We start from the raw sequence: 444902 nt of genomic DNA on the forward strand, positions 1-444902 counted from the left end.
CCTAGCCGGACGCGACCCGCTCTCCGAGGCGGAACCACCTCGCAGAGCCGACCGCGGCGCGGCAGGCAGGGACTGCCGCGGAGGGAACTACTGCACGTCCTCGTCGATCCAGTCGAAGGTCTTCGTGACGGCCTTCTTCCAGAGGCGGTACTGGCGAGCGGCCTCGTCCTGGTCCATCTGCGGGGTCCAGCGCGAGTCCTCCTGCCAGTTCTGGCGCAGGTCGTCGAGGTTCTCCCAGAAGCCGACCGCGAGACCGGCCGCGTAGGCCGCTCCGAGCGCGGTGGTCTCCGCGACGACCGGTCGGACGACCGGGACGCCGAGGATGTCGGCCTGGAACTGCATGAGCAGGTTGTTGGCGATCATGCCGCCGTCGACCTTGAGCTCCTGCAGGGGCACGCCGGAGTCGGCGTTGACCGCGTCCAGGACCTCGCGGGTCTGGAAGGCGGTCGCCTCGAGCGCGGCGCGGGCGATGTGGCCCTTGTTGACGTAGCGCGTGAGGCCGACGAGGGCTCCGCGCGCGTCCGAGCGCCAGTACGGCGCGAACAGACCCGAGAAGGCGGGGACGAAGTACGCGCCTCCGTTGTCCTCGACCGTGGCGGCCAGCGCCTCGACCTCGGGGGCCGAGCCGATGAGGCCCAGGTTGTCTCGCAGCCACTGGATCAGCGAGCCGGAGACCGCGATCGAGCCCTCGAGCGCGTAGTGCACCTCGCCGTCGCCCAGCTTGTAGCCGATGGTCGTGAGCAGACCGTTCTTCGAGTGGACGATCTCGGTGCCCGTGTTGAAGATCAGGAAGTTTCCGGTGCCGTAGGTGTTCTTCGCCTCGCCCGGATCGAACGCCGCCTGGCCGAAGGTCGCGGCCTGCTGGTCGCCGAGGATGCCGGCGATCGGGACCTCGCGCAGCAGCGACGAGGACTCGACGTGGCCGTAGACCTCGGAGGAGGAGCAGACCTCGGGGAGCATCGACTTCGGGACCCCGAAGGCCTCGAGGATGTCGTCGCGCCACTCGAGGGTCTCGAGGTCGAGGAACAGGGTGCGGGAGGCGTTGGTGACGTCGGTCTTGTGGACGCCGCCGTCGATGCCGCCGGTCAGGTTCCAGAGGACCCAGGTGTCCGTCGTTCCGAAGATCAGGTCGCCCGCCTCGGCCTTCTCGCGCGCACCCTCGACGTTCTCGAGGATCCAGACGATCTTGGTGCCGGAGAAGTAGGTCGCGAGCGGGAGGCCCACGATCGACTTGAAGCGGTCCGCGCCCTCATCGCCCGCGAGGCGGTCGACGATCGACTGGGTGCGGGTGTCCTGCCAGACGATGGCGTTGTAGACGGGCTTGCCGGTGGTCTTGTCCCAGACGACAGCGGTCTCGCGCTGGTTGGTGATGCCGACCGAGGCGATGTCGTGGCGGGTCAGGTCGGCGCGGGAGAGCGCCTGGCCGATCACCTCGCGGACGTTGTTCCAGATCTCGATCGGGTCGTGCTCGACCCAGCCGGCGCGCGGGAAGATCTGCTCGTGCTCCTTCTGGCCGGTGGAGACGATCGATCCCTTCTTGTCGAAGATGATCGCGCGGGACGACGTGGTCCCCTGGTCGATAGCGATGACGTAGTCAGCCATGAATGATTACTCCTTCGTAACGGGGATGAAAGGAAGCGCGGCGGTCTAGAGGACCGGGAGCAGCACGAGCGAGGCGAGGCCCGCGAGCACTCCGCCGACGATCGGGCCGGCGACGGGCACCCAGGCGTAGCCCCAGTCGCTCGAGCCCTTGCCCTTGATCGGCAGCAGCGCGTGCGCGATGCGGGGGCCGAGGTCGCGGGCGGGGTTGATCGCGTAGCCGGTCGGGCCGCCGAGGGAGGCGCCGATCGCGATCACCAGGATGGCGACGGGCAGTGCGCCGAGCGCGGCCAGACCGCCGTCGCCCTGACGTCCGCCGCCGAAGCCGATGACGACGAAGACGAGGACGAAGGTGCCGATGACCTCGGTGACGAAGTTCCAGCCGTACGAGCGGATCGCCGGGCCGGTCGAGAAGACGCCGAGCTTGTTGGCCGCGTCGGGCTCCTCGTCGAAGTGCTGCTTGTAGGCGAGCCAGCAGAAGACGGCGCCGAGGATCGCACCGATCATCTGGGCGAGGATGTAGACGAGGATCGAGACGATGTTGACGGGCACGCCGGAACCGAACTCGGTCGCTCCGCTCGCGACGAGGCCCAGGGTGACCGCGGGGTTGAGGTGCGCCCCCGAGTTGTACGAGACGATCACGCCGGCGAAGACCGCGAAGCCCCAGCCGATGTTGACCATGAGGGTTCCGCCGTTGAGACCCTTGCTCTTCACGAGCGCGACGTTGGCGACGACACCGCAGCCGAGGAGCACGAGCATGGCCGTTCCCACGACTTCGGCGAGGAAGACCACTCCGAGATTGTCCACGTTGACCTTTTCCTTTTCGTAAGACGGACGCGCACAGGCGCCCGCGGCGGGCTTCGATGCCCGACGTGTGTGAAGTTATCGGCGCCCTGTCCTAGCGACAAGGAACGGCGCGTGCACGTTTGTGCGTTGTCACGACGGAAGCCCCGGTCGAGGTGGTCCTCGGTCCGGGGCTTCCGTCGATCCGCGCCTGATCGCCGATCAGGAGGCGGGCACGGCCGTCGGGGTCTGCACCGAGGTGCCGCCGACGTCGACGCCGTTGTACTCCTTGAGGTGCGCGATGGTCCTATCGACCTCGGACGCTCGGGTGGCGTCGTCCCAGCCCAGCACGGCACCGGTGTGCTCGGCGAGCTCCTCGAGGAGCTCGCGGCTCAGACCGCCCGTGAAGGCGTGGTTGGTGCGGCGCATGACCAGGTCGATCAGGTGCACCACGCTCTCGCGCTGGGCGAGGTAGCGGATCTCACCGGTGGTGAAGTCCTTATCGAAGTCGAGCGCCTCGTCGTGTCCGTCGGCCAGGGCCTCGATGACCTCCTGCGCGCGGGTGCCGTAGCGCTCGAGCAGCTGGCCGGTGCGGGCCGAGGAGAGGCCGGAGCGGTGCTGGCTGATCCACTGCGCACGGGACGCGTCGGTGCGCGGGAAGCCCTTGCCGCCTCCGATGGGGGTCTTCACGGTGGAGACGCGACGGGTCACGCCGATCCGCTTGAAGACCTCGTTCGAGAGGTGCTCGGACAGGGCGCGGAACGTCGTCCACTTGCCGCCGACCAGGCTGAGCACCGGCGAGCCGTTGCCGGGGAGGGTCGAGGGCTCGATGCGGTAGTCGCGGGAGACGAAGCCCGGGGCCTCGTCGTCGTGACGGGGCAGCGGGCGGATGCCGGAGAACTTGAACACGATCTGCGAGCGGTCCACGCGGATGGCCGGGAAGACGTGGTTGACGAGCTCGAAGAAGTAGTCGATCTCCTCCTCCGTGCACACCGCGGGCTTGGTGGGGTCGGCGTCGATGTCGGTCGTGCCGACCATCACGCGGCCCTTGAGCGGGTAGATGAGGACGATGCGGCCGTCGCTGTGCTCGAAGAACATCTCGCGGCCCTCGCAGGCCTCGACCAGCTCGGGGTTGTCGAGCACGATGTGGGAGCCCTTGGTGCCGCCCATGAACTTCGTGGTCGTGCCGAGGGCCGTGTTGGTGAAGTCGGTCCAGGGCCCGGAGACGTTGACGACGACGTCCGCGGCGAACGTGAACTCCTCGCCGGACTCGCGGTCGCGGAGGACGACGCCCTTCTCGTCGGCGCCGACGGCCTCGACGTAGTTGGCAGCGCGGGCCTTCTTGCCGCCGATGAGCGCATCGTGCAGCACGTCGAGCGCGAGGCGCTCGGGCTCGTGCACGGAGGCGTCGAAGTAGGTGGCGGTGTACTTGATCTTCGGGTCGAGCTTGGGGAGCTCGTTCAGCGAGCGCTTGCGCCCGTGGAACTGGTGGCGCGGGACCGTGCCGCCGTCGCGGGAGAAGAAGTCGTACATCGTGAGGCCGACCTTGATCAGCAGCGCGCCGCGCTCCTGCGGCTTGCCCGACTTGTGGGTCAGGAAGCGCAGCGGGGCCGCGAGGATGCCCGAGAACGTCGAGTAGATCGGGATCGTCGTCTGCAGCGGCTTCACGTAATGGGGAGCGATCTTCAGCAGGCCGTTGCGCTCGTGCACGCCCTCGTTGACGAGTCGGAACTCGCCGTTCTCGAGGTAGCGGATGCCGCCGTGGATCATGTGGCTCGAGGCGCTCGAGGCACCGGAGACGTAGTCGCCCCGCTCGACGAGCGCGACGTCGACGCCGTTGAGCGCGAGCTCGCGGAACGTGCCGATGCCGTTGATGCCGCCGCCGATCACCAGGACGGTGGCGCGGGGGTTGTCGCGGAGAGCAGCGACGCTCTCACGCAGAGCGGAGTTTCCGGGAGTTCCGTCGGACTGTGCCACTTCGTACTCGCCTTCGTGTCGTAGGTGTTCCGTGGAGCCTGCGTCCATCCTCCGCCGGGCGGATGGACGATTGATTTCGCGGAGGAATACAGCCATCCTTGACCCGACAACACATCCGGTCAAGACGGGTGGAAATCCGTGCAGGGAGCGCTATGACCCCGGTGAGACCGGTCGTCGAACTCGACGAGACGACCCACGCGACCCATCCCGACAAGACGCGGGACGCGCTGCGTGCGGCCCAGCTGTACTACATGCAGGATCTGACGATGGACGCGATCGCGCACGAGCTGCACACGTCGCGCTCCTCGGTCTCGCGCCTGCTCTCCCACGCCCGCGCGACCGGCCTGGTCGACATCCAGATCCGCTCCCCCCTCGACCGGGCCAGCGCCCTGTCGGCCGAGGTGCGGTCCCACTTCGACATCACGGCGCACATCGTGCCGGTGCCGGACCACACCAGCGAGATCGACCGGCTGGAGCGGGTCGCCCTGTCCGCGGCGCGGATCCTCGGGCAGTTCATCGACTCGAACATGATCGTCGGCATCGCCTGGGGCTCCACGATGAGCGCGATCAGCCGCCACCTGATCGCCAAGGAGACGCACAACACGCAGATCGTGCAGCTGAACGGCGCCGGCAACACCGAGACCACGGGCATCAACTACTCGAGCGAGATCCTCCGCCGCTTCGGCGACGCGTACGCCGCGAAGGTCCAGCAGTTCCCGGTGCCGGCGTTCTTCGACGACCCGACCACCAAGCAGGCCGTGTGGCGCGAGCGCTCCACCCGCCGGGTCCTGGAGCTGCAGCAGCGGATGGACGTGGCGCTGTTCGGGCTCGGGTCGCCGTTCGCGGCGGTCCCCTCGAAGGTCTACATCGGCGGCTACCTGGAGCCGAGCGACTTCACCTCGCTCAGTGGCTCCGGGGTCGTCGGCGACGTCGCGACGGTGTTCTACCGGTCCGACGGCAGCTGGGACGACATCCCCATGAACGAACGTGCAAGCGGTCCGGACCTCTCCACCGTGCGCCGCGCGTCGCGCCGGATCTGCGTGGTCTCGGGGGCCTCCAAGCTGCCCGGCCTCCGCGGCGCCCTCGCCGCGGGCCTGATCACCGACCTCATCCTCGACGAGGGCACGGCCCGCGCCCTCATCTCGGACTGACGTCCGCGCTCCCCTCCCTCTCCCCCGCCGCGAGATGCCACTTCGGTACGCGACACGCCGACGCGGGCGTACCGAAGTGGCATCTCGCGGGGCTCAGCCGAGCAGGGCCCGACGCACGCGGGCGACGGTCTCCTCGGGATCGAGGAGCACGCCGGAAGAGCGCACGCGGACGACCCGGTAGCCGAGGGCCTCGATGGCCTCGATGCGCCGGATGTCGCGCTCGTACTGGTCGCGGTCCGTGCGGTGCTGGTCGCCGTCGTACTCGACCACGACCCGGCGGTCCCGGTAGACGAGGTCCACCCGCGCGACGAACCGGCCCTCGTCGTCGTACAGCTCGCTGTTCAGCTCCGGTTCTGGAAGTCCGGCCCGCAGGAGCAGGAGGCGCAGCAGCGTCTCCATCGGGGACTCCGCGCCGGCACGCACCCAGGTCACCGCCTCGCGGGCCCGCCGCCCGCCGCGGCCTCGGAACGAGACCGCACGAGAGGTCAGCGCCTCCGGGTCGATGCGCCATCCGCGCCGTCTCCCCTCCCCGTCGCGCCCGACGATCGCGTCACCGAGGACGACCAGGTCATCGAGGGAGAGCAAGTCGGACAGGTGGCAGAACGTGGACGCCGGGTCGGCGACCGGGTAGCCCGCGTCGATCACCGTCACCGCGGGGTCCCAGAGGTGGTGCGAGCGGACACCGATCCGGCGCGCGGCACGCTGAGGCGGCGCGACGGACACGTGGAGCGGCGTCGTCGCGCCGGGACGCGGACCGGGCAGGCCGAGCAGATGCGCGGCCGTGCCGTGCGAGAAGAACTCGCCGGGGCGCATGATCGCGCCGTACGCACGGATCCGCTCGTCGAACGTGAGCGGCTCCACCGCTGCGCGCGCCCCGCGGAACACGACGACCGGGTGCTCGGCCGCCAGCCCGCGCCTGGTCGTGCCGTCCCTCGACGCCGTCACCCCGGCCTGCCCGCTGTCCATGCCCCGAGGATGTCCGACCCGCCCCTGCCCTCGCAGAAGTTCTCCACAGCCCCCTCCGCGAGATGCCACTTCGGTACGCGACACGCCGGTGCGGGCGTACCGAAGTGGCATCTCGCGGAAGGGGAAGGGTGAGGCGAGAGCGGTTCAGGACTCGCGGGCGTGCGCGTCGAGGAACTCGTAGACCTCGGCGTCGTCGATGCCGGGGAAGGTGCCCGACGGCAGCGGCGCGAGCACGTGCGCGTGCAGGCGCGCGCTCGGCCAGGCGTTGCCGTCCCAGCGCGCGGCGAGCTCCGACGGGGCGCGCCGGCAGCAGGACTCGTCGGGGCAGCGGGAGAGCTCACGGCGGTCGGTGTCGCGGCCGCGGAAGAAGCGGGCCTCGGCGAACGGGACGCCCACCGTGATCGAGAACTCCTCCGTGGCGGTCGTGCCGGTCTGCGACGCCGACCAGAAGGTGCCCGCCGAAGTGTCGACGTACTGGTAGTACTCCGTCGTGCGGTTGGTCCGGGTGAACGCGGAGCGCGCCGACCAGTAGCGGCAGACGACCTGGCCCTCGACGGCCCCGGTGACATCGGTCGGCAGCGGCAGCCCGTCGTTCTCGTAGGCCTTCTGGATGGACCCGTCTCCCAGCACCCGCAGGAAGTGCATCCGGATGTCGAGGTGCGAGGTGAGCAGGTTCGTGAAGCGCAGGGCGGCGGCCTCGTGGGTGACGCCGAAGCCGTCGCGGAAGTCCTCCACCGAGATGTCCCGCTCGCGCTTCGCCTCCTGGAGGAACGCGACGGCCGGCTCCAGCGGCATCAGGCACGCGGCGGCGAAGTAGTTGATCTCGAGGCGCTGCCGGAGGAAGTCGGCGTAGGTCGCCGGCCGCTCGTGCCCGAGGAGGCGGTGCGCCATCGCCTGCAGCGCCAGCGCCCGCAGGCCGTGGCCCCCGGGGATCGACGCGGGCGGGAGGTAGATCCTGCCGTTGGCGAGGTCGATCACCGAGCGCGCGGAGTGCGGCAGGTCGCCGACGTGGATGATCTCGAAGCCGAGGTGCCGGGCCATCTTCGAGACGGAGCTGTGGGTCAGCGCTCCCCCGCGGTGGCCGACGGTGCGGAGCATCTCGCCCGCCACCTCCTCGATCTCGGGCAGGTAGGAGCTGCGCTCGCGCAGCTGGAGCCGCTGGGCCGTGTTCGCCCGGCGCGCCTCCTCCGGCGTTGCGCTCGCCTCGCTCCGGCGGCGGGCGAGCTCGCGGTAGACCCCGAGGAACGCCTCCAGCACGGGCGTGCTCAGCCCCTTGTTGACCTTGAACTCGGGCAGGCCGAGCGAGCGGTACAGCGACCCCTTCTGCACGCGCGCCAGCTCGATCTCGAGCGCGGCCCGCTCGCTCGGCGGCTCGTCCGAGAGCAGCGCCGCGAGCTCGATGCCGAGCGCGGCCGCGAGGCGCTGCAGGAGGGAGAGGCGCGGCTCGCGACGGCCCGTCTCGATCAGCGAGAGCTGGCTCCCCGACACGTCGACGCGCTCGGCGAGCTGCCCGAGGGTCAGTCCGCGACGGGTGCGGAAGTGGCGCAGGCGCTGCCCGAGCAGCACGGCGTCGGAGCCCGGGGCGGGTGTCGAGGGATCGGTCACGGCGAGCTCCAACGATGGGTTGTGACAGTGGCGCAAAAAGGTGGTTTCTTGAACGCCTGAGCGCCGGGAATACCTCCTGATCCTCCTCCATCCTGGCTTCAGGCGCCACCGAGCGCCCTCCCGGCCCGGCCGGACTCTCCCCGGCTGCGGCCGGCGACTCCCCACCCCCGTCGACGACGACCACCGAAAGCGGAGCCAGCATGAGCATCTACAGCAACACCGTCCGACTCGAGCCGAGCACCCTGACCGCGCCGACGTCCGTCCCGGCACCCGTCGTGCCGCCGGCGCCCCTCGCCCTCCGCCGCTGGGTGCGCGAGACCGCCGCGATCCTGAAGCCCGACGCGATCGAGTGGAGCGACGGCTCCCCCGCGGAGTGGTACCGCCTGACCGAGCGGCTCGTCGCCTCCGGCACGCTCCTCCCGCTCAACCCGGAGTGGCGGCCCGGCTCGTTCCTGGCCCGCACCGACCCGGACGACGTCGCCCGGGTCGAGGACCGCACCTTCATCTGCACGACCGACGAGGCCGACGCGGGACCGACCAACAACTGGCGCGAGCCCGGCGCGATGAGGGCCGAGCTCGCTCCCCTCCTCGACGGCGCGATGCGCGGACGGACCATGTACGTCGTCCCGTTCTCGATGGGGCCCGTCGGCGGCCCGCTCTCGCAGCTGGGCGTCCAGGTCACCGACTCGGCCTACGCGGTGCTGAACCTGCGGATCATGGCGCGCGTGGGCTCCGAGCCGCTCGCCGCCTTCACCGAGGAGACCCCGTTCGTCCGCGGCGTGCACACCGTCGGGCTGCCCCTCCGCGACGCCGACGGCGTCACGCGCGAGGACGTCGCCTGGCCGTGCAGCCCGGTGAAGTACATCACCCAGTTCCCCGAGACGCGCGAGATCGTCTCGTACGGCTCCGGCTACGGCGGCAACGCCCTGCTGGCGAAGAAGTGCTTCGCCCTGCGCATCGCCTCGGCGATGGGGCGCGAGGAGGGCTGGCTCGCCGAGCACATGCTGCTCATCCGCATCGTCTCGCCCGAGGGCCGGCGCTACCACGTCGCCGCCGCCTTCCCGAGCGCGTGCGGCAAGACCAACCTCGCGATGATGCAGCCCGCGATCCCCGGCTGGCGGGTCGAGACGCTGGGCGACGACATCACCTGGATGCGCCGCGGGACGGACGGACGCCTGTGGGCGATGAACCCGGAGACGGGATTCTTCGGCGTCGCTCCCGGCACCGGGGGGAGCTCGAACCCGAACGCCGTGCAGACGCTCTGGGGCAACACGATCTTCACCAACGTCGCGCTCCGCGAGGACGGCGACGTGTGGTGGGAGGGCCTGACCGACGAGGTCCCGGAGCGGCTGACCGACTGGCGCGGGCAGCCGTGGACGCCGGCGTCCGGCACGCCCGCCGCGCACCCCAACTCCCGCTTCACCGCTCCGGCCGTGCAGTGCCCGTCGCTCTCCGCCGACTGGGACGCCCACGAGGGCGTGCCCCTGGACGCGATCGTCTTCGGGGGCCGACGGGCGAGCAACGTCCCGCTGGTCACGCAGGCCACCTCCTGGCAGCACGGCGTCTTCCTGGGAGCGACCGTCGCCTCCGAGAAGACCGCCGCCGCGGAGGGCACGGTCGGCGAGCTGCGCCGCGACCCGTTCGCGATGCTCCCCTTCTGCGGCTACAACATGGCCGACTACTTCGCGCACTGGCTCGCGATCGGCGCCGAGCTCGGCGATGCGGCGCCGGCCGTGTTCCAGGTCAACTGGTTCCGGAAGGACGCGGACGGCGAGTTCCTCTGGCCCGGCTTCGGCGAGAACGCGCGGGTGCTGCAGTGGCTCGTCCGTCGGCTGGAGGGGCTCGCGGAGGCTCGGCGCAGCCCCCTGGGCGACCTCCCGCTCGCGATCAACACGCACGGGCTCCTGCTCACCGCGGACCAGAAGGAGGAGCTGTTCTCCGTCCCGGTCGAGGCGTGGCTGGAGGAGTGCGCGCTCACCGAGCAGTTCTTCGCGCGGTTCGGCGACCGGCTCCCGCCCGAGCTGACCGCCGAGCTCCAGGCCCTGCGGCTCCGGCTCCTCGCCGAGAAGCTGCCGCTGGCGGCCTGATCCCCCGAACCGGGCCGGCTCCGGCCGGACACCCCTGTGGCCCGCGGGCGGATCATCCCCCTTTCCTCGCACCCCCCGCGGGTCCACTCCCCCCTCCGCTCCCACGACGACGGGCACCATGACCGACCGCATCACGCTCCGCTTCCTCGCCGCTCCGCAGGACGCCACCGCCGACGGCCGCAGCGCCCAGGCAGGCCGCGTCCTCGAGTGGATCGACAAGGCCGGCTACGCCTGCGCCGTGGGCTGGAGCGGCGGCTACTGCGTGACGGCGTACGTCGGCAACGTCCACTTCACCCGGCCCATCTCGGTCGGCAACCTGATCGAGGCGACCGCCCGCGTCATCCACACCGGCCGCACGAGCATGCACGTGCTGGTGCAGGTCGCGCAGGCGGATCCGCGGACCGGCGTCTACGAGGACGCCACGCACTGCCTCCTCGTGTTCGTCGCCGTCGACGACGAGAAGAGGCCGAGGTCGGTCCCCGAGTGGCGGCCCCGCTCGATCGAGGACCTGTCCCTCGCCGAGGGCGCCGCCGCGCGCATCGAGGGCCGCCGGCGGCTGCACGACGTGATGCGCGCCCAGGAGTACACCGAGGAGGGCACCGGTCCTCGGATCGTTTTCCGCTTCCTCGCGGCACCGGGCGACGTGAACTGGGGCGGCAACGCCCACGGCGGGATCGTGATGCGCTGGATCGACGAGGCGGCCGACGCGGTCGCGCAGCGCTGGACCGGTCGCGACGCGGTGGCCGTCTACTCCGGCGGGATCCACTTCTACCGTCCGGTGCGCATCGGGCACCTGGTCGAGGTGGAGGCGCGCCTCATCCACACGAGCGCCCGGAGCATGCACCTGGCGGTGCACGTGCGCTCCGGCGACCCGCGGACCGGTGAGCTGGAGCTGACCACGCAGTGCCGGAGCGTCTTCGTGGTGCGGGGCGCCGACGGGGCGGCTGAGCCGGTCCCGCCACTCGAACTGCGGACCGAGGAGGACCGGCGTCTGGACGCCCACGCGCGCGAGCTGATCCTCCTGCGCGCGGCGCTGCCGCCGCTCCCGCTCGCGGGGACGGCCGACGCTAGGGTCGGAGCGTGAAGCTGCCGATCCTCGTCCTCAACGGCCCGAACCTGAACCTGCTCGGCACCCGCGAGCCCGAGCTGTACGGCTCGGACACCCTCGCCGACGCCGAGGCACTCGCGGCGGAGGCGGCCGAGCGGCACGGCTTCACCGTCGAGACCTTCCAGAGCAGCTCGGAGGGCGCGATCATCGACCGGCTGCACGCCGCCCGCGGCACCGTCTCGGGAGTGGTCCTCAACGCCGGGGCGTACACGCACACGTCGATCGCGATCCGGGACGCCGTCCTCGCGACCGAGCTGCCGATGGTCGAGGTGCACGTGAGCAACGTGCACCGGCGCGAGCCGTTCCGGCAGCACTCCTACCTCTCGGACATCGCTGTCGCCGTGATCGTCGGCGCGGGCATCGCCGGCTACGGCTACGCGGTGGACGCGCTCGCCCGAGCGGCGGACGCGCGATGAGCGGACTCGGACGCTCCTTCGGCAGCGCGGTCGACGCCTACGACCGCGGGCGCCCCGGGTACCCGGACGACGCCGTCGACTGGATCGTGGGGCGCGCCCCCGCTCGGGTGGCGGGCGCCTTCGTCCCGGAGCGGGCCCGTGAGGCGGGAGCCGACGCCTCCGACCGCCTGCGCGCCGTGGACCTCGGCGCGGGAACGGGGAAGTTCACCGCCTCGCTCGCGTCCCGCGGCCTCGACGTCACCGCGGTCGAGCCGGACGCGGAGATGCTCGCGCGGCTCGCCTCGAACCTGCCGGGGGTCCGCCCCGAGGAGGGGACGGCCGAGGCGATCCCGGTCGCGGACGCCTCCGCGGAGCTCGTCACCGCCGCGCAGTCGTGGCACTGGGTCGACGCCGAGCGCGCGGGAGCCGAGGTCGCCCGGGTCCTGGTGCCGGAGGGCGTGCTCGCGCTGGTGTGGAACATCCGCGACGAGTCCGTCCCCTGGGTGCGCCGGCTGGGCGAGGTCGCCGGAGCCTCCACCGCCGAGCGCTTCGAGACGCTCCGCCCGCCGCTCGGCTCCGCTCTGGAACGGGTGGCGTTCGCGGCCTTCGAGTGGTCCTTCGAGCTGGACCGAGCCGGGGTGCGCGACATGTTCGCCTCCCGCAGCTACGTCATCGCGATGCCCGAGGAGGAGCGCGCCGCGGTCCTCGCGGCGGTCGACGCCGTGCTGGACGAGGAGTTCGGCGAGAGCGGGACCGTCGCGATGCCGTACTCGACGCGCGTGACGATCGCGCGCCGCTCCTCCTCCGCCTGACGCCGCGCCGCGCGCCGCGGACCGCCCCGCGCGCCGACTACCCTCGGAGGGCGCCGCACCGGCGCGAGCACCGAGAGCACGAGGAGAGACGCACGTGAGCATCATCGCCGCCGCAGACGGGTCCGCTTTGGGCAACCCCGGCCCCGCCGGCTGGGCCTGGTACGTCGACGACGAGCGCTGGGCCGCGGGCGGCTGGTCGCACGGCACGAACAACATCGGCGAGCTCACCGCGGTACTCGAGCTGCTGCGCGCGACCGCGCAGGAGGAGGAGCCGCTGCACATCCTCTGCGACAGCCAGTACGCCATCAAGGCCTGCACCGAGTGGCTGCCGGGCTGGAAGCGGAAGGGCTGGCGCAAGGCCGACGGCAAGCCGGTGATGAACGTCGAGATCATCAAGGCGCTCGACGAGGAGCTGCAGGGCCGGGCCGTCACCTTCGAGTGGGTGAAGGGGCACGCCAACCACCGCATGAACGAGGCCGCCGACGTCCGCGCCCGGAGCGCCGCGACCGCCTACCAGCGCCGGCAGGCCGTCGACGCCGGGCCCGGATGGCCGACCGCCGCCGCCGAGCCCGCCGCAGCCGCTGCGCCCGCCGTCGAGGACTCGGCGACCCTCTTCTAGCCGCACGCTCCTCCGCGCCCCTAGGGCAGCCGCAGCAGACCTGTCGCGACCAGCTCGCGCACCCGCGGCAGCACCGAGTCGGACACCGCCTCCTCCTCGACCTGGAGGAGCGAGGCGACCGCCGCCGCGATCGCCGCCACCGAGAGCTCGCCGTCGCAGGCGCCGACCACGGCGGCGAGCGCCGTGTCGACCTCCTCGACCCGGGCGAAGCCCCCGCCCTGGCGCAGCCGCAGCACCGTCGGATCGTCGTTGCCCGGCCAGTAGTGCCGCTCCTCCGTGACGTCTCCCGCGACCACCAGGGCGAGGCCGGCCAGAGCGCGGTCGTCGAGCGAGGCGAGGGCCTCGGCCGCGTCCAGGCAGGCGGCGAGGTGGCCGCCCAGTCCCGCGGTCGCCACCGGCGTCGTGATGCGCTCGAGGCGGCGGATCGGGGGCCGGGGCTGCTCGGGCAGGCGGAGCGTGACGTAGCCGAAGCCGACGCCGGTCACTCCGCGCCGCTCGAAGTCGGTCAGCCAGGCGTCGACCAGCGCGTCGAACGCGGGGCCGCGGGTCGTGCCGCCGTCGCGGATCCAGGTCTCGGCGTAGACCGCCGGGTCCTGACGCTCGCGCTCCACGACCCAGACGTCCAGCGGAGAGGCGGTCCCGCCCATCCAGGCGTCGAGCCCCTCGGGCCCCGCCTCGAGCGCCTGCTCCAGCGGGCTGCGGGCGTCGGCGAGCCAGTCCGCGATCCGGTCGAAGGCGTCCGCGCCCTCCCGGTACTCCCAGTTCCCCAGGAGCTGCGCGACACCGCCGGGGACCAGGTGCTCGGCCGCTCCGAGGATCACGCGGCGCACGATCTCGTCGCCCTCGAGCCCGCCGTCGCGGTACTCGTAGGAGGGGACGCCCTCGGCTCGCGGTGTGATGACGAACGGCGGGTTCGTGACGATGTGGTCGAAGCGCTCCCCCGCGACCGGCTCGTAGAGGCTGCCGAGGCGGAATTCGATGTTCTCGATCCCGTTCAGCGCGGCGGTGAAGGAGGCGAGCGCCAGCGCCCGCTCGGAGATGTCGGTGGCGACCACCTGCTCGGCGTGGCGGGAGGCGTGCAGCGCCTGGATCCCGCAGCCGGTCCCCAGATCGAGCACGCGGCCGACGGGCCGCTGGATCATCAGCCCGGTCAGCGTGAGACTCGCGCCGCCGACGCCGAGCACGTGGTCCTCGTCGAGCGCGCGGCCGAGGGCGAGCTCCCCGAGATCGGAGGCGATCCACCACGAGGCCGCGCCGCGCTGGTCGACCACGTCGTAGGGCCGCAGGTCGAGTGCCGCGGTGACGACGGCTCCGGCCTCGACGCGCACCAGACCGAGCTCCACCGCCCCCTCCAGCGCGAGAGCGCCGAACGCATCCTCCGCGTCGTCGGCCGAGACGGGATCGGCCAGGAGGAACAGGCGGGCGAGGGTGGCCAGCGCGTCGTGGTCGCCGCTGCGCTCGAGGGCCCGGCGGGCGGGGACCCGGTCGCCGCGGTGCAGCGCCTCGGCCGCTTCGTCGCCCCAGAGCCCCCGCACGGCGTCCACGCCGTAGCGGGCGCGGATCAGGTCGTCGCGCAGGAGGGTGATGCGGGCTCGGTCGAACGGGTCTGCGGAGAACACCGCTCCATCCTCCTGCACGCGGGTCGGCCACCGGGGCCGCCGCGGCCGTACGATCGGAGTCATGCCGCTGACCGGAGAGTACGAACCCAGCACGTCCGAGTGGGCCCGCGAGCAGGCGGAGCTCTACGAGCGGACCGGCGGAGCCGAGGGCGACCTCCTCCGCGGCCGCCCCATCATCGTCCTGACCACCGTCGGCTCGAAGAGCGGGAAGCTCCGCAAGACCGCGCTGATGCGCGTCGAGCACGAGGGCGAGTACGTGGTCGTCGCGTCCAAGGGCGGGGCGCCGGAGCACCCCGTCTGGTACGGCAACATGCTGAAGGAGCCGCACGTCGAGCTGCAGGACGGGCCGGTGAAGAAGGACTACACCGCGAGCGTGCTCGAGGGCGACCTGCGTGCCGCCTGGTGGGAGCGCGCTGTCGCCGCGTGGCCGGACTACGCCGAGTACCAGACGAAGACGGATCGGCAGATCCCGCTCGTGCTGCTGACGCCCTGGTCCTGAGCGCGACGGGCGGCTCGGGCCCTCGCTGAACCGGCCGGGGCTCGTTCCAGGTCGCGCCGCACGACAGGCGCCGCACGCGGGCGGCGAGCCCAGCGGATCGGAAGGGGGCTCAGACCCGCGCCTCGATGAGGTCGAGCACCTTCGGGCTCGAGAGCAGCGCGAAGTGGCCGACCACGGAGACCGCGATGTTCTCGCGCGCGCCGGAGAGGCGGCTCCCTCCCGGGATGTACTGGTCGCGCATGCCGTAGATCGACGTGATGCGCGCGTCGGCCTCGCGCTCGGCCAGCAGGGTGCGGATGAGCGGGCGGTGCGGCGCAAACTCCCGGAGCGCCCGCGCCGGCGCGATCCGAGCGAGCGACGAGCCGTTGAACGGGGTCGACACGGCGATCATCCGCTCGATGCGCCCGTCCTCGCGGTCGTCGACGACCATCATGTGCTTGCCGATCAGTCCGCCCTTGCTGTGTGCGACGACGACGACTCCGCGCAGATCGTGCTCGCGCAGGTAGTCCTGGCCGAGCCCGGCCGACGCGACGATCGGCCGCGTGTTGTAGCCGAGCGCGGGCAGCACGTGGATCGGATGGCCCGCCGCGTGCAGCCTCTCGGCGATGGGCCGCAGGAACTGCCACGTCTCGTAGATCCCGGGGATGAGCAGCACCGGAGCGTCGTCGCCGGACGCGTACCGCGACACGTCCCAGCCCTCCCGCAGGTGCACGAATCGCGAGCCGTAGGCGTAGCGGTAGTCGCGGAGGTACGCGCGCCGCAGCGAGGTTGAGCGGCGCGGGCGGGCGGAGTCACGCGCCGGCATAGGCCCTCTCCAGCTCCGCGATCTCGAGGCGGCCCATCGCGAGCATCGCCTGCAGAGCGCGCGCGGCCCCCTCGGGGTCGGCGCCGCCGAGCAGGCGCGGGAGGACCTCCGGCACGATCTGCCAGGACAGCCCCCAGCGGTCGCGGAGCCAGCCGCACCGGCTCTCCTCGCCGCCGTCCGCGATCAGGGCGTCCCAGAGCCGGTCGAGCTCGGACTGGCTGCCGACGGTCACGACGATCGAGACGGCCTCGGTGAACGGGAACCGCGGCCCGGCGTTGATCGCCTGGAACCGCTGCCCGTCGAGCTCGAAGGTCACCGACAGCACGTCGCCGGGCGACGGGGAGCCCTCGGGCAGCACCTGGCTCCCGGTGATCCGCGAGTTCGGCACCAGCTCCGTGTAGAAGCGCGCCGCCTCCCCCGCCCCGTCGTCGAACCAGAGGAAGGTGCTGACCGCGCCCATCGGAGTCTCCGTCCTGCGCGGAGGGGTCTCCGCGGCTCCCTCAGTGTGCCGCGGAGGCGCCCTCACCGCGACGGATCACAGCGGGTTGACGCCGAACGCCGTGGCCAGCTTGTCGATCTTCTTGGCGCGGCCCAGCCGGGGCAGGTCGCTGCCGTCGCGGATGACGCGGCCGCGGGCCTCGAAGTCGTCGAGGAAGTCGCGGGCCCAGGCGACGTCGGACGGCGTCGGGCTGATGACCTCGTTGATCACGGCGAGCTGCTCGGTGTCGAGGCAGAGCTTCCCGGTGAGGCCGAGCGAGACCGTGAGCGCGGACTGCTCGCGCAGCACGGGGTGGCTGTTCGAGACGGTCGGTCCGTCGATCGGGCCGGGCAGGTCGCCGATGCGCGAGGCGACGACCAGGCGCGAGCGCGGGTAGGCCATCGCGAGGTCGTCGGCGCTGGTGCCGGTGTCGCGGCGGTAGTCGCCGCTGCCGAACGCGAGTCGGAAGGTGCCGCGGGCGCGGGCGATCGAGACCGCCTCCTCGATGCCGAGGGCGGACTCGACCAGGGCGAGCACCGGAGTGGAGCCGCCGAGGCGGTCGAAGGTCTCGGTGACGTGCTCGGCGGCCTCGGTCTTGGCGAGCATGACGCCGGCGAGGCCGGGCAGGCCCTTCAGCGCGTCGACGTCGTCGGACCAGAACGGGGTGGAGTGGTCGTTGATGCGGACCCAGGCGCGCTTCTCGCCGGTCAGCCACTCGGCGACGTCGCTCCGCGCGTCGGGCTTCGCCTTGGGGTCGACCGCGTCCTCGATGTCGAGGACGATCTGGTCGGCGCGGGACGCGTGCGCGGCGTCGAACGTCTCGGTGCGGGTGGCGTTCACCAGCAGCCAGGAGCGCGCGATCTCGGGGGCGACGTCGCGCCCCTTCCGCTTCGCGATGGCGGTGGTGGTGGTCTCGGGCAACGTCACGTTCGGGTCCTCTCGGTGGCGCGGTCCTCGCTCCGCGGACGCCACCGCTCTGCGACGGCGCCGGGGACAAGGGTAGCGGCTCCCCGTCGGCGGGGCTCCGGGCACTCCGGGGCTCCGGCACTCGGGTGCGGCGATGCCCCGGTCGTTCCGTATCAGCGGCCCTCCGGGCGCTCCCACAGCGTCAGCACCGTCGTCGGCACCGGGATCCGCTCGCGCGCGACGAAGCCCGCGTCCGCGAGCACCGCGTCCGCCTCGCCCTGGGGCAGCGCCTGCCAGACCCGGTCCTCGCCGGCGAGCGCCGCGCGCAGGGCCTCGCCCTCCAGGAGGACGTCGGAGTACGTGCCCGTCGTCCCGTACGAGGCGGCGAGGGCGAGGTCGTCCACGCCCGTGAACGCCCGCGGGTAGGCGGCGAGTGCCAGGCGCGGCCGGAGCGAGACGGTCCCGGAGGAGCCGAGGAGGACGGCGTCGCCCGGACGGGCCCGCTCCTCGACGGCGGCGGCCAGGCCGCGGAGGTCCTGCCCGGCGGGCTTCCCCGTGACCGTGCGCATCTGCACCAGGACCGGCAGGGCGGCCGCGGCGATCAGGGCGAGGAGGGCGACACCCGTCCGGGCGCTGAACGAGTCGAGCGCGAGGCCGAGGAGGACCGCGAGGGCGGGCGTGCTCGACGCGAGGTAGCGCGGGGTGAACATCGGCTCGACGAGGAGGGTCCCGAGCACGAGCACCGCCGTCGGGAGCACGATCCAGAGCAGGAGGGCCGGCAGGAGCGGCCCGCGCAGGCCGCCCCGGGCCGCGGCGACCGCGAGGAGGACGACGGCGATCCCGGCCAGCCACCACGCGGAGCCGAAGAACGGCTCGACCAGGACGGTGAACGCGGTCACGGGCTGCGAGCGGAGCCAGCCGACCTGGCCGCTCTGCCCGGCGGCGAGGAACAGCACCGGCACGGCGCCCAGCGCCGCGAGGGCGCTCGGCGCGAGAGCCCGCACGGCACCCCGGGGCGCTGCGGCCGCGGCGAGGGCGACGAAGGCCGGCAGCACCAGGACGGAGTAGAGGAACACGGCGTTCGCGAGGCCCGCGACGGCCGCGAACGCGACCCAGCGCAGGGCGCCTCCGGAGCGGGCCGCCCGCACGACGAGCACCGCCGCTCCCACCACGAGCGCGGTGGCCAGAGCGGAGGAGCGGGCCTCGGTGCCCGAGAACGACGACCGCGGCAGCAGCACGAGCACCGCGGCGGCGAGGAGCGCCGCCCGGGGCCGGTCGACGGCGCGCAGCAGGAGGGCGACGCCCGCCGCCGCCGCTCCCGTCGCGAGGGCGGACGGCGCGCGGACCGCGAGCTCCGACTCCCCGGCGAGGGCGATCCAGCCGTGCATCAGCAGGCCGTAGACCAGGTGCACCGCGTCCTTCTCCTGCACGAAGGCGAGGAGCTCCCCCACCGGGAGCCGCGCCAGGCGGAGGGTCGCGGCCTCGTCGTTCCAGTAGGAGGGGATCCAGGAGCCGACGAGGGTCAGCGCGGTCGCGAGGGCGAGGACCGCGCTCGCGGGCAGGGTCCGGATCGCGCGCATCCCGCCAGCGTAGAGGCCGGGCTCAGCGGGCCGAGCGCTCGGCGAGACCCTTCGCGTACGCGGCCTGGCCGACGTGCTGCGTGTCGTCGTCGATCACCGACACCAGCCGTACCCCGAGGGTCACCGGCGGATCCCACTGCTCGTCGACGACGCGCTCGAGGTCCTCGTCGCCGAGCGTGTCGAGCAGGGCGAGCGTCCGCCGGTGCACGGCGTCGGCGTACTCCGCGAGCAGCGCGGCCGGCACCGCGGCGAGCGCCGCCACCTCGGCCGGCTCCTGCCCGTACCCGGTCTCGTCGGGCCCGAAGGGCAGGCCGGACCTGCGGTGGAAGCCGTCGGCCGTCCACACCTGCTCGTGGCCTGCGAGCGGGGCGAGGTGGTCGTCCTGGACCCGCACCAGGTGCCAGACGAGCCAGGCGGGCGAGTTCGAGCGGGCGTCCGCGCGGAACGCGAGCTGATCGGGAGTGCTGTCGTCGAGGACGGCGTGCACGTTCTCGTGCACCCGGCCGAAGGCGTCGCGGAGGAGGTCGATGGCTGCGCTCATGCCGCCAGCCTGCCGCGCCCGCCGCCGGTACGGCACCCCCTCCGCGCGCCTCGGAGGAAGTGCGGAGGCGGGTGCCCGATACTCGGCCCGTGACCTCCGGATCCTCGAACCTGGCGACGAAGCCGTGGCTGACCTCCTACGCGGAGGGCGTGCCCGCCGAGATCGACCCTCCCACCCAGACCCTCGTCGACTTGCTCGAGGACTCGGTCGCGCGGTACCGCCGCGGCATCGCGCTCGAGTTCTTCGGCGCCGAGACCAGCTACGCCGAGCTGGGCGAGCAGGTCGCGCGTGCGGCGGAGGGCCTGCGGCGCCTGGGCGTGCGCGCCGGCGACCGCGTGGCGCTGGTGCTCCCGAACTGCCCGGAGCACGTCGTGGCGTTCTACGCCGCTCTCCGCCTCGGAGCGATCGTGGTCGAGCACAACCCGCTCTACACGCCGCGCGAGCTGCGGCGGCAGTTCGAGGACCACGGCGCCCGGTTCGCGGTCGTCTGGGACAAGATCGCCGACGTCGTCGCGACCATGCCCGCCGACCTGGGCATCGAGCGCGTCGTCTCCGTCGATCTCACCCGCTCCTTCCCGCTCGGCAAGCGCCTGGCGCTGCGACTCCCCCTGCCGTCGGTGCGCCGGTCGCGCGAGAAGCTGACCGCGACTCCCCGAAGCCGATCCCTGATCGCTTTCGCGTCGCTTCTGAAGAACCGCCGCCTCGCTCGCTCGCACCCCCGCCCGGTCCTCGGCGACACGGCCCTGCTGCAGTACACGAGCGGCACCACCGGGACGCCCAAGGGCGCGATCCTCTCCCACGCCAACCTCCGCGCGAACGCCCTGCAGGGCCGCGCCTGGGTGCCGGGCCTGCGCGAGGGCGACGAGACGTTCTACGCGGTGCTCCCCCTGTTCCACGCCTACGGGCTGACGCTGTGCCTGACCTTCGCGATCAGCATCGGCGCGAAGGTCGTGCTGTTCCCGACCTTCGACGTCGGCCTCGTGAAGGCGGCCGCGAAGACGTCGCCGCCCACCTTCCTCCCCGCGGTGCCGCCCGTGTACGACGCGCTCGCCCGCGCCTCCGAGCGCCACGAGCTCGACCTGCGCGGCATCCGCTTCGCGATCTCGGGAGCGATGAGCCTGCCGGTCGCGACCGTGGACCGCTGGGAGCGCGCGAGCCGGGGCCTCCTGGTCGAGGGCTACGGCATGACCGAGAGCTCGCCGGTCGCCCTCGGCAACCCGGTGGGCCCGACCCGCCGGCCCGGCACGGTGGGCGTGCCGTTCCCCAGCACGACGATCCGCCTCGTCGACCCCTCCGATCCGTCGGTCGACCGCGGCCCGGGCGAGTCCGGCGAGCTGCTCATCCGGGGGCCGCAGGTGTTCCAGGGGTACTGGAAGCGGCCGGAGGAGACGGCCGAGGCCCTCCTGCCCGGCGGCTGGCTGCGCACCGGCGACATCGCGACCGTCTCGGCCGACGGCTTCGTGACGATCGTCGACCGCGCCAAGGAGCTCATCATCACCGGCGGCTTCAACGTCTCCCCCTCCGAGGTCGAGGGGGTGCTGGAGTCGCACCCCGACGTGACGCGCGCGGCCGTCGTCGGGCTCCCCCGCGAGGACGGCGGCGAGAGCGTCGCCGCGGCCGTGGTCCTGCGCGCCGGGACGGCCGTGGACCCGGAGGCGCTGCGCGACTTCTGCCGGCTGCACCTCACGCCCTACAAGGTGCCCAAGCGGATCGTCCCGGTGGACGAGCTGCCGACCTCGCTGATCGGCAAGGTGCTGCGCCGCCAGGTGCGCGAGAGTCTGCTGGACTGAGGCGACCGGAGCGGGCGGTGGCCCGCGAGGAGGAGGACGACATGGCGAGGATCGTGCAGTACGAGCGGATCGGCGGGCCCGAGGTGCTCGAGACCGTCGAGGCGCCGGAGCCCGAGGCGCGACCCGACACCGTGGTGGTCGCCGTCCGCGCGGCGGGCGTGAACCCGATCGAGTGGAAGGTGCGCTCCGGCCTCCGTCCGAGTCCGCCGTTCGACGGCCCGCGGAGGCTCGGGTCGGACGGCTCCGGAGTGGTCTCCGCCGTCGGACCGGGCGTGACGGGATGGAGCGTCGGCGACCGGGTGATCGTCAGCGGCGCGACCGGCACCTACGCGACCGCCGTCGCGGTCTCCCCCGACTCCCTCGATCCGCTCCCCGACGGGCTCGGCTTCGAGGAGGCCGCGGCGCTCGGCATCCCGGTCTCCACCGCCTACCAGGCGGTCGTCTCGCTCGGCGTCGCGGAGGGATCGACGTTCGTCGTCCACGCGGGCGCCGGATCGGTCGGTCGGGCGGCGATCCAGTTCGCCGTCGACCGCGGAGCCCGGGTCGTCGCCACGGCGAGCCCGGCGAACCACGAGGCGCTGCGCGCGCTCGGAGCGGTGCCGGTCGCCTACGGGCCCGGACTTCTCGAGCGGCTGCGCGCCGCGGCGCCCGAGGGCGTCGACCGCGTGCTCGACGCGGCCGGGACGGACGAAGCGCTCACCGCCTCGCTCGCGCTGGTCGCGGATCCTCAGCACGTCGGCACGGTGGTGGCCGGCCCGCGAGCGGCCGAGCTGGGCATCCGGGCCTGGAGCGGCGGCAGTCCCGTGCCGCTGACCGAGGAGGAGCAGCACCTCCGCCGCGAGGGCGTGCCCCTGGCGGCCCGGCTGGCGAGCGAGGGGCGCTTCGCGGTCGCGACCGGTCCGCGCCTCCCGCTCGAGCAGGCCGCCGAGGCGCACCGGCTCAGCGAGGACGGCCACGTCCGCGGGAAGATCCTCCTCGTTCCGTGAGCCGGGCCCGCTCCCGGCATCCGTCTCCCCCACCGCTTCCCCCGCTCTCACCGCCGAGAAGGAGTCCCCGTGTCCACTGACGACACCACCCCCGTGATCCTGGGGGGCGCCCGCACCCCGTTCGCCCGCTTCTCCGGAGCCTTCGCGCCGCTCTCGGGCGTCGAGCTCGGCGCCGCCGCGATCCGAGGGGCGCTCGAGCGCTCGGGCGCCTCCGCGGCCGATGTCGACGCGGTCGTGCTCGGCCAGGTGATCCAGGCCGGAGCCGGCCAGGGCCCCGCCCGGCAGGCCGCGGTCCTCGCGGGCCTGGGCTGGGACGTCCCGGCGGTCACGATCAACAAGCTCTGCCTGTCGGGTCTCACCGCGGTGATCGACGCGGCGCGGATGATCCGGCTCGGCGAGGCGCAGGTGGTCGTCGCCGGCGGGCAGGAGTCGATGACCAACGCGCCGCACCTCCTGCTCGGGTCCCGCTCCGGCCTGGGGGTCGGTGCGCGTCCGCTCGAGGACGCACTCCTCCACGACGGCCTGCTCGATCCGTTCGACCGCCGCCTGATGGGGAGGGTGACCGACGACGGCAATGCCGCCCGGGGCATCCGCCGGGAGCGCCAGGACGCCTTCGCCGCGCTCTCGCACCAGCGTGCCGCCGAGGCCCGGTCGACCGGCGTGCTCGCCGAGGAGATCGTGCCGGTCGCGGTGCCGCAGCGGCGCGGGCCGGACCTCGTCGTGTCCGCCGACGACGGGATCCGGGAGGACAGCACGGTCGAGACGCTCGCCCGGCTGGCCCCGGCGTTCTCGCCCGAGGGCACGATCACGGCGGGCAGCTCCTCCCCGATCACCGACGGCGCCGCCGCACTGGTCGTCGTGTCCCGCGGCTGGGCCCGCGACCGGGGACTGCCCTGGCTCGCGACCGTCGCCGAGCACGGGCAGGTCGCCGGTCCGGACAACTCCCTGCACTCGCAGCCGTCGGCAGCGATCCTCCGGGCGCTCGGCCGCCGCGGTGCGGCGGTGTCCGACCTCGGCCTGATCGAGATCAACGAGGCGTTCGCCTCCGTGGTCCTTCAGTCGGCGGACGACCTCGGCGTCCAGCCCGAAGCGGTCAACCTCGACGGCGGGGCGATCGCGCTCGGCCACCCGGTCGGCGCCTCGGGAGCACGGCTGGCCCTGCACCTGGCGCTGGCCCTCCGGCGCCGGGGCGGCGGGCTGGGCGTCGCCGCGCTCTGCGGCGGAGGAGGCCAGGGCGAGGCGCTGATCCTCGAGGCCTGACCGATGGTCCGCCGTCAGGAGCGCGTCGGCGCCTCCGGCTACGCTCGCGGGATGAGCATCCTGAGCGCCGACGGCCTCACCTTCGTCACCGAGCGCCACCTGGCCACCCTCTCCACCTTCGGCCGCCAGGGCCGCCTGCACGTGGTCGCGGTGGGCTTCACCTACGAGGACGGCGTCGTCCGCGTCATCACCTCGCGCGAGAGCCAGAAGGTGCTCAACGTGCGCCGGGGCGGTACCGCGACCGTGAGCCAGGTCGACGGCATCCGGTGGCTGAGCCTCGGCGGCCCGGCGACGATCGAGGAGGAGCCGGACGCGGTGCAGCACGCTGTCGAGCTCTACTCCCGGCGCTACCGCACGCCGCGGCCCAACCCCTTGCGCGTCGCGATCCGCATCGACGTCGACTTCGCCCTCGCCTCCTCCGGCCTGCGCGCGGAGTAGCGGGGTGGCCCGCGGCGACGCGCTGGGCGGGGCCGGCGCCGTCTCCTCCCTCCGCACCTACCGCTACGTCCGCCTCTCCCTCGTGGCGGCCGTGGTGCTCCTCTCGGCCGGCCTCGTCCACGAGCTCGTCGTCGGAGGTCCGCTGCGCTCGATCAGCGCCTCGTACTACACCCCGATCCGCTCCCTCTTCACCGGGGCGCTCTTCGCGGTCGGCGTCGCGCTGGTCGTCCTCGCCGGGAGGAGCGTCCGGCGCTTCCTCCTGCTGCTGGCGGGCATGACGGCGCCGGTCATCGCGATCGTGCCGGTGCCCCTCGCCTCGGAGGAGCTGCAGCGCCTCCTCGGAGCGGCGTGCCCGGCGGGAGAGGCGTCGTGCCTCCCCGTCACGGCCGTGGAGGAGGTCGCCGGATCCCTGCCCGCCTACCTGGTCACGGCTGCTGTCGTCCTCGCCGCCTCCGTGGTCCTGCTCGCCCTCGACCGGGTCCTCGACCGCTGGGCGCTCGTCCGCACCGCGGTCGCGGCCGCCCTCCTGATCGCCCTGGCGGCCTGGAGCACGCTCCCGTCGTTCCTGCGGCTCGGCCACTACGCCGCCGCCGGCGTCTTCTTCCTCCTCATCGCCGTCACCGCAGCCCTGCACGCCGTCGCGGTGCGCGAGGAGGGGGCGAGCGGGCCGGGGACGCCGCGCTTCTACTCCCGCTGCTATGCCGTTCTCGCGGTGCTGATCGCCGCGGTCGATGCGACCCTGGTGGTCCTGGTGCTCACGGGGCGGGGAGCGGAGCTGCTTGGCGAGCAGTGGCTCCTGCTCGGCGAGGCGGTCGCGCTCGCCCTCTTCGGGGTCTTCTGGGTGCTGCAGACCGTCGAGAACTGGGACCGGCCCGACGTGCTGCTCGTCGCGCAGGGCTGAGGGGGCCGCTGCCGACCCCCTCATCCGCTCAGCGCTTCAGGGTGATCGAGGCGCTGCGCCCGAAGTTCCCCGCGGCGTCGTAGGCGTGCGCGACGATCGTGTACCGCCCGGCCGGGTAGGACGAGGCCGAGACGGTCAGGCGCCACGTCCCGTCCGACGCCTTCGTCGCGTCACCCAGCCGCGTCGCTCCGCTCCAGAAGCTCAGCCGCGTCGTGCCGACGTCGTCCTTGGCTGTGGCGACGAGCGTCACCGATCCGCGCACGGTGGATCCGCTCGTCGGCGCCGTGATGACGACCTTCGGAGCCGTGGTGTCGCGCGAGGGTGCGGGCGAGCCCGTGGGTGCCGGAGCCGCTGTCGGCGCCGTCGTGGGAGCGGGAGTCGGCGTCGGGGACGGCTCGTCGCCGAGGCCCCAGGCCGTCCACAGCTCCTCCGCGATCATCGCCTGACCGGCGACGTTCGGGTGGAAGAAGTCGACGTCTGTCGAGAGCTGGTCGAGCGAGATCGGAGCCGCCGTGAGGGCGCCGCCGTCCCACACGCAGTCGTTCGCGGCGGACGCGCAGGCCGATTCGAGAGCGGCGTTGAAGTCGGCCTCCCGGTCCTCCGCCGCCGCGAGCGAGGCGGTGTAGGCCGAGCCGGTCAGCGGGGCTCCGGTCGTGGCGTCGACGCCGCGCTGGGTGCGGCAGACCCCGCCCCAGGCCCAGATCGCGGCGCCCGGCGTCGGCTTCACGACCTCCCACTCCGCCTCGATGTCCGGGACCGAGCCGACGAGCACCGTCGCCTCCGGCCACTCCTCGCCGATCGAGCGCAGGATCCGCGTCGCCGACGCCGCGAAGGAGGCCGCCGGCGTCATCGCGTAGCCGTCACGGGAGTCGGGCGAGAGGCTCAGCGAGCAGAGGTCGTTGCCGCCGATCAGCAGCGTGACCACGTCCGGCTCCTCCCCGGCCGCGACCGCCGCGTCGATCCGCGATTCGACGCCGCTGATGACCGCGCCCGACTTCGCGTAGTTCACCGCGCGGACCGCCGTCCGCGGGTCCGCCGCCGCCATCCGGCTCGCGACCGAGTCGACCGCGGGCGCCGATCCCGTCGCCCAGGAGTTCTCGGCGCAGTCGCGATTCGTTCCGCAGGTCGTCGCCGCGCGCGTGATCGAGTCGCCGAGCGCGAGCAGCGTCTGCGTGCCGGACGCCTGCGCCGGCGGTGCCGCGAGGAGCCCCGCCAGGAGCGCGATCGCCCCCATGCCGACCCCTGCCGCTCTCCGCCGTGTCCTGTGCGCTGTGATCCCCATGTCGTCCCGTCCCCTGGTCGTCCGTCGTTCGGCTGCCTCGCGTGCTGCGAGAGCACGAGTGGCGAGCGTACGTCGCCTCCACTCCCCCGACGGACCGGAGGAGGGCGGCTCCCGTCCGGCGCGGCCCGGATGGGGGACACGGACGTCGCCCTTGCGCGGGGGGGATAGGAGAGAACCGCGGGACACCCGGCGGACACGGACAGCGAGCCCTGGTGAGCGGGTTGCGGGGAGAACGCCGAAGGCTCGCTCTCTCGAGCGGGCCTTCCCTGGCGATGAATCTATTCCGGCCCGACTCGAGAAGCTGACGACCTCTGACGACTGCAGTCACTGCAGCCCGACGAAGAACCCGTTCTCCAGCAGAACGGGCCTTCGATGTGGAAGAAATCGATGAAGTACATCAGCGGCAGCACCCGAGCCTCGTCGCCGGGAACCTTGAGATCGGTACTAGGATTCGACGCGCTCACGATGAGAGGGATCCGATGGCCAAGCAGGAACGAGCGATCGCCACGCGAGAGACGCTCGTGATCGGCGCCAGCAGGGTCTTTGCTCGCTTGCACTACGAGACCGCTCGTGTGGCTGACATCCTCGAGGAGGCTGCGGTCACACAGGGAGCGTTCTACTTTCACTTCCCCGAAGGCAAGAAGCAGATCGCCCAGGAGCTGATCACGCGTCAGGAGAAGCAGTTCGTCAGAGTATGCGAAGAAATCTCGGACTCCGGACTCGACGGCCTGTCCGGCTTACTCGAACTGACTGACGCGCTCGGGCGGTTGCTCCAGTCGGACCACGTTGCACAGGCCGGGGCACGCCTCGTCCTCCAGGCGTCCACGGTGTTTCCAGAAGCGACCCACACCTTCGACTCTGCATGGATACAAGCGATCAGCTCCTTTCTCCATCGGGCGGAGGGTGAAAAGGCTTTGAGAGGGAACGTCGATGTGCCGCTGTCCGCGCGAACGATCGTCTACCTCTTCACCGGTGCGCAGGTGAGTTCCTTCGTGAACGATGCCTGGGAAGACCTGCCCTCTGCGCTTGACACGATCGAACCCTTCGTTGCCCGATCCCTGGCAGTCGACGGATTCGTTCGATCACATCCGAGCATCTAGCCTCTCAGCACTCGAGGCGGAGAGAGGACACGGGTCTTCCGCGTACTGACGAAGTCGTGGGCTCCGATCTCCTGAAGCACTGCGGGCACCCCCACGAGATGCTGATCGACGACCGCTCGCCGGGCCGCCTGTAAAGTCCTCGCGATCACCGGGGGGCCGGAGCGGACTGCAAGCAGGCCTTTCTCGGGACTCGCGCGAGCGCACACCACTTCGGCCATCGGGCGGGGCCGACGAATCAGGGGCGTGGTAGCGACCGGGGATGAAGAAGAGGCCTCGAGGACGCGGTCTGCCGGCTCCTCCTGAGCCCTGTCCGCCGAAGGGGCGAACGACTCCTCGAGACGCACCGCATCCTCGGCGACGGCTGCCACGGGATCGCAGTGCCCATCGGGTGGGGATCAGCGGGGCGCGTGCCGAGGACGACCCTCGTCAAGCGAGTTCGAGAACGCAATACAAAGGTGGGCCGTCATGAGGTTGTCTCCGAACAGTGACGGTGGTATGTTTTTGCCACACGCCAAGCTAGGAGGTTTTTGGTGAACGGCAGGAAGAAGCTAGCGACGGGGCTGAGCACTCTTGCGGTCGCGTCGGGTCTGGTGCTGGGTATCACGATGCCCGCTAGCGCGACCAGCACCCCGCGAGGCACAAGCGCCAGCACAGAGCAGTACACAGACAGGGACGTCGTCGCCCTTCTCATCGACGGAAGCGGCCCGATCGCGGAAGCGAATCCGGACGTCGCCACCGGCATCGGCTTCGTCAACGGTGAGGCAGGAGTGAGTGGAGACGTCATCGACGAAGTGACGCAGGCGCTGGTCGACAACGTCCCATCCTTCAACAGCACGGTGACGCAGCCCGTGACCTCCGGCAATCCCTACCAGGTCGAGAGAGGTCTGTTCGCGCTCGAAGAAGGGCTGAACAGCATCGCTACTGTCGTGAACTCGGGAGAGGCCATCGGGTACTGCGCAGTCAATCCTGTCGTGGCCGTCGACGTCGTGCTCCTCGCAGCCAACGCCGCAGCCTACGAGAACGGAGCGCTCTGGCGGAACAATGCTTTCTGGCTCGCGTCGGCCGGCACCTCCCAGTTCTCCGTTCAGAATCAGTCAGCGCTCATCGCGAGCAACGTCTAGCGCATGCGGCGCGTCACCTCGCAGGAACAGGCTTTGTTCCTGCGAGGTGACACTCCTTGCAGAGGAAAGAACAGGGAAATCGGGACAGAGACTCCCAGAGGTGATGCGATCAGTTACACGGCATTCTGGATCTCCAGCGCGATCCTCCTGCTCTCGTTCCTCCTCTCGATCTACGTGGTCATCCCGACGAACGTTCTGTCGAGTCCGACGATGGAAAAATTGCGCCCTGAATTGAGTTCGATCTGGCCGCAGGGATGGGGCTTCTTCACCAAGAATCCCGACTCGCCGAATCTCGACGCATACCGAGAAGCGGGTCCGGATGAGTATGAGTCTCTCCTTGTCACGCCACAGGGCCTGCCCCGCAACTTGTTCGGCCTCTCTCGCACATCTCGGGCGCAGGGGCCGGAGATCGCTCTGATCCATTCAGGCCTCGAAACCGACCTGTGGATCGAATGCGAGGACACCACCGATTCTTGCCTGCCTGATGCGGCGCGAACCGATCCGGTGAAACTCGTGAACAGCTCACCTCAGCCCACCGTGTGCGGCGAAGCGATACTGACCCAAGAGAAGCCGACTCCGTGGGCATATCGCGACCTAGTGGCAGAGCGGATCACCATCACGCACACCGTCCACGTGGACGTGCAGTGCGGCAGGGAGCCGTAAATGATGACCGCACTGAGGCAATGGGCCGTGAGTTACGACGCGAGGACGCCCTGGATCGGCGCCGGAAGAACTCTCATCGCTCTGGGGCAGCTCAGCATCCTCTTGTTCGCGTCGCCCTCAGCACTGTTGGTCCCCGTCGTCGGACGGCCCGAGCCGCCTTACTGCGACGGCGTCAGGTCGATCAGTCTGTACTGTCGCGGTGACGTCGGTCCGGAGACATGGCACTGGCTCTTCATCGGCGTTCTGCTCGTTGTCGCAAGCGGCTTCGCTCCGCGCTGGACGGCTATACCTCACGCCTGGGTCGCTTTCTCTCTCAATCAGAGCATTGCTCTCCCCGATGGCGGCGAGAGTGTTGCGCAGGTCGTGACGCTCCTTCTGGTGCCGATCTGCCTCCTCGACGACAGAACTTGGCACTGGTTCCGGCCGACACGTGCTCTACGTCCTGTTTCCCGAGGCATCACGCTGAGCGCTTCTCTCATGATCCGCTTGCAGATGGCGGCCATCTATATCAATAGCGGCGTCGCCAAGCTCGGAACTTCCGCATGGGTAGAAGGATCTGCGGAGTACTACATCGTCAGAGACAAGAACTTCGGAGCCTCGGGGCCCGTCGAACCAGTCATCCTCTGGATCACTGCGTCTCCATTGGGGACGGCTGCTCTCACCTGGGGAACTATTGCTCTGGAGTGCCTCCTCGCCATCCTCATACTCGGCACCTCGCGCATGCGCATGCTGGCCCTCGCGCTGGGGTTACTGCTTCACGCCGCCATCATCGTGACCATCGGGCTCTGGAGCTTCAGCTTCACGATGATCGGCTCCCTTGTGCTCGCAGTCGGCATCGGCACCTGGACGGTGTCGTCAGAGACGATGCCTCGGTGGTTGCGAAGCAGACGGACCCTTGCGGCGGTCTCAGAATGAAGAACACGGATCCACGCGAGCGGAAGTCGTTCTGGTCGTGCATGAAGGGCGGTCCACCCTGGTTCACCACGTTCGACGGATTCAATTGGATCCCGACCAGCCTTGGCGCCCTCATCGGGCTCGCGCTCTTCGTCATCATCGTCGTCGCGCTAGTCGACTGGTTGGTGGGGTGAGCAGTGGGCCCGCCACGACAGAGAACTCGAGGTGCTCGAAGTCGAGGACCACCGTGATCGCCGAACCACTGTTCGTCGCGATGCTGAGCGGACGTGTGCCTGTGGCGCAACGAATGTCGCGAAACAGTGCGGTCGGCGTACCCACGCGTTGAGCCTCGACGAATGGAGAGGTATCGCAAGCGGGACATGCAGCCTCTCCCCGGCCGCTCACGGGCGAACTAGCCCGCCTTGCCCTCGTCGTGGTCTTCCCCGCTCTTCGGCCGGCAGACCACGAGCCGTCCAGCCTTCTGCTCGCCGTCACGTGTGGGGCGGGGCTCGTCTGCTACGCCTATCCGCTCGCATCTGCGAGAAACACGACCACTGCCTTGAAGGCGCGGTCTACCGCGTGTGCGGAAAGAACGTTGCGTTCGAGCGGCCCCGCGTCCCTCAGAGCGTGGTCTGCGACTACTTCGCCTAGAGCGGACGCCACCACAAGCAGAACCGCTCTGAGCGCAGCGCGCTGCTCGCGCAAAGTGTCGGAGGTCGATGGCAGGCTCTAGACGACCACAGGAGGGGGTGATGGACATGGCAAAGGGAGACGTCAGCACGTACAACGAAGACGGTACCTGGAAGTCGAAGATTGAGGGCAGCTCGCGTGCAGCGCACACTGGCGGCAACAAGTCGGAGCAGCAGGCAATCGGACGCGAGATGGCGAAGGACCGCGGAGTAGAGCACACGGTGCGCAACCTCGACGGAACTATCGGGTCGAAGAATTCCTACGGGAACGATCCGCACCCGCCGAGGGGCTAGGCGGACACGGTGGACCGCGTCGGCGCCATTCACCCGCGTTGCCCGGCCCGGCGTCAGCCAGGCCGGGCTCCGGCGTTCTACACCAACTCGGATACTTCTGGGCCATGACAGCACTGTTCTCCTCGCACGGCCTATCAGCGCTGTCTGAATCGCGGGCCAACGCCGGAAGTCGGCTGTATCCTCAGGCATGGCCTACGTTCCAATTGTCCCTGACGGTCTGCACCTAGGGACCTCCAGGCTTGTCGACGACGCAGTCGTTGGCCATCTCTTCGATAACGAGACCAATGAGCTCAAGGGGCACGCAGCGTGGCGTTGGGTCGATGACGCCGACGACGGCGGTCGAGACGCACCTCCCTACCGGTCACCCGACGAGCTGACGCCTGAAGAGCGCGAGGCTGCGATCCTGTTCGTGGCGATCATCGTGACCATGGTGGCGCGAGCTGCGTCTCCGCACGTGAAGCGCTGGTGGAACACCACCGCGCTGCCGGCTCTGCGAACGAGCTGGGGGCATCTTCGCGCACTACGCAGTATCCGAAGCGCAACTTCGACCGCGGATCGCGAACACCCTGAGCCTGACATCGCGCAACCCGCGGACCAGGGGATGAAAGATCTGCTCTCGACGCTGAACGTCACGATGAGCCGCGAGAAGTGGAACCGCGGATACCGAAAATTGCTCGAAGCCGGATCATTCACGAACGCACAACTGAGTGTCCTGAGTAGGGCGAACATCGAGGAGGACGGTTCGAACCCCGCAGGCCTCATCACCGAAAGTCAGTTCGCCGATCGGCTACAACTCGTTCTCGAAGCCAATCCGTCCGTACTCACTGATGACACCCGCCTCATACTTGAGAGCGAACTTCCCCTCGAATCGGAGCAATAGAGCCACCGAGGTTCGAGGAGCGCTCTCAAACGTGGCACGAAAAATCGATTTTTAGCCGTTCCTCCCTGGAGGGCCCTTCCGTTCCGGCGCGTTAGACGGACATCTCGACTCGAGAATCCGCATCACTTCAGCTGCCTGCATCATGCGTGGCAGACCGGATACGCAGAAGGCTGGCTGTTCCGAGTGGGCCACGGGTAGAACACTGAGGGCCGGCTCCCCCGAACGGGCCACGGTGGAACGCAGAAGGCCCGCTCTCTCGAGCGGGCCTTCCCTGGTGGTGGATCCGAGGGGATTCGAACCCCTGACCTCTTCATTGCGAACGAAGCGCGCTACCAACTGCGCCACGGACCCGTGCCTTTCGAACCGTCACCGGCCCGAACAACTCGTCCACACTAGCACGGACGAGCGGGCGCCTCGCACCCGCGTCAGGCCCCGCGGCGGCGCTGCAGCGCCTGGTCGAGGTCGATCGCGTCGACGCCGTCCACGACGCCCATCGCGGCGAAGCGGGAGGAGGGACGGGGCGCCTCGGGAGCCGGTGCGGCGGCACGCGGGACGCGCAGAGGCGCCACCTCGGGAGCGGTCGCGGCGGCGCGCTGGGCGAGCTCCGCCTCCGCCGCGGCGGTGCGCAGGCGCTCCACAGCGTCGATCGACGCCATCGCCGAAGCGGCGACGGTGCCCCGGGAGAGGTAGAGCGGCTTGGGGAGCGGCTGCGGCGTCCAGCTCGCGCGGTCCTCGGCGAGCGCCTCGGAGTCGTCGTCCGCCTCCTCCTCGGCGAGCTCGGCCTCGAAGACCTCGGCGCGCCGGCGCTCGGTCGCGGCGGCCGTCGCGGCGGCCGTGGCCGGAGCGGCGGCGCGGCGGCGTCCGGGCGCCAGGTGGATCAGCGTGCCGAGACCCGCGACGACGAGGAGCAGCCCGACGAGCGGCACCGCCCCCGTACCGCCGAAGGGCAGCATCACGAGCCCGACCAGCGCGGCGACCGCGCCGACCAGCACGGCCAGCGCGGCGCCCTGGCGCCAGCGCAGGACCGAGGGCCCCGATCGCGTGCTCCGCCGTGCGCTCGCGGTCGCCCGTCGCAGCGCGTCGTGCGCCGCCTTCTCCGCCTGTGCCAGCTCCATCGCCTGTGCCTTCTCTTCGGCTCGTCGTCGTGTCTCGGTCACCCGGAGCCGGCGCTGCTGCAGCGCCACCTCGCGGGCCGTCGCCTCCGCACGCACGTGCTCGGGCACTTCCGCGGTCTCGGCGAGGATCCGCAGCGTCTGCTGCAGCCTCACCGCATTGCGCTCGGTCGCGTTGTACGACCGCCTGCGCATCCACGTGGGGATCAGGTAGGCAACCCACAGAACGGCGGCGAGCGCCCAGACGACGCCCCCGCCCAGCCAGTCGCTACTCATGCGGACAACGCTAGGAGTACCGGGCACTCCCGTCCGTCATTACGGGTAGGTGTGTCCGTGCGGATCGCGGATCAGCCGGGGCCCCGTCGGAGGGACACCGGCGCCGTCGGAGGGTCCGGAGAGACCCGAGCGGCGCGAGGCGCGGAGGTCCGCGTCGGTCGGCACACCGACGTCCGAGGGGACCTGCCCGTCGAGGTAGCGGCGGAGCACGCCGCGGGGCACCTCCTCCGCCACGAGGGCGAAGCAGAAGTGGTCGCGCCAGTCGCCGTTGATGTGGATGAAGCGCCGCCGCAGGCCCTCGTAGCGGAAGCCGAGCTTCTCGACCACGCGCAGGCTCGGCCGGTTCTCCGGTCGGATGCAGATCTCGATCCGGTGCAGGCCCAGGTCGAGGAAGGCGTGATCGGCGGCGAGGGCCACGGCGATCGGGGTGATGCCCCGCCCGGCGTAGCGCTCGGACACCCAGTAGCCGATCGAGCCGGAGGAGAGCGAGCCGTAGCCGATGTTCGAGATGTTGAGCTGCCCGGCGAGCTCGCCGTCCCAGTCGATGAGGAACGGCACTCCTCCGCCCGCGCGCGCGTTCTGCTGCAGCGAGCGGATGCTGGCGCGCACGTCGAACGCGGCGCCTCCGCGGGGGTCGGACGCCTCCCACTGGCGCAGCCACGACCGGTTCGCGATCAGCTCCCGCTCGAGAGGGCGGGCGTCGCGCACGCGGATCGGGCGGACGGTGACACGACCCTCGGTGAGCGTCGGGATCGGGAGCGGCATGATGCGACCCTACTGCTCCGCCGCACTGCGGGAGGGGGACTGGACTCCGCGGCGCTCCGTGCTCTCCGGGAACGGAGGAACGGACGGGATCCCGCGCCGCAGCAGGGGGTCCCGTCCGTTCCGGACGTGCGCTCGTCGAAGCTCAGAGGCCGGCGACGAAGTCCTTCAGCCAGGGCTTGAGGTCCTTGCCGAGGTCGTCGCGGTCGGAGGCGAGCTGCACGATCGCCTTGATGTAGTCGAGCTTGTCGCCCGTGTCGTAGCGGCGGCCGCGGAACACGACGCCGTAGACGCCGCCGAACTCGGCCGGGTCCTGGGCCATGCGCTCCAGCGCATCGGTCAGCTGGATCTCGCCGCCCTTGCCCGGGGCGGTGTGCTCGAGCACGCCGAACACGTCGGGCTTCAGCACGTAGCGGCCGATGATCGCGAGGTTCGAGGGGGCGTCCTCCTTGGCGGGCTTCTCGACCAGGCCGGTGATCCGCACCACGTCGTCCTCGTCGGTCGCCTCGACCGCGGCGCAGCCGTAGAGGTGGATCTGGTCGGGGTCGACCTCGAGCAGCGCGACGACCGTGGTGTCGCGGTTCTCGGCGACCTCGATCATGCGCGAGAGGAGCGGGTCGCGGGCGTCGATCAGGTCGTCGCCGAGGAGCACGGCGAAGGGCTCGTCGCCGACGTGGCGCTGCGCGCGCGAGACCGCGTGGCCGAGGCCCTTCGGCTCGCCCTGGCGGACGAAGTGCACGTCGGCGAGGTCGCTGGCGTACTTGACGTGCTCGAGCTTCTTGTCGTCCTTCTTCTTGGACAGATTCTGCTCGAGCTCGGGCACCGAGTCGAAGTGGTTGGCGAGCGCGTTCTTGTTGCGCCCGATGATCACGAGCACGTCCTGGAGCCCGGCGTCCGCCGCCTCCTCGACCACGTACTGGATCGCCGGCTTGTCCACGACCGGCAGCATCTCCTTGGGGATCGCCTTGGTCGCCGGCAGGAAGCGGGTGCCGAGACCTGCGGCGGGGATGACTGCTTTGCGGATTCGAGTGCCCATGGGGCGTCATCCTAGCGGCGGGGGAAGTCGCGGGAGTTTCGCGCCAGTACCGGCATCGGAAGGCGCCGGACCCCGTTCCGGGGCGCTGCGGGACGAGCCTCCCTCAGGCTCGCGCCCGGGGAGCCCGGCGCGGGGCCCGGTTCTAGACTGAGCGCATGCCAGCCGACATCACGCACGAGAAGCGGGCGCTGCGCGCCGAGCTGCGCGAGCGCCGCCGCACGCAGACCTCGACCGCCCGCGAGCAGGCCGCGGAGCAGATCACCGCCCACCTGATCGAGCTCGCCACCCGCGTGGGAGCCCGCTCGCTCGCGTGCTACCTCTCCGCTCCGGACGAGCCGAGCACCCGGCCGTTCCTAGGCTGGGCCGAGAGCCACGGCATCCGCGTCCTCTTCCCCATCTCCCGCCACGACGGCCTGCTCGACTGGGCGGTCGGCGACGGCCACACCGAGACCCAGGGCCTGTTCGGCATGCCCGAGCCGGTCGGGCAGCTGCTCGGCCCCATCGCGATCAACGACGTCGACCTCATCGTCGTCCCGGCCGCCACTGTCGACCGGCAGGGGATGCGGATGGGCTGGGGGCGCGGCTACTTCGACAAGACCCTCGGCTCGATGGAGAAGTGCCCGCCGGTCTACGCCGTCGTCTTCGACAGCGAGCTCGTCGACCGGGTGCCCAGCGAGGTCCACGACCAGGCCGTCGACGGAGTCGTCACTCCCTCCGGCATCGTCGACCTGCGCCACTGACCCCGTCCTCCTTCTCCCCCACCCGCCTCCGAGGAGCCCCCTGTGCCCACCTACTCCTACCGCTGCACGCAGTGCGGCAACGCCTTCGACATCCAGCAGAAGTTCACCGACGACACGCTCACCGAGTGCCCGAGCTGCCAGGGGGCGCTGCGCAAGGTGTTCAGCGCGGTCGGCGTGACCTTCAACGGCTCGGGCTTCTACCGCACCGACTCCCGCTCCGGCGGGAAGCCGGGTGACAGCGGCTCCTCCTCCTCCTCCTCCTCCTCGGGATCCGGCTCGTCCGGCTCGGGCTCGTCCGAGTCGTCGGGCTCCTCGGGATCGGGCGGCTCCTCCTCCGGCTCGTCGGCGTCCTCCGGGTCCTCGGGCTCGTCGGGCTCCAGCGGCTCCTCGTCCGGCTCGGGGTCCTCGGGCTCCGGGTCGTCCTCCTCGTCGTCCTCGGGCTCCTCCGGGTCCTCCTCCTCGGGCTCCTCCTCCGGGAGCTGACCCGCCCCCCACCGCTCACGGCAGAAACGGAACGATCATGCTCAACGGCTTCAAGGAGTTCGTCCTCCGCGGCAACGTCATCGACCTGGCAGTCGCGGTGGTCATCGGCGCCGCCTTCACGACCATCGTCAACGCGATCGTGACGGGGATCTTTAACCCGCTCATCGGTGTGATCTTCGACGCCTCCTCCCTCGAGACCCTGAGCTGGACCATCCGACCGGGAGAGAACGGCGAGGACCCGACCGTCATCGCCTACGGCTCGGTGATCTCGGCGCTGATCCAGTTCGTGATCGTCGCCTTCGTCCTCTACTTCGCGTTCGTCCTGCCGATCAACCACCTCAAGAACGCCGCCTTCGCCAAGAAGGCCGCCGACGCCCCCGCCGCGGAGGACAAGGCCCCCACCGAGCTCGAGCTCCTCGCCGACATCCGCGACCTGCTCGCGAACAACGGCACCGCCACCACCGCGAACTCCGGCAAGCACGTCGACTGATCCGTTTCGTCTTCTTCCGCCGGAGGCGGAAGAAGACCGCGGTCGGCTTCCCGACGGGGGCGCGTTCCGTGGAGCGTTGTGCGAACGGTGCAGTCGAAACGCTGGCACGCGTTTCGGCTGACACCTGCACCTTCGGGAGTCGCCGATCGGGACCTTCAGCGTCTCTGACGTGGACTGATCGGCCCTGGATCCACGCGTTCATCGGACGTCGCCCGGCGCCGGACGCGAAGCGGTCGCTCGCCGGGCACCGGACGCGAAGGGGTCGGTCGCCATGGACCGGGCTCAACGTCGATGGTCACCGTCCACCGGACGGGACGCGGTCGATCGCCGGGCACGCCACGGGAAGCGGATGGTCGCCGAGCACCTGGCTCGACGTGGCCGGACGGTGCCGGTCCGCGGCGAGGACGGCGGTGGGGCGTCGGACGCTCACGGAGCCGTCCCGCAGCACGGACAGGTTCGGTGAAGTCCGAGCTCCTCGACGGCACAGTGCGTCGGCACGCGGACCAGCGGCCGGTCCGGCTGGAATCAGTAGTGCGGCGGGACGTCCTGACGCAGCCGCGCGTCGTTCGGGCCGGTGTCCGGGCGCGCGGGCGGCGCCGAGGAGTCGGCGACCGGAGCGTCGTGCGGGGACGGATCGGTGCCGGGCTTCGCGGGGAGCGTCGCCCGGCGGCCGCCGCGGGTGCGCCGCAACGGGCGGTCCACACCCGCGGGGGCGTCGGGATCCGGCGCCACGATCAGTCGCGCGGCAGCGGCTCGACGGGCTGCGTCTCCCCCGACGCCGGAGCGGCGCCATCAGCAGCAGGAGCAGCAGCAGCAGCAGCAGCAGCGGCAGGAGCAGCAGGCTCACCCGCAGCGGGAGCAGCCGCCTGCTCCTCCCCCGCGGTCGCACCGATCAGCCCGGCCACCCGCGCGGCCACGGCCTCGGGGTCGGCGAACAGCTCGAAGTTGTGCACCCGCAGGTAGTGCCAGCCCAGCCGGCGCAGCAGCTCAGGACGCAGGCGCAGCGACACCCGCAGGCTCTGCGTGCTCACGTCGCGGTCGGTCTCGACCACCACGGCGCGGGTCCCGTGCGCGGCGACGAGGGCGAGCTTGCCCTTGTGCCCGATGTTGACCCGGAGTCCACGGCGCTCGAGGCGCGCGGCGAGATCCACCAGCATCGGCTCGGAGTAGTCGTCTCGGTCGCTCGGCTGGACGCGGTCCTCCGCCTCCTGCAGCACCTGCGCGAGCGCGACCATGCCGTAGCGCATGCGCGACTCGTCGATGTCGCCCGGGCGGAAGCACGAGACGATGTCCATCGAGCGGCGCGCACGGGTCATCCCGACAGCCAGCAGGCGCTCTCCGCCCGGCTCCGCCAGCGCGCCGAAGTTCGACAGCAGGCGGCCGTGGGGCGTCCGGCCGTAGCCGATCGAGAAGATGACACGGTCGCGGCTCTGCGCGACCGACTGCTCCAGCGTCACGACGGCGAAGGGCTCGGGCCGGTCGCCGAGGATGAAGTCGCTGAGGTCGGTGCGCTTGGCGAAGGCCGTCAGCACCGCCTGCTGCACCCGCACGGCGTGGCGGGGGCTCGCGGTGATCACCATCAGCGACTCGCGCGGACGGATCACGGCGTGCTCGAGCACCAGCTCGACCACCTTCGCGACCTCGGCGTCGACGGACTCGACCGCTCCGGAGTCGTTCTCGGGCATGCCGTGCCCGCTCGCGATGTAGTGGAAGCGGAGCGAGTCGTGTCCGAGGAACGAGCCCGCCCAGGGCAGCGAATCGATGCGTCCGCCGTAGAAGCGGCGGTTGACCAGCTCGGCCAGGTCCTCGCCGCCGGCGCGGTAGCTGCGGGTGAGCGTGACGGTGTTGAGCAGCTCGCCGAGGCGGGCGAGCGCCGACTGGGCGTGCAGCGCCTCCACGTCGGTCCGCGAGGCGGTGGAGCCGAACTCCGGCGTCTCGTCGACGCGCAGGCCGAAGGGAGTGGGGGTCTGCGTGACCGGGTCGCCGAACGCGACGACCTGCTTGGCCCGGCGGATCGCTCCGACGTTCTCGGCCAGGGTGGTCGCGCCGGCGTCGACGAGGAACACCGCGTCGAAGGTCGTCTCGGTGCCGATGCGGTGCACCTCGTACGGCGAGGCGAGCCACGCCGGAGCGAGCACCCGCGAGAGGTGCGGAGCGGCCTTCTGCAGCTCCTGAGGGGTCGTCGCCGCCTCGGTGCGCAGCAGTGCGCGCAGAGCGTCGCGCTCCTGCGGCCAGTCGACGAGACCGATCTTCCAGGTCTCGGAGAGCTTCCAGGCCAGCAGCTCGGCGCTCGAGGCGGCGTGCGCCTCGTCGACGAGCTTGAAGTCGGCCTCGAGCCGGTCGAGCACGCTCGTGTTGCCGCCGAGCAACGCGCGCTCGTCGGTCAGCATGATCTCGAGCGCCGAGCGCCACCAGGCCAGGTCCAGCTCGCCCGCGACCAGCTCGGCCGGCACGTGACGGCGCGAGAGGTCGGTGAGCAGCGGATCCAGGCCCCAGTCGCGCAGGGTCGCCAGGAGGGTCGTCCGCTCCTGGAGGTTGGCGAGCACCTCGCTGTCCTCGGCGAGGCCCGACACCATCGAGGCCAGCTCCGCGAGCGGGAGCGAGGCGAGCTGCAGGTTGGTCCCGCGGCGGCCGAGCGGCTCGTCGAGACGGCTCAGCTGGTCGGTCACCTGCTGGTATGCCACCTGCACGTCGGCGACGCCGACCGGGACCTCGGGGATCGTGCCGGCGACCGCGTAGCGCTGCCACAGCGTCCGCTGCTGCTGCACTCGGCGGAGCGCCGCGTTGAGGTCGGTGACGTGCGCGCCGGGACGCAGGTACTCGCGAGCGAGCTTCTTCAGGCGCCGGCGGTTGGTGGACGACATCTCGGCGGCCTCGCGGCGCGGCGAGGTCGCGACGATGAGGTCCTGGATCGAGCGGTCGAAGACGGCCGGCTGGAACTTGTCCAGCGTCTCGCGGACGTCCTGCAGCAGGCGCAGATAGATGCCGAGCTCGGCGACCGACTCGAACGGGCGCATCCGCGTCTGGCCGATGACGTCCTGGGCGCGGTCGAGTAGGCGCGGCAGGTCGCGCAGGTGCAGGCGCTTGGCCAGCTCGTGGGCGATCTCGGCGTCGGCGGTGGAGTCGAACTGCGCGCCGTACCAGGGCGAGTCGCCCGGGCCGTAGCGGAACTCCCCCAGGCGCGCCGACTCGATCAGCATCCGCGTCGCCTCGGGGCGGCTGTGCGCGAGGGCGGTGACGGAGCGGCGGTCGAGGCGGGCGGCGGTCGACGGGGGCGTCCGCAGCTGCGAGAGGCGGGCGAGCTCCTCGAGGGCCTGCAGCGCCGAGACGCCGAAGCTCTCATCGCGGCGGGAGAGTGCGCCACGGTAGTCGAGCAGCACCTTCCTCAGGCGGAGCAGGGCGTCGTCGATCTCGCTGACGGAAGGACGCGCGGCCTTCTCGTTGCGGCCGATGGACTGGATGAGGTCGCGGCGGAGCGTGCGGGGCCCGACCGCGATGCCGCCCAGGCCCGCCGAGAGCAGGCGCTGGTGGATGCTGTCGAGGCTCGACCGGCGGGCGCTGACGACCAGGACGCGCTTGTGCTGCGCGGCCAGCGCGCCGATCGCGTTGACGATGGTCTGCGTGCCGCCCGTGCCGGGGAGGGTCTTCACGACGAGCGAGTTGCCGGCCGCGATGTTCGCGATCACCTGCTCCTGCTCGGCGTCGGCGTCGAGGAGGAGGTTGTCGGTCGCCGGCGGACGCTCGTCCTGCGGGATGATCGACGCCACCTTCTGCGACTGCTGCAGCGCCCGCTTGGCGGCCGGGTTCCCGGCGACGGCGTCGAGGACCGGGTGCTCGAGCATCCGGGCGTCGCGGAGCATGTCGCCCGCCACATCGGCGAAGCTCGAGACCACGAGGCGCGGGTGCACGGCGAACCACGGCAGGTGCGAGGTCAGTCCGCGGAGCTGGTCGATGACCGGCTGCGGCTTGAAGACGCCGTTCTGCACCGCCAGCTCGACGAACTGCTCCGGGTCGATCGTGATGCCGAACTGCTGCTTGAGGGCGCGCGCGAGCTGCGGGTTGAAGTAGGGCTGGCCCTTGAGCTTGAGCTCGAAGTCGCGGCCGTAGCGGCGGATGGCGAGCGGGCGCAGGAGCACGGGAGCGGTGAACTCCGTGTCGCCGGCGCGCCACTGGGCGAGGCCGATGGCGAGGTGGACGCCCTCGATGCCGCGGACCGAGCGCAGCTCGATCCCCTTGTCGGTGATCGCACCCGCGGCGTTCTTCGCGGTGCGCAGGGCGAGCTCGTCGCGGATGAGCGAGGAGAGGAGGGTCGTCTTGCCCGAGATGAACGGGGGCAGCCCACCGGGGTGCGTGGTCGAGAGCTCGATGCGCGTCCGGGGCGAGTCCACGAAGTGGAGCAGGGGCGACGGACCGCCGACCTTGGCGAGCTCGTCACGCCACGACTGCCACACCGGATCGGCCACGTTGCCGCCCTGGTAGCCGGCCTCGCCGCTCGTCACCTGCACGGGAGAAGTCGCCGTCGGGGAGAGCCGATGCGCGGACGCCTCCCCCTGGTCACCGGATTCGGGTGAGGTCGCCACCGGTCCGGCTCCTGGGAAATCGTCGACTCGTTGCACACGGACACCCTAAACCGGGCACCTCCGAAAGGCCGTAGCGACGCGGGTCGGCGGCACAGCGCCTCCGATCGGCTCACCGGGCCGAGGCCTCGGACGCACGCGGAGCGCCGGCTCGGACCGCCGAGCGGAGCCGCTCGACCGGGGCGGGCGGGACTCAGGAGGGCCAGACGGCCAGGGGCGGCGCCGTCTCGACCCGGCGCTCGTCGCCGACCACGCGGATCCGGCTGCTCACGCGGTCGTGCCCGGCGGCCGCGGCGACCGCGGTCATCACGAGCTGCGCGTGGTCGCGCGTGAGGTGGCCGAAGGCGCTCCGCAGGTCGACGGGACGGCCGGTGGCGAGCGACACGGCGATGCGGGCGACCGCCTCCTCCGAGAGGTCGAGGAGGCACGCCTGCTCGGCGAGGAGGGCGAAGTCGATCCGCGGTGCGGCGTCCGTGGCGGCACCGGCCGCCCAGGGGTGCTCGGGGCGGAGGCAGCCGGCGCGGACGAGGAGCTGCTCCGCGGCCTCGAGGCCGGGCCCGGCGAGGACGGGGATCATGCCGCGATCCGCTCGGCCCGGCGCCCGGAGGCGCGGACCCCGACGGACACGACGGCCGACAGCAGGCAGGCGACGCCGGCGATCAGCGGTGCGAGCCAGCCGAGGACGCTCACCTCGTCGACGTCCGTGCCGAAGTACTGCCAGTGCGCGATGGCGTAGACGAAAAGGGAGAAGAAGCAGAGCGCGACGCCCGTGAGCGCCGACACCAGGTCGGCCGGACGGACGAGGGGCTCGTGCTCCGCCGCGACGGCCTGCTCGATCGCGGGCTCGGAGAGGGCGGCGGCCGGGACCTGCGGGAGGGTCGCTGTGGCGGGGTGCTGCGTCATGTCTCCGATGGAACCAGTCGCGCGGCGTCACGGTCGTCACTCGCTGGCATGACGTCACGAGCCGAGCGGATGGTGGCGCGGTCGGCCGGTCAGGGAGCGACGGGGACGTCCGCTCCGGCCGGTCGGCGTCCGAGCGACGACTGGAACCGCAGCAGGTACCCGTCGGGATCGGCGACCACCAGCTGACGGACGCCCGCCTCCTCCGCTCCGACGCGGTACCAGCGGGTCTCGAGCGGCGAGAACAGCGGCGTCCCGGCCTCGGCGAGCGCCGCCGCCGTCCGGTCGGCGTCGTCGACGCGCAGCTGCAGGTTCATCCCCCGGCCGAGCGGACGCTCCAGCGGCGCCGCGATCCAGTTGCGGCCCCGCCCCGCCTCTTCGAGCATCACGTGCGCGGAGCCGAGGACCAGGTACGCGAAGCCCTCCTCGGGCCGGGCGTAGTGGATCCGGAACCCGCAGGGACCGCACCAGAACGCCAGGCTCCGGTCGAGATCGGCGACGAGCAGCTCGGGGACGACATCGGGATCGGCCATCGGCGGGGTCTACGCCTCGGCGCCCTCGGGGCGCTTCGTGCGGCCCGGGAGCAGGAGCAGGCCCGAGACGCCCACGACGATCAGCAGAATGGCCGCGACGGTGACGAAGGAGGCCAGCGCGAGCACCGGCATGATGATCGTCAGCACGCCCGCGATGACCGAGGCGATCCCGGCCGCGATCGGCAGCCACGCAGGGCCGGCGACGGTGCGGCCGCTGGTGATGCTCGAGACGCCGTCGAGGATCCAGCCCGCGCCGATCACGAGGCCCAGGACGCTCAGCGATTCGAACGGGTTCGACAGGCACAGGATGCCCGCGACCAGGATCAGGGCGCCGAGCAGGCCCGCGAGCCAGCGCACCCGGGCGTCGAGCCGCGAAGCGGTGAAGGCCAGCAGCAGGCGGAAGACACCCGCGGCGATCAGGTGGACGCCGAAGACGATGGCGACCGTCAGCAGCGTCGGACCGGGGATCAGGACGGCGATGACGCCGAGCACGATCGCGATCAGCGAGACGGCGATGATCCACCAGCGCTCGACGGAGGTGCGGGACATCGTGGGCGCGGCGGTCTCGGACATGGCATTCCTTCGCGTCGGGGAGTGCGGACCCCTCGAACGTTAGGGCACCGGGGCGACGTGGCGCGGGGCCTTGCGCCCGCCCGCCCGACGGCGCAGGTCAGTGGCGCGATCCGGTGCGCGTCGCGGCACGGTGCCGCCGCACGCTGCGCACCACGAGCGCGAGCAGCAGCACGCCGACCGCGCTGTAGATGATCGCGTCGAGCACGCCCGCGTACTGGTCGACGAGCTCGTACTGCGTGCCGAGGGCCGCGCCGAGGCCGATCAGCAGGCCGTTCCAGACGCCGGAGCCGAGGATCGTCAGTCCGGAGAACAGCAGCAGATTCATCCGCTCGGCCCCCGCGGGGAGCGAGATGAGGCTGCGCACGCCCGGGATGAGGCGACCGAAGAGCACCGCCCAGGTGCCGTGCCGGCGGAACCAGCCGACCGCCTTCTCGAAGTCCTCGCGGTCGACCAGCGGGAGCTTGGAGAGCAGGCGGATCGAGCGCTCCGTGCCGATGCGGTGCCCGAGCGCGTAGAGGATCAGGCCGCCGAGGTAGGCGCCGAGGGTCGCCGTGATCACGACCAGCACCAGGTTCATGCGGCCCTGCTGCGCGAGGAAGCCGGCCAGCGGCAGCACGAGCTCGCTCGGGATCGGCGGGAACACCGTCTCGATCAGCGTCAGCAGGCCGACGCCCGCCTCTCCGAGCGCGGCGATCACCCGCGCGGCGACGCCGACGAGCCCGGAGAGCTCGTCGATGCTGTCGGAGGAGGAGGCGGTCGCCACGGAGGCGGGGGCGAGGGCGAGGGTCGCGATCGTCATGACTGAGAAGCTACTCAGTCCGTCGAGCGCGCACCTGGGAATCCGGCGGCCCGCTCAGGGGCGGCCGGTGAGCACGACCGTGTCCGAGCCCTGCAGCCGCACCTCGACCGAGGCGATCTCGGACAGCGGGAGCCCGGTGGCGAGGCTGGGCTCCATCGTCGTCCCCGGCGCGCTCGTCCACGATCCGACGGCCTCGGTGCCGCCCGAGGTGTCCGTGACGTAGAGGACGTATCCGGCCGAGCCCGCGTACTGCTCCGCCGTGTCCGCCCAGCTGCAGTCCATGTCGATCCGGGTGCCCCACTGCTGCGGGACGAACCGCACGGAGGCCTCGACGGGGACGCCCGGAGCGGCGGCGAGCGAGACCGTCGAGCCGACGGTCTCGACGGGGGCGAGGGACGGGCCGATCGCGAGCGGCAGGGCGACGGCGGCGGCGGCCGAGACGCCCGCGGCGGCGAGCACCAGGCCTGCGATGCGCAGCCGGGTGCGGCGCCGGACGGAGTCGGTGGCCGCGGCGAGGCGGGTCAGCAGCGCCGCCGGAGCTGCGTCGCCGGCCGCCTCCGGCTCCTCGACCAGGCGCATCGCCTCGACCTGGGGCAGGTGGGCCAGCAGGCCCGGCAGCGGGACGAACTCGGCGAGTGCCTCGCGGCAGCCGGGGCAGGCGCGCAGGTGCAGCTCGTACTCGCGGCGGTCGGCGGCGGTCAGGGATCCGAGGAGGTAGGCGGCGTCCCAGTCGCGGAAGGGGTCGTCGTGCCAGGTGTCGGAGGAGGGGTCGTGGCTCACAGCTCCGTCACCCCCCGCTCCTGCAGCGCGAGCTTGAGGGCCCGCATCCCGTAGTGCATCCGCGACTTGACGGTGCCCGGGGCGATCCCCAGCAGCGCGGCGATCTCGGTGACCGTGCGGCCGCCGTAGTAGGCGTGCACGATGACGGCGCGGTGGTCGTGGCTCAGCCCGCTGAGCGCGTCCGAGAGCAGCCAGGCGTCGAGCACCTGGTCGGTGCGGTCGGCGGTGGGGCGCTCGGGGACCTCGTCAGTGCCCAGCTCCCGGGCGTAGCGGGCGCTGCGGCGGTCGTCGATGACGAGGTTCCGGGCGACGGTGTAGAGCCAGGAGCGAGCGGCGGCCTCGCCCTGGGCGAGGATCTCGGGGTGCTTCCAGGCGCGCAGCAGCGCCTCCTGCACGACGTCCTCCGCCATCTGGCGGTCGCCGGTCAGGCGCAGCACGAACCGCCAGAGCGCGCTGGCGTGCTCGTCGTGCAGCGCACGCAGCATCTGGGCCTGATCCTCGGACATCTCCACCTCTTCCTGCACCAACGTAACGGGGCCCGGAACGGTTCAGCCGGTTCGCGCGAGCGGCCGCACTCTGGTACTCCGGAGTCGATGACCTTCCCCGATGCCGACGACGCCGCCCGCGTGCGCTCCTTCCTCCGCGACAACCGCTCGCGGATGCTCGACGATGTCCGGCACCTCGTGATGATCGAGAGCCCCAGCGACTCCCTCGAGGCGCTCGGGGAGCTGCACGCCTTCCTGGTCCACTGGGTGGGCGAGAGACTCGGGCACGACGCCGACGTCCAGCACCAGCGTGCGCGGGACGCGCCGACCGCGACCAGCTGGACCGTCCCGGCGAGCGGCGGCGCGAGACCGCACCGGGGCACGCGCCCGTTCGTGGCGCTGCTCGGCCACTACGACACGGTGTGGCCCCTGGGCACGACCCGCTCCTGGCCCTTCGCCGTCGACGGCGACCACCTGAGCGGGCCGGGCAGCTACGACATGAAGGCCGGCCTGGTGCAGATGGTGTGGCTGGTGGCCGCGCTCCGCCACGCCCGCGTCCCGCATCCGGCCGTCCGCCTGGTGATGAGCGGGGACGAGGAGATCGGCAGCGCCGCCTCCCGCCCGTTCCTGGAGCGGCAGTGCACGGGCGCCGACGCGGTCCTGGTGTTCGAGGGCGCGATCGGCGACGCGGTCAAGACGGCGCGCAAGGGCATCGGGCGCTTCGTGATCGACGTGGTCGGGGTCGAGGCGCACGCCGGGGTGGAGCCGGAGAAGGGGGCGAGCGCGATCCACGAGCTCGGCTCGCTGATCCCGAGGGTGCTGGCGATCGCGCGGGAGGAGGAGGGCACCTCGGTCAACATCGGAGTGGTCGCCGGCGGCTCGCGGGTCAACGTGACGACGGCTCGCGTGCGGCTGGAGCTGGAGGCGCGGATCCGCGGATCCGCCGAGGCCGCCCGCGTCGAGGCGGAGCTCGACGCGCTCGCCGCCGCCGACCCGCGCATCCGGCTGGAGGTGCGCGGCTCCTGGGAGCGCCCCGTCTTCGAGCGGACCGCCTCCGTCGCCGCGCTCTACCGCAGAGCCGAGCGGGTCGCGAAGCGGATCGACGTCCCCCTCCGCGAGATCGCGGTCGGCGGAGCGAGCGACGGCAACCTCGTCGCCGCGCTGGGTCTGCCGGTCCTCGACGGGCTCGGCGCCCCGGGCGAGGGAGCGCACGCGCGCAGCGAGGCGATCGGCATCGAGGGCATGCTGGAGCGGACGGCGCTCGCCGCGCTGCTGGTCGCCAGCTTCGGCGACGAGCACTGACCGGCTGCAGAGGAAGGACGAGCGGATGACCCTGTACGAGTCGCGCCCCGTGGGCGTCGTGATCGAGGCTCCGGCCGCGGAGGTGTACGCCTTCGTCTCCGACCCGGCGAACCTCCCGCGGTGGGCCGCGGGCCTCGCCTCCACCGCACTCGAGCAGGTGGACGGACGCTGGTTCGCCGACTCGCCGATGGGCCGGGTCGAGGTGCGGTTCGCCCCGCAGAACCCGTACGGCGTCGCGGACCACGAGGTCGCCCTCCCCGACGGGACGGTGGTGGACAATCCGCTCCGGGTGCTCGTGAACGGGGACGGCGCCGAGGTGGCCTTCACAGTGCGGCGGCGTCCCGGGATGAGCCTCGACGACTGGGACGAGGACTGCGCGCGGGTCGCGGACGACCTCGAATCGCTCCGGCTGCTGTTCGAGCGCGGGGCGCTGTAGGTTCGTCACAGCTCCGGCGCAGGGCCGGCACCCGTGAGAACGAGGACGCGATGACCTCCCCCGATCGTCCGAGCACCCGCCCCGCCGGCGGCATCGAGCTCAACGGCCTCGACACGATCCAGGAGTCGGAGCGGCACGGCCGCCCGCGCGACCTGTTCTGGCCGTGGTTCGCCGCGAACGTGTCCGTGCTGGGGCTGAGCTACGGCTCCTTCCTCCTCGGCTTCGGCCTCTCCTTCGGGCAGGCGACACTCGTCAGCGTGATCGGGATCGTCGTCTCGTTCCTCTTCTGCGGCCTGGTCGCCGTCGCCGGCAAGCGCGGCTCCGCCCCCACGATGGTGCTCAGCCGGGCGGCGTTCGGTGTCGACGGCAACCGCCTGATCTCGGTGATCTCCTGGCTGCTCACGGTGGGCTGGGAGACCGTGCTGGCCTCCCTCGCGGTGCTCGCGACGGCGACGGTGTTCGAGGAGTTCGGCTGGGACGGGGGCGTGCTCACGAAGGTGGTCGCGCTGATCGTGGTCGCCGCGCTCATCGTGATCGCGGGGATCGCCGGCTTCCGCCTGATCATGCGGCTCCAGCTCGCGATCACCGTCGCCACCGCCGTGCTGACCGTGGTCTACGTCGTTCTCGTCCTCGACCGGATCGACCTCGCGGCCGTCGGCGCCCTGCCCGCGGGCTCGGCCGCCGCGGTCATCGGCGGGCTCGTGTTCATGATGACCGGCTTCGGGCTGGGCTGGGTGAACGCGGCAGCTGACTACTCCCGCTACCTCCCCCGCGGCGCCCGTACCAGCGGAGTGATCGCCTGGACGACGATCGGCGGAGCGGTCGCGCCCGTCGTGCTGGTGGTCGTCGGCCTCCTGCTGGCCGGCTCCTCGCAGGAGCTCTCGGACGCGATCGCCGCGGACCCGATCGGAGCGCTCGCCGGGATCCTGCCGACCTGGTTCCTGCTCCCCTTCATCGTCGTCGCGCTGCTCGGCCTGATCGGCGGGGCCGTGATGGACATCTACTCCTCGGGTCTGGCGCTGCTCAGCACGGGGCTTAAGGTCTCGCGGCCGGTCGCCGCCGGGATCGACGGCGTGCTGATGGTCCTGGGCGCGGTCTACGTCGTGTTCATCGCCGGCGACTTCCTGGGCCCGTTCCAGGGCTTCCTGATCACCCTCGGCGTGCCGATCGCGGCCTGGCTCGGCGTGTTCCTCGCCGACCTCCTCCTCCGCCGGCGCGACTACGACCAGGAGGCGCTCTACGACTCCCGCGGCCGCTACGGCAGCGTCTCGGCGGTCCCCGTGGCGCTCGTGCTGGTCGGCGCAGTCGTCGGCTGGGGCCTGGTGGTCAACTACTCGCCCGGGTTCGAGTGGGAGGGCTACCTCCTCGGCCCGCTCGGCGGCCGCGACGGCGACTGGGCCGGCGCGAACCTCGGCGTGCTCGTGGCGCTCGTGATCGGCTTCGCGGGAACGCTCGCGTTCTCGCGTGGGGCCGTCCGCCGCCAGGAGGCCTCGGCGTGAGCCTGCTCGTCGCGATCGACCTGCAGTACGTCTTCGCCGATGCGGAGTCGCCGTGGGGATCCGCCGGGTTCGAGCGCGCCGCCGAGGGGACCCGTCGGCTCCTCCCGGCGTTCGGCGAGCGGGTCGTGACCACCCGCTTCGTCGCCCCGGAGCGGCCCGCCGGCGCATGGATCCCCTACTACCGCGAGTGGCCGTTCGCGCTCGTCCCCGGGAGCGACCGGCTCTACGAGCTCGTGGCCGGGTTCGAGGGCCACCGCACGATCACCGCGACGACCTTCGGCAAGTGGGGGCCCGAGCTCGAGGCCGAGCTCGACGACTCCCGCGAGCTCGTGGTCACGGGCGTCTCGACCGACTGCTGCGTGCTCTCGACGGCGCTGGCCGCCGCGGACGCCGGAATCCGGGTGAGGGTCGCCGCGGACGCCTGCGCCGGCGCCTCCGAGGCCGACCACCGCCGTGCGCTCGACGCGATGGCCCTGTACGCGCCGCTGATCGAGATCACGACCGTGGACGCGGTGCTGGCGGACCTGCGCGACCGGGCCTGAGACGGCGGGCGGGACGCGAGCCGCCGCCGGTCGGTCCCCGGCGTCGCGGGGCGACCCCGTCACCCGGCATGATGTCGGCATGTCCTCCACCGACGAGCGCGTCAGCCCGGCTCCCCGCACCCTGGTCATCGGCGAGGCGCTGATCGACATCGTCGAGCGCGACGGCAGCGCCACGGAGCACGTCGGCGGCTCCCCGGCCAACGTCGCGCTCACACTCGCCCGCCTCGGGCGGCCCGCGACCCTCGTCACCGACATCGCCGACGACGAGCGCGGCCGCCGCATCCGTGCGCACCTCGAGGCGTCCGGAGTGGAGGTCCGGCACGGCGACGCGGAGCGCACCAGCACGGCGCGGGCGGTCCTCGCCTCGGACGGGTCCGCCCGCTACGTCTTCGACCTCTCCTGGAACCCGCCGGCCGCGGACCCGGAGGGCGCGTCCCACGTCCACACGGGCTCCATCGCGATCTTCCTCGAGCCGGGCGGATCCGCCGTGCTCGAGCTCCTCGAGGCGCTGCCCGCCGGAGTGACGGCGAGCGTCGACGCGAACATCCGCCCGGCGCTGGTCGGCGCGCACGCGGAGGCGCTCGCGCGCTTCGAGCGGATCGCCGCCGCGTGCGAGGTCGTGAAGCTCAGCGACGAGGACGCGGAGTGGCTCTACCCGACGATGCAGCTCGACGAGGTCCTCAGCCGACTGCTCTCCCTCGGGTCGCAGCTCGCCGTCGTCACGCGCGGCGCGGAGGGACTGCTGCTGGCCTCGGCCGTCACGCGGGTGACCGTGCCCGCCGCACGGATCGTGGTGGCCGACACGATCGGCGCCGGCGACTCCGCGATGGGGGCGATCCTCGACGAGGCCTTCCGCCAGGGCCTCAGCGCGGCGAACGGGATGCTGCTCGACGGTCCCGCCCTGCACGCGATCGGCCGCCACGCCGCGCACGTCGCCGGCATCACGACCTCCCGCTCCGGCGCGAACCCGCCCACCCGCGACGAGCTCTGAGGCCCGGAGCGGACCTTCTGCAGAACGCCCCTGGTGCTCGCGGCGGGATGCGGAGATACTGGGCGCACCTCGACGGGAAGGCGTGCCGTGCCCACTTCACTGAGCCCCTACATCGGCTTCGACGGCTCCGCGCAGGAGGCGATGGAGTTCTACCGGGACGTGCTCGGCGGCGAGCTCAGCTCCAGCCGCTTCGGCGATTTCGGGATGAGCGGGGATCCGGCCGACCAGGACCGGATCATGCACGCGCAGCTCGTGACGCCGAGCGGGATGATCCTGATGGGCTCCGACTCCCCCTCCTCGAGCCCGGCCGAGAACGGCGCCCGCATCACGATCGCGCTCTTCGGCGACGACGACGCCGAGCTGAGCGGCTACTGGGACGGACTGGCCGAGGGCGGCACGGTCGTCGAGCCGCTGGTCGCCTCGCCCTGGGGCGACCGCTTCGGGATGCTGGTCGACCGCTACGGCGTCGGCTGGATGGTGAACATCGCCGCTCCGCCGGCCTGACGCTCCTCCCCAGCCCCGGATCGGGGCACGCGTCCCCCCGGTGCGTCCACCCGTCCCGCCGGCCGCCGCGGCAGGCGCAGAATGGAGGGGCCGCTCCCGCTCCGGGGGCCGTCCCACCTCTCACGAAGGCTGCAGATGACGATCACGCTCGGGTACAAGGCATCGGCGGAGCAGTTCGGCGCACGGGAGCTCGTCGAGCTCGCGGTCGGCGCCGAGCGGCACGGCTTCGAGACCGCGGTCGTCTCGGACCACTTCCAGCCCTGGCGCCACACCGGCGGGCACGCGCCGTTCTCTCTCGCCTGGCTCGCCGCGGCCGGTGAGCGCACCTCCACCATCACCCTCGGCACCTCCGTGATGACGCCGCACTACCGCTACAACCCCGCCGTGATCGCCCAGGCGTTCGGCACGCTCGGCGTGCTCTACCCCGAGCGGATCATGCTCGGCGTCGGCACCGGCGAGGCGCTGAACGAGGTCGCCACCGGCTACCAGGGCGCGGGCGAGCAGACCTGGCCCGACTTCAAGGAGCGCTTCGCCCGCCTGCGCGAGGCCGTCCGGCTGATGCGCGCGCTCTGGGCGGGCGACCGCGTCACGTTCGACGGCGAGTACTACTCCACGCACGAGGCGTCGATCTACGACAAGCCCGAGAGCGGCGTGCCGGTCTACATCGCGGCGGGCGGCCCCGTCGTCGCCAAGTACGCCGGCCGGGCGGGCGACGGCTTCATCTGCACGTCGGGCAAGGGCATGGAGCTCTACACCGAGAAGCTGCTCCCCGCTGTCGAGGAGGGCGCCGCCGCGGCCGATCGCGACTCCTCGACCATCGACCGCATGATCGAGATCAAGCTCTCCTACGACCCCGATCCGGCGCTCGCGCTCGAGAACACGCGCTTCTGGGCGCCGCTCTCGCTGTCGCCGGAGCAGAAGCACTCGCTGACCGATCCGGTCGACATGGAGCGGGCCGCCGACGAGCTGCCGATCGAGCAGGTCGCGAAGCGCTGGATCGTCGGCTCCGACCCCGAGGAGACGGTCGCGCAGATCAAGCCCTACGTCGACGCGGGCTTCCGCCACCTGGTCTTCCACGCCCCGGGCGACGACCAGCAGCGCTTCTTCGACGCCTTCGAGCGCGACCTCGCGCCGCGGCTGCGCGCGCTCTGACCTCCCGCCTCCGCCACGACCCCCTTCGGAAGGGCCGCTCCCGCATGACCACGGCCACCCTGCTCGCCCGGCTAGATCGCGGCGAGGCGCTGACGCGCGAGACCGCCGAAGCGCTCCTCGGCGCGCGCGGCGACGACCTCGACCTGCTGCTGGAGGCCGCCGGCCGCCTGCGCGACGACGGGCTGGCCCTCCGCGGACGGCCCGGCGTCGTCACCTACTCGCGGAAGGTCTTCGTCCCGCTGACCAAGCTCTGCCGCGACCGGTGCCACTACTGCGTCTTCGTGGAGACGCCGGGCGGGCTCGCGGCCAAGCGCGAGTCGACCTTCATGGAGCCGGAGGAGATCCTCGAGGTCGCTCGCGCCGGTGCCGCGCTCGGCTGCAAGGAGGCCCTGTTCACGCTCGGCGACCGCCCGGAGGACCGGTGGCCGGTCGCCCGCGCCTGGCTCGCCGAGCACGGCTACGCCTCGACGCTCGAGTACGTGCGCGCGATGGCCGTCCTGGTGATGAGCGAGACGGGCATGGTCACGCACCTGAACCCCGGCGTGATGTCGTGGGCCGAGCTGCAGCGGCTCCGCCCGGTCGCGCCCTCGATGGGCATGATGCTGGAGACGACCGCCGAGCGCCTCTGGTCCGAGAAGGGCGGCGTGCACTACGGCTCCCCGGACAAGGACCCGGCGCTGCGCCTGCGCGTGCTCGAGGACGCGGGCCGCAGCCGCATCCCCTTCACCACCGGCGTGCTGCTAGGCATCGGCGAGAACGCCGCGGAGCGGGCGGACGCCCTCTTCGCGATCCGCGAGTCCCACGAGCGCTGGGGCCACGTCCAGGAGTGCATCGTCCAGAACTTCCGCGCGAAGCCGAGGACGGCCATGCAGAACGAGGTCGATCTCGAGCTGCAGGAGTACGTGGCCAACGTCGCGGTCGCGCGCCTCGTGCTCGGCGCCGACGCGACGATCCAGGCGCCGCCGAACCTCACCGACGAGCAGGAGCTCGGGCTGCTGCTGCGCGCCGGGGTCGACGACTGGGGCGGCGTCAGCCCGCTCACGGCCGATCACGTCAATCCGGAGCGCCCCTGGCCGAACATCGACGACCTCGCGCGTCTCACCGCGGCCGCCGGCTACCGGCTGCACGAGCGGCTGACCGCGCATCCGCAGTACCTCCGCGACTCGGCCACCTGGATCGATCCGCGCGTCGCTCCCTACGTCGAGGCGCTCGCCGACCGCGCGACCTGGCTCGCCGACGAGGCGGCACCGGTCCTCCCCCGGCCCTACCGTGAATCGCTCGACGCTCCGCCCCGGCCGATCGCGCCCGCCCTCGGCGCCGTGCTCGCCCGGGCGGAGGCGGACCCCGCCGGCCTCGAGGACGCCGACTACCTCGCCCTGCTCGCGGCCGACGGCGACGACCTCGACGCCCTCTCCGCCCTGGCGGACGACCTGCGGCACGACGCCGCCGGCGACGAGGTCTCGGTCGTCGTCAACCGCAACATCGACACCTCCCTCTGGGGAGCCGGCGGGCTCACCGTCGAGCGGCTGGAGGAGCTCGCCGACGAGGCGGTCGCGCTCGGCGCCACCGAGCTCTGCCTCCAGGGCGCGATCGGACCGGAGCACCCGGGCGACGATCTGCTGCTGATCGTCCGCACCCTGAAGGAGCGGCAGCCCTCTCTGCACCTCCACGCCTACCGGCCCGGCGAGATCCTCGAGGTCGCCCGCCGTACCGGCCGCACCCTGCCCGCGATGCTCGACGCTCTGCGCGAGGCGGGCGTGGACTCCGTCCCGGGGACCGCCGCCCGCATCCTCGACGACGACGTCCGCGCCGTTCTGAGCGAGGGGACGGACCCGACGGTGGCCGAGTGGCGGGAGGCGATCACGGCCGCCCATCGCAGCGGACTCCGCTCCACCTCGACGATGGTCTACGGACACGTCGAGACCCCCGAGCAGCAGCTCGCGCACCTGCGGACGCTCGCGGCGATCCAGGACGAGACGGGCGGCTTCACCGAGTTCATCGCGATGCCCTTCGTCCCGGCGGAGGCGCCTCCCGGCGTCGTGCGCGCGAGCCGTGGCGGGCCGAGCCTCCGCGAGACCCGCGCCGTGCACGCCGTCGCCCGGCTCGTCCTCCACGGCCGGATCGCCCACGTGCAGACCGCCTGGACCAAGCTCGGACTGCACGCGGCGCAGGTCCTCCTCCGCGGCGGCGCGGACGACCTCGGCGGCCTGCTGCTCGACGGCGCCCTCCGCCCCGAGGCGGGAGCGGAGGCCTACCGCTCGCTCGACATCGCGACCGTCGCCCGGCTGAGCGGCGAGATCGGCCGCGGCTGGCGCCAGCGCACCACGACCTACGGCGCGGTCGCACCGGAGCGGGCGCTGCGAGCGGAGGCCGTCGCTGCGGCGGGCCCGCAGCGGCTGCGCCTCCCGGTCCGCAGGACCCGCCGGGCGTCATGACCCGCTCCGAGTACCTGCGGCGCCAGGCCGGGCTGGTCCGGGAGGAGCGGGTCGAGTCGGACGGCGCCACCGTGCGGCTGCTGACCGCGGGTGCCGAGAGCCCGCGCGCCGTGCTGCTGCTGACCGGCGTCGGCCGGGGCGCGCGGAGCGACACCGGGCTGCTGACGCCGTTGCTGGCGCGGCGCCACCGCGTCGCCGCGCTCGAGCTCGCCGACCTCGACGACCCGTGGCTCGACGGCCCCGCCGCGGTCCGCACCTCCCTGGACGCGCTCGGCGCCGAGGAGGCCGTCCTGATCGGCCACTCCCTCGGAGCCGCCGTGGCCCTCGCCGCGGGCGATCGGCGGGTGCGCGCGCTCGCCCTCGTGGCCGGGTGGCTGCGCCCGACGGAGCGCCTCCTCCGCGCTGCGCGCCTCTGGCCGATGCTGCCGCCCGACGCGCAGGAGGAGGCCGCTCGGCTCCTCGCCGTCCGCTCGGCCACCGCCTCCTCCCCGTGGGGCGCCGACGCCGCGAGGATGCTCGCCGCCTCCGCTCGAGCCGACGCCTCCGCGGCCGCCTCGGACTGCAGGGTACCCGCCCTCGTGGTCGGCTGCTCCGCCGATGCCGTCGTCGGCGTCGAGGGTGCCGAGGCCCTGCTCGGCGCGATCGACGACGCCCGCTACGCCGTCCTCGACTCCGGTCACGCCGTGCTCGCCGAGCGTCCCGCCGAGCTCCTCGCCGTCCTCGAGCACTTCCTCGCCGATCCGCACCACGACCCGGCGGGCAGCGTCCTGGCGAGGATGACGGTCTGATGGATGTCGACGTCGTCGTGATCGGCGCCGGGTTCGCCGGCCTCGGAGCCGCGGTCCGCCTGGAGCGCCGCGGCGGGACCTCGTTCGTCGTGCTGGAGCGCGCCGAGCGGATCGGGGGCACCTGGCGGGACAACGTCTACCCCGGCGTCTCCTGCGACATCCCCTCGCACCTCTACTCCTACTCGTTCGCCCCCGAGGCCGACTGGTCGGCGTTCTACGCCCCCGGGGCCGAGATCCAGGCCTACCTCGAGCGCGTCGTCGCGAAGGAGGGCCTGGCTCCGCGGCTCCGACTGGGGACCGAGGTGCTGGAGGCGGCCTTCGATGAGGAGGCCCACCGCTGGCGGGTGCGCACCTCGCGGGGCGACTACTCCGCCGCCGTCCTCCTCGTCTGCGCTGGGCGCCTCTCCGAGCCCCGCCTCCCGGCCGTCCCGGGCCTCGACGCGTTCGCGGGGCCCGCCTTCCACTCCGCCCGCTGGCGGGACGAGGTCGACCTCGACGGGAAGCGCGTCGGCATCGTCGGCTCGGGCGCCTCCGCCGTGCAGATCGTGCCGCACCTCGCCGAGCGCGCCGCCGAGGTGGTCCTCTTCCAGCGCTCGGCCCCGTACGTCGTCCCCCGCCGGAACCGCCCGTACCCGCCGGAGGAGCGCCGAGCCCTCTCCCGCGCGCCCGGGGCCCTCGCGCGGCTGCGCGAGGAGCTGTTCTGGCGCGCGGAGCTCGGCTTCGCCGGCCGCGTCGCCGTTCCCGAGGCCATCGACCGGCTGCGAGCGGAGGCGCTCGATCACCTCGAGGAGCAGATCGTCGATCCAGTGCTCCGCGCCGTGCTGACGCCGGACTACGAGATCGGCTGCAAGCGCGTGCTCCTCTCGGACGACTACTACCCCGCTCTCGCTCAGCCGCACGTCCGCGTCGTCCCCGGTCCGCTCCGGCGCATCGAGGAGGGCGCAGCGCTCGGCGACGACGGCGTCCCGCACGGCGTCGACGTGCTCGTCTTCGCGACCGGCTTCCACTCCACCCGGCCGCCCCTCGCCCGGCGCATCCGCGGCCGCGGCGGCGTCCTCCTCGCCGACCGCTGGGCCGACGGCATGGCGGCGTACGAGTCGACCGCCGTCCACGGGTTCCCGAGCCTCTTCGTCGTCAACGGCCCCAACGCCAGCCTCGGCCACAACTCCGCGGTGCACATGATCGAGACGCAGATCGAGTACGTGCTCGCGGCCCTCGACCACCTCGAGGTCTCCGGCGCCGACCGGCTCGAGGTCACCGCCGAGGCCGAGGCCGCCTCCGTCGCCCGCCTCGACGCCCTGAGCGCCGACACCGTCTGGACCAACGGCGGCTGCGAGAGCTGGTACCTCGACGACAACCGGCGCCTCACCCTGCTCTGGCCCGACTTCGCCTTCGCCTTCCGCGAGGAGCTCGGCCGCTTCGACCCCTCGGCCTACACGACCTGACCGCGGCTCGCTATCGTGACCGCATGACCGACCGCGTGCTCGCTCCCGAACCGCCCGCCGACGGCGCGAAGCCGAAGGGTCCGGCCTCGTACTTCCCGAGCATCGAGAAGACCTACGGCCGCCCCGTCCAGGACTGGCTCGACCTCGCCGACGAGCGCCTGCGCTCCGAACCGCACATGCAGGTCGTCACCTGGCTCAAGACCGAGCACGGCCTGGGCCACGGCCACGCCAACGCGATCGTCGCCTACGTCCGCGCCGCCCGCGCCTGACCGCCTCGCCCCTCGTCCGCACAGGCTAGGCCCGGCCGCCTCCCCGGGCCACCCGTCGTCGGCGCCCACGCCGTCCGGGGATAATCGGGGCATGCGCGAAGACGACGACGTCGATCTGGTGATCGACGCGTGGGCCGGGGCCCTGCCCGACCTCGATTTCGCGCCTCTCGACGTCGTCTCCCGCCTCCGCCGCCTCAGTCCGCGTGTGCAGGAGGTGCGGCGGCAGTCCTTCGCCACCAGCGATCTCGCCCCGTGGGAGTTCGAGCTCCTCTCGCTGCTGCGGCAGCGCGGAGAGGGCGGGATGACCCCCTCGGCCCTCGCCACCCACCTCGCGCTGTCCAGCGGGAACCTGGCCAGCCGCGTCGACCGCCTCGGCGCCCGCGGGCTCGTGGTCCGCGAGCAGAACGCCGCGGACTCGCGCAGCAAGATCGTCTCGCTCACCCCGCGGGGCACGAAGCGGGTCGACGAGGCGATGCGCAATCTCGTCGCCGCCGAGGGCGAGGTGCTCGCCGATCTCGACGCCGCGCAGGTGTCGGTCCTGATCGAGTGCCTGCGCCGGATCAGCGACACCCTCGACCGACTGCAGTGACGTGCTACGCCCGACGAGCCTGGGAGGTCAAGCCCGTTCGGAGAGACGAGCACGGACGTAGCGTGAAGCGTGCACGGTCGAGGCGTCAGCCACCCGTGCGGATGATCGCGAAAGCGGAGAGCACCATGACACAGATTTCTTCTCTACAACCCGCGCGATGGAGCCGGAACGGAGTCAGGATCGTCGTCGTTCCCGGGGCGGAGCTGCCCCGGTTCCGACTCGAGATCGACCCCCGACTGACCACCGCGCCCTCCCTCGTCCCCACGGGACCCTTCTCGACCGTCGAGGAGGCTGAGCGGGCCGCAGAGGTCGCCGCAGGCCTTCTGGGGGCGAAGATCCCGGCCTGAGCGCCCGACCCGTCGAGACGGCCGGATCAGCCCGCGAGCTCCGCGAGCGATCCGGTCGGGACCGCGATCCACCCCTCGGCCTCCGCCGCCTCCTGCAGTTCGGGAGGCACCGGCAGGGTCGCGCCCAGGGCGTGCGCGCGGGCGTTGAGGGCGGCGACGACGGCGTCGAACGCGTCGTCGGAGCGCCTTATCAGGGCGAGCGCGGGCGCCGGCACGTCGAGCCAGGGCGCCGCCCGGCGCAGCGACTCCACGGCGAGCGCCACGGCCTCCGGCCGCGTCTTGTAGCCCGTCGTGTCGACACCCCAGAGCCGGAGCGCCGCCGCCGGGTACGCCTCGACGAGCCGGCCGCGGCCGGAGCGGTCGACGTCCTCCCCGCTCGCGGCGAAGGCGTCGAGCAGCTCCGCGCAACGCATGGCGGTCATCCCGAGCCTGTCGGTCGAGACGCTGAGCGGCCAGCGCCCGGTGACCTCCCGCGCCACCCGGTCCGTCTCGCGGTAGGCGAGCCGGCGGCGCCAGTCGCGTCCGGCGAGCGTGCGCGGCGACACCTCCCGCCGCGTGTGGGCGGACACGAACGCCGCGAACTCCACCGGCCAGCCGAACGCGCAGTCGATCCCGATCACCGCCGCGTCCCGCGACGCCTCGACGATCACGGCGTCCTCGGCGCCGAGGGCGAGCGAGCGGACGACGGCTCGACCGCCGGAGAACTCGAGGGCGGCGAGAGCGGTGCGCACCGGCTCCGCAGCGAGGTCGACACCGATCGTGAGCACGGGGACAGGGTAGGCGGTCCGGCGCTACGCTCGAGCGATGACGCCGCCCGCTCCCTCGTCCCGGGCGGAGTCGGCCCACGTGCCGGTCGCGCTCCTCCGCCTCCTCGTGGCCGCGGCCGTCCTCGTCGCCGTGATCGCGACGGCCGTCGACACCGCCTCCCGCACGCCGCTGAACCCGTTCAACTTCTTCGGCTTCTTCACCATCCAGAGCAACATCGTGCTGGCCGTCGTGCTCGGAGCCACCGCTGCGCTCGCGCTCCGGGGCCGTCCCGCGCCCGGCGGGCTCGTGCTGGCGCGAGGTGCCTTCACCGGGTACATCATCGTCGTCGGCCTCGTCTACAACACCCTCCTCACCGACGTGGCCGGCGGAGTGGCGCTTCCGTGGGCCAACACGGTGATGCACGTGCTGTTCCCCGTCTACGGCCTGCTCGACTGGCTGCTGCTCGCGGATCGACCTCCGCTGCCGTGGCGGAGGCTGTGGCTGGTCGTGGTCTACCCGATCGCGTGGCTCGTCGTGGTGCTGATCCGGGGAGCGACGGACGGCTGGGTGCCCTATCCGTTCCTGGATCCCGCGACCGGATACGGGCAGGTGTCGGTGTTCGTCGTCGCGATCGCGGTCGCGTTCCTCGCCTCGGGGGCCCTGGTCTGGGCGATGAGCCGACTGCGGATCGTGCCGGTGGCGGGCGTCTGAGGCGACGCTCGCCTGTCCTTCGGCTCCGCTCGCCGGACGGCGGGATCTGCTGCCGTCGCGCACATCCGGCCCGTTCTGGGGTCACCCGTCCGGGGTCATCCGGGGCTCCACTCCCCTAGCGTCGGGACCGACGGCTCCCCCCACCGTCCTCCCCCCTCGAGAACGGTCCCGCATGAGCCTCTCCTCCTCCCGCCCGCCGACCGTGGGCCGCCGCGTCCGCGCCCTCGCCGTCGGTGCCGCTCTCGCCCTCGCCGCCGCCCTGCTCCCGGCGCAGACCGCCGCCGCCGCCACTCCCGCCACCCTGTCGGTGCTCAGCCTCGGCGACTCCATCACCCAGGCCTACGGCACCTGCGGCTCCTTCGCGGACTGCCCCCGCAACAACTGGTCAACCGGCACCAGCTCCTCCGTGAACTCCTTCGCCGCACGCCTGCGCGCGAAGCTCCCCGGCACCACCGTCACGACCGCGAACTTCGCCACCACGGGCGACGTCGTGGCGCAGGTCCCCTCGCGGATCGACGCCGCCGTCGCCGCGGGCGTGAAGCCGGACGTCGTCACCCTGCTGATCGGCGGCAACGACCTCTGCTCGCCCGACAACCGCGTCGCCTCCGACGGCTACACGATGACCCCGGCGAGCACGTTCCGCACCGGAGCCTCCGCCGCGATCACGAAGATCCGCACCACGTGGCCCTCCGCCCGCATCGTCCTCTCCTCGATGCCGAACGTGGCCTCCGAGTGGTCGGTCGTGAAGACCGGAGTCGGCGCGCTGGTCTGGGCGGGCGGCGATCTCTGCCGCACCACCCGCGGCGTCAGCTCCACCGGCCGCAGGCTCAGCAGCACCGCCGCGGCTGCCTCCGCCGCTGCAGCGAAGACGCGGACGACGCAGTACAACACCGCCCTGGAGACGGCGTGCAGCGCGGCCGGTCAGCTCTGCGACTGGGACGGCGGAGCGCTCACTGCGACCCCCGTCACGAAGGGCCTGATCGGGACCACGGACTACTTCCACCCGAGCGTCGCGGGTCAGGCGAAGATCGCCTCGATCCAGTGGGCGGCGTCGAACTTCTCGAAGTAGCGCCGTCCGGAGCGGCCGCTCACGCGTCGAGCGGTCGCTCCCCGTCGCGGCGGCGGCGCTGCTCCTCGGCGAGCCGCGCGTAGTGAGCCTCCTCGCGCTCGAGGTCCGCGAGCTGCTCCTCGGTGCTCTTCGACGCGGGCCGGACCACGATGGTCGGCGGCGCCTGCTTGCGTCGGCGGGGCACGCGGCCGCCCGGCACGAACGATCCCCCGTCGCCGCGCTTCCAGTCGTGCCCGAGCAGGAACCACAGCGAGACGCCGATGAGCGGGAGGAAGAAGATCAGCAGGATCCACACGATCTTGGGGAGGTTCTTGATGACATTGTCCGGCTGCCGCACGACGTCGACCAGCGCGAGCACGGTCAGGACGATGATCAGCAGCGAGAACACGAACCCCATGCAGACGAGGGTACGACGCCGAGGGCTCCTCGTCGCCGCGGTGCCGGCCGGCGTCCGTTCCGTCTGCGGTCCGTGACCCGCTCCGGCGCGGCCGGTCGCGGCCTCCAAGCCGTTCGGCTCCGATCCCGCACGCACGCCTGCTCCCCACGAACGCGTGCCACCATCGGACGATGACCGAGACGCCGCCCGCCCCCGCCTCGACACCGGTGAAGAAGCGCCTCACGGCCGCCCGTCTCGCCCTGATCGCCGGCCTCGTCCTCGCCGTCGCCGGCCTGGCCGCGCTCGCACTCGTGCCTCTGCAGTACGCGAACATCGACCGTCAGGGCTTCGACTACGTCTGCAGCGTCAGCCTGGGCGGCGTCCCGCCCGAGGCCGGTGAGCTCATCCGCGGCTTCTGGTCGTGGTGGCCGCTCGGCGCCGCCTGTGAGTGGACGCTCCTCGACGGCACGACGGTGGTCGACCTCCCCGACTGGTCGACGACCGCCGTCGCGATCGTGGGAGCCGTGCTGCTCGTCGTCGGAGCGGCGCTCGCGATCGCGTCGCCGTTCCTCCGCCGCCGGAGTGCTTCGGCCGAGACCGCCTAGCGGTCGAAGAGGTTCCCGAGGTCGCCGAGACCCGGCAGCTGGAAGTCCGAGCCGAACTCCGACACCTGCTCCCCCAGCCCGGACACGTGCTCGCCCGCGCCGGAGACGAACTCGCCCGCGCCGCCCGTGATGTCGCCGAAGTCGCCCAGGTCCCCGAATCCGCCGGCCAGGTTCTCGAAGTCCACGCCGAGCCCGGACGCCTGCGCGAGCAGCGGTCCCGCGACGCTGCTGATCACGGCTCCGCCCGCGACCGCCGCGAGCAGTCCGCCGGCCGCGCCGAGCCCGATGCCCGCCGCCGCTCCGACGCCCGCGCCCGCGAGCGCACCGCGCGTCCCCGGCTTCGAGAACATCTTCTTGAGGAACCCGGGGTTGTTCGCCTCGCCGCGCGTCGCCGTCCGTGCCAGGTCGTCGGGGGCGGAGGACCGCGGCTGCTCGTTCGCGGGCAGCTCGTCGCGGAGCCGCGCCTCGACCTGGGCGCGTTGCGCCGGCGTCAGCTTCGCGAACGCGTCGCGGTGCACCTGCTCGAGCTGCTCGGGGTCGGCGGTGCGGAGGAGGTAGTCGTAGCGGGCGATCGCCGCGCGGTCCTCCTGCGTGACCACAGGCTGCTGCCCGGGCCGGGCGTCCTGGGGTCGCGCGGAGGGGCGCTGCGGCGAGCCGAACTGCTGGGGCGGCTGAGCCTGCCCGCTCCGCGAGTCGCCCGTCACCTTGTCGGCGGCGGTCCGCACCAGGTCGCGCCAGTCGGTCGTCCCGCCCGAGGCGGACCCCGAGCCGGTCTTCGAATCGAGCGCCTTCGACGCCATGCCGAGAACGCGCTTGAACATGCTCACAGAGAACCTTCCGTCGAGTACCAGCCTCGATCATGGCGAGGCAGCCTGGGTGAAGACCCGCGAGACGCCCTCAGAAGGCCGTGAGCGGTCACCGACGCCGATGTCGCTCCGGGATCCCCTCCCCGCACTCCGCCTGTTCGAGCAGATCGCGCACGTACCGCGGGTGGAGGACGGCCCGCCACATCCAGCCGAGGAAGGGGATCCCGAGCTCCGGCAGCCACCGCCTGCAGACGGCCGCCGTGTGACCGGCCGACGCGAGCAGCGCACTGGATCCCGCGAGCCAGCTGTTCGCGAACGCGTCCCGCTGGACGGCGAGGCTCAGGACGAGGACGGCGAGGGCCGCAGCAGCGAGCAGGTGCAGACCGCCGCGGAACCTCGGTGTGCGCGCTCGACCGAAGAGCAGACCCACGAGAAGACCTCCGACGACCGCGGCAGTGGTGATCACGTCGACGACCCCGTTCCCTCTCTGCGTCGACGGCCCCTCCGATCCCAGGGGACGTTCTCGCGGCTCCGTTCAGAGCCGTTCCCGATGGACCCGCGGCGCCTCGCTGCCGAGGACCCATGAGGAGGCTCTGCGGCCGTGCGTCCCTGCCGGACAGGAGTTCCCACCCGGGCAGGACTGTCGAGGACTGGAACCGTCGGCGCCTCAACAAGCAAAGCCCGGATCGCTGAGCAGTACCGGACCGTGGCGTGGAACGGAGCAACGGCGGCGGTATCCCGATCGCGCACTGTGGTGCCCCTGGAGGGACTCGAACCCCCAACCTGCTCCTTAGGACGGAGTCGCTCTTCCATTGAGCTACAGAGGCTGGCCGAGCCAGTGTACCCGCCGGGCCCCGGCGCCCGCGAAGCGCGGTTCGGCCTTCACCGTCTGCCCGGGAAGCGCACCGCGGCCTCGTCGCGCCGAGGGAGCGGCTCGCACCTCTTGACACCGGCACCTGCGGGCTCCATGGTTAATTACAACACCAACCAACCACCCAACCCCGCACCGAAGGAGCCCGCGTGGACGACTCCCGCCCTCTCTTCCTGCAGATCGCCGAGCAGATCGAGAACGACATCATCGACGGCGCACTGCCGGAGGAGTCGCAGGTCCCGTCGACCAACGAGTTCGCCGCGTTCCACCGCATCAACCCGGCCACGGCCGGCAAGGGCGTTAATCTGCTCGTCGACGACGGGGTGCTCTACAAGAAGAGGGGGATCGGCATGTTCGTCGCCGAGGGGGCGCGCGACCGGCTGATCGAGAAGCGCCGCACGCAGTTCCGCGACCAGTTCGTCGCTCCCCTGCTCGCCGAGGCCGCCAAGCTCGGCCTCAGCACCGAGCAGCTCGCCGACATGATCACAGAGGGGGGATCGCGATGAGCGCGGTCGTCGAGGTCGAGGACCTCACCAAGCACTACGGCAGGATGCAGGCCGTCGACGGCGTCAGCTTCTCTCTCGAGGAGAACCGCATCCACGGCCTCCTCGGACGCAATGGGGCGGGCAAGACGACGCTGATGTCGCTGCTCACCGGTCAGGAGTTCGCCAGCTCGGGCGACATCCGCGTCTTCGGGCAGTCGCCGCTCGAGAACGCCTCCGTGCTCTCCCGCACCTGCTTCATCAAGGAGAGCCAGAAGTACCCGGACGACTTCAGGGTGAAGCACGTCCTGCGCAGCGCCCCCTGGTTCTTCGACGGCTGGGACGAGGCGTTCGCCCGCGAGCTGGTCGAGGACTTCCGCCTCCCGGTCGACCGCAAGGTCAGGAAGCTCTCCCGCGGGCAGCTCTCGGCGATCGGAGTGGTCGTCGGCCTCGCCTCCCGCGCCCCGCTCACGTTCTTCGACGAGCCGTACCTGGGCCTGGACGCCGTCGCCCGGCAGCTGTTCTACGACCGCCTCCTCCAGGACTTCGCCGAGCACCCGCGCACGGTCGTCCTCTCCACCCACCTCATCGACGAGGTCAGCAGCCTGCTCGAGCACGTCCTCGTCATCGATCAGGGCCGCCTCGTCGTCGACAGCGACGCGGAGGAGCTGCGCGGTGCCGCAGCGACGGTCATCGGCCCCCGGCAGGCCGTCGAGTCGTTCACCGCCGGCCGCGAGGTCATCGCCCGCTCCGCACTCGGCAGCCGCGCCTCGGCCACGCTTGCCCGCCTCGACGAGGCCGGCCGCGCCTCCGCCGTCCGCCACGGACTCGAGCTCGAGTCCGTCCCCCTCCAGCAGCTCGTCGTCCAGCTCACCACCGGGAAGGCCTCGGAATGACCGCCCTCACCTCCGCTCCTGCGCGCCACGACACCGCCGCCGGCCGCCTCGGCAGCATCGTCCGCCTGCACTTCGCGAACCCCGCCACGATCCTCTACACGCCGCTGATCGTCACCGCCGTCATCCTGGCGGGCAACCTCGTCGTCTGGTGGCTGATCCTCCGCGGACTCGACTCCGGCGAGCGCCTCGAGGCGCAGGAGGGGATGACCTACTCCGGCGCGTCCTTCTTCCTCTTCGTCTACATGATGGTCGTCGCCGTCCAGTCGGTGAACGTCACCTTCGGCCTCGCTCTCGGGTACGGCGCCACCCGCCGCGACTTCTCCCTCGGCACGGCCGTCACCTTCGTCGCGCTCTCGGTCTTCTACACCGCCGTGTTCGTGGTCCTCGGGATCGTGGAGCGGGCGACCGACGGCTGGGGCTTCGGCGGCAGCTTCTTCCGCTCGATCTACTTCGGCGGCGACTCCGTGGGCGAGCAGGCCGTCGCGGTGCTCTGCGCCCTCCTCTTCTTCTTCTTCGTCGGCGCGGCGACGGCGGCGGTCTACGTCCGCTGGCGCCAGCGCGGGATGCTGCTCTTCTTCGGGGTCCTCGGCGCCCTCGTGCTGGCCGTGGTCGCCCTCCTCACGCTGACCGAGACCTGGCCCGCCGTCGGCTCCTTCTTCGGCAGCGTCGGGTACGCGGGCGGCTACGCCCTCTCGCTCATCCCCACCGCTCTCGCCGGGGTCGCGGGCTGGGCGATCCTCCGCCGCGCCACCCCGCGCAGCAGCTGACACCACCCGCGGGGACCGCCGGAGCCGCCGCTCTGCTCCACGTTCCCGCCGCGCTGCTGACGGCGGCGGGCTCGCTGGTCCTCAGCCGTGGGACGCCTCCCGGTCGACCCCCTCCGGAGCCGGGCCTGCAAGGCCCTTCCGCGCCGGGCGTCAGGGTGCCAGCGTGGGCACATGGCCGACTCTCCCGCTCCGTCCCTCCTGCCCGTTCCCGAGCACAGCTGGATCGCCCGACCCGCCGACGCCGAGCTGACCCAGGACACTCTCGACACCGTCGACGCCTGGTGGCGGGCCGCGAACTACCTCGCGGTCGGGCAGATCTACCTGCTCGCGAACCCGCTCCTGAAGACCCCGCTGAGCCGGGAGGACATCAAGCCCCGCCTCCTCGGCCACTGGGGCACCACCCCCGGTCTCAACCTGATCTACGCGCACCTGAACCGCGCGATCCGCGAACGCCGCCAGCCGACCCTCTACATCACCGGGCCCGGCCACGGCGGACCGGGCATGGTCGCCAACGCCTACCTCGACGGCACCTACAGCGAGATCTACTCGCACATCGACGAGTCGGAGGAGGGGCTGCGCCGCCTGTTCCGCCAGTTCAGCTTCCCCGGCGGCATCCCCAGCCACGCCGCTCCCGAGACCCCGGGCAGCATCCACGAGGGCGGAGAGCTCGGCTACGCGCTGAGCCACGCGTACGGAGCGGCCTTCGACAACCCGGACCTCCTGGTCGCGGCGGTCGTCGGCGACGGCGAGGCCGAGACCGGCCCGCTCGCCACCAGCTGGCACTCCAACAAGTTCGTGAATCCGCTCACCGACGGCGTCGTCCTGCCGATCCTCCACCTCAACGGCTGGAAGATCGCGAACCCGACCGTCCTCGCCCGCATCCCGCAGGAGGAGCTCGACAGCCTCCTCCGCGGGTACGGCCACGAGCCGTTCCTCGTCGAGGGAGGCTTCGACGGCGAGGACCCGATGCGCGTGCACGAGCGGTTCGCCGACGTCCTGGACACCGTGCTCGACCGCATCGCGGCGATCAAGGAGCGCGCCGCCGCCGGCGACCTCTCGCGCCCGGCGTGGCCGATGATCGTGCTGAAGACCCCGAAGGGCTGGACCTGCCCGACCGAGATCGACGGCGTTCAGGTCGAGGGCACCTACCGCTCGCACCAGGTCCCGCTGCCCAACGCCCGCGACACGGAGGCGCACACCCGCCTCCTCGAGGACTGGCTCCGCTCCTACCGCCCCGAGGAGCTCTTCACCGAGGACGGCGGCGTGGTCGACCGCGTCCGCTCGCTGGCCCCCGAGGGCGAGCTGCGGATGAGCGCGACCCCGCACGCGAACGGCGGGCTGCTGCGGCAGACCCTCGACCTTCCCGACTTCCGCCGCTACGAGGTGGTAGTGGAGCAGCCGGGCGGCACCGTCGCGGAGGCGACGAAGGTGCTGGGCGAGTGGCTCGCCGACGTCATCCGCGCCAACCCGACCAACTTCCGCCTGTTCGGGCCGGACGAGGTCGCGAGCAACCGGCTGCAGTCCGTCTACGCCGCCACCGACAAGCAGTGGGACGCCGAGCTCAGCCCCCTCGACGACCACCTGGCCCGCGCCGGGCGCGTCATGGAGGTGCTCTCGGAGCACCAGTGCCAGGGCTGGCTGGAGGGCTACCTGCTCACCGGCCGCCACGGGCTCTTCACCTGCTACGAGGCGTTCATCCACATCATCGACTCGATGTTCAACCAGCACGCGAAGTGGCTGGACGGCACCCGTGACATCGAGTGGCGCCGCCCGATCGCGAGCCTCAACTATCTGCTCTCGAGCCACGTCTGGCGCCAGGACCACAACGGCTTCAGCCACCAGGACCCCGGCTTCATCGACCACGTCGTCAACAAGAAGCCCGAGGTCGTCCGCGTCTACCTGCCCTTCGACGCGAACACGCTCCTCTCGACCTACGACCACTGCCTCCGCAGCGTCGACTACGTCAACGTGGTCGTCGCGGGCAAGCAGCCCTCGCCCCAGTGGCTCACGATGGCGGAGGCGGTCGCGCACTGCACGCGCGGCCTCGGCATCCTGGAGTGGGCGAGCAGCGAGCGGCAGGGCGAGTCCCCGGACGTCGTGCTCGCCTGTGCGGGCGACGTGCCGACCCTCGAGACCCTCGCGGCGGTGAGCATCCTCCGCGAGAAGCTGCCGGACCTCGCCATCCGCACGGTCAACGTCGTCGACCTGATGCGCCTGATGTCGGAGTCGGAGCACCCGCACGGCCTCTCCGACCGCGAGTTCGACGCGATCTTCACCCCCGACCGGCCGATCGTGTTCGCGTACCACGGCTACCCGTGGCTCATCCATCGCCTGACCTACAAGCGGACCGGCCACGGCAACCTGCACGTGCGCGGGTACAAGGAGAACGGCACCACCACCACGCCGTTCGACATGGTGATGCTCAACGACCTCGACCGCTACTCGCTGGTGATCGACGTCATCGACCGGACCCCCGGCCTCGGCGCCCGCGCCGCCGGTCTCCGCCAGGAGATGCAGGACGCCCGCATCCGCGCCCGCGCCTACACCCGCGAGCACGGCGAGGACCTCCCCGAGGTCGCGAACTGGACCTGGGCCGGCGAGCGCTCCGGCAACGCCAGCGCCAACACCGGCAACGACAACGAGTAGCGCTGGGCAGCAGACCACGCCCCACTGCTGACGGGTCGCAGTCGTGCCGCTGGCAAGGCGGAGGAGGGAGCGATACCGGCGGTATCGCGACCGACGACAACGCCGCCAGGGACGCGACTGCGGCCCGTCAGGCTGCGGGGGCCAGGTAGTCGTCCCAGTCGGGCTGCGTCCGCTCCGCACCGCGCACGAGCCAGGAGCCGGCGCGCGGCATCCGGGGGACGGTGCGCAGTCGCCAGCCCATCTCGTGCGGGGTGCGGTCGCTCTTGACGTTGTTGCAGCGCTGGCAGCAGGCGACGAGGTTCTCCCACGTGTCCCGGCCGCCGCGGGACTTGGGCTGGATGTGGTCGATCGTCGCCGCGTGCTGACCGCAGTAGCCGCAGCGGTGGTTGTCCCGGCGGAGCACGCCCCGGCGCGAGACCGGCACGCTCCGGCCGCTCGGGATGCGCACGTACCGGGTCAGCACGATCACCGAGGGCCGCACGTGGTCGCCGTGCGCGCTGTGCACCGGATTGCCCTCGTCCGCGGCGATCACGGTCGCCTTCTCCGTCATCAGCAGGACCAGGGCCCGCTTGAACGACACCACCGCGAGCGGCTCGTAGCCGGCGTTGAGAACAAGAGTGCGCATCAGTGACCTCCGTGCTGTCGCACGCCGCCCCGCGGGGCCGTCGCGACCACGAGCAAGGGCGCCGTCGTGATGACGGCGCCCTGCGAGGCCGCGGCGGAGTGCCGCGCGATGACGTGGAGTCGTATCCGCGTGTCGGAGGAGTGCACCGCCGCGGCGAGGACCCGCGCGCGTAACGAATCGGCCGACCGCACGCGCGAGCGCAGCCCCACGCTGTGGCGCCCGCTCCGCTCGGCCATCCCGGCACTCCGTCCCTCGACGAATCGATCCGCTCGCCACGCGAGCGGACTGGGGTTCAGGTTAACCCTTCACGCCCGGAACACCAGGGGTCGGTCCGGATTCGTCACGCGGCGTTCACACGGCGGGACGACGAGAGCCCGCCCCCTCCAGGAGGGGACGGGCTCTCGAGCGGATCGACCGGGTCAGCCGTTGATGCGCACGATCCGGTAGTCGGAGGTCCACAGCGGCTGCACGCGGACGCTCGCGCCCTCGTACGGCGCGTGCAGGATGTTGCCGTTGCCCGCGTAGAAGCCGTCGTGACCGTCCATGATCACGAGGTCGCCGGGCTGCGCGTCGGCGAGCGAGACGGGGGTGCCCATGGCGCCCTGACCCGCAGCCGAGTGCGGCATCGAGATGCCGTACTGCGCGAAGACGTACATCACGAAGCCGGAGCAGTCGAAGCCGCTCGGGTCGGCTCCGCCGAAGACGTAGGGCACACCCTGGTACTGCATCGCCGTGTCGAACACGGCCGAGAGGCTGTAGCTGGTGGTCGGAGCGGCGGCCGCGATCTCGCTGGCCGAGGCACCGGAGTAGGAGTTGAACTCCTCGGCGGTCTCGGCGCGCGCCTCGGCGACGTCGCTCGTGTCGACGACGGGCTCGACCACGACGGGCTCGGGCTCGGGGGCGGGCGGCGGCGGCGCGGCCTCGGCGGAGAAGCCGTCGCGCGCGATCGCGGCCTGCACCACTCCGCCGTCGACGGCGACGGTCTGAGCGGAACCCTGGCGGAGGAGGTCGGCGCGCGACGCTGCGAACAGGCCGTCGTCCTGGCTGCCCGGAGTGAAGGCGTAGGCGGGGAGCGCCATGGTCGCGACCAGCGCGCCGGCGAAGCCGACCATCGCGACCTTGCCGACGACCCGGCCCCGGCGCTTGCGCGGGGTCCCGGCCGGCGACGGCACGAAGTCGGTGATGTCCGCACGGCGGGCGGGAGCCGCGGGAACGGCGCGACGGGAGACGGGTGCGTCCCCGTGGATCCGGGCGCGGATGACCGGGGGCCGGTTCTCGAAGGTCGCGTCGCCGGAGCGGTCGGGGTGGTTGGAGCGGAACCGGTCGGGTGAGCCGGCGTCCTCGTTCGGGGTGAGGGGGTTCTGGGGCAAGGGGGAGATCCTCCGACGTCCCCTCAGCCCAGGCAGCTGTCCCGTCTCATGCACGAAGCATCGGTGTGCACAGGATCCGAGACGGGTGTGGGGGCGTCGGATCCCGCGCCCTGGGACCGAGGCTCGGCCGCAGGGCTCCACAGAGCGTAAGCGACCGTTACCGATTTGTCACCTTCTCGGCGGGAAGAGACCGCTCTCCCATTCGCGCCCGGTCACCGGGTGCGGTAAGGGCGCATGCGGTCCGCTCCCAGGAAGGCGCGGATCAGACGACGAGGAAGATGTGCGCCGCGACCTCGTTGGGCAGCTCGATGCCCGCCTCGGCTCCGTCGATGCGGGCGAGCACGTAGCCGTTGAGGGCCGAGAACTCGCCCTCGGCACCGGGGACGACCCCGGCCTGCTTGAGCTGGAGGAGGAGCTCCGGATCGACCTGCGCCGGCTCGCCCAGGCGCCGCACGACGCCTCGGCGCGGTTCGCTCGACCCGGCGACGAAGCGCGGCAGGCTGATGACGCCGTCGGCGAAGCGGGAGGCCGGGGTGTCGCCGAGCTCGTCCAGGCCCGGGATCGGGTTGCCGTAGGGCGACTCCGTCGGGTGGTCGAGCATCTCGAGGAGACGGCGCTCGACCTGCTCGCTCATCACGTGCTCCCAGCGGCAGGCCTCCTCGTGCACGAACTCCCAGTCGAGCTTGATGACGTCGTGGAGGAGCCGCTCGGCGAGGCGGTGCTTGCGCATGACGTGGATCGCTTTGCGGCGTCCGTCGGAGGTGAGCTCGAGGTGGCGGTCGCCCGAGACGACGACGAGGCCGTCGCGCTCCATGCGCCCCACGGTCTGGGACACCGTCGGCCCGGAGTGGCTGAGCCGCTCCGAGATGCGCGCGCGCAGAGGGATGATGTTCTCCTCCTCGAGCTCGAGGATGGTGCGCAGGTACATCTCGGTGGTGTCGATCAGATCCGTCATCTCAGCCTTCCCGTCTCGGCGCGCTCCACCCTAGTGGTCGTCACGACGCAGCATCGGCGCTGCGGCACGACGCAGGCCTCCGTCGCTCGGAGGAGGGGTGCGGGCCGGGAACCCTAGTATTAACGCATGCCGGACCTCACCATTCCTCGCGAGCTGCTCCCCCACGACGGACGGTTCGGCTGCGGCCCGTCCAAGGTGCGGCACGACCAGCTCGCCCACCTCGCGACGCAGGGCGCGCACCTCCTCGGGACCTCGCACCGCCAGGCACCCGTCAAGGACCTCGTCGGCCGCGTGCGCGAGCACCTCGCCACGCTGTTCCGCATCCCCGAGGGCTACGAGGTCCTGCTGGGCAACGGCGGCTCGACCGCCTTCTGGGACGCCGCCGCATTCTCCCTCATCGAGCGCCGCGCCGAGAACCTCACCTTCGGCGAGTTCGGCCAGAAGTTCGCGGCCGCCGCCTCCGCGCCGTTCCTCGAGCCGGCCCACGTCGTCGCCGCCCCCGCGGGATCGCGGAGCGAGGTCGAGATCGTCGAGGGGATCGACGTCTACGCGTGGCCCCACAACGAGACGAGCACCGGAGTGATGGCCCCGGTCCGCCGGGTCCGCGGTGACGAGGGCGCGCTCACCGTCATCGACGCGACCAGCGCGGCGGGCGGCATCGACGTGGACATCGCCGAGGCCGACGTCTACTACTTCGCCCCGCAGAAGAACTTCGCCTCCGACGGAGGCCTCTGGTTCGGCCTCTTCTCCCCCGCCGCGATCGAGCGGATCGAGCGCATCGCGGCGAGCGGCCGCTACATCCCCGAGTTCCTCAGCCTCAAGAACGCCGTCGACAACTCGCGCCTGAACCAGACCCTGAACACCCCGGCCCTCTCGACCCTCCTGCTGATGGAGTCGCAGCTGGACTGGATGAACGCCTCGGGCGGCCTGGCCTGGGCGTCGGCGCGCACGGCCGAGTCCTCCTCCGCGGTCTACGACTGGGCCGAGGCCTCGAGCCTGGCGACCCCCTTCGTCGAGGTGCCCGAGCACCGCTCCCAGGTCGTCGCGACCGTCGACTTCGACGCCTCCGTCGATGCCGCTCTCGTCGCGAGGATCCTCCGCGCGAACGGGATCGTCGACACCGAGCCGTACCGCAAGCTCGGCCGCAACCAGCTGCGCGTGGCGACGTTCGTCGCGATCGAGCCGGACGACGTCCGCTCGCTGCTCGGCTGCATCGACCACGTCCTCGAGCGCGTGGCGGTCTGAGGCGCTCCATGCGGCTGTGGCTGCGCGAGGAGGAGCGGCGGCCCGCGCCGCCGCCCTCCGCGAGCGACGACGCGACGGCTCTGCTGGTCGGGTGCGTCGCCTGGGCCGTCGCCCTCGTGGCCGTGCTCGTCGCGTCGTTCGTCGGAGCCGTCGTCGAGCCGGCCGTCCTGTCGACAGTCGTGATCGGACTGGTCCTCGGCACGATCGGACTGTTCTACAGCCGCAACCGCCGCTAGAGCGCGTCGGTCTCCATCCGGAGCCCGGTGCCGTCGGCCTCCAGCTCGAGGCGGACGCGCAGTCCGGTGAACTCGGAGAGCCGCCCGATGTGGGTGCCGCCGCAGGCGATCGCGGCGTCCCCGGCGGGGAGGGTGCAGCGCCACGTCCGCCGCGTGCTGAGCAGATCGTCGTCGCGCTCGATGCGCACCTGCGCGTCCGAGGCGATCCAGTCGGCCAGGAGGGCGTCGATCCGCTGTTGCACCTCCCGGATCTCCGCCTGCAGGCGGGCGGTGTCCATCCCGCTGCGTCGGAGGGACTTGCCGAGGCGGTAGACGTCGGTGGAGCCGGACTCGCGGATCCGCGAGGTCTCGATCGCCGCCTGGTCGAAGTCCGGGTTCCCGAGGGCGTCGGTGCGCGCCGGCTTCGACCAGAAGGAGGCCAGCGCGGCGTTCAGGGCGAGGGAGGCGAGGTGGCAGGCGGTGTGCCCGCGGGAGAGCTCGCGCCGGTGCTCCGCGTCGACCTCGACGTCGACCTCGTCGTCCGCGTGGAGTGAGGAGGCGTCGTCGACGACGTGGACGACGACGAAGCTCCACTCCGGAGTGCCGAGCCGCGCCGGGAGCCGCTGGCCGACGTGCAGCTCGCCGCCCTGCCACGCCCCGATCCGGCAGTCGAGCAGGGGCAGCCGCTCCCCCGCCACGACCAGCGCACCGCGGTCGGGCCCCTGGTCGGGCCAGGTCGGGTCGACGGGGTGGGCAGCGGTCGCATCGAGGACGACCGCCCAGCGGCCGTCCTCCAGGGTCCCCACGTGCTGCACGCGCCCGGAGGAGCGCACGGCGCCGTCGGGATAGGCGATGCGGGTGTCGGAGTCGATGCTCATCGGGCGGCGCCGGACCGGATCAGCGGCGACGGCGCCGGCGACGGGTGGTCGGGGCGGGAGCGGGCTCGACGCCGTCCGAGTCGTCCTCGTCGGAGTCGTCCTCGTCCGAATCGTCGTCGTCCGAGTCGTCGTCCGAGTCGTCCTCGTCGTCGGAGTCGTCCTCGTCCGAGTAACCCTCGTCGTCCGAGTCCTCGTCCTCGTCGTCGGAATCGTCGTCCTCGTCCGAGTCGTCGTCCTCGTCGTCCTCGTCGTCGAGATCCTCGTCCTCGGCGTCCTCGAGCTCGTCATCGTCCGCGTCCTCGACCTCCTCGCCGAGCGCGTCCTGCGCGGTCTGGTAGTCGGCGAGACGCACGGACCACGGCACCCAGTCCGGAGCGAGGACCGCGCCCTCGCCCGGCAGCAGCTCGACCTCGAGCACGTTCACGTCCTCGGTCTCGTCGATCCGGGACAGCGTCGCCGTCCACAGCCACCCCGGGTACCCGCGCGCGAGGTTCGCAAACTGCAGCGACACGACGTGCTCGCCCTGCGCCAGAGTCGTCACCAGCTCGCCGATCGTCCCCTCGGGGGCGATCTCGGCGAGCGCCGAACGGGCCACGTCGAGAGACCCGGCAAGCACCTCGTCCGCCTCGTAGACGGGCTCGGGAGCCTCGTCCGCCTCTCCCGTGGAAGCGTCGTCGTCGGCCGGAGCCGTGTCCGCTGCCGATGCGGCATCGGCGTCGGTCGCGTCCTCGGGACGGTCGTCGGCAAGGGAAGCCGAGTCATCAGCAGAAGCCGCATACTCCGAGGACGCGGTCTCACCAGGCGCCCCGATCTCCGAGGAAGCGGTGTCAGCAGGAGCCGGGTCCTCAGCTGAAGCCGTGTCCTCGCCGGAATCCTCCGTCTCAGCGGAGACGTCCTCGGCCGGAATCATCTCCTCCGCAGAGGCGGAGTCCTGCCCGGGAGCCTCGGTCATCGGAAGGGCAGCGTCGCCCTCGGCCGTGCCGGACGGAGCCTCGTCGACGAGAGCCGACGGGTCAGCGGGGACCGCGTCGTCGGCTCCGCTCGCGTCCTCGGCGGCGGACCTCTCGGCAGGAGTCGTGTCCTGCTCGGCGTCGGCCTCGCCCTCTCGCGAAGGCTGCTCCACGGGAGCGTCCTCCGGGGTCGGAGCGGTGACGGTCTCCTCGATCGAGCCGTGCTCGTCGGTCGTGCCGTCGGTGTCAGGCATCCAGCTCGTCCGCAACCCGGCGCAGGAGCGCCGCGATCGTGCGCCCGTGCGCCTTGTCGGGGTAGCGGCCGCGCTTGAGCCCGGCGCCGATACCGTCGAGCAGCTTGACCGTGTCCTCCACGATCACGGACATATCGTCCGCGGACTTCCGGTTGAGCTTCACCAGGCTCGGCGGGGCGTCGAGGACGCGCGCCGAGAGCGCCTGCGCCCCGCGCTTGCCGTCCGCGATGCCGAACTCGAGGCGGGTGCCGGCCTTGACCGCGGTCCCGGAGGGCAGCGCGGAAGCGTGCAGGAAGACCTCCTGGCCGTCATCAGTGCTGATGAAGCCGAAGCCCTTCTCCTCGTCGTAGAACTTGACCTTGCCGGTAGGCATGCAGACCCCTCCTGGAAATGAAGCAGCCATCAGTTTAGTCGACCGGGGCCGCCCTATCCTTGACGGGTGAAGCCACAGGAGCCGGCGGGCATCGGACGCGCGGAGCGCACGCTCGCCTACATGTTCATCGCGATCATCGTCGTGACGGTCCTCGCGTTCCTCGCGATCCTGGTCGCCCCCGCGCTCGGCATCCGCGAGTACACCGGCCCGTTCTGGCAGTTCGTCTTCGCCGTGCCGCTGGTGGGCCTGCCGATAGCGTTCCTCATGATGATCGCGATGCTGATCGTGGGCGTCCGGCGGCGCCGCGCGCAGTCCTGACCGGCCGCGCTCTCCTCCCGCCGCACCGCCTCCCATCCGGCGTTCCGCGCCGCCGAGCCCGCACCGAGCGCCCGGACAACCGACTCCCAGACTCCGTACAGCCGACGGCCAGATACTGTCCTGCATGGACGGACCCCGCATTCTCATCGTCGACGACGAGCCCAACATCAGAGACCTGCTCACCACGAGCCTCCGCTTCGCCGGCTTCGCCGTGCGAGCGGTCGGCAACGGGGCCCAGGCGATCTCGGCGGTCCTCGAGGAGGAGCCGGACCTGATCATCCTCGACGTGATGCTCCCGGACATGAACGGCTTCGGCGTGACCAAGCGCCTCCGCTCGGCCGGGTACACCTCCCCCATCCTCTTCCTCACCGCGAAGGACGACACCGAGGACAAGATCACGGGCCTCACCGTCGGCGGCGACGACTACGTCACCAAGCCGTTCAGCCTCGATGAGATCGTCGCGCGCATCAAGGCGATCCTCCGCCGCACGATGCACGCCGAGGAGGACGCGGTCATCCGGGCCGGCGAGCTGACGATGGATCAGGACACACACGAGGTCCTCGTCGGCGACGAGCCGGTGGAGCTCAGCCCCACCGAGTTCAAGCTGCTCCGCTACCTGATGCTCAACCCGAACCGGGTGCTCAGCAAGGCGCAGATCCTCGACCACGTCTGGGAGTACGACTTCAACGGCGATGCGGGCATCGTCGAGTCCTACATCTCCTACCTGCGACGTAAGCTCGACACGCATTCGGAGGAATCGCTCATCCAGACCAAGCGAGGATTCGGATACATGCTGAAGGTCGCGAAGGCCTAGCCTCCGCCACCTCGGCGCCACCTCCTGTCGGAGGCGCGGCGCCCGCCGATCCCGAGGGAGTTCCACCGCCATGCACCAGGGTCTGGCCGAGCGGTGGAACTCCATCTCGTTGCGCACGAAGATCACCGCCGTCACGGTCCTGCTGCTCACGCTGGGACTCCTCGTCTCCGGGATCGGGACGATGACGATGCTGAAGCCGCAGCTCGTCGCGCAGCTCGACGCGCAGCTGGCCGATCAGGTCCAGCGGACGGCGAGCGACCTCTCGGTCAACGACCTCGCCGCGATCGACGAGTCCAAGGCCGACTTCGGCGCCGTCTACGACCAGTACGGCACTCTCGACAACACGAACGCGTCCGGCGCGGCCGATCCCGCCTTCCCGCAGACCTTCACCCTCGAGCAGGCGCTGCAGGGCGGCGACAAGCCGATGGAGATCTGGAGCTCCAACGGCAAGGTCGAGTACCACGTCATGTCGACGGTGTTCACGAGGGGCACCGAGTACCAGACGCTCCTGCTCGCGGTGTCGACCCGCAGCGTCGACGTCATCATGACGACGTACCTCACGATCTTCCTCGGCTTCGGAGTCGCGATCGTCGTGATCGGCGCGCTCCTCACCCGCCTGCTGGTCACCACCACGTTCGCGCCGCTGCGCGAGGTCGAGCAGACCGCCGCCGCCATCGCCGACGGCGACTTCAGCCAGCGCCTGGACGGCACGACGCCCAACACCGAGGTCGGGCGCCTCAACCGCTCCCTGAACGCGATGCTCGGGCGGATCGACTCCGCCTTCCGCGACCGCGCCCGCACGATCGACCAGATGCGCCGCTTCGTCGGAGACGCCAGCCACGAGCTGCGCACCCCGCTGGTCTCCGTCCGCGGCTACGCCGAGCTGTACCGGATGGGCGCTCTGCAGACGCCCGAGGCCGTCGGCCAGGCGATGGAGCGCATCGAGAAGGAGGCGATCCGGATGGGCGGCCTGGTCGAGGACCTCCTCGAGCTCGCCCGCCTCGACGAGACGAAGCCGCTCGCGCTCGCCCCGGTCGACCTGATGCCGCTCGCCCGCGACGCCGCGATGGACGCGATGGCCTCCTGGCCCGACCGCGACTTCGGCGTCGAGACCCGCGACGACACCCCCGTGGAGACCCCTGCCCTCGAGGCCGACGAGGCCGGCGCCTCCGCCACGCAGACCATGGAGCTGACGAACCCCGGGCTCACCGGCCCGATCGCTGCGGCAGGAGCGCGGCTCGCCCGTTTCCGCCGGCGTCCGCGCCGGGTCAACGCCGAGGAGATCGCCGCCGGCACCGCCACCGCGCCCGAGGAGCCCGGCGTGCCCGCGATGGTGATGGCGGAGGAGAACAAGATCCGCCAGGTCCTCACGAACCTGATCGGCAACGCCGTCCGCTACACGCCCGAGGACACTCCGATCGAGATCGGCGTCGCCGTCGACCGCTCCCGCCGCCTCGCCCTGCTGGAGGTCATCGACCACGGTGAGGGCATCCCGCCGCAGATCCGCGAGAAGATCTTCCAGCGCTTCTGGCGAGCGGACACCTCGCGGACCCGCGAGACCGGCGGCAGCGGTCTCGGGCTGGCGATCGTGTCCTCGATCGTCGCCGCGCACAAGGGCCGCGTCGACGTCGTCGAGACGCCGGGCGGAGGCGCGACCTTCCGCGTCGCGCTGCCGCTGCTCACGGTCGGCCAGAACGGCGAGACCTCCCCCGCCTCGGTCTGATCCGCACCGCGGCCCGTCTCCGTCGGGACCGCTCCGGTCCGCGCTCCCCTGTCGACGTCCGCGGGCGGCACGGATCGGTCGATCCGAGCCCGGTGGCCTGATGCTCCCGCCGCTCTGCCGCCCACGGCAGGCTGTTCGCTACCGACGGGCCGGTCGGCCGCGAGTCCGCCCGGAGCGCTGAAGACGCGGAGGAGAACCGCTCTCGAGACGGGGACGGTGGGGTCGGGCCGGGACCACCTGCCCCGGTGCTCCCCTGCTGCTCGCTCACGTGCACTCTGAAAACGCCGAAGGCGGCTCCCCCGGAGGGGAACCGCCTTCTGCGTGATGGGGCCTGGACTAGAAGTCCATGCCTCCGGTGGGGTCGCCGCCCGCGGCGACCGGGTTCTTCTCGGGCTTGTCGGCGACGACGGCCTCCGTGGTGAGGAAGAGACCGGCGATCGACGCCGCGTTCTGCAGAGCGGAGCGCGTGACCTTGACCGGGTCGATGATGCCCGCGGCGATGAGGTCGACGTACTCGCCGGTCGCGGCGTTGAGGCCGTGTCCGGTGGGCAGCTCGCGGACCTTCGCAGCGACGACGCCGGGCTCCATGCCCGCGTTGAGGGCGATCTGCTTGAGCGGGGCGTCGATGGCGACCTTGACGATGTTCGCGCCGGTCGCCTCGTCTCCGACGAGCTCGAGCTTCTCGAAGGCGAGCTTGCCGGCCTGGATGAGGGCGACGCCACCACCGGCGACGATGCCCTCCTCGACGGCGGCCTTCGCGTTGCGCACGGCGTCCTCGATGCGGTGCTTGCGCTCCTTGAGCTCGACCTCGGTCGCCGCTCCGGCCTTGATGACCGCGACGCCGCCCGCGAGCTTCGCGAGGCGCTCCTGGAGCTTCTCGCGGTCGTAGTCGCTGTCGGTGTTCTCGATCTCGCCGCGGATCTGCGCGACGCGGCCGGCGATGGCCTCGGCGTCGCCGGCACCCTCGACGATCGTGGTCTCGTCCTTGGTGATGACGACCTTGCGGGCCGAGCCGAGCAGGTCGAGGGTGACGTTCTCGAGCTTGAGGCCGACCTCCTCGGAGATGACCTGGCCGCCGGTGAGGATCGCGATGTCCTGGAGCTGCGCCTTGCGACGGTCGCCGAAGCCGGGAGCCTTGACGGCGACCGACTTGAAGATGCCGCGGATCTTGTTGACGACCAGGGTCGCCAGCGCCTCACCGTCGACGTCCTCGGCGATGATCAGCAGCTGCTTGCCCGCCTGGATCACCTTGTCGACGACGGGGAGCAGGTCCTTGATGTTCGAGACCTTGGAGTTGACGATGAGGATGTAGGGGTCCTCGAACACCGCCTCCTGGCGGTCGGGGTCGGTCACGAAGTACTGCGACAGGTAGCCCTTGTCGAAGCGCATGCCCTCGGTGAGCTCGAGCTCGGTGCCGAAGGTGTTCGACTCCTCGACGGTGACGACGCCCTCCTTGCCGACCTTGTCGATCGCCTCGGCGATGATGGCGCCGATCTCGGGGTCCGCGGCGGAGATGGAGGCGGTCGCCGCGATCTCCTCCTTGGTCTCGATCGCCTTCGCGCCGGCGATGAGCTCGGCGGTGACGGCCTTGACGGCCTTCTCGATGCCCTTCTTGAGGCTGATCGGGTCGGCGCCGGCCGCGACGTTGCGCAGGCCCTCGCGGACGAGCGCCTGAGCGAGGACGGTCGCGGTGGTGGTTCCGTCGCCGGCGACGTCGTCGGTCTTCTTGGCGACCTCCTTGACGAGCTCGGCGCCGATCTTCTCGTACGGCTCGTCGAGCTCGATCTCCTTGGCGATGGAGACGCCGTCGTTCGTGATGGTGGGAGCGCCCCACTTCTTCTCGAGGACGACGTTGCGGCCGCGCGGGCCGAGGGTCACCTTGACCGCGTCGGCCAGAGTGTTGAGTCCACGCTCGAGGCCGCGGCGGGCTTCTTCGTCAAAAGCAATGATCTTGGCCATGTGTGTTTCTCGTCCCTCCCGGACGTCGTGAAATGTCTGTGCTGGCACTCGACCGGAGCGAGTGCCAAGGTCGATTCTGGCACTCGCGGTGGACGAGTGCAAGCGACCGGCACGCGCTCCGACACGAAGGAGCCGCCGCCCGCACGAGGCGGACGACGGCTCCCGGGAGGCTCGGCGGTCAGGCCGGGCGGACCGATTCGGCCTGGGGGCCCTTCGACCCCGTGCCGACCTCGAACGCGACCTGCTGCCCCTCCTCGAGGACCTTGTACCCCGACATGTCGATCGCGGAGTAGTGGACGAAGACGTCCTGTCCGCCGCCGTCGACCGTGATGAAGCCGTAGCCCTTCTCAGCGTTGAACCACTTGACGGTTCCGTTCGCCATCTCTGTACTCCCCAGTGCTGTGATGCCCGCGGCACGAGCGATGTGCTGGTGCCTGGTCAGGAATACTAATCCGACGATCGGGCCCGGAAGGGGCTCGGAAGGGCCTCGCGGTGAAGAGTTGCCCGGGATTCAACACGGAGGAAACGTGCCCGTAACAGAGGGCCCCGATCAGCCCTGCTCGGAGGCGTAATCGGCCCCCAGGACCACGACGACGGAGCCCGTCTCGACGAAGTCCTGAGAGAGCAGGACGGTCCCCGTTCCGAGCGAGTCGACCAGGCCGCGCGCGGCGCCCTCGAGAGCCGGGTCGGTGTAGTAGACGGTCGTCGCCGCGATGTCCTCGGTGTTCGCGTTCGCGACGGTCGGGACGCTCCAGCCGGCCGTCGTCAGGGCGTCGCCGGCGCTGGCGGCGAGTCCGACGGTGGCGGTGCCGTTGAGGACGGCGACAGCGAGATCGGGATCGAGCGTCGCGGCGGCGGTCGGAGTCGCCTCGGCGGTCGCGGTGGCCGGGGTGAAGACGTCCGTGAACTGCACCCGGTCGTCGATGACCAGCAGCCCGATGAAGCCGAGCAGGACGATGACTCCGGTGGCGAGCGCGGCCCACGCCAGCGCGACGGCACGGGCGTGAGGGGCCGGCGGCCGGCGGTGGGCGCCGACGCGCGCCTCCGTCGCCGGGATCTCGTCGAAGCGGTCTCTCGGGTGCGTGTTCGACATCGGGGGTACGGCCGGCCTTCCGTTGGTGGACTCGAGCAGCTCGTCTACTCGAGGCGCCCGAGGCGTCGCGAGGCGCGGGCGCCGGCGCGCTGGTCGCGGATGCGCTGCAGCCGCGTGACGAGCATCGGGTCGTGCGCGAGGGCGGCCGGAGAGGCGAGCACCGCGCTGAGCACCTGATAGTAGCGGGCGGCCGAAAGTCCGAACTGGGAGCGGATCGCGTCGTCCTTGTCTCCGGAACGGGCGGTCCACTCGCGCTCGAAGGCGAGCACCCGCAGCTCGCGCTCGGACAGACCGGTGCCCGGCCTCGGGTCCGTCGTCCTGCTCATCCCCCCAGGGTAGGCAGGCGCGCCGCCACCGCCGGGGAGGCGCTCCGGAAGCGGAACGACCGCGCCGCAGTGTCACGGCGGAGAGTCTCCTCCACAGCCCGCGGAGGCGGAATGGAGCCGTCGTCCCGGGGGTTGGACCAGGTGGAGGGGCGCGACCGCCCCCGTACACTGACGAGGATTCCTAGGGAGACCCATGTCGTCGTATTCCGTGAACAAGACCGACGCCGAGTGGCGTGAGGAGCTCGACCGCGACCAGTACGCGGTCCTGCGCGAGGCGGCCACCGAGCGTCCGTGGACCGGCGAGCTGCTCGACGAGCACCGCTCCGGCCTCTACACCTGTGCCGCCTGCAGCGCCGAGCTCTTCAAGAGCGGCACCAAGTTCGACTCCGGCTGCGGCTGGCCGAGCTTCTACGAGTCCGTGAACCCGGACGCGGTCCAGCTGATCGAGGACAGCACCCTCGGCATGGTCCGCACCGAGGTCCGTTGCGCGAACTGCGGATCCCACCTGGGACACGTCTTCCCCGACGGGTTCGGCACGCCCACCGGCGATCGCTACTGCATGAACTCGATCGCCCTGAACTTCCAGGCCGAGGGCGAGTGACCGTGTCCTCCTCCCCCGTCCTCGAGGCCGTCCTCGCGCGCCGTTCGCGCTCGAAGGTGACGCCGGAGGCTCCGGGGCACGACGAGATCGCGGCGTTCGTCTCGGCGGCGTCGCGCCTCGCCGATCACAGCTCGCTGCGCCCGTGGCGGGTCATCGAGATCCGCGGCGCCGCCCGCGACCGGGTCGGCCGCAGCTTCGCGGTCGCCTCGGGGGCGAAGAAGGACCCCCGGAAATACATCGAGAAGACGCACCGCGCCTCCCTGCTGCTGGCCGTCGTGGTCAGCGTCAAGAAGTCGAAGGTGCCGGCTTGGGAGCAGGAGGCCGTCGCCTCGGGCGTCGCCCATCTCCTGAGCCTCCTGCTCGACGAGGCGGGCTGGGGCGTCTTCTGGCGCACCGGTTCCTACACGCGCGACAAGGCCGTGCGGAAGGCGCACCGCCTCGAGAAGGGCGAGGAGCTGCTCGGCTGGCTCTACGTCGGCCGTCCCGACGGGAAGATCGGCGGCCCGAAGCGCCCCGCACCCGCCGAGCGGCATCTCACCGTCCTCGAGCCGTGAGCCCCGGCGGGCCCCCGATCCGAGCGGATCCTGGGCCCGCGATAGGGTGGCCGGGTGCGCGAGCGCACCTGCCGACGTGGCGCAATTGGTAGCGCACCCGACTTGTAATCGGGCGGTTACGGGTTCAAGTCCCGTCGTCGGCTCAGGAACGGAGAAGGCCCCGACCGCTGCGTGCGGTCGGGGCCTTCTGCATGTGCGGGGATCAGCCCGCGGCGGCCGGGGTCGGCTCGGAGGAGGCCGGAGCCTCGGTGGAGACCGGGGCGTCGCCGGGCGCCGGAGTCCCGGTCGAGGCGGGGGTCTCGGTCGAGGCGGGCGTCTCGGTCGGCGCCGGGGTCTCGGAGGAGAAGGGCGCGGGAGTCGCCGACGAGTACGAGTCGGCGGCGGCGGAGAGCACGAAGGAGCTGAACGCGTCCGGGTCGGTCAGCGAGCCCGAGTACGCCTCGCCGTTGACCAGGACGGTCGGGGTGCCGGTGACGGCGGGCACGTCCGTGCCGGGCAGCGGACCGGAGGTGGCGCGCTCGGTCGCGGCGCGCACCCAGCTCACGAAGCTCTGGTCGTCGATGCAGGTGTCGACAGCCGCCGTGTCCTCGACGCCGGCCTGAGAGGCGTAGTCCTTCAGCTGGTCGTCCGTGAGTCCGTCGGTCCCCTCCGCGGGCTGGTTGGCGAAGAGCAGGGAGTTGAAGTCGAAGAAGGAGTCGGGCGAGCGGTCCGCGACGCAAGCGGCGGCATTGGCCGAGCGCTCCGAGTACTTGGTGCCGTTGGAGCGGGTCGTGAGGATGGCGATCGGGTGGATCTCGACCGTCGCGGCGCCGCTGGTCACCCACTCCTTGATCTGGTCGCCGTTGGTCTTCTCGAACTGGCCGCAGTAGGGGCAGAGGTAGTCGAGGTAGACCCGGATGTCGACCGTGCCGGCCGAGGTGTCGAGCGCGCTGGGGGTGGGCGTCCCGTCGGCGGCGACGGCGCCGCTCGTCTGCGCGACCATGTTCTCGCCGATGACCACGCCGTCGCTCGCCATGTTCGCCGGGCCGGGGCCCGCGGGGCGGATGCTCGAGGTGACGGCGAAGACCACGATGACGACGACCGCGATCACGACGGCGGCGAGCCCGCCCTGCAGGGCGAAGCGGCTCACGCGGTCGCGGCGCTTCTGCTGCTCGCGCAGGCGGCGCGCCTTCTCTCGGGCGGCCTCTCGTCGCTGGTTCTTCGAGAGACGGTCGTTGGCTCCGCCGGTGGTCATGACAAGAACGCTCCGAATGAGAGAGGGGGAAGAGGAGGCCGCCTGGCGCGACTCGCCGGAATCCTACGCGCGAGCCCTGGGAAACCTCCAAACGACGGATACGCAGTGCCCGACCGGCGGCTGTCGGGCCGTGGCATACTGTGACGGTTGGTCGGAGTCGCCCACGCGATGATGACCATCACTTCCATTCACTCGGATCGTCCGGCACGTACCTGCCGGTGAAGGAGCAAGAACAATGGCGTCCGTAACTTTCGACCACGCGTCCCGCGTCTACCCCGGGGCCACTCGCGCCTCCGTCGACAAGCTCAACCTCGAGGTGGGCGACGGCGAGTTCCTCGTCCTCGTCGGCCCTTCCGGCTGCGGCAAGTCCACGTCACTGCGCATGCTCGCCGGCCTCGAAGAGGTCAACGAGGGCCGCATCCTCATCGGCGACCGCAACGTCACGGACGTTCCGCCGAAGGACCGCGACATCGCGATGGTCTTCCAGAACTACGCGCTGTACCCGCACATGTCCGTCGCCGAGAACATGGGCTTCGCGCTCAAGATCGCCGGCGTGAACAAGGACGAGCGCGCCGCGCGGGTCCTCGAGGCCGCGAAGATGCTGGACCTCGAGCCCTACCTCAACCGCAAGCCGAAGGCGCTCTCCGGTGGCCAGCGCCAGCGCGTAGCGATGGGCCGCGCCATCGTCCGCAAGCCCCAGGTCTTCCTCATGGACGAGCCGCTGTCGAACCTCGACGCCAAGCTCCGCGTGTCCACCCGCACCCAGATCGGCACGCTGCAGCGCCGCCTGGGCATCACCACGGTCTACGTCACCCACGACCAGACCGAGGCCCTCACCATGGGCGACCGCATCGCGGTCCTCAAGGACGGCCTCCTCCAGCAGGTCGGCTCGCCCCGCGACCTGTACGAGAACCCGAACAACGTCTTCGTGGCCGGCTTCATCGGCTCGCCCGCGATGAACCTGTTCCACGCGGACGTCACCGACGGCGGCGTCAAGTTCGGCGACACCGTCCTCCCGATCGCCCGCGAGGCGCTCGCGAAGACGAGCCAGAAGGTCGTCACGCTCGGCGTGCGCCCCGAGGACGTCACCGTCTCGACCCAGCCCGGCGGACTGCCGATCGAGGTCGACCTCATCGAGGAGCTCGGCTCGGACGGCTACCTCTACGGCCACACCGAGGTCGAGGGCCGCCGCACCGACATCGTCGCGCGCGTCGACGGCCGCGTGCACCCCACCGCGGGCGACCGCGTGTACGTGACCGCGAACCACCGCGTGCACATCTTCGACGCGGAGTCGGGCGAGCGCCTCTCCTGAGCCTCCTCCTGCACCGCACGCTGCCGCCGTCCCCTCCAGGGCGGCGGCAGCGTCGTCTGCGGCTCCCCCACCGTCCGACACGCGACACGAACGGCGCACCATGTCCGGCTCCCTGAACATCACCTCGGCCACCGTCGACCCGGCCCTGCTCGACCTGCCGTGGAACCTGCGGCTCGACGACTGGCCCGACGAGTACATCGCCGCTCTGCCGAAGGGCATCTCGCGGCACACGGTCCGCTTCGCGCACCTCTCCGGCCACGTCGTCGCCGTCAAGGAGACGACCGCCGAGATGTCGCGGCGCGAGTACGAGATGCTGAAGACGCTGCAGCGCCTCGACGTGCCGTGCGTGGTGCCGGGTGCCGTGATCACGAACCGCACCGACGACGAGGGCGAGGCCCTGCCCGCGGTGCTGGTGACCCGTCACCTCAAGTTCTCGCTCCCCTACCGGGCGCTGTTCTCCCAGACGCTGCGGCCGGACACGGCGACCCGCCTGGTCGACGCGCTGGCGCTCCTCCTCGTCCGGCTGCACGTGATCGGCTTCTTCTGGGGCGACGTGTCGCTCTCGAACACCCTCTTCCGGCGCGATGCCGGCGCCTTCGCCGCCTACCTGGTGGACGCGGAGACCGGGCAGCTCTACTCGGGCGGCCTCTCGAACGGCCAGCGCGAGAACGACCTGGAGATCGCCCGCGTCAACATCGCCGGCGAGCTGCTCGACCTCGAGGCGGGCGGCCGCGTCGACGACGAGCTCGACCCGATCACGGTCTCCGACGGGATCGTTGCGGCGTACCGCAGCCTCTGGAAGGAGCTGACCGGTGCCGAGTCGTTCGCGACGTCGGAGCGCTGGCGGATCAACGACCGCGTGAACCGGCTGAACGAGCTCGGCTTCGACATCGAGGAGCTCGCGATCAAGACCGACGAGGCCGGTTCGACGGTGCGGATCCAGCCGAAGGTGGTCGACGCCGGCCACCACCAGCGACGGCTGCTCCGTCTCACCGGGCTGGACGCGCAGGAGAACCAGGCGCGGCGGCTCCTGAACGACCTCGACTCGTACACGGCGACGTACGACAAGCAGGGCCTGGACGAGGAGATGGTGGCGCACGAGTGGCTGGCGCAGGTGTTCGAGCCGGTCATCCGCTCGATCCCCCGTGATCTCAAGGGTCGCCTGGAGCCGGCCGAGATGTTCCACCAGCTGCTCGAGCACCGCTGGTTCATGTCGCAGCAGCAGGCGCGCGACGTCCCCCTGGCGGAGGCGGTCACCGCTTACGTGAACGACATTTTGCGTCACCGCCGCGACGAGGCGACGGTCATCGCTCCTCCCACCGAGGCGCTGACCCTCCCGAACCTCGTCCTCGACGAGTCCGGCGACGCCGAGCTCACCGACGAGGACGCCGACGTCGACTGGACCAAGAACGTCTGACCCCCACCGCACGAGGGCCCGCGCCGTCCGCACGGGCCCTCTTCGCCTTCCCGGTGGCCGCAGGCGGCGCCCCGCCCCGCTCGCCGAAGGCGGCGCCCCTCCGCTCGCCGCAGGCGGCGCCTCACCCCTCCAGCCCCGTAGCGCGGGTGCCGGCGCGGTGAGCTGCAAGGCGGAGGAGGAAGCGATACCGGCGGTATCGCGCCCGACGACAACGCCGCAGATCACCGTGCCGGCACCCGCGCGCGCGCTACTCGGAGCGGAGTTTGGAGATCTCGTAGAGCGCCACCGACGCCGCGATCCCGGCGTTGAGGGATTCCGTGGCGGAGCTGATCGGGATGGAGACGACGGCGTCGCACTGCTCGGTGACGAGGCGGGAGAGGCCCTTGCCCTCGCTGCCGACGACGACGAGGAGCGGACGGTCAGCGAGTTCGAGGCCGGGCAGCATCACGTCGCCGTCGCCGTCGAGTCCGATGACGAAGACGCCCTCGCGCTTGAAGTCCTTGATCATGGCGGTGAGGTTGGACGCCATCGCCACGGGGATGCGTGCGGCGGCTCCGGCGGAGGTCTTCCAGGCGGCGGAGTTGAGGCCGACGGAGCGGCGCTGCGGGACGATGACGCCCTGCCCGCCGAAAGCGGCGACGGAGCGGATGATCGCTCCGAGATTGCGCGGGTCGGTGATGCCGTCGAGGGCGACGAGGAGGGGGACGGCTCCGCGGGAGACGCTGCGCTCGAGCAGGTCGCTCGGGTGGGCGTACTCGTAGGGCGGCACCTTGAGCACGAGGCCCTGGTGCACGGAGTCGGGGCCGGCGAGGCGGTCGAGCTCCGGTCGCATGACCTCGAGCACGGGAAGGCCGCGGGCGGTGGCGATCTTGAGCGCCTCCTTGACCCGGTCGTCCATCTCGATGCGGGTCGCCAGGTAGAGGGTCGTCGCCGGGATGCTGGCGCGCAGCGCCTCGAGGACCGAGTTGCGGCCCGTCACCATCTCGAAGTCGTCGCCGCTCTTGGGCTTGCGCGACGGAGCGGGGCGGCCCTGTCCGCGGGCGGCCGCGGAGAGGGCTCCGCCGGGGCGGCCCTTGCCGCCGGCGGCGACGAAGCGCTCGCGCGCGAGCTTCGCCTTGCCTGCGGGGTGGTACGGCCGGTCCTCGGCCTTGGGCGTGGGCTTCTTGCCCTCGAGGGCCTGGCGGCCCTGACCGCCGGAACCGACGGCCTTGCCCTTGCTCTTCTTTCGGACCGCTCCGGGGCGGCCGGGCTTATTCGCCATCGAGACTCCAATGCGCACCCGTCTGGGTGTCTTCGATCGTGATTCCCGCCGCGGCGAGATCGGTTCGGATGCGGTCGGCGCTCGCCCAGTCGCGCTGCTCGCGCGCGGTCTGGCGTTCGGCGACCAGGCGGTCGACCAGCACGCTGAGCGCGCGGTACGAGGGTTCGTCGTCGGAGCGCGCCCACTCGGGCGCCTCCGGGTCGATGCCGAGCACGGCCGCCATCGCGAGCACCTGGGTGCGCAGGGCCGAGACGGAGCCGAGGTCCTCGGCGTCGAGGGCGGCGTTGCCGGCGCGCACGGTCTCGTGCAGGACGCCGATGGCCTGCGGGACGGACAGGTCGTCGTCCATCGCCTCGGCGAACTCCTCCGGGACCACGGGCTCGCCGAGCGCGGCGAACCGCGTGCCGTCGAGGCGGCGGCGGGAGCGCTCGAGGAAGCCCTCGATCCGCTCCAGGGCCGCTTCGGCCTCCTCGAGGGCTCCGTCGTGGAACTCGAGGGTGGAGCGGTAGTGGGCCGAGCCGAGGTAGTAGCGGACGACGAGCGGGCGGGCCGCCTCGAGCAGCTCGGAGGCGAACACCGAGTTGCCGAGCGACTTGCTCATCTTCTGGCCGGTGACGGACACGAGCCCGTTGTGCAGCCAGTAGCTGGCGAAGGCGTGGCCGGCGGCGCTGGACTGGGCGAGCTCGTTCTCGTGGTGGGGGAAGCGCAGGTCGAGCCCGCCGCCGTGGATGTCGAACTGGGTGCCGAGGTACTTCGTCGACATGGCGGAGCACTCGATGTGCCAGCCGGGGCGTCCCGCTCCCCACGGCGAGGCCCAGGCGGCCGACTCCGGCTCCTCCGGCTTGGCGCCCTTCCAGAGCGCGAAGTCGTGCGGGTCGCGCTTGCCGCGCGGATCGGCGTCGGTCGCCGCCTCCATGCTCTCGAGGCGCTGGTGGGTGAGCGAGCCGTAGTCCGGCCAGGACCGCGTGTCGAAGTAGACGTCGCCGGAGTCGTCGGGCGCCGGGTAGGCGTGACCGCGCTCGATCAGGGTCTGGATGAGCGCGATCATCTCGGCGATGCTCGCGGTCGCGCGCGGCTCGTAGGTCGGCGGGAGGATGCCGAGGGCCGTGTACGCGGCGGTGAACTCGAGCTCGACGCGGTAGGCGAGCGCCCACCACTGCTCGACCGGCGCACCCTCGGGCGCTCGACGCCGCGCGTCCTCGGCGATGGCGAGGATCTTGTCGTCGATGTCGGTGACGTTGCGCACCAGGGTGACCTGGAAGCCGCGGTACGCCAGCCAGCGGCGCAGCTGGTCGTAGGCGAGGGCGGAGCGCAGGTGCCCGATGTGGGGCGAGGACTGCACGGTGGGTCCGCAGACGTACATCCCGACCTCGTTCTCGCGGAGGGGGACGAAATCGACGAGGGCCTGGGCCTTCGAGTCATGCAGTCGCAGAGTCACGCGGGCGAGTTTACCGGGCGCACCGCTCCCGGCCTGGTCGGCGGCTCCGTCCGGGGACTAGCGGGCGATCGCGGGGGTGGGGAGGACGAGCGCAGTCGCGGTCGCGGCCACCCCCTCGCCCCGGCCGGTGAAGCCCAGCGCGTCGGAGGTGGTGGCGGCGACGCTGACCGGTGCGCCGAGCAGCTCGGTCAGCAGCCTCTGCGCCTCCTCGCGCCGCGGTGAGAACTTCGGGCGGTTGCCGATGAGCTGCACCGAGACGTTGCCGATGGCGAAGCCCGCGGCCTCGACCAGCTCGCGGGTGGCGCGGAGGAAGACCTCGCCGTGGGCGTTCTCGAAGCGCGGGTCGGCCGTGCCGAAGCGGGAGCCGATGTCGCCGAGACCCGCCGCCGCCAGGAGCGCGTCGCAGATCGCGTGGGCGACCGGGTCGCCGTCGCTGTGCCCGGACAGGCCCCGCTCGCCCGGCCAGTGGAGACCTGCGAGCCAGAGCGGCGACGCGTCGTCGAACGCGTGCACGTCCGTGCCGATGCCGACGCGCGGCACGACGACGGCGGGAGGCGGCGCGAGCACCTGCTCCGCGCGGGCCAGGTCCCAGGGAGTGGTGATCTTGAAGGCGAGCGGGTCGCCCGCGACGACGACCGAGGGACCGCCGCGTGAGGCGAGGAGCGCCGCGTCGTCGGTGAACTCCTCCTCCGCCGAGGCGTAGGCCTCGTCGAGGAGCGTGCGCGGGAAGCCCTGCGGCGTCTGGACCGCGGCGAGCTCCGAGCGGTCCACCGTGCCGAGGATCCCGCCGTCGGCGCGGATGCGCTTGATCGTGTCGGTGACCGGCAGGCCGGGGATCACTCCGCCGCCCGTCGCCCGGACCGCCGCGATCACCCGCTCGAACTGGTCGACGGGCGTGAGGGCGCGGGCGGCGTCGTGCACGAGCACCGTCTCGACGGCGGGGTCGAGCGCCCGCAGTCCGCGCGCGACCGACTCCTGGCGGCTGGCGCCTCCGGCGACGACGCTGACGGAGCCGTCCGCGGCGCCGGCGGCGCGGACCAGAGCGGCGGTCTCCTCGAGAAGGGCGGCGGGCGCCACGACGACGATCTGGACGGGCTCCGAGAGCAGCAGCACCGTGCGCAGGCTGCGCTCGAGGATCGTCCTCCCCGCGCAGTCGACGTAGGCCTTGGGTCGCTCGCGGCCGAGCCTCGTACCGCTGCCGGCGGCGACGACGACGACGGCCGCGGTCGGCGCGCTCAGGATGCGAGGACCTCGTCGAGGAGCACGGAGGCGGCGTCCTCGTCGGTCTTCTCGGCCAGGGCGAGCTCGGAGACGAGGATCTGGCGCGCCTTGGCGAGCATGCTCTTCTCCCCCGCCGAGAGCCCGCGCTCGCGGTCGCGGCGGGTGAGGTCGCGGACGACCTCGGAGACCTTGACGACGTCGCCGGACCCGAGCTTCTCGAGGTTGGCCTTGTAGCGGCGCGACCAGTTGGTCGGCTCCTCGACGACCTCGGCGCGCAGGACCTCGAACACGCGGTCGACGCCCTCGCGGCCGATGACGTCGCGGACGCCCACGAGGTCGACGTTGTCGGCGGGCACCTCGATGACGAGATCGCCCTGCGCGACGCGGAGCTTCAGGTACATCTTCTCCTGGCCCTTGATCGTCCGGGTCTTCACCTCGGCGATCGTGGCGGCTCCGTGATGGGGGTAGACGACCGTCTCTCCGACCTCGAACTGCATGCGACGTCCTTTCAGCGGCGGACAGATTACCATGCGCGCCGGGCGGGACGGGAGTCCGGACGGGCGGAGCCGCGGTGCTCGCTACGCTAGCCTGGTGTCGGCTCGTGCACAGTGAAGTCGCCCTGTCCGGGGCGAGCGGGGCCGACGATCTGGAGGTTCCTGTGAAGGCGCGTATCGCTGCATCCGTCGTTCTCGCGGTCGGCGTCGCCCTCGCTACCGCCGGCTGCAACCTCGTCGCCCCGCAGGCGACGCGCAAGATCTACGACCCGAGCGACGGAGTCGGGGCGACGATCGGCGATCTCGCCATCCGCAACGCGATGATCGTCTCGGACGACGGCGAGGCCGGCACCCTGATCGTCACGCTCGTGAACTCCACCGACGAGGCGCTGAGCGTCGAGGTGCAGTACGAGGGCTCCGCGGGCCGCACCAGCGACACCGTCGACGCCGTCCCCGGCCGCACCGAGGTCCGTCCCGACAGCACCGAGGCCGTCCAGATGGACGACATCGACACCATCCCCGGCGGCCTGCTCCCCGTCTACTTCCAGTACGGCTCCGAGCAGGGCAAGGAGCTCCTCGTCCCCGTCCTGACGAACGCCCTCGAGGCCTACTCGACGCTGACCCCCGCGCCCTCCGCGACCCCCACTCTCACTCCGACCGCGGATCCCGCCCAGACCGCGCTCCCCACTCCCACCGCCGAGCCCGGCGTCGACGCTCCCACCGCGGAGTAGCCCCACGACCCCGAGGGCCGTCCACCCCGGTGGGCGGCCCTTCGTCGTCCCCGCCCGGTCTCGATACGCCGGCTCCGCCGGCTACTCGACCACCACGAAGGCGCCGCCCGTCCCCGCAGGCCTCGATACACCGACCCCGTCGCCTACTCGACCACCCTGCAGCCGCCGCCCGTACCCGCGGGTCTCGATACACCGGCTCCGCCGGCTACTCGACCCTCCTGCCGCGAGCGACTCCCCACCAGGCTCGTCGCGCAGCGACGCCCCCCCCCCCCTTCTTACGGCTCGTCGCGGAGCGACGGCCCCACCCCTTCTGCGGCTCGTCGCGGAGCGACGGCCCCACCCGCCCCTCCAGCACAGGGTTGATCGCGGGTCCTGGTGGGGTGAGCTGCAAGGCGGAGGAGGGCGCGATACCAGCGGTATCGCAACCGACGACAACGCCGCAGATCGCCCCGTCAAGGCCCGCGATCAAGCGTCGAAGCGGTAGCCGAGGCCGCGGACAGTAACCAAGAGCACCGGCTCCTTCGGTGTCTTCTCGATCTTGGAGCGGATGCGCTTGACGTGGACGTCGAGGGTCTTCGTGTCGCCGAAGTAGTCGCTGCCCCAGACGCGGTCGATGAGCTGGCCACGGGTGAGGACGCGGCCGGCGTTGCGGAGGAGCATCTCGAGGAGTTCGAACTCCTTGAGCGGCATCGGGGTCTCGACGCCGTCGACTTCGACCGTGTGGCGCTCGATGTCCATGCGGACGGGGCCGGCGACGACGATCCGCTCCTCGCCGGGCTCCTCGGTGCGGCGGCGGAGGACGGCGCGGATGCGGGCGAGCAGTTCGCGGGTGGAGTAGGGCTTGGTGACGTAGTCGTCCGCGCCGAGCTCCAGGCCGACGACGATGTCCACTTCGGAGTCCTTCGCGGTGACCATGATGATCGGGACGGAGGAGCGGGTGCGGATCTCGCGGCAGACCTCGGTGCCGGGCATGCCGGGCAGCATCAGGTCGAGGAGGATCAGGTCGTAGTCGCCCTCGTCGAAGGCGGCGACGGCGCGGTTGCCGTCCTCGGCGACGGTGACGTCGTAGCCCTCGCGTTCGAGCAGGTAGCTGAGGGGCTCGCTGAGGGCGCTCTCGTCCTCGACGAGCAGGATGCTGGTCACGCGTGTTCTCCTATCGGGGCGGTCGCCGCGAAGGGCGTCCGGGCGGGGTCGGCTTCGGGGAGCCGGATGGTGAAGGTGGAGCCGCGGCCGGGCTTGGACCAGACGCGGACGTCGCCACCGTGGTTCTGCACGGCGTGCTTGACGATGCTGAGGCCGAGTCCGGTGCCGCCGGTGTGGCGGGAGCGGGCCTGGTCGACGCGGTAGAAGCGCTCGAACACCCGGTCGAGGTCCTCCTCCGGGATACCGATGCCCTGGTCGGTGACGGCGATCTCGACGACGCCGCCGGTGGAGCGGACGCCGATGCCGACGCGGGAGCCGGCGGGCGAGTACTGGATGGCGTTGGCGAGCAGGTTGTGCAGAGCCGAGACGAGCATCTTCTCCTGCCCCACCACGTAGGCCTTCTTCATCCCGCCCTTGACCAGCGTGACGTCGTGCGACTCCGCCATGACGTGGGTGGTCTCGAGCGCCGCCGTGACGACGTCGTCCACGCGGATGATCTCGGCGGAGCCGGCGACGTCGGCGGCCTGGAGGCGGGAGAGCTCGATGATCTCGCGGGTGATCTTCGCGAGCCGGTGCGACTCCTGGGTCAGCCGGTGCGCGAAGCGGCGCACCTGCTGGGGGTCGTCGGCGGCGGAGTCGAGGGCTTCGGCGAGGAGGCCGACGGCGCCGATCGGGGTCTTCAGCTCGTGGGAGATGTTGGCGACGAAGTCCCGGCGGACGGCCTCGAGCCGGCGCGCCTCGGTGTGGTCCTCGGCGATGACGAGGACGTACCGGGAGCCGAGGCGGGTCGCGTGGACGACGAGCGTCACGGCGGCGTCGGAGAGCGGGCTGGTCGCGAGCTCCAGGTCCTGGACGATGTCGTCGCCGAAGCGGCGGACGCGGTCGACGATGGCGGCGAGGTCGGGGTGGAGCAGCGTGTCCTGCGAGACCAGGCCGAGTGCGACGGCGCGAGTGGACGCCTTCAGCACGTTGTGCGACGGGTCGGTCACGAAGGCGGGCGAGCCGACGGCGTCGATGATCGCCTCGATCCCCTCGGGGAGCCCGACCGAGATCACGTCCTGTGCGATGCGGCCCTGACGGGCGGCGAGCGTGAGCACGGTCGTCAGAAGGATCCCGATCGCGACACCGAGAACGAGCGACAGAACCACGATCAAGCCCGAATCCACGGACCCAGGCTAACCATCCACCGGGCGTCCCCCTACCGGACGCCCGCCGATCCTCCGGGGGTCGAGTACTGTTCAAACGCCCGGCACCGTCCGTTAACCTGCCGTGGTCATCATGGCTGCGCCTGCGCCCACGGAGTGCAGTCGCAGCGGCGTGCGAGGTGCTCGCCGCAGATCCGGCGCCGTCGTCCGCGCGCGCCGCAGAGAGGGTCGAAGACAGATGCGCGAAGTTTTCCAGCAGGAGCTGGCCGAGGTCCAGGAACGACTCGTCGAGATCTCCGGACTCGTCGAGATCGCCATCGAGAAGGCGACCCAGGCGTTCAACCACTCCGACGTCACCCTCGCGGAGGAGGTCATCGCGAGCGACGCGCGCATCGACGAGCTGGCCATCAGCCTCGACGAGCTCGCCATCGACATCCTCGCTCGGCAGAACCCGGTCGCCCGCGACCTGCGGATCGTCGTCTCGGCGCTGCGCATCAGCGCGTCGCTCGAGCGGATGGGCGACATCGCCGAGCACATCGCCCAGCTCTCGCGCTACCGCTTCCCCGACAAGGTCGTCCCCAAGAGCCTGCGTCCGACGTTCGTCGAGATGGGCCGCCTCGACGTGGTCGTCGCGCACAAGCTGACCGACCTGCTCCGCTCGCAGGACCCCCGCATCGCCGAGGAGATCCGCGACGAGGACGACAAGATCGACGAGCTGCACGTCAGCGTCTTCGACAAGGTGCTCAGCGAGGCGTGGAAGGGCCAGGCCGCCGACACCGTCGACGCGACGCTCGCCAGCCGCTACCACGAGCGCTTCGCCGACCACGCCGTGTCGATCGCCAAGAAGGTCCAGTACCTGATCTCGGGCGACTACTCCTAGACGAACACCCGGGCTCCGGCCCGAGGACGATCCGGCCCGCAGGAACGAGCGTCTCCTGCGGGCCGAACGTGTCCGCGCCGTCCCCCTCGGGGCTGCGGACGAGGACGGCCCGCCGGAGTCGAGGACTCGGGCGGGCCGTTCTCTCGTGCGGGCGGTGCTACTTCTTGGCGCCCTGGGCGGCGACGGCGGCGGCACCGGCGGCCGCGGCCTCGGGGTCGAGGTAGCGCGCCTCGCCGATGGGCTCGAAGTCCTCGTTCAGCTCGTAGACGAGGGGGATCCCGGTCGGGATGTTGAGCTCCGCGATGTCCGAGTCCGAGATGCCGTCGAGCGTCTTCACCAGCGCGCGGAGGGAGTTGCCGTGCGCGGTGATCATGACGGTCTTGCCCGAGGCGAGGTCCGGCTTGATGTCGGACTCCCAGTACGGCAGCATCCGCTCGATCACGAGCTTCAGCGACTCGGTGCGGGGCAGGGCGTCGCCGAGGTCGGCGTAGCGCTCGTCGTGCGCCTGCGAGTACTGGTCGTCGTCGTCGAGCGGGGGCGGCGGCACGTCGAACGAGCGGCGCCAGGTCTGGAACTGCTCGGGGCCGTACTCGGCGAGGGTCTGCGCCTTGTCCTTGCCCTGCAGAGCGCCGTAGTGGCGCTCGTTGAGGCGCCAGGAGCGCTTGACGTCGATCCACAGGCGGTCGGCGACCTCGAGGGCGATGTTGGCGGTCTGGATCGCGCGGGTCTGGCGCGACGTGTAGACGATGTCGGGGTGCAGGCCCGCCTCGGTCAGCAGCTCGCCGGCGCGGGTGGCCTCCGCGACGCCCTGCTCGGTCAGGCGCACGTCGACCCAGCCGGTGAACAGATTCTTCTGGTTCCACTCGCTGTTGCCGTGGCGCACGAGGATGAGGGTGTAGGTCTCGGACATGCGTCCAGCTTAGAGGCGGCCCCCTCGCCCGCGGATACGCTGGAGAGCATGCCCATCGGAGCCGTCACCCGCGGAACGACGGGCACGAACCGCCTCCGCCGGGTCGACCGCCGCCTCGCCGAGCTGCCCGTCCTGCGCAGCACCGCCTCCCCGCTCGTGGTCGATCTCGGCTTCGGCGCGAGCGCGGTCACCACGCTCGAGCTGCACCGCCGCCTCGTGCGGGCGGCGCCGGACGTCGAGGTGCTCGGCCTCGAGATCGAGCCCGCCCGCGTCGACACCGCTCGGCGTCAGCTCGCCCGGGTGCGGGAGGGCGGCACGCCGTTCCCGGCCGACGCGCGCGTGCGCTTCGAGCGCGGCGGCTTCGAGGTGCCTCTGCCCGCGGGGCGGCGGGCAGGCGTCATCCGCGCCTTCAACGTGCTCCGCCAGTACGACGAGGACGCGGTGCGAGGGGCCTGGGCGACGATGACGGACCGCCTGCAGCCCGACGGCGTCCTGGTCGAAGGCACCTGCGACGAGATCGGCCGCATCTGCACCTGGATCGAGGTCGGCCGGGAGGGCCCGCGCTCGCTGACCCTCTCGCTCCGACTCGCGGCGATCCCCTCGCCGATGACGGCGGCCGAGCGTCTGCCGAAGGCCCTCATCCACCGCAACGTCCCCGGCGAGGGCGTGCACGCCTTCCTCACCGCCCTCGAACGGGCGTGGACGCTGAACGCCTCTCTCGCCGTCTACGGTCCGGGGCAGCGGTGGATCGCAGCGGTCCGGGACCTCCGGCCGGAGTGGCCGGTCCTCGGCGGACCGCGGCGCTGGCGCCTGGGCGAGGTGACGGTCGCGTGGGACGCGGTCGCCCCCTCCTCTTGAACGCTGGGCCTCCTGAGCACTGGGCCTCCTGAGCACAGGGCCTCCTCGGCGCTAGGCGAGCGGGGGAAGGGCGGCCCTGGCGTCGGCGGGGGCGGCGCCGGTCGCCGTGAGCAGGTCGACGACGAGCGGGCGGAGCAGGACGAGCACCGTCTTCTCGGCGAGACGCGCCTCCGGGATCAGCCGTTGCGGGTCGAGGGTGGTCGCGAGCAGCACGAGGTCCTGGCGCGCCAGGGCGAGCACCGACGGGTCGGCGACCGCGCGGCCGAGCAGCGCGATGCCCGGGCCGAGGGCGGCGACCGCTCCGGCGAGCGCCGGCCGCGGGGCGCCGTCCCCGACGAGGAAGTCGGTGCGGCGAGCGACGATGCGCAGGTTCCGGGTCGCGAGATCGAGCGCGGACAGCATCACGGCCTGGCGGGAGAGCTCGCCGCGGTGCCGGCGGACGAACGGCGAGATCCGGGCGACGCCGGTCGCGGACTCGAGCGCCGCGGTCCAGCCGTCGATGACCGGCTGCGTCTTGCGGATCCGCTCGAGGGCCGCAGTGGACGCCGAGGAGTCGCCCCGGCGGAGCGCTTCGGCCAGCTCCTCCACGGTCCGGCTGAGCGCGGTGAGGAGCCGGTGCGCCTCGGCCCGCGCCGTGCGCAGCGGCGGGCGGGGGACGATCGCCGTGCAGAGCAGCGCCGCGAGCCCGCCGATCAGGCCGTCGACGCTCCGCGTGAAGACCCCTCCGTCCGGTGCGGGGAGGACCATCACCAGCATCGCCTGGGTCCCGGCGGCCACGGCGAACCCCGACGAGGGCGAGAGGGCCCGACCGAGCGTGAAGACGATCGCGAGGACGACGGCGAGCTGCCAGACGCCGCTCCCCCACAGCAGGAGCAGGACCTCACTGGCGGTGATGCCGATGAGCATCCCCGTCGCGGTCTCGGCCACCTGCTTGGGGCGGGTGTCGCGCGCGATGCCGAGGCTCGAGATCGTGGCCGTCAGCGCCAGCACCGGCGAGGGGTGCCCGAGGAGGAAGTGCGCGACGGAGTAGGCGAGGGTCGCCGCGAGCACGATCTGCAGCACGGCGGGAAGCGAGGCCCCCGCGCGGGCGAGGGCGCGCGCCGGACTCAGCTCGGGGGTGCGGACGAGGCCGCGCAGCCGGTCGGCCGCCCGGCCCCGCTCGGCGGGACGTGCGGCCACCACGGCGTGGCCTACCTGGTCGTCGCCCCGAGGCGGGGCAGGCGGGGCACTCCCGCCTCCGCTCCGGCTCCGGGCGGGACCACGACCTCCTGGGCCGCGGCCACGCGCGAGTCGCCGGCCAGCACGGTCAGCTCGAGGTCGACGGGGACGCTCCGCTTGACGACCGCGAGGGCGACGGGTCCGTCCTCGTAGTGCCAGGCACTGGAGGTGACCGTGCCGACCTCGACCGGCTCGCCGTTCTTGAGCGCGGTGACGACGTCGCCGTGGGCGGGGAGGACCGAGTCGGAGCCGTCGAGCTGCAGCAGGACCAGGCGCCGCGGCGGGTGGCCGAGGTTGTGCACCTTCGCCACCGTCTCCTGGCCGCGATAGCAGCCCTTGGCGAGGTGCACGCTCGAGCGCAGCAGGTCGAGCTCGTGCGGGATGGACCGCTCGTCGACCTCGGTCGCGTGGCGCGGACGCCAGGCGGCGATGCGCAGCGCCTCGAGGGCGTCGACGCCGGCGAGCGCCACTCCCACCCCGACGGCCGTCTCCGCGAGGGCTTCGAGGGCCGCTCGCGGGACCAGGACCTCGCGGAGCTCCCAGGAGGCCCCCGGGTGCTCGGAGGTCAGTGCGTACTGCCAGCCGCCCGGCTGGACCTGCGACCAGGGGTCGCCCCAGACGACGGGGGCCTCGGCGAGGGACAGGGCGAGCGCCAGGGCCGGCCCGTCGCCGAGGGCGGCGAGGGTCGCGAACTCGTCGGTGCGGTCGGCGACCTCGACGCGGAGCATGAAGCGCATCCGGTCGAGCCACGCGGCCAGGCCTGCGGTCTCGTCGCGGTCGAGCAGGAGCCAGGCGGTGGCGCCGTCGTCGACCAAGCGGATGACGTGCTCGATCCGGCCGGTCGGGTCGAGCAGGAGCGTCTCGGCGGACGCGCCGGGAGCGAGGCGGGAGACGGCCTGGCTGGTGAGCGAGTCGATCCAGGTGAGGCGGTCCGGCCCGGTGACGGTCACGACACCGCGGCCGGAGAGGTCGACGAGCGCGGTGCCCGCGGCGAGGGCGCGCTGCTCGCGGAAGGGCTCGCCGTAGTGGGCGGCGACTCCGGGCTCGGCGGCGCTCGTCGTGGCGACGGCGCCAGGGGCGCCCAGGAGCGGGGAGAGCGGGTCAGTCGACACGGGCGAGCCGTCCGGAGGAGTGGGTCCGCAGGCCCTGACCGAGCGCGGCGATGTCCCACGCCCACAGCAGGTGGTCGTCGACCAGGCCGTAGAGGCGCGTGGCGGCGGCGTAGTCCTTCGCCGCGGCGGTGCGCATCACCGCGTCGGTCGCGAGGTCGATCCGCGGCCCCTTGACCTGGCCGAGGTAGAGCTCGCTGACCCCGTCCGGGTGCACGAGCGACACCTCGATGTCGAATCCGCCGGCGGCGTTGCGCAGCGTCTCGACCGACTCCGCGTCGGGGAAGGCCGGGGCTCCACGGCCGGGCAGCATGCCGGGGCCGGCGTCGGCGTCGGTCAGCGCGCGGCTGAGACGCCAGTAGCCCGTCTCGGTGACCAGGGGGCGGGGTGCCTCCTCGGCGCCCTCCTCGATCAGCCACGTGTAGGAGCTGTAGTTGAGGTACGGGAGGCCGTCGTAGCTGAAGCTGATGCGATGGCCGAACTCGGCCTGGACGGAGTCGTCGCCGATCGTGTAGTCGATGACGCCCGAGCCCTCCCAGACGCCGAGCAGCCAGGAGAGGGGGACGAGCTCGGGCGGGAGGCCCGACGGAAGCGAGATCACTCGGGCTCCGGCGGCGGCTAGCGCTGGCCGCGGTAGAGCTTGTAGACGACCACGCCGGAGACCCACGCGATGGCGAGGGAGGCGAGCCCGAGCAGACCGAGGTAGAAGAGTTCCAGGGCGAGAAGCATGCCCTCATCCTACCCGCCGGGTCCGACGCCGGGGCAGGGCGGAAGCGAGTGCTCAGGCGGGGCGGATCCGGGTGCTCAGGTAGGGAGGACGCGGGTGCTCAGGCGGGGAGGAGGAGGGCGATCCCGCTCGCGACGGCGATCAGGGCCATCGCCCCGACGACGCTCGTCATCGCGCGGAGGAGGTACCCCTCGGCGCGGGCGACGGCGAGCTGCACGGCGAAGGTCGCGAGCACGCAGCCGCCGAACGTCAGCGCGAGCCAGAGCTGCCGGGACTCCGGAGCGGCGATCGCCAGCGTCAGCACGGAGCCCGCGAGTGCGAGCGCCCAGACGACTCCGATGCCCACCCGATCCCTGCCCATCCGACAATTGTGCCCCAGGCGGACGCCCCTCCCGGCCCGCCGCTAGTATTGCGGGCAGACCAGTTCTGGAGGACCCGTGGCGCAGTTGTTGATACTGACCTCGGCGGGAGGCGCCGAGGTGCTCCCCGCACTGGGGCTCCTCAGCCACCGGACCAGGCAGATCCCCGCGGAGCCCGCTCAGCTCGTGAACGCCCCGAGCTGCGACCTGATCCTGGTCGACGCGCGGCAGGACCTCGCCAGCGCCAAGTCGCTCTGCAAGATCCTCACGACCACGGGCATCAACGTCCCCCTCATCCTGATCCTCACGGAGGGCGGGCTCACGGCCGTCTCGGCCGACTGGGGGGTCAACGACGTCATCCTCGACTCGGCCGGCCCCGCCGAGGTCGACGCCCGCATCCGCCTGGTGATCGGCCGGCTGGCGCAGGAGCAGTCGACCTCGCGCATCCAGGCCTCGGGCGTCGTGATCGACGAGGCCAGCTACTCGGCCAAGGTGCACGGGCGCCCGCTCGACCTCACCTTCAAGGAGTTCGAGCTCCTCCGCTTCTTCGCCACGCATCCCTCGCGCGTCTTCACCCGCGAGCAGCTGCTGAGCGAGGTGTGGGGCTACGACTACTTCGGCGGCACCCGCACGGTCGACGTGCACGTGCGGCGCCTCCGCGCGAAGCTCGGCGACCTGGAGTCGCTGATCGGCACGGTCCGCAACGTCGGATACCGCTTCAACGTGTACGAAGAGGACAATGAGCGAGTCGCTCAACCTGTCCGTTGAGGACCTGGCCGATCCCGCGGTGGCGGTCGGCCTCGAGCACCTGATCGGGCGCGCCGCCTGGTTCGACCACCAGCCCCCCTTCAGCGACCAGACCCTCGTCGACGCCCGGACCGGCTCGCGCACCCTCCTCGTGGGGCTGCGCGCCGACGTGGTCGTGGCGGCGGCGATCCTCGGCCAGGGCGAGCTGGAGTTCGTCGTCGATCCGGAGTGGCGCGGGGTCGGCTTCGGCACCGCGACCCTCGAGCAGGTCCTCGCGAGCGGCCGGACGGGCCTGCTCGCCTGGGCTCACGGCGACCACCCCGCCGCCCGCGCCCTCGCGGCCTCCCACGGCTTCGCCCCGGTGCGCACCCTGCTGCACCTCGAGCTCGAGCCGCTCGCCGCCCCCGAGGTCAGCGTCCCCGAGGGCGTCGTCCTCTCGGACGCGCGCGGCCTCGACCCGGCCGAGTGGATCGCCCTGAACGCGCGGGTCTTCGCCGCGCACCCCGAGCAGGGGAGGCTGACGGAGGAGGACCTGGCGGCGCGCCGCGCGGAGCCGTGGTTCGACGAGGGCGACTTCCTCCTGCTCCGCGACGCCGACGGCACGCTCCTCGGCTACGACTGGCTCAAGATCGAGCCCGGATCGACGACCGGCGAGATCTACGTCCTCGGAGTCGCCCCCGAGGCGGCCGGACGCGGACTCGGCCGCACCCTGCTGAACGCCGGGCTCGCGCGGATGCTCGAGCGCGGCTGCACCACGGCCGACCTCTACGTCGAGGCCGAGAACCGCTCAGCGGTGGCGCTCTACCGCTCTCTCGGGTTCACGGACGCCTCCGTCGACGTGCAGTACCTGCAGCGCGCCGCGCCGGTGCGCTGAGCCGGCGCTCCTCCACAGGGCCTCCCCCGGCCCCGTTCATCCGGCATTCACGAGCGGCGGCGCGGAGCGGACGGACGCGGTGCCAGGATGGTCGCATGGACGGCGACAACCTGCTTCTCGAAGACGGTCTCAGTGATGACCTCGACGACGACTTCGACGACGAGGAGGAGCACTCGGACCCGCTCCTCCCCGACAACCGCTACCTCGACCGGGAGCTGAGCTGGCTCGCGTTCAACCAGCGCGTGCTCGAGCTCGCGGAGGACCCGCTGGTGCCGGCGCTCGAGCGGGCGAACTTCCTCGCGATCTTCTCGTCGAACCTCGACGAGTTCTTCATGGTCCGGGTCGCCGGCCTCAAGCGCCGGATCCTCACGGGGCTCGCCCTGCCGACGAACATCGGCCGCGTGCCGGTCGACGTGCTGACCGACATCTCCGAGAAGGCGCACCTGCTGCAGCAGCGCCACTCCCGCGCGTTCAAGGAGCTCGTCGAGCCCGCCCTGCGCGACGGCGGCATCGACCTCGTCCGCTGGGACGAGCTGAGCGACGCCGAGCGCACCGTGCTGGACGACTACTTCTCGGCCCAGGTGTTCCCGGTGCTGATGCCGCTCGCGGTCGACCCGGCGCACCCGTTCCCCTACATCTCCGGCCTCTCCCTCAACCTCTCGGTGCGGGTGCGCAACCCGAAGACGCAGAAGGTCGAGTTCGCGCGCCTCAAGGTGCCGCAGATGCTCCCCCGCTTCGTGCGGATCGCCGGCGTCGCGGCGCCGGGCGAGCCGATGCGCTTCATCTCGCTCGAGGACCTGATCGCCAACCAGCTGGACGACCTGTTCCCCGGCATGGAGATCCTCGACCACCACGTGTTCCGGGTGACGCGCAACGAGGACGTCGAGGTCGACGAGGACGAGACCGAGAACCTGATCAAGGCGCTCGAGAAGGAGCTGCTGCGCCGCCGGTTCGGCCCGCCCATCCGCCTCGAGGTCACCGACGACATGGACGACGAGACGCTGGGCCTGCTGGTCCGCGAGCTCGACATCACGACGCAGGAGGTCTACAAGCTCCCGGCCCCGCTCGACCTGAGCGGGCTCTTCAGCCTGCAGAAGATCGACCGCCCGGACCTGAAGTACCCCAACCACGTCCCGACGACGGCGGTGCAGCTCTCGCCGAGCGAGCCGAACCAGCGGCAGGACGTCTTCAAGGCGGTCTCCCGCGGCGACGTGCTCCTGCACCACCCCTACGAGTCCTTCGCGACGAGCGTGCAGTCGTTCCTCGAGCAGGCGGCGGCCGATCCGGATGTGCTCGCGATCAAGCAGACGCTCTACCGCACGTCGGGCGACTCCCCCATCGTCGAGGCTCTGATCGACGCGGCCGAGTCGGGCAAGCAGGTGCTCGCCCTGGTCGAGATCAAGGCGCGCTTCGACGAGCAGGCGAACATCTCGTGGGCGCGCAAGCTCGAGAAGGCGGGCGTGCACGTGGTCTACGGGCTCGTCGGGCTCAAGACCCACTGCAAGCTCGCGCTCGTCATCCGCCAGGAGAAGGGCGGAGTGCTCCGCCACTACTCCCACATCGGCACCGGCAACTACAACCCGAAGACCTCGCGCATCTACGAGGACCTCGGACTCCTGACGGCCGACCCCGAGGTCGGCAAGGACCTGACGCGGCTGTTCAACGAGCTCTCGGGCTACGCGATCGAGAAGAAGTTCAAGCGCCTCCTCGTCGCGCCGCGCCACCTCCGGAAGGGCCTGCTCAAGCGGATCGCCGCCGAGACCGAGAACGCCCGCGCGGGGCGGCCCTCGGGCATCCGGATCAAGGTCAACTCGATCGTCGACGAGTCCGTGATCGACGCCCTCTACCGCGCGAGCCAGGCCGGAGTACCGGTCGACGTCTGGGTGCGCGGCATCTGCGGGCTCAAGCCCGGTCAGGAGGGGCTCTCCGAGACCATCCGCGTGCGCTCGATCCTCGGCCGCTACCTCGAGCACTCCCGCATCTTCAGCTTCGTCAACGGCGGCGAGCCGGACGTCTTCATCGGCAGCGCCGACATGATGCACCGCAACCTCGACCGCCGCGTCGAGGCTCTGGTGCGGATCGTCGAGCCGGCGCACCTCAGCGAGATCGACGACATGTTCGAGCGGGCGATGGACGAGCGGACCGCCTCCTGGTGGCTCGGCCCGGACGGCGACTGGACGCGCCACCACCTCGACGAGGAGGGCGCTCCGCTCGCCGACCTGCAGAACCAGCTGATGCAGCACATCACCCATCGCAAGCGCGCGGCGACACGGTCCGCCAACCGGGCCTCCAGCCGCTGACGCCCGTGACGGGCACCGTCTACGCAGCAGGAGCGGTGTGCTGGCGGATCATCGAGGGCCGCCCGCACATCCTCGTGATCCACCGGCCGCACCGCCGGGACATCAGCCTGCCCAAGGGCAAGGTCGACGCGGGCGAGTCCCTGCCGGAGACCGCGGTGCGGGAGATCCGCGAGGAGACCGGGCTCTCGGTGGCGCTCGGGGTGCCGCTGGGGTGCACCGAGTACACGCTGCCGAGCGGGCGCCCGAAGGCCGTCTACTACTGGGCGGCGCAGGTGACCGAGAAGGCCGTCCTGGCGTCCGACTTCCTGCCGAACGACGAGGTCGAGGCGCTGGAGTGGGTGACGCTCAAGCGGGCCCGGAGCTACCTGACCTATCCGCACGACGTGACGATCGTCGACGAGTTCGCCCGGATCGCCGCGCGCGGGGCGCTCGAGACCTTCGCGATCGTGGTCCTGCGGCACGCGAAGGCGGTGCCCGCCTCCTCCTGGGACGGCCGCGACTCCACCCGCCGCCTCACCGGGCGCGGCCGGGTCGAGGCCGCGGCCGCCGCTCAGGCCGTGGCCGCCTGGCGCCCGCGCCGCCTCGTCTCGAGCACCGCCAAGCGCTGCCGGTCGACGATCGCCCCGCTGTCCGGTCTGGTGAGGAAGCCGGTCAAGCTGCGCGACGACCTCAGCCAGGAAGCTCACGAGCAGGGCACCGCCGACATCCGCGCCCTCGTCGGCAAGCGGGTCCGCGCGCGACGCACCGCCGTCCTCTGCAGCCACCGGCCGGTGATCCCCGAGATCCTGCGCGAGATCGCCCTCGCCACGGCGACCCCTCTCGGTGCCTACCTCGACGAGGCGGCCGCGCTCCCGACCGGCGGCTTCGCCGTCGTGCACCTCTCCACCGGCCACCCCGGCTCCGGCATCGTCGCGATCGAGACGCACACGCCGCTGGCCTGACCCGCCCGGGCCGCGCTGCACGACCGGCTCCACGGCACAGCCGGACCGGGCCGGACGCGCTGCCGGGACGCGCCCGACGCACCGCGCCCTCCCCGCCGTGCCGTCACTCCGCAATCCCCGGAGCGGACCCGTTCACCGCGCGTTCACCGAGCGGTCGGTGCCAGGACACGACCCCTCCGTACTCTCGCTCGCGGGCTGCACCAGGCCCTGTTCTGTTTTCCACGCTTTCCTACCCGAAAGGGATACTTGTGAGATTCTCGCGTCTCGGCCAGGCGGCCGTCGTCGCCGCCGTCGCAGCGATCACGCTGACCTCCTGCGCTGCCAACGAGGCACCGGCCGCAGGCGGCAGCTCCGGCTCCGCCACCACCTCCACGCTCTCCGGCACCATCACCGGAATCGGCTCGTCCGCTCAGGGCACCGCGCAGACCACCTGGGCCGCCGCGTTCCAGACCGCGAACCCCGAGGTCACGGTCAACTACGACCCGCAGGGCTCCGGCGCCGGCCGCACCAACTTCATCGACGGCGCCGCCGACTACGCCGGCTCCGACTCCGCGCTCAAGGACGAGGAGCTCGCGGGCACCTTCGCCGCCTGCGCCCCCGACACGAAGGCGATCGACCTCCCGGTCTACATCTCGCCGATCGCGGTCATCTTCAACGTGGAGGGCGTCGACGAGCTCAAGCTCGACGCGGCCACCATCGCGGGCATCTTCAAGGGCACCATCACCTCCTGGGACGCCCCGGAGATCAAGGCCCTGAACCCCGACGCGACCCTCCCGTCGGCGAACATCACCTCCGTGCACCGCTCGGACGACTCGGGCACCACGCAGAACTTCACCGACTACCTCGCGGCCACCGCGAGCGACGTCTGGGACGCTCCTGCCGCGCAGACCTTCCCGTACCAGAGCGGTGACGGCGCCAAGGGCACCTCGGGTGTCGTCGACGCGGTCAAGAACGGCACCAACACGATCGGCTACGCCGACGAGTCCGGCGCCCAGGGCATGGACATGGCCCAGCTGAAGGTCGGCGACGCGTTCTCGACCATCTCGGCCGACGGAGCCGCGGCGGTCGTCGCCGCCTCGCCCATCGCCGAGGGCCGCGAGGCCAACGACCTCGCGATCAAGATCGACCGCACCGGCACCGAGGCGGACGCCTGGCCGATGGTCCTGGTCAGCTACCTCATCGTGTGCCAGGAGTACGCGGACGCCGACAAGGGCGAGGTCGTCAAGTCCTTCGCCTCCTACGTCGCGAGCGAGGAGGGCCAGGAGGCCGCCGCCGCTCAGGCCGGCTCCGCTCCCCTGAGCTCCGAGCTCGCCTCGACCGTCGCCACCGCGATCGAGTCGATCAAGTAGTCCCACCGGCAGGGCCCGTCTCGCAGCACGATCCGCGGGACGGGCCCCGCCTGTGCCGGGCTCGACCCACCGGACGCCCCCTCCGAGCCCTAGCATCTCCCTGTGCGCCCCGCCGAAAACCTCGTCTGAAGAGAGTCCCCTGGAATGGCAACTGAGACCGTCGTCCGCCCGAAGGCGAAGGTGCGTGTCGGAGATCGGGTCTTCTCGATCTCGACCGTCGCCGCCGGCTCCCTGATCCTCCTCGTCCTCGCCGCCGTCGCGATCTTCCTCATCGCGCAGTCGATCCCCGCGTTCACCGCGCCGGCCGGCAGCCTGCCCGGCGACGCGACGAGCTTCTGGGCCTACGTCGGCCCCCTGGTGTTCGGCACGGTCTGGTCGGCGGTGATCGCCCTGGTGATCGCCCTGCCGCTCTCGATCGCGATCGCCCTCTTCATCTCGCACTACGCACCGCGCCGCATCGCGATGGCCCTCGGCTACGTGGTCGACCTCCTCGCCGCCGTCCCCTCGGTGGTCTTCGGCCTCTGGGGCGCGACCGTGCTGGCGCCGATGGTGCAGCCCTTCTACCTCTTCCTCAACGTGAACATCGGCTGGTTCCCGCTCTTCGGCGGCCAGGCGTCGGGCACCGGCAAGACGATCCTCACCGCCTCGGTGGTGCTGGCCGTCATGGTCATCCCGATCATCACCGCGGTCTGCCGCGAGATCTTCCTCCAGGCCCCGCGCCTGCACGAGGAGGCGGCGCTCGCGCTCGGCGCGACCCGCTGGGAGATGATCCGCATGGCCGTCCTGCCCTTCGGCGCCCCGGGCATCGTCTCGGCCGCCATGCTCGGCCTCGGCCGGGCCCTCGGCGAGACGCTCGCCGTCGCGATGGTGCTCTCGCCCGCGACGGTCGTCTCCTTCCTCCTCCTCACCTCGCAGAACTCGAACACCATCGCCGCGAACATCGCGCTGCAGTTCCCGGAGGCGAGCGGAGTCGGCGTGAACGTCCTCGTCGCCTCGGGCCTCATCCTCTTCGTCATCACCCTCGTCGTGAACTCGGTCGCGCGGTTCATCGTCAACCGCCGCAAGGCCTTCTCGGGAGCCAACTGATGTCCGCCGCCACCTCGTCGATGCCCTTCTCGCTGCAGGCGGGCAAGCTGCCCAAGGGCACCCCCTGGATGCTGCTCGTCGGCAGCTGGGTCGTGTTCGCCGCCGTCTTCCTGATCCTCCAGGCGGCCGGGATGATGAACGACTTCAGCCTCGTCGGCGCGATCTTCTGGGGCACCGTCCTCTTCGACGTCGCCATCTACGTGGTCTCGCGCCTGGTCGAGGGCGGCCGCAAGGCTGTCGACCGCCTCGTGACCTCGCTGGTCGCGACCGCGTTCATCATCGCGCTGCTCCCGCTGATCTCCCTGCTCTACACGGTCGTCTCCAACGGAGTCGCGCGGTTCGATCCGCTCTTCTTCTCCTCGTCGATGCGCAACGTCATCGACGCGGGCGGCGGCGCGCTCCACGCGATCATCGGCACGCTCGAGATCACGGCCATGGCCGCGCTGATCTCGGTGCCGATCGGCCTGCTCACCTCGATCTACCTCGTCGAGTACGGCCGCGGCCACCTCGCCCGGGCGATCACCTTCTTCGTCGACGTGATGACGGGCATCCCCTCCATCGTGGCGGGCCTGTTCGCCTACGCGCTGTTCGCGCTGATCCTCGGCCCCGGGGTCCGGATGGGCTTCGCCGGCTCGATCGCCCTCGCCGTGCTGATGATCCCCGTGGTCGTCCGCTCCTCGGAGGAGATGCTGAAGCTGGTGCCGAACGAGCTGCGTGAGGCCTCCTATGCCCTCGGGGTGCCGAAGTGGCTGACCATCGTCAAGATCGTGCTGCCGACCTCCATCGCCGGCATCACGACGGGCATCACGCTCGCGATCGCCCGCGTCATCGGTGAGACCGCGCCGCTGCTGATCGTCGCCGGCTTCACCGCGTCGATGAACTACGACCTCTTCAGCGAGCGGATGATGACCCTCCCGGTCTTCGTCTACACGCAGTACGCGAACCAGGGCCCCGACGCCGAGGCGTTCCTCAACCGGGCCTGGACCGGCGCGCTGGTCCTCATCCTGATCGTCATGGCGCTGAACCTGGTCGCCCGCCTGATCGCGAAGATCTTCGCCCCCAAGCTCGGCCGCTGACACCCACCACTCGGCTCCGGCCGGAATCCCCGAAGGAAGCAATGTCCAAGCGCATCGAGGTCAACGACCTCAACGTCTACTACAGCCAGTTCCTCGCGGTGGAGGGCGTCTCGCTCGCCATCGAGCCCCGCACGGTCACCGCCTTCATCGGCCCGTCCGGCTGCGGCAAGTCGACCTTCCTCCGCACGCTCAACCGCATGCACGAGGTCATCCCCGGCGCGCACGTCGAGGGCGAGGTCCTGATCGACGGCAACAACCTGTACGGCCCGGGCGTCGACCCGGTGCAGGTCCGCCGGCAGGTGGGCATGGTCTTCCAGCGCCCCAACCCGTTCCCGACGATGTCCATCCGGGACAACGTGCTGGCCGGCGTGAAGCTCAACAACCGCCGCATCTCGAAGTCGGACGCGGATGCGCTCGTCGAGCGCTCGCTCCAGGGCGCGAACCTCTGGAACGAGGTGAAGGACCGCCTCGACAAGCCGGGCTCCGGTCTCTCCGGCGGCCAGCAGCAGCGTCTGTGCATCGCCCGCGCGATCGCCGTCTCCCCCGACGTCCTGCTGATGGACGAGCCCTGCTCGGCCCTCGACCCGATCTCGACGCTCGCGATCGAGGACCTCATCGAGGAGCTCAAGAACGACTACACGATCGTCATCGTGACCCACAACATGCAGCAGGCCTCGCGCGTCTCGGACCGCACCGCGTTCTTCAACATCGCGGGCACCGGCAAGCCGGGCAAGCTCATCGAGTACGACGACACCGCGACGATGTTCTCGCGCCCGTCCGTCCAGGCCACCGAGGACTACGTCTCGGGCCGCTTCGGCTGATCCGCCGCGCACGAGAGCGGGCCGCGTCCCTCCGGGGTCGCGGCTCGCTCTCGTCCTGCCGAGTGTCCTTCGGGAACGAGAAGAGCCGCACCCCGTTCCCGGAGTGCGGCTCTTCTCGTGCTCAGGCCGTCAGGCGATGTCGATCGCCAGTATCGGGTCGGTGGTCGGAGTCGGCGAGCCGCCGGCGTCCTCGACCGTCACCGCGACGACGCCGCCCTCGGTGAGGCTGCCCTCGAGCGGGGCCACGGTGCTGCCCTCTCCCCCGTCGAACGTCCCGGCGGCTACCGGGCCGGACGAGCCGATGTACCAGAGCTCGTAGGTCTTGTCCTCGGGCAGCGGCGCCAGGTCGTCCACCACGAGGGCGGAGCGTCCGAGCGAACTCGACCAGACCAGTGTCGCCTGCTCACCGGTGGCGACCGTACCGGTCGTCTCCTGCGCGTCGGGGGCGCTGCGGATCTGCTCCAGAGCCGTCTGCTGCTGCGTCTGGCCGGGGCCGGACGAGAGCAGCGGCGGGAGGGTCACTCCGCCGACCACGATCACCGCGGCGGCCGCGGCCGCCGAGAGGTAGACCGCGGGCCGGGCGAACCAGCGGCTCCGGGCGCGGTTCGCGGCGCTGCCGCCACCGTCCCGGCGAGCCGTCGGAGCGCTCCGCTCGCCCTCGGAGGCGACGGGGACCAGGCGGGGCGCGGCGGGCGCCTCGCGGTCCTCGTCGGGCTCCTCCAGCGGCAGCTGCGGAGTGGTGGCGATGAGCGCCATCAGGTCGGCCTTGAAGCCCGGCGAGGGCTCCACGGCTGGTGCGTCGGCGACGAGCGCCTCCGCCACCTCGGCGAACGCGTCGGCCTCGCCGCGCGCCTCCGGGTGCTCGGAGAGGAAGCGCTCGTAGCGCTCCTGCTCCTCGGGCGTCAGGATGCCCAGTGCGTGACCCGCCGCGAGATCGCGCGGGTCGTCCATCCCGTCGGGGAGTCGCACATCGTTCACAGGGCCACCCCCATCTCTTCTCGAAGTCTGATCATTCCGTCACGCAGGCGTGTCTTGACGGTTCCCACGGGGCACTGCAGGATCCCCGCGATCTCGCTGTGCGAGTATCCGCCGTAGTAAGCGAGCTGCAGCGCCTGCCGCTGCAGTTTCGTCAGGCGGCCCATGGCGGCCGCGACCTTCTCGTGCTCGAGGGACACCTCCGCCTGCTCGGAGACCTGGTCGTAGTCGCGTCCGAGGTCTCGGATTCCTATGCGCATGTCCCGATCACGGCCGGCTTGAGCCGCGCGGACCCTGTCGATGGCCCTGCGGTGTGCCATCGTGAGGATCCAGGTCGTCGCGCTTCCTTTATTCGGAGCGAAACGTCCAGCGGTTTGCCAGATCTCGAGGAAGACCTCCTGGGCCACCTCCTCCGACTGGGAGCGGTCGACGAGGACGCGCGTGATCAGGCCGAGGACCCGGCCGGCCATCTGGTCGTAGAGCGCGGCGAACGCGGCCTGCTCTCCCCCGGCGATGCGCTCGAGGAGGGCAGCCGCCTCCGCTGTGGTGTCGTCCGTCATCAGCCCCGCCTCGCCCGCGCCCGGGCCGAAAGATTCCGCGTCATCCAGAAGGCTGTCACGGCCAGGCCTGCTACGACGACCGACACCTCGATCGGATGCGTCACGAATCGCACATCCAGCGCCACCGAGCCGACCGGCACCAGCGCCGGATCGCCCAATCGGGGCGCCAGCCAGAGCGAGATCACCGCGACGGCCGCGGCGGTGATGCCCGGATAGCTGCGCGGGCGGAGGAGGACCCAGAGCCCGGCGAGCAGGTCGAGGACCGCGAGCACGCGCATCACTGTGCCCTGCGACAGAGAGACCCCCGCGGCGAACTGGGCGCCCTCCGCGCCGTCGACGCTCGGGGCGGCGAGGAGGTAGAGGGCGGCGACGACCAGCAGGCCCGCTCCCGCCCAGACGCGCGCGCCGATCCGGAGACCTCTGCTGTTCTTCATTCCGCTGGAGCCTGTCTGTGGGGACTCGGGCGAGGATCGACTCCTCCTGGGCCCTCGCCTCGCGCACCGTGGCGGCGATGCGAGCAGAGAAGGGGCCGGACCGCAGAAACGCCTCTCGGCGCGAGGCCGCTCGAAGCGGCTATAAGTGGAGCCCGGGGTTACTGCGATCCGGCTCCCGCCAGTCTACCAAAGGCCTCCGCGGTGGCGGCGAGCGGCGTTCGCAGTGGGTGAACGCGGGTTGCGCGTCACTCCAGGGAGTCGCCCCGCCACAGCCGCGCGCAGCTCACGAGCTCGGCCGCAGTGGTCGAGAGGCGCAGGGCCCGGGTGGTCAGCTCGCTCGCCCGGGCGGGGTTCACCGGCTCCACGTCGTCGGCGACCGAGACGGCTCCGGAGGCGCTCACGCGGCAGAACGCCGCGGCACGGTCCAGTGCCACCGCGAAGTCGCCGTCGAAGACGCCGCGGAGGATCCGGTCGGCCAGCTCAGTGATCTCTGCCGGCCCCGTCGGTGTGCTCGCTCCGGCGACCACCGGGTCGATCGTGGCGGAGAGCTCGACTCCGCGCTGGTAGAGGAAGCTCGTGCTCTCGGGGTCCTGCCGGATGACCAGCCGCAGCAGGTAGATCCGCCACAGCGCACCCGGCAGGCTCGCCGCGCTGGACCGCGCCCAGAGCTCGGCGAGGGCGTCGATGCCGTTGTGGTCGGTGTACTCGACCAGGCGGTCGATGACCACCGGGTCGGGGTCGTTCCGGACGCGGCTCAGCAGTGCGATCGCGGTCTCGTGGGCGACGCGGCTGATCTGCGCCGGGTCCTCTCCTCCCTGGAACGCCTCGAAGACGTGGGAGGGGAACTTGGTCGGCTTGTGGAAGCCGTCTGTCATGGGGCCGCCTTCCGCGGTCGTGCGCGCGGACGCTCTCGCGCTCGCGCTCCGTAGGGGGTTCGAGGAGGGTAACGCGTGCTCCTGCGCGGGTATGCCCGCGGGGAGGACGCGGTCCGCTCCGGGATCGTCCGCCTGCTCCGGGCCGCACCTGCTCCGGGGGCGCCGACGGCCCGCTACCCTGGAGCGCGCGGGCCTCTAGCTCAGTTGGCAGAGCAGCGGACTTTTAATCCGCGGGTCGTCGGTTCGAGCCCGACGGGGCCCACTCGATCGGGGTCGTCGCGGGACGGCTCCTGCGGTCGGTGGTTGCCACCCCGCATAAACTCCGCGCATTGCTGTGCCCAGGTGCAACCGACCCCGACCGATTGGCGTCGGAGGGGACCCGCGGACGACTCGCCGCGGGTATGTCTATAGCTTGCTCTGCGCAGGCCGCGCGACATACGGGACCTAAGTCGACAGCTTGCTGCGGGCCGGCCGCGCTGACTTACCGCTGGTAAGTCGACAGCTTGCTGCACGCGCCGGGGGTGTGGATCCGCTCCACTCCCCCCCTCAGACCCTCTTGGTGACGAGCCACGCGTCGAGCTCGTCGGGATCCCAGACGAGGCGCCCGCCGACCTTCATCGCGGGCGCGAACGATCCCTTCGTCGTCTGACAGCGGAGTCCGTGGATCGTCTTCTTCGAGATGCCGGTGAGCTGCGTCACCTGGTCGATGGTGAGCATGCGGCGGCGACCGGCGATCAGGGCTGCTGGTCTCTCGTCGTGCACGGGGGGCTTCCGGGCAGGGAGGGCCCGCTCGAGCTCCTCGCGGACGATATGACGGATGATGTCCTCGATGCTGCTGGTCATCGACCCAGCCTCAGGGATACGCGCTCAGTGCGTATCCTCCGCCGAGGGTGTCCAAAGTGTGGAACCCCCTTCTCGAGAGCACCCGTTGCAGGTGCAACACCTGAGCCAGTTGTGGTGGATCCCACACCTGGCCCTTCTGGGACACCTGCCACTCAGCGCCTCTCTCCCGCGTCGACCCCTCCGACTGCCCGGGAGTGCCTAGACGCTCTGGAAGGCCGGGAGCGGATTAATCACCGGCTCCCGTACGGCGATACGCTTCCGACATGCTGGGGGCTGCTACTACCGACGATCTGATCCGCGTGCTTGGTGACATCGCCGACCACGACCTCTTCGACTATGTCGCACTGGTAATCCCCTCTGTCGCAGCAATCGCCAGCGTCATCGTTGCCTGGGCCGCATGGAGGACCTCGGCTCAGGCCACGAGCATCGCAAAAAGCTCCGAGCTCGCGCGCGTGAAAGCAGAAGACGAGCGCCGACTGCGCGAGGACCGGCAGCTGGAAGCCGTGAAGCATGAGCGAGAAGACGAGAAGCTCACCGCCGAAGTGGAACAGCTTGTTCTCGCGATGAACGCCTGGATCGTAGCAATGACCACCTGGGCAGATCGTGGCGGACCAGACTGGCCGAACTCGAAGCTAGAAGCGATGGCGCTGAAGCGAGGACAGGACAGTGTGGTCATGCACGACCCTCGTCCGTCCCTCTCGGAAATCGTTCGCTGCTTCCCCTCGGTGCGTCTCGCAAGCACCCACCGGCATCGCATCGTCGTCGAACCATTGCTGCGGACGATTCAGATAGTGGCGGGGTCGCCGGAGTGGGGGCATGCGGCGGGAGCGATGACTGACCTCGCGGAGCGAGCAACGGGTTGGCGGAACGGGAAGTACTCCGACGATGAAGTCCTTGGTGGAGTGAGCACCATGCTCGCTGGATACAACGATGTGTTCAGCAGACACAGCGGGTCGACTGCCTACTGACGCATCACCAGCGGTTTACCCGCGCGGTCCTGCCGTCGACGGCCAGTACCCGACGCTAGGACTGAAGCACGCGCCTTTCGTTCCACTGGTCTTCCGTCTCGGCCTCGAAGCGCCAACGGATCCTCACGGAGGTGATCCTAGGACCCGCCCCGCGGGCGAGAATCAGGAACTCGAAGGCGTCACCGTACTCAACTCGCGTAGGAAGTGGAGCGAGCACCTTCGAGAGGGCTGGCCCGAGTTCGATCGGCTGTGGCTCGAATGCGGTGATGATGATGTGTCGGCTCGAGTCGTTGCGCAGTCGACACACAGTGGAGCTGACCCGTTCCATGAGGCTCCATGTCGGCGGGAGCGCCCTCTCTGCCGCATCCGCGGACCGGGCGTGCTGCTCTGCGGAAGCAGCGGCAGCGACCGCCGACTTCTCGGCAGCCTTCACTGCCCGCTTCTCCGCGGCCTCTGCGTCTTTCTTCGCCCGCGATGCCGCGATCGCCTGCCACCACGCGACGGCTCCCGCTCCAGCCGTGACGACGAAGATCCCGATCTGAATCCAGATATTCGCGGCGTCCATGCTGCGACCGTACCCGAAGCACCAGCCGCCGCGTCTCAACGAAGAACGTCTCCTCGCCGCTCCCGAAAAAGTAGCGAGGGGGCGAGCATCACCAGTCGCCGCGCTGCGCGTCCTGGTCGCGGCGCTCGAGGGCGTTCCCGACCCGGCACGGATCGCAACGGCACCCGTTCCAGTACCTCTGCGGAGACCCGTGCTCGAGATGGGCGGCGGCCTGCACCTGCGCGGGGTTCGACTCGAGCCGCGCCACAATCTTCGCCTGCAGGTCGTCGAGCCACACGTGCCGGAGGCCGGCGTGCTCATGACTCGGCATGCCCGCTGCGAGCCATCGATGGATCGTGCGTCGATCCCGGCCCACCTGCTACGCGGCAGCGGTGATCGACAGCCGTTCCCGCGACATCACCACGCCCGCCTGTTCACGCCCGGCCGAGTCGGATTCGCCAGCGCCTTCCGGCGCGCCCAGTCGAGAAGATCCGCCTCCTCGATCTCGACCAATTGGTCGCTTATCCTCCAGTGAGGCAGGCCTTGATTCAGCCACCGCTGCACCGTCGTGCGATGCCGGCACACTCGCCGAGCCGCCGATCGAACAGAGAAAGCGCGAGGGGAGCTCTCCATGCCGGCAACTCTTCCGCTCTGCTGTCCAGAGCGCGAGTGCTCAGCGCCGGTTCGCTCCGCTTAGCGCCGGCCTGACCTTGTTCAACTGCAGGTAAGCGTTATACAGCCTGGGGATCGTCAGAACGAACAGCGTGAGTGTCCATACCGCAGCAGCGGTGGGAACTGCGCCGGCCCATCCGGAGAGCTCGGGAGTAGAGCTGAGGTTCATGCTTGCGACGAGAACCACCGCGGTCAGGACTGCGCTGAGCGTTGCAACGAGCAGCAGTGTTGCGACCTCGTCAAGCAGATCTCTTTCCGGCTCCTCCGCCTCGGAGTAGACATCGGCTCGATCGGTGAGCTTCGCTCTCAGGGTCGACAGGTGAGTGAACGACGTGAGGAAGCCGCCTGCCAGAATCGCTACTCCGGTGAGAACGGAGCCAGGCGCGCGAAGCGGGGTGCAGAAGACGAGCATGACGCCGCCCGCTAGGACAGGCAGAAGGATCAGAGCCGACCAGGCGAGACGATCAGCCTTCGTGCGGTCGGAGCCATTGCGCAGTACCTTGACGAGGCCGTGAGCGAGGTCGGTGATGTCGAACCGCATGAGGTTCCATCTCCTCTAGAGAGTTAGCTGTACACCCAGCGTGGGTGTGATGCGTCGGAGCCGATCCTCTGCAGCGGAACGGATGGCGACCGCGGTAGGCCGTTGGCCCTCCGCCAGCGGGTAGACGAACACCTCGCGGACGGACGATGGCCGGATGATGTGGGTTCGGCCAGTCCCGTCATCGTAGACGACAGCACCGTCATTGAACTGCTCGTCGACGACGTCGACATCTAAGAGAGACGCGACCTGCTGCACCGGCGTTCCTTCCGGAGCCGCCCCAGCTCCCTCGTCGCTGTCCGTGAGACCCAGCCATGCGAAGACCATCGCTCGGACTTGCTGGAGCTTGCCTGCCGGTAAACCGTCCTGCCTCACCACGACTCCGCTCGTACGTCGCCTGCCGTTCTGCACAACGTGCTTCTCGAGCTGGAGGGCGGCTCCACTGCCCTGAGACAGGACCTCGTTCAACCGGTCTACGTCGGTGACACCCTTGCCCATCAGGCGCCACCAGCCGTGCTGCTCGGCCTCGGGCTTCGCGGCATCCTGTTCCTTCATGTGGAAGCTCAGGTGCTTCAGGAAGTACTCGAAGGGTGCCAAGTTGCTGCGGTTCTCGACCACGAGAATTGCTGCGTTGCCTGAGGCGGGCAAGTAGATTGATGCTCGGAAGATGTTGGTTGAAGCCTTGCCTGTCAGTACGGCATCATCGTCCTCGCTGAGGCCAATGGCTAAATCGTGGGCACCAACCCGGCCGTAGCGGAACTCGAAATCGATGCGACTGTCGCTTGCGACCGTCGCGTACAGAACGCGGATGGCCGGCTTCGTGTCGCTATCGTCAGCTTCGGCAGTAGGAGTCCGGTTCCGGTAGGCGAGAGGTCCGGTACGTGTCAGATTGTTGATGGCCGGCAACACCTCTCGCAGCGTGCCGAGCAAGTCCTTACCGCCATTGTTCAAAGTGGCAGACGCAAAATCCTCTTGAGCCGTCTTCATGGCCTTGTGAAGGTGGAGCTGAACGAGCTGATAGCCGTACCGTGTCTTCGACGCCAAGAGTTGTCCCCAGTGCTATTCCGGGTCGCGTGCCGCGACCAAGAACGGCCTGCCGCCGCCCCTGGTGAAGAAGCTACACAGTCCCAGCGCGAGCGCGCCGAGCGACAGGCAGTTAGCTACATCACCCCCCGAAGCGTGGCACGCAGCACGGCGCCAGGGGGCCGCATCGTCTCAGGTACTCGGCGATACCAATTGACGACCCCTCCGACGGCACCATGGCCGCGGAATGACGCGGAATCCGGGCGGATCAGAGCCCCTACGCGAAAAACCCCCAGACTCTGGCGCACCGCGTCGAGCAGAACGCGAAGCGGGCTCTCGTCTACCCCCGCCCCCGGGGTACCCGCCCCCCTCTCACAGAAAGGTCGGGCATGGTGTCGGGGGTTTGGCGTAGGGTCCGCGGCATGTCGAGACGAGTGATAGCAATCGAGTGGTGTTCGAGTTGCGGTCAGGCTTCTGTGCAGGTGCAGCCTGCCGCGACGTATGCGGACAAGGGGCGGAAGGACTGCGTGGCAGACGGCTGCGGCTACCAGGAGCGCGGGGGCGTGCGTGTCCGGTAGGGGCTGGATGCGGCGCATCTGTCCCCTCGGCTAGCGTCAGCCGGTATGGACCTCGACGCTCGCCCGGAGCTCAATAAGGAACGCTTCAACTGCCCCTTCTGTGGCGCCTACACCCAGCAAGTGTGGGGTGCCCTGAACATGTACTCGACCATCAACGGCAACGGGGGGACAGGAACTGTCTTCGCCAGTGATGCGCCGCCAACGCGCGTCCTGCTTGACCGTGATCCTCCCCGCTGGGGCTTCCCGGATTGGCCCGAATGGTTCATGAGCGAGTGCTCCTCCTGCACCCGTCGGAGCGTCTGGCGTGAGGAGAAGATGGTCTTCCCGCTCGCCTCGCCGTTGCAGGCACCTCATCCGGATCTGCCGGCGGACGCGGCCGCGCTCTACGAGGAAGCACGAGCGGTCGAGCCCCACTCGCGACGTGCGGCAGCGGCACTTGCCCGGGCTTCGCTCGAGCGGTTTCTGCGATCCAGGGACGGGGCAGACCCGAAAGCCCGACTAGCTGACTTGATCGGAGACCTCAAAGGGCAGGTGACCTCCCCTCTTTGGAAGCTACTCACTGCTATCCGGTACATCGGCAACACATCCCTCCACCGCGATGCGGATGACAACGAGCTGGTTGCGCTCTTCATCAGTGGCGACGCCGCGGACGTGATTGTTCCGTTCTTCGGAGCGATCAACATGCTCGTCGAGGAACTCATCACAGCCCCAAATCGCTCGGAGGCGATCTACCTGATGATTCCCGAAGGCGTGCGCGAAATTGCGGAGCGCGAAGGGAAGAAGTAGGCGCCGCGACCGGCTCGGTGTGCAATCGACGACCGGCCGCGGCTAGGGGTGAGCTCGAGGCTCAGCTGGTGGGGCGCTCGGTCCAGTGGTCCTGGGTGGGCTTGGTCGAGTGCGGCAGGTAGACGTCGACGGCGAACATCGGGCCGACAGCGTCCCCGGGCGGCAAGAACCGTTGCAACGAGGCACGGTCACCTCGTAGATCGGTGGTGATCGCGGCGACGGGCCGGGAGAGGTCCTGCGCGTAGAAGTGCACGACGTCCCCGACGATGGGCTGCGGGATGGGTGTTCTCCTTCGGTCGTGGTGGTGGGGTGCGGCCGGCGCTGCGTGCAAGGAGGCTTGCGCGCCGGCCGCGAGGGGAGCGAGACCACCCAGGACCGCTCCCCAATCATGGTCAGCGCTTGCGAGTCTGCTCGCGCTTGAGAGCGACGGCCTGCTTGTCCAGCTCGACATTCGTCGCGATGAGGATCCGGGTGCGGCGCTCCGCGAGTCCGGCGGGTGTCGGCACCAGGAACACGGCTCCCGCGTCGACGAGTGCGCGCAGCTGGTCGAGTGGTGTCGCATCCGCCCAGGCGGGGCGCTGGGGCGCGTAGGACCGTGCCGTATTTCCACCGTCGATGGTCGCCCCGATGGCGATCCAGTACGTCGGCCACACTTGCTCGAGGTTGTCGATCACGTGTACGAGCGGCAGCTGGTCGACCTCCGAGACCCCGAGCATCGACGCGGCAGACTTCGCCAGCGCCCGAAAGCGGAGACCGAGCCGAGTCGCTGCGTTCATGCCTCGCCGGCGTCGCCATGCGTCGCGAGGTCGTCGGCGCCGTGAACGTCTGCCAGCGGCCCATGGAACAGGTCGGTAGCCTCCTGCCGCACCCGCTCGAGTTCCCTCGTGTACGCCTCACTCACCGGCTTCTGAACGCTGGCGTACCAGCGGACGGCTGAGTCACGAGCAGACCCTTCGATGTGCGCGAGGAGATTCGCTGCGACGCGGCGCCGGGTGGCGATGTCCTGGTTGGCGAGCAGAGCGCTGACCGATGCTGGCGCATCCCCGCCTCGCAGGTACTCCTCCGCCTGCTCCTTTGGCACGGCGACGGTGTCGACGTTGGGGAGCTCGAACGCGAGTGCGCGCGCGGTCCTCTCCTCGACGTCGTCGAAGCCGGGCACTTTAGATGCGATCTCGAGGAAGACCGGGTCGTTCTGGAGCACGTCGAGCGGGTGCATGTTGCTGTTGCCGATGATGAGGGCGCTCATGCCTGGTCTCCCTTCGCCGCGGCACGGGCGTCTCGACGAGCGGCGCGCTCGTCCGCCTCGAACAGACGTCGGTCGCGAGCGATCTCGATGCGCTGCGACATCTGATTTGCGCCCGACACCTCCGGCAGGGGCTCACGCTGTCCGCGCCGGCCGATCTCCTCAGCCACCTGGGCTCGTCGTTCGCTGATGGCGCTCATCTACGTCTCCTTCTCGTTGTTCACGGCAACGATCACTGCCGCCACTGCTCGAAGCGCACGCCTTGCACGCTTCGCCCTTCGTTCGTGCATCCGGCTCAGCCGGCGCCACTGATCCCGCTGCTCCGTCATCTCGGCGAGATCCAGCTCGAGCTCCCCTTCGCGGTCGATCACGACGCCTCCTCCCAGTCGCCAGCAGCGTTCACAACCCAGCCGTCGGCAGTCGACCCGGGCTGACGGGTAGGCCAGTCGTCTGCTGCTTTTTCGACGGAATCGGACACCTCCGGAGTCCTGGCAGTGTCCTGTCCTACGTCCGCGCCCACGTCACGCGTGACATCACGCGTTGCGTCACTCTCTGCGTCACGCATGGTGGGTACTCACTTGAGCTGGCCCGAGCCCTTGCTACCGGCCTTGCCGGCCCGGTAATTCGCGGCTCTGAAGCTCGCGGCCTACTTGCGTTGGGCGACCGTGGCAGCGAGCTCCTGGCCCATCACGGTCTAATTGCAGACTTCGATTCCGTCGGCAGTCAGAGCCCACAGTTCGGCCCCTACGAGCTCGTCACGCGTGACGTCATCCGTACCCTCGGGATGCAGGAAGCGGAGGGAGCGGGTCGTGATTCGACCGTCGGTGCCAGCCTCGTTCGACCACATCAGCGAGCCCGTGAAGGTCCGCCAGGCTCGGGCGGAGAGACCGTCCATGGTCGGGTTGGTGAGCCAGGGTCCCGACAGTTGTGCGTCAGTCACTCGTCGTTCACCTCCTCGAGCCAGTCGTCCGGGCTCCGCATCTCGGCTCGATGTGCTGCTGCAATGAGCTCAACGCCCAGGCGCACCGCTTCCGCGGGCAGCAGCGATCCATCGATGGCGTTCAGCGACAGATGGACTGCGGGCTGCTCCTCCTCGACGACAGCGGGCTTGATGGTGACGAGGTCGCAAGCGGTTGTCGTCAGGTTGGAGATCATGCGGACACCACCGCTCGTGCCAGGTTCAGTCGTCGGGCCTCATCGGCCGCCGTGCCGAGGGCGATCGCCAGTGCGGCCGCGGTGTCGCCATCGCACTCGTCGTTGACCTCGAGCTCGACCTTCCACTCGGCCTCGTCTTCGGTGCGGTAGACCGCGACGCGCCACTGCTCGTTGTCGAGGATGAGCGCGCGATGGACGATCCACATGTCGCCCTCGCAGTCGAGAGCGTGCGCAGCGCGGTAGTCCGAGCAGGCGGGCTCACGGCAGGGCACGAGCGCGCCGCCGAAAGCACGCGAGGACAGGGTGACAATGCGGCGCCCGTCGGCACGCTCGTGCCAGGGGAGACGCGCGTACAGGCCAGTGCAGATCAGTCGAGGGTGTGCCTCAGGCAGCGGAGGTCCCCGCGGGTGGCGCCGACGGGGCCCACCACCCGCCCAGCTGGTCGCGCTTTCCGGACAGTGCCAGGGCGCGGACAGGTCGCACCACTACCGTGCAGGGGTGCTGCCCGTCCTCCGCGTCCTCCTCCGACGGGCGCGGCTGTGCGAGGCGTGCCGCGTCCGGCCGGCCCGCCCCCGCGACCCGTTCTGCTCGACGGACTGCGCGAAGACGTACTACCTCTACCTCTGAGCAGTCCGCCGCAGCGCCCTCCGGCGCAGCCCTCGGCTCAGCGGAGACGTCACTCGTGGCAGAGCGACCACACCTCGTCCGGGTAGTCGCGGACCTTCTCACCGATGAGGAGGCGCCAACGGCCCTCCTGATGCTCGAGCAGGCGGCCGGTGACCACCTCGGAGAGCCACTCGGAGTCGATCCGGTACCAGCGGACGAGGCGGACAGTCGTCGCGGTGTGCGAGACCCGAGTCGTCATCGCGGGAGTCCCTTCTCGAGGAGGGAGCGGGGTGCTGGAGTCCAGCGGAGCGTTCGACGGGCGAACGAGGGGGGACCCGCGCCGGGACGACTCCGTTGTCGACCGGCCGGGAGACTGCGGCGGGCATCCGGCGCACCGGATGCCAGGAACTCTAGACGACCGCGTGGACGATGTCTGTCCCGTCGCCGGTCACAGCGGATGGCCCCCGTTCAGCGAGCTCAGGGCTGGACGGCGCAGTCGGCGGGGCGGGTCTGGCGGAAGGCCGCAGCCTCACGGGTGCGGGAGCGCAGCCTCCTCGCTCGACGGCGGAGGAGCCGATCGCTCGGGCCGAAGGCGCCCGACTCGAGGAGCTGGCGGAGGGACAGCGTCACCTGCCGGGCCAAGCGGGGATCGATCCTGCCGGGGATGCGGATCGCGTCGATGAGGTCGAGGGCGGTGCGCGTGGTGCGGGAGATCGCCATGACGGAACCCTAGGGACGCCGGGGCGCGGTGTGCGCGCCCCGGACGGGGGCGCCGACGGGGACTGATGCTCAGCCCCGCGGCGCCCCGGTGGGATCAGTCGTGCCCGTTGCTGCCGTCGCCGCGGCCCGTGGAGGACTGCAGGCGGTCGATGTGCTCGGAGGCCTGGGCCTTGGTGAGGTCGGCGGGCAGGGTCTCGCCCGCCTCGCGCGCGAGGGTGTCGAGGTAGCTGCGCTACGGGCCGGTCATCGGCTCGTCGCCGGTGACCCAGTCGGACGGATCCTTGCTGGCGCTGGTGTCGCTGCCGTCGTCGGCACGGGCGCCGAGGACGTCGCCCTCGGTCTTGACATCGGGATCGGTGGTGTTGTCATCGCTCATGGTGCGACCGTACGCCCGACCACCGACGCCGACGAGGGCTTGCGGAGCGGCGCCCTGCGCCCCGCTTCACGAGCCGAGCAGCGCGTGCGCGACGGTGAAGATGACCAGCCCGGCCAGGGAGCCCACGACGGTGCCGTTGATCCGGATGAACTGGAGGTCCTTCCCGACCTGCAGCTCGAGCTTCTCGGACGTCTCGCGCGGGTCCCAGCGGTGGATGGTGTCGCCGATGATGCTGGCGATGTCGGTGCGGTAGCGGTCGACCAGGTCGGCCGCGACCGATCCGATCCAGGAGTCGACGGTCGCCGCAAGGCCTGCGTCGGTCGAGAGCCGACGGCCCAGGTCGACCACGATCGACTCGATGCTGCCGCGGAGGGGGCTCGACGGGTCGTCCATCGCGCCGAGGAGGGAGGCCTTCGTCGCCTCCCAGGCGTCCCCGGCGAGCTCGCGGACGCGGGGGCTGTCGAACGCGCGGTTCTTGATCTCCTCGACCCGGGCGATCAGGTCGGGGTCGGTACCCAGGTCCTGCGCCAGCGTGGCGAGGTAGCCGTCGATCGCGATCCTGAATGGGTGCACCTGATCGTCGCGCACGGCGGCGACGAAGACGAGCGCCTCGTGGTACAGCCGCTCGTCCACCGCGCGGCTGACCGCTGAGGGCAGCCAGCTCGGCAGGCGCCCGCTGACCATGCGGGTGAAGCTCTGCGGGTTCGCGACGAGCCACGCCTCCGCCTGCTCCACCAGCGTGTCCACGAGGCGCCGGTGGTGGCCGGCCTCGACGACGCTGCCCACCAGCGAGCCCAGCGGCGGGCCCCACTGCGGGTCGAGGAGGTGGCGCCGCGCCAGCGCCTCGATCACGCGCTGCACGTCGGAGTCGTCCAGCAGGGCGATCGCCGCGCGGACGGCCGCCGCGCTCTCGCCGCCGACGCGGTGCGCGTTCTCCGGCTCCGCGAGCCAGAGCCCCGCCCGCCGGGCGATCCCGAAGGAGTCGAGCTTCTCGCGCACGATGGCGCCGCGGAGGAAGTTCTCCTCGACGAACTGCGCGAGGCTCGCGCCGATCTCGTCCTTCTTGGTCGGGATGATCGCGGTGTGCGGGATCGGCAGGCCCAGGGGCCGCCGGAACAGCGCGGTCACGGCGAACCAGTCGGCGAGCGCGCCGACCATCCCGCCCTCGCTCGCGGCCCGGACCCACTGCAGCCACGGGTAGCGCTCCTGCAGGGCGAACGACACGGCGAAGACGACGGCCATCACCACGAGCAGGCCCGTGGCGAGCCGCTTCATCCGGACGAGGGCGACGCGCTTGGCCTCGTCGTCGCGCCCGACCGCCGCGAGGGTGGTCATGACGCGGTGGGGAACCCCTCGTGGCGGATGCCCCATGCGACGGTCCACTCCTCGCCCGGCTCGAGCCAGCGCAGGCCCTGCCCGCTGTTGAACGCCTCGGCAGGAGCGGTCATCGGCTCCACCGCGATCGCGGTCTTCACGTCGTCGCCGTCGGGGAAGATCCGGGTGATGAAGACCTGGACGAAGTTGTGCGAGGCGTCGGCCCAGAGGAGCACACGGCGCCCGTCGGCTGCTCGGAGGCCGTGCACGCTCTCGCCGTCGACCATCCGGACGTCGGCCCAAGCGTCGTCGAGCTCGAGGTCGCCGATGCGGCGGCCGGAGCGGAGGTCCCACTCGGTGCCCTCGACCGGGTTCTGCACGGTGGGGTTGAGGCGCTCGTCGACCTCGATGTGCACGGCCGCGTCGACGGTGATCTCGAGCTCGTCGGTCGGGACGTCGCCGATGGCGAGGAAGGGGTGCGTGCCGATGGCGACCGGCGCCTCGTCGGCTCCGACGTTGACGACGCGGTGGACGACCTTCAGCCCGTCGGCCTGCAGCTCGTAGCGGACCGAGGTCTCGAGGTGGAACGGGTAGCCCGCCTGCGGCACGACCGGCGCGGCCAGCTCGACGAAGGAGGGTCCCTGGTCGACGAGGCGGTACGGGGTGCTGACCAGGAGGCCGTGGATGGCGTTGTGGTACTTCGGCTCGGTGATCGCGAGCTGGAGCGTCTCGCCGCGGTGGTGCCAGCGCCCGTCCTTCACGCGGTTGGGCCACGGCATCAGGACGATGCCCGAGCCGAACGGCGGGACGGTGCTCTCCGGGTAGGAGGCGGTGATCTCCACTCCGTCGACCGAGAGGTGGCGCAGCGCTGCGGCCACCTCCGTCACGACGGCGTGCAGGGTGCGTCCTTCGGCGATGAGGTCGAGGGAGAACTGGCGCCCGGTGGCGGGGGCGGGGGTGAAGTCGGCCATTCCTCGATCCTACGGACTGACGCGCTCGCCGAGCGCCCGGCAGCGGGTGACCGCGAGCCCCGCCTCCTCGAGAGCGGCGACCGGTCCGTCGGCGGCTCCCGCACCCGTGAGCAGACGGTCGAACTCGTCGGGAGCGGCGACCCGGCCGAGGTCGACCACTCCGAGCTTCGAGGAGTCGGCGACCACGACCCGGCGGGTCGCCGCCTGCAGCATCCGGCGCTTCAGGGTCGCCTCGGGGAGGTTGACGTTGGTGACGCCGGCCTCGGGGTGCACGCCGGTGCAGCCGATGAAGGCGATGTCGGCGCGGATCCGCTCGAGCAGGTCGGACGCGAGCGGCTCGACCAGCGAGTGCTGCAGCGGCCGCAGAGTGCCCCCGGTGACGACGACGGTGAAGCGCGGGATGGCCGGCTCGAGCGCCAGAGCCGTGGAGAGGCCGTTCGTGATCACCGTGACGTCGCGCAGCTCCTCCCGCGCCACGAGCGCGTGCGCGATGGCGAGCGGTGTGGTGCCCACGTCGAGCACGATGCTCTGCCCGGAGGAGACGGAGGCGGCGGCCTCGCGGCCGATCGCGGCCTTCTCGTCGGAGGCGGCGCTCAGGCCCTCCTCGAGCGAGCGCTCGCCGGTGGGCCTCGGCGCGGGGATCGCCCCTCCGCGCACCCGCTGGAGGACGCCCTCGCTCGCGAGCAGTGCGAGATCGGAGCGGACGGTGACGACCGAGACCCCGAGCATGTCGGCCATCGGGGCGACCCCGACGAAGCCCGAGCTCTCGACGGCCAGGCGCAGCCTCAGCCGGCGCTCGATCGCCGACGTGGACTCCTGCTCGCCGTCCGTCCTCATCCGCCCATCGTGCCCGCGGTCGAGTGGACTTGTCAAAGCGAAAACGAGCTTTCCTTTTCGAAGGTGCGGCCCTAGTCTGGCTCCTGCCATGAACGAAGCGATCACCCTCTCCGCCGGCGTCGTCAAGCGCCCGCACACGCTGGCCGACGGCCGCGAGCTCCTCTACTTCGACGACGCCGACACGACGCTCCCCCCGGAGCGCGCCGCCGACGCCCGCCACCTCGACCCCCGCCCCGCCACCGCGCGGATGCGCCAGGACGTCCTGACCGGCGAGTGGGTCTCCATCGCCGCGTCGCGCCAGAACCGCGTGTTCCTGCCGCCGGCCGAGCTCGATCCGCTCGCTCCGGCGTCGCCGACGAACCCGTCGGAGGTGCCCAGCCGCTACGACGTCGCCGTCTTCGAGAACCGCTCCCCCTCCTTCGGCCCGCTCCTCGAGGACGCGGACGCGCCCGCCTCGCTGGAGGACCTGCGCACCCTCGGACTCGGCCGGACGCTGACCAGCGTCGGCCGCTGCGAGGTCGTCTGCTTCAGCCCCGAGCACGAGGGCTCGTTCGCCACGCTCAGCGCCTCCCGCGCCCGGACCGTGGTCGAGGCCTGGGCCGACCGCGTGGGCGCCCTCTCGGCCCTTCCCGGCGTGCAGCAGGTCTTCCCGTTCGAGAACCGCGGCGAGGCGATCGGCGTCACGCTGCACCACCCCCACGGGCAGATCTACTCCTACCCCTACGTCACGCCGCGCACGACCCGTCTGCTCGCCTCGCTCGACAGCTACGGGCCCTCGATGTTCGCCGACGTCCTCGCCTTCGAGCAGGCCGGCGAGCGCGTCCTCCTCCGCGGCGAGCACTTCACCGCGTTCGTGCCGTTCGCCGCACGCTGGCCCGTCGAGGTGCACCTCCTGCCGCACCGCCACGTCCCGGACCTGGCGGCGACCACCCCGGAGGAGCGCGACGAGCTCGCGACGATCTACCAGCGCCTGCTCCGCGGCATCGACGCCCTCTACGACACCCCGACGCCCTACATCGCCGCCTGGCACCAGGCCCCGGTGCACGAGCGCCGCGACGAGGTGCGCCTGATGCTCCAGATCACTTCGCCCCGCCGCGCCGAGACGAAGCTCAAGTACCTCGCAGGGAGCGAGGCCGCGATGGGCGCCTGGATCGGCGACATCGCTCCGGAGACGAGCGCCGCGGCCCTGCGCGCGGCCATCGAACGGGCCGACGCGGCCGTGCTCGAGGCCGCGATCGCCCAGCGCCCCGACGCGGCCCTGCCGGTCGCCGCGCACAGCGACGACTCGCTGCCCGGCGGCGCCGCCACTCCCGCAACGACCGCCGCCGACATCGCCGAGGAGAACCGATGACCGCCGCTCCCGCCTCCCTGACCGCCGTCGCTGAGAGCGCGGCCGCCGCCTTCGAGCGCACCTTCGACCGACCCGCCGCGGGCGTCTGGGCCGGCCCCGGCCGTGTGAACCTGATCGGCGAGCACACCGACTACAACGACGGCTTCGTCTTCCCCTTCGCGATCGACCGCGCCACGGCGATGGCCGTCGCTCCACGCGAGGACCGCCTGATCCGGATCAGCAGCGCCTTCTCGCCCGAGGTGGTCGAGGTCGCCCTCGACGAGCTCGGCCCCGGGGCCGTGACCGGCTGGTCGGCTTACCCGCTCGGCGTGGTCTGGGCGCTCACGGAGTACGGCGTCGACCTGGGCTCCCGCTCGGGCTTCGACGCATACGTCGACTCCGACGTGCCGGTCGGCGCGGGGCTCTCGAGCTCAGCGGCGCTGATGTGCGCGATGGCCGTCGCCCTCGACGAGCTCTGGGACCTCGGCTTCGACCGCGCGACGATGGCCCGCGTCGGCCGCCGCGCCGAGAACGTCGCGGTCGGCGCCCCCACCGGGATCATGGACGAGTCCGCCTCCCTCTTCGGGGAGCGCGACGCCGCGGTGTTCCTGGACTGCCGCAGCCTCGACACCGAGGTCATCCCCCTCGGCTTCGAGGAGGCCGGGCTCGTCCTGCTCGTCGTCGACACCCGCGTCGAGCACGCGCACGCCACCGGCGGCTACGCCGAGCGGCGCGCCTCCTGCGAGCTCGGCGCCGCGACCCTCGGCGTGCCGTCGCTCCGCGAGCTGACGGTCGACGACCTGCCGCGCGCCGAGGAGCTCCTCGACGACGTCACCTACCGGCGGGTGAAGCACGTCGTGACGGAGGACGCCCGCGTGCTCGAGACCGTGCGCACCCTGCGCGAGCACGGCCCGCGGGCGATCGGCGATCTGCTCGACGCCGGCCACGTCTCCCTCCGCGACGACTTCGAGATCTCGGTGCCCGAGCTCGACACCGCCGTCGAAGCGGCGCGCGGCGCCGGAGCGATCGGCGCCCGGATGACCGGCGGCGGCTTCGGCGGCTCCGCGATCGCCCTCACTCCGGTGGAGAAGGAGGAGGAGGTCCGCGCCGCGGTCCTCGCCGCCTTCGCCGAGAAGGGCTTCACGACTCCGGAGCTCTTCCTGGTCACGGCCGCCGACGGCGCGGGCCGCGTGCTCTGACCTCCGCTCTCGTCGACGCCCCCTGCGACCTCGGATCGCAGGGGGCGTTCGTCGTCGAGTCGGCGCTACGGCGCCGGCTTCGGCGGTACGACGGCGCGCGCGTCTCCCCCGGTGACCCGCACCAGCTCGTCGAAGCCCGTCGGGTAGACGGTGTGCGCGTGCCCGGCCGCCGCCCAGACGACGTCGTAGGCGGCGAGGGCCGTGTCGACCACGGTGCGCAGCGGCGCGGGATGACCGACCGGCGCGATCCCGCCGATCGTCTGGCCCGTCGCGGACTTCACGTCGGCGGCCGGCGCCCGGGTGACCGATCCGCCCAGCTGCACGCCGAGCCACGCGGTGTCGACGCGGTGGCCGCCGCTGGTCAGGACCAGCAGCGGCGCACCGTCGAGCAGGAACACGAGGGAGTTCGCGATCCGGCCGACGTCGACGCCCAGCGCCTCTGCCGCCAGCGCGGCCGTCGACGCGGCCGAGTCGAGCCAGCGCACGGTCGGATGCGCACCGTGCCGGTCGAGGTCGGCGAGGACGCGGTCGACGGCCGGGTGGCTCCGTTCGCTCATGCCGCCGAGGCTAGCGCCCCGGCCGCGCTCACTTCTCGAACGTGGAGGCGTCGATCACGAAGCGGTAGCGGACGTCCGAGGCGAGGACGCGCTCGTAGGCCTCGTTGATCTGCGAGGCCGAGACGACCTCGACCTCGCTCGCGATGCCCTTCTCGGCGCAGAAGTCGAGCATCTCCTGGGTCTCGCGGATGCCGCCGATGCCCGAGCCCGCGAAGGAGCGGCGGGCGCCGAAGAGCGTGAAGACGTGCAGCGGCAGCGCCTCGGCCGGAGCGCCCACGTTGACCATGGTGCCGTTGCGGCGCAGGAGCCCCAGGTAGGCGTCGAGGTCGAGGGGCGCGCTGACCGTGTTGACGATCAGGTCGAAGGTGTTCGCGAGATCGGTGAAGGTCGCCTCGTCGCGCGTCGCGTAGTAGTGGTCGGCACCCAGACGGAGGCCGTCCTCCTTCTTGCTCAGGGTCTGCGAGAGCACGGTGACCTCGGCGCCCATCGCGTGCGCGAACTTGACGGCCATGTGGCCGAGCCCGCCGAGGCCGACGACGGCGACGCGCTTGCCGGGGCCCGCCTCCCAGTGCGAGAGCGGCGAGTAGGTCGTGATGCCCGCGCACAGCAGCGGAGCGGCGGCCTCGTAGGGGATCGACTCCGGCACGCGGAGCACGAAGTCCTCGACGACGACGACGTGCGTGGAGTAGCCGCCCTGGGTGATGGTGCCGTCGCGGTCGACGGAGGCGTAGGTGCCGGTGTTGCCCTTCAGGCAGTACTGCTCCTCGCCCGCGAGGCAGTTCTCGCACTCACGGCAGGAGTTCACCATGCAGCCGACGCCGACGCGGTCGCCGACGGAGTGCTTGGTGACCTCGGAGCCGACCTCGGCGACGACGCCGACGATCTCGTGGCCGACGGTCAGCGGGTACGCCACCGGTCCCCAGTCGCCGCGGACGGTGTGGATGTCGGAGTGGCAGATGCCGGAGTAGGCGATCTCGATGAGCACGTCGTGCGGTCCGACGTCGCGGCGCTCGATCGTGGTGGGGACGAGCGGCTCGGTCGCGGAGGGAGCGGCGTAGGCGGTGACGGTGAGCATGGGTTCTCCTCGTGGGGCGGGGCGCGCTCCGAGGACGTGTCCGACGGGGTGGGGGACGCGAGAGCGCCGGGCCACGCTACCGGCAGGCGACTGGACGTCGCCCCCGAGCGCGCTCCGGCGCGGGTCCCGTGGCGCGGAGCCGGTCAGCGCAGGGCGCGCTCGGCCGCCGTCACCACGTTGTGGATGAGCATCGCGCGCGTCATCGGACCGACGCCGCCGGGCACCGGCGAGAGCCAGCCCGCCACCTCCGCCACCTCCGGTGCGACGTCGCCGGTCAGCTTCGCGCGGCCCGTCTCCGGGTTCTCGACCCGCGTGATGCCCACGTCGAGCACGGCGGCACCGGGCTTCACCCAGTCGGCGCGGATGAGCCCCGGCACGCCCACGGCGGCCACGACGACGTCGGCGCGCCGCACCTCCGCGGCGAGGTCGGCCGTGCGGGAGTGGGTGAGGGTCACCGTGGCGTCCAGGCCCTTCCGCGTGAGCAGGAGCCCGAGCGGCCGGCCGACGGTGAGGCCGCGGCCGACGACGACGACGTGCCTGCCCGAGGTCGGGATGCCGTGGCGCTGCAGCATCTCGACGATCCCGTTCGGCGTGCAGGGCAGCGGGCTGTCCAGCTCGCCCTCGACGCCGAGCACCAGGCGGCCCAGGTTGGTGGGGTGCAGGCCGTCGGCGTCCTTGTCCGGATCCATCAGCTCGAGCATCGCGTTCTCGTCGATGCCCTTCGGCAGCGGGAGCTGGATGATGTAGCCGGTCACCGCCGCCGACTCGTTGAGCTGCCGGATGGCGGCGCGGATGTCGTCCGCCGACGCGGTCGCGGGGAGGTCCACGCGGATCGACTCGATCCCCACCTCCGCGCAGTCGCGGTGCTTGCCCGCGACGTACGAGCGGGAGGCGGGGTCGTCCCCCACCAGCAGCGTGCCGAGCCCGGGCACGACGCCCTGCTCGCGCAGAGCGGCGACCCGCTCCGCGATCTCCGTCTTGACCGCTGTCGCCGTCGCGACGCCGTCGAGTACCTGTGCCGTCATCGCGGTCTCCTCGGTCGTGGCGCGGCGGAAGGGGGCGGTGGCCCGGCCTCCGCCGCGCGGGTGGTGCAGCGGATCGACTACAGCCCGGGGTAGAGCGGGAAGTCGTCGGTGAGGCGGGCGACGCGGCCGCGCAGCGCCTCGAGGTCGGCCGACGGCTTGAGCGCCTCGGCGATGACGTCGGCGACCTCGGTGAACTCCGTGTCGCCGAACCCGCGCGTCGCGAGCGCCGGCGTGCCGATGCGCAGGCCCGAGGTGACCATCGGCGGGCGGGGGTCGAACGGCACGGCGTTGCGGTTGACCGTGATGCCGACCTCGTGGAGGCGGTCCTCGGCCTGCTTGCCGTCGAGAGGCGAGTCGCGCAGGTCGGCGAGGACGAGGTGGACGTCCGTGCCGCCGGTCAGCACGTCGATGCCCTCGGCCTTCGAGTCGGCCGCCGTGAGGCGCTCGGCGAGGATCTGCGCGCCGCGGATGGTGCGCGCCTGACGGTCGGCGAACTCGGGCTCGCCGGCGAGCTTGAACGCTGTCGCCTTCGCGGCGATCACGTGCATCAGCGGGCCGCCCTGCTGGCCGGGGAAGACGGCCGAGTTCAGCTTCTTGGCGTACTCCTGCTTCGCGAGGATGAGGCCCGAGCGCGGGCCCGCGAGCGTCTTGTGGACGGTGGTTGTCACAACATCGGCGTAGGGCACCGGCGAGGGGTGGAGCCCGGCCGCCACGAGGCCGGCGAAGTGGGCCATGTCGACCCAGAGCTTCGCGCCGACCTCGTCGGCGATCGCACGGAACGCCTCGAAGTCGAGCTGGCGGGGGTAGGCGGACCAGCCGGCGATGAGCACCTGCGGGCGGACCTCGAGGGCCTTCTCGCGGACCGCGTCCATGTCGATCCGGAAGGTCTGCGGGTCGACGCCGTACGCGGTCGCGTTGTAGAGCTTGCCCGAGAAGTTCAGCTTCATGCCGTGGGTCAGGTGACCGCCGTGCGCGAGCTCGAGGCCGAGGATGGTGTCGCCCGGCTGCACGAGCGCGGCGAGCGCTGCGGCGTTGGCGGAGGCTCCGGAGTGCGGCTGGACGTTGGCGAACTCGGCGCCGAAGAGGGCCTTGGCGCGGTCGATCGCGAGCTGCTCGGCGATGTCGACGTACTCGCAGCCGCCGTAGTAGCGGCGGCCGGGGTAGCCCTCGGCGTACTTGTTGGTCAGGACGGAGCCCTGCGACTCGAGGATCGCGCGCGGCACGAAGTTCTCGCTCGCGATCATCTCGAGGTAGCCGCGCTGACGGTCGAGCTCCTGCTGGAGCACGGCGGCGATCTCGGGGTCGACCACCGACACGGGCTGGTCGAACGAGGCGGCGACGCCGGGGCTGGCGGGGGAAGAGGACACGGACGCTCCTTGGCTGGGAAACGGAAGGGGCCCGGCAGGTCGCGGCGGCGCGACACGGCTCGTTCGGGCGACCCGATCTACGGTATCCGTTCCAGCCCAGGCGTGCGGCGGGAAAAGTGTCCGGGGCGCTGCCCCGGAGGAGGTGCCGCTCCCTGATGGTCACCCATCCGAACGCCAGTCGCGGCGGGCTCACTCTAGCAAGCGGGCCGGGTGGCGCGGGAGTCGCGCCAGTCGGGGGCCGGCGCGCGCGATCGTGCGACGATCCCTCGGTCGGCTCCGGGGCGGGGCCGGGAGGGAGGGCGTCGCCATGGGTCCTCGACGCCGCTCCGAGCGCGTCGACGGCCGCAGCGACGAGGAGCTCGTCGCGCTGGTCCGGGAGGGCCGCACCGACGCCGTCTCCGAGCTCTGGCGCCGCCACTCCTCGGCCGGACGCACCGTGGCCCGGGCGTGGGCGAGCAGCTCCGACCCCGACGACCTGGTCTCGGAGGCGTTCCTCCGCGTCCTGCGGGCGATCGAGCGCGGCGGCGGACCCGAGGGCGCCTTCCGCCCCTACTTCTTCGCCGCCGTCCGCAACGTCGCGGGGTCCTGGGCCCGACGGGGCCGGCACGAGCGGCCGTTCGACGAGGCCGACCGCGCCCTCCCCTCCGCCGGCCCCGACCCCGAGGCGCACGCCCTCGCCGCCCTCGAGCGGGACCTGGGCGCGCGCGCGTTCCGGGCGCTGCCGCCGCGCTGGCAGGAGGTGCTCTGGTACACGGAGGTGGAGGGCCTGTCCCCCGCCGCCGCCGCGCCGCTGATGGGGCTGCGGCCCAACGCGGTCGCAGCGCTCGGGGTCCGCGCGCGGGAGGGGCTGCGCTCCGCGTGGATCCGGGAGCACGTGGCGGATGCCTCGGCGACCGGCGAGTGCGGATGGGTGCTCGAGCGGGCCGGGACGCACGCGCGGGGACGCCTGCCCGCCCGCGACAGACTGCGCATCGACCGGCACCTGGACGGCTGCCTCTCCTGCCGGGAGGCGCTGGCGGAGGCCGAGAGCACCGCGCGCCGCCTCGCGTCGGTGCTGCTGCCGCTGACCGCCGGGTTGAGCGGTGCGGCCGCCTGGGCGGCGGGCCGCGGCTCCGGCACGGCCTCCGGTCCGCCGCCGAGCGCGGTCCGGGCGTCGAGGGCGGGCGGCGGAGCGGGAGTGGTCGTCGCCGCGTCCGCTGCGGCGGCGGTCGCAGGAGTCGTCGGGGCCGCGGTGCTGCTGTCGGGGAGCGGGAACGGGGCGGTCGTGGCGGCTGTGGACGCCTCCACGCAGGAGGAGGAGGAGCGCGGAACGGCCGAGGCAGCCGCGCCGACGTCGAGCGGAGGAGCGACGGCGAGCGCCGGCGGGCCGGAGACGGAACCGGGGGCCGCGGACCGCGCGAGTGCCGGAGCGGACGGCGATCCCGCGAGTCGGTCCGGCGATCCCGGCTCCGCTCCGAGAAGCTCGGTGCCGGACGGGGCAGGAGGGGCTGCGTCGGACGATGCCGGAGCGACGCGCACGGCACCCGGGAGGACGGGACCCTCGCCGCAGCGGGAGCCGTCCCCCGATCCCGTCGGCGCACCGGGATCGAGCACGATCGAGGCGGCCGCCTCCCCGACTCCTGCCGAAGAGCCCGCGACGTCTCGCCCTGCCGCTGCAGGCAGCGCGGCACCGGTTCCCACCCCTGCCGTCACCGCGACCCCCGTTCCCGCCGGGTCACCGGGGGCCCCGACCGGGAGCTCCGCGCCGAGCCCGGGCGGCAGCACTCCGAGCCCGCCCTCCGATCCGGTCCGGCCCTCCGCTCCGATCCCGACTCCCGCTCCGAGCACCCCGGCTCCGGTCCCGACTCCCGCTCCGAGCACCCCGACACCGGTCGCGACTCAGGCGCCGGGCACTCCGGCTCCGGCCACCACTCCCGCAGCAGGCACCCCCACACCGGCGCCGACGACTCCGCGGACCCCTGCGACTCCCTCCGGAACTCCGACGCCCGCACCGTCCGAGCCGCCCGCTGAAGCCGCGCCGACCCTCGCTCTCGACACCGACGGCCGGCTGCTGCCCGATGCCGGGGGCACCGCTGCGCCCGGCGCCGAGGTGCTCCTCGAGGACGCCTCCGACGGACGCCGCTACGGCGCCGCCACCTCCGACGCCGCCGGCTCCTGGACCGTCCCGGCGCTCCCCCTCCCCGCGGGCACGACCACGGTGCTGGCGCGCACCGCCGCAGGAGTCAGCGCTCCCGTGGCGGTCGACCTCCGTGCACCGGTGCTCCTCGCCCGGGCCGCGTCGAGCGGGGGCGTGGTCGGCGTGCTCGTGCTCGCCGACCCCGACGCGGACGGCCTCGACCTCCTGGTCGACGGCGAGCGGGTCCGATCCCTCGCTCCCGGAGCCCCGGTCGTCGCCGCGACCCTGCAGGTCGGCCCCGGGAGGCACACGATCGGCGTCCGCTACTCCACCCCGGACGGGCGGACGGGACCCGTCGCCGTCGTGTCCGTCGACGCGGGCTGAGGCGCGCGGACCGCTCCGCGCCCCACCGTTATCCTGGGCGGATGCAGCCCGAACCCGCCGCGTCCGCGACTCCCCGGCCCGCCTCCGCGAGCACCCGTCCGACGGGCAGCGACGCCGCGTGGTCCGGCGCCCGGCCCGCGGGCAATCACTGGACCCTGACCTTCGCCTGCCCCGACCAGCCGGGCATCGTGCACGCCGTGTCCGGAGCCGTCGTCCAGGCCCGCGGCAACATCACCGAGAGCCAGCAGTTCTCGAGCGCCGACACCGGGCGCTTCTTCATGCGCCTGCAGGTGGAGTCGCCGATCAGCCGCGAGGAGTTCGCCGCCGCCCTGCTGCCGATCACCGAGCACTACGGGATGACCTGGCGCCTCGACGTCGTCGGCCGGCCGCTGCGGACCCTCGTCCTCGCCTCCACCGCCGCGCACTGCGTCAACGACCTGCTCTTCCGCCAGCGCGCCGGGCAGCTCGCGGTGGACATCCCGATGATCCTGTCCAACCACGGCAGTCTGCGCGACCTCGCCGAGTTCTACGGCGTGCCCTTCGAGTCGCGACCCGTGGTCTCGCCGGAGTCGAAGCGCGGGTTCGAAGAGCGCGTGCTGGAGGTCGTCGAGGAGCACGACGTCGAGCTCGTGGTCCTGGCGCGCTACATGCAGATCCTCTCCCCCGAGCTGTGCGCGCGCCTGGCCGGCCGCGCCATCAACATCCACCACTCGTTCCTGCCGGGCTTCAAGGGCGCGAACCCGTACAAGCAGGCGCACGCCCGCGGCGTCAAGCTGATCGGGGCGACCGCGCACTTCGTCACCAGCGACCTCGACGAGGGGCCGATCATCGAGCAGAACGTGGTGCGCGTGGACCACTCGCACTCGGTCGCCCAGCTCGTGGCGATCGGGCAGGACGAGGAGAGCCGCACGCTCACGCAGGCGGTCAAGTGGTTCGCGGAGGACCGCGTGCTCCTCGACGGAGCCCGCACCATCATCTTCCGCTGACCTCCGGCGGCTAGCATGGTCGGCGTGAATCGAGCAGGAGCGGACGCCGCAGGCACCGACATCAGGATCGGCCCGAACGCGATCCTCCGGTTCCTGCTGGAGCTCGTCGCGCTGGCGACCTTCGCCCTCTGGGGCTTGGCGTCGTGGGACCTCCCGTGGAGCATCGTCCTCGGCATCGGCGCTCCTGTGGTCGCCGCGCTGATCTGGGCGCTCTTCCTCTCGCCGCGCGCGGTCCTCGCGATCGACGTCTACGGCCGCTCGCTGATCGAGCTGCTCGTGATGGGGGCCGCCGCGCTGGCGTGGCTGGACCTCGGCCAGCCGGTCGTCGCGATCGTCTTCGGCGTCCTCGCCGTCGTCTCCGGCGTCATCGCAGGACGCCGCTCCCTCTGAGCCGGACGCCGCCAGCTCGAGCCGAGGGAGCGCTCGCTCGGAGCCGGGCAACGCTGTACCGGAGCGAGCACCGCGGCCTCTGAGCGGAACCGGCACCGCTTCGGAGCAGGCACCGCCGGGCCTCGCCGCCGTCCCGCCGCGCGGGCGGCAAGCGACAGGCGCCCACGGTGCTCTCCCGTCGAAGCAGGTCGAGCCGCCGCCGCAGCGGGATCCCCGGCCGATCGCGCTGCCGGGCCGGCCGCCGGACGTGCTGCGCTCACCCTGATCGTCGGCCTCTCCCTCCCCCGCTCCCACCTCCCCTCTCGAGCGGCTCCCTCCCGCGGCCCGACCCGACCCGGTCCCTGCCCGCATCACGAGCAGACCCGCCTCAGCCTCCTCACCCGGGAACGGCGAACGGCCGCCCCCGCCGCTCCAGGAGGAGCAGGGGGACGGCCGTTCGCGGCGGTCGCGGAGGACTACTCCGCGGCGCCCGCCTCACGCTGCGCCAGGGCGCGGCGTCGGAGGCCGGTGATCACAGCACCCGCACCGAGGAGGGCGAGGGCGGCGGCTCCGAGGAGACCGCCGTCGAAGCCCGTCGACGGGAGGCCGCCGGCGCCGTGGACGGGCGCGCCCGGTCCGGCGGTCGGCGTGGAGGTGGGCTCCCCCGGTCCGGCGGTGGGGCCGGCCGTCGGCGTCGCCGTCGGCTCCGGGGTGCCCGTGGGCTCCGGAGTCGCGGTCGGCGTCGGGGTGGGGGTGACCGCCTCGGTGACGTCGACGCTCACGAGCGTCGCGAGTCCCGAGTCGGTGTAGGCGACACGGCCGAGGTAGCGGGCCGGGCCCGCCAGGTTCGACCAGGAGACCGCGTACGCGATCGGCTCGCCCTGCACCGCGTCGACCACGGCGGGGTCGGTGCTCAGCGAGCCGAGACCGTTCTCCGGAGTGATGACGAAGCTGCGGAAGTCGAACGTGGCGGTCGAGGATCCCGGAGCGGTCGCGTACACATCGGCCTGGACCGTGTACTCGCCCGGGGCGGGGTCGGCGATGTCGACGCGCTCGTCGGCCGAGCCGGTCGCCGAGGTGAAGACCTTCTCGGTGCTCTCGCTGGTGACGGTGAGGTCGAGGTCGGCCGTGTCGTCGATCGAGTCGAGGTCGAAGCGGGCGAACTCGGCGCCCTCCGGCACCACGACGGTCGTCGTCAGCGACTTCCCCGTGGGGAGCGTCGCCGAGTGTCCGTCGGCGGCGGTGGCGTCCTCGGCGAGCACGCCCTGGGCGAGACCGCTCGCGGTGAGCGGCAGCGCGCCGGTGATGCCGGGCGTGACCGTCACCGTGCCGGTGCCGGTCGAGCCGGTGCCGGAGACCTCGTAGGGCGCGTCCAGCAGGACCGGGCGCACCGCGATCGGGCTGCGGACGTCGTGCTCCGCGCTCGCCCAGGTCAGGTAGCCGGTGGCGAACTGGTTGAGCGCCGCCGAGCCGGTGGTGAAGGAGACCGTGTACTCCGCCGTCTGGCCCGCACCCGTGAAGGAGAGGGTCGAGGGCGAGACGACGGTGTCGATCCCGGCGAGGCCGTCGACCGAGGCGGTGTAGGTGCCCGCGCCGGTCGAGGTGACCGTGCGGGTCACGGTCTGCGTGCCCGCGAGGGCGCCGATCGCGATCGAGGCCTGGTTGAGGTCGGACGGGTCGATCGCGGCGATCGGGTCGATCACCGGGTTCGAGGTGAAGACGTAGCCCGCACCCTTGAGGAACGCGATCCAGTCCTCGGTGCCGCTCTGGTAGAGCAGTCCGGGATCGAGGAACGCGGCCGGGTCGACGTGTCCGGCGCCCTGGGCGAAGACGTCCTCGGACGCGGCGCCGGACTGGTCGACGCTGTCGTAGGCGGAGGTCATCATCGCCGACTTCACCGCGGACGGCGAGGCCTTCGGGGTCGCGCCGAGGATCAGCGCGCCGAGGCCGGCCACGTGCGGCGACGACATCGAGGTGCCGGACTCGAACGCGAAGGCGGGGTCGTCGCCCTCGGCGTTGAAGCTGTCGGCCAGGATCGCGACGCCGGGCGCCGTGAGGTCGGGCTTCAGCACGTCGGCGCCGTCCGCCTCAGCGGGTCCGCGCGACGAGAAGCCGGCGACCTGCGGGACGGGGATGGACGCACCGGACGAGTTGCCCTCGGAGAGGGTCACGGTCGCACCGGCGGTGCCGGCGTAGGTCGTGATCGCCTGGTAGGCCTGCGAGTCGATCTGGATGCTCGGGACCGAGTGGTCGTCGACGTGCAGGGCGTTCGGGGTCGGGTTGAGCAGCAGCATGCCGATGCCGCCGGCCCGCTCGACCTCGGCCGACTTGGAGACGCGAGCGGTGACGCCTGCGGTGCAGGCGACGACCTTGCCCTTCACCTTGTCGGGGTCGAGGGTGCCGGTCTCGCAGATGGCGGGGCTCTCGGCGCCCGAGCTGACGACGTCGGCGCTGTTCACCAGCGGTCCGGTGACGTCCTCGTGGACCGAGATGGATCCTCCGACGAACTTCTGGCCGTCACCGAGGGTGGCGGTCGCGGTGTAGGTCGGGATGGAGGACGCGGCGACCGTGGTGTACCAGGGCGACGCGTGGTCGAGCGTCGAGGCGCCCGCACCGGAGTTGCCGGCCGAGGCCGCGACGAAGACGCCGGCGGCGGCGGCGTTGAGGAACGCCTCGTCGATCGCGGTCAGGGTCGAGGTGGCCGAGCCGCCGCCGATCGAGAAGTTGATGACGTCGACGCCGTCCTTGGTCGCGGCGTCGATGGCCGCGAGGATGCCCGCACCGGAGCAGAAGTCGTCGTCGTCGGTGCCCTCGTCGGGTCCGTTCCAGCAGACCTTGTACGCGGCGACCTTCGCGGCCGGGGCGACTCCGGAGATCTTCCCGTAGTCGTAGCCGTCGACGCTCGCCTCGACGCCGTTGTTGCCGGCTGCCGTGCTCGCGGTGTGCGAGCCGTGCCCGTCGGCGTCGCGCGGGGAGCGGTACTCGGGGTTGTCCGTCGAGCCGACCTCCTCGTCCGCGAGGAACCAGCGTGCGCCGATGAGCTTCTGGTTGCACTCGTCGCCGTCCCACTGCTCGGAGGCGGGGAGCCCCGGCGAGCAGGAGCCGACGAAGGTCCCGCCGTCCGACTTCGCGAAGGAGGTGGTGGTGCCGTCCGTGTAGGGGGCCGCTCCGGGCGAGGTCGCCAGGGGCGCGCCTGCGAAGGAGGGGTTCTCGGGCGCGATGCCGGAGTCGATGACGCCGACGACGACGCCCTCGCCCGCCTTGTCGATGCCGCCCAGCTTCTGCCAGACGCCGTTCTCGCCCTCGAGGCCGAGGAAGTCGGTGGAGCGCTGCTGTCCGGTGTCGGGCACCGGGATGCCGGCGGCGGCCGCGGCGAGCGGCGAGGACTGCGCGGCGCGGTCGAGCTTCAGGTTCTCGACCTTGCGGACCTCGGCGACGTCGCGGCGGCTCGCGAGCTCGCCCGCCTGCTCGCCCGAGAGGGTCGCGGAGAAGCCGTTGAGGGCGACGGTGTAGTGGTAGCCGATGGCGGCGTCGACCGCGGAGGCGACGTCCTCCTGGCGCTGCTCGAGGTGGGCGGAGTAGTCCTCCACCGGAGCCGAGGCGGCCTGCAGCTGCGCACCGTCGACGGGTGCGGTGCGGGCGAAGCGGGCGTCGCTGCCCTGGTAGGTGGCCGCGGAGGGCTCGACGAGGGTGACGACGTAGTCGCCGTCGTCGAAGCTCTGGCCGACGGAGAGCCCGCCGACGAGCGAGGCGCTGCCGGCGAGAGGGGCGGCGCTGGCGCCGGTGGTGGCGAAGGCCGCGGTCGCGGCGACTCCGAGGACGGCGAGGCCCGCGAGGATGCGCCTCTCAGCGCGGCGGACAGGTGGTCGGTGGGACAGGTGGATCGGCAATCGATGTCCTTACTCACATTCGCTGGGAACCGGATCGGTTTCCACACAGAAACGACCCTACGAACTCGATTGCCCAGCTTTGTTACGAACAGGTAACGAAGTTGACGCCGAGGCGGCCCTCGGCGTTGGCACTCCCGCTCCCCGAGTGCTAAATTGCTGGCGTTGAGCCGGGTCGGCTCAACTCTTGGAACTCTTCGTTGCACGACTGAATGGAGTGATCTCATGGCTGTCACCTACGACCCCGTCCGCGAGCTGGACCGCCTCGCCACCGCCCTCCTCGGCTCCGGGCAGGGGCCCCGCCGGATGCCGATCGACCTGTACCGGGACGGCGACCACTACGTCCTCACCGCCGACCTCCCCGGCATCGACCCGGGATCCGTCGACGTCGACGTCGACGGGCAGCTCCTCACCATCCGCGCCCAGCGCACCGTCGCGAGCGGCGACGACGTCACCTGGATCACCCGGGAGCGCCAGTCGGCGACCTTCGTCCGCCAGCTGAGCCTCGGCCAGGGCGTCGACACCGAGCGCATCTCCGCGTCCTACGACAACGGCGTGCTCTCGGTGACCATCCCGGTCAGCGAGAAGGCGCGCCCCCGCCGCATCGAGGTCGTCTCGACCGCCCGCCCCGAGCAGGTGCGGATCGGCGAGGCGCCCGCCGAGTAGGACGACGACGGAGGGCCCGTCCGCGATCGTGCGGGCGGGCCCTCCGCCTGTCCGGCACGCCCTACGCTGGCCGGATGCGCGCCTCCTCCTCCGACACCGCCGTCGGCGTCCTGCTCCCCCGCGACCTCCCCGCCTCCGAGGTGCTCGGCTACGCCCGCCGCGCCGAGGAGCTCGGCTTCGACGAGCTCTGGGTGGTCGAGGACCTCGGCTTCCGTGGCGGCATCGCCCAGGCCGGCGCGGTGCTCGCCGCCACCGAGCGGATCGTCGTCGGCATCGGCATCCTGCCCGCCGCCGTCCGCACGGCGGCCTTCACCGCGATGGAGCTCGGCACCCTCGCCGAGCTGTTCCCCGGCCGCGTCCACGCCGGCATCGGCCACGGCATGCCGCAGTGGATGCGCGGCCTCGGCGTCTGGCCCCGGAGCCCGCTCACCCTGCTCGAGGAGCAGTTCGACGCGATCCGCTCGCTGCTCTCGGGCGAGCGCACCGACCGCTCCGGCCGCTACGTGCACGTGGACGGCCTCGTCCTGGAGTCGCCGCCCACCGTCGTACCGCCGCTGCTGGCCGGCGTCCGCGGACCGAAGTCGCTGGCGCTCGCGGGCCGGATCGCCGATGGGGCCGTCCTGGCCGAGCCCGTCACTCCGGAGTACCTCGCGGCGGCCCGCGGCCACCTCGGCGGCACCGGGCGGATCGTGGCCTACAACGTGGCCGCCGTGGACGACGACGCGGCCGCTGCGCGCGACGCGGTCCGGCCCGGCCTCGAGTGGATCGGCGAACCGGACTGGGCGCCGCACATCGAGCCGCTCCCCTTCGCCGAGGACTTCGCCCGCCTGCGAGCCGCGAGCGCCGACCGCGCCGCCTTCGTCCGCGACCTGCCCGACGCCTGGGTCGACCAGCTGGCCGTCGTGGGCACTCCCGGGGACGCTCGCCGCCGCATCGCCCTGCTGCACGAGGCCGGCGCGTCGAGCGTCGTGCTGATGCCGTCGGGACCCGATCCGCTCCACGCGATGGAGGAGCTCGCCCGGGCGCTCTGACATGTCGGCCACGGGCGCGGGGCCGGCCGCCGAGCCCGGAGACGAGTCCGGCCCGCAGGATCCGAGGATCCGTGCGGGCCGAACGCGTCTGCGGGAGCCGGAGATCAGGCCGACATGCGGGCCTTCAGGTTCTCGTCGAGGGTCGCGAGGAACTCCTCGGTCGTCTGCCAGCCCTGCTCGGGGCCGACGAGCAGAGCGAGGTCCTTCGTCATCTTCCCGGACTCGACGGTCTTGATGACCACGTCCTCCAGGGTGAGCGAGAAGTCGATGAGCTCCTGGTTGCCGTCGAGCTTGCCGCGGTGCGCGAGGCCGCGCGTCCAGGCGTAGATCGAGGCGATCGGGTTCGTCGAGGTGGGCTTGCCGGCCTGGTGCTGGCGGTAGTGGCGCGTGACGGTGCCGTGCGCCGCCTCCGCCTCGACGACGCTGCCGTCGGGCGTGGAGAGCACGGAGGTCATCAGACCCAGCGAGCCGAAGCCCTGCGCGACGGTGTCGGACTGGACGTCGCCGTCGTAGTTCTTGCAGGCCCAGACGTAGCCGCCCTCCCACTTCATGGCCGAGGCGACCATGTCGTCGATGAGGCGGTGCTCGTAGGTGAGGCCCGCGGCGTCGAAGCGCTCCTTGAACTCGGTCTCGAAGATCTCCTCGAAGATGTCCTTGAAGCGGCCGTCGTAGGCCTTGAGGATCGTGTTCTTGGTCGAGAGGTAGACCGGGTAGTTGCGCGAGAGGCCGTAGTTGAGCGACGAGCGGGCGAAGTCGCGGATCGACGCGTCCTGGTTGTACTGGACCTGCGCGATGCCGTCGTCCGGGGCCTTGTAGACCTCGAACTTCATGGGCTCCGAGCCGTCCTCGGGCGTGAACTCGACCGTCAGCGTGCCCTTGCCCTTGAAGACGAAGTCGGTGGCGCGGTACTGGTCGCCGAACGCGTGGCGGCCGATGATGATCGGCTTGTTCCAGCCGGGGACGAGGCGCGGGATGTTCGAGATGATGATCGGCTCGCGGAAGATCACGCCGCCGAGGATGTTGCGGATCGTGCCGTTGGGCGACTTCCACATCTTCTTCAGGCCGAACTCCTCGACGCGAGCCTCGTCGGGGGTGATGGTCGCGCACTTCACGCCGACGCCGTGCTTCTGGATGGCGTGCGCCGCGTCGATCGTGACCTGGTCGTCCGTCTCGTCGCGGTACTCGATGCCGAGGTCGTAGTACTCGAGGTTCACGTCGAGGTACGGGTGGATGAGGGTGTCCTTGATCTTCTGCCAGATGATGCGCGTCATCTCGTCGCCGTCGAGCTCGACGACCGTTCCCTCAACCTTGATCTTGGACATTGCTCTCCCATGGTGTCGATGACCCCGCACCTGTGCGGGACGGGCGGCTCTGCACCGCTCCGGATGGCCTCCGCCAGCCTACCCGAGGCCCGAACTGTCTCGATGTCGAGACAGTTCTCCTCGGTCCGCCCGACGGCCGGTGCGCGTCGCCCGACAGGAGGATGCCCGCCGTCCTGCGCCGCCGGTACAGTGACGGCATGAGTGACCTCCGCCTGGAAGAGCTGTCCGCCTCGAACATCTCCGCCGTGAACGGTCTGAGCCTCAAACCCGGCCAGGAGCAGTTCATCGCGCCGGTCTCCTACTCCGCCGCCGCCGCGGTGATCGACCCGGGCGCCTCCTGGCAGCGGGCCGTGATGGACGGTGATGAGCTGGTCGGCTTCATCCACGCGCACTTCGACCCGGAGGCGGCGGAGGAGTTCCGCAGCTGCATCTGGCGCATCAACATCGACGCGGCGAAGCAGGGCCGCGGCGTGGGCACCTTCGCCGTCCGCGCCACCGCCGACGAGGCCCGCGCCCGCGGCTTCGACACCCTCACGGTGATCTGGGAGTCCGGCGAGGACGGCCCGGAGCAGTTCTTCCGCTGGATCGGCTTCGAGGTCGTCGGCGAGACGCAGTACGGCGAGAACATCGGGGCGCTGACGCTCTGAGCGCGGGAGGTCCGCGGGCCGGGGGTTCGCGGGCCGGGGGTTCGTGGAGCGGGGGTTCGTGGAGCGACTCCGCCGCACCGGGGCCGACCGCTGCGGTGCCGGACCCGCCGGACCCGGTCGACTTCGTCTCCGCGGTCCTCGACGTGGTCGACTCCATCCCGCCCGGGCGAGTGATGGCCTACGGCGAGATCGCCGCGCTCCTCGGCTCGCGGGCGTCCCGGGCGGTCGGCACGGTGATGGCCCGCTACGGCTCGGAAGCGGCCTGGTGGCGCGTCGTGCGCTCCAGTGGTGCGCCTCCGCTCGGCCACGAGGAGCGCGCCCGCCTCGAGTACGAGCGCGAGGGCACGCCCCTCGTCGTCACTCCGACCGGCTATCGAGTGGACGTCCGCACCGCCCGCTGGCGCCCCTGATTCTCCGCGCTTCCCTGCGGCGCCCGCCGCCGACTCGTGCGATCTGCAGGCTCCGGTGCGATCTGCAGGTTCCAGTGCGATCTGCAGGAGTTCACCGTGCCGTCTGCAGGCTCCGGTGCGATGTGCAGGAGTTCGCCGTGCCGTCTGCAGGCTCAGGTGCGATGTGCAGGCTCCAGGGCTGTCTGCAGGGGATCGCCGTGCCGTCTGCAGGAGATGCTCGACCTCCCGGCCGACTTCCGCGGCGGAATCGGCCTTCTCGCCGAAATCCCCTGCAGATCGCACCCAGCCCTGCAGACGGCACAGGTGCCTGCAGATCGCACGGGTGCCTGCAGACGGCGCGAACACCTGCAGATCGCACGGGTGCCTGCAGACGGCACGAACGCCTGCAGACCGCACCCGCCCCGCGCCGTCCGATCAGACGAGCGAGTCCCGCCAGGCGGCGTGCAGGGTGGCGAAGCGGCCCTCGCCGGCGATGAGCGCCTCCGGGGTGCCGTCCTCGACGATGCGGCCGTGCTCCATCACCAGCACCCGGTCGGCGATCGCGACCGTCGAGAGGCGGTGCGCGATGATGACCGCCGTGCGGTCCGCCAGGAGCGTCTGCAGGCCCTGCTGCACCAGGCGCTCGCTCGGGATGTCGAGCGAGGAGGTCGCCTCGTCCAGGATCAGCACCGCCGGGTCGGCCAGGAACGCACGGGCGAACGAGATCAGCTGGCGCTGACCGGCCGAGACGCGGCCGCCGCGCTTGTTCACGTCGGTGTCGTAGCCGTCCGGCAGCGCCTGGATGAACTCGTGCGCGCCGACCGCCTGCGCGGCACGGACGATCTCGTCATAGGACGCGGTCGGCCGCCCGATCGCGATGTTGTCGGCGACGGATCCGGAGAAGAGGTACGCCTCCTGGGTGACCATCACGATCGCGCGCCGCAGGTCCTTCGGGTGCAGCTGCCGCAGGTCCACCCCGTCGAGAGTCACCACGCCGTCGCTCGGGTCGTAGAAGCGCGAGATCAGCTTGGCGAGCGTCGTCTTGCCGGCGCCGGTGGACCCGACGAGGGCGATGGTCTGCCCCGCGGGGATGTCGAGGTCGAGGCGGGGCAGCACCTCGCGGTCGGCGGTGTAGGCGAAGCGGACGCCCTCGAAGCCGAGCCGGCCCCGCGCCTGGCGCAGGTCGACCGGTCGGGCCGGATCCGGGACGCTCGGCTCCTCGGCCAGCACGCCCGAGATCTTCTCGAGCGCGGCGGCCGCCGATTGGTAGGAGTTGTAGAACATCGCCATCTCCTGCACCGGGTCGAAGAAGCGCCGGGTGTAGAGCAGGACCGCCAGCAGCGCGCCGATCTCGAGCCCGCCGTCGAGCACGCGGACGCCGCCGATGAACAGCACCACGGCGACCGTGACGTTGCCGATCAGCACGAGCCCGGGGTCGAAGGTGCCGAACACCCCGAAGACGCGCTTGTAGGCGAGCCGGTACTGCTCGACGACCCCGCCGAAGACGGACTCGTTGCGCTTCTGCGTGCGGAAGGTCTGCACGGCGCGGATGCCGGTCATCGACTCCACGAACTGCACGATCAGCCGGGACGAGGCGACGCGGGTGCCGCGGAACAGCGCCTGCGACCGCTTCTGGAACCAGCGGGTGAGCAGCGCGAGCGGCACCAGGGCGCAGGCGAGCACGAGGCCGCTCACGCCGTCCAGGGAGACGAGGGCGATCGCGACGAAGCCCATGTAGAGCGCGCCCTGCACCAGCTGGTTGATGCCGGAGTCGAGCAGCTCGCGGATGGAGTCGAGGTCGCTGGTCTGCCGCGAGATGATCCGGCCGGAGGTGTAGTTCTCGTGGAACTCCAGGCTCAGCTTCTGGGTGTGCAGGAAGACCCGCTTGCGCAGGTCGATCAGGATCGCCTGGCTCACCCGCGCGGAGAGCACGGTGTACCAGGCGACCAGGAGCGCGCCGACGAGCCCGGTGAGGATGTAGGCACCGACCGTGACCGCCAGCGGGACCGCGTTCCCCGCGAGGACCGCGGGCAGGCCGTTGTCGATGCCCGCCGCGATCAGCGCCGGTCCGGCGACCTGGGCCGCGGTCGCGACGACGACCACGACCGCGGTGAGCACCAGCCGCAGCCGGAGCGGCCGCAGCAGGGAGCCGAGCAGCCGCAGCGAGCGCCGCCTCAGGGCCGCCGACTCCGCTCTGCTGAGGTCGTCGCGCTCCTCGGAGGAACCGAGCGTGCTCATGATCGCGTCTCCTGGTGGGTCGTCGTGGGGCGGGAGCCGATGCGCTCGGTCCCGGCGGGCCGGGTCAGCTCGTCCTCCTCGAGGCTCGAGATGACGAAGCGGTAGTGCGGGCTGCTCGCGAGCAGCTCGCTGTGGGTGCCGACCGCGGTGATGCGGCCCTCCTCCATCAGTGCCACGCGATCGGCGAGCGCCACCGTGGAGGGCCGGTGGGCGACGATGATCGCGGTGGTGTCGCCGAGCACGCGGCGCAGCCCCGCCTCGACGCGCGCCTCCGTGTCGACGTCGAGCGCCGAGAGGGGGTCGTCGAGGACGAGCACCGCCGGACGCGCCGCCACCGCGCGGGCGAGGGCCAGGCGCTGGCGCTGGCCGCCGGAGAGGCTCATCCCCTCTTCGCCCACCTTCGTGTCCAGGCCCTCGGGGAGGCGGTGGACGAAGTCGGCCTGCGCGATCTCGAGGGCCTCGAGCAGCTCCTCCTCGGTCGCGTCGGGGCGGCCGAGGAGGACGTTCTCGCGCACGCTGGTGGAGAAGAGCGTCGCGTCCTCGAACGCCATGCCGATGTGCGTGCGCAGCTCGTCGCGGCGGAGGCGGCGGATGTCGACGCCGTCGAGCTCGATGGCTCCGCCGGTCACGTCGTAGAGGCGCGGGAGGAGCGCGGTGAGCGTCGTCTTCCCGGAGCCGGTGATGCCGACCAGCGCCATCGTCTCGCCCGGCTCGACCTCGAGGTCGACGCCGTCGAGGAGGTCGCGGTAGCGCTCCGGGGCGTCCTGGTAGCGGAAGTGGACGCCGCGGAAGCGCACCCGCCCGCGCGGCTCGGCGATCGTCTCGGGGTCCTCCGGGTCGGTGATCGTGTTCCGACTGTCCATCACCTCGAAGTAGCGGTCGACCGCGGTGCGGGTGTCGAAGGTCATCGAGAGGAGGAAGCCGATCGACTCGACCGGCCAGCGCAGCACGGTCGCGGTGGCGAAGAAGGCGAACAGCTCGCCGACGCTCAGCTGGCCGGCCGCGGCGAGCCAGACCCCGCCGAGCAGGCAGAGCGCGAACGCGATGTCCGGCACCAGCAGCAGGACGAGCCAGATCCCGGCGATGGCGCGGGCCTTGTCGATCTCGGTGCCGCGGAGCTTCTCGGCCTGGCCGGCGAAGTTCTCCAGCGCGTGCTGGTGGCGGCCGAAAGCCTTCAGGACGCGGATGCCGTGCACCGACTGCTCGACGGTCGTGGCGAGGTCGCCGGCCTGGTCCTGGCTGCGGCGGGCGATGCTCGAGTAGCGCTTCTCGAAGGCGAACCCGTAGATCCAGACCGGGATCGAGCACACGACGAAGAGAACGCCGAGGATCGGGTTCCAGTAGACGAGGACGCCGAAGCCGACGACGATCGTCAGCGCGTTCACCACGAGCAGGACGAAGCCGAAGGCGATCCAGCGGCGGATGAGGCTGAGGTCGCTCATCGCCCGCGACAGGAGCTGCCCGCTCTGCCAGCGGTCGTGGAACGAGACGGGGAGGTCCTGCAGGCGGCTGTAGAGCGCCGAGCGCATGCGCGCCTCGATCCGCGTGCTGGGGGTGAGGACCATCCGGCGCCGCAGTGCGATGGCGCCCGCCTCGACGACGCCGAGCACGAGGATGACGGCGACCGGGCCGATCAGCGGCCCGAGGTCGCCCGAGCCGGCGGAGGCCGCTCCGTCCCCGAGCGGCCCGTCGACGAGCTGCTGCAGGACGATCGGGATGACCAGCGACACCAGGCTCGCCACGAGCGCGACCGCGATGCCGCCGACCAGCCGGGGCAGGGAGTCGCCGACGAAGGGGACGAGGCGCAGCAGGGTCTGCAGCGTGCTCGGGCGCTTCTGCGCGGCAGCGCCGGGTGACGGGAGGGCGGGAGCGGACACGGCGGAGTGCTTTCGCGACGAGGGCGGAGCCTCTCCAGCCGGGCGGGCGGGGAGGCGGGAGGTGCCACACCGGCCAGGAGAGCTCCGGGCAGCCTTGAAGGCTATACCCCGGCTCTGCGCTCCGTCCAGCGGCCGCCGCGATCCGGCGGCTCCCCGCCTCCGCCGTCAGCGGACGCGGACCGAGAGGCAGGTCACGCAGCCCTCGAGCTTCTCGAACTCCGAGACGTCCACGGTGAGGACGCGGTAGCCGAGACTCCGCAGCAGCTCGGCGCTCCGGGGAGCGGAGGCTGCCATCAGGAGGGTGTCGTCGTCGAGGACGACCACGTGGGCGCCCGGCTCCTCGGGCATCGGCAGGAAGGAGGGGAACAGGCGCGGCTCGTCGACGACCGGCTCCCAGCCGATGACCGTGCCGTCGGGCAGCGCGGTCACGGCGCTCTTGAGGTGCAGCACCTTCGTCAGCGGGACCGCGACGACGTCGTACCCGCGGGGGCGGAGGATCGCGCGCAGCTGGGCGACCCCCGCCGCGTCGGTCCGGCCTCCGCGACCGACGTAGACCGTCGATCCGACCTTCAGCACGTCGCCGCCGTCGAGCGTGGCAGGCTCCTGGATGTGGTCGACCGTCAGGCCGAGGGCACGGACGGCCTCCTCCGCACCGGCGGTCTCACCACGTCGGGACTCCGCTCCGGAGCGGGCTATCACGGCGTGGTCTCCGAACACGACGACGGCGTCCTCGAGGAAGACGGAGTCGGCGAGTCCGGGCGCGGGTGCGGCCTCGACCGTCTCCCAGCCGGCCCGCTCGAGCAGGTCGACGTACGCCTCCCACTGCTGCTGGGCGCGCTGCTGGTCGACGGGGACGCGCTCGAGGTGGGTGAGCTCGCCCGCCGAGAGGTCGGCGCCCGGGGCCCGGACGATCGCGATGCGGCGAGCGGCGGCGACGGCCGGCGCGCCCGTGGTGCGCAGGCGTCGCCAGAGCGCGCGGCCGACGCTCGCCGACGAGACGGTGAACGCGAGAAGGAAGACGAGGTTGAGCCCGGCGAAGGTCTGGAAGATGGAGGCCCAGACGGCGCCCGTGACGGCCTCGCCGGTGGCGCTGGCCTGGACGAGCGTGCCGAACACGGCTCCGACCACGCCCGCGACGAGTCCCGCGAGCGCGGCGCTCCAGGTGCGGCCGAGCATCCCGGCGACGGCGAGGGCGAGGACGACCACGAAGCCGAGCACGCTCGAGAGCAGGAAGTAGGCGTTGACCTGCGGGATGGAGCCGGGCTGCAGCTGGTTGCCGATGAAGAAGGCCAGCAGGTTGGCGAGGTGCGCCACGAGCGCGGTCGCCGCGGCGGCGAGCAGCGCGACGAGGATCCGGCGGCCCGTCCCGGGCGCGCGGCCCCGGTTCGGGGCGACTGCGGTCGCGGCGGTCGGGGTGTCGGGCGTGGACGCGGGCGTCGAGTCGGAAGGCACCCGGCGACCCTACGCGCCCCCGCCCGCGCCCCGCCTGTCGATCCCCTAGCAGCCCCCTAAGAGCCCGGCTGCGCAGTGCCCCTCACCCTCGCCGGCGCACTCCCGCCCTGCCCGCGAGGAGCGGCAGGAAAGACGCGCACCGCAAGGCAGAGCGGGTTCAGCGGGAACCGCGTGCCCAGCGATTCCCGCGACCGGCGACGCACCCCGCTCCACGGAACGCTCCCCATCGCGAAGCCGACCGCGCCCCGCCGCGCGAGGAGCGGCGGGGAGATCGAACACGGCAGAGCCGTCTCAGCGGGGATCGCGTGCCAAGCGATTCCCGCGGTCGGCGACGCACCCCGCTCCACGGAACGCCCCCCGTCGCGAAGCCGACCGCGCCCCGCCGCGCGAGGAGCGGCGGGGAGATCGAACACCACTTCTTCCACCGAGTGACGGGCGCTCCGCGCCCGTCACTCAGTGGAAGAAGTGCCGCTCCCCCGTCGTGTACATCGTGACGCCTGCGCGGGTGGCCGCGTCGATCACCTCGGCGTCGCGGACGGAGCCGCCGGGCTGGACGACGGCCTTCACGCCGGCGGCGAGGAGCACCTCGAGGCCGTCGGCGAAGGGGAAGAACGCGTCGGAGGCGGCGACGGAGCCGGGGGCGCGGTCGCCGGCGCGGGTGACGGCGAGATGGCAGGAGTCGACGCGGTTGACCTGGCCCATGCCGACGCCGACGGAGGCGCCGCCCTTGGCGAGGAGGATCGCGTTCGACTTGACGGCGCGGCAGGCCTTCCACGCGAACTCGAGGTCGAGCATCGTGTCCGCGTCCGCGGGGTCGCCGGCGACGAGCTGCCAGCCGGAGCTGACCTCGCCGGGTCCGCCGACGAAGCGGTCCGGCTCCTGCAGCAGCAGACCGCCGGAGATCTGCTTGAACTCGCGCTCGACGGGGGCGTAGAAGTCGGGGAGCTGCAGCAGGCGCAGGTTCTTCTTGGTCTTCAGCACCTCGAGCGCCTCGGGCTCGAAGCCGGGGGCGACGAGCACCTCGGTGAAGATCTCCTTCACCGTCTCGGCCATGGCGAGGGTGACGGGCCGGTTCGCGGCGATGACGCCGCCGAAGGCCGACACCGGGTCGCACTCGTGGGCGCGGCGATGGGCGGAGGCGATGGGGTCGATCGCCTTCGTGCTCGCGATCGCGATGCCGCAGGGGTTCGCGTGCTTGATGATCGCGACGGCGGGGAGCACGAAGTCGTAGGCCGCGCGGACGGCCGCGTCGGCGTCGACGTAGTTGTTGTAGGACATCTCCTTGCCGTGCAGCTGCGTCGCCTGCGCGATGCCGGTGCCGTCGGGCGAGACGTAGAGGGCCGCCTTCTGGTGCGAGTTCTCGCCGTAGCGGAGGACCTGCTGCAGGGTCCCGCGGATCTCGACGGAGCCCTCGACGCCCTCGGCCGCCTCCTGCCCGGCGAACCAGGAGGCGACGGCGGAGTCGTAGGAGGCGGTGTGCGCGAAGGCGCGGGCCGCCAGGGTGCGGCGTGCGGTGAGCGTCGTGCCCCCGTCGGCGAGGGCGGTCGCGATCCCGGAGTAGTCGGCCGGGTCGACGACGATCGCGACGTTCGCGTGATTCTTCGCGGCGGCGCGCACGAGGGCCGGGCCCCCGATGTCGATGTTCTCGACCACGGTCGCCGCGCCGGCGCCGCCGGCGACGGTCTCGCGGAACGGGTACAGGTTCACCACGACCAGCTCGAACGCGGCGATGTCGAGCTGCTCCAGCTGCTCGCGGTGCGAGGCGAGCCTCAGGTCGGCGAGGATGCCCGCGTGCACGGCCGGGTGCAGCGTCTTCACGCGGCCGTCGAGCGACTCCGGGAATCCGGTGACGGCCGAGACGTCGGTGACCTCGTGGCCGGCGCCGCGGAGACTCGCGGCGGTCGAGCCGGTGGAGACGAGCTCGACGCCGGCCGCGGCGAGCGCCGCTCCGAGCTCGAGCAGGCCGGTCTTGTCGCTGACCGAGATCAGCGCCCGACGGACGGGGACCCGGTCGCGGTCGTCGTAGCTGCTGGGGTCGTGGGCGGTGATGCTCATGCGCGGGCGAGCTCCTCGAGGTCGACGGTTCCGTGGGCGATGTCGAGCACCGTCTGCACCAGCAGGCGGCGCTCGATGGTCTTGATGCGCTCGTGCAGCGCCTCCTCGCTCTCGCCGGGGAGCACGGCGAGGCTCTCCTGGGCGATGACGGGGCCGGTGTCGACGCCGGTGTCGATCACGTGCACGGTGACGCCGGTCTCGGTCGCGCCGGCGGCGAGGGCGTCGCGGACGGCGTGCGCGCCGGGGAAGAGGGGCAGCAGAGCGGGGTGCGTGTTGATCATCCGCGGGCTGAGCGCGTCGACGACGACGGGCGGCAGGATCCGCATGAAGCCCGCGCAGACGACGAGGTCGGGCTCCCACTCCCGGATCCTCGTGAGCAGGGCGGCGCCCCACTCGTCGCGGGAGGCGAAGTCGCGCGGCGCGACCGTGAAGACGGGGACTCCGCGCTCCTCGGCGTGGCGGAAGCCCTCGGCGGCCGTGTCGCTGCCGACCGCGACGATGCGGGCGGGGAAGCCCTCGTCGCCGGTGGCGTCCAGCAGGGCGCGGAGGTTCGATCCGCCGCCGGAGAGGAGCACGACCAACTTCAGCACTGCGCAAGTCTAGGGGGACGCCTCCGCCGGCGTCAGCGTCGGCTGCGGCCCGCGGCGAGGCCCAGGCCCGCGGCCAGCGCGAGCTCGAGGGCGGCGACCGCCCCGACCACGAGCGGGTCCGAGCCCACCTGGGCGAGCCGGCCCGGCCCTGCGGCGCCGGCCGAGAACCAGGCGAGGAGTCCGAGCAGCAGGCCGCCGACCACGCCGATCCCGCCGGCCGCGGCGGCACCCCAGCGCAGCAGCGACCGTCCGTCGAGCGCCTCGATCACGCTGCGGCGCAGCCGCCATCCCGCGGCGAACCCGGCGAGCAACGGCACGAGCAGTCCGAGGAACCCGAAGGCCGAGTCGCCCGAGGGCAGTGCGGCGAGGACCGGGATCGACGGGATCGGTCCGAGCAGCGTCCCGGCAGCGCTCACGGAGGAACCGGTGCCGAGGGCGAAGCCCGGCCCGATCAGCCAGCTCGCCGCCCAGATCACCAGGTTCGGGAGGAACGCCAGCTGCCCGAGGGTGAGGGCCAGCCCGCCGAGAGCCTCGGCGCCGAGGCTCTCGTAGAGCGCGACGACCGAGGTGTAGTGCACGACCAGCAGCACGGCGACGAGCACCGCCGCGACTCCGACCACCGCCGCCGAGGCGAGCGCTCCCCCGCGCAGTGACGCGAAGACGAGACCGGGCCCCGGCGCGGGGACGCGGTCGAGCGCGGAGGCGGCCAGCTCGCCGAGGGGGTCGGCCTCGTCGCTGCGGGCGGAGTGGAGCGCTGCTCCGACGAGGACGCCCAGCGCGAAGACGAGCGGCGGCAGCAGCGTCCCCTGCAGCGGGTCGACGGTGGCGGCCGGATCCGCCGATCCGAGGGAGACCAGGAGCGCGATCGCCAGGTAGGTCGCGATGGCGACGAGGACGCCGATGGCCCGGAACGGCGACTCCTGGGCGCGGCGGCCGGTGCGCGCACCGAGCAGCACAGTGAGGAGCGCGAAAGCGAGCGGGGCGATCGTCACCGGGAAGGCGTCCGCGCCGCCGGGCAGCGCCACGGCGAGGGCGGAGTCGGGAGCCAGGGCGGCGTGCAGGTCGGCGCCGTGGCCGAGCAGCCAGGCGTCGGCGGCGACCCGCCAGAACACGCCGAAGTCGACCGTCGTGTCGTACTGCACGGCCCAGAGGACGGTCAGCGGGACGAGCGGGATCGCGATGCCGATCAGCGCCGACAGCGCGGCGTCGAAGGCGGCGAGGAGGGCGACGGTGATCCGGTTCATGGGCCTGACGAGCCTAGCGGCGGCGCGCTCGGAGGCGGGTCAGGGGCGCGCCGCCCGGCCCTCTAGTGTCGGAGCCATGACGGGGATCTCGGACGCACGGACGGAGCGCGGCCTGGACCGCCTCGTCAACTTCTCCGACGCCGTCGTCGCCATCGCCATCACGTTCCTCGTCCTCCCCCTGGTCGACGTGGTGGAGGAGGGCCGCGCGGCGGATCTGGGCTCCCTGCTCACCGGGCACTACGGCACCCTCTCCGCCTTCTTCATCACGTTCGCCGTGATCGGGCGGCTCTGGACGGTCCACCACTCCGTCTTCGAGGGCGTGGCCCGCTACTCCCCCGCGCTCGTCGTCGCGAACTTCGTCTGGCTGGCCGCGGTCGTCCTGCTCCCCTTCTCGGCGAACCTGATCTCGAACGTGCTCGACACCGACGGCAGCGTCATCGCGCTCTACATCGGCACGATGATCGCGGCGAGCGCGGCGACTTCCGCGATGCAGCTCATCGTGCGCCGCGACCCGGAGCTCCTGGCCCCGGGGGCGGAGCCGCGGCGCTCCCTCTCGAGGTCGCTGATCGTGATCGGCGTCCTCCTCGCGGCCCTCGTGCTCGCCGTGGCGGTGCCCGCCGTCAACATGTTCGCGCTCCTGCTGCTCCTGCTCTCGGGCCCGATCGAGCGCCTGGTCCACCGCGGGCGCCCCGGGGGCCGAACAGCCCTCCGCCGGACGGAGCGGGGGCTCGACCGGCTCGTCAACTTCTCGGACGCGACCGCCGCCATCGCCATCACCGTCCTCGTCCTCCCGCTGGTGCAGCTGGCTCCCGAGGTCGCCCGGGAGGGCGGCGGAGTCCCGGCGCTGCTCGCGGAGCACCTCGACTCGGTCCTCGCCTTCGCGCTCTCGTTCGCGATCATCGCCGTCTTCTGGATCCCCCACCACCGCGTCTTCGAGGTCGCCGGGGACTACGACAGCGCTCTCGTGTGGCTGAACCTGCTCTGGCTGGCCGCGCTGGCGTTCTTCCCATTCTCGACGAGCGCGCTGGCGCTCTTCCCGGACTCCCGGGCGACGATCGGGCTCTACATCGGCACGATGGCGGCGATGAGCGGAGCGCTGGTCCTGATCGAGCTGCGCCTCTCCCGGCACCCGGAGCTGAGACGGCCCGGCGCGGGACCACTGCCGCTCGCGCCCGCCCTGCTGCCCTTCGCGCTGCTCCTCGTCGCACTGGCGCTGGCGCTGCTGATCCCGTCGGTCGGGCTCTGGTGGCTGCTCCTGCTCCTGCTGCAGCGCCCCGCCAGGGCGCTGCTCGCGCGGCGCTGATCCGGCTCAGACCCCGGGCGTCCAGCCCAGCTGCGGGGCGATGAGCTCGGCGACGGCGCGCAGGATGCGCCGGTGCGACTCCACTCCGCCGACCGCCGGGAGCGTCACCGTGAGCGCGTCCGCCTCGGCGAGCGCCGGATCAGCGGCGAGCGACGCGACGATCCGCTCCGGGCTCCCGATGTGGAGGGAGCTGAAGCGCATCGGGGCGGCGATGATCGACCGGTCGGCCGTGCGGGGGCGGCCCTCGTCGTCCATCCGCGCGAGGTAGCCCTCGATGAAGGGACGGTGCGCCTCCTCGTCGGCGGCGTCGAGCAGCGGCAGCACGATGCGGCCCGCCGTCACCCTCGACGTGCGCCCCGGGTGCGCGGCGGCGAAGGCCTCGCGGTAGGCGCGGATCTGCACGGCCTGCTGCTCGGCGAACGGCAGGCCCGTCTCCTCCGTGTTGAGCGTGGACACCTGCAGGTGCATGCCCTGCTCGCCCGCCCGGACCGCGGAGGACACCGATCCCGCCCCGTACCAGAGCCGGTCGGCCAGGCCGGGAGCGTGCGGCTGCTGGACGAGCGGAGAGCCGACCGGGACCGACATCAGCGCCGACTCCGCGACGCCGAGCACGGCGCCCGAGAGCGCCTCGCGGAGCCGCGCGATGCGCTCCTGCGCCTCCTCGCGGAAGTCGCGCTCGGCCTGCCCGAAGACCCCGTCGAAGACCGAGGCGAGGTGCGCGAAGCCGCTGCTGACGCCGAGGTCGAGGCGTCCGCCCGAGAGCAGGTCCACGGTCGCGGCGTCCTCCGCGAGGCGCACGGGCGACTCGTAGCGGGCACCGATGACCGCGGTCCCGAGGCGGAGGCGGCGGGTCCGCTGGGAGGCGGCCGCGAAGAAGGTCATCGGAGACGCGAGGTAGCGCTCGAAATGGCGCACGCGGACCCAGCCGGTGCCGTAGCCGAGCTCCTCGGCGAGCTCGAGCAGGGCGAGCCCGTCCTCGAGGCTCCGCGCGGCGTCGCCGGGCTGCTCGGGGCCCTCCGGGTACGGGACGAAGGTCAGCAGGTCGAGTCCGAGGCGGCGGGTCACGCTGCGACGCTACTCCGGGAGGACCCGCACCGACGACGGAACGGACGGTGCCGCCCGCCGGAGCAGGGGCACCGTCCGTTCCGACGGTGGTGCGGGGAGGCCGCGCGCTAGAGCGCCGCGTAGACCTCGCGGAGCAGGGCGGCCGTCTCGGACGGCGTCTTGCCGACCTTCACGCCCGCGGCCTCGAGGGCTTCCTTCTTCGCCTGCGCGGTCCCGGCGGAACCGGAGACGATGGCGCCGGCGTGGCCCATCGTCTTGCCCTCGGGGGCGGTGAAGCCCGCGACGTAGCCGACGACGGGCTTCGTGACGTTCGCCTTGATGAAGTCCGCGGCGCGCTCCTCGGCGTCGCCGCCGATCTCGCCGATCATCACGATCGCCTTCGTCTCGGGGTCGGCCTCGAACGCGGCGAGCGCGTCGATGTGCGTGGTGCCGATGATCGGGTCGCCTCCGATGCCGATGGCGGTCGAGAAGCCGAGATCGCGCAGCTCGTACATCATCTGGTAGGTCAGGGTGCCCGACTTCGAGACGAGGCCGATGGGACCCTTGCCGGTGATCGTCGCGGGGGTGATGCCCACGAGCGACTCGCCCGGCGTGATGATGCCGGGGCAGTTCGGGCCGATGATCCGGGTCTTGTTCCCCTTCTCCTGCGCGTACGCCCAGAACTCCGCGGAGTCCTGCACCGGGATGCCCTCGGTGATGACGACGAGGAGGCCGATCTCGGCGTCGATCGCCTCGATCACGGCGTCCTTCGAGAAGGCGGGCGGCACGAACGCGATGGAGACGTCGGCGCCGGTGGCCTCCATCGCCTCCTTCACGGTGCCGAAGACGGGGAGCTCGACGTCGCCGTGGGTGACGGTCGTGCCGGCCTTGCGGGCGTTGACGCCGCCGACGACGTTCGTGCCGGCCTTGAGCATCAGCGCGGTGTGCTTGGTGCCCTCGCCGCCGGTGATGCCCTGGACGATGACCTTGGAGTCCTTGGTGAGGAAGATCGACATGCTTGTTCTCTGATTCCTTGAGTCGTCGGGTCCGTTACGCGGCGGCGAGTTCGGCGGCCTTGTCGGCGCCCTCGTCCATGGTCGCGGCGAGCGTGATGAGCGGGTTGGCGGCGGCCTGCAGGATCGCGCGGCCCTCCTCGACCTTGTTGCCGTCGAGGCGGACGACGAGCGGCTTGGTGGCCGAGTCGCCGAGGATCTCGAGCGCCTGGAGAATGCCGTTGGCGACCGCGTCGCACGCGGTGATGCCGCCGAAGACGTTGACGAAGACGCTCTTGACCTGCTCGTCGCCGAGGATCACGTCGAGGCCGTTCGCCATCACCTGGGCGGAGGCTCCGCCGCCGATGTCGAGGAAGTTGGCCGGCTTCACGCCGTTGTGCCTCTCTCCGGCGTAGGCGACGACGTCGAGGGTCGACATGACCAGGCCCGCGCCGTTGCCGATGATGCCGACCTCGCCGTCGAGCTTCACGTAGTTGAGGTCGTTCTCCTTGGCCTTCGCCTCGAGGGGGTCGGCAGCGTCCTTGTCCTCGAGCGCCGCGTGGTCCGCGTGGCGGAAGCCGGCGTTCTCGTCGAGCGAGACCTTGCCGTCGAGTGCGACGATGTCGCCCTCCTCGGTGAGCACGAGCGGGTTCACCTCGACGAGCGTGGCGTCCTCGCCGGTGTAGACGTCGTACAGCTTCACCAGGACGGGAGCGACCTTCGCGATCAGCTCCTCCGGGAACTTGGCGGCGCGGGCGATCTCCTCGGCCTTGGCCTGGTCGATGCCCTGACCGGGGACGACCTCGACGCGCGCGAGGGCGTCGGGGCGCTCGACGGCGAGCTGCTCGATCTCCATGCCGCCCTCGTACGAGGTGAGCGAGAGGTAGGAGCGGTTGGCCCGGTCCAGCAGCACCGAGAAGTAGAACTCGCGGTCGATGCGCGCACCGCCGGCGACCATGACGCGCTTGACGACGTGGCCCTTGATGTCGAGGCCGAGGATCGACTGCGCCGCGGCGAACGCGTCCTCGGGGGTCTTCGCGACCTTCACGCCGCCCGCCTTGCCGCGGCCGCCGATCTTGACCTGCGCCTTGACGACGGTGACGCCGCCGAGCTTCTCCGCCGCGGCACGCACCTCCTCCGGCGTGTCGGCGACGATGCCCGGGAGCACGGGGACGCCGTACTTCTCGAACAGATCACGGGCCTGGTATTCGAAGAGATCCACGCTGCATTCCCATTCCGCGCCGAGCGCGCTTGCGTTTCGAGTTCGAGGTGGCCCGGACGACGCCGGAGTCTCGGCACTGTCCCTGGGCCGCGCCGAGTCTACTCCGCACCCGCCGGGGGCTTCCCGTGCGCTCGCTCCGCGCCCGCCGGACGCCCGCCGGGGGCACCGGTCCCTCCTCCGCCCGCCGCTCCCGCGTAGCGTGGAGCCATGTCGTCGGCCTCCCACACCCCGGACGTCTTCCGCGAGGGCGTGTTCCTGCTGGCGGGGGCGCGCGCGATCCTCCTCCAGATCGCGCACCCGGCGGTGGGGCAGGGCGTCGCCGACCACTCCGACTTCGTGCACCGGGCCGTGAACCGCCTGCACGGGACGCTCTCCTACCTCTACGTCCTGCACTACGGCACACCGGAGGACGTGCGCGCCGTCCGCCGCCGGGTGAACAGGGCGCACGTGCCCGTCCGCGGCCCCGGATACACGGCCTTCGACCCGGAGCTGCAGCGCTGGGTCGCGGCGACGCTCACCCAGTCGATGCTGCAGCTCTACGAGGGCGCCTTCGGCGCGCTGAGCGAGGAGGAGGCGGACGACATCGTGCGCCGCTCCGTCGTCGTCGGCGCGGCCCTGCAGATGCCCGCAGACCTCTGGCCCGACTCGCGCACCGCGTTCGACGCCTACTGGGAGAGGGAGCTGGAGCGCCTCGAGGTCACGCCCGCCGCCCGCCGCGTCGCCCACGACCTGCTCGGCCCGAGCATCGCCGCCTGGTACCTGCGCCCGCTCGGTCCCTACCTCCGCCTGATGACCGCCGGCCTGCTCCCCGCGGTGCTCCGCGAGCCGTTCGGCTTCCGCTGGACCGCGCGGCAGGAGGCGCGGTTCGAGCGGGCGCTCTCGCGCACCTTCGCCGTCTACCGCCTGCTGCCCGCGATCGTGCGGACGGCCCCCAGCCGCTACTACCTCGCCCGGGTGCGCCGCGACGCTCAGAAGCCGGCCACGACCTCCCAGCCCGCATAGGCGGCGAGCTCCAGCCCGAGCGCCTGCGCGGCCGCGCGCGCCTCGTCTGTTCCACGCTCGTCGCGCACGTCGACGGTGACCGGCACGCTGTCGCCGAACCCCGCGATCTCGACCCGCGCGCTCGTCGGACCGCTGTAGAGCGGCACGTGCGCGTCCGCGGTCCGGGCGCCGACCACGTGCGATCCGGTCGCCTCCGCGATCACCGCGAGGGCGAACGGAGCCGTCACCACCGCGTCCGTGTAGAGCGTCGCCTCGCCGCGCATCGCGCCTCCCGTCGTCAGACCCGCGGAACCGGGCCGCAGCAGTCCGACTGTAGGCAGCCGCGCGCGCCTCCCGCACCCCCTTCCGCTCGGCGCCGGGATGCGCACTCCCCGCCCGTCCGCGCTGAACATCCGGTGCGGATCGCTCGACGCGGCCCCCCGGCGGATCTACGGTGAAGCACCCGGCATCCGCCGCGGCGGTCAACGACGACTGGAGCCTTGATGAGCATCACCGAACCCCGCACGGCCGAGGCCCCCGCCGCTCCCCCGCCCGCCGCCGGCTTCGGCACCCTCTCCGTCGCGGCCATCCTGGCGGAGGCGGCGCGGCGCACTCCCGACACGATCGCGATCCGCGTCGGCGAGCAGGCCGTCGACTACGCGACCCTCTGGCGGCAGACCCGGGCCTACGCCGGAGCCCTGCGCGCCCAGGGCATCGGCCCGGGCGACCGCGTCGCCCTGCTCGTCCCTAACGTCCCCGACTTCCCCCGCGGCTACTTCGCGGTCCTCGCGCTCGGGGCCGTGGTGGTCCCGGTGCACGCCCTGCTCAAGCACGACGAGATCGCCTACGTCCTGCGCGACTCCGGAGCCGTCGCGCTCGTGTGCGCCGCTCCGCTGCTCGCCGAGGGGGCCGCCGGAGCGGACCTCGCCGGCGTCCCCGTGCTGAGCGTGATGGTGCCCGACGGGACGGACTCGCCCCTTCCGCGCCTGGAGGACCTCGCCGCGGAGGCGGCCCCGATCGACGGCTACGTGCCCCGCTCCCCCTCCGACACGGCGACGATCCTCTACACCAGCGGCACCACCGGCCGCCCGAAGGGGGCGGAGGGGACGCACTTCGCGATCGTCTCGCAGTCGGACGTGCTGCTGATGAACACGTTCGACCTGCACCGCGGCGACGTGGTGCTCGGGGCGCTGCCGCTCTTCCACACCTTCGGGCAGGTCTGCGCGATGAACACGGCCTTCCGCACCGCCGCGACTGTCGTCCTGGTGCCGAAGTTCGACGGCGACGCCGCGCTCGAGGCGATGATCGCCCACGGCTGCACGGTCTTCGAGGGCGTGCCCACGATGTACGTCGCCCTGCTCGACGCCGCGACCCGGCGCGAGGACCGGCCGCCCCTGCGCTACGCGGTCTCGGGAGGCGCCGCCCTGCCCGTCGCCGTGATCGAGCGCTTCCGCGAGGTGTTCGGGGTCGAGATCTACGAGGGCTACGGGCTCACCGAGACCTCCCCGGTCGCCACCTTCAACCACGTCGGAGTCCCGCCACGGCCGGGCACGGTCGGCACGCCGATCTGGGGCGTCGAGGTCGAGGTCGCCCGCCCCGACGTGACCGACCGCGTCGAGCTGCTCCCCCGGGGCGAGCTCGGCGAGATCGTGGTGCGCGGGCACAACCTGATGAAGGGGTACCTCGGCAACCCGGCGGCGACCGCGGAGGCGGTGATCGACGGATGGTTCCGCACCGGCGACCTGGGCACGAAGGACGAGGAGGACTACATCCGCATCCTCGACCGCACCAAGGACATGATCATCCGCAACGGCTACAACGTGTACCCGCGCGAGGTCGAGGAGGTGCTGATCGGGCACCCGGCCGTGCAGAACGCGGCGGTCTTCGGGATCCCGGACGAGCGCCACGGCCAGGAGGTGATGGCCGCGGTGATCCTCGCCCCGTCGGCGACCGCCACAGCGGAGGAGCTGATCGCCTACGCGAACGAGCACCTCGCCGCCTTCAAGTTCCCCCGCCGCGTCGAGTTCGTCGACGCCCTCCCTCTCGGACCCAGCGGCAAGATCCTCAAGCGGGAGCTCGTCGCGCGCTACGCCGGCTGACCCCTTCCGCGAGATGCCACTTGGGTACGCCCGGTGCGGCGTGTCGCGTACTGAAGTGGCATCTCGCGAAGGGCGGCCGGAGTTCGGAGGGCGGAGACGGCGTCGTTCCCCGATCGGGGGTATAGGACATCACGTCCCGTGCGGCGAGGCTGAGGCACCCGACACCGACCCGAGAAAGATCCTCGTGCCCCGACGCTTCCCCTTCCCGCTGCCCTCCGCCCGCCGCCGCACAGACCGGAGGCCTCTCCGTCTCGGCTCGCTCCGCCTGACCCGGCTCCGACTCACTCCGCTCCAGTGGATCGGCGCGGGCGCGACCGCGTTCCTCGCTCTGGTCGGCCTGCTCTCCGGAGGGATCTGGTCGGCAGCGGCCCTCGTCGCTCTCGTCGCTCTCCTCACCGGCGTCTACGCGGCGGTCCTCGGTCGTCCGACCTGGCTCGGGCTGTCCCCGGGGCGGCGCACCGGAGGGGTCGTCGCGGCGGGCGCTCTCGCCGCCCTGCTCGTCTCGACGAGCGCGTACGGCGCCACCGCTCCCGCGCCGCTCGCGGAGCTGCCCGTGGCGGCGACCACGGCGAGCGCTGCGCCCGCTCCGGAGCGGACCGCCGCTCCGGAACGCACGGCCGCTCCCACCCCGACTCCCACTCCGACCGTCGTGATCACGACGAGGACGGTCACCGAGACCGCCGCGGTCCCTCGAGGAAGCAGGAGCGAGGACGACCCGGCCGCCGATCTCGGCGTCGTGAGCGTCGTCCCGGGTGCGGACGGCGTCCTCACCCGCACGGTGGAGGTCGTCGAGCACGACGGCGTCGAGGTGTCGCGGTCGACGGTGTCCGAGTCGGTGACGACCGCTCCGATCGACGACGTCACCCGCACCGGTGTCCGCGTTCCGCCGCCTGCTCCGGCTCCGGAGCCGGAGATCGAGGAGGCTTCGGGATGCGACCCGAACTACACGGGCCCCTGCGTGCCGATCGACTCCGATGTCGACTGCGCCGGCGGATCCGGCAACGGCCCCTCGTACGTCTCCGGTCCCGTGACCGTGGTCGGCAGTGACGTGTACGACCTCGACCGCGACGGCGACGGCATCGCCTGCGACTGACCCGAGCCGCTCCCCCCTCGCGAGATGCCACTTGTGACGGCGACACGCCGTTCTGCGGCAGCACAGGTGGCATCTCGCGGCACGGTCAGGTGAGGAGGGACCACACGACGGAGGCGAGCAGCGTGCCGACGGCGGCGCCCGCGAGGACCTGGGCGGGGGTGTGCGCGCCGAGGCGCACCCTCGACCAGAGCACCCAGAGGACGATCGGCACGCTGATCAGCAGGGAGAGCGGTCCGTAGGCGATCAGCACGACGACGGCGCAGGTGGCGACCACCGCCGCGTGCCCGGACAGCTTCCAGACCAGGTTGACCGCGCCGACAGCGAGCACCACGGCCACCGTCACCACGCCGAACGTGGTCACCGCGGCGGGAGCGCCGAGCAGGGCGAGCAGCACCAGTCCGGCCGTGATCGACACCAGCGCCAGCGCGATCGGCAGCGCGCGCTCGCGCCGGTCGGGCACGTGGTGGTCGCCGTGGATCCGGCCGGTGCGCATCAGCAGCCGGATGACCAGGTAGGGCACCACGCCGACGAAGAGCGCCGCGAGCGCTCCCCAGGCGACGCCGAGCAGGGGCGGATCCGTGACGCGCGCGCCGACCACGACCGGCACGAGCACCGCGAGGACCGCCGGGGAGAACACCTCCGTCGCGAGCCGCGCGGCCGCCGATCCGGCCGCCACCGGGCTAGATCTTCTCGATCGGCGCGACCTTGATCAGCAGCTTCTTAGCGCCCACCTGGTCGAAGAGCACGTGCGCCACGCGCTTCGAGCCCTCGCCCGTCACCGCGTTCACGCGCCCCTCTCCGAAGTCGGTGTGCCGGATGCGGTCGCCCGCGATCAGCTCGAGGTCGCCGTTGTCGCGCACCATGCCGGTGATCCGGTTCGGGAACTCGCCCTTGGCCTTCGGCGCCGCGGCGAGCGCCTCCCGGAACTCGGTGTTCGAGCGCGACCGGCCGAAGCCGGGCCGCTGCGCGTTCAGAGCCCGGGGCTGGGTGCCGCCGCGCGAGGTCGCCGCGCCCGGCGACTGGCGCCACTGGATCAGCTCGCCCGGGATCTCCTGCAGGAACCGGCTCGGCATCGCGACCGACGTCTCGCCGTACTGCGCCCGGGTCATCGCCAGCGAGAGGTAGAGGCGCTTGCGGGCCCGGGTGATCCCCACGTAGAACAGTCGCCGCTCCTCGGCCGGACCGCCGGGCTCGTTCGCCGAGATGCGGTGCGGGAGCAGGTCCTCCTCGATGCCGGTGAGGAACACGGCGTCGTACTCGAGGCCCTTCGCCGTGTGCAGCGTCATCAGCGAGACGGTGCCGGAGTCGTCGTCGAGGTCGTCGGCCGCGGCGACCAGCGAGACCTCGGTCAGGAAGTCGACGAGCCCGCCGTCCGGGTTGTTGCGCGCGAACTCCTTGGTGACGGCGATGAGCTCGTCGACGTTCTCGGCGCGGGCCTCGTCCTGCGGGTCGCGGCTGGCGCGGAGCATGTCGAGGTAGCCGCTGCGGGTGAGGAGCGCCGTCAGCACCTCGTGCACCTTCGCCTCGCCGCCCTCGCGGGCGGGGTCGAGCATCAGCGCGCACTCGTCGAGGAGCGTCGCGAGGTCGACGATCGCCTTCGTCACCTTCGGGCCCATCCCGAGCGAGCCGGCGTTGCGCATCGCCTCGCGCAGGGTCACCGCGTTGGTGTCGGCGAACGACTGCAGCTGCGCCTCCGTCGCGGGGCCGATGCCCCGCTTCGGCGTGTTCATGATGCGCCGCAGCGCCAGCACGTCGGCCGGGTTGGCCACAGTGATCAAGTACGCCAGGGCGTCCTTGATCTCGGCGCGCTCGTAGAACTTCGTGCCGCCCAGGATCCGGTAGGGCAGCGCGGAGCGGATGAAGATCTCCTCCAGCGCCCGGGTCTGGGCGTTGGTGCGGTAGAAGACCGCGATCTCGTCGTAGCCGGTGCCCGCCGCATGCAGACGGGCGATCTCGTCGACCACGAACTGCGCCTCGTCGTGGCCCGAGTACCCGGTGTAGCCGACGATCTTCTCCCCGTCGCCGCTGGAGGACCAGAGGTTCTTCGCCCGACGGTCGAAGTTGTTCGAGATGACGGCGTTGGCCGCCGAGAGGATGTTCTGCGTCGAGCGGTAGTTCTGCTCGAGCAGGATCACCCGGCAGCCCGGGAAGTCGCGCTCGAACTCGACGATGTTGCGGATGTCGGCCCCGCGGAACGCGTAGATCGACTGGTCGGAGTCGCCGACGACGGTGAGCGAGGCCCCCGGGATCGAGCCGTCGGCCGTGACCGGTCCGCGGTAGGGGCGGTCGAACTGCGCCGCCGCCATCGTCGCCGGCGGCACGGGCCGCGTCAGCTCGTGGATCAGCGAGTACTGGGCGTGGTTCGTGTCCTGGTACTCGTCGACCAGCACGTGGCGGAAGCGCCGCTGGTACTTCGCGGCGACGTGCGGGAAGGCGCGGAAGAGGTAGACCGTCTGCGCGATCAGGTCGTCGAAGTCGAACGCGTTCGCCCCCTCTAGCGCCCGCGAGTAGGCCCGGAAGACCTGGAGGAACATCTCCTCGTTCGGGTCGCTGAGGTTCGCGGTGCGGGCGTAGGAGTCGACGTCTGCGAGCTCGTTCTTGAGCTTGGAGATCTTCGCGGAGGCGCTCGCGACGGTGATCCCGAGCGAGTCGGCCTCGAGGTCCTTCACGATGCGCTTGAGCAGCGCGCGCTGATCGCCCGAGTCGTAGATCGTGAACGACTTGGTCATGCCGAAGTTCTCGGCCTCGCGGCGCAGGATCCGCACGCACGCGGAGTGGAAGGTCGAGATCCACATCCCCTCGGCGCTCTGCCCCACCAGCTTCTCGACGCGCTCGCGCATCTCGGCCGCGGCCTTGTTGGTGAACGTGATCGCGAGGATCTGGCTGGGCCACGCCTCGCCGTTGCCCAGGAGGCTCGCGATGCGCCGGGTGAGGACGCTGGTCTTGCCCGAGCCCGCCCCCGCGACGATGAGCAGCGCGTCTCCGCGGTACTCGACCGCCTCGCGCTGCTGGGGGTTCAGCCCCGCGACGAGTTGCTCGTGCGCCGGGTCGGTGCGGGGCGCGTCCCCGGGGCCGCCGGGGTGACCGACGATGACCGGGGTGGCGCGGGAGTCGCTCGGATCGAAGAGGAGGCTCATGTCCCTCCGAGTGTAGATCGCCCCTCCGACACCGGGAGCGGTCAGGCGGTCCGCTGACGCGGCGCGGGCGAGGTGAGCGCCCCGCCGACGTCCAGTCCGCGCCACGCGAGGGAGAAGCCGAGCACGGCGAGCGCCGACGTCGACACCGCCAGGAGCTGCAGGAGGGCGAAGGCGGTGAGGTCCTTCGTGTCGTCGGGGTAGTACTGGATGCCCTGGACGGCGAGCGCCGCGAGCAGCACCACCACGATCACCGAGCACACCAGGAGCAGCCGGTTCACGCCGCGCCGTGCGGGCCTCTTCGGCGCCCGGCCCACCTGGGCCCTGGTGGTCAGCCACGCGCAGGCGGCGGAGGCGGAGGCCAGCGCGACGAGGTCGGCCCCCAGGACGTCGCTCGCCCGGTGCCAGGACGCGGCCATCGTCAGGTTGCCGACCAGCACCACGACCGCGCCGCCCAGTGCGAGCACGACGGTCCGCGCCCGCCCGGGCACGACCATCGCCAGGGCGAAGACGACCGAGACGGCCGCCGCGGTGTGCCCGCTCGGGAAGCTGCCGCCGGTGTACCAGGAGTCGGTGTCGACCAGCTCGGGCCGCTCGAGGACCACGTTCTTGAGCAGCTGGGTGAGCCCGGCCGTGACGACGATCGAGCCGACGGAGGCGACGGCCAGCGCCGGGCGCCTCCGGATCAGCGCGATCACCGCGACGAGCAGGGCGCCGACGACCATGGAGAGCGGGGTGACGTCCGCGAGCGCCCCCGCTGCGGCGCCGGTCGCCCGGCCGAAGACGAGGTCGGCGCCGCGCAGCCCGGAGTTCTCGACGCCCTGTCCCTGAGCGGTGAGCACGGCGAGCCAGTACACGGCGGCGACGCCGATCACGGCGAGGACGGCGGTGGTGATCCAGCGGCGGGTGATGCGCTCTCGGGTGGACACGGGGCCTCCTCTCGAGGGTCGGGCGGGCGGTGGTGAGCCGATGATGCCAGCGCAGCCTCCGCGTCCGCTCGGCACGCGCCGGAGGAGCGCCCGATCAGGATCCCGGTTCAGCCGCGGAGCAGGCGCTCCTGCTCGGCCGCCCGCGCCTCGATCGCCAGATCGGGCTGGTCGGCGAAGACGCCGTCGACTCCCGAGCGGAGGATCATCGCGAACTCCTCCTGCCAGCCGCCGTACTCCGCCGGGTCCTTCCCGCGGCGGTGCACCTTCTCGAGGAAGCGGTTCTCGGCGCGCAGCGTCCAGCAGTAGACCTCGAGCCCGGCCGCGTGGGCGTCCTCGACGAGCGGACCGGTCCCCGTCGCCCGGCCGGCCGCGTCCCGGGAGAAGAGCATGCTCTTGTCGACGCTGATCCCGTCGACGACTCCGGCGAGGTTCCGCAGTCCCGCCGGCGTGGTGAAGGCGGAGTAGGGGGCCGCGTCGGCGCCGTGGGCCGCCACGAGGTCGGGCGGGGCGCCGCGCGACTCGAGCAGGTAGATCCGTCGGGTGCCGACTCCGCTCACTGCGAGCCGCTCCAGGACGGTCTTCTCGAAGCTCTCGATCGTGAGCCGCGGATCGCGCGGACCCCAGCCCGCGGCGGCGAGCTCCTCGCGCAGCAGCACGTCCAGCGGCAGCCCGATCCCGGCGAAGTAGGTCGCATGCTTGATCTCCGCGACGAGCCCCGGCGGAGCGAGCGGATCGTCCTCCTGAGCCCGGTCCAGCAGCGCCAGCAGCTCGCTGAAGCGCAGCAGCGGGAACTGCCCGTCGAACGTTCCGCTGGAGCCGCGCACCGCCGGCAGCCGCTCGCGGGCCCGCAGCTCCGACAGCTCGTCCCAGGTGAAGTCCTCGGTGAACCAGCCGGTGATCTCGCGGCCGTCGATCCGCTTCGTGGTGCGCCGCGCGGCGAACTCCGGGCGCTTCTCGACGTCCGTCGTGCCCGAGATCTCGTTCTCGTGGCGCAGGACGAGCACGCCGTCGCGGGTCGCCACCAGATCGGGCTCGAGCGCGTCGGCGCCCAGCGCGATCGCCAGCTCGTAGGCGGAGCGGGTGTGCTCCGGGCGGTAGCCGCTCGCTCCGCGATGGCCGATGACGAGCGGGGACTGGCGCGCGGGCATGCGGCGATCCTACGGGCGGCACTGCGCGGCTCGCAGCGGAGTCGAGGTCCGCTCGAAGAGAACAGCCAGACTCTGAGAGGTGCTCTCAGATAAGGTGGTGTCCATCGTCGCAGTCCTCTCGGATCCGCGGCGCACCCCGCACCCACAGCGACTCAGATCCGCGAGTTCCCTCGGAGACCAGCGCACCTGAGAGAAGAGGAACCATGGCAAGCAACAATCCGGCCTTCGGGCGCCCGGAGTTCAGCAACCGCGGCTACGCCGGCCGCGTGCAGGACCTCCCGGACGTCTCCCCCGGCACGCTCGACCAGATGTACTCCCGTCCGGCCGCTGGCTCCGTCGAGACCGACCGGATGACCGTCGAGGACACCCTCGCCAAGACCGCCCTCGCCTTCGTCGTGCTCCTCGCGGGTGCGGCCGTCGGCTGGTTTGTCCCGGGCCTGATGCTCCCCGCCGTGCTCGTCGCACTGGTGCTGGGCATCGTCAACGCCTTCAAGAAGCAGCCGTCGCCCGCCCTGATCCTCGGCTACGCCGCGACCCAGGGCATCGCGGTCGGCGCGATCTCGCGCTTCTTCGAGAGCGCCTACGCCGGAGCGGTCGTCCAGGCCCTCATGGCGACCGTCATCGTGATCGGCGTCACCCTGGCGCTGTTCATGAACGGCAAGATCCGCACCTCGCCGAAGCTCAACAAGATCTTCTTCATCGGCATGATCAGCTACGCGGTGTTCTCGCTGGTGAACCTGGGCCTCGGCCTCTTCGGCGTCGGCGGCGGCTTCGGTCTCCGCACCGGCTTCATCGGCATCGTGATCGGCCTCATCGCCGTCGCGCTCGCCACGTACTCGCTCGTGATGGACTTCGAGTTCATCCAGCAGGGCGTGCGCAACCGCCTCCCCCGCATCTACGGCTGGACCGGCGCCTACGGCATCCTGGTCACCGTCGTCTGGATGTACCTGGAGATCCTGCGTCTCGTCGCGATCTTCCGCGAGTAGTACCGCGCACCACGTCCGACGGGCGCTCGACCTCCGGGTCGGGCGCCCTTCGTCGTTCACGGGCCCCACCGCCGTTCCCGGTGCTCTGCCGGGAGCGCCTGGCACGATGGAGCGATGAGCGCCGCAGACTCCCGGATCGTCGGCCTCGACGTCGCGCGCGGCCTTGCCGTCCTGGGCATGTTCGCCGCCCACCTCGCCCCCGTCGAGAGTGAGATGCTCTGGAACGGCCGCAGCTCCGTCCTCTTCGCCGTGCTGGCGGGAGTGTCGATCGGGCTGATAACGGGCGGCGCGGGGCGCTCGTCCCGCCCCTGGCACGACACGGGGTCCATCCTGCTCCGCGGTCTGTACCTGCTCGTCATCGGCGTCGCCCTGACCCTGCTCGGGACGCCGATCGCGGTGATCCTGCCGCACTACGGAGTGATGTTCCTCGTCGCGGCGCTGCTGCTCTTCCTGCCGCGGGCGGTCCTCGCCGTGCTGGTCGCGGTCGCCGCGATCGCCGGACCGCTCGCGGTCGCCGCGCTGACGAGCGCCGGAGGCTCCTGGCTCTCGACCCAGTCGCCCGACGAGGCGCTCCTGGCCGCGCAGCCCCTCACCTGGCTCACCCAGTACTACCCGGTGCCGTCGTGGCTGGCCTACGTGGTCCTCGGCCTCCTGATCGCGCGCTGCGACATCCGGTCTGCGACCACCCAGCGCTGGGTCGTCGTCGGCGGCGCCGTCTCGGCCGTGCTCGGCTACGGCGGCGGGCTGCTGCTCGGGGGTCCGGAGGCGGTGGAGGCGCACGCCAGCACCACCGCCGAGCTGCTCGGGGCGGGCGGGGTCGCCTGCGTCGTCCTCGGCTCGCTGACGGCTCTGCTGCAGCGGCTGCCGCTCCTGGCGCGGGCGGCGACTCCGATCGCGGCCGTCGGTGCGATGCCGTTGACGATCTACTCGCTGCAGCTCGTGGCGCTGGCGGTGTACCTGGTCCCGTACGAGCCGTTCGACTTCGAGGCGTGGCGCAGCTGGGCGCTGCTCGGCGTCTTCGTGGTCGGCTCGATCGTCGCCGCTCTCCTCTGGCGGCGGCTCGTGGGGCAGGGTCCGCTGGAGTGGCTGCTCGCGCGCGCGTCGCTGCGGCCTCGGAGTCCGCGTGCGTAGCTGGGTTAGGGTGGCCGGATGATCACGCGTCGCGAGGCCGCTCAGCGCCTCGACATCCCCCTCGAGATGGCGACGCGGCACGGCATCCCCACCCGCCTGTCGGAGGAGGAGCTCGCCGCTCTGGAGCAGGATCCGCCCGCCTGGCTCGTCCAGTCGCGCGCGAACCGCACGGGCAAGCGCCCCGTGTGGGTGACCCTCGACTGCGCCGTCTGCGGCCGTTCCGAGGCCGCCCGCCCGAAGAAGTGGTGGCCCGAGTTCACATTCCTCGTCTGCGAGGACCATTCCCCCGCCTCCTGGCCGCACCACCCCGAGGGCCACCGCCGGGACGAGTACGACGGCATCGGCACCCGCTTCATCGGCGTCCTCGACACCCCCGCCTGATCCGCGCTCGCGCGCCTGCCGCCCCCGCCTGCGCCCCGGCCCCGGCCGACAAGCCAGCGTTCCCGACCGCCCGTCAGAGGCTCGCCCCTCGGCCGGCACCCCGGTACGGCCCCTCAGGGGCTCGATCCCCGAACCGCCACACCGGAACGGCCCCGCAGGGGCTCGTTCCCCCGCACCCGCACCCCGGGATCGGCCCCGCAGGGGCTCGTTCCCCTGCACCCACACGTGGGGAACGGCCCCGCAGGGGCTCGTTCCCCTGCACGCACACCCCGGGAACGGCCCCGAAGGGGCTCGTTCCCCCACCCGCTCCCCCCACGAGAAACGGCCCCCTCGAGGGGAGCCGTTCCAGACGTTCCGCGGGCCTCCGCGCGGTCAGCTGCAAGGCGGAGGAGGAAGTCATAGCGGCGCTATGACGCCCGACGACAACGCCGCAGATGACCGTGCGGAGGCCCGCGGAATCACTCCCACTCGATGGTGCCGGGGGGCTTGGACGTCACATCCAGCACTACCCGGTTCACGCCGCTCACCTCGTTGGTGATGCGGTTGGAGATGCGGGCGAGGAGGTCGTAGGGCAGGCGGGTCCAGTCGGCGGTCATCGCGTCCTCGGAGGAGACGGGGCGCAGGACGATGGGGTGGCCGTAGGTGCGGCCGTCTCCCTGGACTCCGACGGAGCGGACGTCGGCGAGGAGGACGACGGGGCACTGCCAGATCTCGGTGTCGAGGCCGGCGGCGGTGAGTTCGGCGCGGACGATGGCGTCCGCGTCCTGGAGGAGGTCGAGCCGCTCCTGGGTGACCTCGCCGACGATGCGGATGCCGAGGCCGGGGCCGGGGAAGGGCTGGCGGCCGACGATGGCCTCGGGGAGTCCGAGCTCGCGGCCGATCGCGCGGACCTCGTCCTTGAAGAGGGTGCGGAGCGGCTCGACGAGCGCGAACTGCAGGTCCTCGGGGAGTCCGCCGACGTTGTGGTGGGACTTGATGTTGGCGGTGCCGGTGCCGCCGCCGGATTCGACGACGTCGGGGTAGAGCGTGCCCTGGACGAGGAAGTCGATCGTCTCGCCCTCGCCCTGCGCTTCGAGCACGAGCGCTTCGGCGGCGGCCTCGAAGGTGCGGATGAACTCGCGGCCGATGATCTTGCGCTTCTGCTCCGGGTCGCTGACGCCGGCGAGCGCGTCGAGGAACTGCTCGCGCGCGTCGACGGTGACCAGGCGGACGCCGGTCGCGGCGACGTAGTCCTCCTCGACCTGGCGGCGCTCGTCCTTGCGGAGCAGTCCGTGGTCGACGAAGACGCAGGTCAGCTGGTCGCCGATGGCGCGGTGCACGATCGCCGCGGCGACGGCGGAGTCGACTCCGCCGGAGAGCCCGCAGATGACGCGGCCGGAGCCGACCTGCTCGCGGATCACGGCGACCTGGTCGTCGATCACGTTGGAGGAGTTCCAGTCGGCCGGGATGCCCGCGGCGCGGTGGAGGAAGTTCTCGATCACGGCCTGGCCGTAGGCGGAGTGCTTGACCTCGGGGTGCCACTGCACGCCGTAGAGGCGGCGCTCGTCGTTGCCGAAGGCGGCGACCGGGGTGGAGCTCGTGGAGGCGAGGACCTCGAAGCCCTCGGGCGCCTGTGCGACCGAGTCGCCGTGGCTCATCCACACCGTCTGGTCGGCGGGCTGCTCGCCGAGGAGCACGCCGCCGTCCGTCGAGAGGGCGGCGTCGGTCGCTCCGTACTCGCGCAGCCCCGTGTTGGCGACCTCGCCGCCGAGCGTCTTCGCCATCACCTGGAAGCCGTAGCAGATGCCCAGGACCGGGACGCCGAGGTCGAAGATCGCGGGGTCGAGCTGCGGGGCGCCCTCCTCGTACACACTGGACGGGCCGCCCGAGAGGATGATGCCGACGGGCGACTTCGCGGCGATCTCGGCGGCCGTGGCATTGGAGGGCACGATCTCGGAGTAGACGTTCGCCTCGCGGACCCTGCGGGCGATCAGCTGCGCGTACTGCGCGCCGAAGTCGACGACGAGGACGGGCTGCGCGGCCAGGTGCGGCTGGGGGGCGGTGGGCTGCTCGCTAATGGGGGGCCTCCACGGAGTCGGTCGGGGTCTTCGGATCGGTGCCGGCTGTCCGGCGCTCGAGGTACTGCTCGACCTCGCGGGCGATGCGGGTCTCGACGAAGAAGGAGAGGGTGGGCACCACGCCGCCGAGCGCGATGAGCACGAAGCGCGTGAACGGCCAGCGCATGAGGCTCCACAGGCGGAAGTCGGCGAAGAGGTAGACGACGTAGAACCAGCCGTGCGCGATCAGGATGCCGGTGGACAGGTTCGCGCCGGTGCCGCTGGACTTGAACTCGCCTCCGGGCACCTCGTACATCGGGGCGAAGTGCAGGACGCCCTGCTGGCCGAAGGCGAACAGCTCGAGGTGGAAGACGTACTTGAGCAGCATCTCCGCGCAGAGCAGGAGCAGCATCACGCCGGTGATGATCGAGGTCACCCGGTAGAAGCGCAGGGCGCTCCGGATCGCAGGGAACTGCGCGGGCTTGGGCTCGAGGGGCATGACGACCAGTTTACGGTGCGGGGGCGGGGGCCTCGGCCCGGTCGCCCAGGTCGGCACGGGCGCGCTCCTCGGCGTCGAGCGCCTCCTCGACCTCGCGCTCCCAGGCGTCCTTGACGAGGCGGAACCAGAGGTAGAGGGCGAAGCCGGCGAACACGACCCACTCGATCGCGTAGAAGACGTTGAGCCAGTTCAGCGAGACGTCGCTGACGCGCGCCGGGGAGTCGATGGCCTCGAGGCCCGCGACCGGCTCGTCGACGACGACGTAGCCCTGGTAGACGTCCTGCGGCGGATCCGGCCAGCGGTTGATGAGCGCGGGGATGGAGAGCGCGGTGAGGGTGGCGGGGTCCAGGCCCTCCGCCGGCGCCTCCGCGGCCTCGTTGGCCACGAGGCGGCCGGTGAAGGAGGAGGGCGCCTGCTCGCTCCCGCTGTTCAGCGCGTCCGCGACGGACTGCGCCTGCGCCTCGTCCTGCGTCCAGCCGTAGGCGAGCACGAGATCGGCGTCGGCGGTCCGGGTGCGGGCGATGACCCACCAGCCCGGCTGCTCGCCGTTCAGGCGGCCACCGAGGATCTCGGCCCCGCCCGGCACGAAGACGGACGAGCCGTCCACGCGCTGGCCGTCGGCGGTCGCCGTGATCGACCGGGAGGGGGTCGCGACCTCGGTGAGCGGGAGCGTCGTCTCCGACACTCCGGAGTCGGGTGCGGCGGCCTCGACCGCACGGCCGACCTGCCACTGCCCGAGCGCGGCGAAGAGCCCGGCGATCAGGAGCGCGAGCGCCAGCGCGGCGATCCAGCGCGGGCGCCGGGCGACCTGCCCGACCGTGCTCTGCGTCATTCGTCCCTCGTCCGCCCTCGATCCGCACGGTGTCCCGCGGGCCGGATCGAGCCTAACCCGTGAGTGTGGGAGCTCCGTGGGATCAGTAGTCGGGCTCCCTCGGGCGGCGGGGGCGGGCGTCGTCGGCGCCGTCGGACTGCTGCATCGCCTGGTCGATGAGGGCCTGGCGCTTCGGATCGGGGAACTCGTCGTCGAGCTCGTCCGGCTCCGCGGGGCGCCTCGGAGGAGCGGGGGCCTCCTCCGCGGCGACGGCGGGCGCGGCCATCGCCGCCTCCACGAGCGCGAAGTCCTCCTCGTCCATCGCCGTGGCCGCAGCCGGCGCCGGGCGGTGCCTCCGCCGCGAGAGGAACGCGCCGATGCTCTCGGAGCGCGAGGCGAGGATCGGCCCGACGATCGCCATGATCAGCACGTACAGGCCGGCGAAGGGCTGGATCCGCTCGTCGAGCCCCGCCGAGAGCGAGAGCGTCGCCAGGATGAGCGCGAACTCGCCGCGGTTGTGCAGGATGAACGCCGCGTTCAGGCCCGCGCGCGGTCCGAGCTTGTTGAGCCACGCGACGAACTGCCCGGCCCCGAGGTTGAGGACGATGGTCATGACCGCGGCGATCAGCACCGGGACCACGACACTCGGGAACGCGCCGGGATCCAGCCCGAGACCGAAGTTGACGAAGAAGAAGGCGCCGAACACGTCGCGCAGCGGGATCGCGATGTGCTCGACCCTCGACCGGAACCGCGTCGCTCCGATGACCAGTCCGATCAGGAACGCGCCGATGGCGTCCGTCACTCCCAGGACCTCGCCGATGCCGCCGAACAGGATGGCGAGACCGAAGAACAGGATCGTGAACAGCTCGTCGTCGCGGGTGCGGAAGAAGCGGGAGACGACCTTCCCGCCCCAGCGGGCGATCGCGAACATCACCACGAGGAACGCGAACGCGATGAAGAGCTTGAGCACCACCGGCCACGGCTCCGTCTCGCCCGAGAGCACGACGGACACGATCGCCAGGTACACCGCGATGAAGATGTCCTCGACGACCGTGACGCCCAGGATCATCGGCGTCTCGGGGTTCGCCAGGCGCTTGAGCTCGATCAGCAGCTTGGTGACGATCGCGCTCGAGCTCGTCGCCGTGATGCCCGCGATGATCAGGGCCTCGCGGCTCCCCCAGCCCAGGGCGAAGCCGAAGCCGAGGCCGACGGCCATGTTGACAGCGATGTAGGAGCCGCCGGAGAGGATCAGCCGGCCGGCGTTCCCGAAGAACTCGTCCTGGTCGAACTCCAGGCCGAGGTTGAACAGCAGCAGGATCAGTCCGAAGACCGCGGTCAGCTCGATGTAGCTCGACTCGAAGTCCAGTGGGAAGAGGTGGAAGTTCGGGCTCGCGAGGAGCCCGACGACCATGTAGATCGGGATGGCCGGGAGCCCGATCGTCCTCCCCAGCCGGCCGAGGACGTAGGCGACGACGAACAGGACGCCGAGGACGATGAGGTCTTCGCCGTGGTGCATCCTCAGGCTCCGGGCGGGGCGTCGACCGTCTTGGCGAAGCTGCCGGTGCGGAAGAACGCGAACGCCTTGGCGACCTTCTCGGGGCTGCCGGCGACCACGAGGGTGTCGCCGGGGAAGACGCGGAAGTCGGGAGCCGGCGCCGGGTTGGCGGCGTCACCGCGGACCACGGCGACGACGGTCAGCCCGACGATCCCGCGGTCGGCGGGCTTGCCGAGCTGCTGTCCGGCGATGTGGTCGTCGTAGTCGACGGTGAACCAGTCGATCGAGAGGCCCGGGATCTGGTCGAGCGCGGTGAGCGACTCCGTGATCTGCGTGCCGCCGAGCAGCTCGGCGAGCGTGTGAGCCTCGTCGTCGCTCAGGCGGAGCGACACCTTGGCGCCGTCCTGGTCGCCCTCGGCGAACGTGATCAGGTCGCTGTGGCCGGAGCGGTGCGCGATGACGCCGACCTTGCCGCCGTCGGCCGTCAGGAAGGTGTGCAGAACGCCGACACCGGGCAGTTTGACCCTGCGGACCTCGACCATGCGTGCTCCCTCCGCGCCGTGCGGCGCTCCCACTCGGGACTTCCAGCTTAGGCGCGCTCCGGGCCCTCCGGCCGAGGGAACCCCGACCCGTCGAGGGAGCCCGCAGTTCCTGGCGGTCTCGACGGTCCGGGGTTCCCTCGCTGTCCACAGGGGGTGGAGGGGAGTTTCCACAGACGGGGAAGGCGGAGGGGAGGAGGGGCAGCGAGGAGGCGAGAGTGGGGGGATGAGTGCGGTGAGGATCTTCCGGGACGAGGCGTGCGGCCGGTCGGACGAGTTCGTGCGGCTGCGCCGCGGAGTGTACGTGCGGGCGGGCGAGTGGGCGGAGACCTCGGTGGACGAGAGGCAGCGGGCGCGGATCGACGCAGTGGCCGCGACCTGGACCGCGCCCTTCTTCCTCCGCGAGTCGGCGGCGGCGGTCTGGGGACTCCCCCTGGTCGAGCCGCTCGCGGAGACCGTCCACGTCGAGGGGGCGACGGACGTGGGCAGCCGGACGCGCAACGGCGTCGCCGAGCACCGGAGCGCGCGTCTGCCCTCGCTCGCGCTGATCGACGGTCTCGCCGTCTCGGACCTCGCGCAGACCGTCTTCGATCTGGCGCGGTTCTCCTCCTTCCGGCGCGCCGTCGTCGCGGCCGACCACGCCCTCCGCCTCGTCGACGAGGGCGGCTCGCCCCTGCTCACGCGTGAGGAGCTCCTGCGCCGGCACGCGGAGCTGCCCCCGGGCTCCCGGGGCCGCACGACGAGCGCCGCCGTGATCGCCTTCGCCGATCCCGCCTCCGAGACTCCGCTCGAGTCGATCAGCCGAGTAGCGGTGCACCTCGGCGGGCTGCCCGCGCCGGTACTCCAGCATCCTGTGCGCGACCAGGACGGGCTCGCCGGGACCGTCGACTTCTTCTTCGAGGAGGCGGGCGTGATCGGCGAAGCGGACGGCGACCACAAGTACACCAACCCGGCGTTCCTCCGGGGCCGCTCGCCCGAGCAGGTGCTGCTGGCCGAGAAGCGCCGGGAGGATCGGCTCCGCGCCCGGGTCCGCAGCGTCGTCCGCTGGGGCTGGCGCGAAGCCTACGACTCCCGCCCGCTGCTCGTCCGGCTGGCCCGCGCCGGCGTCCGACGTGTCGAGGGAACCCCGGACCGTCGAGGGAGCCCGCTGTTCACGGCGGCCTCGACGGTCCGGGGTTCCCTCGGTCGGTGAGCGTCAGCTGGGCTGGTACGGCGCGACGACGACCTCGACGCGCTGGAACTCCTTGAGGTCGGAGTAGCCGGTCGTCGCCATCGAGCGGCGCAGGGCGCCGATGAGGTTCGCTGTGCCGTCGGCGCCGGTGGCCGGGCCGTAGAGGACCTGCTCGAGAGTGCCGACGGTGCCGACCTCGACGCGGCGGCCGCGGGGCAGCTGCGGGTGGTGCGCCTCGGCGCCCCAGTGCCAGCCGCCGCCCGGAGCGTCGGTCGCGCGGGCCAGCGCCGAACCGAGCATGACGGCGTCCGCGCCCACCGCGACGGCCTTCACGATGTCGCCGGAGGTGCCGAGGCCGCCGTCCGCGATGACGTGCACGTAGCGTCCGCCCGACTCGTCGAGGTAGTCGCGGCGAGCGCCGGCGACATCGGCGACCGCGGTCGCCATCGGAGCCTGGATGCCGAGCGTCGTGCGGGTGGTGGAGGCGGCGCCGCCGCCGAACCCGACGAGGACGCCCGCGGCGCCCGTGCGCATGAGGTGCAGCGCCGCGGTGTACGTGGAGGCACCGCCGACGATGACGGGCACGTCGAGCTCGTAGATGAACTTCTTGAGGTTCAGCGGCTCGGTGTCGCGCGAGACGTGCTCGGCCGAGACGGTCGTGCCGCGGATGACGAACACGTCGACCCCGGCGTCGACGACGGTCTGGTACAGCTCCGCGGTCCGCTGGGGCGACAGGGCCCCGGCGACGGTGACGCCCGCGGCGCGGATCTCGGCCAGGCGGGCGGTCACGAGCTCGGGGCGGATCGGAGCGGAGTAGATCTCCTGCATCCGCTGCGTCGCGGTCTCGGCCGGAAGCTGGCGGATCTCCGCCAGCAGCGGCTCCGGGTCCTCGTACCGCGTCCACAGGCCCTCGAGGTCGAGGACGCCCAGCGCCCCCAGGTGCCCGAGCCGGATCGCCGTCGCGGGCGACACCACCGAGTCCATCGGCGCGGCGAGGATCGGCGTCGCGAACTGGTACGCGTCGATCGACCACTTCACCGACACGACCTCGGGGTCGCGCGTCCGGCGGCTCGGGACGACGGCGATGTCGTCGAAGGCGTACGCGCGGCGGGCGCGCTTGGCGCGCCCGATCTCGATCTCCATGACGCCGAGTTTACTGTGGCTCGCTCCTCGCTCCGCTCGTCGCTCGCCCGCGGTCGGCCCGGGCGGGTGGGCGCGTTCCGCAGAGCGGGTCGCGTCCGCGCTACGACGATCCGCTGGCACGCGGATCGCCGGTCACCGCTCCGACCTTGCTCAGCGGCGCTCAGCAACCCGCCGTGTCGGCCCGGGCGGGTGGTTGCGTTCCGCAAAGCGTCCCGCGTCCGCGCTACGACGATCCGCTGTGCCGATCAGGCGCGCTCCTCGCAGAGCTCGTCGCTCGCCCGCGGTCGGCCCGGGCGGGTGGGCGCGTTCCGCAGAGCGGGTCACGTCCGCACCACGACGATCCGCTGGCACGCGGATCGCCGGTTCGCGCCACCACCTTGCTCTGGAAAGCCCGGTCGCTCGCCCGGGGTCGGCTAGAGCGGGTGGTCACGTGGCGCAGAGCGGGTGGCGGCACCCCTTCCCTGCGTCACGGGAGGCGGACGCCCTCCCGGCGCAGTCGCGGCGGCGCCCGGCGCCGCTCGCGCTGCGTCCCCCGCTCCACAGCCGAGGACCGGTGCTCGTCTCCCGGAGGGAGGCGGCGGATCGGGATCGCGTCCCCTCCGGCGTGGCGGGCGTACGGGCCGCAGGCCCGTCGGGCAGAGGGGCCGCAATCCTGATCCGCCGCCGGCCCCACCAGACCCCCTCAGCGCCGGTAGTTCGGCGCCTCCACCACCATCTGCACGTCGTGCGGGTGCGACTCCTTCAGCCCGGCCGCCGTGATGCGGACGAACTTCCCGCGCGCCTTCAGCTCGGGGATGGTGCGGGCGCCGACGTAGAACATCGACTGGCGCAGTCCGCCGGCGAGCTGGTACGCCACGTTCGCGAGCGGGCCGCGGTAGGGGACCTGGCCCTCGATGCCCTCGGCAATCAGCTTGTCGTCGGTGGGCACGTCGGACTGGAAGTAGCGGTCCTTCGAGTAGGAGGTCCGCTCGCCGCGGGTCTGCAGGGCGCCGAGGGAGCCCATGCCGCGGTAGGTCTTGAACTGCTTGCCGTTCTGGAACACGAGGTCGCCGGGGCTCTCCTCGCAGCCCGCGAGGAGGGAGCCGAGCATCACGGTGTCGGCACCGGCGACGAGCGCCTTGGCGATGTCGCCGGAGTACTGGAGGCCGCCGTCGGCGATCACGGGCACGCCGGACTCGCGTGCGGCGAGGGACGCCTCGTAGACCGCGGTGACCTGCGGGACGCCGACGCCGGCGACGACGCGGGTGGTGCAGATCGAGCCGGGGCCCACGCCGACCTTGATGGCGTCGGCGCCGGCGTCGACGAGGGCCTGCGCCCCGGAGCGGGTCGCCACGTTGCCGCCGATGACGTCGACGCCGGCGAACGCCGAGTCTGACTTCAGGCGGCGGATGATGTCGAGCACGCCGGCGGAGTCGCCGTTGGCGGTGTCGACGACGATCACGTCGACGCCCGCGTCGAGCAGGGCGGTGGCCCGCTGCCACGCGTCGCCGAAGAAGCCGATCGCGGCGCCGACCCGCAGGCGGCCCTCGTCGTCCTTCGTGGCGTTGGGGTACTGCTCCGACTTGTCGAAGTCCTTCACCGTGATGAGCCCGGCGAGCTTGCCCTGCGCGTCGACGAGCGGCAGCTTCTCGATCTTGTGCTGCGCGAAGAGGGCGATGACCTCGCTGTCGGGGATGCCGACGCGGCCCGTGATCAGGCCGGTGCTGGTCATCACATCGCGGACGAGCGTGGTCGCCTTCTCGAACGGCGAGACGAAGCGCATGTCGCGGTTGGTGATGATGCCCACGAGCACGCCGGTGGAGTCGACGACGGGGAGGCCGCTGATCCGGTACTGGCCGCAGAGGTCGTCGACCTGGGCGACGGTGGCGTCCGGGGTGGTCGTGACGGGGTTCGAGACCATGCCCGACTCGCTCCGCTTCACCCGGTCGACCTGATCGGCCTGGTCGGCGATGGAGAGGTTGCGGTGCAGGACGCCGAGGCCGCCCTGGCGGGCCATCGCGATCGCCATGCGCGCCTCGGTGACGGTGTCCATCGCCGCGGAGAGCAGCGGGGTCGCCACGCTGATGCGCTTGGTGAGGCGGGAGGCCGTGTCGGCCTCGCTCGGGATGACGTCGGTGTGCCCCGGGAGGAGCATGACGTCGTCGTAGGTGAGTCCGAGGAATCCGAAGGGATCCGGCTGGTCCATCAATGCCCCTTAGCAGTTCGAGTGCGGGAGCCCGGAGAGGACGGGAGGAGTCCGCTCACGAGCGCCACGGTTGTTCGATCTTAAGCGCCGCGGGGCCCGCGGTATTCCTCGACGGCGCGGCCGCCGGGCCGCGGATGGGCGCTGGAGCGCTCTCCTCTCCCTCATAATGTCGTCACGCATAAGTGCCGACGGTGAAACACCGCCGACACATGCGGAACGTATGGTCAACCAACGTTGTTTGACGACGGCGATTCGGGCGTGCCCGGAGACCCCATCCGTCTGTGCACCCTGACGAGAGGTAGACGTCTTGCTCACAGCCAGCCGTTCGATGCGCCGCCAGCGCTCGACGACCCTGCATCCGACGGACCGGGAGGCGCCCCGTGGATAGGAGACGCCCGAGGCTCCGAGACCGGCTCCTGGCCCTGGGTCTGCTCGCCGCGACCCTCACCGGGATCGCCGCGGCGGCCCCCGCCGCACTCGCCGCCACCACCGCCGACCAGTCGATCATCGCCTGGGTCCGCGTGCAGGGGACGAACGAGAACCTGACGGGGGTGACCGTCGAGATCGGCGGCGACGCCTCCGCGACCGTGACCACCGGCGAGGACGGCCGGGCCACGTTCCCCCTCGACGCCGCGGGCACCTACACGGTGACCGTCGACGAGGAGTCCCTGCCCGCCGACAAGGGCTACCCCGCAGCGGGTCAGAACCCGAAGCAGGTGAAGATCGTCGCCTCGCAGAACCAGATCGTGAACTTCATCGTCTCGACGGCCAACCCGAAGGGCTCCGGGGCGACCGTCCCGGTCCCGACGGACTCCGCGGCTCCGACGAGCCCTGCGACCGAGGGCACGACCGGCAACGACGCGACGAACCCCGACGGGACGTCCAACGCGGTGAACCAGCCGGTGTCGGCCGACACGTTCTGGATCATCTTCTGGCCGAAGGTCGTCACCGGCCTGATCTTCGGACTCCTGATCGCCCTCGCGGCGATCGGCGCCTCGCTGATCTACGGCGTGACCGGCCTGAACAACTTCGCCCACGGCGAGCTGGTCACCTTCGGCGCGCTGATGGCCTACCTCTTCTCCGGGGTCTTCGGACTCCCGGCGCTGCTGGCCATCCCGATCGCGGTGCTCCTCGGCGGGGCCTTCGGCTTCGTCCAGGACGGGCTGCTCTGGAAGCCGCTGCGGAAGAAGGGCATCCAGCTCATCCCGCTGATGATCGTGACGATCGGCCTCTCGCTGGCCCTGCGGTACGTGTTCGTCTTCTTCTTCGGAGCCGACCGCCTCTCGCTCCCCAACAGCACCGCTCCGTTCTTCACGGTGCCGGAGCTCGGGATCAGCCTGAAGTTCACCGACATCGTCGGCGCCGTGGTCGGCATCGTCTGCATCGTCGCCGTGGCCTACGTGCTCACGAAGACGAAGATCGGCAAGGCGATGCGGGCGGTCTCGGACAACCGGGCCCTCGCCTCCGCCTCGGGCATCAACGTCGAGCGGGTCATCCGCGTCGTCTGGGTGATGTCGGGCGCTCTCGCCGCACTGGCGGGCGTCTACATCGGCTACTACCAGTCGCTGCGCTGGGACACCGGTGCGTCGATCCTGCTGCTGATCTTCGCGGCGATCACGCTCGGCGGACTCGGCTCCGCCTACGGCGCGCTGGTCGGCTCGCTCATCATCGGACTGATGATGAACATCTCGACGATCTGGATCCCGGAGAACCTCAAGTACGTGGCTCCGCTCGTTCTCATGATCATCATCCTCCTGGTCAGGCCGCAGGGAATCCTGGGCCGCAAGGAACGGATCGGCTAGGACACCATGAACCTCAACTTCATCTGGCTGGCGATCGGGCAGATCGTCGATCCCACCGTCGCCGCGTACGCGCTGGCGACCATCGGCCTGGTCATCCACTTCGGATTCACGGGGCTGCTCAACTTCGGACAGGCCGGCTTCATGGCGGTGGGCGGCTACGCCTTCGCCATCACCTCGGTCAAGTTCGAGTGGCCCGTCTGGGGCTCCTTTCTCGCGACCATCGTCGCGGCGACCGTCTTCGCGCTGATCCTCGGCATCCCGACGCTCCGGCTGCGGGCCGACTACCTCTCGATCGTGACGATCGCGGCGGCGGAGATCATCCGGCTCTCGGTCAAGACCCCCGAGTTCTCGGCGATCACCGGCGGCTCGGAGGGCATCAACGGCGCGGCGAAGGCGTTCAACGACCTCAACCCGCTCCCCGAGGGCCGCTGGGGCATCGGCGTCCTCACCTACAGCCAGGACCAGTGGTGGGTGCGGATCGTCGGCTGGGGCCTCGTGCTCCTGGCCTGCCTCCTGGTGTTCCTCCTGATGCGCAGCCCCTGGGGCCGCGTCATCAAGGGCATCCGCGAGGACGAGGACGCCGTGCGCTCGCTCGGCAAGAACGTCTTCTCGTACAAGATCCAGGCGCTGATCCTGGGCGGTGTCCTCGGAGGCCTCGCAGGAGCGCTGTTCATCCTCCCCCGCTCGCTCCAGCCCGACAACTACGGCACCCAGCTCACGTTCTTCCTCTACACGATCATGCTGCTGGGCGGCGCCGCGACGGTCTTCGGACCCGTCGTCGGCTCGATCATCTTCTGGGTCGTCCTCGGTCTCACCGACGGACTGCTCACGCTCGGGATCGACACCGGGGTCCTCAACAACGACCTCATCCGCCTCACCACCGTGCAGACCGGACCCATCCGGTTCATCGTGGTGGGGGTAGCCCTCATGCTCCTGGTGATCTTCAGACCCCAGGGGATCTTCGGCAAGAAGAAGGATCTGCATTTTGCCTAAGACGCCGGTCTCGGACATCACCGAGGAAGCAATCGTCCCCGGGGTCAGGAAGAAGGACCCCATCGTCGTCGCCGACAACGTCAGCCGCCGCTTCGGCGGCCTGACCGCGGTCGACGTCGAGCACCTCGAGATCCCCCGCGGATCCATCACCGCCCTGATCGGCCCGAACGGGGCCGGCAAGACCACGTTCTTCAACCTGCTGACGGGCTTCGACAAGCCCAACACCGGCAAGTGGAACTTCAAGGGCAAGAACCTCGCCAACGTCCCGGCCTACCGGGTGTCGCGGATGGGCATGGTGCGCACCTTCCAGCTCACCAAGGCGCTCGGCGGCATGACCGTGCTCGAGAACATGCTGCTCGGCGCGAAGGGGCAGAAGGGCGAGAACATCTTCACCTCGCTCATCCGCCCGCTGTGGTCGAAGGAGGAGGACTCGATCGAGCAGCGCGCGATCCGCCTGCTCGAGAAGTTCAAGCTGGACACCAAGCGGGACGACTACGCGTCGAGTCTGTCGGGCGGCCAGAAGAAGCTGCTCGAGATGGCGCGGGCGCTGATGTCGGAGCCCGAGCTCGTCATGCTCGACGAGCCGATGGCCGGCGTGAACCCGGCGCTGACGCAGTCGCTCCTGGGCCACATCGTGAACCTGAAGGACGAGGGCATGACGGTGCTCTTCGTCGAGCACGACATGCACATGGTCAACACGATCGCCGACTGGGTGATCGTGATGGCCGAGGGCAAGGTCGTCGCCGAGGGCCCGCCCTCGACCGTGATGAACGACCCGGCCGTCATCGACGCGTACCTGGGCGCTCACCACGACACCGACCTGGGCACGATCGAGGGCCAGCTCGAGATCGCCGAGGAGATGGACTCCGACCTCGTCCGCGAGGACGTGGAGCGGCAGGCGGAGCAGGCCGGCATCCCGACGCCCGGCCACGACGCTCCGGCCGCCGGGACGGCGTCCCCGTCGGCCTCCGCGCCGACGAGCGTCGCCCCGACGACCGACGCCCCGGCCGTCGAATTCGAGAAGGACGAGAAATGACCGCCGACACGACGACTCCGAACACCCTCGAGACGCACGACCTGCACGCGGGCTACGTGCCGGGGGTCAACATCCTCAACGGCTCGAACGTCTACGTGAAGCGCGGCGAGCTCGTCGGGATCATCGGCCCGAACGGCGCCGGCAAGTCGACCCTGCTGAAGGCGATGTTCGGCCTGGTCAACATCCGCCAGGGCACCGTCCTGCTGAACGGCGAGGACATCACCGGCCTCAAGGCCGACAAGCTGGTGTCCAAGGGCGTGGGCTTCGTGCCGCAGAACAACAACGTCTTCCCGTCGCTCACCATCGAGGAGAACCTCGAGATGGGCATGTACCAGAAGCCGAAGCTGTACAAGGAGCGGCTCGAGTTCGTGACGGAGCTCTTCCCGGAGCTCAGCAAGCGGCTCAAGCAGCGCTCGGGATCGCTCTCGGGCGGTGAGCGCCAGATGGTGGCGATGTCGCGGGCTCTGATGATGGACCCGTCGATGCTTCTGCTCGACGAGCCCAGCGCCGGCCTGTCCCCAATGCGGCAGGACGAGACCTTCGTCAACGTGCAGCGGATCAACCGCGCGGGCGTCTCGATCATGATCGTCGAGCAGAACGCCCGGCGGGCGCTGCAGATCTGCGACCGCGGGTACGTCCTCGACCAGGGCCGCGACGCCTACGAGGGCGCGGGCCGGGAGCTGATGAACGACCCCAAGGTCATCGAGCTCTACCTGGGCACGCTCGCGACGACCAACGAGGTCACCACGAGCACCCCGACCGTCGGCGGCTGATCCCCGCCGCGAAGGGCCCGTCGTCTCCGGACGGCGGGCCCTTCGTCGTTCCCCGGGGCGCCGAGTCGGGGCGAGCAGGTCGGTGCGGCTCCGGATCGGAGGCGGAGCCGCCGGGGCAGGACGCCGGGCCGCACGACGAGGAGTCGGAGCGGGGCGGGGAGGCGGGCGGCACGATCCTCGGAGACGCGGCCGCGCAGGGTGCCGGAGGAGGAGTCGAGGGGGCCGCTCGCCTGCCGCGGACGGGCCCTCAGCGGCCTCTCCGCAGCGCCCGCCGCAGGCCCGGGAAGTCGCCGGGACGGCGGGTCTGGCACCCCTTCCCCTGTACCCGCGGCAGGGGCGGGACAGCGAGAGTCTCTCCGCACCCGCGACCCCCACGAGGGGGACGGGATATCGCCCCTCCTGCCGTAGTTTTGGGGACACGGGACAGCCTCGCAGGGGGACGTCCCGCTCCCCTTTCCCCCCGGTAGGTGCCGCGATCGGCCGCCGATCTCCTCCCCTCCCCGCAGCGCCTCGAGCGCCGCGTCGTCCGCCTCGAAGGAGCCGACCATGAAGAGCTACACCCCCGCCCCTGTGGAACTCGGAGCCGGCTTCGGCACCGGCGCGATCGGCGACTACGAGCGCTGGCGCGTCGTCGGCGTCTACGCCCAGGTCGTCATCGCCGAGACCACCGGAGGCAAGCGCCGCAACTACAGCCGCTCCTTCGTCACCTACCGCCTCGCGCAGGAGGCGGAGCTGCTCCGCGCCTCCTAGGCCCTCCGCACTCCACGAGCGCGCGTCCTCCCCGGGAGGGCGCGCGCTTCTGCGTTCCCGCCTGACGTCGTCGCTCCCGTCCGCGGTCGTGCAGGGCGCTCCTCGATGCCGAGAGAGGCGATCGGAGGCGCTCACTGCAGGCGAGAGCCGCTTCACCGAGGAGGAGAGGCTCCCTCGACGCGGCGAGAGGCCCTGGACGCCGCGGAGCCGTCCGTCCGCGCCCGACGGCGGTGTCGCCCCCGGGGACGGCCTCGGCGCCTCCCTGCGCCCGTCCGCGCGACCGGCGCCTCCGCCCCTGCGCTCCGGGAACGGCGAAGGGGCCCGGTCCGAAGACCGAGCCCCTCAGGCGTGCGGCAGGAGCCGCGTCACCGCGTCGTCAGTTCAGCGAACCCTCGACGGTCTCCTCGAAGGAGGTGGTGTTGCCCGTGCCGTACTTGTAGATCGAGACCGAGGCCTCGCTGGTGTCGCCGTTCTCGTCGAACGAGATCGGGCCGGAGAGGCCGTCGTAGTCGATGTCCTCGCCGTCGGCGATCAGCTTCGCGCAGTCGGCGAAGGTCGTGCACTTGGTGCCGCCCTCCGAGACCGACATGAGGTTGTCGCGGATGGTCGCACCGTCCGTCGCCTTGCCCTGGAGCGCGGCGAGAGCGGTCAGGACCGTCGCGTCGTACGACTCCGGCGCGTAGCTGAACACGGTCAGCGCGTCGTTGCCCTGCGACTCGACGAGCGACTGCAGCTTGCCCTGGAAGTCCTCGGACGCCTGGACGCCGGGGTTGGTGAACTGAGCGCCGGCGATGTCGACGTTCGTGTCGGACTCGCCGATGACGCCGTAGTTGCCGTCCGTGCCGTAGAGCTTCGAGAAGTCGAAGCCCTTGGCCGAGAGCTGCTCCGCGATGGTCTTGATCTCGTCGAACGAGATGACGACCAGCGCGTCGGGATTCGGGGCGAGGACCGAGGTCAGCGCCGAGTTGAAGTCGGTCGAGGCCGGCTCGAAGATCTCCTCGGCCGCGACGGACGCTCCGCCCGCCTCGAGGGTCTCCTTGATGTTCTTCTCGAGGCCGGTGCCGTACGCGTCGTTCATGTACAGGATCGAGACGTTGGTCTTGCCGTCGCCGAGGATCTTGTTGCCGAGGATGCGGCCCTGGAGCACGTCCGAGGGAGCGGTGCGCCAGTAGTAGCCGTCGTCGTCGTAGGTCGTGAAGTCCGGCGAGGTGTTGGCCGGCGAGATCTGGACGACGCCCGCCTGGGTCACCTGGTCGATGAAGGTCTTCGAGACGCCCGAGGACGCCGCGCCGATGATGGCGGAGACGTTGTCGGCGATGAGGGACGTGGCCGACTGCGTCGCGATGTCGGTCGTGGTGTCGCCCGAGTCCTTCTGCTCCACGTCGATCGTGATGCCGGCCTTGGCGTCGTTGATGTCGACGACCGCCTGGTCGACGCCCGCGATCTCGGGCGGGCCGAGGACGGCGAGGGTGCCGGTCTGGGGGAGGATCGTGCCGATCTTCAGGGACAGGTCGCCCGAGCCGCTGTCGCCGCCCGATCCGCTGTCGCCGCCGCCGGCGCAGCCGGCGAGGACGAGAGCGCTGGCGCCCAGAATGGCGACGCCGCCGAGGGTTGCCCGGAGGGACCGCGCGCGGGCCGAGCCGGCCTTCGCGTAAACGCCCATGTTGCTCCTTGAGAGGTGTGTGTCAGTGGGAGCGGCGCCGGTGGCAACCGCTCGGCCAACCTAACCTCCGAAGCACCCGTGAACAATACAGGGGTGTTACCAATACGTTTCGCGACCGGATCGTTACCTTTCCGCTGTCGCGCCGCGCCAGGACGACGCGTTCCGCAGATCAGACGGAGGATCGGCGCCGTCGGCGCTCCGCAGCGACGAGGTCGCCTGAGAAGATCGCCAGGGCGGCCCACACCAGCGCGAAGCCGATCCAGCGCTCGAGCGGCATCTCCTCGTGGAGGACGAAGGCCCCGACGAGGAACTGCAGGAACGGCGTCAGGTACTGCACGAAGCCGACGATCGAGAGCGGGAGGCGCCGGGCGGCACCCGCGAACAGGAGCAGCGGGACGGCCGTGACGATGCCGGCCGAGGCGAGGATCAGGGCGTGCCCCGTCCCCTCCGTCGTCAGGGTCAGCCCCACCGTGGAGCCGACGACCGCCAGCTGCACGACGGCGAGCGGCGTCAGCCAGAGCGTCTCGAGGGTCAGCCCGCCGACCGCGTCCAACGTGCCGCCGACCCGGCTCTTCACCAGGCCGTAGAGGCCGAAGGAGAAGGCGAGGGCGAGCGAGATCCACGGGAAGGATCCGTAGCCCACGGCGATGACCAGCACGGCGACGGCGCTGACACCCATCGCGGCCCACTGCAGGGGCCGGAGGCGCTCGCGCAGCACCAGGACGCCCAGCAGCACCGTGACCAGCGGGTTCATGAAGTAGCCCAGGGCCGCCTCGATGACGTGACCCGTGGTCGTGGCGATCACGTAGACCTGCCAGTTGACGTAGATGAGCACGCCGGCGATCGCCATCACGCCGAGCAGGCGGGGGCGGCGCAGCAGCGCGCCGAAGGAGCGCCAGCCGCGGAGGACCGTGAGCAGGATCACGCAGAAAACGAGCGAGAAGAGGACCCGGAAGGCGACGATCTCGAACGGCGAGGCCGGCGCCATCGCGATGAAGTAGAGGGGCATCGCGCCCCAGAGCAGGTAGGCCGAGAACGCGAAGAGCAGCCCCGTGCCGGACATCCCGCCCGGGCGTCCTGCGGCTCCGAGAGCCTCCACTCCTTCGCCGACGGGCACGTCCGAGGGGGACGGCGAGACGGACTCGGCAGGGGTGCGGGAGCTGGTCACTCCCCCGATGCTACGCAGGCGCGGGGTGGGGGAATGGCCCTCCACCGGTCGGATCAGGCCACTGGTCGCGAGGAGGACCGGGAACGACGGAAGGGCCCGCCGACCGAGGTCGACGGGCCCTTCCGAGTGGTGCTGCCTAGCGGACGACGACCGCGAGGACGTCGCGAGCGGAGAGGACCAGCAGGTCCTCGCCACCGAACTTGACCTCGGTTCCGCCGTACTTGGAGTAGATCACCTTGTCGCCGACGGCGACGTCGAGCGGCACGCGGTTGCCGTTGTCGTCGATGCGACCGGGTCCGACGGCGACGACCTCGCCCTCCTGCGGCTTCTCCTTGGCGGTATCGGGGATGACGAGACCGGAAGCGGTCACCTGCTCCGCCTCGACCTGCTTGATGACGATGCGATCTTCGAGCGGCTTGATGGACACCGACACGGTTGACCTCTTTCTTGACGACGATGTGGGCGGAACGCGGTTCTGGCACACACGCTCCGAGAGTGCTAGATCCATCGTAGGGGCTCCGCTGGCACTCGTGCAATCAGAGTGCCAAGCAGGGCGGCGGACCCGCCCGAGGCCGTGGCCTACCATGGCCGGATGCGACGCGACGAGCTGGTCGAGCTCCTCTCCCCCGAGGGCCTCCGGCTCCTCGACTCCCTCGACGGCTACCGGTCCGACGACCTGGTGCGGGCCGTGGCTCGCCTGCGAGCGGCCGGCCACTCCCCCGTCCTCGTCGCGGCGGTGCTGACCCAGGCGAGGCTCCGGCAGAAGGCGGAGGCGAAGTTCGGCGAGTTCGCCCGCTCGATGCTCTTCACGGACGCGGGGCTCGAGCAGGCGACCCGGCTGCGCGTCGCCGCTCTGCACGCCGGCCGGTTCGCCGCCGCGGGAGCGGTGCGCGTCGCCGACCTCGGCAGCGGGATCGGCGGCGACGCCCTCGCGATGGCCGCGATCGACCTGGCGGTCACCGCCGTCGAAGCCGACGAGGTCACCGCGACGCTGGCCAGCTTCAACCTCGCCCCGTTCCCCGCGGCGAGCGCCGTGCACTCGACGGCCGAGGCCTTCGACCTCGACGGCTTCGACGCCGTCTACCTGGACCCCGCGCGCCGCACGGCCGGCCACCGCGAGACCCGCCGGCTCGACGATCCGGACGACTACTCCCCCTCGCTCGACTTCGCGTTCGGCCTGGCCGAGCACCGTCCGGTGGGCGTGAAGGTGGGCCCGGGCTTCGACCGCGAGCGCCTGCCGCGGGACGCCGAGGCGCAGTGGGTCTCCGTCGACGGCGAGCTGGTCGAGACCGGGCTCTGGTTCGGCGCCCTCGCGCGCCCGGGCGTGCGCCGTTCCGCTCTGCTGCTCGGCGCGGCCGGCTCCTCCGAGCTCACCGCGGCGGGCGACAGCGAGGACGAGGAGGTCGGCCCCCTCGGCGCGTTCGTGCACGAGCCGGACGGCTCCGCGATCCGCGCTCGTCTCCTCGGCGAGCTCGCGCGCTCCAGCGGCTCGCGGATGCTCTCGCCCGGCATCGCGTACCTGACCGGCGACGACGCGGCCGCCTCCCCCTTCCTCCGCAGCTTCCGGGTCCTCGCCGAGCTGCCGCTGGACGAGCGCACGCTGGCGAAGGAGCTGCGCACCCGCGGCATCGGCGTGCTCGAGATCAAGAAGCGCGGGGTGGACGTCGACCCCGCCCGCTTCCGCAAGCGCCTGGGCCTCTCCGGCACCGGCAGCGCGGTGCTGATCCTGACGCGGATCGCCGGGCGCCACCGCGCCCTGCTCGCGGAGCGCGTCGACCGGTCCGCGCCGGCTCAGTAGCCGGAGGTGCCGGCGGCGAGGGCCACCACCACGAACACGATGAAGACCGCCAGGTAGATCAGCGAGACGGCGATGCCGGCGAACCCGGTGATGATCGCGGTCAGCGCGAACCCGCGCGCGGCCGGCTCGCGGCGGCGTCCGAGGAAGCCGAGCACGACGGCCGGAGCCGACAGCAGGAAGCCGAAGCCGGCGGCGAAGAGAGTGATGACCAGGCCGACGATGCCGAGGATCATTCCGACGAGGCTCAGCGTGCGCGGGACGACGGGCGCCGGTGCGGCCGCGTAGGCGGCGGGGTGGCCGGGCGCAGAGGAATAGGCGGACGCCGAGGGGTACGCGGGCGGGGGCGGCGGCGACCCGTAGGCCGGCGGCGCGGAGTCCGCGAGCGGCGCTGACGGCTGCGACGCGGCCGAGGGCGGAGCGGGCGGAGCCGGCGGAACGGGCGGAGCCGGCGGGACCGGCACGGAGCCGTGCTGCTCGTCGGAGCCGGGGCCGGGACGGGTGCTGTCGTCGCTCATGGCGCGAGTCTAGCCAGCACCCGCGCGGCGGCGGGGGCCTCCGCCGCGTCAGGCGGGCAGGTATCCGCCGTCGCGAAGGTCGCCGACGAAGGCCGTCCAGGCGAGGTAGGCGATCACCGCGAGGACGATCGCGAGGTAGCCCAGCACGAAGCCGGCCACCGCTGGGCCGCGGCCGCGCTGTCCGGAGCGTCCGGCCTGGGCGAAGCCGATGTGGCCGAGGACGATGGCGGCGGGAGCCAGGCCCAGCAGCCCGCAGACCAGAGCCGCGACCGCGAGCGGGTTCATCGGCGGGCGGCGGGGCGGCAGCCCGGGGTAGGGATCGGCGACGGCCGTCGGCGGCGGGTAGGCCGCCGACGGCTCGCCGAGCGGAGGGGCGAACGGCGCGGGCGCCGGTCCGGTCTGCGGTCCGGGCGCGGTCTCGTCGGTCACGGTGTCCTCCTGGTGGTGCGGGCGCCCCCGAGCCTCGGGGGCGTGTCGATCAGTACCCGGTCGTGGGCATGGTCGCCGCGATCGAGAAGAGAGCGACGAACGAGATGATGGTGATGATGATCGCGACGAAGCCGATGATGACGGCGGCGAGGGCGAGACCGCGGCCCTTCTCCCCGGTGCGCTTGATCTGCGACAGGGCGATGAAGCCCAGCACGATGCCCACGATGGAGACGAAGAACGAGGCGATGAAGCCGATGATCGCCAGGATGTTGTAGCGGTCGGACGCGGGCGTGTACGGAGTGGTCATGGAATCCCCCAGGGTCAGGAACGAGCGGATGCGGCCAAGAGTGGCAGTGGCACGATCCGCCTGTCAAAAAGCTGGACGGCGCTTGCGCGCCCCGGCCACCGCCCGGTAGACGCCTCAGCGGACCTGGATCTCGGTGACCGGGAGGGTCGAGTCGGCGCCGAAGCCGAGTCCCGACGGGGGATGCCCCGCCTCGATCAGCTGCGCCGCCAGCGCGGCGATCATCGCGCCGTTGTCGGTGCAGAGCGAGAGCGCCGGGATCCGCAGGGTCACTCCGGCCGTCGCGCACCGCTCCTCCGCCAGCGCGCGCACCCGGGCGTTGGCGACCACGCCGCCGCCGAGCAGGAGGCGCGGCACGCCCCGGTCGCGGCACGCGGCGAGCGCCTTCGTGAGCAGGACGTCGGCGACCGCCTCGCGGAAGCTCGCCGCGACGTCGGCCACGGGCACCTCCTCCCCCGCGTCCTGGCGCTTCTCGACCCAGCGGGCGACCGCGGTCTTCAGCCCCGAGAACGAGAAGTCGTAGCGGTGGCGCTCGAGGTCCTTCGGCAGGCTGAGCCCGCGGGGGAAGCGGATGGCCTTCGGGTCCCCGTCCGCGGCCACCCGGTCGATCTGCGGTCCGCCCGGATAGGGCAGGCCCAGGACGCGCGCCACCTTGTCGAAGGCCTCGCCGGCGGCGTCGTCGATGGTCTCGCCGAGCAGCTCGACGTCCGACACCAGATCGCGCACGTGCAGGAGCGAGGTGTGCCCGCCCGAGACCAGCAGCGCGATCGTCGGCACCTCGACGGGGCTGCCCTCGCTGCCGTCCGCGCGGAGGACGTCGGCTCCCACGTGGCCGACGAGGTGGTTGACGGCGTAGAGCGGCAGGCCGAGCGAGACGGCGAGCGCCTTCGCCGCTCCGACGCCGACCATGAGGGCGCCCGAGAGCCCCGGCCCGCTGGTGACCGCGATCGCGTCCAGGTCGCCGAGCGCGACACCGGCCTCGGCGAGCGCGGCGTGCAGGGCGGGCTCGAGCGCCTCCAGGTGCGCCCGGGCCGCCACCTCGGGCACGACGCCGCCGTAGCGGGCGTGCTCCTCCATCGAGGAGGCGATGGTGTTCGAGAGCAGCGTCGTGCCGCGGACGATGCCGATCCCCGTCTCGTCGCAGCTGGTCTCGATGCCGAGGACGAGGGGTCCGGTGCTCACGGGGTCTCCTGGGTCGGGGTCGGCGGCAGGCGCATCACGATCGCGTCCACTCCGTCGGGCTGGTAGTAGGCGGGGCGGACGCCGATCTCCTCGAAGCCCTCCGAGCGGTAGAGGGTCTGCGCGGCGGGGTTGTCGGCGCGGACCTCGAGGAAGACCTCGCGGGCGCCGCGCTCGCGGGCCGCCTCGAGCAGCGCCCGCAGCAGCCGGCGGCCGAGGCCCGTGCGGCGGACCCGGGCGACGACCGCGATCGTCTGCACGTCGCCCTCGTGGGCGCCGACGGGGCAGAGGAGCCCGGCGTAGCCGACCACCTCGCCGTCCTGCTCGGCGACCAGGTAGCGGGTGTGGCGGCTGCGGATCTCCTCCGCCATCATCCCGCGCGACCAGGCGTCTCCGGCGAACTCGGACTCCTCGATCGCCATGACGGCGTCGAGGTCGTCCGCCTGCGCGTCGCGGAGCACCGCCTCGCTCATGCGGTCACCCGCTTGGGGCCGGCCGACAGCGTGACGTCCGGCGAGCGGAGGTAGAGGGGCTCGTCCGCGGCGCCGGGGCGGCCGGCCGCGCGAAGGCGGGCGGCCACGACTCCGAGCTCGCCAGCGGAGACCGACTCGGCCTCCAGGCGCGGGAGCTCCGGATGCGGGAGGGCCGGCGGCTTGTCCAGGCCGGGGCCGGCGAGGCGGACGGGGAGCCCCTGGTCGTCGAGCCCGTCGTAGGCGCTCCAGTACAGCTCTCGGCGGCGGGCGTCGGTGACGACGAGGAAGCCCGCGGCGCGCCCGTGCCGCAGCGCGGCGAGCGCGATCGCGTCGTGCGAGACCACGGGGAGAGTGGGGACGCCGCGGCCGAGCGCGAACGCCCGGGCAGCGGCGATGCCGACCCGGAGGCCCGTGAAGGGGCCGGGGCCCATGCCCACGGCGACCGCCTCGATGCCCGCGGGCGCGACGCCCGCCGCCTCGAGCGCCTCCTGGATCAGGCGGCCGACCACCTCGGCGTGCCGCATGGTGTCGGTCTCGGTGCGCTCCGAGCGCACGGCGCCCGCGGAGTCGACGACGGCGACGGAGGTTCCGGAGGAGGTGTCGATCGCGAGGAGCACGCGTCCAGGGTACCCGCGGGCTCAGCTCCAGCCGGTGCCGCGGAAGCGGACGGTCCGCGGCTCGATCGGCTCCTCGCCCTCGTCGGCGTCGGAGCCGGCCGTCGGCCGCTCGATGACCACGTCGAGCCAGGACTCCGCGACGCCGTCCAGCATCCCGGCGCCCCACTCCACGACGACCACCGAGCGCGCCAGGTCGAGGTCGAGGTCGTCGAGCTCGACCGGCGAGCCCACGCGGTAGGCGTCGACGTGCACGAGCGGCGGCCCGTCGTGCAGCGGCGGATGCGTCCGCGCGATCACGAAGGTGGGGCTCGTCACGGGACCCCGCACGTCGAGGCCCTCGCCGAGTCCCCGGGTGAAGGTGGTCTTGCCCGCCCCGAGCGGCCCCGTCAGCACCAGGAGGTCGCCGGCGCGCAGCACTCGGCCGAGCTCGCGGCCCAGCTCCGCCATGGCCTCCGGATCAGCGACCTCGACGACGCGGTCCGCGAACCAGGAGCGCTCAGGCACGGCCGTCCGCCGCGCTCAGCAGCCGCCGCTGGACGCGCGGCCCGAGCCGGGTGACCAGCTCGTAGTTGATGGTGCCGCACCAGCGCGCCCACTCGTCGACCGAGGGGACGCCGGTCGTCGGATCGCCCCAGAGCGTCACCGGGTCGCCCGTCGCGACGCTCGCATCCCCCACGTCGACGACGAACTGGTCCATCGCGACCCGCCCGGCGATCCGGTGGCGGCGGCCGCCGATCGAGACCTCCGCGACGCCGGAGGCGCTGCGCGGGATGCCGTCCGCGTAGCCGAACGGCACGAGCGCCAGGGTCGTCCCGCCCTCGGCGCGCCAGGTGTAGTCGTAGCTCACGCCGGTCCCGTGGGGCACCCGGCGGACGCCGGCGACGCGGCCCTGCAGCGTCATCGCCGGGACGAGCCCGAGCTGCAGCGAGGTCTCGTCCTCGAACGGCGAGAGCCCGTAGAGGGCGATGCCGCTGCGCACCATGTCGAGCCGGGCCTCCGGGAGGCGCAGCGCGGCGGCCGTCGCGGCGAGGTGCAGGACCGGCGCCTGCACCCCGTGCTCGGCCAGCACGGCCTCGGCGCGGCGGAGGAGCGCGAGCTGGGCGAGGTCGTCCTCGCGCGAGGTGTTGGACAGGTGCGAGAACAGCCCGGTGAGGTGGACGGTCCCGCGCGCGCTGTGGCGGGCGAGCGCCTCCGCCAGGCGCGGCCACTCCTCCTCCGGGGCGCCGTTGCGGCTGAGGCCCGTGTCGACCTTGAGCTGCACGGCGGCGCGCACACCGCGGTCCTCCGCCGACTGCGCGAGCGTGTCGAGCTGGTCTGTGGAGGAGACGGCGACGTCGATGGAGTGCTCGAGCGCGGCGTCGAAGTCCTCGCCGGGGTCGTGCAGCCAGCAGAGGATCGGAGCGACGACGCCGGCCTCCCGCAGGGCCACGGCCTCGCGCAGCTCCGCCGTGCCGAGGGCGTCCGCGCCTCCGTCGAGCGCCGCCTGCGCCGCGGCGAGGGCGCCGTGCCCGTAGCCGTTGGCCTTGACGACGGCCATGAGCCGGCGGGCGCCGGTGAGCTCGCGCAGGCGCGCGGCGTTCGCCGCCATCGCGTCGACGTCGATCACCGCCTCGCGGTACGACGCGGGGGTGGTCACGACTCGGCCACGACGAACGCGCAGGCCACGCCGGCGTCGTGCGTCATCGACAGGTGCACGCGCGTGATCCCCCTCGCCTCGGCGGCCGCCCGGGCCGGGCCGTGCAGCGCGAAGGAGGGATTGCCGTGCTCGTCCCGCTCGACGACCATGTCGTGCCAGCGGGCGCCCGCGGAGTCGCCGAGCGCCTTGATCAGCGCCTCCTTGGCGGCGAAGCGGCCCGCCAGCGAGGCGACGGGGAGCGAGCGTTCGCTCTCGGCGAACAGCCGATCACGGAGCCGCGGGGTACGCGTCAGCGAGCGCTCGAAGCGCGCGAGGTCCACCACGTCCACCCCGATCCCCACGATCACGGCTCGATCACTCGACCGTGACCGACTTGGCGAGATTGCGCGGCTGGTCGACGTCGAGGCCCTTGGCGGCGGCGAGCTCCATCGCGAACATCTGCAGCGGGGTGACGGCGAGCAGCGGCTCGAACAGCGGGTCGGCGAGCGGGATCGGGACGACCTCGTCGGCGATCTGGATCGCGGCCGTGTCGCCCTGCTCCGCGATCGCGATGACGCGGGCACCACGGGCCTTGATCTCCTGGATGTTCGAGATCACCTTGCGCTGCAGCTCGTACGACTCGCTCGGGCTCGGCACGATCACGAACACGACCTGGCCCGGCTCGATCAGCGCGATGGGGCCGTGCTTGAGCTCGCCCGCCGCGAAGCCCTCGGCGTGGATGTAGGCGAGCTCCTTGAGCTTCAGCGCGCCCTCGAGCGCCACCGGGTAGCCGACGTGGCGGCCGAGGAACAGCACCGCGCGGGTGTCGGCCATCCAGCCGGCCAGCTGGGCGATGTCGTCGGAGGCGTCGAGCACGCGGGAGAGCTTCTCCGGGATCGCGGCGAGCTGGGCCGCCTGCGAGGCGACGAGCTCGGTGGAGGCGGCGCCGCGCACCGCGGCCAGGTGCAGCCCGAACAGGTAGAGCGCCGCGATCTGGGCGACGAAGGCCTTGGTCGAGGCGACCGCCACCTCCGGGCCCGCGTGCGTGTAGAGGACGGCGTCCGACTCGCGCGGGATCGTCGCGCCCTGGGTGTTGCAGACCGAGAGCGTCTTGGCGCCGTGCTCGCGGGCGTACTTGACCGCCATCAGCGTGTCCATCGTCTCGCCGGACTGGCTGATCGAGACGACGAGAGTGCGCGGGGTGAGCACCGGGTCGCGGTAGCGGAACTCGTGGCTGAGCTCGACCTCGACGGGGACGCGCGCCCACTTCTCGATCGCGTACTTGGCGACCATGCCGGAGTAGGCCGCCGTGCCGCAGGCGATGATCGTGATGCGGTCGATCTCCGTCAGCACGGGGCCGAGCGCGTCGAGCTCGGGCAGCGTGATCGCGCCCTCGTGGATGCGGCCGCGGAGCGTGTTCGCGACGGCCTCGGGGCCCTCGGTGATCTCCTTCGCCATGAAGCTCGACCAGCCGCCCTTCTCGGACGCCGACGCGTCCCAGGCGATCTCGAACGGCTCGGTCTCGACGGGGTTCCCGAAGAAGTCGGTCACCGTGACGAGCTCGGGGGTGATCGTGACGATCTGGTCCTGCCCGATCGCGACCGCGCGGCGGGTGAACTCGACGAACGCCGCCACGTCGGAGCCGAGGAAGTTCTCCCCGTCGCCCAGGCCGATCACGAGGGGCGAGTTGCGGCGCGCGCCGACGACCACGCCGGGCTGGTCCTGGTGGAGGGCGAGCAGGGTGAAGGCGCCCTCGAGGTGCGCGACGACGGCCCGGAAGGCGAGCACGAGGTCGCCGGTGCGGCGGTACTCGCGGGCGATCAGGTGCGCGGCGACCTCGGTGTCGGTCTCGCTCTCGAAGACGGCGCCCTCGGCGAGCAGCTGCTCCTTGAGCGGCTGGAAGTTCTCGATGATGCCGTTGTGGATGACGGCGAGCCTGCCGTCGTCCGCGAGGTGGGGGTGGGCGTTGCGGTCGGTCGGGCCGCCGTGCGTCGCCCAGCGGGTGTGGCCGATGCCCGTGGTGCCCTCGGCCAGCGGGTGCGCCTCGAGGTCGTCGACCAGGACGCTGAGCTTGCCCGATCGCTTGCGGCTGTCGAGCTGCCCGTCGGCGTCGATCACGGCCACGCCGGCCGAGTCGTAGCCGCGGTACTCCAGACGCTTCAGGCCCCCGAGCAGCACGGCCAGGCTGTCGCGCTCACCGACGTATCCAACGATTCCACACATGCGCTCGATTCTAAGCGGCGCAGAGGCGCCTCCCGCGGCGTCCGGCACCCGGCGGGGCGGACGCTAGGATCGGTCCCCATGCCGTCGTCTCCTCGCGATCCCGCGCGCGACGCGCACCCCTCCCCCTTCGTCGAGATCGTCCGCTCCGACTGGGCCGAGCTCGCCCGCAGCACGGAGCTGCCGCTGTCCGAGACCGAGGTCGTGCAGCTGCGGGGGCTGGGCGACCGGCTGAGCCTCACCGAGGTCGCCGAGGTCTACCTGCCGCTCTCGCGCCTGCTCAGCCTGTACGCGGGTGGCGCGCGGCACCTGCACCGCGCGACGAGCACGTTCCTCGGGGAGCGCGCGCAGCCGACTCCGTTCGTGATCGGCGTCGCCGGGTCGGTCGCGGTGGGCAAGTCGACGATCGCGCGCCTGCTGCGCGAGCTGCTCGCCCGCTGGGAGGACACGCCCCGCGTCGAGCTGGTGACCACCGACGGCTTCCTGCTCCCCAACCGAGAGCTGGAGCGCCGCGGTCTGATGAGCCGCAAGGGCTTCCCGGAGTCGTACGACCGGCGGGCGCTGCTCCGCTTCGTCTCGGAGGTGAAGGGCGGGGCCGCGGAGGTGCGCGCGCCGTTCTACTCGCACCTCTCCTACGACATCGTCCCCGACGCGGAGATCGTCGTGCGGCGGCCGGACGTGCTGATCGTCGAGGGCCTGAACGTGCTGCAGCCGCCGGTGCCCGGTCACGGCCTGGCGGTGAGCGACCTGTTCGACTTCACCGTCTACGTGGACGCGCGCACCAGCGACATCGCGCGCTGGTACGAGGAGCGCTTCCTCACCCTGCAGCAGGGCGCCTTCGCGAATCCGAACTCCTACTTCCACCGCTACGCAGCGCTCAGCCCGGACGAGGCCCGCGAGCGCGCACGGAGCATCTGGGCCGCGATCAACGAGCCGAACCTGCTGCAGAACGTGCGCCCCACCCGCTCCCGCGCGAGCCTCGTCCTGCGCAAGCAGGCGGACCACACCGTCTCCTCGGTCCTCCTCCGCAAGATCTGACCGCGCCCCGCCGCCCGTTGCGAGCCGCCACTCCGCCCCGCAGACCGCGCAGGAGCAGCCTCACCGAGCCCCTCGACCGCGGGATCCGTGCACGCTCGCCACCATCCACGAGCGGTCGCGGGAATCGCGTGCCAAGCGATTCACGCGCAACGGAGGCGCCCCGCTCCACCCGCGCAACCTCCTCACGAAGCCGACCGCGAAGGGCCGCGCGGGGAGCGGCCCCTCGACGAACACAGCCGCGTGCCAAGCGATTCCCCCGCGGCGAACGCGACCCGCTCCACTCAGCGCGCCCACCTCACCGATCCGACCGCGGGGCGCCGCGCAGGAAGCGGCACCACCCACGAGCGGTCACGGGAATCGCGTGCCAAGCGATCCACGCGCCGCGAACGCGACCCGCTCCACCCGGCGCGACCACCTCCTCGAGCCGACCGCGGGGAGCCGCGCAGGGAGCGGCTCCCCCTGCAAGCCGTCGGAGGAATCGCGTGCCAAGCGATTCATCCGCGGCGAACGCGACCCGCTCCACCCGGCGCGACCACCTCCTCGAGCCGACCGCGGGGAGCCGCGCAGGGAGCGGCTCCCTAGGAACGCAGCCGCTCGAGCACGACCGCGGCGAGCGATTCGGCGAGGCGGTCGGCCGTCTCCTGCGTCTTCGCCTCGACCATGACGCGCACCATCGGCTCGGTGCCGGAGGGGCGCAGGAGCACGCGGCCGTCGCTGCCGAGCTCGGTGGTGGCGTCGGCGACGGCGGAGGCGATGACCTCGTCGTCGCGGACGCCCTCGCGGTCGACGCCGCGCACGTTGACGAGGGTCTGCGGGAAGACGGACATGACGGCGGCCAGGTCGGCGATCGTGCGTCCGGTCCGGGCCATCTCTGCCGCGAGCTGGAGTCCGGTGAGCACGCCGTCGCCGGTGGTGGCGTAGCGGCTCATGATGACGTGGCCGGACTGCTCCCCGCCGAGCGAGTAGCCGGCGTCGTTCATCGCCTCGAGGACGTAGCGGTCGCCGACCGCGGTCTCGATGACCCGGATGCCGGCGTCGCGCATGGCGAGCTTGAGGCCGAGGTTGCTCATGACGGTGGCGACGAGGACGTCGTCGCGGAGCGCGCCGCGGCGGGCCATGGCGGTCGCGAGGATCGCCATGATCTGGTCGCCGTCGACGATGCGGCCCTCGGCGTCCACCGCGAGGCAGCGGTCCGCGTCGCCGTCGTGGGCGATGCCGATGTCGGCGCCGGCCGCGCGGACGGCGTCGGCGACGTTGTCGAGGTGGGTCGAGCCCACGCCGTCGTTGATGTTGAGGCCGTCGGGGTCGTTGCCGATCACGGTGACGGTCGCTCCGGCGTCGGTGAACACCTGGGGCGAGATGCCGGCGGCGGCGCCGTGCGCGCAGTCGATGACCACGTGCACGCCGTCCAGGCGGGTGCCCTCGAGGGATCCGAGCAGGTGGAGGACGTAGCGGTCCTCCGCGTCGGAGAAGCGGGTGATGCGGCCGACGTCGGCTCCGGTCGGCGTGAGCGGGGGGACGCCGAGGGCCGCCTCGATGCGGTTCTCGAGCTCGTCCGGGAGCTTGCGTCCGCCGGCGGCGAAGAACTTGATGCCGTTGTCGGCGGCGGGGTTGTGCGAGGCCGAGATCATCACGCCGAAGTCGGCGTTCTCGTCGGCGATGAGGTAGGCGGTGGCGGGCGTCGGGATGACGCCGGCGTCGAGCACGTCGACTCCCGCGCTCGCGAGACCCGCCGCGACAGCGGCTCCGATGAACTGACCGGAGATGCGGGGGTCGCGGGCGAGCACGGCGACGGGCCGACGGCCCTCGGCCCGGGCGGCCGCTCCGAGTACACGGGCGGCCGCCTGGGCGAGGCCGAGAGCCAGGTCGGCCGTGACCTCGCGATTCGCGAGGCCACGGACGCCGTCTGTTCCGAACAGGCGCGGCATGGTGCGCAGTCCCTTCTCGAGCTGCTGGTCGTGCGGCCCTCAGGCCGCGGCGACTAGCGCTTCGAGAACTGGGACGCCTTGCGGGCCTTCTTGAGACCGGCCTTCTTGCGCTCGATGACGCGGGCGTCGCGGGTCAGGAAGCCCGCCTTCTTCAGGATCGCGCGGTTGTTCTCGCGGTCGATCTCGTTGAGCGCACGGGCGATGGCGAGGCGCAGCGCGCCGGCCTGGCCGGAGGGGCCGCCGCCGGTGATCTTGGCGACCACGTCGTAGGAGCCGACGAGGTCGAGCACCTTGAAGGGGTCGGTGATCAGCTGCTGGTGCAGCTTGTTGGGGAAGTACTCCGCGAACTCGCGGGCGTTGACGGTCATGCCGCCGTTGCCGGGGACGAGGCGCACGCGGGCGATGGCCTGCTTGCGTCGGCCCACGGCTGCGCCGGAGACGTTGAGGACGGCGCGGGGCGTCGTGGACGCCTCGGTGGCCGGGCTTTCGGTGGAGTAGCTCTCGGGAGCCACGTCGATCTGGTCTGCGATCTTCGCCACGGTGTAGGTGATCCTTTGTCTTCGAAGTCTGGGGTGTCGGGGAGGGCCGGAGCCTACTGGGCGACCTGGGTGAAGGCGTACGCCTGCGGCTGCTGGGCCGCGTGGGGGTGCTCGGATCCCGTGTAGACCTTCAGCTTGCGCAGCTGGGCGCGGCCGAGGGAGTTCTTGGGGAGCATGCCGCGGATGGCCTTCTCGACGGCGCGGACCGGGTTCTTCTCGAGGAGCTCGGCGTACGTGGTGGCCGAGAGGCCGCCCGGGTAGCCGGAGTGGCGGTAGGCCTTCTTCTGGAGGAGCTTCTGGCCGGTGAGGGCGACCTTCTCCGCGTTGACGATGATGACGAAGTCGCCCATGTCCATGTGCGGGGCGAAGGTGGCCTTGTGCTTGCCGCGCAGGAGCGCCGCGGCGTGGGTGGCGAGACGGCCGAGCACGACGTCGGACGCGTCGATGACGATCCAGTCGTGCTGGACGTCAGCCGGCTTCGGAGAAAAAGTGCGAGTCACGTGAGTGCTGCTTTCTGGTCGGAGTGAGGTGTTCGTGGATCCCGCTCCGTGGCCGTTCGACCCGCGAGGGGCCGAACCGATCCGGTGGAGGGCTCAACTTCGGGCGCTCGGCACACGGCCGAAAACACCAAGGGTCGACATTACAGCAAAGCCCCCGTGCGGCCAAGCACGGATCGTGGTGGCGGGGGCTCCTGCGCCGTCTGCAGGAGGAGCGGCGCGAGCCGCCGCGGGTCGCGAGGCGCGGTCGCGCGCCCTCGGCTCACTCCGAGTCCTCCAGGTCCGGACCCTCGGTCCGCACGGTGCGCTTCGCCCGGGTGAGCAGGGCCCGTTCGGCGAGCGCGTCGTCCTCGGGGTAGTCGACCTCGCGGAGGATGAGGCCGCGGGCCGGCATCACCGCGAACGCGTTGGTCCGACGGGCGGCGTCCCGGAGCAGCGGGACCGCCGCCGCCTCGAGCTTCCCGGCGCCGACCGCGACGCACGCCCCCACGAGGGCCCGCACCATGCTGTGGCAGAAGGCGTCCGCGCGCAGGTGGGCGTGCAGGACTCCGTCGGCGTCGCGCTCCCAGGTGAAGTCGAGCAGGCTCCGGATCGTGGTGGCGCCCACCCGGGCGCGGCAGAACGACGCGTAGTCGTGCAGACCCAGGAGCGAGCGGGCCGCGGCCGACATCGCGTCGAGGTCGAGGGAGTCGGTGATCCAGGTGGTGGAGGTGCGGTCCAGCGGGTGGCGCATGGAGGAGGCGTCGGCCAGGCGGTACTCGTACCGGCGCCAGCGCGCCGAGAACCGCGCGTCGAACCCCTCCGGAGCCTCCGTCACCCGGTGCACCGAGACGTCGGTGTACTGCCCGAGGATCCCGCGGAGCCGCCGCTCCAGGATCGACGCGGGCGGGAACGGCTCCTCCCCCGGCCGGCGCCGGCCGCTGCTGATGCGGCCCCACTGCTCGGGGGTGAGGTCGACGTGGGCGACCTGGGCGCTGGCGTGGACGCCGACGTCGGTGCGCCCGGCGACCGTCACGGTCGGGTGCTGCTCGGAGCGCAGCACCAGGGCGAGCGACTCCTCGAGGACCCCCTGCACGGTGCGGAGGCCGGGCTGCTTGGCCCAGCCGGAGAAGTGCGAGCCGTCGTAGGCCAGGTCGAGGCGGACGCGGTGGAGCATCAGACGAGTCTAGAGCGAGCCGTGGTCGCGACTCAGGCGACCGCGAGCGGGACGTCGACGGTCGCCAGAGCCGAGACCGCCCAGCCGACCAGCGCCGACTGCTCGCCGACCGAGGAGACGACCCGCGCCTCCCAGCCTCCCGCGAGGACGGCCAGCTCGGAGGGGGCGGAGGCGATGCCCTGCACCCAGTAGGCGGCCGTGCCCAGCGAGACCGGCACCGCGCCGAGCGCCTCGCCCGCACCGGTGAACGTCTCGACGAGGGGCCCGCGGTGCAGCGTCAGCACGACGACCGGATCGCCGCCGTCGACGGCGTAGGAGCAGGTGTCCCCCGCGGAGGTGAGCGCCACCGTGCCCGCCGTCAGGCCGGCCTCCTGCTCGACCAGGGAGGAGGGAAGGGCGCTCGCGCAGTCCACGCCTTCTTCCGCCGGATCGCTCGACGGCGCGGTCGGCGCGGCCGACGGCACCGGGGTCGCGCTCGCGACGCCCGCCGACTCCGGCACGACGATCACGTCGCCGGAGGCGCAGCCGCTCACTCCGGCCGCGAGGGCCAGGGCGAGGAGCGCCGCAGCGGCCGAGGAGCGCAGTCGCACAGGAGTCCTCCGAGGATCGTCGGGGCGGACCCCGGGAGCGCCGGTCGTGACGCGGCCGCACTCGACGAGCGCAGCCGTGCCATCGTAAGCGACGCTTCGCGCCACTCGGCCTCGCGGAACGACGAGAGCCCCCCGCCCCGGAGGGGACGGAGGGCTCTCGGCAGAGGGAGCGTGACTACTTGGTCGCGCCGGTCTCCTCGACCGGAGCGTCCTGCGCGGCGTCCTCGACGGGAGCGTCCTGCACGGGCGCCTCCTCGACGGGGGTCTCCTCGGCAGTGGTCTCCTCGGCGGGGGCCTCGTCCACCGGAGCGGACACGGGCGCCGTGGTGGTGCGCGACTTCTTCGCCTTGGGGGTGACGGGCTCGAGGACGAGCTCGATCACGGCCATCGGCGCGTTGTCTCCCTTGCGGGGGCCGATCTTGGTGATGCGGGTGTAGCCGCCCTCGCGCTCGGCGACGAGCGGGGCGATCTCGGTGAAGAGCTCGTGGACGACCGACTTGTCGCCGATCGTCGCGAGGACGCGACGGCGGGCGTGCAGGTCGCCGCGCTTGGCGAAGGTCACCAGGCGCTCGGCGAGCGGACGGAGGCGCTTGGCCTTGGTCTCGGTCGTCTTGATGCTCTTGTGCGTGAACAGGGCCGCGGCCAGGTTCGCCAGCAGCAGGCGCTCGTGTGCGGGGCCGCCTCCGAGGCGGGGGCCCTTGGTGGGCTTGGGCATGGGTTTACTCCAGTACTAAAGGGGTGTCAGCAGGTCGGACGCGAGGAGCCGGGGCTCCGGAGCGGAGGACCTAGATGCTCTCGTCGTCGTAGCTGTAGAAGTGGGCGCCGTCGAACCCGGGGACCGAGTCCTTGAGCGACAGGCCGAGCTCCGTCAGCTTCTCCTTGACCTCATCCACCGACTTCTGACCGAAGTTGCGGATGTTCATGAGCTGCGTCTCCGAGAGGGCGACGAGCTCATTGACGTTGTTGATGCCCTCGCGCTTGAGGCAGTTGTAGCTGCGCACCGAGAGGTCGAGGTCCTCGATGGGCATGGACAGCTCGGTCGAGAGGACCGCGTCGACCGGCGCGGGGCCGATCTCGATGCCCTCGGCCGCGTTGTTCAGCTCGCGGGCGAGACCGAACAGCTCGGTCAGCGTGCGTCCGGCGGAGGCGATGGCGTCGCGCGGCGAGATCGCCGCCTTCGTCTCCACGTCCACGACCAGGCGGTCGAAGTCGGTGCGCTCGCCGGCACGGGTGGCCTCGACGCGGTAGGTGACCTTGAGCACGGGCGAGTAGATCGAGTCGACCGGGATCTGGCCGGCCTCGGAGAACTCGCTGCGGTTCTGGGTCGCCGAGACGTAGCCGCGGCCGCGCTCGATCGTGAGCTCGAGCTCGAACTTCGCCTTGTCGTTCAGCGTGGCGATGACGAGCTCCGGGTTGTGGATCTCGACACCGGCCGGAGCCGAGATGTCCGCGGCGGTGACCTGGCCGGCTCCCTGCTTGCGCAGGTAGGCGGTGATCGGCTCGTCGTGCTCGGAGGAGACGACGAGTCCCTTGATGTTCAGGATGATCTCGGTGACGTCCTCGCGGACGCCCGGGACGGTCGTGAACTCGTGCAGGACTCCGTCGATCCGGATGCTGGTGACAGCGGCGCCGGGGATGGAGGACAGCAGGGTGCGACGCAGCGAGTTGCCGAGCGTGTAGCCGAAGCCGGGCTCGAGGGGCTCGATGACGAAGCGGGAACGGAACTCCGAGATGTTCTCCTCGGTGAGCGTCGGACGCTGTGCGATAAGCACTGATGATTCCTTTCGATCACGTGTCCGCTATATGACACGTGCGTTTGCGAGGTGTGGAGTTGTGAAAGAAATGCGCGATCCGTCGACCGGCCGCACTCCTCGCCCGGAGGCGGTTCGTGCGGCCGGCCGACGGCTGCGAGTGCTGCTTAGACGCGACGACGCTTGGGCGGGCGGCAGCCGTTGTGCGCCTGCGGGGTGACGTCGTTGATCGAGCCGACCTCGAGGCCTGCGGCCTGGAGCGAGCGGATCGCGGTCTCACGACCCGAGCCGGGGCCCTTCACGAAGACGTCCACCTTCTTCATGCCGTGCTCCTGAGCCTGGCGCGCGGCCGACTCGGCGGCGAGCTGGGCGGCGAACGGCGTCGACTTGCGCGAGCCCTTGAAGCCGACTCCACCGGACGAGGCCCAGCTGATGACGGCCCCGGAGGGGTCGGTGATCGAGACGATGGTGTTGTTGAACGTCGACTTGATGTGGGCCTGGCCCACAGCGATGTTCTTCTTCTCCTTGCGGCGCGGCTTGCGCGCGGCCGACTTGGGGGTAGCCAATTCTGTATCTCCTCTAGGTCCGTGTCGCCCGCGTTACTTGCGGCCGGCCTTCTTCTTGCCGGCGACGGTGCGCTTGGGTCCCTTGCGGGTGCGCGCGTTCGTCTTGGTGCGCTGTCCACGGACCGGGAGGCCGCGACGGTGGCGGAGGCCCTCGTACGAGCCGATCTCGACCTTGCGGCGGATGTCGGCGGCGACCTCGCGGCGGAGGTCACCCTCCACCTTGTAGTTGCCCTCGATGTAGTCGCGGAGCGAGACGAGCTGGTCGTCGCTGAGGTCCTTGACGCGGATGTTGCCGTCGATCCCGGTGTCGCTCAGGGTCTTGAGCGCGCGAGTGCGGCCGACACCGTAGATGTAGGTCAGTGCGACCTCCACGCGCTTCTCGCGCGGGATGTCTACTCCTGCCAGACGTGCCATTGTGGCTTCTCCTGTGAGTGAGTGGAGGTGTGAAGCAGCACCGGTGCCTCGGCCTCCGACCGAAGGTGTCCTCGCCGTCCACCCCGGCGTGGCCGGGGTGCTGCGCGATTTCTGGTGCTGCGGGTGTGTTCAGTTGTGCAGTGGGGGCGGCACGCCGCCCCTGCGCTTCCTCGCGGAAGCAGCGGGACTAGCCCTGACGCTGCTTGTGACGGGGGTTGCTGCTGCAGATGACCATCACGTTGCCGTGGCGGCGGATGATCTTGCAGTGGTCGCAGATGCGCTTGACGCTGGGGTTGACCTTCATTGTTCTTGTCCTTGTTTTCGCTGGCGTCGTGCTCCCGGCGGATGCCGGGGCCGTTCCTTACAGGACACGCACGTCGCGAACGTCAGCGGAGCGAACGCCTACTTGTAGCGGTAGACGATCCGGCCGCGGGTCAGGTCGTAGGGGCTCAGCTCCACGATCACCCGGTCCTCGGGGAGGATCCGGATGTAGTGCTGACGCATCTTGCCCGAGATATGGGCGAGAACTTTGTGTCCGTTGGTCAGCTCCACGCGGAACATCGCGTTGGGGAGCGCCTCGACAACCGCACCTTCGATTTCGATGACACCGTCTTTTTTGGCCATAGCCTCACTGTCGTTCGGAAGTAGTGTGTGTACTGGTCGTGCGAATGTTTCCGCGACGAGCCACCACCGGGCGAGAGCCCGGATCGGGGTTCGCGGGCGTGCCGGAGCACACGCAAAACACCAAGGGTCGATACTACGCGAATCGCGCCCGCTCCGCCACCTCGGGCGTGTCGCTCCCCTCCTCCGCCTCCGCGCCCGACGCGCGCCCCCTGCCGGGCGCTGCGGCCGCCGCCGCCTAGGCTGGCTCCGTCGAGCCGGAGGGAGAGCACATGGCGCGCACGACGAGGTCCGCGACCGCGAAGCGGAGCTGGTACTCGCACCCGGTGGTGACGGTCCTGGCGGCGATCGCGGTCATCGCCCTGGTGCAGACCTTCTTCGTGAAGGTGTACACGGTGCCGACCGGCTCGATGGAGAACACCCTCCAGGGCGGCGGGTTCTTCGGCGACCGCATCCTGGTCGACCGCACCCTCGCTCTCCAGGGCGGGCCGGAGGAGGGGCAGATCGTCGTCTTCTCGCGCGACGCCGACTGGGGCGCGAGCGATGAGGCCGGCAGCCCCCTCTCCGAGATCGTGAAGACCTTCGGCGACGTCACCAGCATCGGCCCCTCGCACGAGGAGTTCCTCGTCAAGCGGCTGATCGCCGAGGGGGGCCACATCGTCTCCTGCTGCGACGCCGAGGGGCACGTGCTGGTCGACGGGAAGCCGCTCGACGAGTCCTACGTCTTCGAGGACTTCCCCTTCACCCCCGGGACCCTCGACTGCACGACGAGCCCCGCGTCCCTGCGCTGCTTCGACGAGTACACCGTCCCCGAGGGCTCCCTCTTCGTCCTGGGCGACCACCGGTCGAACTCCAACGACTCGCTCGGCGAGTGCCGCGGCGCCGGCGGGCCGATCGACACGTGCGTGAAGACCGTTCCGATCGACAGGGTCACCGGACGCGTCTTCGCCGTAGCGTGGCCCCTCACCCGCTGGCGGCTCTTCTAGCCCTCCGGCCGGGCCTCCGCAGACGAGGACGAGGTCCCCCGCGGAAGCAGGGGACCTCGTCGTCGTTCACCGGGGTGCGGCCGTGGGATTAGCCGCGGACGACCGCCACGACCCGGTCGAAGAGCGGGTGCTCGGCCGTGAGGCCGGTGACCTCCGCCACGAACTCCTCCGGGCTGAGCGCGGCCAGCTTCTCGTGGAGCTCCACGCTCTGCGGGTCCTCGGGCACGTCGAAGCGCAGCGCGGCGCCGATCGCCGCGAGCAGGCCCTCCGGCGTGCGCCCGCGCTCGGCGAGCTCGGCGGCCGGCCCGATGAAGCGCTCGTGCCGCGACAGCTTCCGCAGCGGCTGACGCCCCACCCGGTCGACCGTGTCGGTCAGGTACGGGTTGGCGAAGCGCTTCAGCGTCTTCTCGAGGTAGGCCTGCTGCTCCTCGTCGCTGAAGCCGTGCTTGGCCACGATGAGAGCCTTGGTGTCCTCGAGCGCGGCCTTCACCGCGTCGTGCACCTCCGGCATCGCGAGCGCGTCGGAGAGCTTGTGCGCTCCGGCAGCGAAGCCCGTGTAGGCGGCCGTCGCGTGTCCGGTGTTCACCGTGAAGAGCTTCCGCTCGATGAAGGGCTCGAGATCGTCGACCCAGGTCGCGCCCGGGATCTCGGGCTCCGTGCCCTCGAACGGAGTGCGGTCGACGACCCACTCGAAGAAGCTCTCCACCGTCACGTCCAGGCCCTGGCCCGGGTCCTGGTTCGGGACGATGCGGTCCACCGCGGTGTCGGCGAAGACGGCGCGGGTGCGCAGGCGCTCCCACTCGTCGGCGCCGAGGTTCGCAGCGACCTCGGTCTGCAGGAGGCGCGTGGCGTTGATCGCGTTCTCGCAGGCCATGACCGCCAGCCGCGGCGCCGACTCGTCGCGGGCGGCGAGGCCCTTCGCGATCACGGGGGCGACGAAACGCAGGATGTTCGGGCCGACGGCCGTGGTGACGATGTCGGCGGCGGCGATCTCGCGGACGAGCGCCTCCTCGTCGGCGGCCGAGTCGATGGCGCGGAAGCGGTCGACGACGTGGGTGGCCGCCTCCTCCCCCACCTCGTGCACCTCGTAGCTGTCGGCGGCGGCGAGGCGGCCGATCAGCTCGGAGTTCACGTCGGCGAAGACGAGCTCGTAGCCGGCGCCGTGCAGGATCAGTCCGACGAAGCCGCGGCCGATGTTGCCGGCGCCGAAGTGGACGGCGGTGGGCATCAGGAGTTGACCTCGCCCAGCAGGCTGTAGAGCGACTGCGCGTCGGGGGCGTCGAGGAGCTTCTGCACCTCGTCCTCCTCCGAGAAGATGATCGCGATCTTCGAGAGGATCTCGAGGTGCTCGTTGTTCACGCCGGCGATGCCGACGACGAAGCGGACCTCGTTGCCGTCCCAGTCGATCGGCTGCGCGTATCGCACGAACGAGAGGGCGGAGGAGCGGATCTCGTCCTTCGCGTCGTTGGTGCCGTGCGGGATGGCGAGCAGGTTGCCCATGTAGGTCGAGACGGTCGCCTCGCGGGCGAGCATCGCCTCGTGGTAGGCGGGGGTGACCGCGCCGACGCCGACGAGCATGTCGGCGGCCTCCTTGATGGCGGCCTCCTTGCTGGTGGCGGTGCCGGAGGCGTTGATCTGTCCGATGGTGAGCACGTCGCTCATGGGGTGCGTCCTTCCGTGGAGGTGCTGACAGCGAGGGAACCCGCAGGGGCGAGCGGAGCGTGTCCGCTCTGTCGCACCCTACGGGTTCCCTCCGAGTGGTTGGCGTACTACTTGCCGTGCTGCTCCGCGACCAGCGAGACGACCTCGTCGTACTTCGGGCTGTTCATGAAGTTGTCCACGGAGACGTGGATGGCGCCCGGGGTGCGCTGGCGGGCGCGCTCCGTGAGCTCGGCCTGGGTGATGACCAGATCCACGTCGTCCTCGAGGGCGGCGATCGCCTTGTTGGTGACCGTGACGTCCTCGAAGCCCGCCTTCTTCATCTTGTTCCGCAGCACCGAGGCGCCCATGGCGGACGAGCCCATGCCGGCGTCGCAGGCGAAGACGATGTTCCGCACCTGGGTCGCGGTGGCCGTGGCCCCCGCGGTCGAGGCGCCGGACGAGTCCTGCGGAGCGTTGGCGCCGCGGGCGTTGATGAGCGAGCCGACGGCGCTCTCCTTGCCCTTGTTCGCTTCGTTGGCCGCGACGGCGGCGGCGAGCTTGTCGTCGCCCTCCTGCTCCGCGGCGAGGTCGCGCTTGCGGCCGGCCCGGATGATGACCGAGGCCACCAGGAACGACACGGCGGTCGCGAGGATCACCGAGAGGATCACGCCGAGGAAGCTGTCGTTCGCGGTCTGCAGGAGCACCGCGATGATCGAGCCGGGCGAGGCGGGGGCGCGGAGGCCGGAGTTGAACGCGACGTTCGTCGCGACACCGGTGGCACCGCCGAGGATGACGGCCGCGAGCAGCGCCGGCTTCATCAGCACGTACGGGAAGTAGATCTCGTGGATGCCGCCGATGAAGTGGATGATCGCCGCGCCGGGAGCCGAGGCGCGGGCCGCGCCGACTCCGAAGAACGCGAAGGCCAGGAGCACGCCCATGCCGGGGCCGGGGTTGGCCTCGAGGAGGAAGAGGTAGGACTTGCCCGCCTCCTCCGCCTGCTGCACGCCCAGCGGGGTGAGGATGCCGTGGTTGATGGCGTTGTTGAGGAAGAGGATCTTCGCCGGCTCGATGAAGAGCGAGGTCAGCGGGAGCAGGCCCGCGTTGACCAGGAACTCCACGCCCGCACCGAGCGCGGTCGAGAGGCCGACCACGAGCGGCGCGACGCCCGCGAAGGCGAGGAGCGCGAGGATCAGGCCGAGGATTCCGGCGGAGAAGTTGTTGACCAGCATCTCGAAGCCGGGCTTGATCTTGCCGTCCCAGATCGAGTCGACCTTCTTCATGAGCCACGCCGACAGCGGGCCCATGATCATGGCGCCGATGAACATCGGGATGCCGGCACCGACGATGACGCCCATGGTCGCGATGGTGCCGACCACGCCTCCGCGGGCGCCGTAGACCATGCGGCCTCCGGTGTTCGCGATGAGGAGCGGGAGGAGGTAGGTGATCATCGGGCCCACGAGGCCGGTGTTGACCACGTCGGGATCCGTGCTCCAGCCGCCGAACTGCTGGACCCAGGTGGCGTCGATGCCGAGGAGCGGGAGCCATCCGGTCTGGATGAAGAGGGCCGTGATGAAGCCCCAGGCGATGAAGGCCGCGATGTTCGGCATGACCATTCCCGAGAGGAAGGTGCCGAAGCGCTGGACGTGGACGCGCGCTCCACCGCGCGTCGACGTCGCTGACGTCGTTGTCATGTGGTGTGTTCTCCGATTTCTAGGGGCGGGCGGGCGGGACGCTCCTGAGGCGTCCCGGCTCCCGAGTGGCGGGGTGGTGCAGGGGGGTGGGTCTGGTGGGCCGGGATCAGGAGGCGGCGATCGCCTCGGTGACCGCGGAGCGGGCGTCGGCGGCGCTGTCGGCGGCGAGAGCGAGCTCCGCGTACCGCTTGGCGTCGTCGAGAGTGTGCTCGGCCAGCTCGGCGCGGACGTCGGCGAGAGCCGACGGCGACATCGAGAGGGTCGTGGCGCCGAGGCCGACGAGGACCACGGCGAGCAGCGGGTCGGCGGCGGCTTCTCCGCAGATCCCGACGGGCTTGCCCAGCGCCGCTCCCGCGCGGCCGACCTCGCCGACTAGGCGGAGCACGGCCGGGTGCCACGGGTCCTGGAACGCCGAGACCGTGCCGAGCATGCGGTCGGCGGCGAGCGTGTACTGGGTCAGGTCGTTGGTGCCGATCGAGGCGAAGTCCGCGACTCCGAGGATCCGGTCGGCGAGCAGTGCGGAGGAGGGGACCTCCACCATCACGCCGGCGGTGCGGATGCCGAGCTCCCGCGCCATCGAGGTGAAGTAGCGGGTCTCGTCCACGGTCGCGACCATCGGCGCCATGACCCAGAGGTCGGCGTCGGTGGCGGAGTCGGCCTGGGCGAGTGCGGTGAGCTGGTCGCGGAGGATCTGCTCGCTGGCGCGGAGGGCGCGCAGTCCGCGGAGCCCGAGGGCCGGGTTCTCCTCGTGGTCGTCGTTGAGGAAGCTCAGCGGCTTGTCGGCGCCGGCGTCGAGCGCGCGGACGACGACCTTCCGGCCGGGGAACGCGGCGAGCAGGCGCGTGTACTGCTCCGCCTGCTCGGCGACCGAGGGCGCCTCCTTCGCGTCGAGGAAGAGGAACTCGGTCCGGAACAGTCCCACTCCCTCGGCCCCGAGCTCGACCGCGTTCGCAGCGCCGTCGGCCGAGCCGAGGTTCGCGAGCAGCGGCACGGCGTGGCCGTCGGCCAGCGCGCCCGGGACGACCGGCGCGGCGAGCATCTCGGCGCGCTCGGCGATCGAGGACTTGGCGGCGCCGATCTCCGCGTCCGAGGGGTTCACCGTCACGACGCCGGAGGTGGCGTCGAGGATGACGAGCTGGCCGTCCCGCAGGTCGAGAGCACCGGTGGTGCCGACGATGGCGGTGATCGACTTCTCCCGGGCGAGGATCGCCGTGTGCGAGGTCGGTCCCCCGTCGCTCGTGATCAGGCCGAGGACCTTCTCGAGGTCGAGCAGCGCCGTGTCGGCCGGGGCGAGGTCGCGGGCGACGAGCACGAACGGCTCGTCCGACTCGGGGACGCCGGGAGCGGCGACGCCGCGCAGGTGCGCCACGACGCGCTGCGAGACGTCGTCGAGGTCGGTCGCGCGCTCGGCCATGTAGCCGCCCATCGCCACGAGCAGGTCGCGGAAGCCGGCGAAGGCCTCGTGCACGGCGCGCTCCGCGGTCTTGCCCCCGGCGATCCGCGCCTTGACGTCGTCCGCGAGGGACGGGTCCTCGGCCATCAGGGCCTGGGCGTCGAGGACGTCCTTCGCCGAGCCGCCGGCCCGCTCGCCGCGGTGGCGGATGGTCGCCGCGGTGGCGGAGAGCGACGAGACGGCGCGCTCCTCCTCCTGGGCGACGCTGCGGGTGCTGGCGGTGTCCTCGGGATCGGGCAGCGGCTCCGGCATGCGCAGGACCGGCCCGAGGGCCAGCCCGCGTCCCACTCCGGTGCCCTGGAGCTTGGCGGAGGCGTAGGCGGTCTGAGGAGTGGACAGCGTCATGGGTGCTCGTTCCTGTGGGACGGGGTCGGGCGGTCGAAGAGGGTGCTGGGGGGCGGGGGGCTGGGAGAGAGCGGGGCCGGGTCTCGCAGGCGCCTCGTGCGACCCATTGAGGGTCGCCGTTGCGTCTCAGAGGCTGCCGCGGCTACCGGCGCCGTGGGCGCCGGGGCTGGCCGCCTTGCGTGACGCGATGCGTCACGGGTGCCGTCACGCTCCAGGGGCTGCCGCGGCTACCGGCGCCGTGGGCGCCGGGGCTGGCCGCCTTTCGTGACGCTACGCGTCACGCATCGTGGTCGGTGGTGAGGAAGGTCGAGAGCTCCTCGAGCACGGCCTGCTCGTTGTCGCCCTCGACGCTGACGGTGAGCTCGTCGCCGTGCTCGATGCCGAGCGAGATGATCCCGAGGATCGACGCGGCGTTGACCGGGGTCGCGTCGCCCTTGGCGACGAGGACCTTCTGACCCGACTTCGCCGCGGCCTGGCTGAAGAGCGAGGCGGGGCGGGCGTGGAGGCCCTTCGACGATGCAACCTGCACGGTGCGCTCGACCATGAACGTTTCTCCTTGATCCTGCAGTCGCGACTGCATCAGTGGTGCCCGGAGTCGGGCTCGCCCGGACGGACCGGGCGGGTGGAGGAGTCCCCGTCCGCGCCTGCGACGACCGCGCGAGCAGCGAAGAGGACGGGCAGGGTCTCGAGCACGGCATCGGCACCGTGCGCTCCGAAGACATCGGGCGGGAGGAGGGCGGCCGCGGCTCCCACGAGCTCCGCACGGTGGCGAAGTCCGTCGAACTGCGACTCGAGGTGCGGCCCCACGAGGAGGACGTCGGCCTCGGGGAGGGAGTGGTCGAGACCGGTGAGGGTCTCGGAGCGGAACTCGGCGTCCATGCCGCGCTCCTTCGCGCCCGCTCGCAGCCGGTGGGCCAGGAACGTGCTCGACGCGCCTGCACCGCAGACGATCAGGATCTTCCGCACCTCGTTCGCCTCCTCGCGTCCGGGTCGTGACTCATCCAAGCATCCCCTCGGAGGGGCTGCACCCTCCAGCAGACAATCTTCCGCGGGGGCGGAAGACGGCCCCTTCCGCCCGCGGCGCGGGGGCTCCCGGGCGCGTCGCCGGGGTGATTGACTGGCGGGACGTACGACTCGCCGCCCGCGTCCCGCGGGCCCGCGGCAGGGTCGCGGCGCTCCCGGCGCCCGCCCCGACCGCACGCCTGGAGCCTGATGCCTGACAACCGCGAACGACTGCTGGAGTACCTCTCCCGCGCCGACGGCTGGGTGACGGCGCACGAGCTCGCCGACAGGCTCGGGGTCACCACCCGCAGCGTCCGGAGCTACGTCACCGCGGTGAAGGCGCAGGCCGCTCCGCTGGAGCCGGTCGAGTCCTCTGCGAACGGCTACCGGCTCGCGCGCGAGGCGTATGCGGCGTACCTGGAGGCGCAGCGCACCCGCGACGTCGAGCCCGACACCCCGCGCGACCGGCTCTACAGCATCGTCCGCCGCCTGGTCGACTCCGACGAGGGTCTGGACGTCTTCGCCCTCGCCGACGCGCTGTCGGTGAGCGAGTCGACGGTCGACGCCGACCTGCGCCGGGTGAAGGCCCTCGCCGACGAGGCCGGCCTCGGGCTGGTCCGCCGCGGCCCGTCGGTGCGCCTCGAGGGCAGCGAGGAGGCCCGCCGCCGCCTGATCTCCCGCATGTTCCGCGACGAGAGCGCGCAGGGCGTCTTCACCCTCGACGACGTCCAGCGCGAGTTCGCCTCCCCCGGCCTCGGCGCGTTCAAGACCGAGCTGCTGGCCGAGCTCGAGACGCGCGGCTACTACATCAACGACTACGGCGTGAACAGCGTCCTCCTCCACATCGCGATCGCCGTCGACCGCGTCGCCCGCGGCATCGGGGACCCCTCCGGCTCCCACCCCTCCCCCGCGGTCCACGGCGAGCTCGCCGCCCTGCTGGCCGGGCTGGTGGAGCGGCACTTCGCGACGCGCCTGACCGACGCCGAGCTCGCGCAGCTCGCCATCCTGATGACGACGCGGGTCGCGACCCCCGGGCAGAACGAGCCGGTCGCCGCCGTGGTCGAGAACTACCTCGACCCGGAGGACCTCGCCGTCGTCCGCGAGCTCGTCGCCGAGGTCAACCGCGAGTACCTGGTCGACCTCGACGACGAGGGCTTCATCGTCCGCCTCGCCCTGCACGTGCGGAACCTGATCGCCCGTGCCTCCGAGGGCGGCTACTCCCGCAACCCGCTCACCCGCTCGATCAAGACCAGCTATCCGATGACCTACGAGATCGCGGTGTTCCTGGCGAGCGGGCTGCAGCGCCGGCGGGGCATCGTGGTCAACGAGGACGAGATCGCCTACATCGCCCTCCACGTCGGCTCGTTCCTCGAGCGGGTGTCGCGGCGGGAGGAGCGGCTGTCCTGCGTGATCGTCTGCCCCAACTACTACGACCTCGCGCACATGCTGCGCCTGCGCGTCGAGCGCTCGCTCGGCACCGAGGTGGAGGTGCGCTCGCTGATCACGCGGAGCGACGTCGACTGGGACCGGCTCACCGCCGACCTCGTGATCACCACGATCGACGAGCGCCCCGCGTCCGACGACGTCGTCGTGGTGCAGCCGTTCCTCACCGACCACGACGTCGAGACGGTGCGGCGGGCGATCGCCCGCGTCCGCCGGCACCGCCGCCGCGCGCAGATCAAGGACGAGCTGCTCCAGTTCTTCGACGAGGAGCTGTTCTTCCGCAACGTGCACGCGCGCGACGAGGCGGCGATGATCCGGATGCTGGGCGAGCGGATGATCGCCGGCGGCATCATCGACGAGGACTACGTCGACGGCGCCATCGAGCGCGAGCGGATGAGCTCCACGGCCTTCACCGACAACCTCGCGGTCCCGCACGCGATGGCGATGAGCGCGCGCCGCACCTCCATCGCGATCGTCGTCAACGACACGGCGATGGAGTGGGGCGAGCAGCGGGTGAACGTGATCGCGATGATCGCGTTCGCCTCGGCCGGCCGCAGCACGTTCCAGTCGGTTTTCGACCAGTTCGTCGAGGTGTTCGCGGACCGGGCGGAGGTGCAGCGACTGATCCGGCGATCGACCGACTTCGGCGGCTTCATCGAGGAGCTGGTGCGGGTGATCGACAGCTGACTGTCCGCTCAGACAGGGATCGAGAGGGTGCTGTCGTCCTCTCGCGCCATCCCGCGTCCTGCGGGCGCCCGCCAGACCCGAGCCAGTCGCGAGAGGACGACAGCACCCTCCCTCCGCATCGGACCGGCCGCACCCCTGCGCGTCGTCGAGTCAGGCGAAGGGCGTCGGCACGATCCCGTAGGGGGCGAGGCCGGCCGCGCCGCCGTCGGCGAGCGTGGTGACCCAGATGCCGTCGCGGTGCACGGCGACGGAGTGCTCCCAGTGGGCGGCCATGCTGCTGTCCTCGGTCGCGACCGTCCACTCGTCCTCGCGGACGAAGGTCTCGGCGCTGCCCGCGGTGACCATCGGCTCGATCGCGACGACGAGTCCCGGCCTCACCTCGGGGCCGCGCTGGCGCACCCGATAGTTGAAGACCGGCGGTGCCTCGTGCATGGTGCGCCCGATGCCGTGGCCGATGTAGTCGGTGAGGATGCCGTAGACGCGGCCCGAGCGCTCGGACTCGTCTTCGATGTACTCCTCGATCGCCGCGCCGACCTCGTTGAGGTGCCGGGCGGAGGCGAGGGCGGCGATCCCCCGCCAGAGAGATGCCTCGGTCACCCGCGAGAGCTCGGCGCGCGCCGCGACCTCCTCGGGACGGGAGGGGTCGGGCAGGACGACCGTCATCGCGGAGTCGCCGTTCCAACCGTCGATCTCGGCGCCGCTGTCGATGGAGACGAGGTCGCCCGGCTCGAGCACGCGACCACCGGGGATCCCGTGGACCACCTCGTCATTGACCGAGGCGCAGATCGTGTGCCGGTAGCCCGGGACGAGCTGGAAGTTCGAGTGGCCGCCGAGCGCGACGATCGCCGCCTCCGCGATCGCATCGAGCTCGAGCGTGGTGACGCCCGGGCGGATCGCCGCGCGGACCGCGTCGAGCGAGGCGGCCGTGGCCAGGCCCGGAGCGAGCATCGACCGCAGCTGCGCGGGCGTCTTGTAGAGCGAGGAGCGGAACGCCACGGCTCAGGCGGCCGGGGTGTCGAGGCGGCCCACGCGGTGGCCCTCGAGGGCGACGACGATCCGCTCGGTCACCTCGTCGACCGGTCCGAGGCCGTCGACCACGACCACGAGCCCGCGGGCCGCGTAGACGTCGATGAGCGGAGCGGTCTGCTCCTCGTAGAGCGCGAGTCGGCGCCGGATGACGTCCTCGGTGTCGTCGCTGCGCCCCTGCTCGAGCGAGCGCTTCAGCAGGCGGCCGACGACCTCGTCGGGATCGGCCGTCAGCTGGACGACCGCGTCGAGCCGGTTGTCGTCCGCGGCCAGGATGCGGTCGAGCTCGTCGACCTGCTCGGTGGTCCGCGGGTAGCCGTCCAGCAGGAACCCGGTCGACGCGTCCGCCTCCTGGAGGCGGTCGTGCACGATCGCGTTGGTCAGCTCGTCCGGCACGTAGCGGCCGGCGTCGAGGTAGGCCTTCGCCTGGAGACCGAGCTCGGTCTCGTTGGCGACGTTCGCGCGGAAGATGTCCCCCGTCGAGATGGCGGGCACCCGGAGGATGTCGCTCAGCCGAGCGGCCTGGGTCCCCTTGCCTGCGCCGGGAGGGCCGATCAGCAGGAGACGGAAGCCGATCGGGTGCGACGTCATCGGAGGAGTCCTTCGTAGTGGCGCTGCTGCAGCTGGGAGTCGATCTGCTTCACCGTCTCCAGGCCGACTCCGACGATGATCAGGATGGACGTGCCGCCGAAGGGGAAGTTCTGGTTCGCCCCGACCAGCGCGAGGGCCACGAGGGGCACGAGCGCGATGAGGCCGAGGTAGACCGATCCGGGCAGGGTCACCCGCGTGAGCACGTAGTTGAGGTACTCGGCGGTCGGGCGGCCGGCGCGGATGCCGGGGATGAAGCCGCCGTAGCGCTTCATGTTGTCGGCGACCTCGTCCGGGTTGAAGGTGATCGCGACGTAGAAGTAGGTGAAGCCGACGATCAGGAGGAAGTACAGCGCCATGTAGAGCGGGTGATCGCCCTTGGTGAGGTAGTTCGTGATCCAGGTGACCCAGACCGGTGCCTCCTGGCCCGCGGCGGGCTGGTTGAACTGCGCGATGAGCGCGGGCAGGTACAGCAACGACGAGGCGAAGATGACGGGCACGACGCCGGCCATGTTGACCTTGATCGGGATGTACGTGTTGTTGCCGCCGTACGTGCGGCGGCCGACCATCCGCTTGGCGTACTGGACGGGGATCCGCCGCTGCGACTGCTCCACGAAGACCACGGCGACCACGAGCACGAGGCCCACTCCGAGGACGAGGAGGAAGGTCTCGAAGCCGCGCGACTGCGCGATCGACCAGAGCGACGTCGGGAACTGGGCCGCGATCGAGGTGAAGATCAGCAGCGACATGCCGTTGCCGATGCCGCGCTCGGTGATGAGCTCGCCCATCCACATGATGATTCCGGTGCCCGCGGTCATGGTGACGACCATGAGGAGGATGGAGTACCACTCGTCGGTGATGATGAGCGCCGAGCACTCCGGGACGCCGGAGTTGCCGAAGAGGGCTCCCGAGCGGGCCACGGTGATCAGCGTCGTCGACTGGAGGACGCCGAGCGCGATGGTGAGGTACCGCGTGTACTGGGTGAGCTTGCCCTGACCGGACTGCCCCTCCTTGTACAGCGTCTCGAAGTGAGGGATGACCACGCGCAACAGCTGCACGATGATCGACGCCGTGATGTAGGGCATGATCCCGAGCGCGAAGATCGACAGCTGGAGCAGGGCTCCACCGCTGAAGAGGTTCACGAGTTCGTAGAGACCCGAGGTGCCCTGGTTGCCGGCGAGACAGGCCTGCACGGCGCTGAAGTCGACGAATGGAGCAGGGATGAAGGATCCCAGCCGGAAGATCGCCACGATCGCGAGGGTGAAGCCGATCTTGCGGCGGAGGTCGGGGGTGCGGAAGATCCGCGCAACGGCGCCAAACACTACCTAAGGTCTCCTGCTCAATTCTGTGGTGCGGGATACAGGTCGAGCTTGCCACGCGCTCCCGGAGGAGTCGGCGTGGCAAGCTCGACCGACAAGCTGCTGGTGCTACTTGATGGATCCGCCCGCAGCGACGATCTTCTGCTCGGCAGAGCTGGAGACCTTGTCGACCGCGACGTTCAGCTTAACCGCAATGTCGCCGTCCCCGAGGACTTTGACCTTCTCGTTCTTGCGGACAGCACCCTTGGCGACCAGGTCGCCGATGGTGACGTCGCCGCCCTGGGGGTAGAGCTCCGCGAGAGCGGAGAGGTTCACGACCTGGTACTCGACCCGGAACGGGTTCTTGAAGCCGCGGAGCTTCGGGGTGCGCATGTGCAGCGGCATCTGCCCGCCCTCGAAGCCGACGCGCACCTGGTAGCGGGCCTTGGTGCCCTTGGTGCCGCGACCGGCGGTCTTGCCCTTGGAGCCCTCACCGCGACCCACGCGGGTCTTGGCCTTCTTGGCTCCGGCAGCGGGACGGAGGTGGTGGACCTTGAGCACGTGCTCCTTGGTCGCCGGCGCCGCCGCGCCCTTCGTGGTGGTCGCCTGCGCGGGAGTCGTGGACTCCGCGGCTGCGGCCTTGTTCGTCTCAGCCATTAGTCAATCTCCTCGACCTTCACCAGGTGGGCGACGGTCTTCACGTATCCGCGGTTCTGGGCGTTGTCCTCGCGGACGACGCTCTGACCGATCTTCCTGAGGCCGAGCGAGCGCAGCGTGTCGCGCTGGTACTGCTTCTCGCTGACCTTCGACTTGATCTGGGTCACCTTGAGCTGGGCCATCATGCACCTGCCTTCGCGTTGGACGCGGCGGCGAGGGCGTCGGCCTCGGCACGGACGAGACGTGCCGGCGCGACCTGGTCGAAGTCGAGACCACGACGAGCGGCGACGGCGCGCGGCTCCTCGAGCTGCTTCAGAGCCTCGACGGTCGCGTGGACGATGTTGATGGTGTTCGACGAGCCGAGCGACTTGCTCAGGACGTCGTGGATGCCGGCGCACTCGAGGACGGCGCGGACGGGACCACCGGCGATGACACCGGTACCCGCGGCGGCGGGGCGCAGGAGCACCACACCGGCGGCGGCCTCACCCTGGACGGGGTGCGGGATGGTCGAGGCGACGCGGGGGACGCGGAAGAAGTTCTTCTTCGCCTCCTCGACGCCCTTGGAGATGGCGGTCGGGACCTCGCGGGCCTTGCCGTAGCCGACGCCCACCAGTCCGTTGCCGTCTCCGACGACCACGAGCGCGGTGAAGCTGAAGCGACGACCGCCCTTGACCACCTTCGACACGCGGTTGATGGTCACGACGCGCTCGAGGAACTGGCTCTTCTCGGCGTCACGGCCACCGCGGTCGCGGCCACCCTGGTTGCGGTCGCGGCCGCCGCGGCGGGGCTCACGAGCCTCCTGCTGCGGCTGCGTGGACGCAGCGGTCTCGACGGGGGCCTCCGACACAGCGGCGACCTCGGGTTCCTTGTTCTCTGCGGCGCTCACAGGTTGAGCCCTGCCTCTCGTGCTCCATCGGCGATCGCGGCGACGCGACCGGCGTACTTGTTGCCTCCGCGGTCGAAGACGACCGCCTCGACACCGGCGTTCTTGGCGCGCTCGGCGACGAGCTCGCCGACCTTGCGGGCCTTGGCGGTCTTGTCACCGTCGAACACGCGCAGGTCGGCCTCGAGGGTCGACGCCGACGCGAGGGTGCGGCCCTGCGCGTCGTCGACGACCTGCACGAAGACGTGGCGGGCCGAGCGGTTGACGACGAGGCGGGGACGCTCGGCGGATCCGACGACCTTCTTGCGCAGACGGTCGTGACGACGACCGCGCGCAGCGGACTTGCTCTTTCCTCTGGTTCCGAGTCCCATGATCACTTACCGCTCTTTCCGGCCTTGCGGCGAACGACCTCGCCGGCGTAGCGCACGCCCTTGCCCTTGTAGGGCTCGGGCTTGCGGATCTTACGAATGTTGGCGGCCACCTCACCGACGGCCTGCTTCGAGATGCCGTGCACGGTGAGCTTGTTGTTGCCCTCGACCGTGAACGAGATGCCCGCGGGCGGGGTGACGACGACCGGGTGCGAGAAGCCGAGCGCGAACTCGATGTCCGAGCCCTTCGCCAGCACGCGGTAACCGGTTCCGACGACCTCGAGGCCCTTGGAGTAGCCCTGCGTGACACCGATGATGTCGTTCGCGATGAGCGTGCGGGTGAGGCCGTGGAGCGAGCGCGACTCGCGCTCGTCATCGGGACGCGAGACCAGCACCTGGCCGTTCTCGACGGACACCTGGATGGGGCTGGCGACCGAGACGGTCAGCTCGCCCTTGGGGCCCTTGACGGTCACAGCGGATCCGGCGACGGAGACGTCGACGCCCGCCGGGATCTCGATGGGGAGTCTTCCAATACGCGACATGAGGGGTTACCACACGTAGGCGAGGACTTCCCCACCCACGCCCTTCTTCTCGGCCTGGCGGTCGGTCAGCAGACCGCTCGAGGTGGACAGGATGGCGACGCCGAGGCCGCCGAGCACGGTGGGGATCTCGGCCGACTTCGCGTACACGCGGAGTCCGGGCTTCGAGACCCGCTTGATGCCGGCGATCGAGCGCTCGCGGTTCGGGCCGTACTTGAGGGAGATGGAGAGCGTCGTGCCGACGCGCGCCTCCTCGACCTTCCAGTCGGCGATGTAGCCCTCGGCCTTGAGGATCTCGGCGATGTTCGCCTTGAGCTTCGAGCCCGGGAGGGTGATGGAGTCGTGGTGCGCGGAGTTCGCGTTACGGATTCTGGTCAGCAGATCTGCGACCGGATCAGTCATGGTCATGGCTGATGGTGCCTTTCTCGCCTGGTTTCGGCACCCTTTACAAGAGTGACGACCTGTGGTGTGGGACGGCGCCGACGACGTCGACGCCCATGCGGCCGCGCGAACGCAGGCCAACGAGCCATGCTACATGCCCGAGGTCCTGCGGTCGAGGGTCGATCGTGCACGGGATCCGGGGATCCCGCGTGCCGCCCGCCGCCGGCTCCGGACGGACCGGTCCGGCGGCGGACGCACGACGAGGCCGGAGGGCGGTTCTCACCGTCCCCCGGCCTCGAGGCTTGCTGCTTACGCGTTGTCCGACGACTTGAACGGGAAGCCGAGCTGCTTGAGCAGCGCGCGACCCTCGTCGTCGGTCTTGGCGGTGGTCACGACGGTCACGTCGAAGCCGCGGACGCGGTCGATGCGGTCCTGGTCGATCTCGTGGAAGATCGACTGCTCCGTGATGCCGAAGGTGTAGTTGCCGTTGCCGTCGAACTGGCGGTCCGACAGTCCGCGGAAGTCGCGGATGCGGGGCAGCGCCACCGAGAGCAGGCGGTCCAGGAACTCCCAGGCGCGGTCGCCCCGGAGGGTGACGTGAGCGCCGATGGCCTGGCCCTCGCGCAGCTTGAACTGCGCGATGGACTTGCGGGCCTTGGTGACCTGCGGCTTCTGACCGGTGATGGCGGTGAGGTCCTTGACCGCGCCGTCGATGATCTTGCCGTCGCGGGCCGCCTCACCGACACCCGTGTTGACGACGACCTTGACCAGGCCGGGGACCTGGTGGACGTTGCCGAAGCCGAACTGCTCCTTGAGAGCGGGGATGATGTCGGCCTGGTACTTGGCCTTGAGCCGCGGCTGAACCTTCGCAGCCACTGCGGTGGTGTCAGTCATTACAGTTCCTCACCCGACGCCTTCGCGTAGCGCACGCGAACGGTCTTGGTCACGCCGTCCTTGGTGACGGCCACGTTGCGGTGGCCGACCCGGGTCGGCTTCTTGGTCTTCGGGTCGACGAGCGCGACGTTGGAGATGTGGATCGAGGCCTCGACGGTCTCGATGCCGCCCTCCTTCGAGCCGCGCTGCGTCTGGCCGACGCGGACGTGCTTCTTGACGAAGTTCACGCCCTCGACGACGACGCGGTTGCGCTCGACCAGCACCTCGAGGACCTTGCCCTGCTTGCCGCGGTCTCCGCCGCGGGCCTGGGTCGCACCCGAGATGACCTGGACGAGGTCACCCTTCTTGATCTTGGCCATGACTAGATAACCTCCGGTGCCAGCGAGACGATCTTCATGAACTTCTTGTCGCGGAGCTCGCGACCGACCGGTCCGAAGATGCGGGTGCCGCGGGGGTCCCCGTCGTTCTTGAGGATCACGGCGGCGTTCTCGTCGAACTTGATGTACGAGCCGTCGGCGCGACGGGTCTGCTTGATGGTGCGGACGATGACGGCCTTGACCACATCGCCCTTCTTCACGTTGCCACCGGGGATCGCGTCCTTGACGGTGGCGACGATGATGTCACCGAGGCCCGCGTAGCGGCGGCCGGAGCCTCCGAGGACGCGGATGGTGAGGAGCATCTTGGCGCCGGTGTTGTCGGCGACCTTGACTCGGGATTCTTGCTGAAGCATGTGTCTCTCCTGCTAACTCAAGTAGGCCGCGGCCTACTTGGCCTTCTCGAGGATCTCGACCAGGCGCCAGCGCTTGGTGGCGCTGAGGGGACGGGTCTCGCTGATGACGACGGAGTCGCCGATGCCGGCGGAGTTCAGCTCGTCGTGGACCTTGACCTTGGACGTACGGCGGATGACCTTGCCGTACAGCGGGTGCTTCACCCGGTCCTCGACCTCGACGACGATGGTCTTGTCCATCTTGTCGCTGGTGACGTAGCCGCGACGGGTCTTGCGGTAACCGCGAGCACCCGCCTCCTTCACGTCGTGGGCGGCCGACTCGTGGCCGGCGCTGTCATTGACGGTTGCCATTACTTGGCCTCCTCGTTCGACTCGGTCGCCTCGACCTCGGCCTTGGCGGCCTTCTTGGTCTTGGGCTTCTTCTCCGCCTTAGCCGGGGCCTCGACGGGTGCGGGGGTGGCGCGGATGCCCAGCTCGCGCTCACGGATGACCGTGTAGATGCGGGCGATGTCGCGCTTGACGGCACGCAGGCGGCCGTTGGTGTCCAGCTGACCGGTGGCCGACTGGAAGCGGAGGTTGAACAGCTCCTCCTTGGCCTTCTTCAGCTCGGTGACGAGACGCTCGTCCTCGTAGGTGTCGAGCTCGGCGGGGGCGAGCTCCTTGGATCCGATCGCCATTACGCGTCTCCCTCCTCGCGCTTGATGATGCGTGCCTTGAGGGGCAGCTTGTGGATGGCTCGGGTCATGGCCTCACGAGCGAGCTGCTCGTCGACGCCGGCGACCTCGAAGAGGACGCGACCCGGCTTGACGTTCGCGACCCACCACTCCGGCGAGCCCTTACCGGAACCCATGCGGGTCTCGGCGGGCTTCTTGGTGAGCGGGCGGTCGGGGTAGATGTTGATCCACACCTTTCCGCCGCGCTTGATGTGACGCGTCATGGCGATACGAGCGGACTCGATCTGACGGTTGGTCACGTAGGCGGGGGTGAGGGCCTGGATGCCGAACTCACCGAACGACACCTTGGTGCCACCGGTGGCCTGGCCGGACCGGCCCGGGTGGTGCTGCTTGCGGTGCTTGACTCGACGCGGAATCAACATGGTTATGCCTCAACTCCTGCTGCGACGGGCGCCTCGCTCTGCTGGCGGGGTGCACGGCGCGGACGGTCGCTGCGCTCGGGGCGCGACGACTTGCTGTTCGCCTGCTCGCGGGCGAGCTCCTTGTTGGTGATGTCGCCCTTGTAGATCCAGACCTTCACGCCGATGCGGCCGAAGGTGGTCTTCGCCTCGTAGAAGCCGTAGTCGATGTTCGCGCGGAGGGTGTGCAGCGGCACGCGTCCCTCGCGGTAGAACTCCGAGCGGCTCATCTCGGCGCCGCCGAGGCGGCCGGAGACCTGGATGCGGACGCCCTTGGCGCCGGCGCGCTGAGCACCCTGCAGGCCCTTGCGCATCGCGCGGCGGAAGGCCACGCGGGCGGAGAGCTGCTCGGCGATACCCTGGGCGACCAGCTGAGCCTCGGCCTCGGGGTTCTTGACCTCGAGGATGTTCAGCTGGATCTGCTTGCCCGTGAGCTTCTCGAGGTCGGCGCGGATGCGCTCGGCCTCGGCGCCGCGGCGGCCGATCACGATGCCCGGACGGGCGGTGTGGATGTCGACGCGGACGCGGTCGCGGGTGCGCTCGATCTCGATGCGGGCGACGCCCGCACGGTCGAGCTGCGTGGCGAGGAGTCGGCGGATCTTGACGTCCTCGGCGAGGTAGTCGCTGTACCGCTGGCCCTTCTTGGTGCTGTCGGAGAACCAGCGCGACACGTGGTCGGTGGTGATTCCCAGACGGAAACCGTAGGGGTTTACTTTCTGACCCATTACTTGGTCCCCTCCTCAGGAGTGGCCAGCACGACGGTGATGTGGCTGGTGCGCTTGTTGATGCGGAAGGCACGACCCTGAGCACGGGGCTGGAATCGCTTGAGGGTGGTTCCCTCATCGACGAAGGCGCGGGACACGATCAGGTCCTGGTCGTCGAGGTACTCGTTCGAGGCATCGGCCTTGACGCGAGCGTTGGCCATCGCCGAGGCGACGAGCTTGTAGACGGGCTCGGACGCACCCTGCGGCGCGAACTTCAGGATGGCCAGTGCCTCCTGAGCCTGCTTCCCGCGGATCAGGTTCACGACACGGCGAGCCTTCTGGGGGGTGACGCGGATGTGTCGCACGCGTGCGATCGACTCCACCATTTCTCTCCTCCTTCTCGTCGCCGCGTCAGCGGCGACGGCCCTTCTTGTCGTCCTTCTCGTGACCGCGGAAGGTCCGAGTGGGGGCGAACTCGCCGAGCTTGTGGCCGACCATGGTCTCGGTCACGAACACGGGGATGTGCTTGCGACCGTCGTGGACCGCGATGGTGTGACCCAGCATCGCCGGGATGATCATCGAACGGCGCGACCAGGTCTTGATGACGTTCTTGTTGCCGGCTTCGTTGGCCGTGAACACCTTGCGGAGCAGGTGGTCGTCAACGAAGGGGCCCTTCTTGAGACTGCGAGGCATCTTCTACAACTCCTACTTGCGCTTCTTACCGGCGGTGCGGCGGCGAACGATGAGCTTGTCGCTCTCCTTGTTGGGGCGACGGGTGCGTCCCTCGGACTGACCCCACGGGCTGACCGGGTGGCGTCCACCGGAGGTCTTGCCCTCTCCACCACCGTGCGGGTGGTCGACCGGGTTCATCGCGACACCGCGGACGGTCGGGCGGACGCCCTTCCAGCGCATGCGGCCGGCCTTGCCCCAGTTGATGTTCGACTGCTCGGCGTTGCCGACCTCGCCGATCGTGGCGCGGCAGCGCGCGTCGACGTTGCGGATCTCGCCCGACGGCAGGCGGAGCTGCGCGTAGGGGCCGTCCTTGGCGACGAGGCGGACCGAGGTGCCGGCCGAGCGGGCGAGCTTGGCGCCGCCTCCCGGCTTGATCTCGATGGCGTGGATGACCGTACCGGTCGGGATGTTGCGCAGCGGCAGGTTGTTGCCCGGCTTGATGTCGGCGCCGGCGCCCGACTCCACGATGTCGCCCTGCGAGAGCTTGTTCGGGGCCAGGATGTAGCGCTTGGTGCCGTCCACGAAGTGGAGCAGCGCGATGCGCGCCGTGCGGTTGGGGTCGTACTCGATGTGAGCGACCTTGGCGTTGACGCCGTCCTTGTCGTTGCGACGGAAGTCGATCAGACGGTACTGGCGCTTGTGGCCACCACCGATGTGACGCGTCGTGATGCGGCCGGAGTTGTTGCGGCCACCGGTCTTGGACAGCGGGCGCAGGAGCGACTTCTCGGGCGTCGAGCGGGTGATCTCGGCGAAGTCGGCAACGCTGGAGCCGCGGCGACCGGGGGTCGTGGGCTTGTACTTACGAATAGCCATTGTCTGTTTCCTCTACGCTTCTTCGGCTCAGCCGACGCTCGTGAAGATGTCGATGGAGCCGGACTTCAGCGTGACGATCGCGCGCTTGGTGTCCTTGCGCTTGCCGGTGCCGAACTTCGTGCGGCGGGTCTTGCCCTGGCGGTTCAGCGTGTTGATCGACGCGACCTCGACGCCGAAGATCTTCTCGATGGCGAGCTTGATCTCGGTCTTGTTCGAACGCGGGTCGACCACGAAGGTGTACTTGCCCTCGTCGATCAGGCCGTAGGACTTCTCCGAGACCACCGGGGAGATGATGACGTCGCGGGGGTCCTTGTTGAACGCGGCGGACTGGCTCATGCGTTCACCTCTTCCTTGTTGGACTCGACGCCCGACTTGGCCGCGATGAACGCGTCGAGCGCGCCCTTCGAGAACACGATGTCGTCGGAGACGAGCACGTCGTACGCGTTGAGCTGGTCGGCCGGCAGGATGTGCACGAACGGCACGTTGCGGAGCGAGAGCTCGGCGATGTAGTCGTCGCGCTCGAGCACCACGAGGACGTTGCGCGACACCGAGAGGGCGTCGAGCAGGACGAGGACGTCCTTGGTCCGGGGGGTGTCGCCGAGGGCGAGGGACTCGACCACGTGGATGCGGGCACCGCGGGCGCGGTCCGAGAGAGCGCCGAGCAGAGCCGCGGCGATCATCTTCTTGGGGGTGCGCTGCGCGTAGCTGCGGGGGGTCGGTCCGTGGACCACGCCACCACCGGTCATGTGCGGGGCGCGGATCGAGCCCTGACGAGCGCGACCGGTTCCCTTCTGCTTGAACGGCTTGCGACCGGCTCCGGAGACCTCACCGCGGTTCTTCGTCTTGTGGGTTCCCTGGCGCGCCGCGGCGAGCTGGGCCACGACGACCTGGTGGATGAGGGGGATGTTGGTCTGGACGTCGAAGAGCGCGGCGGGGAGCTCGAACGAGCCCGCCTTCTGGCCCTTGACGTCGATGATGTCGACAGAGGTAGCCATGGAACTACGCTCCCTTCACGGCGTTGCGAACGAACACGAGGCGACCGCGGGCACCGGGGACGGCGCCCTTGACGAGCAGCAGGCCCTTCTCGGCGTCGACGGAGTGCACCTTGAGGTTGAGCACGGTGACGCGCTCGCCACCCATGCGACCGGCCATGCGCATGCCCTTGAAGACACGGCTGGGGGTCGAGGAGGCGCCGATGGAGCCGGGCTTGCGGTGGTTGCGGTGCGAACCGTGCGAAGCCGAGACGCCCTTGAAGTTGTGACGCTTCATGACACCGGCGAAGCCCTTGCCCTTGCTGGTGCCGACGACGTCGACCTTGGTGCCGGCCTCGAAGACGGCGTCCACGGTCAGCTCCTGGCCGGCCGAGTAGTCGGCGGCGTCGGAGGTGCGGACCTCGGTGAGGTGGCGGCGGGGGGTGACGCCCGCGGCGTCGAAGTGACCGGCGGCGGGCTTGTTCACCTTGCGCGGGTCGATCGCACCGGCGGCGAGCTGGACGGCGGTGTAGCCGTCCTTCTCCTCCGTGCGGACCTGGGTCACGACGTTGGGGCTGATCTCGATGACGGTGACCGGCACGAGCTTGTTGTTCTCGTCCCAGACCTGGGTCATTCCGAGCTTGGTGCCGAGGAGGCCCTTGCTGGTCTTCAGCGTGGGGGAAACAGTGACAGACATGGTGGCACTCCTCCTTAGAGCTTGATCTCGATGTTGACGTCGGCCGGCAGGTCGAGGCGCATGAGCGAGTCGACGGCCTTGGGCGTCGGGTCGATGATGTCGATGAGGCGCTTGTGGGTGCGCATCTCGAAGTGCTCGCGGCTGTCCTTGTACTTGTGGGGAGAACGGATCACGCAGACCACGTTCTTCTCGGTCGGCAGCGGCACGGGGCCGACCACCGTTGCACCGGCACGGGTGACCGTGTCGACGATCTTGCGCGCCGACGTGTCGATGACCTCGTGGTCGTACGACTTCAGTCGGATGCGGATCTTCTGTCCCGCCATGTGTGATCTCTCACTCTCTTGTTATTGCGTCGTACGCGACTCCCCCGGCCGGAGCCGGACTCGTCTCGCATTGGACGCGCTCGCGAAGGAACTCCGGTGACCCGGAAAAGTGCAACCAGTGTTCTTCTGTCAAAAGCACCGCACCCCGGGGGCGCTCCGATCGGCGTGCAGAACGCACGACGCACGGAGAACCCGTTGAGATGTCGGTTGTTGTCGTTCTGCTACCCGCCGCCTCGACGTCGCACCCACGCGGCCGCCCTCTCGGGTCGAGCCTCCGCGATGCCGTCTCGGCACTGCCTGGCAGTGTCCCCCTCCGAGCAGCACGCCGCCCGAGAGGAAATTTTGAACTAGAAGAGTCTCCCACAGATGCCCCACCCCTGCAACCCGGGCGTGTCGCGCCACCCCTCTCCCCCACCCCCTCTTATTTCGCGAAATTTCGGGAGATGGCGACCCGCGGACGAGATGCCCCGCCGTGCACGACGATCTCGTCCGATGGACTCGATCTCGTGGAGGAGCGACCCCGTCAGCGGGAGCCGTGCACGGACCTCAGACCCGCTGCGGCGAGCAGGGTGCACAGGGCGTGCCGGGGCCGGAGATCGGCGAAGGTCCAGCGGACCACCCGCAGTCCGAGTGCTCTCAACCTGTCCTCGCGGAGCTTCTCCCGGACCACCACGTCGGCCGGATCGGCTCCGTCGAGCAGGCGGTCGTCGCGGTACTTCGCCAAGCCGTCGAACTCGCCGACCGTCCGGTGGAGGGGCCAGTCGAAGTCCACCCGCCCCACGGACCCGCGGTGGTCCCGGTAGTCCCGCTGCAGCGCCGGAGTCGCGATTCCGCACTCGATCATCCGCAGCCGACTCGCGCTCTCCCCCGGCGACTCCGCCGCACCGTCGCCGAGGGCGAGAACGAAGCGCGCCTGCTTCACTCCCCGGTAGCCGCGGAAGTCCTCGATCCGCTCCAGCAGAGTCTCCTTGTCGAGCGGAGCTCTGACAGGGAGGGAGCGGAGGACGTGATCGACCACGCTGATCGCGTCCTCCCGGGCGGCGAGACGGGCGAGATCGAGAACCGTCCGCTCCAGACCCGTCACCAGGAAGCCGTCCTTCTCGACGACGTCGTCGTCGCGCAGCCGCTCGCGGTGCAGCACGACGTCGGCCCCCTCGGCGGCTCCCGGTGCTCCGATGAGGTGCACCTGCGCCGGAGACCGGGAGAGCATCGGCAGTCGCCAGAGCGCTGCGGCGGAGTGGAAGGCGAGCACCGCTTCGCCGCTGCGGTGCCCTCGGGCGACCGCCCGCGCGCGGAGCAGATGCTGATCGCGGTCGGTCAGCTCGCCGAAGGCCCGCGTCTCGACGTAGACGCCGCGCGAGAGCCTCCGGTGCCGCCCCTTCGAGCGGTCCGGGCGGAGCCGCCGCGCGTCGGAGCCGAGTCGTGCGAGGTCACGGGACACGAGGAGTTCGGGGAGCTGTTCCATCCCCGGACTCTGCCTCCAGCCGCGCGCCCGTGGTCGCCGCCTCCGACCATCCGTGGACACCCGGCTCGCTCCCCGCCCTGGGGAGGAGCCGCTGTCTCTCGCGAGATCGCCCGCGGCGGACGAGATGTCGGTGCACGGCGGGCCATCTCGTCCGCCGACGACCATCTCGCGAAATTTCGCGAGATCCGGGGTCAGTCGAAGAGGAGGGCGCGGAGGGTGGTCTCGGCGGAGCCGGGACGGGTGGGGTCGATCGTCTCGCCGGCGCGGAAGTGGTCGAGCAGACGCGGATCGACGTAGCTGGCCCGAGCGACGGTCGGAGTGTTGCCGAGCACGTCGGAGGCGTCCCGCATCGCCTGCGCGACGGCGGCGTTCCGCGCGCGCTGCGTCGGCTGAGGGCCGGCCTTCGCCAGGCTGAGCGCTGCGGCCACCGTGCCGTGCAGAGTGCGGAAGTCCTTCGCCGTGAAGTCGTCGCCGGCGCGCTCCCGGACGTAGTCGTTGATCTCCGGTGCCGAGATCGGATGCCACTCCTTCCCGTCCTTCCAGGCCAGCAGTCGCGCGTTCGGGCCTCGGCGCTTCAGCACGCGGACCACGCTGGAGAGGTCGCGGTCGAGGATCTCGCTCGTCCAGGCCTGATGGCTCTTCCCGGGGAAGGCCAGGGCGACGCGGTCGCCGTGGGTCGTCGCGTGCGCGCACAGCAGGGTGGAGAGGCCGATGCTCCCGTGCTCCTTGGCGTAGCGCTCGCTGCCCACGCGGAGCGACCCGGTGTCCAGCATGCGGAACGCCGTGGCCAGCGCACGCTCCCGGGTCATGCCCTCGGAACGCAGGGCGATCGTCACGCTCCTCCGCGCACCGGGCAGCGCCTCGGCCAGGCGCAGCGCCCGGTCGAACTTGATCCGGTCCTTCTGCTCGCGCCACGTCGGGTGGTAGACGTACTGCCGCCGCCCGGCTGCGTCGACGCCGGTGGCCTGGATGTGGCCGTTCGGGTACGGCGCGATCCAGACGTCCTTCCAGGCGGGCGGGATGCCGAGGGCGTCGAACCGCTCGCGCAGCTCCTTGTCGGCGACCGTCACGCCCTTCGGATCGCGGTAGCTGAAGCCGGAGCCGGCCCGGACCCGGGTGTAGCCGCGACCGCTCGAATCGGTCCTGCGGAGTCGTTGCGTGCGCGTCTCAGCCATCAGCCCGACGATAGGGCGGCCGACGGCGCGCCCGCACCGGGTTGACGCCGGGAGCGAGCAGCCGACGCGGCGCCGCTACTCGTTGCCGATGCGCTTGTCGGCCTGGCGCTTCAGGTCCTCGATGCGGTCGTCGTACTTGCCGCCCGTGAGACGGCCGGCGATCTCGCCCGCCTTCTCGAGGACCTGGTCCGACACCTGCTCCGCCTTCTCGCTGCGCAGGGCGTCCTGCGTCTTGCGGCTGTTCAGCAGTTCGCCCGCCTGACGTCCGAGCTTCCCGAGATCCACGATGATGCCTCCTTGTCGGCGCGCACGGCTGCGGCGCGCGCCTCAGTGTGGCCGCCCCGGCTGAGGGAACGGTGCGGGCGCGCCGGTCAGCCGGCGAGAGCGAGCACGCGGGCGGCCGCGTCGGCCAGGGCACGTCCGTAGGAGGGGCCGTGGCCGGCCGCGTGCACCGCGAGCGGATGCAGCTGGTGCAGGGGGACGCGCTGCTGCAGCCCTGGAGCGAGCGGGTGCACCTCCTGGTACCCCTCGAGGACCGCGTCGAGCTCAGGAGCGCCGAACAGGTCCAGCATCGCCAGGTCGGTCTCGCGATGACCGCCGTGCGCCGCCGGGTCGATCAGCACGGCACCGTCGGCCGACCACAGCACGTTGCCGGTCCACAGATCGCCGTGGAGCCGGGCCGGGGCATCGCCGTCGTCGAAGGCGCCGGCTTCGACCGGCTCGAGCGCGCGCTCGACCGTCCGCGCCTGGGCGGGCGTCAGGTTCCCCGCGTCCACAGCGGGCGCGAGGAACGGGAGCACCCGCTGATCCGCGTAGAAGCGGCCCCAGGAGAGGTCGGGCGTGCACGGCATCGCCCGTCGCCCTATGTAGGCCGGCCCGGTCCAGTCCGTCGGCGGTGCTCCGAAAGCGTCGGATCCCGCGCCGTGCGTGCGGGCGAGCGCTCGTCCGAAGGCGCGCGCGGCTGGCCTGGTCGGCCGGACCGGTGCGACCTCCTCGAGCTCGATCCGGCCGGGGGCGAGGGACAGGACCTCGACGCAGCGCACTCCCCCGCCGCTCTCCGCCTCGCGCAGCCAGTCGAGGCCCGCGGCCTCCCACTCGAAGAACAGGGGCTGAGCGGCGGGGTCGCTCTTCACGAAGGGCATGCGGCAACGCTAGCCGCGGACTCGCTCCCCCGTGGCGGTCTCCGGATCGCCGCCGTGCCGCCGCGCGTGCAGCGGCCGGTCGGGGCCCCGCCACCTCCGAGGACGCCTCGACCCGCGTCCGGGTCGAGCTCCCTGCGGAACGACGAGAGGGGCCGCCCGCCGAAGCGGACGACCCCTCTCGAGAGATCGGTAGGACGGACCTACTTGATGATCTTGGTGACCGTACCGGCACCCACGGTGCGTCCACCCTCACGGATGGCGAAGCCGAGGCCCTCCTCCATGGCGATCGGCTGGATCAGCGCGACCGTCATGTCGGTGGTGTCGCCGGGCATGACCATCTCGGTGCCCTCGGGCAACGTGATGACGCCGGTGACGTCGGTGGTGCGGAAGTAGAACTGCGGGCGGTAGTTCGCGTAGAACGGGTTGTGACGCCCACCCTCATCCTTAGACAGGATGTACGCGGTGCCCTCGAAGTCCGTGTGCGGCGTGACCGAACCCGGCTTGACGACGACCTGGCCGCGCTCGACGTCCTCGCGCTTGGTGCCGCGGAGGAGCAGACCACAGTTCTCGCCGGCCCAGGCCTCGTCGAGCTGCTTGTGGAACATCTCGATTCCGGTGACCGTGGTCTTCTGCGTCGGGCGGATGCCGACGATCTCGACCTCGGAGTTCAGAGCGAGGGTTCCACGCTCCGCACGGCCGGTGACGACGGTTCCACGACCGGTGATCGTGAAGACGTCCTCGATCGGCATGAGGAACGGCTTGTCCTTGTCGCGCACCGGGTCCGGGATGGACTCGTCGACGGCGTCCATGAGGTCGAGGATGGACTGGGTCCACGTCTCGTCGCCCTCGAGGGCCTTGAGGCCCGAGACGCGGATGACCGGAGCGTCGTCGCCGGGGAAGCCCTGCGACGAGAGGAGCTCGCGGACCTCGAGCTCGACGAGCTCCAGGATCTCCTCGTCGTCCACCATGTCGGACTTGTTCAGCGCGACCATCAGGTAGGGGACGCCGACCTGCTTGGCGAGGAGGACGTGCTCACGGGTCTGAGCCATCGGGCCGTCGGTGGCGGCGACCACGAGGATCGCGCCGTCCATCTGGGCCGCGCCGGTGATCATGTTCTTGATGTAGTCGGCGTGACCCGGGGCGTCGACGTGCGCGTAGTGGCGCTTCGGCGTCTCGTACTCGACGTGCGAGATGTTGATCGTGATGCCGCGCTGGCGCTCCTCGGGAGCGGAGTCGATCGACGCGAAGTCACGCTGGACGTTGGTCGCGGACGGGAACTTGTCCGCCAGAACCTTCGAGATCGCCGCGGTGAGCGTGGTCTTTCCGTGGTCGACGTGACCGATGGTTCCGATGTTGACGTGCGGCTTGGTCCGCTCGAACTTGGCCTTAGCCACTGTGGGTCCTCCTCAGGACTTAGGTGCAAGCATCCGCATCCGGGCGGCCGCACGGGGCGGCACGAGGACAGGAGGACTTGCGGGGGTTTTGTGTACGTATGTTACCGGCAGTGGTCGTGCGGCCGTCCCGCTGCGACAGGGGGCGCGCTGCACTCGGCAGCAAACCCGCACGACACTACCAGGCCGTCGCCGTTCCGGGGAACGGCGACGGCCCAGGAGCGGAGCTACTCGCCCTTGTTCTTCTGGACGATCTCCTCGGCCACGGCCTTGGGGACCTCGGCGTAGGTCTCGAACGTCATCGAGTAGACGGCGCGACCCGAGGTCTTCGAGCGCAGGTCTCCGATGTAGCCGAACATCTCGGACAGCGGGACGTTGGCCCGGATGACCTTGATGCCGGTGGCGTCCTCCATCGACTGGATCATCCCGCGACGCGAGTTGATGTCGCCGATGACGTCGCCCATGTACTCCTCGGGAGTGCGGACCTCGACGGCCATGAGCGGCTCGAGGAGGACCGGCTGCGCCTTGCGCGAGGCCTCCTTGAACGCGATCGAGCCGGCGATCTTGAACGCCATCTCGGAGGAGTCGACGTCGTGCGCCGCTCCGTCGACCAGGGTCGCCTTCACGCCGACCATGGGGTAGCCGGCGAGCACGCCGACCTGCATGGCGTCGCGGATGCCCGCGTCGACGGAGGGGATGTACTCGCGCGGGACGCGGCCACCGGTGACGCCGTTGACGAACTCGTAGGTCTTGTCGGCCTCGACCTCCATCGGCTCGATGGTGATCTGGACCTTCGCGAACTGGCCGGAGCCACCCGTCTGCTTCTTGTGGGTGTAGTCGTACTTCTCGACCGTGCGGCGGATCGTCTCGCGGTACGCGACCTGGGGCTTGCCCACGTTGGCCTCGACGTTGAACTCGCGCTTCATGCGGTCCACCAGGATGTCGAGGTGCAGCTCGCCCATTCCCTTGATGACCGTCTGACCGGTCTCCTGGTTCTGCTCGGTGCGGAAGGTGGGGTCCTCCTCCGCGAGCTTCTGGATCGCCGTGCCGAGCTTCTCCTGGTCGGCCTTCGTCTTGGGCTCGATGGCGACCTCGATGACGGGCTCCGGGAAGGTCATCGACTCGAGCACGACCTGCGCGGCCGGGTCGCTCAGGGTGTCACCGGTGGTGGTGTCCTTGAGGCCGATGACGGCGTAGATGTGGCCGGCGGTGACCGAGTCGACCGGGTTCTCCTTGTTGGAGTGCATCTGGAAGATCTTGCCGATGCGCTCTTTCTTGCCCTTGGTCGAGTTGATGACCTGGGCGCCGGAGTCGAGCTTGCCCGAGTAGACGCGGACGTAGGTCAGGCGGCCGAAGAACGGGTGCACGGCGACCTTGAACGCGAGCGCCGAGAAGGGCTCGGTCGAGTCCGCGTGACGCATGATGACCTTCTCCTCGTCGCGGACGTCGTGCGCCTCGATGGCGGGGACGTCGAGCGGGGAGGGGAGGTAGTCCACGACGGCGTCGAGCATCGGCTGGACGCCGCGGTTCTTGAACGCCGAGCCGCAGAGCACCGGGTAGATCTCGGAGTTGACGGTCATCTTGCGGATGGCGCCCTTGATCTCCGCGACGGTGAGCTCCTCGCCGCCGAAGTACTTCTCGAGCAGCTCGTCGGAGGTCTCCGCGACGGTCTCGAGGAGCTTCTCGCGGTACTCCGCCGCCTTGTCGGCGAGGTCGGCCGGGATCTCCTCGATCTCGTACTTCGCGCCGAGCGCGACGTCGCCCTTCGAGTCGCCGCGCCACGTGAGCGCGCGCATCTCGACCAGGTCGACGACGCCCTCGAAGGAGGACTCCGCGCCGATGGGCAGCTGGATGACCAGCGGCTTCGCGCCGAGGCGCTTGATGATCGTGTCGACCGTGTAGTAGAAGTCGGCGCCGAGCTTGTCCATCTTGTTGACGAAGCAGATGCGCGGGACGTCGTACTTGTCGGCCTGACGCCAGACGGTCTCGGACTGGGGCTCGACGCCCTCCTTGCCGTCGAAGACGGCGACGGCGCCGTCGAGGACGCGCAGCGAGCGCTCGACCTCGACCGTGAAGTCGACGTGACCGGGGGTGTCGATGATGTTGATCTGGTTCTTGTTCCAGAAGCAGGTCGTCGCGGCGGACGTGATCGTGATGCCGCGCTCCTGCTCCTGCGCCATCCAGTCCATCGTCGCGGCGCCGTCGTGGACCTCGCCGATCTTGTGCGTGATACCCGTGTAGAACAGGATGCGCTCGGTGGTGGTGGTCTTGCCGGCATCGATGTGGGCCATGATGCCGATATTGCGGACCTTGTTCAGGTCGGTGAGCACATCTTGTGCCACGGAGTTCCTCCGATAGGTGATGGAGCCAGCGCACCGGGTTCATGGCCGAATGGCTGGGATTCTGGTGGTGGCGGTCGCCCGGTCGCGGGGATCGGGCGATCCGCCGCCGGGACCGGGCCCGCAGCGCTGACGCCGCGGGCCCGGTGGTCGCGGTCGCCCGGAGGCGGCCGCGGGGTGCGCTACCAGCGGTAGTGCGCGAAGGCCTTGTTCGACTCGGCCATCTTGTGGGTGTCCTCGCGACGCTTGACAGCGGCGCCCAGACCGTTCGACGCGTCGAGGATCTCGTTCATGAGACGCTCGGTCATCGTCTTCTCGCGACGGGCCTTCGCGTAGCTGGTGAGCCAGCGGAGCGCGAGGGTGTTGGCGCGGTGGGGCTTGACCTCGACCGGGACCTGGTAGGTCGAGCCGCCGACGCGGCGGCTGCGGACCTCGAGGGTCGGGCGGACGTTGTCGAGAGCCTTCTTGAGCGTGACGACCGCGTCCTGGCCGTTCTTGCCGGCGACGCCCTCGAGGGCACCGTAGACGATGCGCTCGGCGAGGCCCTTCTTGCCGTCCAGGAGGATCTTGTTGACGAGCTGGCTGACGATGGGGGCGCCGTAGACGGGGTCTGCGACGACGGGGCGCTTGGGAGCGGGGCCCTTACGAGGCATTACTTCTTCTCCATCTTCGCGCCGTACCGGCTGCGAGCCTGCTTGCGGTTCTTGACGGCCTGGGTGTCCAGGGCGCCGCGAACGATCTTGTAGCGGACACCGGGGAGGTCCTTGACGCGACCGCCGCGCACGAGCACCATCGAGTGCTCCTGCAGGTTGTGGCCCTCGCCGGGGATGTAGGCGGTGACCTCGGTGCCGTTGGAGAGCTTCACGCGGGCCACCTTGCGGAGGGCCGAGTTCGGCTTCTTGGGCGTGGTCGTGTAGACGCGCGTGCAGACGCCGCGCTGCTGGGGGTTGGCCTTCAGGGCGGGCGCCTTGGTCTTGGTGACCTTCGGCGTGCGTCCCTTGCGGACCAACTGCTGAATCGTTGGCACTGGTTTTGCTCCTTGAATGCTGCACGGTGACAGCGGATCGATGGTCGACATTCGGCCCTCCCGTCTCCGGGAACGGCCGAGTTCATCTGGACCCGACGCACCCCGCGGCCCCGCGAACGGGACCGGGAGGGTGAGGGGTATGCCGTGGGGGCCGCCCGATCGGACGAACCCGCGGATCCTCGCGGACCCGGTAGAGCGAAGTGCGGCGACCGCATCGACCCGGAGGCACGACACAAGCGCACGGCAAAGCGCACACCCGAAGAATATTACGGGGAGTGACGGGGCCGGTCAACCGAGCGGCGTTCGCCCTGGGAGATGCCGCAGCGCCGCGGCAGGCCTCGCAGGGGCTTCGCGATCACTCCCGCTCGTCGCCCCCCCAGCCCCACTGGGGACTGCGGCCGCCGGCGTCGCGACGGGCCAGGAGCAGGAGGAACACGAGCTGGACGGCCGCCGCGAGCACGCCGGTCGCGATCGCGAAGACGGTGGGCGCGTGGTCGAGGATCCAGCCGAGGATCTCCCCCGGCTCCTGGCGGCCGAGCCCGTAGAGTGCTCCGCCCGTGAGGAGGAAGAGCAGATAGACGACCACTCCGGTCAGCAGCGACGGACCGAGGACGCGGTGGACGGCGGGACGGGCGGCGAGCGTCACCATCGCGACCAGCACCGCGACGACGCAGACCGCCACCGACACCGGCCCCAGCAGCGGGCCGGCGTCGCGCTCGGGCACGACGTCCTGGTCCAGCAGGAGGCTGAGGACTCCGAACGCGCAGACGACCAGGGCGAGGTAGAGGAAAGCGGCGAAGCCGGCCAGCGCGAGGCCGTAGCCCAGCCCGGCTCCCCGGCCCTGCCCCTGCGGAGTCACGACTGCGCGGCCGCTTCGCGCTCGGCGTTGCGGCGCTTGACGCCCCGGGCGCGGCCCGCGATCGCGGCACCGCCCCAGACGCTCGCCTCCCGGCCGAGGACGCCTGCGGCGAGCACCGCCGCGAGGACGGCGGGGTCGCGGACGTAGTCGAGCGCGAGGGAGCGGTCGATCGGCAGGGCGAGCGGTCCGACGGCGCTCCAGCCGCCGACCAGCGCGGCCGCGGCCGTGAGGAGGGCGACGAGGAAGCCGCCGAGGACGTAGGCCCACCAGCCCGCGCGGTTCACGACGAGCACGATCAGCGCCAGGCCGACGAGGAACGCGGCGACCGGGGCGAGGAAGAGCGCGGTCGGCGCCGCTTCGAGCGCGAGGGCGACCGGGTCGCCGCCGACGCGGTCGACGAGGAGGCGGATCGCGGTGAGGGCGACGAGGTACAGGACCGCGAAGACCGCGGTCGTCAGGAGGGCGAGCGCGAGGCCCGCCAGGCGGTTGCCGGAGCGCCGGACCGGCTCGGGCTCGGCCTCGACCGGTCCGAGGGCGCTCGGGGCGGACGCCGCGGCCGCCGGGGCGGCGGGCTCGACGGTCGGCTGCCGGCCGGTCACGGGTTCGGGCCAGACGTACTCTCGGGTCGGCTGGGGTCCGGTTCCGCCGGACGTCTCGGTCGCGGAGGGGATCCGCGTGGTCTCGGCGTCGCTGCTCCAGGTCACCCGGACAGCATAGGCACGCCTTCCGCGGCGCCCGGGGCGCCGCGCGGCTCCCCGTCGACGGGGGACAGCACCGACCCTCTACTCGAGGGGGTGGAGGAGGCGGTGCAGGAACTGCCGGGTGCGCGGCTCGCGCGGCTCCCGGAGGATCTGCGCGGGGGCGCCCCGCTCGACGACCACGCCGTCGGCCATGAAGACGACCTCCGACGCCACGCGCCGGGCGAACTCGAGCTCGTGCGTCACGACGAGCATGGTCCAGCCCTCCCCCGCCAGCTCCCGCATCAGCGAGAGCACGTCGCCGACCAGCTCCGGGTCCAGCGCCGAGGTGGGCTCGTCGAAGAGGAGCAGATCGGGCCGCAGCGCGAGCGCCCGGACGATGCCCACGCGCTGCTGCTGACCGCCGGAGAGCTCGAAGGGGTAGGCGCTCCCCCGGCCGCCGAGGCCGACGCGCTCGAGCAGGCGCTCCGCCTCCGGGACCACCTCGGACGCGGGACGGCGCTGCACCCGCAGCGGCCCCTCCGTCACGTTCTGGAGGACCGTCAGGTGCGGGAAGAGGTTGAAGTGCTGGAAGACCATCGCCGAGTGGTCGCGCAGCCCGGTCAGCGCCTTCCGGCCGACGCCGCGGTCGAAGTCGAGGACGCTGCCGTCGGCGAGCTCGACCACTCCGCCGTCCGGCACCTCGAGGCTGTTCAGCGAGCGCAGGACGGTGGTCTTGCCCGAGCCGGACGGCCCGATCAGGGCGACGACCTCGCCGCGACGGACCTCCAGGTCGATGCCGCGCAGCACCTCCACCCCGCCGAACGACTTGCGGAGGCCGCGAGCCGTGAGCACGGGCCGGGCGTCGGTCGGGGTGTCAGCGGGCGACATAGCGGTCCAATCGCTTCTCGAGCAGGCCCTGGCCGCTGGAGAGCACCAGACAGATGAGCCAGTAGATCAGAGCGGCCTCGAGGTAGAGGAGCATGAACTCGCTCGACGCGGTGGCGATCTTCTGCGCCTGCCGGAAGAGCTCGGTCACCAGGATGAGGGAGGCCAGCGAGGTGTCCTTCACCAGCGAGATGAAGGTGTTCGACAGCGGCGGGACGGAGACCCGCGCGGCCTGCGGCAGGATGATGCGGCGCAGCGAGAGCGAGCGGCTCATCCCGATGGTGTGCGCGGCCTCCCACTGCCCCTTCGGGACGCTGAGGATCGCCGCGCGGATCACCTCCGCCGCGTAGCCGCCCACGTTGAGGGCGAACGCGATGGTGGCGCTGGGCCAGGGGTCGATCTTCAGTCCGAGGCTCGGGAGCCCGTAGAAGATCACGAACAGCTGCACCAGGAGCGGCGTGCCCCGGATGACGGAGATGTACGCCCGCGCGATCCAGGAGAGGATCCGCATCCGCGAGAGCCGCATGAGGGCGACCGCCAGCGCGAGCACGAGCCCGATGGCGAAGCTCGCCAGCGCGAGCGGGATCGTCCCGACGATGCCCCCGGAGAGGATCGGCCAGAACGACCGGAGGACGAGGTCCATTGTGTTCTCCCGCCTTCGCGGGAGGATCCGCGGTCGGCTCGATCGGGTGGTGGCGTCGGGAGCGGATCGTGTCCGCCTCCTGGGGAATGCTGGCACGCTTCGCGCCCGGGCGGGCGCCCTTGCGGGCGGACCCACGGCGTGAGCCGCTGCCCCGCGCCTCCGCCTCCGTGCCTCTCACGCGCGAGACGGCCCCTCCCGGCGGGGGAGGAGCCGTCTCGGGGCCGGGCTACTGGGAGACGTCGGCTCCGAAGTAGCGCTCGGAGATGGAGGCGAGGGTGCCGTCCTCGCGCAGCTCGTCGAGGGCGGAGTCGACGGCCTCGACGAGGTCGTCCGAGCCCTTCGGGAAGGTGAAGGCGCTCTCGGAGGTGTCGTCGGTGGTGACGGCGACCTTGAGGCCCGCGGCCTGGTCGGGGTAGGACGTGGACCAGTCGAGCCAGGTGAGGCGGTCGTTCACGGTCGCGTCGACGCGGCCCTGCTCGACGAGGGCGATGGCCTGGGCCCAGCCCTCGACGCCCTCGACCTCGGCGCCGTTCTCCTGCGCGACGGTGTACCAGTTGCTCGAGAGCGACTGGGCGGTGGTCTTGCCGGAGAGGCCGGCGAGGTCGGTGATCGAGGTGTCGCTCGAGGGGACGATCACGACGCCGGGGCTGACCGAGTACGGCTCCGAGAAGTCGTACTTCGCCTCGCGCTCGTCGTTGATCGAGACCTGGTTCGCGATCACGTCGAAGCGCGCTCCGTCCAGGCCCGCGAACATCGCGTCCCACTGCGTCTCCTGGAAGTCGGGCTCGACACCCAGCTTCTCGGCCACGGCGGTGATCACGTCGACGTCGTAGCCGGTGAGAGCTCCGGTCCCGCCGTCGGCGTGGAAGGAGAAGGGCGGGTAGGTGCCCTCGGTGCCGATGGTGAGCTTCCCCGAGTCCTTCACCTCGGACAGGCTCAGGCCGGAGCTCGCGGAGGCGGTGCCCTCGCCGCTCGAGCCGGAGACCACGTCGTCGGTCGAGGCGGGCGCGCAGCCGGCGAGGACCAGGGCGGCGGCGGCGGCGGTCGTGCCGAGCAGGACGCGCAGGGAGGTGCGGGCGGAGAGGGTCACGGTGTTGTCCTTCGGTGCATCACGGAGTCGTGGCGGTCCCGCTGCGCCGGATGCGGCGCGGGGATCGACGAGGGGACGGGTCGTCCCGGGGCGGACCGCTGCTCGGCGGAACCGCCCGGAGTGACGATAACCAGTGGAGGGGGCGGCCCTATTCCCGCATGTCGCCGTGTGACGCCGGGAGTCCGGCCAGGAAGCGCTCGGCACCGGCGACCTCGTCGCTCGTGAGGCCCTCCGCCGACTCCGGGCGCACCAGGTGGAAGGGGGTGCTCTGCTCGCTCGCCCAGTCGTACGCGTCCTCGTGGAGGTTGTCGTCGATCCACACCACGGCGTCGATCGCGCCGCGCTCGGCGGCCGCCTCGAGCCACACCGCGACGGGCTGGAGCTTGCCCGTCCGGCCCGGAAAGCGCGGGTCGCGCGGGAGGCCGCCGTCGAAGACGATCGCCTCCGTGCCGGCCGGCAGCCCGAGGTCCTGGACGAGGACCCGCGTCAGGCGCGGCGGCCAGGTGGTGGCCCACACGATCGTGCCGACCGCGGCCAGCCGGGCGACGAGCGCCTCCCGCTCCGGCTCGAGCTCCAGGCGGTGCGAGCCCGAGGCGCGATCGCTGCGGACGGAGGGGTTCAGGACGCCGTCGACGTCGAGCAGGATCAGGGCGGCCATGCCTGTCACCGTAGCGGCGGCGGGGCGGATCGCGCGAGGAGCGCTAGCGTGACGGGATGCCTCCGTCCCTCGTGCTGCCGGGAGGCCGCACGGCCGTGCTGGGGCCCGATCCGGTGCGTCCGGAGGCGCTGCTGCTCACTGTCGACGGCGCGGAGCAGTCGCTGATCGATCCGCGCGATCCCCGCGCCCTGCACCTCGAGTACCTCGCCCGCCTCGGCGCGGTGGTCGACGCCGCCGCCCCTCCCGGCGAGCCGCTGCGCGTCCTGCACCTCGGGGCCGGCGCCCTGGCCCTGGCCCGGTACGTCGCCGCGACCCGGCCGGGCTCCCAGCAGCTCGCAGTCGAGAGCGCGGCAGGACTCGTGGAGTTCGTGCTCGAGCACGCCCCGCTCCCCCGCGGCGCGCGCGTCCGGCGTCTCACGGCCGACGCCGCTGGTCCCCTGCCGCCCTGGAGTGCCGACCTCGTCGTGCTCGACGTCTACGACGGGGACGAGATCCCCGAGGCGTTCTACCGCGCGTCCGTCCTCGCCCCGCTCGCCGCCCGGGTCGGCGCCGGAGGGCTCCTCGCGGTCAACGTCGCCGACGACGCCGACCACCGGAGGCTGGACCGCCTGCGCGGGGTCGTCCGCGGGCTGCTCCCGGTCACCGCGGCGGTCGGGTCGACCGCGTTCATCGAGGGGCGCGCCGGCGGGAACGCGATCCTGCTCGCCTCAGGCTCGGCGCTCGCCGAGCACGTCGCCGGACGCCTGCTGCGCGCCGGCCCGCACCCGGTCTCCGCCGCGGCGGATGGCGACGTCGTGGTCGCCGAGGTGGCGGTAGAAGTCGACCCGTGAGTCGAGAGTGACGCCGGTCTCGAGGTACTTGGCGCGGATCCGCTTGATGTAGGTGCGGACGGTGTGCTCGGCGACGCTGAGGTCGACCGCGACGGTGCGAACCGCCGCACCCGCTCCGTAGGCGCGCATCACGCGGCTCTCCTGCGGGCTCAGCACCGGGCGGCGCTCCTCGCGCCCGTGCACGAGCCGGTGGCGGGCCGTGTCCGAGATCCAGGTGCGGCCGGAGGCGACCGAGACGACCGCCGCGGCGAGCTCGCTGGGGTCGTCGCCCTTCCAGACGTAGGCGGCTCTCTCCCGTCGCAGCACCGCCCGCACCGGCTCCAGGGAGTCGGAGGAGGAGAGCACGACGAGGCCGACGGTCCGGGCCGCCGCGCGCTCGAGAGTGTCGGCCACCTCCTCGCCGGGCACGCCGTCCAGGTCGAGGACCGCGATGCGCTCGACGCCCTCCTCGTCGTGCGAGAACTGCGGCAGCAGCTGTGCCAGCAGCGCCTGGAGCGCGGCGCGCTCGATCGCTGGTCCGTCCACGACGGCCAGCGTGAACCGATCGAATCCGGTCACGGGGGTCCCCTAGCAGGGGCAGGTTCGGGTCCGCCCCGGCTGCACCGTAGCGGTCCGCGGCGTCGTCGTGCACGCGACGGGACATTCCGTCTCAGTGGGAGGACGCCCCCAGAGCGCTCCGGATCGGCTCACGGAGCGCGTGGAGGACCATCCGCGACGCCGTCTCCGGCTAATGTCCCTCACCATGGACGACAGCGCAGAGGGCTCCCGGCGGGCCCGGAGGATCCCCGCGGAGCAGGTCCGCAGCCGCATGATCGCCACGGCGCGCGATGTCGTCTCGAACCACGGCCTCACGGTCAGCTTCGCGCACCTGCCGATGGAGGAGTACATCCGCCTGGCCGGCGTGCCCCGCAGCTCCGTCTACCGCATCTGGAGCACGCGCGAGGAGTTCGTGGCCGACCTCGTCGGCGAGGTCTTCGTGCGGGACCGGTACGCGGAGGGCGCCGACCCCGAGGCCCAGCAGGAGATGCGCGAGGTCTACGAGCGCTCCACCGATCTCCTCTCCACGGCCGCCGGCCGCCGCCGGGTCGCCTGGGAGACCATCCGCATCGGCGCACGGGCGAACGCCGAGTCGCTCCGCCGCTCCGCCGACTGGTCGTCCTACAACGCGCTGCTCGCCTGCACCTTCTCGATGGAGGAGGGGCCTGCTCGCGACGCCGTGCGGGCCACGGCGAAGCGGATCGAGGGCATGCTCACGCGCCGGATGCGGGACTACTACGAGGAGACGCTGGAGGTCTTCGGCGGCACGATGCGCCCGGGCTTCACGACGCTCCAGCTCGCGCACCTCACGGCGATCGTGATCGACGGACTCGCCCACCGCGGCCGTCTCCTCGACGACGACCTCGATGCTCCCGTGACCGCCCCCGGCCTCGACGGCGAGCCGGTGGAGTGGACCCTGGCGGCCTGGACGATCCGCTCGATCGTCGACGGGATGCTGGAGCCCGTCGCGGAGGACTGAGCGGGGCGCGGGCCGGACCCCGCGGCCCGGATCAGTCGTCCGGTTCGGTGAACCCGTCGATCAGCAGCAGGACCGACACGACCGCCAGCGACGGCCCGTCGGGATCGGCCGGGTCGAGCGGGCCGGTCACCAGCTCCGGGGCCGCGATGCGCGCGATGCACAGTCCCTCGACCAGGGCCGAGACGGCGGAGGCGAGAGCGGCCCAGCCGCGGCCCGGACGCAGCCGGAGCCCCGCCTCGGCGAGGGTGTGCTCGTAGTACTTCGCCATGTTGTCGATGAAGTGCAGCTGGCGGGCACGCAGAGCCGAGCTGATGGCGGTCCGCGCCGGCTCCTCGTGCGAGTCGACCGCGCCGGCGAGGGCGATGAAGTTGCGCCAGTGCTGCGCTGAGAAGACGTTGTCGACGTTCGCGTCGACGGCGATCCGGACGGAGGCGACCAGGGCTTCGCGGCGCTGCGCCGCGGTGGGCTCCGGGTCGAGGCTGCGGTGGAGGTGGGAGTTCCCTGCCCGCAGCGACGGCTGGTCGAGCCGGGTGGTGAGGACCCGCTCCGGGATCGCGGCGATCAGCTCGTCGTAGAACGACTGGCGGGTGGGCCAGATCCGGTACACGGTGCTGCGCGGCACGCCCGCCGAGCGGATCACGTCCTCGAGGGGCAGATGGGCGACTCCGACGCGCAGGCCCTCGGCGCGGACGACCGCGAGAGCGGCGTCCAGCAGGCGAGTGCGGACCTGCTCGCGGGTCAGGCGCGCAGGACGGGCCGGCTCCTCCGCTTCGAGGGGGTCGTCGCTCATCAGGCCTCCGCGCCGGGATGCACGGAGGACTCTCCGACATCTGCTGTTCAGGAGAGCGTACCCGGACGGAGCGCGGAAGATGAGAGGAGATCGGAGACGGGCGCGGCCCGCGCATGCGGCTCGGGTGCCGCGCGGGCCGCGCTGCCTGTCCCCCAGGCGGCCTCCCCATGGGCCGATCCGACCGTATGCTGCCCAACAGACGTCCGTCAACCGACGCGACATGATGTCGCTTCGGGAGAGTCCGCCGGCCGGTCAGGAGGACCGCCTCCGGGACTCCTCCGCCGCCGGGAGCGCCCTCGCCGCGGTCTCGGCCCGGGAGGCGTGCGGAGCGGACATCTCGCCCGCGACGACGTCCGACACGACGCCGGTGGCGTGCTCGACGAGGTCGACGTTCCTGGTCAGCCGCGCGTGGTGGCACGGGCTCGCATCGACGTCGACCACGAGCTTCGCGAAGCGCAGGGCGTCGCCGAGCCGCGCGAAGGGCGACAGCTCCGCGACCAGGGAGGGCACGTCCGCCGCGGCGAGGTAGGTGTAGCGGCAGGTCGAGACCACGTAGTCGTCGACTCCGGCCGTCGCCGATCCGGTCGCGACCATGATGTCGCCGAGGTCGACCGGGGCGCTGGCCACGCCGAGCGCCACCGCAGCGGTCACCTTGATGTCGCCCACCAGCGCCGTCACGTGCACGCCGGCGGGCCAGGGCGGCAGCGAGCCGAGCTCGGTCGATCCCGTCCGCAGGCCCTTGCCCGCCGCCGAGGCGAGGGCGTCGATCATCGGCACCCCCGTGCACTCCCCCGCGTGCTCGGCGTCCTCCGAGACGGCGTCCCCGCAGGAGGCGAGCATCGCCGAGACGCTCAGCCGGCTCTGCGGGTCCAGTCCCGCGATCACCGCGGGGCTGACCTGACCGGAGTCGTCGACCATCCGTCCGAGGCGCTCCGCGACGTCCGATCCCGTGTTCGGGGTGCCGAAGGTGAGGACGGACGAGACCATCGACGAGACGGCGGTCCCGTCGACCGAGCCGCTCAGCGCCTGGCGGGCGGCGAGCCCTCCCATCGAGTGTGCGACGACGACGGCGCGGTGGCCGGTCGCGGAGACGAGGCACGCGATCGAGGAGGCGAGCGCGTCGCTGATCCCCGGGTCGGTGACCCAGCGGGCGGCGAGCCGGCGGTAGTCGAAGGTGTAGACCGCGGCGCCGTCGATCTGCTGCAGCCGGCCCACGAGGGACGGCTCCGGAGCGTCGAGCGGAGCGGTCGCCGATTCGGACGAGACCATGTCGACGAGGTGGGAGAAGGCCCCCGTGCGGTCGGCGTCGTGGGTCGCCGTGCCCAGCCAGCCGTGCAGCAGCACGATGGGCACCAGGGCGGCGGCGGAGCGCGGCCGGACGTCGTCCCCCGTCAGCACGGGAGCCAGCTCCGCGACGCCGCAGGATGACGGAGCGACCGCCTCCGCCGCCTCGGCACGCCCCGCGGGCACGACGACGGCACCGACCACCACGAGCAGTGCGGCCAGCACGACGACCACGAGTCTCATCCGTGCGTTTCCTCACATGCCGCGACCAGGACGGGGGAACGGGTACAGGCTCGACCCGACGAGCACCCGTCGAGTCAATCACCCCGCCCCCGGGAGGAAGGCCTCTCGTCGCGAACGGGCGGCCCCCCGTGCGGGTGACCGCGGGTCCGGAGACGACGAAGGCCCCGCCGGTGTCCCGACGGGGCCTTCGATCGTTCAGCTCACCTGGATCAGCTGTAGTTGCCCGGCTCGTAGCCGTCGCTCGAGAACGAGTCGAAGTCGACGAACGAGAGGTCGGCGTCGCTGAACGCGGCGTCGTCGGCGAAGATGCGGTTGGGGTACCGCTCGGCCTTCGCCTCCTCGGTCGCCTCGACCGACACGTTCCGGTACTTGGGCAGACCGGTTCCCGCCGGGATCAGCTTTCCGATGATCACGTTCTCCTTCAGGCCCACCAGCGGGTCGCGCTTGCCCTCCATGGCCGCCTGCGTCAGGACGCGGGTGGTCTCCTGGAAGGACGCGGCCGACAGCCACGACTCGGTCGCGAGCGAGGCCTTGGTGATGCCCATGACCTCCTGGCGGGCGGACGCGGTCCGCTTGCCCTCGGTCAGAGCCGCACGGTTGACCTCGCTGTAGCGCGAGCGGTCGACGAGCTCGCCCGGCAGCAGCTCCGTGTCCCCGTGGTCGACCACGGTGACCTTGCGGAGCATCTGACGCACGATGACCTCGATGTGCTTGTCGTGGATCGGCACACCCTGCGAGCGGTAGACGCCCTGGACGCCGCCCACCAGGTGCTTCTGGACCTCGCGGACGCCCAGCACGCGCAGGACCTCCTTGGGGTCGACCGTTCCGACGTGCAGCTGCTGCCCGAGCTCGACGTGCTGGCCGTCCTCGATGAGGAGCTGCGAGCGCTTGAGCACCGGGTAGATGACCGCCTCGTCGCCGTTGTCCGGCTGGAGGATGACGCGGCGGGCACGGTCGGTGTCCTCGATGGTGATCCGGCCGGCGGCCTCCGCGATCGGCGACGCGCCCTTGGGGGTGCGGGCCTCGAAGAGCTCCTGCACGCGGGGAAGACCCTGCGTGATGTCGTCGGCCGAGGCCGATCCACCGGTGTGGAAGGTGCGCATCGTGAGCTGCGTGCCGGGCTCGCCGATCGACTGGGCCGCGATGATGCCGACGGCCTCTCCGATGTCGACGAGCTTGCCGGTGGCGAGCGAGCGGCCGTAGCAGGCCGCGCAGACGCCGACGGCGGACTCGCAGGTCAGGACGGAGCGCACCTTGATGTGGCGCACGCCCGCTCCGACCAGCTTCTCGATGAGCACGTCGCCCACGTCCTCGCCGGCCTCGGCGACGAGCTCGCCGGCCTCGTTCGACGCCGGGGTGGCGAGCGAACGGGCGTAGACGGAGTTCTCGACGTTCGAGTCCTTGATCCAGGCGCCGGTGGCGTCCTGGAGCATGATCGGCAGGTCGAGGCCCTTCGAGGTGCCGCAGTCGTCCTCGCGGATGATGACGTCCTGCGAGACGTCGACGAGTCGACGCGTCAGGTAGCCCGAGTCCGCGGTGCGGAGCGCGGTGTCGGCCAGACCCTTGCGGGCACCGTGCGTGGCGATGAAGTACTCGGCGACCGACAGGCCCTCGCGGTACGAGGAGATGATCGGTCGGGCGATGATCTCGCCCTTCGGGTTGTTCACCAGGCCTCGCATGCCGGCGATGTTGCGCACCTGCAGCCAGTTTCCGCGGGCACCGGAGGTGACCATGCGGTTGATGGTGTTGTCCGTCGGGAAGTTCGCGCGCATGGCCTTGGCGACCTCGTCGGTCGCCTCGGTCCAGATCTTCACGAGCTCCTGGCGGCGCTCGGCCTGAGTGGTCAGACCCTTGTCGTACTCGGACTCGACCTTCGCGGCCTTCTTCTCGTAGCCCGCGATGATCTCGGGCTTCGACGGAGGCGTGAGGATGTCGGACAGCGCCACCGTGACACCCGAGCGGGTGGCCCAGTAGAAGCCGGCGTCCTTGATCCGGTCGAGGGAGGCGGCGACCTCCACCTTCGGGTAGCGCTCCGCGAGGTCGTTGACGATCCCGGAGATGGTCGTCTTGTCGGCGACCTGCTCGAAGTAGGGGTAGTCGACCGGCAGCGCCTCGTTGAAGAGGGCGCGGCCGAGCGTGGTCTCGAGGAGGACCGGCGCGGTGACCTTGCCGTTCTCGTCGATCTCGACGCCCTCGGGGGCCTGACCCTGCGCGAAGTACACGTCCGACATGCGGATCCTGACCTTCGAGTTCAGGTGCAGCGAGCCCTGGTCCTTCGCGAGGATCGCCTCCGAGACGGAGGAGAACGCGCGGCCCTCGCCGGCGGCGCCCTCGCGGATCGTCGTCAGGTGGTGGAGGCCGATGATCATGTCCTGCGTGGGCAGGGTGACCGGACGGCCGTCCGAGGGCTTGAGGATGTTGTTCGACGCGAGCATCAGGATGCGCGCCTCGGCCTGGGCCTCGACGGACAGCGGCAGGTGGACGGCCATCTGGTCGCCGTCGAAGTCCGCGTTGAACGCGGCGCAGACGAGCGGGTGCAGCTGGATCGCCTTGCCCTCGACCAGCTGGGGCTCGAAGGCCTGGATGCCGAGTCGGTGCAGCGTGGGCGCGCGGTTCAGCAGGACGGGGCGCTCGCGGATGATCTCCTCGAGCACGTCCCACACCTGCGGGCGCGAGCGCTCCACCATGCGCTTGGCGGCCTTGATGTTCTGTGCGTGCGACAGGTCGATCAGGCGCTTGATCACGAACGGCTTGAACAGCTCCAGCGCCATCTGCTTGGGCAGACCGCACTGGTGCAGCTTGAGCTGCGGGCCGACGATGATGACCGAGCGGCCCGAGTAGTCGACGCGCTTGCCCAGCAGATTCTGGCGGAAGCGACCCTGCTTTCCCTTGAGCATGTCGCTCAGGGACTTCAGGGCGCGGTTGCCGGTTCCGGTGACGGGGCGGCCGCGGCGGCCGTTGTCGAAGAGGGCGTCGACCGCCTCCTGGAGCATGCGCTTCTCGTTGTTCACGATGATCTCGGGAGCACCGAGGTCGAGCAGGCGGCGGAGACGGTTGTTGCGGTTGATCACGCGACGGTAGAGGTCGTTCAGGTCGCTGGTCGCGAACCGGCCTCCGTCGAGCTGCACCATCGGGCGCAGCTCCGGCGGGATGACCGGGACGACGTCGAGGACCATCGCGGCCGGCGAGTTGCCGGTGGCGAGGAACGAGTTGACGACGCGCAGGCGCTTGATGGCGCGGATCTTCTTCTGACCCTTGCCCTCGGCGATCTGCAGGTGCAGAGTCTCGGCCTCGGCCTGGAGGTCGAACTGCTCGAGGCGCTTCTTGATCGCCTCGGCTCCCATGTAGGCCTCGAAGTACACGCCGTAGCGGTCGACGAGCTCGTTGAAGACCGCGTCCTCGGGCTTGAGGTCGCCGACCTTGAGGGTGCGGAACTGCTCCCACACGCTCTCGAGCCGCGCGATGTCCTCGTCGAAGGACTTGCGGATCTGGCCCATCTCCTTCTCGGCGCCGTCCTTGGTGCGGCGCTTCTGGTCGCTCTTGGCGCCCTCCGCCTCCAGGGCGGCGAGGTCCGTCTCCAGGCGCGCCAGGCGGTCGGCGATGCGGGAGTCGCGCTGGTCCGAGAGGGTCTTGATCTCGAGCCGGAGCTCGTTCTCGAGGCCGGGCATGTCGGCGTGACGGCCGTCGTCGTCCACATCGATGATCATGTACGCCGCGAAGTAGATGACCTTCTCGAGGTCCTTCGGCGCCATGTCCAGCAGGTATCCGAGGCGCGAGGGGACGCCCTTGAAGTACCAGATGTGGGTGACGGGGGCGGCGAGCTCGATGTGGCCCATCCGCTCGCGGCGGACCGAGGACTTGGTGACCTCGACGCCGCAGCGCTCGCAGACGATGCCCTTGAAGCGGACTCGCTTGTACTTGCCGCAGGAGCACTCCCAGTCGCGAGAGGGTCCGAAGATCTGCTCGCCGAACAGGCCGTCCTTCTCGGGCTTGAGGGTGCGGTAGTTGATGGTCTCGGGCTTCTTCACTTCACCGTGCGACCAGCGACGGATGTCATCGGCCGTCGCGAGGCCGATGCGCAGCTCATCGAAAGTGGTTACGTCGAGCAATGTTTTCTCCTTGTCGGAAAACAGGGTGTCTCGTCAGAGACGGGAGGTCGTCAGATGCTGGCGCGGATCAGATGTCGTCGACGGAGGACGACTCGAACCGGGAGGAGATGTTGATGCCGAGCTCTTCCGCGGCGCGGTAGACCTCGTCATCGGTGTCGCGCAGGCTGACCGCGGTGCCGTCGGCCGAGAGGACCTCGACGTTCAGGCACAGGGACTGCATCTCCTTGATGAGGACCTTGAAGGACTCCGGGATGCCGGGCTCCTGGATGTTCTCGCCCTTGACGATGGCCTCGTACACCTTCACGCGGCCGAGGATGTCGTCCGACTTGATGGTGAGGAGCTCCTGGAGGGCGTACGCGGCTCCGTAGGCCTCGAGGGCCCACACCTCCATCTCGCCGAAGCGCTGTCCGCCGAACTGCGCCTTACCACCGAGCGGCTGCTGGGTGATCATCGAGTACGGGCCCGTCGAGCGCGCGTGGATCTTGTCGTCGACGAGGTGGTGCAGCTTCAGGATGTACATGTAGCCGACCGAGACCGGGTCCGGGAAGGGCTCCCCGGAGCGGCCGTCGAACAGCTGCGTCTTGCCGGACGAGCCGATCAGGCGCTCTCCGTCGCGGGTCGGGGTGGTGGAGTCGAGGAGCCCTGCGAGCTCCTCCTCCGCCGCGCCGTCGAAGACGGGGGTCGCGACCTTGGTGCCGGGCGCCGCCTCGCGGGCGTGCTCGGGCAGGCGCGCGGCCCACTCCGGCTGGCCCTCGACCTTCCAGCCCTGCTTCGCGATCCACCCGAGGTGGATCTCGAGGACCTGGCCGAAGTTCATGCGGCCGGGGACGCCGAGCGGGTTGAGGACGATGTCGACCGGGGTGCCGTCGGCGAGGAACGGCATGTCCTCGACCGGCAGGATCTTCGAGATGACGCCCTTGTTGCCGTGGCGGCCGGCGAGCTTGTCGCCCTCGGTGATCTTGCGCTTCTGAGCGATGTAGACGACCACGCGCTGGTTGACGCCCGAGCCGAGCTCGTCGTCGCCGTCCTGCGCGTCGAACACCTTGACGCCGATGATCGTGCCCTGCTCGCCGTGGGGCACCTTCAGCGACGTGTCGCGGACCTCGCGGCTCTTCTCGTTGAAGATCGCGCGGAGCAGGCGCTCCTCGGCCGAGAGCTCGGTCTCGCCCTTGGGCGTGACCTTGCCGACGAGGATGTCGCCGGGGCGGACCTCGGCGCCGATGCGGATGATGCCGCGCTCGTCCAGGTCGGCCAGGAGCTCCGGGCTGACGTTGGGGAGGTCGCGGGTGATCTCCTCCTTGCCGAGCTTGGTGTCGCGGGCGTCGACCTCGTACTCCTCGATGTGGATCGAGGAGAGGACGTCGTCCTTCACCAGGTTCTGGCTGAGGATGATCGCGTCCTCGAAGTTGTGGCCCTCCCACGGCATGAACGCGACGAGCAGGTTCTTGCCCAGCGCGAGCTCGCCGTTCTCGGTGGCGGGGCCGTCGGCGACGACCTCGCCGACCTCGATGCGCTCGCCGGCCGAGACGACCACGCGGTTGTTGTACGAGGTGCCCTGGTTGGAGCGGTCGAACTTGCGGAGGAAGTAGGTCTGCGTGCCGCCCTCGTCCAGCTGGACGGTGACGGAGTCGGCGGAGACCTCCTGGACGACACCGGCCTTGTCTGCGGTGATGACGTCGCCGGCGTCGATGGCCGCGAAGCCCTCCATGCCGGTTCCGACGACGGGCGACTCGCTGCGCAGCAGCGGGACGGCCTGACGCTGCATGTTCGCGCCCATGAGCGCGCGGTTCGCGTCGTCGTGCTCGAGGAACGGGATCAGCGAGGTCGCGACCGAGACCATCTGGCGCGGCGAGACGTCCATGTAGTGGACGCGCTCGGCGTCGACGAGCTCGACCTCTCCGCCCTTGGGGCGGACCAGGACCTTGCCCTCCGCGAAGCGGAAGTCCTTCGTGAGGGGGGCGTTCGCCTGGGCGACCAGGTACTCGTCCTCCTCGGACGCGGTGAGGTAGTCGATCTGCGACGTGACGGTGCCGTCGACGACCTTGCGGTACGGGGTCTCGATGAAGCCGAACGAGTTGATGCGCGCGAAGGACGCGAGCGATCCGATCAGGCCGATGTTCGGGCCTTCCGGGGTCTCGATCGGGCACATGCGGCCGTAGTGCGAGGGGTGGACGTCGCGGACCTCGACGCCGGCGCGCTCACGGGAGAGTCCGCCGGGGCCCAGCGCCGACAGGCGGCGCTTGTGGGTCAGACCTGCGAGCGGGTTGTTCTGGTCCATGAACTGCGACAGCTGGCTGGTCCCGAAGAACTCCTTGATCGCGGCGACGACGGGGCGCACGTTGATCAGGGTCTGCGGGGTGATCGCCTCGATGTCCTGCGTGGTCATGCGCTCGCGGACGACGCGCTCCATGCGGGACAGTCCGGTGCGGACCTGGTTCTGGATCAGCTCGCCGACCGCGCGGATGCGGCGGTTGCCGAAGTGGTCGATGTCGTCGACGTCGAGACGCAGCTCGACCGGCTCGCCGTCGCGCACGCCGGGGAGGGCGGTGCGGCCGTCGTGCAGGGCGACCAGGTACTTGATGGTCGCGATGATGTCCTCGACCGTGAGCACCGAGTCGGACAGCGCCTTGTCGATGCCGAGCTTGCGGTTGATCTTGTAGCGGCCGACCTTCGCGAGGTCGTAGCGCTTGGAGTTGAAGTAGAAGTTGTCCAGCAGCGCGCGGGCGGCCTCGGCGGCGACCTGCTCGCCCGGACGGAGCTTGCGGTAGATGTCGCGGAGAGCGTCCTCCTTGGTGAGGATGTTGTCCTTCTCGAGGGTCAGCTCGATCGACTCGTAGCCGGCGAACTGCTCGAGGATCTCCTCGCTCGTCAGGCCGAGGGCCTTGAGGAACACGGTGACCGACTGCTTGCGCTTGCGGTCGATGCGCACGCCGACCTGGTCGCGCTTGTCGATCTCGAACTCGAGCCAGGCTCCGCGGCTCGGGATGACGCGGGCGGAGTAGATGTCCTTGTCGGACGTCTTCTCCTGCTGGCGCTCGAAGTAGACGCCGGGGCTGCGCACGAGCTGGGACACGACGACACGCTCGGTGCCGTTGATGATGAACGTGCCCTTCTCGGTCATCAGCGGGAAGTCGCCCATGAAGACCGTCTGGGTCTTGATCTCGCCCGTGAGGTGGTTCATGAACTCGGCCTCGACGTACAGCGGAGCGGCGTAGGTCTTGCCGCGCTCCTTGCACTCCTCGATCGTGTACTTCTCGGGCTCGAGGTACGGGTTCGTGAAGCTCAGCTGCATCGTCTCGCTGAGGTCCTCGATCGGGGAGATCTCCTCGAAGATCTCGTCGAGGCCGGAGTTGGCGGGGAGGTCCTCCCGGCCGGCGGCCTTCGCCTCGGCGACGCGGGTCTTCCACGCCTCCGAGCCGACGAGCCAGTCGAAGCTCTCGGTCTGCAGCGCGAGCAGATCCGGAACGGTCAGGGTGTCGCTGATCTTGGCGAACGAGAGACGCGAAGCTCCGCGTCCGTTCTTGGGTGAGGTGGTGGTCGCGGTGGACGCAGCAGCCAAGGAAGGAACCTCCGTAGACCCTCGCGGGTCTCAATCTGTGGGATGTGTGGAGTGGGCTCCCGCCGGACGGGCCGTCACCCTGCCCGCACGCCGTGCGGACCGAGGAGACTCGGTCTTGGGGGCGGGGCTAGAGTGTGGCGACGGCATCCACCATCTGATGCCGGGTTCCGGTGACCTGCCGACCGCGATATGAGGGCATGGGTACTCGGGAGCGCAAAGTACGACTATAGCCGCATCGCGCCACGCCGCGCAAGTGCGGATGCTTGCGCCGCCCCGCGGGGTCCGGTATACGAGGCCACGGCCTCCCGGATCGACCGGAGCGGGCCGGGTGCAGAGCCCCGCCGTCCCGCCGCCGCGGCAGACTGGTCGGATGCAGGAACGCACCGGCCGCCGACGCGGAGACGACTCCGAGCACCCCCGAGCCGTGCTCGCCAGCGGGTACACCGCGCAGATCGAGCCCGACCGCCACGCGCCGGAGGCGGCGACCCTGGTCGTCGACGGCACTCCGCAGTCGCACGTCGACCTCGCGGATCCCACGCACCTCTCCTTCGAGTACGTCCGCCGGATCGGCCACGCGATCGACCTCGTCGCGCCCGAGGGCGAGAGCGTCACAGCGCTGCACCTGGGAGCCGGAGCGCTGACCCTCCCCCGCTACGTGGCCGCGACCCGGCCGGGCTCGCGCCAGCAGGTCGTCGAGATCGAGGGCGCCCTGGTCGAGCTGGTGCGCGAGGCGCTCCCGCTCCCCCGCGGGGCGCAGATCCGCATCCGCCAGGGCGACGCCCGCGAGGTGCTCGGCAAGCTGCCGCCCGGGCTGCGCGGCACGGTCGACGCGGTCGTCGTCGACATCTTCTCGGGCGCGCGCACGCCCGAGCACGTGACCAGCGCCGAGTTCTACGGGGCGATCGCGCCGCTGCTCGCCCCCGGCGGCCTCGTCGCGGTGAACGTGGCCGACGGCGGCGCGCTCGCCTTCGCCCGCGCCCAGGCCGCGACGCTCGCCTCCGTCTTCGCGCACACCGCGATCATGACCGACACCCAGATGCTCAAGGCCAAGCGCTTCGGGAACGTGGTGATGCTCGCCTCCGCCGACCCGCTGCCGGTCGACGGCCTGCCGCGGCGCCTCGCCTCCGACCCCGCCCCCGCCAAGCTCGTGCAGGGGCGGGAGCTCGAGAACTTCATCGCCGGCGCCCTCGTCGTCACGGACGAGACCGCCACCCCGTCGCCGCTGCCGGCCCGGAGCATCTTCCAGGTGCGGCGGGGCTGACCCGGGCCGCGCGTCGGGGCGCCGCCCGCGGACCCGCCGGTACACTCGACGCCGGGGGTCAGCGACCCCGACCGTCCTCTCGTCCGCCGCGCGCGACGATCCGGAACCGCACTCCACGAGGAAGCATCGCCCTGAGCATCATCATCCGCCACGACCCCGCGACCCTCCACGAGGAGATCGACGTCGACGCCGCCCAGGAGCGCCTGGAGGAGATCGGCGCCCTGCGCAGCCTCGCCGCGCTCACCGAGAAGGCGGAGCTGCTGCGCCTGCTCGGGCGCGTCGACGAGGCGTGGGACCTCGCGAACGAGGCCGTCCGCCGCACCCGCTTCTCCGGCGACCGCGCCGAGCTGCTCACCGCCCGCGTCCGCCGCGCCCGCCTCATGCAGCTCCGGGGCCGCACCGACGAGGCCCTCTCGGAGCTCGCGCTCTGCGTCGAGGAGGCGCGCACCCACGAGTGGCACCTCGAGCACTCCTTCGCGCTCAAGCACCGCGGCCTCACCTTCTTCGAGCTCGGCGAGTACGGCCGGGCGATGCGCGACTTCGACGCCGCGACCGCCCTCGGCGAGCGCGTCGGTGTCCCCGAGGAGGAGCTCGAGGTCGCGCGCCTGGGCTACGCCGCCGCCTCCGAGTTCCAGGACGAGACCGACCGCGGACCCCGCACCGACGGCACCGCCCGCGGCCGCCGCCGCGCTGACGGCGACGAGTCCTAGGCAGCGCCACAGGTGGCCGACCTCGACGACGTGGCCCGCTGGGCCGACGCGCTGATCGAGGAGCACCTCGACCCCTCCTGGACCTTCGCGCTCGACCACGCGCGCACCCGCGGCGGCGCCTGCCACTGGACGCGCCGCCGGATCACGGTCTCGCGCCACCTCGCCGCCCGCTGGAGCGACGAGGAGGTGCGGCAGACCCTCCTGCACGAGGTCGCGCACGCGCTCGCCGGGCCCGACGCCGGGCACGGAGCGCAGTGGCGGCGGATCGCGGCCCGGCTCGGCTACACGGGATCGCGCACCCACAGCAACCCGACCGCGGACGAACTCGCGCCGTGGATCGGCACCTGCCCGGGCGGCCACCTCTTCTACCGCCACCGCCGGCCCACCCGGCCCCTCGCCTGCGGCCGCTGCGCGCGCCGGTTCGAGCCCGCGAACGCGATCCAGTGGCGGCGCCGACCGGTTCCGGCGCCGTGAGCCCGGACGAGGCTCCGCACGGCGGGCGCACGCCGGTCACCGGCCAGTGGCTCCTCGAGGCCGACGGCCGGCGCTGGTGGTTCGACTCCGGCAGCCTCGCACTCGACTTCGCCACGACCGGAGCGCTGCCTCCAGGAGCGGCCGAGCACCTCGACTCCGACGCCGCTCTGGCCGCCTGGCTCGCCGAGCGCTTCGAGGCGGTCGGCCCCGAGAGCCGGGACGCGCGCCTGGACGACGCCCTGATGCTCCGGGGCGCGATCGCGCGCCTGGCCGTCGCCGCCGAGGCCGGCACCCCGCTCGACCCGCGCGACGTCGACGTGGTCAACCTGGTCGCGGCGATGCCCGACATCCCGCCGGTGCTGAGCGGCGGATCGCGGCAGGCCGGACGGCTGCACGCGGCGGGCCGGCAGGCGCTCGCGTCGATCGCCCGCGAGGCCGTGGGGCTGCTGGGTCCGGCCGTGGCCGGACGGCTGCGGCGCTGCGCGGATCCGGAGTGCCGGATGCTCTACCTCGACACGTCCCGCGCCGGCTCGCGCCGCTGGTGCTCGATGCAGCGCTGCGGGAACCGGTCGAAGGTCCGCGCCTACCGGGCGCGCGCGGCGGCCCCGCGCGTCTGACGGACCGCCGCGGCACCGGGAGAGGCGCCGCGGCGGGACGGGTCAGTCGGAGACGCGGACCGAGCGGTCGAAGGCGACGTAGCCCGAGAAGTCCTTTCCGACGCGGTCGAACGCCGTCGGGTAGGGGTGCGGGTACGACCAGGCCTTGTCCTTCTGCAGGCCGTCGCCGGTCTGCACCGAGAAGTACTGGCACTCGCCCTTCCACGGGCAGGTGTAGGGAGTGGGGCTCTCGACGAGCACGCCCTCGGCGATGCTCGACGGCGGGAAGTACCAGTTGCCCTCGATCGAGATCAGGTCGGAGTCGGGGGCGTCGGCGAGGACGACGTCGTTGAGGACGGCTTTCATGCGGGCCAGCTTTCGGTCGGGGCGGGGGCGGAGGAACCGCCTCCGCCGAACGCTACGCCGGGGGCGGCGAGTGGTCGAGGCGGCGGCTCGGATCCGCAGGGGCTTGTGCGCTCCGCGGACGCCCTGCACCGCTCGACGGCCGCGCCCGCCGGGGCGGCGGGTCAGCGGAGCACGGCCACCTCGTCGACGGTGTCGACCCGGGCGGCGGAGCGGACCTCGTCCGCCCGCCCCTCGGCGGCGAGCAGGCGGCCGGACTCGGACGCGGTGAGCAGGTGCGCGCACGCCCGGCGCAGGCCCTCGTAGGACGCGCAGGCCACCGCGGCCTCGGGCGAGACGTGGTCGATGCCCAGCCCGATCAGCGCGTCGACCACGGCGCCGGCGGCCAGCTGGTCCTCCATCGCGAACCGCGCCGCTCCGCTGTCGTCGACGTCGCCGAGGGCGATCACGTTGACGCTGGTGCGCCCGCCGTTCTCGTGCTGCCGCTCCAGGATCCAGCGGGCGACGGCCGAGCGGTCGGCCAGGCCCGCGCGGACGACGCGGCCCTCCACTCCCCCGAGGTCCGGGCCCTCGCCTCCGGGCAGAGCGTCGACGAGCACCGTGACATGGGCGGGGGCGAGCACGCGGAGGGCGCGGGCGCCCCACTCGAAGCGGATCTGGTAGGTCGACTGGTCGACGGAGGCGGCGGGAGCGGTCACCCTGACACGCTAGCGAGCACTGGACGCGCATACACGTCCGGGGCTCCGCGCGCACCCGGTTCCCGCGCAGGGGCGGGCGGAGGAGGATGTCCCTCGTGAAGGTGATGCTCAAGCACGTGCTCGACACCGACGCCGACTCCGCCTGGCGCGCCCTGCAGAGTCCGGCCGTGTTCCGGGAGGTGATGTCCCCGCTCCTGACCGCCGCGTCGCTGGACGAGGGCGGCTTCCGCCCGACCTGGGGGCTGGGCTCCCACGAGGTCGCGATGGACGCCCTCGGGATCGTGCCGATGGGAGCGCAGGAGATCGACCTTTCCTACCGCCGCGTCCCCTCGATGCCGGACGTGCGGATCCTGCGCGACAGCGGCGGACCGCTCACCGGCTCCCTCCGCCTGATCACCGCGTGGGACCACCGCATGGCCGTGGCCCCGCTCCCGGACGGGCGCACGCTCTTCCGGGACCGCCTCGAGTTCTCGGCGGGCCTCGCCTCGGCCGCGCTCTGGCCGTCGATGTGGGCGTTCTGGCAGTGGCGCGGCATCCGCATCCGCTCCCTCGCCCCCTCCTGGCGCCACGATCTCGGCGCCGACACCCGCCCGCGCGGGGAGTCCGCCGCATGAGCCCCGACGGCGTCGCCGAGGAGGAGACCGAGCTGTCGCGCTCGGAGCTCCTGCGCCTCCAGTGGCCCTCCGCCGAGGAGGACGAGCAGGACGACGAGAGCGTCTCGCCACGCCGCCGCCTCACGACCGCGGTCGAGGTCTCGGACTGGCGCCGCCACGTCCAGGCCCTCTACGCGGAGGTGCGCCGGCTCTCGAACGTGGACCTGCTCGCCGCGCACGCGTCGTGGATCCGCGGGCGCAACGCGCTCTTCGCGCAGCACCCCTCCACTCCTCTCCTCCCCGCGGACCGCGCGCACTTCCGCTCGCTGCCGATCGCGCCCTACGACGCGGCCTGGCGCTTCGAGCTCGAGGTGGCCCCCGCCGAGGAGGCGCGCCGGATGGACGTGGAGACCGGCACCGACGGCACCGTCCCCTTCGAGCTGATCGGCACGGTCGAGATCCCCGACGCCGGCAGCCTCGACGTCTGGCGGCTCGCGTCCTACGGCGGAGGCCTGTTCCTGCCGGTCAAGGACGCCCTCGCGGGGACCTCCGGCGGGACCTACGGGGGCGGCCGCTACCTCCTGGACACCGTGAAGGGCGCCGACCTCGGCCCGGGCTCCGCCCCGGGGACGCTGGTGCTCGACTTCAACTTCGCCTACAACCCCTCCTGCGCCTACGATCCGGCCTGGGCCTGCCCGCTCGCCCAGGCGGGCAACCGGCTGGCGGTCGAGGTGCCGGTCGGCGAGCGGTACCGGGGCTGACGCCGACCCTGGACGTTCTCGGAGGGTCGGCCGATAGCCTCCGGGCGGCGCCGTCCCGTGCCGGAAAGCAGGAGAGCCGCATGCCCCGTCCCGTCCTTCTCGTCACTGGAACCTCCACCGGCATCGGCCGCGCCACCGCGATCGCGGCCGCGCGCGCGGGCTGGCGGGTGGTCGCCACGGTGCGGGATCCGGAGCGGGCGGAGGGACTGCGCGCCGCCGCCGCCGAGGCCCGCGTCGAGCTCGACCTGCGGGCGCTCGACGTGACCGACGCGGAGTCCGTCGCCGGATGCCTTCGCGCCGTGGAGGAGGAGCTCGGCGGTCTCGACGCCCTCGTGAACAACGCCGGAGCCGGCCACCTCGGCACCCTCGAGCTGGAGGATCCGGAGGAGCTCCGTCGCGTGATGGAGGTCAACTTCTTCGGCACCGTCGCGGTCACCCGTGCCGCACTGCCGATGCTGCGCTCGTCCCGCGGCCGCATCGTCACCGTCTCGAGCGTCGGCGGCGCGATCGGGCAGCCCTTCAATGAGGACTACTGCGCGGCGAAGTTCGCGGTCGAGGGCTTCTTCGAGGCGCTCGCCCCGGTCGCCGCCTCCGTCGGCGTCCACGTGTCGCTGATCGAGCCGGGAGCGGTCCGCAGCAGCTTCGTCGAGAACGTCGGCATCGACGCGAGGGCGATGCTCGCGCAGGCCGGCCCCTACGCCCCGGCGCTCGGCGCCTACCTCGACCGCGCCGCGTCGTCCTTCTCCTCGACCCACGCGCAGGACCCGTCCGACGTCGCCGCCGTGATCCTGAAGACCCTGCGCGACCAGGAGCCGCCCTTCCGCGTGCAGACCTCGGACTGGGCGGGCGACTTCGTCGGGACCAAGCTGAGCGACCGGGACGGCTCCCGCGTGCAGGCCGCGATGCGCGGATGGATCGGCATCCACTAGAGTGGGGTGGTGCGAGCGCAGCGACTGCGTTCACCCGCGTCGTAGAACGCCCCTTGTCCCCTAGGACTCTGACCGTCGAGGATCCGTCCCGACCATCTGGCGCACGTGCATGAGGCCCCCGGCCGCGCGCACCGAATCGTACGGCGAACGGATGTGACCACCGTCACCTTCGCCCGAACGCCGATCACCCGCGCCACCGGCCACCGCCCGCGCGTCCTCGATCGGCATGATGCCCCCGAAAGGCACCACTCCATGTCGAACACCCCCCTCTCCTTCAGCGCCCTCGGCGTGCCGGCCCCTCTCGTGGCCGCGCTCGCCGCGAGCGGCATCACCGAGCCCTTCCCGATCCAGGTCGACACGCTGCCCGACACTCTCGGCGGACGCGACGTCCTCGGCCGCGGCAAGACCGGCTCCGGCAAGACCCTCGCCTTCTCCATCCCGATGATCGCCCGCCTCGGCGGATCGCTTTCCGGCGGACGCCGCCGCCCCGGCCGCCCGCTCGGACTCGTCCTCGCGCCGACCCGCGAGCTCGCCACGCAGATCACCGCCGCGATGCAGCCCCTCGCCGACGCGTACGGCATCGTCACCACCACGATCTTCGGAGGCGTCTCGCAGCAGCGCCAGGTCGCCGCGCTCAAGCAGGGCGTCGACATCGTCGTGGCGTGCCCGGGCCGCCTCGAGGACCTGATGAAGCAGGGCTTCGTGAACCTCGACGCCGTCGAGATCACCGTGCTCGACGAGGCCGACCACATGGCCGACCTCGGCTTCCTGCCGGTCGTCACGCGCATCCTCGACAAGACCCCCCGCGGCGGACAGCGCCTGCTGTTCTCCGCGACGCTCGACAACGGCGTGGACAAGCTGGTCAAGAAGTACCTGCAGAACGAGGTGCTCCACTCGGTCGACGAGGCCAACTCGCCCGTCGCGCTGATGACCCACCACGTGTTCGAGGTCGACGGCCTCGACGCCAAGAACGCCCTCGTGAAGACCCTCGCGTCCGGCACCGGCCGCCGCATCCTCTTCATGCGCACCAAGCACCACGCGAAGAAGCTCGCCAAGCAGCTCACCGGCCAGGGCATCCCCGCGGTCGACCTGCACGGCAACCTCTCGCAGGTCGCCCGCGACCGCAACCTCGCCGCGTTCGGCGCCGGCACCGTCAAGGTCCTCGTCGCCACCGACGTCGCCGCCCGCGGCGTGCACGTCGACGACGTCGAGCTCGTCATCCACGTCGACCCGCCGATGGAGCACAAGGCGTACCTGCACCGCTCGGGCCGCACCGCCCGCGCCGGCAGCGAGGGAGACGTCGTCACCGTCGTGCTGCCCACGCAGCGCAGCGACGTGAAGACCCTCCTCCGCAAGGCCGCGATCCAGGTCGCGCCCCAGCAGGTGACGGCCGACTCGGCCGCCGTCGCGAAGCTCGTCGGCGACGTCGCTCCGTACGTCACCCCCAGCGCCGTCGTCGAGCCCGTCCGCGGCCAGTCGCAGGGCGGACGCTCGCAGGGCGCCAACGCGCAGCGCAAGCGCGCGGCCCGCACCGAGGGCACCGCCGCACCCCGCGGCGGACGCTCGACGGGTGCCGCGACCGGCGGAGGCGACCGCCCCCGCCGCGACCGCACCGCCGCCGAGGGACCCGCTCGCGGCGGCGCGCGCGGAGGCCGCAGCCGCTCGGCCGCCGGCGCCCCCTCGACCTCGGGCGGATCGCGCTCGTTCTACAGCACCGCGACCAGCGGAGCAGCCTCGGCGGCTCCCGCCCGCGAGTCCGCCGGCGGCGGCGCCCGCCGTGGCGGCCGCCGCGCGCAGGGCTGAGTCCGATCGTGCGCCGCGCAGCGGCGCACCGCAGTCGGCTGCCAGGACGGTCGCGCTGCGCAGAGCGTGTCGCGACCGGCTGAGCCGATCCGCTCGCACGCGGATCGCCCATTCGCCTTGCGGGTAGCGGCCGGTCCGGGGGCGGGGCGATCGGTGATCGCACTACAGCGCTCGTCCTGAATAGGACGACAGCATCACGAGGGGCCGGGGCCCGCGACTACTGGTCGCAGGCCCCGGCCCTTCGTCGTTCCCGCTTCACATCTCGGAGCGAAGCCCGCACGGGGAGGTCCCGAAGTCCTCACCCCGTCGTGAGTCGGCGATGACCTCCGCTGCGCCGTCGTCGGGCAGCGCCGCCACCTCTTCTCGCCCGGTCGCCGAGGCCGAGTGGACACCGGATCCACGAGCCGAACGGGCGATTCGCGTGCCAGCGAATCGGTCTAGGCGAACGCCCGACGCTCCACCCGCCCGACCATCCCCGAGAGCCGACCGCGGCGCGCCGCCTTGCGGCGCGCAGAACGAAACACTGCGGCCGCTCCGCGCCGCTAGGACAGACGCCCCACGGAAGCGAGCGCGGCGCGGAGCAGCGCGCCCCGCCCGCCCTCCATCTCGGCGGAGATCGCGTCGGAGCAGGCCTCGTCTTGGGTCATCCAGGTGAGCTCGAGGGCGTCCTGGCGGGGGTCGCACGTGCCGGTGACGGGAACGACGTAGGCGAGGGAGACCGCGTGCTGGCGGTCGTCGGTGAACGGCCCCATGCCGGGCATGGGGAAGTACTCGGCGACGTGGAAGGGGAGCGGGCTCGCCGGCAGGAGGGGGAAGGCCATGGGGCCGAGGTCCTTCTCGAGGTGCCGGAACAGCGCGTCGCGCAGCGTCTCGCCGTACATCACGCGGCCGGACACGATCGTGCGGGTGATCTGGCCGGAGGACGTCGCGCGCAGGAGCACGCCGACCTCGGTGACCTGCCCGAGCCCGTCGACGCGGACGGGCACGGCCTCCACGTACAGCAGCGGGAGCCGCCGGCGGATCTCGGCGAGTTCGTCGTCGGACAGCCACCCGGAGTTCGGGTCAGGGGTGCGCACGCTCATGCTGCCATTCTCACCCTTCGCGGCTGGTGTTCCGACCGGCGGCGGCGATCCCGCGCTCAGGGGGATGATGGTGGGATGGGAATCGACGCGAACGCGGTGCTGTGGTCCTCCTCCGAGCGCGACCGCGTCGGCAGGCCCCTCCTGGTGCTGCTGCACGGGTACGGCTCGCACGAGGGGGACCTGTTCTCTCTCGGCGCCTACCTGCCGCTGGAGCCGGTCCTCGCGTCCCTCCGGGCTCCGCTCGCCCTGGGCGGCGGGGCGAACGCGTGGTGGCCCCTCCGGGTGCCGCTGGTGCCGGACGAGCCGCGGGCCGACCCCGAGGCCGTCGAGGCGGCGACGGCGGGGGTGATCGAGTGGCTGGACGCGCTGGGGCACCCGGGACCGGTCGGACTGCTGGGCTTCTCCCAGGGCGCCGCTCTGGCGGTGCAGCTGCTGCGCCGCGCGCCGGGCCGCTTCGCCTTCGCGGTCGCCCTGTCCGGTTTCGTGGTCCCGCTCGCCGAGGGCGACGACGCGGACGAGCGGCTCGCCCGGGAGCGTCCTCCGGTGTTCTGGGGCCGCGGGACGCTCGACGCAGTGATCCCGGAGGAGCTCGTGCGGGACGCGGCGGCCTGGTTCCCGGAGCACACGGCGCTCGACGCCCGGGTCTACGAGGGCGTCGCCCACGGAGTCGGCCAGGCCGAGCTCGCCGACATCGGCACGTTCGTGCGTCTCGGCTTCGCCTGACGGGCGGGCTCCCCCGAGTCAAGGGCTCGCCCCCGGGCCGCGGCCCCGGCAATGTCGGAGGTGGCAGGGAGGATGGGTGCATGCCGGATGTCCTCGAGCGCTTCTCCCCCGCCACGCGCGCGTGGTTCGAGGGCGCGTTCCCGGCGCCGACCGCCGCCCAGGAGGGCGCCTGGTCGGCCATCTCGAGCGGCGCGCACGCCCTCGTGGTCGCTCCCACCGGCTCCGGCAAGACGCTCTCGGCCTTCCTCTGGGCGATCGACCGGCTCGTGCAGGGCCCGCCGCCGGAGGATCCGCAGCACCGCACGCGCGTGCTCTACGTCTCGCCGCTGAAGGCGCTCGGAGTCGACGTCGAGCGCAACCTGCGCTCGCCGCTCGTCGGCGTCACCCAGACGGCGCTGCGGCTGAGCGCCGAGGGCATCGGCAGCGCGCCGGCCACGGTCACCGTCGGGGTGCGGTCGGGAGACACGCCCGCCGCCGAGCGGCGCGTGCTGCAGAAGACGCCGCCGGACATCCTGATCACGACCCCCGAGTCGCTCTACCTCATGCTCACCTCGGCGGCGCGCGAGTCGCTCCGCGGCGTCGAGACGGTCATCGTCGACGAGGTCCACGCGGTCGCGTCGACCAAGCGCGGAGCGCACCTCGCCGTCTCCCTCGAGCGCCTCGACGCCCTGCTCCCGAAGCCGGTGCAGCGCATCGGCCTCTCGGCGACGGTGCGCCCGCGCGAGGAGGTGGCCCGGTTCCTCGCCGGCCGCTCCCCCGTCGCGATCGTGGCTCCGGCGTCCGAGAAGCAGTGGGACCTCAGCGTCGTCGTCCCGGTCGAGGACATGTCCGAGCTGGGGACGGCGGCTCCGCAGGACGGCTCGACGATGGGGGCCACCGGTCCGCAGAGCGGGTCGATCTGGCCGCACGTCGAGGAGTCGATCGTCGACCGGGTCCTCGCGCACACCTCCTCCATCGTCTTCGCGAACTCGCGCCGCCTCGCCGAGCGGCTGACCGCCCGGCTGAACGAGATCTACGCGGAGCGCCGCGAGCTCGCGGCGGAGCGGGCGCGCGAGGCGGGCGAGCCCGTCGCGGTCGGGGCCCTGCTCGCCGAGGCGGCCGCCTCCTCCGTCCGCCGCTCCCCCGCGGAGGCGATGGGAGCGGCCGGGGGCACGAGCGGCAGCGGGCAGTCCGCGCCCGACGAGGAGCCGCTGCTCGCCCGCGCCCACCACGGCTCGGTGAGCAAGGAGCAGCGGGCGATCATCGAGGACGACCTGAAGTCCGGCCGGCTGCGCTGCGTGGTCGCGACCTCGAGCCTCGAGCTCGGGATCGACATGGGCGCGGTCGACCTCGTCGTCCAGGTCGAGACGCCGCCCTCGGTCGCGAGCGCGCTGCAGCGCGTGGGCCGCGCCGGCCACCAGGTCGGCGAGGTCTCGCGCGGGTCCTTCTACCCCAAGCACCGGGCCGACCTGCTCCACTCCGCCGTGACGACGGAGCGGATGCGCTCGGGCCTGATCGAGGCGATCGCCGTCCCCGCGAACCCGCTCGACATCCTCGCCCAGCAGACCGTCGCCGCGACGGCCCTCGAGAGCCTCGACGTGGACGACTGGTTCGACACCGTCCGCCGCAGCGCCCCCTTCGTGTCCCTGCCCCGCTCCGCCTACGAGGCGACCCTCGACCTGCTCTCGGGCCGCTACCCCTCCGACCAGTTCGCCGAGCTGCGGCCGCGCCTCGTCTGGGACCGCGACGCGAACACGCTCACCGGCCGGCCCGGGGCCCAGCGCCTCGCCGTCACCAGCGGCGGCACGATCCCCGACCGCGGGCTCTTCGGCGTCTTCATGGTCGGCGAGCCGGGCTCGACCGGCAACCGCGTCGGCGAGCTCGACGAGGAGATGGTCTACGAGTCCCGCGTCGGCGACGTCTTCGCGCTCGGAGCCACCAGCTGGCGCATCCAGGAGATCACCTACGACCGCGTGATCGTGACGCCCGCGTTCGGCGAGCCGGGGCGCCTCCCGTTCTGGAAGGGCGACTCGCAGGGGCGCCCCGCCGAGCTCGGCGAGGCGATCGGGGCGTTCACTCGCGAGGTGGGCGCCGCCGCTCCCGAGACGGCCCGCGAGCGCTGCACGGCGGCCGGGCTCGACGAGTACGCGACCAACAACCTCCTCTCGTTCCTCGACGAGCAGCGCCTGGCCACGGGGCAGATCCCGGACGACCGGACCCTCGTGCTCGAGCGCTTCCGCGACGAGCTGGGCGACTGGCGGCTGGTGCTGCACTCCCCGTACGGGATGCAGGTGCACTCGCCCTGGGCGCTCGCCATCGGCGCCCGCGTCCGCGAGCGGCACGGCGTCGACGGAGCGGCGATGGCCGGGGACGACGGCATCGTCGTGCGGATCCCGGACACCGAGTCGGAGCCGCCGGGCTCCGAGCTGTTCCTGTTCGAGCGCGAGGAGCTGGAGCAGCTGGTCACGAGCGAGGTCGGCGGCTCCGCCCTCTTCGCCGCCCGGTTCCGCGAGTGCGCGGCGCGGGCGCTCCTGCTCCCGCGGTACAACCCGGGCAAGCGCTCCCCGCTCTGGCAGCAGCGGCAGCGGGCGGCGCAGCTGCTCGACGTCGCGCGCACCTACCCGACCTTCCCGATCATCCTCGAGACCGTCCGCGAGTGCCTCCAGGACGTCTACGACCTGCCCGCGCTGCTCCGGCTGGCCGCGCGGCTGGACGGACGCGAGCTGCGGATCCTCGAGGTCGAGACGCCGACCGCCAGTCCGTTCGCGCGGTCGATGCTCTTCGGCTACGTCGCGGCCTTCATGTACGAGGGCGACAGCCCGCTCGCGGAGCGCCGCGCCGCCGCGCTCTCGGTCGACGCGACGCTCCTCGGCGAGCTGCTCGGCCGGGCGGAGCTCCGCGAGCTGCTCGACCCGGCGGTCCTCGCGCAGATCGAGCGCGAGCTGCAGCGCGTCGAGCCCGAGCGGCGCCTCCGCGGGCTCGAGGGCGCCGCCGACCTGCTCCGGCTGCTCGGGCCGCTGACGCTCGACGAGCTCGGGGAGCGCCTGGTCGACGAGTCGGTCGCCTCGGCGGACGTCGCGAAGGCGCCCGCGATCGAGCGCGCGGTGCTCGAGGCCGACGTGGCCGCGCTCGTGAAGGCCAAGCGCGTCCTGCCCGTGGGACTCGGCGGCGAGCAGCGGTACGCCGCGATGGAGGACGCCTCCCGGCTCCGCGACGCCCTCGGCGTGCCCCTGCCGATCGGCGTCCCCGTCGCCTTCATCGACCCGGTCCGCGATCCGCTCGGCGACCTCGTCGCCCGCTACGCCCGCACACACGGGCCCTTCACCGCCGCCGCCGTCGCCACCCGCCTGGGCCTCGGCGTCGCGGTCGTCACCGACACCCTGCGCCGCCTCGCGGGCGAGCGCCGCGTCTCGGAGGGCGAGTTCCGCCCCACCGGCACCGGAACCGAGTGGTGCGACGCCGAGGTGCTGCGCCGCCTGCGCAGCCGCTCGCTCGCCGCGCTCCGCAAGGAGGTGGAGCCGGTCGACGCGGCCGCGTACGCCCGCTTCCTCCCCGCCTGGCAGCACGTCGGCGGCTCGCTCCGCGGCATCGACGGAGTCGCCTCCGTGATCGACCAGCTGGCCGGCGCGCCCATCCCCGCGTCCGCCTGGGAGTCGCTGATCCTGCCCGCGCGGGTGCGGGACTACTCCCCCGCGATGCTCGACGAGCTCACCGCGACCGGCGAGGTCCTCTGGGCCGGTGCGGGCACCCTCCCCGGCAACGACGGCTGGGTCAGCCTCCACCTCGCCGACACGGCCGGGCTGACCCTCCCCGTCCCCGCCGCAGAGTCCGTGACGCTGACCGAGCTCCAGCAGGAGATCGTCGGCGTGCTCGGCTCGGGCGGGGGCTACTTCTTCCGCCAGCTCTCCGACGCCGTCGGCTCCACGGACGACGCCGGGCTCGTCGAGGCCCTGTGGGAGCTGGTCTGGGCGGGGCTCGTCACGAACGACACCCTGGCGCCGCTGCGCACCCTCGTCGGCTCGACCGGCGGCGCGCACCGCCAGCCGCGCGCCCCCGCCCGCGCCCGCGCACCCCGGGGCCGGATGACCGCCCGCCCCACGATGGCCACCCGCGTGGGGCCGCCGACCGCCGGCGGCCGCTGGTCGATCGTGCCGCTCGCGGAGTCGGACGCGACGATCCGCGGGCACGCGCTCGGCGAGACGTTGCTCGAGCGGTACGGGATCGTCACCCGCGGCTCCGTGCAGGCCGAGGGCGTCCTCGGCGGCTTCGCCCTCGCCTACAAGGTGCTCAGCGGCTTCGAGCAGCAGGGCCGCGCCCGGAGGGGCTACTTCATCGAGAAGCTGGGAGCCGCGCAGTTCGGCACCGCCGGCAGCGTCGACCGGCTGCGCACGTTCGCCCCGCAGGACGAGGCGCAGGAGCGCTCGCGGCCGGTGCTCGCCCTCGCGGCGACCGACCCCGCCAATCCGTTCGGCGCCGCTCTGCCGTGGCCGCAGGGTGAGGGGCACCGCCCCGGTCGGAAGGCCGGCGCGCTGGTCGCCGTCGTCGACGGAGCGCTCGCGGTCTACCTCGAGCGCGGCGGCAAGACCGCCCTCACCTTCACCGCCGACGAGGCGGCCCTCGCCGACGCGGCCGGCGCCCTCTCGCAGCTGGTGCGCTCCCGGGGGGTCGAGAAGCTCACCGTCGAGAAGATCGACGGCGTCTTCGCGCTCGGCACGCCCTTCGGCGACGCACTCGTCGCCGCCGGCTTCGTCGCGAATCCGCGCGGCCTGAGGATGCGCTCGTGAGCGCCGGAGGGAGCCCGCGTGCCCGAGGGTGACACCGTCTACCGATCCGCCCACAACCTCGCCGAGGCGCTGGACGGCGAGGTCCTGACCCGGTGCGACGTCCGCGTGCCGAAGTACGCGACGGTCGACCTCACGGGCGAGACGATCGACGAGGTCGTCCCCCGCGGCAAGCACCTGCTGATGCGGGTCGGCGACGCGCTGATCCACTCCCACCTCAAGATGGAGGGGAGCTGGCACCTCTACGCCCGCGGCGAGGGCGAGCGGCCGAAGTGGCACCGGCCGGCGTTCCAGGCCCGGATCGTCCTCGAGACCGAGGACTGGCAAGCGGTCGGCTTCGAGCTCGGGCTCCTCGAGATCGTCCCGCGCTCGGCCGAGGAGGACGTCGTCGGCTACCTGGGTCCCGATCTGCTCGGCGCCGACTGGGACGCGGACGAGGCGCTGCGACGCCTGTCCGCCGACCCGGAGCGGCCGATCGGGCTCGCGCTGCTCGACCAGCGGATCATGGCCGGGCTCGGCAACGTCTACCGCGCCGAGCTGTGCTTCCTGCGCGGCGTGCTGCCCACGCGTCCGGTCGGCGCGAGCGGCGACCTCGTGCGCACCATCGCGCTCGCGAAGCGGCTCATCACCGTGAACCGCGAGCGGATCGAGCGCACGACGACCGGCAACCTGCGCCCGGGCCAGCAGCTCTGGGTCTACGGCCGCGACCGCAAGCCCTGCCGGCGCTGCGGCACTCCGATCGAGCGCGGCGAGCTCGGCGACGACGAGCTGCAGCTGCGGGTCACCTACTGGTGCCCGCACTGCCAGAGCTGAGGGGCTACTCCTCGACGGCCGAGCGGTGCCCGGGGACGTGCTTCTCGTGGACGCCGACCTCCGCCAGGCGCTCGATGCGGTCGACGTGGCGGCCGGGCTCGCCGCCGTCCGCGACGATCCAGCTGCCGACGAGGAGGAATCCGTCGCGGCCGCCGGCCGTCAGCGGGCCGGTGATCGTGAACGATCCGAGCGCCGGGGTCGAGAACGCCACGCGCACCGGATCCCCGTGCTCGAGCCCCTCGGCCGAGCGCTCCCCGCCGACCTCGTCGGCGTCCGGAGCCAGGGCGATGCTCTGGATCTCGGTCCCCGTGCCGAGGAAGACGTCGGCGACGACGAGCTCGCCGCCGACGGCCTGGCGGACGATCCCCTCGATCCCGTAGAGGCCGTAGCGCGGGGAGCGGACGAGGACGCGCACCGAGTCGCCGATCGCGACCTCGGCGAGAGCGCCGCGGATCGAGGCGACGTCCCTCCGCGCGGGAGGGGCGGACAGGGCGTCGAGGATCGGGCTGGGCATCCGATCAGGGTAGCCGCTCGGGGAGCGCACCCGCCCGGCGGATCGACGGCGGAGCCCGGGCGACCGCGGCGCCGCGGACGACGGCCGCCGGAGCCGGACGCGGCCCGCGCAACGTCGGCCGGGAGGCACCGGCACCGCCGGGAACGACGAAGGCCCCGCGTGAGCAGGGCCTTCGGGAGGTGCGGAGTCGGTGGGATTTGAACCCACGGAACCCAATAAAGGGTTCTCCACCTTAGCAGGGTGGTGCACTCGACCGGACTATGCGACGACTCCTGAGCGCCCGCTGGCGGACGCACGACGACCATCATAACCGCACGCGCGAGGGCCTCGCGACACGGGCGCCCACCCCTCCGCGGGAGGGCGGGGCGCGTCGGCTACTGGTCCGAGAGGGGCCGGCCGATCGTGCAGGTCTCCTGCTGCGCGGTCTGCCCGGAGACGTCGCTCGGAAGGGTGACCGGCCCGTCGGGTGCGCTCGTCGCGGGGGCGTCGGTCGCGGGGGCGTCGGTCGCGGGAGCGTCGGTGGCCGGCGCCTCCGTGGCCGCCGGAGCGCCGGTCGCCCCGGGCTCCTCCCCCGTCGACTGCGAGCCGCCGCCGGTGGTGCCGCTCAGCGCGATCGGCTGGTCGGCGAGGAGCGCCGCGTTCAGCGCCGCCGCCGCGTCCTCGCTCGGGTACACGCCGTTGCCGTCGATGAAGGTCGGGTACTGCACGAAGACCACGTTCGCGAGGTCGACGTCCTTCACCGCGAGGCCGATCGACACGAGGGTGTTCACGTTCTCGAGTGAGGTCGAGAGCTGCATGTTCGAGACGGCCGCCTTCGCGAGGCCGTAGAGGTTCACCGGGTTCGAGAGCGTCGACGCGCTCTTCACCTTGCGGACGAGCGACGACAGGTAGACCTGCTGGCTCGAGATCCGCGTGAGGTCGCTGCCGTCGCCGACGCCGTGCCGGGTGCGGAGGAACGCCAGAGCCTCGGCGCCGACGAGCGTGTGCGTGCCGGCGTCGAGGTTCAGGCCCGTGTACTCGTCCTGGATCGGCGTGGCGACGCAGACGTCCACTCCACCGACCGCGTTCGACATCTCGATGACGCCCTCGAACTGGATCAGTGCCGCGTAGGGGATCTCGAGCCCGGTCAGCTGCTCGACCGTCTGCACGGTGCACGCCAGCCCGCCCGCCTCCAGCGAGGTGTTGATCTTCGCCGAGTCCACCGCGTCCGAGACGGCTCCGGTGGCCGGGTCGGTGCAGGAGGGGATCGGGACGTAGAGGTCCCGGGGGAAGCTGACGACCTCCACGGTCGAGTGATCGGCCGAGATGTGCATGAGCATCGTGACGTCGTTGAGGTTCTCGGCACGCTCGCCGTAGGCTCCGGCAGCCGATCCGTCGGCGCTGTCGCTGCCGGCGAGCAGGATGTTGACGCCGCCCTCGATCGCCCCGATCTCGGGGACCTCGCCCCCGCCCGAATCGATCCCGAGGTCGACGGAGGGGCGCGCGCTCCCGGCGATCATCGAGGCGGCGATCGCCACGATGCAGACCGCGCTGAGCACGCCGACGCCCACGCAGGCCGCGAGGATCCGCGCGGCGAAGCGCACGCCGCTCTGACGGCGCAGGCGGCCGTGCCGTGCTGCTGTGGTCCGGGTGGACGCGCGTGGGCTCATCGGGTCGTACTCTCTCTCGGCTGCGGGACGCGTGTCGTCCCGGAGTCAGCGCGCGAGGAGGAGAGCACCCGTGGTGCCGCCCGCCCTCGGCTCAGCCGAAGAAGCCGACCGAGCAGGTCTGCTGGTCGGCGCTCTGGCCGGTGACCGATTCTGGCAGGGCAACCTTGGATCCGTCCTCGGGAGTCGCTGCAGGAGTGCCGGGTGCCGCCTCGGCCGTCGCGAGCGGATCGGCGGTCGCCGGGCCCGAGGGAGCGGCGGTGTCGGCCGGGGCCGCAGCCTCGCCCTCCACCGTCGCGCCGGCGCCCGTGCCGCCGGTGATGGCGATCGGCTGATCGGTCTGCAGGGCGCTCGCCAGGACGTCGCCCGCGGCGCGGTCCGGCTCCACCCCGCTCGGAGTCGCTCCGGTCGGGTACTGCGCGAAGACGACGTCCGCGAGGTCGACGTCCTTCAGCGCGAGCCCCATCTGGACCATCGTGTTCACGTTGTCGAGACCGGTCGAGAGGGTCATGTTGCCCAGCGCCGCCTTCGCGAGCCCGTAGAGCGCGACCGGGTTGAGGAGGGTGTCCGCGCTCTTGATCTGGCGCACGAGTGCCGAGAGGAAGACCTGCTGGTTGCTGATGCGGGTCAGGTCGCTGCCGTCGCCGATGCCGTGGCGGCTGCGGAGGAACTGCAGCGCCGCCATGCCCTCGAGACTGTGCACGCCCGGCTCGAGGTAGGTGTTCGTGTAGGGGTCCGCGATCTCGGTCGCGACGCAGACGTCGACTCCGCCGACCGCGTTCGACATCTCGATCACGCCGTTGAACTGCACGACCGCGCCGTAGTCGACCCGGACGCCCATGAGGTCCTCGACGACCCCCGCCACGCAGCCGAGGCTGACGTCGCTGCCCATCGCCTCGTTGATCTTGGTGTCGTACCTGGCGGGGATCGTCTCGCCCGTGGCCGCGTTCACGCACTCCGGGATGTCGACGTACATGTCGCGGGGGAAGCTCACGACCGTGGCGTTGCTGTGGTCGGCCGAGACGTGCATCAGCATGTTGACGTCGTTGAGGACGCTCGTCTCCTCGTCGGGGTCGCCGTAGGCGTCGCCCTGGCCCTTCCGCGAGTCGCTGCCGACGACGAGGACGTTGAAGCCGCCCTCCAGAGCGCCGATCTCCGGAGCGCCTCCGGCCTCGACGCTGGACCCGGCCGCGACCGGGTGCAGGTCGACCGACGGCTGCACCGACTGGACGATCAGCGTCGCCGCGATCGCGACCACCGACACCGAGGCGACCACGCCGACTCCGCCCACTAAGGCGGCTCCCTTCACCAGCGTCCGCGCCAGGGTGTGCCGCTTCTGGCGGCCGTGCCGCACGAAGGGGCGCGGCGTGCGCGGAGTGTCGCGAGTCTGTATCGAGGGGCCCGTGCGGCGCATCCGTCTCCCGGTGTCGAGGCGTCAGTGGTGCGGAGGTGAGGGCCGGGTGTCGATCCCGGGCGTCGCGCAATCCTATACAGAGGGGTGGCGCGTTCCGAAGGAGAGCGGGCGGCCTTCCGTCGTCGCACGCCAGGACGGGCGTCGGAAGACGCCGGCGCAGGTCGGCGTCGGGGACGGGACGCTGTGGCGGAGGGCGTGGGATTCGAACCCACGAGACGTTTCCGCCCACCAGTTTTCAAGACTGGCTCCATCGGCCGCTCGGACAGCCCTCCCGGCCGCTCCCGCAGGAGCGACACCCGATAGTAACCGCCGAGCGCGCGGGGCCGTGGTCAGCGCAGCGCTGAGAGCGCGACCGCCACGCCGTCCTGGTGGACCGAGGGGATCACGGCGGAGGCCACGGCGCGCACCTCGTCCGGCGCCTGGCCCATCGCCAGCCCTGCGCCCTCGGCGGCGGCCCAGGTGAGCATCTCGATGTCGTTGCGGCCGTCGCCCAGCGCGACCACGTCGCTCCGCTCGATGCCCAGCTCCTCGCGGACGACCTCGAGCGCGGTGGACTTGTTGACCCCGTGCGGGGCGATGTCGAGCCAGGCGGTCCAGCCGATCGCGTAGCTGACCTGGTGCAGGCCCATCTCCTCGACCAGCACGGTGAACTCGTCGATGCCGGTCTCGGGCGAGATCACGACGACGCGGGTGCACTGCCGGCCCAGCAGCTCCCCGAAGGGGACGTGGGTCGTCTCGGCCCCCATCACGGCGCCGCCGGGAAAGGCCTCGGTGTAGAAGAAGGCGCCGTCCGCGTCCTCGACGGCGTAGTGCGCGTCGGGGAGGGAGCGGCGGATGGTCTCGAGGACCTCGGTCGGGTCGAAGGTCTCGACCGTCTCGGGGACGTAGGCGCCGGACGCGTCGCGGCGGAGCGTGACCGCCCCGTTGCAGCAGATCACGTACTCGGGCGAGATCCCGAGCCGCTCGACGACGGGCAGGGTGGACGAGGGCGAGCGCCCGGTGGCGAGCATCACCTCGTCGCCCTGGGCGGCCACGCGGGCGATCGCGTCCGTCACCGCGCGGGTGATGGTGCCGTCCTCGTGCATGACGGTGCCGTCGATGTCGAGCGCGACGAGGCGGCGGCCGGAGGCGCGGGCCGCGCTCATGCGACGGGCTCGAGCACCTCGAGGCCGCCGAGGTGGGGCCGCAGCGCCTCGGGGACGAGCACCGAGCCGTCCGCCCGCTGGTGGGTCTCGAGGAGGGCGACGATCCAGCGGGTGGTCGCGAGCGTGCCGTTGAGGGTGGCGACCGGGGCGGTCCTCCCCGACTCGGTGCGGTAGCGGGTGTCGAGGCGGCGGGCCTGGAACGTGGTGCAGTTCGAGGTCGAGGTCAGCTCGCGGTAGGTCTCCTGCGTGGGGACCCAGGCCTCCACGTCGAACTTGCGCGCGGCGCTCTGGCCGAGGTCGCCGGCCGCCGTGTCGATGACGCGGTAGTGCAGGCCGAGGCTCTGCAGGATGTCCTCCTGGTACGAGAGCAGGCGCGCGTGCTCCGCCTCGGCGTCCTCGGGGAGGGTGTAGACGAACATCTCGAGCTTGTTGAACTGGTGCACGCGGATGATGCCGCGGGTGTCCCGTCCGCCCGAGCCCGCCTCGCGGCGGTAGCACGTGCTCCAGCCCGCGTAGCGCTTCGCGCCGCCGGAGAGATCGAGGATCTCGTCGGCGTGGTAGCCGGCGAGGGCGACCTCGCTGGTGCCGGTGAGGTAGAGGTCGTCGTCGCGGAGGCGGTACACCTCGTCGTCGTGCTCGCCGAGGAAGCCGGTGCCGTCCATGATCTCGGGGCGCACCAGGGTGGGCGTGATCAGCGGCGTGAAGCCGGCGGCGAGCGCCTTCTCGAGCCCCAGGTTCATCAGGGCGATCTCGAGGCGGGCGACCAGGCCCTTGAGGAAGTAGAAGCGCGCGCCGCTGACCTTCGCGCCGCGCTGCATGTCGATGCCGTCCAGCAGCTCGCCGAGCTCGAGGTGGTCGCGCGGGGCGAAGTCGAAGACCGGGCGCTCGCCGACCGTCTTGACGAGCTCGAACGACTCCTCGCCGCCCGCGGGGACGCCCTCGATGATCGGGTTCGCGATGCGCTTCACCAGCACGGTGAAGGCGTCGTCGGCCTCCGAGGCCTCGTGCTGGGCCTGCTTGGCCGCGGCAGCGAGGCGCTGGGCCTCGGCGACGAGGGCCGCCTTCTCGTCCTTCGGCGCCTTGGCGACGGTCTTGCCGAAGGCGTTCTGCTCGGCCCGGAGGCGCTCCGCCTCGGTGATCGCCGCACGGCGCACGCGGTCGGCCTCGAGCGCCTCGTCGACCAGCTCGACGGAGTCGCCGCGCGCCTCCTGCGAGCGCTTCAGGACGTCCGGGTTCTCGCGCAGAAGTACGGGATCAATCACCCCAGCAGTGTAGAGGAGGGCCGGGACGGGCCGCCGCCCGCGCGTACCCCCCGGGCCGGCTGAGCATCGGCCGCGAGGAGGCATCCGATCGCGCGGACGGCTGCGAATGTGAGACATCCCCCGAGAACGTCCCCCCGCGTTCGACACCCCTGCTCCCCTGAAGGCTCTCCCATGCACGCCACCCCCCTCCTCGACGCGACCCCCGGCGTCGTCCTCGAGCGCGACGGCTCCGTCGCCCGGATCACCCTCAACCGCCCCGACGCCCTCAACGCGATCGACCTCGGCACCGCGCGACTGCTGCTGAGCACCGTCGCCGACCTCGACGCCGACGCCGGCTGCTCCGTCATCGTGATCGCCGCGGCCGGCCGCACGTTCTGCACGGGCGGCGACATCTCGGCGATCATGGGCTCCGAGCACCCGGACCACTACCTGCGCGACGTCGCGACCACGACCGCCCAGGTGATCCGCCTGCTCGAGGACAGCCGCGCCGTCGTCGTCTGCGCGATCGACGGCATGGTCGCCGGCGCCGGCATCGCCTTCGCTCTGGCCGCCGACATCGTGATCGCGACTCCCGCCGCCCTCTTCCTCAGCGCGTACGGCGATGTCGGGCTCGTCCCGGACGTCGGAGTCACCGCCGCGCTCCCCCGGGTCGTCGGCCGCCGCCGCGCCCTGGACTTCGTGCTGTCGGGTCGCCCGGTCCGCGCGGCCGAGGCGCTGGAGTGGCAGCTCGTCACCGAGGTCGTGCCGCGCGCCGACCTCGCCGGCCGCGTCGACGAGCGCGTGCGCGCCCTCGCGGCGAAGCCCGCGCACGTCGCGTCCGCCGCCCGCCGCCTCCTGCGCACCGACCCGCTCGACCACGCCGAGCGCATCGTCGAGGAGACGGACACCCTGGTCGAGTTCCTGGCGGTCCCCGCCACGCGCGCGCTCCTGGACGCCGAGCACGAGCGCCAGGCCCGCCGCGCCGCCCGGGCGACCGCCTCGCTCTGACCGGGCGCGAGCCTCCGCGACCCTGCTCCGGCTCCGGGCCGGGCGGACGTCCGACCTGCGGCCCGCGGATCCGCCGGGCGGACTCCCCCGATGTCGGCTACGGTGGTCCCCGCGAAGGGGAGTAGTTCCCACCGTCCGCCGAGCGGACGACGAGGCGCGTCGACATGCTGGTCCGGGACGATCCGGGCCCGGCGCTCCACCCCGGCTCCGGCCGGGGCGAACGAGACCTTCGGTCAGTCGACGCACGTCCTGACCGGTCCTCTCGCGCGGGTCGGCGGGCCCGAGCCAGGAGATCGCATGGCGACCACCACCACCACCCCCACTCCCGCGCAGGTGCGCCGCTGGCGCCGCTATCTCGCCGACGAGCTCGCCGAGGCCTCCGTCTACCGCGACCTGGCCGGCCGCCGCACCGGCGAGGAGCGGGAGATCCTGCTCGCGCTCGCCGTGGCCGAGGGACGCCACGAGGAGCACTGGCGCGAGCTGCTCGGCTCCGCGGCGGAGCCCGCGCCCCGCCCGGACCTCCGCACGCGCTTCCTCGGCTTCCTCACCCGCCGCTTCGGCTCGGTGTTCGTCCTCGCCCTGATCCAGCGCGCGGAGGCCCGCTCCCCCTACGCCGACGACGACGACGCCACCGAGGCGATGGCCGCCGACGAGCGGATCCACGGCGAGGTCGTCCGCGGGCTCGCCGAGCGCGGCCGGAACCGCCTCTCCGGGACGTTCCGCGCGGCGGTCTTCGGAGCGAACGACGGCCTGGTCTCGAACCTCGCCCTCGTGCTCGGAGTGGGAGCGAGCGGAGTCGGGACGGGCGTCGTCCTGTTCACGGGCATCGCGGGCCTGCTCGCCGGCGCCCTCTCGATGGGTGCAGGCGAGTTCGTCTCGGTGCGCTCGCAGCGCGAGCTGCTCTCGGCCTCCAGCCCGGACCTCGACGCGAACCGCATCGTCCCCGACCTGGACGTCGACGCGAACGAGCTCGCCCTGGTCTACCGCGCGCGCGGGATGACCCAGGAGCAGGCCGACGAGCGCGCCGCCTCCGTCTTCACGGGCCTGCGCGGCGGCGCCGTCACCTCGCCCATCACGCTGGGCGGTCCCGCGGGAGATCCCGACGTCGACGAGCACGAGTCGATCGGCACGGGCATGGGCGCCGCCCTGTCCAGCTTCTGCTTCTTCGCCTCGGGCGCGATCATCCCGGTGCTGCCCTACCTGCTCGGCCTGACGGGGCTCGCCGCGGTGGTCGTCGCCTGCGTGCTCGTGGGCATCGCCCTGCTCGCCACCGGCGCGGTCGTCGGGCTGCTCTCGGGGGCTCCGCCCCTGGCCCGGGCGCTGCGCCAGCTCGGGATCGGCTACGGCGCGGCCCTGGTGACCTACCTCCTCGGCCTGCTCTTCGGCGCGTCCGGAGTCTGAGCCTCGGCCTCGAGGAGCTGCGCGGACTCGCGCGGCTCCTCGAGGCGGGGCCGCACGGCGACACCGCGCCACCGCAGCGCGGCCACTCCGACCGCCAGCAGCAGCGACGCCGGCAGGCAGCCCAGCAGGGGGATGCAGGAGTAGTAGAGGAGCTGCCGCTGGATCCACGCGGGCGAGGGCACGTCGGAGTCGCCGTAGTAGGGCGGGGGCGGCGAGGAGTAGCCGGTGTAGAGGAGCGCGAGGCCGATCAGGGTCCCTGCCAGACCGGCCAGCAGGAGCACGAAGAGCCACGGGTTCCGCAGCAGCGGCGCCTCGCGCGCGGGCTCGGCGGGCGCTGCGGGAGCGGGCTCCGCGGCCGGCTCCGGCAGGGGTGCGGGCGCGGTCTCGGCGCCGAGGCGGTGCGACCGGCGGCCCTCGGCGGCTCCCGCGATGTCGGGCAGAGCCATGATGCGCCGCGGTCCCGGCACGGACGAGGAGCCGGGACGGACCACGCGGGACTCCGGAGGCGTGGGACGAGCGGCGGCTCCGGGCGCGGCGGCGGGAGCGCCGGAGGCGGCACCCGTGCCGGGTCTGGCGAACGCCCGCTCGTCGCCTCTCAGACGCTCCACCGGTCCGGAGAACCCGCGCTGGAAGGCCGGGTCGTAGCGCGGGTCGACCCGTTCGTCGCCGTCATCAGTCATCGTCGCGACCCGTCATCGTCGTCCCCGGTCATCGTGGACCTCCGGCTCGTGGGAGAGGATCCCGCGCAGCCAGTCGCGGGCCTCGAGGAACACCTCGTCGTCGTAGCGTCGCACGGAGGTGACCGGGCGGCGGTCAGCGCGCGGATACGAGCCGAGGAAGATCACCTTCGGGCTGAAGCGCCGCAGCCCCATCAGCGCGTCGGCGACCCGCTCGTCCTGCACGTGCCCGTCGAGGTCGATGACGAACCGGTACCGGCCGAGGGCGTCGCCGATCGGCCGCGACTGGATCATGCTCAGGTTCACCCCGCGGGTCGCGAACTGCTCGAGCATGTCGAGCAGAGCACCGGGCTGATCGGCCGGGAGCTCGGCGATCACGCTGGTCTTGTCGGCTCCGGTCGGCTCGGGCAGCGCGTGCGAGCGCGAGACGTGCACGAAGCGCGTGACGGCGTTCGGGTTGTCGCCGATCCGCTCCGCCAGCACCGCGACGTCGTGGTGGGCGACGATCCCGGGAGGGGCGATGGCGGCGTCCGCGGGCGATCCGCCCAGCAGGTCGACGGTGGCCTGGACGTTGCTGGAGGCGGGCAGGTGCTCGTGGCTGGGGATCTCGCGGTCGAGCCACACCCGGCACTGGCCGTAGGCGACGGGATGCGCGGCGACGGTGCGCACCTCCTCGAGGCGCGTCCCCGGGCGGCCGACCAGGATGAACGACACCGGCACCAGGTACTCGCCGACGATGCGCAGCCCCGGGATCCGCGCCAGCGCGTCCTGCGCGGCCGTCACTCCGCCCTCGACCGAGTTCTCGATCGCGATCACCGCGCCGTCGCTGCGGCCGGTGACCAGATCGCTCAGCGCCTCGCCCACGTTCGCGACGCTGCGCCACAGCTGTCCGCGCGCCTCCGGGACCTGCGCGAGGGCCGCCTCCGTGAACGTGCCGCTGGGCCCGAGATAGCTGTAGGCACGGGTCTCGGGGGCGCTGTCGGGCATGGCGCAAGCCTAGCCAGCCGCGGTACCCCTGGAGGGGGCCGGACTGCCACTATGGACCGCATGACCGATCGCGCAGGGAAGCCGGCACAGGCCTCCGATCTCATCGACGTCGAGGCCCTCGTGAGGGCGTACTACGAGAAGAAGCCGGACGTCTCCGACCCGGCTCAGAAGGTGGTGTTCGGCACCTCGGGCCACCGCGGATCCTCGTTCGACACGGCCTTCAACGAGGACCACATCGCCGCAGTCACGCAGGCGATCGTCGAGTACCGGACGGGGCAGGGCATCACCGGCCCGCTGTTCATCGGCGCCGACACGCACGGGCTCTCCCGTCCGGCCCTCACCACCGCCCTCGAGGTCCTGGTGGGCAACGAGGTGCGCGTGCTCGTGGACGAGTTCGACGACTTCGTGCCGACCCCGGCGCTCAGCCACGCGATCCTCCGCTACAACAACGACCCCGCGCACACCGACCGGGCCGACGGCATCGTGGTCACCCCCTCGCACAACCCGCCCCGCGACGGCGGCTTCAAGTACAACCCGCCGCACGGCGGCCCCGCCGACTCCGACGCGACCACCTGGATCGCGGACCGGGCCAACGAGCTCATCGCCGACGGCAACCGCGGCGTGACCTCGGCCGAGCCCTCCGCGGTCGAGACCTACGACTACCGCACGCACTACGTCGCGGACCTGGCGAACATCATCGACCTCGACGCGATCCGGAAGGCCGGCGTGCGGATCGGGGCCGACCCGCTCGGCGGCGCCTCCGTGCACTACTGGCAGCTGATCGCCGAGATGCACGGCCTCGACCTGACCGTGGTGAACGGCGAGGTCGACCCGGCCTGGGGCTTCATGACCCTCGACTGGGACGGCAAGATCCGGATGGACCCGTCCTCCCCCAGCGCGATGGCCTCGGTGGTCGCGCGCGCCGGCGACTTCGACATCCTCACCGGCAACGACGCCGACGCGGACCGGCACGGCATCGTCACCCCCGACGGCGGACTGATGAACCCCAACCACTACCTGGCCGTCGCGATCGACTACCTCTACCGCCACCGCACCGGCTGGCGCGAGGACGCGGCGATCGGCAAGACGCTGGTCTCCTCCTCCATCATCGACCGGGTCGCGGAGTCGCTGGGTCGGCGCCTGTGGGAGGTCCCGGTGGGCTTCAAGTGGTTCGTCCCCGGGCTGGTCGACGGATCGGTGGGCTTCGGCGGCGAGGAGTCCGCGGGCGCCTCGTTCCTGCGCTTCGACGGCACCGTCTGGACCACCGACAAGGACGGCATCCTCCTCGCTCTGCTCGCCTCCGAGATCGTCGCGGTCACCGGGAAGAGCCCGTCGGCGCTCTACCGCGAGCTGACCGAGCGCTTCGGCGACCCGGTCTACGAGCGCGTGGACGCGGTGGCGACGAAGGCGCAGAAGGCGGCCCTCGGCAAGCTGGACGGCGACGCGATCGCGGCGACGACCCTCGCCGGGTCCGAGATCACCGCGAAGCTCTCGAAGGCCCCCGGCAACGGCGCGGCCGTCGGAGGCGTCAAGGTCGTCACCAAGGACGCCTGGTTCGCCGCGCGCCCCTCCGGCACCGAGGACGTCTACAAGATCTACGCCGAGAGCTTCCGCGGTCTCGACCACCTGCACGAGGTCCAGGCCGAGGCGCGCACGATCGTGGACGCGGCGCTGAACTCCTAGCCGCCACGGTGACTCCCCGGTCGCTGCGCTGAGTCGCCCGAGAAGGCTCGTTCCCGACGAGGAAAACGAGCCTTCTCGGGCGATTCACCGTCGGAGGGCCTCCTGGACCAGCGCGATGACGCCGGGAAGGTCCGCGAGGTCGTCGGCTGTGAGCTCGATGACGTGCCAGCCCGCCGCGCGGAGGCGGCTCATCCGCGTCCGGTCGCGACGCCAGCGGCCCTTCTCGACACGGTGGTAGTCGCCGTGGTACTCGATCACGACGCGAGCCCACGCGATGCAGAGGTCGACGCGAGCGACGAAGCCGCCCGCCCGGTCGCGGATCACGACGTTCGGCTCGACGCCGGCGATCCCGGCACGTACGAGTCCGACGCGCACCAGCGACTCGGGCCGCGACTCCGCCCGCCCGTCAAGCAGAGCGAGTGCCGCATTCTGGGCGCGGAGTCCTCTGCGACCCGGGTAGCGCTCGACGGCGGCCGCGAGGGCGGGTGCCTCGACCAGTCGTGCGTGCAGGAGGAAGTCGCCGACGGCGACGAGGTCCGCGAGCGGGAGCAGCGCACCGAGGTCGCACCAGGTCCGCGCGGGACTCGTCAGCCGACCGCTGCGCCCCGCGAGGACGTCACCGGCTCCGAGCCGGAGGGAGCGGCCCGCGAGCCCGGCGGCGTGCGGTGCGCGGGCCGGCGCCTCGACGGCGACGTCGATGGTCGTCCGCGTCTCCCAGCAGAGGTCGAGGGGAGCGCCCCAGAGGAGCGCCGCGGTCGGTCCGCAGACGAAAGCGTGGTCGCCGAGGCGGCGCAAGAGCACTGCGCACCGGTCTACGAGCGCGGTCACGGGGGTGATCGAGCGCATGCCGTACACCGGGGCGTCGATCCTGCGCATCGCGGCACGCGACATCCCTGCGGCGGACCCCTCCGCCACTCGGAACACCTCGTCCATCACCCGCCCATGCTGGCGGGTCGCCCGCTCCCCCGCTCGCTCTCTCCACAGCCGTGGATCGACCCGCCCGAGAAGGCTCGTTCTCGGGGCGGAGAACGAGCCTTCTCGGGCGACTCAGCGCGGCGAGAAGCGCGCGGGCTACCAGCGCGGGTGGACGGTGGGGCGGAAGTGGGTGTCGTAGAGGGCGTTCACGGCCTCCATGAAGGCGGGGCCGAGGGGCGCGGCGGACGCGGCGGCCGCGTTGGCGCGGGCCTGCTCGGGCGAGCGGGCGCCGGGGATCACCGAGGTGACGCCCTCCTGCTGGATGATCCAGGCGAGCGCGGCCGCCGCGGGGGCGAGGCCGTGGTCGTCGGCGAGGCGGGAGAACTCCTGTGCGGCCTCCACGCCGGTCGCGAAGTCGACGCCCGAGAAGGTCTCGCCGACGTCGAAGGCGGAGCCGTCGCGGTTGTAGCTGCGGTGGTCCTCCGGCGCGAACACGGTCTCGGTCGTGTACCGGCCGCTGAGCAGGCCCGAGGCGAGCGGGACGCGCGCGAGGATGCCGACACCGGCCTCGCGGGCGGCGGGCAGCACCTCGTCGAGCGGCTTGAGGCGGAACGCGTTCAGGATGATCTGGACGCTCGCGACGTTCGGGCGGGCGATGGCGGTCAGCGCCTCCTCCGTGCGCTCGACCGAGACTCCGTAGGCCGCGATCGCGCCCTCGGCGACGAGGGTGTCGAGGGCGTCGTAGACCGCGTCGTCGGAGTAGACGGAGGTGGGCGGGCAGTGCAGCTGCACCAGGTCGAGGGTGTCGACGCCGAGGTTGGCGCGCGAGCGGTCGGTCCAGGCGCGGAAGTTGTCGAGCACGTAGTTCGCGGGGATCTGCTCCGCGCGGCGGCCCATCTTGGTGGCGACGAAGACCTGCGCGTCGGGGTGCGCCGCGCGGTAGGCGCCGATGGTGCGCTCGCTGCGGCCGTCGCCGTAGACGTCGGCGGTGTCGAAGAGGGTGACCCCCGACTCCACCGCGGCGTCGAGCACGGCGAGGGCGTCGGTCTCGGCGACGTCCCCCCAGTCGGCACCGAGCTGCCAGGTTCCGAGGCCGACGACGGAGACGGGGGCGCCGGTGCGTCCGAGGGTTCGAGTTTCCATGCCTCCACCGTAGGTGCGGCCGAGCCCGCGGCGGACCCCCTTGCGCGTGCTCTACCGTCGAGGGCATGCCCCTCCTCGTCCTCGGAAGCGCCAACCTCGACCACGTCCACCGGGTCGCCCGGATTCCCGCTCCCGGAGAGACGGTGCTCGCCCTCGACGCGAGCACCTTCCCGGGCGGCAAGGGCCTCAACCAGGCCGTCGCGGCCGCACGGACCGAGCCCGGCGCCGTCTTCGTCACGAGCCTCGGCCGCGACGAGGCGGGAGACCGGCTCGCCGCGGTCCTCGGCGAGGAGCCGCTGGACCTGCGCGCCCGCCGCGGCGACGTCCGCACCGGCACCGCGCAGATCACCGTGGACGAGCGCGGCGAGAACGCGATCGTCGTCGACTCCGGAGCGAACGCCGCCCTGGTCGAGCTGACCGCCGAGGAGTCGGCCCTGGTGGCGGCGGCCGACGCCCTGCTCCTGCAGCTCGAGATCCCGACCGCGACAGTGACGGAGGCGGCCCGTGCCGCGCGCGCCGGCGGCACGGTGTCGATCCTGAACGCCGCGCCGATCGGCCCGCTGCCGGAGGAGCTCCTCGCGGTGCTCGACGTGCTGATCGTCAACGAGCACGAGGCCCGCGAGCTCGCCGCCGATCGCGGCATCACCGCCGCCGACGACGATGCGCTCGCCGCGGCCCTCACCGCGCTGGTGCCGCTCGTGCTGGTCACCCTCGGCTCGGACGGCGTCGTCGTGGCGGTCCGCGACCGCGAGCCGGTGCGCACCCCGGCCTTCCGGGTGGAGGCCGTGGACACCACCGGCGCCGGCGACACCTTCTGCGGTGCCTTCTCGGCCCGGCTCGCCGCCACCGGAGCACGGCTCGACGACCCGGAGCGGCTGGTCGCCCTCACCCGCTGGGCGAGTGCGGCTGCGGCGATCTCGGTCACCCGTGCCGGAGCGGCGGTGTCCGCGCCGACCGCGGCCGAGACGGACGCGTTCCTCGCCGAGCGCGCCTGAGCGGAGGGTCCCTCAGCGGAGACTGCGCGGGACGGGACGTCGGGCGGTTCACGAACCCGTCGCTCCGCTCGGCAGGCGCACTCCGGAGGAAGGAAGCACCGCAGCGCCCGGTCCCGGCTCCGCTCGGCACCTCGCGACAAGGGTGCCCCGGCGTGCGAGCAGCCGGCGCCCGCCGGTCGGCCCGGCTAGTCGATCGCCGCGACCCGGACGGTCACGCGCGGCCGCAGCTCCGGATGCACCCGGATGCACCACTCGTGCACCGCGGCTCCGATCGCGCGCGCCACGTCCGGCGCGGACGCCTCCGCGGTCACGCAGAGGTCGACGGCCACGGACACCTCGTCCCCCACGACGCGGACCAGGACCGGATCGGCGAACGTGCCGCCGCTCGCAGTGCCCAGCGGCTCGACCACGATCCCGGTCGCGCTCAGAGCCGTCGCCGCGTGGGCGAGCACGTCGCGCACCTCGGGCCTGGCCGGCATCAGGGTCGCGACGCCGTCCAGAGCGCGCAGCTCCGCGGCGAGCGCGGACACCGGATCGACCGGGGCCGCCGGCTCGAGGCCGCTCACGACTCCTCCGTCCCGGGGACGTAGACGTCCTCCACCCGGACGTCGATCCTCGACACCCGCAGCTCGGTCTGGGTCAGCAGCCGCGAGTGCACGCGCTCGCGCACCTGCTGGGCCGCCTCGGCGATCGGGACCCCCCAGAAGACCGAGATCGTCAGCTCCACCACGATCTCCGCGCCCGGCTCGGCGACGTCGCCGACCAGGCGGCATCGGCCGACCAGCACGCCGGCGACGCTGTCGCCCGCCTCGCGCACGAGTCCGCGGACCGCTCCCTCGGTGATCGTGAGCGCCACGTCGGGCTGGACGCTCGCCAGCGGGATGTCGCGTCCGGCCCGCGACTCGCGGCGCACCTGGGTGAGGATCGAGCCGAACCAGCTCTCCTCGGGTGCCGGCAGACGCGCGGCGTCGTCGTCGATGAGCGCGCCGGAGAGGGCGCGCACGCGCTCGAGGGCGCGCAGAGTCCGCCGGTGCTCCGGCGACTCCTCGATGGCGGGGTCGTACGGCGTGCGCCCGCGGTCGAGGTAGTCGCTCAGCTCGTCGATGCCGATGCCGTCGCCCTCCTGCTCCGTCGCGTCCGCCTCCTGCTCGAGCGCGGTCGGCAGCACGACGTCGTGCTCCCCCGCGCGCTCCGGCCCGTCGCCCGGACCCTGGTCCGCGTTCATCGCGTCTGCTCCCTCATCGCCAGTCCTCCATCGCCACGACCAGCGACTCGCGCGCGCGAGCGAGCTTGCCCCGCACGGCGGTCACTGTGAGACCGAGGTGATCGGCGATCTCGTTGTACGACTCCCCGCCGACCTCGCGCAGCACCCAGCACTGCCGCTGCGACTCCGGCAGCTCGGACAGGGCGTGCGCGAGAGCCCGCATGGCGTCGCTCTGCTCGGCGGCCTCGAACGGGCCGGGCTCTCGGGACGCCGGATGCTCCACGGCGTCGACGTCGTCGGTCGGGCGGCGCTGGCGCAGCAGGTCGACGCTGGAGCGGCTGACGATCCGCATCATCCAGCTGCGCACGCTCGCCGGCTCCTTGAGCTGCGGGAGCTGCGCCCAGACCGTGATCAGCGCGTTCTGCACGGCGTCGGAGGCGTCCGCCTGCGAGCCCGTCAGCCGCCAGGCGTAGGCGCGGAGGATCGACTGGTGCCGCTTGACGAGCACCTCGAAGGCGCGCACGTCGCCCTCGGCGGAGCGCTCGGCGAGCAGCGCGTCGCTCGCCGCTTCCAGTCCGGGCACGGCGCCTCCTCCCTCTCCGCTCACGCGGCCTCGGGCCGACTCTCAGGTGACGCTCAGGAAAAAGTCCCCCGAGCACCGTGACGAACGCCGTCCGGGCTCCGTCTCACACATGAAAGCACAGCCCGACCGGATTTCCGCCGGGCCTTCGACCCCGGTCTGCTCAGCAACGGCAGCCGATGAGACGTCCAGGAGACCTCATGAGCGACACCACGCGCACCCCCTCCACCACCCGCGTCGACAAGACCCCCGTCGACACGGTCACGAGTCTCGGCGGCTCGCGGACCTCCGGCACCGCCCAGGGCACCACGGTCATCGACGACAGCGTCGTGGCCAAGGTCGCCGGCATCGCGGCCCGCCAGGTGCCCGGCGTCTTCGCGCTCGGCAACAACGCCGCCCGTGCCTTCGGCGCGATCCGCCAGGTCGTCGGCGGTGCCGACCACGCCCAGGGCGTGAGCGTCGAGGTCGGCGAGACGCAGGTCGCGGCCGACGTCACCATCGTCGTCGAGTACCCCGTGCCGATGCAGAAGGTCGCCGACTCCGTCCGCGCCGCCGTCTCCGAGGCCATCACCGAGCTCATCGGCATGGAGGCCTCCGAGATCAACGTCGCGATCGTCGACGTGCACATCCCGGGCGACGACAAGACCGACGACGACGACGCTGCCGAGAGCCGCGTCCGATGAGCGACTTCCAGCGCCCCGCGCCCACCGCCCCCGGCGGCCGCAGCACCGTCCTCGGTGTCGTGGTCGGCGCGATCCTCGCCTTCGCGGCTCTGATGTTCGGCTTCTGGGGCTTCGTCCTCACGGCCCTCTTCATGGCCGTCGGCGTCGTGATCGCCCGCATCGCCGACGGCACCCTCGACGTGCGCAGCCTCGTGGACGTGTTCCGCGGCCGCACCACCTCCCGCTAGGAGCCCACCGTGACCGCTCTCGACACGCGTCCCGCATCGCCGGTGGCGGGCACCGTCACCATCACCGTCCGCTCCATCGAGCGCGCCGCCGTGGCGATCGTCCACGAAGAGCTGGGCGTGGAGGTCTCCGCGATCCGCGTCCGCCTCTCCGACGACCGGGGCGGCCTCGCCCTCGCGGTGACCGCGCCGGTCGTCGTCGAGCCGGGCACCTCCCCGGCCGGCGGCTCCCTGCTCGAGCGCCTGCACGGCGACCGCACCCGCATCGCCTCCCGCATGGAGGCGCTGACCGGGCGCACCGTCAGCCGGATCGACATCCGGGTCACGGGCACCCGCACCCGAAGCACGAGGAGAGTCGCATGAGCCCCGCACCGTCGGCGCCCGACACCCGCTACAGCCGCTACCTCCGCCGCGAGACCCACAAGTCGCGCTCCGCCGCGCAGATCGTGGTCCTGGTGCTCATCGCCCTGGTCGCGGCCTACGTCGGCACGGAGGCGGTGCTCGCGATCCTCGGCGCCGCGCCGCTGCTCGCCGCACCGTCCGCCCTGCTGGGCGCGATCGTCGGAGTCGCGTCGCTGGCGAACCCCGCCCTCATCGGCGTGGCCGTCGGCGCGGGAGTCCTCGCCCTCGTCCTGCTGGTGCTCGCCCTGGCGCCCGGGGCCCGGGCCCGCCACACCGTGGACGACGACCGCCTCGCCGTGGTCGTGGACGACGGCGTGATCGCCTCCTCCCTGGCCCGCGCCGCCCGCTCGGCCGCCCACTCCCGCCGTGAGGACACCCGCGCCTCGCTCGGCCGGCGGACCGCACTGGTCGAGGTGACCCCCGCCTCCGGCATCGCGGTCGACCGCGACGCCGTGCAGAGCGCTGTCGACGAGGAGCTCGCCCGCATCGGCGCGAAGCCCGCCCCGCGCTCCACCGTCCGAGTCTCGACCTCCGGGAGGATCTGATGACCACGAGCAACCGCTTCGTCAACCGGCTCGTCCTGCTCGTCGTGGGCCTGGTGCTCGCCCTGGTCAGCGCCGGTGCCGTCCTGATCGCCGTCTCGCAGCCGGTCCGCGACTCCGTCCTCTCCTTCGCCGACGGCGAGGGCGCGGCCCTGGTGTCGCGCCTCTCCCCCGAGGAGGGCACCGCCTGGAGCGATGCCGCCGTCCTCTGGCCGCTCTACGCCGTCGTCGGGATCTGCCTCCTCGGCATCGTCCTCGCGCTGATGATGGCCTTCGCGCACGGTCACGGCCGCACCGGCACCGTTCTCCGCGACGAGGCCGAGGGCACGCCCGCCGGAGGGATCGAGATCGCGACCGGCTTCGCGGAGGACGTCCTCGAGACGGCTCTCGCCGGGCGGACGGAGCTCCTCGACGTCACGGTCGCGGCCTACCGCCACGGCTCCGAGACGGCGCTGAAGGTGCGCGTCCTCCCCCGCGGCGGCGTCTCGCCCCGCACCGTGGTCGACGCCGTGCACCAGGAGGTCGAGGCGCTCGACGCCCTGCTCGGCGCCCGCCTGCCGGTCCTGCTCGAGGTCGCCTCGAGCGCCCGAGCCGGCTTCTCCAAGGAGGACCGGGTCGCCTGATCCCGGTCCCGCAGCTTCCCCGGCACCCGCCGGCGGATGGTCACACCGAACAGAAGGAGCCCCTCATGGGTGCAGACGACAAGATCCGCAACGCAGCCGAGAACCTGGTCGGCAAGGCCAAGGAGGCCGTCGGCAAGCTGACGGACAACGAGCGCCTCGAGGCCGAGGGCCAGGCCGACCAGACGAAGGCCCACACCAAGAAGGTCGGCGAGGACGTCAAGGACGTCTTCAAGAACTGACCGGACCACGACCCCGACGGGGCCGTCATCGCATCAGCGGTGGCGGCCCCGTCGTCGTGCGTGGAGCGTCAGACGCCCCAGAACATGATCCGGCCGGCGGAGGCCGCGTCGATGCTCTGGTCGTGGTTGTCGGCGGTGTGCGAGGAGTAGAGGATCCTGTCGCCGTCGACGCTGGTGACGACTCCCGTGTGGTCCCAGTCGCCCGAGCCGTCCCAGTCGAACTGGACGATGTCGCCCGGCTTCACGCGGCTCCGCTCGGAGTCGGAGATCGCCGTCGCGCGCTCGGGGTGCGCGGCGAGGTAGGCGTTGAACGCTGTCGACGACGCCCAGGCGGAGCTGTAGCCGCCGGAGGAGGAGTAGCTCCACTCGCCGTCCATCTCCCACCCGCGGGCGATCAGCGACTGCGAGGTGAAGTTGACGCAGTCGTTGCCCGAGATCACGCCGTACTGGGCCGAGTTGTAGTCGTTCCAGTAGGTGGAGAGGTAGTCGAGCTGCGAGGCCAGGCGGCTCGCGTCCAGCGCGGCCTGGGCCTTCGCCGCCTCGATCGCCGGGTCGGGCGTGTAGGCGAAGGTGATCGCCGAGGCGACGACCTTGGTGCTGGCGAGCACGCCGGTCGCGGCGGGGCTGGGAGTGGCGGTCGCGGTCGGGGCGGCGAGGTCGGTCGAGGCCTCGGCCGTCGTGCCCCCCGCGGTGCCCGACGTGTCGACGGCCGGCTGCACCGTGTCGGCCGGGGCCCCGTCGACGGTGACCGCCGCGGCGGAGTCGGTGACGGCGTCGAACGTGATGGCCTGTCCGTCGGCGTCGAAGAAGGCGACCGGGACCTCGCCCGCGGCCTCTCCGTCGGCGGGAGGCGCGGTGACCGTGATCTGGTCGGGGTTGTCGACGGCGACGCTGCCCTCGGCCTCGCCGAAGCGGACGGTGGCGACCGAGTCCAGGTTCGACCCCTCGAGCGTCACGCTCGTGCCGCCGGCGACGGTGCCGGAGGTGGTGGAGACGGAGCTGAGGACGACCCGGGCGGAGGCGGTGGTCGCAGGGAGCACGGCGACGCTGGTCGAGGTCGGGGTGGCGGACGGCGTCGCGGTGGCCGACTCGGCCGAGGAGCCGGTGCCGACGGTGAGGCTCAGGCTCGACGCGACGGCCACGACGACGAGCCCGCCGGAGACGGCGAGCGCCAGCGTGCGCGGGGACGGACGGAAGAAGGAGGCTCCGCGGCGGGCGGGCGCGGTGCGGAGCCGGTGCCCCTCCGCTTCGCGGCGGTCGCGGCGGGACGAGAACGACCCCTCCGGGGCGGGGTGCACCGGGGCGGGAGCCGAGGGCCGCACGGGGGCGGCGGCGGGACCGGCGGGCCGGACGCGGCCCTCGCGCTCGCGGGCCTCGCGACGGGTCAGCGGAGCGTCGGGGGTCGGCGCGGGAGTCGCGGGGTGGTCGGCGGGCAGGGTGGAGCGGATGGAGCGAGGGGGCACAGAGAGGTCTCACGGGTCGGCGGCTCGGCGGGGGACCGGGCTGGGGAGCAGGGGAAGCGGCTATGTCACCAGGCAGGGGTGGGAGACCCGTTGGACGGGCCTCCGAAAGCGCTCCGAATAACAGTACGGTAACGAGCGGCGCGTGTCACGCCCGATCGTGTCCGTCTGTGATCGCTAGACGGGCTAGGAAGTGGTTCCCGGAGCGTAATCGGGCGCATCCGGAAGGCCGAAGGCGCGCTCGAGCGTCTCGATGCCGGAGTCGTGCAGGTAGCCGGAGAGCTGAATGCCGACGTACCGCAGGTGGTACGGCTCCGACTCGTACCCCGTGATCGGGGTGGTGTCGGGCTTGTAGCGCACGAGGAATCCGAAGCGGTGGGCGTTGGCGCCGACCCACTGCCCCTCCGGAGTGTCGCCCCAGCAGATCTCGAGCGCGCACGCGCCCGAGGCTCCCACCACGTCGACAGCCCAGCCGGTCTGGTGCTCGCTGTGCCCCGGGCGGGCACTCGTCGCGTCCGCTCCCGCCTGTCCGCGCGAGGACACCCAGCCCGCGTAGACGCTGACCTGGGTGTCGTAGGAGCGGTAGGCGCTCTGCACCGCCAGCGAGAGGCCGGCCTCGGAGCGGGCGGCGGCGAAGAGCGGGACCAGGGCGTCCGCGGTGGCCTGGCGCATCGGCTGCCGGTTGACGTAGGGCACGTCGGGGAAGGTCAGGTCGGCGGGGACGTAGTCGACCGGCGCGAGCGTCCGCAGCTTGTTGACGACGACCCAGGTGCTCGCCGGGTCGTCGACGGACTGCGCGGTGAGGTCGATCCCGGCGGCGGTGGGAGTGGGAGTGGGAGTAGGAGCGGGCGTGGCGGTCGGCTCCGCCGTGGGCGCCGCCGTGGTCGCGGCGGCGGAGGGCGACGGAGCGGGCGGGGCCGGCGAGGGCGCCGGCGCACCGTTCCCGATGGCGGCTCCGACCCCCAGCGCGGTCAGCCCCGCCGCGGCGGCCACACCCCCGATGACCAGGGCGCGGCGGCGGACGGGGCGCCGATCGGTCGGCTCGTTCTCGTTCGACGTCATCCTCCGAGCCTAGACAGGCCCGTTGCTGCGCATCTGCTGAACCACTCGTGATCGGATCTGTCCACCCGTGCCCCTCCACGCGGGTCGCGCATATCCTCTAAGGATTCACATAAGCAGACCCCCTAGCTTGAGTGACAGCCACGACTCCGCGTGCGACCGCCCCCTCGGCCGCACGGCCCCCCACGGAGCCGTCGACGGAAGGACCCCATGCTCCGACCCCTCACCGCACCCTCCGTCCCTCTCGCCGCTCTCGCGCGGACGCTCGAGATCGCGGACGAGGGCGGCCTGACGGCCGAGATCAGCGGAGTGACGCTGATCGCCTCCGACGTCGAGCCCGGCGACCTCTTCATCGCCCTGCCCGGGGTCAACCGCCACGGAGCCGAGTTCGTCGAGCAGGCCGCGACCCGCGGCGCCTCCGCCGTGCTGACCGACACCGCGGGCGCCGACGCCGCACGCGCGACCGGTCTGCCCGTCCTCGTGGTCGACGATCCCCGCTCCCGCCTGGGCGCCGTCGCCGCCGCCGTCTACGGGACGGCCGAGCGCTCCCCGGTGCTCCTGGGCGTGACCGGCACCAACGGCAAGACATCGACCGTCCACATGCTCGAGGGGATCCTCCGCCAGCTCGGCGTCGTGCCCGGCCTCAGCTCGACCGCGGAGCGCCACATCGGCGACACCTCGGTGACCAGCGGACTGACCACCCCGGAGGCGACGGAGCTGCACGCGCTCGTCGCCCGCATGGAGGAGGAGGGCGTCGGCGCCGCCGCGATCGAGGTCAGCGCCCAGGCCCTCACCCGCCACCGCGTCGACGGCGTGGTGTTCGACGTCGCCGGCTTCACGAACCTCAGCCACGACCACCTCGACGACTACGGCGACATGGACACCTACTTCGGCGAAAAGGCGCAGCTGTTCCAGCCCGATCGCGCGCGCCGGGCCGTCGTCTCGCTCGACTCCCCCGCCGGCGCGCGCCTCGTCGAGGTCGCCGGGGTGCCGGTCACCACGATCACCTCCCTCCCGGGCGTCGACGCCGACTGGACCGTGACGGTGCTGGAGCAGGAGTTCGGCCGCACCCGCTTCCGGGTCGGGAACCGCGAGGGCCGTGCCATCACGACCTCCGTCCCGATCATCGGCATCCACATGGCGGCCAACGCCGGGCTGGCGATCGTGATGCTGATCGAGTCCGGCCGGCCGATCGGCGAGATCCGCGCCGCGCTGCACCGCGACGGCGGAGTGGACGCCTCCCTCCCCGGCCGCACCGAGCGCGTCTCGGGCGACCGCGGCCCCACGGTGTACGTCGACTTCGGCCACAGCGCCGACGCCTTCGCCCGCACCCTCGAGGCCGTCCGCGAGGTCACCCCCGGCCGCGTGGTCATGGTGTTCGGCGCCGACGGCGACCGGGACGCGCTCAAGCGCCCGGCGATGGCCGAGGCGGCCGTCCTGGGCAGCGACGTGCTGGTCGTCACCGACCACCACCCGCGCTTCGAGGAACCGGCCTCGATCCGGCGCACCCTCGTCGACGCCGCCCGCGCCGCGCGTCCGGACGCCGAGATCCACGAGGTCGACGACCCCAAGCGCGCCATCCGCGTCGCCGTCTCCCTGGCGCACGAGGGCGACGCCATCCTCTGGGCCGGCCCCGGACATCAGAACTACCGCGACATCCTCGGCGTGCGCACCCCGTACTCGGCCCGAGCCGAGGCGCGCGCAGCGCTCCGCGAGGCCGGCTGGGCGGACGAGGCGGTCCCCGCTCCGGCCTGAGGCGCGGCCTCGGCACCGGCGGCCCTGAGATCCCGTTCAGGCTCGCCGGACTCTCTGTCGCGCTCTCCGCACGCGGTGTAACTTTGCGCAGCACGCAACGTTTGCGGCGGATCGCCGTGCCTGGACGCGTCCGCCAGACAAGGGGACCACCGTGGCCGACTCCGCCTCCGCTCCATCCGCTCCGACCTCGACGCCGTCCGGCGCCGTGATGTCGCACCGGCAGATCCTGTTCGTCATCTTCGGCCTGATGGCGGGGATGTTCCTCTCCTCGCTCGACCAGACCATCGTCGGCACCTCGATGCGCACCATCGCTGACGACCTCGACGGCCTCTCGCAGCAGGCGTGGGTGACCACCGCCTACCTGATCGTCTCGACGATCGCGACGCCGATCTACGGCAAGCTCTCCGACATCTTCGGACGCCGCCCGCTCTACCTGATCGCGATCGTGCTGTTCCTGATCGGCTCGACGCTCGCCGGCTTCTCGACCTCGATGCTCGGCCTCGCGGGCTTCCGCGCCGTGCAGGGCCTCGGCGCCGGCGGACTCATGTCGCTCGCGCTCACGGTGATGGGCGACATCCTGCCCCCGCGCGAGCGCGCGAAGTACCAGGGCTACTTCCTGGCCGTCTTCGGGATCTCGAGCGTCGTCGGACCGCTCATCGGCGGCCTGCTCGCCGGCACCCCCGAGATCCTCTTCATCACCGGCTGGCGCTGGGTCTTCCTGATCAACCTCCCGATCGGCGCCGTCGCGCTCTTCATCGTCGTGCGCTTCCTGCACCTGCCCAAGCCCGCCGGCAAGCGCTCGGTGCGGATCGACTGGTGGGGCGCCTCCCTCGTCGTCATCGCCGCGGGCCCGCTGCTGCTGATCGCGGAGCAGGGCCGCGAGTGGGGCTGGGGCTCGCCGATCGCGTGGGTCTGCTACATCGTCGGCGCGCTGGGCATCATCGGCTTCATCGCGGCCGAGCGGATGATGGGCGACGACGCGCTGATCCCCCTCAAGCTCTTCCGCTCGCCGACCTTCTCGATGGCGACCGTGCTGGGCGTCCTGGTCGGCTTCGGCATGTTCGGCGGCATGATGGCGATCCCGCTGTACCTGCAGCTGGTGAACGGCGCCACGCCGACCGAGTCCGGCTTCCTCATGCTGCCGATGATCCTCGGCCTGATGATCGCCTCGATCGTCTCGGGTCAGATCATCTCGCGCACGGGCCGCTACCGCGCCTTCCCGATCGTCGGAACCTTCCTGATGTCGGCCGCGTTCTTCTACTTCACCTTCGTGACGATCGACAAGCCGGTGATCTTCATGATGGGCGGGATGCTGATGCTGGGCCTCGGGCTCGGCCAGATGATGCAGACCCTCACCCTGGCGTCGCAGAACTCGGTCGACGTGGCGAACATGGGAGTCGCGACCAGCGCCTCCACGTTCTTCCGCCAGATCGGCGGCACCCTGGGCACCGCCGTGATCTTCTCGGTGCTGTTCAGCCGCATCCCCGACACCATCGCCGCGGCCTTCAAGAACCCGGCGCTCGCGGCGGATCTGCAGCGGGCCGCCACCGATCCGGCCGTCGCCGCGGACCCGGCCAACGCCGGGATCCTGAAGCTGCTGCAGTCGCAGGACACCGCCGCGATCGGCTCCGCGCTCGACGGGGACACCTCCTTCCTGAACACCGCGGACCGCGCCCTGTCGGCTCCGTTCCTGACCGGGTTCAACGACGCGACCGTGACCGTGTTCCAGGTCGCGCTGGGCGTGGTCCTGCTGGCCTTCGTGCTCTCGTGGTTCCTCAAGACCCCGCCGCTGCGGGCGAAGTCGGCCATGCAGGAGGCGCACGACCTCGCGGCCGAGGACAGCGCGGAGGAGCTGCGCCGCACGGACCCGCAGCTCGCCGCGCGCGCCGGGGCCGACCTGGCCGCGGGCAGCATCGAGCCGGACGTCCGGACGGACTCGATCCGCACCGCCCCTCCCCGCGACGGGCACGGCGCCCACCGGGCCTGATCGGGAAGCGCCGGCCGGCCGCGTCCTGCGCTCCGCTCCTCTCCTCCGAGGCGCCGCCTCCGCCGCCCGGACACCGCCCTCACCGCGGTGTCCGGACGGGGAGGCGGCGCCTCGCGGTCGTCCGCGGTGCGATGTCCCGCGTTCCGGGACGAGAGAGCGCTCCACCGGGGCTCTAGGATGGTCGGACCGCTGCCGAAGGAGTCCGCAATGAGCGCCCCCCCCACCCCCTCCCCCGCGACCCCGAGCCTCTCGGAGCAGATCGCCCGCGCCGACCGGCTCGCCGTCCGCGACTGGCCCGCCGGCTTCCTCTGGGGATCCGCGACCGCCGCCGCTCAGATCGAGGGCGCCGGCCACGAGGGCGGCAAGGAGGACAGCATCTGGGACGCGTTCTCCCGCGTCGCCGGTGCGGTCGCGAAGGGCGACACCCCCGAGGTCGCGGTGGACCACTACCACCGGATGCCCGCGGACGTGCAGCTGATGAAGGAGCTGGGGCTCGGCTCCTACCGCTTCTCGGTCAGCTGGGCGCGCGTCAAGCCGGGCGATCGCGCAGTGAACCCCGAGGGCCTCGACTTCTACTCCCGCCTGGTCGACGAGCTGCTCGGCGCCGGCGTGCTGCCGTGGCTCACCCTCTACCACTGGGACCTCCCGCAGGCCGTCGAGGAGACCGGCGGCTGGGCGAACCGCGACACCGCCGAGCGCTTCCGGGACTACGCCGAGGCCGTCTACGAGAGCCTCGGCGACCGGGTGCAGCACTGGACGACGTTCAACGAGCCGTTCTGCTCGACCCTGCTCTCCTACGGCGCGGGCGTGCACGCCCCCGGAGTGATCTCGCAGCAGAAGGCCCTCGCCGCCGTGCACCACACCCACCTCGCGCACGGTCTGGCCGTCTCGACGCTCCGGCAGCTCGGCGCGCAGAACCTGGGCATCACGCTCAACCTCTCGAACGCCGTCCCCGACGACCCCGAGGACGAGGCCGACCTCGACGCCGCACGCCGCTTCGACGCGCTCCAGAACCGCATCTTCCTCGACCCGCTGCTGCGCGGCGAGTACCCCGAGGACCTGCTCGAGGACGTCGCCGGGCTCGGCCTCGACGAGCTGATCGTCGACGGCGACCTCGACCTCATCTCGCTCCCGCTCGACTTCCTCGGCGTGAACCACTACCACGACGACAACGTCTCGGCCCATCCGCTGCCGGCCGGAGCGGACGACTTCGCTCAGGCGACCGACCGCGAGGTCGGCTCGCCCTGGGTCGGCTCCGAGTTCATCACCTTCCCGTCGCGCGGGCTGCCGCGCACCGCGATGGACTGGGAGGTGAACCCCGACGGGCTGCGCTACCTGCTGACCCGCCTGGGCCTGGAGTACGAGAACCTCCCTCCGCTCTACGTGACGGAGAACGGCGCCGCCTACGACGACGTCGTCGAGGACGGCCGCGTGCACGACGCGGACCGCACGCAGTACGTGCTCGACCACGTCGAGAAGGTCGCCGACGCCATCGACCAGGGCGCCGACGTCCGCGGTTACTTCGTCTGGTCCCTCCTCGACAACTACGAGTGGGCCTGGGGCTACGAGAAGCGGTTCGGCATCGTGCGCGTCGACTACGACACGCAGGAGCGGACCGTGAAGGACTCGGGCCTGGTCTACTCCCGACTGCTCGGCGGCAGCGCCGCGGCTATCCTGGACTGACCCGTGAGCGAGCCGACGGGCGTCCGCGGCGGTGGCCGCTCCCCCACCCTCGAGATGGTCGCGGCGCGGGCCGGAGTCTCGCGCGCGACGGTCTCGCGGGTGGTCAACGGCGCCCCGCAGGTGGCGGCTGAGATCGTGGCCGCCGTCGAGAAGGCGATCGGTGAGCTCGACTACGTGCCCAACCACGCGGCGCGGATGCTCGCATCGCGGCGCACGCAGTCGATCGCCCTGATCGTGCCGGAGTCGACCGCCCGCGTGTTCGCGGATCCGTTCTTCGCCTCGATCGTGCAGGGCGCCGCGATGCGCCTGGCCGACACGGACTACACGCTCTCGATGCTGATCGCGTCCGAGACGGACGGCGAGAAGACGCGGCGGTACCTGCTCGGCGGGAACGTCGACGGGGCGCTCGTGGTCTCGCACCACTCGGGCGACCACTCCTACGCGGCGCTCTCGGGCACGCTGCCGATCGTCTTCGGCGGCCGGCCGCTCTCGCCCGACGAGCGCGGCTCCTACTTCGTGGACGTGGACAACACGGAGGGGGCGGCCGTCGCCACCGCGCACCTCATCGAGCGCGGCCGGCGCCGGATCGCGACCATCGCGGGACCCGCCGACATGCCGCCGGGCGTCGACCGCCTGATCGGCTGGCGGGGCGCCCTCACCGACGCCGGCCTCGCCGACGACCTCGTCGAGTGGGGCGACTTCTCGCCGGCCAGCGGCACCGACGCGATGCGCCGCCTCCTCGACCGCGATCCCGACCTGGACGGCGTCTTCGCCGCGAACGACCAGATGGCGGTCGGCGCCTACGCGGCCCTCCGCGAGGCCGGTCGGCGGATCCCCGAGGACGTCTCGGTCGTGGGCTTCGACGACGACCTCTTCGCGCGGAACGCCGTGCCCGCGCTGACCACGGTGCGCCAGCTCCCCGACGAGCTCGGCGCGCGCATGGTGGAGCTGCTGACCGCGCGCATCGAGGGGCTCCCCGTGGAGCACCGCACGCTGATGCCGACGTCGCTGGTCGTCCGCGCCAGCAGCTGACCTCGACCCGCGACTGTCCAGGAGTTGTCGCAGTCGACGCCGAGCGCGACAACTCTTGGACAGCCGGACGAGCGCCAGCCGCTGAACCGGGCCCGCGACTGTCCAGGAGTTGTCGCAGTCGACGCCGAGCGCGACAACTCTTGGACAGCCGGACGAGCGCCAGCCGCTGAACCGGGCCCGCGAGTGTCCAGGAGTCGTCGCAGTCGACGCCGAGCGCGACAACTCTTGGACAGCCGGACGAGCGCCAGCCGCTGAACCGGGCCCGCGACCGTCCAGGAGTCGTCGCAGTCGACGCCGAGCGCGACAACTCTCGGACAGTCGGCTGGCTCCGAGTGCTCGAGCGGCTCCGGAGTCGGGGGCGGTCACGGCCGCCAGCCGTGGGCTTCGAGAGCGGCACGGAGCTCGGCGACCGTCTGCGCTCGGCCCCGGGTCAGACCCTCTGCGCGGACGACCACGACGATCCAGCCCGCGAGGTGAAGGGCCAGGAGCCGTTCACGGTCGCGCGAGAACTGCGCGTCGTCCGTCCGGTGCTGGCCGCCGTCGTACTCCGCCACCACCTTCCACCGCTCGAAGACCAGGTCGCCGACGGCGAGCAGCCGACCGCCGATCCTGATCTCGGCGTTCACGGCGGGCGCGGGCAGTCCCGCCTCCTCGACGAGGGCCCGGAGCCAGGTCTCCCTCCGCGAGGCTGCTCCCGTCGATGCCAGCCGCAGCGCCGCAGCCAGGCCGCGTCGGCCCCGACCCCGATGAGAGGCCAGGCGGTCCTGCAGCTCCTGAAGCCGGACATGGGGACGCGGGTCGTCCCCGCGCGGGTAGCGCGGCTCGAACAGGAGGTGGTCCGTCGCCGCGAGGAGGTCTCGGGCGGCGACCAGAGGCGCGAGCGCGATCCACGTCGACGCCGCTCCCGTCACCGGCAGGCCGTGCCGCTCGACCCGGTCCGTCTCCGTGAGGGTGTGGCCGATCACACCCCGGGTCCTGGGGGGCCGGTGCGGCGTCGTCGCCGCCACGTGGATCGGATCGTCCTCTCCGGGTCGCGCCGGGAGCGGCACTCCCCAGGCTTCGGCCGCGGTCAGGTGGGAGAAGAGCTGCCAGGGCCTCAGCCGGGGCAGGTAGGCGGCGGCTCGCTCCAGGTGCGTGACCGGCGCCACCCGGGTGCGCACTCCGTGGAAGGGGCTGGCCAGGGCGGGAGTGCGCAGCTGGGCGTCCGACACCCCGGCGCGGAGTGCGGCTCGCCGGGTGAAGGCCCCGAGGTCGGTGATGGACATGCCGTGATTCTGGCGGTCCGTGATCCTCGTCCGACTCCCGCTGTCCGCATTCTGTGGACGGTCCGCCGATCCCGCCCTTGGGGAGGCGTCCCCCGCATCACGACTGTCCAGGAGTTGTCGCACTCGGCGTCGAGTGCGACAACTCCTGGACAGTGGGAGCGATCGGCGTCGAGTGCGACAACTTCTGGACAGTGGGAGCGATCGACCTCGAGTGCGACGACTTCTGGACAGTGAGAGTCGCCGAGCAGAGCGCGTGGGCCGCGGACGGGTCGGCGCATGCGGCACGGCCCGCCCACGCCACCGCGCCCGGGTCAGAGGAAGAGCGGCGCCGGGTCGAGGGCGGCGAAGCGGCGGCGCATCACGGCGACCGCGTCGGCGTGCTCGTCGACGAGGACGAAGCGGCGACCGAGGGCGTGCGCGACGGCGCCGGTCGTGCCGGAGCCGGCGAAGAAGTCGAGGACGGCGTCGCCCTCGCGGCTGGACGCCTGCACGATGCGGCGGAGGATCCCCTCCGGCTTCTGCGTCGGGTACCCGGTCTTCTCGCGGCCGGTCGGCGAGACGATCGTGTGCCACCACACGTCGGTCGGCCGCTTGCCGCGCTCGGCCTTCTCGGGAGTCACCAGGCCCGGGGCCATGTACGGCTCGCGGTCCACGGCGGCGGAATCGAAGTGGTAGCCGCGCGGGTCCTTCACGTAGACGAGGATCGTGTCGTGCTTGGTCGGCCAGCGGCGCGTGGCCTTCGCTCCGTAGTCGTACGCCCAGATGATCTCGTTGAGGAAGCACTCGCGGCCGAAGAGCGCGTCGAGCAGGACCTTCGCGTAGTGCGCCTCGCGGTAGTCGAGGTGGAGGTAGAGGGTCCCGTCGTCGGCGAGCAGCCGCCACGCCTCGGCCAGCCTCGGCTCGAGGAACGACCAGTAGTCGTCGAAGCGGTCGTCGTAGCGGAGGAGGTCGCCGCGGATCCGCTCGTAGCTGCGCCCCTTGAAGCCGGCGATCGTGCCCGTCGTGGAGCGCACGGAGGTGGTCGAGGTGCGCACCTGCGCCCGGCCGGTGTTGAACGGCGGATCGAGGTAGACGACGGTGAAGGCCCCGTCGGCCAGCTGCGGCAGGACCTCGAGGTTGTCGGCGTGGAACACCGCGCTCCGCGACTCCGGGACGCCGTCCGCGATCTGGATCGTCCTGGGCACCCGGCAATTGTGCCAGTGCGCGCGAGCCCGGCGACACGCTCCGCGCCTCGCACCCGCGCTCGACGGGTGCCGCGGAGGCTCCGGCGTAGAGTGGCGCGATGATCTCCGAGGTGCGTCACGACGAGGACTCGTCCCGCTACACGCTCTGGCTCGACGGCGAGACCGTCGGAGTCGCGGACTACGCCGTCCGCGGCCGCGACGTGGTCTTCCTCCACACCGAGATCGCGCCCTAGCACCGCCACGAGGGCCTCGGCGAGACCCTCGTCGAGGCGGCTCTCGACGACGCGCACGAGCGCTTCGGCGGGCGCGTGGTCCCGGCCTGCCCGGTCGTCGCCGAGTTCATCGCCGAGCACCCGGACTACCAGGAGCTCCTCGCGAGCTGAGGGAGCCCGTCGGTCCGGCCGCCGGGCGCAGCCCCGGACCCGCCGGTCAGGGGACGCGCCGCAGCCACTCCGGAGTCGAGTACTTCGTCCGCACCAGCTCCTCCGCCGCCGCGTACTCCTCCTCGGTCAGCGTCCCCGCTTCGCCGCCGTGCAGCTGCACGAAGGTCGCCTTCATCCGCTCGATGATCTCGGCGCGGCTCAGCCCGGTCTGGCTGCGCAGCGGGTCGACGCGCTTCACGGCGGAGGCGATGCCCTTGTCCGAGAGCTTCTCGCGGCCGATCCGCAGCACCTGCACCATCTTCTCGGCGTCGATGTCGTAGCTCATGGTCACGTGGTGGAGGACGGCGCCGGAGCCGAGGCGCTTCTGCGCAGCGCCGCCGATCTTGCCCGAGGGCGAGGTGATGTCGTTGAGCGGCTGGTAGACCGCGTCGATCCCGAGCGACTGCAGCGCGCTGACGGCCCACTCGTCGAGGAAGGCGTAGGAGTCGGCGAAGGTCAGCCCCTGCACGAGGTCGCCGGGGACGTAGAGCGAGTACGTGACGACGCTGCCCGCCTCCATGAACATCGCGCCGCCGCCCGAGATGCGGCGGACCACGTCGACGCCGTACTTCGCCGCGTTGTCGAGGTCGACCTCGTTGCGGAGCGACTGGAAGCTGCCGATGACGACGGCGGGCTGGTCCCACTCCCAGATCCGCAGCGTCGGCTCCCGGCGGCCCTCGCCGACCGCGGCGGTCAGCACCTCGTCGAGCGCCAGGTGGGTCGCGGGAGGGACGGCCCGGTCGTGCACGATGCGCCAGTCGTAGTCGCGCCAGCTGGTCGCCTTCTGCAGCGAGCGGCGGATCGCGACCGCGACGGCCTCGGGCGTGAAGCCGAGCAGGACCGCGTCGGCCGGGAGCGCCTGCCGGATGGCGGCGGCGATGGACTTCGCGTCCGTCTCGGCCGGGAGGCCCACGACCGCGCGATCGATGTCGTCGAGGGCCGTGTCGGGCTCGAGGAAGAAGTCGCCCGCCAGGCGGAACCCGGCGAACCTCCCGTCGACCACGTCGAGGTCGACGACCACGAGCTTTCCGCCGGGGACCTTGTACTCGCCATGCATGACGCCAGCCTAGGCGCGAGCCGGGGCGGGGAAGCGCTCGCCCAGCCACTCCACGAGATCGGCCGTGACCTCGGCCCGGTTGAGCTCCTGGAACAGCTCGTGCCGCGCCTCCGGGTACACCCGCACCGAGACGTCCGTGTATCCCGCCCGACGCCGGTAGGCCTGGGCGAGCGCGCGCACCGACCGCTCGCCGCCGAGGGTGTCGTCGGCGCCCACGACCAGCAGCAGGGGCAGCGGATGCTCGGGCCCGCGCTTCGGGCGGCCGACCAGCCGCAGGGTCTCGACCAGCCCGATCCGCTTCGCGAGCGGCGTGGTGAAGGTGAGGGGGTCGTCGTGGAACCGCTGCCAGACCTCCGGGTCGCGGGAGAGCCACTCGAGGCCGAGGCCGCCGGCGACGCGGTGCCGCTTCGCCAGGTCGCCCGCGTTCATGTGCCCGGGGAGGCGGTAGGCCGTGCCGCTCAGCACGAGCGCGGCATAGGCGCCGGAGTGGTGGTCGACGATCCGCTGCGCCATGAGCGACCCCCAGGAGTGGCCGAGCAGCACGATCGGCACGCCGGGGCTCTCCTCCGCGAGCAGCTCCGTCAGCCGGAGGATCGCCGCCTCGGTCGCGCGCAGGCCGCCCGGCCCCAGCAGTCCGAGCCTGGAGGAGTCGCCGCCGTGCTGCTCGAGGCCGGTCCGGCCGTGCCCGCGGTGGTCGTCCGCCGCGACCGCGTACCCGGCGGCGACCAGCGCCTCCGCCAGCTCGACGTAGCGCCCCGAGTGCTCGCCGACCCCGTGGGCGAGCTGCACGATCGCGCGGGGCGAGGGGTGCGGCCACCAGCGGTAGTGGATGACGACGCCGGAGGCGTCCTGGAAGGTCCTGTCGACAGCGGCGCCGGTCATGGTGACCAGTGTGGCGCTCCGGCCGCTGGGCGCGAGGGACGCGCTGAGAACTGAGAAGATACTCACGATCCATCGGCGGGCGCCCTGCTCGTCGCGGGGCCTCGCTACCTTTTCCCTTGACGGGCGACCCCCTGCGACCGTCCCCCGACCCCCTTCTCGAGCGAGGCCAGCCCCTTCATGACCGTATCGCCCCTGATCTGGACCCTGACGATCGTCTTCATCGTCCTGCTCCTGCTCTTCGACTTCTTCTTCCACGTCCGGAAGGCCCACGAGCCCACGCTGAAGGAGTCGTCGATCTGGTCGGCGCTCTACGTCGGCATCGCCGTGCTCTTCGGGCTCGGCGTCCTCGTCTTCGGCGGAGCGACGCCCGGATCGGAGTACTTCGCGGGGTACATCACCGAGAAGGCCCTCTCGGTCGACAACCTGTTCGTCTTCCTCATCATCATGGCGAGCTTCAAGGTGCCCCGCGCCGACCAGCAGAAGGTGCTCCTCTTCGGCATCGTCTTCGCGCTGATCGCCCGCACCGGCTTCATCTTCCTCGGCGCCGCGCTGATCAACTCGTTCGCCTGGGTGTTCTACATCTTCGGCCTGATCCTGCTGCTGACCGCGTTCAACCTGGTCAAGCCGGGCGACGACCACGCCGGCGACAACGTGATGGTGCGCCTGGCCAAGCGGATCTTCAAGACGAGCGACCAGTACGACGGCGACAAGTTCTACACGCACATCGACGGCAAGAAGGTCCTCACGCCGATGATCCTCGTCATGGCGGCGATCGGCGGAACGGACATCCTGTTCGCCCTCGACAGCGTGCCGGCGATCTTCGGCCTCACCAGCGACGTGTACCTCGTCTTCACGGCGACCGCGTTCTCGCTGCTGGGCCTGCGCCAGCTGTACTTCCTCATCGACGGCCTGCTCGACCGCCTCGTCTACCTCAGCATCGGCCTCGCCGCGATCCTCGCCTTCATCGGCGTGAAGCTGATCCTGCACGCGCTCCACGAGAACAACCTGCCGTTCATCAACAACGGCGAGCACGTGGAGGTCTTCGAGATCGGCACCGGACTGTCGCTCTCGGTCATCGTCGGCGTCCTGGTGATCACCGTGATCGCCTCCCTCGTCAGCCCCAAGGGCCGCCGCATGGCCGCCGAGGCCGCCGAGCGCCGCCGCGTGGCCGAGGCCGCGGGCGCGGACGTCGACGCCACGCACTGAACCGTCTCGTGCGCCGCGGAGCGGCGCACCGCAGTCGGCCCTCAGAGGCGGCCGCGTCCCCGAGAGCGGGGCGCGACCGCCTACGACGATCCGCTGACACGCGGATCGCCTGTTCGGCTTGAAGAGGGAGCTCGCTCCCGCCCCGTCCGGTCAGCGGGCGCGGTAGCGGTGCTCCGGGCGGCCGGTGGTGCCGTAGCTGAGGGTCATCTCGACGAGGCCGCGGCCCGCGAGGCCCGAGAGGTAGCGCTGGGCGGTGGCGCGCGAGATGCCGGCGCGCTCGGCCACCTCGAGGGCCGACAGCTCGGCGTCCGACTCGGACAGGCGCGCCAGGACGAGCTGCTCGGTCGCCGAGCGCGAGGGCTGTGCGGCGGTCGCGTCGCCGGAGTGCAGGATGCGCAGCGCGCGCTCCACCGCCTCCTGATCGGCCGCTCGGTCCTCCCGCAGCACGTTCCGGAACCGCACGTACGCGTCGAGGCGCTCGCCGAGCAGGCGCGCCTCGAACGGCTTGATGAGGTACCCGAGCGCTCCCGCGTGCAGCGCGCGCCGCACCGTCGCCCCGTCGGAGGCGGCGCTCACGACGAACGCGTCGGTATCGAGCTCGCGGAGCAGCGCGATCCCGCTCTGGTCCGGCAGGTGCACGTCGAGCAGGAGCAGATCGGGCGCGTGCTCGGCGACGGCCGCCCGCGCCGCGCGCGCCGTGTGCACCGGAGGAAGGGCCGTCAGCCCCTGCCGCGCCTCGACCAGGTCCGCGTGCAGCTGCGCGACCCGGAAGTCGTCGTCCACCACCAGCACCGTGCGCTCCCGCGCCGTGTCCGCGCTCATGACCCGTCCCCGTCCTGCTCCGGCGGCCGCACCGCTCCGGGGAGGCGCGCGCACAGCACGGCCCCCGACTCCGCTCCGCCGGCGTCCGCCAGCCAGACCTCGCCGCCCCGCCGGGCCGCCACCTCGCGGCACAGCGGCAGTCCGAAGCCGCGGCCGTGCACGCGCCCGTCGTCCTCGACGGGGTCGCCCGCGCCGGCCCGGTCGAACAGCGAGTCCGGATCGAGCACTCCGTCGCCGGAGTCGGCGACCGTCACGAAGAGCGCGTCGCCGTCGTCGAGCAGCTCGACCTCCACGAAGCGCACATCGCGCCGCCCCTCGACCGCCGCGCGCACCGCGTTGTCGACCAGGTTCCCGACCACCGTGGCGACGTCCTCCGGCTCGACGACGGTGCCGCGCACCAGCGTCTCCTCGCCGAGGGTCAGCAGCACGCCGCGCTCGGCCGCCTCGATCCCCTTCGCCCCGACGAGCGCCTGCAGGTACGGCTCCTGCAGCCGGTCGGCGTGCTGCACCGGGTACTTGAGCGGGCCGCGGGTCAGGACCTCGTCGAGGTAGTCGCGCGCCGACGCCGTCCGCCCCGCGTCCAGCAGGCCCGCGACCACGTGCAGGCGGTTGGCGAACTCGTGCCGCTGCACTCGGAGTGCGTTGGTCATCGCGCCGACCGCGTCGAGCCGCCGGCTGAGCGCAGCGAGGTCGGTGCGGTCGCGCAGCACCACCACCACGCCCAGGTCGCGGTCGCCGCGGGTCACCCGGCGGATGTCGACGTAGACGATGCGGGAGCGGACGACGAAGCCCTCCTCGCCTCCGGGGCGGGGCGGCTCGACGGAGTGCAGGGCGGCGCCGATCGCGTCGGCCAGCGGAACGGGCAGGTCGAGCTCCACGAGCGGCCGCCCGTGCAGCGCCCGGCCGGTCGGGTCGTCGGAGCCGAGGATCGCGGCGGCCCGCGCATTGCAGACGCCGACACGCCCGTCGCGATCGAGTGCGAGCACTCCCTCGTCGACCCCGTCGAGCACGGCGGCCTGGTCCTGCACGAGCGAGGTCAGCTCCTCCGGGGCGAGGCCGAGCGTCAGGCGCAGCAGGCGGCGGCGGATGAAGACGGACGCGACGGCGGCGAGCACCAGCCCGGCGAGCGCCGCGGCGAGGACGCCGAGCAGCGCGGTCGGCAGGTCGGTGAAGACGCTGGAGCGCGCGAAGCCGATGCTGACCTCGCCGACGACCCGCTGCTCCCCCGCGGCGAACACCGGTACCTTGGCCCGTGCCGACTCGCCCAGCGTGCCGGTGCCCCACGAGACGCTCTCGCGCCCGGCGAGCGCCTCGTCGGGGCTGGTCGAGACCCGCTCGCCGAGGCGGTCCTCGTCGGGGTGGGCGAGGCGGATGCCCTGGTCGTCGGTGATCACGACGAAGAGCGCTCCGGTGCGCTGCTCGACGGCGGCGGCGACGTCCTCGAGCGGTCCGCCGCGCAGCTCCGAGGCGGCGGGGGCGCCGGGCACGGCGGAGGACGCGGCGACCGCGTCGCGCACGTCGGGGTCCTCGGCGACGGTGCGGGCGATGGCGAGCGCCGTCCCCTCCGCCTCGCCGCGCAGCTGCTGCACGCTGAGCGCGGTGACGAGCCCGGCGCAGACCAGCACGGCGGCCGACACCGTGGCGAGCTGCAGGACCAGGACGTGGGTCGCGAAGCGCATCGGAGCCTCCTCGCCGTTGTCGTGCGCAGAATGCGCAGAAGCCACACTATGCGCAGATGTCGCCGTAATGAGCGATACCCCGGCGCCGGTCGCGGGGATGCCTAGGGTTTCCAGCATCTCCCGGCCGGCTCTCCCGCCGAGCGCGGGCGGAGGCACTGGACGAAGGAGTCAGCTGTGTTGGTAGTACTCGGTTTCACGATGATCCTGGCCTTCATGGCCCTGATCATGACCAAGCGGCTGACGCCGATGGTCGCGCTGATCGTCGTGCCGACGATCTTCGGCCTCTTCGCGGGCGCCGGCCTCGGCATCGGCGACATGGTCCTCGAGGCGATCGGCAGCCTCGCGCCCACGGCCGCGCTGCTGATGTTCGCGATCATGTACTTCGGGATCATGATCGACGTCGGGCTCTTCGACCCGCTGATCCGCTTCATCGTCCGCGCGCTCGGCGACGACCCGGCGAAGGTCGTGCTCGGCACGGCGCTGCTCGCCGGCGCGGTCTCGCTCGACGGCGACGGCTCGACCACCTTCATCGTCACCACCGCCGCGATGCTCCCGATCTACCTGCGCCTGGGAATGAACCCGGTCGTGCTGACCTGCGTCGCAGGCCTGGCCAACGGCACGCTCAACATCGTCCCCTGGGGCGGACCGACCGTGCGCGCCGCGGCGGCCCTCCAGGTCTCGCCGAGCGAGATCTTCGTGCCGATGCTCCCCTCGCTCGCGGTGGGCCTGGCCGTCACCCTCGTCTTCGCCTGGTTCCTCGGGCTCGGCGAGCGCCGCCGCCTCGGCTCGCTCGCGCTGGCTGAGCCGATGCTCGAGCAGGAGCTCGTCGGCGCCGGCCGCGGCTCCTCCTCCCGCTCCGGCGGCGCCCGCACCGGCGGCCTCGCGGCGCTGACCGGGGGCATCCGCACCGTCGCCCGGGAGCGCTTCTCCTTCCTCCGCGGCCCTCAGGCCCTGCGCGGAGCCCAGGTGGCCGTCGCCGCCCGTGTGCAGGCCGACGACGCCGACACCGCGATGGCCGACACGATGCTCGACCCCGAGCGCGAGACGCTGCGCCCGAAGCTGATCTGGGTGAACCTGGTCCTGACCCTCGCGGTGATGACGCTGCTGGTCGCCGACGTCCTGCCGCTGGCCTACGTGTTCATGGTCGGCTCCGCGGTCGCCCTCCTGATCAACTTCCCGAAGATGAAGGACCAGGCGGCCGAGATCGTCAAGCACGCGCCGAGCATCGTGGGCGTCGTGTCGATGGTGCTGGCGGCCGGCGTGCTGATCGGCGTCCTCAACGGCACCGGCATGGTCGACGCCATGGCGGAGTGGGTCGTCGCGGTGATCCCGCCGGCGCTCGGCCCGTTCCTCGCCGTGATCACCGGCGTGCTCAGCATCCCGATGACCTTCTTCATGTCGAACGACGCGTTCTACTACGGCATCCTCCCCGTGCTCTCCGAGAGCGCGGCGAACTACGGCGTCTCGCCGGTCGAGATGGCCCGCGCCTCCATCACCGGGCAGCCGGTGCACCTCCAGAGCCCGCTGGTCCCGGCGATCCTCCTGCTCGTCTCCCTCGCCGCGGTGAACCTCGGCGACCACCACCGCAAGGTGCTGTGGCGCGCGGTGGTCGTCTCGCTGGTCATGCTCGTCGTCGGCGTGCTGGTCGGCTCGATCCCCTTCGGCTAGGCCTCGAGCGCCGGAGCGCCGAGCTCATCGGAACGAGGACGGGACCCCTGCCGCGGCGGGGGTCCCGTCCTCGTTCCGCGGCCCGATTCCGCAAGCCGCGCTAGCTCAGCAGCGGCGCCAGGTTCTCGGTCCAGACGTCGGAGCCGACCTTGAGGATGAGGGCGCCGACCACGACGAGGAACGCGACGCGGATGAAGCGGCTGCCGCGGGCGACGGCCATGCGCGAGCCGAGGTAGGCGCCCGCCACGTTGGCGGCGCCCATCAGCAGGCCCAGCAGCCAGATCACGTGGCCTCCCGGCACGAAGTAGAGCAGTGCGCCGAGGTTGGTGGCGACGTTGACGATCTTCGCCTTGGCGCTGGCGAGGAGGAAGTCGTAGCCCAGCGCGGTGATCAGGGCGATGATCAGGAAGGTGCCGGTGCCCGGTCCGATCAGGCCGTCGTAGAAGCCGATCAGGAGTCCCAGCACGGCCGCCGTGACGAGGTGGCGCCGGCCCGCGTGCTTGAGCACCGTGACGCTGCCCAGCGCCGGGCGCGCGATCGTCACCACGGCGACCACGATCAGCGCGACGACGATGATCGGCTTGAACACCGCGGCCGGGAGGAGACCGGCGAGCGTCGCGCCTCCGTAGCTGCCCGCGAGGGCGACCGCCGCCATCGGCAGCGCGGTGCGCAGATCGGGCTTCGCGCGCCGGTAGTAGGTGATCGCGCTGGTGGTCGTGCCGAAGACCGAGGCCAGCTTGTTCGTGGCGAGCGCCTGCACGGGCGAGATCCCGGGCACGAGGAGCAGGGCGGGGAGCTGGAGGAGGCCGCCGCCGCCCACGACCGCGTCGATCCAGCCGGCCGCGAAGGCGGCGAGGATCATCAGCGCGAGGACGGGGAGTCCGAGATCCTCTGTGAAGGTCAGCATCGGTCGGAAGCGTACGCGAGCACCGCGACCCCCTCGACCTCGGGGGGCGGGCCGCCCTAGGGTCGGCGGCATGCGATTCGGACTCTTCATCCCCCAGGGCTGGCGCCACGACCTCGTCGGCGTCCCGGCCGCCGACCAGTGGCGTACCATGAGCGATCTCGCCCGGCACGCCGACGAGGGCGCCTGGGAGTCGATCTGGGTCTACGACCACTTCCACACCGTCCCGCAGGTGACGGAGGAGGCGACGCACGAGGCGTGGACGCTGATGAGCGCGTTCGGCGCCACCACCTCCCGGGTCCGGCTGGGCCAGATGTGCACCTGCATGGGCTACCGGAACCCCGCCTACCTCGCCAAGGTCGCGACGACCGTCGACATCGTCTCGGGTGGACGGGTCGAGATGGGCATCGGCGGCGGCTGGTACGAGCACGAGTGGCGCGCGTACGGCTACGGCTTCCCGCCGATCGCCGAGCGGCTGGGCAGGCTCGACGAGGGCGTGCAGATCCTGCAGCAGGCCTGGACGACCGGGTCCGCGACCCTCGACGGGAAGTACTACCAGGTGGACGGGGCGCAGAACCGTCCGCTGCCCCTGCAGGAGGGCGGCATCCCGCTGTGGGTCGCCGGCGGCGGTGAGAAGGTCACGCTGCGGATCGCGGCCCAGTACGCGCAGTACACCAACTTCGCCGGGACCCCGGAGGCGTTCGACCACAAGAGCTCGGTCCTCCGCGGGCACTGCGAGCGCCTGGGCACCGACTTCTCGGCGATCACCCGGAGCTCGAACTACAACGTCGTGATCGGCGAGACGGAGGCGGAGGTCGAGGCGGCGCTGCAGCGCCTCGAGGAGCGCGTGGTCCCGTACCTCGGTGAGGCGGGAGCTGCGTCCTTCGTCGCCGAGTACCGCAGCCCCGACGCGCTCGGGGTCGGCACTCCGGCGCAGATCCTCGACCGGCTCGCCGACATGCAGTCACGCGGGATGGACTACGGCATCCTCTACTTCCCCGACGCCGCCTACGACCGGTCCGGCATCGAGCTGTTCGAGCGCGAGGTGCTGCCGGCCCTCTCCTGAGCGAGGGTCGGCGGGGCTCCTACGCCTCCCGCCCCCCGCCCGCAAGTCCTTGGGGTGCTCCGGCCGCGCGCCTACGGTCGGAGCATGGACGCACAGGACATCCGCTGGAACGACGAAGCCCGCGACAAGATCCTCGAGGACTCGGACAGGGTCCTCCGCGAGGCGGTGCTCGACCTCGCGACGAGCAAGAAGGGCGAGCCCTGGGAGGACGTGTTCGCCGAGCTGAACGCGCGCCTCAAGGACCGCTTCATCGACTTCGAGCCCGGCCCGGACCTCCGCAAGTACGCCGAGGCCGTCTCCGCCGGGGAGATCGAGACCGGCTCGTGAGCGGGAACGACCGCGACCCGGCGCTCGGCGACGAGATCACCTCGATCCACGCGCTCGGCGAGGGGCGCGTCGGCGAGACGGCCGGCCCGGAGGACGAGGACCACGAGCTCTCCCCCGAGCAGGACGCCGAGATCGAGTCCGAGCTGAAGAGCCGGGGCAGCGCGAGCTGATCGCCCCCGGTACGCGGAAGGCCCGCTCCCCCTCGAGGGAGCGGGCCTTCCGCGTCTGCGGCGACTACGCCGAGAGGGGCTCGTAGTCGGTGTATCCCTCGGCTCCTCCGCCGTAGACCGTCTCCTGGACGACCTCGTTCTCGGGGTGCCCGCCCTGCCAGCGCTCGACCAGGTCGGGGTTGGCGATCGCCGGGCGACCGACGGCCACGGCGTCGGCGTGGCCCTCGCTGATCAGCTCGGTCGCCTCCTCGCGGCTGGTCGGCGAGCCGAAGCCGCTGTTGGCGATGAAGACGCCGTCGAAGCGCGAGCGGAGGTCCTGGACCAGCTCGCCGGCCGGCTCGGCGTGCAGGACGCTGAGGTAGGCGAGCCCGAGCGGGGCGAGCCCGTCGACAACGGCCTCGTAGGTGGCGCGCACGTCGTCGGCGTCGGTCTCGACGACGTCCTGGATGTTGTGCGCCGGCGAGAGTCGGATGCCCACGCGTCCGGCGCCGATCTCGTCCGCGATCGCGCGGGTCACCTCGAGCGGGAAGGCGGCGCGCTCGGCCGGGGTCCCGCCGTACTGGTCGGTGCGCACGTTGGAGACCGGCGAGAGGAACTCGTGCAGCAGGTAGCCGTTGGCCCCGTGCACCTCGACGCCGTCGAAGCCGGCGTCGACCGCGCGGCGGGCAGCGGCGACGAACTCGTCGCGCACGGTCGCCAGCTCCTCGGTGGTGAGGGCGTGCGGGACCGGGAACGGCTTCTTGCCGGAGGGGGTGTGCACCTCTCCGTCGATGGCGACGGCACTCGGCGCGACGATGCGATCGGTCCCGGTGATCTCGGTGTGCGAGACGCGGCCCGCGTTCATGATCTGCATGACGATCCGTCCGCCCGCGGCGTGCACGGCGTCGGCGACCGTGCGCCAGCCCGCGGCCTGCGCGTCCGTCTCGATGCCGGGCTGCCCGGCGTAGCCCTTCGACTCGGCGCTGGGGAAGACGCCCTCGCTGATCAGCAGGCCCATGCTCGCGCGCTGGGCGTAGTACTCGGCGACGATCGCGCCGGGGACGCCCTGCTCGTCGGAGCGCAGGCGCGTCATCGGCGCCAGGACGATGCGGTTGGGGAGGTCGAGGTCGCCGGCGGTGAGGGGGGAGAACGGATCCACGGGATCGCCTTTCTACGGAGCTGTCCCAGGTGCTGACCTGAGGGGGGAGGCACGTGCACCTGCGGCGCACTCCGAGCGGGAACCGCGAACGGCGCGCGGTCATTCCTCCTCCCGGCGATCTCCCACCCCGCGCACCCCCGGCACGCGGTCGACGGCCTGCCGTCTCCCGACCCGCACCCGGACACCCGGGCTGTCTACACTCGGGAGGCGACGACGAAGGAGTGTGCGCGATGCCGGCGAGACCCCACCACCCCGCGAGCTCCCGGCTGCTGCCGGCGCTCGCGGCCCTCCTGATCGCCGCGGTCCTCGCGCTGGTCCCGGCGACCGCGGCGACGGCCGAGTCGCCGGTCTCCTTCTCCTCCTCCACCGTCCTCGACTCGGTCGGCGTGCTCAGCTCCGGAGAGACCGCCGAGATCGAGCAGGCCTCGCGGGCCCTCTACGACCAGCACCGCGTGCAGCTGTTCGTCGCCTTCGTCGACTCCTTCACGGATCCGTCCGACCGCGCCGCGTGGGCGGACGAGACCGCGACCCGCAACGGCCTGGGCACCGACGACGTCCTCCTGGCCGTCGCAGTCGACGCCCGCCAGTACCAGGTGTCGGTCGCGCAGGGCTTCGCCCTCGACGACGCGCAGGTCTCCTCGCTCCAGTCGGACGACATCGAGCCGAGGCTCGCCGACGGCGACTGGGCCGGAGCCGCGGTGGCCGCCGCGAACGGGATCGGGCAGCGCCTCGACACGCCCAGCGCCGGCGAGTCCCTCGGCTCGGGGCTGCTGGTCGCGCTCGGCGTGCTCGCGGCCCTCGTCGTGATCGGCCTCGTCGTGCTGCTGCTCGTCCGCCGCGCGCGGAGGCGCCGAGCCCAGGAGGCGGTGGAGGCCTCGATCGACGAGCTCGCCACCCGCGCCGGGTCGGCCCTCGTCCACGCCGACGACGCCGTCCGCACCAGCGAGCAGGAGGTCGGCTTCGCGGAGGCGCAGTTCGGCGCCGACGCGACCGGCGCGTTCCGCGAGGCGCTCGTCACCGCGAAGCGCCTGCTCGGCGAGGCCTTCAGCCTGCAGCAGCGCCTCGACGACGCCGAGCCTGAGACCGATCAGGAGCGCCGCGACGGCTACCAGCGCATCCTCCAGCTCTGCGCCGACGCCGAGAAGACGCTCGACGAGCGCGCGAGCGCGTTCGAGGAGCTGCGCGACCTCGAGAAGAACGCCCCGCAGGTCGCCGCCGCGCTCACGGCCCGCGCCGCCGAGGTCGGCGACCGCCTCCCCTCGGCCCGCGCCCGACTCGCCGAGCTCGCCGCCCGCTACGCGCCGACCGCGATCGACGACGTGGCCGACGACGCCGACCAGGCCGAGGACCGTCTCCGCTTCACCCGCGACCAGCTCGCGGGCGCCCAGCAGGCGCTGCAGGCCGGCGACTCCGGCCGCGCCGCCGTGCTGCTGCGCGCGGGGCAGCAGGCGGCCGAGCAGGCCTCCGGCCTCGTCGACGCGGTGGCCACGCGGGGCGACGAGCTGCAGAAGGCGGAGGCGTCCCTCGCCGGCCGCATCGCCGAGATCCGCGCCGACGTGGCGCAGGGACGAGCGCTCGCCGCCTCCCGGGACGCGGAGTCCGCCGCGCAGGCGCAGAACGTCGCCGCAGCGGTGGCCTCGACCGAGGCCGCCCTCGACGACGTGGAGCGCGCCGCCGCCGTGCGTCCGAACGACCCGCTCGCCCTGCTCGAGGCGCTCACCGCCGCCGACGCCACGATCGACGCCGCCGTCGGCGGGTTCCGCGACGCGCAGGCCCAGCGCGAGCGCGAGCGGGCCGCCCTCGGCGCCGAGCTCACCTCCGCCCGCAGCCGCGTCTCGGCCGCCGAGGACTTCATCGCGGCCCGCCGCGGCGCGGTCGGCTCGGAGGCGCGCACCCGCGTCGCCGAGGCCGCCCGCTCGGCCGAGTACGCCGAGCGCATCGCCGCCACCGACCCCCGCGAGGCTCTCGCCTCCGCCCAGCGCGCCTCGCAGCTCGCCCAGCAGGCGCTCGAGCGGGCGCGGGCCGACGCCGGCTCCTACTCCGCCCCGAACGCCGTCGGCAGCCCTTACGGAGGAGACACGACCGGAGCGTTCCTCGGCGGGATCCTGGTCGAATCGCTCCTGGGAGGCGGACGCCGCGGCGGCTACCGCTCGGGCGGCTTCGGCGGCGGCGGGTTCAGCGGCGGCTTCGGCGGCGGCGGCTCGTCCCGGCGCTCCGGCGGCGGCGGCTTCGGCGGCGGGCGCAGCAGCGGCGGGGGCGGACGCCGCGGCGGCGGCGGGCGCTTCTGAGCGCCCCGTCGCGCACGCACGGCCGACGACCCGATAACCACCTCCCCCACGACTCCGGCACAACCTCCGACATCCGGCACCACCCACGACGCAAGGAGAGACACCCATGGCTCAGAGACAGTCGATCTTCGGCCGCATCGCGCAGCTCGCGAAGGCCAACATCAACTCGCTCCTCGACCAGGCCGAGGATCCGCAGAAGATGCTCGACCAGATGGTCCGCGACTACACCGACAGCATCCGCGACGCCGAGGCGGCGATCGCCACCACGATCGGCAACCTGCGCCTGCTCGAGGACGACTACCGCGAGGACGTGCAGAACGCCCAGGAGTGGGGCGGCAAGGCGCTCGCCGCGAGCCGCAAGGCCGACGAGCTGCGCACCTCCGGGAGCGCCGGCGACGCCGACAAGTTCGACGCGCTGGCCAAGGTCGCACTGCAGCGCCAGATCCAGTCGGAGAAGGAGGCGAAGGACGCCGAGCCGACCATCGCCTCGCAGACCGAGGTCGTCGACAAGCTCAAGTCGGGTCTGAACCAGATGCGCGAGAAGCTGCAGCAGCTCTCGAGCAAGCGCGACGAGCTGATCGCCCGCTCGAAGACCGTCGAGGCGCAGAGCCAGGTCCAGGACGCCGTGAAGAGCATCGACCTGATGGACCCGACCAGCGAGGTGAGCCGCTTCGAGCAGAAGATCCGCCGCGAGGAGGCCCGCGTCCGCGGTGCGGAGGAGCTCGCCTCCTCGAGCCTCGACGCGCAGTTCGAGTCGCTCGAGGACCTCGGGGAGATGACCGAGGTGGAGGCGCGCCTCGCCGCGCTCAAGTCCGGCCGCCCGCAGGACTCGATCGGCTCCTGAGCCGGCGGGGCGCTCCGGTCGGCTCCTGTCCGAGGAGCCGACCGGGTGCCCTCGCCGATGCACCACCCCCTTCCTCCTCGGAAGACTGGCAATCGTCCGGATGCGGGCGGCAGCTGTGCCCCCTAGGCTCTGACTACGCAGCCCCTGACACCGGCCGCCCATGCCGCGTCCGGCCCCTACCGACGCGGTGAACCATGAGCGGACCGCGTCCACCGGGATCGCTCGCCGAGAGGCCGTCGACGCCGACGACCACCACCCAGAGCGAGGCGCCGATGAGCACCCCCACAACGACCCCTGTCCCCTCCGGCGGAACGAGCCCCCGCGTCGTCCGCACCCGCCCTCGCACCGAGGGCCGCCCGAACCCCACCAGCGAGTACTCGGGCCTGCTGAACACCGTCCGCGACGCGGGTCTCCTGCGTCGCCGCACGGGCTTCTACTACACGATGTTCGGAGCCCTCGTGCTCGCGCTCGGCGGCATCGTCACCGGATTCGTCCTGCTGGGCGACTCCTGGTTCCAGCTCCTGATCGCGGCCGCTCTCGGCATCGTTCTCACGCAGTTCGCGTTCCTCGCCCACGAGGCCTCGCACCGCCAGGTCTTCGAGTCGGGCAAGGCGAACGACGTCGCCGGCCGGACGCTCGCCAACCTGGTGGTCGGCATCAGCTACTCGTGGTGGATGAACAAGCACAGCCGTCACCACGCGAACCCGAACGTGCTCGGCAAGGACCCCGACATCGCCCGCGACGTCATCTCCTTCACCTCCGAGGACGCGGCCCGCTCGCGCGGTGTGTACGCGTGGCTGACCCGTCGTCAGGGCTACGCCTTCTTCCCGCTCCTCCTGCTCGAGGGCCTCAACCTGCACCTGCACGGCTTCCGCACCGTGTTCGGCAAGGGCAAGGTCGACAAGCGCTGGGTCGAGATCTCGATGCTCGTCACCCGCGTCGGCCTCTACCTCGCCGTCGTCTTCTGGGCCCTCCCGCTCGGCATGGCGTTCGCGTTCGTCGGCGTCCAGCTCGGCGTGTTCGGCCTCTACATGGGCGCGTCCTTCGCACCGAACCACAAGGGCATGCCGCTGCTGCCCAAGGAGGCGCGCGTCGACTTCCTGAGCCGCCAGGTCCTCACCTCGCGCAGCATCCGCAGCACCTGGCTCACCGACATCTACATGGGCGGCCTCAACTACCAGGTCGAGCACCACCTGTTCCCGAACATGCCCCGCCCGGCGCTGCGCCGCGCGCAGGTCATCGCCAAGGAGTACTGCACCACCCACCAGATCCCCTACACCGAGACCTCGCTGATGGAGTCGTACGCGATCGTCGTCCGCTACCTCAACAAGGTCGGCCTGTCGGCCGGCGGCGACCCGTTCGACTGCCCCGCCGCCTCCGCCTACGGGCGCTGAGCACTCGCCCTCGAAGGCCCCTCGCACCCTCCCGGTGCGGGGGGCCTTCGTCGTCGGCGCCGGCCCCTCGCACCCTGCTGGTGCGGGGGGCTCTCGACGTCCGGGCGAGCGCAAGGGGGTGCCCCCGCGGGCGCGGGAGTCGTAGCGTCGGGACATGAGCAGCTCCGACTACGACATCGAGCCCACCCCCACCGACACGACCGACGGCGCGCGCACGCCCGACCCCGCCACCGAGACCGGCACCTCCGCGGGCCTCGACGAGGTCGGCGGCGCGGCCTCCCCCCTGGCCGACGGAGTCGGCGCCGACGGCGAGGAGCAGAACCCCCCGCTGCCCGACTGGGGCCCCACCGACGGCGTCCACGGCACCGACGCCGAGACCGACGCGTCGGGCACCGAGCAGCACTGACGACGCCGCGCGAGGGACCTCCTCGGGCCGGTCGGCGAACGTTCCGGCCGTGTTCCGAGGAGGTCCCTCCGTGTTCGCCCGAGGGTCGGCCGGCGCTCGGGCGGCGCGCCCTACACTGGCGAAATGCAGCCGACCGAACGCGCCCTCCGCGTGATCTCCTACAACCTCCGGGAGCACCGAGCGCACGCCGAGATCGCCCCCCTCGCCGCCCGTCACGACATCGACGTCCTCTGCCTGCAGGAGTGCGACACCACCAAGCTGCCGCAGGAGGTGGGCTCGCTCCGGCTCGCATCGGTCACGGCCCGCAACCGCCTGGGCCTCGCCGTCTACTACTCGCAGGACCGCTTCGAGCTCTCCGGCAGTGCCGCGTTCGAGCTCAGCAAGTCCATGCACGACCGCGTGATGTCGCCCGCTCACGAGCGCCTGCTGGCCGTCCGCCTCGACGACCGCGACGGCGGGTCGATCGCGGTCTCCTCCTTCCACGCCGCCCCGCTGTCGGCCGGCAACGCCCTGCGCCGCAAGCAGATCGACGAGGCGCTGAACCGGCTGCGCGAGTACGCGCCGGACACCCCCTCCCTGATGGTCGGCGACTACAACTACCCGTGGTTCTTCCGCGGACTCGACCGCCGGATGACCCGCAACGGCTACCTGGTCTCGCGGAGCGACTCCCCGACCTACGCGCGCTACCGCTACTTCAGCGGCCACTTCGACTTCGCGATCAGCGACTCCGTGCGGATCGAGCGGGTCTCCACACTGCCCCAGGGCGTCTCGGACCACCTCCCGGTGATGGTCGACGCGCACTACGGCGTCCCCGCCGCCTGAGCGCGGGGCCCGCGGGCCCGCACGGTCGGTAGGCTCAGGGGGTGACGACCCTGATCCTCGCCCGGCACGGAGAGACTGTCTGGCACTCCGAGAACCGCTTCGCGGGCTCCTCCAACATCGCGCTGACCCCCCGGGGCCAGGACCAGGCGGCGACTCTGGCCGCCTGGGCCGTCGACGCCGACCTCGAGGCGGTGTACTCCTCCACGCTGGTCCGCGCCGTGCGCACCGCCGTGCCCGCCGCGCGGGCGGCCCATCTCGAGCTGCAGCCCGACCCGGCACTGGTCGAGGTCGACTTCGGCCGCGGCGAGGGGCTGACCACCGACGAGATGGAGAAGCGCTTCCCGGACGAGTACCACGCGTGGGTCGCGGCTCCGGCCATCCAGCCGATGCCCGGCGGCGAGTCCGGCCTCGACGCCGTCGCCCGCGCGAACACCTCGCTCGCCCGCATCCACCGCGAGCACCCCGACGGCCGCGTGCTCGTCGTCGCGCACGGCACGCTCATCCGCCTCCTGCTGTGCGCCTACCTCGGCATCAACCCCGAGACCTACCGGCACACCTTCCCCGTGGTCGACAACGTCTCGCTGACCACGCTGCGGTGGGACGCGACCGGCGTCGGCCTGCTCGGCTACAACGTCCCGCCCGTCCAGACCCAGCGGCGCTCCAGCTGAGCGCAGCGGCCGCTCCGGAGCGGCGCCCGGCGAGCGCGGGCTCGATCGGCCTGGTGCTCGGGTCGGTCGCGAGCGTGCAGCTGGGCGCCTCCTTCGCCGTGCTGCTCTTCCCCGCCGCGGGGCCGATCGGCACCGTCACGCTCCGGCTGGTGTTCTCGGCCGTCGTGCTGCTCCTGGTCTGCCGTCCGCGGCTGCGCGGTCACAGCCGGAGCGACTGGGCCACCGTCGTCGCCTACGGTCTCGCCCTCGGCGGGATGAACGCCTGCTATTACGAGGCCATCGCCCGGATCCCGCAGGGCGCCGCCGTGACGCTCGAGGTGCTCGGGCCGCTGGCGCTCTCGGTGATCGCCGGGAGGAGCGTGCTGAGCCTGGTCTGGGCGGTGCTCGCGCTGGCCGGAGTGGTGACCCTGTCGCAGGGCGGGTTCTCGGCGCTGGACCCGGTCGGCGTCGGCTTCGCACTGGGGGCCGCGGTGCTCTGGGCCGCGTACATCGTCTTCGCCGGCCGCACCGGCGGGCGGTTCCAGGGGATCGACGGGCTCGCGCTGGCGCTGGCGGCCGGCGCGATCGTCTCGCTGCCGTTCGGCCTCGTCTCCGCCGGGCCCGCCCTGGTGGTGCCTCCGGTGCTGCTGCTCGGGCTCGCCGTCGCGGTGCTCTCCTCCGCGGTGCCCTACGCGCTCGAGCTGCTGGCGCTGCGGCGCCTGCGGTCGTCCACGTTCTCGATCCTGATGTCCCTCTCCCCCGGGGCGGCCGCGCTCTCGGGCTTCCTCGTGCTCGGCCAGCGCCTCAGCGCCGTCGAGGCCGTCGGGATCGCGCTCGTGGTCGCCGCGAGCATCGGGGCGGTGCGGACCGCACGGACCTCCGTCTGAGCGGCAGTTCTTTTGTTAGGCTAACTATGTGCCATCGACCGAGACCCCGCAGACCGACCTTCCGCTGACGTCCCTCGCGGGCGAGGTGCGGGCAGCGGTCGGCCGGCTCGGGCGGCGGCTGCGGCAGGAGAAGGCCCAGCACGAGCTCAGCGACCCGCAGTTCAGCGTGCTCGCGCTCCTGCACCGCGAGGGCGCGAAGACCCTCGGCGAGCTGGCCGAGGCGGAGCGGGTCCGCCCGCCCTCGATGACCCGCACGGTCGGCTGCCTGGTCGACGAGGGACTCGTGGAGCGACTCGCCGACCCCGCCGACGGCCGCGTCACCCGCATCCGCCCCACCGGGGCGGGCACCGCGCTGGTCCTCGACGTGCGCCGCAGCCGCGACGCCTGGCTGGTGGCGCGCCTGCAGGAGCTCCCTCCCGAGGACCTGCGCCTGCTCCACGACGCGGCGGCGGTCCTGCGCGCGGTGGCCGACCGATGAGCGCGATGTTCCGCTCCCTCGCCGTGCCGAACTACCGCATCTGGTTCGCGGGTGCGATGGTCTCGAACGTCGGCACCTGGATGCAGCGCACGGCCCAGGACTGGATCGTGATCAACGATCTGACCGACCACGACGCGACGGCGCTCGGCGTGACCATGGCGCTGCAGTTCGGACCGCAGCTCGTGATGGTCCCCTTCTCCGGCTTCATCGCCGACCGCTTCGACCGACGCAGGCTCCTGATGGCCACCCAGGGCGCGATGGGCGCGCTCGGGCTCGGCCTGGGGCTCATCGTCGTGACCGGGGTCGTCCAGCTCTGGATGGTCTACCTCTTCGCCCTGCTGCTCGGCTTCGCCGCAGCGATCGACGCGCCCGTGCGCCAGACCTTCGTCTCCGCGCTGGTCGAGGAGCGCGACCTCACCAACGCCGTCTCGCTGAACTCGGCCTCCTTCAACTCGGCGCGGATGATCGGACCGGCCCTCGCGGGCGTGCTCATCGCCGCGGTCGGCTCCGGCTGGGTCTTCCTCCTCAACGCCGCGAGCTTCCTCGCCGTCCTGCTCTCGCTGCGAGCCCTGCACCGCGACCAGCTCCGCAGCGCCCCGCGCGCCACCCGGGGCCCGGGCGCGCTGCTGGAGGGCTTCCGCTACGTGTCGAAGCGGCCGGACATCCTCGTGGTGCTCGCGATCGTGTTCCTGATCGGCACCTTCGGCCTGAACTTCCCGATCTTCGCCTCGACGATGGCGACGGTGGAGTTCGACATGGGGGCGAGCGAGTTCGGCCTGCTCTCCTCCGCCATCGCCGTCGGCTCGGTGCTGGGGGCGCTCCTCTCGGCTCGCCGCGACCGCCCGCGACTCCGGCTCATCGTCGGCGCCTCCGCCGCGTTCGGCGTCGCGCTCGCTCTGGCCGGCGTCATGCCGACGGTGTGGGCGTTCGCGATCCTGCTCCCCTTCGTCGGCATCGCGGCGCAGACGCTGATGACCTCGGCCAACGGCTACGTGCAGCTCTCGACCGCCCCCGAGATGCGCGGCCGGGTGATGGCGCTGTACATGGCGATCTTCGTCGGCGGCACCCCGATCGGCGCACCGCTGATCGGCTGGGTCGCGAACGCCTACGGCCCGCGCCAGGCGATGCTGGTCGGCGCCGCCGCCGGAATCGCGGCGGCCGCCGTCGGCCTCGCCTTCCACCTCCGCCTGCGCCGCGCCGCCCGGCTCGCGGCCCCCGAGCCGGAGGCCGTGCCCGCCACCGGCGGAGTCCCCCTGCTGCGCCCGCGCGCCTGACAGCGTCCGGACGCGCCTGGCAGCGTCCGGATCTGTACAGACGGCCACGAAGAACGTACAGTTGCCGCATGGTCACCATCTCCGTCACGGATGCGCGCGCGAACTTCTCCGACGTGGTCGAGCGATCCCACACCGAGGCCGTCTTCGTCGAACGGCGCGGGCGAGCGGAGGCCGTCGTCATCAGTCCCGAGCAGTACGAGCGGATGATGGACGCCCTCGAGGAGGTCGAGGACGTCCAGGCCTTCGACGCCGCGATGGCCGAGGAGGGCGACGACATCCCCTGGACCCAGGCCAAGGCCGACCTCGGCTGGGAATGACCGGCTACCGCATCGAGCTCCGGCCCGCGGCGGTCGAGGCCCTCCGGGGGATCGACCCGCGGGACCGGAAGCGGATCCAGGGCGTCATCGCGCTTCTCGGCGAGGATCCGCGACCGCCCAACGCCACAGCTCTGCGGGGGCGGCCGGGACTCCGCGTCCGCGTCGGCGACTACCGGATCGTCTACACCGTGGACGACGGCGTGCTCCTCGTCGTGGTCGTGACGCTCGGCCACCGCCGCCAGGTCTACGATCGGTGACGCCGACCGCCCTCAGGCCTCGCGGGTGATCTCGACGCGGACGAAGAGCTTCGACGAGCGCGGGCCGGCGAAGACGCCCCGCAGCGGAGCGATGTCGTTGTAGTCGCGGCCGCGCCCGACGATGACGTGGCGGTCGCCGATGTCGATCAGGTTCGTCGGGTCGTAGCCGCGCCACGCTCCTCCGCAGAACCACTCGACCCAGGCGTGCGACTCCCCCACCACGGTCTCGCCGATCTCGGCGTGCGGCTTGGGGTGCAGGTAGCCCGAGACGTAGCGCGCCGGGATGCCCACCGAGCGCAGCGCCCCGAGGACGATGTGCGTGATGTCCTGGCAGACGCCCTCGCGCGCGGTCCACGACTCCGTCGCGGTGGAGTGCACGCCGGTGACGCCCTGCCGGTAGGTCATCGCCCGGCCGATCGTCTCGGCGATCGTGAGCGCGGCCTCGCACGGGCCGGCCGCCTCGTCGGCGAGCGAGCGGGCCAGCGCCGAGAGGTCCTCCGGCGGCGCGGTGCGGTGGGTCTGCTTCGACTGCTCCACGTACTCGGTGCGCGTCTCGACCTGCTCGGACAGCTGCTCCCAGCCGGTCGGGTGGTCGGGGTGCTGCTTCGGACGGATCTCGACGAGCGAGGTCGCCGTCAGCGAGAGCTCGCGGTGGGCGTCGAGCACGTCGAACGACGAGACGCGGGTGCCCCAGTAGTCGGTGTAGGCGTGCACCGAGGTCACCGGCCGGATGTCGAGGTTCGAGAAGAGCACCAGCTGCCCGTCGGAGGAGGCGGGGAGCATCCGCGCCTCGTTGTAGGACGCGACCACGTCCCCCGCGTAGGTGAAGCCCGTGGTGTGCCTGATGCGCAGCCTGCTCACAGCGCCTCCCCGATCCAGCTCGGCATGACGTTGGTGGGGAAGTACCGCTGGCGGATCGCCTCGGACGCGGCCGAGGTCGCCTCCTGCACGCTGTCCATGTGCCGCGGGAGGTCCTCGAGGATGTCGGTGATCGGCCGGAACTCCAGCTCGCTGCGGATCCGCCCGAGGACGCGCTGGGCGTCGCCGGAGTGGCCGATGCGGCCGGTGCGCGGCTCGATGTCGCGCATGCACATCTCCGCCCGCGAGACCGAGAAGAGGATCGAGCGCGGGAAGAGCCGGTCCAGGAGGAGGAACTCGGCCGCGTTCCGCGCGCTCGGCACGCCCCGGTAGGTGCGCAGGTAGGCCTCGTAGGCGCCGCAGGAGCGGAGGATCGTGGTCCAGGAGGGGCCGCTCGCCTCGGTCAGCGAGCGGGTCGCGAGCAGGCGGGCGGTCATGTCGGCACGCTCGATCGAGCGGCCGAGCGTGAAGAACTGCCAGGCCTCGTCGCGCGAGGTCGCCGACTCGATGATGCCGACGGCGAGGGCGGAGCGCTCGCGCACCCAGCTGAAGAACTCCGAGACCCGCTCGCCCGAGACGCGGCGCGGCATCCGGGTGCGCGTGGTGTTGAGGCACTCCCAGAGCTCGGTCGAGACGATCTCGCGCGCGCGGCGGGCGTTCTCGCGGGCCGCGCCCAGCGAGTAGGCGATCGAGGCGGGGTTCGTGCGGTCGATCGCGAGGATCGCCAGCACGTCGGCGCGGGTGATCTCGCGCATGTCGTCGGGCGGGGTCGAGCCCATCACCGACAGGAGCGAGCGGCAGGCCGTGTCCTCGTCGATCCACGGGTCCTCGAGCAGGAGCTGGAGGTGCACGTCGAGGATGCGGGCGGTGCCGTCGGACCGCTCGATGTAGCGGCCGATCCAGAACAGCGACTCGGCGATCCGGGAGAGCATCAGTCGTCCTCCCCCGCCGCGAGCGTCTGCTGCTGCTGCTGGTCCTGATCGGTGTTCGGCGCGTCCTGCGGCGAGTGGTCGGGCGTGTGATTGAGCGGGTAGACGATCGGGATGGAGCTGGTGACCGCGGCCTGCTCGGCGACCAGCGCCTGGATGTCGCGCGCCTCGGGCTCGGCGCTGCGCGCCTCCTCGAGGCCGACCACCCAGGTGTCCTTCGATCCGCCGCCCTGCGACGAGTTGACGACGAGCTGCCCCTCCGGGAGCGCGACGCGGGTCAGGCCGCCGGGCAGCACCCAGACGTCGGTGCCGTCGTTCACGGCGAAAGGCCGCAGGTCGGCGTGCCGGGGGCGCATCCCGTCGTCGACGAGGGTGGGGATGGTGGAGAGCTGCACGACCGGCTGCGCGATCCAGCCGCGCGGATCGGCCTGGAGGCGGGAGCGCAGCTCCGCGAGCTCCTTCGCCGAGGCGGCCGGCCCGACGACCAGGCCCTTGCCGCCGGAGCCGTCGACCGGCTTCACGACGAGCTCGTCGAGGCGGTCGAGCACCTCCTCGAGCGCTCCCGGGTCCTCCAGGCGCCACGTGTCGACGTTCTTGATCACCGGCTCCTCCGAGAGGTAGTAGCGGATGAGGTCGGGCAGGTAGGTGTAGACGAGCTTGTCGTCGGCGACGCCGTTGCCGACCGCGTTGGCGATCGTGACGTTCCCGAGGCGGGCCGCGAGCATCAGACCGGGCGAGCCGAGCATGGAGTCGGCGCGGAACTGCAGCGGATCGAGGAACTCGTCGTCCACGCGGCGGTAGATCACGTCGACCCGGGTCGGGCCGGAGGTGGTGCGCATGAACACCTTGCCGCCCGTGCAGAACAGGTCGCGGCCCTCGACCAGCTCGACGCCCATGAGGCGCGCGAGGAGGGTGTGCTCGAAGTAGGCGGAGTTGTAGACGCCCGGGGTGAGCACGACCACGGTGGGGTCGTCGACGCCCTCGGGGGCGGAGGCGCGCAGGGCCTGCAGCAGCTTGTTCGGGTAGTCGCCGACCGGGCGCACCCGCATCGAGACGAACAGCTCGGGCAGCGTCTGCGCCATCACCCGGCGGTTCGAGATCACGTAGGAGACGCCGGAGGGCACGCGGACGTTGTCCTCGAGGACCCGCCAGCCGCCCTCCTCGTCGCGGATCAGGTCGATCCCGGACACCTGGATCCGCACGCCGTTGGCGGGCACGATCCCCGCGGCCTGCCGGTGGAAGTGGCTGGAGCTCGAGATCAGCCCGGCGGGGATGACGCCGTCGGCCACGGCGTTCTGCGGGCCGTAGACGTCGGCGAGGAAGGCCTCGAGAGCACGGACCCGCTGCTTGATGCCGGTCTGCACCTCGTTCCACTCGGCGCGCTCGATCACCCGGGGGACGGCGTCCAGGGGGAACGGCCGCTCCTCCCCCGCGAAGTCGAACGTGACGCCCTGCGCGAGGTAGGAGGAGGCGAGCGCGTCGGTGCGGCCGCGCAGCTCCTCCTGGGTCATCCGCGCGAGCGAGGAGTAGATGTCGCGGTAGGCGCCGCGGACCCCGTCGAGGCCTCCGGTCGACGCCACGTCGGCGAACATCTCGTCCCAGGGGGTGGCGCCCGTGTGGGGCCGCTCGACCTTCTGGGACCCGTATCCGTCGAAGAGGTCACCCATGGCACGACTCTAGTGCGGGGCGTATTGCGGGGATGTTTCGAGGGGCCGCAGGGCGAGCGGGGGGTCGGCGACGTCCGGGCCCGGCACCGGAGCCCTCCTCCGACAGGTCGGCGGAGGCCCCGCCCTCCTCGGGAATAGATCCGCCCGCACGTGGTTGAATGAGGATGTACATGCAAACGCATGGACCAGGCCCCACCGGGCCGGAGGACAGAAGGAGCGCCTGATGCAGTTCGGCATCTTCACGGTCAGCGACATCACGACCGACCCCACGACCGGACGGACCCCGTCCGAGTCCGAGAAGATCCAGGCGACCCTCGCGATCGCACTGAAGGCGGAGGAGATCGGCCTCGACGTCTTCGCCCTGGGCGAGCACCACAACCCGCCGTTCTGGTCCTCCTCCCCCACCACCACGCTCGGCTACCTCGCCGCGAAGACCGAGAAGCTGCAGCTCTCGACCGCGATGGCGCTCATCACCACGAACGACCCGGTGAAGCTCGCCGAGGACTACGCGATGCTCCAGCACCTCGCCGGCGGCCGTGTCGACCTGATGCTCGGCCGCGGCAACACCGGCCCCGTCTACCCGTGGTTCGGCAAGGACATCCGCCGCGGCATCGAGCTGACGATCGAGAACTACGATCTGCTGCACCGCCTGTGGACGGAGGACTTCGTCGACTGGGAGGGCCAGTTCCGCACTCCCCTCCAGGGCTTCCAGTCGACCCCGCGCCCCCTCGACGGCGTCGCGCCGTTCGTGTGGCACGGATCGATCCGCTCGCCGCAGATCGCCGAGCAGGCCGCCTACTACGGTGACGGCTTCTTCGCGAACCACATCTTCTGGCCCGCCTCGCACACCCAGAAGATGGTGCAGCTCTACCGCCAGCGCTTCGAGCACTACGGCCACGGCACCGCCGACCAGGCGATCGTCGGACTCGGCGGCCAGATCTTCATGTCGCGGAACTCGCAGGACGCGGTCTCGCAGTTCCGCCCCTACTTCGACAACGCCCCCGTCTACGGCCACGGCCCCTCGCTCGAGGACTTCACGGAGCAGACCCCGCTCACGGTCGGCTCCCCGCAGCAGATCATCGACCGCACCCTCGGCTTCCGCGAGTACGTCGGCGACTACCAGCGCCAGCTCTTCCTGATGGACCACGCGGGACTCCCGCTGAAGACCGTCCTGGAGCAGATGGACATGCTCGGCGAGATCCTTCCCGCCCTGCGCGCCGGCTTCGCCGAGGGCCGCCCCTCGCACGTCCCCGACGCCCCCACCCACGCCTCCCTCGTGGCCGCGCGCGACGCGCAGCCCGCGGCCGAGCCCGTCACCGTCTAGTCAGGAGCTCTCCATGGACACCCGCAGGATCACCGTCCTCTCGGCCGGCCTCAGCCAGCCGTCCTCGACCCGGCTGCTCGCCGACCGCCTGGCCGACGCCGCCGAGTCCTCCCTCGCCGAGCAGGGCTTCGCCGTCGAGCGGAGCGTCGTCGAGCTGCGCGACCTCGCGCACGACGTCACGAACAACCTCCTCACCGGCTTCGCGAGCCCGGCGCTGCAGACCGCGCTCGACGCGGTCGCCGGTGCCGACGGCCTGATCGCCGTGACGCCGATCTTCACCACCAGCTACAGCGGGCTCTTCAAGTCGTTCGTCGACGTGCTCGACACGGAGGCGCTGCGGGGCCTGCCCGTGCTGCTGGCGGCCACGGGCGGGTCCCCCCGCCACTCCCTGGCCGTCGACTACGCGATGCGGCCGCTCTTCACCTACCTGCACGCGGCGCCCCTGGCGACCACCGTGTTCGCGGCGACGGACGACTGGGGCGGCGCCACCGAGGACGGCCGGGCCCTGCCCGGACGGATCGAGCGCGCCGGACGCGAGCTGGCCGACCAGGCCGCCCGATCCTCCCGCTCGGGCTCCGCGCCCGACCCGTGGGCGCTCGACGGCACGTTCGAGGGGATGCTCGGCCGCCGGGGCTGACCGGCGCGGATCGGCCGCTCTTCTCATAGAACGGCCGATCCGTCCAGCAGTGAATCCGCGGCTACCGCGGAGATACCCTCCCTGCGGGAGCCTGCCGTGGCCCCCGGAAGGAGGCCGACATGGGCCTGAACAGCAAGGCGCTCCCGGCGGGCGCCGTCGACCTCTCGCCACTGCGCCGGACGGTCCTGGACCGCCGGCGCTTCCTCGGAGCGCTCGGAGTGGCCGCCTCCGTCCCGGTGCTCGCGGGCTGCGGCTTCGCGCCGGCCGGCCCGGCCGCCGATGCCGGCAGCGACACCCTGACCTTCACCACCTGGGGCACCGACGCCGAGCTGGCCGGCTTCCAGCGGGCGATCGACGCGTTCCAGTCGGCGAACGCCGGCGCCACCGTGACCCTCAACGCGGTCCCGTACGAGCAGATGTTCACCAACATCGACGCGCAGCTGCAGGCGGGCAATCCGCCGGACGTCTTCCGGGTCCCGTACTACACGTTCGGCAGCTACGCCGGGCGCGACCAGCTCCTCGACCTCTCGTCCTACCTCGACTCCGACGTCGCCGACCGCTTCACAGAGGCGGCGTGGGCCGCGGTCCAGAGCAACGGCAGCCCGTTCGGAGTCCCCCATCACACCGACACCTCACTGATCCTCTACAACACGCAGGTGCTGGCCGACGCCGGGATCACCTCGTTCCCCTCCTCGCCCGAGGAGGCGTGGACCTGGGAGGAGTTCACCGAGGTCGGGCAGAAGCTGCGCGCCTCGCTCCCCGCCGAGCGCTACCCCTTCGCCTACAACTGGCAGGGCAACGGAGTGACGCGCTGGCTGAGCCTGCTCTTCCAGGCCGACGGCCGCTTCCTCACCGAGGACCTGTCGGGTCCGGCGATCGACTCCGCCGCCGGCCGCGCCGCGATCGACTTCAGCCGCAGCTTCTTCACCGACGGCCTCGTGCCGCCGAGCAGCTCGGTGCAGGCGACCACCTACGCCAGCGACCTCTGGTACTCGCAGACCACCGCGATGACCTTCGCCGGCGCGTTCCTCATCCCCGACGCCGACTCCACCCTCGACTTCGAGTGGGGCGCCACCTACTCCCCGCGCAACGTCCGCGGAGGCGGCGACTTCGGCGGCAACGCCCTCGTCGCGACCAAGGCCGCGAAGAACCCGGAACTGGCCGCCTCCTTCCTCGCGTTCGTGACGGAGGAGGAGGCGATGCGCGACTTCTGCGCCGGCGCCTCCCTCCTCCCCACGCGCCGCGACCTCACGGAGTCGGGCATCGAGTTCGCCGTGCGCCCCGAGCTCGCCGAGGTGTTCCTCGGCCAGGCGGGCACCGTCCAGGCGTCCGACTCGGCGCAGGTCGCCTCGCCCGACATGGCCGCGATCATCACGGTGCTCAAGGAGCAGCTGGAGCAGGCCTTCGTCGGCGGGCGCAGCACCGAGGACACCATCGCCGGCCTCACCTCCGGCATCGCGGCCGCGACGCAGTGAGCCGGTCGGTCCTCGCGCCGGAGGCGGTGACCGCCCGCCCCCGGCGCACCTCCCGCGCCCCCGCCCGCGAGACGGCGGCCGCCTACGCGTTCCTCGCGCCGAACCTGCTGATGCTCGGCCTGTTCGTGTTCGTCCCCCTGGGCGGCGCGTTCCTCATCGGCTTCCAGCGCACGAACGGCTTCGGCGACGGCGTCTTCGTCGGGCTCGACAACTACGCGCGCCTGCTCGGCGACGGCCTCTTCTGGCGCTCGACGCTGAACACGGCGCTGTTCACCCTGATCGTCACCCCGCTCTCGATGGCACTGGGCCTCGGCGCGGCGGTGCTGATGAACTCGGCGCTGCCCGCGCGGCCGGTGTTCCGCAGCATCCTCATCCTGCCGATGGCGGTCTCCGGCGTGGCGACGGCGCTGATGGGCGTGCTGATCTTCGACGAGAACAGCGGCGTGCTCGACGGCATGCTCCAGACGATCGGCCTCCCCCGCATCGCCTGGCAGTCCGGCGGAGCGGCGGCCTTCGCGTCCGTGGTGCTCGTCACCCTGTGGTGGCGCACCGGCTTCAACATGCTGATCTACCTGGCGGGGCTGCAGGGGGTGAACCCGGCGCTCTACGAGGCGGCCCGGCTCGACGGAGCGAACGCGTGGCAGCAGTTCCGGCACGTGACGCTGCCGCTGGTCGGCCCGTCGTCGTTCTTCCTGCTCATCCTCAACGTCATCTACTCGTTCCAGGTTTTCGACATCGTCTTCGTGCTGACCGGCGGCGGGCCGCAGAACGCGACGTCGGTGCTGGTGACCTACGCCTACGACACAGGGTTCGTCACCCGCGACCAGGGCTACGCCGCGGCCATCGGCATCGTGCTGCTGATCCTGACCATGATCTTCACCGCGGTGCAGTGGCGCACCAACCGCTCGAGGGACCTCGTCGAATGATCCGCACCTCGCGCACGGCGCGCCTGCTCCGCCTCGCCCTCGCCCTGGGCGTCTCGGTGGTCATCGTCTTCCCGCTGTACTGGATGGTCGTCGTCGCGTTCTCCTCGCGGTCCGAGCTGCTCGGCGGCACCCTCCGCCTCTGGCCGCGCGAGCTGACGCTGGTCAACTTCGAGCGCGTGTTCTCGTCGTTCCCGGTGGCGACCTGGTTCGGCAACTCCCTCGCGATCAGCCTGGTCACGGCACTGATCACCGTGACGATCAACCTGCTCGGCGGCTACGCCTTCGCGCAGCTGCGGTTCCGCGGATCCGGAGTGCTCTTCCTCCTGGCCCTGTCGACGCTCACCCTGCCCGTGCAGGTGATCATGGTGGCGCTGTTCCGGCTCGTCACCGACCTCGGGCTCTACGGGAGCTACTGGGCGGTGATCCTGCCGACGGCTGCCTCGGCGTTCGGACTGTTCCTGGCGCGGCAGTTCATCCTCGCGATCCCGCGGGACCTCGTCGAGGCGGCCCGGATCGACGGCGCCGGACACTTCCGCGTGTTCACGGCCGTCGTCCTCCCGCTCTCGAAGCCGCTCATCGCCGTGCTCTTCTTCATGTCGCTGCTCGGGTCCTGGAACGACTTCGCCTGGCCGCTGATCGCCCTGAAGGAGAACGCGCTGTTCACGCTCCCGATCGGCCTGCTCTTCCTCCAGGGGCAGTTCGGCAGCGACTACGGAGCGACCATGGCGTTCGCCCTGGTGAACGTCGTGCCGATGGTGGTGCTGTTCCTGGTGTTCCAGCGCTACTTCGTGCAGGGCTTCGCGCGCAGCGGCCTGCGCTGACCCGGCCGACCCGGGCACGCCCGGCGCCACGCCCGACAGCTGTCGGACGACCGGCGCATCGGACCGACCACCGGCCGTATCGGTGCGCTGAGCGGCCATTCGTCCCCCGTCCGGGTCGGCCGGTGTCAAGACCCGCCTCGCCGCTTCCCGGGGGGCGGCGGCCCGCGATACCGTCTGTGCAGGCGACCTCCTCCTCGGGTGCGCCGGTCGAGCGGAAGGCGGGACATCGTGGGTGCCGTCGCCGCCAATGCCGCCAAGCAGAAGGTCGCCGGGCGCTACTACCTCATCGAGCGGATCGGCTCGGGCGGGATGGGCTCGGTCTACCGGGCGCGCGACGAGGGCGTGCAGCGCGACGTCGCCGTGAAGGTGTTCCGGGCCGAGGCCTCGAACCCGGAGGACGTCGCCCGCCAGGAGCGCGAGGTGCGGATGCTCAGCTCCTTCGCCCACCCCGGCATCGTGAACCTCTTCGACGCCGGCCTGCACAACTTCGGCGGCGAGATCCGACGCTACGTCGTGATGGAGCTGGTGGCCGACCCGACGATGGAGGCGCGGCTCGAAGCGGGCCCCCTCCCTCCGGCCGAGGTCGCCGCCATCGGCACGCAGCTCGCCGAGGCCCTGGCCTACCTGCACGAGCGCGGCGTCGTGCACCGCGATGTGAAGCCCGCGAACATCCTGGTCAGCGAGGTCGCCTCCAGCGGCTACGCCCGCACCGCCAAGCTCACCGACTTCGGCGTGGCCCACTTCATGGACGGCTCCCGCCTCACCAGCGACGGCATCGTCATCGGCACCGCGAGCTTCGTCAGCCCGGAGCAGGTCGCGGGCGAGCCGATCAGCGGAGCGAGCGACGTCTTCTCCCTCGGCCTGGTCCTCCTCGAGGCGATCACCGGTCGCCGCGAGTACTCGGGCACCGTCCTCGAGGCGGCGATCGCCCGCCTCCACCGCAGCCCCTCCGTGCCCGACACCCTGCCGGCGGAGTGGCGAGCGCTGCTGACCTCGATGACGCAGCGGGACCCGGCGCAGCGGCCCTCTGCCGACGAGGTCGCGCACAGCCTCCGCGGCGGGATGGCGGCGGGGTCGGCTGCGGCCGCGCCGACCGCCTCGGACTCGCGCGCGGCACGGGTCCGGCGCTCCGTGATCATCGGCTCGAGCGTCGTGGGCGTCGGCGCGATCGCGGCGCTCTCGTGGATGCTCGGAGCGCTCGCCGGTCGCTGATCGACCGGGCGCGGGGCTCTAGGCCTCGCCGGGGAACGCGGGACGGAGCACGATCCGGGTCCAGGCGCCCACGTAGATCCGGTCGCCCTCCTCGACCTCGCGGCGCTGACCGGCGGCGATCGGCGACTGCGGGAGCGGCGCCCCGGCCGGCGCGAGGTAGGTGCCGTTCGCCGACTGCAGATCCTCGACCCACCAGCGGTAGCCGTCGGTGCTCAGCTGGCAGTGGCGCCGCGAGACCCCGGAGTCGGATCCGCAATCCACCTGCGGCGAGATGCCGCGGGAGACGGACGGGCGGCCGACGAGGAGGGTGCGCTCGCGGAGGACGACCGTGGCGGGCGGGCCGGGCGAGGGCATCGGATCGTCGGCGCGCTGCTCGGCGTACCACTCCGGGTCGACCCAGAGCTCGGCGATCCACGGACGATCCGGGCCCGCGGAGGGGGTGGAGGGGCGGGCGGACCCGGTGGCCGGCGAGGACGCGGCCTCCTCCTCCGGTGCGGCGGTGCCGGGTGCCGCCTCCGGTGCTGCGGCCTCCGGGATCACCTCGGTCGCCGGAGCGGCGGGCGGCGCGGTCGCGACGGGGGTGTCGAAGCCGGCCTCCTGCTCCGGGACCAGCTCGGTCGGAGCCGCGGGATCGGCCTGCGGCGCGGGCGCCTCGCCGAGGTGCTGGGCCGGGTCCCCCGACGGCGTCGCGGAGCCGCCGACCTCGCCCGGTGCGCGGACGGCGCCGGAGGAGGTGAACGGATCGGCCTCGGGGAGGGAGCCGGTCGTGAAGTCGTAGCCGCAGTTCTCGCAGAACAGGGCGCCGGCCTCGTTCGGGAACGAGCAGTGCGGGCAGACCGAGGGGCCGGTCGGGATCGCCGTGGTCGGTGCGGCGGGAGCGGGCGACGGGGCCGCAGCGGCACCGATGGGCGCCCCGCAGACGTCGCAGTAGTCGCCGGACTGCGAGGTGTGCCCCTCGGGGCAGCGGAAGCTCACTTGCGCACCCGCGTGGTCTTGGTCGACGCGGTGTCCAGCGCCATCTCGTCGAGGCGGTCCACGCCGCGCTTGAGGCGCACGGTGCCCTCGTTCGGGTTGTCGATCTCGACGACCTTCCGCAGCTTCGCGGTCGCCTCGTCGTTCCCGGTGACGGAGGCGAGCTGCACCGCTCGCCCGAGCTTGACCGTGGCGGTCGCCTCGTCGCCCCGGGCCTTGGCCGCGAGCCCGTCCTGGATCGCCGAGGCGAGCTCGGTCTGGCCCGTGTAGTGCGCGACGGCCGGGTCGATGCGGGCGGTCAGGGCGGAGTCGTCCGTCCAGCGCGCCTTCACCAGGGCGGAGGCGACCACCTCGTCGCGCACGCTGAGCTGCACCCGCGCGGCGAGCTGCTCCGAGCCGACGGGCTTCGACGCGACCCGGACCGCCACGTGGTACTCCCGCGACTCGTCGCCCCAGGCGCCGGTCGGGTAGGCGCCGGTGAGCGGGTTCACGGCGTTCCGCCGGGAGCTGAGGTCCTCGAGGTTCGGCGCGACCTGGCGGACGAAGAGCAGCTGCGCGCCCTGCGGAGTCCAGACGCGGAGCTCGCCGTTGGCGACTCCCCGGCCCATCGACGCCCGCATCAGCGACTCGAAGTCGGCGGCCATGTCGGCCGGGTTCGCGATCAGGCCCACGGTGCCCAGCAGGGCGCTCGCGATGGTGCGCGCCTCCTCGACGATCCAGCGGGAGCCGACGCCGCGCACGTCGCACTGGAAGTCGCCCGACGCCGCTCGGATCGCCGCGTCCAGCTGCATCCGCGACTCGTGCTCGTTCTTGCCGTCGGTGAGGAGGATCGCGTGCCGCTGGGTCGCCTCCGGGACGGTCGCGAACAGCTGGCGGGCGAGGGTCAGCCAGGTGCCCATCGCGGTGCCGCCGTCGGCCTGGAGGTAGCCGATCGCCTCCTTCGCCGCGGCGCGCGCCCCCGGCTCCATGCGGACCATCGAGACGGTGGCGTTGGGGTACGGGAAGGCTCGGTCGGCGCGCTCGGATCCGGCCACGACGGCGAAGAACGCGCCGTCCAGGATCTGGTCGACGGCCACGGCGGCGGCGCGCTTGGCGGCGGTCATGTTCTCGCCGGTCATCGATCCGGAGCAGTCCACGATGATGATCTCGGCCGCGGCCCCGTCGGACCCGGCGACCCCTGTGCCGGCCGCGGTCACCGTGACGATGGCGTGCACGTCGGTGGCGCCGTCCGAGAGGAACTCGTTCTGGAAAACACTCGCGCTGAACTCCGCCATTCCGGCAGTTTACGGGGACGCCCGGCCCGAGCGGCCCTCCATCGCCGAGGATCGGCCGGGCATCGCGGCCCCACGCCTGCACGACAGCTGTCGGGGCGGGCGGAGGCGGGGCGACCGCCGCCGGAGCGCCCCCGTCAAGCCCGCCGCGGCCGGACGCCGCCGGTGCCAGGGTGGAGCCGTGCCTCCCTGGACCCTCGCCCTCGCCAGCGGCGCCATCGGCGGCGCCACCCTCCTGATCGGCGCCGCGCTCGCCTGGTTCGTGCGCGTGCCTCCGAAGCTCACCGCCGCGATCTCGGCGTTCGGAGCAGGAGTGCTGATCTCGGCGCTCGCCTACGAGCTCGTGCAGGAAGCGGCGGACGACGGCGGACTGCTCCCGACGATCCTGGGGACGCTCGCGGGAGCCGTCGTCTTCGTCGGAGCGGACGCGCTGCTCACCCGCGCCGGCGCGGGGAACCGCAAGAGCGCGAAGGGGTCGGGCGGAGGAGGCGGCGCGGCGATCGCGGCCGGCGCCCTGATCGACGGCGTCCCGGAATCGATCGTCCTGGGCCTCTCGGTCGCCCAGGGCGGCGCGGGGGCGGCGATCAGCGTGCCGATCGTCGCCGCGGTCGCCATCTCGAACCTCCCCGAGGGCCTGTCCTCGACGGTCGGCATGAAGGCCGACGGCCGCTCCGCCCGCTACGTCTTCACCGTCTGGGGCGGGATCGCCGCGATCTCGGCCGCCGCGGCGATGGTCGGCTTCCTGGTCTTCGCCACCGCACCGGGCGCGGTCGTGGCCTTCGTGACGACCGTCGCCGCCGGCGCGATCCTCGCCATGATCTCCAACACGATGATCCCCGAGGCGTTCGACCGCGACGACGTGCTCACCGGGCTGTACGCGGTCCTGGGATTCGTGACGGCGTTCGCGCTGCACAGCGTTTCTTAGAGCGCCGCTCCCTGCGCGGCGCTCCGCGGTCGGCTCGAGCAGAGGGTTGCGTACCGAGGAGCGGGGCGCGGACGGCGACGCGGATCCGCTGGAACGCGGATCCCCGGATACGCCTCGCGAGAGCGCCGCTCCCTGCGCGGCGCTCCGCGGTCGGCTCGAGCAGAGGGTTGCGTACCGAGGAGCGGGGCGCGGACGGCGACGCGGATCCGCTGGAACGCGGATCCCCGGATACGCCTCGCGAGAGCGCCGCTCCCTGCGCGGCGCTCCGCGGTCGGCTCGAGCAGAGGGTTGCGTACCGAGGAGCGGGGGACGGACGGCGACGCGGATCCGCTGGGACGCGGATCCACGGATACGCCTCGCGAGAGCGCCGCTCCCTGCGCGGCGCTCCGCGGTCGGCTCGAGCAGAGGGTTGCGTACCGAGGAGCGGGGGACGGACGGCGACGCGGATCCGCTGGGACGCGGATCCACGGATACGCCTCGCGAGAGCGCCGCTCCCTGCGCGGCGTTCCGCGGTCGGCTCGAGCAGAGCCTCGCGTTGCGAGGAGCGGGGGACGGACGGCGACGCGGATCCGCTGGGACGCGGATACACGGATACGCCTCGCGAGAGCGCCGCTCCTTGCGCGCTCCGGAGGGGAAGTGAGGTGTGCGATCTGCAGGGGATCCGGAGGCATTGCGGCGCCTCATGCCGAGGAGAGCGCTCCCGAGTGAAGATCACCTGCAGATCGCACGCCCGGGCGCTCGAGCGGGGCGCGGTCAGCCGCTGAAGGCGGTGAGGGCGTCGTCGAGGATGCCGAGGCCGCGGGCGACCTCGGCGGGGGTGATGACGGCCGGCGGGACCACGTGGATCCGGTTGTCGGCGGTGAAGGGCAGGAGGCCGCGGGACAGCAGGTCGGCCTTGAGGCGGGCGACGGAGACCGCCGGCAGCGGGGTGCGCGCGGCTCGGTCGGTGACCAGCTCCAGCGCCCAGAAGACTCCGGAGCCGCGGACCTCGCCGATCAGGTCGTGCTTCGCCTCGAGCGCCGCCAGGCCGGGGGCCAGGTGCTCCGAGCCGATGGTGCGCGCGTTGTCGACGATCCCCTCCTCCTCCATCGCCTCGAGAGTCGCCACGACGCTCGCCGCGGCGAGCGGGTGGCCGGAGTAGGTGAGGCCACCGGGGAAGACCCGCTCGTCGAAGTGGTGGGCGATGGGATCCGAGATGACGACGCCGCCGATGGGCACGTAACCGGAGTTGACGCCCTTCGCGAAGGTGATCAGGTCGGGGCGCACGTCGAAGGCGTCGAAGGCGAACCACTCCCCCGTGCGGCCGAAGCCCGCCATGACTTCGTCGAGGATCAGCTGGATGCCGTACCGGTCGGCGATCTCGCGGACCCCGGCGAGGTAGCCGGGCGGAGGCGTCAGCACGCCCGCGGTGCCGGGGATGGTCTCGAGGAGGAACGCGGCGATCGACTCCGGACCCTCTGCCTGCACCACGCGCTCGAGGTGGTGGAGGGCCCGCTCGCACTCCTGCTCGAGGGTCTCGGCCCAGAACTCGCTGCGGTACAGGTACGGCCCGAAGGCGTGCACGTGCCCACGGGAGTACTCGTTGGGGATGCGGCGCCAGTCGCCGGTGGAGACGATCGCTGCTCCCGTGTTGCCGTGGTAGGAGCGGTACAGCGAGACGACCTTGTCGCGGCCGGTGAACAGCCGCGCCATGCGGATCGCGTTCTCGTTCGCGTCCGCGCCGCCGTTGGTGAAGAACACCTTCTCCATGCCGTCGGGCGCCCGCTCGGTGATCAGGCGGGCCGCCTCGGCGCGGGTCTCGTTCGCGTAGGCGGGGCCGACGGTGGTGAGAACGCCCGCCTGCTCCTGGATCGCGGCGACGACCTTCGGGTGCTGGTAGCCGATGGTGACGTTCACGAGCTGGCTCGAGAAGTCGAGGTAGCGGGTGCCGTCGACGTCCCAGACCTCGGCGCCGAGGCCTCCCGCGATCGGCAGCGGGTTCAGCGCGCCCTGCGCCGACCAGGAGTGGAACACGCGGGACCGGTCGGCGGCGGTGACCGAGGCGTTGTCGCGGACGGTGGGGGCGGTCGAGGACGTCATGGTCTCCATCGTGCCGCGCCCGCCTCGGGAGTGGGCGTGCGGATCCGTCGATCCGCGGACCCTACGATGGACGGAACGTCGAAGGGAGCCGCGCATGAGCGCGACCGTCCGCGATCTGCTGGCCGAACCGGCCTTCCGCCTCCGCGTGCTCGCCGGCGTCCACGACGAGGCCGACCTCGACGCCCCTCTGGTCTGGGCGCACTCCTCGGACCTCGTCGATCCGACGCCCTGGCTCGAGTCGGGGCAGCTGCTGCTGACCGACGGCGTCCACTTCACCGGGCACGACAGCGCCGAGTTCTCGGAGGAGTACGTCGCCCGGCTGCGCGGCCGCGGCATCCGCGCGCTCGGCTTCGCCACCCGCATCGTGCACGACGAGGTGCCCGCCGCTCTCGTCGCGGCGTGCGAGCGCCAGGGCCTGCCGCTGCTGGAGGTTGCGGACCTGACCCCGTTCATGGGGATCATCCGGTTCGTCGCCGACGTGATCTCGCGGGAGCAGCGCGAGCGGCTGGAGTGGTCGCTGGAGGCGCAGCGGCGGGTCGCCCGCGCGGCGCTGCGGCCCGACGGGCTCGCGGCGATCCTCACGGAGCTGGAGCGGCAGCTGGACTGCTGGGTCGCCCTCTACGACGCGGCCGGGCAGAGGGTGCACCTGCCCACCCGGCTCGACGTGCCGGCGGAGGAGGCGGTCGCCGCGGCAGCGAGGCACGCGCTGACCCGCGGCAGCCGAGCGGGACTCCGACTCGACGACGGCGGCGGCGTGACGCTGCAGACCATCGGGCGCCGCGACCACCTGCGCGGGGTGCTCGCCGTGGGCACGGGCACGCCCCTGGACCCGGCGGGCAGCGACCTCGTCGCGAGCGTCATCGCGCTGGCGAGCATCGCACTGGAGCAGCGGCGCGCGCTGGACTCCTCCCGCCGGCAGCTGCGCTCCGGACTGCTCGAGCTGCTGGCCGCGGGAGCCTTCGACGTCGCCGAGAGCACGGCACGGCGCCTGGGGAGCCCGCTGCCCGCCGAACCCGTGCGGGTGGTCCTGCTGAGCGCGCCCGTGCACGGCGACTCGCTCCTCGACGAGCTGGAGGTCGTGGCGGAGGAGGACGGCGCGCGCCTCTTCTTCGCCGAGAGGGACGGCTCGCTCGTCGCCGTGGCCGCCGCCGACGGGCTCGAGCCGCTGACCGCCGTGCTCCAGCGGCACGGCGCGAGCGCCGGCGCCTCCGCCCCGATCGGCTGGTCCGACCTGGACCGGGGCCTCGAGGAGGCGCGGCGCGCCGCCGAGCGGACGGGAGATGGGCCGCTGGTCCGCTTCGAGGACGTCGCCGCCGAGGGGATGATCGGGCTCCTCGCCGCCGCCGGAGCCGCACCGCTCGCCCGCCGGATGCTCGCGCCGCTGCTGACCCCGGAGGGAGCCGTGCTGCTCGAGAGCGCCCGTGTCTGGCTCCGCCGCAACGGCGCCTGGGAGCCCGCCGCCCGCGACCTCGGCGTGCACCGGCACACCCTCCGCAACCGCATCACCGCCGTCGAACGCGCCCTCGACCTCGACCTCGACGACGTCTCCGCCCGCACCGAGCTCTGGACAGCGCTGGCGCTGTACTCATAGCCTCTCTCCTCCTTCGTCGTCGATCGGCCGCGGTCGGCTGGGGAAGGTGGTCGCGTACTGCAGAGCGGGTCACGTCCGCGCACGACCATCCGCTCGCACGCGGATCGCCGGTTGCGCTCGGCCGTGCCGGTGAGCCTCTCTCCTCCTTCGTCGTCGATCGGCCGCGGTCGGCTGGGGAAGGTGGTCGCGTACTGCAGAGCGGGTCACGTCCGCGCACGACGATCCGCTGCCACGCGAATCGCCGGTTGCGCTCGACCGTGCCGGTCAGCCTCTCCTCCTGCGTCGTCGATCGGCCGCAGTCGGCTCGAGAAGGTGGTCGCGGTATGCAGAGCGGGTCGCGTCCGCGCACGACCATCCGCTCGCACGCGGATCGCCGGTTGCGCTCGGCCGTGCCGGTGAGCCTCTCCTCCTGCGTCGTCGAACGGCCGCGGTCGGCCTGAGAGGGTGGTCGCGTTCTGCAGAGCGGGTCGCGACCGCGCACGACGATCCGCTCACACGCGGATCGCCGGTTGCGCTCGGCCGTGCCGGTGAGCCTCTCTCCTCCTGCGTCGTCGATCGGCCGCGGTCGGCTCGAGAAGGTGGTCGCGGTATGCAGAGCGGGTCGCGTCCGCGCACGACGATCCGCTCACACGCGGATCGCCGGTTGCGCTCGGCCGTACTGGTGAGCCTCTCTCCTCCTTCGTCGTCGATCGGCCGCGGTCGGCTGGGGAAGGTGGTCGCGTTCTGCAGAGCGGGTCGCGACCGCGCACGACGATCCGCTCACACGCGGATCGCCGGTTGCGCTCGGCCCTTCGGTGAATGACTGGTCCGGCTGAGCGGCTCCAGCAGGTGCGGAGCGCAACCGGTGATCCGCGTTGCAGCGGATCGACGTGCGCGGAACGCAGCACGCTCTACGAAACGGAACCACCCTTCCGCGTCGACCGCGGGCGATCGACGACGAAGGAGGAGAGAGCCTCCACAAGAACCGCGGAGCGCAACCGGCGATCCGCGTCCCAGCGGATCGACGTGCGCGGAACGCACGACGCTCTACGAAACGGAACCACCCTCCCGAGCCGACCGCGGCCGATCGACGAGCGCAGCGAGGAGATCGGCTTATCAGTTCTGCGGGAATCCGAGGTTGATGCCGCCGTGGGAGGGGTCGAGCCAGCGGCTGGTGATGGCCTTCTGCTGGGTGAAGAAGCGGACTCCTTCGGCTCCGTGGGCCTTGGTGTCGCCGAAGAGGGACGCCTTCCAGCCGCCGAAGGAGAACGTGGCGACGGGGACGGGGATGGGGACGTTGATGCCGATCATGCCGACCTCGACCTCGTTCTGGAAGCGGCGGGCCGCTCCTCCGTCGTTGGTGAAGATGGCCGTGCCGTTGCCGAAGGCGCCGTTGTTGATCAGCGCGACACCCTCCTCGTAGGAGGCGACGCGGACGATGGAGAGCACCGGTCCGAAGATCTCCTCCGTGTAGGCGCGGGAGGTGGTGGGGACCTTGTCGAGCAGGGTCGGGCCGAGCCAGAAGCCGTTCGCGTCGCCGTCGACCTCGATGCCGCGCCCATCGATGACGACTTCCGCGCCGTCCTCCTCCGCGATCGCGATGTAGGAGGCGACCTTGTCGCGGTGCGCCTCGGTGATCAGCGGGCCCATGTCGCAGCCGCGGCGTCCGTCGCCGGTGCGCAGGGTCGCGGCCCGCTCCTGGATCTTCGCGATCAGGTCGTCCGCGACGGGCTCGACGGCGACGACGACCGAGATCGCCATGCACCGCTCGCCCGCCGAGCCGAAGCCGGCGTTGATGGCGGAGTCGGCGACCAGGTCGAGATCCGCGTCGGGGAGCACCAGCATGTGGTTCTTCGCGCCCCCGAGCGCCTGCACCCGCTTGCCGTGCTTCGTGCCCGTCTCGTAGACGTACTGCGCGATCGGGGTGGAGCCCACGAACGAGATCGAGCGGACGTCGGGGTGCTCGAGCAGCCCGTCGACGGCCTGCTTGTCGCCGTTGAGCACGGTGTAGACGCCGTCGGGGAGGCCGGCCTCCTTCCAGAGGGCGCCGAGCCAGATCGCCGGGGACGGGTCCTTCTCGGACGGCTTCACCACGACGGTGTTGCCGGCGGCGATCGCGATGGGGAAGAACCACATCGGCACCATCGCGGGGAAGTTGAACGGCGAGATGATCCCGACCACGCCCATCGGCTGCTTGGTCGAGTAGACGTCGACGCCGGTGGAGACCTGCTCCGAGTACTCGCCCTTGAGGTGGTGCGCCAGGCCCGTCGCGAACTCCACGACCTCCTGGCCGCGCGTGATCTCGCCGAGCGCGTCCGAGACGACCTTGCCGTGCTCCGACGTGATCAGCTCGGCGAGCTCCTGCTTCTTCGACTCGAGCAGCTCGCGGAAGCGGAAGACGATCTGCTGCCGCTTCGCGAGCGACGTGTCGCGCCAGGCGGGGAAGGCGGCCTTCGCGGAGGCGACGGCGGCGTCCACCTCGGCGGAGTCGGCGAGCGCGACCTCCTTGGTCGCGACTCCCAGCGCCGGGTCGTAGACGGGAGCGGTGCGGCCGGACGAGGAGGCCGAGGGAGCCCCGTCGATCCAGTGGCCGACGACGGACAGGGCGGTGGTGGGCTCGGCGATGCTCATGGCGACGACTGTAGGGGCGGGACCGCGGCAGCGGGGGTGCCGATCCGTCCAGCGGCGGTGGGGTGCTCTGGACGGATCGGCGGGCTCAGTCGGCGGGAGGGGCGGAGTCGGCGTCGGCGTCGGCCTCGGCGTCGGCGTCGGCCTCGGCGTCGGCGTCGGCGTCGGCGTCGGGCAAGGGCGTGGCCGGGACGGCGGGGCTCGAGGCGGCGGCGGCGCTCGAGGCGGCGGGGGCGGCCGTGCTCGGGTCCGCAGCGCCGGGGTCGGAAGCGGCGGTGTCGGCGACGCCGGTGTCCGCAGCACCCGCCGGGTCGAACCGCGCCAGTGCCGCCGTGATGTTGTCGTGGCCGCCGCGCTCGTTCGCCCAGGCGACCAAGGCCTCCGCGAGTGTGACCGGATCGGCGCCCACCCGCTCCTGCGCCTCGCGCAGCACGCGCGCGAGGTCCTCAGCGGCGGACGCGTAGTTCCAGAGCCCGTCGGAGCAGACCAGCACCCAGCCCGGCTCCGTCAGCTCCTCGGCGGCGACCCGCGGCTCCTCGTCGTGCGCATCGGCGCCGAGCCAGCGGGTGATGGCGTGCGCGTCGGGCGCCGTCTCGGCCTGCTCCCGCGGCACTCCCGAGGCGATCTGCTCCTGCGCCCACGAATCGTCGACTGTCAGCTGCCGCGGTTCGCCCGCGTCCGGCATCCAGTAGCTGCGGCTGTCGCCCACATTGCCCGTGATGAGCAGCGCGCCGTCCAGCACCGCCGCGGTGAAGGTGCACGAGGGCGGGTTCGACCGCTTCTCCGGCACGGCTGCGTCGATCGCTCCGGAGGCGCGCGCGGTGGCCATCTGCAGGAGCGCGCGCCAGCGGTCCGCTCCCGCGCTCTCCCCGCCGACCTCGGCCTGCAGCGCGCTGAGTGCGGCGCGGGCCGCGGCGAGGGACGCCTTGTCGGAGTCGGGGGTCGAGGAGACCCCGTCGCAGACCACGAGCAGCGCCGTCTTCAGCGAGCCGTCGTCACCGATGGTCGCCCCGAGCGCCATCGCGTCCTCGTTGGCCGGGTGCCGGAGCCCGCGGTCGCAGACGCCGCCGACCAGCGGGTGCGGCGCCTCGGCCCAGTGCTCGCGCTCGCTCGGAGCGGGGCGTCCGCACTGCTCGCAGTAGCCGTCCTCGGCGACCGCTCCCCCGCAGTAGACGCAGGTGGCGGGCCCCCCGACGGCGACGGGCGGAGCGGACGGGGCGGCCGCGACGATCAGCGGCGTCCCGCAGGCCTCGCAGAACGCGTCGCCCGTCGTGACCGGCTCGCCGCAGTTCGGGCAGGGAGTCGACAGCGCGCCGCTCATGTCAGCGTCCAGCGTCGGACCTCGTTGGCCCGGTCGACGAGGCGCAGGCGCTCGTCGCGCTCGCGGGTGGAGGCGGCGAGCGCGCGGTAGGAGGCCTCGAGGCCGTCGCGGATGGCGGCCTCGTTCGCCTCGACTCCGCCGAGGGTCGCCCCTTCGGCCGGGCCGTCGCGCCGCACCAGCTCGAGAGCGGAGGCGAGGACCTGCGTCGTGAGCTCGAGCCGGGTCCGCTGGTCGATCGACACGGAGTCGACGCTCGCGAGAGCGGCTGACAGGGCGGGCAGGCCGCGACCCGACTCCGCCAGCAGCTCCGCCCGGCGGCGGCGCGCGTCGGAGTAGGAGGAGCGCGTGGGCGCGACGATGTCGAGCGCGTCGAGCGCCCCGTCGAGGTCGGAGCGCAGCTGCCGCACCCGGGCGAGGCCGAAGGCGGCCGGTGCCGTGTAGTTCGCGTCGGCTCGGGCGCAGATCACGTAGAGGGACTCGGCGACCTCGGGCTCACCGCTCGCCTCGCACGCCGCGGCGAGCGCGAGCTTCGGGGCGAGCTCGCCGGGGACCTGCCCGTAGACGGTGTTGAAGGAGGCGCGGGCTCCGATGTCGTCGCCGCGCGCGAGCTGCGCGAGGCCGCTCATCCAGACGGCCCGCCACTCCCACGGGTCCTCCGTGAGGATCTCGCCGGTCGCGCGGGTCGCCTCCTCCCAGCGCTGGGCCTCGATCGCGGCCCGGGCGCGGGCGAGCCGCACCTCGACCGTCACGGTGGGCGCGAGCGCGAGAGCGCGCAGGCGCACGATCGGGTCGGCGACGTTCACGCCCGCGAGCCACGACCGGGCGGGGTCGGACTCGTCGCGGCGGAGCGCCGGCAGCGCGTCCCACGGCGGCACGCGGTCGACCACGTCGGCCACGGGCGCTTCGAACAGGGCCGACTCCGTCGAGTGCAGAGCGGGGTGTCCGGGACCGCGGTCGGTCGCGACGACCTCGCGCAGCACCCCGAGCAGCTGCCCGCGCATCTCGTCGACCGTGGCGAAGCGGTCCTGCGGGTCGGGAGCGCACGCCTTGGCGATCAGGCGGTAGAAGGAGTCGTAGCGCTGGAACAGCGGCGTCTCGGACACCGGCGGCAGCGACGCGACGAAGGTCGTCTGGTTGCCGCGGAAGTCGAGCACCAGCGAGGCCAGCGTGCGGCCGATCGTGTAGACGTCGGAGGCGACCGAGGGACCGAGGTCGGCGACCTCCGGCGCCTGGTAGCCGACGGTGCCGTAGATGGCGGAGTCCTCGTCGTCGATGAGGCGGACTCCGCCGAGGTCGATCAGCTTGACCTGGTCGCCCACTTGGATCATGTTGTCCGGCTTGAAGTCGCAGTAGAGCAGGCCGTGGTCGTGCAGGTAGGCGAACGCGGGCATGACCTCGAGCACGAAGGCGAGCGCCTGGTCCACCGGCAGCGGATCCGCGGCGCCCCCGTTGGCGTCCAGCCGCTCCTTGAGGATCTGCTTGAGGCTGGGCCCGCCGACGTACTCCATCACGATGTAGCCGGCGCCGTCGTGCAGGACGAAGTTGTAGATCTCGACGATGAGCGGGTGCTCGACCTCGGCCAGGAACCGGCGCTCCGTGACGGCCGCGGCGTACGCGTCGGGGTCGCCGGAGTTGAGCAGGCCCTTGAGCACCACCCAGCGTCCCGAGACGTTCCGGTCGCGCGCGAGGTAGATCCAGCCGAGGCCGCCGTAGGCCAGGCAGCCGACGACCTCGTACTGCCCGCCGACCACGTCGCCCTTCGCCAGCTGCGGGGTGAAGGAGAACGGCGTGCGGCAGTTGGGGCAGAAGCCCTCGGTGCGTCCGGGCCGCCCGTCGCGACCGCGGCCGACGGCGGTGCCGCAGTGCGAGCAGAAGCGCTTGCGCTCGGGGAGGACCGCCTCGGTCATCAGGGCGGCCATCGGGTCGGCGGCCGGGCGGGACGGGACGGTGGTGAGTCCGGCGCCGAGCCGCGGGCCGCGCAGGCGGGTCGAGGTGGTGCCGACGCGGCGGGTGACCTTCGAGCCGGTCTGCGCCGTGCGGGCGGAGCCGAGGGCGGCGGTGGCGAGGCGGGCGGAGGAGGTGCGCGTGCTGCGCGCAGTGGCCGACTCCTCCACGGGGCCGGGTGCCGCGGCACCGGGGGTGCCCTCGACGAAGCCGGTGCCGAAGGCGGCGGAGGCGGTGGCCGGGGCGGCGCGGCGGGCGGTCGGCGTGGAGGCGGCGGCGCCCTCCTCGGGCGGGAGGCCGCAGACGTTGCAGTAGCCGTCCTCGATCGTCCCGGTGCAGCCGGGGGTCGCGGTGCAGGGGGCGCCGTTCATGGGGTGGCCTTCCGGTGGTGCGCGGGGTCGGGGTGCGGGAGGTCGCGGGTGACGACGTCGTACTGCTCGACCAGGTGGCGGGCGAGCGGGACGGAGCAGGGCACCACGTCGAGGGCGGCGCGCACCTCCTCCTCGGCCGCGACGCCGACGGCGGTGGCGGCGCGGCCGTTGCCCTCGGCCCGCTCCCGCAGCGCTCGGAGGCGGAAGCCCAGGGCGGCGCGCTCGCGCAGCGGCGAGGTGTAGGCGGCCTCGACCGCGTCGAAGGCGCGGCCGACGGCGGTGAGCCGGGCGAGGTGCGCGTCGAGCGCCTCGCGATCGGACGGAGGATCGCCCAGCCGGGAGACGTCGGGCACGGCCAGCCGAGGCGGGTCGGCGATCTCGCGGCGGCAGCGGGCCACGAGCTCGCGCAGCGGCGCTTCGCGGCGCTCGGCCGCCTCCGCCAGCTCGCGCGCCCGGCGGCGGTCGCGCTCGAGTCCGCGCCGCTCCGACGCGGCGATGATCAGGTCGCGCTCGAGCCGGGCGGAGTCGCTCTCGAGCTGGCCGAGCGGCCCGGACACGTCGGCTCCCCGGCCCGCCCGCTCGGCGAGCGCGTCGAGGCGGGAGCGCAGCACGGCGACCCGCTCCGCCCGCTCGCGGTCGACCGTGCCGCCGCCGTCGCGGGTGAGGTCGCGGCAGCGCTCGATCTCGGCGCGCACCCCCACGATCCGCCCGGCGACGTCGGTGCCGCTGGGGTCGAGCTCGAGCCGGGAGCGCAGCTGGCCGACGACCGCGTCGCAGAGGCGCACCGCCTCCACCAGCGAGACCGCGCCGCTCCCGGAGGCGTCGAGACGGCCCCAGATCAGCTGCGACATCCGCTCGCGCGCCACCACGTCGACGCGGCCGGAGTCCCAGACCGCCTCGAGCTCGGCGAGACGCCGGGTGACGGACTCGCGGAGCGACTGGGCGAGCACGACGTCGGCCGTGTAGTTCTCGGCCTGCGGCGACGCCAGCGCGGCGGCGTCCAGCCGCGAGAGCTCGCGCGTGGTCCGCTGCAGCCAGCGGGTGAGAGCGGCGAGGTACTCGAAGAGCTCGCGCTGCGGCGCGGCCTCCCCCAGCCGGCCCGGAGCGACCGGGGTCCCCTCTGCGAGACCGGTGCTCATCGGCCGTACACCGGGGCCGGCGGCGAAGCCTCGCCGAGGACCCCGAGCCAGCGCTCGTAGATGCTCTGCCAGCGGCCGTCGCCGCGGATGCTCTCGAGCGCGGCGTTGACGAACCGCACGAAGTCGGGGTCGTCGGAGGGCAGGCCGAGGCCGTAGGGCTCCGAGCTCAGGGCGTCGCCGACGACCTTCGCGTACGGATCCTGTGCCACGAAGCCCGCGAGGATCGTGTCGTCGCCCGCGATGGCGTCGACCTCGCCGGCCTGGAAGAGCGCGAGGCACTGCGAGTGCGTGGCGGCCTCGACGGCCTCGACCTCCGGGTAGTCGTTCTGCAGGCGGCTGAGCGTCGTGGTGCCGCTGGGCGCGCAGACCTTCTCGCCGCCGAGGTCGCCGATGCCCGTGATCGGGACGCCGTCGGGGTCGTCGGAGACGAGCACCTTGAGGCCGGCGTCGTAGTACTCGGACGAGAAGGCGATCGAGCTCCAGCGGTCGCAGGTCATGGTGAGGGTGCGGGCGACCATGTCGACCTGCGGGGCGCCGTCGCCGCCGGTGAGCGCGGGGAGGCGCTGAGCGGAGGTGATCACGACGTAGTCGATGGAGTCGGTGCCGAGGATCGCCCGGGCGACCTCCCGGGCGATGTCGACGTCGAAGCCCTCGATCGACCCCGTGATCGGGTTGCGCGCGCTCATCAGGAGGGTGTCGGCCGAGACGCCGACGCGGAGGGTCCCGCGCCCGCGGATCTCCGCGAGCCGGGTGCTGTCGGTCACGCCGGTCGGAGCGTAGGAGGTGACCGCCGAGGGCGAGCAGTCCGCCGCGGCCGGAGCGGCGGGAGCAGCCGCGCTCGCCGTCGGAGTCGGGGTCGCCGCGGCGAGGGGCGTGCCGAGGTCGTCCGCTCCCGTCGTGCAGCCGGTGAGGGCGAGCGCCGCGGCGGTGGCCAGAGCGAGGGCGGCGGCGCGCAGGCGGTTCATCGGTACTCCTCCAGTCGCTGGGCGATGCCGCGCCAGGCGAACACGGCTCCCGCGAGACCCGCTGCCAGCAGGATCCACGAGACGAGGGTCGCGAACTCCGCACCCCTGTCGAGCGTGGTGGCGGCGGCCAGGGCCTTCTCCTGCACCACGTCGCGGGCGTCGTCGGAGAAGGTGGTGAAGAGGTCGTTCGGCGTGCCGTTCCCGGTGATCGTGGCGACGCGGACGGCCTGGTCCCAGTTCCCGGCGTCGTCAGCCGCCCGGATCTCCTCGTGGAACGACTGCCACTGCCCGAACTCGTCGACGAGCCGCGTCCTCGCCAGCTCGTCCTGCAGATCGCTCGAGAGCTTCTGCCGGGCGGAGTCGACCGCCTGGGTGTAGCGCTCCTCGAGGGCGGCGCCGGAGCCGCGCTTGATCAGCGTGAAGCTCTCGAGCGACTTGGCGTCGCTCGCGGCGATGAGCGCGTTCGAGACGGTGAGCGCCTCGCGGTAGGACTCGACCCGCGCCGTCCCCGCGTCCGCCGCGACCGATCCGTAGGCGAGCGCCCCGCCGACGCCGACGACCAGCAGGAGGGCGGTCCCCGTCGCGAGCGGGCGGTTGAGGTAGCGGTGCGTGCGCCGGGCCAGCCAGAGCTGCGCCGCGAGGAGGAGGACCAGCATCACGAGCGAGCCGATCATGAGCAGGACGCTCCAGCGGACGGCGTCGTAGGCGGCCGCGACCCGGTCGGCTCCGGAGTCGACCAGCCCGTCGAGGTCCTCGAGGATGCCGCCGTCGCCGGAGAGCGCCGTCGACGCCTGGTCGAGGTACGCCGAGGCGACGGGGAAGCCCTGCCGGTTGTTGGCTCGCGCCTGCTCGATCAGCCCGCTGTAGGTCGTGATGCTGCTGGCGACCCGGGCGAGGGCCCGGGTGTCCGCCGAGTCGGCGGCCGACAGCCCGGCGATCGCGGAGGCGGCGCCGGTGAGGCTCGAGACGTACGACGCCCGCAGCTCGGTCGGCTCCAGCCCGCCGACGAGGAAGGTGTTGGCCGCGATCGCGTTGGCGTCCACGAGGAGAGTGCGGACGTTCTGGACTCCGAGGAGCTGGGCCGACTGCTCCCGGGCCGTCGTCGCGGCGCGCGCCTGCATCGCTCCGGCCTGCTGCGCGAACACGCCGAACAGCACGGCGGCCAGCGCCGTGAGGGCGAGCAGAAGGCGCAGGGTGCTCGGAGTGGTCGCGGTCGCGCGCGCCAGCAGTGACGGCTTGCGCTGCGCCGGCCGGTTGGCGACCTGGACGAGGGGCGGCTCGGGGATCCTCTGCGCGGGCGGCGCGGCGGGTGCGGTGCTCAACAGCTCTCCTCCTCGGGGTCGTCGGCGACGGGGGTCGCCGTGCCGCTCGGGGCGGCGTCCCGCTGTCCGAGTGCCTCCGCCGAGCCCCCGGCGTCCTCGCCGGACCCGTCCGGGCCGCCCGAGGCGTCGGGGCTCTCGACCACGTCCTCCGGGAGCAGGATGCGCAGCTCGTCGAGCGTGGGCTCCTCCACGTCGCGGAGGCGCCAGGCGTGCCGGGCGATCGCCGCGTCGAGGACGTTGCGGACCCAGCGCCCGTTGCCGAACGCCTCCGTGCGCTGCTGCGCCGAGGCGAGGCCCGCGAAGGCGGCGAGCGCCTCCTCCGTCGGCTCGAAGTCCGCCGAGGCCGCGAGACGGCCGAAGATCGCCGAGAGCTCGTCGTCGGAGTAGTCGGCGAAGTCGATCGTGGTCGAGAAGCGGCTGGCGAGACCGGGGTTCGTGTCGAGGAAGCCCTGCATCGGCCCGGAGTAGCCGGCGACGATCACGACGAGGTCGCCGCGGTGGTCCTCCATGTCCTTCACGAGGGTGGTGACCGCCTCCGCACCGTACTGGTCGAGCGCGAGCGCGTACGCCTCGTCGATGAACAGGACGCCGCCGCGCGCGGAGGCGATCACCTCCGCGGTCTTCGTCGCGGTCTGCCCGAGGTAGCCGGCCACCAGCTCCGAGCGGTCGACCTCGACGAGCACGCCCTTCGAGAGGATGCCGAGGGAGCGGTAGATCCGCGAGACCAGCCGCGCCACCGTCGTCTTGCCCGTGCCCGGGTTCCCCGTGAAGACGAGGTGGCGCGTGAGAGTAGGCGTGCTCAGTCCGGCGGCCTGGCGCAGCGTGTCGATCCGGAGCAGCTGCGTCTGCCGCTTGATCTCGCTCTTGACCCGGTCGAGGCCGATGAGCGCGTCGAGCTCGGCGAGCAGGTCGTCGATGGACTCCGGCGGGTCGAGCGGCTCCGGCTCGGAGGCGGGCTCCGCGGCGGCAGCGGCGGCGGGGGCCGGCTCGTCCTGCGGGCCGTCGTGCTCGGTCCGGCGGAGGCGCTCGAGGATCTCGTCGACCCCGGGCACGCCGGCGGGCAGCCCGGTCGGCAGGTCGGCGCTCGCGGCACCGTCCGGAGTCCGGCCGGTCGTGTGCGGCGCTCCCCCACTCGGGGTCGGAGCGGCGCCCCGGGCGCCGGGGACGGCGGAGAGCTGGGCCGCGGCGGTCGCGGAGGCGGAGGCGATGCCGCCGATGCCCGGCTCGCCGAGAGCGCTGGCCGCCGAGACGACCTCGGTCAGGGCGCGCGCGTAGGCCGAGGCGTGCGGAGAGCCCGCGGCGACCAGGGCGGCGAGCTGATCGGTCGGTCCGGAGCGCCAGCGCCGGCCGCTCGAGGCGGCGGTGAAGAACGCCTCCAGGCCGCCCGTCGCGCCGGTCGCGGCGAGCCAGTCTGGGCCGGCGCCGCGGATCGACTCGGCGACAGCGGCGGCCAGCCGCGTGCCCTCGTCACGGACGGCGGAGGCGTCGAGTCCGGCGGCCGTCCCCGCGAGCACGAGGGCGTCCAGTGCCGGGGCGAGCGCGGTCACGAGGCGCTCGGCGGGGTCAGCGAGCCGGACCCGGACGGCGCTCCGGGCTGCGGAGGCGCGTCGAGACCGCTCGGGGAGAGCGAGGACTCCGTGAACTTCTCGGCCAGGAACTGCCCGTGCGCGATCAGCGCCGAGGCGTCCTGCCGCGAGACGGCGTCCGAGATGCGGTCGAGCGTGCCTCCGAGGAGGTCGAGCTGGTCGCAGAGGATCATCAGCGAGGTCTTCCCCCTGTGCACGGCGCGGCGGTCGGCGAAGTCCCTCGGCAGGCGGAGGTACCCCTCGACCGCCTCGGGGAGGTAGCTGGTCGCGGTCGCGACGACGGTGTGGCCCTGGCGGCTCATCCCGCCGAGGCGGTCGAGGCGGGGCACCATCTCGCGGACCGTCTCGTCGATCCGCTGGATGCGCGCGGCGACGATGCCGGGCACCCGGCCCTCCGTCCGCGCGCCGACCCTGTCGAGCGCCGCGAGGATGTCCTCGCTCGTCGGGACGCTCGGCAGAGCGGGCGCGGTCTCCTCCGGTGCCGCGGGGGCACCCGTGAACAGTCGGGAGAACCAGCCCATCGGCTAGCGGCCGAGATCGAGCGAGGACGTCGCGTCGATGTCCGAGTTGCTGCGCCGGGCCCGCTCGACGTACTCGCCGGCCTTCGCGGTCTCGGTCTGGAGGACTCCGACGGTCTGGGCCATGCTGTCGAGCGCCTTGATCTTGAAGTCCGAGATCGAGTCCATCGTCTGGTAGATGTTCGCGAACGCGGCCTGCAGCTGCGGCAGCCCGACCGTGGCCGAGGCGGCCTGCGACTGGATCGAGGCGGACTGGTCGGCGAGCATGCGCGAGGTGGCCTCGATCATGTTGGACGTCGTGGTGTTCAGCGCCGTGATCTGATCGAGCACGAGGCGCTGGTTCGCGAGCGCCTGCGCCACGATGACCGCCGTCCGCAGCGCCGAGACGGTCGTGGTCGTCGCGCGGTCGACGCCCTTGATCAGCTCGACGTTGTTCTTGATGACGACGTCGATCGCGAGGTAGCCCTGGATCGACACGGCCAGCTGGGTCAGCAGGTCCTGGTGCTTCTGGCGCGCGTAGAAGAGGACGTCCTCGCGCAGCGCCTTCGCCCGCTCCGGGTCCGTCGCGTCGAGCTCGGCGATCTTCGCCGAGAGCTTCACGTCGAGCCGCTCGGCGACGTAGATGTACTCGTTGAGACGGGTCATCGTCTCCCAGAGGTTCTGCTTCTCGAGGTTCAGGGCCGCGTTGTCCTTCCGCAGCTCGTCCTGGCCGTCGTACAGGGCCTGGATGATCGCGTTGAGGTGCGTCTGGGCGCTCTCGTACCGGCGGAAGTAGTCGGTGATCTTGTTGCCGAACGGGATGAAGCCGAGGATCTTCTTCTGCACGTTGTCCTCGGACGGGTCCAGATCCTCCACCGTGCGGCGCAGCTCGAGCAGCGTCCTGCCGATGGTCGACCCCTCGGAGAGCCCGCCCTCCTTGAGGGCGCGCACCGGCGTGCTCAGCAGCCGGTTGGACGAGTCGGCGGCCGAGCGGATGTCGGCGTCGCCCATCGTGCGGATGTCGTTGGCCCGGGTCGCGAACTCGGGGCTGCGCGACTCCGTCGCCAGGAGCGTGTCCAGGTAGCCGTCGACCTTCGCCTCGAGGCCGGGCAGAGCGGCCTCCGGCACCTTCGGCGCGATCGACGGCGCCGAGGTGGTCGGCACCGCCGCCACAGGCTCCGGAGGCGTGAGCGAGAGGGCGTTCTGGACGGGCGGCTGCAGGGCCTCGGTCATCGGGATCCTCACCGTTCCTGGCGCTCAGCGCCGACTGGGATGAACGTCCGCCCAGCATATCCCGGGCCCTCCCGCGGGATCCCCCGGAGTTCCGGCGTCCGAGGACTCGGCGCGATCGGGAGGCTGTGGAGGAGCGTCCGCCGGTCAGACCGCCCTCGGGCGCCTCCGCAGCGTCGCGACCGCGACTCCGGCCAGGGCGAGCGCGCCTCCGAGCAGCGCGGCGAGCGGCGGGGTCTCGCCGAGGACGAGCCAGGACAGCACTACTACCACCGCGGGCACCGCGTAGGTGGACGCCGCGGTGCGCCCGGCGCTCGAGCGCGCGAGGACGTACCCCCAGGTCGTGAAGGCGACGGCCGTCGGGAAGATCCCGAGGTAGACCACGGCCAGGATCGAGGAGAGCGGAGCGGCGGCGAGCGCTGCGACGAGCTCCGGGGCGAAGGGCAGGCACGCGACCGTGCCGGCGAGGCAGCCGAGCCAGGTCATCGTCGGCGCGTCGATCCGACCCAGCAGGCGCTTCTGCAGCGTCGCCGCGCTGCCGTAGACGACGGCCGCGACCAGGCCGAGGGCGACGCCGATCACGTCGAACTGCCCGGTGGAGGTGGAGAACGCGATCACCGCGACGCCGGTGAGCGCCACGAGCATCCCCGCGAGGAGGCGGCGGGGGAAGCCCTCCCCCAGCAGCAGCCCGGCGAGCACGGCGGTGATCATCGGCGCGATGTTCACCAGCAGCGCCGCCGTCCCCGCGTCGACGTGCCGCTCCGCCGCGTTCAGCGCCAGGTTGTAGACGCCGAACCAGGCGACTCCCCAGCCCAGCACGAGCAGGAGGAGGCGCCCGCGCGGGACCGCCGTGCGCGGGTCGGGAGCCGCCTCCGAGCGGCGCCTCCGGGCGGTGAGGACGACGCGGACGACCGTGAGCGCGAGCGACCCCACCACGATGCGGCCGAGGGTCAGCGCGCCCGGGCCGAAGTCCTCCGTCGTGGCGCGGATGCCGACGAAGGCCGACGCCCAGAGCAGGACGGTGACCGCGATCGCGCCCCACAGCAGGAGGGCGTCCCTCGTGGAGGGCGGGGCGGAGGAGGAGACGTCGGGCATGAGGCCATCGTGGTGCCGCCGGGGATTCAGCACCAGTTCCGTTCTCTATCGAATCATTCAGCCGGACTGTACGGTCGTCCCATGCTCGACGTGCACCGGCTCCGCATCCTCCGCTCCGTCGTGGCCTCCGGCTCGATCGCAGGAGCCGCGTCCGGGCTCGGCTACACGCCCTCCGCCGTCAGCCAGCACCTCACCGCTCTGCAGCGCGAGACCGGACTGACCCTTCTGGAGCGGGTGGGCCGGGGCGTCCGCCCCACCCCCGCCGGACGCGCCCTCGCTGCCCAGGCGGACCGCGTCCTCGAGCGCCTCGCCGAAGCCGAGGCCGTGGTGGAGGAGCTGCGCGAGGGCCGTTCGGGCCGGCTCTCGGTGACGTACTTCGCCTCCGTCGGCAGCGCCTGGATGCCGGAGGTCGCCCGCCGGCTGACCGCCGCATTCCCCGGCCTCGCCCTCGACCTGCGCCTGGGAGAGGAGCTCGACGACGACCTCGGGGCGCGCCCCGACGTGCAGCTCCTGGTCGCCTCCTCCGAGCCGACCGCTCCCGGATTCACGGCGCACCACCTCCTCGAGGACCCCTACCTCGTCGTCCTGCCCGACGGGCATCCGCTCGCCTCCCGGAGCGAGATCGACCTCGCCGAGCTCGCGAACGAGCGCTGGGTCGACAACGACCTGCCGACCGGATGGTGCCGCCGGAACGTCGTGGAGGCCTGTGCCGCCGCCGGGTTCGCGCCGCCCTTCCACGTCCAGGCGAACGACCACATCACCGCCGCGGCGTTCGTGGCCGCGGGCATGGGAGTGACGGTCCTGCCGGAGCTCGCGGCCCATCGCCTGCCCGACGGCGTCCGTGCCGTGCCCGTCGTCCGCCCCCGGCCCGTCCGCTCCCTCGAGGCCGTCGTGCGGAACTCCGCCGCCTCCTCCGCGCCGGTGGCCCTGGTGCTGGAGACGCTGAAGGCCCTCGCCGCGCGCCGCTGAGCGCGCCTGCACGGGCGAGCTCGCAGCACATCGGAGCACGATGGGCGCGTGAGCTCCGTCGAAACCGTCACCCGTTCCGCGCCCGCGCTCGGCGGACCGCGCATCCTGAAGCAGCGCTGGACCGAGGCGACGTTCCTGCACTGGCGCGTCGACCCCGCCCTGGTGGCGCCCCACCTCCCCGCCGGGACGAGGCCGGACGAGCACGACGGCTCCTCCTGGGTGGGCCTGATCCCGTTCCGGCTCTCACGGACGGCTTTCCTCGGCGGCCCGCGGGTGCCCTGGCTCGGCACCTTCCCCGAGGTGAACGTCCGGCTCTACTCCGTCGACGAGCAGGGACGACGCGGAGTCGTCTTCGTCTCGCTCGACGCCTCCCACCTCCTTCCCGTGCTCACGGCGCAGGCGGTGTTCGGGCTCCCCTACCGCTGGGCCCGGATGAGCATCGAGCACCGCCACGGCGCGGTGATCTACGACACGATCCGGCACGTGGACGCGGCCGCCCGCTCCCGGATCGTCGTCCGCCCGGGCGACCCGGTCGGCGAGGACCCGCTCGCCTCGTTCCTCACCGCGCGCTGGGCCTACCACGAGCGCCACCTGGGCTCCACCTGGTACGGCCGCAACCTGCACCGGCCGTGGCCGCTGCGCCGCGCGGAGCTGCTGGCGCTCGACGACGGACTGCTCGACGCAGCGGGCTTCCCCGGGCTGGCGACGCGCGCGCCGGACTCGGTGCTGTACTCGGCCGGAGTGGAGACGGTGTTCACGGTGCCGCGGCGAGTGTGAGGGCTCCGGGACCGAGCTCGTCGTGGAGCGCCCGCCGAGGGAGCACGGGGAGCTGCACGGGACGAGCCGAGCGGTCCGCTGCCGCGGTGGGGACGCGGGGGGCGACCCGCCCCGCTGCGGGTCGCGACGCCGCTCCGGCGGCGCCGTTCAGGGCAGGCGGAGGGCGCTCGTCCTCGGAGCGGTGACGGCGCGGGGAGGCAGCCAGCCGCGCTGGACGGCGAGGACCCCCGCCTGGAAGCGGCTGTCGGCGCCGAGCAGCTCGAACAGGCCGGCGATGTGGCGACGACAGGTGCGGACACTGATGTCGAGCCGGCTGGCGATGACCTCGTCGGTGAGTCCCGCGGTGAGTCCGGAGAGGATCGCGGACTGGACGGCCGACAGCCCCGCGTCGCCGGCCGGAGGGGCGTCCGCGCGGAACGGCGCGGCGAACTCCCACGCCGCATCGAACACGTGCACGAAGGCCGAGATCACATCAGGAGAGCGGATCACAAGTGCGGCGCGGTCGTCCTCGTCCCGCTGGCGGGAGACGAGGGCGAGGGTGCGGTCGAAGACCAGGAGGCGGAACGGCACGAGCGGCAGCGTGCGGAACTGCGCTCCCAGGGGCTCCAACTCGGCGACGGTGCGCTGAGTCGGCAGGTGGTCGCGGCGGCGATCGTGGTACATCGTGCGACGCGAGACGCCCTGCGCGAGGAGTGCCCGGTCCTTCTCGTTGCTCTCCTCGTGCCGCTCGACGCTCGCTCCGCTTCCCGGCTGGACGATGAGCACCTCGCGGGACACGCGCCGGCCCACGTCGATCAGGAGGCGCATGACCGTCACCGGGTCCTCGACCACCTCGACCTGCGAGACGCTCGCCACGGCGTCACGGGCCTCGCGGTACGCGGGCAGGAGGGCCATCAGCTCGCTGCGCTGCTTCGCCACTGCGGCCCGCAGATCGTGGATGCGGCGCTCGTCCTCGTCGACCAGGCCGGCGAGGGCGACATCGGGCGCGGTCGCCGACAGCGCCCCGCCTCCCTCGTGCAGCGGGGTGAGGAGCCGCCGCGCGACGAGTTCGTCCCGTGCCTCGCCGAGCTCGCGGACCCGCACGCCGAGATCCATCGAGGCTCCGTCGATCGTCCACTCGGAGCGCGCGCACACGTACAGATACAGCTCGACGGCATGCTCGCTCAGCACTCGGCTACTCCCCCCGGACGGACCCGCCGATCCTACTCACCGATCCCGGGTGAGAGCTCGGCGAGCCGGTCACGACGGCCACAGGCCGTCTGCCCACGCACGCTCGACGGGCAGCGCGTGCGCCGGACGGGGCGGCGCCGGCGGCGTCTCCTCCGGACGGGGCGGCTCCGAGTGGCGCGGCTCCGGGTGGCGCGACTCCGGGTCGGCCCGCTCCTGGTCGGCCGACTCCGGGTCGGACCGCTCCTCGTCGGCCGGAGCGCCCGCGTCGGCCTCCTCCCGGTCAGGCACGGCGCCCTCGCCGGAGCGACAGGACGGCCAGCACCGCCAGCTCGACCGCGAAGACGAACGAGACGACGCCGAAGACGAGCGCGCCGCCGAGCCGGAACACCGGTGTCATCGCGGCGAGGGCGATCATGGGTGCCGTCAGCGCGACGACGAGGGGCCCGCGACCGGCTGCCGGCCGGGCGCGGACAGTGCCGACGATCGCGAGCGCGGTCGCGGCGACGGCGACGAGGACCAGGGCGATCGTCACTCCGATCACCTCGAGGCCGCCGAGCAGGGCTGCGCCGAGCGCAATCCAGGCGAGGGCTCCGACGGCCGCGACGGCGGTCGTGCGAGCGGCGACGGGGGTGCGGGTGGTGGCCGAGTTGCTCATCGGTTCTGTCCTTTCGTTGACGGTCGGGAATCTGCGGACGACAGGGCCGTCCAGTCCCGCGCGTGGATCCCGAGCAGGGCCTCCTCGCGCGGGAGGTACCCGAGCCGGTTCATCAGCATGTGGTTCTGGTGGAACACGAGGTGCTGCGGGGAGCGCGGCACCTCCATCCTCCCGGCCGCGGCGAGGTGGTCGTCGATCGCGCGGAACCAGCGGCGGCGCCACGCCTGCACCCCGGGCAGGGCCGCCGTGCGCCGTAGGCGCTCGCCGACGGCGTCCCGGTGCCCGGCGGCCCGCGCCTCCAGTGCGACGCGCAGCGTCTCGTCGCCGAGGACGGCTCCCGTCCACCATCGCGAGTGGATGTGCCAGAAGCGCGACCAGGAGACGGCCCGCCGCGCGGGCCATCGCTCCGCCCGGGCGCCGTGCAGGAGCGCACCGGCCGCATCGGCGAGCAGGAGCGCCGCGAGCGCATCGCGCGCACCGCCCTTCTCGTGCTCGGAGACGCCCCAGAGTGCGAGCTCCGACGAGAACTCGAACAGTCGCTCCGCCAGCTCGACGCCGTCGAGACCGCCGTACTTGTCGATCTCGGGCTCGTAGACCGCGGGCCGCACCCCGACCGCGTCGCCGGCACCCGCGAGGAGGGCGGCGCCCGCTCCGGGCACGAGCTCGATCCGCCGCGCTCGGGGCGCGGTCGTGATCAGTTCGAGGTGCGCGCCGAGGTCGTCGACGCTGCGCACGAGGCGGTCGAGGCTCGCCCCCGGTCCGAAGACGCGCAGGCGCAGGTGCGGCCCGCTGCGATCGACGTAGCGGAGGAAGAACCAGCGGCTCGCGCCGAGCGCTCGCACCTCGGCGAGCACGGGCGGCAGGAGCCCCGCGACCACATCGTCGGTCGCGTCCACTCCTCCGGTGTACAGGCACGCGTACCACCACTGCGGGGCATCGGCGAGCTCGACCGGCCGCGGCGCGGCCCCGAGGAGCATCACCGGTCCTCACCTCCGAGCAGCACGACGTGCTCGACGGCGCGAAGGGAGCCGTCGGAGGCGCGCGCGTACTCCGAGGGCGCGGGCAGCGCCTCCGTGAACTCGACGCCGCGCAGGTCGTCGCGTCGACGGGCCTCGGCGAGCATCGTCTCGAGCAGCCGGAGCGAGTGCGGGCTGCGCAGATCGATCGCGACGGGCTTGCGGCCCACCGGATCCAGCGCGATGCGCGCCCTGACGAGGCGTGCGAACACCAGCGGCGGCAGTCCGTGCTCGCGCCGCCAGCGTCCGACGGAGCGGAGCATCTCGACATCGCCGCCGGATCCGGACGGCTGACCGCCGGCCAGCAGACCGGCGGGGAGCTGGGAGGCGGGTACGGTCCAGAGCGCGCGACGGGTGACGATCCTCCCGGTGGTGCGCCGTGGGCGCGACACGACCCGATCTGCGTCGGCGAGGACCGCGAACGCGGGCGACCCGAGGCGCGGCAGCCGCCACGGGTCGGCGAGGAGGGCGAGGATCCGCTCCGGCCCGCTGAGCAGGTGCGACGGCACCAGTCCGAGGTAGAAGGGCACGACGGGCGTGCCGTCAGCGGTCAGCAGCTCGATCGACTCGGTGGCCGGATCGTGGTGCAGGCGGAGCCCCGCGAACTCGACCGCGGCGGTCCGGTCCTCCGTCACCGGAGCCTCGACCGGCAACGACAACCGCGGCAGCGTGCCCGCAGCGGCGGACTGCATGCCGTTGATCTCCCACGAGGGCACGAACTCGACGGCGAGCCCGCCCCGCGCGAGACGGCGGGCGCGATCGGCGAGCAGGGGTCGGAGACCGGCGTGCAGCGCGCCGAGACGGCTGACGAGTCCCCCCTGGCCGCCCAGGAGCTGGTTGACCACGAGCAGCGGCGTGCCCCCGTGCACGACCTGCACGGCGACGGCGGCGGTGGCGGTCGGCATCGACCGGCCGAGCGGAGGCTCCGGCACCTCGATCCCCGACGCGTCGGCTCCCGGTCCCGCGAGCGCCGCGCGGAGTGCTTCATCAGCGCTCGCGGCGAGCAGCCAGCGCCACGGGTCCTCGATCGTGCCGCCGACTCCGCAGCGCTCGACGACCGCGGCGACGAGCGCCCGGTACGCGGACGAGCGGGTCGTGCGCCGGGCCACGGAGCCGGCGAAGCGCTCGAACTCGTCCTCGAGGTCGGGCGCGGGGCCGGCGACGGCGACCGACGGAGCCGCGTCGACGTAGACCTCGAAGCGGCGGCGCCCCGCGCTCACGCCGCGATCGGCGAGAGCACGCTCGGCCCGGTCGCGCAGCGCCGCTCGACGGCGGCCGCGCTCGACCCCGGTCAGGGCGGTGACGGCGCGCGCGTCGGCGGCGAGCTCGGCGAGCAGGGCTGCGGCGGGATGCTCGGGGATCGAGGCGTCCAGCCTCGCGGCGAGCACGTCGAGGGGGTGGCGCTCGGCGTAGCCCCAGGGCGCGACGACGCGCAGGAGCCCCGCGTCGAGCATGCGGAGGTAGGCGGCGAACGGATCGCTCCCTCCGAGCTCGTCGAGGAGGCGTCCGAGCGGTCTGCGTCCCCCGCGTTGGAGCGCCTCGAGCACCGCGCCGGTCTCGCGGAGGGCCACCCGCAGGGTGCTGCGCCAGACGAAGTCGGGGGTCTCGATCAGCTCCGCGACGGCGACGGGCTCGCGCACCGGGTCGAGACCGCCGGTGGGCAGCGGCTCGATCTCGAGGGCGGCGACGGCGGTCTCGTCGCGGGCGAGCACGTCGAGCCACGCCGCGGCGTAGGCGCGGGTGACCGCGGCGGCCGGGGCGGAGGGTGCGGGCGCGTCGGCGAGCGCGACCGTGGTGAGGGTGCCGAACGGGCTGGTCTTGCAGGCGGCGCGGGTGGCGTACGAGAGCAGGCTCCTGGCGGCGTGGCGTCCGGGATCGAGGGCGGCACGGCCGGGAGCGGCGGCGAAGTCCGGGCTGGCGTCGGCGATGGCGCCGATCACCTGGGGGTCGTCGCGCAGGGCCGTGAGCGCGGCTGTGGCTCTCGCGGTCCCGAGTTCGACGGCGTCGCGATGGTGCTCGCCGAGCACAGCGCGCAGGCCGGCCGCCTCCGCCCAGGCGGTGACCGCCTCCGCATCGGAGGGACGCTCCGCCAGCGCGATCCCGATCGCGGCGAGCAGGGCGGGGTCGAGGGCGGGCGGAGTCGCCGAGCGGGTGCGGCGGCGCAAGGCCAGCACGGCGCGGCGGAGGGTCCGGTCGTCGTCGAGGAGCGGGACGAGGCGGTGCAGAGCGCCGCTGGCCGCCACGCCCAGAACCGGGAGCCGCGCCTCGAGGTCGTCGAGGCGGGCGGCGAGCTCGTCGGCGCCTTCGGGCGCCTGGGGCAGCCGCTCGGCGTCGAGGCCCGCGACCCGATCGAGACGGAGGCGCTGGACGGGCGTGCGCAGTGCGGTGACGGTGATGCTCATGAGAGGACCTCCACGAGTCCGATGACGGTGCGGGCGACCCCCGCGACCAGAAGCACGAGGAAAGCGAGGCAGGCGAGGGCGTAGCCGATGAAGAATCGGCGGCGGCGGGCGGACAGCGCGGCGACTCCCTGCGGCAGCGGGAGGCGCAGGAGCCGGTGGGTGAGGAAGGAGAGGGCCTGGCCGCGGACGTTCACCTCTCCGACGAGCGCCGAGACGGCGTGGTACCCGTCGGACGGGGTGACCGGGTTCAGGTTCATGACGGTGAGGAACGCCTGGAAGACCAGCAGCACGAACGCGAGATCGCCGACCTCGCCGGGCACGGTCAGCGCGACGACGGCCGTGACTCCGAACCAGAGCTGGTCGTTGACCGGGCCGGCGAGCGAGAGGAAGGCCCGGGATCGCCGGTCCGGGACCCGGTAGGCGTCGGTGCGATCCACGTAGCCCACCGGCATGACGTAGAGCATCAGCCCGATCCCCGCCTCGCGGACGGGAACGCGCAGGTACTGGCAGACCAGCGCGTGCGCGAGCTCGTGCGCGGCGATCTGCGCGAAGAGCAGCGGATAGACGAGCCAGAGGTGGGCGGGTGGGCGCCAGTCGGCACCGGCGGTCGCCAGGGCGAGGACGCCGAGCACGGCGCCGATCGCGGCGAGGGCCGCCCACAGCGCGACCAGGTGCGACCCCGGCACGGAGCGCAGTGGTGCGATCAGCGGTTCGAGCGCTCGGTCGACGCTGCGCGTCAGCGGCAGGCGCAGCAGGTGCTCGCGGCGCATGAACCGAGCGATGCCGCGGCGGCCTCCGACGCGGGCAGGCGGCTCGTCGAGGGCGCCGGCCTGGCGCAGGCCGTGGGCGAGGCGGGCGAGGCGATCGGCGACCTGGTCCGCGTCGCGCTCGCCGCGGATCCGCTCGACGAGTTCGGACCCGGCGGCACTGCCGTCGAACAGCGGCAGGAGGGGGACGACCTCGCGGCCGATCGCGATGTAGCGGCCTGACGCCCCGATGTGCAGGAGGGGCTTGTCGTCGAGGCCGGCGAGAAGCTCCGCGTCGGCGCGCAGACGCGGGCGGCTGTCGCGGAACCAGTCCACGGGCGCGTCCTCCTGTGCGGAGGCGGTGCCGCGGGCAGTGGTCGTGGTGCTCACGCTGTTCCTCGTTTCGAACGGATGCTGAGGGGAGGGTGGAGAGGGTGAGGGGGGGTCGTGCCGCCCACGGTGGAGCGGGCGGCACGACGGGTCAGTCGCCGGCGCTCGAGAAGGAGCTGCCGGTCGAGGCCGAGGAGGCCGGGCAGGACGCCGAGCCGCCGGTCGCGAACGAGCCCGCGGTGGTGAAACCGGCCGCCACCTGGTTGTCGAGCTCCTCGACGGAGAGGTCGTGCGCGAGGAGGTCGTCGGCGAAGAGGTCCTGGTTCTCGCTGGCGTTCTGAGTCATGGTGTGTCCTTTCGAAGGGTGATGCGGTGGGTGGTGCGGATGTCGGCGATCAGCCGAACGAGGAGGCGGATCCGCCCGAGCTCGCCGTCGAGGCGGGGCAGGAGGCCGAGCTGAACGTGCCGGCGGAGCCCCAGGTGCCCAGAGCGGTCTGAGCGTCGAGCTCGTCGACGCCGAAGTCGCCGTCGAGGTCCTGTGAGGTGAGGTCGTCCATGGGAGTGGTCCTTTCGTCGTGGGAGGAGTGGGTGAGGAGGAGTGCCGGCGCGGCTCAGCCGAAGCAGCCGACGGTGCCGAGGGTCGAGGCCGACGAGGCGGGGCACGAGGCCGAGCCGACCGTCGAGCCCGAGCTCAGCGACGCCAGGGCGGCGTCGCCCGGCAGCTCAGCGACATCGAGGGCCTCGATGTCGACCGAGAACAGGTCGTCGTCCGGGGACGAGGAGGCGGGGAGAGCGGTCATGATGCGGTCCTTCCGTTGGTGGTGGTGGTGACGATGTCGCCCTCCACGGCCGGGTGGCCGAGGGAGGCGGCGAACAGCTGGGCGTTCGCGTAGCCGTCGACATCGAGGAGTCGACGAAGTCCAGAGGTGAGGAAGCCCGCGAAGGGGCTGCCGGCGAGCCCGAGTCCCGCGGCCTCGTGCAGCGCCGCCGTGACGGCCGCGGCGGCGCGCGTGTTGACGAAGCGCTCGCCGTGGTCGCCCCAGCGCTCGAGCGCATCGGCGAGCGGCGCGATCGCGATGAGGATGACGGGCGACCAGGCGTACTCGATCTGCAGCACCAGGTCGTCGGCGCTCTCCTCGTCGAGCTCGGCGAGCGGCACGAACTCGTCGCCCTCGAGCCGGAGGATCGCGGGCGACGAGCCGGTCATGCGCCGCGCGGCGACGAGCAGCTCGATGCCGAGTCCCGCCTCCGCCTCGCCCGGCCAGGTGGACGCATCGGCCAGGTGCCCCGCCCGCACGATCTGCGCGACGGCCTCGGCATCGACCCACTGCTCGCGGTAGAACCGCACCGACTCGCGATGCTCGAGCACCGCGTCGAGGCTGTGGAGGCGCGGGGACGCGTCCCGGCTGACGGGAACGGTCGGCAGGCTGGTCGGCCGCACCCCCTGCACTCGCGGGCGGCGGGGCGCCGCAGGCGACGGGCGGGTGGCGAGGGCGGCGGGCGAGAGCCGCACGCTCTGCTGGAGCTCGCCGATCAGCTCGTGCTGGGCGCGGAGCCCCCTCATCGGCGTCGGGATCGTGGTCATCGCGCGGTACCTCCGGTCGTGGTGGATGCGGCGGCCCCGTGCAGCGACACGACGGCCGTCACCGGCTCGGCGTCGAGGTCGATGCCGAGGAGGCGGCCGATCGCGGCGTCGTCCCAGGCGGGAGCCGCGTCGGCACGCAGTCCGTGCTGCGCCGCCAGGAGTCGTGCGTGGGTCACAGCGACCCCCGCATCGAGGTGGACGATGCGCCAGGCGAAGGCGGCGTACTTCGACGCCACCCGTCCGAGCGCACCGGTGAGCACCAGCACGGCGTCGGCGTCGGGATCGACTCCGGCGATGCGGGCGTCGGGGTCGGCCCAGGGCAGTTCGGCCCAGGTGTCGTCCCCGCGCTGGTAGCCGTAGACGCCCGCCGGCAGCCCCGCCACTCTCCGGGCGAGCACGGTGGCCTGCACCGAGCCGAGGTTGCCCCCGGAGGCGGCCCAGCGGTGCACCTTGCCCTCTCGCGGGGTGCCGCTCTCGCGGTTGCCTGCGGTGCGGATCACGAGGTCGGCGAGGACTCCGGCGGTCAGCGCGGACCCCTCGGTCTCGCGATCGGCCAGCGCCACGGTGCGCGCGCTCGGCCAGCGCTTGGAGTCGCGCTGCAGCACGATGTTCGACTGCTTGTAGTGGACCTGGTGGTCCTTCGGCGAGGCGAGGGCGCGCGGCGGGAACGCAGTCGACGCCTCGAAGGCGTAGGCGAGCGGGATCCCGTCGGGTGTCGACGGCACCGCCACCAGCCGGTCCTGCACCAGGGTCTCGAGGTCGAGCCGCACGAGAGACTGCTGCGACAGCGGCGTCCCGACTCGCGAGAGCAGGGCGGCGACGTCACCGGCGACGAGAGCGGCGGCCAGCGGGTGGTCCAGGGCGCTCGGGTCGTCGTGGGTCTCCGCCGCGATCTGGTCGGCGATGTCGTCGAACCGAGCGGTGTAGGAGGGATCGACGTAGGGCCCGTAGTACAGCCGGCGCCCGCGCAGCCGGACCGGCAGCACGCCCACGCCGGCGGCCGCGGCGCGCTCGGCGTCTCTGCGCAGCGATGCGGAGTCGCCGACGAGGATCAGCAGAGTCCGACCACCGACGGAGGCGGTGCCCGGCTCGACGAGTCGGACCTCGCCGATCTCGGTGAGTCGCAGCTCCGCGGTCAGCTCCTCGGCGAGGCCGGACGAGGTCGGTCCGGCGGCGACGAGCACCCGGCTGGTCCGCAGCCGCTGCACAGCCTCGGCGCCGGAGGCGTTCACCCGGGTCGAATCGATCGAGCGGGAGTAGAAGGCCAGGGCGGCGGGGTCCGCGCCGGTGACGTCGGGGGCGCCCTGGGCGTCCTCGAGCAGTCCGCTGGCGTAGAGCAGAGCGACGGCCGAGTGGGTCGCCCGCAGCGCCCGCCCGGTCTCCGCGGCGAGCTCCTCGATCGAACGGGAGCCGTCGAGCAGCGGCAGCAGAGCGCCGAGCACGGCGCCGGCCGCGCGCCCGCCGAGCAGCTGCCGGGTCGGCCCTCCCTCGACGAGCACGCCGTCGTCGCCGGGGACGACGACCAGGCCGGGGGCCAGCCGCGGGCGCCGCGGGAGGCGGAACTGCGGATCGGTCAGCGCGGCGACGCCCATCGCCTCGGCCCCGAGAACTCCGGATTCAGACATGGTGGGCACTCCTCCGGTCGGTCGCGCCGAGGGCGGCGAGCTCGGTCGACAGCGCCGACCAGGTCGAGTCGGGGCGGGGCACTCCGCAGCGCTCGCAGCCGTGCACAGGGATCAGCTCGGTGCGGTGGGTGGTGCCGTTCAGCAGGTGCACCGTGCGCACGACGTTGCGCTCCTCGGCGATGCGCCCCTCCCGCACGGCTGTCGCGATGCCGGCGAGCAGAGCGACGGCGACCGAGACGTGCTGCGGAAGGTGCCCGGCGGGGCCCGCGGACGGATCGGCGGCGTAGTGGCGCCACAGTGCCTCCGCTCGTTCGAGACCGCCGTCGTGCTGCCGCTGGCGCCGCTCGAGGCAGCGCTGGCAGCCGCCGATCGTGGCGGACGGGCCGCCCGAGCCGCCCGGCACGAGGGTCGGACCGACCCGGAGCCGGGGGTGGACGAGGACGGCCTGGGTGGTGGGCACACCCGTCTCGACGGAGGAGCGGTCGACGGCCTCGAAGAGCGCTGCCGACTCGCGCCAGGCGAGAGCGATCCGCAGATCGGGGTGCGGCCAGTAGGAGGGGTCGAGGCCGCGGTCGGGGGTGACCCGGTCGGCCGCGGTGACGTCGCCCGCGGCGCGCAGCACCGCAGTGAGGCGGTCCGCGACGGCCTCGGCCGCATCGCCCGAGGCGAGGAGGTGAACTCTCATGATGTCGTCCTTGATCTGCCGGGCCGGGTCAGGCGAACGGCTGCGGGAGCGGGTTGAGGCCGGCCTCGTCGGCGGCGGGATATCCCATCGCGACGGGGGCCTCGTAGAGGCGGGGGTGGGCGAGGTAGCGGCCGGTGTGCACGAACGAGAGCGGCATCAGCTCGGGCACGATCACCCGGACCACGCGGAAGCCGGCTGCCCGCGCCTCCTCGGTCGTGATCTCGACCACGACCACCTCGGCGCCGATGGCGTCGAGACGCTCGACCATGCCGTGCAGCTCGGTCTCGGGGTCGCCGCGGAGCTGCGACGGGATCTCGGACAGCCGGCGGGTCGCAGTCGAGGTGAGCAGGAAGTCGTAGTCGCGGATCCGCTGCGGCTCGCCCATGTAGCTGGCCCCGTGGAACACCGACGTGAAGTCGGCGACGTCGTCGGGCCGGCCGCGCGAGGCCTGCATGGCGATGCGCGACGATGCGGACTCCCGGAGCATCTTGGCGACCGAGTCGACCGGGTCGAGCGAGGTGTTGCACATCACGAGCTGGCCGAGCACCTCGTTCTCGGGGGTGACGTCGACGGAGTAGAAGGTCGGCACGCCGACGTCGGTCGTCGCGTCGTAGAAGCGGGTCTGCACGTGACTGGTGCGGTAGCGCTCGAGGAACGGCGCGAGGCGCTCGTCGTCGACGTCGATGTCGAGCTGCGGCCACGGGAGCCGCTGCAGCCAGGTGAGGGCGATCGAGTCGCGCTCGATGACCTCGCTGAGCCCGTTGATCACGGCCTGGGCGAGCGACGTGTGGGTCGCGCATCCGGTCGAGATCGGCATCGTGAAGCGCTCGGCCGGCGTCCGGGCCGGGATGTGCAGCCAGGTGGAGACGGCCGGGACGTACACGGGCCGCGAACGGGTCAGCGACCAGCCGCGCGTCCAGCGGAGGGGCGCGGTCGTGTCGACCGGGGCGTGGATCGAGCGCGGGTGGGCGAGCTCCGCCTCCGAGCACTGCGGGAAGCGGCGCAGGTCGATGCCCTCGTCGCCGAGCTCGTCCGAGGTGGCCCAGATCAGCTGGTCCTCGGGGACGAAGCACGAGGCGTAGCGCTCGATCGCCTCGGCGAGGCAGAGGCGGGAGGCCTTCTCGGGGTCGAGGGCGCCGCCGGCGCCGTCGATCCCGCCGCGAGTGGAGCCTCCGCGGGTCGATTCCCGGACGTTCGGCGAGACGGGCGAGAGGTCGCCGATCTGCGCGACGTAGATCGGGAAGCCGGGCTCACCGGGCTGGTTGGGCAGCCGGTCGACGCCGTGGACGACTCCGAGCGGGCCGACGAGGCGGTCGAGATCGGCGAGACGGCCGAGGTCGTGCTGCGCGCCGGTCATCGCTTCTCCCCCTGGTCCCAGCGGAAGAGCACGGTCGCCAGTGCTGCGGCGAGCGCCGCGACCGCGGCCATGACGCCCCAGGCGACCCCGATGTCCACAGCGTCCGCCGCTCCGACCAGATCGACCGAGAGGGCGTTCGCGAGCACCGTCGTCGGCAGCCAGGAGACGACCGCCTGAACCTCGGGAGGGAACACGCTGAGCGGGATGACGGACCCGGAGAGCATCAGCGCCACGGGGATCAGCAGCGAGACCACGGTGGTGGTCGCCTCCGAGTTCGAGGCCCGCGAGCCGATCAGGTAGCCGATCGCGAAGAGCATGGTCAGGCCGATCAGGGCCGTCACGATCAGCCGGGGCACGGCGGCCGGGCTGAGGTAGCCCAGCACCGCGGTGACCGCGATCACGAGAGCCAGCTGCGCCACTCCGAGCAGGAACCGGGCCGGCGACTGAGACAGGATGAACGTCGAGCGCCGCAGCGGAGTGGTGCCGAGCAGGCGCAGAGTGCCCTTGCCGCGCAGACCCACGACGGGCACGGCGGTGCCGAGCAGAGCGAGGGTGAGGAAGGAGACCATCACGATCGAGGCGAGGCTGTTGCGCAGTGGATCGAAGACCGCCGTGCCGTCGCTGTAGCCCGCCGAGATGCTCGTCCGCGCGATCCCCTCGGCGGCGACGCTGTCGACCAGGCCGCGCCACTGCGGCTTCTCCTGCGCGTCGAGCAGCACGGTCGCGCCGCCCTCCTGCACGGTGACGATCGCCGTCGACCCCGGAGCGGTCGTGCCCGGAGCCGCCTCGGTCGCGGTGAAGCCGTCGGCCTCGAGCCGGTCGACGAGCGCGGCGCTGCCGGCCGACTCCGCGACCGTCACCACGGGCCGGGGCGACTCCGCATCGATCGTGTTCGCCAGGAACCAGAACAGCCCCAGGAAGAACAGCGGGAAGAACAGGAGGAAGAACATCGTCTTCCCGTCGCGGAGCAGCTCGCGCGCGTTGGTCAGGCTCAGCTCGGCCAGCGCGGAGCGCGGCGGGGCCTCGAGAGTGGCGGTCATCGGTTCTTCCGTCCCTTCCGCTTCGTCCCGCGGGAGCGGGACTCGTAGTCGCTCGTCTCGGCGAGTGCGAGGAACACGTCCTCGAGTGTCCGGGTCGCGACGGTCAGGTCGCGGGGCCGCCAGCCGGCGGTGGTCAGGTGGGCGATCAGATCGTCGGAGTCGCTGGTGACGACCTCCACGCGCTGCTCGTCGGCGCCGGGCGAGGTCTCGAGCGACACGACCCCCGGATGAGCCAGCAGCGCGTCGGGAGCGGCCTCGAGCGGGAGCGTGAACGACACCCGGCGATGCGCGGAGCGCTGGCGCACCAGCTCCTCGGGGGCGCCGACTGCGACGATCGCGCCGTCGACGACGATCGCGACGCGGTCGCAGAGCACGCTCGCCTCGTCCATGTGGTGCGTGGTGACGACGACCGTGGTGCCCCGTTCGCGGAGCGAGGCGATCAGGCCCCAGAGACTCTGACGCGCTGCCGGATCCAGACCGGCCGAGGGCTCGTCGAGCACCACCAGCTCAGGATCGCCGATCAGGGCGACGCCGAGCAGGAGGCGCCGGCGCTGGCCGCCCGAGAGCCGCTTCACGCGCACCCCGGCCTGGTCGGCCAGGCCGATACGCTCGGCGATCTCGGCGACCGGCCGCGGTGCGGTGTGCAGCGAGGCGAACAGGCGCAGCGTCTCGGCGACGCTCAGAGTGTCGTAGAGGCTCGCCTCCTGCGGCTGCACGGCGACGCGGGCGGTGAGGGCGGCCCGGTCGGCCGCAGGATCGAGACCCAGGATGCGGACGGAGCCGCCGCTCGGACGACGCAGCCCCACCAGCAGGTCGATCGTGGTGGTCTTGCCGGCACCGTTGGGACCGAGGAGGCCGAAGACCTCGCCGCGACCGACCCGGAGGTCGAGGCCTGCGACCGCACGGAACTCGCCGTACGTCTTCACCAGACCCTCGACGACGACGACGTCGCCGTCGGAGGAGCGGCCCGCCCTCTGCGGTGCGGCTGCCGGTCGTTGCAGGATGCTCATGCTCTTCCTTCGTTCTGTGTCGGAGGGTCGCGGGTCGGAGGGGCGGGGCCTGCGGCTCACCAGTCCCAGATCTGCGGACGGACGACGCCGGGGGCGACGCGCTCGACGATCCGCTCGAGCTGCTGCACGTGCTGCGTGTCCTGCACGTCCTGCACCTGCTGCAGGGTCGCGGCGCTGAGCGGATCCGCCGAGGCCGGTCCGGCGGCGGCGGTCGCGAGTCCCACCGCCACGGCGGCAGTGATCAGGAGCTGGCGGGTCTTCGACATGGGCTGTCCCTCGTTCCGGTGGTCCGTGCCGGAGAGGAAGGGATCCTCGTCGGCCTGTGGATCGAGACTCGCCGACCCTCGAGGGGGCCACAACGTCAGCTTCCGGGCATGCCCTCTGCTGCCATCGAGAGCCCGCCGCCGGCCCGGAACGGCGGGGGAACGGCGTCCGGAGGGGCCGCGGCAGCTTCCGGACGTGACAGCTTCCTGACGTCGTCGACGGCCTGCGTCAAGGGGGGTACGGGCGCCGCGCCCGGCGCGTACTGTTCGGCTGATGACAGCCGACAACGACACCCCCGTCGCACCCGCCGCGGTCCTCTTCGACATCGACGGGACCCTCGCCGACACGAACTTCCTCCACGTCGAGGCGTGGTCGCGCGCCTTCTGGCAGGCCGACCTCGTCGTCCCCGCCTGGCGCATCCAGCGCGCGATCGGCGCCGACTCGTCGGAGCTGCTCGACATGCTCCTCGACGACGAGGTGAAGGAGGAGCAGCGTGCGCTGGTGAAGTCGCTGCACACGAAGAACTACGCCGAGACGACGGCACGCATCGTTCCTCTGCCGGGGGCTCGCGAGCTCGTCGCGACGCTCGTCGGTCGAGGCGTCCGCGTCGTCCTCGCCACCTCGGCGCCGCAGAACGAGCTCGATGTGCTTCTCGACGTCCTCGACTTCGGCGGATCGGTCCACGCTGTCACCAGCGGTGAAGACGTCGCCACCGCGAAGCCCGCCCCTGACCTGATCGCGATCGCCCTCGAGCGCGCGGGCGTCTCCGCCGATCGCGCCCTCATGGTCGGCGACGCGACGTGGGACGTCCTGGCCGCCGAGCGCGCGGGCCTCGCGACGGTCGGAGTCCTCTCCGGCGGCACCTCGGAGCACGAACTCCGCGAAGCCGGAGCCGTCGCCGTCTACGAGGACGCGGCGGCCGTCCTCTCCGGTCTCGGCGAAGGACCCCTCGCGAGCCTCCTGAACTGACCAGCCGCCTGCCCAGGAGGCTCACGAGCCTCAGTCGCGGGGTCGCCGCCGCAGCACGAGGAGCGTCACTCCGATGGCGGCGGCGACCGCGACGAGAGCGCCGCCGATCCACAGCACGTCCCCGAGAAGTGCCGGGTCCGATCCGGACGCCGCCTGCGCCTCGTCGGCGGACTCTGCCCGTCCTCCCGAGACGGCGACGGTGCCGTTGCAGTCCGGGACCGAGTCCGACCCCTCGGCGAGCGCGGTCCCGTCGGCCGGCGCCCAGTCGAACGCGTACTGGCCGGACACAGGGTGCCCGTCGGTGGACACGACCTGCCAGGTCACCTCGTACTCCCCCGCCGCGCCGAGCTGGAGCGGCATCGACGCTTCCGGCCCGACGACGCTGACGCAGCCGTCGCCGTAGTAGAGCCCGTCCGGCCCGACGACGCGCAGAGCCGCCGCCGTCCCGTCCGTCCCGAGGACGAGCAGGTCGTCGTTCGTCGTCAGCACCAGCGTTCCCGGCTGCTCCGTCACCGTCGAGTCCGCCGCGGGAGTCGTCGAGACGAGGTAGTTGTGCGCGCTGGCGGGCGCCGCCACCGCGATCGAGCCGAGCAGCCCGATCGCGGTCGCGGCGACCAGGACCCTCCGACGGGTCACGCCGACGCCTTGGGTCCGCGGCGGCGGGAGGCTAGCCCGACGGCCACGCCGACCGCGCCGACGACGAGCCCGCCGACTCCGAGGATGCGGGCGAGCACGTCGTCGCTGCTCGTGGCCGTCGTCGCCGAGGCGGTGGTCGCGACCGCGTCGTCACCGTCGCCGTCGTCGTCGTGTCCTCCCCCGTGGCCGGACCCCGCGTCCGCGGCGGTCACGGCGACGGTGGGAGCGGGCAGCTCGGGCTCGTCCTGGCCCTCGACGGTCGGCTGGTCCCAGGCGGTGCTGCCGGTCTCGCACGTCTGGAGCACGGGGAACTCCAGCGTGGAGCCCGCCGCGTCCTCGGGGAGCTGCAGCTGGAGGGCGACGGTGTCGCGATAGCCGTCGGCGAGGGGCGTCTTCGCCGTGTAGACCACGTCCGAGACGCGCTGCGTCGCCGTGTTCCCGTGGGAGTCGGTGACCGGGTCCGCGATCGCGACCTCGTTCTTCACGACGTCCCAGTTCGGGTTGATCGTCGGGCTGACCGAGTTGATGCCGTCGGGCATCGTGATCGTGAGTCCCGTCGTCGGCGAGCCCTCGCAGCCGTGGGCCAGCGAGAACGTCACCACCGTGTAGGAGCCGGCGGCGGTGCTGCTCGCCGCGGCGGTCACGTGCGCGCTGGCCGCCGTGGGCGCGGCGAGAGCGAGCGCGATCGATCCGGCGGCGACGAGTGCGCCGCTGCCGGCGAGACGGAGCCGCGAGAAGGAGGAGGAGGAAGAAGAAGAAGAAGAGCGGGTCATGACGGTCGTGTCCTCGGGGGAGATCCGGCGCGAGGCCGGGAGTTCAGGACGCAGCGCGGGTTCGCGGTGCGTGCGGAGGCGCCGACCGGAGCCGCTCCCGCACGGGAGGGCGTCAGGCGGCGCGGAGGACCCGCAGGGGCGGACCGCGGTGCCGGAGGATCGAGAGGACCGCGTCGAAGGAACGGGGCGCCCGTGGCTCGGGGGTGCCGGTCATCGAGACGCCCGGGGTCGCCGGGAGCGCGACGGCGGACGCGCGGGCGACGATCCGCACGACGACGCGCTGCAGACCGGCCCCCAGCGTCCAGAAGAGGAGCTCGCCGTGCCGGAACGCCGCGATCGTGAAGGCCGCCGCAGCGAGGTGGGCGACGAGCATCAGCGGCGCGTGGGCGGCGTGCCCGCCTCCGCCGGCGATCAGCTCGATGGTCGATCCGTCGTGGAAGTGCGCGCCGGTGCCCGTCGTGCCGACCACGCTCACCTCCCCGCCGCTGCCCGTGACGAGGAAGAGGCCGTGGTACGCGATCTGGCTGAGGAGCACGGAGAGCGTCAGCCGGGGAAGGGACAGGCGGCGCCCCGAGAGGAGGACGCAGACGACGACGGCGAACGCCGCGGCGAGGGCGAGCACGGCAGGAGCGGGGGTCTCGGCGCCCGCGAACGTGTGGGAGGCGGCGGCCGTGGCGGTCGCGGCGAGAGCGGCGGCGACGCCGCGTGCCACTCGTGCGCCTCGGGTCTGCACTCGCTCGTCCTCTCGTCGTCGCGTCGACGCGTGCGCGCGACGTCTCCAGGGTAATCGACCCGGCGGAGCAGCCCCCCGCCGTCCCGCTTCCCTGCCGTTACGAAGCCGTTACCTAGATCACCGAAGGAAATCCAAACCCCCGCAGGGAGGGCTCCGAACACATGACAACGGCCGCGAAACGGTCCACACAGAACAGGTCCTCCGCATCGAGTGGGGGCCGTCTCACGAAGGAGAAATCCCATGCGATCCACCAAGCGTTCCGCCCTCGCCGCATTCGCCCTGCTGGGCACTGCCGCCCTCGGCCTCACCGCCTGCTCGAGCGGAAGCGGCTCGACCACCGCCGCCAGCGACGCAGCGACCGAGATGTCGACCCCGATGGCCACCTCCTCGGCCTCCGCCTCCTCGACCCCCATGGCGACCATGGACCCGGCCGCGAACCTCGTCGGCCCCGGCTGCGCCGCCTACGCCGAGCAGGTCCCGGACGGCGCCGGCTCGGTCGAGGGCATGTCGCTCGACCCCGTCGCGACCGCCGCGTCGAACAACCCGCTGCTGACCACCCTGACCGCTGCGGTCTCCGGTGGCCTCAACCCCGACGTCAACCTCGTCGACACGCTGAACAGCGGCGAGTTCACCGTCTTCGCCCCCGTCGACGACGCGTTCGCCAAGCTCGACACCGCGACCGTCGACTCCCTCAAGACCCCCGAGGGCGCCGCCACGCTGTCCTCGATCCTGACCTACCACGTCGTCCCCGGCCAGATCGCCCCTGACGCGATCGCCGGCGACCACGCCACCGTCCAGGGTGGGAACCTCACCGTCACCGGTTCCGGCGACGACCTGAAGGTCAACGACGCGTCCGTCATCTGCGGTGGCGTCCAGACCGCCAACGCGACCGTGTACCTCATCGACACCGTGCTGACCCCCCCGGCCAGCTAATTTCCTTCACCGGCTCCGGCCGCTGATCACGCCGAAGGGCGGGCACCGCGAGGTGTCCGCCCTTCGGCGTTCGCGCGCGCAGTCGTGCAGCGCGAGCCGTGCAGTGCGGAGCCACGCAGCGCGGAGTCGGAGGGTCACCACGATCCGGCACTCCTCGGCACGCGCCACCACGGGACCCACCACTCACACCACGAGGCGCGGACCCCGATGCAGGGGTCCGCGCCTCGTCGTCGTGCGGTCGGCGGCTACTCGGCCGGGGCGCTGATCTCGCGCAGGACGCGGTCGCCGGGGCGGGCCTCGATCATCTCGGCCTCGATCTCGGCCCGGTCGAGCAGCTCCTCCATGCGGCGGCGGCGGTTGCGCGTGATGAGCGTCACGACCGTGCCCGTCTTGCCCGCGCGGCCGGTGCGGCCGGAGCGGTGGAGGTACGTCTTGTACTCGTCGGGAGCGTCGGCCTGGATCACCAGGTCGATGTCGTCGACGTGGATGCCGCGCGCGGCCACGTCGGTCGCGACCAGCACGTCGACGCGTCCGCTGGTGAGCAGCGCGAGGTTGCGGGTGCGGCGCGACTGGTTGAGGTCGCCGTGGAGGCTCGTCGCGGGGATGTCCGCGTGGTCGAGCTGCTCCGCGAGCTGCTCCGCGAACGCGCGGGTCCGGGCGAAGATCAGCGTCTTGCCCTGGCGGGCGGCGAGCTGCTCGATGATCTCGGCCTTGTCGCGGTGCTCGATCAGGAGCACGCGGTGGTCGATGGTCGAGGACGCCTGGTCCTCGCCGGCGACCTCGTGGACGCTCGGCTCGACCAGGAACTCGTCGACGAGCGTCGCGACGCCCTTGTCGAGCGTGGCCGAGAACAGCAGGCGCTGGCCGCCGTCGGCGGTCTGGCGGAGGATGCGCTGCACCGGCTCGAGGAAGCCGAGGTCGCACATGTGGTCGGCCTCGTCGAGCACGGTGATGGTGATGTTCGAGAGGTCGAGGCGGCCCTGCTCGACGAGGTCCTCGAGGCGGCCCGGCGTCGCGATGACGATGTCCACTCCGCGCTGGAGGGCGCCGACCTGCTTGTACTGGGGGACGCCGCCGTAGATGGTCGTCGTGAACAGGCCGACGGAGCGGGCGATCGGCTGAATCGTCCGGTCGATCTGCATGGCGAGCTCGCGGGTCGGCGCGAGGATGAGCGCACGCGGAGCGCGACCCGGCTTGCGGCCCTTGGCTCCGTTGTTCTCCATCAGGCGCTCGACGACGGGGGCACCGAAGGCGATCGTCTTGCCGGAGCCGGTCTTGCCGCGTCCGAGGACGTCCTTGCCGGCGAGCACCTCGGGGATGGTCGCGGCCTGGATCGGGAACGGCGCGGCCGCTCCGAGCTCGGTCAGCATGCGGACGATGTTCCCGCCCAGGCCGAGGTCGCCGAAGGTGACGCCCTCGACGTCGACAGCGAGGGTGGCCGTCGCCTCGAGGCGCTCGAGCACGACGTCGTCGGCCTGGTGCGGCGCGCGGGCGTCACGGCTGGGGTAGAAGTCCGAGCCGGAGTCGCGGCGCGAGGGACGGGAGTCGCGGTCGAACGAACGGGTGGGGCGGTCGCCGCGGTCGTGGCCGCGCGAGGGACGCGCGTCCCGGTCGAAGGAGCGGGCCGGGCGGTCGCTGCGGTCGAACGAGCGGGCGGGACGCTCGCTGCGGTCGTAGCCGCGCGAGGGGCGCTCGTCGCGGTCGCCGGGGCGGGCGGGACGGTCGTCGCGTCCGTAGGAGCGGGCCGGACGGTCGTCGCGGTCGTTCGAGCGGGCCGGACGCGCATCGCGCTCGAACGACCGAGCCGGACGGTCGCTCCGGTCGAAGGAACGGGCCGGACGCTCCTCACGGTCGTTCGAGCGGGCCGGACGCGCATCGCGGTCGAACGACCGAGCCGGACGGTCGCTCCGATCGAAGGAACGGGCCGGACGCTCGTCGCGCCCGTAGGAGCGGGCCGGACGGTCGTCGCGATCGTTCGAGCGGGCCGGACGCGCGTCCCGGTCGAACGACCGAGCCGGACGGTCGCTCCGATCGAAGGAACGAGCCGGACGCTCGTCGCGCCCGTAGGAACGAGCCGGACGGTCGTCGCGATCGTTCGAGCGGGCCGGACGCGCGTCGCGGTCGTACCCGCGGGAGGGACGGTCGTCGCGCTCGTTCGAACGGGCCGGACGCGCGTCGCGGTCGTAGCCGCGCGAGGGCCGCTCGTCGCGGTCGTCGGAGCGAGCGGGGCGCTCGGCGCGCTCGGTGGCCCGCTCGGCGCGCTCGTCGGCATTCCAGCGCGCCTTCTTGGGCGCGTTCTCGTCGACGACGCGGAAGCCGCGGTGGCCCTCGCTGCGCGAGCCGGGCTTGGCACCGGGGAAGCGCGAGCGGCCGCCGAGCTGGGACTTGCCGCTGGAGGCGCCGAAGCGGTTGGGCTCGAAGTTCTTGGCCGGACGTCCGCCGGCGGGCTTCTTGTTCTTGGGCATGGCAGTTCTTCCTGGGTTCAGGTCGTGCGCGAGGAGGCGACGCCGGAGCAGCCCCGTCGTGAGGGGCGTCCGTGCGCTGGACTGCTGCGGGGCAGCAGGGGGAGAACCCGGGCGAGTCATTGACCGGGGCCGATTCACACATGTGATTCGTCTCACGACGACTGTCGGAGACTCGGCCCACTTGACTAACAAACCCATCCGCACGAGAACGCGCGGTGTCAAGAGCCGACCGAGCGAGTCTACACGCGGCCCCGGAGCCTGGCTAGGGCGGGGAGACGTGCGACCAGGAGCCGCCCAGGTCGGGAGCCGCGAAGCCCGGACGTCGCGCACCTCCGCGCCGATCCCCCGCCGAGACGCCCCGTCCGCAGCCCCAGCCCTCAGCCGCAGCACGACCTGCCGACGCGCGAGCCCGCGCAGACCGCCCCCGCACCCGCTACTGCGACGCCCGCCGAGCCCGGTAGGCGGCCACGTTCGCGCGGTTCCCGCAGTTGCCCGTGTCGCAGTAGCGCTTCGAGCGATTGCGCGAGAAGTCCACCAGCACCGCCTCGCAGTCCTCCGCCGCGCAGACGCGGATCCGCTCGCGCTCGTCGCCGCGGATCACGTCGACGAACGCCATGGCGGCCTCGACCAGGATGCGGGTCGCCAGCGGGCTCTCGTCGCGCGTCGCGTGGAGGTGCCAGCCGTACGGTCCGTGCCGGACCAGCTGCGGGAGCGCGCGGCCGGAGTCGAGCATCCCGTTGACGACGGGGACGAGGTCCTCCTCGGCCCGCGTGAGCCAGAGGGTGCGGAGGGAGGAGCGGATCGCCCGCACGGCCTGCAGCTCGTCGGCCGATCCGTCGCGGCTGCCCGTGTACCGGTTCTCGAGGAGGAAGTCGTCCAGCTGCTCGATCGTCGCCATCTCGTCCTCGCCGGACGGCGAGAGCTCGGGGAGCGTGTTGACGAGGGTGGCGGTGGAGGTCAGCGACGCCTCGACGTCATAGGCGAACACCATGTTGACTCCTGACAGTGCGGCTCAGTAGTGTGCGATCAGCTCGCTGTCACGAGTGTAATCCTTTTGACTCCTGAAGGAGCCGGCCATGACCGCCGAGAGCACCGCCGCCGTCACCCTCCCCGCTGCGAGCGCGCCCGCGCCTGCACGGCGCCTCGGCTCCGGCCTCGTCGCGGCGCTGGCCGCGTCGGCGGCGTTCGGTCTGGGCGGGCCCTTCGTGAAGCCGCTCCTCGAGGCGGGCTGGACGCCGGCGTCCGCGGTCCTCTGGCGGGCGGGCGGCGCGGCCCTGATCCTCGCGATCCCGGCAGCGCTCTCCCTCCGCGGCCGCTGGCCCGTGCTCCGCCGCAACCTCGGCACCGTCGCCCTCTACGGGGTCTTCGCCGTGATCGCCGCGCAGCTCTGCTTCTACAGCGCGATCGAGCACATGTCGGTCGGCGTCGCCCTGCTGATCGAGTACCTCGCGCCGGTGTTCCTCGTCCTCTTCGCCTGGGCCCGCACGCGCCGGCACCCCGGCCGCTTCACCCTCGCCGGCTCCGCTCTCGCGCTCGGCGGCCTGGTGCTCGTGCTCGACCTGTCCGGCGAGTCGACGCCCGAGCTGGTCGGGATCGCCTGGGCGCTGACCGCCTCGCTCGGCCTGTGCGTCTACTACGTCATCGCCGGCCGGGTGGACCCGGAGCTGCCGCCGATCGCGCTCACGGCGGGGGCGATGACGGTCGGCGCCGCGATCCTGCTGGCCCTCGGAGCGCTCGGCGTCACGCCGCTGCGCGCGACGTTCGGCGAGGTGGTGTTCGTCGGAGCGGAGGTCAGCTGGCTCCTCCCCGCGGGCGTGATCCTCGGCATGTCGACGGTGCTGGCGTATCTGCTCGGGATCGAGGGCGGACGCCGTCTCGGCACGCGGATCGCGTCGTTCGTCGGGCTGACGGAGGTGCTGTTCTCGATCGCGGCCGCGTGGCTGATCCTCGGGGAGCTGCCCGCGCCGATCCAGTTCGGCGGCGGCGCGCTGATCCTCGCGGGGGTCGTCCTGGTCCGGCTGCAGCGCGAGCCCGGCACCCCCTGATCGCGGGGGTGCCGCAGCCGCAGTGCCGAGCACCCCGTACGCTGATCGCACTCATGCGCGAGCCCACCCGATCCCCGCGACGCGTCGCCGCGGTCCTGGCCGCCCTCGCACTGCTCCTCTCGGGCTGCGCGAGCACCACTCCCGTGTCGGAGCCGGTGGCGCAGGCGGTCGGAGCGGCACCCGCGCCCGACTGGTCCGGCGTGAGCGTCACGGCCGACGTCGTCTACGACCAGAGCACCGGGCAGAGCGTCGACGTCTGCTCCTCCCCCGCTCCGTCGTCGGAGCCGCGGCCCGCCGTCCTCGTCGTGCACGGCGGCAGCTGGGCCCGCGGAGGCAAGGCCGACGCGAACTGGCGTCCGATCTGCCAGTGGCTCGGATCGGAGGGGTTCGTCGCCGTCTCGGTCGACTACCGCCTCGTACCGGCCGCCGTGTTCCCCGCGCAGCTCGACGACGTGACGGCCGCCCTCGACTGGCTGCTCGAGCCGGAGCAGACCGCGCGCTTCGGAATCGACCCGGAGCGGGTGGCGGTGCTCGGCGGCTCGGCCGGCGGCAACCTCGCCTCGCTGCTCGGCACGCTGCCGGCGACCTCGTCGCGCCTGGCCGCGGTGGTCGACCTGAGCGGCCCCTCCGATCTCAGCGCCGCCGGCCTCGCCGACGACGATCCGGTGGTCGGAGTCGCGGCCGCCGTGCGCAGCTACCTCGACTGCGCGGACCTCGCCTCCTGCCCCGCCGCGACCGCCGCCTCTCCCCTCGCGCAGGTGGACGGCTCCGAGCCGCCGTTCCTCATCGCGCACGCGGCGCACGAGCGGGTCGCGCTCAGCCAGTCGACCCGGTTCGCCGAGGCGCTGCGCGCAGCGGGCGCGAGCGTCGACCTCCTCGTCCTCCCCGGCTCGCTGCACTCCATCGCGCTGCTCGACGACGCTCTGCGGGCCCGGGTCGTCGGGTTCCTCCGCGCCCACCTGGGCTCGTGAGCGGAGTCGTCGTCCGCCTCGAGGACGCAGCCGGAGCGGAGTGCCTCCTCGCCGCGGTCCCGCCCCGGCACGCCCGCGTCCTCGTCGCCCGGATCGACGGGGCGGCGGCCGGCGCCCTGGTGCTCGCTCCCGGCCCGGACGACTTCGCCGAGGTGCTGGAACTCGTCGTCGCCTCGGTCCACCGGCGCACAGGCGTCGCCCGACGGCTCGTCGCGGCAGCGGAGTCATGGGCGCGCGTGCAGCGGATCCGCACGCTGCGCCTGGCCGCCGCTCCGGAGCTCGCCCCTGCGGCCGAGGCGCTCGGCTTCACGGCGATCGACGGCTTCGGAGCCCACGTCGGCGACGACGCGGTGCTCTGCTTCGCACGTCCTGTCTGAGAGGCGCCCGCTCGGCGGCGAGCCGGGTCCGAGGCGCCCGCTCGGAGGCGCGGTGCCGTGATTTCGCCGGTCCACAGCCCGGCGCACACCCCCGCCCTCAGTCGATCGAGCAGCCCGGCTCGTCCGACAGCGCCCGCTCGATCCGGGCGCGGTGCTCGTCCGACATCGGCGGCAGGGCGTCGGGCGCGAACCAGCCGACCTCGGTCGACTCGTCGTCCGCGACGTGGGCCTCCCCCGAGATCCAGCGGCAGCGGACCACGTGGTCGAGGTACTGCGAGCGGTCCCCGTTGGGGTACTGCATCGGCGGGAGGGTGTGCACCTGCACGAGGCGCTCGACCTCGATCTCGACGCCCGCCTCCTCCTGCGCCTCGCGGCGGGCGGTGTCGGCGACGGTCTCGCCCGGATCGATGATCCCGGTGACGGCCGTCCAGGCGCCGGTGTCGGCGCGCCGGACGAGCAGGACCTCGAGCGCCGGATCCTCGCGGAGGATCACCGCGGTCACGCCGGTGAGCCAGAGCAGCTCGGTCCCGATCCGCTCGCGCAGCCGCAGGACGAACTCGGGAGTCGCCATCAGTGCGCTTCGGGCCGGAAGTCGAACGCGACGATGCCGGCCGTGTCGACGAACGGCCCGACGAACTCCTTGAACGCGTCGTGCGCCGGGTCCCAGTGCGCGGGGTCCTCGACGGCGGGCCTGCCCAGGTAGTAGTGCAGGTCGCCCTCGGACGAGAAGGTCAGCAGGAACGCGCGGTCGAAGCCCTCGCCCGCGCCCTCGATGCTGAGCTGCGGCCCCGTCTCGATCGACTCGATGTAGCGCCGTCCGTCGCGGACGCACTCGTCGGCCAGGGCGAGGAAGCGGCGGGTGACTTCGTCCGCCTCGGTGACCAGCGCCGTCGGGCGGAAGCGGATCAGGACGAGGTGCCGGAGCGTGCCCGGGCGGAAGTCGCGGGCGACGAAGCGCTCCGGACCGATCTCGTCGAGGACCGCGGTGGCGCGCTCCGGTCCGCTGCGCCAGCGCGAGCCGACCGTCTCGGCCGCATCCCTGATGTCCGTCATGCCGACGCCTTCCCGGCGCGGGCGGCACGCCGCCGCTCACGATACCCCTCGACCAGGTTGTAGACGACGGGCAGGACCACGAGGGTCAGCACCGTCGAGGACACCAGGCCGCCGATCACGACGATCGCCAGCGGCTGCGAGATGAAGCCGCCGTGGCCCGTGATCCCCAGCGCCATCGGCAGCAGGGCGAAGATCGTCGCGAGGGCGGTCATCAGGATGGGCCGGAGCCGCCGTTCGGTGCCGTGCAGCAGCGCCTCCCGCACCGGCATCCCGCGGTCGCGGTACTGGTTCACCAGGTCCACGAGCACGATCGCGTTCGTGACGACGATGCCGATCAGCATCAGCACGCCGATCAGGGACGGCACGCCCAGCGGCACGCCGGTGATCACCTGCAGGAGGATCGCGCCGGTCGCCGCGAACGGCACGGACACGAGCAGGAGCAGCGGCTGCAGGAGCGAGCGGAAGGTCGCCACCATCACGACGTAGACGATCAGGATCGCGACCAGGAGCGCGATTCCCAGCTGCGAGAACGCGTCGGCCTGGTCGGCGGTCACTCCGCCGAGGGAGGCGTCGACACCGGCCGGCAGCGACGTCGCGTCGATCGCGTTCTGCACGGCGGTGTTCGCCGAGGCGAGGTCGTCGCCCTCGGGGGTGACGGTGATGGTCGCGGTGCGCTGGCCGCGCTCGGTGGTGATGCTCGCCGGGCCGTCCGTCTGCTCGACCGCCGCGAGGGTGGAGAGCGCGACGGTGCCGGTGAGGGTCGGCACCTCGAGGTTCCGCAGCTCGTCCACCGTGGCCGGCGGCTGCCCGTCCGCGAGGTAGATCGAGAGGGTGCGGTCGTCGATCACGACGCTGCCGACCTGGCTGGGCTGGAGCGCCTGGCTGACGATCGTGCCCACGGCGACCTCGCTGAGACCCGCCCGGGCCGCGGCGTCCCGGTCGACCCGCACCGCGATGTAGGGCAGCGAGGAGGAGAGGTTGCTCTCGGCCTGGCTGATCCCGTCGGTCCCGCGCAGGGCCTCGAGCAGCTGGTCGCTCGCGCTCTGGAGGTCGCTCTGCGAGGCGGTCGAGAGGTCGACCTCGATGTCCGAGGAGGCGCCGAAGCCGGAGGAGGCGGCGACGCTGATGTCCTCGGCCGAGGCGACGCCCGACAGCGCGTCGCGGACGTCCGCCTGCACGGCCTCCTGGTCGGCCGACTCGTCGGTGGTGACGGAGTAGCGGATCGAGGTGCCGCCTCCGCCTCCCCCGCCGAAGGCGCTCTGCAGCCCTCCGGAGGAGCCGACCGTGAGCTGGACGGTCTCGACACCGCCGACGCCGAGGATCGCCGTGCTCGCCTGCTGCGCCGTCGCGTCCTGCGCGTCGAGGCTCTGGCCGACGGGGACCGTCTGGGTGACGGTGAAGGTGTTCTGGCCGCTGGAGCCGAGGAAGTTCGTCTTCATCAGCGGGTACAGCGCACCGGTCCCGACGAGCACGAGCAGCGCCAGGAGGACGGTGACGACCGAGTGCTTCAGCGTCCAGTGGATGATCGGGCCGTAGACCGACTGCAGCCCGCGCGCCCGGCGGGGGGCGGCGTGAGCGCCGTGGTGCGGGGCCTCCTCGACCGGGGCGGCGATGTCGACCGGGACGCCCGAGGCGGGTGCTCCTCCGGCCGCCGCGCGCTCCTCCGCGAGCGCTGCCTGGGCGGCCTGGCGCACCGCCGGCCGCTTCGAGGGGCGGAGGAACCAGTAGGCCAGCACCGGCACGATCGTCAGCGCCACCACGAGGGAGGCGAGCAGGGCGATCGACACGGTCAGCGCGAAGGGACGGAACAGCTCGCCCGTGGTGCCGCCGACGAACGAGATCGGCAGGAACACCGCGACCGTGGTGATCGTGGAGGCCGTGATCGCGCCGGCGACCTCGCGGACGGCGACCGCGATGGTCCGGGCCCGGTCCTCGCCCGCGTCGAGGTGCCGCTTGATGTTCTCGATGACGACGATGGAGTCGTCGACGACGCGGCCGATCGCGATGGTGAGCGCGCCGAGGGTCAGGATGTTGAGGGTGTAGCCGGCCGTCTGCAGGCCGATGAAGGTGATCAGCACCGAGGTCGGGATCGAGATGGCCGTGACCAGGGTCGAGCGCACCGAGAGCAGGAACAGCAGGATCACCAGCACGGCGAAGACGAGGCCGAGCGCCCCCTCCTGCGCGAGCGACGCGATCGACTCCTGGATGTAGGGCGCCTGGTCGAAGACCGAGGTGAAGGCGGCGTTGTCGCCGATCGACTCCTCGAGGTCCGGGAGCAGCGCGGTCACGCCGGTCGACACGTCGACGGTGTTCGCGGCCGGGAGCTTGGTGATCGAGAGGGTCAGGGCGGGCTGGCCGTTGACGCGCGAGATCGAGGTGACGGGGGCGTCGGTGACGGCGACCGTTGCGACGGAGCCGAGGGTGGTGACGGTCGGCTCGGCCGCCACGACCGCTCCTGCGCCTCCCGTCGCCGCACCGGCCTCGGAGCCGCCGGCGGAGGCGCCAGCGCCCGCGGACGCACCCGCGCCCGCGGAGGCTCCGGCGCCCGCGGACGCACCGGCGCCGCCGGAAGCACCCGCACCCGCGGAGGCGCCCGAGGACGGCAGCAGCGGCAGCGCCGCGATCGCGTCGGTCGAGTCGAGCTTGACGCCCGACTGCACTGAGAAGGTCGAGCCGTCCTGGGTGATCTGGCCGCCCGCGACGAGCACGCCGTTCTGCTGCAGCGCCGAGCGGATGTCGCCGGTCGAGAGGCCGGCTGCGGCGAGCGCCGCGTCGTCGGGGGTGATCGTGACGCGCTGGGCGGTCTCGCCGACGAGCGCCGCCTCGCGCACGCCCTCGACCTTCTCCAGGTCCGGGATGACCGTGGTGCGCAGGCGCTCGGCCAGCGCGTCCGCGTCGCCGTCGCTCGACACGGCGAGCTGCAGCACCGGCAGGTCGTCGAAGGAGCCGGTGACCACCTGCGGGTCGACGCCGTCCGGGAGCGTGCTCTTGATGCGGTTGATCGCCTGCAGGATCTTCTGCTCGGCGGTGGCGAGGTCGGTGCCGTACGTGAAGGACGCCGAGATGAGGGAGGAGTCCGTGGAGGACGTCGCGCTGGTCGTCTCGAGCCCCGGCACCCCCTGGATGGCGGTCTCGATCGGCGTCGAGACGTCGTCGTTGACCACCTCCGGAGCGGCGCCCGGGTAGGACGTGACGACGGCGAGCTGCGGGAAGGAGATCGACGGCGCGAGCTCCTGCTTGAGCCCGGTGAGGGCGACTCCGCCGAAGACGGCGATGACGACGGTGACGAGCGCGATGAGCGCCCGGTTCTTCATGCTGAGGACCGCGAGGAGATGCACCCTAGGAGTCTTCCATCAGCCGACTGAGTATTGGGCGGGACGCGGTGTCGCGGGCGCGACGCACCACGGGACGATCCGCACCACCGGCCGGACCCGGGCGCCCTCAGCTCAGGCGGACCTCCGCCGTCGAGGACCCGACGGGCAGGCTCACCGCAGCGCCCGCCCCCGCGCTCGAGAGCGCGAAGTCCCCGGCGAACGCCCGCACGCCGACGCGCCCCTCGGCGTCCGTCCGCAGCACGGTCGGCTCGAGCCACCACTGCCCGCGGATCCGCGAGCGCAGCGCCTCGTAGGCCGGCTTCGGGCTCCCGTCGCGGCGGAGGAACCCGCCCGGCGCTCCGAGCCAGGCTCCGGCGTCGTCGAAGCCCCAGTAGGTGATCGCCTCGACGGCCGGATGCGCGACCAGCGTCTCGTAGTGCCGCACCATCTCGTCCGCCTGCCGCGCCTCCCCCTCCGGAGTGGTGGGCCAGTCCTCGACCACGTGGTCGTTGAGGTCCTCGATCTCGGCGGGCATCAGCTCGCCCGAGACGAGGGTGGTCTCGGTCCAGTGCAGCGGCAGGCCGAAGCGCGCGAACCTGTCGCAGATCGCCGTGATCTGCTCCTCCCCGCGGAACCCCTGGTGCATGTGCGACTGCAGGCCGATCGCGTCGGGCCGGATCCCGGCCTCGAGCACGTCCTCGATCAGCCGCTCGTACTCGGGCCCGAGGTCGAAGTCGTTCAGCACGAGCACCGGTCCGGTTCCGAGGCTGCGCGCCTCCGAGAAGGCCAGCTCGACCATCCCGACGCGCCCCTTCTCCCGGGCGAGGCGGGTGACGGCGTTGGTCACGCCGTCCGGCTCGTTCGCGAAGCGGGGCATGATCACGACCTCGTTGATCGCGTCCCAGGTGTCGATCAGCCCGGCGAAGGCGCCCACCTCCCGGCGGATGCGCGCGCGGAGGAGCTGCTCGGCCTCGTCCAGCGGCAGCGCGTCGAGCCACTCCGGCTTGACGTAGTGCCAGACCAGCGGGTGCCCCTTCAGCCGGACGCCGTCCGCGGCGAGCGCGCGGGCCTCGGCGAGCACCACCTCCGTCGCGGTGCGCCCGCGCTCCGGCTCGAAGCGGCCCCAGTAGACGGGGAGGGTCGCCGTGTCGAACAGGTCGAGCCAGAGCCGGCGCTCCTCGGCGCGCGCGGGGTCGGTGCTCGGAGGGGTGCAGCCGAAGCCGAAGGCGTGGCGGCGCTGCTCGACTCTCACGTCGGCGTGGGCGAGGGGAGCGCCGTCGGGACCGAGGACGGTGACGAGGGCGTCGGCGAGACGGGGGCTGAAGTCGGTCATGCGGGGCCTCTCAGGCGGGGTGGCGCTCGTCGAGCGCCGTGTACTCGGATCGGGTGAGCGGGAGGACCGCTCCGTGCTTGGTGTCCTCGGGCAGGTCGAACTCCTCCGCGAGCTCCCAGCGGCCCGAGGCCGGGTCGGTGCTCGTGTAGGCGCGGTAGCCGTAGGGGCGCAGGGCGTACTGGTCGACCCACAGCGACCAGCGCTCCTCGCGGTGGTGCCGGAAGACCAGCGGGCCCTCGATGCTCGGGCCGAGCTCCTGTCCGATCCCCCGCGCGACAGTGGTGAAGTCGTCGGCGAGGAGGGAGGAGCCGACCTGCTGGAACACCTGCATCGTGTCGGGGGCGTCGTCGTGCTGCTTGGCGAAGCGGTGGACGGCCGTGCCGTCGATCAGCAGCGTCATGTCGATCACTCCGCCGGGCAGCCGCAGGTAGGTCTCGGGCTCGGTGAACGTGCGGAAGTCGCGCGTGCGGGCGAGCAGGATGCAGCTGTCGCCCGTCTCGCCGGTGGCGGGGTCGCCGTCCTCGGCCAGGCCGGAGGACCAGTGCACGAGGAAGTCGCCCGAGACCGGGTCGTAGACCGACTCCGGCGCCCAGGCCATGCCCGCGCCCTCAGGTGCGACGGCGACGGCGCGCGGCTCGGACCACTCCAGCAGGTCCGGGGAGTCCCAGACCACGAGGTCGCGGCTCCCCCGGTGCCGGTACAGGTCCCAGTCCGGGCCCTCGGGCCGCCAGACGCGGAGGTCCGTGGCGACGAGGTGGAAGCCGCGCGGCCCGCGGACGATGTGGGGGTCGCGGACGCCGCCCGTGCCGCCGGTCCACTCCAGCACCGACCCGAGCGCGCGCCACCGCAGCGGATCGTCGCCCCGGCTGAGAGAGAGGAAGATCTTCTCGCTGTGGCCGGTCCGGTCCTCCACGAAGTGGACCAGCAGGTAGCCGTACCCGTCGCTCATGAGAGAACGATCTCACACGCCCGGCGGGCGCTCCACCTCAGACCACGTCGGCGAGGTACCCCGGGTCGGCCGCCGGGTGCCGGGCGACCTGCGCCCACGCCGTCGCGAGCGCCTCCACGGCCCGGTCGGTCGCCTCGGGCGAGTAGCCGATCGGGATGCGGAGGAAGCGCTCGAAGGCGCCGTCGATCCCGAAGCGCGGGCCCGCGGTGATCAGCAGTCCCGCCGTCCGGGCGGCGAGCGCCAGCTGCGAGCTCGCCGGCCGGCCCAGGCCCACCCAGGTGGAGAGGCCGCCCGAGACCCGCGGCACGCTCCACTCCGGGATCGCGCGCGCCAGGGCCGCCTCGAGGTGGTCGCGGCCCGCCCGCAGCTGCGAGCGCCGCAGCTCCAGCACGCCGTCCATCCGGCCGAGCATGTCCGCGACCAGGAGCTGCTCCAGGATCGGCGTGCCGAGGTCGCTCGCCGAGCGCGCCAGTGCCAGCTTGCGGATCACCGCGCGCTCGGCGCGGATCCAGCCGATCCGGATGCCGCCCCACAGCGTCTTGCCGACGGAGCCGATCGAGAGCACCGTCCCCTCGGGTCCGTAGGCGGCGAACGGCAGCGGGCTCATCCGCCGGTCGATGTCGAGCTCGGCCGTCGTCTCGTCGGCGATGATCAGCGTGCCCTGCCGGGCAGCGGCGCTGATCGCCCGCTCCCGCAGCTCGGGGGCCATGGAGCGGCCGGTCGGGTTGTGGAAGTCGGGCATCAGGTAGGCCAGGCTCGGGCTCGTGCCGCGCAGCGCGGCGATCAGGCCCTCCCCGTCCCAGCCGTCCGCTCCGTCGACGTTCACCGGCACGAGCCGCGCGCCGGCCAGCCGGAGGGCCTCGTAGGCGTGCGGGTAGGTCGGGGCCTCGATCAGAGCCCGATCGCCCCGCGCGAGCAGGGTGCGGGCCACGAGCGCGATCGCGTGCTGCGCGCCGATGGTCACCATGATCTGGCCGGGCTCGGTGCGCAGGCCCCGGGCGGTGTAGCGCTCGGCGATCGCGCGGCGCAGCACCGGTAGGCCGACCGTGTCGTAGGAGCCGGAGTCGAAGTGCTCGGGCGCCGCCTGCGCCGCGCGGGTGTACGCCTCGGCCAGCTCGGGGACGGCGGGCAGGGCCGCCTTGGTGAAGTCGAGGAAGTCCGGCGCGAGCGAGGGCACCGCGTGCACGGCCGCTCCGGGCAGACGGGTGACGCTGCCGGAGCCGCGCACGCTGACGAGGTAGCCGCTGTCCCGCAGCTCGCGGTAGGCGGCGGCCACGGTCGTGCGGCTGACGCCGAGGCGGGCCGAGAGCTCGCGCTCGGCGGGGAGGCGGCTGCCCGCGGGGATGCGGCCGTCGATCCCGAGGAGGCGGATCCGGTCGGCCAGCGCGAGATAGGCGGGACGGGTGCCGCGCTGCTCGCGCCAGTCGCCGAGGAGGGTCTGCAGGGCGCGCGCGCCGAAGTGGACATCAGCCATGCGTCCAACGTAGCCGGATTGGACCGCGCGAAGAAGGCCAATGTCGCGCTGTGATGAGTCCATGACGCTCACCGCTCCTGCCGCTGCCGCCGCTCCCCCGGCGGGCCAGTGGCGCCTCCGACCCGTGCCCCGCCTTCTGATGGGCCTGATCCTCTACGGATTCGCGGACGCGATGATGATCCGCGCGGCGATCGGCGTGGACCCGTGGACCGTCTTCGCCCAGGGGGTCGCGCACCAGACCGGGCTCGGGATCGGACTGCTCACGAATGTGATCGGCCTGCTCGTCCTGCTGCTGTGGATCCCCCTCCGGCAGCGGCCCGGCCTCGGCACCGTGCTGAACGTGCTCGTGGTCGGCACGATGATCGACGTCGGACTGCGCGTGCTGGCGACGCCGGAGGAGTGGTGGGCCCGCGGCCTGCTCTTCGCCGGCGGCCTCGTGCTGCTGGCGGTTGCGAGCGGGATCTACATCGGCGCGCACCTCGGTCCCGGCCCCCGCGACGGCCTGATGCTGGGCCTGCACACCCGCACGGGCCTGCCGATCTGGGTGGCGCGCTCCGGCGTCGAGCTCACGGTGCTGCTCATCGGCTGGGCCCTCGGCGGCGACGCCGGCCTCGGCACCCTCCTCTTCGCGGTGCTGATCGGGCCGCTCTGCTCGGTGACCCTGCCTCTGCTCGGCGTTCGGAGGCACTGACCCACGCACGACGAAGGCCCCGCCTCCCGGAGCACTTCCCGGGGCGGGGCCTTCGTGGACGGATCGGCTAGCGCTTGGCCGCGATCTCCGCGCGCAGCCGCGACGCCTCGTCCGAGTCCTGGATCGAGGCGATCCCCTCGGTGATCGAGGTGCCCGAGGCGGGGGCCTCGTGCTCGTCCGCTCCGAGCGTGGTCTCGTCGAAGGGCGAGCGTCCGCCGAGGACCTCGCGGACCTGCACCATGTCGATCTGCTTGGTCCAGGTGCCCACGAGCAGGGTGGCGACCGCGTTGCCGGTGAAGTTGGTCACCGCCCGGGCCTCGGACATGAAGCGGTCGATGCCGACGATCACGCCGACGCCGTTGACCAGGTCGGGGCGGAAGGACTGGAGGCCGCCGGCCAGCGTGGCCAGGCCCGCTCCGGTGACGCCCGCGGCGCCCTTCGAGGCGATCATCATGAAGAGGAGGAGGCCGATCTGCTCCGGGATCGACATCGGCGCGCCGGTGGCCGAGGCGATGAACAGCGACGCCATCGTCAGGTAGATCGCCGTGCCGTCGAGGTTGAAGGAGTAGCCGGTGGGCACCGTGATGCCGACGACGGGCTTGGAGACGCCCAGGTGCTCCATCTTCGCGATCAGGCGGGGCAGCGCCGCCTCCGAGGAGGAGGTGCCGACGATGAGCAGGTACTCGCGGGCCAGGTACTTCATCAGCGAGAAGATGCTGACGCCGGTCACGAGGCGCAGCAGCAGGCCGAGGACGACGACCACGAAGATCGCGCAGGTGATGTAGAAGCCGATCATCAGGGTGGCGAGAGCGACGACCGCGCCCCAGCCGGTCTTGCCGACGACCGCGGCGATGGCGCCGAACGCGCCGATCGGGGCGACCCAGAGCACCATCGAGAGGATGCGGAAGACCAGGACCTGGAGCTGCTTGATCGCTCCGAGGATCGGCTGGCCCTTGGCGCCCATCTTCTGCAGCGCGAAGCCGACGAGCAGCGCGACGAAGAGGGTCTGCAGGATGCTGCCGTCCACGAGCGAGGAGAACAGCGAGACGGGGATGATCCCGAGGATGAAGTCGGAGGTGGTCTCGGCCTTGAGGTCGCTGGTGTCGTAGGTGGCGCTCGAGATGTCGAGGCCCTCGCCCGGGTGGAGGATGTTGCCGACGACGAGGCCGATCGCCAGGGCGAAGGTCGACATGACGATGAAGTAGCCCAGCGCGAGTCCGCCGACCTTGCCGACGGTGGCGGCCTTCGCGATGGAGCCGATGCCGATGACGATGGTGCAGAAGATGATCGGCGCGATCATCATCTTGATCAGTCCGACGAAGGCCTTGCCGACGGGCTCCAGCGTCGCCGCGAAGGCGGGAGCGACGAGTCCGACCACGACGCCGGCGACCACCGCGATGATGACGGCGATGTAGAGCCAGTGGTTCCGGTCGATGCGCCGGCGGGTCTTCGGAGGGGTGACCGCGGGGATCAGCCGGTCGGACGGCGTCTGAGGCGTCTTCGCCATGGGGGTGTCCTTCTCTTCGTCGAGGTGAGGGGGTAGGACGATGGTGGCCCCGCCTCCGGAGCCCGGCACGGTTGCGTTCATACTGTTCACGGCGGGGCGCCCCCGAGCGCTCGCCCACGAGGGAGTGGCATGGTCAGGACGCCGAGCGCACGCGGACCGCGCGGCAGCATCGCCGCGCGCCTGTTCGCCGTGCAGCTGCTGAGCATCCTGCTGATCGCCGCGGCGGCGGTCGCGGTGCTGGCCCTCGACGCGCGGAGCCGGGCGGGCGACGAGGCGGCGCAGCGGAGCCTCGTCGTGGCGCGCACAGTGGCCGACAATCCGTTCGTCCTCGAGTCGGCGGCGGGAGCGGATCCCTCCGCGAGCCTGCAGCCGTACGCCGAGGAGGTCATGCGGGACACCGGCGTCGACTTCCTCACGATCATGGCTCCCGACCGCACCCGGTACACCCACCGCGACCGCGACCAGATCGGGCTCCCCTTCCGCGGCACGATCGAGCCCGCCCTGGAGGGGCGGACCTTCACCGAGACCTACACCGGGACGCTCGGCCCCTCCGTCCGCGCCGTGGCGCCGATCGAGGACGCCGGCGGCGCGGTCGTGGCGCTCGTGTCGGCGGGCGTCACGCTCTCGGCCGTGGACGCCTCGTTCGCGGCCCGCGTGCAGGTCGTCGCCTGGGGCGCGCTCGGGGCGGTCGCGCTCGGCGCGCTCGGCTCGTGGCTCCTCGCCCGCTACCTGCGCCGGGTCACCGGCGGGCGGGGCCCGGAGCAGATGAGCCAGGTCTTCGCCTACTACGAGTCGGTCCTGCACTCGGTGCGGGAGGGGCTGCTGCTGGTCGACGACCGCGACCGGCTCGTGCTCGCCAACGACCACGCGCTGGAGCTGCTCGGGCTCGAGGGCGTGCGGACGCCGGTGCCGGTCGCCGAGCTCGAGCTCCCCGGCGCCCTGCGCGAGCTGCTGCAGGACGACGAGCCCGTCTCGGACCGCCTCGTCGTGGCCCGCGAGCGGATCCTCGTGGTGAACGAGCGGCCCGCCGCCTCCCCCGGCGCCCGCCCCCTGGGCACGGTCGTCACGCTCCGCGACCGCACCGAGCTGCAGCGGGTGAGCGGCGAGCTGGAGTCGCTGCGCACCCTCTCGGACGCGCTGCGCTCGCAGACCCACGAGTTCTCGAACCGCCTGCACACCATCGCGTCGCTGATCGAGCTCGGCCGGCCCGACGAGGCGCTCGCGTTCGCCGCCGGCGAGCTGAACCTCAGCCAGCGCCTGGCCGACCGGGTCCTGGGATCCGTGCAGGAGCCGGTGATCGCCGCCCTGCTGCTGGGCAAGGCCGCGCAGGCCCGCGAGCGCGGCGTCGAGTTGCACTTCGAGACGCACCTCGAGCCCGGTACGCAGGGACTGGAGCCCGGGGACCTGGTGACGGTGCTGGGCAACCTGATCGACAACGCCCTCGACGCGGCCGCCTCCTCCGCTCCGGACCGCGAGCCGTGGGTCGAGGTCTACCTCGGCCTCGCGGAGGGAGAGCTGGTGGTGCAGGTGTCGGACAGCGGCCCCGGAGTCGCGAGCCCCGCCGAGGTGTTCGCGCGCGGCTACTCGACGAAGGAGTCGGACGGCTTCGGCCGCGGTATCGGCCTGGCGCTGGTGCAGCAGGTGGTGGAGCGGCTCGGCGGAACGATCGAGGTCTCGCGCCACGTCGGCGCGGTGTTCACGGTGCAGCTGCCGCTGCCCGCACGGGTGGCGTCGTGATCAGGGTGCTCGTCGTCGAGGACGAGCCGCTGACCGCGAGTGCCCACGCCGACTACGTCCGGCGGGTCGACGGCTTCGAGGTGGCCGCGGTCGCCGGCAGCGGGGCGGACGCGATCCGGGCGCTGCGCGCGGACCCCGGCATCGCGCTGATCCTTCTCGACATGAACCTGCCGGACATGGGCGGCCTCGACCTCTGCCGGGCCGTCCGGGCGGCCGGCCTGGACGTCGACGTCATCGCGATCACCGCCGTCCGCGACGCCGCGAACGTGCGGGCCTCCGTCGCCGCCGGGATCGTGCAGTACCTGATCAAGCCGTTCGTCTTCAGCGCGTTCGCCGCCAAGCTCGCCAGCTACCGGTCGTACCGCGAGCGGATGCACGGCGCCGACGTCGCCAGCCAGCACGAGGTGGACGGGGCCTTCGCGGCGCTGCGCACCTCCAACGCCCCGGGTCTGGCGAAGGGGCTCTCGGCGCAGACCCTCGAGGCCGTCACCGCGCTGCTGGGCCCCGTCGGCCTCTCGGCGGCCGAGCTCGCCACCCGCCTCGACATCTCGCGGGTGACGGCCCGCCGCTACCTCGAGCACCTCGCCGACTCCGGAGTCGCGGACCGCGCGCCCCGCTACGGCTCCCCCGGCCGTCCCGAGCTGGAGTACCGCCGGCGCTGAGCGCGCGTCAGGCGGCCCGCAGCGCGTCGGCGATCTCCTCCTCGATCAGGTCGTAGTTGATCGCCGCGCCCACGCGCAGCCCGTCGGCGGACGAGGCCACGACCTGCGCCATCGGCTCGACCAGGGAGCCCGCGGCGAAGACTCCGGCGACGCCGGTCCGGCCCATCGGATCGACGGCGAGGTGCCGCGCGACCCCCGACGGGTGATCGGCGAGCTCGAGGCCGAGCCCCTCGGGGAGCCGCCCCTCGACCCGCGGACCGACGACGAGCGCGTCGAGCTCGTGCCGCCGACCGTCGATCACGACGCCGACCAGGCGGTCGTCCTCGACGAGGACCCTCTCGACGAGGCCCGGCACGAGCGCTATCCCGCGGGCGGCCAGCGCCGCCGCCTCGTCGCCGGCGGGCGCGGGTGCGCCGTGGAGCAGGATCGACGTCCGGTCGCTGAGCTGCCGGAACATCTGCGCCTGGTGCCCGGCGAACGAGCTGCCGAGCACGCCGATCCGCCGGCCGCGCACCTCGAAGCCGTGGCAGTAGGGGCAGTGCAGGACGTCCCGTCCCCAGCGGGCGCCGAGCCCGGGGATCTCCGGCAGCAGGTCGCGGACGCCGGACGCGAGCAGGAGGCGGCGAGCGCGGAGGACCGTGCCGTCGGCGAGGGTCGCGGTCACCCCCTCGGGTCCTGCGGAGGCGCGGACGGCCTCGCCCTCGACCACCCGGGCTCCGTAGCCCTCGGCCTCGGCACGCGCCAGGCGCACCAGCTCCGTCGGCGGGACGCCGTCGCGGGTCAGCACGTTGTGGGCGCCGGGTGAGGGGGCGTTGCGCGGAGGTCCGCCGTCGACGACGAGGACGTCGCGGAGACTGCGGCCGAGGGCGGTGGCGGCGGCGAGGCCGGCGAAGGAGGCGCCGAGGATCAGGACGTCGGCGGGGGCGGGGACGGACGGGCCGGTGGGGGCGTCGGTGGAGGTCATGGGTCGATGCTCCGCCGCCCCGGCGGTAGCCGCGAGGATCCGTGCCGTTCCGGCATGCGGCGGGATAGCCCGTGCCAGGATGGCGGCGTGCCCGAGATCCCGCCCGCTCCCTCCGACGACGAGATCGTCGCCGCCGTCGGACCGCGGCTCCGGCGCCTGCGCACCCGCCGCGACCGCACCCTCGCGTCCCTCGCGGCCGAGACCGGCATCTCGGCGAGCACCCTCTCGCGCCTCGAGAGCGGCGGTCGGCGCGCGACGCTCGAGCTGCTCCTCCCGATCGCCCGCGCCCTCGGGGCACCGCTCGACGAGCTCGTCGGGGCCGCGCCGGAGGATCCCCGCGTGCACGGCCGGCCGGTGCGCCGGAACGGCATGCTCATCCAGCCGCTCAGCCGCGACGCGGGCGCGCTCCAGGCGTTCAAGCACACGCTCCCCGCGGGGCCGGTGACGGAGCCCGCGGAGCAGCGCGCGCACGAGGGCTTCGAGTGGCTCTACGTGCTGAGCGGGCGGCTCCGCCTGCGGCTCGGCGAGCACGATCTGGTGCTGCCGGCCGGCGAGGCGGCTGAGTTCGACACCCGGGTGCCGCACTGGTTCGGCCGGGCCGACGAGCAGCAGGTCGAGTTCCTCAGCCTGTTCGGCCGCCAGGGCGAGCGGATGCACGTGCGCGCGTCCACGCGCCGCTGAGCGCGCTCACGCCTCGCCGAGCACCTCGCGCGCGAAGCCCTCGGTGCGCGCTCGCAGAGTCGCGATCCGCTGCGCCCGAGCCGCCTCGAGGTCGAACCCGATGTACGCCACCGACGGGCGCCGCCGCACGTTCACCGAGCACTCGAAGCGGGAGCAGACGAGCGTGCCGAGCGAGTCCCCCGCCCGCCCGGCCGCTCCGGCCTTCCGCGCCCCGAAGAAGACGACGTCGTTCGGGAGCTGCACGTCGCGGCACCACGAGCACTGCGCCCGCGAGCGCGGCAGGGCGTCGGCCTGGGTGAGCAGGACCCCGACGAGGCGCTCCTCCAGCGGCACGACGACGTAGGCGCGGCGGCCCATCCGCCGGTCGCGCCAGCCGAGATGGTCGATGACCGACCAGTCCAGCGCGTCGAAGTCCTTCGGCAGCGCGAGATCGGCGACCTCCTTGCGGGAGGCGTTGACGAAGGACTCGCGGATCTCGGTCTCGGTCAGTGGCTGCATAGCGCTTCCGAGCCTAGGCCGGGATCAGCCCAGGTGGGCGACGGCCTCCTTCGGCGCCTGGGCGAGGAACTCCTCCTTCTTCACCCGGATCATCGCGACGGCGACGACGGACGCGACGACCAGTCCGATCGCGGCCGCGACGAAGACCGCGGAGTAGCCGTCGACGAAGGCGACCGGCGACTGCTGCTCGCCCGCGACTCCCGCGTAGAGAGTCGTGAAGATCGAGAGCCCGATCGAGCCCCCGATCTGCATGGCGGCGTTGGCGGTCGCTCCGGCGGCACCGGCGTCGTGAGCCGCGACTCCGGTGAGCGCGAGGTTCTGCAGAGGCACGAAGACCATCGCCATGCCGACGCCCAGGAGGATCAGCGCGGGCAGCACCTCGAGGAGGTAGCCGCCGTCGGGAGTGATGCGGCTCAGGTAGAGGAGCCCGGCGGCCGCGATCAGCGGGCCGACGATCATCAGCACGCGCGGGCCGGTGCGGGGCAGCAGCTTCGCCGCGACTCCGGCGACGATCATGATCGTCACCGTCATCGGCAGGTTGGCGAGGCCCGCCTCGAGCGGGGGCAGGCCGAGCACCAGCTGCAGGTGCAGGGTCAGGTAGAGGGTGGAGCCGATCATCACGCTGCCGACGATCGCCTGCACCAGGAAGGCTCCGCCGCGGACGCGGTCGGCGACGATGCGCAGCGGCAGCGACGGGTGGTCGGAGCGGGCCTGGATCCGCACGAAGAGGGCCAGCAGCAGCACGCCGACGAGGAGGAAGCCGAGGGTGTCGATGCGGAGCCAGCCCTGCTCGGCGAGGGTGAAGCCGTAGACGACGCTCGCGAGCCCGAGCGCGACGGTGATCGTCCCGGCGACGTCGAAGCGGTTGCGCCCCTCCGCGCGGCTCTCGGTCACAAGCAGCTGGCCGGCGATCGCGCCGATCACGACGACGGGGACGTTGACGAGCAGGCACCAGCGCCAGTCGGCGAACTCGGTGAGCAGGCCGCCCAGCACGAGGCCGACGGCGGCGCCCGCTCCGGCGACCGCTCCGAAGACGGCGAAGGCCGTGCCCCGCTCGCGGCCGGAGGGGAAGGAGACGGTGAGGAGGGCCAGAGCGGCCGGAGCGAGCAGCGCCGCGAAGGCGCCCTGCAGCCCGCGGGCGGCGATCAGCTCAGTGCCGGAGGTGGCGAGGCCGCCCCAGGCGGAGGCGGCGCCGAAGCCGATCATCCCGATCAGGTAGGTGCGCTTGCGGCCGGTGTAGTCGGCGATGCGGCCGCCCAGGAGCAGGAGCGCGCCGAAGGCGAGGGCGTAGGCGGTGACGACCCACTGGCGCTCGACGTCGGTGAGGCCGAGGTCGGCCTGCGCGGCGGGGAGGGCGATCGTGACGATGGTGCCGTCGAGCACGACGACGAGCTGCGTGAGCGCGAGGATCACGAGCACCCACCAGCGGCGAGCGGAGGAGGGAGCGGACGGGGAGGGCATGGCGGCCTTTCACACGGAGCGGAGCGGGACCGGCGGGTCCGGATCCGAGCCGCGTCATCGGGGCCGAACCACCCCAACCAGTTGGTTGGGCGAAGAAGAGTGTATCGTTCGAGCGCCCGGAGGTGAACCGTGGAGCCGACATCCGATGCGCTGCCCGCGCGTGAGCGGATCCTCCGCGCCGCCTCCGTCGAGTTCGCCGCGCACGGCTTCGCAGGTGCCCGAGTCGACCGGGTGGCCGCCGCCGCGGGCCTGAACAAGGAGCGGCTCTACGCGTACTACGGCGGCAAGCGGGGCCTGTTCGTCGCGACCGTCGTCGAGGCCCTCGGCGCTCTGGACGAGACGCTCCTCGCCGAGGCGGCGGACCTCCCCGACCTCGCGGGCCGCATGTTCGACCACGTGTGGGAGCACCCGGAGTTCCTGCGCCTGCTCACCTGGGCGCGCCTGGAGGGCGCCGGCGTCTGGGAGGAGGCCGGCGAGCAGCTCGGCGGGGTCCCCGCCCCCGAGGCCCGGGTCCTCGAGTGGCAGCGCGCCGGAGTCGTCGACGCGAGCTGGTCCGCCGACGACCTCTTCATCGCCCTCCTCGGCCTCTGCGAGATCTGGCACCTCACCCCCTTCGCCTCCCGGGGCGGCGAGGAGACGCGCGACCGCCGCCGTGCCTTCGTCGTGCACGTCGCGCAGCTGGTGGGCTCACCGCGCTGAGGCCGGTCCCTCGTCCGGCAACGGCGTCGGCGTCATCCGATCCGGACGCGGCTGCAGGACGATGCCCTCGTCGCCCGGCAACACCACGCCGTCCGCCCGCTGCGCCTCGTCCTCGAGGAGGAGCGCTTCCGCGTCACCGGGCGCGCACGGCATGACCGCGTCGATCAGGTAGTGCTCCTCGGGTCCGCCCTTGTGGAAACTCGCCCGCAGCACGGGTCCGCCCTCCCCGTAGACGTTCGGGCTCACCGTCGAATCGACCAGCCGCACCGCCATACCCAGCGACTTCCAGTATCCGGCCACGGTTCGAGCATCAGCCTCGAGATCCGGCCCGGCCGGCGCCCACCACCCGAAGCTGTAACTCGCACCTGTCACGCCGTCACCGAGACCGCAGACGTCCGGCGCGGCCGCACCGTTCCGCGGCCACCACCCCTCGACGTCGAGCCGCCCTGCGGACTCCCGCACGAACTCCACCACCCGATCCCGACCCTCCCGGGGACTCGTCGTGCTCACCGGTACCGCCTCCCTCTCTCCCGCACAGGCCGTCATCGCGACGAGCAGCAGCGCACCTGCTCCTGCCGTCGCGATCCTCCCGGGCTCACCACGTGCGCGCATTGCTGAAACCCTTGATCATCCGCTTCTGCATCTCCGTCATGCCGAGCGGCTTGTTCGGTGTCAGCTCGCCCGCACGCCGCGAGACCGCCATCGCCGCGTTCCAGAGCGACTCCGTGCCCTCGTCCAGGTACCCCGCTCGGCTCCCCGTGTCGCTCACCAGAGCGGCATGATCCGTCACGACCCTTCCCGTGACGCCCCCCGTCTCCACGCCGAAGACGCCCGCGCCGAAGTCCTCCCCGGCGGGGTCCGTGTGGTGGTCGGAGCTGAACGCGCGGCCCATCCAGGCGGCCTCGTCTCCGCTCGCCTTCTCTCCGATGTACTTGTCTCGAGCCTGGCCCGCGTAGACGGCCTCAGCGCTCAGATCGCTCGCCTCGTCGACGCTGTCCGGGAGGCCGGCCGAGCCCAGCGTCACGACGACCCCGAGCTCGACGTCCGAGCGCGAGGCGGCGACGGCCATGACGGTGCTGCCGTAGGAGTGGGCGACGACGTTCGGCTTCGGGACGTCGTCGCCTCGAACCGACACGAGCCCCTGGACAGCGGAGGCGAGAGCGGCTCCGCCGGCGACCGCCTCCTTCGAGGTGAGGACGTCCAAGCCGTTCCCGCCGAGCCTCGCCATCGGCGGGGTCTCGTAGCCGACCCAGGAGACGACAGCACTGCCGGGCGGGAGGAGCGAGTACAGATTCTGCGAGGCCTTCGCCCACCGGGTCATGCCCTCCGTCGTCTGCCCCATGCCGGGGACGGCGTAGGTGACGCTCGACGCGGTGTCGAGATCGCCGATCGAGACGGCGGCGAGCGGAGGCTCATGGTCGGTGAGGGAGACGAGGAAGCGAGGCGCCCGGCCCGATGCAGCCCGCAGCGATGCCCGGATGTCCCTCAGCGCCACCAGCTGCGACTCCACCGCCGCGAGTCTCTCCCCCTCCCCGTCGCCCGCCCTCCCGCGCAGGCCTGCGGCCTCGCTCGACAGCGCCGAGATCCGCGCTCTCAGCGCGCTCTCGTTCGCCGACGCCCGAGCGCTGTAGGGCACCCCTTCGAGATTCCCGATCACCCCGGGCAGCCCGGCGACCAGCGCCTCCTGCTACGGCGAGAAGCCCTCGCCGTCGGCGGAGTCGAGGCTCCGCCACCAGTCGTTCACGAGAGTCGGAGCCAGTCGCCCGAGGCGCGCCGCGAGGTCGGGCGAGGCAGCGAGGAGTGTCGCGAGATCGTCGGACGAGAGCGCCGCGAGGGAGTCGAGCAGACTCCGGCCACCCAGGGGCCTCGCCAGGGTGCCGACGGCGTCGAGGACGGGAAGGGAGAGCGCCGCTCCCCCGGCGGCGGTGAAGGCCTGGGAGATCTGCTCGACCCAGGTCGCGTCGGCCGCGCCGATCGACAGCAGCTCGCGGAAGCCCCGGAGCACCGAGAAGGACTCGACCGGCGCCCACGAGCAGCGGTTGCCGAAGGCTCCCCAGGCGGCCATCAGATCCTGGAGCCGCGAGCGCATCGCCTCGTCCGCCTGCCGGGTCTGCGAGACGAAGACGTCGAGACGCTCGGGGTCGGCGGAGGTCGTGCCGCCCGCGGCGGACCCGCCCGGGGACGTACGGGCCACCGACTGCGGGGAGAACAGCGCACGGATCGGCGGTGGCACGACCGGCCGGTCGGACGGCGGCCGGTCGACGACCTCGTCGACTCCGGCGGCGAGGGCCGCGATCGGGTCGAGGCGGCGCCGCTTCTCGCGCTCATCCGCCCGCCGCTCCCAGGCCGCGTACTCCTCGCGGCGCCGACGCTCCTCCTCGGCCCTCCTCGCCACGAGCCGCACCGTATCGGCGAGCCCGTGCAGCTCGGCGCTCAGTCGACCGCGGTTCTCTTTGTCGCAGAGGCAGACCTGGCGGAACAGCTCGGCGTACGCGCCGCGGAACTCCTCCAGCGCGTACTCGGCAGCGACGGACCTCAGCAGCCCCTGGGAGAAGAGCGCCTCCGCCGCCTCGTCCGAGGCGCGGACCAGCTCCATCGCTGCGGCGTGGTCGAAGGGGAACACGGGCATCGCCTCCTGAGTGAGAACATCTCAGGAACGATGGAACGAAGGCGACGGCATCCGGTCCACGTGGCGCGAGACGATCCACGGTCAGCGCGCGCGCACCCCGTCCGGCGGCCCGCACGCAGAAGTGGCGCGGACCGCACCGGTCCGCGCCACTCGTTCAGGTCCCGCGGCTCACTCCGCCGCGGTCAGCCGCTCCAGATACCCCGCGAACGCGCGCAGGTCCTCCTCGGGCCAGGCGCTCAGGGCCTCCTGCATCCGCTGCCGCTGACGCCCGCCGAGGTCGCGCATCCGCTCGCACCCGGCCGCGCTGAGCGAGAGGAAGCGCGCTCGGCCGTCGGCGGGATCGGAGGTCATCTCGACCAGGCCCAGGTCGGCGAGCTGACGCGCCTGGCGGCTGATCGCGCTGCGGTCGACCCCGAGCCGCTCCGCCGCGGCGCCGGAGTGGACCGGTCCGCAGCGCTCGAGGATCCGCAGCAGCCGCAGTCCGAAGGGCGGCAACGCCGGATCGATCGATGCCGCCGCGTCCCGGACGGCGAGGCGCACCTGGACGGCGAGCACGGTGATCTGCTCCTCGACCTCGTGCAGCGCCTCGGCCGAGGGCGCGGCGGCGGGCATCAGGAGCGCTCGATCACGTCGACCGAGCCGGTCGGAGCGGCGTGGCGGGCGTGCCCGACGGCCTCCTCCTGCCGCTCCTCGTCGGCATGACGGCCGTGCTCGGGAGCGGTCTTGCGACCCTCCCGGGCGTGCGTCGCGTCGTCCGTCCGCCGGGCCTGGCCGACGGGGCGGAGAGCCGCCTGCCCGTCGGAGGCGGCGATGAGGGCGTCCTCCGCGGCCTGCAGCGGAGTGGTCGGCTCCGCCTTGAGCTGCATCGCGTTCTTCGAGCCCAGGCTCACGTTGGGCAGGAGGATGACGGCGATCAGCGTGACGACCGCGAGCGGGATGCTGTAGAGGAACACGTCGCCCACTCCGATGCCGTAGGCGCTCTCGACCACGACGCGCACGGCGTCGGGCAGGGTCGCCGGCTGCGGGATCGTGCCGCTGCCCAGCGCCTGCGCGGCGAGCGCCTGGTCGGCCGGAGCGAGGCCCGCGATGCCGGTCTTGATCCGGTCGGCGATCACGGTGCCGAGCATCGAGCCCAGGACCGAGACGCCGACGGTGCCGCCGAGGCTCCGGAAGAACGTCACCGCGCTGGTCGCGACGCCGAGGTTCTTCACCTCGATCGAGTTCTGCACCACCAGGACGAGGTTCTGCATCAGCATGCCCAGGCCGGCGCCGAGGACGGCCATGTAGATCCCGACGAGGACCAGGTCCGTGTCGTAGCGGAGGGTGCTGAGCAGGGAGGTGCCGATCACGGCGAGCACGCCGCCGCTGATCATGATCGCCTTCCACTTGCCGGTGCGCGAGATGATCCCGCCGAAGATCGTCGAGGCGATCAGCAGTCCGGCCATCATCGGGATGGTGAGCAGGCCCGACTGGGTCGGCGTGGCTCCGCGGGCGAGCTGCATGTACTGCGCGAGGAAGACGGCGACGCCGAACATCGAGACGCCGACCGAGATGCTCGCCACGACGGCGAGGCTGAAGGTGCGGTTCTTGAACATCCCCATGGGGATGATCGGCTCGTCCACGGTGAGCTCGGTGATCACCGCGGCGACGAGCAGCACGAGCGCGCCGCCCACCATGACCGCGGTCTCCCACGAGGCCCAGTCGAAGTTCTTGCCCGCGAGCGAGACCCAGATCAGCAGGAGCGACACGCCGCCCGCGATGAGCACGGCGCCGAGGTAGTCGATCTTCACGGTGCGCTTGGGGTGCGCGGGGAGGCGCAGAGTCACCTGGAGGAGGATGATCGCGACGATCGCCACGGGCATCGCGATGAAGAAGTTCCAGCGCCAGCCGAACGCGTCGGTGACGACACCGCCGAGCAGCGGGCCGCCGACCGTGCCGATGGCCATCACTCCGCCGAAGAGACCGGCGTACTTGCCGCGCTCGCGGGGGCTGATGATGTCGGCCATGATGATCTGGCTCAGCGCGGCGAGTCCGCCGGCGCCCAGGCCCTGGAACACGCGGAAGACGATCAGCATGTTCGTGTCCTGCGAGAAGCCGGCCAGCGCGGAGCCGATGACGAACAGCCCGAGGGCGAGCTGGATCAGCAGCTTGCGGTTGAACAGGTCGGCGAACTTGCCCCAGAGCGGGGTGGAGACCGTGGTCGCGAGCAGAGTCGCGGTGACGACCCAGGTGTAGGCGTTCTGGTCGCCCTTGAGGTCGGAGATGATCCGGGGCAGCGAGGTCGACACGACCGTGCCCGCGAGGATCGAGACGAACATGCCCAGCAGCAGGCCGCTGAGCGATTCGAGCACCTGGCGGTGCGACATGGCGCCGTCCGGCCCGGCGGGGGCGTGCGGCGCGGCGGTTCCGCGCGATGCGGCGCGGTGTTCGGGGTGTGACATGGGCTCCTCTTCAGCACAGCGGCGGTTCTAGTTGACTGCGATCAACTATTGACCGAGAGCAACTATATAGCCGGGCGTCACGAATCTCCAGTGGCACTCTGCTGCCGTCCAGGCGCCGCTCCGGCCGCGCCTATCCTCGGAGCATGGACAACATCGATCGGAAGATCCTCGATCTGCTGCGCCAGAACTCCCGCGCGGGCTACGGCGACATCGGCGGAGTGGTCGGGCTCTCCGCCTCCGCGGTGAAGCGCCGCGTCGATCGCCTCGTGGCCGACGGCGTGATCCGCGGCTTCACCATCAAGGTCGATCCCGCCGTCGACGGCATGGCCACGGAGGCCTACGTCGAGCTCTTCTGCCGCGGCACCGTCGCACCCGACGAGCTCCGCCGCATCCTCTCCGCCGTCCCCGAGGTCGTCGACGCGGGCACGGTCACCGGCTCGGCCGATGCGATCGTCCACATCCGCTCGCGCGACATCCCCAGCCTCGAGCTGGCCCTCGAGAAGGTCCACATCGCGCCCAACGTCGACCACACGCGCTCGGCGATCGTCCTCTCCCGCCTCATCCAGCGCAGCGAGGCCTGACGGATCGCGCCACCTCCTCGACGCGCACCGCGACCGCCTGGTACTCCATACCTGTATGGTGAATCCCGGAGGGCGAGCATGAGCGACAGCGAACAGGCTGGTACGGCGGCACGACGGAGACGGCGCATCTGGCTGATGCTGCCGGCCCTGTTCGTCGGCGTCCTGGCCGGGCACCTCGTCGCGACCGCGGTGGGCGCCGAGGATCCGTGGGACGTCGTGGTCACCGCCGACGTCGCGGCAGCGGTGGCGTCCGTCGTCCTCGCCCTCGTCGACCGACCGCGCTGAGCCCTCCCTCCTGGATCGGGATCCGATGGAGGGAACGACGATGGAACGACAGAAGACGAGCACGGCACTGGTCGCGGCGGCGGCCGCTCTGCTGGCGGTGCCGCTGTTCACGGCGCAGGCGGCGCACGCCGAGCCGGGGAGGCAGGAGACGAGCAGCCGGGTTCACCTCGAGGCACGGGGCGGATCGGCGACGACGGTGACCTTCGACGTCACCGACGGCACGCGGATCGTCGAGCTGGCGGGTGGCGGGGTCGGCTTCACGGACGGCGCCGAGACGTCCGAGGCGCTCCCGGAGAGGATCGACGTCGGGCGCGGCCGCACCGTGTCGGGCCACTGGTCGATCGACGACTCCGACACGCTCACCTTCCACTTCGCCCCGGACTCGGCGTCCCGCTCGGCGGCGGGAGGGCTGCGCCTGAACAGCGACTGGAGCTCGCCCGAGTGGGGCCACTGCGTCGCCGGGAGCGGCGTGAGCGGCGCCGCCACCGGCGGGGTGATCGGCGCCGTCTCCGGTCCCGGCGCGATCGCCTCCGCGACCGGCGGGCTGCTCGCGGGGATCATCGGCGGGGCGATCACCTGCTGAGCGCTGCCTGCTGAACGACCCGGGTCAGGCGGGCGCGTCCGCTGCGGTGTGGACGCGCTCGCCGCCGATCCAGGTGCCCAGCACCCGGGTGTCCCCGATCGCGCGGGGGTCGCCGCCGAAGGGGTCCCGGTCGAGCAGGGCGAAGTCGGCGGCGAGTCCCACGGCGATCGAGCCCGACTCGGCCTCCAGCCCGTTCACCCACGCGGACCCCGCGGTGTACGCCGTCAGCGCGCTCGCCAGGTCGAGGCGCTGCTCCGGGAGGAACACCTCCTCGCTCCACCCCGGCTCCCGCTCCGACGGCGCCGGGAGCCGGTTCACCGCGACGTGGATCGCGGCGAGCGGGTCGGGCGTCGACACCGGCCAGTCGCTCCCCGCCGCGAGCACCGCGCCCGAGCGGAGCAGGTCGCCGAAGGGGTACTGCCAGGAGCCGCGCCGCTCGCCGAGGAACGGCAGGGTCAGCTCCACCATCTGCGGCTCCAGCGAGGCCCACAGCATCTGCAGGTTCGCCGCGACGTCGAGCGCCCGGAAGCGCGGCAGGTCGTCCGGATGCACGACCTGCAGATGGGCGAGGTGGTGGCGATTGCCGCGGCGCCCGTTCGCCTCGATCGCCCGCTCGACCGCGTCGAGGCACTCGCGCACGGCGCGGTCACCGATCGCGTGGAAGTGCACCTGGAACCCGGCCGCGTCCAGGAGCGGCACGGCCTCGTCCAGGAGGCGCGGGTCGACCATCGAGAGGCCGTCGCCGTGACCGTGGCCGCCGTGCCCGTCGCGGTAGGGCTCGAGCATCGCCGCCGTGAAGTTCTCGGCGATCCCGTCCTGCATGATCTTGACGGTCGTCGGAGCGAAGCCGCCGGCGGCGAGTGCCGCGCGCCGCTCGATCAGCTCCGGGATCTGCTCGACGCCGCGTCCCCGGTCCCACCACAGCGCACCGCGGACGCGCCCGGTCAGCTCGCCGCTCAGCGCCGCGCGGCGGTACACCGGACCGGGGTCGCCCACATCGCCGTAGGAGCCGATGATCGCGTCCTGCCACGCCGTCACTCCGAACGAGTGCAGGGTCTCCTGTCCGAGGAGCAGGGCGCGGTGGAGCTCGTCGGCGCTCGCGGGCGGGAGGTGGCGGCGGACCGCGTCCATGGCGCCCTCGTGCAGAGTGCCGGAGGGGGTGCCGTCGGCCAGGCGCTCGATGCGTCCGTCGGCGGGGTCGGGCGTCGTGCGGTCGATCCCCGCGAGGCGCAGTGCAGCGGAGTTGACCCAGGCGCCGTGCCCGTCGGCGTTGGTGAGGAAGGCGGGCCGGTCCGGGACGACCGTGTCGAGCTCGCGGGCGGTCGGGGTGCCTCCGGGGAAGTCGGGCAGGTTCCAGCCGCCGCCGAGGATCCACTCCGCTCCGCTCTCCCGGGCCGCGTACTCGGCGACGGTCGACAGGTGCTCGGCGGGCGACCGGCCCGCCCCGAGCCAGCAGCGCAGCAGTGCGGCGCCGCCCCAGATCGGGTGCACGTGGGCGTCCTGGAAGCCGGGGACGAGCATCCGGCCCTCGAGGTCGACCACCTCGGTGCGCGGCCCGATCCAGTCGGAGGCGTCGGCGCCGACCGCGACGATCCGCCCTCCGACGACGGCGACGCCGTGCGCTCGGGAGCGCACGGCGTCGGCGGTGAAGACGGCGCCGCCGGTCAGGACGAGATCGGCGGCGCGCACCGGGTCAGAAGCCCGCGGGGGCGAATGCCTGCGACATCTGGGAGAACAGCGACACCGTCCAGCCGATCGCGATCAGGAACGACACGACCACGACGCCGAGGAAGATCCAGAGCGGGAGGAGTCCGCCGCCGGTCACGCGCTTCACGACCACGCTGCGGCCGATCACGTAGACGTAGGGAGCGGCGAGGAAGGCCCACGCCCAGTGGAACGGACGCTGCAGGCCCGCCCGCTTCAGCTGGCGCCAGTCGAGGAAGGCGAAGACGACCTCCGCCGCGTAGATCAGGAAGCCGACGACCTGGAGCACGCCGAGGCCGACGAGGTAGGCGGTCGACATCCCCATCGAGGAACTCGGCCCGTAGGTCGAGGCCATCGACGAGTCGACGATCGCGCTCGGCGGGAGGAGGAAGATCGACAGCGCCGAGAGCAGCGGCAGGAGGACCACCACCCAGATCCACGGGGTGGAGGTGACGAGGCTCGTGTCGCGCTGCTGCACTGCTGCTCCAGGAGCCGCGGCGTAGGCCGGGTACTGCGGCTGCTGACCGTAGGGCTGCTGCGGCTGCTGACCGTAGGGCTGCTGGCCGTATCCCTGCTGCCCGTACTGCTGGGGGGCCTGCTGGCCGTAGCCCTGCTGCGGCTGCTGCTGGCCGGAGGGCTGCTGCGGCGGGGACTGCTGGCCGTAGCCCTGCCCGTACCCCTGCACCGGGTCGGCGGACGACGGCTGCTGCGGGTACTGACCCGAGGCCGACTGCCCGTAGCTCGTCGCCGCTCCGCTCGACGTCTCCCCGTAGGCGGGACGCTCGGCGGGCGCGGCGGGCGGAGTCGGCGCGGTCGGCGGAACGGGAGTCGCGGCGGCCTGCACCGACCCGCTCCCGGTCGAGCCCGTCGGGGCGCTCGGAGTGGCCGCGGGGGCGTCGCGGAGCGACTCCGTCCAGCCGGTTCCGTCCCACCAGCGCTGACGGGACGAGCCCGCCGGGTCCGGGTACCACCCGGCGCGGGGTCCGGAGGCCTCGCCGCCCGTGCTCGCGCCCTGGTCCGTGCCGGTTCCGTTGTCGTCCGTCATGGCGTCCTCCACTCCCCTCCGGGCGTCTGCCCGCGATCTCGGACCACCGTAGCGCCGCGATACGATGCGCCGCCTGGGGGCGGGCTGATCGCCCGCTGTCCGAGCGCTGTCCGCACCGGCAGACGCCGGGCGCTGCGACCGCCAGGATGGACGCATGCCCCACCTCCTCCGAGCCCGTGCCGCCCTCTTCGACATGGACGGGACCCTCGTCGACTCGACGGCCGTCGTCGAGACCATCTGGGGCGCCTTCGCCGAGCGCTTCGCTCTCGACCACGACGCGGTGCTCGGCGCCGTGCACGGCGTCCGGGCCGCCGACAGCGTCCGCCGCTTCGCTCCGGCCGGCAGCGACGTCGATGCGATCGTCACCGAGCTCGACGCCTACGAGCTCGAGCACACCGAGGGCACCGTCGAGATCCCCGGAGCGACGGCGTTCCTCGCCTCGCTCCCCCGCGAGCGAGTAGCCCTGGTCACGTCCGCGAGCCCGGCACTGGCCGCCGCACGTCTGGCCGCGGCGGGCGTCCCCTCCCCCGACACCGTCGTCACCGCGCACGACGTCGCGAACGGCAAGCCCGCCCCCGACGGCTACCTCGCCGCCGCGGCTCTGCTCGGCGTCGCCCCCGAGGACGCGCTGGTGTTCGAGGACGCCGAGGCCGGCATCCGCGCGGGCCTGGACGCCGGCATGCGCGTGATCGTCGTGGGGAGCCACGAGAGCGCGAGCACCCAGGGGCTCCCCCGGATCGCGCACTACTCCGACGCGCGCGCCGCGCTCGAGGGCGACGAGCTCGTCGTCACCCTCGGCGGGCCTCAGTAGCGGATCGCGTCGATCACCTTCACCCGCACGGCGACGATCGCCGGCACGAGGCCCGCGAGCGCGCCGACGAGGGTGGCCGCCCCGAGCCCGAGCAGCGCCGCCTCGGCCGGGAACGGCGGGATGTCGGTGATCCCGTTGTCCTGCACGAAGGCCACGGTCCACGGGTTGGTGATCAGGACGACCGCGATCGTCACGCCGACCACTCCGGCGACCACGGTCGCCACGACGCTCTCCATCATGATCGAGAAGAAGATGCGGCCGGAGGAGGCGCCGAAGCTGCGCCGGATGCCGATCTCGCGGATCCGCTGCCGGACGGTGACCAGGGCGATGTTGAGAAGTCCGAGTGCGCCGAGCGCCAGCACCAGGCCCGCCACACCGCCGATCACCCACGTCAGCACGCCGAACGGGTCGGAGTCGTAGACCAGGTAGTCCTGCCGGTCGACCGACACCTCGACGTCGGGTCCCAGGGCACCGGCCACGTCGCGCTCCACCGCGGCGGAGAGGGGCTCGGCCAGGTCGAGCGGCACCCACATCTCGTAGTTCGGCACGCCCTGCCCGCCGTACTGCGGGTCGGCGTCGCGGGCCACCGCCGGGTAGGCGTCCGCGAGCATCATCATCGACGGCTCCGTCTCGAACTGCGAGGCGGGGGTCACGCCGACGACCACGCCCGTGACGTCGCGCTCGGAGCCGAGCAGGGTGACCACCGGATGGGTGCGCAGATCCGGGCTCCCGATCCGCTCCCAGAAGCGCTCGTTGACGACGAGGGCGGGAGCGAGGCGCTGGGAGTCGCGGGCGGTGAACCAGGCGCCGTCCACGATCTTCAGCCGGTGCATCTCGGCGAAGGGCTGATCGACCGCCTGCACCGCCACGTCGACGGCGCCGTCGGCGAACTGGACGCGCGCACTGCCGTAGGTCGAGCGGCTCGCGTAGGTGATGGAGTAGCGCTCGAGCGCACCGGTCCACGCGGCCTGGAGCGCGTCGGCGTCGACCTCGGTGCTGCCGGCGCCGGAGGCGTAGGCCGAGAGGAAGAGACTGGCGGGGCGGCCGCTGGAGCGCTCGGCCTGCTCGATGCTGGCCTGGCGGGCGATGCCGCCGGCGGCGACGACCGCGGTCAGGGCGGCGACGGCCACCGCGACTCCGATCAGCGAGAGCAGCACGCGGCCGCGGTGGATCCGCAGCTCGGTCCACGCCTCGACGATCGCTCCGGCGATCCCGACGAGCGCGCGCATCAGAGGATCACCGCCTCGGCGACGGGGCCCGCCTCCGCGGTCGCGCCCAGGCGGCCGTGGTCGAGCCGGTAGTGGCGCTCGGCCCGCGCCGCGATGGCCGGGTCGTGGGTGATGGTGACCAGCGCCGAGCCGGACTCGCGCGCGATCTCGTCGAGCAGGCCCATCACGCTCTCGCCGGTGTCGGTGTCGAGGGCGCCGGTCGGCTCGTCGGCGAGGATCAGCCGCGGTCGGCGCACCAGGGCGCGGGCGATCGCGATCCGCTGCTGCTCGCCGCCGGACATGCGCCCGGGCATCGAGTCCACGCGGTGCCCGAGGCCGACCCGCTCCAGCATCTCGGCCGCGAGATCGCGGCGGCGCCAGAACTCCGACCCGGTCGCGTAGAGCAGCGGCGTCATCACGTTCTCGCGGGCGGTCCGCCCCTCCAGCAGGTTGAACTGCTGGAAGATGAAGCCGATGCTGCCGCCGCGGATGCGCGCGCGGGCCCGCGAGGACAGGGTCTCGGTGGGAGCGCCCTCGAGCAGCATCCGCCCCTCGGTGGGCTCGTCGATGAGTCCGAGGATGTTGAGCAGCGTCGACTTGCCGGAGCCGCTGCGCCCCACGACCGAGACGTGGTCGCCCTCGCCCACCTCGAGGTCGACGCCGTCGAGGATCGTCAGCGGCGGCGCGTCGGGCAGCGGGACGACCTTGCGGATCCCCTCGAGCCGGAGGATCGTCACGAGCAGAAGACCGAGCCGTCGGGCTGCGCGATGCAGTCGCCGCCCAGCTGGACGTCGGGAGCCGCCTCCTCCGCGCCCGGCACGAACTGCAGGAGCTCGGCGCCCTCCTCCACTCCGCCCGTGATCTCGACGGAGCTGCCGTCGGTGAGTCCCAGCGTCACCGGGACCTCCTCGGTGCTGCCGTCGTCCGCACGGCGGAACACGACGCCGGACTCCGCAGTGCCCTCGACCGCGGTGGTCGGCACGACCAGGACGTCCTCGGCCTTGCCTCCCGCGAGCGTCACCGAGGCGGCGAGCCCCGGGAACACGGTGACCTCCGTCGGCACCTGGCAGGTGAAGCTCGTGCCGGACCCTCCGGTGGAGGTTCCACCACCGCCGCCGTCCGTCGCTCCGCCGGTCGTGCCGCCCTCGCCGGCTCCGGCGAGTGGGGTGCTGATGGTGAGGTCGGTGCAGGTGAAGCCCGCGGGACCGCCGGTGATGGCGACCTGCGCCTCCGTCGGCCGGTTCTGGATGCGGTAGAGCTGCTGCGCGTCGATCGTGCCGGTGACGGCGTAGCTGGGCGGCGCGACCTGGCCGGTCACCTCGCCGACCGTGACGGCCTGGTCGTGGATGACGCCGAGCGCGCTGAGGGTGCCGCCGGTCGCGGCGTAGACCCGCTCGAAGCGCACGGAGGGCTCCTGCTGGGTGAGGGTGACGACGCCGTCCGGGCCGGTCGTCTCGACCGGGTCGCGCGGAGTCTCGACGCGGATGTCGTAGACGAGGTCGCCCGACGCGACGGCCGCGCCCTGCTGCACGTAGACGTCGTCGACCGTTCCGGCCGCCGTCGCCTTCAGCGGCACGGCGGGGTCGGCGGCGACGGTGCCCTGCAGGGTGAGGTCGTTGGTGACCGTGCCGCGGGCGACCGCGACGGTCGGCTCGGTGATCTCACCGGTCGGCTGCGTCGGATCGGCCTCGGCCGCGCTGTCCGGGAAGAACGCGATCTTCACGAGGGCGATGCTCGCCGCTCCGATGATGACCATCCACACGATCGGGAACACCCAACGCCGAACCGCACCCATAACGTCCCCCGACACCTCTTCCGGAGCGCTCCGCCATGGGGCGCCGGAGGCAGCCTATCCGGCGAGGAGGTCGCGTCCCGGACCGTGGCGCGCCCGTCAGCCGGCGAGCGCAGCGACGATCGAGGCGACGCGGCGCGCCCTCGTCTCGGCGGCCTTCGCCCCCTCGACCGACGTGACGTGGGCCTTCCGCGCGCTGTGCGAGAGTGCGGCGAAGCGCTCCGCAGCGCCCGCCGCGGCCAGCGCGGCCGCCAGGTCCTCCGGGACGACGACCTCGCGCGGCGCGGTGTCGAGCTCGATCACGACGTCGATCGCGTCGCCGCCGGCGAGCTGCGTCTCGCGGCGCTTCTCGGCCGAGAACGGGATGAGCGCGCGGCCGCCCATCGCTCCGACCGTGCTGGTGAAGCGGTAGCCGTTCACCGTCACCGCGACGGCGGGCCGCTTTCCGCCGCCGAGGGCTTCGAGGACCTCGGGCGGCACCTCGATGCCGGTGTTGCTGCCCGTCTGGAAGAGCGTCGTGGTGAACTGCACGAGGCGATGATGGCACGGTCCCCCACGCGTCGCGCGGCCGACCGCCGCACTGACGCGAGGGGCCGTCGACGGGATCGTGGCCGGCCGACCGGGAGCGCAGGAGCGAGGGGTCGGCGCGGTCAGCAGGAGCGGGTGTCGGGGTCCCCGAGCGAGGAGCGCACGGCGTCGACCGTCATCCTGCCCTCGGGGTCGAGCCGGGCGAGCATGCGCGACATGATGTCGGCCAGCTGCGGGATCTGCTCGGCGTCGAGCGGATCGATGACATCGGCCAGCACGGTCGCGACGTGGCCGGGCGCCGTCTCGACGATCTTCTGGAGGCCGGCGTCCGTGAGCACCGCGTTCGTGGCGCGGCCGTCGGAGGCGCAGGGGCGGCGCTCGAGGTAGCCGCGGGCGACGAGGCGGGTCACCACGTGCGAGAGCCGGGGCAGGGTCGCGTTGGTGCGGGCGGCGAGCGTGGTCATCCGGAGGGCACGGTCGGGCGCCTCGGACAGCATCGCCAGTGTCAGGTACTCGAAGTGCGTGAGCCCCGCGTCGCGCTGCAGCTGCGTGTCGAGGGCGCCCGGCAGCAGTTCCACGACCGCGATGAAGCGCAGCCAGGCGTCGAGCTGATCGGGCGTCAGCCAGCGTGTCTCGGGCGCACTCATCCCCCCACCCTACCCACTACTTGCCGCGACAAGTAAGTCCCTCCGTCGCCCTGCGCCACTCGCGCTCCGCGTCCCAGCGGATCGCTGTAGCCGCATGCACCCCGCTCTGCAGAACGCCCCGTCGGGAAGCCGACCGCGCCACCCTCGTCCACACCGCCCCCGCCAGCACCACCCACGAGGCGAACCGCCGATCCGCGTGCCAGCGGATCGCCGTAGCCGACCGCACCCCGCTCTGCACAACGCACCCCGTCGAGAAGCCGACCGCGCCGCGCCCGGCCAGGACGGGCGTGGAAGGAGGCACCGCCGACCGCGTCACCTCTTCACCACGGACACCCTCCCGCCCGACCCACGAGGCGAACCGCCGATCCGCGTCCCAGCGGATCGCCGTAGCCGAACGCACCCCGCTCTGCAGAACGCCCCGTCGGGAAGCCGACCGCGCCGCCCTCGTCCACACCGCCCCCGCCAGCACCACCCACGAGGCGAACCGCTGATCCGCGTGCCAGCGGATCGCCGTAGCCGAACGCACCCCGCTCTGCACAACGCACCCCGCCGCGAAGCCGACCGCGCCACGCCGGGCAAGGACCGGCGTGGAACGAACTACAGCACGTCGTCGCTCAGATCGATCGGGTTGCCGAAGCGGTGGTTCGTGATCGAGATCGCCTGCTCGCGGAGGAAGGGCAGCAGTTCGACGCGGCCGGCGGGGGTGACCGGGTCGGCGTAGACGGCGGTGTCGAGGGCGCCTCCGAGGGCTTCGGTGAGGGCGGTCGCGAGGGGGACGCGGGATCCGTCGGCGCGGGTGAGCGGGACCGGCGTGCCCGTGCTGCCGCGGGTCATGCCGGCGACGACGTCGGTGAAGGAGCCGGTCGAGTCGGACGATCGGCGGACGACGGTCTGCTGTCCGGGCGACGGGCTGCCGGGGGCCTGGGGCCCGGCGTAGCCGTCGACGCGGTCGGAGACGATGTCGCCGATGATGCGGATGCGCGGCGCCGTGATGCGGCCGGCCGCGGCGCGCTCGAGCCACTCGGCGTCGGTCTCGACGACGATGCGCGGGACGAGGCCCGCCATCTCGGCGAGCTCGTCGCCGCCGAGCATCTCCTGGACCCGCGGCGGGAGCGGGACGGACGTGGAGATGTCCATCCGGGAGCGGGTCAGCAGGCCGGCAGCGATGACCCGGAGGAGCTCTCCGAGGTCGCCGCCGTCGGCCAGGCGGAGCGCGATCGGCAGGCGGAGGTAGCGGAACAGGTTGCGCTCGACGCCGACCTTCGAGATGTCGGTGACGACTCCGAACTCGGTCGCCCAGGCGAGCTGGTCGGAGAGGGCTGAGCGGCGGAGCAGGTCGAACTGCTCGAACCGGAGCGAGGACTGGGCCGCCTCGATGAACTGGCGCGCGCGGTCGTCGAGGCCGCGCAGGTGCAGCGTCGAGGAGGAGCGCGCGGGCGAGGGCTTCCAGGAGCCGAGGCCGATGAGGTGGTTGGGTCCGCCGGCCTTCGCGCCGCCGCCGACCGACGATCGCTTCCAGCCGCCGAAGGGCTGGCGCCGGACGATCGCTCCGGTGATGCCCCGGTTGACGTAGAGGTTGCCCGCCTCGACCGAGTCGATCCAGAGGGCGAGCTCGTCGGCGTGGAGCGAGTGGAGTCCGGCCGTGAGCCCGTACTCGGTGCCGTTCTGCATCCGGATGGCGTCCTCGAGGGTCGCCGCGTGCATGATCCCGAGCACCGGGCCGAAGAACTCGGTGAGGTGGACGTAGCTGTCCTCGGTGACGCCCTCGCGGATCCCGGGCGACCAGAGCGTGCCGCTCTCGTCGAGGCGCTGGGGCTCGACGAGCCACGACTCGCCTCCGCCCAGCGTGGTGAGCGCGTGCAGGAGCTTGCCGGTGGGCTGCTCGATGAGCGGTCCCATCACCGCCGACGGATCGACGGGCCGGCCGACGCGGAGCGACGTGACGGCGTCGACCAGCTGGGCGCGGAAGCGCTTGGAGCGGGCGACCGAGCCGACCAGGATCACCAGGGAGGCGGCGGAGCACTTCTGGCCCGCGTGCCCGAAGGCGCTGCGGACGATGTCGGCGACGGCGAGGTCGTAGTCGGCGTGGGGGGTGACGATGATCGCGTTCTTGCCGCTGGTCTCGGCCTGCAGTGCGAGGCCGGGCCGCCAGGAGCGGAAGAGGCGGGCGGTCTCGTAGGAGCCGGTGAGCAGCACGCGGTCCACGAGGGGGTCGGTGATCAGCGCCCGTCCCAGCTCATCCTCGTCGAGGTCGACCAGGGCGAGGAGCTCCTGCGGGATGCCCGCGTCCCAGAGCGCCTCGACGAGCACGGCCGCCGAGCGGCGCGCCTGGGGAGCCGGCTTCACCACGACTCCGGAGCCGGCGGCGAGCGCCGCGAGGATCGATCCGGCGGGGATCGCGACCGGGAAGTTCCACGGCGGAGCGACGACGGTGACCCGCGCGGGGACGAAGGTGGCCCCGGTGACCGCGTCGAGCTCGCGGGCGCGGGTGGCGTAGTAGTGGGCGAAGTCGATGGCCTCGGAGACCTCGGGGTCGGCCTCGGCGATCGTCTTGCCGGTCTCGGAGGCCATCACCTCGATCAGGCGGTCGCGGTTCGCGGCGAGGACGAGACCGGCGCGGTCGAGCACGGCCGCTCGGTCGTAGCCCAGGCGCTCGCCCCAGCGCTCCGCGCGGCGGGACACCGTGCGCAGCACCTCCTGGAGCTCCGCCTCCGTGCTCACGCGCGCGGCGTCGGCCGTGCCCGCTCCGATGGTCGAGCCGGCGATGCGCTCGGTGATCAGGCGCGCCCAGCGGCGGTTGCCGGGGAGGGCGGGGTCGGTGTCGGGCTCGTTGTGGAAGCCCGCGGTCGCGGCGGCGGCACCGGAGCCGCGGCTGAGGCCGAGGACGGCCTGCGTCAGGCCCGCGGCGGCCGGGTCCTGCGCCCGCTCGCCGGCGCGGGCGTGCTCCTGGACGAGGCGGCGGCCGGAGCCGGAGGACCACTCCCGCAGGCGGTCCTGCGTGCGGTTCGGCGGCGGGACGGAGTCGTCGAGGGCCTCGAGCGAGGCGCGGAAGCGGCCCAGCTCCCGCTGCAGCACCTCCTCGTCGTCGAGGCGGAACGCGGCCGAGAGGAAGTTCTCGGGGCTGCTGTTCTCCTCGAGCCGGCGGATGAGGTACGAGATCGCCACGTCGAACTCGTGCGGGTGCACGACGGGCGTGTAGAGGAGGAGGCGCCCCACGTCCTCGCGGACGGCGCGCGCCTGCCCGGTCGCCATCCCGAGCAGCATCTCGATCTCGACCGCGCCGGTCACCCCGCGCTCGGTAGCCGTGAGCCACGCCCAGGCGAGGTCGAAGAGGTTGTGCCCGGCGACGCCCACTCGCACCGCGTCGACGCGCTCCGGCCGCAGCGCCCGGTCGAGCAGGCGCTTGTAGTTCGTGTCGGCCTCCGCCTTGCTGCCGACGGTCGCGAGCGGCCAGTCGTGCAGGGCCGCGTCGACCCGCTCCATCGCGAGGTTCGCGCCCTTCACGACGCGCACCTTGATCGGGGCTCCGCCGCGGGCCCGGCGCTCCTGGGCCCACTCGGTCAGCTCGTCGAGCACGCGGACGGAGTCGGGCAGGTAGGCCTGCAGGACGATGCCCGCCTCGAGGTCGAGCATGCCCGGCTGCTCGAGGAGGCGCCGGAACACGGCGACCGTCAGGTCGAGGTCGCGGTACTCCTCCATGTCGAGGTTGATGAAGGCGGGGTCGGCTCCGGACGCGGCCGCCTGGTAGAGCGGGGTGAGCCGCTCCACGACGCGGTCGACCTCCTCGTCGAAGGCCCACATCGACAGCTGGCTGACGACGCTCGAGACCTTGACGCTGACGTAGTCGACGTCCGGGCGCTCGAGGAGGCGGAGGGTCCCCTCGAGGCGGCGGCGGGCCTCTCGCTCGCCGAGCACGGCCTCGCCGAGGAGGTTGAGGTTGAGCCGGTCGCCGCCCTCGCGCAGCGCGGCGACGGCCGCGCCGAGACGGGCCTCCGAGGCGTCGACAACGAGGTGCCCTACCAGGCGGCGGAGGACCCGGCGGGCCGCGGGCACGACCACCCAGGGCAGCACGGGGCCGACGGCGCCGCCGGTGCTGATCGCGGCGCGCAGGTAGGAGGGGAGGAAGGCGGGCGTCTTCGCGGTGAGCGCCGCGAGGTTCTCGGCCGCGACCGAGAGGTCCTCGGGCCGGGCGACGCCGTCGACGAACCCGACGGTGAAGTCGAGGCCGTTCGGGTCCTGGAGCACGCCCGCGAGCCGCTGGGCGGCGGGCTCGACCGGGAACTCGCCGCTGCGCGCGATCCAGCGGCGGACCAGGGACTCGACGCGCTCGATCATCGGGCGGTCGTCGACCTCGGGCTCGGCGGCGGCAGGTGCCGCGAGCTCCGGCTCCGACGCGGCATCGGACTCGGGCACGGCCTCGTCCTCAGCGTCGGGCTCCTGCGCGTCCTGAGACACGTCCACGTCCTCGTCCACGGAGGCGGACTCCAGTGCGGGCTCGACCTCGGCCCCGCTCCCGGAGTCATCGGCCTCGACCTCGTCGTCCGGCTCCGCGCCGCCCTCCGCCGCGTCTCCCGGCGTCCGACCCTCGACGGTCGCGTCGACCCCGCTCCGCACGGCCGCGTCGTCGGGCTCGCGCTCCGGGTCGCTGCCGGGCACACCTGGGGTCGTCGACTGCTGCATCCTCCGAGGCTAAGCCCGACCCGCCGCCCGGACGCGGCGTGACGCGGTGGTCGCGCCGACTCGCCCGCGAGCCGCCCCTGTGGAGGAGCGGATCAGTGCCGGCGGTGGTCCTGGATGGTCATCCGCGGGCCGTGCCGCGGCTTCCTCGCTCCGCTGCAGCCGATCAGCCGGATGACCCGCTGCCGGTGCCCGCGCCACGGCTCGAGGAGCTCGAGCATCCCGTCGTCGTCGACCCCGAGCCGGCCCGTGAGCGCGAAGCCGACCGCTGCGGCGAGGTGGTAGTCGCCCACGCTGACCGCATCCGGATCGCCGTGGGCGCGCATCATCACCTCGGACGCCGTCCAGGGCCCGATCCCCGGCACCGACTGCAGCCGGCGGGCGACCTCGTCGCCGCCCCGCCCGAGCGCGAGGGTCCGCTCGAGGCCGGAGGCGACGAGCGCGGCGGTGAGGACGGTCCGCGAGCGCCGCGGATCCACTCCCGCACGATGCCAGTCCCACGACGGCACGCGCCGCCACTGCTCCGCGCTCGGCGCCACGTGCAGGGCGGCCGGCCCCGGGGCGGGCTCCCCGTGGAGGCGCACCAGCACCCGGTAGGCGCGCCACGCCTCCGTGCTGGTGACCTTCTGCTCGAGGACCGACGGCGCGAGCATCTCGAACACCAGGTTCGCGCGCGTGAGTCGCAGGCCGGACGAGCGGCGGAGCACCTCGGCGAGCGGCGCGTGGGCAGTCAGGTCGAGCCCGCTCCAGTCGTCGCCGTGGCCGAGGAGCTCGGGGACCGCGTCGATCAGCCACTCCGCTCCCCCGCCCCAGGCGCGCGCGTGCACCGCGCCGTCCGCCGCCTGCCGCAGGTGCAGGGTGCCCGGGCCGAGCGGGGTGCGGAACGCCCGCCAGAAGCCGGACGCGTCGAGGAGCATGGTCGGGTCGCCCGAGCCGCGCAGCAGCGTGCGGAGGGTGAGCGCGAGGCTCACCGGCTCCGACGGCGCGTAGACCGTCGCCCAGGAGGGCTCGGGAGCGGGGGCGGGGATCGACACGCAGCGATGCTAACCGGCGGCTCCGACACCCGAGCGGACACTTCTCCGCAGAACCCCCATCCACGACGTGTTCGGAGCGACACGCCCGGCGGATTGGTCCAGACGCCGTGAACACATGCGCGGATCCGATCCCCCGTTTTTACTGGTCAGCAGGTCGATCCCGGGCGTAGCTTCGCGCTGTCGCGGCGGCGCTCCAGCCGCCCGGCACCCGCCTATCACTGGAGATGCGCACATGTTCGACACGACCTTCATCCGCAACGCGATCGTCAAGAGCTCTGAGACCGCTCTCGACCGTCGCCGCTTCTTCGAGGCCACCGGCGTCGCCGGCCTCGGCATCGGAGCCGCGGCCTTCGCCGCGCCCACCGCCTCCGCCGAGGAGGTCGCTGCCAGCGGCCCCAGCGACGCCTCGATCCTCAACTTCGCCCTCAACCTCGAGTACCTCGAGGCCGAGTTCTACCTCCGCGCCGTCTACGGCACCGGCCTCGGCGGCTCGGACGTGACCGGCAAGGGCACGCCCGGCGGCGTCATCGGCGGCCGCCCCGTCGACTTCAAGACCCCGTGGCTCAAGAGCTTCGCCACCGAGGTCGCGAACGACGAGAAGGCCCACGTGCAGTTCCTGCGGGCCGCGCTGGGCACCGCGAAGGTGGCCCGCCCGGCGATCAACCTCAAGGACAGCTTCAACTCCGCCGCTGTCGCGGCGGGGCTGATCAAGGCCGGTCAGTCGTTCGACCCGTTCGCGAGCGAGTCGAACTTCCTGCTCGGCGCCTTCGTCTTCGAGGACGTGGGAGTGACCGCCTACAAGGGCGCCGCCCCCCTCATCCAGTCGAAGACCTACCTCGACGCGGCTGCCGGCATCCTCGCGGTGGAGGCGTACCACGCGGGCGCGATCCGCTCGGCGATCTACGCCGCCGACCTGTCCGACTCGGCGAACAAGCTCTCCGACGCTCGCGACAGCCTCGACGGCAAGACCGACCTCGACCAGGGCGTCAAGGTCAACGGCCAGGCGAACATCGTCCCGACCGACGGCAGCTCGATCGCGTTCAGCCGCACCCCGGGCCAGGTCCTCAACATCGTGTACCTGAACCCCGCGGCCGGGACGCGCACCGGCGGATTCTTCCCCCGCGGCGTCAACGGCGAGCTCGTCACCACCTAGTCCGAACAGCACCGAGCACGACGACGGGCCCTTCCTCGAGGCGGCGAGGAGGGGCCCGTCGTCGTCCGCGTGCACATCCGTTCACCGGGTCCTCTAACCTGAGCGGGTGAAGATCGGGATCCTGACCTCCGGCGGCGACTGCCCCGGCCTCAACGCCGTCATCCGCGGTGCCGTCTACAAGGGCATCAAGGTCTACGACCAGGAGTTCGTGGGCTTCCGGAACGGCTGGCGCGGAGTGGTCGACGGCGACCTCCTGCCCCTCGGCAGGTCCGAGATCCAGGGCATCGCCAAGCAGGGCGGCACGATCATCGGCACCAGCCGGACGAACCCCTTCGAGGGCGAGAACGGCGGCCCCGAGAAGATCGCCGAGATGATGGACCGCAACGGCATCGACTCGATCATCGCGATCGGCGGCGAGGGCACCCTGGCGGCCGCCAAGCGCCTCACGGACGCGGGCCTCAAGATCGTCGGCGTCCCGAAGACCATCGACAACGACCTCGGCGCGACCGACTACACCTTCGGCTTCGACACCGCCGTCGGCATCGCGACCGACGCGATGGACCGCCTCCGCACCACCGGCGACTCGCACGGCCGCTGCATGGTCGCCGAGGTCATGGGCCGCCACGTCGGCTGGATCGCCCTGCACTCCGGCATGGCCGCGGGCGCCCACGTGATCCTCATCCCGGAGAAGCGCACCTCCCTCGACCAGATCGTCGAGTGGGTGCAGAGCGCGCAGGACCGCGGCCGCGCCCCGCTCGTCGTGGTCGCCGAGGGCTTCTCGCTCGACACGATGGACGACGCCCACTCCGAGCGCGGCCTGGACGCCTTCGGCCGGCCCCGCCTCGGCGGCATCGGCGAGCTGCTGGCCCCGCTCATCGAGGAGCGCACCGGGATCGAGACCCGCGCCACCACGCTCGGCCACATCCAGCGCGGAGGGACGCCCACCGCGTTCGACCGCGTCCTCGCGACCCGCCTGGGCATGGCCGCGATCGACTCCGTCGTCGCCGAGCACTGGGGCCGCATGGTCGCCCTGCGCGGCACCGACATCTACCACGTGGACTTCGCCGAGGCGCTCGGCACCCTCAAGACGGTGCCCGACGCCCGCTACGAGGAGGCGCGCACCCTCTTCGGGTAGCGGCCCGGGCGAGGGCTGTTCGAGGTCTGTGCGATCTGCAGGCACCTGTGCGATCTGCAGGCACTTGTGCGATCTGCAGGCACCTGTGCGATCTGCAGGCACCTGCGCGATCTGCAGGCACCTGTACGATCTGCAGGCCTGCGGCCGGTGAGAGCGTTATCCGCCGCATGACTCATCGGACGGATGCAGGAACCCCTGCAGATCGCACCTGCACATCGCACCCCGGCCTGCACATCGCAACCGGGCCTGCAGATCGCACCGGGGCCTGCAGGTCGCACCGGAGCGAGCAGCGCGCCGGATCGCAGCCCGCGCTCCGGCGCCGGCGCGTCAGCCCTTCGCGCCGTCCGGCGTCGCCGTGGCGACGATCTGCGCCCGCGCGAGGGTGTGGAAGTGCGCGTTGAAGCCGAGGATCGCCGGCGTCGACTCCGGGTCGAGATCGAGCGACTCGACGTCGAGGGCGTGCACCACGAAGAAGTAGCGGTGCTCGCGGTCCGGCGGCGCCGCTCCGACGAACTGGCGCAGCCGCATCTCGTTGGGCAGCGTCTGCGCGCCCGCCGGGAGCAGCTCGAAGCCGGCGGCTCCGGCTCCCGTGGGCAGTTCGGTCGTGTCGGCCGGGAGGTTGTAGACGGCCCAGTGCCAGAATCCGGAGCCGGTGGGCGCGTCGGGGTCGAACACCGTCACGGCGAAGCTCTTGGTCTCGGCGGGGGCACCCGACCAGCGCAGGTGCGGCGAGACGTCCTCGCCGCCGGAGCCCTCGCCGTAGTGGCGGGCGGACAAGGGCGCGCCGTCGGCGATGTCGTCGCTGTCGAGCGCGAAGCTCGGCACCTCGCCGAGGCGGGCGTAGGGGTCGTAGGTCCAGTCGGACATCCGGTTCTCCGTTCGGGAAGGGCGGGAAGGGCGGGCGGAGGCCCGCTCCCTCAGCCTAGGAACCCGGCGGAGCGCGCCGAAGGGCTTGCGGAGGGGGTCACGACCCGAGATAGCGCCCGGGCCGGTGGTTGAACGCCAGCACCAGGTTGAGCACCACCACGCCCGCCGCCGAGATCAGCACGTTCAGCGGAGGCACCACCAGCAGCGCGGCCGCGACCACGCACGCGTCGAGCGCCATCATCACGTAGCCCGCCCGCCAGCCGAGCCGCTCCTGCGCGATCAGGGCGACGATGCTGAATCCGCCCAGGCTCGACCCGTGCCGGAAGAGGATCAGGAGGCCGATCCCCGCGAGCACGTCGCCCGTGAGGACCCCGTAGACGGGCTCGATCCGCAGCTCGCCGAACGCCGGCGGGTGCAGCCCCGCCAGGACCGAGACGAGCACGATCGAGAACATGGTCCGCAGCGTGAAGCGCCAGCCCTTCTTCCACAGCGAGAGGGCGAGGAACGGCAGGTTGACCGTGACGAGGATCACGCCGAACGGGATGTCGAGCGGGTACCCGAGCAGCAGGGCGAGGCCTGCGGTACCGCCCGTGACCGCCTGGCTCGCGCGCAGCAGGTAGAGGCCGAGCGAGACCACGAACGCACCGGTGACGAGACCGAAGACGTCCTCGAGGCGGGAGTGCGGCACGGGGGCGGAGGCGTCGGGCACCCGACGATGCTGCCATACGCCGTGCCCCGATCCGGACGCCCTCGTAGGATGTGCCGGTGCTGCCGAAGATCCTGCTGTTCTACCGCTTCGTGCCGCTGGCCGACCCCGAGTCCGTTCGGCTGTGGCAGCGGGAGCTGTGCGAGTCGCTGGGGCTGCGCGGACGCCTGCTGATCTCGGAGCACGGGGTGAACGGCACTCTGGGCGGCGGGATGGACGCCCTGAAGCGCTACGTCCGCCGCACCCGCGAGCACTCCGCTTTCCGCGGCCTCGAGGTGAAGTGGAGCGACGGCTCCGGCCTCGACGACGACGGCCGCAGCCTCGACTTCCCCGGGCTCTCGGTGAAGGTGCGCGACGAGATCGTCTCGTTCGGCGCGCCCGACGAGCTGAGGGTGGACGCCGGCGGCGTCGTCGGGACGGCGCCGCGGCTCGACCCGGATCAGCTGGACGCCCTGGTCGCCGAGCGCGACGACGTGGTGCTCTTCGACGGCCGCAACGCCTTCGAGGCCGAGATCGGCCGGTTCGAGGGGGCGGTCGTGCCCGGGGTCGCCAGCACCCGCGAGTTCGTCGAGCAGCTCGACGCCGGCGTCTACGACCATCTCAAGGGCCGGCCGGTCATCACCTACTGCACCGGCGGCATCCGCTGCGAGGTGCTGTCGAGCCTGATGACGGCGCGCGGCTTCGGCGAGGTGTACCAGCTCGACGGAGGCGTCGTCCGCTACGCCGAGGCGCGCCGCGACCGCGGGCTGTGGAAGGGGGCGCTGTACGTCTTCGACGGCCGCGGCTCCGTCTCCTTCTCCCCCGACGCCGAGGTGCTCGGCCGCTGCGCCTCGTGCGCCGCTCCGACGAGTCGGATGCGCAACTGCACCGACCTCTCCTGCCGCGCGCAGCTCGTGGTGTGCGCGGACTGCGAGGCGGCGGCCTGCGCCGCGCACGCGGGCCGTACGCTCGTGCCATGAGCATCGAAGCGCGCGGGCGCATCCTCGTCGACCTCCACACCGCCCCCGAGCTGCTGCAGGTGGTGAACGTGTGGGACGTGATCAGCGCGACCACGATCGCCGCGCTCCCGGAGACGCGGGCGCTCGCGACCGCCAGCCACTCCATCGCGGCGGCGTTCGGCTACGAGGACGGCGAGCGGATCCCGCTGGAGCTGCACCTGGGCATGATCGAGCGCATCGTCGCCGCCGTCGAGGTCCCGGTCTCGGCCGACCTCGAGGCCGGCTACGGCGACGCGGGCGAGACGGTCCGGCGCGCGATCGAGGTCGGCGTCGTGGGCGCGAACCTCGAGGACCAGGCGAAGCCGCTCCCGGAGGCGCTGCGCGCGGTCGAGAAGGCCGTCGCCGCTGCCGAGGAGGAGGCGGTGCCCTTCGCGCTCAACGCCCGCACGGACGTGTTCCTCCGCGCCGGCGACCGCGACCGCGGCGAGGTCCTGGCCGACGCGATCGAGCGCGGCCGCGCGTACCTCGACGCCGGCGCCACCTGCTTCTTCGTCCCCGGGCTGCTGCAGGACGCCGAGCTGGAGTCCCTCGTCGCCGCCCTCGGGCGGCAGCGCGTCAGCGTCATCGGCGTCCCCGGATCGCAGTCCCCCGCCCGCTTCGAGGAGCTCGGGCTGGCCCGCGTCTCCTACGGCCCGTGGACGCAGCGCGTCGCCCTGACGGCGCTCCAGGACGCGGCCTCCGCCCTCTACTCCGGCGGATCCCTCCCCGAGGGCACCCGGCCCCTGAACTGACCGCCCGGCCGCGGGCCCGCGGGCGTAGCGTGGGCCCATGTACCGAGCCATCGTCGTCGAGCGGCACTCCGACTCCGACACCGACACCCCCAACCGAGCCCGCCTCCTCGAGCGCGACGACCCCGACCGCTCGCACGGCGACGTGACGATCGCCGTCGAGTACTCGAGCGTCAACTACAAGGACGCCCTGGCGCTCGCGGGGAGGCCCGGCATCGTGCGCCGCACCCCGCTCGTGGCCGGCATCGACCTGGTCGGCACCGTGGAGTACGCCGACGGCGAGGCGGGCGAGCGCTTCGACTCCGGCGACCGCGTGGTGCTCACCGGCGCCGGCCTCGGCGAGCGCCACGACGGCGGGCTCGCCGAGCGGGCCCGTGTCGACTCCGCGTCGCTGCTCCGGCTGCCCGGCGCGATCTCGGCGGCCCGCGCGGGAGCGATCGGCACCGCGGGCTTCACGGCGATGCTGGCCGTGCTGGCGCTCGAGCGGCACGGCGTGCGGCCGGGCAGCGGTCCCGTCCTGGTGACGGGGGCCTCGGGAGGCGTGGGGTCGCTCGCCGTCGCGCTCCTGGCGCGCCTGGGTCACGAGGTCGTCGCCTCGACCGGCCGGCTCGGCGAGCACGGCGCGCTGCTCCAGCGCCTCGGCGCCTCCGACGTCGTCGACCGCGCCGAGCTGCAGGAGGGCGGCAAGCCGCTGCAGTCCGAGCGCTGGGCGGGAGCGGTGGACTCCGCCGGCTCGCACACGCTCGCGAACGCCCTCGCGCAGACGCGCTGGGGCGGGACGGTGGCGGCGTGCGGTCTCGCGCAGGGGCCGGATCTGCCGGTGAGCGTGATGCCGTTCATCCTGCGCGGAGTGACGCTGGCCGGCATCAACTCGGTGGAGGCGCCGCGCAAGCTCCGCGAGGAGGCCTGGCGCCGCCTCGCCCACGACCTCGACCTGGAGCTGCTCGACGAGCTGACGACGACGGTGCCGCTCGGCGGGGCGCTCGACGCGGCCGAGGACCTGCTCGCCGGCCGCTCGCACGGTCGGACGCTGGTGGACGTCCGCGCCTGACGGCACGGCGCCGGCGGAGAGCGCCTGCCCACCACGAGCATGGAGGAGGAGGCGCCCCTGTCCGGCGCTGTGCAAGGGGGGCCGTGCTGCAGAGGGCTGATCGGCGGTTGCCCGTACGGCGGTGCGCTACTCCGCGGCCTCGGTGGCGCCGCTCGGCTCGGCCGACGCGTGGCCGACGGAGGAGTCGGGGCGCGCCGCGCGGGGCTTCGCCGGCGTGCGGGGCTTCGGCGCGGGCTTCGCGGCCGGAACCGGCTTCGCGGAGGCGGGCTCGGCCGGCTCCGACCCGGCGGGCTCCGGCTCGGCGGGCTCCGGCACGGCGGGCTTCGATGCCGCGGACTTCGATGCCGCGGACTTCGATGCCGCGGCCTTCGCCGGAGCCGCGGAGCCGGCGGGCTCGGAGGCGGTGTCGTCCGCGGGCGCGGAACCCTCGGACTCGACCGGCGTGCTCGCCTTGGTCCGAGTACTCGTCGTCGGGGTGGCCTTCGCAGTCTCCGGAGCGGCCTCCGATGCGGACGCCGTCGGCGCCGCGACGCTCTCCGCGGGGGCCTCCACCGCCCCCTTCCCAGCCGCGGCGGTGGCCGCGCTCCCGCCGCTCGCCCCCTCCTGGCCCTCGACCACCGTCGTCGGACCCGCCGCCTCCGCGGCTGCGGCCTCCGCCGCCGTCGCCTTCTTCTTCGCGCGCTTCTCCGCGGCGGCCGCCTGGGCCCGCTCCGCCTGCTCGGCGACCTCGGGGACGATCACGAGGTCGTCGGTCTCGATCACCGGGATCGCCGCGGTCGTCGTCCCCAGCTGGAGGGCCGCGATCAGCTCGGGCGCGTGCTTGGTGCTCACGATCAGGCGGGAGTAGTCCTCGTCGACCAGGTCGATCACGACGGCCGAGGCGGTGCGCTTGATCAGCAGGAAGTCCTTGCCGCCGTGGAACTTCCAGGTCCCGGCCGCGAGCGTGAGCGGGACCGCGGTGCCGGGCGCGCGGATGCCCCGGACCCAGATCCAGGGGTCCTCGGTGACCGTCGCCGAGCGGATGCTCGACCGGTCGACGACGACGTCGCTGCGGTGGAACGCGAGCAGTCGCTCGGCAGCGGTGAGGCGGAGTTCGAGGCGGTCGGGGAGCACGGTCACGACGGGCATGCCCCTAGTCTGCCCCGCCGCCCGCCGCCGGGTCAGCGCCGGATCGCACAACGATGCCCCACCGCGCGCCCGGGTGGCAGCATGGACGGATGCCGATGGATCCGGACGAGGCGCGCCTCCTCGATGCGCTGCTGGCCGAGCGGCAGGCCGAGACGCGGGACGAGACGGCCCGCCTCGAGGCCTCACTGGCCGAGCTCCTGCGCGACCGCGCCGACGGCACCGCCGACGACGAGCACGACCCCGAGGGCACGCCGCTCTCGGCCGAGTGGTCGCGGATGGCCGGAGTCCGCGACGCTCTCGCCCGCACGGCGCGCGAGCTCGGCGCCGCTCGCGCCCGCCTCGGCACCGGCGGCTACGGGGACTGCGCCTCGTGCGGCCGCCCGATCGGAGCCGCCCGCCTCGCCGCCCGGCCCACGGCCGAGCTCTGCATCGACTGCGCCCGGCTGGCGGAGTCGCGCCTCCGCTGACGCCCCGCGAGGCGACCCTGCGGCACGCCCTCCGCCTGAAGGCCCCCACAGATCCCGGCGTGCGGAAACCCGGTTTCTCCTGCGAGCATTCACATCCGGTCGCGTCCCTCGAACAGGTCTGACGGACCACTCCCTCCCCCCCCTGCTCGAAAGGCACTCCTGCGATGACCGAGACGTCGACCGCCCGATCGACCGGCGCCCCTCCCGCCCCCGACAAGCGCGCCTGGCGCTCGCTGATCGTCCTGCTCGCGGGCATGTTCATCGCCCTGCTCGACACGACCATCGTGAACGTGGCGCTGCCCACCATCCGCACGACGCTCGACGCCTCCGAGTCGACGCTCTCCTGGATCATCTCCGGCTACGCCCTCGCGTTCGGCCTCGCCCTCATCCCCGCCGGCCGCCTCGGCGACCGGTTCGGGCACAAGTGGGTCTTCGTCAGCGGCATCGCCCTCTTCACCGTCGCCAGCTTCGCGTGCGGACTGGCCGCGGACGACACTCAGCTCGTCATCGCCCGCATCGTCCAGGGCCTCGCGGGCGGCATCTTCGTCCCGGCGGTCAACGCGTACATCCAGCTCCTCTTCCGCGGCCCCTCGCGCGGCAAGGCCTTCGCGGTGATGGGCGCGGTCCTCGGCGTCTCGTCGGCGCTCGGCCCCATCATCGGCGGCCTCATCATCCAGGCCTTCGGCGACGAGAACGGCTGGCGTCTGGTCTTCTGGGTGAACCTGCCCATCGGCGTCGCCACCCTGATCGCCGCCGCGGTCCTCCTCCCCGCCCGCCGCGACCTCGAGGCCGGCGACCGCGCCCCGAGCGGAGGCGTCGACTGGCTCGGGCTCGTGCTCGTCTCCGGCGGCCTCGTCGCCCTGCTGGTTCCGCTCATCCAGGGCGAGGACGAGGGCTGGCCGCTGTGGACCTTCCTCTCGATCGCCGGCGGAGTCCTGCTGCTCGCCGCGTTCGGCGCCTGGGAGGTCCTCCACGTCCGCCGCGGCCGCGCTCCGCTGGTGCCGCCGTCGCTGTTCCGCCACCCGGCCTTCACCGGAGGCGTGATCCTCGCGCTGGTCTACTTCGCCGCTTTCACGAGCATCTTCTTCACCATCTCGCTGCTCTGGCAGTCGGGCCTCGGCCACACCGCGCTCGAGTCGGGCCTGGTCTCGATCCCCTTCGCGATCGGCAGCATCATCAGCTCCTCGCAGAGCAACCGGATGACCGCGCGCCTGGGCCGCAACGTCCTGGTGATGGGCAGCGGACTGCTCGCCATCGGGCTCGGCTGGGTGTGGCTGGTGCTGCTGACCGCGACCCCGGACTCGATCAGCAACTGGCAGCTCCTGCCGCCGCTGCTGATCGCGGGCCTGGGCAACGGCTTCTTCATCGCCCCGAACGTGCAGTTCATCGTCTCGACCGTCGACCCGCAGGACGCGGGCGCGGCGAGCGGCGTGATCTCGGCGATCCAGCGCATCGGCTCGGCCGTGGGCATCGCGGTCATCGGCAGCGTGCTGTTCGGGAGCCTCGTCATCACGGGTCCGGACACGGTCGCCTCGGGCTTCCTCGACGCCGCGGCTCCCGCGATGCTCCTCAGCACCCTGATGGCGGTCGCCGCCTTCGCGCTGGTGTTCGTGCTGCCGAAGTCGGTCTCGCGCCGGGGCTGAGGACCCCTGCCCGGTCTCCGCACGCCGGCGGCCGGGCTCACGGGACGTCCGCCGCCCGATGCGGGGAGCGCGTCCCGCCTGATCCCGCCGGGGCCGACGAGCCTAGGCCCGGGCGGCCGCAGCGGCCTTCGCCGCCGCCGGCAGCGCGTCCACGATGCGCCCGATCGCCGCGTCGTCGTGCGCGGCCGAGACGAACCACGCCTCGTACACCGACGGCGGCAGCGAGACGCCCGCGTCGAGCATCGCGTGGAAGAACGCCGGGTAGCGGAACGACTCCTGCGCCTGGACCTCGGCGTAGTCGCGCACCGGCCGGCCCAGGTCCGTGAACATGAAGCTGAAGAGGCTCCCGGCCGTCTGCACCGTGTGCGCGACGCCCTCGGCGGAGAGCGCCGCCGAGACCTCGCGCTGGAGGGTCAGCGCCGTGGCGTCGAGCGAGGCGTAGACCGCGTCGTCGGCCAGCTGCAGCGTCCGGATGCCCGCGGCCACCGCGACCGGGTTCCCGGAGAGGGTGCCCGCCTGGTACACCGGTCCGAGCGGCGCCAGGTGGTCCATGACGTCCGCACGGCCGCCGAGCGCCGCGACCGGCATCCCTCCGCCGATGACCTTGCCGAAGGTGTAGAGGTCGGCCCGGTACGGAGCCTCGGCGCCGCGGTTCTCGAGCCCCCACCAGCCGCCGGCGCTCACCCGGAACCCGGTCAGCACCTCGTCCATGATCAGCAGCGATCCGTTCGCGTGCACGAGCTCGGCGAGGGCCGCGTTGAAGCCCGGGTCCGGAGCGACGACGCCCATGTTGGCGGCCGCGGCCTCGGTGATGACCGCCGCGATGTCGGCGCCGCGCTCGGCCAGGACCGCGCGCACCGCGTCGAGGTCGTTGTACGGCAGCACGATCGTCTGCGCCGCTGTCGCGGCCGTGACGCCGGCGGAGGCGGGGAGCGAGAGGGTCGCGAGACCGGAGCCGGCGTCGGCCAGCAGCCCGTCGGAGTGGCCGTGGTAGTGGCCGGAGAACTTGATGAGCAGGTCGCGGCCGGTGACTCCGCGGGCGAGGCGGATCGCCGTCATCGTCGCCTCGGTGCCGGTGGAGACCAGGCGGAGCTTCTCGATGGGCGAGACTCCCCCGGCGGTGATCCTCGCCTCGACCAGCTCGGCGAGGTCCGTCTCGGCGGGAGTGGACGCGCCGAACGAGAGGCCACGGGCGGCCGCCTGCTGCACCGCCGCGACGACCTCGGGGTGCGCGTGCCCGAGGACCGCGGGGCCCCAGGAGCAGACGAGGTCGACGTACTCGCGCCCGTCCGCGTCCGTGATGTACGGGCCGGCGGCGGAGACCATGAAGCGCGGGGTCCCGCCGACCGAGCGGAACGCTCTGACGGGCGAGTTGACGCCTCCGGGGATCGCGTGCCGGGCACGCTCGTACAGGGTGTCGTTCGCCGAGGTGGTCACCTCTCCAGGGTACGCGCGCCGCCCGGCGCCCTCGCTCCGGAGGAGCGCTTTCGGACGAGATGCCGAGGCTCGCTCCGGGCGAGTGCGCCGGCTACTTCAGCAGGTCGCGGGCGATCTCGACGGCCCAGTAGGTGAGCACGGCGTCGGCGCCCGCCCGGAGGATCCCCGTGACCGACTCGAGGATCGCCGGCTCGCGCGAGATCCAGCCGTTCGCGGCGGCGGCCTCGATCATCGCGTACTCCCCCGACACCTGGTACGCCCAGACCGGGACGTCCGAGACGGAGGCGACGTCCGAGAGCACGTCGAGGTAGCTCATGGCCGGCTTGACCATCACCACGTCGGCGCCCTCCGCGAGGTCGAGGGTCGCCTCGCGCAGGCCCTCGCGGCGGTTCGCCGGGTCCTGCTGATAGGTGCGGCGATCGCCCTCGAGCGTGGACTGGACGGCCTCGCGGAACGGACCGTAGAAGCTGGAGGCGTACTTCGCCGAGTACGCGAGGATCGCGGTGTCCAGGTGCCCGGCGCCGTCGAGAGCGGCGCGGATCGCCCCGACCTGGCCGTCCATCATCCCCGAGAGCCCGAGCAGGTGGGAGCCGGCCTCGGCCTGGGCCAGCGCCATCTCCTCGTAGCGGAGGAGCGTGGCGTCGTTGTCGACCCGCCCGCGGTCGTCGAGCACGCCGCAGTGGCCGTGGTCGGTGAACTCGTCCAGGCACAGGTCGGTCTGCACGACCAGCGCGTCGCCGACCTCCTCCACGACGACCCGCGTCGCGGCGTTGAGCACGCCATCGGGGTCGGTCGCGCCGGAGCCGACCGCGTCGCGCGTCGTGGGCACGCCGAACAGCATCACGCCGCCCAGCCCGGCCTCGGCCGCCTCCGTCACCGCTCCGCGGACGCTGTCCAGCGAGTGGTGCATCACTCCCGGCATCGATCCGATCGACCGTGCCTCGGTGATCCCCTCGGCCACGAAGAGGGGCAGGATCAGCTGCGCCGGGTGGATGCGCGTCTCCTGGACGAGACGGCGGAGTGCGGGGGTCGTGCGGAGGCGGCGCGGGCGGATGGCAGTCATGTCCTCCAGCGTAATCCCGCCCCGCCGAGCGCCTCCCGGGAGCGCGGCGGCGCGCGCCCCGGGCCGGTGACGGCGCTCGGACGCACGACCTCAGCCGAGAGGCGGGTCCCTGCCCTGTGGAGCGAGGGCCACCCCTCCTGGCCGACGTCGCGCCGGGGAGGCGGCTCAGCGGGGAGCGCGCTCCGTGGCGACGGCGGCGACCGCGTCGATGAGGGAGGAGGCCGAGCGCTCGTCGGCGACGACGTCGACGCGCAGGCCGAAGGCGCGGGCGTCCTTCGCGGTCTGCGGGCCGATCGCGGCGACGAGGATCGACTCGGGCACCGGACCGAGCTGCTTCTGGACCTGCTCCGCGACGCTGCCCGAGGTGACGAGGATCGCGTGCACGGCTCCACCGGCGACATCCGCCACGACGCGCTCCTCCACCGGGACGCCGACCGTGCGGTAGGCGACCACCGAGCGCACGTCGTGCCCGATGCGGGTGAGGCCCTCGGTGAGCAGCGGCTTGGCGATCTCGGACCGCAGCGTCAGCACGCGCAGAGGGTGCCGGCCGCCGGTCGCCTCCTCCCACTCGGCCAGGAGGCCGCGGGCGGAGTTGTCCTCCGAGGGGACGAGATCGACGGAGTAGCCGGCGGCGACGAGCGCGGCGGCGGTGGTCTCGCCGACCGCCGCCACCTTGGTGCTCGCGGGCACAGTGGTGCGCAGGAGGGAGAGCACGTCGACGGTGGTGGCGCTCGTGACGGTCATCCAGTCGAAGGCGCCGGCCTCGAGGTCGGCGAGGGCCTGCTCGAGCGCGGGGAAGTCGTCGGTCGGCGCGAAGTTGATCATCGGAGCGACGACGGGCGAGGCTCCCTTGGCGCGGAGAGCGGCGGCGACACCGTCCCCCCACGGGCCTCCGCGGGGGACGAGGATGCGCCACCCCTGCAACGGCTTCTCCCACTGGGAGTAGGCGGCGGGGACGATCACGAAGGGGCTCCCAGGGGTGCGAGTTCGGCGGCACCCGCACCGAGAAGCGCGTCAGCGAGCAGAGAGCCGCAACGGAACGCGGCTTCGACGACGGGCAGTTCGCGACCACCATACTGCGGATCCGCCCGGTGTCGACCACCGCCGACCGAACCGTTATCGACCGGCTCCGCGACCTCCCGTGCGAGGGACGCCCTGCCGTCGACGGCGAAGACCACGCCGTGCAGGACCACGCGGTCCGCCTCGACGAGCGCGGAGGCTCCGATCGGAGCGGCGCACCCGGCCTCGAGGGAGGCGAGGAGCGAGCGCTCGGCCGTGATCGCCGCGCGAGTAGGGACGTGCTCGACCGCGGCGAGAGCGGCGCGCAGCTCCTCCGACGGCTCCTCGTCGCGCACCTCGATGGCCAGCGCTCCCTGGCCGGGGGCGTGCGGGGAGACGTCGAAGCCGAGCACCTCGGTGATCGCGTCGACCCGGCCGAGGCGGCGCAGCCCCGACAGGGCGAGCACGATGGCGTCCAGCGGCGAGTCGCTGCCGGGCAGCACCCGCCGGAGCCGGGTGTCGATGTTGCCGCGGATGTCGACGATCTCGAGGTCCGGACGGGCGGCCAGCAGGGCGGCGCGCCGACGGGGCGAGCCCGTGCCCACGCGGGCGCCGACCGGCAGGGTCGCCAGGGTGAGCCCGTCGCGGGCGCAGAGCGCGTCGCGCGGGTCCTCCCGCTCGGGGACCGCGCCGAGCAGCAGGCCCTCCACCGGAGCGGTGGGCAGGTCCTTCAGCGAGTGCACGATCGCATCGCAGCGCCCGGCGAGCAGCGCGTCGCGCAGGGCGCTGACGAACACGCCGGTGCCGCCGAGGGACGCGAGCGAGCCACGCATGCGGTCGCCGTCCGACTCGATGCGCACCAGCTCCACGGGGACCCCCGCGGCGGCCGACATCAGATCGGCCGTCATCCGGGTCTGCGCCACCGCGAGCGCGCTCGCGCGGGTGCCGACTCTGATGCTCACGACAGACGACTCCTCATCACGGCGCGACTCCCGCCAGGGCGGGCTTGAACCCCGCTCGCACGTTCTCGCAGCAGCCGGGGCGGCAGACGTCGTACCAGGGGCCGAGCGCCGTCATCGAGGGCCGGTCCTCGGTCGGCACGCCGTTGACGCGCTCGAGGACGAGGTCGACCAGGCCGGAGACGTAGACCGGGTCGGTGCCGGGGGTCGCGACGCGGAGCGCGACGAGTCCGTGCTCCTCCGAAGTCTCGAGGGCCTCGTTGTCGAGGTCCCACATGACCTCCATGTGGTCGGACACGAAGCCGAGGGGGACGATCAGGAGCGCACGGCGGCCGCGGGCCGGCAGCTCCGCGATGGCGTCGTTGATGTCCGGCTCGAGCCAGGGCTGGGTGGGCGGGCCGGAGCGCGACTGGTAGACGAGCTGCCACGGCACGTCCTCGTCCGTGGCCGCGGCCATGACGACCTCGGCGACGGCGAGGTGCTGGGCCTCGTAGGCGCCGCCCGGTCCGAACTCGTGCACGTCGACGACGGTGCCGTCGTCGTGGCGCTCGTGGGGTCCGCTGCGCTCGGCGTCGGCCATGGGGATCGAGTGCGTCGAGAACAGCACCTCCACCTCGGTCGTGACGTCGAGGTCGGGCATCCGCTCGCGCAACTGATCGAGACCGTCGTGGACGGCCTTGACGAAGGGCATGACGAAGCCGGGGTGGTCGAAGAACTGGCGCACCTTGTCGATCCGCAGCTCGCCCTCGAGGCCGGTCGCGTCGAGCGCCGCGGCGTAGTCCTCGCGGTACTGCCTGCAGGACGAGAAGGAGGAGTAGGCGCTGGTCGCGATGGCGATCAGGTTCGAGAAGCCGCGCGCCTTCGCCTCCGAGACGGCGTCCTTCATGTAGGGAGCCCAGTTGCGGTTGCCCCAGAGCACGGGGAGGTCGATGCCGCGGTTCGCGAGCTCGGCCTCGAGCGCCGTCTTCAGCGCGCGGTTCTGCGCGTTGATCGGGCTGACGCCGCCGAAGTGGCGGTAGTGGTGGGCGACCTCCTCGAGGCGCTCCTCCGGGATGCCGCGGCCGCGCGTGACGTTGCGGAGGAACGGGATGACGTCGTCCTGGCCCTCGGGCCCGCCGAAGCCGGCGAGGAGGATCGCGTCGTAGGCCACGGGGACCTCGACGTGCTCGGGACCGGACGCCGCCGCGGGGGTGGCCCCGCGGACGAGGATCGGGTCGCTGGTCGTGTCGCTCATCGGAGCACCTCGGCGATCTGGTCGGCGTCGATGCGCCGTCCTGTGTAGAAGGGGACTTCCTCGCGCACGTGGCGGCGGGCCTCGGTGGCGCGCAGGTCGCGCATGAGGTCGACGAGGTTGACGAGCTCCTCGTCCTCGAGGGCGAGGATCCACTCGTAGTCGCCGAGCGAGAACGAGGCGACCGTGTTGGTCAGGACGGAACGGAACCGCGAGCCCTGGCGCCCGTGCTGGGCGAGCATCGCGCGGCGCTCCTCCTCGGGGAGGATGTACCACTCGTAGGAGCGGACGAAGGGGTAGACCGTGAGCCAGCGGGCCGGCGCCTTCCCGCGCATGTAGGCGGGGAGGTGGTTCGAGCTGAACTCGGCGTCGCGATGCACGCCCATCGCGTTCCACGTCGGCAGGAGGCCGACCAGCAGCTCCGTGCGGCGCAGCTCGCGGTAGGCCCGCTGCAGCTCCTCGGGCGCCGGACCCGTCAGCCACAGCATGATGTCGGCGTCGGCGCGCAGGGCCGAGACGTCGTAGGTGCCGCGGACGGTGACGCCCTCGCCCTCGAGCTGGGCGACGAGGTGCTCGTACTGCTCCACCGCGGGGTCCACGGCATCGCTGGAGAGGCTGAACGGACGTGCGGGATCCCTGCGGAGAACCGCCCAGAGCGTGTATCCCAGGGCCTGATCGGAGTGATCCTGATCGGCGGGGGGCTGCGGCGCCGGAGCGGCGGCGCTCGTGTCGGGGGCGGACTGAACGGGACCCGCCGTGCCGGCGGTCTGATCGGTCATTGATCCATCATCCCTCCGCTCGTGCCGATGCACAAAAGCGGCGGGGGCTCTGGCGCCGGAGGGCCCGGGACGCTAGCGCCCCGAGCCCTCCGGCGCTCAGTCCTCGATGATCTGCCTGGCGACGCCCCAGACGACGAGGCCCACGGCGGCGGCGGCCCCGACCGCTCCGGCGATCAGCGCGGAGGGGTTCTGACGGCGCACGACCTGGAGCTTGCGCTCGATCGTCCGCTGGGCCGTGCGCACCTTACGCGGCACGTTGACCTTGTACTCGATGGCGTCGAGGGTCGCGGCGAGCTCGGAGCGGGCGCGCTCGATGTCGGCCTTCAGCTGGCCGGGCTTCAGCTCCGCCGGGTCGACGAAGCGGGGCGTGGTGCTGCTGACGGATCGCTCAGTTGTCATAGCTGCCCACTCCCTTGAACGCCTGGACGTCCTTCTTGATGCTGTCGATCGAGTCCTGCGGCACCGGCGGCACGGCCTTCTTGATGGTGCGCACGCCGATGAGGGCGAGGATCACGGCCACCAGGAGGAAGAAGACGGTCACGATCAGCGCCGACAGCCAGGCCGGCAGCCAGGAGGCGATGCCGATGATCGCGAAGGCGACCAGCGTCGCCCAGGCGGTCAGGAGGAGGAAGGCCGCGACCGCGAACAGGCCGACGGCCAGACCCGCGCTCTTCGCCTTGCCCGCCAGCTCGTTCTTCAGCGAGGCGACCTCGGCCTTGACGAGCTCGATCACGAGGCCGGGCAGGTCGCTGACCAGCTCCCCCAGTGATCGTGCGTTCTTGGGATTGCGTTCGTTCACCACGGGAGCTCCTCGAGGGTGGGACGTGCCGGCCGGCGCGTGTCCTGCACGGCCGGAGGGATGAGCACTAGGCCCTGCTGGTGGAGGTGGACGTCGTCGACCCGCCGGAGCCGGCCGATGCCGCGGCCTCGTCGACCTTGGCCGCGGCCTTGCGGGCGGCGGCCGACGCCTCCGCGCCGCTGGCGCCCTGGGCCTTCTTCCCCCCGGAGACCGCCTTGACGACCACCGAGCGCACGACCTCGTACGCCTTGTCCGAGACGCTGCTCAGCTGGGTCTTCGCGGCGCCGCCGACGGCGCCCGCGACGTCCTGCACCGGCTGGGTCCGCCAGAAGCGGCCTGCCGCCGAGGCGATCTGCTCGTACCGCTTGCGGCCGGCGCGTGCTCCCAGCACGTACCCGGCTGCGGCTCCTGCCACGAAAAGAATCTTGCCCTTCACGCCTACTCCTCGTCCTGGGTCGCTCTCGCGATCGTCCACGCGGTCGGTGACCACTCGTGCCGGGGCACGCCGCGCGCTCGCGCGGATGCCTGGGCCTAAGAGTAGCCGTCGGCGTCGCGGGCGTCGCTCGGCAGCCCGACTCCTTGACGCACCAGTCGGCGCCGGATAAGGGCGGCCGTCTCGGCGGCGTGCGGAAGCACCGAGGCGAGGCCCGTGCCCGCGATCCAGGTGCCGGTCACGGCGACTCCCTCGATCGGGGCGAGCGCCTCGCGGAACGCCTCCAGGTGCGCGCGGCGGCCGAGCGCCGCGGCGGGTCGGACGTTGGCCCAGCGCACCCGGGCGGAGTCGACGAGCGACGCAGGATCGAGGTCCAGGCCCAGCAGCGTCGAGGCGTCGAGCAGGGCGATCGCGGCCGCCTCGGCATCGGTGCGCCCCTCGAGCGGCGGGCGCTCGCCCGGCCGCCCGTAGGAGAGGCGCAGCACGTGGCGCCCGGGCGGGAGGGAGGCGGCCAGCCAGTCCCACTTCGCGGTCGCGTGCGTGATCGCCTTGGCCGTGACGTCGGTCGCGGTGGGCGCCACCAGCACGCCGGAGCCGCGGGGGGCGGCGTCCAGGCGGGCGTCGTCGAGGACGAGGGTCACCAGCTCGACGGAGTCGTGGAGGGCCTCGTCGGCGCGCTCCGCGACGGCGGGCGCGAGGCCTGCGAGCAGCGCCCGCGCGTCGCGCTCCGGCGTCGAGACGATCACCGCTCGGGCGCTCAGCGTGCCGTCGGCGAGGGTCAGGACGAAGTCCCCGTCGGAGCCCTCGAGCCGCTGCACGGAGGCGCCGGTGCGGATCTCCCCGGAGAGGTAGTCGATCCGCTGGATCAGCGCGGCGACCAGGCGGTGCATCCCGCCCTCGAGCCCGCGGACCGCGACTCCTGCCGGGAGGTTCGCGCGGAGGGCCGCCACGGCCCGGGCGAGGGAGCCCGCGCGGGTGAGCGCGCCGTTCAGTCCGGGGGCGGCGAGGTCGACGTCGATGTCGTCCGGCCGACTCGAGTAGACGCCCGACACGACCGGCGCGACCAGGTCCTCGAGCACGCGCTCGCCCATCCGGGTGCGCACGAGCTCGGCGAGGGAGTGGGCGCGGCCGATGCGCAGCACCGGCATCAGGGTGTCGAGCCAGGCGCGCCAGGCGCCGCGGCGGCCGATCGCCCGCACCACGTCGGGGGCGAGCGGCGTGCCGGGGATGCCGAGGATGCCCGCCCGGGGCGACGGCACGGAGCGGCCGCCCGAGAGGTGCAGCCACGAGCCGTGCGTCCGCGGCTCGACGATCGACTCGGCGAGCGGCACGCCGTCGAGGGTCAGCGCGGCGAGCGCCCGCTCGACGTGGCCGCCGCGGGTGGCGAAGCTCTCGGCGCCCGCGTCGAGCGCGGCTCCGGCCAGCGCGAGCGGAGAGACGGAGCCGCCGACCCGCTCCCCCGCCTCGAGCACCACCACGCGCAGGCCGATCCGCAGGCACTCCGCGGCGGCGGCGAGCCCCGCCACTCCGCCGCCGACGACCGCGACGTCGTACGGCGCGGCGGCGCGGCGGCGCTCCTCGCTCACGGCCGCCAGGCGTGCACGAACGCGACGAGGCGCGTGAGCACGTCGGGATCGGTCTCGGGCGGCACGCCGTGGCCGAGGTTGAGCACGTGCGCGGGGGCGCTGAGGCCGCGGCGGAGCACGTCGTCGACGTGGGCCTCGAGGACCTCCCACGGCGCGGTCAGCAGCGCCGGATCGACGTTGCCCTGCACCGGCACGAAGCCGCCGAGGCGGTGGTTGGCCTCGTCGAGCGGGATCCGGTAGTCGACGCCCACCACGTCGGCGCCGATGCCGTGCATCGCTCCGAGCAGCTCGCCGGTGCCGACGCCGAAGTGCACGATCGGGACGTTGCGGCGCGTCTCGCCGTGGTCGAAGGCGAGGTCGCGCACGTGGACGAGGGCGCGGGCGGAGGCGGGAGCGACGTGCGTCGTGTAGTCCGAGAGCGAGAGCGCACCGGCCCAGGAGTCGAAGAGCTGCGCGGCGCTGGCCCCGGCGAGCACCTGCGCGCGGAGGAAGCGGCCGGTGACCTCGGCGGTCCACTCCATCAGCTGGGCCCAGGCGGCGGGGTCGGCGTGCATCATCGTCCGCGCGCGCAGGTGGTCCTTGGACGGGCCGCCCTCGACCAGGTAGGCGGCCAGGGTGAAGGGAGCGCCGGCGAAGCCGATGAGCGGGGTGTCGCCCAGACCTGCGACGGTGCGGCGCACGCCCTCGCGGATGGGCTCGAGCGTCTCGTCGAGCACGGACGGGTCGATCGAGGCGAGCTCGGCGACGTCGGCGGCCGTGCGCACCGGCTTCTCGAGCACCGGACCGCGCCCCGGCACGATGTCCACGCCGACGCCCGCGAGCCGCAGCGGGATCACGATGTCGCTGAAGAAGATGGCCGCGTCCACTCCGTGGCGCCGCACCGGCTGCAGGGTGATCTCGCTCGCCAGCGCCGGGTCGAGGCAGGCGTCGAGCATCTTCGTGTCGGTGCGCAGGGCCCGGTACTCCGGGAGGCTGCGGCCGGCCTGGCGCATGAACCAGACGGGCGTCCTCTCGCCCCGCTCGGAGCGGTAGGCGCGCAGGAGCAGCGAGTCGGCCGTGCGGCCGGCGGAGAGGGGGTGCAGCGGATCGAGCAGGCCGTCGGTGGGGGAGGTCACCGCGGCATTATTCCAGGCGCATCCGTGCATTCCTCCCCAGTCCGGGGACCCCGCCCCGCGGAGCGCGCGTAGACTGACGTGGTGCTTCTGTGTCTGACGGCGTCGCACAAGAACGCCAGCTTCGATCTCCTCGAGAAGCTCTCCGTCGACTCCTCCGCCGTGACCGCGGCCCTCTCCGAGGGGATCGACTTCGTCTCCGGAGCCGTCGTCGTCGCGACCTGCAACCGCTTCGAGGCCTACCTCGACATCGAGGAGCCGCTGACCGCCGCGCAGGCCGTCGCCGTCGAGGCCGCCACCGCCGCCGTCAGCGCCGCGACCGGCGTCGAGCAGGACGAGCTGCGCGGGAGCGTCGACGTCGTCTCGGGCGACCGGGTGGCCGAGCACCTCTTCGCCGTCTCCAGCGGGCTCGAGTCCGTCGTGGTCGGCGAGGGCGAGATCGCGGGCCAGGTGCGCCGCTCCCTCGAGGAGGCGCGCCGCCTCGGCACCACCTCCTCCGAGCTCGAGCGCCTGTTCCAGCGCGCCTCGCAGACCTCGCGCGGCATCAAGAACCGCACCGGCCTCGGCAGCGCCGGCCGCTCGATCGTGCGCCTCGCACTCGACCTGGCCGCGAGCCGGGTCACCGACTGGCGCGCCGCCCGCGTCCTCCTCGTCGGCACCGGCAGCTACGCGCGGGCGACCGTCGCCGCCCTGCGCGACCGCGGAGTGGTCGACATCGCCGTGCACTCCCCCTCCGGCCGCGCCGAGGGCTTCGCCGCCCGCCGCTCGCTCCGGGCCATCGCCGCAGCCGATCTCGCGCTCGAGGCGGTCTCGGCCGACATCGTCATCACCTGCACCACGACCCAGGAGCCGGTGCTCGACGCCGCCCTGCTCGCCGCCGGGCGCCTCCGGGGCTTCTCCCGCGAGCGCCAGCTCGTGATCGACCTGGGCCTGCCGCGCAACGTCGCCTCCGACGTCACCTCGGTCGCCGGCGTCGAGCTCCTCGACCTCGAGACGATCAGCCTGCACGCTCCGCTCGACGTGCTCGACGCGTCGCAGCAGGCGCGCGCGCTCGTCGACAAGGCGGCCCGGAAGTTCTCCGACGTCGCCGACGAGAAGAGTCTCACCCCGGCCGTCGTCGCCCTCCGCGCCCATGTGTTCGACGCGCTGGACGCCGAGATCGAGCGGGCCCGCTCGCGCGGCGACGAGGACGGCCGCACCGAGCAGGCGCTCCGCCACCTCGCGGGCGTCCTGCTGCACACCCCGAGCGTCCGCGCCCGCGACTACGCGCGCGCCGGAGCCCAGGAGGCGTACCTCACGGGACTCGAGGCGCTCTTCGGCATCGAGGTCCCGGCCGAGCCCGCCGCCGCCGCGCGTCCCGACGCGGACGCCGCCACCGCGTGAGCCTCCGGCTCCCCTTCGACGCGGAGCCGCTGCGCGCCGCGCCGCTGCTCACCGAGCGCCTGCTTCTGCGCCCCCTCGGGCCGGAGGACGCCGAGGACCACGCGCGCTATCAGGGCGACGCCGACGCCGTGCGGTTCCTCCGCTGGCCCGTGCGCACCCCCGAGGAGTCGCGGGCGCACCTGCAGCGCCGCCTCCCCTCGACACGGCTCGCCGCCGACGGCGACGTGGCCGTGCTGGCGATCGTCCCCCGCGAGGGCGCCCTCGCCGGTCGGATGATCGGCGACCTCACGCTCATCGCATCGTCCGTCGAGCAGGAGGCGGTCGAGATCGGCTGGGTGCTGCACCCGGAGGCTCAGCGGCGCGGCTACGCGACCGAGGCCGCCCGAGCACTGCTCGACCTCGCGTTCGGCACCCTCGGCGCCCACCGCGTGATCGCGCAGCTCGACGCCCGGAACACCGCCTCCGCCCGCCTCTGCGAGCGCCTCGGGATGCGCCTCGAGGCGCACCACCGGGAGGACGAGTTCTGCAAGGGCGAGTGGACCTCGACCCTCGTCTTCGCCCTGCTCGCCCGCGAGCGCTGACCGGACGGCCTGCACGCGCGCGCCGGCGGACGCCGCCGGCCGAGGCGGTCGGCGGCGTCCCGCGAAGGGCGTCAGGCCCCGCGGAGCCCGGTGAACAGGTACGACTCGAGCTGCGCGAGCGGGATGCGCTCCTGCTTCATCGTGTCGCGGTCGCGGACGGTCACGGCGTCGTCCTCGAGCGAGTCGAAGTCGACCGTCACGCAGTACGGGGTGCCGATCTCGTCCTGGCGGCGGTAGCGGCGGCCGATCGCGCCGGAGTCGTCGAAGTCGACGTTCCAGAGCTGGCGCAGCTGGTCGGCGACGCGGCGCGCGAGCGGAGAGAGGGCCTCGTTGCGCGAGAGCGGCAGCACGGCGACCTTCACCGGCGCCAGGCGCGGGTCGAGGTGCAGGACGGTGCGCGTCTCGACCTTGCCCTTGGCGTTCGGCGGCAGCTCCTGCTCCTCGTAGGCGTCGACGAGGAACGCCATGAGCGCGCGGGTGAGACCGAACGACGGCTCGATCACGAAGGGCACGTAGCGCTCGTTCTTGTTCTGGTCGAAGAACGAGAGGTCCTTGCCCGAGTGCTCGATGTGCGTCTTGAGGTCGTAGTCGGTGCGGTTCGCGACTCCCATCAGCTCGCCCCACTCGCCCGAGGCGAAGCTGAAGCGGTACTCGATGTCGACGGTGCGCTTGGAGTAGTGGGAGAGCTTGTCCTTCGGGTGCTCGTACTGGCGGATGTTCTCGGGGTTCATCCCGAGCCCGACGAACCAGTCCCAGGCGAGCTGCATCCAGGTCTCCTGCCACTCCTCGTCCGTGCCGGGCTCGACGAAGAACTCGAGCTCCATCTGCTCGAACTCGCGGGTGCGGAAGATGAAGTTCCCGGGAGTGATCTCGTTGCGGAACGCCTTGCCGATCTGGCCGATGCCGAAGGGCGGCTTGCGGCGGGCGCTCTGCAGCACGTTCGCGAAGTTGGTGAAGATGCCCTGGGCGGTCTCGGGACGCAGGTAGTGCAGCCCCGACTCGTCGTCGACGACGCCGAGGTAGGTCTTCATCAGGCCCGAGAACTGCTTGATCTCGGTCCACTGGCCGACCTTGTCGGGGTGCTCCGGGTCCGGGATGTCGGCGAGGCCGTTCACCGGCGGGTGGCCGTTGACCTCCTCGTACTTCTCGAAGAGGTGGTCGGCGCGGTAGCGCTTGTGGGTGATCAGCGACTCGGTCAGCGGGTCCGAGAAGACGCCGACGTGTCCCGAGGCGTGCCAGATCGCCGTGGGCAGGATGACCGCGGAGTCCAGGCCGACGACGTCGCCCCGGCCCTGCACGAAGGTCTTCCACCACTGGCGCTTGATGTTCTCCTTGAACTCCACGCCGAGCGGCCCGTAGTCCCACGCGGAGCGGGTGCCCCCGTAGATCTCACCCGAGGGGAAGACGAATCCCCTGTGCTGCGCGAGGGTGATGACTTTGTCGAGGGTGGTGGGTTCTGCCACGGGTTGCTCCTCAGCTGTTCGGGCGCACGGGGCCCCGGCGCGCGCCGGCTGCGCGCGTCCTTCTGGTGTGCCCCCATGGTAGCCGCGGGGGCGCCGCGCCGGTCGGCCCGCGGCGGGCATGATGAGCGGATGAGCACCCTCCCGCCGATCGTCGTGTCCGCGGTCGCCGTCCTCCGCGACCGCCGCGTCCTGATGGTCACGGCGCGCGGCCGCGAGGTCCTCTACTTCCCCGGCGGCAAGGTCGACGAGGGCGAGAGCGGGATCGAGGCGGCGGCCCGCGAGGCCCGCGAGGAGCTCGGCGCCGTCGCGCTCGGCCTCGAGCCCCTGTTCACCGTCCGCACCCAGGCGCACGGCGAGCCGGAGGGGCGGGAGGTGCACATGAGCGTCTTCGCCGCCGAGCTCGACCGGGAGGCGCGCCCGAGCGGCGAGATCGACTCGCTGCACTGGGTCGACGGGTCCGATGAGGGCCGCTGCGCGCCGGCCGGGGTCGAGACCCTGCGGCTGCTGCGCGCTCTCGATCTCGTCGACTGACCCTCCGGCGCCGGGCGGGCCGCGGGGCGGCTAGCCTCGTGGCGTGGAGACGAGACGGCGTGCACGGGACCGGTCGAGCGCGGAGGAGCCGGCCCGGCTCGAGCCGGTGCGGCTGGAGGCGGCCGTGCCGATCCTGCGGATCTTCTCGGTCGCCAAGGCGGGCGAGTTCTACGTCGACTACCTCGGCTTCGAGGTGGACTGGGAGCACCGCGCCGCTCTCGATTCTCCCCTCTACCTCCAGGTGTCGCGCTCGGGGCTGCGCCTGCACCTCAGCGAGCACCACCGCGACGGCAGTCCCGGCGCCGCGGTGCACGTCGCCCTCCGCGGAGTCCGCGAGCTGCACGCCGAGCTCGACGCGAAGGCCTACCCCTACCTCAACCCGCGGATCACCCGCACGCCGTTCGGATTCGCGCTCGACGTGATCGATCCGTTCGGCAACCAGCTGCGCTTCGCGGAGCCGGCCCCGGTGCCGCGCCTGCCCTGAGCGGTGCTCGTCCGGGTGCTTGTACAACCTGAGCGCCGACTGATCAACCGTTCACCGCCCGTCCATGCACTTCGGAGTCCCATCCTTTAGCGTGGCTCCGATGGCTTCACGGGGGACGATCGAGCGGCCGGACACGGCCCGGGCAACGGGACGGCGGCGCCGACCGCGGCCCCGCTTCATGGAGGCCGCGCCGCTGGCGACGGGCCTGCTGGGCTCGATCGCGATCCTCCTCGGCTCCCTCGGCGTGGGCTACCTGCCCGCCGACTCGCCGATCCGCGACTGGCCCCTCGTCGCCTCGATCCGCGCGACGGGTTGGCTCACCGAGTCGAGCGGAGCCCTCGTCGTCGGCGGCGGGATGCTGCTGCTGATCGCGTGGCTCCGCCTGCGCACGGTCGCCCTCGCGGCGGGTCCCGGCTCCGTCCGCACCATCGTGGTGGCGGCCCTCGCCTGGACCGCTCCGCTCCTGGTGACGGTCCCGCTGTTCAGCCACGACATGTTCTCCTACGTGGCGCAGGGGCGCCTGATGACGCAGGGCATCGACCCCTACACGCACGGCGTCGCGACGCTCCCCGGCTGGTTCGACCTCGGCGTCGACCCGCTCTGGGCCGACACGCCCACGCCCTACGGGCCCCTCTACCTCCTGATCGAGCGCACCGCCGTGCAGTTCGCGGGCTACGGCGCGCCCGAGCTCTCGATCGCGATGCTCCGCGCCGTGTCGGTCGCCGGAGTGGCCGTCATGGCCGTCTACGCGCTCCGCCTGGCACGCCTGCGCGGCCTCTCGGTCCCGCTCACCGCCTGGACCATCGTCGCCAACCCGCTCACGCTCGTGCTCTTCGTCGTCGCCGGCCACAACGACTCCGTGATGCTGGCGCTCATCCTCGCGTCGCTCTACTACGCCCAGACGGACCGGCGCGTCGCCGCCGTCGTGCTGATGGCCGGAGCGATCGCGATCAAGCCGATCGCCGTGATCGCGCTCCCCGTGCTCGCGCTGCTGTGGCTGCGCCACGACGCGACGTGGCGCGAGCGCGCCCGCGGCTGGCTCTGGACCGGCGCCGGAGCGCTCGGACTCGTCGTCGCCGTCGGGCTGCTCGCGGGCGTCGGGGTCGGCTGGGTGGCGGCGATGGTCGTGCCCGGCTCGATCCTGCACTGGTACGCGCCGATGTCGTTCGTCACGGTCTCGGTCTCCCGGGCCGTCGAGTTCACCGATCACGACCCCGCCGCGGCGATCGCCGTGGTCAAGATCCTCGCGCTCGGGCTCGCCGGCCTGATCGCCGCGCGCCTCATGCTGTCGCGGCGCTCCATCGATCCGCTCGCCCGCCTCTCCGGTGCGCTGCTCGCGTTCGTGACGGCGTCGACCGCCATCCACCCCTGGTACGCCCTCTGGATCCTGCCGATCGCCGCGCTCGCGCGCCCCTGGAGCCGCTCCCACGTGCACCTGGCGGTCTACGCGTCGATCTTCCTCCTGTGCGTCACGCTCGCCGAGCCCATCGACGGCGGCGGCGGCACGATGGACCAGATCCCGGCGCGGGTCGCGACGATCGCGGCGATCGCCGTGGTCGGGATGTACGTCCTCCTCGGCTACACGGACGAGGAGCGGGTCGAGGGGCTGCCCCTCGTGCGCGCGCTGCCGTTCGGCTCCGTGATCCTCGCCCGCCTCAGCGGCGGCCGCCTGGTCGACGCCCGGATGGCCGCGACGCGCCTGCGCGACTAGCAGGAGCCGCGGCTCAGGAGCCGGACTCGTCGCTCCGGCGACGGGTGCGGCGATCGAGCGCGGCCTGCGCCGCCTCGGCGGCCGAGTCGGGGGAGCCGACGGGCCCGGTGGGTCCGGCCAGGGTGCTCGAGAGCGACGACAGCCAGCCGGAGTCGTCGCGGCCGGCGTTCAGCGCGTCCGAGAAGAGGGGCAGCTCACTGCGGGTGGCGTGGATCGCGTAGGACTCGCGGGAGAATCCGTTGTCGGGGACGACGGGTGCCCGGCGGGACGCGCGAGTGGCGCCCGGGGCCTGCTCCTGTCGCGAGGCGTCCGACGCCTGCTCCTGAGGGGCCTGCTCCTGGGGAGCGTCGCGCTCGTCGCGCGGGGTGCTGCTGTCGTGGTCCACGGCGGTCCTCCTGGTCTCCGCCCCGAGCGGAGGAGCGGGCGCCGCCGTGATGGGGCGGCGCCCGGTCAGGCTACCCCTCGTTCAGGGCGTGGCGTCGTCGGTGGCACCCGATCGTGGCGCGGGGCGCCAGACGACCAGCTCGGTCCGGCGCTGCGCGCGCGTCCCGTGGCGCAGAGTGACCACGTCGCCCTCGAGACCGGCGGCGAACACGCGGCGGCCGGGCCGGTTCAGGAGCTCGTCAGCGAGGGCCGACTCCAGCTCGCGCACCCGCTGCGAGAGCGACTGCACCTGGTTCTCGAGCTGCAGGATGCGCGCGATGCCCTCGAGCGAGACGCCCTCGGACGAGAGCCGGGCGACCTCGCGCAGCTGCACCACGTCGCGCATCGAGTAGCGGCGCGACTTGCCCGCGGTGCGGGTCGGGCTCACGAGCCCGAGCCGGTCGTACTGCCGCAGCGTCTGCGGATGCATCCCCGCCAGCTCGGCGGCGACGGCGATCGCGAAGACGGGCGTGTTCTCGTCCATGTCTCCTCCTCCGACCGGTCGCGCCGATCCGGTGCTAGTAGCGGGCCTTCTCCAGGATGTCCTCGCGCGGGTCCTCGTCCGGCTCGGCGGCGGCGTAGGCCTCGAGGGCCTCGCGGGCGGCGGCGGACAGATGGCTCGGGACGGCGACCTGGAGGACGGCGAGCAGGTCGCCCGTGCCCTTGGGGGTCGTGACGCCGCGGCCCTTGACGCGCAGGACCCGCCCACTCGGGGTGCCGGCGGCGACCCGCAGCTTGACGGGCTCGCCGCCGAGGGTCGGCACCTCGATCGTCGCGCCGAAGACGGCCTCGACGAAGGTGACCGGAACCGTCACGCGCAGGTTCAGTCCGTCGCGCTCGAACACGGGGTGCTTGCGGACCGAGACGGTGAGCACCAGGTCGCCGGGCTCGCCGCCGTCCGGGCTCGGGCGGCCCTTGCCGCGGACGCGGATCTTCTGGTCGTCGGCCACGCCGGCCGGGATGCGCACCGAGAGGGTGCGCCCGTCGCCGGTCTGCAGCTGGACGGTGTCGCCCCGGGTGGCGGTGCGGAAGTCGATGGTGGTGCTGGCGGTGACGTCGGCGCCCTTCTGCGGGCCGCCGAAGCCGCGGTAGCCGCCGCTGGGCTGTCCGAAGCGGTTGCCTCCGCCGCCGAACATGCCGCCGAGGATGTCCTCGAAGCCGGGCGGCGGGCCCTGCTGGGTGCTGTAGGAGGTGCGCCCGCCCTGGCCGAACATGCCGCCGAAGACGTCGTCGAACCCTCCGGGCTGGCCGCCCGCGGTGAAGCGCGCTCCTCCGCCCATGGCTCGGATCTGGTCGTACTCCTTGCGCTGCTCGGCGTCCGAGAGCACGGTGTACGCCTCGCTGATCTCCTTGAAGCGCGCCTCGGCCTTCGCGTCCCCCGGGTTGGAGTCGGGGTGGAACTGGCGGGCGAGCTTGCGGTAGGTCTTCTTCAGGTCCGCGGCGGAGACGTCCTTGGACACGCCGAGGACCTTGTAGAAGTCCTTGTCGAACCAATCCTGGCTGGCCATGTGCCTCTTCCTGTGTCGAATGCGGCGAGGGACCCCGCCCCGGTCCGGCAGCGTGCTGCCGAGCGGGGCGAGGTCCTCCGCGGTGGTGGTGCCGGTGGCGGGGTCAGTCGGCGGGGACTGCCACGACCACCTTGGCGGCCCGCAGCAGCGAGCCTCCGAGGTAGTAGCCCGCCTCGACGACGTCCGCGACCGTGGAGGTCTCGGCGCCGGGGGTGGGCTGCTGGAAGATCGCCTCGTGGATGTTCGGGTCGAACAGGTCGCCCACGGCGCCGGTCTTCACCAGGCCGAGCTTCTCCACTCCGCCGCGCAGCTTCTGCGCGATGGCCGTGAAGGGCCCGCCCTCGGCGAGGTCGCCGTGCTTCTCGGCGCGGTCGAGGTCGTCGAGCACGGGGAGGATGACCTTCACCGCGTCGCCGATCGCCCGCTCCTTGTCGACCTGGCGGTTCGCCTCGGTGCGCTTGCGGTAGTTCGCGTACTCGGCGGTGACCCGCTGGAGGTCGGCGAGGTGCTCGGCCGCGAGCGTCTCGGCGCTGGACTGGCCCGACAGGAACGAGAGGTCGGCGTCCGAGAGGCTGGTCTCGACGTCGGGTCCCTCGGCCTCGATGAGGCCCTCCTGGTCCTGCGCGTCCTGCGCCGCCTCGGCTCCCGCCTCGCCGCCGGTGGCCGGCTGCTCCTCGGGGAGGTCCTGGGGCTCGTTCTCGGCTGCCATGGCTACTTCGTGTCCTTCGGCTCGTCCTCGTCGATGACCTCGGCGTCGACGATGTCCTCGTCGTCCTTCTTGTCACCGTCGGCCGGAGCGTCCGCGGGGGCGCTCTGCGCGGCCTGGTCCTGGGAGTAGATCGCCTGGCCGATCTTGGTCTGCGAGGCGTTGAGGGCGTCGAACGCGGTCTTGACGGCCGCGTCGTCGTCGCCGGCGAGCGCGGTCTTCAGCGCGTCGACGTCGCCCTGCACCTCGGACTTGACGTCCTCGGGCAGCTTGTCCTCGTTGTCCTTGATCAGCTTGTCGATCGAGTACGCCAGGGTCTCGGCGTTGTTGCGGATCTCGGCGGCCTCGCGGCGGGCCTTGTCCTCGGCGGCGTGCTCCTCGGCCTCGCGGACCATGCGGTCGATGTCGTCCTTGGGGAGCGACGAGCCGCCCGTGATCGTCATCGACTGCTCCTTGCCGGTGCCCTTGTCCTTCGCGGACACGTGGACGATGCCGTTGGCGTCGATGTCGAAGGTGACCTCGACCTGCGGGATGCCGCGCGGGGCCGGCGCGATGCCGGTCAGCTCGAACGTGCCGAGGTTCTTGTTGTCGCGGGTGAACTCGCGCTCGCCCTGGAAGACCTGGATCGCGACGGACGGCTGGTTGTCGTCGGCCGTGGTGAAGGTCTCGGACCTCTTGGTCGGGATCGCGGTGTTGCGCTCGATGAGCTTGGTCATGATCCCGCCCTTGGTCTCGATGCCCAGCGAGAGCGGGGTCACGTCGATCAGGAGGACGTCCTTGCGCTCGCCCTTGAGGACACCGGCCTGCAGCGCGGCGCCCACGGCGACGACCTCGTCCGGGTTGACGCCCTTGTTCGGCTCCTTGCCGCCGGTGAGCTTCTTGACGAGCTCGGCCACGGCCGGCATGCGGGTCGAGCCGCCGACGAGGACCACGTGCGCGATGTCCTCGACCTTGACGCCCGCCTCGGCGATGACGTCGGTGAAGGGCTTGCGGGTGCGCTCGATCAGGTCGCTGGTGAGCTCCTCGAACTTGGCGCGGGTGAGCGTCTCGTCGAGGTTCGCCGGGCCGTTCTCGGTGAGCGAGAGGTAGGGCAGCTGGATGCTGGTCGAGGTGCTCGAGGAGAGCTCCTTCTTCGCCTGCTCCGCGGCCTCCTTGAGGCGCTGGCGCGCGATCTTGTCCTTCGAGACGTCGACGCCGGTCGAGTCCTTGAAGCGCTTGACCAGGTGATCGACGACGCGCTGGTCCCAGTCGTCGCCGCCGAGGCGGTTGTCGCCGGAGGTCGCGCGGACCTGGATGGTCGAGAAGTCGTCGTCCTTGCCCACCTCGAGGAGGGAGACGTCGAACGTTCCGCCGCCGAGGTCGAAGACGAGGATGAGCTCGTCCTCCTTGCCCTTGTCGAGGCCGTAGGCCAGCGCGGCCGCGGTGGGCTCGTTGATGATGCGCAGGACGTTGAGGCCGGCGATCTCGCCGGCGTCCTTGGTCGCCTGGCGCTCGGCGTCGTTGAAGTAGGCCGGGACGGTGATGACCGCGTCGGTCACCTTGTCGCCCAGGTACTGCTCCGCGTCGCGCTTGAGCTTGCCCAGGATGCGGGCCGAGATCTCCTGCGGGGTGTACTTCTTGTCCTCCACGCCGAAGGTCCAGTCGGTGCCCATGTGGCGCTTGACCGACGCGATGGTGCGGTCGACGTTGGTGACGGCCTGGCGCTTCGCGGTCTCGCCGACGAGCACCTCCCCGTCCTTGGTGAACGCCACGACGGACGGCGTGGTGCGGAAGCCCTCGGCGTTGGCGATGACGGTGGGCTCGCCTCCCTCGAGGACGGCCACGACAGAGTTGGTGGTTCCCAGGTCGATGCCTACGGCACGGGACATATGCGTTGTTCTCCTTCGCGATCGGCGTCGCGCGGGCGGCTGCCGGTCAGTTGACGGGTGGTGCGGAATCCTCTGCGGGAGTTGAGCCCCGCACGCTCAAGTTTACGCATCCGTCGTCTCGCGTCAAGTCCGGTGATGAGAAGTTGAGTCGTATCGGCTCAACTCTCAGACTCGCGGGGCCCGCCGCTTCCAGCCGTTCACCTCCTCCCCCTACGGTGGGCCCATGACGACGCGCACCGGCCGCTGGCCCGTCCTCGCCTGGGGCCTGTGGGACTGGGGCGGCTCGGCGTTCAACGCGGTGGTCACCACCTTCGTCTTCACCGTCTACCTCACCACCGACGGGCTCTTCGGCACCTCGAGCGGAGTCTCGGCCGCGCTCGGCTGGTCGCTCGCCGCCGCCGGCGTGGTCGTCGCCGTGATCGCGCCGATCACCGGCCGCCGGGCCGACCTCGGCGGGCGCCGCCGATTCTGGCTGGGGGTCCACTCCTCCGTCGTCGTCCTCTGCATCCTGCTGATGTTCCTCGTGCGCCCGGACCCGGCCCTCCTCTGGCTCGGCCTCGGACTGCTCGCGGTCGGCACGGTCTTCTTCGAGTTCGCGAGCGTCAACTACAACGCGATGCTCCTCCAGGTCTCGACCCGGGCGACCATCGGCCGCGTCTCCGGCTTCGGCTGG

Annotated in this window: 445 protein-coding genes, 6 tRNA genes and 2 pseudogenes (1 of these 453 only partly in view); 173 read left to right on the forward strand and 280 right to left on the reverse strand. The window is 72.2% G+C overall.

Annotation, left to right across the window (positions count from 1 at the left end; translation table 11 throughout):
* Positions 1 to 87: 87 nt before the first annotated feature.
* The 3 genes from glpK to GSU45_RS11455 all read right to left on the reverse strand — a co-directional run bounded on the left by glpK (position 88) and on the right by GSU45_RS11455 (position 4359).
* Positions 88 to 1602, reverse strand: coding sequence for a glycerol kinase GlpK (gene glpK / locus GSU45_RS11445; protein ID WP_159915077.1), 1515 nt, complete (start codon positions 1600 to 1602; stop codon positions 88 to 90).
* A 45-nt stretch (positions 1603 to 1647) separates the two neighbouring features.
* Positions 1648 to 2406 (reverse strand): MIP/aquaporin family protein, encoded by a 759-nt coding sequence (locus GSU45_RS11450; RefSeq protein WP_159915079.1) that lies wholly within the window; start codon positions 2404 to 2406, stop codon positions 1648 to 1650.
* Positions 2407 to 2604: 198 nt separating this feature from the next.
* Positions 2605 to 4359, reverse strand: a complete 1755-nt coding sequence (locus GSU45_RS11455; RefSeq protein WP_244248106.1) for a glycerol-3-phosphate dehydrogenase/oxidase — start codon at positions 4357 to 4359, stop codon at positions 2605 to 2607.
* Positions 4360 to 4511: 152 nt separating this feature from the next.
* Between GSU45_RS11455 and GSU45_RS11460 the strand changes: the two genes are divergently transcribed.
* Positions 4512 to 5510: a sugar-binding domain-containing protein gene (locus tag GSU45_RS11460; protein WP_104223198.1), complete on the forward strand. Its 999-nt coding sequence runs from the start codon at positions 4512 to 4514 to the stop codon at positions 5508 to 5510.
* 93 nt (positions 5511 to 5603) lie between these two features.
* On the opposite strand, the gene GSU45_RS11465 is transcribed toward GSU45_RS11460, so the two are convergent.
* A complete protein-coding gene (locus tag GSU45_RS11465) occupies positions 5604 to 6476 on the reverse strand; it encodes a DUF559 domain-containing protein (RefSeq protein ID WP_159915083.1) in 873 nt (290 codons plus the stop codon).
* 144 nt (positions 6477 to 6620) lie between these two features.
* Complete coding sequence (locus GSU45_RS11470; RefSeq protein WP_159915085.1) at positions 6621 to 8081, reverse strand: helix-turn-helix domain-containing protein; 1461 nt, start codon at positions 8079 to 8081, stop codon at positions 6621 to 6623.
* A 200-nt stretch (positions 8082 to 8281) separates the two neighbouring features.
* On the opposite strand from GSU45_RS11470, the gene GSU45_RS11475 reads away from it, so the two are divergent.
* The 5 genes from GSU45_RS11475 to GSU45_RS11495 all read left to right on the forward strand — a co-directional run bounded on the left by GSU45_RS11475 (position 8282) and on the right by GSU45_RS11495 (position 13102).
* Complete coding sequence (locus GSU45_RS11475) at positions 8282 to 10168, forward strand: phosphoenolpyruvate carboxykinase (GTP) (protein ID WP_159915087.1); 1887 nt, start codon at positions 8282 to 8284, stop codon at positions 10166 to 10168.
* 118 nt (positions 10169 to 10286) lie between these two features.
* Positions 10287 to 11252, forward strand: a complete 966-nt coding sequence (locus tag GSU45_RS11480) for a hotdog domain-containing protein (protein ID WP_159915089.1) — start codon at positions 10287 to 10289, stop codon at positions 11250 to 11252.
* Positions 11249 to 11692 (forward strand): type II 3-dehydroquinate dehydratase, encoded by a 444-nt coding sequence (aroQ, locus tag GSU45_RS11485; protein WP_159915091.1) that lies wholly within the window; start codon positions 11249 to 11251, stop codon positions 11690 to 11692. The genes GSU45_RS11480 and aroQ overlap by 4 nt, the downstream gene beginning before the upstream one ends.
* Positions 11689 to 12483, forward strand: a complete 795-nt coding sequence (locus GSU45_RS11490) for a class I SAM-dependent methyltransferase (protein WP_159915093.1) — start codon at positions 11689 to 11691, stop codon at positions 12481 to 12483. The genes aroQ and GSU45_RS11490 overlap by 4 nt, the downstream gene beginning before the upstream one ends.
* A 94-nt stretch (positions 12484 to 12577) precedes the next feature.
* Positions 12578 to 13102, forward strand: coding sequence for a ribonuclease H (locus tag GSU45_RS11495; protein ID WP_159915095.1), 525 nt, complete (start codon positions 12578 to 12580; stop codon positions 13100 to 13102).
* 20 nt (positions 13103 to 13122) lie between these two features.
* On the opposite strand, the gene GSU45_RS11500 is transcribed toward GSU45_RS11495, so the two are convergent.
* On the reverse strand, positions 13123 to 14721 hold the full coding sequence (locus GSU45_RS11500; RefSeq protein WP_244248107.1) for a methyltransferase: 1599 nt from the start codon (positions 14719 to 14721) through the stop codon (positions 13123 to 13125).
* A 61-nt stretch (positions 14722 to 14782) separates the two neighbouring features.
* Here GSU45_RS11500 and GSU45_RS11505 point away from each other — a divergent pair, with 61 nt between their 5' ends.
* Positions 14783 to 15220, forward strand: coding sequence for a nitroreductase family deazaflavin-dependent oxidoreductase (locus GSU45_RS11505; RefSeq protein WP_159915099.1), 438 nt, complete (start codon positions 14783 to 14785; stop codon positions 15218 to 15220).
* A 109-nt stretch (positions 15221 to 15329) separates the two neighbouring features.
* On the opposite strand, the gene GSU45_RS11510 is transcribed toward GSU45_RS11505, so the two are convergent.
* The 5 genes from GSU45_RS11510 to GSU45_RS11530 form a co-directional block, all read right to left on the reverse strand.
* Positions 15330 to 16025 carry an alpha/beta hydrolase gene (locus tag GSU45_RS11510; RefSeq protein WP_159915101.1) on the reverse strand — a complete coding sequence of 232 codons (696 nt, stop codon included), beginning with the start codon at positions 16023 to 16025 and terminating at the stop codon, positions 15330 to 15332.
* Positions 16012 to 16485, reverse strand: coding sequence for a VOC family protein (locus GSU45_RS11515; RefSeq protein ID WP_159915103.1), 474 nt, complete (start codon positions 16483 to 16485; stop codon positions 16012 to 16014). Before GSU45_RS11515 ends, GSU45_RS11510 begins: the two co-directional genes overlap by 14 nt.
* 75 nt (positions 16486 to 16560) lie before the next feature.
* Positions 16561 to 17424 (reverse strand): CoA ester lyase, encoded by an 864-nt coding sequence (locus GSU45_RS11520; RefSeq protein ID WP_208543545.1) that lies wholly within the window; start codon positions 17422 to 17424, stop codon positions 16561 to 16563.
* 158 nt (positions 17425 to 17582) lie between these two features.
* Positions 17583 to 18989, reverse strand: coding sequence for a glycosyltransferase family 39 protein (locus GSU45_RS11525; protein WP_159915105.1), 1407 nt, complete (start codon positions 18987 to 18989; stop codon positions 17583 to 17585).
* 22 nt (positions 18990 to 19011) lie between these two features.
* On the reverse strand, positions 19012 to 19530 hold the full coding sequence (locus GSU45_RS11530; protein WP_159915107.1) for a DinB family protein: 519 nt from the start codon (positions 19528 to 19530) through the stop codon (positions 19012 to 19014).
* An 89-nt stretch (positions 19531 to 19619) separates the two neighbouring features.
* On the opposite strand from GSU45_RS11530, the gene GSU45_RS11535 reads away from it, so the two are divergent.
* The 5 genes from GSU45_RS11535 (at position 19620) to GSU45_RS11555 (ending at position 24905) form a co-directional block, all read left to right on the forward strand.
* On the forward strand, positions 19620 to 21320 hold the full coding sequence (locus GSU45_RS11535; protein WP_159915109.1) for a long-chain-fatty-acid--CoA ligase: 1701 nt from the start codon (positions 19620 to 19622) through the stop codon (positions 21318 to 21320).
* Between the two features lie 41 nt (positions 21321 to 21361).
* Positions 21362 to 22306 (forward strand): NADP-dependent oxidoreductase, encoded by a 945-nt coding sequence (locus tag GSU45_RS11540; RefSeq protein WP_159915111.1) that lies wholly within the window; start codon positions 21362 to 21364, stop codon positions 22304 to 22306.
* Positions 22307 to 22375: 69 nt separating this feature from the next.
* On the forward strand, positions 22376 to 23566 hold the full coding sequence (locus GSU45_RS11545; protein ID WP_159915113.1) for an acetyl-CoA C-acyltransferase: 1191 nt from the start codon (positions 22376 to 22378) through the stop codon (positions 23564 to 23566).
* 51 nt (positions 23567 to 23617) lie between these two features.
* Complete coding sequence (locus GSU45_RS11550; protein ID WP_159915114.1) at positions 23618 to 24004, forward strand: TIGR03618 family F420-dependent PPOX class oxidoreductase; 387 nt, start codon at positions 23618 to 23620, stop codon at positions 24002 to 24004.
* Positions 24005 to 24008: 4 nt separating this feature from the next.
* A complete protein-coding gene (locus GSU45_RS11555; RefSeq protein ID WP_159915115.1) occupies positions 24009 to 24905 on the forward strand; it encodes a hypothetical protein in 897 nt (298 codons plus the stop codon).
* A gap of 28 nt (positions 24906 to 24933) precedes the next feature.
* Here the strand turns inward: GSU45_RS11555 and GSU45_RS11560 are convergent, their stop codons facing one another.
* The gene (locus tag GSU45_RS11560) at positions 24934 to 26139 is read right to left on the reverse strand and encodes a GDSL-type esterase/lipase family protein (protein ID WP_159915116.1); all 1206 of its coding nucleotides are present in this window, start codon (positions 26137 to 26139) and stop codon (positions 24934 to 24936) included.
* 527 nt (positions 26140 to 26666) lie between these two features.
* Between GSU45_RS11560 and GSU45_RS11565 the strand changes: the two genes are divergently transcribed.
* The 7 genes from GSU45_RS11565 to GSU45_RS11595 all read left to right on the forward strand — a co-directional run bounded on the left by GSU45_RS11565 (position 26667) and on the right by GSU45_RS11595 (position 31828).
* Positions 26667 to 27287, forward strand: coding sequence for a TetR/AcrR family transcriptional regulator (locus GSU45_RS11565; protein ID WP_159915117.1), 621 nt, complete (start codon positions 26667 to 26669; stop codon positions 27285 to 27287).
* A gap of 530 nt (positions 27288 to 27817) precedes the next feature.
* Entirely contained in the window at positions 27818 to 28408 is a 591-nt protein-coding gene (locus tag GSU45_RS11570) for a hypothetical protein (protein WP_159915118.1), read from the forward strand.
* Positions 28409 to 28411: 3 nt separating this feature from the next.
* Complete coding sequence (locus GSU45_RS11575) at positions 28412 to 29071, forward strand: SdpA family antimicrobial peptide system protein (protein WP_159915119.1); 660 nt, start codon at positions 28412 to 28414, stop codon at positions 29069 to 29071.
* Positions 29072 to 29986, forward strand: coding sequence for a sporulation-delaying protein SdpB family protein (locus GSU45_RS11580; RefSeq protein WP_159915120.1), 915 nt, complete (start codon positions 29072 to 29074; stop codon positions 29984 to 29986).
* The gene (locus GSU45_RS11585) at positions 29983 to 30159 is read left to right on the forward strand and encodes a hypothetical protein (protein WP_159915122.1); all 177 of its coding nucleotides are present in this window, start codon (positions 29983 to 29985) and stop codon (positions 30157 to 30159) included. The genes GSU45_RS11580 and GSU45_RS11585 overlap by 4 nt, the downstream gene beginning before the upstream one ends.
* A 564-nt stretch (positions 30160 to 30723) precedes the next feature.
* Positions 30724 to 30948 carry a DUF2188 domain-containing protein gene (locus GSU45_RS11590; protein WP_159917100.1) on the forward strand — a complete coding sequence of 75 codons (225 nt, stop codon included), beginning with the start codon at positions 30724 to 30726 and terminating at the stop codon, positions 30946 to 30948.
* Positions 30949 to 31135: 187 nt separating this feature from the next.
* Complete coding sequence (locus GSU45_RS11595; protein ID WP_159915123.1) at positions 31136 to 31828, forward strand: hypothetical protein; 693 nt, start codon at positions 31136 to 31138, stop codon at positions 31826 to 31828.
* Between the two features lie 275 nt (positions 31829 to 32103).
* Here GSU45_RS11595 and GSU45_RS11600 read toward each other — a convergent pair.
* The 4 genes from GSU45_RS11600 to galU form a co-directional block, all read right to left on the reverse strand.
* Positions 32104 to 32179: transfer RNA gene (locus tag GSU45_RS11600), tRNA-Ala, on the reverse strand.
* 74 nt (positions 32180 to 32253) lie between these two features.
* A complete protein-coding gene (locus GSU45_RS11605; RefSeq protein WP_159915124.1) occupies positions 32254 to 33216 on the reverse strand; it encodes a hypothetical protein in 963 nt (320 codons plus the stop codon).
* Positions 33217 to 33255: 39 nt separating this feature from the next.
* Positions 33256 to 33981 carry a GNAT family protein gene (locus tag GSU45_RS11610; protein ID WP_104275380.1) on the reverse strand — a complete coding sequence of 242 codons (726 nt, stop codon included), beginning with the start codon at positions 33979 to 33981 and terminating at the stop codon, positions 33256 to 33258.
* Between the two features lie 142 nt (positions 33982 to 34123).
* Positions 34124 to 35014, reverse strand: a complete 891-nt coding sequence (galU, locus tag GSU45_RS11615) for a UTP--glucose-1-phosphate uridylyltransferase GalU (protein ID WP_159915125.1) — start codon at positions 35012 to 35014, stop codon at positions 34124 to 34126.
* 155 nt (positions 35015 to 35169) lie between these two features.
* Between galU and GSU45_RS11620 the strand changes: the two genes are divergently transcribed.
* The 3 genes from GSU45_RS11620 to mscL are packed head-to-tail and all read left to right on the forward strand — an operon-like array spanning position 35170 to position 36727.
* On the forward strand, positions 35170 to 35754 hold the full coding sequence (locus GSU45_RS11620) for a 5-formyltetrahydrofolate cyclo-ligase (RefSeq protein ID WP_159915126.1): 585 nt from the start codon (positions 35170 to 35172) through the stop codon (positions 35752 to 35754).
* Between the two features lie 42 nt (positions 35755 to 35796).
* On the forward strand, positions 35797 to 36237 hold the full coding sequence (locus tag GSU45_RS11625; RefSeq protein WP_159915127.1) for an FmdB family zinc ribbon protein: 441 nt from the start codon (positions 35797 to 35799) through the stop codon (positions 36235 to 36237).
* Positions 36238 to 36274: 37 nt separating this feature from the next.
* Complete coding sequence (gene mscL / locus GSU45_RS11630; protein ID WP_159915128.1) at positions 36275 to 36727, forward strand: large conductance mechanosensitive channel protein MscL; 453 nt, start codon at positions 36275 to 36277, stop codon at positions 36725 to 36727.
* Between the two features lie 525 nt (positions 36728 to 37252).
* Here the strand turns inward: mscL and GSU45_RS11635 are convergent.
* From GSU45_RS11635 to GSU45_RS11675, 9 genes are all read right to left on the reverse strand, one after another.
* A complete protein-coding gene (locus tag GSU45_RS11635; RefSeq protein WP_167302030.1) occupies positions 37253 to 37417 on the reverse strand; it encodes a hypothetical protein in 165 nt (54 codons plus the stop codon).
* Positions 37418 to 37461: 44 nt separating this feature from the next.
* Complete coding sequence (locus GSU45_RS11640) at positions 37462 to 41232, reverse strand: AAA family ATPase (protein WP_244248108.1); 3771 nt, start codon at positions 41230 to 41232, stop codon at positions 37462 to 37464.
* A gap of 265 nt (positions 41233 to 41497) precedes the next feature.
* Positions 41498 to 41881: a hypothetical protein gene (locus GSU45_RS11645; RefSeq protein WP_159915131.1), complete on the reverse strand. Its 384-nt coding sequence runs from the start codon at positions 41879 to 41881 to the stop codon at positions 41498 to 41500.
* On the reverse strand, positions 41878 to 42207 hold the full coding sequence (locus tag GSU45_RS11650) for a hypothetical protein (RefSeq protein ID WP_159915133.1): 330 nt from the start codon (positions 42205 to 42207) through the stop codon (positions 41878 to 41880). The genes GSU45_RS11645 and GSU45_RS11650 overlap by 4 nt, the downstream gene beginning before the upstream one ends.
* An 89-nt stretch (positions 42208 to 42296) precedes the next feature.
* A complete protein-coding gene (locus tag GSU45_RS11655; RefSeq protein WP_159915135.1) occupies positions 42297 to 42737 on the reverse strand; it encodes a VOC family protein in 441 nt (146 codons plus the stop codon).
* Positions 42738 to 42746: 9 nt separating this feature from the next.
* On the reverse strand, positions 42747 to 43310 hold the full coding sequence (locus GSU45_RS11660) for a DUF308 domain-containing protein (RefSeq protein ID WP_159915137.1): 564 nt from the start codon (positions 43308 to 43310) through the stop codon (positions 42747 to 42749).
* A 97-nt stretch (positions 43311 to 43407) separates the two neighbouring features.
* Positions 43408 to 44109 carry a DedA family protein gene (locus GSU45_RS11665; RefSeq protein ID WP_159915139.1) on the reverse strand — a complete coding sequence of 234 codons (702 nt, stop codon included), beginning with the start codon at positions 44107 to 44109 and terminating at the stop codon, positions 43408 to 43410.
* A 54-nt stretch (positions 44110 to 44163) separates the two neighbouring features.
* Positions 44164 to 44889: a zf-HC2 domain-containing protein gene (locus GSU45_RS11670; RefSeq protein ID WP_159915141.1), complete on the reverse strand. Its 726-nt coding sequence runs from the start codon at positions 44887 to 44889 to the stop codon at positions 44164 to 44166.
* A complete protein-coding gene (locus GSU45_RS11675) occupies positions 44886 to 45395 on the reverse strand; it encodes a sigma-70 family RNA polymerase sigma factor (protein WP_104225070.1) in 510 nt (169 codons plus the stop codon). The genes GSU45_RS11670 and GSU45_RS11675 overlap by 4 nt, the downstream gene beginning before the upstream one ends.
* An 87-nt stretch (positions 45396 to 45482) precedes the next feature.
* Here GSU45_RS11675 and GSU45_RS11680 point away from each other — a divergent pair, with 87 nt between their 5' ends.
* The 12 genes from GSU45_RS11680 (at position 45483) to GSU45_RS11735 (ending at position 57326) form a co-directional block, all read left to right on the forward strand.
* On the forward strand, positions 45483 to 46676 hold the full coding sequence (locus GSU45_RS11680; RefSeq protein ID WP_159915143.1) for a M20/M25/M40 family metallo-hydrolase: 1194 nt from the start codon (positions 45483 to 45485) through the stop codon (positions 46674 to 46676).
* A gap of 25 nt (positions 46677 to 46701) precedes the next feature.
* Complete coding sequence (locus GSU45_RS11685) at positions 46702 to 47112, forward strand: SRPBCC family protein (RefSeq protein WP_159915145.1); 411 nt, start codon at positions 46702 to 46704, stop codon at positions 47110 to 47112.
* 50 nt (positions 47113 to 47162) lie between these two features.
* Positions 47163 to 48611 (forward strand): cytosine permease, encoded by a 1449-nt coding sequence (locus GSU45_RS11690; RefSeq protein WP_159915147.1) that lies wholly within the window; start codon positions 47163 to 47165, stop codon positions 48609 to 48611.
* Positions 48608 to 49153 (forward strand): cysteine hydrolase, encoded by a 546-nt coding sequence (locus GSU45_RS11695; protein WP_159915149.1) that lies wholly within the window; start codon positions 48608 to 48610, stop codon positions 49151 to 49153. The genes GSU45_RS11690 and GSU45_RS11695 overlap by 4 nt, the downstream gene beginning before the upstream one ends.
* 79 nt (positions 49154 to 49232) lie before the next feature.
* Positions 49233 to 50144 (forward strand): carbohydrate kinase, encoded by a 912-nt coding sequence (locus GSU45_RS11700; RefSeq protein WP_159915151.1) that lies wholly within the window; start codon positions 49233 to 49235, stop codon positions 50142 to 50144.
* A gap of 87 nt (positions 50145 to 50231) precedes the next feature.
* Positions 50232 to 50648, forward strand: coding sequence for a VOC family protein (locus tag GSU45_RS11705; RefSeq protein ID WP_159915153.1), 417 nt, complete (start codon positions 50232 to 50234; stop codon positions 50646 to 50648).
* A gap of 135 nt (positions 50649 to 50783) precedes the next feature.
* A complete protein-coding gene (gene fgd, locus GSU45_RS11710; RefSeq protein WP_208543431.1) occupies positions 50784 to 51800 on the forward strand; it encodes a glucose-6-phosphate dehydrogenase (coenzyme-F420) in 1017 nt (338 codons plus the stop codon).
* 44 nt (positions 51801 to 51844) lie between these two features.
* Entirely contained in the window at positions 51845 to 54235 is a 2391-nt protein-coding gene (gene cofG, locus GSU45_RS11715) for a 7,8-didemethyl-8-hydroxy-5-deazariboflavin synthase CofG (RefSeq protein WP_159915155.1), read from the forward strand.
* A complete protein-coding gene (locus tag GSU45_RS11720; protein WP_159915157.1) occupies positions 54232 to 55023 on the forward strand; it encodes an alpha/beta fold hydrolase in 792 nt (263 codons plus the stop codon). The genes cofG and GSU45_RS11720 overlap by 4 nt, the downstream gene beginning before the upstream one ends.
* Positions 55023 to 56468 carry an NAD(P)/FAD-dependent oxidoreductase gene (locus GSU45_RS11725; protein ID WP_159915159.1) on the forward strand — a complete coding sequence of 482 codons (1446 nt, stop codon included), beginning with the start codon at positions 55023 to 55025 and terminating at the stop codon, positions 56466 to 56468. Before GSU45_RS11720 ends, GSU45_RS11725 begins: the two co-directional genes overlap by 1 nt.
* 23 nt (positions 56469 to 56491) lie before the next feature.
* Positions 56492 to 56737, forward strand: a complete 246-nt coding sequence (locus GSU45_RS11730) for a DUF4287 domain-containing protein (RefSeq protein WP_104225060.1) — start codon at positions 56492 to 56494, stop codon at positions 56735 to 56737.
* A 91-nt stretch (positions 56738 to 56828) separates the two neighbouring features.
* Positions 56829 to 57326 carry a MarR family transcriptional regulator gene (locus GSU45_RS11735; protein ID WP_159915161.1) on the forward strand — a complete coding sequence of 166 codons (498 nt, stop codon included), beginning with the start codon at positions 56829 to 56831 and terminating at the stop codon, positions 57324 to 57326.
* A 373-nt stretch (positions 57327 to 57699) separates the two neighbouring features.
* Here the strand turns inward: GSU45_RS11735 and GSU45_RS11740 are convergent, their stop codons facing one another.
* Positions 57700 to 58440: a DUF429 domain-containing protein gene (locus tag GSU45_RS11740; RefSeq protein WP_159915163.1), complete on the reverse strand. Its 741-nt coding sequence runs from the start codon at positions 58438 to 58440 to the stop codon at positions 57700 to 57702.
* A 37-nt stretch (positions 58441 to 58477) separates the two neighbouring features.
* On the opposite strand from GSU45_RS11740, the gene GSU45_RS11745 reads away from it, so the two are divergent.
* Both GSU45_RS11745 and GSU45_RS11750 read left to right on the forward strand, forming a co-directional pair.
* Positions 58478 to 59131 (forward strand): Pr6Pr family membrane protein, encoded by a 654-nt coding sequence (locus GSU45_RS11745; protein WP_159915165.1) that lies wholly within the window; start codon positions 58478 to 58480, stop codon positions 59129 to 59131.
* A gap of 172 nt (positions 59132 to 59303) precedes the next feature.
* The gene (locus tag GSU45_RS11750) at positions 59304 to 60200 is read left to right on the forward strand and encodes a GDSL-type esterase/lipase family protein (RefSeq protein ID WP_159915167.1); all 897 of its coding nucleotides are present in this window, start codon (positions 59304 to 59306) and stop codon (positions 60198 to 60200) included.
* 19 nt (positions 60201 to 60219) lie between these two features.
* Here GSU45_RS11750 and GSU45_RS11755 read toward each other — a convergent pair whose 3' ends face one another.
* On the reverse strand, positions 60220 to 60597 hold the full coding sequence (locus GSU45_RS11755; RefSeq protein ID WP_159915169.1) for a PLD nuclease N-terminal domain-containing protein: 378 nt from the start codon (positions 60595 to 60597) through the stop codon (positions 60220 to 60222).
* A 170-nt stretch (positions 60598 to 60767) separates the two neighbouring features.
* On the opposite strand from GSU45_RS11755, the gene GSU45_RS11760 reads away from it, so the two are divergent.
* A complete protein-coding gene (locus GSU45_RS11760) occupies positions 60768 to 61181 on the forward strand; it encodes a hypothetical protein (protein WP_159915171.1) in 414 nt (137 codons plus the stop codon).
* Here the strand turns inward: GSU45_RS11760 and GSU45_RS11765 are convergent.
* The 3 genes from GSU45_RS11765 to GSU45_RS11775 all read right to left on the reverse strand — a co-directional run bounded on the left by GSU45_RS11765 (position 61178) and on the right by GSU45_RS11775 (position 62814).
* Positions 61178 to 62002 carry a hypothetical protein gene (locus GSU45_RS11765; protein WP_244248109.1) on the reverse strand — a complete coding sequence of 275 codons (825 nt, stop codon included), beginning with the start codon at positions 62000 to 62002 and terminating at the stop codon, positions 61178 to 61180. The two genes, GSU45_RS11760 and GSU45_RS11765, sit on opposite strands and share 4 nt — an antisense overlap.
* Positions 62003 to 62096: 94 nt before the next feature.
* Positions 62097 to 62453, reverse strand: a complete 357-nt coding sequence (locus GSU45_RS11770; protein ID WP_159915175.1) for a hypothetical protein — start codon at positions 62451 to 62453, stop codon at positions 62097 to 62099.
* Positions 62454 to 62739: 286 nt separating this feature from the next.
* Positions 62740 to 62814 (reverse strand) — tRNA-Arg (locus GSU45_RS11775).
* A gap of 193 nt (positions 62815 to 63007) precedes the next feature.
* Here GSU45_RS11775 and GSU45_RS11780 point away from each other — a divergent pair.
* The 4 genes from GSU45_RS11780 (at position 63008) to GSU45_RS11795 (ending at position 67649) form a co-directional block, all read left to right on the forward strand.
* Complete coding sequence (locus GSU45_RS11780) at positions 63008 to 63364, forward strand: GntR family transcriptional regulator (RefSeq protein ID WP_159915177.1); 357 nt, start codon at positions 63008 to 63010, stop codon at positions 63362 to 63364.
* On the forward strand, positions 63361 to 64236 hold the full coding sequence (locus GSU45_RS11785; RefSeq protein WP_159915179.1) for an ABC transporter ATP-binding protein: 876 nt from the start codon (positions 63361 to 63363) through the stop codon (positions 64234 to 64236). Before GSU45_RS11780 ends, GSU45_RS11785 begins: the two co-directional genes overlap by 4 nt.
* Positions 64233 to 65003 carry an ABC transporter permease gene (locus tag GSU45_RS11790; RefSeq protein WP_159915181.1) on the forward strand — a complete coding sequence of 257 codons (771 nt, stop codon included), beginning with the start codon at positions 64233 to 64235 and terminating at the stop codon, positions 65001 to 65003. The genes GSU45_RS11785 and GSU45_RS11790 overlap by 4 nt, the downstream gene beginning before the upstream one ends.
* 171 nt (positions 65004 to 65174) lie before the next feature.
* Positions 65175 to 67649 (forward strand): phosphoketolase family protein, encoded by a 2475-nt coding sequence (locus GSU45_RS11795; RefSeq protein ID WP_159915183.1) that lies wholly within the window; start codon positions 65175 to 65177, stop codon positions 67647 to 67649.
* A gap of 127 nt (positions 67650 to 67776) precedes the next feature.
* Here GSU45_RS11795 and GSU45_RS11800 read toward each other — a convergent pair whose 3' ends face one another.
* From GSU45_RS11800 to GSU45_RS11810, 3 genes are all read right to left on the reverse strand, one after another.
* Positions 67777 to 68274 (reverse strand): HNH endonuclease, encoded by a 498-nt coding sequence (locus GSU45_RS11800; RefSeq protein WP_104224608.1) that lies wholly within the window; start codon positions 68272 to 68274, stop codon positions 67777 to 67779.
* 419 nt (positions 68275 to 68693) lie between these two features.
* Positions 68694 to 69644: a C40 family peptidase gene (locus GSU45_RS17135; protein ID WP_244248110.1), complete on the reverse strand. Its 951-nt coding sequence runs from the start codon at positions 69642 to 69644 to the stop codon at positions 68694 to 68696.
* A gap of 262 nt (positions 69645 to 69906) precedes the next feature.
* Complete coding sequence (locus tag GSU45_RS11810) at positions 69907 to 70599, reverse strand: metal-dependent transcriptional regulator (protein ID WP_104224606.1); 693 nt, start codon at positions 70597 to 70599, stop codon at positions 69907 to 69909.
* Between the two features lie 126 nt (positions 70600 to 70725).
* Between GSU45_RS11810 and serC the strand changes: the two genes are divergently transcribed.
* The gene (serC, locus tag GSU45_RS11815; RefSeq protein WP_159915185.1) at positions 70726 to 71844 is read left to right on the forward strand and encodes a phosphoserine transaminase; all 1119 of its coding nucleotides are present in this window, start codon (positions 70726 to 70728) and stop codon (positions 71842 to 71844) included.
* 8 nt (positions 71845 to 71852) lie between these two features.
* Positions 71853 to 72080 carry a DUF2530 domain-containing protein gene (locus GSU45_RS11820; protein ID WP_159915187.1) on the forward strand — a complete coding sequence of 76 codons (228 nt, stop codon included), beginning with the start codon at positions 71853 to 71855 and terminating at the stop codon, positions 72078 to 72080.
* On the opposite strand, the gene GSU45_RS11825 is transcribed toward GSU45_RS11820, so the two are convergent.
* From GSU45_RS11825 to GSU45_RS11835, 3 genes are read right to left on the reverse strand one after another with little or no spacing between them, the layout of a single operon-like run.
* The gene (locus tag GSU45_RS11825) at positions 72077 to 72937 is read right to left on the reverse strand and encodes a metal-dependent hydrolase (RefSeq protein ID WP_159915189.1); all 861 of its coding nucleotides are present in this window, start codon (positions 72935 to 72937) and stop codon (positions 72077 to 72079) included. The two genes, GSU45_RS11820 and GSU45_RS11825, sit on opposite strands and share 4 nt — an antisense overlap.
* A 19-nt stretch (positions 72938 to 72956) precedes the next feature.
* Positions 72957 to 74141 (reverse strand): DUF3027 domain-containing protein, encoded by a 1185-nt coding sequence (locus tag GSU45_RS11830; protein ID WP_159915191.1) that lies wholly within the window; start codon positions 74139 to 74141, stop codon positions 72957 to 72959.
* On the reverse strand, positions 74134 to 74514 hold the full coding sequence (locus GSU45_RS11835; RefSeq protein WP_104224602.1) for a cold shock domain-containing protein: 381 nt from the start codon (positions 74512 to 74514) through the stop codon (positions 74134 to 74136). The genes GSU45_RS11830 and GSU45_RS11835 overlap by 8 nt, the downstream gene beginning before the upstream one ends.
* A 66-nt stretch (positions 74515 to 74580) precedes the next feature.
* Here GSU45_RS11835 and GSU45_RS11840 point away from each other — a divergent pair, with 66 nt between their 5' ends.
* From GSU45_RS11840 to GSU45_RS11850, 3 genes are all read left to right on the forward strand, one after another.
* Positions 74581 to 74832 (forward strand): hypothetical protein, encoded by a 252-nt coding sequence (locus GSU45_RS11840; protein ID WP_244248111.1) that lies wholly within the window; start codon positions 74581 to 74583, stop codon positions 74830 to 74832.
* A gap of 124 nt (positions 74833 to 74956) precedes the next feature.
* A complete protein-coding gene (locus tag GSU45_RS11845; RefSeq protein ID WP_055787731.1) occupies positions 74957 to 75646 on the forward strand; it encodes a response regulator transcription factor in 690 nt (229 codons plus the stop codon).
* A 70-nt stretch (positions 75647 to 75716) separates the two neighbouring features.
* The gene (locus GSU45_RS11850; protein WP_159915193.1) at positions 75717 to 77369 is read left to right on the forward strand and encodes a HAMP domain-containing sensor histidine kinase; all 1653 of its coding nucleotides are present in this window, start codon (positions 75717 to 75719) and stop codon (positions 77367 to 77369) included.
* Positions 77370 to 77705: 336 nt separating this feature from the next.
* Here the strand turns inward: GSU45_RS11850 and groL are convergent, their stop codons facing one another.
* The 4 genes from groL to GSU45_RS11870 all read right to left on the reverse strand — a co-directional run bounded on the left by groL (position 77706) and on the right by GSU45_RS11870 (position 80747).
* Positions 77706 to 79328: a chaperonin GroEL gene (gene groL, locus GSU45_RS11855; RefSeq protein WP_104224600.1), complete on the reverse strand. Its 1623-nt coding sequence runs from the start codon at positions 79326 to 79328 to the stop codon at positions 77706 to 77708.
* Positions 79329 to 79506: 178 nt separating this feature from the next.
* Positions 79507 to 79710 (reverse strand): cold-shock protein, encoded by a 204-nt coding sequence (locus GSU45_RS11860; protein WP_104224599.1) that lies wholly within the window; start codon positions 79708 to 79710, stop codon positions 79507 to 79509.
* A 168-nt stretch (positions 79711 to 79878) separates the two neighbouring features.
* Positions 79879 to 80421, reverse strand: coding sequence for a LytR C-terminal domain-containing protein (locus tag GSU45_RS11865; protein ID WP_159915195.1), 543 nt, complete (start codon positions 80419 to 80421; stop codon positions 79879 to 79881).
* Between the two features lie 44 nt (positions 80422 to 80465).
* The gene (locus GSU45_RS11870) at positions 80466 to 80747 is read right to left on the reverse strand and encodes a DUF3263 domain-containing protein (RefSeq protein ID WP_104224597.1); all 282 of its coding nucleotides are present in this window, start codon (positions 80745 to 80747) and stop codon (positions 80466 to 80468) included.
* Positions 80748 to 80940: 193 nt separating this feature from the next.
* On the opposite strand from GSU45_RS11870, the gene msrB reads away from it, so the two are divergent.
* The 3 genes from msrB to GSU45_RS11885 all read left to right on the forward strand — a co-directional run bounded on the left by msrB (position 80941) and on the right by GSU45_RS11885 (position 82045).
* Positions 80941 to 81348, forward strand: a complete 408-nt coding sequence (gene msrB, locus GSU45_RS11875) for a peptide-methionine (R)-S-oxide reductase MsrB (protein ID WP_159915197.1) — start codon at positions 80941 to 80943, stop codon at positions 81346 to 81348.
* Positions 81345 to 81902 (forward strand): nitroreductase family protein, encoded by a 558-nt coding sequence (locus GSU45_RS11880; protein WP_159915199.1) that lies wholly within the window; start codon positions 81345 to 81347, stop codon positions 81900 to 81902. Before msrB ends, GSU45_RS11880 begins: the two co-directional genes overlap by 4 nt.
* Before the next feature lie 70 nt (positions 81903 to 81972).
* Positions 81973 to 82045, forward strand: a tRNA-Thr gene (locus GSU45_RS11885).
* A gap of 59 nt (positions 82046 to 82104) precedes the next feature.
* Here GSU45_RS11885 and GSU45_RS11890 read toward each other — a convergent pair.
* Positions 82105 to 83136 carry a thioredoxin domain-containing protein gene (locus tag GSU45_RS11890; RefSeq protein ID WP_159915201.1) on the reverse strand — a complete coding sequence of 344 codons (1032 nt, stop codon included), beginning with the start codon at positions 83134 to 83136 and terminating at the stop codon, positions 82105 to 82107.
* Positions 83137 to 83371: 235 nt separating this feature from the next.
* Here GSU45_RS11890 and ugpC point away from each other — a divergent pair, with 235 nt between their 5' ends.
* Together ugpC and GSU45_RS11900 are read left to right on the forward strand one after the other, a co-directional pair.
* A complete protein-coding gene (gene ugpC / locus GSU45_RS11895; RefSeq protein ID WP_104224593.1) occupies positions 83372 to 84448 on the forward strand; it encodes a sn-glycerol-3-phosphate ABC transporter ATP-binding protein UgpC in 1077 nt (358 codons plus the stop codon).
* Positions 84449 to 84548: 100 nt separating this feature from the next.
* Positions 84549 to 85865, forward strand: coding sequence for a DUF4032 domain-containing protein (locus GSU45_RS11900; protein WP_159915203.1), 1317 nt, complete (start codon positions 84549 to 84551; stop codon positions 85863 to 85865).
* A gap of 247 nt (positions 85866 to 86112) precedes the next feature.
* Here GSU45_RS11900 and rlmB read toward each other — a convergent pair whose 3' ends face one another.
* From rlmB to GSU45_RS11920, 4 genes are read right to left on the reverse strand one after another with little or no spacing between them, the layout of a single operon-like run.
* Entirely contained in the window at positions 86113 to 87126 is a 1014-nt protein-coding gene (gene rlmB / locus GSU45_RS11905; RefSeq protein WP_159915205.1) for a 23S rRNA (guanosine(2251)-2'-O)-methyltransferase RlmB, read from the reverse strand.
* Positions 87116 to 88564 (reverse strand): cysteine--tRNA ligase, encoded by a 1449-nt coding sequence (cysS, locus tag GSU45_RS11910; protein ID WP_159915207.1) that lies wholly within the window; start codon positions 88562 to 88564, stop codon positions 87116 to 87118. The genes rlmB and cysS overlap by 11 nt, the downstream gene beginning before the upstream one ends.
* 57 nt (positions 88565 to 88621) lie before the next feature.
* Entirely contained in the window at positions 88622 to 89806 is a 1185-nt protein-coding gene (ispD, locus tag GSU45_RS11915; RefSeq protein WP_159917104.1) for a 2-C-methyl-D-erythritol 4-phosphate cytidylyltransferase, read from the reverse strand.
* Positions 89800 to 90282 carry a CarD family transcriptional regulator gene (locus GSU45_RS11920; RefSeq protein ID WP_159915209.1) on the reverse strand — a complete coding sequence of 161 codons (483 nt, stop codon included), beginning with the start codon at positions 90280 to 90282 and terminating at the stop codon, positions 89800 to 89802. Before GSU45_RS11920 ends, ispD begins: the two co-directional genes overlap by 7 nt.
* A gap of 161 nt (positions 90283 to 90443) precedes the next feature.
* On the opposite strand from GSU45_RS11920, the gene GSU45_RS11925 reads away from it, so the two are divergent.
* Complete coding sequence (locus GSU45_RS11925) at positions 90444 to 91010, forward strand: hypothetical protein (protein WP_159915211.1); 567 nt, start codon at positions 90444 to 90446, stop codon at positions 91008 to 91010.
* A gap of 465 nt (positions 91011 to 91475) precedes the next feature.
* Here the strand turns inward: GSU45_RS11925 and GSU45_RS11930 are convergent, their stop codons facing one another.
* Positions 91476 to 92153, reverse strand: a complete 678-nt coding sequence (locus GSU45_RS11930) for a response regulator transcription factor (RefSeq protein ID WP_104227263.1) — start codon at positions 92151 to 92153, stop codon at positions 91476 to 91478.
* A complete protein-coding gene (locus GSU45_RS11935) occupies positions 92150 to 93319 on the reverse strand; it encodes an ATP-binding protein (protein ID WP_104224692.1) in 1170 nt (389 codons plus the stop codon). The genes GSU45_RS11930 and GSU45_RS11935 overlap by 4 nt, the downstream gene beginning before the upstream one ends.
* Before the next feature lie 217 nt (positions 93320 to 93536).
* On the opposite strand from GSU45_RS11935, the gene phoU reads away from it, so the two are divergent.
* Entirely contained in the window at positions 93537 to 94178 is a 642-nt protein-coding gene (phoU, locus tag GSU45_RS11940; protein WP_104224693.1) for a phosphate signaling complex protein PhoU, read from the forward strand.
* A 157-nt stretch (positions 94179 to 94335) separates the two neighbouring features.
* Here phoU and GSU45_RS11945 read toward each other — a convergent pair whose 3' ends face one another.
* A complete protein-coding gene (locus GSU45_RS11945; RefSeq protein WP_104224694.1) occupies positions 94336 to 95088 on the reverse strand; it encodes a phosphoglyceromutase in 753 nt (250 codons plus the stop codon).
* A gap of 48 nt (positions 95089 to 95136) precedes the next feature.
* Between GSU45_RS11945 and GSU45_RS11950 the strand changes: the two genes are divergently transcribed.
* Positions 95137 to 95946: a class I SAM-dependent methyltransferase gene (locus tag GSU45_RS11950; protein WP_159915213.1), complete on the forward strand. Its 810-nt coding sequence runs from the start codon at positions 95137 to 95139 to the stop codon at positions 95944 to 95946.
* 51 nt (positions 95947 to 95997) lie between these two features.
* On the opposite strand, the gene GSU45_RS11955 is transcribed toward GSU45_RS11950, so the two are convergent.
* The 4 genes from GSU45_RS11955 to GSU45_RS11970 all read right to left on the reverse strand — a co-directional run bounded on the left by GSU45_RS11955 (position 95998) and on the right by GSU45_RS11970 (position 99361).
* Positions 95998 to 97128 (reverse strand): FUSC family protein, encoded by a 1131-nt coding sequence (locus GSU45_RS11955; RefSeq protein ID WP_159915215.1) that lies wholly within the window; start codon positions 97126 to 97128, stop codon positions 95998 to 96000.
* A gap of 8 nt (positions 97129 to 97136) precedes the next feature.
* Positions 97137 to 98249 carry a folate-binding protein gene (locus GSU45_RS11960; protein WP_244248300.1) on the reverse strand — a complete coding sequence of 371 codons (1113 nt, stop codon included), beginning with the start codon at positions 98247 to 98249 and terminating at the stop codon, positions 97137 to 97139.
* A gap of 16 nt (positions 98250 to 98265) precedes the next feature.
* The gene (locus GSU45_RS11965) at positions 98266 to 98874 is read right to left on the reverse strand and encodes an FABP family protein (protein ID WP_159915219.1); all 609 of its coding nucleotides are present in this window, start codon (positions 98872 to 98874) and stop codon (positions 98266 to 98268) included.
* A gap of 226 nt (positions 98875 to 99100) precedes the next feature.
* Positions 99101 to 99361, reverse strand: a complete 261-nt coding sequence (locus tag GSU45_RS11970; protein ID WP_159915221.1) for a hypothetical protein — start codon at positions 99359 to 99361, stop codon at positions 99101 to 99103.
* A gap of 76 nt (positions 99362 to 99437) precedes the next feature.
* Here GSU45_RS11970 and GSU45_RS11975 point away from each other — a divergent pair, with 76 nt between their 5' ends.
* From GSU45_RS11975 to pstB, 8 genes are all read left to right on the forward strand, one after another.
* The gene (locus GSU45_RS11975) at positions 99438 to 100127 is read left to right on the forward strand and encodes a response regulator transcription factor (RefSeq protein ID WP_104224700.1); all 690 of its coding nucleotides are present in this window, start codon (positions 99438 to 99440) and stop codon (positions 100125 to 100127) included.
* Positions 100099 to 100980 carry a mycothiol synthase gene (gene mshD / locus GSU45_RS11980; RefSeq protein ID WP_159915223.1) on the forward strand — a complete coding sequence of 294 codons (882 nt, stop codon included), beginning with the start codon at positions 100099 to 100101 and terminating at the stop codon, positions 100978 to 100980. The genes GSU45_RS11975 and mshD overlap by 29 nt, the downstream gene beginning before the upstream one ends.
* A gap of 95 nt (positions 100981 to 101075) precedes the next feature.
* Positions 101076 to 103280 (forward strand): RNA degradosome polyphosphate kinase, encoded by a 2205-nt coding sequence (locus GSU45_RS11985; RefSeq protein WP_104224702.1) that lies wholly within the window; start codon positions 101076 to 101078, stop codon positions 103278 to 103280.
* A 5-nt stretch (positions 103281 to 103285) separates the two neighbouring features.
* Positions 103286 to 104221: an NUDIX domain-containing protein gene (locus GSU45_RS11990; RefSeq protein WP_159915225.1), complete on the forward strand. Its 936-nt coding sequence runs from the start codon at positions 103286 to 103288 to the stop codon at positions 104219 to 104221.
* 248 nt (positions 104222 to 104469) lie between these two features.
* A complete protein-coding gene (gene pstS / locus GSU45_RS11995; protein ID WP_159915227.1) occupies positions 104470 to 105570 on the forward strand; it encodes a phosphate ABC transporter substrate-binding protein PstS in 1101 nt (366 codons plus the stop codon).
* A 144-nt stretch (positions 105571 to 105714) separates the two neighbouring features.
* The gene (gene pstC / locus GSU45_RS12000) at positions 105715 to 106656 is read left to right on the forward strand and encodes a phosphate ABC transporter permease subunit PstC (RefSeq protein WP_104227270.1); all 942 of its coding nucleotides are present in this window, start codon (positions 105715 to 105717) and stop codon (positions 106654 to 106656) included.
* The gene (gene pstA / locus GSU45_RS12005) at positions 106656 to 107732 is read left to right on the forward strand and encodes a phosphate ABC transporter permease PstA (RefSeq protein ID WP_159915229.1); all 1077 of its coding nucleotides are present in this window, start codon (positions 106656 to 106658) and stop codon (positions 107730 to 107732) included. The genes pstC and pstA overlap by 1 nt, the downstream gene beginning before the upstream one ends.
* A gap of 41 nt (positions 107733 to 107773) precedes the next feature.
* The gene (pstB, locus tag GSU45_RS12010) at positions 107774 to 108553 is read left to right on the forward strand and encodes a phosphate ABC transporter ATP-binding protein PstB (protein WP_104224707.1); all 780 of its coding nucleotides are present in this window, start codon (positions 107774 to 107776) and stop codon (positions 108551 to 108553) included.
* Between the two features lie 129 nt (positions 108554 to 108682).
* Here pstB and GSU45_RS12015 read toward each other — a convergent pair whose 3' ends face one another.
* The 4 genes from GSU45_RS12015 to GSU45_RS12030 all read right to left on the reverse strand — a co-directional run bounded on the left by GSU45_RS12015 (position 108683) and on the right by GSU45_RS12030 (position 111397).
* Positions 108683 to 109531, reverse strand: coding sequence for an anti-sigma factor (locus GSU45_RS12015; RefSeq protein ID WP_159915231.1), 849 nt, complete (start codon positions 109529 to 109531; stop codon positions 108683 to 108685).
* Entirely contained in the window at positions 109528 to 110088 is a 561-nt protein-coding gene (gene sigK / locus GSU45_RS12020; RefSeq protein ID WP_159915233.1) for an ECF RNA polymerase sigma factor SigK, read from the reverse strand. The genes GSU45_RS12015 and sigK overlap by 4 nt, the downstream gene beginning before the upstream one ends.
* Positions 110088 to 110522 (reverse strand): hypothetical protein, encoded by a 435-nt coding sequence (locus GSU45_RS12025; RefSeq protein ID WP_159915235.1) that lies wholly within the window; start codon positions 110520 to 110522, stop codon positions 110088 to 110090. The genes sigK and GSU45_RS12025 overlap by 1 nt, the downstream gene beginning before the upstream one ends.
* 245 nt (positions 110523 to 110767) lie before the next feature.
* Entirely contained in the window at positions 110768 to 111397 is a 630-nt protein-coding gene (locus tag GSU45_RS12030) for a DNA-directed RNA polymerase subunit beta (protein WP_159915237.1), read from the reverse strand.
* Between the two features lie 189 nt (positions 111398 to 111586).
* Between GSU45_RS12030 and GSU45_RS12035 the strand changes: the two genes are divergently transcribed.
* A tRNA-Lys gene (locus GSU45_RS12035) sits at positions 111587 to 111659 on the forward strand.
* Between the two features lie 284 nt (positions 111660 to 111943).
* On the opposite strand, the gene GSU45_RS12040 is transcribed toward GSU45_RS12035, so the two are convergent.
* Positions 111944 to 112240 (reverse strand): helix-turn-helix domain-containing protein, encoded by a 297-nt coding sequence (locus GSU45_RS12040; RefSeq protein ID WP_159915239.1) that lies wholly within the window; start codon positions 112238 to 112240, stop codon positions 111944 to 111946.
* Between the two features lie 263 nt (positions 112241 to 112503).
* Between GSU45_RS12040 and GSU45_RS12045 the strand changes: the two genes are divergently transcribed.
* Positions 112504 to 113208, forward strand: coding sequence for a hypothetical protein (locus GSU45_RS12045; RefSeq protein WP_159915241.1), 705 nt, complete (start codon positions 112504 to 112506; stop codon positions 113206 to 113208).
* Positions 113209 to 113263: 55 nt separating this feature from the next.
* Here GSU45_RS12045 and GSU45_RS12050 read toward each other — a convergent pair whose 3' ends face one another.
* From GSU45_RS12050 to GSU45_RS12065, 4 genes are all read right to left on the reverse strand, one after another.
* A complete protein-coding gene (locus GSU45_RS12050) occupies positions 113264 to 113773 on the reverse strand; it encodes a hypothetical protein (protein WP_159915243.1) in 510 nt (169 codons plus the stop codon).
* Positions 113774 to 113861: 88 nt separating this feature from the next.
* Positions 113862 to 114083 carry a hypothetical protein gene (locus GSU45_RS12055; protein WP_159915245.1) on the reverse strand — a complete coding sequence of 74 codons (222 nt, stop codon included), beginning with the start codon at positions 114081 to 114083 and terminating at the stop codon, positions 113862 to 113864.
* Between the two features lie 342 nt (positions 114084 to 114425).
* Positions 114426 to 114965 (reverse strand): hypothetical protein, encoded by a 540-nt coding sequence (locus GSU45_RS12060; RefSeq protein WP_159915247.1) that lies wholly within the window; start codon positions 114963 to 114965, stop codon positions 114426 to 114428.
* Positions 114966 to 114980: 15 nt separating this feature from the next.
* A complete protein-coding gene (locus tag GSU45_RS12065) occupies positions 114981 to 115949 on the reverse strand; it encodes a hypothetical protein (RefSeq protein WP_159915249.1) in 969 nt (322 codons plus the stop codon).
* Positions 115950 to 116608: 659 nt separating this feature from the next.
* On the opposite strand from GSU45_RS12065, the gene GSU45_RS12070 reads away from it, so the two are divergent.
* Positions 116609 to 117349 carry a DUF4145 domain-containing protein gene (locus GSU45_RS12070; protein WP_159915251.1) on the forward strand — a complete coding sequence of 247 codons (741 nt, stop codon included), beginning with the start codon at positions 116609 to 116611 and terminating at the stop codon, positions 117347 to 117349.
* A gap of 392 nt (positions 117350 to 117741) precedes the next feature.
* Here the strand turns inward: GSU45_RS12070 and GSU45_RS12075 are convergent, their stop codons facing one another.
* The 6 genes from GSU45_RS12075 to GSU45_RS12100 all read right to left on the reverse strand — a co-directional run bounded on the left by GSU45_RS12075 (position 117742) and on the right by GSU45_RS12100 (position 119953).
* Positions 117742 to 118065, reverse strand: coding sequence for a hypothetical protein (locus GSU45_RS12075; RefSeq protein WP_159915253.1), 324 nt, complete (start codon positions 118063 to 118065; stop codon positions 117742 to 117744).
* 56 nt (positions 118066 to 118121) lie between these two features.
* Entirely contained in the window at positions 118122 to 118595 is a 474-nt protein-coding gene (locus GSU45_RS12080; protein ID WP_159915255.1) for a hypothetical protein, read from the reverse strand.
* Positions 118592 to 118792, reverse strand: a complete 201-nt coding sequence (locus GSU45_RS12085) for a hypothetical protein (RefSeq protein WP_159915257.1) — start codon at positions 118790 to 118792, stop codon at positions 118592 to 118594. Before GSU45_RS12085 ends, GSU45_RS12080 begins: the two co-directional genes overlap by 4 nt.
* Positions 118793 to 118963, reverse strand: coding sequence for a hypothetical protein (locus GSU45_RS12090; RefSeq protein ID WP_159915259.1), 171 nt, complete (start codon positions 118961 to 118963; stop codon positions 118793 to 118795).
* 565 nt (positions 118964 to 119528) lie between these two features.
* Positions 119529 to 119747, reverse strand: coding sequence for a hypothetical protein (locus tag GSU45_RS12095; RefSeq protein WP_159915261.1), 219 nt, complete (start codon positions 119745 to 119747; stop codon positions 119529 to 119531).
* Positions 119744 to 119953, reverse strand: coding sequence for a hypothetical protein (locus GSU45_RS12100; RefSeq protein WP_159915263.1), 210 nt, complete (start codon positions 119951 to 119953; stop codon positions 119744 to 119746). Before GSU45_RS12100 ends, GSU45_RS12095 begins: the two co-directional genes overlap by 4 nt.
* A 292-nt stretch (positions 119954 to 120245) precedes the next feature.
* On the opposite strand from GSU45_RS12100, the gene GSU45_RS17385 reads away from it, so the two are divergent.
* Positions 120246 to 120374, forward strand: coding sequence for a hypothetical protein (locus GSU45_RS17385; RefSeq protein ID WP_279631095.1), 129 nt, complete (start codon positions 120246 to 120248; stop codon positions 120372 to 120374).
* A gap of 49 nt (positions 120375 to 120423) precedes the next feature.
* Here GSU45_RS17385 and GSU45_RS12105 read toward each other — a convergent pair whose 3' ends face one another.
* The 6 genes and pseudogenes from GSU45_RS12105 to GSU45_RS12130 form a co-directional block, all read right to left on the reverse strand.
* Positions 120424 to 120612, reverse strand: coding sequence for a hypothetical protein (locus GSU45_RS12105; RefSeq protein ID WP_159915265.1), 189 nt, complete (start codon positions 120610 to 120612; stop codon positions 120424 to 120426).
* 218 nt (positions 120613 to 120830) lie between these two features.
* Positions 120831 to 121073, reverse strand: a complete 243-nt coding sequence (locus GSU45_RS12110) for a hypothetical protein (protein WP_159915267.1) — start codon at positions 121071 to 121073, stop codon at positions 120831 to 120833.
* A 94-nt stretch (positions 121074 to 121167) separates the two neighbouring features.
* Positions 121168 to 121449, reverse strand: a pseudogene (locus tag GSU45_RS12115) (DUF3072 domain-containing protein).
* Positions 121450 to 121515: 66 nt separating this feature from the next.
* Positions 121516 to 122784 carry a DUF445 domain-containing protein gene (locus GSU45_RS12120; RefSeq protein WP_159915269.1) on the reverse strand — a complete coding sequence of 423 codons (1269 nt, stop codon included), beginning with the start codon at positions 122782 to 122784 and terminating at the stop codon, positions 121516 to 121518.
* Entirely contained in the window at positions 122781 to 123734 is a 954-nt protein-coding gene (locus GSU45_RS12125) for an aldose 1-epimerase family protein (RefSeq protein WP_159915271.1), read from the reverse strand. Before GSU45_RS12125 ends, GSU45_RS12120 begins: the two co-directional genes overlap by 4 nt.
* A gap of 9 nt (positions 123735 to 123743) precedes the next feature.
* Positions 123744 to 124571 carry a DeoR/GlpR family DNA-binding transcription regulator gene (locus GSU45_RS12130; RefSeq protein ID WP_159915273.1) on the reverse strand — a complete coding sequence of 276 codons (828 nt, stop codon included), beginning with the start codon at positions 124569 to 124571 and terminating at the stop codon, positions 123744 to 123746.
* An 88-nt stretch (positions 124572 to 124659) separates the two neighbouring features.
* Here GSU45_RS12130 and galT point away from each other — a divergent pair, with 88 nt between their 5' ends.
* Both galT and galK read left to right on the forward strand, forming a co-directional pair.
* Positions 124660 to 125922, forward strand: coding sequence for a galactose-1-phosphate uridylyltransferase (gene galT / locus GSU45_RS12135; protein ID WP_159915275.1), 1263 nt, complete (start codon positions 124660 to 124662; stop codon positions 125920 to 125922).
* A complete protein-coding gene (gene galK, locus GSU45_RS12140) occupies positions 125919 to 127100 on the forward strand; it encodes a galactokinase (protein ID WP_159915277.1) in 1182 nt (393 codons plus the stop codon). The genes galT and galK overlap by 4 nt, the downstream gene beginning before the upstream one ends.
* 65 nt (positions 127101 to 127165) lie before the next feature.
* On the opposite strand, the gene GSU45_RS12145 is transcribed toward galK, so the two are convergent.
* The 4 genes from GSU45_RS12145 to glyA all read right to left on the reverse strand — a co-directional run bounded on the left by GSU45_RS12145 (position 127166) and on the right by glyA (position 131124).
* Positions 127166 to 127657: a YbaK/EbsC family protein gene (locus GSU45_RS12145; protein ID WP_159915279.1), complete on the reverse strand. Its 492-nt coding sequence runs from the start codon at positions 127655 to 127657 to the stop codon at positions 127166 to 127168.
* A gap of 28 nt (positions 127658 to 127685) precedes the next feature.
* The gene (locus GSU45_RS12150; RefSeq protein WP_104233905.1) at positions 127686 to 128732 is read right to left on the reverse strand and encodes an NAD(P)-dependent alcohol dehydrogenase; all 1047 of its coding nucleotides are present in this window, start codon (positions 128730 to 128732) and stop codon (positions 127686 to 127688) included.
* Between the two features lie 143 nt (positions 128733 to 128875).
* Entirely contained in the window at positions 128876 to 129757 is an 882-nt protein-coding gene (locus GSU45_RS12155; RefSeq protein WP_159915281.1) for a bifunctional methylenetetrahydrofolate dehydrogenase/methenyltetrahydrofolate cyclohydrolase, read from the reverse strand.
* Between the two features lie 77 nt (positions 129758 to 129834).
* Positions 129835 to 131124, reverse strand: a complete 1290-nt coding sequence (gene glyA / locus GSU45_RS12160; protein WP_104224723.1) for a serine hydroxymethyltransferase — start codon at positions 131122 to 131124, stop codon at positions 129835 to 129837.
* Between the two features lie 307 nt (positions 131125 to 131431).
* Here glyA and GSU45_RS17390 point away from each other — a divergent pair, with 307 nt between their 5' ends.
* The 3 genes from GSU45_RS17390 to GSU45_RS12175 are packed head-to-tail and all read left to right on the forward strand — an operon-like array spanning position 131432 to position 135000.
* Complete coding sequence (locus tag GSU45_RS17390; protein ID WP_159915283.1) at positions 131432 to 133624, forward strand: sigma-70 family RNA polymerase sigma factor; 2193 nt, start codon at positions 131432 to 131434, stop codon at positions 133622 to 133624.
* Positions 133625 to 133665: 41 nt separating this feature from the next.
* Positions 133666 to 134610: a formyltetrahydrofolate deformylase gene (gene purU / locus GSU45_RS12170; RefSeq protein WP_104227281.1), complete on the forward strand. Its 945-nt coding sequence runs from the start codon at positions 133666 to 133668 to the stop codon at positions 134608 to 134610.
* Between the two features lie 24 nt (positions 134611 to 134634).
* Entirely contained in the window at positions 134635 to 135000 is a 366-nt protein-coding gene (locus tag GSU45_RS12175; protein ID WP_244248112.1) for a YrdB family protein, read from the forward strand.
* A gap of 455 nt (positions 135001 to 135455) precedes the next feature.
* On the opposite strand, the gene GSU45_RS12180 is transcribed toward GSU45_RS12175, so the two are convergent.
* Positions 135456 to 138869, reverse strand: coding sequence for a S8 family serine peptidase (locus GSU45_RS12180; RefSeq protein ID WP_159915287.1), 3414 nt, complete (start codon positions 138867 to 138869; stop codon positions 135456 to 135458).
* A gap of 222 nt (positions 138870 to 139091) precedes the next feature.
* Here GSU45_RS12180 and GSU45_RS12185 point away from each other — a divergent pair, with 222 nt between their 5' ends.
* Positions 139092 to 139532 carry an Hsp20/alpha crystallin family protein gene (locus GSU45_RS12185; RefSeq protein ID WP_159915289.1) on the forward strand — a complete coding sequence of 147 codons (441 nt, stop codon included), beginning with the start codon at positions 139092 to 139094 and terminating at the stop codon, positions 139530 to 139532.
* 74 nt (positions 139533 to 139606) lie between these two features.
* The gene (locus GSU45_RS12190) at positions 139607 to 140563 is read left to right on the forward strand and encodes an LLM class flavin-dependent oxidoreductase (protein WP_159915291.1); all 957 of its coding nucleotides are present in this window, start codon (positions 139607 to 139609) and stop codon (positions 140561 to 140563) included.
* A 104-nt stretch (positions 140564 to 140667) separates the two neighbouring features.
* Here GSU45_RS12190 and GSU45_RS12195 read toward each other — a convergent pair whose 3' ends face one another.
* Positions 140668 to 141885 (reverse strand): NADP-dependent isocitrate dehydrogenase, encoded by a 1218-nt coding sequence (locus tag GSU45_RS12195; RefSeq protein ID WP_159915293.1) that lies wholly within the window; start codon positions 141883 to 141885, stop codon positions 140668 to 140670.
* Between the two features lie 197 nt (positions 141886 to 142082).
* On the opposite strand from GSU45_RS12195, the gene GSU45_RS12200 reads away from it, so the two are divergent.
* Complete coding sequence (locus tag GSU45_RS12200) at positions 142083 to 142532, forward strand: GNAT family N-acetyltransferase (protein ID WP_104224946.1); 450 nt, start codon at positions 142083 to 142085, stop codon at positions 142530 to 142532.
* Between the two features lie 95 nt (positions 142533 to 142627).
* Entirely contained in the window at positions 142628 to 142942 is a 315-nt protein-coding gene (locus GSU45_RS12205) for an MGMT family protein (RefSeq protein ID WP_159915295.1), read from the forward strand.
* Positions 142943 to 143356: 414 nt separating this feature from the next.
* Here GSU45_RS12205 and GSU45_RS12210 read toward each other — a convergent pair whose 3' ends face one another.
* From GSU45_RS12210 to GSU45_RS12235, 6 genes are all read right to left on the reverse strand, one after another.
* The gene (locus tag GSU45_RS12210; protein ID WP_159915297.1) at positions 143357 to 145159 is read right to left on the reverse strand and encodes an ABC transporter ATP-binding protein; all 1803 of its coding nucleotides are present in this window, start codon (positions 145157 to 145159) and stop codon (positions 143357 to 143359) included.
* Positions 145156 to 147036, reverse strand: coding sequence for an ABC transporter ATP-binding protein (locus GSU45_RS12215; protein ID WP_159915299.1), 1881 nt, complete (start codon positions 147034 to 147036; stop codon positions 145156 to 145158). The genes GSU45_RS12210 and GSU45_RS12215 overlap by 4 nt, the downstream gene beginning before the upstream one ends.
* Positions 147037 to 147201: 165 nt before the next feature.
* Complete coding sequence (gene ddaH, locus GSU45_RS17395) at positions 147202 to 148488, reverse strand: dimethylargininase (protein WP_279631096.1); 1287 nt, start codon at positions 148486 to 148488, stop codon at positions 147202 to 147204.
* Positions 148489 to 148941: 453 nt separating this feature from the next.
* Entirely contained in the window at positions 148942 to 150543 is a 1602-nt protein-coding gene (gene purH / locus GSU45_RS12225; RefSeq protein WP_159915301.1) for a bifunctional phosphoribosylaminoimidazolecarboxamide formyltransferase/IMP cyclohydrolase, read from the reverse strand.
* A complete protein-coding gene (gene purN / locus GSU45_RS12230) occupies positions 150540 to 151133 on the reverse strand; it encodes a phosphoribosylglycinamide formyltransferase (RefSeq protein ID WP_159915303.1) in 594 nt (197 codons plus the stop codon). Before purN ends, purH begins: the two co-directional genes overlap by 4 nt.
* Positions 151134 to 151165: 32 nt before the next feature.
* Positions 151166 to 152377, reverse strand: a complete 1212-nt coding sequence (locus GSU45_RS12235) for a DUF6350 family protein (RefSeq protein WP_159915305.1) — start codon at positions 152375 to 152377, stop codon at positions 151166 to 151168.
* Between the two features lie 76 nt (positions 152378 to 152453).
* Between GSU45_RS12235 and GSU45_RS12240 the strand changes: the two genes are divergently transcribed.
* The gene (locus tag GSU45_RS12240) at positions 152454 to 153680 is read left to right on the forward strand and encodes a TMEM175 family protein (protein WP_159915307.1); all 1227 of its coding nucleotides are present in this window, start codon (positions 152454 to 152456) and stop codon (positions 153678 to 153680) included.
* Positions 153681 to 153686: 6 nt separating this feature from the next.
* On the opposite strand, the gene GSU45_RS12245 is transcribed toward GSU45_RS12240, so the two are convergent.
* The 3 genes from GSU45_RS12245 to sucC form a co-directional block, all read right to left on the reverse strand.
* On the reverse strand, positions 153687 to 154745 hold the full coding sequence (locus tag GSU45_RS12245; RefSeq protein ID WP_159915309.1) for an LLM class flavin-dependent oxidoreductase: 1059 nt from the start codon (positions 154743 to 154745) through the stop codon (positions 153687 to 153689).
* Between the two features lie 107 nt (positions 154746 to 154852).
* Positions 154853 to 155740: a succinate--CoA ligase subunit alpha gene (sucD, locus tag GSU45_RS12250; protein WP_104224929.1), complete on the reverse strand. Its 888-nt coding sequence runs from the start codon at positions 155738 to 155740 to the stop codon at positions 154853 to 154855.
* 34 nt (positions 155741 to 155774) lie between these two features.
* Positions 155775 to 156938, reverse strand: coding sequence for an ADP-forming succinate--CoA ligase subunit beta (sucC, locus tag GSU45_RS12255; RefSeq protein WP_104224928.1), 1164 nt, complete (start codon positions 156936 to 156938; stop codon positions 155775 to 155777).
* 207 nt (positions 156939 to 157145) lie between these two features.
* Here sucC and GSU45_RS12260 point away from each other — a divergent pair, with 207 nt between their 5' ends.
* Positions 157146 to 157940, forward strand: coding sequence for an oxygenase MpaB family protein (locus tag GSU45_RS12260; protein WP_159915311.1), 795 nt, complete (start codon positions 157146 to 157148; stop codon positions 157938 to 157940).
* Here the strand turns inward: GSU45_RS12260 and GSU45_RS12265 are convergent.
* Entirely contained in the window at positions 157907 to 158203 is a 297-nt protein-coding gene (locus GSU45_RS12265) for a hypothetical protein (protein WP_159915313.1), read from the reverse strand. The genes GSU45_RS12260 and GSU45_RS12265 overlap by 34 nt on opposite strands.
* Positions 158204 to 158422: 219 nt before the next feature.
* Between GSU45_RS12265 and GSU45_RS12270 the strand changes: the two genes are divergently transcribed.
* Positions 158423 to 160018: a long-chain fatty acid--CoA ligase gene (locus GSU45_RS12270; RefSeq protein WP_159915315.1), complete on the forward strand. Its 1596-nt coding sequence runs from the start codon at positions 158423 to 158425 to the stop codon at positions 160016 to 160018.
* Positions 160019 to 160202: 184 nt separating this feature from the next.
* On the forward strand, positions 160203 to 161111 hold the full coding sequence (locus tag GSU45_RS12275) for a G5 domain-containing protein (protein ID WP_159915317.1): 909 nt from the start codon (positions 160203 to 160205) through the stop codon (positions 161109 to 161111).
* An 85-nt stretch (positions 161112 to 161196) separates the two neighbouring features.
* Here GSU45_RS12275 and GSU45_RS12280 read toward each other — a convergent pair whose 3' ends face one another.
* The 4 genes from GSU45_RS12280 to GSU45_RS12295 form a co-directional block, all read right to left on the reverse strand.
* Positions 161197 to 161787: a phosphatase PAP2 family protein gene (locus tag GSU45_RS12280; protein WP_159915319.1), complete on the reverse strand. Its 591-nt coding sequence runs from the start codon at positions 161785 to 161787 to the stop codon at positions 161197 to 161199.
* Positions 161788 to 161791: 4 nt separating this feature from the next.
* Positions 161792 to 164248, reverse strand: coding sequence for a UvrD-helicase domain-containing protein (locus tag GSU45_RS12285; protein ID WP_159915321.1), 2457 nt, complete (start codon positions 164246 to 164248; stop codon positions 161792 to 161794).
* A gap of 41 nt (positions 164249 to 164289) precedes the next feature.
* On the reverse strand, positions 164290 to 165174 hold the full coding sequence (locus tag GSU45_RS12290; protein ID WP_159915323.1) for a phosphatase PAP2 family protein: 885 nt from the start codon (positions 165172 to 165174) through the stop codon (positions 164290 to 164292).
* Positions 165175 to 165281: 107 nt separating this feature from the next.
* A complete protein-coding gene (locus GSU45_RS12295; protein WP_159915325.1) occupies positions 165282 to 166322 on the reverse strand; it encodes a glycerophosphodiester phosphodiesterase family protein in 1041 nt (346 codons plus the stop codon).
* A gap of 203 nt (positions 166323 to 166525) precedes the next feature.
* Here GSU45_RS12295 and GSU45_RS12300 point away from each other — a divergent pair, with 203 nt between their 5' ends.
* The 3 genes from GSU45_RS12300 (at position 166526) to GSU45_RS12310 (ending at position 168820) form a co-directional block, all read left to right on the forward strand.
* A complete protein-coding gene (locus GSU45_RS12300; protein ID WP_159915327.1) occupies positions 166526 to 167308 on the forward strand; it encodes a Bax inhibitor-1/YccA family protein in 783 nt (260 codons plus the stop codon).
* Positions 167309 to 167422: 114 nt separating this feature from the next.
* Entirely contained in the window at positions 167423 to 168439 is a 1017-nt protein-coding gene (locus GSU45_RS12305) for a DUF418 domain-containing protein (protein ID WP_159915329.1), read from the forward strand.
* An 18-nt stretch (positions 168440 to 168457) separates the two neighbouring features.
* Complete coding sequence (locus GSU45_RS12310; protein ID WP_159915331.1) at positions 168458 to 168820, forward strand: DUF5997 family protein; 363 nt, start codon at positions 168458 to 168460, stop codon at positions 168818 to 168820.
* Positions 168821 to 169278: 458 nt separating this feature from the next.
* Here GSU45_RS12310 and guaA read toward each other — a convergent pair whose 3' ends face one another.
* From guaA to GSU45_RS12335, 5 genes are all read right to left on the reverse strand, one after another.
* Positions 169279 to 170844 (reverse strand): glutamine-hydrolyzing GMP synthase, encoded by a 1566-nt coding sequence (guaA, locus tag GSU45_RS12315; protein ID WP_159917108.1) that lies wholly within the window; start codon positions 170842 to 170844, stop codon positions 169279 to 169281.
* Between the two features lie 28 nt (positions 170845 to 170872).
* The gene (locus GSU45_RS12320) at positions 170873 to 171355 is read right to left on the reverse strand and encodes a DUF3817 domain-containing protein (RefSeq protein ID WP_104274234.1); all 483 of its coding nucleotides are present in this window, start codon (positions 171353 to 171355) and stop codon (positions 170873 to 170875) included.
* A gap of 10 nt (positions 171356 to 171365) precedes the next feature.
* Positions 171366 to 172187: an SURF1 family cytochrome oxidase biogenesis protein gene (locus tag GSU45_RS12325; protein WP_159915333.1), complete on the reverse strand. Its 822-nt coding sequence runs from the start codon at positions 172185 to 172187 to the stop codon at positions 171366 to 171368.
* A gap of 82 nt (positions 172188 to 172269) precedes the next feature.
* The gene (locus GSU45_RS12330) at positions 172270 to 173682 is read right to left on the reverse strand and encodes a cation:proton antiporter (RefSeq protein WP_159915335.1); all 1413 of its coding nucleotides are present in this window, start codon (positions 173680 to 173682) and stop codon (positions 172270 to 172272) included.
* Between the two features lie 2 nt (positions 173683 to 173684).
* The gene (locus tag GSU45_RS12335) at positions 173685 to 174203 is read right to left on the reverse strand and encodes a TrkA C-terminal domain-containing protein (RefSeq protein ID WP_068256939.1); all 519 of its coding nucleotides are present in this window, start codon (positions 174201 to 174203) and stop codon (positions 173685 to 173687) included.
* A gap of 223 nt (positions 174204 to 174426) precedes the next feature.
* On the opposite strand from GSU45_RS12335, the gene GSU45_RS12340 reads away from it, so the two are divergent.
* On the forward strand, positions 174427 to 175392 hold the full coding sequence (locus GSU45_RS12340) for a hypothetical protein (RefSeq protein WP_159915337.1): 966 nt from the start codon (positions 174427 to 174429) through the stop codon (positions 175390 to 175392).
* Between the two features lie 3 nt (positions 175393 to 175395).
* On the opposite strand, the gene GSU45_RS12345 is transcribed toward GSU45_RS12340, so the two are convergent.
* Both GSU45_RS12345 and guaB read right to left on the reverse strand, forming a co-directional pair.
* Positions 175396 to 176514, reverse strand: coding sequence for a GuaB3 family IMP dehydrogenase-related protein (locus GSU45_RS12345; protein WP_159915339.1), 1119 nt, complete (start codon positions 176512 to 176514; stop codon positions 175396 to 175398).
* Between the two features lie 682 nt (positions 176515 to 177196).
* Positions 177197 to 178699 (reverse strand): IMP dehydrogenase, encoded by a 1503-nt coding sequence (gene guaB / locus GSU45_RS12350; protein WP_159915341.1) that lies wholly within the window; start codon positions 178697 to 178699, stop codon positions 177197 to 177199.
* A 380-nt stretch (positions 178700 to 179079) separates the two neighbouring features.
* On the opposite strand from guaB, the gene GSU45_RS12355 reads away from it, so the two are divergent.
* The 5 genes from GSU45_RS12355 (at position 179080) to GSU45_RS12375 (ending at position 184053) form a co-directional block, all read left to right on the forward strand.
* Positions 179080 to 180501: a branched-chain amino acid ABC transporter permease gene (locus GSU45_RS12355; protein ID WP_159915343.1), complete on the forward strand. Its 1422-nt coding sequence runs from the start codon at positions 179080 to 179082 to the stop codon at positions 180499 to 180501.
* Between the two features lie 6 nt (positions 180502 to 180507).
* Positions 180508 to 181494, forward strand: a complete 987-nt coding sequence (locus GSU45_RS12360; protein WP_104224731.1) for a branched-chain amino acid ABC transporter permease — start codon at positions 180508 to 180510, stop codon at positions 181492 to 181494.
* Positions 181487 to 182530: an ABC transporter ATP-binding protein gene (locus GSU45_RS12365; protein ID WP_159915345.1), complete on the forward strand. Its 1044-nt coding sequence runs from the start codon at positions 181487 to 181489 to the stop codon at positions 182528 to 182530. Before GSU45_RS12360 ends, GSU45_RS12365 begins: the two co-directional genes overlap by 8 nt.
* Entirely contained in the window at positions 182527 to 183303 is a 777-nt protein-coding gene (locus GSU45_RS12370) for an ABC transporter ATP-binding protein (RefSeq protein ID WP_104224729.1), read from the forward strand. Before GSU45_RS12365 ends, GSU45_RS12370 begins: the two co-directional genes overlap by 4 nt.
* 546 nt (positions 183304 to 183849) lie before the next feature.
* Positions 183850 to 184053: a hypothetical protein gene (locus GSU45_RS12375; protein WP_104234164.1), complete on the forward strand. Its 204-nt coding sequence runs from the start codon at positions 183850 to 183852 to the stop codon at positions 184051 to 184053.
* Between the two features lie 376 nt (positions 184054 to 184429).
* Here the strand turns inward: GSU45_RS12375 and GSU45_RS12380 are convergent, their stop codons facing one another.
* The 3 genes from GSU45_RS12380 to groES all read right to left on the reverse strand — a co-directional run bounded on the left by GSU45_RS12380 (position 184430) and on the right by groES (position 187317).
* Positions 184430 to 185716 carry an ABC transporter substrate-binding protein gene (locus tag GSU45_RS12380; protein WP_159915347.1) on the reverse strand — a complete coding sequence of 429 codons (1287 nt, stop codon included), beginning with the start codon at positions 185714 to 185716 and terminating at the stop codon, positions 184430 to 184432.
* Positions 185717 to 185885: 169 nt separating this feature from the next.
* Positions 185886 to 186779 (reverse strand): EamA family transporter RarD, encoded by an 894-nt coding sequence (gene rarD, locus GSU45_RS12385; RefSeq protein WP_159917110.1) that lies wholly within the window; start codon positions 186777 to 186779, stop codon positions 185886 to 185888.
* A 241-nt stretch (positions 186780 to 187020) separates the two neighbouring features.
* Entirely contained in the window at positions 187021 to 187317 is a 297-nt protein-coding gene (groES, locus tag GSU45_RS12390; RefSeq protein ID WP_097167691.1) for a co-chaperone GroES, read from the reverse strand.
* 159 nt (positions 187318 to 187476) lie between these two features.
* Between groES and GSU45_RS12395 the strand changes: the two genes are divergently transcribed.
* Complete coding sequence (locus tag GSU45_RS12395) at positions 187477 to 188682, forward strand: class I SAM-dependent methyltransferase (protein ID WP_159915349.1); 1206 nt, start codon at positions 187477 to 187479, stop codon at positions 188680 to 188682.
* Here the strand turns inward: GSU45_RS12395 and GSU45_RS12400 are convergent.
* The 10 genes from GSU45_RS12400 to glmS form a co-directional block, all read right to left on the reverse strand.
* Complete coding sequence (locus tag GSU45_RS12400) at positions 188676 to 189197, reverse strand: DUF4190 domain-containing protein (protein ID WP_159915351.1); 522 nt, start codon at positions 189195 to 189197, stop codon at positions 188676 to 188678. The genes GSU45_RS12395 and GSU45_RS12400 overlap by 7 nt on opposite strands.
* A gap of 48 nt (positions 189198 to 189245) precedes the next feature.
* Entirely contained in the window at positions 189246 to 189626 is a 381-nt protein-coding gene (locus GSU45_RS12405) for a DUF4190 domain-containing protein (RefSeq protein ID WP_159915353.1), read from the reverse strand.
* Between the two features lie 49 nt (positions 189627 to 189675).
* Positions 189676 to 189933 carry a DUF4190 domain-containing protein gene (locus GSU45_RS12410; RefSeq protein ID WP_104234158.1) on the reverse strand — a complete coding sequence of 86 codons (258 nt, stop codon included), beginning with the start codon at positions 189931 to 189933 and terminating at the stop codon, positions 189676 to 189678.
* Positions 189934 to 190047: 114 nt separating this feature from the next.
* Positions 190048 to 191112, reverse strand: a complete 1065-nt coding sequence (gene tsaD / locus GSU45_RS12415; protein WP_159915355.1) for a tRNA (adenosine(37)-N6)-threonylcarbamoyltransferase complex transferase subunit TsaD — start codon at positions 191110 to 191112, stop codon at positions 190048 to 190050.
* A complete protein-coding gene (rimI, locus tag GSU45_RS12420) occupies positions 191109 to 191582 on the reverse strand; it encodes a ribosomal protein S18-alanine N-acetyltransferase (protein WP_104234156.1) in 474 nt (157 codons plus the stop codon). Before rimI ends, tsaD begins: the two co-directional genes overlap by 4 nt.
* A complete protein-coding gene (gene tsaB, locus GSU45_RS12425) occupies positions 191579 to 192199 on the reverse strand; it encodes a tRNA (adenosine(37)-N6)-threonylcarbamoyltransferase complex dimerization subunit type 1 TsaB (RefSeq protein ID WP_159915356.1) in 621 nt (206 codons plus the stop codon). The genes rimI and tsaB overlap by 4 nt, the downstream gene beginning before the upstream one ends.
* Before the next feature lie 21 nt (positions 192200 to 192220).
* Entirely contained in the window at positions 192221 to 192703 is a 483-nt protein-coding gene (gene tsaE, locus GSU45_RS12430; RefSeq protein ID WP_279631097.1) for a tRNA (adenosine(37)-N6)-threonylcarbamoyltransferase complex ATPase subunit type 1 TsaE, read from the reverse strand.
* On the reverse strand, positions 192696 to 193835 hold the full coding sequence (gene alr, locus GSU45_RS12435) for an alanine racemase (RefSeq protein WP_159915357.1): 1140 nt from the start codon (positions 193833 to 193835) through the stop codon (positions 192696 to 192698). Before alr ends, tsaE begins: the two co-directional genes overlap by 8 nt.
* Complete coding sequence (locus GSU45_RS12440; protein ID WP_159915358.1) at positions 193832 to 194182, reverse strand: holo-ACP synthase; 351 nt, start codon at positions 194180 to 194182, stop codon at positions 193832 to 193834. The genes alr and GSU45_RS12440 overlap by 4 nt, the downstream gene beginning before the upstream one ends.
* A 7-nt stretch (positions 194183 to 194189) precedes the next feature.
* On the reverse strand, positions 194190 to 196037 hold the full coding sequence (gene glmS / locus GSU45_RS12445; RefSeq protein ID WP_159915359.1) for a glutamine--fructose-6-phosphate transaminase (isomerizing): 1848 nt from the start codon (positions 196035 to 196037) through the stop codon (positions 194190 to 194192).
* A gap of 78 nt (positions 196038 to 196115) precedes the next feature.
* Here glmS and coaA point away from each other — a divergent pair, with 78 nt between their 5' ends.
* Positions 196116 to 197072, forward strand: coding sequence for a type I pantothenate kinase (coaA, locus tag GSU45_RS12450; protein WP_159915360.1), 957 nt, complete (start codon positions 196116 to 196118; stop codon positions 197070 to 197072).
* A gap of 578 nt (positions 197073 to 197650) precedes the next feature.
* Here the strand turns inward: coaA and glmM are convergent.
* From glmM to infA, 11 genes are all read right to left on the reverse strand, one after another.
* A complete protein-coding gene (gene glmM, locus GSU45_RS12455; RefSeq protein WP_159915361.1) occupies positions 197651 to 199000 on the reverse strand; it encodes a phosphoglucosamine mutase in 1350 nt (449 codons plus the stop codon).
* Positions 199001 to 199053: 53 nt separating this feature from the next.
* A complete protein-coding gene (gene rpsI / locus GSU45_RS12460; protein WP_159915362.1) occupies positions 199054 to 199539 on the reverse strand; it encodes a 30S ribosomal protein S9 in 486 nt (161 codons plus the stop codon).
* Between the two features lie 53 nt (positions 199540 to 199592).
* The gene (rplM, locus tag GSU45_RS12465; protein WP_104225003.1) at positions 199593 to 200039 is read right to left on the reverse strand and encodes a 50S ribosomal protein L13; all 447 of its coding nucleotides are present in this window, start codon (positions 200037 to 200039) and stop codon (positions 199593 to 199595) included.
* A 259-nt stretch (positions 200040 to 200298) separates the two neighbouring features.
* Positions 200299 to 201192, reverse strand: a complete 894-nt coding sequence (locus tag GSU45_RS12470; RefSeq protein WP_159915364.1) for a tRNA pseudouridine synthase A — start codon at positions 201190 to 201192, stop codon at positions 200299 to 200301.
* A 32-nt stretch (positions 201193 to 201224) separates the two neighbouring features.
* Entirely contained in the window at positions 201225 to 201782 is a 558-nt protein-coding gene (locus tag GSU45_RS12475) for a hypothetical protein (RefSeq protein WP_159915366.1), read from the reverse strand.
* A gap of 175 nt (positions 201783 to 201957) precedes the next feature.
* Positions 201958 to 202497, reverse strand: a complete 540-nt coding sequence (gene rplQ, locus GSU45_RS12480; protein ID WP_104277908.1) for a 50S ribosomal protein L17 — start codon at positions 202495 to 202497, stop codon at positions 201958 to 201960.
* 70 nt (positions 202498 to 202567) lie between these two features.
* Positions 202568 to 203554: a DNA-directed RNA polymerase subunit alpha gene (locus GSU45_RS12485; protein ID WP_104224999.1), complete on the reverse strand. Its 987-nt coding sequence runs from the start codon at positions 203552 to 203554 to the stop codon at positions 202568 to 202570.
* Between the two features lie 146 nt (positions 203555 to 203700).
* On the reverse strand, positions 203701 to 204099 hold the full coding sequence (gene rpsK / locus GSU45_RS12490) for a 30S ribosomal protein S11 (RefSeq protein ID WP_055787170.1): 399 nt from the start codon (positions 204097 to 204099) through the stop codon (positions 203701 to 203703).
* A gap of 33 nt (positions 204100 to 204132) precedes the next feature.
* Entirely contained in the window at positions 204133 to 204513 is a 381-nt protein-coding gene (gene rpsM, locus GSU45_RS12495; RefSeq protein ID WP_068251511.1) for a 30S ribosomal protein S13, read from the reverse strand.
* Positions 204514 to 204700: 187 nt separating this feature from the next.
* Entirely contained in the window at positions 204701 to 204817 is a 117-nt protein-coding gene (gene rpmJ / locus GSU45_RS12500) for a 50S ribosomal protein L36 (protein ID WP_055787164.1), read from the reverse strand.
* 98 nt (positions 204818 to 204915) lie between these two features.
* Entirely contained in the window at positions 204916 to 205137 is a 222-nt protein-coding gene (gene infA, locus GSU45_RS12505; RefSeq protein ID WP_022883252.1) for a translation initiation factor IF-1, read from the reverse strand.
* 269 nt (positions 205138 to 205406) lie between these two features.
* On the opposite strand from infA, the gene lepB reads away from it, so the two are divergent.
* Positions 205407 to 206120 (forward strand): signal peptidase I, encoded by a 714-nt coding sequence (gene lepB / locus GSU45_RS12510; RefSeq protein WP_159915368.1) that lies wholly within the window; start codon positions 205407 to 205409, stop codon positions 206118 to 206120.
* Positions 206121 to 206208: 88 nt separating this feature from the next.
* Here the strand turns inward: lepB and GSU45_RS12515 are convergent, their stop codons facing one another.
* The 6 genes from GSU45_RS12515 to GSU45_RS12540 form a co-directional block, all read right to left on the reverse strand.
* Positions 206209 to 207348: a mannitol-1-phosphate 5-dehydrogenase gene (locus GSU45_RS12515; protein ID WP_104261553.1), complete on the reverse strand. Its 1140-nt coding sequence runs from the start codon at positions 207346 to 207348 to the stop codon at positions 206209 to 206211.
* Positions 207348 to 207782 (reverse strand): PTS sugar transporter subunit IIA, encoded by a 435-nt coding sequence (locus tag GSU45_RS12520; RefSeq protein ID WP_159915370.1) that lies wholly within the window; start codon positions 207780 to 207782, stop codon positions 207348 to 207350. Before GSU45_RS12520 ends, GSU45_RS12515 begins: the two co-directional genes overlap by 1 nt.
* 107 nt (positions 207783 to 207889) lie before the next feature.
* Positions 207890 to 209452: a PTS mannitol transporter subunit IICB gene (locus GSU45_RS12525; RefSeq protein WP_159915372.1), complete on the reverse strand. Its 1563-nt coding sequence runs from the start codon at positions 209450 to 209452 to the stop codon at positions 207890 to 207892.
* Between the two features lie 106 nt (positions 209453 to 209558).
* A complete protein-coding gene (gene ptsP, locus GSU45_RS12530) occupies positions 209559 to 211250 on the reverse strand; it encodes a phosphoenolpyruvate--protein phosphotransferase (protein WP_159915374.1) in 1692 nt (563 codons plus the stop codon).
* Between the two features lie 277 nt (positions 211251 to 211527).
* Positions 211528 to 211794: an HPr family phosphocarrier protein gene (locus GSU45_RS12535; RefSeq protein WP_159915376.1), complete on the reverse strand. Its 267-nt coding sequence runs from the start codon at positions 211792 to 211794 to the stop codon at positions 211528 to 211530.
* Between the two features lie 35 nt (positions 211795 to 211829).
* Positions 211830 to 212255 carry a PTS sugar transporter gene (locus tag GSU45_RS12540; RefSeq protein WP_208543432.1) on the reverse strand — a complete coding sequence of 142 codons (426 nt, stop codon included), beginning with the start codon at positions 212253 to 212255 and terminating at the stop codon, positions 211830 to 211832.
* Positions 212256 to 212462: 207 nt separating this feature from the next.
* Between GSU45_RS12540 and GSU45_RS12545 the strand changes: the two genes are divergently transcribed.
* Entirely contained in the window at positions 212463 to 214382 is a 1920-nt protein-coding gene (locus tag GSU45_RS12545; protein WP_159915378.1) for a BglG family transcription antiterminator, read from the forward strand.
* A 150-nt stretch (positions 214383 to 214532) separates the two neighbouring features.
* Here GSU45_RS12545 and map read toward each other — a convergent pair whose 3' ends face one another.
* The 38 genes from map to GSU45_RS12735 form a co-directional block, all read right to left on the reverse strand.
* Complete coding sequence (map, locus tag GSU45_RS12550; RefSeq protein WP_159915380.1) at positions 214533 to 215378, reverse strand: type I methionyl aminopeptidase; 846 nt, start codon at positions 215376 to 215378, stop codon at positions 214533 to 214535.
* 3 nt (positions 215379 to 215381) lie between these two features.
* Entirely contained in the window at positions 215382 to 215999 is a 618-nt protein-coding gene (locus GSU45_RS12555; protein ID WP_181110094.1) for an adenylate kinase, read from the reverse strand.
* Complete coding sequence (gene secY / locus GSU45_RS12560) at positions 215996 to 217318, reverse strand: preprotein translocase subunit SecY (RefSeq protein WP_104277019.1); 1323 nt, start codon at positions 217316 to 217318, stop codon at positions 215996 to 215998. Before secY ends, GSU45_RS12555 begins: the two co-directional genes overlap by 4 nt.
* Before the next feature lie 105 nt (positions 217319 to 217423).
* Entirely contained in the window at positions 217424 to 217951 is a 528-nt protein-coding gene (gene rplO, locus GSU45_RS12565) for a 50S ribosomal protein L15 (RefSeq protein WP_159915382.1), read from the reverse strand.
* Complete coding sequence (gene rpmD / locus GSU45_RS12570) at positions 217951 to 218133, reverse strand: 50S ribosomal protein L30 (RefSeq protein ID WP_181024623.1); 183 nt, start codon at positions 218131 to 218133, stop codon at positions 217951 to 217953. Before rpmD ends, rplO begins: the two co-directional genes overlap by 1 nt.
* Positions 218133 to 218798: a 30S ribosomal protein S5 gene (gene rpsE, locus GSU45_RS12575; protein WP_181027197.1), complete on the reverse strand. Its 666-nt coding sequence runs from the start codon at positions 218796 to 218798 to the stop codon at positions 218133 to 218135. Before rpsE ends, rpmD begins: the two co-directional genes overlap by 1 nt.
* 35 nt (positions 218799 to 218833) lie before the next feature.
* A complete protein-coding gene (gene rplR / locus GSU45_RS12580; RefSeq protein WP_056037296.1) occupies positions 218834 to 219205 on the reverse strand; it encodes a 50S ribosomal protein L18 in 372 nt (123 codons plus the stop codon).
* 2 nt (positions 219206 to 219207) lie between these two features.
* Entirely contained in the window at positions 219208 to 219744 is a 537-nt protein-coding gene (rplF, locus tag GSU45_RS12585; protein WP_104224560.1) for a 50S ribosomal protein L6, read from the reverse strand.
* A 6-nt stretch (positions 219745 to 219750) separates the two neighbouring features.
* Positions 219751 to 220149, reverse strand: coding sequence for a 30S ribosomal protein S8 (rpsH, locus tag GSU45_RS12590; protein ID WP_159915384.1), 399 nt, complete (start codon positions 220147 to 220149; stop codon positions 219751 to 219753).
* Positions 220150 to 220431: 282 nt separating this feature from the next.
* Positions 220432 to 221016, reverse strand: coding sequence for a 50S ribosomal protein L5 (gene rplE / locus GSU45_RS12595; protein ID WP_068209425.1), 585 nt, complete (start codon positions 221014 to 221016; stop codon positions 220432 to 220434).
* A complete protein-coding gene (gene rplX, locus GSU45_RS12600; RefSeq protein WP_104224561.1) occupies positions 221016 to 221375 on the reverse strand; it encodes a 50S ribosomal protein L24 in 360 nt (119 codons plus the stop codon). Before rplX ends, rplE begins: the two co-directional genes overlap by 1 nt.
* A 2-nt stretch (positions 221376 to 221377) precedes the next feature.
* Positions 221378 to 221746 carry a 50S ribosomal protein L14 gene (gene rplN, locus GSU45_RS12605; RefSeq protein ID WP_104224562.1) on the reverse strand — a complete coding sequence of 123 codons (369 nt, stop codon included), beginning with the start codon at positions 221744 to 221746 and terminating at the stop codon, positions 221378 to 221380.
* 33 nt (positions 221747 to 221779) lie between these two features.
* Entirely contained in the window at positions 221780 to 222094 is a 315-nt protein-coding gene (gene rpsQ, locus GSU45_RS12610) for a 30S ribosomal protein S17 (protein ID WP_104224563.1), read from the reverse strand.
* Positions 222094 to 222420 carry a 50S ribosomal protein L29 gene (gene rpmC, locus GSU45_RS12615; RefSeq protein ID WP_104224564.1) on the reverse strand — a complete coding sequence of 109 codons (327 nt, stop codon included), beginning with the start codon at positions 222418 to 222420 and terminating at the stop codon, positions 222094 to 222096. The genes rpsQ and rpmC overlap by 1 nt, the downstream gene beginning before the upstream one ends.
* Complete coding sequence (rplP, locus tag GSU45_RS12620; protein WP_068209436.1) at positions 222420 to 222839, reverse strand: 50S ribosomal protein L16; 420 nt, start codon at positions 222837 to 222839, stop codon at positions 222420 to 222422. Before rplP ends, rpmC begins: the two co-directional genes overlap by 1 nt.
* Before the next feature lie 2 nt (positions 222840 to 222841).
* Positions 222842 to 223600, reverse strand: a complete 759-nt coding sequence (gene rpsC / locus GSU45_RS12625) for a 30S ribosomal protein S3 (RefSeq protein ID WP_068209439.1) — start codon at positions 223598 to 223600, stop codon at positions 222842 to 222844.
* Complete coding sequence (rplV, locus tag GSU45_RS12630) at positions 223600 to 223965, reverse strand: 50S ribosomal protein L22 (protein WP_077221988.1); 366 nt, start codon at positions 223963 to 223965, stop codon at positions 223600 to 223602. The genes rpsC and rplV overlap by 1 nt, the downstream gene beginning before the upstream one ends.
* A gap of 25 nt (positions 223966 to 223990) precedes the next feature.
* The gene (gene rpsS / locus GSU45_RS12635) at positions 223991 to 224272 is read right to left on the reverse strand and encodes a 30S ribosomal protein S19 (protein ID WP_055787078.1); all 282 of its coding nucleotides are present in this window, start codon (positions 224270 to 224272) and stop codon (positions 223991 to 223993) included.
* A 12-nt stretch (positions 224273 to 224284) separates the two neighbouring features.
* Entirely contained in the window at positions 224285 to 225124 is an 840-nt protein-coding gene (rplB, locus tag GSU45_RS12640) for a 50S ribosomal protein L2 (protein WP_055787074.1), read from the reverse strand.
* 27 nt (positions 225125 to 225151) lie between these two features.
* Positions 225152 to 225460: a 50S ribosomal protein L23 gene (gene rplW / locus GSU45_RS12645; protein WP_068209445.1), complete on the reverse strand. Its 309-nt coding sequence runs from the start codon at positions 225458 to 225460 to the stop codon at positions 225152 to 225154.
* On the reverse strand, positions 225457 to 226119 hold the full coding sequence (rplD, locus tag GSU45_RS12650) for a 50S ribosomal protein L4 (protein ID WP_159915386.1): 663 nt from the start codon (positions 226117 to 226119) through the stop codon (positions 225457 to 225459). The genes rplW and rplD overlap by 4 nt, the downstream gene beginning before the upstream one ends.
* Before the next feature lie 4 nt (positions 226120 to 226123).
* The gene (rplC, locus tag GSU45_RS12655; RefSeq protein WP_104224566.1) at positions 226124 to 226792 is read right to left on the reverse strand and encodes a 50S ribosomal protein L3; all 669 of its coding nucleotides are present in this window, start codon (positions 226790 to 226792) and stop codon (positions 226124 to 226126) included.
* Positions 226793 to 226806: 14 nt separating this feature from the next.
* Positions 226807 to 227115, reverse strand: a complete 309-nt coding sequence (gene rpsJ / locus GSU45_RS12660) for a 30S ribosomal protein S10 (protein WP_005050520.1) — start codon at positions 227113 to 227115, stop codon at positions 226807 to 226809.
* A gap of 523 nt (positions 227116 to 227638) precedes the next feature.
* On the reverse strand, positions 227639 to 228580 hold the full coding sequence (locus GSU45_RS12665; RefSeq protein ID WP_159915388.1) for a hypothetical protein: 942 nt from the start codon (positions 228578 to 228580) through the stop codon (positions 227639 to 227641).
* 191 nt (positions 228581 to 228771) lie between these two features.
* A complete protein-coding gene (locus GSU45_RS12670; protein WP_159915390.1) occupies positions 228772 to 229755 on the reverse strand; it encodes a DNA topoisomerase IB in 984 nt (327 codons plus the stop codon).
* Positions 229756 to 229830: 75 nt separating this feature from the next.
* Positions 229831 to 230040, reverse strand: a complete 210-nt coding sequence (locus GSU45_RS12675; protein ID WP_159915392.1) for an antitoxin — start codon at positions 230038 to 230040, stop codon at positions 229831 to 229833.
* Positions 230041 to 230126: 86 nt separating this feature from the next.
* On the reverse strand, positions 230127 to 230897 hold the full coding sequence (locus tag GSU45_RS12680; RefSeq protein ID WP_159915394.1) for a fructosamine kinase family protein: 771 nt from the start codon (positions 230895 to 230897) through the stop codon (positions 230127 to 230129).
* Positions 230898 to 231097: 200 nt separating this feature from the next.
* Positions 231098 to 232291 carry an elongation factor Tu gene (gene tuf / locus GSU45_RS12685; protein ID WP_159915396.1) on the reverse strand — a complete coding sequence of 398 codons (1194 nt, stop codon included), beginning with the start codon at positions 232289 to 232291 and terminating at the stop codon, positions 231098 to 231100.
* Between the two features lie 224 nt (positions 232292 to 232515).
* Positions 232516 to 234630 (reverse strand): elongation factor G, encoded by a 2115-nt coding sequence (gene fusA / locus GSU45_RS12690; protein WP_104224571.1) that lies wholly within the window; start codon positions 234628 to 234630, stop codon positions 232516 to 232518.
* A gap of 179 nt (positions 234631 to 234809) precedes the next feature.
* Positions 234810 to 235280 (reverse strand): 30S ribosomal protein S7, encoded by a 471-nt coding sequence (gene rpsG / locus GSU45_RS12695; RefSeq protein WP_068251443.1) that lies wholly within the window; start codon positions 235278 to 235280, stop codon positions 234810 to 234812.
* Positions 235280 to 235654: a 30S ribosomal protein S12 gene (gene rpsL / locus GSU45_RS12700; protein WP_011186743.1), complete on the reverse strand. Its 375-nt coding sequence runs from the start codon at positions 235652 to 235654 to the stop codon at positions 235280 to 235282. Before rpsL ends, rpsG begins: the two co-directional genes overlap by 1 nt.
* Before the next feature lie 355 nt (positions 235655 to 236009).
* Complete coding sequence (locus GSU45_RS12705; protein ID WP_159915398.1) at positions 236010 to 236513, reverse strand: DUF6121 family protein; 504 nt, start codon at positions 236511 to 236513, stop codon at positions 236010 to 236012.
* Positions 236510 to 237217 carry a hypothetical protein gene (locus tag GSU45_RS12710; protein WP_159915400.1) on the reverse strand — a complete coding sequence of 236 codons (708 nt, stop codon included), beginning with the start codon at positions 237215 to 237217 and terminating at the stop codon, positions 236510 to 236512. Before GSU45_RS12710 ends, GSU45_RS12705 begins: the two co-directional genes overlap by 4 nt.
* A 78-nt stretch (positions 237218 to 237295) precedes the next feature.
* Positions 237296 to 238081, reverse strand: a complete 786-nt coding sequence (locus tag GSU45_RS12715; RefSeq protein ID WP_159915402.1) for an amino acid ABC transporter ATP-binding protein — start codon at positions 238079 to 238081, stop codon at positions 237296 to 237298.
* Positions 238068 to 238721 carry an amino acid ABC transporter permease gene (locus tag GSU45_RS12720; protein ID WP_159915404.1) on the reverse strand — a complete coding sequence of 218 codons (654 nt, stop codon included), beginning with the start codon at positions 238719 to 238721 and terminating at the stop codon, positions 238068 to 238070. Before GSU45_RS12720 ends, GSU45_RS12715 begins: the two co-directional genes overlap by 14 nt.
* 226 nt (positions 238722 to 238947) lie before the next feature.
* Positions 238948 to 239709: an amino acid ABC transporter substrate-binding protein gene (locus GSU45_RS12725; RefSeq protein ID WP_244248303.1), complete on the reverse strand. Its 762-nt coding sequence runs from the start codon at positions 239707 to 239709 to the stop codon at positions 238948 to 238950.
* Positions 239710 to 239959: 250 nt separating this feature from the next.
* Positions 239960 to 240469 (reverse strand): HAD domain-containing protein, encoded by a 510-nt coding sequence (locus tag GSU45_RS12730; protein ID WP_159915406.1) that lies wholly within the window; start codon positions 240467 to 240469, stop codon positions 239960 to 239962.
* Positions 240470 to 241176: 707 nt separating this feature from the next.
* A complete protein-coding gene (locus tag GSU45_RS12735) occupies positions 241177 to 241857 on the reverse strand; it encodes a LuxR C-terminal-related transcriptional regulator (RefSeq protein WP_159915408.1) in 681 nt (226 codons plus the stop codon).
* A 184-nt stretch (positions 241858 to 242041) separates the two neighbouring features.
* Between GSU45_RS12735 and GSU45_RS12740 the strand changes: the two genes are divergently transcribed.
* The gene (locus GSU45_RS12740; RefSeq protein WP_159915410.1) at positions 242042 to 242815 is read left to right on the forward strand and encodes a hypothetical protein; all 774 of its coding nucleotides are present in this window, start codon (positions 242042 to 242044) and stop codon (positions 242813 to 242815) included.
* A gap of 31 nt (positions 242816 to 242846) precedes the next feature.
* Here the strand turns inward: GSU45_RS12740 and GSU45_RS12745 are convergent, their stop codons facing one another.
* The 4 genes from GSU45_RS12745 to rpoB form a co-directional block, all read right to left on the reverse strand.
* Positions 242847 to 243605: a TetR/AcrR family transcriptional regulator gene (locus tag GSU45_RS12745; protein ID WP_159915412.1), complete on the reverse strand. Its 759-nt coding sequence runs from the start codon at positions 243603 to 243605 to the stop codon at positions 242847 to 242849.
* 252 nt (positions 243606 to 243857) lie between these two features.
* A complete protein-coding gene (locus GSU45_RS12750) occupies positions 243858 to 245132 on the reverse strand; it encodes a hypothetical protein (protein ID WP_159915414.1) in 1275 nt (424 codons plus the stop codon).
* Between the two features lie 209 nt (positions 245133 to 245341).
* Positions 245342 to 249241, reverse strand: coding sequence for a DNA-directed RNA polymerase subunit beta' (locus GSU45_RS12755; RefSeq protein ID WP_159915416.1), 3900 nt, complete (start codon positions 249239 to 249241; stop codon positions 245342 to 245344).
* A gap of 67 nt (positions 249242 to 249308) precedes the next feature.
* Positions 249309 to 252800, reverse strand: a complete 3492-nt coding sequence (gene rpoB, locus GSU45_RS12760) for a DNA-directed RNA polymerase subunit beta (protein ID WP_104224581.1) — start codon at positions 252798 to 252800, stop codon at positions 249309 to 249311.
* Between the two features lie 370 nt (positions 252801 to 253170).
* Here rpoB and GSU45_RS12765 point away from each other — a divergent pair, with 370 nt between their 5' ends.
* From GSU45_RS12765 to GSU45_RS12780, 4 genes are all read left to right on the forward strand, one after another.
* The gene (locus tag GSU45_RS12765; protein ID WP_159915418.1) at positions 253171 to 254061 is read left to right on the forward strand and encodes a fused MFS/spermidine synthase; all 891 of its coding nucleotides are present in this window, start codon (positions 253171 to 253173) and stop codon (positions 254059 to 254061) included.
* Between the two features lie 380 nt (positions 254062 to 254441).
* Entirely contained in the window at positions 254442 to 254771 is a 330-nt protein-coding gene (locus tag GSU45_RS17140) for a hypothetical protein (RefSeq protein ID WP_208543433.1), read from the forward strand.
* A gap of 12 nt (positions 254772 to 254783) precedes the next feature.
* Positions 254784 to 255245: a SprT-like domain-containing protein gene (locus GSU45_RS12775; protein ID WP_159915420.1), complete on the forward strand. Its 462-nt coding sequence runs from the start codon at positions 254784 to 254786 to the stop codon at positions 255243 to 255245.
* Complete coding sequence (locus GSU45_RS12780) at positions 255242 to 255862, forward strand: CGNR zinc finger domain-containing protein (RefSeq protein WP_159915422.1); 621 nt, start codon at positions 255242 to 255244, stop codon at positions 255860 to 255862. Before GSU45_RS12775 ends, GSU45_RS12780 begins: the two co-directional genes overlap by 4 nt.
* A gap of 42 nt (positions 255863 to 255904) precedes the next feature.
* Here the strand turns inward: GSU45_RS12780 and GSU45_RS12785 are convergent, their stop codons facing one another.
* Together GSU45_RS12785 and GSU45_RS12790 are read right to left on the reverse strand one after the other, a co-directional pair.
* Positions 255905 to 256207: a DUF427 domain-containing protein gene (locus GSU45_RS12785; RefSeq protein WP_104224584.1), complete on the reverse strand. Its 303-nt coding sequence runs from the start codon at positions 256205 to 256207 to the stop codon at positions 255905 to 255907.
* A gap of 161 nt (positions 256208 to 256368) precedes the next feature.
* Positions 256369 to 256902, reverse strand: coding sequence for a 2-phosphosulfolactate phosphatase (locus tag GSU45_RS12790; RefSeq protein ID WP_159915424.1), 534 nt, complete (start codon positions 256900 to 256902; stop codon positions 256369 to 256371).
* A gap of 86 nt (positions 256903 to 256988) precedes the next feature.
* On the opposite strand from GSU45_RS12790, the gene GSU45_RS12795 reads away from it, so the two are divergent.
* The 4 genes from GSU45_RS12795 to GSU45_RS12810 all read left to right on the forward strand — a co-directional run bounded on the left by GSU45_RS12795 (position 256989) and on the right by GSU45_RS12810 (position 260988).
* Positions 256989 to 257516, forward strand: coding sequence for a hypothetical protein (locus tag GSU45_RS12795; protein ID WP_244248113.1), 528 nt, complete (start codon positions 256989 to 256991; stop codon positions 257514 to 257516).
* Complete coding sequence (locus GSU45_RS12800) at positions 257513 to 258256, forward strand: DUF1684 domain-containing protein (RefSeq protein WP_159915426.1); 744 nt, start codon at positions 257513 to 257515, stop codon at positions 258254 to 258256. Before GSU45_RS12795 ends, GSU45_RS12800 begins: the two co-directional genes overlap by 4 nt.
* An 80-nt stretch (positions 258257 to 258336) precedes the next feature.
* Positions 258337 to 259185, forward strand: a complete 849-nt coding sequence (locus tag GSU45_RS12805) for an SDR family NAD(P)-dependent oxidoreductase (protein ID WP_159915428.1) — start codon at positions 258337 to 258339, stop codon at positions 259183 to 259185.
* Between the two features lie 252 nt (positions 259186 to 259437).
* Positions 259438 to 260988: a DEAD/DEAH box helicase gene (locus GSU45_RS12810; RefSeq protein ID WP_159915430.1), complete on the forward strand. Its 1551-nt coding sequence runs from the start codon at positions 259438 to 259440 to the stop codon at positions 260986 to 260988.
* A gap of 542 nt (positions 260989 to 261530) precedes the next feature.
* Here GSU45_RS12810 and GSU45_RS12815 read toward each other — a convergent pair.
* Complete coding sequence (locus GSU45_RS12815; RefSeq protein WP_159915432.1) at positions 261531 to 262070, reverse strand: NUDIX hydrolase family protein; 540 nt, start codon at positions 262068 to 262070, stop codon at positions 261531 to 261533.
* Between the two features lie 75 nt (positions 262071 to 262145).
* Here GSU45_RS12815 and GSU45_RS12820 point away from each other — a divergent pair, with 75 nt between their 5' ends.
* The 3 genes from GSU45_RS12820 (at position 262146) to GSU45_RS12830 (ending at position 268366) form a co-directional block, all read left to right on the forward strand.
* Complete coding sequence (locus GSU45_RS12820) at positions 262146 to 262793, forward strand: alpha/beta hydrolase-fold protein (RefSeq protein WP_159915434.1); 648 nt, start codon at positions 262146 to 262148, stop codon at positions 262791 to 262793.
* An 80-nt stretch (positions 262794 to 262873) separates the two neighbouring features.
* Positions 262874 to 267556, forward strand: coding sequence for an ATP-dependent helicase (locus tag GSU45_RS12825; protein ID WP_159915436.1), 4683 nt, complete (start codon positions 262874 to 262876; stop codon positions 267554 to 267556).
* 18 nt (positions 267557 to 267574) lie between these two features.
* A complete protein-coding gene (locus GSU45_RS12830) occupies positions 267575 to 268366 on the forward strand; it encodes a DNA-formamidopyrimidine glycosylase family protein (protein ID WP_159915438.1) in 792 nt (263 codons plus the stop codon).
* Between the two features lie 4 nt (positions 268367 to 268370).
* Here GSU45_RS12830 and GSU45_RS12835 read toward each other — a convergent pair whose 3' ends face one another.
* The 7 genes from GSU45_RS12835 to serS form a co-directional block, all read right to left on the reverse strand.
* Entirely contained in the window at positions 268371 to 268880 is a 510-nt protein-coding gene (locus GSU45_RS12835; protein ID WP_159915440.1) for a hypothetical protein, read from the reverse strand.
* Positions 268881 to 269062: 182 nt separating this feature from the next.
* Positions 269063 to 269153 (reverse strand) — tRNA-Ser (locus GSU45_RS12840).
* A gap of 101 nt (positions 269154 to 269254) precedes the next feature.
* Positions 269255 to 270529: an LCP family protein gene (locus GSU45_RS12845; RefSeq protein ID WP_159915442.1), complete on the reverse strand. Its 1275-nt coding sequence runs from the start codon at positions 270527 to 270529 to the stop codon at positions 269255 to 269257.
* A 91-nt stretch (positions 270530 to 270620) separates the two neighbouring features.
* Positions 270621 to 271940, reverse strand: coding sequence for an LCP family protein (locus GSU45_RS12850; RefSeq protein WP_159915444.1), 1320 nt, complete (start codon positions 271938 to 271940; stop codon positions 270621 to 270623).
* 184 nt (positions 271941 to 272124) lie between these two features.
* A tRNA-Ser gene (locus GSU45_RS12855) sits at positions 272125 to 272212 on the reverse strand.
* Positions 272213 to 272269: 57 nt separating this feature from the next.
* Positions 272270 to 273085 carry an HAD family hydrolase gene (locus tag GSU45_RS12860; protein WP_159915446.1) on the reverse strand — a complete coding sequence of 272 codons (816 nt, stop codon included), beginning with the start codon at positions 273083 to 273085 and terminating at the stop codon, positions 272270 to 272272.
* The gene (serS, locus tag GSU45_RS12865; RefSeq protein WP_159915448.1) at positions 273082 to 274347 is read right to left on the reverse strand and encodes a serine--tRNA ligase; all 1266 of its coding nucleotides are present in this window, start codon (positions 274345 to 274347) and stop codon (positions 273082 to 273084) included. Before serS ends, GSU45_RS12860 begins: the two co-directional genes overlap by 4 nt.
* A gap of 171 nt (positions 274348 to 274518) precedes the next feature.
* Here serS and GSU45_RS12870 point away from each other — a divergent pair, with 171 nt between their 5' ends.
* Together GSU45_RS12870 and GSU45_RS12875 are read left to right on the forward strand one after the other, a co-directional pair.
* On the forward strand, positions 274519 to 275334 hold the full coding sequence (locus GSU45_RS12870) for an enoyl-CoA hydratase/isomerase family protein (protein ID WP_159915450.1): 816 nt from the start codon (positions 274519 to 274521) through the stop codon (positions 275332 to 275334).
* A gap of 297 nt (positions 275335 to 275631) precedes the next feature.
* Positions 275632 to 276735, forward strand: coding sequence for a VIT1/CCC1 family protein (locus GSU45_RS12875; protein WP_159915452.1), 1104 nt, complete (start codon positions 275632 to 275634; stop codon positions 276733 to 276735).
* Here GSU45_RS12875 and GSU45_RS12880 read toward each other — a convergent pair.
* The gene (locus GSU45_RS12880) at positions 276696 to 277415 is read right to left on the reverse strand and encodes a hypothetical protein (protein WP_159915453.1); all 720 of its coding nucleotides are present in this window, start codon (positions 277413 to 277415) and stop codon (positions 276696 to 276698) included. The two genes, GSU45_RS12875 and GSU45_RS12880, sit on opposite strands and share 40 nt — an antisense overlap.
* A gap of 12 nt (positions 277416 to 277427) precedes the next feature.
* Positions 277428 to 278399, reverse strand: coding sequence for a prephenate dehydratase (pheA, locus tag GSU45_RS12885; protein WP_159915454.1), 972 nt, complete (start codon positions 278397 to 278399; stop codon positions 277428 to 277430).
* A gap of 60 nt (positions 278400 to 278459) precedes the next feature.
* On the opposite strand from pheA, the gene pgm reads away from it, so the two are divergent.
* The gene (gene pgm / locus GSU45_RS12890) at positions 278460 to 280082 is read left to right on the forward strand and encodes a phosphoglucomutase (alpha-D-glucose-1,6-bisphosphate-dependent) (RefSeq protein ID WP_159915455.1); all 1623 of its coding nucleotides are present in this window, start codon (positions 278460 to 278462) and stop codon (positions 280080 to 280082) included.
* 84 nt (positions 280083 to 280166) lie between these two features.
* On the opposite strand, the gene GSU45_RS12895 is transcribed toward pgm, so the two are convergent.
* Positions 280167 to 280958, reverse strand: coding sequence for a DUF559 domain-containing protein (locus tag GSU45_RS12895; RefSeq protein ID WP_159915456.1), 792 nt, complete (start codon positions 280956 to 280958; stop codon positions 280167 to 280169).
* Between the two features lie 195 nt (positions 280959 to 281153).
* On the reverse strand, positions 281154 to 282140 hold the full coding sequence (locus GSU45_RS12900; protein ID WP_159915457.1) for an aldo/keto reductase: 987 nt from the start codon (positions 282138 to 282140) through the stop codon (positions 281154 to 281156).
* A gap of 65 nt (positions 282141 to 282205) precedes the next feature.
* Between GSU45_RS12900 and GSU45_RS12905 the strand changes: the two genes are divergently transcribed.
* On the forward strand, positions 282206 to 283135 hold the full coding sequence (locus GSU45_RS12905) for a ribokinase (protein ID WP_159915458.1): 930 nt from the start codon (positions 282206 to 282208) through the stop codon (positions 283133 to 283135).
* A 185-nt stretch (positions 283136 to 283320) separates the two neighbouring features.
* Here the strand turns inward: GSU45_RS12905 and GSU45_RS12910 are convergent, their stop codons facing one another.
* From GSU45_RS12910 to GSU45_RS12920, 3 genes are read right to left on the reverse strand one after another with little or no spacing between them, the layout of a single operon-like run.
* Positions 283321 to 283701, reverse strand: a complete 381-nt coding sequence (locus GSU45_RS12910; RefSeq protein WP_159915459.1) for a hypothetical protein — start codon at positions 283699 to 283701, stop codon at positions 283321 to 283323.
* Positions 283698 to 284360, reverse strand: a complete 663-nt coding sequence (locus GSU45_RS12915; protein ID WP_159915460.1) for an Asp23/Gls24 family envelope stress response protein — start codon at positions 284358 to 284360, stop codon at positions 283698 to 283700. The genes GSU45_RS12910 and GSU45_RS12915 overlap by 4 nt, the downstream gene beginning before the upstream one ends.
* 13 nt (positions 284361 to 284373) lie before the next feature.
* On the reverse strand, positions 284374 to 284922 hold the full coding sequence (locus GSU45_RS12920; RefSeq protein ID WP_159915461.1) for a sigma-70 family RNA polymerase sigma factor: 549 nt from the start codon (positions 284920 to 284922) through the stop codon (positions 284374 to 284376).
* A 197-nt stretch (positions 284923 to 285119) separates the two neighbouring features.
* On the opposite strand from GSU45_RS12920, the gene GSU45_RS12925 reads away from it, so the two are divergent.
* The 6 genes from GSU45_RS12925 to GSU45_RS12950 all read left to right on the forward strand — a co-directional run bounded on the left by GSU45_RS12925 (position 285120) and on the right by GSU45_RS12950 (position 287632).
* Positions 285120 to 285602, forward strand: coding sequence for an Asp23/Gls24 family envelope stress response protein (locus tag GSU45_RS12925; protein ID WP_159915462.1), 483 nt, complete (start codon positions 285120 to 285122; stop codon positions 285600 to 285602).
* Positions 285599 to 285829: a DUF2273 domain-containing protein gene (locus tag GSU45_RS12930; RefSeq protein WP_159915463.1), complete on the forward strand. Its 231-nt coding sequence runs from the start codon at positions 285599 to 285601 to the stop codon at positions 285827 to 285829. The genes GSU45_RS12925 and GSU45_RS12930 overlap by 4 nt, the downstream gene beginning before the upstream one ends.
* 9 nt (positions 285830 to 285838) lie before the next feature.
* Positions 285839 to 286189 carry a hypothetical protein gene (locus GSU45_RS12935; RefSeq protein WP_159915464.1) on the forward strand — a complete coding sequence of 117 codons (351 nt, stop codon included), beginning with the start codon at positions 285839 to 285841 and terminating at the stop codon, positions 286187 to 286189.
* A complete protein-coding gene (locus tag GSU45_RS12940) occupies positions 286186 to 286773 on the forward strand; it encodes a DUF6286 domain-containing protein (protein ID WP_159915465.1) in 588 nt (195 codons plus the stop codon). The genes GSU45_RS12935 and GSU45_RS12940 overlap by 4 nt, the downstream gene beginning before the upstream one ends.
* Positions 286773 to 287393 (forward strand): hypothetical protein, encoded by a 621-nt coding sequence (locus tag GSU45_RS12945; RefSeq protein WP_159915466.1) that lies wholly within the window; start codon positions 286773 to 286775, stop codon positions 287391 to 287393. The genes GSU45_RS12940 and GSU45_RS12945 overlap by 1 nt, the downstream gene beginning before the upstream one ends.
* A gap of 65 nt (positions 287394 to 287458) precedes the next feature.
* A complete protein-coding gene (locus GSU45_RS12950; RefSeq protein WP_082480972.1) occupies positions 287459 to 287632 on the forward strand; it encodes a CsbD family protein in 174 nt (57 codons plus the stop codon).
* 68 nt (positions 287633 to 287700) lie between these two features.
* Here GSU45_RS12950 and GSU45_RS17400 read toward each other — a convergent pair whose 3' ends face one another.
* Together GSU45_RS17400 and GSU45_RS12960 are read right to left on the reverse strand one after the other, a co-directional pair.
* A complete protein-coding gene (locus tag GSU45_RS17400) occupies positions 287701 to 289095 on the reverse strand; it encodes an amidase domain-containing protein (protein ID WP_159915467.1) in 1395 nt (464 codons plus the stop codon).
* Between the two features lie 183 nt (positions 289096 to 289278).
* Entirely contained in the window at positions 289279 to 290154 is an 876-nt protein-coding gene (locus GSU45_RS12960; RefSeq protein WP_159915468.1) for a M15 family metallopeptidase, read from the reverse strand.
* A 207-nt stretch (positions 290155 to 290361) separates the two neighbouring features.
* Between GSU45_RS12960 and GSU45_RS12965 the strand changes: the two genes are divergently transcribed.
* From GSU45_RS12965 to GSU45_RS12980, 4 genes are all read left to right on the forward strand, one after another.
* Positions 290362 to 291906, forward strand: a complete 1545-nt coding sequence (locus GSU45_RS12965; protein WP_159915469.1) for a UDP-N-acetylmuramoyl-L-alanyl-D-glutamate--2,6-diaminopimelate ligase — start codon at positions 290362 to 290364, stop codon at positions 291904 to 291906.
* 208 nt (positions 291907 to 292114) lie between these two features.
* Positions 292115 to 293893 carry an MDR family MFS transporter gene (locus tag GSU45_RS12970; RefSeq protein WP_104337658.1) on the forward strand — a complete coding sequence of 593 codons (1779 nt, stop codon included), beginning with the start codon at positions 292115 to 292117 and terminating at the stop codon, positions 293891 to 293893.
* 207 nt (positions 293894 to 294100) lie between these two features.
* On the forward strand, positions 294101 to 295576 hold the full coding sequence (locus GSU45_RS12975; protein ID WP_159915470.1) for a GH1 family beta-glucosidase: 1476 nt from the start codon (positions 294101 to 294103) through the stop codon (positions 295574 to 295576).
* A gap of 54 nt (positions 295577 to 295630) precedes the next feature.
* Entirely contained in the window at positions 295631 to 296608 is a 978-nt protein-coding gene (locus tag GSU45_RS12980) for a LacI family DNA-binding transcriptional regulator (protein ID WP_104329579.1), read from the forward strand.
* Positions 296609 to 296970: 362 nt separating this feature from the next.
* Here GSU45_RS12980 and GSU45_RS12985 read toward each other — a convergent pair whose 3' ends face one another.
* Positions 296971 to 297873: a hypothetical protein gene (locus GSU45_RS12985; protein ID WP_159915472.1), complete on the reverse strand. Its 903-nt coding sequence runs from the start codon at positions 297871 to 297873 to the stop codon at positions 296971 to 296973.
* Between the two features lie 311 nt (positions 297874 to 298184).
* Positions 298185 to 299057 carry a site-specific DNA-methyltransferase gene (locus GSU45_RS12990; RefSeq protein WP_104225160.1) on the reverse strand — a complete coding sequence of 291 codons (873 nt, stop codon included), beginning with the start codon at positions 299055 to 299057 and terminating at the stop codon, positions 298185 to 298187.
* A 98-nt stretch (positions 299058 to 299155) separates the two neighbouring features.
* Between GSU45_RS12990 and GSU45_RS17280 the strand changes: the two genes are divergently transcribed.
* The gene (locus tag GSU45_RS17280) at positions 299156 to 299290 is read left to right on the forward strand and encodes an N-acetyltransferase (RefSeq protein ID WP_244248114.1); all 135 of its coding nucleotides are present in this window, start codon (positions 299156 to 299158) and stop codon (positions 299288 to 299290) included.
* A gap of 15 nt (positions 299291 to 299305) precedes the next feature.
* Positions 299306 to 299440, forward strand: a pseudogene (locus tag GSU45_RS17405) (N-acetyltransferase); the annotation flags it as partial.
* Positions 299441 to 299486: 46 nt separating this feature from the next.
* Here GSU45_RS17405 and GSU45_RS13000 read toward each other — a convergent pair.
* A complete protein-coding gene (locus GSU45_RS13000; RefSeq protein WP_104225162.1) occupies positions 299487 to 300536 on the reverse strand; it encodes a biotin/lipoate A/B protein ligase family protein in 1050 nt (349 codons plus the stop codon).
* A gap of 9 nt (positions 300537 to 300545) precedes the next feature.
* On the reverse strand, positions 300546 to 301418 hold the full coding sequence (locus GSU45_RS13005) for an alpha/beta fold hydrolase (protein ID WP_104233159.1): 873 nt from the start codon (positions 301416 to 301418) through the stop codon (positions 300546 to 300548).
* Positions 301419 to 301595: 177 nt separating this feature from the next.
* Here GSU45_RS13005 and GSU45_RS13010 point away from each other — a divergent pair, with 177 nt between their 5' ends.
* On the forward strand, positions 301596 to 302624 hold the full coding sequence (locus GSU45_RS13010; RefSeq protein WP_159915474.1) for a TerC family protein: 1029 nt from the start codon (positions 301596 to 301598) through the stop codon (positions 302622 to 302624).
* A gap of 150 nt (positions 302625 to 302774) precedes the next feature.
* Here GSU45_RS13010 and GSU45_RS13015 read toward each other — a convergent pair whose 3' ends face one another.
* Both GSU45_RS13015 and GSU45_RS13020 read right to left on the reverse strand, forming a co-directional pair.
* The gene (locus tag GSU45_RS13015) at positions 302775 to 303446 is read right to left on the reverse strand and encodes a response regulator (RefSeq protein WP_159915476.1); all 672 of its coding nucleotides are present in this window, start codon (positions 303444 to 303446) and stop codon (positions 302775 to 302777) included.
* Complete coding sequence (locus GSU45_RS13020) at positions 303443 to 305125, reverse strand: sensor histidine kinase (protein WP_159915478.1); 1683 nt, start codon at positions 305123 to 305125, stop codon at positions 303443 to 303445. The genes GSU45_RS13015 and GSU45_RS13020 overlap by 4 nt, the downstream gene beginning before the upstream one ends.
* Positions 305126 to 305323: 198 nt before the next feature.
* Between GSU45_RS13020 and GSU45_RS13025 the strand changes: the two genes are divergently transcribed.
* Complete coding sequence (locus GSU45_RS13025; protein WP_159917118.1) at positions 305324 to 306793, forward strand: SLC13 family permease; 1470 nt, start codon at positions 305324 to 305326, stop codon at positions 306791 to 306793.
* 100 nt (positions 306794 to 306893) lie between these two features.
* Here GSU45_RS13025 and GSU45_RS13030 read toward each other — a convergent pair whose 3' ends face one another.
* Positions 306894 to 307700: a TSUP family transporter gene (locus tag GSU45_RS13030; protein ID WP_159915480.1), complete on the reverse strand. Its 807-nt coding sequence runs from the start codon at positions 307698 to 307700 to the stop codon at positions 306894 to 306896.
* Between the two features lie 70 nt (positions 307701 to 307770).
* Between GSU45_RS13030 and GSU45_RS13035 the strand changes: the two genes are divergently transcribed.
* From GSU45_RS13035 to GSU45_RS13045, 3 genes are all read left to right on the forward strand, one after another.
* Positions 307771 to 308763 carry an LLM class F420-dependent oxidoreductase gene (locus tag GSU45_RS13035; RefSeq protein ID WP_159915482.1) on the forward strand — a complete coding sequence of 331 codons (993 nt, stop codon included), beginning with the start codon at positions 307771 to 307773 and terminating at the stop codon, positions 308761 to 308763.
* An 84-nt stretch (positions 308764 to 308847) separates the two neighbouring features.
* Entirely contained in the window at positions 308848 to 309090 is a 243-nt protein-coding gene (locus GSU45_RS13040; RefSeq protein WP_068251275.1) for a hypothetical protein, read from the forward strand.
* Positions 309087 to 309260, forward strand: a complete 174-nt coding sequence (locus tag GSU45_RS13045) for a hypothetical protein (RefSeq protein ID WP_159915484.1) — start codon at positions 309087 to 309089, stop codon at positions 309258 to 309260. The genes GSU45_RS13040 and GSU45_RS13045 overlap by 4 nt, the downstream gene beginning before the upstream one ends.
* Before the next feature lie 64 nt (positions 309261 to 309324).
* Here GSU45_RS13045 and GSU45_RS13050 read toward each other — a convergent pair whose 3' ends face one another.
* Positions 309325 to 310398 (reverse strand): alkene reductase, encoded by a 1074-nt coding sequence (locus GSU45_RS13050; protein WP_159915486.1) that lies wholly within the window; start codon positions 310396 to 310398, stop codon positions 309325 to 309327.
* A 230-nt stretch (positions 310399 to 310628) separates the two neighbouring features.
* Between GSU45_RS13050 and GSU45_RS13055 the strand changes: the two genes are divergently transcribed.
* The 11 genes from GSU45_RS13055 (at position 310629) to GSU45_RS13105 (ending at position 320012) form a co-directional block, all read left to right on the forward strand.
* Positions 310629 to 312686: a TPM domain-containing protein gene (locus GSU45_RS13055; protein ID WP_159915488.1), complete on the forward strand. Its 2058-nt coding sequence runs from the start codon at positions 310629 to 310631 to the stop codon at positions 312684 to 312686.
* A 106-nt stretch (positions 312687 to 312792) separates the two neighbouring features.
* Positions 312793 to 313530: a PspA/IM30 family protein gene (locus GSU45_RS13060; protein ID WP_159915490.1), complete on the forward strand. Its 738-nt coding sequence runs from the start codon at positions 312793 to 312795 to the stop codon at positions 313528 to 313530.
* A 272-nt stretch (positions 313531 to 313802) separates the two neighbouring features.
* Positions 313803 to 314924: an acyl-CoA desaturase gene (locus tag GSU45_RS13065; RefSeq protein ID WP_159915492.1), complete on the forward strand. Its 1122-nt coding sequence runs from the start codon at positions 313803 to 313805 to the stop codon at positions 314922 to 314924.
* Positions 314925 to 315078: 154 nt separating this feature from the next.
* Positions 315079 to 315330: a hypothetical protein gene (locus GSU45_RS13070; protein WP_104246865.1), complete on the forward strand. Its 252-nt coding sequence runs from the start codon at positions 315079 to 315081 to the stop codon at positions 315328 to 315330.
* Between the two features lie 123 nt (positions 315331 to 315453).
* A complete protein-coding gene (locus GSU45_RS13075; protein ID WP_104223855.1) occupies positions 315454 to 316152 on the forward strand; it encodes an endonuclease/exonuclease/phosphatase family protein in 699 nt (232 codons plus the stop codon).
* Between the two features lie 41 nt (positions 316153 to 316193).
* Positions 316194 to 316820, forward strand: coding sequence for a histidine phosphatase family protein (locus tag GSU45_RS13080; protein WP_159915494.1), 627 nt, complete (start codon positions 316194 to 316196; stop codon positions 316818 to 316820).
* Positions 316821 to 316873: 53 nt separating this feature from the next.
* Entirely contained in the window at positions 316874 to 317686 is an 813-nt protein-coding gene (locus GSU45_RS13085; RefSeq protein WP_244248115.1) for an EamA family transporter, read from the forward strand.
* Between the two features lie 28 nt (positions 317687 to 317714).
* Positions 317715 to 318164, forward strand: a complete 450-nt coding sequence (locus tag GSU45_RS13090; RefSeq protein ID WP_244248116.1) for a MarR family transcriptional regulator — start codon at positions 317715 to 317717, stop codon at positions 318162 to 318164.
* Positions 318161 to 319438, forward strand: a complete 1278-nt coding sequence (locus tag GSU45_RS13095; RefSeq protein WP_159915496.1) for an MFS transporter — start codon at positions 318161 to 318163, stop codon at positions 319436 to 319438. Before GSU45_RS13090 ends, GSU45_RS13095 begins: the two co-directional genes overlap by 4 nt.
* Before the next feature lie 68 nt (positions 319439 to 319506).
* Complete coding sequence (locus GSU45_RS13100; RefSeq protein ID WP_159915498.1) at positions 319507 to 319755, forward strand: type II toxin-antitoxin system Phd/YefM family antitoxin; 249 nt, start codon at positions 319507 to 319509, stop codon at positions 319753 to 319755.
* Complete coding sequence (locus tag GSU45_RS13105) at positions 319752 to 320012, forward strand: type II toxin-antitoxin system RelE/ParE family toxin (RefSeq protein WP_159915500.1); 261 nt, start codon at positions 319752 to 319754, stop codon at positions 320010 to 320012. Before GSU45_RS13100 ends, GSU45_RS13105 begins: the two co-directional genes overlap by 4 nt.
* A gap of 12 nt (positions 320013 to 320024) precedes the next feature.
* Here GSU45_RS13105 and GSU45_RS13110 read toward each other — a convergent pair whose 3' ends face one another.
* From GSU45_RS13110 to GSU45_RS13120, 3 genes are read right to left on the reverse strand one after another with little or no spacing between them, the layout of a single operon-like run.
* Positions 320025 to 320873, reverse strand: a complete 849-nt coding sequence (locus tag GSU45_RS13110) for a transglutaminase family protein (protein ID WP_159915502.1) — start codon at positions 320871 to 320873, stop codon at positions 320025 to 320027.
* On the reverse strand, positions 320870 to 321802 hold the full coding sequence (locus GSU45_RS13115) for an alpha-E domain-containing protein (RefSeq protein ID WP_104276890.1): 933 nt from the start codon (positions 321800 to 321802) through the stop codon (positions 320870 to 320872). The genes GSU45_RS13110 and GSU45_RS13115 overlap by 4 nt, the downstream gene beginning before the upstream one ends.
* On the reverse strand, positions 321802 to 323466 hold the full coding sequence (locus GSU45_RS13120; protein ID WP_159915504.1) for a circularly permuted type 2 ATP-grasp protein: 1665 nt from the start codon (positions 323464 to 323466) through the stop codon (positions 321802 to 321804). Before GSU45_RS13120 ends, GSU45_RS13115 begins: the two co-directional genes overlap by 1 nt.
* 223 nt (positions 323467 to 323689) lie before the next feature.
* Here GSU45_RS13120 and GSU45_RS13125 point away from each other — a divergent pair, with 223 nt between their 5' ends.
* From GSU45_RS13125 to GSU45_RS13150, 6 genes are all read left to right on the forward strand, one after another.
* On the forward strand, positions 323690 to 324790 hold the full coding sequence (locus GSU45_RS13125; RefSeq protein ID WP_159915506.1) for an LLM class flavin-dependent oxidoreductase: 1101 nt from the start codon (positions 323690 to 323692) through the stop codon (positions 324788 to 324790).
* Between the two features lie 13 nt (positions 324791 to 324803).
* Positions 324804 to 325427, forward strand: a complete 624-nt coding sequence (locus GSU45_RS13130; protein WP_159915508.1) for an FMN reductase — start codon at positions 324804 to 324806, stop codon at positions 325425 to 325427.
* 119 nt (positions 325428 to 325546) lie between these two features.
* Complete coding sequence (locus GSU45_RS13135) at positions 325547 to 326902, forward strand: sugar ABC transporter substrate-binding protein (protein ID WP_159915510.1); 1356 nt, start codon at positions 325547 to 325549, stop codon at positions 326900 to 326902.
* Between the two features lie 26 nt (positions 326903 to 326928).
* Complete coding sequence (locus tag GSU45_RS13140) at positions 326929 to 327828, forward strand: sugar ABC transporter permease (RefSeq protein ID WP_244248117.1); 900 nt, start codon at positions 326929 to 326931, stop codon at positions 327826 to 327828.
* Positions 327825 to 328649 (forward strand): carbohydrate ABC transporter permease, encoded by an 825-nt coding sequence (locus tag GSU45_RS13145; RefSeq protein ID WP_159915512.1) that lies wholly within the window; start codon positions 327825 to 327827, stop codon positions 328647 to 328649. The genes GSU45_RS13140 and GSU45_RS13145 overlap by 4 nt, the downstream gene beginning before the upstream one ends.
* A 228-nt stretch (positions 328650 to 328877) precedes the next feature.
* Entirely contained in the window at positions 328878 to 329861 is a 984-nt protein-coding gene (locus GSU45_RS13150) for a serine/threonine-protein kinase (RefSeq protein ID WP_159915514.1), read from the forward strand.
* An 18-nt stretch (positions 329862 to 329879) separates the two neighbouring features.
* Here the strand turns inward: GSU45_RS13150 and GSU45_RS13155 are convergent, their stop codons facing one another.
* Entirely contained in the window at positions 329880 to 330836 is a 957-nt protein-coding gene (locus tag GSU45_RS13155; RefSeq protein ID WP_159915516.1) for an FHA domain-containing protein, read from the reverse strand.
* Positions 330833 to 332107 carry a VWA domain-containing protein gene (locus GSU45_RS13160; protein ID WP_159915518.1) on the reverse strand — a complete coding sequence of 425 codons (1275 nt, stop codon included), beginning with the start codon at positions 332105 to 332107 and terminating at the stop codon, positions 330833 to 330835. The genes GSU45_RS13155 and GSU45_RS13160 overlap by 4 nt, the downstream gene beginning before the upstream one ends.
* A 178-nt stretch (positions 332108 to 332285) precedes the next feature.
* On the opposite strand from GSU45_RS13160, the gene GSU45_RS13165 reads away from it, so the two are divergent.
* Positions 332286 to 333029, forward strand: coding sequence for a ZIP family zinc transporter (locus GSU45_RS13165; protein WP_159915520.1), 744 nt, complete (start codon positions 332286 to 332288; stop codon positions 333027 to 333029).
* Between the two features lie 753 nt (positions 333030 to 333782).
* Here GSU45_RS13165 and GSU45_RS13170 read toward each other — a convergent pair.
* Entirely contained in the window at positions 333783 to 335108 is a 1326-nt protein-coding gene (locus tag GSU45_RS13170; protein ID WP_159915522.1) for an aspartate aminotransferase family protein, read from the reverse strand.
* A gap of 94 nt (positions 335109 to 335202) precedes the next feature.
* Between GSU45_RS13170 and GSU45_RS13175 the strand changes: the two genes are divergently transcribed.
* Positions 335203 to 336699 carry a PucR family transcriptional regulator gene (locus GSU45_RS13175; RefSeq protein WP_159915524.1) on the forward strand — a complete coding sequence of 499 codons (1497 nt, stop codon included), beginning with the start codon at positions 335203 to 335205 and terminating at the stop codon, positions 336697 to 336699.
* A 1095-nt stretch (positions 336700 to 337794) separates the two neighbouring features.
* Here the strand turns inward: GSU45_RS13175 and GSU45_RS13180 are convergent.
* From GSU45_RS13180 to GSU45_RS13225, 10 genes are all read right to left on the reverse strand, one after another.
* On the reverse strand, positions 337795 to 339309 hold the full coding sequence (locus GSU45_RS13180; RefSeq protein WP_159915526.1) for a CoA-acylating methylmalonate-semialdehyde dehydrogenase: 1515 nt from the start codon (positions 339307 to 339309) through the stop codon (positions 337795 to 337797).
* Between the two features lie 85 nt (positions 339310 to 339394).
* Positions 339395 to 340627: a PP2C family serine/threonine-protein phosphatase gene (locus tag GSU45_RS13185; RefSeq protein ID WP_159915528.1), complete on the reverse strand. Its 1233-nt coding sequence runs from the start codon at positions 340625 to 340627 to the stop codon at positions 339395 to 339397.
* Positions 340624 to 342942 (reverse strand): serine/threonine-protein kinase, encoded by a 2319-nt coding sequence (locus GSU45_RS13190; RefSeq protein ID WP_159915530.1) that lies wholly within the window; start codon positions 342940 to 342942, stop codon positions 340624 to 340626. Before GSU45_RS13190 ends, GSU45_RS13185 begins: the two co-directional genes overlap by 4 nt.
* Positions 342939 to 344081, reverse strand: a complete 1143-nt coding sequence (locus tag GSU45_RS13195; protein WP_159915532.1) for a hypothetical protein — start codon at positions 344079 to 344081, stop codon at positions 342939 to 342941. Before GSU45_RS13195 ends, GSU45_RS13190 begins: the two co-directional genes overlap by 4 nt.
* Complete coding sequence (locus GSU45_RS13200) at positions 344078 to 345046, reverse strand: glutamate ABC transporter substrate-binding protein (protein ID WP_159915534.1); 969 nt, start codon at positions 345044 to 345046, stop codon at positions 344078 to 344080. Before GSU45_RS13200 ends, GSU45_RS13195 begins: the two co-directional genes overlap by 4 nt.
* Positions 345043 to 346368, reverse strand: coding sequence for a hypothetical protein (locus tag GSU45_RS13205; protein ID WP_159915536.1), 1326 nt, complete (start codon positions 346366 to 346368; stop codon positions 345043 to 345045). The genes GSU45_RS13200 and GSU45_RS13205 overlap by 4 nt, the downstream gene beginning before the upstream one ends.
* Positions 346365 to 347915, reverse strand: a complete 1551-nt coding sequence (locus tag GSU45_RS13210; RefSeq protein ID WP_159915539.1) for an AAA family ATPase — start codon at positions 347913 to 347915, stop codon at positions 346365 to 346367. Before GSU45_RS13210 ends, GSU45_RS13205 begins: the two co-directional genes overlap by 4 nt.
* A complete protein-coding gene (locus tag GSU45_RS13215; protein ID WP_104249860.1) occupies positions 347912 to 348475 on the reverse strand; it encodes a hypothetical protein in 564 nt (187 codons plus the stop codon). Before GSU45_RS13215 ends, GSU45_RS13210 begins: the two co-directional genes overlap by 4 nt.
* Positions 348476 to 348478: 3 nt before the next feature.
* Entirely contained in the window at positions 348479 to 349684 is a 1206-nt protein-coding gene (locus GSU45_RS13220) for a toxic anion resistance protein (RefSeq protein ID WP_159915541.1), read from the reverse strand.
* A gap of 144 nt (positions 349685 to 349828) precedes the next feature.
* Complete coding sequence (locus GSU45_RS13225) at positions 349829 to 350776, reverse strand: DMT family transporter (protein ID WP_159915543.1); 948 nt, start codon at positions 350774 to 350776, stop codon at positions 349829 to 349831.
* 81 nt (positions 350777 to 350857) lie between these two features.
* On the opposite strand from GSU45_RS13225, the gene GSU45_RS13230 reads away from it, so the two are divergent.
* Positions 350858 to 351745 carry a LysR family transcriptional regulator gene (locus GSU45_RS13230; protein ID WP_159915545.1) on the forward strand — a complete coding sequence of 296 codons (888 nt, stop codon included), beginning with the start codon at positions 350858 to 350860 and terminating at the stop codon, positions 351743 to 351745.
* Between the two features lie 48 nt (positions 351746 to 351793).
* Entirely contained in the window at positions 351794 to 352522 is a 729-nt protein-coding gene (locus tag GSU45_RS13235) for a DUF2071 domain-containing protein (protein WP_159915547.1), read from the forward strand.
* A 147-nt stretch (positions 352523 to 352669) separates the two neighbouring features.
* Here the strand turns inward: GSU45_RS13235 and GSU45_RS13240 are convergent, their stop codons facing one another.
* The 16 genes from GSU45_RS13240 to GSU45_RS13315 all read right to left on the reverse strand — a co-directional run bounded on the left by GSU45_RS13240 (position 352670) and on the right by GSU45_RS13315 (position 366409).
* Positions 352670 to 353692 (reverse strand): helix-turn-helix transcriptional regulator, encoded by a 1023-nt coding sequence (locus tag GSU45_RS13240; protein ID WP_159915549.1) that lies wholly within the window; start codon positions 353690 to 353692, stop codon positions 352670 to 352672.
* 69 nt (positions 353693 to 353761) lie between these two features.
* Entirely contained in the window at positions 353762 to 353980 is a 219-nt protein-coding gene (locus tag GSU45_RS13245; protein ID WP_159915551.1) for a hypothetical protein, read from the reverse strand.
* Complete coding sequence (locus GSU45_RS13250; RefSeq protein WP_159915553.1) at positions 353973 to 354347, reverse strand: hypothetical protein; 375 nt, start codon at positions 354345 to 354347, stop codon at positions 353973 to 353975. The genes GSU45_RS13245 and GSU45_RS13250 overlap by 8 nt, the downstream gene beginning before the upstream one ends.
* The gene (locus GSU45_RS13255; RefSeq protein ID WP_159915555.1) at positions 354344 to 355324 is read right to left on the reverse strand and encodes a lantibiotic dehydratase C-terminal domain-containing protein; all 981 of its coding nucleotides are present in this window, start codon (positions 355322 to 355324) and stop codon (positions 354344 to 354346) included. Before GSU45_RS13255 ends, GSU45_RS13250 begins: the two co-directional genes overlap by 4 nt.
* Positions 355324 to 357765, reverse strand: a complete 2442-nt coding sequence (locus GSU45_RS13260) for a hypothetical protein (RefSeq protein WP_159915557.1) — start codon at positions 357763 to 357765, stop codon at positions 355324 to 355326. Before GSU45_RS13260 ends, GSU45_RS13255 begins: the two co-directional genes overlap by 1 nt.
* Positions 357762 to 358901, reverse strand: coding sequence for a M50 family metallopeptidase (locus GSU45_RS13265; RefSeq protein WP_159915559.1), 1140 nt, complete (start codon positions 358899 to 358901; stop codon positions 357762 to 357764). The genes GSU45_RS13260 and GSU45_RS13265 overlap by 4 nt, the downstream gene beginning before the upstream one ends.
* 91 nt (positions 358902 to 358992) lie before the next feature.
* Positions 358993 to 359187 (reverse strand): thiocillin family RiPP, encoded by a 195-nt coding sequence (locus GSU45_RS13270; protein ID WP_104276864.1) that lies wholly within the window; start codon positions 359185 to 359187, stop codon positions 358993 to 358995.
* Between the two features lie 49 nt (positions 359188 to 359236).
* Positions 359237 to 359398 carry a thiocillin family RiPP gene (locus GSU45_RS13275; RefSeq protein WP_104276863.1) on the reverse strand — a complete coding sequence of 54 codons (162 nt, stop codon included), beginning with the start codon at positions 359396 to 359398 and terminating at the stop codon, positions 359237 to 359239.
* 54 nt (positions 359399 to 359452) lie between these two features.
* The gene (locus GSU45_RS13280) at positions 359453 to 359641 is read right to left on the reverse strand and encodes a thiocillin family RiPP (RefSeq protein ID WP_159915561.1); all 189 of its coding nucleotides are present in this window, start codon (positions 359639 to 359641) and stop codon (positions 359453 to 359455) included.
* Entirely contained in the window at positions 359638 to 360426 is a 789-nt protein-coding gene (locus GSU45_RS13285) for a nitroreductase family protein (protein ID WP_159915563.1), read from the reverse strand. The genes GSU45_RS13280 and GSU45_RS13285 overlap by 4 nt, the downstream gene beginning before the upstream one ends.
* Positions 360423 to 362051: a hypothetical protein gene (locus GSU45_RS13290; RefSeq protein WP_159915565.1), complete on the reverse strand. Its 1629-nt coding sequence runs from the start codon at positions 362049 to 362051 to the stop codon at positions 360423 to 360425. Before GSU45_RS13290 ends, GSU45_RS13285 begins: the two co-directional genes overlap by 4 nt.
* On the reverse strand, positions 362044 to 362736 hold the full coding sequence (locus GSU45_RS13295) for a hypothetical protein (RefSeq protein ID WP_159915567.1): 693 nt from the start codon (positions 362734 to 362736) through the stop codon (positions 362044 to 362046). Before GSU45_RS13295 ends, GSU45_RS13290 begins: the two co-directional genes overlap by 8 nt.
* Positions 362737 to 362764: 28 nt before the next feature.
* Positions 362765 to 364093: a YcaO-like family protein gene (locus GSU45_RS13300; protein ID WP_159915569.1), complete on the reverse strand. Its 1329-nt coding sequence runs from the start codon at positions 364091 to 364093 to the stop codon at positions 362765 to 362767.
* A complete protein-coding gene (locus tag GSU45_RS13305) occupies positions 364090 to 365133 on the reverse strand; it encodes an ABC transporter permease (protein WP_159915571.1) in 1044 nt (347 codons plus the stop codon). The genes GSU45_RS13300 and GSU45_RS13305 overlap by 4 nt, the downstream gene beginning before the upstream one ends.
* Positions 365130 to 366143: an ABC transporter ATP-binding protein gene (locus GSU45_RS13310; RefSeq protein ID WP_159915573.1), complete on the reverse strand. Its 1014-nt coding sequence runs from the start codon at positions 366141 to 366143 to the stop codon at positions 365130 to 365132. Before GSU45_RS13310 ends, GSU45_RS13305 begins: the two co-directional genes overlap by 4 nt.
* A 56-nt stretch (positions 366144 to 366199) precedes the next feature.
* Positions 366200 to 366409, reverse strand: coding sequence for a hypothetical protein (locus GSU45_RS13315; RefSeq protein WP_159915575.1), 210 nt, complete (start codon positions 366407 to 366409; stop codon positions 366200 to 366202).
* Between the two features lie 271 nt (positions 366410 to 366680).
* Between GSU45_RS13315 and GSU45_RS13320 the strand changes: the two genes are divergently transcribed.
* On the forward strand, positions 366681 to 367376 hold the full coding sequence (locus tag GSU45_RS13320) for an HAD family hydrolase (RefSeq protein WP_159915577.1): 696 nt from the start codon (positions 366681 to 366683) through the stop codon (positions 367374 to 367376).
* Positions 367377 to 367406: 30 nt separating this feature from the next.
* Here the strand turns inward: GSU45_RS13320 and GSU45_RS13325 are convergent, their stop codons facing one another.
* The 3 genes from GSU45_RS13325 to GSU45_RS13335 form a co-directional block, all read right to left on the reverse strand.
* The gene (locus GSU45_RS13325; RefSeq protein ID WP_159915579.1) at positions 367407 to 368012 is read right to left on the reverse strand and encodes a copper resistance CopC family protein; all 606 of its coding nucleotides are present in this window, start codon (positions 368010 to 368012) and stop codon (positions 367407 to 367409) included.
* Positions 368009 to 368785, reverse strand: coding sequence for a YcnI family protein (locus GSU45_RS13330; RefSeq protein ID WP_159915581.1), 777 nt, complete (start codon positions 368783 to 368785; stop codon positions 368009 to 368011). Before GSU45_RS13330 ends, GSU45_RS13325 begins: the two co-directional genes overlap by 4 nt.
* A 112-nt stretch (positions 368786 to 368897) precedes the next feature.
* Positions 368898 to 369497, reverse strand: a complete 600-nt coding sequence (locus GSU45_RS13335; protein WP_159915583.1) for a hypothetical protein — start codon at positions 369495 to 369497, stop codon at positions 368898 to 368900.
* A gap of 261 nt (positions 369498 to 369758) precedes the next feature.
* On the opposite strand from GSU45_RS13335, the gene GSU45_RS13340 reads away from it, so the two are divergent.
* The gene (locus GSU45_RS13340) at positions 369759 to 370451 is read left to right on the forward strand and encodes a fasciclin domain-containing protein (RefSeq protein ID WP_159915585.1); all 693 of its coding nucleotides are present in this window, start codon (positions 369759 to 369761) and stop codon (positions 370449 to 370451) included.
* 245 nt (positions 370452 to 370696) lie between these two features.
* Here the strand turns inward: GSU45_RS13340 and GSU45_RS13345 are convergent, their stop codons facing one another.
* Complete coding sequence (locus GSU45_RS13345) at positions 370697 to 372916, reverse strand: DEAD/DEAH box helicase (RefSeq protein ID WP_159915587.1); 2220 nt, start codon at positions 372914 to 372916, stop codon at positions 370697 to 370699.
* Positions 372917 to 373349: 433 nt separating this feature from the next.
* A complete protein-coding gene (locus GSU45_RS13350) occupies positions 373350 to 373907 on the reverse strand; it encodes a CGNR zinc finger domain-containing protein (protein ID WP_159915589.1) in 558 nt (185 codons plus the stop codon).
* Between the two features lie 85 nt (positions 373908 to 373992).
* On the opposite strand from GSU45_RS13350, the gene GSU45_RS13355 reads away from it, so the two are divergent.
* From GSU45_RS13355 to GSU45_RS13365, 3 genes are read left to right on the forward strand one after another with little or no spacing between them, the layout of a single operon-like run.
* Complete coding sequence (locus GSU45_RS13355) at positions 373993 to 374961, forward strand: DMT family transporter (protein ID WP_159915591.1); 969 nt, start codon at positions 373993 to 373995, stop codon at positions 374959 to 374961.
* A 53-nt stretch (positions 374962 to 375014) separates the two neighbouring features.
* Complete coding sequence (locus GSU45_RS13360; RefSeq protein WP_159915593.1) at positions 375015 to 375932, forward strand: alpha/beta hydrolase; 918 nt, start codon at positions 375015 to 375017, stop codon at positions 375930 to 375932.
* Positions 375929 to 376309, forward strand: coding sequence for a GNAT family N-acetyltransferase (locus GSU45_RS13365; protein WP_159915595.1), 381 nt, complete (start codon positions 375929 to 375931; stop codon positions 376307 to 376309). The genes GSU45_RS13360 and GSU45_RS13365 overlap by 4 nt, the downstream gene beginning before the upstream one ends.
* A gap of 97 nt (positions 376310 to 376406) precedes the next feature.
* Here the strand turns inward: GSU45_RS13365 and GSU45_RS13370 are convergent, their stop codons facing one another.
* From GSU45_RS13370 to GSU45_RS13395, 6 genes are all read right to left on the reverse strand, one after another.
* Positions 376407 to 376880: an NUDIX domain-containing protein gene (locus GSU45_RS13370; protein WP_159915597.1), complete on the reverse strand. Its 474-nt coding sequence runs from the start codon at positions 376878 to 376880 to the stop codon at positions 376407 to 376409.
* Positions 376880 to 377362, reverse strand: coding sequence for a Dabb family protein (locus GSU45_RS13375; protein WP_159915599.1), 483 nt, complete (start codon positions 377360 to 377362; stop codon positions 376880 to 376882). The genes GSU45_RS13370 and GSU45_RS13375 overlap by 1 nt, the downstream gene beginning before the upstream one ends.
* Positions 377359 to 380700, reverse strand: a complete 3342-nt coding sequence (locus GSU45_RS13380) for an efflux RND transporter permease subunit (protein WP_244248118.1) — start codon at positions 380698 to 380700, stop codon at positions 377359 to 377361. Before GSU45_RS13380 ends, GSU45_RS13375 begins: the two co-directional genes overlap by 4 nt.
* A gap of 103 nt (positions 380701 to 380803) precedes the next feature.
* Complete coding sequence (locus GSU45_RS13385) at positions 380804 to 382009, reverse strand: endo-1,4-beta-xylanase (RefSeq protein ID WP_159915601.1); 1206 nt, start codon at positions 382007 to 382009, stop codon at positions 380804 to 380806.
* Between the two features lie 10 nt (positions 382010 to 382019).
* Positions 382020 to 382958, reverse strand: coding sequence for a glycoside hydrolase family 43 protein (locus tag GSU45_RS13390; RefSeq protein ID WP_159915603.1), 939 nt, complete (start codon positions 382956 to 382958; stop codon positions 382020 to 382022).
* Positions 382959 to 382995: 37 nt separating this feature from the next.
* Complete coding sequence (locus GSU45_RS13395) at positions 382996 to 384432, reverse strand: PLP-dependent aminotransferase family protein (RefSeq protein ID WP_159915605.1); 1437 nt, start codon at positions 384430 to 384432, stop codon at positions 382996 to 382998.
* 139 nt (positions 384433 to 384571) lie between these two features.
* Between GSU45_RS13395 and GSU45_RS13400 the strand changes: the two genes are divergently transcribed.
* The gene (locus GSU45_RS13400; RefSeq protein WP_159917126.1) at positions 384572 to 385123 is read left to right on the forward strand and encodes a hypothetical protein; all 552 of its coding nucleotides are present in this window, start codon (positions 384572 to 384574) and stop codon (positions 385121 to 385123) included.
* A gap of 67 nt (positions 385124 to 385190) precedes the next feature.
* On the opposite strand, the gene GSU45_RS13405 is transcribed toward GSU45_RS13400, so the two are convergent.
* Positions 385191 to 386630, reverse strand: a complete 1440-nt coding sequence (locus GSU45_RS13405) for a cation:dicarboxylase symporter family transporter (RefSeq protein ID WP_159915607.1) — start codon at positions 386628 to 386630, stop codon at positions 385191 to 385193.
* Between the two features lie 129 nt (positions 386631 to 386759).
* On the opposite strand from GSU45_RS13405, the gene GSU45_RS13410 reads away from it, so the two are divergent.
* Both GSU45_RS13410 and GSU45_RS13415 read left to right on the forward strand, forming a co-directional pair.
* Positions 386760 to 388367, forward strand: coding sequence for a sensor histidine kinase (locus GSU45_RS13410; protein ID WP_159915609.1), 1608 nt, complete (start codon positions 386760 to 386762; stop codon positions 388365 to 388367).
* Positions 388364 to 389029 (forward strand): response regulator, encoded by a 666-nt coding sequence (locus GSU45_RS13415; RefSeq protein ID WP_159915611.1) that lies wholly within the window; start codon positions 388364 to 388366, stop codon positions 389027 to 389029. The genes GSU45_RS13410 and GSU45_RS13415 overlap by 4 nt, the downstream gene beginning before the upstream one ends.
* A gap of 7 nt (positions 389030 to 389036) precedes the next feature.
* Here the strand turns inward: GSU45_RS13415 and GSU45_RS13420 are convergent, their stop codons facing one another.
* Entirely contained in the window at positions 389037 to 389993 is a 957-nt protein-coding gene (locus tag GSU45_RS13420) for an NAD(P)/FAD-dependent oxidoreductase (protein ID WP_159915613.1), read from the reverse strand.
* A gap of 87 nt (positions 389994 to 390080) precedes the next feature.
* Here GSU45_RS13420 and GSU45_RS13425 point away from each other — a divergent pair, with 87 nt between their 5' ends.
* On the forward strand, positions 390081 to 390674 hold the full coding sequence (locus tag GSU45_RS13425; protein WP_244248119.1) for an XRE family transcriptional regulator: 594 nt from the start codon (positions 390081 to 390083) through the stop codon (positions 390672 to 390674).
* Between the two features lie 6 nt (positions 390675 to 390680).
* Here GSU45_RS13425 and GSU45_RS13430 read toward each other — a convergent pair whose 3' ends face one another.
* The gene (locus GSU45_RS13430) at positions 390681 to 391172 is read right to left on the reverse strand and encodes an FBP domain-containing protein (RefSeq protein WP_104222848.1); all 492 of its coding nucleotides are present in this window, start codon (positions 391170 to 391172) and stop codon (positions 390681 to 390683) included.
* A gap of 24 nt (positions 391173 to 391196) precedes the next feature.
* Positions 391197 to 392633 carry an MFS transporter gene (locus GSU45_RS13435; RefSeq protein ID WP_159915616.1) on the reverse strand — a complete coding sequence of 479 codons (1437 nt, stop codon included), beginning with the start codon at positions 392631 to 392633 and terminating at the stop codon, positions 391197 to 391199.
* Between the two features lie 129 nt (positions 392634 to 392762).
* Here GSU45_RS13435 and GSU45_RS13440 point away from each other — a divergent pair, with 129 nt between their 5' ends.
* Positions 392763 to 393332, forward strand: a complete 570-nt coding sequence (locus GSU45_RS13440) for a TetR family transcriptional regulator (RefSeq protein WP_159915617.1) — start codon at positions 392763 to 392765, stop codon at positions 393330 to 393332.
* Here GSU45_RS13440 and GSU45_RS13445 read toward each other — a convergent pair.
* The 5 genes from GSU45_RS13445 to GSU45_RS13465 form a co-directional block, all read right to left on the reverse strand.
* Complete coding sequence (locus GSU45_RS13445) at positions 393321 to 393806, reverse strand: hypothetical protein (RefSeq protein WP_159915618.1); 486 nt, start codon at positions 393804 to 393806, stop codon at positions 393321 to 393323. The genes GSU45_RS13440 and GSU45_RS13445 overlap by 12 nt on opposite strands.
* Before the next feature lie 121 nt (positions 393807 to 393927).
* The gene (locus GSU45_RS13450) at positions 393928 to 394842 is read right to left on the reverse strand and encodes an alpha/beta hydrolase (protein ID WP_208543434.1); all 915 of its coding nucleotides are present in this window, start codon (positions 394840 to 394842) and stop codon (positions 393928 to 393930) included.
* Between the two features lie 177 nt (positions 394843 to 395019).
* Positions 395020 to 395961, reverse strand: coding sequence for a hypothetical protein (locus tag GSU45_RS13455; protein ID WP_159915620.1), 942 nt, complete (start codon positions 395959 to 395961; stop codon positions 395020 to 395022).
* A 168-nt stretch (positions 395962 to 396129) separates the two neighbouring features.
* A complete protein-coding gene (locus GSU45_RS13460; protein WP_159915621.1) occupies positions 396130 to 396573 on the reverse strand; it encodes a MarR family winged helix-turn-helix transcriptional regulator in 444 nt (147 codons plus the stop codon).
* Positions 396573 to 398327 carry an MDR family MFS transporter gene (locus tag GSU45_RS13465; protein ID WP_159917128.1) on the reverse strand — a complete coding sequence of 585 codons (1755 nt, stop codon included), beginning with the start codon at positions 398325 to 398327 and terminating at the stop codon, positions 396573 to 396575. The genes GSU45_RS13460 and GSU45_RS13465 overlap by 1 nt, the downstream gene beginning before the upstream one ends.
* Positions 398328 to 398545: 218 nt before the next feature.
* Between GSU45_RS13465 and GSU45_RS13470 the strand changes: the two genes are divergently transcribed.
* From GSU45_RS13470 to GSU45_RS13480, 3 genes are all read left to right on the forward strand, one after another.
* Complete coding sequence (locus GSU45_RS13470) at positions 398546 to 398983, forward strand: Lrp/AsnC family transcriptional regulator (RefSeq protein ID WP_159915622.1); 438 nt, start codon at positions 398546 to 398548, stop codon at positions 398981 to 398983.
* Between the two features lie 78 nt (positions 398984 to 399061).
* Complete coding sequence (locus GSU45_RS13475; protein ID WP_159915623.1) at positions 399062 to 399268, forward strand: hypothetical protein; 207 nt, start codon at positions 399062 to 399064, stop codon at positions 399266 to 399268.
* A 40-nt stretch (positions 399269 to 399308) separates the two neighbouring features.
* Positions 399309 to 399851, forward strand: a complete 543-nt coding sequence (locus GSU45_RS13480; RefSeq protein ID WP_159915625.1) for a hypothetical protein — start codon at positions 399309 to 399311, stop codon at positions 399849 to 399851.
* Positions 399852 to 399875: 24 nt separating this feature from the next.
* On the opposite strand, the gene GSU45_RS13485 is transcribed toward GSU45_RS13480, so the two are convergent.
* Entirely contained in the window at positions 399876 to 401540 is a 1665-nt protein-coding gene (locus GSU45_RS13485) for an amidohydrolase (RefSeq protein ID WP_159915627.1), read from the reverse strand.
* Positions 401541 to 401544: 4 nt separating this feature from the next.
* Positions 401545 to 402600, reverse strand: coding sequence for a DUF2510 domain-containing protein (locus tag GSU45_RS13490; protein WP_159915629.1), 1056 nt, complete (start codon positions 402598 to 402600; stop codon positions 401545 to 401547).
* A 154-nt stretch (positions 402601 to 402754) separates the two neighbouring features.
* Between GSU45_RS13490 and GSU45_RS13495 the strand changes: the two genes are divergently transcribed.
* On the forward strand, positions 402755 to 403411 hold the full coding sequence (locus tag GSU45_RS13495) for an HAD-IA family hydrolase (RefSeq protein ID WP_159915631.1): 657 nt from the start codon (positions 402755 to 402757) through the stop codon (positions 403409 to 403411).
* Here the strand turns inward: GSU45_RS13495 and GSU45_RS13500 are convergent.
* The 7 genes from GSU45_RS13500 to GSU45_RS13530 form a co-directional block, all read right to left on the reverse strand.
* A complete protein-coding gene (locus GSU45_RS13500; RefSeq protein WP_159915633.1) occupies positions 403405 to 404640 on the reverse strand; it encodes an ABC transporter permease in 1236 nt (411 codons plus the stop codon). The two genes, GSU45_RS13495 and GSU45_RS13500, sit on opposite strands and share 7 nt — an antisense overlap.
* A complete protein-coding gene (locus tag GSU45_RS13505; protein WP_159915635.1) occupies positions 404640 to 405356 on the reverse strand; it encodes an ABC transporter ATP-binding protein in 717 nt (238 codons plus the stop codon). Before GSU45_RS13505 ends, GSU45_RS13500 begins: the two co-directional genes overlap by 1 nt.
* Positions 405353 to 406375 (reverse strand): efflux RND transporter periplasmic adaptor subunit, encoded by a 1023-nt coding sequence (locus GSU45_RS13510; protein WP_159915637.1) that lies wholly within the window; start codon positions 406373 to 406375, stop codon positions 405353 to 405355. The genes GSU45_RS13505 and GSU45_RS13510 overlap by 4 nt, the downstream gene beginning before the upstream one ends.
* Positions 406376 to 406510: 135 nt before the next feature.
* A complete protein-coding gene (locus GSU45_RS13515; protein WP_159915639.1) occupies positions 406511 to 406942 on the reverse strand; it encodes a YdeI/OmpD-associated family protein in 432 nt (143 codons plus the stop codon).
* A 119-nt stretch (positions 406943 to 407061) separates the two neighbouring features.
* Positions 407062 to 407586, reverse strand: coding sequence for a MarR family transcriptional regulator (locus GSU45_RS13520; protein WP_159915641.1), 525 nt, complete (start codon positions 407584 to 407586; stop codon positions 407062 to 407064).
* Positions 407587 to 408183: 597 nt separating this feature from the next.
* The gene (locus GSU45_RS13525) at positions 408184 to 411921 is read right to left on the reverse strand and encodes a proline dehydrogenase family protein (protein WP_208543551.1); all 3738 of its coding nucleotides are present in this window, start codon (positions 411919 to 411921) and stop codon (positions 408184 to 408186) included.
* 437 nt (positions 411922 to 412358) lie between these two features.
* Positions 412359 to 413297, reverse strand: coding sequence for a DNA-3-methyladenine glycosylase 2 family protein (locus GSU45_RS13530; RefSeq protein WP_244248120.1), 939 nt, complete (start codon positions 413295 to 413297; stop codon positions 412359 to 412361).
* Between the two features lie 232 nt (positions 413298 to 413529).
* Between GSU45_RS13530 and GSU45_RS13535 the strand changes: the two genes are divergently transcribed.
* Together GSU45_RS13535 and GSU45_RS13540 are read left to right on the forward strand one after the other, a co-directional pair.
* Complete coding sequence (locus GSU45_RS13535; RefSeq protein ID WP_159915643.1) at positions 413530 to 414450, forward strand: ferritin-like domain-containing protein; 921 nt, start codon at positions 413530 to 413532, stop codon at positions 414448 to 414450.
* A 106-nt stretch (positions 414451 to 414556) separates the two neighbouring features.
* On the forward strand, positions 414557 to 415585 hold the full coding sequence (locus GSU45_RS13540; RefSeq protein WP_159915645.1) for a 6-phosphofructokinase: 1029 nt from the start codon (positions 414557 to 414559) through the stop codon (positions 415583 to 415585).
* Between the two features lie 327 nt (positions 415586 to 415912).
* Here the strand turns inward: GSU45_RS13540 and GSU45_RS13545 are convergent, their stop codons facing one another.
* Together GSU45_RS13545 and GSU45_RS13550 are read right to left on the reverse strand one after the other, a co-directional pair.
* Positions 415913 to 416452: a YbhB/YbcL family Raf kinase inhibitor-like protein gene (locus GSU45_RS13545; protein WP_159915646.1), complete on the reverse strand. Its 540-nt coding sequence runs from the start codon at positions 416450 to 416452 to the stop codon at positions 415913 to 415915.
* A gap of 97 nt (positions 416453 to 416549) precedes the next feature.
* Positions 416550 to 417161, reverse strand: a complete 612-nt coding sequence (locus GSU45_RS13550) for a YitT family protein (RefSeq protein ID WP_159915647.1) — start codon at positions 417159 to 417161, stop codon at positions 416550 to 416552.
* A 56-nt stretch (positions 417162 to 417217) separates the two neighbouring features.
* On the opposite strand from GSU45_RS13550, the gene GSU45_RS13555 reads away from it, so the two are divergent.
* From GSU45_RS13555 to GSU45_RS13565, 3 genes are read left to right on the forward strand one after another with little or no spacing between them, the layout of a single operon-like run.
* A complete protein-coding gene (locus GSU45_RS13555) occupies positions 417218 to 418117 on the forward strand; it encodes a rhodanese-related sulfurtransferase (protein ID WP_159915648.1) in 900 nt (299 codons plus the stop codon).
* Complete coding sequence (locus GSU45_RS13560; RefSeq protein WP_159915649.1) at positions 418114 to 418887, forward strand: isocitrate lyase/phosphoenolpyruvate mutase family protein; 774 nt, start codon at positions 418114 to 418116, stop codon at positions 418885 to 418887. The genes GSU45_RS13555 and GSU45_RS13560 overlap by 4 nt, the downstream gene beginning before the upstream one ends.
* 37 nt (positions 418888 to 418924) lie before the next feature.
* A complete protein-coding gene (locus GSU45_RS13565) occupies positions 418925 to 419935 on the forward strand; it encodes an MDR family oxidoreductase (protein WP_159915650.1) in 1011 nt (336 codons plus the stop codon).
* Positions 419936 to 420061: 126 nt separating this feature from the next.
* Here the strand turns inward: GSU45_RS13565 and GSU45_RS17290 are convergent, their stop codons facing one another.
* Positions 420062 to 421063, reverse strand: a complete 1002-nt coding sequence (locus GSU45_RS17290) for a hypothetical protein (RefSeq protein ID WP_244248121.1) — start codon at positions 421061 to 421063, stop codon at positions 420062 to 420064.
* 89 nt (positions 421064 to 421152) lie between these two features.
* Here GSU45_RS17290 and GSU45_RS13575 point away from each other — a divergent pair, with 89 nt between their 5' ends.
* Together GSU45_RS13575 and GSU45_RS13580 are read left to right on the forward strand one after the other, a co-directional pair.
* Positions 421153 to 421530: a TraR/DksA C4-type zinc finger protein gene (locus tag GSU45_RS13575; RefSeq protein WP_244248122.1), complete on the forward strand. Its 378-nt coding sequence runs from the start codon at positions 421153 to 421155 to the stop codon at positions 421528 to 421530.
* Between the two features lie 164 nt (positions 421531 to 421694).
* A complete protein-coding gene (locus GSU45_RS13580; RefSeq protein ID WP_159915651.1) occupies positions 421695 to 423173 on the forward strand; it encodes an MFS transporter in 1479 nt (492 codons plus the stop codon).
* 102 nt (positions 423174 to 423275) lie between these two features.
* On the opposite strand, the gene hemL is transcribed toward GSU45_RS13580, so the two are convergent.
* The 11 genes from hemL to hemE form a co-directional block, all read right to left on the reverse strand.
* On the reverse strand, positions 423276 to 424610 hold the full coding sequence (gene hemL / locus GSU45_RS13585) for a glutamate-1-semialdehyde 2,1-aminomutase (protein WP_159915652.1): 1335 nt from the start codon (positions 424608 to 424610) through the stop codon (positions 423276 to 423278).
* Between the two features lie 91 nt (positions 424611 to 424701).
* A complete protein-coding gene (hemB, locus tag GSU45_RS13590; RefSeq protein ID WP_159915653.1) occupies positions 424702 to 425673 on the reverse strand; it encodes a porphobilinogen synthase in 972 nt (323 codons plus the stop codon).
* A 165-nt stretch (positions 425674 to 425838) separates the two neighbouring features.
* The gene (locus GSU45_RS13595; protein ID WP_104222950.1) at positions 425839 to 426633 is read right to left on the reverse strand and encodes a uroporphyrinogen-III synthase; all 795 of its coding nucleotides are present in this window, start codon (positions 426631 to 426633) and stop codon (positions 425839 to 425841) included.
* Positions 426633 to 427634 (reverse strand): hydroxymethylbilane synthase, encoded by a 1002-nt coding sequence (gene hemC, locus GSU45_RS13600; RefSeq protein ID WP_159915655.1) that lies wholly within the window; start codon positions 427632 to 427634, stop codon positions 426633 to 426635. The genes GSU45_RS13595 and hemC overlap by 1 nt, the downstream gene beginning before the upstream one ends.
* 16 nt (positions 427635 to 427650) lie before the next feature.
* A complete protein-coding gene (locus GSU45_RS13605) occupies positions 427651 to 428865 on the reverse strand; it encodes a ferrochelatase (RefSeq protein ID WP_159915657.1) in 1215 nt (404 codons plus the stop codon).
* The gene (gene hemQ / locus GSU45_RS13610) at positions 428862 to 429641 is read right to left on the reverse strand and encodes a hydrogen peroxide-dependent heme synthase (protein WP_159915659.1); all 780 of its coding nucleotides are present in this window, start codon (positions 429639 to 429641) and stop codon (positions 428862 to 428864) included. Before hemQ ends, GSU45_RS13605 begins: the two co-directional genes overlap by 4 nt.
* A gap of 96 nt (positions 429642 to 429737) precedes the next feature.
* Entirely contained in the window at positions 429738 to 430040 is a 303-nt protein-coding gene (locus GSU45_RS13615; RefSeq protein ID WP_159915661.1) for a DUF3618 domain-containing protein, read from the reverse strand.
* Complete coding sequence (locus GSU45_RS13620) at positions 430030 to 430440, reverse strand: phage holin family protein (protein WP_244248123.1); 411 nt, start codon at positions 430438 to 430440, stop codon at positions 430030 to 430032. The genes GSU45_RS13615 and GSU45_RS13620 overlap by 11 nt, the downstream gene beginning before the upstream one ends.
* Before the next feature lie 67 nt (positions 430441 to 430507).
* Positions 430508 to 430876 (reverse strand): hypothetical protein, encoded by a 369-nt coding sequence (locus GSU45_RS13625; RefSeq protein WP_159915665.1) that lies wholly within the window; start codon positions 430874 to 430876, stop codon positions 430508 to 430510.
* A gap of 95 nt (positions 430877 to 430971) precedes the next feature.
* Entirely contained in the window at positions 430972 to 432459 is a 1488-nt protein-coding gene (locus tag GSU45_RS13630; RefSeq protein ID WP_244248124.1) for an FAD-dependent oxidoreductase, read from the reverse strand.
* The gene (gene hemE, locus GSU45_RS13635) at positions 432456 to 433604 is read right to left on the reverse strand and encodes a uroporphyrinogen decarboxylase (RefSeq protein ID WP_104255341.1); all 1149 of its coding nucleotides are present in this window, start codon (positions 433602 to 433604) and stop codon (positions 432456 to 432458) included. The genes GSU45_RS13630 and hemE overlap by 4 nt, the downstream gene beginning before the upstream one ends.
* Before the next feature lie 51 nt (positions 433605 to 433655).
* Here hemE and GSU45_RS13640 point away from each other — a divergent pair, with 51 nt between their 5' ends.
* Positions 433656 to 434954 carry a glutamyl-tRNA reductase gene (locus GSU45_RS13640; protein ID WP_159915667.1) on the forward strand — a complete coding sequence of 433 codons (1299 nt, stop codon included), beginning with the start codon at positions 433656 to 433658 and terminating at the stop codon, positions 434952 to 434954.
* On the forward strand, positions 434951 to 435535 hold the full coding sequence (locus GSU45_RS13645; RefSeq protein WP_244248125.1) for a GNAT family protein: 585 nt from the start codon (positions 434951 to 434953) through the stop codon (positions 435533 to 435535). Before GSU45_RS13640 ends, GSU45_RS13645 begins: the two co-directional genes overlap by 4 nt.
* Positions 435536 to 435606: 71 nt before the next feature.
* On the opposite strand, the gene GSU45_RS13650 is transcribed toward GSU45_RS13645, so the two are convergent.
* Positions 435607 to 436998: a glycine--tRNA ligase gene (locus tag GSU45_RS13650; RefSeq protein WP_159915669.1), complete on the reverse strand. Its 1392-nt coding sequence runs from the start codon at positions 436996 to 436998 to the stop codon at positions 435607 to 435609.
* A 129-nt stretch (positions 436999 to 437127) separates the two neighbouring features.
* Here GSU45_RS13650 and GSU45_RS13655 point away from each other — a divergent pair, with 129 nt between their 5' ends.
* The 3 genes from GSU45_RS13655 to mptB all read left to right on the forward strand — a co-directional run bounded on the left by GSU45_RS13655 (position 437128) and on the right by mptB (position 439724).
* Positions 437128 to 437529, forward strand: a complete 402-nt coding sequence (locus GSU45_RS13655; protein WP_159915671.1) for an NUDIX domain-containing protein — start codon at positions 437128 to 437130, stop codon at positions 437527 to 437529.
* Between the two features lie 43 nt (positions 437530 to 437572).
* Positions 437573 to 438013, forward strand: a complete 441-nt coding sequence (locus tag GSU45_RS13660; protein ID WP_208543436.1) for a glyoxalase superfamily protein — start codon at positions 437573 to 437575, stop codon at positions 438011 to 438013.
* Positions 438014 to 438113: 100 nt separating this feature from the next.
* A complete protein-coding gene (mptB, locus tag GSU45_RS13665; protein ID WP_159915673.1) occupies positions 438114 to 439724 on the forward strand; it encodes a polyprenol phosphomannose-dependent alpha 1,6 mannosyltransferase MptB in 1611 nt (536 codons plus the stop codon).
* A gap of 13 nt (positions 439725 to 439737) precedes the next feature.
* Here mptB and GSU45_RS13670 read toward each other — a convergent pair whose 3' ends face one another.
* The 5 genes from GSU45_RS13670 to dnaK form a co-directional block, all read right to left on the reverse strand.
* Complete coding sequence (locus GSU45_RS13670; protein WP_159915675.1) at positions 439738 to 440109, reverse strand: hypothetical protein; 372 nt, start codon at positions 440107 to 440109, stop codon at positions 439738 to 439740.
* 81 nt (positions 440110 to 440190) lie between these two features.
* Positions 440191 to 440631, reverse strand: coding sequence for a MerR family transcriptional regulator (locus GSU45_RS13675; RefSeq protein WP_104315058.1), 441 nt, complete (start codon positions 440629 to 440631; stop codon positions 440191 to 440193).
* Positions 440632 to 440665: 34 nt separating this feature from the next.
* Positions 440666 to 441655 carry a DnaJ C-terminal domain-containing protein gene (locus GSU45_RS13680; protein ID WP_159915677.1) on the reverse strand — a complete coding sequence of 330 codons (990 nt, stop codon included), beginning with the start codon at positions 441653 to 441655 and terminating at the stop codon, positions 440666 to 440668.
* Positions 441656 to 441758: 103 nt separating this feature from the next.
* Positions 441759 to 442364: a nucleotide exchange factor GrpE gene (locus GSU45_RS13685; protein ID WP_104222889.1), complete on the reverse strand. Its 606-nt coding sequence runs from the start codon at positions 442362 to 442364 to the stop codon at positions 441759 to 441761.
* A gap of 2 nt (positions 442365 to 442366) precedes the next feature.
* Positions 442367 to 444229, reverse strand: coding sequence for a molecular chaperone DnaK (dnaK, locus tag GSU45_RS13690; protein ID WP_104222890.1), 1863 nt, complete (start codon positions 444227 to 444229; stop codon positions 442367 to 442369).
* Positions 444230 to 444452: 223 nt separating this feature from the next.
* Between dnaK and GSU45_RS13695 the strand changes: the two genes are divergently transcribed.
* Positions 444453 to 444902: the beginning of an MFS transporter gene (locus GSU45_RS13695; RefSeq protein ID WP_159915679.1), read on the forward strand. It continues 873 nt past the right edge of the window; only the first 450 of its 1323 coding nucleotides appear in the window; the start codon lies at positions 444453 to 444455; the stop codon falls past the right edge of the window.

The organism is Rathayibacter sp. VKM Ac-2801, from assembly GCF_009834245.1.
Lineage (GTDB): Bacteria > Actinomycetota > Actinomycetes > Actinomycetales > Microbacteriaceae > Rathayibacter.

Excerpts from the sequence above, each read along its gene's own strand:
- glpK (WP_159915077.1), bottom strand. The coding sequence starts at position 1,602 with ATGGCTGACTACGTCATCGCTATCGACCAGGGGACCACGTCGTCCCGC.
- GSU45_RS11460 (WP_104223198.1), top strand. The coding sequence starts at position 4,512 with ATGACCCCGGTGAGACCGGTCGTCGAACTCGACGAGACGACCCACGCG.
- GSU45_RS11465 (WP_159915083.1), bottom strand. The coding sequence starts at position 6,476 with ATGGACAGCGGGCAGGCCGGGGTGACGGCGTCGAGGGACGGCACGACC.
- GSU45_RS11475 (WP_159915087.1), top strand. The coding sequence starts at position 8,282 with ATGAGCATCTACAGCAACACCGTCCGACTCGAGCCGAGCACCCTGACC.
- GSU45_RS11480 (WP_159915089.1), top strand. The coding sequence starts at position 10,287 with ATGACCGACCGCATCACGCTCCGCTTCCTCGCCGCTCCGCAGGACGCC.
- GSU45_RS11490 (WP_159915093.1), top strand. The coding sequence starts at position 11,689 with ATGAGCGGACTCGGACGCTCCTTCGGCAGCGCGGTCGACGCCTACGAC.
- GSU45_RS11505 (WP_159915099.1), top strand. The coding sequence starts at position 14,783 with ATGCCGCTGACCGGAGAGTACGAACCCAGCACGTCCGAGTGGGCCCGC.
- GSU45_RS11510 (WP_159915101.1), bottom strand. The coding sequence starts at position 16,025 with ATGCCGGCGCGTGACTCCGCCCGCCCGCGCCGCTCAACCTCGCTGCGG.
- GSU45_RS11515 (WP_159915103.1), bottom strand. The coding sequence starts at position 16,485 with ATGGGCGCGGTCAGCACCTTCCTCTGGTTCGACGACGGGGCGGGGGAG.
- GSU45_RS11525 (WP_159915105.1), bottom strand. The coding sequence starts at position 18,989 with ATGCGCGCGATCCGGACCCTGCCCGCGAGCGCGGTCCTCGCCCTCGCG.
- GSU45_RS11530 (WP_159915107.1), bottom strand. The coding sequence starts at position 19,530 with ATGAGCGCAGCCATCGACCTCCTCCGCGACGCCTTCGGCCGGGTGCAC.
- GSU45_RS11540 (WP_159915111.1), top strand. The coding sequence starts at position 21,362 with ATGGCGAGGATCGTGCAGTACGAGCGGATCGGCGGGCCCGAGGTGCTC.
- GSU45_RS11550 (WP_159915114.1), top strand. The coding sequence starts at position 23,618 with ATGAGCATCCTGAGCGCCGACGGCCTCACCTTCGTCACCGAGCGCCAC.
- GSU45_RS11560 (WP_159915116.1), bottom strand. The coding sequence starts at position 26,139 with ATGGGGGCGATCGCGCTCCTGGCGGGGCTCCTCGCGGCACCGCCGGCG.
- GSU45_RS11565 (WP_159915117.1), top strand. The coding sequence starts at position 26,667 with ATGGCCAAGCAGGAACGAGCGATCGCCACGCGAGAGACGCTCGTGATC.
- GSU45_RS11575 (WP_159915119.1), top strand. The coding sequence starts at position 28,412 with ATGCGGCGCGTCACCTCGCAGGAACAGGCTTTGTTCCTGCGAGGTGAC.
- GSU45_RS11580 (WP_159915120.1), top strand. The coding sequence starts at position 29,072 with ATGATGACCGCACTGAGGCAATGGGCCGTGAGTTACGACGCGAGGACG.
- GSU45_RS11585 (WP_159915122.1), top strand. The coding sequence starts at position 29,983 with ATGAAGAACACGGATCCACGCGAGCGGAAGTCGTTCTGGTCGTGCATG.
- GSU45_RS11590 (WP_159917100.1), top strand. The coding sequence starts at position 30,724 with ATGGCAAAGGGAGACGTCAGCACGTACAACGAAGACGGTACCTGGAAG.
- GSU45_RS11595 (WP_159915123.1), top strand. The coding sequence starts at position 31,136 with ATGGCCTACGTTCCAATTGTCCCTGACGGTCTGCACCTAGGGACCTCC.
- GSU45_RS11605 (WP_159915124.1), bottom strand. The coding sequence starts at position 33,216 with ATGAGTAGCGACTGGCTGGGCGGGGGCGTCGTCTGGGCGCTCGCCGCC.
- GSU45_RS11610 (WP_104275380.1), bottom strand. The coding sequence starts at position 33,981 with ATGCCGCTCCCGATCCCGACGCTCACCGAGGGTCGTGTCACCGTCCGC.
- galU (WP_159915125.1), bottom strand. The coding sequence starts at position 35,014 with ATGGGCACTCGAATCCGCAAAGCAGTCATCCCCGCCGCAGGTCTCGGC.
- GSU45_RS11620 (WP_159915126.1), top strand. The coding sequence starts at position 35,170 with ATGCCAGCCGACATCACGCACGAGAAGCGGGCGCTGCGCGCCGAGCTG.
- mscL (WP_159915128.1), top strand. The coding sequence starts at position 36,275 with ATGCTCAACGGCTTCAAGGAGTTCGTCCTCCGCGGCAACGTCATCGAC.
- GSU45_RS11645 (WP_159915131.1), bottom strand. The coding sequence starts at position 41,881 with ATGATCCCCGTCCTCGCCGGGCCCGGCCTCGAGGCCGCGGAGCAGCTC.
- GSU45_RS11650 (WP_159915133.1), bottom strand. The coding sequence starts at position 42,207 with ATGACGCAGCACCCCGCCACAGCGACCCTCCCGCAGGTCCCGGCCGCC.
- GSU45_RS11655 (WP_159915135.1), bottom strand. The coding sequence starts at position 42,737 with ATGGCCGATCCCGATGTCGTCCCCGAGCTGCTCGTCGCCGATCTCGAC.
- GSU45_RS11660 (WP_159915137.1), bottom strand. The coding sequence starts at position 43,310 with ATGTCCGAGACCGCCGCGCCCACGATGTCCCGCACCTCCGTCGAGCGC.
- GSU45_RS11665 (WP_159915139.1), bottom strand. The coding sequence starts at position 44,109 with ATGACGATCGCGACCCTCGCCCTCGCCCCCGCCTCCGTGGCGACCGCC.
- GSU45_RS11675 (WP_104225070.1), bottom strand. The coding sequence starts at position 45,395 with ATGTCCGAGGATCAGGCCCAGATGCTGCGTGCGCTGCACGACGAGCAC.
- GSU45_RS11680 (WP_159915143.1), top strand. The coding sequence starts at position 45,483 with ATGACCTTCCCCGATGCCGACGACGCCGCCCGCGTGCGCTCCTTCCTC.
- GSU45_RS11685 (WP_159915145.1), top strand. The coding sequence starts at position 46,702 with ATGACCCTGTACGAGTCGCGCCCCGTGGGCGTCGTGATCGAGGCTCCG.
- GSU45_RS11690 (WP_159915147.1), top strand. The coding sequence starts at position 47,163 with ATGACCTCCCCCGATCGTCCGAGCACCCGCCCCGCCGGCGGCATCGAG.
- GSU45_RS11700 (WP_159915151.1), top strand. The coding sequence starts at position 49,233 with ATGTCCTCCACCGACGAGCGCGTCAGCCCGGCTCCCCGCACCCTGGTC.
- fgd (WP_208543431.1), top strand. The coding sequence starts at position 50,784 with ATGACGATCACGCTCGGGTACAAGGCATCGGCGGAGCAGTTCGGCGCA.
- cofG (WP_159915155.1), top strand. The coding sequence starts at position 51,845 with ATGACCACGGCCACCCTGCTCGCCCGGCTAGATCGCGGCGAGGCGCTG.
- GSU45_RS11720 (WP_159915157.1), top strand. The coding sequence starts at position 54,232 with ATGACCCGCTCCGAGTACCTGCGGCGCCAGGCCGGGCTGGTCCGGGAG.
- GSU45_RS11725 (WP_159915159.1), top strand. The coding sequence starts at position 55,023 with ATGGATGTCGACGTCGTCGTGATCGGCGCCGGGTTCGCCGGCCTCGGA.
- GSU45_RS11730 (WP_104225060.1), top strand. The coding sequence starts at position 56,492 with ATGACCGACCGCGTGCTCGCTCCCGAACCGCCCGCCGACGGCGCGAAG.
- GSU45_RS11735 (WP_159915161.1), top strand. The coding sequence starts at position 56,829 with ATGCGCGAAGACGACGACGTCGATCTGGTGATCGACGCGTGGGCCGGG.
- GSU45_RS11745 (WP_159915165.1), top strand. The coding sequence starts at position 58,478 with ATGACGCCGCCCGCTCCCTCGTCCCGGGCGGAGTCGGCCCACGTGCCG.
- GSU45_RS11750 (WP_159915167.1), top strand. The coding sequence starts at position 59,304 with ATGAGCCTCTCCTCCTCCCGCCCGCCGACCGTGGGCCGCCGCGTCCGC.
- GSU45_RS11755 (WP_159915169.1), bottom strand. The coding sequence starts at position 60,597 with ATGGGGTTCGTGTTCTCGCTGCTGATCATCGTCCTGACCGTGCTCGCG.
- GSU45_RS11760 (WP_159915171.1), top strand. The coding sequence starts at position 60,768 with ATGACCGAGACGCCGCCCGCCCCCGCCTCGACACCGGTGAAGAAGCGC.
- GSU45_RS11765 (WP_244248109.1), bottom strand. The coding sequence starts at position 62,002 with ATGTTCAAGCGCGTTCTCGGCATGGCGTCGAAGGCGCTCGATTCGAAG.
- GSU45_RS11785 (WP_159915179.1), top strand. The coding sequence starts at position 63,361 with ATGAGCGCGGTCGTCGAGGTCGAGGACCTCACCAAGCACTACGGCAGG.
- GSU45_RS11790 (WP_159915181.1), top strand. The coding sequence starts at position 64,233 with ATGACCGCCCTCACCTCCGCTCCTGCGCGCCACGACACCGCCGCCGGC.
- GSU45_RS11795 (WP_159915183.1), top strand. The coding sequence starts at position 65,175 with ATGGCCGACTCTCCCGCTCCGTCCCTCCTGCCCGTTCCCGAGCACAGC.
- GSU45_RS11800 (WP_104224608.1), bottom strand. The coding sequence starts at position 68,274 with ATGCGCACTCTTGTTCTCAACGCCGGCTACGAGCCGCTCGCGGTGGTG.
- GSU45_RS11810 (WP_104224606.1), bottom strand. The coding sequence starts at position 70,599 with ATGACGGATCTGATCGACACCACCGAGATGTACCTGCGCACCATCCTC.
- serC (WP_159915185.1), top strand. The coding sequence starts at position 70,726 with ATGCCGGACCTCACCATTCCTCGCGAGCTGCTCCCCCACGACGGACGG.
- GSU45_RS11820 (WP_159915187.1), top strand. The coding sequence starts at position 71,853 with ATGCGGCTGTGGCTGCGCGAGGAGGAGCGGCGGCCCGCGCCGCCGCCC.
- GSU45_RS11825 (WP_159915189.1), bottom strand. The coding sequence starts at position 72,937 with ATGAGCATCGACTCCGACACCCGCATCGCCTATCCCGACGGCGCCGTG.
- GSU45_RS11830 (WP_159915191.1), bottom strand. The coding sequence starts at position 74,141 with ATGCCTGACACCGACGGCACGACCGACGAGCACGGCTCGATCGAGGAG.
- GSU45_RS11835 (WP_104224602.1), bottom strand. The coding sequence starts at position 74,514 with ATGCCTACCGGCAAGGTCAAGTTCTACGACGAGGAGAAGGGCTTCGGC.
- GSU45_RS11845 (WP_055787731.1), top strand. The coding sequence starts at position 74,957 with ATGGACGGACCCCGCATTCTCATCGTCGACGACGAGCCCAACATCAGA.
- GSU45_RS11850 (WP_159915193.1), top strand. The coding sequence starts at position 75,717 with ATGCACCAGGGTCTGGCCGAGCGGTGGAACTCCATCTCGTTGCGCACG.
- groL (WP_104224600.1), bottom strand. The coding sequence starts at position 79,328 with ATGGCCAAGATCATTGCTTTTGACGAAGAAGCCCGCCGCGGCCTCGAG.
- GSU45_RS11860 (WP_104224599.1), bottom strand. The coding sequence starts at position 79,710 with ATGGCGAACGGAACCGTCAAGTGGTTCAACGCTGAGAAGGGCTACGGC.
- GSU45_RS11865 (WP_159915195.1), bottom strand. The coding sequence starts at position 80,421 with ATGTCGAACACGCACCCGAGAGACCGCTTCGACGAGATCCCGGCGACG.
- GSU45_RS11870 (WP_104224597.1), bottom strand. The coding sequence starts at position 80,747 with ATGAGCAGGACGACGGACCCGAGGCCGGGCACCGGTCTGTCCGAGCGC.
- msrB (WP_159915197.1), top strand. The coding sequence starts at position 80,941 with ATGTCGTCGTATTCCGTGAACAAGACCGACGCCGAGTGGCGTGAGGAG.
- GSU45_RS11890 (WP_159915201.1), bottom strand. The coding sequence starts at position 83,136 with ATGACCACCGGCGGAGCCAACGACCGTCTCTCGAAGAACCAGCGACGA.
- ugpC (WP_104224593.1), top strand. The coding sequence starts at position 83,372 with ATGGCGTCCGTAACTTTCGACCACGCGTCCCGCGTCTACCCCGGGGCC.
- GSU45_RS11900 (WP_159915203.1), top strand. The coding sequence starts at position 84,549 with ATGTCCGGCTCCCTGAACATCACCTCGGCCACCGTCGACCCGGCCCTG.
- rlmB (WP_159915205.1), bottom strand. The coding sequence starts at position 87,126 with ATGGCGAATAAGCCCGGCCGCCCCGGAGCGGTCCGAAAGAAGAGCAAG.
- GSU45_RS11920 (WP_159915209.1), bottom strand. The coding sequence starts at position 90,282 with ATGCAGTTCGAGGTCGGAGAGACGGTCGTCTACCCCCATCACGGAGCC.
- phoU (WP_104224693.1), top strand. The coding sequence starts at position 93,537 with ATGCGCGAAGTTTTCCAGCAGGAGCTGGCCGAGGTCCAGGAACGACTC.
- GSU45_RS11945 (WP_104224694.1), bottom strand. The coding sequence starts at position 95,088 with ATGTCCGAGACCTACACCCTCATCCTCGTGCGCCACGGCAACAGCGAG.
- GSU45_RS11950 (WP_159915213.1), top strand. The coding sequence starts at position 95,137 with ATGCCCATCGGAGCCGTCACCCGCGGAACGACGGGCACGAACCGCCTC.
- GSU45_RS11970 (WP_159915221.1), bottom strand. The coding sequence starts at position 99,361 with ATGGGCAGGGATCGGGTGGGCATCGGAGTCGTCTGGGCGCTCGCACTC.
- mshD (WP_159915223.1), top strand. The coding sequence starts at position 100,099 with ATGAGCGAGTCGCTCAACCTGTCCGTTGAGGACCTGGCCGATCCCGCG.
- GSU45_RS11985 (WP_104224702.1), top strand. The coding sequence starts at position 101,076 with ATGGACGGCGACAACCTGCTTCTCGAAGACGGTCTCAGTGATGACCTC.
- pstC (WP_104227270.1), top strand. The coding sequence starts at position 105,715 with ATGGCAACTGAGACCGTCGTCCGCCCGAAGGCGAAGGTGCGTGTCGGA.
- pstA (WP_159915229.1), top strand. The coding sequence starts at position 106,656 with ATGTCCGCCGCCACCTCGTCGATGCCCTTCTCGCTGCAGGCGGGCAAG.
- pstB (WP_104224707.1), top strand. The coding sequence starts at position 107,774 with ATGTCCAAGCGCATCGAGGTCAACGACCTCAACGTCTACTACAGCCAG.
- sigK (WP_159915233.1), bottom strand. The coding sequence starts at position 110,088 with ATGACGGACGACACCACAGCGGAGGCGGCTGCCCTCCTCGAGCGCATC.
- GSU45_RS12025 (WP_159915235.1), bottom strand. The coding sequence starts at position 110,522 with ATGAAGAACAGCAGAGGTCTCCGGATCGGCGCGCGCGTCTGGGCGGGA.
- GSU45_RS12030 (WP_159915237.1), bottom strand. The coding sequence starts at position 111,397 with ATGACAGACGGCTTCCACAAGCCGACCAAGTTCCCCTCCCACGTCTTC.
- GSU45_RS12040 (WP_159915239.1), bottom strand. The coding sequence starts at position 112,240 with ATGACCAGCAGCATCGAGGACATCATCCGTCATATCGTCCGCGAGGAG.
- GSU45_RS12045 (WP_159915241.1), top strand. The coding sequence starts at position 112,504 with ATGCTGGGGGCTGCTACTACCGACGATCTGATCCGCGTGCTTGGTGAC.
- GSU45_RS12050 (WP_159915243.1), bottom strand. The coding sequence starts at position 113,773 with ATGGACGCCGCGAATATCTGGATTCAGATCGGGATCTTCGTCGTCACG.
- GSU45_RS12055 (WP_159915245.1), bottom strand. The coding sequence starts at position 114,083 with ATGCCGAGTCATGAGCACGCCGGCCTCCGGCACGTGTGGCTCGACGAC.
- GSU45_RS12060 (WP_159915247.1), bottom strand. The coding sequence starts at position 114,965 with ATGCGGTTCGACATCACCGACCTCGCTCACGGCCTCGTCAAGGTACTG.
- GSU45_RS12065 (WP_159915249.1), bottom strand. The coding sequence starts at position 115,949 with ATGAAGACGGCTCAAGAGGATTTTGCGTCTGCCACTTTGAACAATGGC.
- GSU45_RS12070 (WP_159915251.1), top strand. The coding sequence starts at position 116,609 with ATGGACCTCGACGCTCGCCCGGAGCTCAATAAGGAACGCTTCAACTGC.
- GSU45_RS12075 (WP_159915253.1), bottom strand. The coding sequence starts at position 118,065 with ATGCTCGGGGTCTCGGAGGTCGACCAGCTGCCGCTCGTACACGTGATC.
- GSU45_RS12080 (WP_159915255.1), bottom strand. The coding sequence starts at position 118,595 with ATGAGCGCCCTCATCATCGGCAACAGCAACATGCACCCGCTCGACGTG.
- GSU45_RS12085 (WP_159915257.1), bottom strand. The coding sequence starts at position 118,792 with ATGAGCGCCATCAGCGAACGACGAGCCCAGGTGGCTGAGGAGATCGGC.
- GSU45_RS12095 (WP_159915261.1), bottom strand. The coding sequence starts at position 119,747 with ATGATCTCCAACCTGACGACAACCGCTTGCGACCTCGTCACCATCAAG.
- GSU45_RS12100 (WP_159915263.1), bottom strand. The coding sequence starts at position 119,953 with ATGTGGATCGTCCATCGCGCGCTCATCCTCGACAACGAGCAGTGGCGC.
- GSU45_RS12105 (WP_159915265.1), bottom strand. The coding sequence starts at position 120,612 with ATGACGACTCGGGTCTCGCACACCGCGACGACTGTCCGCCTCGTCCGC.
- GSU45_RS12110 (WP_159915267.1), bottom strand. The coding sequence starts at position 121,073 with ATGGCGATCTCCCGCACCACGCGCACCGCCCTCGACCTCATCGACGCG.
- GSU45_RS12120 (WP_159915269.1), bottom strand. The coding sequence starts at position 122,784 with ATGACCACCCTCGCGGCGGTCGGGCGCGACGACGAGGCCAAGCGCGTC.
- GSU45_RS12125 (WP_159915271.1), bottom strand. The coding sequence starts at position 123,734 with ATGGCCGACTTCACCCCCGCCCCCGCCACCGGGCGCCAGTTCTCCCTC.
- GSU45_RS12130 (WP_159915273.1), bottom strand. The coding sequence starts at position 124,571 with ATGAGGACGGACGGCGAGCAGGAGTCCACGTCGGCGATCGAGCGCCGG.
- galT (WP_159915275.1), top strand. The coding sequence starts at position 124,660 with ATGAACGAAGCGATCACCCTCTCCGCCGGCGTCGTCAAGCGCCCGCAC.
- galK (WP_159915277.1), top strand. The coding sequence starts at position 125,919 with ATGACCGCCGCTCCCGCCTCCCTGACCGCCGTCGCTGAGAGCGCGGCC.
- GSU45_RS12145 (WP_159915279.1), bottom strand. The coding sequence starts at position 127,657 with ATGAGCGAACGGAGCCACCCGGCCGTCGACCGCGTCCTCGCCGACCTC.
- GSU45_RS12150 (WP_104233905.1), bottom strand. The coding sequence starts at position 128,732 with ATGCTCACCGTCACCGCCTACGCCGCTCCCTCCGCGACCGAGCCGCTC.
- GSU45_RS12155 (WP_159915281.1), bottom strand. The coding sequence starts at position 129,757 with ATGACGGCACAGGTACTCGACGGCGTCGCGACGGCGACAGCGGTCAAG.
- GSU45_RS17390 (WP_159915283.1), top strand. The coding sequence starts at position 131,432 with ATGGGTCCTCGACGCCGCTCCGAGCGCGTCGACGGCCGCAGCGACGAG.
- purU (WP_104227281.1), top strand. The coding sequence starts at position 133,666 with ATGCAGCCCGAACCCGCCGCGTCCGCGACTCCCCGGCCCGCCTCCGCG.
- GSU45_RS12185 (WP_159915289.1), top strand. The coding sequence starts at position 139,092 with ATGGCTGTCACCTACGACCCCGTCCGCGAGCTGGACCGCCTCGCCACC.
- GSU45_RS12190 (WP_159915291.1), top strand. The coding sequence starts at position 139,607 with ATGCGCGCCTCCTCCTCCGACACCGCCGTCGGCGTCCTGCTCCCCCGC.
- GSU45_RS12195 (WP_159915293.1), bottom strand. The coding sequence starts at position 141,885 with ATGTCCAAGATCAAGGTTGAGGGAACGGTCGTCGAGCTCGACGGCGAC.
- GSU45_RS12200 (WP_104224946.1), top strand. The coding sequence starts at position 142,083 with ATGAGTGACCTCCGCCTGGAAGAGCTGTCCGCCTCGAACATCTCCGCC.
- GSU45_RS12210 (WP_159915297.1), bottom strand. The coding sequence starts at position 145,159 with ATGAGCACGCTCGGTTCCTCCGAGGAGCGCGACGACCTCAGCAGAGCG.
- purH (WP_159915301.1), bottom strand. The coding sequence starts at position 150,543 with ATGAGCATCACCGCCCACGACCCCAGCAGCTACGACGACCGCGACCGG.
- GSU45_RS12235 (WP_159915305.1), bottom strand. The coding sequence starts at position 152,377 with ATGAACCGGATCACCGTCGCCCTCCTCGCCGCCTTCGACGCCGCGCTG.
- GSU45_RS12240 (WP_159915307.1), top strand. The coding sequence starts at position 152,454 with ATGACGGGGATCTCGGACGCACGGACGGAGCGCGGCCTGGACCGCCTC.
- sucD (WP_104224929.1), bottom strand. The coding sequence starts at position 155,740 with ATGTCGATCTTCCTCACCAAGGACTCCAAGGTCATCGTCCAGGGCATC.
- GSU45_RS12260 (WP_159915311.1), top strand. The coding sequence starts at position 157,146 with ATGTCGTCGGCCTCCCACACCCCGGACGTCTTCCGCGAGGGCGTGTTC.
- GSU45_RS12265 (WP_159915313.1), bottom strand. The coding sequence starts at position 158,203 with ATGCGCGGCGAGGCGACGCTCTACACGGACGCGGTGGTGACGGCTCCG.
- GSU45_RS12270 (WP_159915315.1), top strand. The coding sequence starts at position 158,423 with ATGAGCATCACCGAACCCCGCACGGCCGAGGCCCCCGCCGCTCCCCCG.
- GSU45_RS12285 (WP_159915321.1), bottom strand. The coding sequence starts at position 164,248 with ATGAGCCTCCTCTTCGATCCGAGCGACTCCCGCGCCACCCCGGTCATC.
- GSU45_RS12295 (WP_159915325.1), bottom strand. The coding sequence starts at position 166,322 with ATGCCCGCGCGCCAGTCCCCGCTCGTCATCGGCCATCGCGGAGCGAGC.
- GSU45_RS12300 (WP_159915327.1), top strand. The coding sequence starts at position 166,526 with ATGGCAAGCAACAATCCGGCCTTCGGGCGCCCGGAGTTCAGCAACCGC.
- GSU45_RS12305 (WP_159915329.1), top strand. The coding sequence starts at position 167,423 with ATGAGCGCCGCAGACTCCCGGATCGTCGGCCTCGACGTCGCGCGCGGC.
- GSU45_RS12310 (WP_159915331.1), top strand. The coding sequence starts at position 168,458 with ATGATCACGCGTCGCGAGGCCGCTCAGCGCCTCGACATCCCCCTCGAG.
- GSU45_RS12320 (WP_104274234.1), bottom strand. The coding sequence starts at position 171,355 with ATGCCCCTCGAGCCCAAGCCCGCGCAGTTCCCTGCGATCCGGAGCGCC.
- GSU45_RS12325 (WP_159915333.1), bottom strand. The coding sequence starts at position 172,187 with ATGACGCAGAGCACGGTCGGGCAGGTCGCCCGGCGCCCGCGCTGGATC.
- GSU45_RS12330 (WP_159915335.1), bottom strand. The coding sequence starts at position 173,682 with ATGCACCACGGCGAAGACCTCATCGTCCTCGGCGTCCTGTTCGTCGTC.
- GSU45_RS12335 (WP_068256939.1), bottom strand. The coding sequence starts at position 174,203 with ATGGTCGAGGTCCGCAGGGTCAAACTGCCCGGTGTCGGCGTTCTGCAC.
- GSU45_RS12340 (WP_159915337.1), top strand. The coding sequence starts at position 174,427 with ATGAGTGCGGTGAGGATCTTCCGGGACGAGGCGTGCGGCCGGTCGGAC.
- GSU45_RS12345 (WP_159915339.1), bottom strand. The coding sequence starts at position 176,514 with ATGGAGATCGAGATCGGGCGCGCCAAGCGCGCCCGCCGCGCGTACGCC.
- guaB (WP_159915341.1), bottom strand. The coding sequence starts at position 178,699 with ATGGACCAGCCGGATCCCTTCGGATTCCTCGGACTCACCTACGACGAC.
- GSU45_RS12360 (WP_104224731.1), top strand. The coding sequence starts at position 180,508 with ATGAACCTCAACTTCATCTGGCTGGCGATCGGGCAGATCGTCGATCCC.
- GSU45_RS12370 (WP_104224729.1), top strand. The coding sequence starts at position 182,527 with ATGACCGCCGACACGACGACTCCGAACACCCTCGAGACGCACGACCTG.
- GSU45_RS12375 (WP_104234164.1), top strand. The coding sequence starts at position 183,850 with ATGAAGAGCTACACCCCCGCCCCTGTGGAACTCGGAGCCGGCTTCGGC.
- GSU45_RS12380 (WP_159915347.1), bottom strand. The coding sequence starts at position 185,716 with ATGGGCGTTTACGCGAAGGCCGGCTCGGCCCGCGCGCGGTCCCTCCGG.
- rarD (WP_159917110.1), bottom strand. The coding sequence starts at position 186,779 with ATGTCCGGCACGGGGCTGCTCTTCGCGTTCTCGGCCTACCTGCTCTGG.
- GSU45_RS12395 (WP_159915349.1), top strand. The coding sequence starts at position 187,477 with ATGCGACGCGACGAGCTGGTCGAGCTCCTCTCCCCCGAGGGCCTCCGG.
- GSU45_RS12400 (WP_159915351.1), bottom strand. The coding sequence starts at position 189,197 with ATGAGCGACGACAGCACCCGTCCCGGCCCCGGCTCCGACGAGCAGCAC.
- GSU45_RS12410 (WP_104234158.1), bottom strand. The coding sequence starts at position 189,933 with ATGACCACTCCGTACACGCCCGCGTCCGACCGCTACAACATCCTGGCG.
- rimI (WP_104234156.1), bottom strand. The coding sequence starts at position 191,582 with ATGAGCGAGGCGGTGCTCCGCGACGCGCAGGCGGACGACCTCGACGCC.
- glmS (WP_159915359.1), bottom strand. The coding sequence starts at position 196,037 with ATGTGTGGAATCGTTGGATACGTCGGTGAGCGCGACAGCCTGGCCGTG.
- coaA (WP_159915360.1), top strand. The coding sequence starts at position 196,116 with ATGCCGTCGTCTCCTCGCGATCCCGCGCGCGACGCGCACCCCTCCCCC.
- glmM (WP_159915361.1), bottom strand. The coding sequence starts at position 199,000 with ATGCCGCGCCTGTTCGGAACAGACGGCGTCCGTGGCCTCGCGAATCGC.
- GSU45_RS12470 (WP_159915364.1), bottom strand. The coding sequence starts at position 201,192 with ATGCTCCACCGCGTCCGCCTCGACCTGGCCTACGACGGCTCGCACTTC.
- rplQ (WP_104277908.1), bottom strand. The coding sequence starts at position 202,497 with ATGCCCAAGCCCACCAAGGGCCCCCGCCTCGGAGGCGGCCCCGCACAC.
- rpsM (WP_068251511.1), bottom strand. The coding sequence starts at position 204,513 with ATGGCACGTCTGGCAGGAGTAGACATCCCGCGCGAGAAGCGCGTGGAG.
- rpmJ (WP_055787164.1), bottom strand. The coding sequence starts at position 204,817 with ATGAAGGTCAACCCCAGCGTCAAGCGCATCTGCGACCACTGCAAGATC.
- infA (WP_022883252.1), bottom strand. The coding sequence starts at position 205,137 with ATGGCCAAAAAAGACGGTGTCATCGAAATCGAAGGTGCGGTTGTCGAG.
- lepB (WP_159915368.1), top strand. The coding sequence starts at position 205,407 with ATGGCGCGCACGACGAGGTCCGCGACCGCGAAGCGGAGCTGGTACTCG.
- GSU45_RS12515 (WP_104261553.1), bottom strand. The coding sequence starts at position 207,348 with ATGCCCACCGCCGTCCACTTCGGCGCCGGCAACATCGGCCGCGGCTTC.
- GSU45_RS12520 (WP_159915370.1), bottom strand. The coding sequence starts at position 207,782 with ATGAGCGACGTGCTCACCATCGGACAGATCAACGCCTCCGGCACCGCC.
- GSU45_RS12525 (WP_159915372.1), bottom strand. The coding sequence starts at position 209,452 with ATGACAACGACGTCAGCGACGTCGACGCGCGGTGGAGCGCGCGTCCAC.
- ptsP (WP_159915374.1), bottom strand. The coding sequence starts at position 211,250 with ATGACGCTGTCCACTCCTCAGACCGCCTACGCCTCCGCCAAGCTCCAG.
- GSU45_RS12535 (WP_159915376.1), bottom strand. The coding sequence starts at position 211,794 with ATGGTCGAGCGCACCGTGCAGGTTGCATCGTCGAAGGGCCTCCACGCC.
- GSU45_RS12545 (WP_159915378.1), top strand. The coding sequence starts at position 212,463 with ATGCCTGACAACCGCGAACGACTGCTGGAGTACCTCTCCCGCGCCGAC.
- GSU45_RS12555 (WP_181110094.1), bottom strand. The coding sequence starts at position 215,999 with ATGACGTCGCACCCGATCGGCTTCCGTCTCCTGCTGATCGGCCCTCCC.
- rplO (WP_159915382.1), bottom strand. The coding sequence starts at position 217,951 with ATGGCTGAGACGAACAAGGCCGCAGCCGCGGAGTCCACGACTCCCGCG.
- rpmD (WP_181024623.1), bottom strand. The coding sequence starts at position 218,133 with ATGGCCCAGCTCAAGGTGACCCAGATCAAGTCGAAGGTCAGCGAGAAG.
- rplR (WP_056037296.1), bottom strand. The coding sequence starts at position 219,205 with ATGGGACTCGGAACCAGAGGAAAGAGCAAGTCCGCTGCGCGCGGTCGT.
- rplF (WP_104224560.1), bottom strand. The coding sequence starts at position 219,744 with ATGTCGCGTATTGGAAGACTCCCCATCGAGATCCCGGCGGGCGTCGAC.
- rpsH (WP_159915384.1), bottom strand. The coding sequence starts at position 220,149 with ATGACCATGACTGATCCGGTCGCAGATCTGCTGACCAGAATCCGTAAC.
- rplE (WP_068209425.1), bottom strand. The coding sequence starts at position 221,016 with ATGACTGACACCACCGCAGTGGCTGCGAAGGTTCAGCCGCGGCTCAAG.
- rplX (WP_104224561.1), bottom strand. The coding sequence starts at position 221,375 with ATGGCCAAGATCAAGAAGGGTGACCTCGTCCAGGTCATCTCGGGTGCG.
- rplN (WP_104224562.1), bottom strand. The coding sequence starts at position 221,746 with ATGCTTCAGCAAGAATCCCGAGTCAAGGTCGCCGACAACACCGGCGCC.
- rpsQ (WP_104224563.1), bottom strand. The coding sequence starts at position 222,094 with ATGGCAACCGTCAATGACAGCGCCGGCCACGAGTCGGCCGCCCACGAC.
- rpmC (WP_104224564.1), bottom strand. The coding sequence starts at position 222,420 with ATGGCGATCGGATCCAAGGAGCTCGCCCCCGCCGAGCTCGACACCTAC.
- rplP (WP_068209436.1), bottom strand. The coding sequence starts at position 222,839 with ATGTTGATTCCGCGTCGAGTCAAGCACCGCAAGCAGCACCACCCGGGC.
- rpsC (WP_068209439.1), bottom strand. The coding sequence starts at position 223,600 with ATGGGTCAGAAAGTAAACCCCTACGGTTTCCGTCTGGGAATCACCACC.
- rplV (WP_077221988.1), bottom strand. The coding sequence starts at position 223,965 with ATGGTGGAGTCGATCGCACGCGTGCGACACATCCGCGTCACCCCCCAG.
- rpsS (WP_055787078.1), bottom strand. The coding sequence starts at position 224,272 with ATGCCTCGCAGTCTCAAGAAGGGCCCCTTCGTTGACGACCACCTGCTC.
- rplB (WP_055787074.1), bottom strand. The coding sequence starts at position 225,124 with ATGGCTATTCGTAAGTACAAGCCCACGACCCCCGGTCGCCGCGGCTCC.
- rplW (WP_068209445.1), bottom strand. The coding sequence starts at position 225,460 with ATGAGCCAGTCCGCCGCGTTCAACAAGGACCCCCGCGACGTCATCATC.
- rplD (WP_159915386.1), bottom strand. The coding sequence starts at position 226,119 with ATGGCTACCTCTGTCGACATCATCGACGTCAAGGGCCAGAAGGCGGGC.
- rplC (WP_104224566.1), bottom strand. The coding sequence starts at position 226,792 with ATGTCTGTCACTGTTTCCCCCACGCTGAAGACCAGCAAGGGCCTCCTC.
- rpsJ (WP_005050520.1), bottom strand. The coding sequence starts at position 227,115 with ATGGCGGGACAGAAGATCCGCATCCGACTGAAGTCGTACGACCACGAG.
- GSU45_RS12665 (WP_159915388.1), bottom strand. The coding sequence starts at position 228,580 with ATGGAACAGCTCCCCGAACTCCTCGTGTCCCGTGACCTCGCACGACTC.
- GSU45_RS12670 (WP_159915390.1), bottom strand. The coding sequence starts at position 229,755 with ATGGCTGAGACGCGCACGCAACGACTCCGCAGGACCGATTCGAGCGGT.
- GSU45_RS12680 (WP_159915394.1), bottom strand. The coding sequence starts at position 230,897 with ATGCCCTTCGTGAAGAGCGACCCCGCCGCTCAGCCCCTGTTCTTCGAG.
- rpsG (WP_068251443.1), bottom strand. The coding sequence starts at position 235,280 with ATGCCTCGTAAGGGCCCCGCTCCCAAGCGCCCCGTCGTCGCAGACCCC.
- GSU45_RS12715 (WP_159915402.1), bottom strand. The coding sequence starts at position 238,081 with ATGTCGCCCGCTGACACCCCGACCGACGCCCGGCCCGTGCTCACGGCT.
- GSU45_RS12720 (WP_159915404.1), bottom strand. The coding sequence starts at position 238,721 with ATGGACCTCGTCCTCCGGTCGTTCTGGCCGATCCTCTCCGGGGGCATC.
- GSU45_RS12730 (WP_159915406.1), bottom strand. The coding sequence starts at position 240,469 with ATGGCCGCCCTGATCCTGCTCGACGTCGACGGCGTCCTGAACCCCTCC.
- GSU45_RS12740 (WP_159915410.1), top strand. The coding sequence starts at position 242,042 with ATGGACGACAGCGCAGAGGGCTCCCGGCGGGCCCGGAGGATCCCCGCG.
- GSU45_RS12745 (WP_159915412.1), bottom strand. The coding sequence starts at position 243,605 with ATGAGCGACGACCCCCTCGAAGCGGAGGAGCCGGCCCGTCCTGCGCGC.
- GSU45_RS12750 (WP_159915414.1), bottom strand. The coding sequence starts at position 245,132 with ATGAGACTCGTGGTCGTCGTGCTGGCCGCACTGCTCGTGGTGGTCGGT.
- GSU45_RS12765 (WP_159915418.1), top strand. The coding sequence starts at position 253,171 with ATGCAGGAACGCACCGGCCGCCGACGCGGAGACGACTCCGAGCACCCC.
- GSU45_RS17140 (WP_208543433.1), top strand. The coding sequence starts at position 254,442 with ATGCAGCTCCGGGGCCGCACCGACGAGGCCCTCTCGGAGCTCGCGCTC.
- GSU45_RS12785 (WP_104224584.1), bottom strand. The coding sequence starts at position 256,207 with ATGAAAGCCGTCCTCAACGACGTCGTCCTCGCCGACGCCCCCGACTCC.
- GSU45_RS12795 (WP_244248113.1), top strand. The coding sequence starts at position 256,989 with ATGTCCCTCGTGAAGGTGATGCTCAAGCACGTGCTCGACACCGACGCC.
- GSU45_RS12800 (WP_159915426.1), top strand. The coding sequence starts at position 257,513 with ATGAGCCCCGACGGCGTCGCCGAGGAGGAGACCGAGCTGTCGCGCTCG.
- GSU45_RS12805 (WP_159915428.1), top strand. The coding sequence starts at position 258,337 with ATGCCCCGTCCCGTCCTTCTCGTCACTGGAACCTCCACCGGCATCGGC.
- GSU45_RS12810 (WP_159915430.1), top strand. The coding sequence starts at position 259,438 with ATGTCGAACACCCCCCTCTCCTTCAGCGCCCTCGGCGTGCCGGCCCCT.
- GSU45_RS12815 (WP_159915432.1), bottom strand. The coding sequence starts at position 262,070 with ATGAGCGTGCGCACCCCTGACCCGAACTCCGGGTGGCTGTCCGACGAC.
- GSU45_RS12820 (WP_159915434.1), top strand. The coding sequence starts at position 262,146 with ATGGGAATCGACGCGAACGCGGTGCTGTGGTCCTCCTCCGAGCGCGAC.
- GSU45_RS12825 (WP_159915436.1), top strand. The coding sequence starts at position 262,874 with ATGCCGGATGTCCTCGAGCGCTTCTCCCCCGCCACGCGCGCGTGGTTC.
- GSU45_RS12835 (WP_159915440.1), bottom strand. The coding sequence starts at position 268,880 with ATGCCCAGCCCGATCCTCGACGCCCTGTCCGCCCCTCCCGCGCGGAGG.
- GSU45_RS12845 (WP_159915442.1), bottom strand. The coding sequence starts at position 270,529 with ATGAGCCCACGCGCGTCCACCCGGACCACAGCAGCACGGCACGGCCGC.
- GSU45_RS12850 (WP_159915444.1), bottom strand. The coding sequence starts at position 271,940 with ATGCGCCGCACGGGCCCCTCGATACAGACTCGCGACACTCCGCGCACG.
- GSU45_RS12860 (WP_159915446.1), bottom strand. The coding sequence starts at position 273,085 with ATGAGCGCGGCCCGCGCCTCCGGCCGCCGCCTCGTCGCGCTCGACATC.
- GSU45_RS12870 (WP_159915450.1), top strand. The coding sequence starts at position 274,519 with ATGCACGCCACCCCCCTCCTCGACGCGACCCCCGGCGTCGTCCTCGAG.
- GSU45_RS12875 (WP_159915452.1), top strand. The coding sequence starts at position 275,632 with ATGGCGACCACCACCACCACCCCCACTCCCGCGCAGGTGCGCCGCTGG.
- GSU45_RS12880 (WP_159915453.1), bottom strand. The coding sequence starts at position 277,415 with ATGACTGATGACGGCGACGAACGGGTCGACCCGCGCTACGACCCGGCC.
- pheA (WP_159915454.1), bottom strand. The coding sequence starts at position 278,399 with ATGCCCGACAGCGCCCCCGAGACCCGTGCCTACAGCTATCTCGGGCCC.
- pgm (WP_159915455.1), top strand. The coding sequence starts at position 278,460 with ATGACCGATCGCGCAGGGAAGCCGGCACAGGCCTCCGATCTCATCGAC.
- GSU45_RS12895 (WP_159915456.1), bottom strand. The coding sequence starts at position 280,958 with ATGCGCAGGATCGACGCCCCGGTGTACGGCATGCGCTCGATCACCCCC.
- GSU45_RS12900 (WP_159915457.1), bottom strand. The coding sequence starts at position 282,140 with ATGGAAACTCGAACCCTCGGACGCACCGGCGCCCCCGTCTCCGTCGTC.
- GSU45_RS12905 (WP_159915458.1), top strand. The coding sequence starts at position 282,206 with ATGCCCCTCCTCGTCCTCGGAAGCGCCAACCTCGACCACGTCCACCGG.
- GSU45_RS12915 (WP_159915460.1), bottom strand. The coding sequence starts at position 284,360 with ATGAACGCGGACCAGGGTCCGGGCGACGGGCCGGAGCGCGCGGGGGAG.
- GSU45_RS12925 (WP_159915462.1), top strand. The coding sequence starts at position 285,120 with ATGAGCGACACCACGCGCACCCCCTCCACCACCCGCGTCGACAAGACC.
- GSU45_RS12930 (WP_159915463.1), top strand. The coding sequence starts at position 285,599 with ATGAGCGACTTCCAGCGCCCCGCGCCCACCGCCCCCGGCGGCCGCAGC.
- GSU45_RS12940 (WP_159915465.1), top strand. The coding sequence starts at position 286,186 with ATGAGCCCCGCACCGTCGGCGCCCGACACCCGCTACAGCCGCTACCTC.
- GSU45_RS12945 (WP_159915466.1), top strand. The coding sequence starts at position 286,773 with ATGACCACGAGCAACCGCTTCGTCAACCGGCTCGTCCTGCTCGTCGTG.
- GSU45_RS12950 (WP_082480972.1), top strand. The coding sequence starts at position 287,459 with ATGGGTGCAGACGACAAGATCCGCAACGCAGCCGAGAACCTGGTCGGC.
- GSU45_RS12960 (WP_159915468.1), bottom strand. The coding sequence starts at position 290,154 with ATGACGTCGAACGAGAACGAGCCGACCGATCGGCGCCCCGTCCGCCGC.
- GSU45_RS12965 (WP_159915469.1), top strand. The coding sequence starts at position 290,362 with ATGCTCCGACCCCTCACCGCACCCTCCGTCCCTCTCGCCGCTCTCGCG.
- GSU45_RS12970 (WP_104337658.1), top strand. The coding sequence starts at position 292,115 with ATGTCGCACCGGCAGATCCTGTTCGTCATCTTCGGCCTGATGGCGGGG.
- GSU45_RS12975 (WP_159915470.1), top strand. The coding sequence starts at position 294,101 with ATGAGCGCCCCCCCCACCCCCTCCCCCGCGACCCCGAGCCTCTCGGAG.
- GSU45_RS12980 (WP_104329579.1), top strand. The coding sequence starts at position 295,631 with ATGGTCGCGGCGCGGGCCGGAGTCTCGCGCGCGACGGTCTCGCGGGTG.
- GSU45_RS12985 (WP_159915472.1), bottom strand. The coding sequence starts at position 297,873 with ATGTCCATCACCGACCTCGGGGCCTTCACCCGGCGAGCCGCACTCCGC.
- GSU45_RS17280 (WP_244248114.1), top strand. The coding sequence starts at position 299,156 with ATGATCTCCGAGGTGCGTCACGACGAGGACTCGTCCCGCTACACGCTC.
- GSU45_RS13000 (WP_104225162.1), bottom strand. The coding sequence starts at position 300,536 with ATGCATGGCGAGTACAAGGTCCCCGGCGGAAAGCTCGTGGTCGTCGAC.
- GSU45_RS13005 (WP_104233159.1), bottom strand. The coding sequence starts at position 301,418 with ATGACCGGCGCCGCTGTCGACAGGACCTTCCAGGACGCCTCCGGCGTC.
- GSU45_RS13010 (WP_159915474.1), top strand. The coding sequence starts at position 301,596 with ATGACCGTATCGCCCCTGATCTGGACCCTGACGATCGTCTTCATCGTC.
- GSU45_RS13015 (WP_159915476.1), bottom strand. The coding sequence starts at position 303,446 with ATGAGCGCGGACACGGCGCGGGAGCGCACGGTGCTGGTGGTGGACGAC.
- GSU45_RS13020 (WP_159915478.1), bottom strand. The coding sequence starts at position 305,125 with ATGCGCTTCGCGACCCACGTCCTGGTCCTGCAGCTCGCCACGGTGTCG.
- GSU45_RS13025 (WP_159917118.1), top strand. The coding sequence starts at position 305,324 with ATGATCCTGGCCTTCATGGCCCTGATCATGACCAAGCGGCTGACGCCG.
- GSU45_RS13030 (WP_159915480.1), bottom strand. The coding sequence starts at position 307,700 with ATGCTGACCTTCACAGAGGATCTCGGACTCCCCGTCCTCGCGCTGATG.
- GSU45_RS13035 (WP_159915482.1), top strand. The coding sequence starts at position 307,771 with ATGCGATTCGGACTCTTCATCCCCCAGGGCTGGCGCCACGACCTCGTC.
- GSU45_RS13040 (WP_068251275.1), top strand. The coding sequence starts at position 308,848 with ATGGACGCACAGGACATCCGCTGGAACGACGAAGCCCGCGACAAGATC.
- GSU45_RS13055 (WP_159915488.1), top strand. The coding sequence starts at position 310,629 with ATGCCGGCGAGACCCCACCACCCCGCGAGCTCCCGGCTGCTGCCGGCG.
- GSU45_RS13060 (WP_159915490.1), top strand. The coding sequence starts at position 312,793 with ATGGCTCAGAGACAGTCGATCTTCGGCCGCATCGCGCAGCTCGCGAAG.
- GSU45_RS13065 (WP_159915492.1), top strand. The coding sequence starts at position 313,803 with ATGAGCACCCCCACAACGACCCCTGTCCCCTCCGGCGGAACGAGCCCC.
- GSU45_RS13070 (WP_104246865.1), top strand. The coding sequence starts at position 315,079 with ATGAGCAGCTCCGACTACGACATCGAGCCCACCCCCACCGACACGACC.
- GSU45_RS13075 (WP_104223855.1), top strand. The coding sequence starts at position 315,454 with ATGCAGCCGACCGAACGCGCCCTCCGCGTGATCTCCTACAACCTCCGG.
- GSU45_RS13095 (WP_159915496.1), top strand. The coding sequence starts at position 318,161 with ATGAGCGCGATGTTCCGCTCCCTCGCCGTGCCGAACTACCGCATCTGG.
- GSU45_RS13100 (WP_159915498.1), top strand. The coding sequence starts at position 319,507 with ATGGTCACCATCTCCGTCACGGATGCGCGCGCGAACTTCTCCGACGTG.
- GSU45_RS13105 (WP_159915500.1), top strand. The coding sequence starts at position 319,752 with ATGACCGGCTACCGCATCGAGCTCCGGCCCGCGGCGGTCGAGGCCCTC.
- GSU45_RS13115 (WP_104276890.1), bottom strand. The coding sequence starts at position 321,802 with ATGCTCTCCCGGATCGCCGAGTCGCTGTTCTGGATCGGCCGCTACATC.
- GSU45_RS13120 (WP_159915504.1), bottom strand. The coding sequence starts at position 323,466 with ATGGGTGACCTCTTCGACGGATACGGGTCCCAGAAGGTCGAGCGGCCC.
- GSU45_RS13125 (WP_159915506.1), top strand. The coding sequence starts at position 323,690 with ATGCAGTTCGGCATCTTCACGGTCAGCGACATCACGACCGACCCCACG.
- GSU45_RS13130 (WP_159915508.1), top strand. The coding sequence starts at position 324,804 with ATGGACACCCGCAGGATCACCGTCCTCTCGGCCGGCCTCAGCCAGCCG.
- GSU45_RS13135 (WP_159915510.1), top strand. The coding sequence starts at position 325,547 with ATGGGCCTGAACAGCAAGGCGCTCCCGGCGGGCGCCGTCGACCTCTCG.
- GSU45_RS13145 (WP_159915512.1), top strand. The coding sequence starts at position 327,825 with ATGATCCGCACCTCGCGCACGGCGCGCCTGCTCCGCCTCGCCCTCGCC.
- GSU45_RS13160 (WP_159915518.1), bottom strand. The coding sequence starts at position 332,107 with ATGGCGGAGTTCAGCGCGAGTGTTTTCCAGAACGAGTTCCTCTCGGAC.
- GSU45_RS13170 (WP_159915522.1), bottom strand. The coding sequence starts at position 335,108 with ATGACGTCCTCGACCGCCCCCACCGTCCGCGACAACGCCTCGGTCACC.
- GSU45_RS13175 (WP_159915524.1), top strand. The coding sequence starts at position 335,203 with ATGAGCGCGACCGTCCGCGATCTGCTGGCCGAACCGGCCTTCCGCCTC.
- GSU45_RS13180 (WP_159915526.1), bottom strand. The coding sequence starts at position 339,309 with ATGAGCATCGCCGAGCCCACCACCGCCCTGTCCGTCGTCGGCCACTGG.
- GSU45_RS13185 (WP_159915528.1), bottom strand. The coding sequence starts at position 340,627 with ATGAGCGGCGCGCTGTCGACTCCCTGCCCGAACTGCGGCGAGCCGGTC.
- GSU45_RS13190 (WP_159915530.1), bottom strand. The coding sequence starts at position 342,942 with ATGAACGGCGCCCCCTGCACCGCGACCCCCGGCTGCACCGGGACGATC.
- GSU45_RS13195 (WP_159915532.1), bottom strand. The coding sequence starts at position 344,081 with ATGAGCACCGGTCTCGCAGAGGGGACCCCGGTCGCTCCGGGCCGGCTG.
- GSU45_RS13200 (WP_159915534.1), bottom strand. The coding sequence starts at position 345,046 with ATGAACCGCCTGCGCGCCGCCGCCCTCGCTCTGGCCACCGCCGCGGCG.
- GSU45_RS13215 (WP_104249860.1), bottom strand. The coding sequence starts at position 348,475 with ATGGGCTGGTTCTCCCGACTGTTCACGGGTGCCCCCGCGGCACCGGAG.
- GSU45_RS13220 (WP_159915541.1), bottom strand. The coding sequence starts at position 349,684 with ATGACCGAGGCCCTGCAGCCGCCCGTCCAGAACGCCCTCTCGCTCACG.
- GSU45_RS13225 (WP_159915543.1), bottom strand. The coding sequence starts at position 350,776 with ATGCCCGACGTCTCCTCCTCCGCCCCGCCCTCCACGAGGGACGCCCTC.
- GSU45_RS13230 (WP_159915545.1), top strand. The coding sequence starts at position 350,858 with ATGCTCGACGTGCACCGGCTCCGCATCCTCCGCTCCGTCGTGGCCTCC.
- GSU45_RS13250 (WP_159915553.1), bottom strand. The coding sequence starts at position 354,347 with ATGAGCAACTCGGCCACCACCCGCACCCCCGTCGCCGCTCGCACGACC.
- GSU45_RS13255 (WP_159915555.1), bottom strand. The coding sequence starts at position 355,324 with ATGCTCCTCGGGGCCGCGCCGCGGCCGGTCGAGCTCGCCGATGCCCCG.
- GSU45_RS13260 (WP_159915557.1), bottom strand. The coding sequence starts at position 357,765 with ATGAGCATCACCGTCACCGCACTGCGCACGCCCGTCCAGCGCCTCCGT.
- GSU45_RS13270 (WP_104276864.1), bottom strand. The coding sequence starts at position 359,187 with ATGACTCAGAACGCCAGCGAGAACCAGGACCTCTTCGCCGACGACCTC.
- GSU45_RS13275 (WP_104276863.1), bottom strand. The coding sequence starts at position 359,398 with ATGGACGACCTCACCTCACAGGACCTCGACGGCGACTTCGGCGTCGAC.
- GSU45_RS13280 (WP_159915561.1), bottom strand. The coding sequence starts at position 359,641 with ATGACCGCTCTCCCCGCCTCCTCGTCCCCGGACGACGACCTGTTCTCG.
- GSU45_RS13285 (WP_159915563.1), bottom strand. The coding sequence starts at position 360,426 with ATGACCACGATCCCGACGCCGATGAGGGGGCTCCGCGCCCAGCACGAG.
- GSU45_RS13290 (WP_159915565.1), bottom strand. The coding sequence starts at position 362,051 with ATGTCTGAATCCGGAGTTCTCGGGGCCGAGGCGATGGGCGTCGCCGCG.
- GSU45_RS13295 (WP_159915567.1), bottom strand. The coding sequence starts at position 362,736 with ATGAGAGTTCACCTCCTCGCCTCGGGCGATGCGGCCGAGGCCGTCGCG.
- GSU45_RS13300 (WP_159915569.1), bottom strand. The coding sequence starts at position 364,093 with ATGACCGGCGCGCAGCACGACCTCGGCCGTCTCGCCGATCTCGACCGC.
- GSU45_RS13305 (WP_159915571.1), bottom strand. The coding sequence starts at position 365,133 with ATGACCGCCACTCTCGAGGCCCCGCCGCGCTCCGCGCTGGCCGAGCTG.
- GSU45_RS13310 (WP_159915573.1), bottom strand. The coding sequence starts at position 366,143 with ATGAGCATCCTGCAACGACCGGCAGCCGCACCGCAGAGGGCGGGCCGC.
- GSU45_RS13315 (WP_159915575.1), bottom strand. The coding sequence starts at position 366,409 with ATGTCGAAGACCCGCCAGCTCCTGATCACTGCCGCCGTGGCGGTGGGA.
- GSU45_RS13320 (WP_159915577.1), top strand. The coding sequence starts at position 366,681 with ATGACAGCCGACAACGACACCCCCGTCGCACCCGCCGCGGTCCTCTTC.
- GSU45_RS13330 (WP_159915581.1), bottom strand. The coding sequence starts at position 368,785 with ATGACCCGCTCTTCTTCTTCTTCTTCCTCCTCCTCCTTCTCGCGGCTC.
- GSU45_RS13340 (WP_159915585.1), top strand. The coding sequence starts at position 369,759 with ATGCGATCCACCAAGCGTTCCGCCCTCGCCGCATTCGCCCTGCTGGGC.
- GSU45_RS13345 (WP_159915587.1), bottom strand. The coding sequence starts at position 372,916 with ATGCCCAAGAACAAGAAGCCCGCCGGCGGACGTCCGGCCAAGAACTTC.
- GSU45_RS13350 (WP_159915589.1), bottom strand. The coding sequence starts at position 373,907 with ATGGTGTTCGCCTATGACGTCGAGGCGTCGCTGACCTCCACCGCCACC.
- GSU45_RS13355 (WP_159915591.1), top strand. The coding sequence starts at position 373,993 with ATGACCGCCGAGAGCACCGCCGCCGTCACCCTCCCCGCTGCGAGCGCG.
- GSU45_RS13360 (WP_159915593.1), top strand. The coding sequence starts at position 375,015 with ATGCGCGAGCCCACCCGATCCCCGCGACGCGTCGCCGCGGTCCTGGCC.
- GSU45_RS13370 (WP_159915597.1), bottom strand. The coding sequence starts at position 376,880 with ATGGCGACTCCCGAGTTCGTCCTGCGGCTGCGCGAGCGGATCGGGACC.
- GSU45_RS13375 (WP_159915599.1), bottom strand. The coding sequence starts at position 377,362 with ATGACGGACATCAGGGATGCGGCCGAGACGGTCGGCTCGCGCTGGCGC.
- GSU45_RS13385 (WP_159915601.1), bottom strand. The coding sequence starts at position 382,009 with ATGACCGACTTCAGCCCCCGTCTCGCCGACGCCCTCGTCACCGTCCTC.
- GSU45_RS13390 (WP_159915603.1), bottom strand. The coding sequence starts at position 382,958 with ATGAGCGACGGGTACGGCTACCTGCTGGTCCACTTCGTGGAGGACCGG.
- GSU45_RS13395 (WP_159915605.1), bottom strand. The coding sequence starts at position 384,432 with ATGGCTGATGTCCACTTCGGCGCGCGCGCCCTGCAGACCCTCCTCGGC.
- GSU45_RS13400 (WP_159917126.1), top strand. The coding sequence starts at position 384,572 with ATGGGCCTGATCCTCTACGGATTCGCGGACGCGATGATGATCCGCGCG.
- GSU45_RS13405 (WP_159915607.1), bottom strand. The coding sequence starts at position 386,630 with ATGGCGAAGACGCCTCAGACGCCGTCCGACCGGCTGATCCCCGCGGTC.
- GSU45_RS13410 (WP_159915609.1), top strand. The coding sequence starts at position 386,760 with ATGGTCAGGACGCCGAGCGCACGCGGACCGCGCGGCAGCATCGCCGCG.
- GSU45_RS13420 (WP_159915613.1), bottom strand. The coding sequence starts at position 389,993 with ATGACCTCCACCGACGCCCCCACCGGCCCGTCCGTCCCCGCCCCCGCC.
- GSU45_RS13430 (WP_104222848.1), bottom strand. The coding sequence starts at position 391,172 with ATGCAGCCACTGACCGAGACCGAGATCCGCGAGTCCTTCGTCAACGCC.
- GSU45_RS13435 (WP_159915616.1), bottom strand. The coding sequence starts at position 392,633 with ATGCCCTCCCCGTCCGCTCCCTCCTCCGCTCGCCGCTGGTGGGTGCTC.
- GSU45_RS13455 (WP_159915620.1), bottom strand. The coding sequence starts at position 395,961 with ATGCCCGTGTTCCCCTTCGACCACGCCGCAGCGATGGAGCTGGTCCGC.
- GSU45_RS13460 (WP_159915621.1), bottom strand. The coding sequence starts at position 396,573 with ATGCCCGCCGCCGCGCCCTCGGCCGAGGCGCTGCACGAGGTCGAGGAG.
- GSU45_RS13465 (WP_159917128.1), bottom strand. The coding sequence starts at position 398,327 with ATGTCGCACCGCCAGGTGCTCGAATCGCTCAGCGGCCTGCTGCTGGGC.
- GSU45_RS13470 (WP_159915622.1), top strand. The coding sequence starts at position 398,546 with ATGGACAACATCGATCGGAAGATCCTCGATCTGCTGCGCCAGAACTCC.
- GSU45_RS13475 (WP_159915623.1), top strand. The coding sequence starts at position 399,062 with ATGAGCGACAGCGAACAGGCTGGTACGGCGGCACGACGGAGACGGCGC.
- GSU45_RS13480 (WP_159915625.1), top strand. The coding sequence starts at position 399,309 with ATGGAACGACAGAAGACGAGCACGGCACTGGTCGCGGCGGCGGCCGCT.
- GSU45_RS13490 (WP_159915629.1), bottom strand. The coding sequence starts at position 402,600 with ATGACGGACGACAACGGAACCGGCACGGACCAGGGCGCGAGCACGGGC.
- GSU45_RS13495 (WP_159915631.1), top strand. The coding sequence starts at position 402,755 with ATGCCCCACCTCCTCCGAGCCCGTGCCGCCCTCTTCGACATGGACGGG.
- GSU45_RS13500 (WP_159915633.1), bottom strand. The coding sequence starts at position 404,640 with ATGCGCGCGCTCGTCGGGATCGCCGGAGCGATCGTCGAGGCGTGGACC.
- GSU45_RS13510 (WP_159915637.1), bottom strand. The coding sequence starts at position 406,375 with ATGGTCATCATCGGAGCGGCGAGCATCGCCCTCGTGAAGATCGCGTTC.
- GSU45_RS13520 (WP_159915641.1), bottom strand. The coding sequence starts at position 407,586 with ATGAGTGCGCCCGAGACACGCTGGCTGACGCCCGATCAGCTCGACGCC.
- GSU45_RS13525 (WP_208543551.1), bottom strand. The coding sequence starts at position 411,921 with ATGATCGAGCGCGTCGAGTCCCTGGTCCGCCGCTGGATCGCGCGCAGC.
- GSU45_RS13535 (WP_159915643.1), top strand. The coding sequence starts at position 413,530 with ATGTTCGACACGACCTTCATCCGCAACGCGATCGTCAAGAGCTCTGAG.
- GSU45_RS13545 (WP_159915646.1), bottom strand. The coding sequence starts at position 416,452 with ATGTCCGACTGGACCTACGACCCCTACGCCCGCCTCGGCGAGGTGCCG.
- GSU45_RS13560 (WP_159915649.1), top strand. The coding sequence starts at position 418,114 with ATGAGCATCGAAGCGCGCGGGCGCATCCTCGTCGACCTCCACACCGCC.
- GSU45_RS13565 (WP_159915650.1), top strand. The coding sequence starts at position 418,925 with ATGTACCGAGCCATCGTCGTCGAGCGGCACTCCGACTCCGACACCGAC.
- GSU45_RS17290 (WP_244248121.1), bottom strand. The coding sequence starts at position 421,063 with ATGCCCGTCGTGACCGTGCTCCCCGACCGCCTCGAACTCCGCCTCACC.
- GSU45_RS13575 (WP_244248122.1), top strand. The coding sequence starts at position 421,153 with ATGCCGATGGATCCGGACGAGGCGCGCCTCCTCGATGCGCTGCTGGCC.
- GSU45_RS13580 (WP_159915651.1), top strand. The coding sequence starts at position 421,695 with ATGACCGAGACGTCGACCGCCCGATCGACCGGCGCCCCTCCCGCCCCC.
- hemB (WP_159915653.1), bottom strand. The coding sequence starts at position 425,673 with ATGACTGCCATCCGCCCGCGCCGCCTCCGCACGACCCCCGCACTCCGC.
- GSU45_RS13605 (WP_159915657.1), bottom strand. The coding sequence starts at position 428,865 with ATGAGCGACACGACCAGCGACCCGATCCTCGTCCGCGGGGCCACCCCC.
- hemQ (WP_159915659.1), bottom strand. The coding sequence starts at position 429,641 with ATGACCGATCAGACCGCCGGCACGGCGGGTCCCGTTCAGTCCGCCCCC.
- GSU45_RS13615 (WP_159915661.1), bottom strand. The coding sequence starts at position 430,040 with ATGACAACTGAGCGATCCGTCAGCAGCACCACGCCCCGCTTCGTCGAC.
- hemE (WP_104255341.1), bottom strand. The coding sequence starts at position 433,604 with ATGCACGGATGCGCCTGGAATAATGCCGCGGTGACCTCCCCCACCGAC.
- GSU45_RS13655 (WP_159915671.1), top strand. The coding sequence starts at position 437,128 with ATGAGCACCCTCCCGCCGATCGTCGTGTCCGCGGTCGCCGTCCTCCGC.
- mptB (WP_159915673.1), top strand. The coding sequence starts at position 438,114 with ATGGCTTCACGGGGGACGATCGAGCGGCCGGACACGGCCCGGGCAACG.
- GSU45_RS13675 (WP_104315058.1), bottom strand. The coding sequence starts at position 440,631 with ATGGACGAGAACACGCCCGTCTTCGCGATCGCCGTCGCCGCCGAGCTG.
- GSU45_RS13680 (WP_159915677.1), bottom strand. The coding sequence starts at position 441,655 with ATGGCCAGCCAGGATTGGTTCGACAAGGACTTCTACAAGGTCCTCGGC.
- GSU45_RS13685 (WP_104222889.1), bottom strand. The coding sequence starts at position 442,364 with ATGGCAGCCGAGAACGAGCCCCAGGACCTCCCCGAGGAGCAGCCGGCC.
- dnaK (WP_104222890.1), bottom strand. The coding sequence starts at position 444,229 with ATGTCCCGTGCCGTAGGCATCGACCTGGGAACCACCAACTCTGTCGTG.